Here is a 455,714-nt window from a genome sequence, read left to right on the forward strand (position 1 = left end):
CCCTCTTCGAACTGCGCAAGGGGTTTCTCAAAAAATATAAGACCCCGCACGCTGTCGCGTGCGGGGTCTTATATAGAAGCAACTCAACCGGTCAGCCAGCGCGCGCCTGGCGCGCGACGATCTCCATATAGTGATCGAGATCAGGCGTCACCTTGCCCTCTTCCTTTGCCGTATCGTCCCAGCGGCGCAGACGCAGCGCATCCTCCGCGAACGGGCGCTGCAGGAACGCCGCCGTCTCCTCCTCACTGAAGATGCCACCCTGCAGCGCGAGACTGCGCACCGAGTCCGGCGACAGGCTCTCGAAGTAGCCGGCGTCCGTGCGGCACAGGCAGCGCTTTGCGTCGACGTGCAGCCGGATCGGCTCCAGCACCGCGTCGGAAAACAGCGGACGCAGGAACGGCAGCACGTAATACTGGTGCAGATCGTCGATCCCGCGCGCACTCGGCGTCTCGCCCTGGCGATTCAGCAGATGCCCGAGATCGTGCAGGAACGCCGCCGCAACCAGCGCTTCATCAGCCCCCGCCTCTTCCGCCAGCAATCCGCTCTGCAATGCATGCTCGAGCTGCGTGACCGGTTCACCGCTATAGGCCACATGGCCATGCTCGCGATACAGCCCGTGGATATCTTCCACCGTCAATGCCATTCATTCACTCCCAAGGCAGCGAAAACGTCTTCAGGTTCGTGAAGCTTTTCATCGCCTCCTGAACGCCCTCCTTGTATCCGAGCCCCGAGTCCTTGATCCCGCCGAACGGCGACAGCTCGATCCTGTATCCGGGCACTTCCCATACATTCACCGTGCCGACGTTCAGCTCGTTCACGAACCGCACCACCGCCGCCGTGCTGTCCGTACAGACACCCGACGACAGCCCGAACGCCGTCCCGTTGCTGATCCGGATCGCGTCGTCGATCGTGTCGAACGCAATCACCGGCGATACCGGGCCGAAGGTCTCCTCGCGCACGATCGTCATCGACGGATCGACGTTGTCGAGCACGGTCGGCGCATACAGCGCGCCGCGCCGCACGTTGCCCGTCAACAGCCTCGCGCCCTGCGCGACCGCCTCCCCGACCCGCGCCTCGAACAGCCGCGCCGCGTCCTCGTCGATCACCGTGCCCATTTCGTTCGCGGGGTCGAACGGATCGCCGTACTTCCATGCGCGCGTCTTCTCGACGAGCAATTCGGTGAAGGCGGGCGCGATCGAGCGCTGCACCAGCATCCGCTTGACGGCCGTGCAGCGCTGACCCGAATTCCGGTACGACCCGAGCACCGCCAGCGACGCCGCGCGTTCGAGATCGGCATCGTCGAGGACGATCAACGGATCGTTGCCACCCAGTTCCAGCACGATGCGGCGGTAGCCGGCCCGCGCGGCAATCGCCTTGCCGATCGCCACGCCGCCCGTGAAGGTGATCAGCGACGCATGCGGGTGCGTGACAAGCTCGTCCGCGATCTCGCGCGGATCGCCGGTCAGCACCTGCAGCATCGGCTCCGGCAGACCGGCTTCAACCAGCAGGTCGGCCAGATAGAGCGCCGACAGCGGCACCTTTTCCGACGGCTTCACGATCACGCGGTTGTTGGTCGCGATCGCCGGCGCGATCTTGTGCGCCACCTGGTTCATCGGATGATTGAACGGCGTGATCGCGACGATCACGCCATCGAGCGGCTGCCGCTGCGAAAACACGCGGCGGGCCTTGCCATGAGGCGTCAGGTCACACGAGAAACTCTGCGCATCGTCGCGCAGCGCCTCGACCGCCGCGAACTTCAACACGTCGGCCACACGGCCAATCTCGTAGCGGGAGTCCTGTTTCGACAGCCCCGACTCGAGCGTGATCAGGTCGGACGCTCCCTCGGTACGCTCGCGCAACAGCGCAGCCGCGCGTTCGAGGATCTCCGAACGCTCGTAACGCGTGAGCGTCGGCCGGTACGCCATCGCGTAGTCGAATGCCGCGCGCACGTCGTCGACGCTCGCGAGCGGCACCGTACCGACGCGCGTGCCCGTGTAAGGGTCCATGACGTCGAGCGTGCGTTCGCGCGTCGCGCGCGTGCCGCACCAGCGCAGCGCCTCCGCGCGAAACGCCGGGTGATCGTGTCGGGGGTGAGCCATCATGTCGCGACCCGGTTCAGCACGAAATCGAACACGTCGAAATTGCGCGGGCGACGCGCAGGATCGACCGGCTCGATACGGCGATTGAACAGCAGCGGTACTTCCTGCTCCGACACGCCGCCATGCGAACGCAGCGGCACCGTGAGGCCCGACAGATCGTGTTCGCGCTCGCGCGTGCCGAGCGTCATGTCGCGGCGGCCGATCACGACGAGATCGCCGATCCGGTCGGCCGGCAGCTCGAAACGTGCCGCGGCTTCCGCGTTGTCGACCACGAGCTCGACGCCGTCGAGGCCGCCGACGCGCCACATCGCCTCGGCCCGGTCGACACCCGGCGCCAGATAGACCGTGGCAAACGAGCCGAGCGCGCCGTGGTGCACGACGTACGGATCCGTGATCGGCAGGATCACGCGCGCAGCCTGCGCGCCGTACCACCCGTCGAAGGCATCCTGCAGATAGATGACGTTCGGCCGGCCCGTCGCGGGATCGTGCTTCGCGTTCATCTCGTGGTCGGCCGTCAGCCCGATCGCCCAGCCGAGCGCGTCGAGCTGCGCGAGATAACCGTCCATCATCGCGTAGAACGCGTTCGCGCCGGCACTGCCCGGCGCGCACTTGTGCTGCACGTAATCGGTGGTCGACAGGTACATCAGGTCGACCTGGCGCGTCTGCGCAAGCCGCACGCCGGCCGCGAACACGAATTCGGACAGCGCCGCACTGTAGACGTCCGGCGACGGCAGGCCGACCCAGTCGAGCACGTCGACGATTCCGTTTTCGGCGAGATTCGCCTGCGCGGCCTTCTCGGCCGAAAAGCAGATGCCGTTCATCTGCCAGCCGAGCAGCCGGCGCAGCTTGTCCTTCGCCGTCACGACGGCCACCCGCGCACCGGCGTCGGACGCCGCCGCGAGCAACGTGCCGGCCCGCAGGTAGGCCGGGTCGTTCATCATGACTTCGGCGCCACGCCCGCCGTCGGCGGCCGGGTCCCAGAAATAGTTGCCGCAGATTCCGTGAACCGACGGCGGCACGCCGCAGACGATCGACAGGTTGTTCGGGTTGGTGAAGGTCGGCACGACGCAATCGGCGCGCCAGGCCGTGCCTTCCGCGATCATCCGGCCGATGAACGGCGCGACACCCGCTTCCACCGCCCGGTCGAGATAGTCGTACTCGCAGCCGTCGACGCAGACGACGACGGTCGGCTCGACCGGCAGCCGGTAGTGCCGGCCGTTGACGTCGACCGAGCGACCCGCAAGCGCCGTCGGGATACCGGCCGCCGACGCGTCGCCAGGTTGGCGCAATGCGAACGCGGCGTTCATGATGCCACCCGCTTGCCGCGCGGCACGCGCGCGGCGATCAGCAGCAGCGCCGCGAGCGACGCGCCCAGCATCAGCAGCGACAGCGCCGACGCCGGCAGGTAATACCCCCGCTCCACCTGGCCGATCACGACGATCGGCACGGTCGCGAAGCCGGGCGGATAAACCGTCAGCGTCGCACCGAGCTCGCCGAGCGACAGCGCGAAGCCGAGTGCGAGGCTCGCGCGCAGCGCCGGCACCAGCTGCGGCAGCAGCACGCGGCGCAGCACCATCGCGGGCGGCGCGCCGAGGCTCGCCGCCGCTTCGCGCAGCACGGTCAGCTCCGGACGCAGCGCCGCGGCCGCGCAGCGATAGCAGAACGGCAAGATCAGCGCGAGCTGCACGAGCACGACGATCGCCGCCGAGCTCGACAGGTCGACCGGTTTCTGGTGATACGCGATCAGCACCGCGAGCCCGAGCACGACGCTCGGCACGCCGTTCGGCACCATCACGAGGGCATCGACCACCGCGCCGAGGCCGCGCCGGTCGCGCCCTTCGAGCGCCAGCGCGAGCCACAGCCCGAGGACCGTGCCGACCGCCGACACGCCGAAGCCGATTTCGAGGCTCGTCAGCAGCGCGTCGTATTCCGGCGACCCGAGCCGCTCGAACCAGCGCAGGCTGTAACCGGCCGGCAAGATCGTGCCCGACCACTGCGTCGACACGCTCGACAGCGCGACGACGATGACCGGCAACACGAACAGCCAGAAGCACGCGAACGCGGCCAGCGCGAGCGCCGCGCGCGATGCATGCTTGAGCACCGTGTCGCCCCAGCCGATCTGGTGGCGCGGCACGCTCTGCCCGATACGGAATTCAGCGGACATCGTTCCCTCCCGTCGCGCGCCGGTTCACCCGGCGATAAACCGCATACAGCGCCAGCGACAGCGCGAGCATCACCACCGCGCCGGCCGACGCGGTCGGCAGGTCGAGATCGACGGTCGCGCTGCTGTAGATCGCGACCGGCAGCGTGACGAGCCGCGCGCTGCCGAGCACGAGCAGAATCCCGAATTCGTTCAGCGTCAGCAGGAAACACAGCACGGTGCCGGCGGCGATGCCCGGCCACGCGATCGGCAGCACGACGCGGCGGGCGAGCATCCAGCCGGACGCGCCGAGGCTGCGCGCGGCTTCGATCAGCCGCAAATCGAGCGTCGCGAACGATGCGAGCGTCGGCCGCACGACGAACGGCGTGTAGAACACGGTCTGCGCGAGAATCACGCCGCCGATGCCGAACAGGAAATCGAGCGGCGCATTTTCGAGATGAAACAGGTGCTGCAGCGCGATGCTGATCGAGCCTTGCGAGCCGTACAGGAAGATCAGCGTGAACGCGACGAGGAACGACGGAAACGCGACGTACAGCTCCAGGAAGCGCGTGACGAGCGACGCGCCCGGAAACGGCTTGAAGAACAGCAGTGCGGCCAGCAGCACACCGAGCACCGACGCGGTGCCGGCGCTCGCGAACAGCACGCCGAGCGTGGTCAGCAGCACGTTGCGGGTGTCGGGGTTGCCGAAGAACGTCCGGTACGCGGCGAAACTCAGCCCGTGGTCGCCCGACACGCTCAGCAGCACGAGCCGCACCAGCGGGTAGACGACGAGCGGGCCCAGCACGACGATCGCGAGCGCGGCGAGGTGCAGGTCACCCATGCGCTTGCGGCGCCGCGCGGCGGCGGCGTGCGCGGCGGCCGACGCGAGCACGTGCGGCGGCAGGCCGGCTTCAGGGCTCGATAAGGACGACATCGTCTGCCTCGCAATGCAGGGAAACGCGCGCACCGCGCTCGGGAGCCGCGCCGCGGCCGCGTTGCATCGTGACGCGCACGGGCTCGTCGGGCGCCGCATCGATCGTGACCGCGATCGACAGGTCCGCGCCCTGCCATTCGACGGACGACACCGTGCCGTGCAGCCCGCCCGCGGCGGGCGGCATCACGGTCAGGCGCTCGGGGCGCACGCACGCCACCTTGCCACGCACTTCATGGCGCGGATCGCCGAGCGGGAAGATCACGTGCGGCGGCAGCAGGTTCGCCGGGCCGAGATAACGCGCGACGTAGCCGTCCCGCGGCGCGTCGTACAGCTGCTGCGGCGTGCCGAGCTGCGCGATGTGGCCGTCGCGCATCAGCAGCGCGCGGTCGGACAGCACGAGCGCGTCGTCGCGGTCATGGGTCACGCAGACGACGGTCAGGTTCGGCAGGCGCTCGTGCAGCGCCTTCAGTTCGCTGCGCACCGACGCGCGCAGGTTGGCGTCGAGCGCCGACAGCGGCTCGTCGAGCAGCAGCACGTCCGGCTCGATCACGAGCGCGCGCGCCAGCGCGACGCGCTGCTGCATTCCGCCCGACAACTGCGCGGGCAGGTGATGGCCCGCATCGCCGAGTTGCACGAGCTTCAGCGCATCGGCGACACGGCGCGTCACTTCCGACGACGCCATGCCGCGCGCGCGCAGCCCGAAGGCGACGTTCTCGAACACCGAAAGGTGCGGGAACAGCGCGTAATTCTGGAACAGCAGACCGAGATTGCGCTTGTGCGGCGGCGCGTAGGTCAGGTCGCGTCCGGCAACGGTCAGCGTGCCGGTCAGGCCGTCGGCCTTCACGAACCCGGCGATGAAGCGCAGCAGCGTGGTCTTGCCGCAGCCGCTCTTGCCGAGCACGGTCAGAAATTCACCGGCACCGATCGACAGCGACAGATCTTCCAGCACCGTGCGTGCGCCGTAGCGCACGCTCAGGTGTTCGATCTGCACGCCGCCCGGCGCGCCGGACCGCAGCGTTGCTCGCGGTTCGGCGGCGCCGAATGCGCCGGGATGGGTCAGGGTGGTTTCCACCGGGTTCATCCTCTTGCTCACGAATACAGGCGGCGTGCGCCGATCACTTCGGCTTGACGACGTCGAGCTGCTTGCCCGAGCTGCCGATCACGTCCTTCTTCCAGCGCTCGATCCACACCGGCTTCTTCGCCATCACCTGGGTCCAGTCGACCGGGATCAGCTTCACGCCCGCGATCGCCTTCTTGACCGCTTCGCCGTTCTTGCCGGCCAGCGGCACGTCCGTGCGGCCCGGGATGCCGTACATGTCCGGCACCTTCGACTGCACTTCCGTCGACATCAGGTAGTCGATCAGCTTCTTGCCGGCGTCCTGGTTCGGGCCGCTCTTGATCAGGCCGATGCCGTACGGGAGCTGGAACGTGGTCGGCTGGTCGCCGTCCTTCGCGGCCAGGAAGGTCGGCTTGACGGACAGCGCGCCGTGTTCGGCATCGTCGAGGTCCATCTGCAGGTCGCCGTTCGCGACGCTGATCTCGTTACGCGACAGCAGCACGTTCAGGTAGCCCGTGCCCTTCGTGTGGAACTTCACGCTCTGCGACAGCTTCGCGAGGTAGTCGAACGCCTTGTCCTCGCCCATCAGCGACGTCGTCAGGATCAGCACGGCCATCCCGTCGCCGGCCGTGGCCGGGTTCGAGTACGCGACCTTGCCCGCATAGGCCGGCGACAGCAGGTCGGCGAACGTCTTCGGCTGGTTCTTCACGACGTCCGGGTTGATCGCGAACGAGAAGTAGTTGTTCACGAACGTCGCCCACGTGCCGTCTTCCGCCTTCGCGATCGCCGGCACGTTCTTGTAGTTCACGCTCTGGTACGCCTGCAGCAAGCCCATCTGGCCGGCTTGCTGAATGAAAGGCGGCAGCGTGACGATCACGTCGGCCTTCGGGGAATTCTTCTCGATGTTCGCGCGGTTGACGACTTCGCCGCTGCCCGCCGTCACGATGTTGACCTTGACGCCTTCCTTCTTCTCGAACGCCGGCAGCACATCGCGATAGAGGTTCTCGAGACCGTCCGCCGTGTACAGCACGACCGCGCTCGCCGCATGCACGGGCAACGCGGCGCCCAGCAGACCGGCGACGGTGGCGGCCAGTGCAAGCTTGCGGAACGCGCCGGCAGCGGCGCGCGAGGAATTCTGCAGTGTCATCTCACTTCTCCGTAGGCGGAACACCAAATGGCCGGGGCACGATCCGGCTCTCCTGTTATCTCCGGGCAGGCCGATCAACGGCCTGCCTCGCCGCCGCGCCGAGGTCGGGTTTCTCGCGGCAAGCGAAGGATCACAGCGTTCGATGACAAACCCGTGACGAATGCCACAATTTCCAAAAAATGACACATTTTGCCAATATCATGCAAGTCATTCAGAAATGCCGCCCGGCGTTTCTTTCGACCTTTGCAAGGAAAAACCATGTCCGATCCGATTCTTCTTACGCCCGGCCCGCTCACCACGTCCGCCACAACCCGCCACGCAATGCAACATGACTGGGGCTCGTGGGATGCCGCTTTCAATCAACTGACGGCCAGCGTCTGCGCGGACCTCGTCGCCATTGCGCATGGCGGCGACGAGTACGTGTGCGTACCGATGCAGGGCAGCGGCACGTTCTCGGTCGAAGCCGCGCTCGGTACGCTGGTGCCGCGCGACGGCGTTGTGCTGGTGCCCGACAACGGCGCGTATTGCGCGCGCATCCTGAAGATCCTGGGCCGGCTCGGAATCGAAGCGATCGCTTTGCCGTTCGGCGAGGATGCGGCCGTCGATCCGGCCGCGATCGAAGCCGCATTCGCGCGCGAGCCGCGCATCACGCACGTCGCGCAGGTGCATCTGGAGACGAGCGCCGGCATCCTGAACCCGCTCGACGACATCGCCGCCGTGTGCCGACGCCACGGCAAGCGGCTGATCGTCGACGCGATGAGCTCGTTCGGCGCGCTGCCGATCGCGCTGGCGGGCAGCGGCATCGATGCGCTGATCTCGGCAAGCGGCAAATGTCTCGAAGGCGTGCCGGGGATGGGGTTCGCGATCGTGCGGCGCGATGCGCTCGAAGCCGGCGAAGGCAATTCGCCGTCGCTCGCGCTCGATCTCCACGATCAGTACGCATACCTGCGCAAGACGGGCCAGTGGCGCTTCACGCCGCCGACGCACGTGATCGCCGCGCTGCGCGCCGCGCTCGACCAGTATCTCGCCGAAGGCGGCCAGCCGGCGCGCGGTGCGCGCTACGCGGACAACTGCCGGACGCTGGTCGAATCGATGCGCGCGCTCGGCTTCGCGCCGTTCCTCGATGAGAACGTGCAGGCGCCGGTGATCGTCACGTTCCACGCGCCCGACCACCCGGCCTACGATTTCCGCCGCTTCTACGACGCCGTGCGCGATGCCGGCTTCATCCTGTATCCGGGCAAGCTCACGCAGCTCGAGACGTTCCGCGTCGGCTGCATCGGTGCGATCGATGCCAACGATATCCGGCGCGCGGTCGCGGCGATCGCGCAGGCGGTCGAATCGCTCGGTATCGCGGTGCAGCACGCATAAGGGTGCACGCAACGCGTCGCGCCAACAAACAAGCCCGGCGGCCAACCGGCCGCCGGGCGAACGCACAGGATGCGCGTGGAGGCGATGCTTACAGCTCGATCCGCTTGATGTCGCCGACGACGAAGATGTAAGACAGCGCACCGATCAGCGCGATCACGCCGATGAACACGAGCGCGCCGACGAACGAGCCGGTCGACGCGACGATGAAGCCGACCACGAGCGGCGTGATGATGCCGGCGAGGTTCGCCGCGAAGTTGAAGATGCCGCCCGTCACGCCGAGCAGGCCGTCCGGCGCGATGTCCGATACGAGGGTCCAGCCGAGTGCGGCCATCCCTTGCGCGAAGAACGCGACCGACATGATCGCGATCACGGCCTCGTTGCTCTGCACGTAGTTCGCGAGAATGATCGTCGACGCGAGCAGCAGGCCCGCGATGATCGGCAGCTTGCGCGCGAGGTTCGCGGACTTGCCGCGACGCAGCAGCCAGTCGGAGAAGATCCCGCCGAACATCACGCCGACCGATGCGGCAATGAACGGCATCACCGCGAAGAAGCCGATCTTCAGCCAGCCCATGTGGCGCTCGGTGGCGAGGTAGGTCGGGAACCAGGTCAGGAAGAACACCAGCGTCGAGTTGCCGGCGAACTGGCCGAGGCAGATGCCCGCGAGCTGGCGCTTCTTCAGCAGCTTGCCGGCCATCGCCCAGCTGAACTTCTTCTGCGCGCCCTTGGCGCCCTTGTCGCCGTCCTTGCGTGCACCGTGCACGAGACCGCCGCCCGCCTCGATATACGCAAGCTCCTCAGAGTTGGCGCCCGGATGGTTGCGCGGCTCATGATAGAACTTCCACCAGACCAGGCCGAACGCGATGCCGATCGCGCCGACGACCCAGAACAGCGAGCGCCAGCCGAACGCGCCCATCAGCGCGAACAGCACCGGGCTGAAGAACGCGAGGCCGATGTACTCGCCGACCGTATACGTACCGGTCGCCATCGCGCGCTCGTTCTGCGGGAACCACGTCGCGACGACCCGGCTGTTGGTCGGGAAGCACGGCGCCTCCGTCACGCCGAGCCCGAGCCGGCACGCGAACAGCGTCGCGACGCCCGGCACGAAGCCCTGCAGGAACGTGCACAGCGACCACAGCGTCATCGACCAGTAATAGGTGATCTTGCTGCCGAAGCGGTCGAGGAACAGGCCGCCGGGCACCTGCATCGCGACGTACGTCCACGAAAACGCGGAGAACATGATGCCCATCACGGCCGCATTGATGCCGAGCTCCTTGGTGAGCTGCGGTGCAGCCACCCCCAGCACGGTGCGGTCGAGATAGTTGATCATCGTGCCGATGGCGAGCAACGCGAGAATCTTGTAGCGCGCCGAGGTGCGCCGGACCGTGCCGGCCGCCGCGGACGCGGCGTTCGAGTGGGTGGTGTGCTGCATGGTTGTCTCCTGATCTCTTTTTTCAGCTAGTCGGTAGAAGGGTCAGCGTGCGACCAGCGACTGAAAGTGTTCGAACATTCGTTCGTCGTCCGGCGTGCGTCCGGTGAAGATCTCGAACGCATCGACGGCCTGGTACACGGCCATCCCGCCTCCCGGCAGCGTCGCGCAGCCGGCCGCGCGCGCGGCGCGGACCAGTTCGGTTTCGAGCGGGAAATACACGATGTCGGCCACCCACATGCCCGCGCGGAGCAGTTCGGCCGGCAGCGGCAGGCCCGGATGCTTGGCCATGCCTGTCGGCGTCGCGTGGATCAGGCCCGTCGCGGCGCGCATCGCGTCCGCGAGATCGCCGCCCTGTACAACGCGTGCCGCAGGGAAGCGTTGCTGCAGCTCAGCCGCGAGATCGGCGGCGCGCGTGCCGTCGACATCGAAAATCGTCAGTTCGGCCGCGCCCATCTGCAGCGCGGCGTGCGCCACGGCCGCGCCCGCGCCGCCCGCGCCGAGCTGGACGACGCGTTCGAGCGACGCGTCGGGCAACCCACGGCGGAACGATTTCGCGAAGCCCGACCAGTCGGTGTTGTGGCCGATCCGCTTGCCGTCCTTGAACAACACGGTGTTCACCGCGCCGAGCGCACGCGCATCGTCCGACAGCGCGTCGAGGTGCTCGATCACGCGCTGCTTGCACGGGTGCGTGATGTTCAGGCCGTTGTAGCCCATCCGCTGCGCTGCATCGAGCAGCTGCGGCAGTGCGTCGACGGTCACGCCGAGCACGTCGAGGTCGATCCGACGGTAGACATAGCCGAACCCCTGGCGGAAACCTTCTTCCTCGTGCATCGCCGGCGACAGCGAACCGCCGATGCCCTGGCCGATCAGGCCGATCAGAAACGACGGGCGGCTCATCGCGCGGCTCCCTGCGCGAACAGCGTCGCCAGACGCTGCAGCGCGAACACGTAGCCTTCGGTGCCACAGCCGCAGATCACGGCTTCGGCAACCGCCGACACATAGGAATGGTGGCGGAACGCCTCGCGGCGATGCACGTTCGAGATATGAACTTCGATCACCGGCTTCGCGATCGCGGAAAGCGCGTCGGCCAGCGCCACCGACGTATGCGTATAGGCAGCCGGGTTGATCACGATGCCGTGCGTATCGTGACGCGCGGCGTGCAGCCAGTCGATCAACTGGTGCTCGGCGTTCGACTGGCGGAAGTCGATTTCCAGCCCGAGCGCTTCAGCGGCCGTTCGGCAGCGCTGCTCGACGTCGGCGAGCGTTTCCGCGCCGTAGATATGGGGCTCGCGCGTCCCCAGCAGATTCAGGTTCGGGCCGTTCAGCACCAGCACCTTGGGCTTGCTCATGGTGTTTCTGCTCCTAAAACGGGGGCGCATCGCTAGCCGACTTCGCCCCCTGACGTCAAGATTTGGCGCTAGTGTGCGCTTGCGAAAGCGCAATGTCTTTTCGGGTTTTCGCTAATTTGTACCACCTAGTTAGTTTGTACAATACGCATCACTTACCCAGTAAATTCGGGATATGGCGTTCGTCGTTAATTCAACGACTGGTTCATTCAGGGTCGATTCGACCGGCGCCGTGCCCCGCTCATCCGCAGGATTCGCCCATGCAGCGCTCGATCGCCACCGTGTCACTGTCCGGCACGCTCGCCGGGAAGCTCGCCGCCATCAAGGCCGCCGGCTTCGACGGCGTCGAAATCTTCGAAAACGACCTCGTCTACTTCGACGGATCGCCGGCCGACGTCCGGCGCATGGCCGCCGATCTCGGCCTCGACATCGTGCTGTTCCAGCCGTTTCGTGACTTCGAGGGCGTGAGCGCAGCCCAGCTCGCCCGCAACCTCGACCGCATCAAGCGCAAGTTCGACGTGATGCACGCGCTCGGCACCGACCGCATCCTGGTGTGCAGCAACGTGTCGGCCGACACGATCGCCGACGACGGGCTGCTCGTCGACCAGCTCGGCGCGCTCGCGGAAGCCGCGCGGCAAGCCGGCGTGGTCGCCGCGTACGAAGCGCTCGCGTGGGGCCGAGTCGTGAAGCGGTACGGCCATGCGTGGCAACTCGTGAATGCCGTGAACAGCCCGCACCTCGGCCTTGCGCTCGACAGCTTCCATACGCTGTCGCTCGACGATTCTCCGGACGCGATCGCCGACATCCCCGGCGACCGGATCGCGTTCGTGCAGATCGCCGATGCGCCGAAGCTCGCGATGGACGTACTCGAATGGAGCCGCCATTTCCGCTCGTTCCCGGGCCAGGGCGACTTCGACCTCGCGCGCTTCACCGCGCGCGTGATCGAATCGGGCTACACGGGGCCGCTGTCGCTCGAGATCTTCAACGACGGCTTCCGCGCGGCGCCGACCGCGATCACGGCCGCCGACGGCCATCGCTCGCTGCTCTACCTGGAAGAACTGACACGCGAGCGGCTCGCCCGGGACGGCCGCGCGCCGGCCGCCAGCCAGCCGCTGTTCGCGCCGCCGGCGCCGCCCGCGCACGTCGGGTTCCAGTTCATCGAATTCGCGGTCGACGCACAGGCCGCGGCAACCGTCGGCGAATGGCTCGGCCGGATGCGCTTCCGGCTCGCGGGCCGGCATCGGTCGAAGGACGTGACGCTGTTCCAGCACGGCGCCGCGTCGATCGTGCTGAACGCGGAGCGCGACTCGTTCGCCGATGCGTTCTTCCAGCAGCATGGGCTGTCACTGTGTGCTTCGGCATTCCGCGTCGACGACGCGAAAGTGGCATTCGAACGCGCGGCCGGTTTCGGCTATGCGCCGTTCTCCGGCCGCGTCGGGCCGAACGAACGCGTGCTGCCGAGCGTGCAGGCACCGGACGGCAGCCTCGAGTATTTCGTCGACGAAGCGCCGAACGCGCCGACGCTGTATGAGTCGGACTTCGTGCTGACCGACATCGACGGCCCGAGCGAGGTCGGCCCGCTGACGGGCATCGATCACGTGTGCCTGGCGCTGCCGGCCGACGCGCTCGATACGTGGATCCTGTTCTTCAAGACGGCCTTCGGCTTCGAGGCCGAGCGCAGCTGGCTCGTGCCCGACCCGTACGGGCTGATGCGCAGCCGCGCGGTGCGCAGCGCCGACGGCTCGGTGCGGATCGCGCTGAACGCGTCGGTCGACCGGCACACGGCGGTCGCCGAATCGCTCGACCGCTATCACGGCACGGGGCTGAACCACGTCGCGTTCCGCACGGACGACATCGTGAAGACGATCGCCGCGTTCGCGGCCGACGGCATTCCGTTCCTGCGCATTCCGCCGAACTACTACGACGATCTCGCCGCACGCTACGCGCTGCCGGACGAGTTGATCGACACGCTGAGCACGCATCACCTGCTGTACGACCGCGACGAGCACGGCGGCGAATTCCTGCACGCGTATACAGAACTGGTCGACAACCGCTTCTCGCTCGAGATCGTCGAGCGGCGCGGCGGATACGACGGCTACGGGGCGGCAAACGCGGCCGTGCGCCTGGCCGCGCAGGCACAGCACAGGAAATAAGAGAAAGAGACGAACCTGAATTTCGGGGCCGAATCACATTCGCGCCCCGCGGCTGGCTCAAAGGGCCGCATCCCGCACGCACCATCGTGGTGAATCGCGCGGCAACGCACCCGCCCGCGCGGCTTGCCGCGATCGGGCCGGGAACCGCGCTCCTTCTGGCGTTACATCCGGTAACCTGTACCGCAGCGCAGCATCCGGTCCTCGGCCACGGTTTTAAGAATCGCTTAAGTCTTCGACGGCACCATCCGCAACCAGTACCCGATAGTTATCTCGAAAAGGAGGAAAGCGATGAGCGCCGTAGAAGCACCCGCGGGCCGCCCGGCCGCGCCCCCTGCAAAGAAGACGATGCTGCGCCGCGTGCTCAGTCATCATGAAATCGCGACGCTGCTCGTGTTGTTGCACGCACCGATCGGCGCGAATGCCAAACCCGAACTGCCTGCGCTGCAGGAAGCCGGCCTCGTCGAGATGGTCAAGCTCGACGCCGATACGGCCCCCAGCTTCCGGCTGACCGAAAACGGCACCGCCGTCCTGAAAGGGCTCGGCTACCGCTGAGCCGCGGTTTTCACCGCTTCACCGCTTCCCCTCTCCCCCTTTTCCCGCATCGCCCCGATCCCTGCGACTCGCCGGCCCTTTCGGCGCGTCGCGTCACCCCGCCCGCTCCTGCAGCATCAACCGGTATTCCGTCGGCGTCACGCCGACCGTCGCCTTGAACTGTCGCGTGAACGCGCTGTGATCCGTATAGCCGCATAGCGCCGCGACGTCGGTCACCTTGTCGTGCGTGACGAGCAGCGCGGTGGCCGCATCCAGCCGCGTCTTCAGCAGCACCTGGCGCGGCGTCAGGTGGAACACCTTGTGGAAGTAGCGTTCGAGCTGCGCGACCGACATCCCGGCCATCTGCGCAAGCTGCTTCAGGTTCAGCGGCTGTACGTAGTGATCCTGGATGTGCTGGACCACGTCGGCGAGCCGGCTGTACGCCGGGTGCGATCCCTCGTGCGCCTTCAGGTCGCGCGAGATGCCCGCGAGGCCGACCACCCTGCCTGCGGCATCGCGCAGCGGCTCCTTGCAGGTCAGGCACCAGCCCGGCTGGCGGCCCGGATACAGGTGCAGCTCGAGCTGGTCCATCAGTTGCTGGCCCGCGTTGATCGTCGCCATGTCCTGCTCGAAATAGCTGCGGCCGAAGCGGCGCGGAAACACTTCGTCGGCCGTCTTGCCGAGCAGGTCACGCTTGTCCTTGTAGCCGCAGCGCATCGCCAGCGTGCGGTTGACGAGCGCGTAGCGGCCGTTCGCGTCCTTCACGAAGAACGCGACGTCCGGCAGCGCATCGAATACCGGTTCGAGCAGGCGGAAGTGCGCGAGCATCGCGCCGAGATCGGCGTTGTCTGGCTGGTGGCGCAACGTATCGGACAGGCTCATGGGCGGTACGGCTGGCAAGGTCGTCATCCGGGCAACCGCAAGGCGAGTGGCAGATGGCGTCGATTATAGAAGCGCCCCTCCGATCGCGTCGCGCCGATCGCAAGGGCGGGCAAGTTGGCGGCAGCCGTCACGTCGCGCCGTCGGCCGACCGGCTTCGACACGCCACATACGTTGCGTGCACAACCACCGCGCCGCGCATGCGACGGCCGGCCGGGAATCCGCTTATGCCAACGCCGCAGCCATGCATGCACCCGCGCCAACATGCCATGAGCGCACGGGCTTGCCGGAGCACCGGCACCGGCACCGGCACCGCGCATCCGCATCCGCATCCGCATCCGCATCCGCATCCGCATCCGCATCCGCATCCGCATCCGCATCCGCCAGCATAAAAATGCAACCGTACAGCGTCTTGGCGCGTTTGCGCATTCGTCGTGACGATTTCGGCATATATCAGGGTTATCGACGATATGCCGATATCGTCGCCGGCCGCGCACCGAACGCGCAAGACGCACGCATTTTCGCTGTCTAGACTTCGCTTCACGGTCACGAGACGACCTTCCGCCGCGGCAGCGACCGGCGTGCAGAGCCTGCGGCATCGGCCACCACACACGCCGATTCCGGCACAGCCCGGGCAGCACGCGGCACGCACGCACGGCCCTCGCATCGGCCTGCCGACCGAACCGTCTCGCCCGGTTTACCGGTGCCGGCCCGCCAGCCGGCGGCGGCCCAACCACGCCATCAAGGGGAAGTGAAAGTGAAGCTGAAGGTATCGCACGTCGCGCTGGCCGCTGCCTGCGCACTGTCGGGCGCGCACGCCATTGCCGCCGACGTCGTCAAGATCGGTTTCGCCGCACCGCTGACCGGCCCGCAGTCGAACTACGGCACGGACATGCAGAAGGGCGTGCAGCTCGCGATCGCCGATTTCAACGCGACGCGTCCGACGATCGGCGGCAAGCCCGTCACGTTCCAGCTCGATTCGCAGGACGACCAGGCCGACCCGCGCACGGGCACGACCGTCGCTCAGCGGCTGATCGACGACAACGTCCGCGGGATCATCGGGCACTTCAACTCGGGCACGAGCATTCCCGCGTCCGACCTGTACGATCGCGCAGGGCTGCCGCAGATCTCGATGGCCACGTCGCCGCAATACACCGCGCGCGGCTACAAGACGACCTACCGGCTGCTGACGAGCGACGCGCAAGCGGGCCGCATCGTCGGCACGTACGCGGTGAAGACGCTGCGCTTCAAGCGCATCGCGATCATCGACGACCGCACGGCCTACGGCCAGGGCATCGCCGACGAATTCGCAAAAGCCGTCGAGGCGGCGGGCGGCACGATCATCAAGCGCGACTTCACGAACGACAAGGCGCTCGATTTCTCAGCGATCCTGACCAACCTCAAGGGAATGAACCCGGACGCGATCTTCTACGGCGGCGGCGACGCGCAATCGTCGCCGATGATCCGCAAGATGCGCCAGCTCGGGATGAAGTCGGCGTTCGTGACGGGCGAGATGTCGCGCTCGCCGACATTCCTGAAGGTCGGCGGCGACGCGGCCGAAGGCGCGATCGTCTACATGGGCGGGCTGCCGAAGGAGAAGATGCCGGGCTTCGCCGGTTACGCGGCACGCTACAAGGCGCGCTTCAACGAAGACGTGATCACCTACTCGCCGTACTCGTATGACGGCACGATCGCGCTGCTCACCGCGATGAAGGACGCGAACTCGACCGACCCGAAGGTGTACACGCCGTATCTCGGCAAGGTGTCGGTCAAGGGCGTGTCGGCCCCGAGCATCGCGTACGACGCGAAGGGCGACCTGAAGGATGCGCCGGTGACGATCTACAAGGTCGAGCGCGGCACGTTCAAGCCGGTCGATACGATCGCCGGCAACTGATACGCAACCCGGCCCCGCGCGGCGCGTCAGCGGCTCACCGGCCGCCCGCGCCGCACGCGCTTTTGCCCCGGCCCCGGCCGCGCGCTCCAAAGCATTCCCCGTCGCACACCCGCGCGCGCATTTCGCGCTCCTGTAGAATCCTCCCACCCGCTTTGACGCTTCGTCCCTGCCGTGCCCCATCCCGGTGCGGCGGCGCGTGTTGCGCGCCTCACCCGGCACACGACACGCTTCGACGATGCAAGCCGCGCCTTGTCAGTCCATGCCGATAGCGGGCCCTGGAGACGCAGCACCGACAACAACATTCGAAAACCGATCGTCCTGACCATGCAAGCTTCCGAATTGAGCGGCGTGCCTCGCGCCGCCGAACGCGCGCTCACGCGCAGCGACTACAAGACCCTTGGCCTTGCCGCACTCGGCGGCGCCCTCGAGTTCTACGACTTCATCATCTTCGTGTTCTTCGCGCCGGCGATTGGGCAACTGTTCTTCCCGCACGACATTCCCGACTGGCTGCGCCAGTTGCAGACGTTCGGCATCTTCGCGGCCGGCTATCTCGCGCGCCCGCTCGGCGGCGTGATCATGGCGCACTTCGGCGACCTGTTCGGCCGCAAGCGGATGTTCACGCTGAGCGTGCTGATGATGTCCGTGCCGACGCTGCTGATGGGCCTGCTGCCGACCTACGACACGATCGGCATCCTCGCGCCGGTATTGCTGCTGCTGTTCCGCGTGCTGCAGGGCGCGGCGGTCGGCGGCGAGGTGCCGGGCGCGTGGGTGTTCGTGTCCGAGCACGTGCCGTCGCGTCATATCGGCTATGCATGCGGCACGCTGACCGCGGGCCTGACGGCCGGCATCCTGCTCGGCTCGCTCGTCGCCGCCGGTATCAACAGCCGTTACTCGACCGCCGAAGTCGGTGCGTTCGCATGGCGCATCCCGTTCCTGCTCGGCGGCGTGTTCGGCCTGTTCTCCGTGTACCTGCGCCGCTGGCTGCATGAAACGCCGGTGTTCGCCGAGATGAAGGCGAAGAAGGCGCTCGCGGCCGAGATTCCGCTGAAGGCCGTGCTGCGCGACCACGGCCGCGCGGTGATCGTGTCGATGCTGCTCACGTGGATGCTGTCGGCCGCGATCGTCGTCGTGATCCTGATGACGCCCGCGCTGCTGCAGAAGCAGTTCCACCTGACGCCCGCGACGACACTGTTCGCGAACAGCGTCGCGACGCTGTGCCTGACGGCCGGCTGCATCACCGCCGGTTCGCTCGCGGGCTGGATCGGCGCGAAGCGCGTGCTCGGCATCGGCGGCCTCGGGCTGGCCGCGTGCTACTACCTGCTGTTCGTGCAGGTCGCGGCCGATGCGTCGACGCTGCCGCTCTACTACGGGATAGCGGGCTTCATGGTCGGCACGATCGGCGCGGTGCCGTTCGTGATGGTCAAGAGCTTCCCGGCCGTCGTGCGCTTCTCGGGCATCTCGTTCTCGTACAACGTCGCGTATGCGATCTTCGGCGGCCTCACGCCGGTGATCGTGTCGCTGATGATGAAATCGAATCCGCTCGCGCCGGTCGTGTACGTCGCGGCGATCTGCGTGCTCGGCGCGATCGCCGTGCAGTTCTCGAAGGATGCGAAGGACGTGAAGGACGCACGCTGAACGTCGGCGCGCACGCGCCGGCCAGATGAACGAAGGGCCGAATCCCGCGGCGTGCGGGATTCGGCCCTTTTGTTATGACTCGGTCTGGCGGCGCGAGTCAGTCCGGTTCAACGCAGCACGCCGTACGACGAACTCGGCCGGCGCAGCGCGTCGATGCTCGCGCCGCCGGCGCCGGTGACGAACAGCAGCAGGAACCCGCCGGCGATCGCGACGTTCTTCCAGAAGTGAATCACCATGTCGTGCTGGACGGCGGCGCTCGTCGCGTCCCAGAAATTGTGCCCGACCATCGCGGTCGCGATCGTGTAGACCGCCATCAGCAACGCGAGCGGCCGTACCTTGTAGCCGACGATCAGCAGCAGACCGCCCAGCCCCTCGATCGCGACGACGATCGGCGCGACGACCTGTTGATAGGGCACGTTCATCCCGTGCAGATACGCGATGAAATCGCTGTAGCCGAGCAGCTTCATGATGCCGCCCCACAAGAACAACGCCGCCAGCGCCAGGCGTGCGAAAAAAATGACGCCGGAATCGACGGTACGCGTCATGCCTCTCTCCTCGTATGCAATTCGGCCGCTTGCCCCGGGCGCGCCCGGGCGGTTCGACGCCGCGCGGCCCGGAAGGGGGCGCGGCAAATGGGCCAGCATAGAGGGTCTTTTCGCCGTGTCCAAGAAAAAGGTTGTAGCAAATCTTTACACTGCGGCGGCCGCGCCGGCGGCTCGACGCACTGAAAAACGCGTTTAGCCCGCGTCGCTCAACAACACCCCTTTCTTGAAGATGAAGCAGCCATAGCCGCGCAACTCGCCGGTGACGATCACCGCGTAGGCCTGCTGTGCGCGCTCGTAGAACGCGAAACGGTCGATACCCGCGAGCGGCACCGCGCGCCCTTCCGCGCGGTCGATCTCGGCCTGCACTTCGCGCTGCACGGGCGGCACCGCGGCTGCGTCGCCGACGACTTCCATCCGCCATGCGGGTGTGTCGACGAACGTGTCGAGCGGCAGCACGGACAGCACCGCGCGCACGACGCGCGCCGAATCGGCGCCGTCGATGCGCAACGCGCGGCCGACCACCGTGTGCTCCGCGACGGATTCCGCCGGGAAATTCGCATCGCAGATCGCGATTTCATCACCGTGCCCCATCGCACGCAGCGTGTGCAGGATGTCGGCGTGCAGCAGCGGGTCGAGATTCTTCAGCATGTCGGCTAGTCTCCAGGATCAGGAACGAATCGCATAACGTTACCCGATCCCGGCGGCCGTTGCGCATGCATCGCTCACGTCACGACGCCGCGGCCGGCATCTCGTCGATGAAACCGGTGACCGTCGCGAGGCGGCCCGACGCGTCGACCGTGCCGAAGTCCGAACCCTTCACGATCGCCGCGCCGTCGGGCGACACGAGCGCCCACGAGAACCGCAGGTGCTGGCCGAACGCGTCGACGTCGGTCGTGCGGCGAAAGCGGAACGCGGGGAAGCGTGCCTGCACGGCCGCGATCATCGCGTCGATGCCTGCGTGGCCGTCGCCAGCCATCAGCGGATCGCGATAGGCCGCGTCGCTCGCATAGGTCGCATCGATCAGCGCGCGGCGGCGCGCGACGTCGGGTTCGTTCCATGCGTCGAAGTAGCGGTCGATCAGGTCGGCGTGAATGGACGAGGCGGACGAGGCGGATTGGGCGGTGCTCATGGCGAGGCTCCTTGTGTCGATGAGGGGACGAGGTCGCGAACGTTGCGTGTTTCGTATTCGCGTGCCGTCATCGTCGCCTGCCTCGCGCGGGCGGTCGATTACGTGCGAGGTAAGGAAATCGCGCCCGCGCCGCCGCGATCAGCCGGCCGCGGAGTTGGCTGCGCAGTTGGCCGCGCAGTTGGCCGCGTAGTCGACCGCCAGGCTCCACGCCGGATCCTCGTGCTTCGCCCAGTACGCGTCGAACAGCCGGCGCGTCATCGGGCCCGGCCGGCCGTCGCCGATCGGTGCGCCGTTCAGCCGCGTGACGGGCATGATCCCGCCGGCCGTCGACGTGATGAACACCTCGTCCGCTTCGCGCAGTTGTGCATCGTCGACACGGCCAGCCTGCGCGTCGATGCCCATCGACGCCGCCAGCTCGAACACGGTCTGCCGCGTGATGCCGTGCAGCACGCCGCGCTCGGGCGTCCGAAGCCGGCCGTCGCGCACGATGAAGACGTTGAACCCGGGCCCTTCGGCGATGCTGCCGTCCGTGCACTTCAGCACGACCGACTCCGCACCCGCGTCATACCCCTTCAGCAGCCCGGCGACGAGGTCGAGCCAGTGGTAGTTCTTGATCTGCGGATCGACCGATTCGGGCGGAATCCGCCGCACGTCGTCGACCAGATGCAGGTGCAGGCCCTCGCGCAACTGCCGCTCGTTCGCGACCGAGCCGTACGGCACCGCGAACGCGATGAACTGGTTCACCGCGTCGCGCGGGTCGCGGCTGAAGGTGGGCGATACGCCGCGCGTGCACAGCATTTCGACGTACGCGTTGCGCAGGCCCGAGCGGCGCACGCATTCGACGAGGATGTCGCGCAGCGCGTCGTCGCTCAACGGTACGTCCAGCCGCAGCCGCGCCAGCGAGCGCCTGAACCGCGCGATGTGCCGGTCGAGGCGGAAGAAGCGGCCGTTCCACACGTGCACGGTGTCGTACGTGACGTCGGAGTGCAGGAAACCCCAGTCGAGCACCGACACGCGCGCGTCGGCGATCGGAACGAAGCGGCCGTTCATGTACGCGGCGCCCGGCGGATACGCGGATGCTTCGCCGGACTGAATGCTCTCCGGCGCCGAACGTTTCACGTCGGGCGCGTACGGCGCGTAGTCGACCTGCGCGACAAACGACGCGCGATCGGCGTCGAACACGCTGCGATGCACGACCGCATTCGGCCCCGCCGCGCGATCGAACGACAGCTTGCCGTCGAGATGGTCGATCTCGTGCTGCATCAGCTCCGACACATCGGGCGACAGCGCGTCGCGCCGATGCAGCTCGCCGTCGAGCGTCGTGTACTGCACGCTCACCGACGCGTGGCGCTCGACACGCACGAACAGGTCCGGAAAGCACATGCAGTCGTCCCACAGCGTCATCCGCGCGTCGCTGTGCCACACGATTTCGGGGTTCACGATCACGTCGGGCCAGCCGTCCAGCGCGAGCGCGATCATCCGTTGCCCGACGCCGATCTGCGGCGCGGCGACCGCGCGGCCGAAACCGTGTTCGTCGCGAAACGCGCGCAGCGCGGCGCGCAGTGCGCCGGCGGCTTCGCGCACGGCGGGATCGGTTACGTCGCCGACCGGCCGCGCGACGTCGCGCAGCGATGCGGTGCCCACCGGAAGAATCCGCGTATTCATTTCACTACCTCCGACAAAGTCACCTTGTTGCCTCCCTTGAACGTCGAAATCGTTGCCGCCGGATTGCGCAACTCGCCGTTCGCGTCGAACGCGATCCGGCCGGTCACGCCCTGGAAGTCGACGCGATGCAGCGCGTCGACGATCTTCGCCGGATCGGCGGACTGCGCGAGCATCACCGCGTGGTACACGGCCATCATCGCGTCGTAGGCGTACGGTGCGTAGAGCTGCACGGGGGCGCCGTACTTCCGCGTGAAGCGCGCCGCGAACGCGGGGCCGCCCGGCATCTTCGCGAGGCTTCGGCCGCCGTCTGCGCACACGAGGTTGCCGTCGAGCGCATCGCCGGCCAGCTTCAGGATCTCGTGCGTGCACAGACCGTCGCCACCCAGCAGCGGCACGGCGATCCGCAGCTTCTTCATCTGCTTGAGCATCGGCCCGCCCTGCGTGTCCATGCCGCCGAAGAAGATCGCGTCGGGCGCACGGCCCTTGATCAGCGTCAGCGGCGCGCCGAAGTCGAACGCCTTGTCGGTCGTGTATTCGCGTGCGACCACGGCGGCGCCCGTGTTCCCGAGCCCGCCGGCGAACACGTCCGCGATGCCCTGCCCGTAGGCCGTGCGATCGTCGACGACACCGATGCGGCGCGCGTGCAACTGCTCGACCGCATAGCGGGCGACCGCCTGCCCGAGGAAGTCGTCGTTCGCGAGCATCCGGAACGTGGTGCGATAGCCGAGACGCGTGAACGCCGGGTTGGTGGCCGACGGCGTCAGCTCCGCGATGTTCGCCGTCGCGTAGAGCCGCGCGACGGCGATCGACGTCCCCGAATTCTGGTGGCCGATCACGGCGCTGACGTGCGTATCGACGAAGCGCTGCGCGACCGTCGTCGCGACCTTCGGGTCGGCCTGGTCGTCTTGCGCGTCGAGCGCGAACGTGACCGGATGCCCGGCGACGTTTGGATGCGCCGCGTTGATTTCGTCGATCGCGAGCCGAATGCCGCGCGCGCTGTCCTCGCCGAAATGCGCCTGCGCACCCGTGAGCGCGCCGGCAAAACCCACGACGACCGTATCCGCGCCGAACGCGGGAACGGCCGGTACAAGCGACACAAGTGGCGCCAGCAGCACGAGCGGTGCCAGCAGCAGATGTCGGAAACGCATGATGTTTTCCTCGCGGCTTCATCGTTGACGGGTGCTACGATTATCGGCAGCCGTCGCGAAATCCGATAAACATCGGGCGGCATCATTCGCGAGTTTGTTTCGTTTTTTCTCTCCGAAGGAAATCCGATGAATTCCGCCGCCACACCGCTCGACGACTTCGACCTGCGGATCCTCGCCCGCCTCCAGCACGACAACCAGATCACCAACCAGGCGCTCGCCGCCGAGATCGGCCTGAGCCCGCCCGCATGCCTGCGCCGCGTGAAGCGGCTGCGCGACGAGCGCTATATCCAGCAGGACGTTTCCGTCGTCGATCCGACCAAGGTCGGCCTCCCGTTGACGATGCTCGTCCTCGTGCAGGTCGAGCGCGAACGGGTCGACCTGCTCGACGAATTCAAGCGGTTCCTGAAGTCGCTGCCGGAAGTCATGCAGTGTTATGTGGTGACGGGGCGCGCCGATTTCGTGCTGATGATCGCGATGCGCGACATCGACCACTACGAGGAGTTTTCCACGCGCGTATTCCGGCAGCACCACAACATTCGCCACTTCGAAACGATGGTCGTGATGTCGCGCGTCAAGGTCGGGCTGTCGCTGCCGATCGACATCGCATAACGATCGCCGCAATGAAAACGGGCGCCGTCGGGCGCCCGCATCGTCCGGCGGCATCGGCCGCGCGCGTCAGGTCACCGGCGCCGGATTGAACAGCGTCAGCGCATTCGCGAGCTTCCACTGCTCGGCCCACGTGCGACGCTTGCCGCTCGCGACGTCGAGCATCAGCCGGAACAGTTCCCAGCCGGTGTCCTCGATCGTCGCCGCGCCGGTCGCAATCCGCCCCGCGTCGAGATCCATCAGGTCGTGCCAGCGGCGCGCGAGATCGCTGCGCGTCGCGACCTTGATCACCGGCACCTGTGCGAGGCCGTACGGCGTGCCGCGGCCCGTCGTGAAAATGTGCAGGTTCATCCCTGCCGCGAGCTGCAGCGTGCCGCAGATGAAGTCGCTCGCGGGCGTCGCCGCATAAAGCAGCCCCTTCTGCTTCGCGCGATCGCCGGGACGCACGACACCGGCAATCGGCGCGCTGCCCGACTTCACGATCGAGCCCATCGCCTTCTCGACGATGTTCGACAGGCCGCCCTTCTTGTTGCCGGGCGTCGTGTTCGCGCTGCGGTCGACGCGGCCGCGCTGCAGGTAACGGTCGTACCAGTCCATCTCGCGAATGATCTCGCGCGCAACGTCCTCGTTCGCCGCACGCGACGTGAGCTGCGCGACACCGTCACGCACTTCCGTCACCTCGGAGAACATGATCGTCGCGCCCGCGCGCACCAGCAGGTCGGCCGCGAAGCCGACGGCCGGATTCGCGGTGAGCCCCGAGAACGCATCGCTGCCGCCGCATTGCACGCCGACGACGAGATCCGACGCGGGGCACGTCTCGCGGCGGCGGCGGTTCAGCCGCTCGAGATGCGATTCGGCCATCGTCATGATCGAGTCGATCATCGAGTTGAAGCCGACGTGCGCGGCGTCCTGCAGGCACACGACACCGCCGTTGTCGCCGGTGCCGTCGGCCGCCACCGGAATCGCGCCGGGCGGCAGCAGGCGCTCGGGTTGAAGCTTCTCGCAGCCGAGGCTCACGGTCATCACCTCGCCGCCGAAGTTCGGATTCAGGCTGATGTTGCGCAGCGTGCGGATCGGGATATCGGCGTCGGGCGCGTCGATCGCGACGCCGCAACCGTAGGTGTGCTCGAGCCCGACCACGTCGTCGACGTTCGGGTAGCGCGGCAGCAGCTCGGCCTTGATCCGCCGCACCGCATGCTCGACGACGCCCGACACGCACTGCACGGTCGTCGTGATCGCGAGGATGTTGCGCGTGCCGACCGAGCCGTCTGCATTGCGGAAGCCCTCGAACGTATAGCCTTCGAGCGGCGGCAGCGGCGGCGCGGCACGCGTCGCGAGCGGCAGGTTGTCCAGCCCCGGCGGCTCGGGCATGCGCATCGTGCGCTCGTTGACCCAACTGCCGCGTCGCAGCTCGGCCAGCGCATAACCGATCACCACGTTGTAGCGGACGATAGGGTCGCCGGCCGCGAGATCGACCAGCGCGACCTTGTGCCCCTGCGGCACGCCTTCGCGCAGCGTCAGCCCGTCGGCGAACGTCGCGCCCTCGGGCAGGCCGCCGTCGTTGACGACGATCGCGACGTTGTCGTCCGGATGCACGCGGATGTAGAGCGGGGAAGTAGTCATCGGAATTCCTGGAGGCTGTCGGCCATATTGTTAGTCATCATACGACATTCGACTCTGGCCGGCGATGCTGCGTAAACCCTTATCCGTAAAGACCCTATCATTTACCCGCCAGCAAATCGCTTGCGTGGTCCTTTCCCTCGTTGTACGATGACATACAACGACATCGCCAATTTGGCTCGTATGCCGTTCCCGACGAACCAGCACTCGCGCTAGACGGACGACCCGACCATGACTTCACCGCAAGAACTCAAACAGATCATCTCCCACGGCCTGCTGTCCTTTCCGCTGACGGACTTCGACGCCGACGGCAGCTTCCGCCCGTCCACCTATGCCGAGCGCCTGGAATGGCTCGCGCCGTACGGTGCGAGCGCGCTGTTCGCGGCCGGCGGCACCGGTGAATTCTTCTCGCTCACGCAGCGCGAGTATTCGGACGTGATCCGCGTCGCGACGGAAACCTGCAAGGGCAAGGTGCCGATCCTCGCCGGCGCGGGCGGCGCGACGCGCGTCGCGATCGAATATGCGCAGGAGGCCGAGCGCCTCGGCGCGAGCGGCGTGCTGCTGATGCCGCATTACCTGACCGAGGCCAGCCAGGAAGGGATCGCCGAGCACGTCGAGCAGGTGTGCCGCGCCCTGAAGATCGGCGTCGTGGTGTACAACCGCGCGAACTCGAAGCTGAACGCCGACATGCTCGAGCGCCTCGCCGATCGTTGCCCGAACCTGATCGGCTTCAAGGACGGCGTCGGCGAAATCGAAAGCATGGTGACGATCCGCCGCCGCCTCGGCGACCGCTTCGCGTATCTCGGCGGCCTGCCGACGGCCGAAGTCTATGCCGCCGCGTACAAGGCGCTCGGCGTGCCGGTGTATTCGTCGGCCGTGTTCAACTTCATCCCGAAGACGGCGATGGAGTTCTACGAAGCGATCGCGAAGGACGACCACGCAACGGTCGGCCGCCTGATCGACACGTTCTTCCTGCCGTACCTGAAGATCCGCAACCGCCGCGCGGGTTATGCGGTCAGCATCGTGAAGGCGGGCGCGAAGCTCGTCGGCCACGACGCGGGCCCCGTGCGGGCGCCGCTCGTCGACCTCACCGAGGCCGAAGCGGCCGAACTCGACGTGCTGATCAAGAAGATGGGCCCGCAGTAAGCGGGGGCGGCCTGCGCGGTGCGTTGATCGGCACCGCGCAAGCCGGTTGTCGCGTCGCGTGCCGGTTCGACGGTATCGCGACCGTTCGCAGCAGCAACCCCGCACGCATCCGCCGCGATGCGACGGGTGCCGCCTCCGGCGCGGCGCTTCGCGTGACGCCACCCCGCAGGCCGTCCGGCCGCGTCACATCTGCGCGATGATTCCGACGATCCGGTGGCGCACGTTCGCGAGCCTGACCCGCGTCGCCTCGATCTGCCCCTGCGTGCCCGCCCGCGCGCGCGCATTCGATTCGCCGTCGAGGATCTGCCCGAGCACGTCGCGGTCGACGACCGCATCGAAGAACCGGCCGACCGTGATCGTCGCCGACTGCTTCGCGGTCGCGAGCTGGCTGTTCGCCTGCAGCAGTGCTTCAGTACGCAGGCCCGGGTCGCGTTCGTCGATGCCGCGCCGGTACTGGAGCGCGAACACCAGTGCTTCCATGTCCTGCCGGAAACGGCGCACGGCTTGCCCGAACACGAGCGAATGCGCGTCGGCGCCCGTGACGACGCGCCCCTGGTTGATCGTCACGTCGAATTCGCTGCCGCCCAGGTCGCGCTGGAATTCGAGCAGCGCATTCGCGAGCACGCGCCCTTCGCTGTACTGGCCGACCTGGGTGCGCACGGACTTCGCGACGTCGCCGATCGCTTTCCACAATCCGGCCGCGAACAGGTGATCGCCACGCTTGTTGATGTTCATCGGGGGTTCCCTCGTTGTCTTTTGTCGGTCTCTCAGGCTTGCCTGCGGGCCTGCTGGCCCGAGGCTTCGCTACTGTAGGAGAAAACCGGGGGACGGGGAAGACGGCAAGATCCACGGCAGTCACGTACCCCGAGGCCGCTGCTCCGACCGCCGCCCCCCATGCTGCCCCGACATGATTCTTGTCGACACTTCGAACAAACCCGTCTGCACCGACACCCGTCATGCAAAAAAGGCGGAAGCGGCCCACCGGCCACATCCGCCTTTTGGTTTCCGCGTGCCGGCACCGACCCCGACGCACCGGCCGCCGGAAATCACACGCTCAATCGTCGCCGCCCGTCACTCCGCCTTCCCGTCCCGCAGCCGCGGAATCGCGAGCGGATTCTTCTCCTGCAACCCCTCGGGCAGCAGATCGTCCGGGAAATCCTGGTAGCACACCGGGCGCAGGAAACGCTCGATCGCCGTCGCGCCGACCGACGTGACGGACGGGTTCGACGTCGCGGGGAACGGGCCGCCGTGCACCATCGCGTCACACACCTCGACGCCGGTCGGGTAACCGTTCACGAGCAGGCGCCCGGCCTTGCGTTCGAGGATCGGCAGCAGCCGGCGGGCCAGCGGCTTGTCGTCGGCGTCCATCTGCAGCGTGGCCGTGAGCTGGCCCTCGAGCGCGTCGAGCACGCGCGCGACTTCGTCGAGATCGCGGCAGCGCACGATCAGCGACGCCGGCCCGAACACTTCGTGGCTGAACGCCGGCTCGGCCAGGAACGCCTGCGCGCCGACTTCGTACAACGCGCCGCCGGCCTGGCAGTCGGTCTGCGCGGCCTCGCCCGCGCCGATTTCGCGCACGCCCGGCAGTTCGGCCAGCTTGCCGCGGCCATGGCGATACGCATCGGCGATCCCGGGCGTGAGCATCACGCCGGCCGGCTTCTTCGCAAGCGCCTGTGCGGCGACGGCTTCGAAGCGGTCGAGATCGGGGCCGTCGATCGCGAGCACGAGGCCCGGATTGGTACAGAACTGGCCGACGCCGAGCGTCAGCGAATCGACGAAGCTCGTCGCGATCGCGTCGCCGCGCGCGGCGAGCGCCGCCGGGAACAGCACGACGGGGTTGATGCTGCTCATTTCCGCGTAGACGGGAATCGGCTGCGGGCGGGCATTCGCGATCTGCACGAGCGCCATGCCGCCCTGTCGCGACCCCGTGAAGCCGACGGCCTGGACCGCCGGATGGCCGACGAGCGCCGCGCCGATCACGCGGCCGGGGCCGATCAGCAGCGAGAACACACCGGCCGGCATCCCGGTTTTCGCGACGGCGGCGCGAATCGCGCGGCCGACCAGTTCGGACGTGCCGAGGTGCGCCTCATGCGCCTTCACGATCACCGGGCAGCCGGCCGCGAGCGCCGACGCCGTATCGCCGCCGGCCACCGAGAACGCGAGCGGGAAATTGCTCGCACCGAACACGACGACGGGCCCGAGCCCGACTTTCTGCAGCCGCAGGTCCGAGCGCGGCAGCGGCGTGCGGGCTGGCTGCGCGGGATCGATCGACGCGGCGAGGAAACGACCGTCGCGCACGACACGCGCGAACAACCGGAGCTGGCCGACGGTGCGGCCGCGCTCGCCCTGCAGCCGCGCGACGGGCAGGCCCGTTTCAGCGTGCGCGCGCTCGATCAGCGCGTCGCCGAGCGCGACGATTTCATCCGCGATCGCGTCGAGAAATGCCGCGCGGGCCGCGAGCGGCTGTGCGCGGTACGCGTCGAACGCGTCGCGCGCGAGTTCGCATGCACGCTCGATGTCGGCCGCCGCCGCGACGCCGAACGCCGGCGCGTCGATCGGCGCGCCCTTCGACGGGTCGAACGCGCGCAAGGTACCGGCCGAACCGGCGACCGCTTCGGCGCCGATCAGCATCTCTCCTGTCAGTTGCATGGGTGTGCTCCGTGGTTCGGGAATGATGGGCTCATTGTAGCCCAACAGATACGATGTCTGCCGACATGATTTTGCGATTCACGTGGGTCGTCGATCTTGCCACACAATGTGCGAATCCCTTATTGATTCGTTTCATGCCCAAATTGTGGGCGTTTCGCGTTGTACCCAACGGGAAAACCCGAGGTTTCCGGGGTCGACCAACCCACATAAACTCCGCACCATGTCATACGACGACGTACATTAAAGTGCCTAATCAGACCACCCCTCGCGATCTTCCGCTCGACCTCGCGCGCACCGCGCGCCGGACCGCCGTGCGCTACTGGATCCTGGCGATGCTGTTCGTCGTCACGACGCTCAACTATGCGGATCGCGCGACGCTGTCGATCACCGGCACGCCGATCCGCAAGGCGTTCGGCATCGACCCGGTGACGATGGGCTACATCTTCTCGGCGTTCAGCTGGGCCTACGTGCTCGCGCAACTACCGAGCGGCTGGCTGCTCGACCGCTTCGGCGCGCGCCGCGTGTATGCGGCCAGCATCTTCCTGTGGTCGGCGTTCACACTGCTGCAGGGCGCGATCGGGCTCGGCGGCAGCGCCGCGTTCGCGGTGGCCGCGCTGTTCGCGATGCGCTTCGCGGTCGGCATCGCCGAGGCACCCGCCTTTCCCGCGAACGCGAAAGTCGTCGCGAGCTGGTTCCCGACCGCCGAGCGCGGCACGGCGTCCGCGATCTTCAACGCCGCGCAATACTTCGCCGCCGTGGTGTTCTCGCCGCTGATGGCGTGGCTCACGCATGCGTACGGCTGGCACCAGGTGTATCTGTGGCTCGGCCTCGCGGGCATCGCGCTCGCGTTCCTGTGGCTGCGGGTCGTGAAGGATCCGGCCGACCATCCGGCCGTGAACCGCGCGGAACTCGAGCATATCGAGCAGGGGGGCGGCCTCGTGCGCACGACCGTGCGCGGCACCGGCGGCCTGCGCTCGGAAGGCCGCCGCGTGGCGGGCTGGTATTACGTGCGCCAGCTGCTGTCGAACCGGATGCTGATCGGCGTGTATCTCGGCCAGTACTGCGTGAACGTGCTCACCTATTTCTTCCTCACGTGGTTCCCGATCTACCTCGTGCAGGCACGCGGGATGTCGCTGCTGAAGGCCGGCTTCATGACGTCGCTGCCCGCGATCTGCGGGTTCCTCGGCGGGGTGCTCGGCGGGATGCTGTCCGACGGGCTGATCCGCCGCGGCGTGTCGCTCACGCTCGCGCGCAAGATCCCGATCGTCGGCGGAATGGCGCTGTCGATGGTCATCATCGGCTGCAACTACGTCGACAGCGAAGCGCTCGTGATCGTGCTGATGGCCGTGTCGTTCTTCGGCAAGGGCATCGGCTCGCTCGGCTGGGCCGTCGTCGCGGATACCGCGCCGAAGGAAGCGATCGGCCTGTCGGGCAGCCTGTTCAACATGTTCGGCAACACGGCCGGCATCGTCGCGCCGATCGCGATCGGCTATCTCGTCGGCGCGAGCGGCTCGTTCAACGGCGCACTCGTGTTCGTCGGGCTGAACGCGCTCGTCACGGTGTTCAGCTATCTCGTGATCGTGAAGGACATCCGGCGCGTCGAGCTGCGGCATCGCGACGCGTGAGATTCGGCGAAAAGAAGGAAACGGGAAACGACGGCGGCCGCGTTACAGCGACCGCCGTTTTTGCGTCAGGCCGCGGAATGCGCGACGCGCAGCATGTCGTGCACGCCGGACGTCATCAGCGCGAGGAACGCGAGCAGGCCGACGTAGCAGAGCGCGTACGTCGTCTTCGTCTCGATCGACGTCGCGTAGTACACGCGATTCTCCGGCGCGTCGGGATCGTAGCGCCATGCGCGCTTGAGCTGCGGCAGCGCGAGGATCGCCATCACGATCAGCAGCGGGCTCGGGCGGTACACGAACAGCGCGATCAGCACCGGCACGCCCGCGAACCAGATGCGCGGCGACAGCACCGCGGTGATCCGCCCGCCGTCGAACGGCGACAGCGGAATCATATTGAACAGGTTCAAGAAGAAGCCCGTGTACGACAGCGCAAGCAGCAGGTTGCTGTCGTAGTGGCGCGCGGCCGCGTAGCAGGCCAGCGCACCGAGCGTGCCGACGAACGGCCCGGCAAGCCCGACGTACGCCTCGGTTTCCGCGTCGTGCGGCATCTCCTTCAGCTGGATCCACGCGCCGACGAACGGGATGAAGGTCGGCAGCCCGACGTCAAGCCCGCGCCGCTGCGCGGCCACGTAGTGGCCGGCCTCGTGCACCAGCAGCAGTGCCACGAAACCGGCCGCGAACCGCCAGCCGTAGAACAGCGCATAGACCGCGATCGACGCGAGCATGGTGCCCGCGGACACGAGCACCTTGCCGAGCTTGAGGCCGCCGAAGATCAGCAGCAACAGCTTCGTCATTCCTTGCGCTCCGTGGCGGATGCATCGGACACGCCGGATGCGTCGGCGACGGCCGGCACCGCGGCCGGCTTCGGCTTGCGCCCGAAGAAGCGTTTCAGCGCGGCGCCGCCGGCCAGCAGCGCAACCGCGCCGACCTTGAAGAACTTCACCGCGAACGCGCCGATCAGCGCGAGCAGGCCGAGCTTCTTCGCGCCGACGCCGACGATCAGCGCCGCGAGGCCATACTCGGCGACGTGGTCGGTCGACTTGTTGAAGTCGGCGTAGCGCTTGCCGTCGTTGAAGCTGATGTTCGACAGCAGCTCGTCGGCCGACGCCTTGTATTTCGGCAGGTCGGCGAGCGTCGACGCCATCGTCAGCGACAGGTAGCCGTCGCGGCCGAGCACGAGCGTCCGGTAGTTCACGCCGTCATTTTCGGCGTTCGGCGCGGCGCCCTTGTCGCGGATGATCGCGGACCAGACGAGCCGGTGCGTGGCCGCGTCGTACGCGGGCGCCTTCGCCCAGCCGACCACCTCGGTTTCGGGCAGGCCGCGTTCCTTGCGCCCGGGGTTGTCTTCCTCGGTGCCGGCCTGCAGGCTCTTCAGCAGTTCGTCGGGTTTCCAGTCCTTCGCGTCGTCGTCGCGGATATAGCCGCTCGGCTCGAACGATACGACCGAGATCCAGTCGGCATCGGGATCGTCGGGCAGCACGAGGCCGACCAGCCGGGTTTCGTCGATCGAGTTGCCCATCGAGCGCAGGTAGCGGCCGGCTTCGGCGGCCGGCACGAACGATTCGCCGGCTTTCAGCTTCAGCACGGCTTCGTGTTTCACGTCGATGTCGGTCGGGCCCTTCACGACCGCGTCGTTGGCGGCGGCAGCCGCGGCCCTCATTTCCACCTGCGCGGCTTCGGTTTGCGCGTGGGCGCTGATCGCGGTGAATGCAAGCGTCGCCACGCAGGCGAGCCGGACGGCAAGTTTTTTCATTGTTGGATTCCCCTGGAATGCCTTGTCGTAAATATGCACGGCGTCGGCCCTTGCGTTTTCAATCGCGGGTCCGGCGTCGTCTCTCAGTTGGCACGGAGGCTATGGTAACGCAGCCCCGCGACGCGCCCGGGGAGGCGCGATGCTTACGTCGCAGGTAATGCCCAAGGCACGCGGGATTGCCTATCATCTGCTGCATGAACCCGACCGCCGCCCTCCACTCGCCCTCCCCGTCCGCCGGCCGCGCGTCCGGCATCGGCCCGCTGCTGCGCACGTGGCGGCAACGCCGGCGCCTGAGCCAGATGGCGCTCGCGCTCGACGCGGACGTTTCCGCGCGCCACCTGAGCTTCGTCGAATCGGGCCGCGCGCAGCCGAGCCGCGAGATGGTGCTGCATCTCGCGGAGCGTCTCGACGTGCCGCTGCGCGAACGCAATGCGCTGCTCGTCGCGGCCGGCTTCGCGCCGCTGTTTCGCGAACGGCCGTTTTCGGATCCGCAGCTCGATGCCGCACGCCATGCGGTGGAAGCCGTGCTGCGCGGCCACGAGCCCTACCCGGCGCTCGCCGTGGATCGTCACTGGACGCTGCTCGCCGCGAACCGGATGCTCGGCGCGCTGGTCGCGCAGGCCGATCCGTCGCTGCTGCAACCGCCCGTCAACGTGCTGAGGCTGAGCCTGCACCCGGACGGCCTCGCGTCGCAGATCGTCAACTGGCACGAGTGGCGCGCGCACATCCTGCATCGGCTGCAGCGGCAGATCGATGCAAGCGGCGACCGCGCGCTGCACACGCTGCGCGACGAACTCGCCGCGTATCCGGCACCGGCCGGCCAGCCCGACGACACGCATGCGCGCACCGACTTCGCGGATATCGCCGTGCCGTTGCGGCTGCGCACGGCGGCCGGCGAACTGACGTTCTTCAGCACGACGACGGTGTTCGGCACGCCGGTCGACGTGACGCTGTCGGAACTCGCGATCGAGGCGTTTTTCCCCGCGAATCCGGAGACGGTGGAAGCAATGCGGGCGCTGGCGGACGCGTTGCCGGCGCAATAACGTGCGCAACGGAGCGTGACGGAAGCCGGCGCACGAACGCCGGCTTCCGCGCCATCACGGCCATGCCGGCCGCCGGTGCGCATCTCCGCAGCCGGATTTCCCCTGAAGCATAAAGATCGACCGCTACGGCAAACCCGGGCGCCCGCGCGTCCGATCAGAATGCGTCGTCGCATCTCAGGCTGCCGATCCGGCACGCGCCAGCGTGCCGGAACACGTCAAACGACGCAGCCGCCCCTGCGCCGTTTCCCGCTCGGATTCATTCCGCCAAATGTCAAATTTGTTTAGTACATCTTTTCAATCGGATCGTACTCGAACCAAGGCGACAGGGAAATCGTGAGACGGACACGCTAGCCAAAACACAATTTTCATATCAAGCCCAGGAACAACATGAACAAGAATCATCGAGGGTCGGGGAATCCGGTGCAGCACGCGCCGGTGAAGTCGAAAGCGGCGCTGGCCATCGCCGTCAGCGCAGCGGTCGTCGCATTCGCGGCTTCCGCACCGGCGCAGGCTTCCTATGTGCAGAACGGCAATGCGATCGATACCGTCGCAGGCTGCTCGGACAACATCGCGATTTCGGGCACCAGTACGTATCCGGCCACGGCACGGGGCTGCGACAACATCGCAATCGGCCCGTCGGCAGTCGCCGATTCGGGCTCGTCGACCGGCGCGTACAGCGAAACCGTAGCGATCGGGCGGCAGTCCGTCGCAACCGGTACGCAAGCCACGACGCTGGGCGGCAATGCCGTGGCGACCGGCGACCATGCGACGGCGATTGGCGCGTTTGCCGGTGCGACCGGCCTCAACGCGACGGCGGTGGGCCAGGGCGCGGTCGCGAACGGCGCCACGGCGTCGGCATTCGGTTCGGGCGCGTTCGCCGTGGATCAATCGACGGCAGTCGGCCAGAGCGCCAGCGCCACCGCAACCTTCTCGACGGCGGTCGGCAAAGGCAGCAACGCGGCCGGCGGCACGGCGCTCGGCTTCCAGGCCAACGCCGGTGCCGGCGATGCGGTCGCGCTCGGCGTCGACAGTTCGGCATCCGCGACCGGCAGCGTCGCGATCGCCCGCGCGACGGCCTCCGCGGTGAATGCGGTCGCCATCGGCGAAGGCGCGAACGCGGCCGACGCGAATTCGGTGGCGCTGGGCTCGAACTCGGCCACGCGTGCGGCAACCACCGTCAGCAGCGTAACGCTGAACGGCGTCGGCTACAGCGGCTTCGCGGGTACGCCGGTCGGCGTGGTCAGCGTGGGCAGCGCGGGCGCCGAGCGCCAGATCGTCAACGTCGCGGCCGGCGCGATCAGCGCGACCAGCACGGACGCGGTCAACGGTTCGCAGCTCTTCTCGATCGCCAATCAGGTCTCCACGCTGACGACGGATCTGGCCGCGCTCACGAACACCGTCGGCAAGATTTCGTCGAGCGTCCCGAGCGGCACGGTCGCGGACAGCACGGGCACCGCGATCGGCAAGAACACCTCGGTCAGCGCGACGAACGGCACGGCGCTCGGCAACGGCGCGAACGTGTCGGGAGACAACGGGACGGGTATCGGCGTGAACGCGACCGTCACAGCAGCGAACGGCACCGCAACCGGCACGAACTCGACCGTCACGGCAGCGAACGGCACCGCAACCGGCGCGAATTCGAAAGTCACGGCAGCGAACGGCACGGCGATCGGAACCGGTTCGAATGTCTCCGGCAACAATTCGACAGCGATCGGCGCGAACAGCCAGGCACCGGCAAACAATGCGGTCGCCTTGGGCGCCAACTCGGTCGCGTCGCGCGACAACACGGTATCGATCGGTGCGCCGGGCGCCGAGCGCCAGTTGACCAACATGGCCGACGGCACGGCGCCGACGGATGGCGTGAACGTGCGCCAGTTGAACGGTGCAATCAACTCCGTCCGCGAGGAAATGTCGAAGTACCGCAAGGACTCGGATGCGGGCACCGCGAGCGCGATCGCGATGGCCAACATGCCGCAAGCCGTTCTGCCCGGCGAAAAGGTCGTCGCACTCGGCGGCGGCACGTACGGCGGTCAAAGCGCGATGGCGGTCGGTCTTTCCGTCGCGACCACGAAATGGCTGGTCAAGGGCTCGGTGACGACGGCCGTGTCGGGCCACGGCTCGATCGGCGCAGGCGCGGGCGTCGGTTATCGCTGGTAATCGGCCCGACGCGCGACGCATCGAGAAGCGCCTGCTCGATGCCGGAAGGCGTGCCATCGGTGCAACCGCGCCGATGGCACGGCAGCCACATGCGGCACGCCGTTTATCCGACGCGACCGGCCATGCGCGACCGCGCGCGACGACACGCGCACGAGCGCCCCGCCATCAGCGACGCTCGAGCGCCAGCTTCACCCCGAGCCCCAGCAGCACCACCCCGCTGACGCGGTGCATGCGCGTCAGGATCCGCGGGTTGCGGCGGATCGATGCGGACAGCAGGCCGGCGAACACAGCAACCGGCCCCTTGACGAGAAACGTCAGGCCCGCGAAGGTCGCGCCCAGCACGAACAGCGACAGCATCGGATGCGCGGCGCCCGCCGGCACGAACTGCGGCAGGAACGCCAGATAGAACAGCGCGACCTTCGGATTCGACACGTTCGACAGTGCGCCTTGCGCGAACGTACGCAGCCGCGATGCCTGCGCGCCGTCGCCGCTCGCGAGCGTCAGTTCGCCCGACGAGCGCAACAGCGTGATGCCGAGATACAGCAGGTACAACGCGCCGACCACCTTCAGCGCCGTGAACAGCCATTCGGATGCCTGCAGCAGCGCGCCCAGCCCGAGCGTCGCGAGCATGGTGTGCACGAGCAGCCCGACGCTGACGCCCGCCGCGGTCACGAGGCCCGCGCGCGTGCCGTCGGACAGCGTACGTGACATCACGAGCACCATGTCCTGGCCCGGCGTGACGATGATCAGCAGCGACGTTGCGATGAACGGCAGCCAGGATGGATGCGACATGGGGTAGCTCCTGAACGGGATTGCCGGCGGACGGGAATCGCCCGGCCTGTCGTCGGATTATCGGCGCCTTCCCATGGAGATTGGATGCGTATTCAGCTACTTTGGCTATCGATTTTGGCGCTATTCTCTAGCATCCACCGCTTGGGTAGTCAAAAATGTCAATCAAACTGGATGCAATCGACCGGCGCATTCTGCGTGCATTGCAACGGAATTCGAACCAGACGAATGCCGAACTCGCGCAACAGGCCGGGCTGTCCGCCACGCCCTGCCTGCGCCGCGTTCACCTGCTCGAGGAACAGGGCGTGATCGACGCGTATGTCGCGCTGCTGAACCCGGCCGCCGTCGACCTGCGATTCACGGCGTTCGTGCGCGTCACGCTGGAGCGCCAGGACAAGACGACGGTCGAACGCTTCGCGCGCGAGATGGAGCAGGCGCCCGAAGTGCTCGAATGCCACCTGATGGCCGGCAGCTACGACTATCTGCTGCGCGTGATCGCCCGCGATCTCGACGACTACCAGCGCTTCCAGATGGAAACGCTCACGCAGATCGAAGGCGTGCGCAACGTCGAAACCGAGATTCCGCTGAAGCGCATCAAGCAGACGGTTCGCCTGCCGATCTAGGCGTCCAGGAACGTGACGGCCTGCCCCTGCGGCTGCCCGTTCAGCGCGCCGTCTCGCACCACGACCTGGCCGCGCACGACCGTATGCACGGGCCAGCCCGTGACCGCGCACCCGTCGTAAGGTGTCCAGCCGCTGACGCTGGCGATCCATTCGTCGCGGATGATCCGCCGCGCGCGCAGGTCGACGATGCTGAAATCGGCGTCGTAGCCCACCGCAATCCGCCCTTTGCCCGCGATGCCGAAGATGCGCGCCGGCCCGGCGCTGGTCAGGTCGACCAGTCGTTCGAGGCTCACGCGGCCCGCGTGCACGTGATCGAGCATCAGCGGCAGCAGCGTCTGCACGCCGGTCATCCCGCTCGGCGACTGCGGATAGGGCCGGCGCTTTTCGTCGCGCGTATGCGGCGCGTGATCGCTGCCGATCACGTCGACCACGCCGTCGCGAACGGCTTGCCACAGGGCATCCCGATGATGCCATTCACGCACCGGCGGATTCATCTGCGCGAGCGTGCCGAGCCGCTCGTAGCAATCGGGCGCATGCAGGCTCAGGTGATGCGGCGTGACCTCGACGGTCACGCGCCGCCGGTGCCGCGCGAGCAACGCCATTTCCTCGGCGGTGGACACGTGCAGCACATGCAGCCGGCGGCCCGTCTCGGCCGCCAGCGCGACGATGCGCCGTGTCGCCTCCAGCGCGCTTTGCACGTCGCGCCAGCGCGGATGGTCGCGCACGTCGCCGCTCGCTTCAACGAGCGCCCGGCGTGCGCGCAGCCGCGCTTCGTCCTCCGCGTGCACGGCCATGCGCCGCCGCCCGTTGCGCACGATCCGGCGCAACACGGCTTCGTCGTCGGCCAGCAGGTCGCCGAACGAACTGCCCATGAAGACCTTCACGCCCGCGCAGCCCGGCAGCGCTTCAAGCGCCGGCAACCGTTCGGCGTTCGCGGCCGAGCCGCCGATGTAGAACGCGTAGTCGCACCACGCGCGGCCGCGCGCGCGTTCCAGCTTGGCCTGCAGATCCTGAGCGGTCAGCGTCAGCGGATGCGTGTTGGGCATCTCGAAGATCGTCGTGACGCCGCCGAGCACCGCGCCGCGCGTGCCGGCCTCGATGGTCTCCTTGTGCGTCAGGCCCGGTTCGCGGAAATGCACCTGGCTGTCGACGACACCCGGCAGCACATGCAGGCCGCCGGCATCCAGGAGAACGTCGGCGCTCCACGTGCCATGCAACGCACCCAGCGCGACGACACGGCCATCCACGCACGCGACGTCGACCTGCTCGGCGCCGTTGGGTGTCATCGCCGTGCCGCCGTGCACGAGCAGGTCGACATGGCGTCGCTTCAGCGCGTCGGTCGCGCGCCCTTCACGTCGAACGGCTTCGTCCATGGCTCAGAACTCGTTCTGGATGTGCTTGTAGCCCAGCACCAGCGCATTGTTCGTGCGCGCGACGTCCTCGGAGAAGTCGCTCGCGTCGGCCGTCACCTGCGGCAACGCGGCGAGATCGGTTTCCGGCCCGATACGCTCGGTCGAGCGCACGTAGAAGCCCGGCGGCAGGTGGCAGCCGTCGACGACCGCGTTGTAGCGCACCACGCAGCCGTCGTCGATGGTGCAGTTGAACAGCACGCTGTTGAAGCCGACGAACACGCCGTTGCCGACCTTGCACGGCCCGTGGACGATCGCGCGATGCGCGATCGACGTGTGCCGGCCGATGGTGACGCTCGCGCCCGACTTCGAATGGATCACCACGCCGTCCTGGATGTTCGAATGCGCACCGATCACGATCGGCGCGATCCGGCCGTCGCCATCCGTTTCGTCGGCGCGGATCACCGCGTACGGGCCGATGAACACGTTCTCCTCGACGATCACGAGCCCGCACAGAATGGCGGTCGGATCGACGAATGCACTCGGGTGTATCTGCGGCAGGTCGCCGCGCGGATTCTTTCTGATCATCAGGATTCCTGTCTTGACATCGAACGGCCGCGCTTGATCCGCTCGAACAGGCCCGGATCGCGCCACTGTCCGGCAATGGCCGGCGCGAACACGATGTCGTCCAGGTCGATGCGGCCCATGCGCGGGTTGAACGCATCGTCGCGAAAACACTGCGCGTAGCCGGTCTCGGTTTCGTGAACGATGATCGAATGCAGCCGCACGCCGGCTTCGCCGTTCGACATGCGCGTGCAGGACAGCGCCGCATCGACGAGGCGGAAGAACACGCGCGAGAACTGCTCGGCGCTCGGCGACACCGGCAGCAGCACCCAGCGCTCGGAATGCCGGCGCATGCTCTCGACGTAGCAGGGATCGTCATCCGACCACAGCGTCACCGCGTGGTCGAACGCGTCGATCAGGTCGCGCACGTCGCCCTTGAGCAGCCCGAAGTCGTAGATCATCTGCCCGTGGTCCAGCGCGTGTGCCTCGAGCAGCAGCTCGACGCGATACGAATGGCCGTGGATCGAATGCGAGCAACGCCGCGTGCTGCAGCCGCGCACCACGTGCGCGTTCTCGAACCGGAACAGCTTGCGGATCAGCATGCGTCGGCGCCTTCGCGAACCGGCGCGGCCCAGGCCACCGCGTCGTGCGGGTGCAGGCTTTCCAGATGGCGCACGTGCACGCGCGGGTGCGCATGGCGGCCGTCCAGCGCGTCCTGGACCCGGCGCGCGGCATCCTCGACGAACATCAGGTTGCCGCCGTTCAGCACCGCGAACGCCTGCTCGTCCGCGCGCTTGACGGCCGTCTGCACGGGCGTGCCGAGCGCGTGCTCGACGCGATCGATCAGGTCGATCAGCCCGAGCGTCGCGCCATCGGCCGGCAGCCCCGCGCTGACGACGGCTTCGCTACGCTGGCTGTGCGGCGTGGCCGCCGTCGCATGCCGTTTCAGCCACGCGGCGACCGCTGCCGGTTCCACGCGATCGTCGCGGCCGAACGCCGCCAGGAACGCCTGTTCGACCCAGTGCCGCGACAGCGCGGCCGAGCACGGGCACGTCGACGAATAGGCGACCGTCACCTGCGCGCGCACCTCGAACCCGGCGTCGGTCAGCGTCGCGTCGATCCGGACCGGATAGGCCTTCCACCCGGCAAGCCCGTCGGTCACCAGCGCGGCGCGGCGCGCCAGCAGGTCGAAGCGCAGCCGTAGCCGCGCACGGCGCGTGTCGCAGTCGCGATGGCTGTCGACCATCGCCTGCAGCACCGGCCGAAGGCCGGCCGGCGACAGCGCGGCGCCATCCCCGAGCCCGTCGAGCAGCCTGTACAGCCGCGACATGTGGATGCCCTTCACGTGCGGTGCGGGAAGGTCGACCTGCACGTCGGCGCGCGCATGCACGTCGCGCCGGCAGCCGGGCTCGGCCACCGCAACGGGCAGGTCGATGCCCTGCATGCCGACCCATTCGAGCGGGCGGCGGCCCGGCGCGGCATCGGTCAGGGAGATATCGGGAAGGGGGGCATTCATGCTCGGGATCCGGTGGAGCGCCTTCTCCATCCGGATCGATGCAGGAAGCGCGTTCAGGTCAGGGCCAGTCGCGAAACGGGTTGTCCCACGTGGTCCAGTGTTCGGGGCCGGTGGCCATCTCGGCGTCGGTCAGCAGACACGCGTCGAAGCGCGCGCGCAGCGCGGGCTCGTCCATGTCCATGCCGATCAGCACGAGTTCCTGCCGCGCGTCGCCGACGCGCTCGTCCCAGCGGGCGCGGATCTGCGCGACGGCTTCCGCGTCCTGCGGCCAGCGCTCGGGCGGCACGGCCGCCCACCAGTGGCCGGCCGGCCCGTGCCGCGCGACCGCGCCGGCCTGCGACCACGAACCGGCGACGGTCGGATGGGTGGCCAGCCAGTAGAACCCCTTCGAGCGGACGACGCCCGGCCATTCGCTTTCGACGAGCGCGAAGAAGCGCTGCGGGTGGAACGGCCGCCGCGCGCGGTAGACGAAACTGCGGATGCCGTATGCGTCGGTTTCCGGCGTGTGCGTGCCGCGCAGCTCCTGCAGCCAGCCCGGCGCGCGCGATGCTGCGTCGAAATCGAACAGGCCCGTGTCGAGCACGCGCTCGAGCGGCACCTTGCCGAATTCGGCGATCTCGATCCTCGCCCGCGGATTCAGCCCGCGCAGCAGCGCGACCAGCCGCTCGCGTGCGCTGTCGTCGATCAGGTCGATCTTGTTGATCACGATCACGTCGCAGAACTCGATCTGGTCGATCAGCAGATCGACCACCGTGCGCGCATCCTCGTCGCCCATCGATTCGCCGCGCGACTGCAGGCTGTCGCGCGACGCGTAGTCGCGCAGGAAATTGAACGCGTCGACCACGGTCACCATCGTGTCGAGCCGCGCGACTTCGCCGAGGCTGCGGCCGTCCTCGCCTTCGAACGTGAACGTCTCGGCCACCGGCAGCGGCTCCGAGATGCCGGTCGATTCGATCACGAGCTGGTCGAAGCGCCCTTCGCGCGCGAGCCGGTCGACCTCGATCAGCAGGTCCTCGCGCAGCGTGCAGCAGATGCAGCCGTTGCTCATCTCGACCAGCTTCTCGTCGGTGCGCGACAGCCCTGCGCCGCCATCGCGGACGAGCGCGGCGTCGATGTTGACCTCGGACATGTCGTTGACGATCACCGCGACGCGACGGCCCTCGCGATTGTTCAGGATGTGGTTGAGCAGCGTCGTCTTGCCGGCGCCGAGAAAGCCGGACAGGACGGTCACGGGAAGCCGCGTGGACGGAGGGAGTGCGGTGCTCATCGGGCGATTCCGGAAGAGGACGTTGACGAACGAATGATATATTGTATCGCAACGATATAACATATCATTCCGGACGTCCAGCATGCCGGCAGGGTGTTGTCCGGAGCAGGCCGCGCCCGCTCCGGTGTCAATCCGTCACGTATAGAGCGACGCCGGCGGCAATTCCCCGGTCAACGCGAACCGGCCGACGTCACGCAGCCGATAGTCGAGCGGATCGTGCAGCGTATGCGTGCGCGCGTTGCGCCAGAAGCGGTCGAGGCCGAGCGACGCGGCCGTCGCGCGCGCGCCGCATGCGTCGAACAGCGCCTCGCCGTTGTCGAGCGCCGCGCGCTGCGCGACGATCTTCGCCTCCGATACCGCGAGCGCCACCTCGGCGCGCTCGTCCGCCGTCAGCGCATCCTGCCGCGCCCACGCGCGCTGCAACGCGGCCGCCGCGCGATCGGCCAGCGCCGCCGCGGCGATCGCCCGCACGCGCATGTCGCCGAAGCGCTGCAGCGTGTACGGATCGTCGCTCGCCTGCGCGACCTCCGACTGTATCCATGGGCGGCCATGCTTCAGCACATAGTCGCGCGCTTCCGCCAGCGCACCTTCCGCGAGCCCGACGAACAGGTTCGTCAGCACGAGCTGCGACACGAGCGTGCGCAGCGTCGCGCGCGGTGTCGGCGGCGCCTCGGAGCGGTGCAGCACCTCGTCCGGCGCGAGCGTCACGCCGTCGAAGCTCACGCTGCCGCTGTCGGTCTGGCGCTGGCCGATCGGGTCCCAGTCTTCGTTGACGGTGATCCCCGCGCGATCGGTCGGCACCACGCCGAACACGGTGCGGCCCGCTTGCGGATCGTGCGCGGACACCGTCATGCGCTGCGAGCCGCGCGTGCCCGAACAGAAGCCCTTCACGCCGTCGAGCCGGTAGCCGCCGTCGGGGGTCGCGGTCGCCACCAGCCGCGTGTCGAGCGGGTTGACCGCATTGCCCCACCACCAGCGATGCTCGACCGTGCCGCGCAGATAACGTTCGCGCTGTGCCGCGCTGCCCCACACGTCGACGCTCACCACCTGCAGGATCTGGAACCCGACCAGATGCGCGAGCGCGCTGTCGACGCGCGCGATCCGCCGGATCGTGTCGTAGATCGCCGGCCACCCGGCTTCCCGCCCGCCGAATTCGCGCGGCACCGCGAGCGTCAGCAGGCCCGCGTCGGCAAGCCACTGCTTTTCCTGCGCGGCGTGGCCGCCCGCGCGATCGCGCGCGGCGGCGGTTTCGCGCAGCGTTTCGATGACGCGCGCCAGTGCGTCCGGATCGACGGCTGACACATCCGTTGCAGCGGCGAGCGTCGCCGGGCCGCGGGGATCGTTCATGCGACGGCTTCCTGTTCCTGGGTCGAGACAGCTTCCGACAACGGCACGAGTTTCCCCAGTTCGCGCCTGCCGGTCAACCGCGCGAGGATCTCGCGCCGCCAGTCGTCGTAGATCGCGCGGTATTCGGCGATATCCGCGCCGAACACGTGCGCGGTGTGCGCGTACTCGTCGTGCAGGTAGCCGTCGAGCCGCGCCTGCGTTTCCTCGTCGGCCGCGATCACGCGATCGATCAGCGCGTCGCGTTCGGCCGCCGGCAGCGCCTTCAACGTGTCGAACCACCACTGGACGATCTGCACGCGATGCCACTCCTCGTCCGGCCGGATCCGGTTCTCGCCATGCTCGCGCATCGCGCTGTCGCCGATACGGCCGGTCTTGCGCTGGATCCACAGCTTCGCGAGGATGTGCAGCTCGTAATGCCACTCGAACGCGAGAAAGCCCGCGACGTCGCGCACCGCGATGTCGCCGATGCGCGCCCAGTGCGCGGCGACGAGCCGGTCGATTTCCGGCAGCGGATCGCGCCCCGTCAGTTCGGTCACGCGCTCACGGCCGATCACCGCGTGCGCGCCGTCGTCGCCGAGCTGGCGCGACAGGATCAGCTGGAAATGCGGGTCGTCGCGGAACAGCGTGTCGATCGCCTTCGCGACGACCTGCACGATGAACAGGTCGTGCGACGCCATCTTCGTGTAGTAGTCGGCGACGGCGGCCAGTTCGTCTTCGCCGCGCGGCTCGCGCGGCGGTGTCGCCAGCTTGTCCGGGAAGCCGGGACGATGGCGTCGCGCGACGTCCAGGAACAGCGCTTCCTCGAATTGTCCGTTCCATTCGCGCGGCGCGCCGATGGGTAAGGTCATGGGTATCGTTCTCTCAGGGTCTTCAATGAAAAGAGCCGGCGCTTGTGGCGCCGCTCAGGTACGCCGGGTCACGCGTCGGACCAGGCGGTCGCCCGTGATTTGCACGGCCGAAACGAGTGCGATCAGGATCACGATCACGGTCGCCATGACGGTCGTGTCGAAACGCTGATAGCCGTAGCGGATCGCGAGATCGCCGAGCCCGCCCGCGCCGACGGCACCCGCCATCGCGGTCGAGCCGATCAGCGCGACGACGGTGATCGTGAAGCCGCCGAGCATGCCGGGCAACGCCTCGGGCAGCAGCACGTGCCAGACGATGTGGCGGCGCTTCGCGCCCATCGCGAGCGCGGCCTCGATCAGCCCGCGATCGACTTCGCGCAGGCTCACCTCGGCGATCCGCGCGAAGAACGGGATCGCGGCGATCGACAGCGGCACGACGGCCGCCCATACGCCGATCGTCGTGCCGATCAGCACGCGCGTGAACGGCAGCAGCGCGACGAGCAGGATGATGAACGGCGTCGAGCGGAACACGTTGACGAGCGCGCCGAGCACCGCGTTCACGCCGCGCCGCTCGTAGATGCCGCCGGGCGCGGTCGTCACGAGGATCACCGCGAGCGGGACGCCGATCAGCGCCGCGACCGCGGCCGACGCGGCGACCATCGAAAGCGTGTCGCGGATCGCGTCGAGCAGTTCGGGCCACCAGAGGTCAAACATAGCCGAGCACCTCCGCGTGATTCGCGTGGCGGCGCGCGCGTTCGAGCAGCGCCGCCACCGCACCGCCGCGGGCCGCCGGCTGGCCGGCGTCGTCCGCGCGCGGCGCCGCCGCGATCACGAGCCGCCCCTGCGCATGCCCCTGGATGCGCTCGATCCCGCCATGCAGGAAACGCACCGAGCCGCCGAGCGCCGCCGCGAGCGCGCCGACATCCGGCTCGCCGCCGCTCTCGCCCGTGTAACGGACGTCGAGCACGACGTGCGCGCCGTCGGGCAGCGCGGCCTGTTCGGGCAGCGGCTGCACGCGCGCGGCCAGCTCGGCCGGCAGGTCGTGCACGAGCGTGCTGAGCAGCGCGCGCGTCGCGCCGTGGCGCGGATCGCCGAACACGCGCCACACGGGGCCCGTTTCGACGACTTCGCCTTGTTCGATCACCGCGACCGTGTCGCACACCGCGCGGATCACTTCCATCTCGTGCGTGATCAGCACGATCGTCAGCCCGAGGCGACGGTTGATGTCGGCGAGCAGCGCGAGGATCGACTGCGTCGTCTCGGGATCGAGCGCCGAGGTCGCCTCGTCGCACAGCAGTACCTCGGGATCGTGCACGAGCGCGCGGGCAATGCCGACGCGCTGCTTCTGCCCGCCCGACAGGCTGGCCGGATACGCGTCGCGTTTCGCGGCGAGCCCGACGAGTTCGAGCAGCGCCTCGACCTTGCGCACGCGCTCGGCCTTCGGCACGCCGGCGATCTTCAGCGGCAGCGCGACGTTCTCGAACACCGTCTTCGCGGACAGCAGGTTGAAATGCTGGAACACCATGCCGGTGCGACGCCGCAGCGCCACGAGCCCGTCCTCGTCGAGCGCGCCGACGTCGACGCCCTGCACGCGCACGCGGCCCGAGCTCGGCCGCTCGAGCCCGTTCACGAGCCGCAGCAGCGTCGACTTCCCCGCGCCGCTGCGGCCGATGATGCCGAACACCTCGCCGCGCCGCACGTCGAGCGTCACGTCGCGCAACGCGGCGGCCTGGCCGCGCGGCGTCGCGAACACCTTGCCGACCTGCTCCAGCGACACGGCGGCGCCACCGGCGGCGGCCGCGGCCGCCGCGTCATGCGGGCCGGCAGCGGCGCCGGCACGAGCGGCCGATGCGTCGACGAAACCCAGCGTATCGAACAATTGCGTCATCGCTTCGCTCCGTCACGTTCAGGCATGCGCGGGATGCGCGGGCTCGGTTGCCGGCACGGCAGCCGGCCGGTGCTGCGCGCCCGTGTGCCACGCGGGCAGGCGCGGGCCCGCGCCGAACAGCTTCTCGCGCAGCGTCGGCGCGGGATCGTAGTCTTCCTTGTAGACGCCGCGGTTCTGCAGCTCGGGCACGACCCAGTCGACGAAATCCTCGAACGACTCGGGCATCACGGTGCGCGTCAGGTTGAAACCGTCGATGCCCGTCTCGTCGATCCACGACTGCAGCTCGTCCGCGACCTGCGACGGCGAGCCGACGATCGGCGCATACCGGCCGCCGAGCGACATCTGTTCGAGCATCCGCCGCACGGTCCACGTGCCGGTCGTGCTCTTGCGCGAGATCGCGTCGACGGCCGACTGGATCGAGTCGGTCTTCACATACGAGATCGGTTCGTCGAGGCCGTACTTCGCGAAGTCGATGCCGGTCGAGCTCGCGAAATGCGCGAGGCCCGCTTCGGGGCTCGCATAGCGCCGGTATTCGTCGAATTTCTCGCGCGCGAGCAATTCGGTTTCGGCCGTCACGACGCTCACGCCGGCAAAGATCCTGATCGACGCCGGGTCGCGCCCCTGCCGCGCGGCAGCCGCACGGATGTCGAGCGCCGCCGCACGCGCGGCGGCCTTGCTCTGCCCGTTCACGAACACGCATTCGGCGTGACGGCCCGCGAACTCGACGCCGCGCGCGGACGAACCGGCCTGGTACAGCACCGGCGTGCGCTGCAGCGACGGCTCGCTCAGGTGGATCGCATCGATCGAATAGAACGGCCCGTCGTGCTTCACGCGCCGCACCTTGCCCGGCTGCGCGAACACGCGCGCCTGCGCATCGCGGATCACCGCGTCGTCGTCCCAGCTCTGCTCCCACAGCTTGTAGACGACGTCCATGTAGTCGTCCGCGCGCTCGTAGCGGTCGTCGTGGCCGATCTGCTGCGCGAGGCCCATCCCGCGTGCGGCGCTGTCGAGATAACCGGTGACGATGTTCCAGCCCACGCGCCCTTTCGTCAGGTGATCGAGCGTCGACATGCGGCGCGCGAACAGGTACGGCGGCTCGTAGGTCAGGTTCGCGGTCACGCCGAAGCCGAGATGCCGCGTGACCTGCGCCATCGCGGGCACCAGCAGCAGCGGATCGTTGACGGGCACCTGCACCGATTCGCGCAGCGCGGCATCGGGGCCGCCGCCGAACACGTCGTACACGCCGACGATGTCCGCGAGGAAGATCCCGTCGAACTTGCCGCGTTCGAGCGTTTTCGCGAGGTCGGCCCAGTAGTCGAGATCGGTGTAGTGCGCGGAGCGATCGCGCGGATGCGTCCACAGCCCATGGTTGATGTGCCCGACGCAGTTCATGTTGAACGCGTTGAGCAGGATCTTCTTGCGGTTCGCCGTCGTCATGCCTGCCTCCGTCACCACGCGATCGCGTACAGCGAGCCGAACGCGTTGTCGAGCGCACGGCGCACCGCCGGCGAGTGCTGGTAGATCGCGATGAACTTGCGGATGCGCGGGTCGTTCACGCTGTCCGGCCGCACGACCCACTGGATCGCGAAGATCTTGTTCTCGGTGCCGTCGAACAGCAGCGCGCTGTTCGGGTCGGTCGTGCCGGCGAGCTTGATGAAGCTCGGGTAGCCCTGCGCGAGATCGACGTCGTCGAGCGAACGCGCGAGTTGCGATGCCTCGAGCGGGATGATCTTCAGGTGCTTCGGGTTCGCCACGATGTCGTGCGTCGTCGCGCGGTAGTCGGCACCCGGCTTCAGCTTGATGAGCCCCGCGCGCTGCAGCAGCAGCAACCCGCGCCCGCCGTTCACCGGATCGTTCGCGATCGCGACCTTCGCGCCGTCCTTCAGCTCGCTGAAGCTTTTCACCTTCTTCGAATAGAGGCCGATCTTCATGATCGTGCCGGGCGCGATCGACACGAAGTTGTAGCCGCCCTGCTTGTTCGCGTTCTCGAGGAACGGGATGTGCTGGAAGTAGTTGACGTCGATGTCCTTGTTCGCGAGCGCCGCGTTCGGCGTATTCCAGTCGGTGAACTCGACGATCCGCACGTCGAGCCCCTGCGCCTTCGCCTCCTTGGCGGCCACCTTCAGCGCCTCGATCTGCGGGCTCGTCGAAATGCCGACCTTCAGCGGCGCGGTGTCGGCCCGTGCACCATTGAGCAGTGCGACGCCGAGCAGGGCGGCGGCCAGCAGGCGCGCGACGCGGCCGGCGGAAAGACGGGCGGAAAAAACGGCATGCAGCATGGGAACCACTCTCCTGTCCAAAGACGGTATCGACGGATGAGCGACGCCGCGGCGAACGCATGGGCGTTCTCCGGACAAGGGTCAAGCACGTCGGAAAAGGATCAGCCGATGATAGAGAGCGGAGCGAGGACGGTCTACGAAGCGATTGTGCGAAGAAAATCGCGCGCGGCGATATGGCCGGCGGCCACGCAGGATCGGCGGCCCGACCGGGCGCCAGGCCGAAATCTCGGCCTGGACGCCGGGCGAATTCCGAAATCTCGGCCAGCCGGCCGTGCCGCCATTTCCGCAGACGAAATAAATCCCTTATGAATCAATGCATTAAAAATACTCCGGCTGACCGCATTGCTGGCATGGGGGTTGCGTAATAGACGGCACACGATGCCGCGAAGCGATGCAGGCATTCCAACATCAGGAGACACGTCTTGCAGACCTCTATCCATACCCCGTCCCATCCGGAGCCGGTTTCCAACGCCGTCGCCACCCCGCGCGAGCGCTTCTGGCCGGAAGGCTGGTGGAAGCTGATGGAAATCCGCATCGGCATCATCCCGCTGCCCGTCTATTTCATCCTGCTTGCGCTGATCGTCGGCTTCTCGGTCACCGGCAAGGTGCCCGGCGAGATCTCGATGGCGATCGCGGTGCTCGCGTTCTTCGGCTTCACCTGCGCGGAACTGGGCAAGCGCCTGCCGCTCCTGCGCAACATCGGCGCGGCCGCGATCTTCGCGACCTTCGTGCCGTCGGCGCTCACGTACTACCACGTGCTGCCGAAGCCGGTGCTGAACCTGACGGTCGAGTTCACGAAGTCGACCAACTTCCTGTACCTGTTCATCGCGTCGATCATCGTCGGCAGCATCCTGAGCATGGACCGGCGCGTGCTGATCCAGGGCTTCGTGAAGATCTTCATTCCGCTCGCGGCCGGCTCGGTCGCGGCCGCGATCGTCGGCACGGCGGTGGGTACCGCGCTCGGCCTCGGCGCGCGCCACACGCTGCTGTACATCGTCGTGCCGATCATGGCGGGCGGCGTCGGCGAAGGCGCGATTCCGCTGTCGATCGGCTATTCGGAACTGATGCACCTGCCGCAAGGCGAGATGTTCGCGATGGTGCTGCCGCCGGTGATGCTCGGCAGCCTGACCGCGATCATCCTGTCGGGCGCGCTCGACATGCTCGGCAAGCGCTTCCCGCACCTGACCGGCAACGGCCGCCTGCAGGTCGGCGAAGCGGGTGACATGACGCCCGAGAACGAGGAAATCCGCGGCCACGTCGACGTCTCGCACATCGCGGGCGCCGGCATCACGGCGATCACGCTGTACCTGGTCGGCCTGATGGCGCACAAGCTGTTCGGCCTGCCCGCGCCGGTCGCGATGCTGTTCCTCGCGGTGCTCGTGAAGCTCGCGCGCGCGGTGTCGCCGCCGCTGCAGGAAGGCGCGTTCGTCGTCTACAAGTTCTTCTCGACCGCCGTCACGTACCCGCTGCTGTTCGCGATCGGCGTCGCGATGACGCCGTGGGACAAGCTGACCGCCGCGTTCACGATCGTCAACGTGGTCACGATCGTGTCGACCGTCGCGACGCTGATGGGCACCGGTTTCGTGGTCGGCCGCCTGATGAAGATGTACCCTATCGACACCGCAATCGTGAACGCCTGCCACAGCGGGCAAGGCGGCACCGGCGACGTCGCGATCCTCACTGCCGCGAACCGGATGCAGCTGATGCCGTTCGCGCAGATCGCGACCCGCATCGGCGGCGCGATCGTCGTCACGGTCACGCTGATCCTGATCGCACACTTCGGATGACGCGCCGCCGCGCGCTCCGTCGCGCAGGCCGCTTCGCACGCGCCGCCGCCGGCCTTGCCGGCGCGCGGCGCGCGTCGTTCGGGGCGTCGCTCCGGGCGGCCGGTTGCGGGCTTCGATGAGGGCGAACGTGCAGAAAAGCTTCAAGGGAATCCCGTGGTGGGGCTGGGCATCGGCCGGCGTGCTGTACGTGTGCGTGGCGGCCGCGGCCGTCGATTTCGCGTGGGAACGCGCGATCGACGCGCTCGAGGAAACCGGCGCGCACCGACTCGACCTCTATGCGTCGAGCCTGAAAAGCGAACTCGGGCGCTTCGAGATCCTGCCCGGCCTGGTCGCGCGGCAGGACCGCGTGCGCGCGATGCTGAAAGCCGCGCCGCACGAAGCGCCCGAGCTCGTGCACACGGTGAACACCTACCTCGAAGCCGTGAACCGCGACGCGGGCAGCGGCGCGGTCGACGTGATCGACCTGCAGGGCGACGTGATCGCCGCCAGCAACTGGAACGAGACGCTCAGCTTCGTCGGCACCAACGTGTCGTACCGGCCGTATTTCAAGGACGCGCTCGCGCGCGGCAGCGGCCGCTTCTTCGGCATCGGCACCAACACCGGCGTGCCGGGCGTCTACTTCGCGAGCGCGGTGCGCGACGACGGCGTGCCGATCGGCGTCGCCGCCGTGAAGATCAGCGTCGATCCGCTCGAATCGGCGTGGCGCGCGCCGGGCGTCGCCGCGATGGTCGTCGACGGCAACGGCGTGGTCGTGATCTCGACCGAACCCGCGTGGAAATTCACCGCGCTGCGCCCGATCACCGCGCAGCAGCAGCGCGACATCCAGGCGTCGCGACAGTACGCGGGCCGCACCGTCGACGCGCTGCCGTACCGCCGCATCGGCGACCGCAGCGCGGCCGCATGGTTCGGCACCTTCCCCGATCCGCGCCACGCCGGCCGCACCACACGCTATCTCGTGATGTCGCGCCCCGCGCCGCAGGCCGGCGATTCGCTGATGGTGCTGCTCGACATCGCGGGCGCGCGGCGCCAGCAGCAGACGGCCTTCGTGTTCGTCACCGGCGCGTTCCTGATCGCCGCGCTGCTGGCCGGTTACGCGATCCAGCGCCGCCGCGCGATCGTCGCGCGGCTGAACGCGCAGGACGCGCTGCGGCGCGCGAACGACCGGCTCGAGCTGACCGTCGCGCAGCGCACGGCCGCGCTGACGGCCGCGAACGAACGGATGCAGCGCGAGATCGTCGAGCGCGAGCGCACCGAGCAGCGGCTGCGCGCGTCGCAGCAGGAAGTCGTGCATGCGGGCAAGCTCGCGGTGCTCGGGCAGATGGCCGCCGGCCTCACGCACGAGCTGAACCAGCCGCTCGTCGCGATCCGCACGCTGTGCGACAACGCGCGCACGTTCTTCGAGCGCGGCCAGCCGGCGCCGGCGCTCGCCAATCTCGAACGGATCGGCAAGCTCGTCGACAGCATGGCCGTGCTCACCGGCGAGCTGAAGACCTTCGCGCGCAAGCCCGACGTCGAACGCGTCGCGGTCTCGCTGAACGAGGCCGTCGCGCATGCGCGGCTCATCTACGATGCGCGGATCCGCGACGAAGGCGTGCAACTCGACGTGCGCATCGCGCCCGGCACCGCCGTGTCCGCCGAATCGAGCCAGTTGCAGCAGGTGATCGTGAACCTGCTCGGCAACGCGCTCGACGCGGTGCGCGACGCGCCCGTGCGCCGCATCGTCATCGAGGCCACTGGGCCGGACGAAGCGGGCCGCGTGCGCTTCACCGTCGCCGACAGCGGCGCGGGCATCGCGCCCGAGGTGCTGCCGCACCTGTTCGAGCCGTTCGTCACGACCAAGCCGCGCGGCCAGGGCCTCGGGCTCGGCCTCGCGATCACGTCGCGCATCGTCGAGGCGTTCGGCGCGAGGATCGCCGCGACGAACCGCGACGAAGGCGGCGCGCAGTTCAGTATCGAATTCGCGGCGGCAACGCTGCAAAGGACAGAGCATGGAAGATGAGATTCGGGTGCTGGTCGTCGAGGACGATGAAAACGTCCGGATCGGCGTCGAGCAGGCGGTGGCGCTTGCGGGCTTCGCGGTCGAGGCCTTCGCGTCGGCCGCCGACGCGCTTCATCACGTCGCGCCCGGCGCGCCGGTCGTGATCGTGTCGGACGTGCGGATGCCGGGCATCGACGGGCTGCAGCTGCTCGATCGCGTGATGGCCATCGACGCGCAGATCCCGGTCGTGCTGATCAGCGGCCACGCCGATATCTCGACGGCCGTCGGCGCGATGCAGGTCGGCGCGTACGACTTCATCGAGAAACCGTTTTCGTCGGACGTGATCGCGGGGCGCGTCGCACGCGCGGTCGAGAAGCGCCGCCTGACGCTCGAGGTGCAGGGCCTGCGCGCGGCGCTGAACAACTGGCAGGGCATCGAGGCGTTCGTGCTCGGCAAGTCGCCCGCGATGGCCGACGTGCGCAAGAAGATCCTGCGTCTCGCCGATACGTCGGTGTCGGTGCTGATCACCGGCGAAACGGGCACCGGCAAGGAACTGATCGCGCGCAGCCTGCACGACTTCGGCGGCCGGCGCGACGCGCATTTCGTCGCGCTGAACTGCGGCGGCCTGCCCGAGCAGGTGTTCGAAAGCGAGCTGTTCGGCCACGAGGCCGGTGCGTTCACGGGTGCGATCAAGAAGCGCATCGGCAAGATCGAATGGGCGGACGGCGGCACGCTGTTCCTCGACGAGATCGAAACGATGCCGGTTCCGCTGCAGGTCAAGATGCTGCGCGTGCTGCAGGAGCGCGTGGTCGAGCGGCTCGGCGCGAACGAGCTGATTCCGGTGGACTGCCGCGTGGTCGCCGCGTCGAAGGCCGATCTTGCCGAACTGGCGGCCGACGGCCGCTTCCGCGCCGACCTTTTGTATCGCCTCAACGTCGCGCAGATCGAACTGCCGCCGCTGCGCGAGCGGCGCGAAGACGTGCCGCTGCTGTTCGAGCATTTCGTGCTCGCGGCCGCACGGCGCTTCGGGCAGCCGGCACCGGTCGTCACGGCTGCGCAGGTGTCCGAACTGATGACGCACGCCTGGCCCGGCAACGTGCGCGAGCTGCAGAACGTGGCCGACCGCTTCGTGCTCGGGCTGACCGGCGAAAGCCTGCTGTCGTCCGGCGACACGCCGGCCGCGGGCGGCACGCTCGCGGAGCAGCTCGCGTATTTCGAGCGGATGCTGATCGAGGACATGCTGCAGCGTCACAACGGCAACGTCGCAGAGGCCAGCGAAGCGCTCGGCATGCCGAAGAAGACGCTCTATCACAAGCTGCGCAACCTGCGGATTCCCGCGCGCGGCGACGCGGCGGCCGATGGCGGCGAATGACGCGAACGAGGACACGCAGAGCATGGATCGCATCGAAGTCACCGAACAGGGCCGCATCGCCGGCCACCTGATCCGCGGCGTCACGCGCGCGCAGAAAACCTTCCGCCCGAGCGACTGGCCCGAGCGCCTCGCGGGCGTCATCACGCTGTTCGTCGGCGAGCGGCGGCCCGGCTATCCGTGCGCGCTGTCGCGGCTCGCGATGCCGGTGGTCGACGGCGGCGTCAAATGCCTGTTCGTGTCGGACGAATTGCGCACCGTATGCACGGACGCCTTCGATTTCGCGATGCAGTTCGCGACCGACAACGACCTCCCCGTCGAGCTTCAGACGGTGCCCGCGCTGGCGGTGCGCTGATACACACATAGCGCTCGGTGGTTTAGAATCTCCAACAAAACGGGGCATTGGTGAAAATCGACGCTTGCGACATCTGCCAGCAACGGCTTCAACATTCATTGCTTCAGCGCTTCCAAGCGCTCGCACACCAAGTTATCCGCCGCGAGCCTGCGCAGCTATGCTTCTCGATCTAACGTGTGATCGTTTCCACCATGGGCACGGTCGATGATCGAGCTTCAACCACTCGTCGCTGATCCTGCATCAGCCGACGTATCAGCGGCGTCGCGATAAAGGTACTCGCAATGGCCATGATGACGAGCATCGTGAAGGTCTGCTTGGGAAGCACGCCGAGATCGTAACCAATGTTCAACGCGATCAGTTCCATCAATGCGCGCGTATTCATCGAAACTCCGATGGCTGCCGCGCTCCTTCGGCTTTCACCCATGATGCGACTGGCGATATAGGTACCACCGAACTTCGCAACGAAGGCGAGCAGGCATACCAAGCCACAAACCACCCAGTCATGCAGTGTCGCCAGGGATCCCACGTCGGTTCGCAACCCCGTATAAGCAAAGAAAACGGGGATAAAAAACACGTGTACGAAGCCGCTTACCCGCTCGTTCCACTGCGCCACAAATTGTCGGTTTTCATGCAGTGCAACACCGATCACGAAACCACCGATGATGGCGAAAATACCCAGGCTACTCGTGATCGACGCCGATACGAGTAGCGTCAGGAGTATCCATGCAATCGCGCTCGTACTCAATTGCCGTTCCGCGACCAGGACGCGCGAAAGCCAATACCGCATTGCGGGGCGCACGACCAACAGCACAGCACCGACGTAACCAAGCACCAGCAATGCGTTGAGTGCAAACTGCGCGGGATCAAAACGCGATATGACCATCGTGGAAACCGCGCCGAGCAACAGCCACCCAAAGATGTCATCAATCGCCGCTGAGCCGATCGTCAGCGCCGCCGTCCGTGTGTGCGATAGACCAAGCTCCATGAAGATCCGACCGAGAATCGGAATAGCGGTGATCGATATGGCCGTAGCAAAGAACAACCTGAACGCACGCAGATCGGGGCGTGGCTCGGCGAGCGTCTCCCATAGCCACGGAGCAGTGACAAAACCCAACGAAAATGGCACGGCCACACCCACGATACTGATCACCGCAATGGCCGACCGCCCCTGCCGCAACTGCACCTTGAAATCGAACTCCATCCCGATTTGGAACATCAGCAGGATCAGCCCCACCTGTGCGATGCCGACAAAGATCGCTGACGTCTCCGGTACGAAAACGGCATGCATCACCTCCGGGAAAAGCTTGCCGAGCAGACTCGGGCCAAGCACCAAGCCAGCCAATATCTCGCCTGCGACGGCGGTCTGCCCGAGAAATCGCCTGCTCAGCCAAACGACGCTACGCGTGACCAACAGGATGACGATCAATTGATAAAGTAGCTGCAATACCAGATGCTCAGCGGAAGAGCCCACTGCAGATTGCGCCTGGTTTACGAGCGTAGCAGATGGCGCCGCGACACTGGACGCGGCCAAGGTTTGACTCATGAATAGCCCTAGTAACTTGAATACGAACGGAGTAGATAACGACACTTCGTCGCTTAGATTGCTGGTCTGTGCCAGCCTCCGAGAAGTTGCTCCAGCGCCAACGCAGCGGAAAGCGTCAAATGATCGCCGCCATACGGCCCCACGACCTGTACCGACAACGGCAGGCCGTGCGCGCCTAACCCGACCGGCACGACGGTCGCGGGCAACTCCATGACGTTGAATAGCGCCGACAAGCCGATATCGGCAGGATGCAGCATCGCGTCGCCATGCCTGGGTGCGACGCCGCGGACCGGTGGAAGCAGCAGAAGGCCGTCGTCGCCGAGGGACCTCAGAAGGCGCCGATTCAGTGCGCCTAACTCCTGAAATCGTCGCAGCTGCGCCGCCCGTCCGGGCGACAACCACCGCTCGGACGCGCACGTCAGCCAAGCCGCCGCAGTGTGCCGAGGCTTTCCGATCAGTCGACGTCCCAGTTCCCGGCCCAGGTTCGGGGGCCGCCCTTGTCCGATAAGCGCCTGCAAGCTAGGCCCGCCGCATGCCGATACGGCAGTCGCCCAAAGTTCGAACGCATTGGCCAGCAGTGGATCGGACCACGGAACAACAATCGCGCCGGCGGACTCCAGGGCGACTGCAGCTCGGCGCACCGCAGCACTGGCCTCGGCGTGAACCGACCGTCGTCGTCCGATCGGTGGGGCGTCACACATCAGAACCCGACGACCTTTCAAGCGCGCCATGGCCGGTTCCGACAGCATGCATAACTTCACGTTTCTGTCGAAACCGTCCTCTCCTGCCATGACGCGCAGAACTAGCATCAGATCTTCAGCGCGCCGTGCCATGGGTCCCGGCGCGAAGTACCGCGCCATGTCCTGCGCGCCGGGCAGCGAGCCAAACATTTCATCGAGAGGCACATGCCCCGTTAACGGCGCCGTTCGACTCGACGGCTTATGACCAAACACGCCACAATATGCGGCCGGAATCCGGATCGAGCCACCGCCATCCGTACCGATACCAAACACCGATCCGCCGGTTGCCACGATGGCGGCCTCCCCGCCGCTGCTCCCCCCTGCCGACCTCCCTACACACCAGGGATTCTCGGTGCGACCGTACACAAGGTTGCTCGCCGCAGGCCACAAGGCCATCTCCGATTGGTTGGTCAAGCCAATGACTATCGCGCCGGCAGCCCTGATGCGTGCAATGACCGTTGCATCCGCCTTGGCTCGATGCGCGAGTCGAAGTGTCGATCCTGCCGTATGCGGCAACCCTCCGAAACCCAGGCCTTCCTTCACCGTACAGGGCACCCCGTGCAGAGGGCCTAGCGTCTCGCCTCGCAGGACCATTCGCTCTGCATGGCGCGCTTCTTCGAGAGCCGCATGGAATCGCTCGTGCGCGATCGCATTGATAGATGCATCCACCCGCTTCGCGTGCTCGATATGCGCACTGACCACTTCCACCGGAGACAACTCCCGTCGCCTCACGTCCGCGGCAATTTGTGCGGCACTCAAGCCCATCAGGTCATGACACGAGCATGTCCCCTGATCGCCGCTACCATCATCAGCATTCATCACACCCATCGCAATCTCAATGTGCCGAGACAGCATCGGCGCGGCTAGGTTGTTGAAAAGTCCCGCTCCCCTCCGTCAGTCCCGACGCGTTCATCGTATTCAATGGCGGATGCTGCGAGCGATCAACCTCAGGTAGGCGGAGAAAACCGCCGTTGGGTTCGAATGGTGACGACAAAACCGAAGGCGCAGTTCCATACTTGTAGAACAACGATGGCCTTATCCGCAGCACCAAAGATCTCGCCGCATCCTTGCAGGCCCCGACGAGATGGTGTGCCGCCAGCGATATGTGTTTGAACGATGGCTGCCATGCCACGTAGCGCATCAGTCGCAAACGCAAAACGACCAACAACCAGTAATATCGCGCGGCGTAGCGCGGACGCGCCCTCTCATCGGCCCGATACAAATCGAAGTTGACCGATCGGTCGTACAGATTGGGTAACAACTCTGGTCCAATCGCCGAGCGCGAATCAATAATCTCGTCGATCAGGCAGGGAAACGGGTACGGACTTGGCTGCTTTTCACGCGAGTACCGTGGCAACAGCTCTGCAAGTTGACGTGCCTGTCGGCCGTCAAGAAATCCACCGTTCACGTAGTTCGGCAGAAGAATCTGGAAGTAGGCCATATTGGCAAATAGCAGCGTCCATGCCATCCGCATCGGATCGTGCATGATCTCGTACCACTTGCTCCACGTATCCTGCAGCGCCAGCTGCGCTTGAATATGTTCCTCAAGACAGTCTACGTAGGATTGACGCAATACACCGCCCATGTCCTTCTGGATCATGGCGGCCACGTGCGGAATCTGTTGTGCCAGATAGGCTAGACCCGCGCTATTTGCCGGGTCGAACGTGAAAGCCGCATCGCCGATCAGAAACCAGCCATCAGTCGAATAGTATTGCTTCGACTCGTACATGTAGTTCCGGTAGCTGTTCACATCATGCACTTCCCCCGATCGAACAAGGTCGCACAATACGGGGTGATCGTTCCGCATGCGAGTGAGAAAATCGTCCACGCTCGACACATCCGATTCGCTCATTTCAGGTCGATAGGTGATGCCAATGCTGACTAGGTCCTCGCCCGTTTCGGAGCGCATCGGGATAACCCAGATCCAATAGCCTCGACCGTAGAAGTGGTGCGTGACATAGTAGGCGTCATAGCAATGGTGTTCGATACGCTCGGCACTTATCCTCGACAGCGCCGTCCGATCGAAGCGCTTCAACCGAAACCAAAAGGAACTCCGTTGATAGGAAGGCTCCTTCTTCAAATCAAGCTTCCGAGCCAAGAAGCGATTACGCCCGCTCGCATCGACGATCCAGTCGGCATGAAACGACATCTCATCACCGTCTCGACGCTTTATCGTCAGTTGATGAGTGCTCGATGCACCGACACCCAGGTCAACACCGATCACATCTCCGTCAATGCGCGCGACGCCGATGTCATCGTTGATCTGACGGATATCCCGGTCGAACGTCCAGCGATTCAGATTGAAGGCTGGCATGCGAATCACACCAGGCGCTTCATGCACCACGTATCGCCGGCACGCAGGATCCGTCGACAGTTTGAAGTAGTAAGTCAAACCATACTTGTGGTAATGGCGCTCTTCAAGGAGCTGGGACAGTCCCAGCCCCTTGAGAAAATGAGTCGTCAACTCGACGGTCGACTCGCCGACCAAGGGGCGCTCCCGGTCGTGCCGGCCTATCACTACCACCTCCACACCGGGTAATCGTTTCCGGAAGTACATGGCGGCCAGGTTGCCGGACACGCCAGAACCGATAATGGCGATCCTTGACATAGATAAGAATCCTTATTTTCTGGATAGTGATAGTGAAGGCATTTCCCCGCGCTTGATCAGAGCGCCTTGACGATGCGCACGATCTCTGCAGGTTCCAGTCGGCGGGTGTAGTCGCTATCGACAAAGGCATACGCGACGCTTCCGTTCTTGCCGATAACATAAGTTGCGGCGAGTGGAAGCTCGTAGCTCGCATCGCCATTGAAGGCTGGCAGATCGACGCCAAGATCCCGATAGATGGGCCGCATGTCGGTGGCGAGCGAAAACACCAGGCCAAAGGATCGTGCGATGTGGTTCCCCGCATCGCTCAGCACCGGAAAGTCGATCGCGCTTGCCTTCACCGTAGCCGCCGTCGATTGCGGGGTCTGCGGCGAAACGGCGACCAAGGTTGCACCTGCCTCTCGGATTTCCGGAAGCGCATGCTGAAGCGCCGCCAAGGTCAAGTTGCAGAACGGGCACCACTGTCCCCGGTAGAAGGTCAGGACCACCGGTCCGTCCTTGAGCAATTCGCTCAATCGCACAATGCTCCCCTCAGCATCGGGGAGTTCAAAGGCCGGGGCGCGAGCGCCTGCCTTTAATGCCGTTTCCGCAATCCCCGAGGCTGCGAGATCCGCAGCCGCCTTACCCATCGCCTGGAGTGCCTCGGCTGGCACCTTATCGGCCATTCCTGCCTTGAGCGCATCGATTTGAGTCGACAGTGACATGATGACAATCTCCTTGATAACTGGCTAACGCTGATGTTTGACGTCGCTGACAACGCGACCCGTCTTCCGCAGAGTCCTTAGGGCTCTACCGACTATGCGATCAGTAGTAGGGACGCCTTCACGCCCCCACCGTTCGCAAAGTTCACACACCCATTCGGGGGATGTTTTGCTGGCATCGTTCAACCAATTGGCGACCGAGTCCTGGACATATCGCGCATCGTCCGCCTTGAGCGCTTCGAGTAGCGGCTCCGCAATTTCCGGATGGGTCTTGAGCAGCGTGATGTGCTCGCACCAAACCCCGCGCGGTCGAATGCTCTCCGACGCGAACCGCCGAACGTTCGGATCCGACGACGCCGTCCAAGCGAGCAGTATCGAGATGGCACCTTGCACATCTGCGGCGACATACGGGCGAACGGCTATCCAAGCCCATTCGCGCACACCAAAGTGAGTGTCCGCCGCATACGGCCGAGCGGCGTCCAATCGCGCGCAGAGCCCCAAGCCTGCGTCCGCACGCGTAACCGCGAATGCCGCCCACGACCGAACTGTGTCCGAGATGTGATGGCGAAGACCGTCCCGTGCGACCGTCGCCTTCCTTACCGGCAGATCGAGAACTGCCTCACCGATTGCCAACCCGATAGCCGCCATCTGATGGCTGATGCCCTTGGAGGCCACCTTCTCCTGCGCGGCGAGAACGCTCTCAAGCGCTACATCGAGCCCCATCAAAGGCAGCACCGCTTTCGCCAACGCGACCTGATCGATCGCCAGGCATTCGGTCAAATTTGTCGTTGCAGCCAGTCCGCTATTCAGAGCGGTTTTTCTCTCAGGTACTAAACCAGGCACGGCGTTACTCCATTTCTATCGTGTGAGTGGTGTGGCGACACCTCTTGGCCACCGACTCCCACCGCCCTGGGGAAAGAATGTTCAGTGGATCCAATGCCGCCTTGATCTTGCCGGCCACCGCCCAAAACCCTTGCGTTTCGTCCACGATCGAAGACGTATTGCGTACGTGGACCCGGTACGGCAAAAATCCTGATTGCCTCCCAACCGACAGCAACTCATCCCAACATTCGCGGGCCGCCTTGCACGCTCCTGCGTCCGTCCGGTCAAACAACAGCGGCAGCGTGCAGTCGAAGGAACGTTCTGAAACGCTGGTCAGCGTGATTGGCGAGTCGAATCCATGACGAGAGCACACGCCGCGAGCGAGGTCCACAAAACGCCGCGCGTCCTTGCCTCGCAGCGGTACGATAGGCGCATACCAAAGCAAGCCACATCCGTCACGCGATGGGTGGCGATCGTGCACTGGCAGCGCCCCCGCATGTCGATACGCCAGCGGCAATGCGACTTCTCCCGGGACACCCTCCAGCAGCGACAATCCTTGCCTCATCACGTCGACCATCTCGGCGAATCGCCGAGCTCGCGCGCCTGGCAAGCACCTCGCCAAGCGGTCGAGCCGCGCGGCCTTCGCGGGCGTCATAAATACGATTCGCCTCGCCACGTCATCGAGCGTGCGGCGAACCACGTGTCGAGTGGCTCTAGCGTGAAAGCGTGTGCCGTAGATAGCACCAATACCCATCCACGGCGCCACGCCCATACGCCTTGCTAGCGCGACGGCATCGGCGTCACTTCCGTTCGACACATCATCGGCATGACGATGCCGCCCCGACATCGCCAGCACGCGAGCCGCACTCATAAGATTGATTCCGCCGATATTTGCGCCCGCCTCCTGAAGCAAGCGCCGCGTGGCCTCCACCGCCGATTCCAGCTTGGACTCGGCATCAATCCAGAAATAGAACGCCTCGACGCACGCAGGCCGTCGTGCCAACGCGACCGTCATACTGGTAACGATCCCTACATGGCCTTGAGTAAAGATTCCATCGAGATAAGGCCCGACACCCCACTTGAATGCACCCATTCCTTCCTTGTCCGCCATCGGCGAGCGATACATACTGCCGTCGGGCAAGACTGCTTCGAGTGCAGTCACGGCGGCAAAATGATCGGCCACAGGAGTAATCCCGTAGCCGCGTTCGAGCGCATTGCCTACGACGCTGCATCCCGGCCCCGCCCCCGTGGTCGGCACCATAAACGGCAAATGACGCTCATCCATCCACGCGCGCAAGGCTCCTTGGGTGACGCCTGGTTCGAGCGTCACCAAACCAAGATCAGCGTCGAACGCCCTGATCTCGCACATGCGGGATAGATCGACGATCGCACAGCCACCTCGCGGTGGATTAGCGGTACCGTAGCCCCAATTGCGTCCCGTACTAATGGGATGGATCGGCACACGATACGTCGACGCAATGCGAACGACTTCCTGCACTTGCAGGGTATCGGATGGCACGACGATGGCAACGGCGTGCCGAGCGTAGTCGCTCGTATCCTGCGCGTATCGCTCAATCGTTTGGACGTCGTCGCGCACCCATTCGACACCGAGCGCTGTGCGCCACGCCTGTATGGCCGCATTCATCATCGGGGATCGTCCTCTCGACTCACAATGCCCCCGAAAGGCCGCCCAGACGAAGAAAAATCGATAACTGCCGCACATCGGCTTTGCGTGCACGCGGTAACGCCCTGAACCGACGCTTCAGTTCCCCTGCCGACGCGGTCATATGCCTGTCCGGGCTTTTGATTACAATTTGCAGTGGGCTGATAATCGTCGAGTAGACGCGTCCTCGATGACGTAGATGACGCCGCGTGAGCGTTTCGTATTCCTGCCTCGTAAAGGCAGCGTGAAGCGAATGGTAGTAGTCGTCGACCAACTCCTGACTCTCTCCCTCCGCCGCCCGGCTCACGAAATAGCGAATGGAATCCGGATGACGAAGCCGGCCGAAATCGTTGAAATAGACAGCACCATCCGGCTTGAGCACACGATCGATTTGAGCAAATGTCTTGTCCAGTGCTTCCACATCGGGAAGATGATGAAACGCCATGGACGACACCACAACGTCAACGCTCTTATCGTCGACGCCACTCAACGTCGTCATATCGCCGCAGAGCAGTTCGACATTGCTCACCCTTTTTGCCGCGAAACTACTCTCAGCTCTCGACAACATGGTTTGCGACATGTCCAAACCGACGAACTCCGATCGCGGATTCAGTTCGGCAAGCTGACCAAGCAGATTGCAGGGCCCGCAACCTACATCCAGGACGACCTCATCGGGTCGAATCATCCGGCACATTTGCGCAAGGTGATAGAGGTAGACCCCGGACAGCGCACCACTCTGGCGCCCACCGTTTGCATACGCATCGACCGACTCATCACCCTCCATGACCAGGCACGGCTCGGGTGTTCGAGGCAAAGATTTGCGCGCCGTGGTTTCGCGCACAATGGTTTTGAATAGTTCTGGTACGAACATCATGCTCCCCTCTACCGCTATTAACTCGCCAAGAGGCGAAGATCACCTGCACCACTCGCTCTCGAAGCAAACGACTCAATGCCCGGATACACGGCAGCGAGGTAGCGCCGAGCTTGCCGAGTCAGCGAAGTCATATCGACGCCGCATTCGGCCAGATACGATTTAACGTCGCCCTCCGACCATAGCGGCGGCGAAGACAGCGCAAACGGAATTTGCTCGAATCGCGGAAGGTGCACGCAATCCAGGACATCCTCGACAAAGAAGCGGTAGAGATTGGTACGACGTTCGGCGATCTCGATCTCCATGTCTCCACGGTCATAGGTATCGCGATAACGGATGGGCGCCGTCGTCAGATCGATGCGCAAAGGGGTCGACAGTGCCCGATTCAACGTCCCGTATTCCCGCGTCGGACCCAAGCACTCGAAAAGCAGTCCGTGGCAGTAGAACTCCCGCATTTTCGGATGCACCGCTATCACCAGATCCTCGATCAAGCGATGCCGACGGGCCCAACGGAACAACGCGTTGTAGAGCAACAGGGAGACGCCTCGCCCGCGCACATCTTGCGCGACCGACAGTGTGCTGACCTCGGCGAACCGCCGACCTGCATGGCGCAATGCGGCCACTTCGGCGGCATGGACCGTTTCCATAGGCAATCCAATGGGCGAGTCTTCCACGAGCGAAATGGTCCCCAGCACGCGCCCTGCCCGCTCGGCAATGAAGGTTGTCGTACCCGGTAAAACATGGTGGGGCGAGAACTTCATCCCGGATCGCGTGGGAACCGTGATGCCTCGCGCCACATAAGCGTCGTGCACCAAGCGAAACGCTTGCTCCCGTTGCAGGAAATTCGCGGCAAGACCAATCGTGATGCCGTCAAGCTCCGCTTCGCCAATCACCCATCGTCGCACCATCTCCCTGCGGTACATACCCGCTGGAATCAAGCGCCGCACCAAGGTATGTCGCGACGTGACACGGTCTCTCAGTATGTATGCGTTGACGTCCGGCTGAGCCGCGCCCCGCTCATTATTCAATTGCAACACCTGGCCCTCCTGGCCAATAGCTACTCCACCAGCAATCCACCCATCGATAGGCGCAGATCATCAACACACGCAAACAGGCAACGAAGGTGGATCGCGTCTCCATGCCTTCTGCGGGCCATGTGATTTGTCGACATATTGTATGGCGTCTAACGATATTCTCAACGGTGCTCGACCTTGTCAAGCGTCGTGTTTATTGACGATCTGCGCGGACTCCACAAGACGAGGTTTGTATCGTCAGGGAATACCAAATGAGCGTAGACATTCGTCAAACGTCAGAGACTGTGTCTACGGCCTCGGACCATCGCGCACAAGCCCCTCACAACTTGACCACCTGCATCACGCTCTATAAAGTTAGGCACCTTGTAATAAGGTGCGCTACCATCATATTTATGGAACAGAAATATCTGGCACTGTTGCATGAAGCGACACGCCGCAATGTCCCGAACCTTGACGGAATTCGCTTGTGCTTCCAGTTGCTTTCTCTGTCCACGGCCATTGATCGCGACTGCGCATCACTGCTCGCGCCGCATGGCCTTTCAGAAGGTCGTTTCGTAATCCTCTTCTTGCTCGATGCGGCAGGTGACGGGCTGGCGCCCAACGTGCTGGCCGAACAGGCGGGGGTCACGCGTGCGACCGTGACCGGCTTACTTGACGGGTTGGAGAAAGATGCATTGATCGAACGCACGGCTGACCTAAAAGATCGCCGCGCGCTTCTGATTCGTTTAACGCGCAAAGGCAAGCAGCTCGCCACGAAGATATTTGATCAGCACAGCCGGTGGATCGGCAGCTTGTTTGCCAACCTGACATCAAAGGAGCGCGAGCAACTTGCCACGTTGCTGGCGAAAGTCTCGGGCAACACTGGCGCGCAAACCGATACCGAGCCAACGGGGCGTCGGCAACGCGATTGATGAGGAGCTCAACATGTCGCATTACCTGGTGGAACTTTATTCGCCGTCGCCGGCCTGGGAGATTTTGTCAGACGATCACCGTCGTGTATTCCTTGACGGTATTGCCAAAGGTATGGCCGAACTCGGTACGCTAGGTATCGAGATGTTGACGTTGAGCGAAGTCGCCTCCGACGTCCCACGCTCTACGCATCACCGTTTCGTCGGCATCTGGCGCTTCCCTGACGCGACCGCTCGGGACGCTTTACTCCAGGGCATCCACGATAGCGGCTGGTATCGCTACTTCCATCACGTCAATGCCGCAACTCAGGAAGGCGAACTAGGCGAGCATCTGAATACGTTGGCGAGCTATCGCTAGAATCTCGGGCTTCGTGCCTGCCATGTAGGCCACGCCATGCGCGCCTGTCGTCTCGATCAATAATGTGGCCAATCGCCATACCGGTTGCTCGAAGGCTCGAATGGATGATGTACGGTCGACTGTACGCCTGTCCCCAGATCAGGCTCCGCGCCATGAAGCCCCTCACTTCACCACCGTTGCACTACTGACTGCCACCGCCCTGCGCACCGTCGGCACGGACGCCTTCGACTTCGCGATGCAGTTCGCGACCGACAACGACCTCCCCGTCGAGCTTCAGACCGCGCCCGCGCTGGCGGTGCGCTGAAACGCGGGCCGCGTTCGCGGCGCGCGTCCTTCCCGTTTTCCCGTTTCCCCGGTTGCGATGCACAGGTGCGCAGGCCGTCGCACACGCCTTTCCGGGCCTGTCCGGCTTCACTGTCAATCGTTAGACGATTGAAAGCATCGACACCCATCCCCTTCCGACAAGGGTTTCCAGCCGAGCCATCAAAAAAATTGATCGCGACGATGAAAATTATGCGTTTTCCTTGCAGGTCGCCGTGATGCATAGTTGCGTCGTGTTGACGCACCTTTGAGTCTTTCAGTCATGAACATGCGAATCGAGCCGTCCGTGCTCGCGAACCCCGACCTGCAATTTGCGACGCTTTCGTCAGGCATCAGCCTGCCGTATGTCGAGCGGGGCAGCGGTGCGCCGATGGTGTTCGTGCACGGCTCGCTGTGCGACTACCGCTACTGGGATCCGCAGCTCGCTGCGCTGTCGGCCCACTACCGCTGCATCGCGCCGAGCCTCAGCCATTACTGGCCGGCCGTCGAAGCGGGCATCCAGGACGAGTTCAGCTGGCAGAACCACGTCGACGAGCTCGCCGAGTTCATCGACGCGCTCGATCTCGGCCCCGTGCATCTGGTCGGCCACTCGCGCGGCGGCAGCGTCGCGTTCAACGTCGCGCGCCAGCATCCGCAACTCGTCGAATCGCTGACGCTCGCCGATCCGGGCGGCCCGCTGCAACAGCCGGGCGTGCACGAAGCCGCGCTGCCGGCCGCCGCGATCGCACTGCGCACGAAGGCCGTGAGCCTGATCGGGCAAGGCGACGTCGAAGCGGGCCTCGAGATGTTCGTCGATTCCGTGAGCCTGCCCGGCGCGTGGAAGAAAAGCACGTCGCGTTTCCGCACGATGGCGATCGACAACGCAAGCACGCTGCCGAAGCAGTTGCGCGACCCGCTGCCCGCGTACTCGCAGCACACGGCCGGCGACATCGCGTGCCGCACGCTGCTGATCGACGGCCAGCGCAGCCCGAAGATGTTCCGCCACAACGTCGATACGCTGACGCAGTGGATCGGCAATGCGCAACGGCAGACCGTCGCCGGCGCATCGCACGGGATGAACGCCGCGAGCCCCGCCGTGTTCAATCGTTACGTGCACGAGTTCGTCGCCGCGTAAGTTCTCTCGGGCGGCTATCGGCAGGTCACCCCGACCGACGTCCGCCCAGCGCGATAGCCGGACCGTTGCCGTCGGCATCGCTGCCGGCGCCCGTTTCAATCCACGAGTCGCCCGGGTGATACGTACTGCCATCGAAGCGCCAGTACGTCACCCGACGCTTGCCCATGCCGATGTCCGCTGCATGCGCACGCGCCGCCGCGCCACCGTTCACCAGACGACCGGCTCCGCCTTGCGCGTGACCGCATCCGGCAGTCCGAACACGCTGTCGAACGCCCAGTTGTACGCGAACGTGAAGATCGGGAAGAACACGATCAGCACCGCGTCGTACAGGAACGCCTGCAGCAGCGACACGTCGAGCCACCACGCGATCAACGGGATCAGGAACGTCACGAGCGCGACCTGGAAGCCGATCGCATGCAGCACGCGGCGGCCGACCGTGCGCGTCGTCGCCGCGCTGCGGCGCTCCCATGCCTCGAACGCGAGGTTGTACAGGAAATTGACGGTGACGCCCGTCGTCGAGATCATCACCCCCAGCAGGCCGCTCGCCGCCACGCTGGCGCCGCTCAGCATGCCCAGCACCGACGATGCGACCAGGATGCCGAGCACCTCGAACATCACGACGTAGACTATGCGTCTCTTCCACCCTTGCATGACCATCCACCTTCATCTCGAACAAGGTGGCGAGACTATCAGCGGGCCCCCGCTCGCCAAAGTCAGGTCCTTTCAATTTTTCTGACAGGAGGCGGCGCATGCTGACCAGCGACCACATCGACATGCTGCTGACCGTCGTCGACCAGGGCTCGTTCTCGGCGGCCGCGCGCGCGCTCGGCCGCACACCGTCGGCGATCAGCATGGCGATCGCGAACCTCGAGGCCGAACTCGACCTCGTGCTGTTCGACCGCGGCACGCGCGAACCGACGCCGACCGCCGCGATGGCCGCGCTGCTGCCCGATGCGCGCTCGATCGCCGAGCGGCTGCACGCGCTGCGCGCGCATGCGCAGCATTTGTCGGAAGGCGTCGAAGATACGTTGCGGCTCGGGCTCGCGGCCGAAATCGACGGCGCGCCGGTCGCCCGTGCACTGACGGCCGTGGCCGCGAAATATCCGGCGCTCGCGATCAGCATCGTCACGGCGCCGCAGGACGTGACCGTCGACGCGCTGCATCGCGGCGCCATCGATCTCTGTGTCGCGTACGGCGGGCTCGATCTTCATCCGCAGGAACAGATCCACGCGCTGTGGACCGAGACGCTCGTCGCGGTCGCCGCGCCGAGCCATCCGGCGATCGCCGAATGCGCGCAACCCGGGGCGATCGAGCGGCTGTCGGGCTTCCGCCAGATCGTGATCGCCGATCCCGAACGGCCGCTCACCGACGTGCGGCCGCTGATCGGCAACCGCACGTGGAAGGTGACCGACATGGCCACCGCGATCGCGCTGGTGAAGGCCGGGCATGGCTGGGCGAACCTGCCGGAATCGATCATCGACCGGTATGTGGCCGACGGCGAGCTCGCGCCGCTCGTGTTCGCGAACATCCGCAACGGGCTGCCGCTGCCCGTGTACCTGCGCCGGCCGAAACACACGGGGCTCGGCAAGGCGGCGAGCGAGCTGGTGCGGGCACTGCGGGCTGCCGCCGACAACACCTGAGCGCTGCGGCCAAGGCCGCGACATCGCGTGCCGCCGGTCGATCGCGGCCGGCGCGCGCGCACGGCGCCAGGTAAGAATCGAGTAAGTATCGCGGCCTACAGTTTGTTCGTTTTCGCGATGCCGTCGCGGTATCGGCTCGCTTGTCAGCAACCGCTCGCCAGATCAGACGAAAGGAGAACGCGTGGTCAGCCGGCCAGCCATGAAGGACGTCTGCGCGATTGCGCCGAATGGAAGCCACGTCAGCTGGCATCCGCCGCAGAAGTGGAGACGGCAGCCCGTCGCACCGTCGTTGGCCGCCGTCTCGATCGAGCACTACATCGCCGGCGCCACGGAAATCGTCGACCTGGAAACAACCGGCCCGATCCTCGGCATGTACCTGCAGGCGCCCGCGACGCTCGAAATGCGAACGAACGGCGGCCGGTGGGCGCCGACCCGCATCCGTGGGCCGCTAGCCTATGTGCCGCCTGGTTTTTCGTTTTCCGGCCGATGGTCCGACGAAATCGAGTGGATCTCCGTGCACTTCGACCCGTCATGGCTGTCGCGAACGGGCCTGCAGACCGACGTCTGGTTCGCGTCGGCAGCGCTCCGGATGGACGTGATCGACGACCTGCTCACACAGATCGTCCGCAGCCTCCATGAAGACGCCGTCGCGGGAATGCCGCAGGGCCCGACCTATGCGGAAGCGCTCGGGTCCGCCGCGTTGCACCGCATGCTGCACCTGGAGGCGCGGCCGCAGGCGAAGCAATATGCGCATGCCGGCATGATGCGCCAGGCCTCCGAGTACATCCGGGACAATTTCCAGGGCCCACTGACGCTGATGCTGGTGGCCGATGCCGTCGGCTATCCGGGCGATCTCTATTCGTTCATCCGGAGCTTCAGGAAAGCCAACGGGCTGACGCCGCACCAGTACATCATCGAGAGCCGCCTGCAGGCCGCGCGCCGCCTGATCGAGCGCGGACAATGCGACATCACGGAAGCCGCGCTCGACTGCGGCTTCTCGTCGGCCAGTCACTTTTCGGCGACGTTCCGCAAGCGGTGGGGTGTGTCGCCGTCGGAACTCAAGCCGCGTGCCGCGATCGTCACGCCAGAGGAAGCGACAAAATCCACAGGCCGCTGATCGTCAATGCGATCGTCAGCACGAGCAGCGGCAACTGGCCGACGATCGCCTTGCCGGCCACCCGCCCGCTCCGGATGACGATCGCGTGCGTGAGCATCACACTCAGGATGTGCCCGGCGAGAATCAGCAGCACCTGCGCATGCCAGATGTATCCGACATTGATGAGCGCCTGCGCCGCCGACACCTGATCCTCCGCCGCCGCTAACGGCAGCAGGGTCCAGCCGAGCCCGAGCGGATCGGACACGAGCCGGACGATCTGCCGGCCCTGATCCCAGAACAGCGTGAAGTAATGGCAGACGTTATAGAAGAACGCGATCGGCAGCAGGATCAGGCAGAACTGCCGCGAGAAAGACGCCCCGCCCGACGTTGACCGCATGCTGAGCGCGCCCAGTGTGCAGCAGCCACGGAACAGCAGATAGTACGCCACGCCGATGACCGCGAACGCGAGCCATTGCCACGTCAGCAGAATCTCCGCCGAAAACGCATAGTTTTTCCCGAACGACGGAAACAGGCCAACGATGTGCGGATAGATGCTGCGCCAGAAGAACGTGTTCCATGTTGCCGTATCGCGCAAGCCGTCGTAGGCCGTCGACGACAGCATGAACGACAGAAAGGCGACGATGCTTGTGTCCGCCGGTGCATCGCGCGACATGTCCGCGATCGGGTTCCCCGGTTCGACGATCACGTGACCGCTCGCGCCCCTGCTCCATTTCAGCGGCGACAGCTTCGCGCATAACCGGCACAACAAGCCGAACGTATCGCCGTGCGCGAGCCATCGCTCGCGCCCGAAGCAACAGGCGCCGATCAGTGCATACGCGACATACGCGATGATGAACAGGCTGACGTCTCGCGTCCGCCCCGCCCCGAACAGTTCCAGCGCGATGAGCGCGATGTAGCCGCCCAGCGCGGGCCAGGATGCCAGACGTGGCGGATAGCGATAGCGCCCGCGCTCCAGGACGGGGAAGCAACGCGCAGCGATTCGCAGCAGCAGCGCAAGCGGATTGGTAAAGGCGTGGACGTCGCCCAGTATCGCGCTGACATAGAGCGAACCCAGATAGAACCAGATCCAGAAGCCCGACATCGCCAGGTTCAGGAACGGGTTCGCGGTTCCCGCGATGCCGGCGACGATCAGGAGCACGACGAACGCCGCACTCGAGATTTGCCCGGCGTTCAAGATCGAAGCCGGAATTCGCAGCGCCTTCGTTCGTGCTCCCGATCGCGTTTCCGGACCGGGAACGCGCGCGCCCGGCGCAAACGCCAGGATCATGAAGGACACCATCAGCGTGCCCGTCGCGGCATAGGCATACAGCCACAGAGGCACCGGCAGGTAGTACGGAATATTCCATGCGTGGGCGCTCGCCGCGCCCGGCATGCACGCGAGGAGCCATGCAGGCCAACCGGCCAGCCATCCCCTTGGGCGCAGCGTGCGGGCGACGAGGCCGCCCCGCGCGTGCACCGATTCATGTGCCATATGCTCAGGCATGTCAGCGTCTTCCCGCTCAGTAGTCAGCAGACGAGACCCATCCCGTCACCTTCCAGCCTTCCCCATCGCGCTTCTCCGACACGACACCCACGGTGTCGTACGGCGAGTCGAGCAACTTGATGAGCGCAACGGCGCGCGGACTTCCATCGCCCGAACGCGGCAGCGGAAACACCAGGAAAGGCAGGACGGGGGACGGCTTGTCTCCCTCCACGATCAGCGGCAGCACGGCGTCGTTCAATGAACTGAACACTTCGAACGATGCGCGGTTGCGTGCCGGTGCGGACGAACGTGCAGTCGAATGCGTCGATCCTTCAGCGGCCAGATACGCGCCGTGATCCCTCAGCCGCCACCCGACGAGCGCGTCGACCAGCGCATCGTCGGGCTTGTGCCCGCGCCCGGCTGAAAGCGCGGGCAGCCAGCGCCTGTCGACCGGAGACGTCGTGACCCAGTCGCGGAAGAAGCGCGTGTAGAAATCGACGAGGTTGGGGTCGGCGCCGGCCTGCATCGCCGGCGGCAGCGGCGTTGGCAGGGCGCGCCGCCCATGCCATCGGACAGCTTTCCACCCTGGCCCGTCAGGCAGGCTGATGCCGTCGAGAAACGACGTATCCGCGATGCCGTTCGCGACGAACCAGTCCGACTTGGCCCGTTTCGTTCGCGCATCGGCAAAACCGGCAAGCCGTTGCCGCACTTGATCCCAAGGAGCCGCCTGCCGGCCCGCTCCATCGGGCTTCGGATACCTGATCATCTGCAGGTAGGTCGCCTTCGCCATCTCGTCCACATCGGCGGGCCGACGCCAGGTCAGCTCCGCCGCATGGCTCGACGGAGCACCTTGATCGAGCGGCGCCGCCATTGCCAGTCCGGCATCGCACGCGATCCCGTCACGACGCCTGTCCGGAACCGATGGCGTGCCGCGATGCGCCCACGAATCCTGCCACGCATGCAGCGCACGACCGAATTCGCCGAGCATGAACGCAGCCCTGCCGCCGCCGGCCCTGCCGAGCGCCGCGTCGACCGACGCGAGCGCGACCGGCCCGCCCGGCACGACGGTTCTGTCCCGCGCGTCGGCCGGCACCTTGCGCGTACCCGGATAGTGACGCACCTGGGCATCGTCTGCATCCGGAATAAAGCGCGACAGGCACGCGTACTGCAGCGGCGAGGTCATGTACTCGATCGACCCCGCATCGATGCGCTGGTCAGCGAGCGCAACCGCCTCGGCGTCGCGCGGCGCGAAGCCGGCCTGCCGCGCGAGCCACAGCGTGAGGCCGAAGTGCACGTCGGCCTCGAAACCCGCGCAGGTCAGCGGCATCGCGAGCGCCGCCGCGCAGACCAGCAAGCAACGGCTCACGCGCATCAATTGCCGATCTCCGTCGCCTTCGTGCTTTCGGGGAACGGCCAGCTGCCGTTCTCGAACGACAGGACAAGCATGCCGTTGTCCTGGCAAGCAGTGGTCAGCAAATGCCGGTCGAAGTCGAAATCGAGGCGCGATGCGCACCAGTCCGGCCCGCCTGCACGGTACTGGCCGAACATGAGATGCGCCGAGCCCGCACCCGGCGACTTAGCGGAAGCCGGGTTGTAGTAGGCGATCTCCTTCGGCTTCGACGGGTCGCGAATATCGAACACGCGAATGCCGGAGTTAAAGTAGCCGCACGCCAGCGCGGTCGCGTTTTGCCGGTTGTCGACGCTGCAGTAGTGCGCGCCGTATGTGAACGTGGACAGGCCCGCGATATCGGGAATGACCTTGCTGCAGTTCGCGATCGCATGCGTTTCGAGCCGCAGCTCCGACACCAGCCGCGGCGCGGCTTCACTCGACATGTCGTAGATATGCCCCATCGGGAACGGCGCGACGCCGGCATTGCACGCCGCCTTGACGGCCGTCGCGCCCGGGTCCTGCAGGCCGCCGGCTCCGCCTTCGTCGACTTCGATCAGATACGGTTTCCCCGCCACGGCGAACGAGATCGTGTGTTGTGCAATGCTGCCGTCCCGCACCGGCACCGTCGCGATCCGATGCATCTGCGCATTGGGACGCCGGCTCTGCACTTCGCTGGTATCGACGACGAAGAAACCGTTGTCGCCGGTCGCGTTCATGTCGTTCAGCGGCGGCGCGCCCATGCCGATGGCCGTGCCGCCGTTGCCCGACGCGACGAAGTACGCGCGGGTTCCGTCCTGGCTCACCGACAGGCCGTGCGAAATGTTACCCATGCCCAGATCCGCCACGCTGATCGCGGAGATCATCTTCGGCCGGGTCGGCACGGTCAGGTCGATCGCGTAATAGGCTTTCGCGAAGGCGCCGCCGACGTAGTACGTCAACCCGTCCGGCGAGAATCCCCCTTCGTGGCCCAGCGGCTTGGTGACCGGCACGATACCGCCGTCCGCGCCGGTGCCGACGGGCACGCTGGCCAGCAGTTGCGGCCGTGTGCAATCCGAAGCAATGTCGTACAGGTCGATCTCGGGGCCGCCGCCACCGCCGAGCCCGTTGTCGGCGGCCAGAATCCCGCGCGCGACGTTCACGCGCAGCGACTCCCACGGATCGATCATCGACGTCGACGTCAGCGAACTCACGCGCACCGGCTGCGCCGGGTTGGTGATATCGATCACCGGTACGCCGGGATTCACGCGCGGCGGTGCGTCGGGATTGTTGAAAAGCGCGTTGGCGCCCATCGTCGCGTGATAGAAGCAGGTCTGGCCTTTCTTGTCCGTGTAGGTGGCGGCCGACCACGACGCGCCTTCGCCCTGAATCTGGCTGACGCGCTTCAAGTTGCAGTTGAAGCCGCCAAACCCGGCCTGCCGAAGCGCGGCCGGCACCTGTCCTTGCAACGCGGTCTCGGGCGTGTCGCCCTGACTGCAGCTCGGCACGCGCGGCACGACATAGTCGGCCACGGATACGCTGGTGGTGGCGGCCGGCGTGTCGTCGGCTTCTCCGCCGCAGCCGGCCAGCACGGAACTGGCGAGCGACAGCGCGATCGCTGCGCGAATCGGAAATTGCATCGTTGTCTCCTTCCGTCTTGTTTGTCGTGATGAGATTGCGTTACGGTCACGGCCCCGGATAGATTTCGATCACGGCGACCTCGATCGTGTCGCCTGTGCGGCTGTGGAAATGCAGCGAGAAACGCCCGGTGATGCCGATCGGCAGGATGTCCAGCGACTGCGCGCTCCCGGACGCGCATGCCGCGAACGCGCCCGGTATTTCATGCGCCATCAGTACGCCGGCTTCCTTGGCACGCACGTCGATGTGCACTGGCACGCCTTCGCGCATCGAGATCACGGGCCGCTCCCACGGCGCCCTGGCGCTATCCACGTCGACGGAGAAATGCTGCTGCTCCGGCGGCGCCGGCGCTGCCCGCGACACATGCCTCGCAACGCCGTAAGCCAGCATCAGCGTCGCGGCAATCGCGATCCATGCCGGCGCCCGGCTTCGCCGCAGCAGGCGCCCTGGCTCGTTGCTCGTGCTTCGTTCCATCAGCGTTCACGCCACACGATGTGGCTCCGTCAAGCCGCCCGCCAATCGGGCGGAATCGATAGCGATGGATGGTAGTGACCGGTGCGGCGGCGAGATATCGGCTTATTGCGGACTGTCGAGAAATTGCGTACCGAGTAACCCGAGTAATCCGGGTAGCCGCGACGGATGAAGGGCCGCACCGAGGTCGTTTCGGCGGGTGGCGAGAAAGCAGACGGGAGCCTGCCGCGACGTGTCGCACGGGGGTCGCATCGATGCCGGCGACGGACTGCCTGTCGGCGGTGCCCAGGATGCCGTCACGCGGTAGTCTAACCAAGACTCACGCGGCCAGCGGCGGCTGCAGGCAACGACAAGTAACCGGTGCGGCGGCGATCGCCGCCGCACCGTCGGTCAACGCTTGAGGGATCGACCGTTAGTTGCAGTTAATTGCAGTCAATGCGAAGCCGCAGCAGCAGCCGCACTCTGGATCGAATCGACGAGCGACGCGTTGTCGTACCGCCGCCCGGCAATGCCCCATCCGCCATCGACGGCATGCACGACGTTCACCCACACTTGCGCGGGCGTCAGCCGCCCGCCCGCTCGATGCAGCACGATCTCGGTCGCCCGTTCGACGAATTGCCGCTGCTTGTCGGGCGCCGCGAGCGCCACCGCCGGCAGCTTCAGCTCGACGAAGGCGGCAGGCTCCGCGCGGCCATGCACGAAGGTCCGGTGCCGCGGCAGCACGTTGAGCGTGCCGACCACGTTCGGCGCCAGAAACCCGTTCCCGGTCAATCCTTCGACATCCAGCAGCGCATCGGTCAACTCGGCAAACACCGGCCCCTCGTCGTCCGGCGTGAAAACCCCTTCGGAAACTGTCAACGTAATCGGCATCGCACGTTCTCCTGGTCAGGTCATCGGAATCGTGACGTGATATAAAGATCAGTCACTCTCTATACATTAGACACCGATCGCTCTCTATTCAAGGGATAAAGAGCGATTGCTCTGAAGCGAGCCTGTCATGCGTTATTCCGTCGAGCACAAGCACGAAACCCGCACGCGCATTCTCGAAGCCGCGAGCCGCCTGTTCCGCCAGGAGGGCTATGGTGGTTCTGGCATCGGTCCGCTGACGAAGGCGGCCGGCGTCACCAACGGCGCGTTCTACGGGCATTTCAAGACGAAGGGCGAAGCGTTCCGCCAGGTCGTCCTTGATGGCCTCGATCAGCTCCGGCAAGGCGTCGCGACGTTCAAGGCCGAGCATGGCGCGCGCTGGCGCCGCTCGTTCGTGTCGTTCTATCTCGGGCCCCGGCGCACCTGCGCGCTCGGCGAGAGCTGTGCGCTGCCGAGCCTGTCACCCGAGGTGATGCGCGCCGACGACGACACGCGCGACGCATATGAACAAGCGTTGCGGCAGATCGTCGACGAGGTGTCCTCCGGGCTCGGCGACACGCCCGACGACGACCGCGCGATCGCATTTCTCGCCTTGCTGTCGGGCGGCGTCACGCTTGCGCGCGCGGTGCGCGATCCCGACCTGGCACAACGCATCGCCGATGCGGTCGGCCGCTATGCGGTGGTGATCGCCGAGCGCACGGACGTGAAGCCCGACGAACAGCCGTAACGCGCCGCCAACAAAAAACCCCGATCCGCATTGCCACGGATCGGGGTTCTTCTTCGATCAGCCCTATCAGCCATATCGGCCCTATCGGCCACCGGCTTGACCGCCCTTGACGGGCCGCCGCATCATCGCGCGGCGACTTCCGCCTTGACGGACGCCGCATCGCCGACCGCCGTCGGCGCGGCACCCCATCCGCCGCCGAGCGCGCGGATCAGGTTGACGGTCGACACGGCCTGCGCACCGGTGAGCTGGTTCGCCTGCAGTTGCGACTGCAGCACCGAGCGCTCGCTGTCGATGACGTCGAGATAGGCGACTTCCCCTTCCTGATACTGCGTGCGCGACAACGTCGCCGCGCGCCGCGACGCATTGACGGCCGCATCCTGCGCGCGGATCTGGTCGTCGAGCAGGCGCAGGTCGGCGAGATTGTCCTCGACCTCGCGGAACGCGACGAGCACCTGCTGCCGGTAGTTCGCGACCTGCTCGTCGTACTGCGCGCGCGCCTGCTGCACGCCGGCCGCACGGCGTCCGCCGTCGAACAGCGGCAGCGTCAGCGCGGTGCCCGCGAACGGCCCGAGCAGGAACGTGCGGCTCGACCACAGGAACAGGTTGCCGAGCGTCGACGCCTCATAGCCGAACGCCCCCGTGATGTCGAGCTTCGGGAAATACGCCGACTTCGCGAGGCCGATCCGCGCGTTCGCCGCCGCCATCGCGCGCTCGGCCGCCGACACGTCCGGACGGCGTTCGAGCAGCGCGGACGGCAGGCCCGGCGGCACCTTCACCGCGACCGGCACGATCGGCGTTTCCTTGAATGCGAAGTCCGCGGGCGCCTTGCCGAGCAGGATCGCGAGCGCATGCTCGGATGCCGCGCGCCGGCGCGCGACGCCGACCGCATCGGCCTGCGCGCTGGCCAGCTCGTTCTTCGCGCGCGACACGTCGAGCTCGCTGATGTCGCCTTCGTTGAAGCGGCGCTGCACGAGCTTCAGTGCCTGCTCGCGCAACTCCACCGTGCGACGGTACAGGTCCTGGTCGGAGTCGAGCTGGCGCAGTTCGAAATAGTTCTGCGCGACGTCCGCCTGCAGCGCGAGCTGCACCGAACGGAACAGCGCTTCGCTCTGCGCCTGGTCGGCACGCGACGCCTCGACGTTGCGGCCGACACGGCCGAACAGGTCGGCTTCGTAGGACACCGTACCCTGCGCGCGCCACAGCGTCGCGTTGGTCGGGCCCGTGCCCTGCGGCTGGAACTGCGACGCCGACGACAGCCCTTCGCGCGTCGGCCCGAACCCGGCGCCGACCTGCGGGAACCATTGCGAGCGCGCCGAACGCGTCGCCGCGCGTGCTTCCTCGACCCGCGCGGCCGCGGCCTTCAGGTTCTGGTTCGCGGCGAGCGCCTGGGTCTCGAGCGAGTCGAGCACCGGATCGCCGAACACCTTCCACCATTCGCCGCGATGTTCGCCGTCCGCCGGCTCGGCCGTCTTCCATGTGCCGGCCTGCTCGCCGGCGGCGAGCGTCGGCGCTTCCTTGAACGCGGCGGGCACCGCCGCGTCCGGGCGCTTGTAGTCGGGGCCCACCGCGCACGCGGCGAGCAGCGTCGCGAGCAGGGTGCTCGCGGCCGCCACCTTCGCGAAGCGCATCAGGCCGTTCGTGTTGTGCATGTTGTCCATCTTTTTATCCTCAAGCATCCGAAGCCGGTACGCTCTGGGCCGGCACGCCGTAGCCGGCCGAGTCCTTGCCGGCGACGTGGATCTTGCCGCCTGCCAGCGTACGCAACACGACGTAGAACACCGGCGTCAGCATCAGCCCGAACAGCGTCACGCCGAGCATCCCGAAGAACACCGCGACACCCATCGCATGGCGCATTTCCGAACCGGCCCCCGTCGACGTGACGAGCGGCACGACGCCCATGATGAACGCGATCGACGTCATCAGAATCGGGCGCAGCCGCAGCCGGCTCGCCTCGATCGCGGCCTCGAGCGGTGTCCTGCCGTCGTGTTCGAGCTCGCGTGCGAATTCGACGATCAGGATCGCGTTCTTCGCCGACAGCCCCACCAGCACCATCAAGCCGATCTGCGTGAAGATGTTGTTGTCGCCCTGCGTGAGCCACACGCCCGTCAGCGCAGACAGAATGCTCATCGGCACGATCAGGATCACCGCGAGCGGCAGCGTCAGGCTTTCATACAGCGCGGCGAGCACGAGGAACACGAGCAGCACGCTGATCGGGAACACATACATCGCCGAATCGCCGGCAAGGATCTGCTGGTACGTGAGGTCGGTCCATTCGAACCGCACGCCGCGCGGCAGCGTTTCATGCGCGATGCGCTCGATCGCCGCCTGCGCCTGACCCGACGAGAAGCCCGGTGCCGGGCCGCCGTTGATGTCGGCCGCCGTGTAGCCGTTGTAGCGCACGACCATTTCGGGGCCGAACGTCGGCGTCACCGTGACCAGCGACGACAGCGGCACCATCTCGCCCTTGTCGTTGCGCGTCTTCAACTGCAGGATGTCGTCCGCACGCTGGCGGAACGGCGCATCGGCCTGCACGCGCACCTGGTACACGCGCCCGAAGCGGTTGAAGTCGTTCACGTACAGCGAGCCGAGATACACCTGCATCGTGTTGAACACGTCGGTCACCGGCACGCCGAGCTGCTTCGCCTTCACGCGGTCGAGATCGACGTTGAGCTGCGGCACGTTGATCTGGTAGCTCGTGAACAACGGGCCGAGTTCCGGCGCCTGCTGCGCGCGCTTGATGAAGTCGTTGGTCGCATCCGCAAGCCGCGCATAGCCGACCGCGCCGCGATCCTCGATCTGCATCTTGAACCCGCCGAGCGTGCCGAGGCCGAGCACCGGCGGCGGCGGGAACACCGCGACGAACGAGTCCTTCATCGCGCTGTACTGCTGGTTCAGCGCACCCGCGATCGCGCCCGCCGACAGCGCCTTGCCATGCCGTTCCGAGAACGGCTTCAGCGTGACGAACACGATGCCCGCGCTCGAGCTGTTCGTGAAGCCGTTCACCGACAGCCCCGGGAACGCGACCGCGCTCTCGACGCCCGGCTGCTTCAGCGCGATCGAGCCCATGTCGCGGATCACCTTCTCGGTGCGGTCGAGCGACGCCCCGTTCGGCAGCTGTGCGAACGCGATCAGGTATTCCTTGTCCTGCGCGGGCACGAAGCCGCCCGGCACGACCTTCGACACCAGCACGGTCGCGCCCACCAGCACGAGATACACGCCGAGCATCAGCGTCTTGCGCGACAGCACGCCGCGCACGCCGCGGCCGTAGTTCTCCGCGCCGCGATGGAACACCTTGTTGAAGCCGCGGAAGAAGCCGCCGAGCACGCGGTTCATCACGCGCGTGAGCCAGTCTTCCTTGTCGCCATGCCCCTTCAGCAGGATCGCGGACAGCGCCGGCGACAGCGTCAGCGAGTTGAACGCCGAGATCACCGTCGAGATCGCGATGGTCATCGCGAACTGCTTGTAGAACTGACCGGTCAGGCCCGACATGAACGCGAGCGGCACGAACACGGCGACGAGCGTCAGCGCGATCGCGATGATCGGCCCGCTCACTTCCTGCATCGCCTTGTAGGTCGCCTGCCGCGCGTTCATCCCGCTTTCGATGTTGCGCTCGACGTTCTCGACCACCACGATCGCATCGTCGACCACGATCCCGATCGCGAGCACCATCCCGAACAATGACAGCGCATTGATCGAATACCCGAATGCGAGCAGCAGCGAGAACGTGCCGATGATCGACACCGGCACCGCGATCAGCGGAATCAGCGACGCGCGCCAGGTCTGCAGGAACACGATCACGACGATCACGACCAGCGCGATTGCTTCGAGCAGCGTATGCACGACGGCCTTGATCGACGAACGCACGAACTGCGTCGGGTCATAGACGATCTTGTAGTCGACGCCCGCCGGCATGTCCTGCTTCAGCTCGGCCATCGTCTTGCGCACTTCGTCCGAGATCTGCAGCGAGTTCGCGCCCGGCGACTGGTTGATCGCCATCGCGACGGCCGGCTTGTTGTCGAGCAGCGAACGCAGCCCGTATTCGGATGCGTCGAGCTCGATCCGCGCGATGTCGCGCAGGTGCGTGACGCCGCCGTCCGGCGTCGTCTTCACGACGATGTCGCCGAACTCGTCTTCCGTCTGCAGACGGCCGCGCGCGTTCACCGACAGCTGCAGCGGCGTGCCGGGCAGCGACGGCGACGCACCGATCACGCCGGCCGCGACCTGTACGTTCTGCTCGCGGATCGCCTGCACGACGTCCTCGGCCGACAGCCCGCGCTGCGCGACCTTCTGCGGATCGAGCCATACGCGCATCGCGTAGTCGCCCGAACCCCACAGCTGCACCTGGCCGACGCCCTGGATCCGCGACAGGCGATCCTTCACGTTGATCAGCGCGTAGTTGCGCAGGTAGGTCATGTCGTAGCGGTTGTCCGGCGAGATCAGGTGGACCACCATCGTCAGCGTCGGCGAGCTCTTCACCGTCGTGATGCCTAGCCGCTGCACGTCTTCCGGCAGGCGCGGCAGCGCCTGGTTCACGCGGTTCTGCACGAGCTGCGTGGCCTTGTCCGGATCGGTGCCGAGCTTGAACGTGACGGTGATCGTCATGTTGCCGTCGCTGTTCGCCTGCGACTGCATGTAGAGCATGTCCTCGACGCCGTTGATCTGTTCTTCAAGCGGCGACGCGACCGTCTCGGCGATCACTTTCGGGTTCGCGCCCGGATACTGCGCCTTCACGATCACGGAAGGCGGCACGACTTCCGGATATTCCGAGATCGGCAGCAGGAACATCGCGATCACCCCGCCGAGCAGGATGATCACCGATAGGACTCCTGCGAAGATCGGCCGGTCGATAAAGAATTTTGAAATGTTCATGTGTGGCTCTGTCTGGTTGAACGCGGATGCGAAGCGGCGGGCCGCTTACGAATCCGCCTTCGCCGGGGCGGCCGGCTTCGCGTTGTCCGCCAGCGGCGCGGACGGCGCGTCACCGCCCGTCATCGGGACCATGTGCGGCTTCACCTGTTCGCCGGGGCGCACGCGCTGCGTGCCGTTCACGACCACGCGATCGCCTGCCGCGAGGCCGCTCACGATCACGCGCCGGTTGCCGTGCTGCAGCCCCTGCTGCACTTCCCGGTACGACACGCGGCCCTGCTGGTCGACGACGAACACGAACTTCTTGTCCTGGTCGGTGTTGATCGCCGCGTCGTCGACGAGCAGCGCCTCGTGCGGCGCGCTGCCGCCCACCTTCACGCGTGCGTACAAGCCCGGGACGAGCGCACCGTCCGCATTGTCGAAGCGCGCTCGCACGCGGATCGTGCCCGACGACGTGTCGAGCCGGTTGTCGACCGAGTCGATCTCGCCGCTGCGCGAGTAGCCGGTTTCGTTCGCGAGGCCGAGCTCGACCGGCACCTTGCGGCCGTTGCGCGCGCCGTTGATGTATTGCAGGTAGGTCTGTTCGTCTGCGTCGAACGATGCGTAGATCGGCGACACCGACACCAGCGTGGTGAGCGGCGCGGCCGACGCACCGGCCGACACGACGTTGCCGAGCGTGATTTCCGCACGCGACACGCGGCCCGACACCGGCGCGGTGATCCGCGTATAGCCGAGATTGATGCGCGCCGTTTCGAGCGCGGCTTCGGCGGCCTTCAGGTTCGCGGCCGCTTCGCGCGCCGCGTTCTGCTTCTCGTCGTAATCGCGCTTCGCGATCGCGTTGTCGCCGATCAGCCGCTGTGCGCGCTGCCAGTCGGTCTGCGCGTAACCGTTGCGCGCTTGCGCGGCCGCGAGCTGCGCGGCCGCGCGATCGGTTTCGGCCTGGTACGGGCGCGGGTCGATCACGAACAGCACGTCGCCCTTCTTCACGAGCGCGCCGTCCTTGAAGTTCACCGCGACGATCGTGCCCGACACCTGCGGGCGCACGTCGACTTTCTCGACCGCTTCGAGACGGCCCGAATAACTCTGCCAGTCGGTGACGGTCTGCGGTACGACGGTCGCAACGTCGACTTCGGGCAGCGGTGCAGCCGCTTTCTCGGGCGCGTTCGCGTTCACGCGCATCGCGCCGAACGTTCCGAGGCCGACGACGGCAAGCGTCACGATCGCCGCTGTCGCGATTCGGGAACGGGAGGTGCGTAGGATGGCCATGTGGATCTCCAGGTAAGCGTGGATTGGTTCTGGTTATTCGGAACGGTTGGGCTGGCGCGCCTGGAAGCGGCACTGGAAGAAGCGCACGGCTTCCTCGAAGGCGGCTTCATGCGTCGCGAGCGCGGCGTGCGTGATGTCCGGATAGCGGATCACCTGCGTGAGCACGCCCGACGAGATCAGGCAGCCCGCATATTTCTCCGCCTCGACGTGCAGCACGTCGTTCTGCGCGGTGACGACGAGCGTCGGCGGCAGCCCCGCGAGGCGCACCGATTCGAGCGGTGCCGCATACGGGTGCATGCGTTGCGCGGCCTGCGGCAGATACGCGCGATAACAGGCCGCGCATTCGCGCGCGGTGATGTCGGACGCGAGGCGCTCGGCGTCGCCGATGCGCGTCATGCTCGGGTCGAGCATCGGCCCGAACAGCGCCTGCGCGGCGATCGACACTTCGCCGCGATCGCGCGCGATGAACGCGAGGCAGTTCGCGAGCTGGCCGCCCGCGTCGTGACCCGCGACACCGATCTTCTTCGGGTTGCCGCCGAACGCGCGGGCGCGCGTCGCGGCCCACACGGCGGCGCGATACGCATCCTCCGGCGCGGCCGGAAAGGGAAAGGCCGGCGCGAGCGAATAGTCGACCGACACTACGAGAGCTGGTAAGCGTTCTGCTAAAAAGCGCGCGGCGAAATCGGCGTCTTCGAGCGAACCGCGCACGAAACCGCCGCCGTGGAAATAAAGCACTACCGGCAACCCGGTCTTGTCCGGGCGCCGGTACAGGCGCAGCACGATGTCCTGCGCGTAGCCGGGAATTTCCACTTCGGCGACCGTCAGCGCCGCGCCCGCCGTGGCTTGGGCGGGCAACGCGGCCTTCAGGAATTTGCTGAATTCAGAAGCGTCCATGACGATGCAGCATCCATTTCGAGATGGAACGAATTCTGGGTCCGGCAGACATTGGGATAAATGCCTATAATCCGGCAACACAATTCAACGCCCCCGAACAATCCGAGGCTGCGTTTACCCACGAGGTAGCGCAGCCTCTTTGTTCCGGTGGCAAATTAGATTGCGGAGGTTGTGATGGACCGGCTTCAGGCCATGCAGGTGTTTACTCGCGTCGTCGATACAAGCAGCTTCACCAAGGCAGCAGAAACGCTCAGCCTGCCGCGGGCGTCCGTCACGACGATCATCCAGAATCTCGAAGCATTCCTCGGTGTGCGGCTGATGCACCGGACCACGCGCCGGCTGTCGCTCACGCCGGACGGCGCCGCGTACTACGAACGATGCGTGCGGATCCTCGCGGACGTCGAGGAAACCGAGGCGAGCTTCCAGGCGAACAACCGGAAGCCGCACGGAAAGTTGCGTATCGACATGCCGGGCTCGATCGGGCGGCTGCTCGTGATTCCGTCGCTGTGCGAATTTCATACGCGCTACCCGGACATCGACCTGCAGCTCGGCCTGTCCGACCGGCCGGTCGACCTGCTGCAGGAAGGGGTCGATTGCGTGATCCGCGTTGGTGCATTGCAGGACTCGTCGCTCGTCGCGCGCCGGGTCGGCCTGTTCGAATGCGTGACGGTCGCGTCGCCCGACTATCTCGAGCGTCACGGCGAGCCGAAGACGATCGACGACCTGAGCCAGCACAAGGCCGTCAACTACTTCTCGAGCCGCACCGGCCGCACGATCGACTGGACGTTCCTGACCGACGGCCAGGAAGTCGAGATGAAGATGGAGGGCATCGTGTCGGTGAACGATGCCGATGCGTACGTGACTTGCGGGATCGAAGGCTTCGGGCTGATCCAGCCGCCGCTCTTCATGGTGCTGCCGCATCTGCGCGAAGGCCGGCTCAAGGAAGTGCTGCCCGGCGTCAAGCCGCTGCCGATGCCGATCTCCGTCGTGTATCCGCACAGCCGCCATCTGTCGCCGAAAGTGCGCGTCTTCGTCGACTGGATCGCCGAGGTGTTCGACCGTTGCCCGCTGCTGAGCGGCAAGGGCAGCCTCGACGCGACGTGCAGCAAGCGCACGTTCGAGGAAGCCGAACGCGCGCCGGTGCTCGACACGCCGGTCATCAACGAGTGGGTCGCGTAAGTGGCTGAACTGCCCGGCTGACCGGATCGTCAGAACCACGTGACCGAACTGCGCCGCTGAACCGCACGCGCGGGCTGCAAGGCCCGCGCGGCGTCCCGCCTCCGCGCCACGTCCCCGTACGGCGCGCCAGATCCTTCCCGAATCCGCAGCAAACCTTTGTGCAAGGCGACGCAATCGTGCGCCTGCGTCGTTGCGCGCAGCCGTCGCCCCCGTGCGAGGCCCGCTGCAAGCGGGTTCCACCGATTTCCGCATAACCCTGTCAGGTGTACGGATGTCGATTGTTCCACTGACACGACAATTCAATTCGCATCTGCCGCATTTATCGCGACGGAACAGATACCTAGAGTAAACCCTGTCGCGCACCTCGTTGCGCACCGAACAGATCCCGCTTGATGGGACCGGAGTCAGCGCTCAGGCGCCAACTCCGAAAGACAGGAGTTAGCCATGAACCGCCGCCATCTTCTCTCCGCCCTGGCCCTCACGCTCGCCGTGTCCGCTCCGGCCTTCGCCGATTCGGGCACGCCGCACGCCGGCGACTACGGCAACACGTCGTGGTACTCGCAGCACAACGGCCCGCGCACGCGCGCCGAAGTGAGCGCGGAAGTCGAGCAGGCCCGCAAGGACGGCACGCTCGCGTACCTGCGCAAGGCGAATTCGTACCCGCAAGGGCTCGAACTCGCGCAAGGCCCGTACCGCTCGTTGCCGGAAAGCAACCAGCTCGCCGGCGGAGGCCGGTAAACGCGCAACGCCGCGCAGCGGGGTGCCCCGTGCGCGGCGTCGCGACACACCTATCGACGATTCGCTGAGTCAGTTAGTTGCAGGAGCACATGATGAACGACCAACTTCCTTCGCCGCTCGACCATTGGGACGACACCACGCCGGTGTGGACGCCTTTCCGTTCGGCCCCGCACTCGCATTGACCACCGACCGAGCCGTCGCCTGACGCTCAACGGCGCGGCACCCCGTCGCGCCACTCGCCCCAGTGCGTCACGATGTCCTGCACGAGCGGGTTGCCCGCGCGATACAGGTTTTCGGTCGCGGGGGCGAAGCCGCCCTGGTCCGCGTAGTTCAGCAGGTTGTCCGCACTCGTCTGCCCCGCATACGGCCGGTCGAAATCGGAGCCGGTACGCAGCACCGCGACGCGCGACAGGTCGACCCGCTTCACGCTCGCCGCACGCTTGAGCGCTTCATACGTCGCGTTGTCTTCCTGTGCGGTCATGCAGTACGTGCCCTTGCCGTCGGTCAGGATCTTCGTCCACTGGCGCGCCCGCTCGCCGATCAGCGTGCCCGAGAACCACGTGTTGCCTGATGACGTATCGCACTGGATCACCGTCGGCGGCCGGTTCGCCGGCGCATACGTGAACTTCGCGCGCGCGGCCTGCGCCTGCGCGCTGTCGGCGAGCACGACGTTGCGCGACAGCGCGACCGCGGCGTCGGTGAGCTGCGGGTTGAGCTGGAACACCTCGGTACGGTAGTCGAGCGGCGGCTTGTCGTTCGGGCTCTTCGTGTTGATGCCGAGAAAGCCGGTATTCCAGCCGGCCGGAATCTCGCGTGCATCGAGCTCCCACTGCAGGCTGAAATCGACGAGGTACTTCGACCACGCAGCCGAGCCGACCGTGCCTTGCGCGGGGTCGACGCCCGCGATGCCGGAGATCAGGAAATACGTGCGGCGCAGATCGAAGCGCTGCGAGAACGTGAGCGCCATGATCGTCGCCGACGCGTTCGCATAACCCATGCCGGTCGTGACCACGCACACGTCCTGCTTGTTGCAGTGGACGTTCGGGTAGTCCGGCGACAGGCCCGGCACGGCGATGTCGCGCCACGGGCCGAGCCGGTCGAGCCAGGCCTGGCCCTCCGGCCCGAACATCGTGATGATCATGACCTTGACCGGGCGGCCCTGTGCACCGGTCTCGGCGAATGCATTGTTGCCCTGGTTGTCCTGCGCGATCGACGGCGCGGTTGCACAGGCTGCGAGCGAGAATGCAGCGGCGGAAAGAATGGAGCGAGTCAGCATCGGCGTTCCTTGTTTCGATGATGTTGGGTGAGAACGGCTCTCGTAGACTGCGCGACGGAGTATAGAACGGGCGTGCACGTTGCGGAACCCGACTACGAAACGACTCCCCGTGTTTCGTGCGACCGTGCGCGTGTTGCGCAATGTGATGTGCGTCGTCGGTTTCGCACCGTCGCCGTGCATGACAACCATCAGGAATGCTATCGGGTTGGCAGGAACGAACGCCTGCCGACATGCCGCTGCGTATCGCACCCGTCGACATCGATTTCGGCCGGCTCCCCGAACCGCTACACGCGCACGAGCCCCGCGATGCCGTAACCGAGCACGACCAGCGCGGCGACCAGATGGCTCGCCGCGAGCCACCCGGGCGATTTCACGATGCGCCCGATCATGCTGCCGCCGAACGCGAACACCAGCTGCCCCGCGAGGCTGCCGGCGAACACGCACGCGGCGCCAAGCAGCCAGTGGCGATGCGCACCGGCGGCAGCCGTCGCATAGCCATAGAACAGCAGGATAGTGAGCGGATTCGCGAGCGTGACGAAGAACATCGATGTGAACGGGCGCGTGCCCGGCGGCCGCGCATCGCCGTCGAGCGTGCGGCGCCGATCCCGCAGCGCCTGCCACAGCATCCGCGTGCCCATTGCGAGCAACACGAGCGCACCAACGACACGAAACAGCGACAGATGCGCCGCGAGCGTGCTCGCCAGCATCGCGCCGAGCGTGAACGCGACGACCGCGTAGCAGCCGTCGGCCGTCGCGACACCCACCGCCGCGCGCACGCCGCTTGCGGTGCCGGCGCGCATCCCGTAGTTCGCGATCATCAGCGCAACGGGCCCGACCGACAGCGCGATCATCAGCCCGAACAGGAAATCGTTCATCGGTCGTCGATGCCTTCGATGGAAGGCACCGATTCTAGCGAACGCAAAAATCTCCGCTGCGGCGATTCGGCGTCACGCGACATCGACGCGCGCAGGCCCGTCCACCATCTCGCCGATCACGCCCGCGCGGTCGAAGCCGTCGGCACGGAAGCATGCGAGCACGTCGTCGACGGCCTCGGGCGCGCACGCGACCAGCAGGCCGCCCGACGTCTGCGGGTCGGTCAGCAGCGCCTGCGCGACGGGCGGCAGCGTGTCGGCCAGTCGAACGTCCGCGCCGTACGCGGCCCAGTTGCGGCCCGACGCGCCGGTGAACACGCCGTCGGCCACGAACGCCTCGACGCCCGCGAGCCACGGCAGCGACGCGTAGTGCACGCGCGCGGTGAGGTGCGCGCCACGTGCGAGCTCGAGCGTGTGACCGAGCAGCCCGAAGCCCGTGACGTCGGTCAGCGCATGCACGCCCGGCAGCGCGGCGAGGTCGGCGCCCGGACGGTTCAGCTTGGTGGTCGTCGCGACCATCTGCGCGTAACCCGCGGCATCGAGCTGGTTCTTTTTCAGCGCGGCCGACAGCACGCCGACGCCGAGCGGCTTGCCGAGCACGAGCACGTCGCCCGCACCCGCGGCCGCGTTGCGCTTCACGCGCGACGGATGCACGACGCCGATCGCCGCGAGCCCGTAGATCGGCTCGACCGAATCGATCGAATGGCCGCCCGCCACCGGAATGCCGGCGTCCGCGCACACCGATTCGCCGCCGCGCAGCACGGCCGCGATCGTCTCGTGCGGCAGCACGTTGATCGGCATCCCGACCAGCGCGAGCGCGAGGATCGGCTTGCCGCCCATCGCATACACGTCGGACAGAGCGTTGGTCGCGGCGATGCGGCCGAAGTCGAACGGATCGTCGACGATCGGCATGAAGAAGTCGGTGGTCGCGACGATCGCCTGCTCGTCGTTGAGACGGTAGACGGCCGCGTCGTCGGACGTCTCGGTACCGACCAGCAGATCCGGGAACAGCGCGGGCGGCGTCGCGCGCTTCAGCAGCTCGGACAGCACGCCCGGCGCAATCTTGCAGCCGCAGCCGCCGCCGTGCGACAGGCTCGTGAGGCGCGGAACGGCAGGCTGGGCTTGGGTGGCTTCGGTCATCGTCGGCATCCGGTGAATAACAACACGACATTATCGACAATTCCGTGCGAGTGCGCCCGATACCCACATAATGGCGGCGCACTCCCCGCTCCCGCTGCCGCCCGCACCTTCGTCCATGGATCACCTCTTCATCGGCCTCGTGCTGTGCTCCGCGTTGCTGCATGCCATCTGGAATGCCTTCCTCCACGTCAGCGAAGACCGGCTCGTACAGCTCGGCACGATGTCGCTGCCCTATTTCGCGATCGGCATCGCCGGCGTCGTGCTGCTGCCCGCGCCGGCACCCGCCGCGTGGCCGTATATCGTCGCGTCGGCCGCGCTCGAGGTCGCGTACTGCTTCACGCTGGCGCGCGCCTATCGCAGCGGCGAGTTCGGGCAGATCAATCCGATCGCGCGCGGGATCTCGCCGCTGCTCGTGTCGGTGCTCGCGCTCGCCTTTCTCCACGAACAGCCGACCCCGTTCGGCTTCGCGGGCATCGCGCTCGTGTCGTTCGGCATCATGTCGCTCGCGCTGCGGCGCGGCTTCCGGTTCTCCGGTGAAGGCGTGCCGTTTGCGCTGCTCACGGGCGTGTTCATCGCCGCGTATTCGATCTGCGACGGCATCGGTTCGCGCGTGTCCGGCAGTGCGCTCGGCTACATCGCGTGGGTGTACGTGCTGTGGAGCGTGCCGCAGTTCGTGCTGGTCTGCGCGGTACGTGGCGGCCCGCGCGCGGTACTCGCCTCGCGCACGGCGCTCACGCAGGGCGCGATCGCCGGCACGATCTCGCTCGCCGCTTACGGGATCGTGATCCTCGCGTACCGGTACCTGCCGGTCGGGACGGTGTCGGCGCTGCGGGAAACGAGTTCGATCTTCGCGGTCGCGATCGGCTGGCTCGTGATGCGCGAGCGGCCCGGCGCGCAGCGGCTTGCCGCGTGCGCGCTGGTGGTCGTGGGCGCGGCACTGATCCGCCTGTAGGCGGCGCGCGCGACACGCGTTCGTCTGCAGGTTGTGCGATCCGCCAGGCGTCAAACCGCGACCGCCACCCCGCCGAATGCCCGCTCGTCGATCGCCTCGGCGAGCGTCGCGAACGCCGTCGCGATCTCGTCCTCCGGCACGCACGCATAACCGAGCAGCAACCCCGACGCCGCGCGTTCGCGGTCCGCGTAATAACCCGACAACGGTCGCACGACGATATTGCGTTCGAGCGCGGCCTGCGCGACCGCACGATCGTCGACGCCTTCCGGCAACTGCGTGACCAGATGCAGCCCGGCATCGCTGCCGAGCGCGTGCAGCGTGTCGCCATAGCGTTGCGCGACCGCGTCGAGCAGCACCTCGCGGCGCTGTCCGTACAGCGTGCGCATCTTGCGGATATGCGACACGAAGTGCCCTTCCGCGATGAATTCGGCAAGCACCGCCTGCTGCAGCAACTGCCCTTCGCGGTACAACTCGGCGCTCGCGGTCGCGAAACTCTCCGCGAGCGGCTCGGGCGCGACCAGGTAGCCGACCCGCAGCCCCGGGAACAGCGTCTTGCCGAAACTGCCGACGTAGATCACCTGCCCGGCCGTGTCGAGCCCCTGCAGCGACGCAAGCGGGCGGCTGCCGTAGCGGAATTCGCTGTCGTAGTCGTCCTCGATGATCCAGCAACCGTGCTGGCGTGCGTATTCGAGCAGCATCCGCCGCCGCGCGAGGCTCATCACCATCCCGAGCGGATACTGGTGCGACGGCGTGACGAGCATCAGCTTCGGCGGTTCGGCGAGATCGGCCGCCGACGGGGCGATGCCTTCGTCGTCGACCGGGATCGGCCGCGTCGTCAGCCCCGACACGTTCAGCACGCTGCGCACGCCCCAGTAGCACGGGTCCTCGGTCCAGATCGCGTCGCCCGGGTCGGTCAGCAGCCGTACCGCGAGGTCGATCGACTGGTGGATGCCGGTCGTAATCACGATCTGCTCGGGCGTGCAGCGCACCGAGCGCGACGTGCGCAGGTAATCGGCCAGCGCCTCGCGCAGCAGTGCGAGCCCGCCGCCCGGCGCGTAGGTCAGCAGGTCGGGGCGCAGCCGCCGCCAGTATTTGTTGTGCAGCCGCGTCCATACGCGCGCGGGAAAGCGCGACACATCGGGCACGCCCGGCATGAACGCGCCGCCCTGCCGTTTCGACACGCCGGCCCCTTCGACGAGCCGCGTGCCGCGTGCCGACAGCCGCCGCGCGGACGGCTGCACGAACGCCGGGTGGGTAGCGGCCGCGTCGGGCGGTGCTCCGACGATCTCGTCGGGCGCGCTGTCGGCCACGAACGTACCGCGGCCGGTTGCCGAGTTCACATAACCTTCGAGCGCAAGCTGTTCGTAAACCTGCGTGACCGTGTTGCGCGCGATCCCGAGTTCGGCCGCGAGGAGCCGCGACGACGGCACGCGCGTGCCGGCCGGCAGTTCACGCGACAGGATCGCCTGTTGCAGCAGCCGGTGAAGCTGCCGGTAGATCGGCTGTTCGCCGCCTCGCACGAGGCGCTGCGCCAGCCAGTCCGACAACACGCTCGCGCGCATGATTGGCTCCTGAATATTTATTGAAATGGCTCTGATTGCCAGAGCCAAATGTGATTATAGTCGCCTCCATGGGCTGTCGAAGCGCCCGATTTTCACCTCACCGGAAAGAACATCAAGGAGATGACCGTGAAGAATGCCGACCTGCAGGCCCGCAAGAACGCCGCCACCCCGCGCGGCGTCGGCGTGATGTGCGATTTCTACGCAGCCCGCGCCGAGAACGCGGAACTGTGGGATGTCGAAGGCCGCCGCTTCATCGATTTCGCCGCCGGCATCGCGGTGCTGAACACCGGCCACCGCCACCCGAAGATCGTCAAGGCGATCGCGGACCAGCTGAACAACTTCACGCACACCGCTTACCAGATCGTCCCGTACGCGTCGTACGTCGAGCTGGCCGAGAAGATCAACGCACGCGCGCCGGGCGATTTCCCGAAGAAGACCGCGTTCTTCACGACCGGCGCGGAAGCCGTCGAGAACGCGATCAAGATCGCACGCGCGGCCACCGGCCGTCCGGGCGTCATCGCCTTCTCGGGCGGTTTCCACGGCCGCACGATGATGGGCATGGCGCTGACCGGCAAGGTCGCCCCGTACAAGCTGAACTTCGGCCCGTTCCCGGGCGACGTGTTCCACGCGCCGTACCCGAACGCCGTGCACGGCGTGACGACGGCCGACTCGATCAAGGCGATCGAGATGCTGTTCAAGGCCGACATCGATCCGAAGCGCGTGGCCGCGATCATCTTCGAACCGGTCCAGGGCGAAGGCGGCTTCAACCCGGCGCCGGCCGAATTCGTGCGCGCGCTGCGCAAGATCTGTAACGAACACGGCATCCTGCTGATCGCCGACGAAGTGCAGACGGGCTTCGCGCGTACCGGCAAGCTGTTCGCGATGCAGCACTACGACGTGCTGGCCGACCTGATCACGATGGCGAAGAGCCTCGCGGGCGGCATGCCGCTGTCGGGCGTCGTCGGCCGTGCCGACCTGATGGACGCGGCAGCGCCCGGCGGCCTCGGCGGCACGTATGCGGGCAACCCGCTGGCCGTCGCATCGGCGCATGCCGTGCTCGAGATCATCGACGAAGAGAAGCTGTGCGAGCGTGCCACGCAACTCGGCGACGTGCTGAAGGCGAAGCTGAACGCGCTGCAGGCCGACGTGCCGCAGATCGCCGACGTGCGCGGCCCGGGCGCGATGATCGCGGTCGAGTTCCTGAAGCCGGGTTCGGGCGAGCCGGATGCGGAATTCACGAAGCGCGTGCAGGCACGTGCGCTCGAGCGCGGCCTGCTGCTGCTCGTGTGCGGCGTGTACTCGAACGTCGTGCGCTTCCTGTTCCCGCTGACGATCCCGCAGGCCGTGTTCGACGAAGCGCTCGTGATCCTCGAGGAAGTGCTGAAGGAAACGGTCGGCGTGCCGGCCTGAGTTCCTGCCTTCTGAATGCGCCGCCGCCGTCGTCAAGACGGCGGCGGCCTTTTTATCCGTCATCTTCAAAGCAGGCGATTCATATGAGCACTGTTCAGGAAACCCTGGCACTGAAAGATCCGTCGCTGTTCCGCCAGCAGGCGTACGTCAACGGCGAATGGCAAGGCGCGACGAACGGCGAGACGTTCGAAGTCCGCAACCCGGCGACGGGCGGCCTGCTCGGCACGGTGCCGGCGATGGGCACGGCCGAGACGCGTCACGCGATCGAAGCCGCGAACGCCGCATGGCCGGCGTGGCGCAAGAAGACCGCGAAGGAACGCGCGGTCATCCTGCGCAAGTGGCACGACCTGATGATGGAAAACGCCGACGACCTCGCGCTGATCCTGACGACCGAGCAGGGCAAGTCGCTGGCCGAAGCGAAGGGCGAGATCGGCTATGCCGCATCGTTCCTCGAATGGTTCGCGGAAGAAGGCAAGCGCGTGTATGGCGACACGATCCCGACGCCGGCGAGCGACAAGCGCATCGTCGTGACGAAGGAAGCGATCGGCGTGTGCGCGGCGATCACGCCGTGGAACTTCCCGGCGGCGATGATCACGCGCAAGGTCGGCCCGGCGCTCGCCGCGGGCTGTCCGATCGTCGTGAAGCCGGCCGAGGCGACGCCGTTCTCCGCGCTCGCGATGGCCGTGCTGGCCGAACGTGCGGGTGTGCCGGCCGGCGTGTTCAGCGTCGTCACGGGCGACCCGAAGGCGATCGGCGGCGAGCTGACGTCGAACCCGATCGTGCGCAAGCTGTCGTTCACCGGCTCGACGCCGGTCGGCCGCCTGCTGATGTCGCAATGCGCGGCGACGGTCAAGAAGGTGTCGCTGGAGCTTGGCGGCAACGCGCCGTTCATCGTGTTCGACGACGCCGATCTCGACGCGGCCGTGCAGGGCGCGATCGCATCGAAGTACCGCAACAGCGGCCAGACCTGCGTGTGCACGAACCGCTTCTACGTGCATGAAGCCGTGTACGACCAGTTCGCGCAGAAGCTCGCGGCTGCCGTCGGCCAGTTGAAGGTGGGCCGCGGCACCGAGCCGGGCGTCACGCAAGGCCCGCTGATCAACGAAGCAGCGGTGCTGAAGGTCGAGGCGCACATCGAGGACGCGCTCGCGAAGGGCGCGACCGTCGTGACGGGCGGCAAGCGCCACGCGCTGGGCCACGGCTTCTTCGAGCCGACCGTGCTGACGGGCGTCACGCCGGCGATGAAGGTCGCGAAGGAAGAGACGTTCGGGCCGCTCGCGCCGCTGTTCAAGTTCAGCAGCGACGACGAAGTGATCCGCCTCGCGAACGACACCGAGTTCGGCCTCGCCGCTTACTTCTACAGCCGCGACATCGGCCGCGTGTGGAAGGTCGCCGAAGCGCTCGAATACGGGATGGTCGGCGTAAACACGGGCCTGATCTCGAACGAAGTCGCACCGTTCGGTGGCGTGAAGCAATCGGGCCTCGGCCGCGAAGGCTCGCACTACGGCATCGACGACTACGTCGTGATCAAGTATCTCTGCCTCGCCGTCTGACGGTTCAGGGCCTGGCACCGCTTCGGTGACAGGCCCTGACCGCCCGGCCGGAACCGGGCGGTCCGACGCGGGCCGGCGTCCCTCTCCGTCGTGCCCGCGTCGCCTCGATACGCACGAGATCGCCACGCTCTGCGTACCCTGTTTCGATCGCTGTAACCGCCGATACGTCATATCGCGCGCGAATCTCGGTCAAGTCTCGTTTCCCATTTCAGTGAAAGCCGCTGGGTAGAGCGTTCCGCCTCGATGCGGGGTGCACGCGCTTGAACACTTCCCCTGACAACCCGGTGTGCGCAGAGTCAGCACACGCAGTCGCCGCTACAGCTGGTGACGCCGTGACACATATTCACAGTCGCCGGCGTGTAGTACGAGTGGGTAGTTTCCCGGTCTCGCTCTGCTCGCCCCCTTCGCCTCAGCCTCGACGATCGCTTCACATCATCAACTTCCATTGGACTCCAAAATAAAAATCGTACTCGTTCTATAGACAAGGAAAATCTTACCGGCCACTGTCTGTAGCTCATCCATACACAAGGCATCCGAGTCCATGAAAGAAGAACATGCCGCCTGCCCTTACTTTCTTCGCTCGTTGATTCGTCTTTACGCGACGGTGCGGCGGCTACACACGCCGCCGATCATCGCAGTTGAAGATGTCACGATCGATCAATACGCGATTCATGGCCCGGAGTCAGTCGATTGGGTTTTTGCGAACCTGGATTGAGGAGATGACCATGAGCCGACGAGCAATCAGGAACGGTGACGCTACGACGACAGGCGGAATCGTCATCGCTGGCACAGCAAGCATATTCGTGGACGACAAGCACATTGCGTTAGACGGCGACAAAGCGACGTGTGGAAATTGCGAGGGAAAGTTTCCGATAGCGGGAAGCGCGGTATCCGTCGTCGGTAACGGACGTGCCGTAGCCGTCGAGGGCGACGCGGTACTTTGTCCATGCGGTCAAAACTTTTTAGTCGCGAGCAATGACTGCATGTTTTTCATTGGCAGCAGCAGCGGCCATCGCTCGGCGCCCCCGTTCACCGGATATTCGGCATTCGCACCCACGCGCTACGCGCCGGCATCGGACATTTACAGCGATCAATTTGTGATCCGCGACGTGAGGACGAAGCAACCGTTAAGCAACGTACGCTATTGGATCAAGGATCGATTCGATAACGTGCTGGCATCCGGCGTGAGTGATCGGCACGGCTGTACCGTGCGCGTACGAACCGAACATGCGGAAGCATTGAAGCTTGTAATCGAGGACTGAAACGATGGGAAACCAAACTACCGTCGCCGAGACAACAACAAACACCACCGCAGGATCGCAGACATTTGCCGATGTTGACTTGCGACCGATCTGCGAAAACATGACCAATTCGGAATTCCGCAAGGTTTTTTCCGTAGCGCAAGGACGAGCGATTGACCGGTTGACGATCCGCATTGCTGATTTACAAAAGTGGTCGAAGGTCGATAAGGGCCGGGTATTCAAATGGTTCGGTCGAAACGACGAGCGCACGCGTATGCACCTACTCACCGGCCTGACGAAAGTGCTTGCCGTGGTTCGAGCATTCAACGAGAACAATGTGGTTCGAAGCGGCAGCGCTGGCGATCTTGCGACGGGTTGCACGCCTCACCCACGAGGAACGACAAACGAGGCCGCCCACGTATGCGCGCCGGACACGGCAACCCACACGATCGCCATCAGTGGGCGATTCTGCACGATGCGCCCGTGGACAGCGAACGCTGATTCGCACGTGTCAACTATCATTCACGAAGCCACCCATTTCCAAGACACCATGTCGTCGACCGATGACCAATACACGATTACGCCCTTGCTCCCCGGTTGGGGACGGTCAAACCCAGACTTGGCAATCAACAATGCCGACAGCATCGCGGGGTACGTTGTTGACATTGAGTAAGGTCGTCACTGCCGCCGCGCTCGTGTTGAGCTGCGCACATACGGCGTTCGCATGCGATGGTCCGTCGAACATGCCCGGTTGGGATTTCGATGTTCGATTCGACAACAATTCAAGCGACCTATCTACCTCCGAACTGGCGAAGCTCTCCGTATGGTCGAACAACATGCGCAATCGCTTCCCCATTGTCGATGTGGTGTCGGTTGTCGGATTGGCCGAACCGACGGAACGAAGCGCGCAAGAGCTTGCGCACCGACGCGCAGCGAACGTCAAAAGCGCGCTAGATCAATTCTTGATTCGGGGCGAACGAAATTCGATGATCGCGCGAATCTACAAACTGCCGTTTCCCCCGAGCGAGTTTGACGACAACGGGCGGCGCGTCGAGATCACATTCGGTCCGGGGTGCCCCAACCACTGCTGCCCGAACCTGAATCCCACACCCAGGGCGCAATGAGGTAACACGACGCACCCACGCCGGCCCGCGCGATGCGGGCCGTCTTCCTCCTGCCTCGCAGGTTCCCGCGATTAGCGGAACAGGTTGAGCGCCTCCACCAGCCGCGTCGCCTGCTGCTTCAGACTCCCCGACAACAGGAATCCAATTGTGCAAGCCTGCCGGACAGAGGCCAAAATCACGCCGTCGTATGCGAACCCAGCCCGCACAAGCGAGGCATTGCCGGCTATTCGAAATTCTGCAGTGACTCGTTCGGCTAGCAGTATCACGAATCAAAGATAAAGGTAGCTGCGCATGGATGTGCGATGACCCACGAGTAGCGCCACACAGCAAACTCATCAATCGCTGACCATGGAACGCATCCCGGATGCGGGTGTCCTCATTCAAAAATGCCAACAGCGCCGCGGGTACGATATCGATGGCGTCTAAACTCCTAACCGCCGCCACGCTCGCGTTGAGCTGCGCACAGGCAGCGTTCGCCTGTGACGGCGCGTCGAACATGCCCGCCCATTACATCGATATTGTTTTCGATGCGGATTCGAGTGCGATTTCTCCGACCGAACTCTCGAGGTTGTCGGCATGGTCGAGCGACATGCACAAGCGCTTTCCGATCATTGATACGGTCTGGCTTATCGGACTGGCCGAACGAACCGAGAACAACGCGCAACAGCTCGCAACGCAACGAGCGGAAAACGTGATGGCTGTTCTGGATCGGCATTCGATCCGTGGCGAGAAAAGCGCGCTGGCGGGGAAGATTTTCAAGCCGGACGAATTCGGTCAATCCGGGCGACGCGTTGAAGTGAACGTCAGTCCGGGGTGCCCCAACCACTGTTGCCCGAACCTGAATCCCATACCCAGGGCGCAATGACATAGCAGGACACGCCCAAGCCGGCCCGCACAACGCGGGCCGCCTTCCTCCTGCTTCACGCGCCCCCGCCATCACCGAAACACGTTCACCGCCTCCACCAGCCGCGTCGCCTGCTGCTTCAGGCTCTCCGATGCCGCCGTGCTCTGCTCGACCAGCGCCGCGTTCTGCTGCGTGATGTTGTCCAGGTGCACCACCGCCTGGTCGACCTGCGCAACCCCCGTGCTCTGCTCGGCCGTCGACGAGCTGATCTCCGCGATCAGATCCGACACGCGCTTCACCTGCGTGACGATGTCCTCCATCGTCTTGCCCGCGCCGTCGACGATCCGCGCACCCGATTCGACGCGCTCGACGCTCGCGCCGATCAGCGTCTTGATCTCCTTCGCCGCGTTCGCGCTGCGCTGCGCGAGCGCCCGCACCTCACCGGCAACCACCGCGAAACCGCGCCCCTGATCGCCGGCGCGCGCCGCTTCAACGGCCGCATTCAGCGCCAGGATGTTGGTCTGGAACGCGATGCCGTCGATCACGCCGATGATGTCCGAGATCTTTCGCGAGCTGGCGGTGATGTCGTTCATCGTCGCGACGACCTCGCTCACCGCCTGCCCGCCGCGCCCGGCGGCTTCGCTCGCCGACACCGACAACTGGTTCGCCTGCAGCGCCGTCTCCGCATTGCTCGACACGGTCGCCGTCATCTCGGCCATCGATGCGGCCGTCTGCTGCACGCTCGTCGAAGCCTGCTCGGTGCGCGCGCTCAGGTCGTTGTTGCCCTGCGCGATCTCGTTGCTCGCGCGCTGCACGTTCAGCACCTGCTCGCTGACATCGTCGACGAGCCAGCGGAACATCAGCCCGAGCTGGTTGATCGTGCGCAGCGTCATGCCGATCTCGTCGACACGATTCATCCGCACGCCGCTGCGGCTCTCGCCGGTCGCGACGCGCAACGCCTCGTCGCGCAACTGCACGAGCGGGCGCGCAATCTGCGCATCGAGCCACAGCCCCGCGGCCACCGCGGCGCCGGCCGTCACCGCCGCGAACGCGGCGAGCCCGCCACCGGCCAGCCCGCACGCCCATGCGCCAGCCACCACGACCGGCGCAAACCCGCACAGCGCCGCATGGAGCCGCGCGCGCACCGACATCGTCTGGAACAGCGACGTGAAACCGGCCACGCCCTTGCGGACGATCAACCCCTTGTAAAAATGCCGGTTGCCGGCCCGCCCTTCGCGGAAGTCCTTGTAGAGCGCCTCCGCGGCCGCGATCTCGTCGCGCGTCGCCTTCGTGCGCACCGACATGTAGCCCTTCGGCTCGCCGTTGCGCATCACGGGTATCGCGTTCGCACGCACCCAGTAGTGGTCGCCGTTCTTGCGGCGGTTCTTCACGAGCGCGGTCCACGGCTCGCCGCCCTTGAGCGTCGCCCACATGTCGGCGAACGCCTCCTTCGGCATGTCCGGATGCCGCACGACGTTGTGCGGCTGGCCCTCGATCTCTTCGGGAGAAAATCCGCTGACCTGGATGAATGCCGCGTTCGCGTAGGTAATGTAGCTGTTCGCGTCGGTGGTCGACATCAGCGTCGCGTCGTCGGGAAAATCGAATTCGCGTTGCGTGACGGGCTGGTTGTTGCGCATGGTGTGGAGCTCCGGGTAACGGATCTTGCGTCCGCTTGTCGATTGATTCGCGACCCTGCACATTGCGGTCAATCCGCATGCACATTGGTCATGCTCCTGCACTTTCGGCAACTTCTACGAAAACATTATGCCTTGCCCGGGTAAATATGCATTAAAAATGCATCACCTTGTCTTTACCGAACAATTCGTTTACTGATGAAACTAAACACCATGCCAGGCAACGGTTTGCCGGATATTCGTCTGATTAATTCGCGTAATTCGCCAAAATCGATTCAATGCATAAATGCAGAATCTTGAATACGAATATTTCTCGTTTCGCGTATTTTGATTGAATCGAAAAACCTGAACGCGCATTGCGCGCGTCAATCACGATGTCACGATGCATCGATCGGGCGCGCACATGGCGTGCGCGCCCCGACGATCACCGGAACACGTTCACCGCATCCACGAGACGCGTTGCCTGTTGCTTCAGGCTCTCCGATGCCGCCGTGCTCTGCTCGACCAGCGCCGCGTTCTGCTGCGTGATGTTGTCCAGGTGCACCACCGCCTGGTCGACCTGCGACACCCCGGTGCTCTGCTCGGCCGTCGACGAGCTGATCTCCGCGATCAGATCCGACACGCGCTTCACCTGCGCGACGATGTCCTCCATCGTCTTGCCGGCCTCGTCCACGCGCCGCGCGCCCGACTCGACGCGCTCGACGCTCGCGCCGATCAGCGTCTTGATCTCCTTCGCCGCGTTCGCGCTGCGCTGCGCGAGCGCCCGCACCTCGCCGGCAACCACCGCGAAGCCGCGCCCCTGTTCGCCGGCGCGGGCCGCTTCCACGGCCGCGTTCAGCGCAAGGATGTTGGTCTGGAACGCGATGCCGTCGATCACGCCGATGATGTCCGAGATCTTTCGCGAGCTGGCGGTGATGTCGCTCATCGTCGCGACGACCTCGCCCACCGCCTGCCCGCCGCGCCCGGCCGCTTCGCTCGCCGACATCGCGAGCCGGTTCGCCTGCAGCGCGGTCTCCGCGTTGCTGTCGACGGTCGCCGTCATTTCGGCCATCGACGCAGCCGTCTCCTGCACGCTCGACGCCGCCTGCTCGGTGCGCGCGCTCAGGTCGTTGTTGCCCTGCGCGATCTCGTTGCTCGCGCGCTGCACGTTGTGCACCTGCTCGCTGACGTCGTCGACGAGCCAGCGGAACATCAGCCCGAGCTGGTTGATCGTGCGCAGCGTCATGCCGATCTCGTCGACGCGGTTCATCCGCACGCCGCGCCGGCTCTCGCCGGTCGCGACGTTCAGCGCCTGGTCGTGCAGTCGCTTCAGCGGACGCACGATCTGCGCATCGAGCCACAGGCCGGCCGCCGCCGCCACGCCGACCGTCACGCCGGCAAATGCCGCGAGGCCGCCACCGGCGAGCCCGCACGCCCAGCCCGCGCCAACGACCGCCGGCGCAAGCACGCACAGCGCCGAATGCACGCGCGCCCGCACCGACATCGTCTGCGACAGCGACGCGATACGCAGCAGCCCCGTGCGGATCACCAAACCCTTGTGGAACCGGCGCTGGCCGGCCTTGCCGTCGCGGAACGCGCGATACAGCGCATCGGCGGCCGCGCTCTCGTCGTGCGGCGCCTTCGTGCGCACCGACATGTAGCCCTGCGGCTCGCCGTTGCGCATCACGGGTATCGCGTTCGCGCGCACCCAGTAATGATCGCCGTTCTTGCGGCGGTTCTTCACGAGCGCGGTCCACGGTTCGCCGCGCTGGAGCGTCGCCCACATGTCGGCAAACGCCTCGCGCGGCATGTCCGGGTGGCGCACGACGTTGTGCGGCTGGCCGACGAGTTCCTCGGTCGTGAAGCCGCTCACCTGCGCGAACGTCGTGTTGGCGTAGGTGATGATGCTGTCTGCATCGGTCGTCGACATCAGCGTGACGTCGTCGGGAAAATCGAATTCCTGTTGGGTAACGGGCTGGTTATTACGCATGCAAGGCTCCGAAAGGCGGATCTGTCGTCCGCGTCGCGCTGAAATCACGCTCAGTAGCCGAAAAACGGTTTATCGCTTAACGACGGTCTTCATCTTACTGTCGGCATATTGGGGAAAAACCTTACCCTTTCCTCGCATAAAATATCCAATTCGCCCGCCGCCATGATTTCGATCAAATAATCCGGCAATAATCGCCGCGAGCGTTCATCCAGATGTCACGCCACGCTGCGCGACGACGTCGCGCGGCAGACCAACGCCATCAGCCGTTGCACGCGGCGAAACGATTCCGTTTATCCTGCTCCATTCAACCGGTATTCGAATTCGATGAAAAAGGCATTACACGAACTGAATCGGCTGTCCTGGAATAGCGCGACAGTCGCGCATAACAGCCACAAAGGCGATCAGGCCGCGTTTTTCCGCGCGGGCGGCTCGACGCTCTATCCGGAAGAACGCGAACTGCTCGGCGACGTCGGCGGGCTGCGGCTCCTGCACCTGCAGTGCAACGCGGGGCAGGACACGCTGAGCCTCGTGCGCGAGGGCGCGGATGCGACGGGCGTCGACATCTCCGACGAAGCGATCGCCTTCGCACGGCAACTGTCGGCTGACGCGGGCCTGCCCGCGCGTTTCGAGCGCGCCGACGTGCTCGACTGGATGCCCGAGGCCGCCGCGCGCGGCGAGCGCTTCGATCGCGTGTTCACGTCGTATGGCGCGATCTGCTGGCTGTCCGACCTGAACGCGTGGGCGCGCGGAATCGCCGCGCTGCTCGCGCCGGGCGGCCGTTTCGCGATGGTCGAGTTCCATCCGTTCGCGCTGTATTTCGACGAACAGTGGAAGCCGCACTATGACTATTTCAAAAGCGACGCGACCGAGGAACCGGCAGGCGTCGGCGATTACGTCGCCGTATCCGGCACGGGGCTCGGCGCGCAGCACGACCATCCTGGCGTCGTCGATTTCGCGAACCCGCATCCGAGCTACGAGTTCATGTGGGGCATCGGCGAGGTCGTGAACGCACTCGTGTCGGCGGGGCTCACCATCGACCGCCTGACCGAATATCCGTATTCGAACGGCTGGAAGGGCTTCGATGGCATGCGCGAGCTGGACGGCCGCCGGATGGTGCCGCCCGGTCACATGCCGAGCCTGCCGTTGATGTATGCGATCGCCGCGCATCGGGAGGCCGCATGACGCGCCGCACCGCCGCCGAACGCGACGCGCTTTCCGCACGCCCGCTCACGCGCGACGAAGTGCCGCTCGTGTGGACCATCGACCGGCGCGAGATCATCGAGCACCTGTACGTGCTGCGCGACGGCGCGCTGCATCTCGTTCCCGAGTTCTACGACGTCGGCGGCTGGCCGGAAGGTGAAGCCGACCACTACACGCCGATCCTGCTCGACTGCCACGATCGCGGCGGCTGGTGCCTCGGCATGTTCGACGGCGAACGGCTCGTCGCGGCGGTCGTCGTCGACAGCCGGCCGCTCGGCCCGCACGGCGACATGCTGCAACTGAAGTTCCTGCACGTGAGCCGCGACTGGCGCGGCTGCGGGCTCGGCGAGCAGCTCTACCGCGCGGCCCGCGAGCAGGCGCGCGCGATGGGCGCCGCACGCCTGTACGTGTCCGCGACGCCGTCGCAGCGCACGATCGACTTCTACCTGCGGCTCGGCTTCACGGTCAGCACATCGCCCGACCCGGCGCTTTACGCGCTCGAGCCGGAAGACATTCATCTGGAAGGGCCCGCGGCCTGAAGCGCCGGCACGCGGGTGAAGCGCGGGATGTCCCGCGTTGCCTCGTCTGCCATCGGCCATCGCGCAATTACGGAGAGCAAAATTGCAGGACGAAGCACAACCGCCAACCATACCGAAGATCCTCGTCAGCATGTGCGTGGTCGGCCATCCGGTGCGTTACAACGGCTCGGCCAAGACCGCCGCGCACGTAGCACTCGAACGGTGGCAGCGCGAAGGGCGTCTCGTGCCCGTCTGCCCCGAACTGGCCGGCGGCTTCAGCGTGCCGCGCCCGCCCGCCGAAATCGCCGGCGGCGCATCGGGTCAGCAGGTGCTGTCGGGCGCCGCGCGCATCGTCGACGTGAACGGCACGGACGTGACAGCGCCGTTCGTCGCCGGCGCGCAAACCGCGCTGGCCCTCGCGCGCACGCACGGTTGCCGCTTCGCTATCCTGGCCGACGGCAGTCCGTCGTGCGGCAGCACGTTCATCCATGACGGGAGTTTCGGGAACCGGCGGCACGCGGGCGCCGGTGTCACGGCGGCGTTGCTGCACGAGCACGGGATCGAAGTGTTCGCGGACACCGAGATCGACGCGCTCGAGGCGCGTCTCAGGGAGCTGTCGCAGGCCGGTTAACGACGATGCGCGGCACGAGCATCCTCGTGCCGCGCATCGTTTCCAAAGCGGCGAATCAGTCAAGACGCGAAGCGGTCTCGCGGCGAGGCGACTCGTAGCCGCCGCTTCGCCACGAGACATGAAACGCGGGTCAGACGCGTTCGATCGCGATCGCGATGCCTTGACCGACGCCGATGCACATCGTGCACAGCGCGAAGCGGCCGTTCGTGCGATGCAGCTGGTACATCGCGGTCGTCACGAGACGCGCGCCCGATGCGCCGAGCGGATGGCCCAGTGCGATCGCGCCGCCGTTCGGGTTCACACGCGGATCGTCGTCGGCGACGCCGAGCATGCGCAGCACCGCGAGACCTTGCGATGCGAACGCCTCGTTCAGCTCGATCACGTCGAACTGGTCGATCGTCATCCCGAGCCGGGCGAGCAGCTTCTGCGTGGCGGGCGCGGGGCCGATGCCCATCACGCGCGGCGCGACGCCGGCCGTCGCGATGCCCAGCACGCGGGCGCGCGGCGTCAGGCCGAAGCGCTTTGCGGTTTCCTCGTTCGCGAGCAGCAGCGCGGCGGCACCGTCGTTGACGCCCGACGCGTTACCGGCCGTCACCGAGCCGTCCGGACGCACGACGCCCTTCAGCTTCGCAAGCGTTTCGAGCGACGTTTCACGCGGATGCTCGTCGCGCGACACGACCACCGGATCGCCCTTCTTCTGCGGAATCGTGACCGACACGATTTCCTCGGCGAGCGTGCCGTCCTGCTGCGCACGCGCGGCCTTCTGCTGGCTGCGCAGCGCGAACAGGTCCTGGTCGGCGCGGCTGACGTTGTAGTCGACCGCGACGTTCTCGGCCGTCTCCGGCATCGAATCGACGCCATACAGCTGTTTCATCAACGGATTGACGAAGCGCCAGCCGATCGTCGTGTCGTAAATGTCGGCCTGGCGCGCGAATGCGCTCGCGGCCTTGCCCATCACGAACGGCGCGCGCGTCATGCTCTCGACGCCGCCCGCGACCATCAGCGCGGCCTCGCCGGACTTGATCGCACGGGCGGCCACGCCGACCGCATCCATCCCGGAACCGCACAGGCGGTTGATCGTCGAACCCGGCACGCCCTGCGGCAGCCCCGCGAGCAGCGCGGACATGCGCGCTACGTTGCGGTTGTCCTCGCCGGCCTGGTTCGCGCAGCCGTAGATCACGTCGTCGATCGCCGTCCAGTCGACGTCGCGGTTGCGCTCCACGAGCGCCTTGAGCGGCACCGCGCCCAGATCGTCGGCGCGCACGCCGGACAGTGCACCGCCGTAACGCCCGATCGGCGTACGGATCGCATCACACAGAAAAGCTTCGGTCATCAGTGTCTCCGGTCCCAGGACAGGCTGGGGAATGAACAGGGCGCGCCCCTTGCATTGCCCGCCGGGATGCGCTTAAATGTTCTATATACGAACATAAGATCGTGTATCGAACGTTCAACGCATCATAGGGAGTGCGGGGACGACCTGTCAAGCGCCCGGCCCGCCGTGCGGTTGGCGTGTCGGGCCCCGTGCGCTATCTTCTCGGCTGCACGATATTCCAGGCGCTCATGACTACCGAAGACACTCAGACGAAACCCGGCGACTCCTACGTACAGTCGTTCGCGCGCGGCCTCGCGGTAATCCGCGCGTTCGACGCGGCCCGTCCGGAGCAGACGCTCACCGAGGTCGCCTCGGCCACCGGGCTCACGCGCGCGGGCGCGCGCCGGATCCTGCTCACGCTGCAGACGCTCGGCTACGTCGAGGCCGACGGCCGGTTGTTCCGGCTCACGCCGAAGATCCTCGAGCTCGGCTTCGCGTACCTCACGTCGATGCCGTTCTGGAATCTCGCCGATCCCGTGATGGAGCAACTGTCCGAGCAGATCCACGAAAGCTGCTCGGCGGCCGTGCTCGATCGCACCGAGATCGTCTACGTGCTGCGCGTGCCGACCCGCAAGATCATGACGATCAACCTGTCGATCGGCAGTCGGCTGCCCGCGTACTGCACGTCGATGGGCCGCGTGCTGCTGTCCGCGCTCGACGATGCCGCGCTCGACGAAACGCTCGCGCAAAGCGGCATCCGCGCGCATACGCCGCGCACGATCACCGACCTCGGCGAACTGAAGGCGGCGATCGCACAGGTGCGCCAGCAGGGCTGGGCCGTGGTCGACCAGGAGCTCGAAGTGGGCCTGATGTCGCTGTCCGCGCCGATTCGCAACCGGCGCGGGCAGGTCATCGCGGCGATGAACATCAGCGGCAACGCGCAGCGGCATACCGCGAAGCAGATGGTGAAGGAGTTTCTCGAGCCGCTGCAGCAGGCCGCGCAGACGGTGTCGGAGCTGGTGGCGCGGCGCGGGTGAGCGCCGAGCCGCGCGCGGGTACGGATACAAGCACGCCGCGCGGCGTGAAACGACGCGCGGCGCACTGTGTCGGCCGGCGCGACGGCGTTGTCCAGGACAGCCGCCCGCTCGCCGGCGCACCGACGCGCCGGCGGCGTGCCGTGCTTCAGCCGTTGCCGGCGAATGCGTCGCCCATCGGCTTCATCCGGATGCCCGGAGCGAGTCGGGTCCAGGGCAACTCGGCCGGATCGGCCGTCATCGGGCCCGGCGCCGTGGCAACGAGCACCGCCTCGGCGATCCCCTGGAAATCGGCGCGAAAGTGCACCGAGCTCTTGTTGACGAGGATGCGCATCGCTTCCGGCTCGACGCCGCCCACGCGATAGAGATTGCGGTCGAGCATCTGCGCCTTGCCGCTGCTCACCACGATCAGCACACCATCGATCCGCAGGCAGGCGACGGGGCCGATATCCGCGCGCATGCCGTTCATCATCGGGCCGTCGTACCGGCATACGCCGTCGGACAACTTCACGACCTCGAAACGCGCGTGGACCGGCTCGTCGCCGGGCACGCCGGAAACGCCGCCGAGCGCCAGCTCGACGAACGCCCCGACCCCGGCGCGATGAGCCGCCGCCGCGGCAGCGGGGTCCCAGATCAGGCCGATCGCCGCCTCTCTCGCGCCATTGCGCAGCAATGCCCGCAGCATGCCCGTCGTGTTCGAGTCGCCGCCCGCGCCGGGGTTGTCCTGCGTATCGGCGATGACGACCGGCTTGTCGGCCCCGTCGGCAAGCCGCATCGCTTCGCGCACGGCAGCGTCGGGCGACAGGAACGGCACCTGCCACGCAGCCTCGTCCGCCAGCATCCTGTCGTAGAGTGCCTGCACGGCGGCCTCGGCCGATGCGGCGTCGTCGCCGTAACCCCAGATGACCGGGCCGCATTCGGGAAAATCGGCCGCCGGAAAACCCGGCGCGAACGACAGCGACGCCACGGCCCCGGTTTCCAGCGCCGCGAGCTCCGCATACATGCCGCGCGCAGGCTCGAGCAGCGTGCACATGCCGTTGATCGGGATCAGGAACGGCAGCCGCCGCACTGCGCGATGCAGCGGGCGGCTACCCGCCGCCCCCGAGACGAGCAGGCGCTCGAGCAGCACGGCCGCGCGTTCGCCGGTCTCGGCCATGTCGACATGCGGATAGGTGCGGAAGGCGACCAGCGCGTCGGCCTCGTGCAGCATCTTCGCAGTCACGTTGGCATGCAGGTCGAGCGACGCGACCACCGGCACGGCCGGGCCGACCACGGCCCGCACGCGCTCCAGCAACGTGCCTTCGCCGTCGTCGGTATGCTCGGCGACCATCGCGCCGTGCAGGTCGAGGTACACCGCGTCGTAGCCTCCGCTGCGAACTGCCGCGAGGATTTCGCCGGCAATGCGCTCGAACGCATCCTCGGTCACGTGGGCCGACGGGCTCGCGCCCGCCCAGATGACCGGCAGCAGGCTCCAGCCGCGTCGTTCCGCCGCGACGATGAATCCGCCCGCGGGAATGTTGACGTCGCGCAGGGCAAGCACGTCGTCGCCCCGCACCATGGCCGGGAAGCCCTCGCCGCGCTCGAAGTTTGCGTAAGCGGCTTTCGACGGCGCAAACGTATTGGTTTCATGCTGAAAGCCGGCAATCAAGATCCGCGTGTTCAAAAACGTGTCTCCGGAAACAGGTAGTCAAGGCACGGGCCGCGCCACGCCGCGACGGAGGTCGCGAGCGCCTGCGGGCCCGCGATATCACGCCGTCGCCAACGCGTCGCGCGGCGCGGGCAGCCGGTTCGCCACGAGCACCGCGGCGCCCGCGACCAGCAGCGCGACCATGACCAGCAGGCCGGCTGCCATGCTGCCCGTCGCCGAGTGGATCGCACCGATGATGGTCGGGCTCAGGAAGCCGCCGATCAGGCCGATCGTATTGATCAGCGCGATGCCGCCCGCGGCCGCGTCGCCCTTCAGGTATTGCGATGGAATCGCCCAGAACACCGTGTACGCGGCCCAGATCATCGACGTGGCGATCGTCATGCCGACCAGCGAGACGACGAGATTGCCGTTGGCCGTCGTCGCCACGGCCAGCGCGATCGCGCCGATCAGGGCCGGCACGGCACTGTGGAAACGGCGTTCGCCGCGGCGGTCCGACCGGCGGCCGATGACGATCATCGCGATCGCGGCGCAGACGTACGGGATCATCGAGTACAGCCCGATCTGCATCGTGTCGGTCACGCCGTCGGCCTTGAGGATCGACGGCAGCCAGAAACTCACCGCGTAAATCCCGCAGATGATCGTGAAGTACGCGAACGCCAGCAGGTACACGCGCGGGTCGCGCAACACCTGTCCGAACGAGTGATGACCGGCGCCGGGTGCGTGCAGCTCGGCGGCGAGCAACCGCTTCTCGTCGCCGGTCAGCCAGGCTGCGTCGGCCGGCCGGTCGGACAGGACCTTGAGTGCGAGCGCGCCGAGCAGCACGCACGGCAGGCCTTCGACGATGAACATCCACTGCCAGCCGGCCAGGCCGTGGGCACCGGACAGCCCGGTCATCAGCCACGCCGACAGCGGCGAGCCGAAGGCGCCGCCGATCGGGCCCGCGAGCATCACGACCGCCATCACGCCGGCCATGCGGCGCTGGCCATACCAGTAGGTCAGGTAAAAGATCATCCCCGGCGCGAAACCGGCCTCGAACACGCCGAGCAGGAAGCGCATCCCGTAGAAGGTGGTCTCGTCGCGGACGAACATCATGCCCGCCGAGGTCAGGCCCCACAGCACCATGATCCGGCTGATGGTCTTGCGTGCGCCGATCCGCGGCAGCAGCAGGTTGCTCGGGATCTCGAACAGCACATAGCCGAGAAAGAAGATGCCCGCGCCCAGCCCGTACACCGCATCGGAGATCCCCAGGTCGCTCTGCATCGAGAGCTTGGCGAACCCGATATTCACGCGATCGAGATAGGCGAACGTGTAGCAGAGCAGCAGAAACGGCAGCAGGCGCCAGTTCAGCTTGCGGTACAGGGCCTGATGCGCCGGGCTGTCGGGCGCGACCGGGTCTTGAGGGGATGGAATGGCGGACATGCGCTCTCCTTTAGGGCGTATTGCTTCGAATCCCGCATCGATGATCGACTCCGTTCGAATCGTCGAGGAGCCGAAAAAGCAGCGCAATAGCAACCTAAGCGAGTTATCGTTGCTCAACGAGCAACACTTCCACGGCAAACGGACCGACACCATGCGCGAACTGAACCAGCGCCGCCTGCGCTATTTCCATGAAGTCCTGACGCACGGCTCGATCCGCGGCGCGGCCGACAGCATCAACACGTCGCCGTCCGTCATCACGCGGCAGATCCGGCTGCTCGAGGAAGAAATCGGGGCGCCGCTGTTCGAGCGCCAGCCGCGCGGCGTCCGGCCGACCGAAGCCGCGGCGCACCTGCTCGAATACTGGCGCGGCTGCCGCTCCCAGCAGGAACTGTTCGAAGACCGCCTGCAGGCGCTGCACGGCCTGCAACACGGCCAGATCCGCATCGCCACCAGCGAAGGCTATATCGACTGCCTGATGGACGAGGTGCTCACCGACTTTTGCGCGCGCTATCCGAAGCTCGACGTCACCGTCGATATCCTTCCGGTCAGCACCTTGCTGCAGGAAGTCGCCGAGAGCCGCGCGCATATCGGCCTCGCCTACAATCCCCCGGCGCATCCGGACATCGAGTACGTCGCCACCGCGCCGCAGCCGGTAGTGGCGCTCGTGCATCCCAGGCACCCGCTCGCCGTGCGGGGCCGGCCCGTCGCGGTACACGAACTCGCTGGGTATCCGCTTGCGTTGATGCCGCCGGCGTTCGGTCTCGGGCAGGCCGTGCAGATGCTCGCCTATGCGGAGAACATCCAGCTCCACCCGACGCTGACCACCAATTCGCTGGCCGTGCTGCGCCACTTCGTCAGGCGCAACGACGGCGTCACGCTGCTCGCCGCGTTCGCGGCCTATCAGGAACTGGAGGCGGGAGAACTCGTCGCCGTTCCCGTCGCCCATCCGCTGCTCGAGGCAGCCAACGCGAGGCTGCTGGTCAAGGCCGGACGCACGCTCGGGGTGGCAGCCGATACGCTGCTGCGCGGCATCCTCCGTGACATGAAGATGTTTTCGGACGCGGGCGGCCGCAACCGCGGGACAACGGCGCGCGGCAAGTCAGGCAAGCGTGCTGCCGTGCGTCGCGGCGGGCCATGAACGGCCCGGCTGACGATGCGGCCTGCGTCCGCCGGCCGTCTCCAGGCGGCCGGCCCGGTGCAGGCCGGGATCGAGCGGCCAGCGATTATCTGAGGAAACCGAAGTTTCTCGACGATCTCATACAGGTCGGGTTCGTCGCGTGCGACGCGCGCCGCTCGTCACGCGCCGAGCAACATCCCCTTGCGCACCGGCACGGCACCCGTCACGCGGCCGAGCGGCGCGCCGGCCGTGACGAAACGAATCGCGCGGCGCATGTAGAACACGCCGTCGGTCCCGCTCGAGATCGTCGTGATCGCGTCGGTCAGCGGATCGACGATGTCGAACAGCGGATCGCCGGCGCGGATCGTCGCGCCGATCGCCGCGCGGTGCACGAGGATCCCGCTCACCGGCGCGTAGAACTGCTCGCTGCCCGCGAGCGGCGTGGCCGGCCCGGCGAGCGGCGGCAGCGGCACGCGTTCGCCGCGTACCGCGCCGCGCCACACGAGATAGGCGACGAGCGCATCGGCATCGCGCTCCGCATGGTCGTACGTGACGTCGCGCTGCCCCCGGCACTCGACCGTCACGGCCACGGTGCCGGCCGCCATCGGCGTGCCGGCCGGCAAGTGCTGCCGCAACTGCGACCACAGCAGATGATGCGCATCGTCGAACGCGTGCCCGCCCGAATCCTCGGCGAGCAGCGACACCTGCGCGCCGAGATAGCGCGCAAGCGGCTCGACTTGCGGCCACGCGGTATCGCTCGTGTACACGTGCATCACCGCTTCGAGCGAGCAATGCAGGTCGATCACGACCTCGGCATCGAACGACAGCTTCAGCAACGCCAGCTGAAGCGCATCGAATTCCGTACGCGGTGCGATATCGTCGAGCGCCGCGCCGACACATTCGCGCACGATCGCGCGATTGCGCTCGCCGTCGTCGCCGAGCCGATCGCGCGCACGCGCGGCGATGTCCGCGAGCGGCAGGAAACCGCGATTGAAGTTGCGGCCGCTCGCAAGATCGAAACGGCCGATGAACTGCCCGAGCAGATGATGATTGAGGCCGACCGGGTTCGCGACCGGCACGAGCACGATCTCGGCCGCGAGCCGGCCTTCAGCGTCGAGCTGCGCGAGACGCTGCTTCAGCACGAACGCCGCGAGCATCGCGGGCGTCTCGTCCGCGTGCAGCGCGGCCTGCAGGTAGATCTTGCGGCCGGTGCCGGCCGGCCCGAAATGAAAGCTCGTCAGCGTGCGCTGCGTGCCGATCGACGGCGACAGAAGTGGCGTGGTGCGAATCTGCATCGAGGGTCTCGAACGGTTGAAAACGGGGCCGCGGGTGCAACGGCGCGGTGGCTCGGCGCTCAGTCGCCGTACGGGTTGAAGTCGAAATACTGCTTCGCGATCCGGTCGTACGTGCCGTCCTTCAGCATCGACGCGATCGCGCCGTCGATCGACGCCTTGAGCGCCGTATCCGACTGCCGCATGCCGATGCCGACGCCGCGATCGCCCATGTCGAGCGGCGTGCCGACGAACGCGAAGCCCTTGCCGCGCGGCTGGCGCAGGAAGCCGTAGTCGGCTTCCACGGTGCCGAGCAGCGCCGCGTCGAGGCGGCCGTTGACGAGATCGGCGAACACGTCGTCCTGGCTCTTGTACGGCACCACGCTCACGCCGGCCGTCGCCCAGTGCGCGAGCGCCCACGATTCGAACTGCGTGCCCGACTGCACGCCGACACGCTTGCCGGCCAGCGACGCGGTCGTGCTGCCGAGGCCGCTCCCGGGCCGCGCGACGAGCCGCGACTTGAAGCGGAACAGCTTCGACGAGAACAGGATCTGCTTCTCGCGCTTTTCGGTGATCGCCATCGACGACAGGATCGCGTCGATCTTGCGCGCCTGCAGCGCGGGAATCATCCCGGCGAATTCGAGCTCGACCCACTGGCAGCGCAACTGCGCTCGGCGGCAGATCTCGTTGCCGAGATCGACGTCGAAGCCCTTCAGGCTGCCGTCGGGCGCTTTCGCATCCATCGGCGGATAGGTCGGATCGATGCCGAGGCGCACGACATGCGCGTCGAGTGCAAACGCGGACGTGGCGGCCCAGCCAACGCACAGGGAAACGAGCGGGACGAGGATACGTTTCATGGTCGACGGAGGACAGGAAGGAACGCAAACGGCATCAGCCGGACTGCCTGCGATCGTAGGCGACACGGGCCGGCGCCGGAACCATCGACTGCCTTATCATGATCGGTATTTCCGATCACCGGCCCCGCGCGTGCCCATGGCGTTCACGCTCTCCCAGCTCCGCATCTTCCAGGCCGTCGTCGAGCACGGCAGCCTGCGCGCCGCCGCACGCGCGCTCGATCTCGCGCAGAGCGGCGTCACGCAGCAGCTGCAGAGCCTCGAGGCGACGCTCGGCGCGACGCTGTTCACGCGCACCAATCGCGGGATCGTGCCGACCGCCGTCGGCCAGCGGCTGCTCGCGCGCTCCGGTTCGATCCTCGGCGAATGCGAGCAGGTCGAGCGGGAGATCCGGCAGTTGAGCGGCGCGTACGAAGGCACCGTCACGCTCGGCCTCGTGGCCGAACCGCTGATCGACGCGTTCGCGCCGGTGCTCAGCGCGTTCCGCGCGCGCTTCGACAACGTCGACGTGCACCTGCGCACCGGCACGTCGCGGATGATGATCGGCTGGCTGCGCGAAAGCGCGGTGGATTTCGCGATCGCGCTGGTCGCGAAGCAGACCGACACGACCGATCTCGCGGTCACGCCGTTGCGTGCTTCAGCGCCGGTGGTCGTGTGCCGCAACGGGCATCCGGCGATGCACGCAAAATCGCTCGCCGAACTGGCCGGTTACGGGTGGGTGTCCACGCGCTCGCCGAACCTGAGCGCCGACCCGGTCGTGAACCGGCTGCTCGCGTACTTCGACGCGCACGGCCAGCCGCCGCCGAGGATTCTCGCGACCGTCGAAGGGATGTTCGAGACGCTGCAGATCGTCACGCAGACCGATTCCCTCGCGCTCGAAACCGAAGCCATCACGCGGCACGGGCCGTTCGCCGGCGCGCTTGCGAAGGTGCCCGTGCGCGAGCAGGCCGAATCGCAGGACATCTGCCTGCTGCAGCGCGCGGCCGTGCCGCTGACGCCGGCCGCGCAGGAACTCGCGACGATGCTCGCGTCGTACCTGCGGATGGTGCGCGGGCGGTAAGCGCGTACTGCAGCCCGCCGCCCGCCTTGCCGTGCCGCGCGTCAGTCCAGCGACTCCCGCGCCGTCTCGCGCAGCATCGCGACCGCGATCAGCGACAGCACCACGCACGCGGCCACGTAGCCGGCCGGCGCGAGCTTGCTGCCGGTCGTCTTCACGAGCCAGGTCGCGATCAGCTGCGCGGTGCCGCCGAAGATCGTCACCGCGAGCGCATACGCGATCGAGATGCCGGTCGCCCGCACGTGGCGCGGCAGCGACTCGCACATCAGCGCCATTTCCGACGCCGAGCCGAGCGAATAGAACAGCAGCATCAGCGCGGTCAGCGGCAGGATCACCGACAGCGTCGGGTGATGGTTCATCAGCCAGAACGCCGGGAACAGCAACAGGACCAGCACGCCGCGGCCGACGAAGATCGGCAGGCGGCGGCTGCCGAGCCGGTCCGACAGCCAGCCGAACAGCGGGCACGTGACCAGCATCACGCAGCCCGACGCGACGCCGACGAACATCGACAGCTTCATCGGCAGCCCGAGCGTGTGGATCGCATAGGTCGGCATGTAGAACGTCAGGATGTAGGTCGACACCGTGCCGCCCATCACCGTGAGCATCAGCAGCAGCACCGTGCGCGTGTGCTTCGAGAACAGCTCGTGCAGCACGCCGCGCTCGATCCCGTGATGGCTGTCGCCGGGCGCATCGTCCGCGAGCCGGCGGCGCAAGTACATGCCGACCGGCGCGATCAGCACGCCGACGAGGAACGGCAGCCGCCAGCCCCAGCTTTCGAGCGCGTCCTTCGTCATCGTGTTCGACAGCAGCGCCGCGAAACCCGAGCCCATCAGCGCGGCCCCGCCCTGCGTCGCGAGCTGCCAGCTCGCGCGGAACGCGCGGCGCGACGTGCCGCCCTGTTCGAGCAGCGTCGTCGTCGCCGCGCCGAATTCGCCGCCCTGCGAGAAGCCCTGCATCAGCCGCGCGAACACGACGAGCAGCGGTGCGGCCACGCCGACCTGCGCATACGTGGGGGCAATCGCGATCAGGCCGGTGCCGAGCGCCATCAGCATGATCGTCAGGTTCAGCGCGGCCTTGCGCCCCTTCCGGTCCGCATAGACGCCGAGCACGACGCTGCCGAGCGGCCGCGTGAAGAAACCGGCGGCGAACGTCGCAACCGACAGCAGCAGCGACGTGGTCGGGTCGCTCGACGGGAAGAACAGCTTGCCGATCAGCACCGCGAAGAAGCCGTACACGGTGAAATCGAAAAATTCCAGCCAGTTGCCGATCACGGCCGCCGCGATTGCACCGCGCCGCGTGACGGCAGGCGCGCCCGGCGCGCCGGCTTCGGCCACGCCCGTCGACGCGGGGTGCAGCGCGAGATGGTCTTTCTGCATCGCTATCCTCTCCTGTCAATGCGGCCGGAAGCGGCGGCCGCGCGCCGCCGCCGCGATCACTGCCCGAGGTAACGCTCGACGAGACGCGTCCAGAACGCCGCACCGATCGGCAGGTTGCGATCGTTGAAGTCGTATTTCGGGTTGTGCACCATGCAGCCGTCCTCGCCTTCGCCGTTGCCGAGCCGCACGAACGAGCCCGGCCGCTGCTGCAGCATGAATGCGAAATCCTCGCTGCCCATCAGCAGGTCGGTCTGCTCGACCACGTGCGCATCGCCGACGAGTTCGCGAGCGACCTGCGCGGCGAAATCCGTTTCGGCGTCCGTATTGACGACGACCGGATAGCCCTCGATGTACTCGACGTTCGCGCTCGCGCCGTAGCTCGCGGCCTGCGTTTCGGCCAGCTCGGTGATGCGGCGCTTGAGCAGCGCGCGCACTTCCGGGCTGAACGACCGCACGCTGAGCTCGAGGCGCGCGCCGTTCGGAATCACATTGTTCGCGGTGCCCGCGTGCATCGAGCCGACCGTGACGACCGCCGGCTGCGACGGGTCGACGTTGCGCGCGACGATCGTCTGCAGCGCCATCACGATGCTTGCCGCGACGACGACCGGGTCGACCGTCAGGTGCGGCCGTGCCGCGTGGCCGCCGACGCCTTCGATCGTGATGATCGCCTTGTCTCCCGCCGACATGAACGGGCCGCGCCGCGTGAGGAACACGCCCGGCGCCGCGCCCGGATGGTTGTGCATGCCGAACACCGCATCGCACGGGAAGCGTTCGAACAGGCCGTCGTCGATCATCTTCTTCGCGCCACTGTCGACGCCGTGCTCTTCCGCCGGCTGGAAGTACAGGTGTACGGTGCCCGAGAAGTTGCGCGTCTTCGCGAGATGCTGCGCGGCGCCGAGCAGCATCGTCGTGTGGCCGTCGTGGCCGCAGGCGTGCATCTTGCCGTGCGTGCCGCTCGCATACGGCAGACCGGTCGCCTCGACGATCGGCAGCGCGTCCATGTCCGCGCGAATGCCGATGCTGCGCGCGCCGTCGCCCACCCGCAGCGTGCCGACCACGCCCGTCTTGCCGACCCCGCGCGTCACCTGCCAGCCCCATTGCTCGAGCTTGTCCGCGACGAGCGCGGCCGTATCGTGCTCTTCGTACGCGAGTTCGGGGTGGTGATGGATGTGGTGACGGATCTCGCGCAGCCCGCCGGCGGCGGGCATCAGATCCTCGACTTCGGTGAAGCGGGTATCGGTGGTCATCAAGGGGCTCCTGCGTTTGTCTGCGCACGCCGGTGGCGCGTGCGGGAAAGCGAGCCACTATAGCCAGCCGATATCGGTTCAATAAGATGCGGAATTTTTCACCGTGATAAGTATTTTTAATCAGGGTTAATGCGTAGTCGGCTCATCGCTTTGTGGCTTTCGTCCACGTTCGGCACGATTTCATCCATCTTCATGCCGGCCTGCGCCACCAGGTCGCTGCCGATTCGCACCTGTTCCACCGAATTGCCAAAATGGGAGCGGCAGAGATCGGCCGTGACATCGAGGCACGGCCGACCAACTTCAAGATCATTGTTTCTACGGGAAAATCGCGCGGATCACAGAGAGGCCTTCAGCAGACGGCCCATTTCCGACGGGTTGCGCGTGACGGTGATACCGCACGCTTCCATGATTTCCAGCTTCGCTTCGGCCGTATCCGCACCGCCCGAGATCAGCGCGCCGGCGTGGCCCATGCGCTTGCCCGGAGGCGCCGTGACGCCCGCGATGAAGCCGACGACCGGCTTCTTCATGTTGTCCTTGATCCACTCTGCCGCGTTGGCTTCGTCCGGACCGCCGATTTCGCCGATCATCACGACTGCGTCCGTATCCGGATCGTCGTTGAACATCTTCATCACGTCGATGTGCTTCAGACCGTTGATCGGGTCGCCGCCGATACCGACTGCCGACGACTGGCCGAGGCCCAGTGCCGTCAGCTGCGCAACGGCTTCATACGTCAGCGTGCCCGAACACGCGCGACGCATCATGCATCCACTCTTGTGGGCCTCTCCCGTGACCCAGAAAACAACATGATCTCGCTCGACCATCATGGCTTGGGTGTGCCGGAAACGCCATTTGCCGGGGAAAGGCGTCGAGGTACGGATCGGAGCGTGGGCCGGAAGCAATGGCGGGGGCACAAAAAGGCGTCTACGGCCCCGCAAGATTCGCCGCGCGTCCATGTGCGCGCCGCGCGCCGGTCAAAGCAGCCGCGGCGTGCCGACCCAGACCAGCACGGCTTCGTCGTCGCGCGTGTTGGTCCAGATAGGCGGAATTGTCGATTCATAGTGCGCGCTGTCACCCACGCCGAGCACGAACGTTTTGCCTTCCAGCGTGATCGTCACTTCACCGCTGAGCACATGCACGAATTCCTCGCACGCGTGCGTGGTTTCTTTGCCTGGTCGCTCGCCGGGCGACATGCGCACGAGAATCGCTTCGAGTTGGCGGTCGCCCGGCCGAATCGACAGGCGCGCGAGCAGATCGGCGGAATCGGCGAAGGCGAAGTACCGCAGATCCTTACGGCGTCGCACGCAACTTTCCTCGGTCGGCGTATCGATGAAATAGCTGGCGGACACACCCAGCGCTTTCGCGATGCTCGCGAGCGAAGTGATCGACGGGCTGGCGTGATCTCGCTCGACCTGCGAAAGAAAGGACTTGGAAAGCTGCGAGACGGTCGCGATGTCGTCCAGCGTGCGACCCTGGCGCTGGCGCAGCAAGCGAATCTTGCTGCCGACGGAGACGGCGCGCCGGGTTTCGACCGTTTTCGATGCCATTGACCTGCCTCATTTCTTCGGTACTCGTACCGCCTCTTAACACGCCGGCCTCCAGATTCCGACCCACCTCATCAGTCGGGCCTAGTGCGACGATGCATCCGTTTGCTCGCCCGGCAACAACCTCCGCGCCAGGGCCAGCGCCTCGTCTTTCGTCGCAACCGTGAGCATGGGATAGCCCCAAAATTTTTCGTACACCAGAGCGAACGCCTTGGTCGCCAGTCGCTTGGCGGTATTCGGTTCGATGTAGATCCCTGCCTTGACGAAGGTCTGCAATTCGCTCTTGTGGCGTTTCATCCAAAGCGAGGTTTGCTTCCTTTCTTCCGGCGAATGTTCGTGTTCGCCTTTATCAAGCCCCTCGTCGTTGAGTAAAACGAAAACCTCCTTCCGTGCGAGCAATCCCTCGAACTCGGCGAAAGGCGAGGCTGTGGGCTCGGTGCCTGGCGCGTTTAGTCGCATCCAGACCAGCGGGAACTTCGAGGCGTCAATCAACATGCCAATACTCCTTCGGCGCATCACGGGAAATAGCTGGCAGCCCCACTTCGTCAGGAAAACGGGATATCCCTCCGGACCGGAAGCACAATAGCCCTGGCGAGCAGAACGACCAGCATGGTCAATCACACGATACCGACGGAATGACTGGACGTCATTGCACAAGTTGGCCATAATATTTTTCAATTAGGCCAGCGCCTCATCTTGGATCCGAAGCCCGATACGCATCATGTCAAGCATTGCCATCACCGATCCGACCGCGGCCAAGGACGTGGATAACCTGCCCCGGCCCGTTGTCGCCCTGAGTGCCATGTCGGTAGCCAAGGGCTGGGAACATGCGAGGCATCGGCACCGCAGGGCGCAACTGCTTTACTCCGTCCGTGGCATCCTCAACTGCGAAATCGAAAACGGTGTCTGGATCGTGCCGCCGCAATGCGCGGTATGGATACCGGGAGACTTGCCCCACTCGGCACGGGGATCCGGTGAAACCGAATGTCATTGCCTGTTCGTGGAGCCTGATGCCGCACCGGATCTTCCGAAAACCTGCTGCACGATCTCGGTCTCGCCATTGCTGCGCGAGTTGCTTCTGAAGGTGGCCGGCTTCCCCGCGTTATACCCGTCGGGAGGCCGGGAAGACCGACTGATTGCCGCGTTGCTGGATGAGTTGGCGGCGGCTCCGGTCGAAGACCTGCATTTGCCGATGCCGCGTGATCCGCGATTGCGCCGACTCGCGGAAATGCTGTTGGCCGATCCGACCGACAAAACCTCAAAGGGCGATTGGGCCACCCGCATTGGCATGAGCGAGCGAAGCATGAGCCGGCTTCTGCTGCACGAAATCGGCATGAGCTTCGGACGCTGGCGCCGGCAACTGCATGTGATCCTTGCGCTTCAACGCCTGACCATCGGCGAAAGCGTGCAAACGGTGGCGCTGGAACTGGGCTACGAAAATGCCAGCGGGTTCATCACCATGTTCCGCAAGGCGGTAGGCAAGCCGCCAGCACGATACCTTTCCGATCGAACGACAAACGCCCAGTCTGATGCCGTGCGCGGCATCGTGCTTCCCGAATGAGTCTCACCTCGAGTGGAGCGTGCCGTCGTCCACCGAGCATGGAGGCCTGGCGGCAAAAAGCGGCGAGCCTCTGTCAGATCGGGCGACCTTGTTTTAAGGTCACCTACTCTCTTCCCCTGCGGGACGACCGACATTCCGCACACGTCACGGTGATGGAAAAAGCTGGCTCGTTGTCGAGATCGAAGCCTTCCTTGGTCGCCAGTGATCGGAGATGCTCGTGCAATGCCCGATCCTCGATAAAAACCAACCGCGCACCACAGCGGCAGCGCACGGTGTCGTTCTGAAGGTTCTTGCTGTCCGGCTTGAGCGCGTAGAGTGCGCGGCCTTGAGCGCCCTCCGTACGGACCAGCAAGCCGGAGGTCCATAAATCATTCAGCGCACGGTAGATCGAGGCCGGTTTGAGGCTGTCGAGTTGCGTGCAGAGGATGCGATACATTTGACTGGCATCGAGACAGCGCGGCGCCGCCTGTTCCAGTACGGACAGGACACGGGTACGAGCGATCGTCGGTCGCAGTCGGCTGGCCGCCAATCGTTGTTCCTGAGACGACATCGGCGGTGTGGTCGCCGGACAGGCTGCTATGGTGTGCTTCATCGTGTGTTTGCCAGACGGCAGGCGCTTGCCACCGAATGATGTAATCAGGTCAATGATCCGAGGCGGGTCGTCGTGCGAGTCCATATCCGTATTCCTTCGTTATGCATAACTTCCGGTTGTTCGCGACAACGCGGAGCCGCGTGGCCAATGGTTGGCATCGGACATCGGCGCGACGGTGAGATCGCCCACGCGCCGATGCCCTCAAGCATTACTGCGTACTGGCCTGGTCCCAGCCACCACCAAGCGCCTTGAATACGCTGACTCGCGCAGAACCGACTCGCTGGTCGGCAGCGGCCACCTGGGCTTTCGCGTCGATCAGACTGGTCTGTGCGACGATCACGTCGAGATAGCTGATGGAGCCGGCGCGGTAACGCTGATCGGCCAGCCGGAAGGCATTCTCGGCCCGGTCACGCGCCTCTACCAGCGCATCGCGCTGTTGCATCGCCGCGCCATAGGCGCTCAACGATTGCTCCGACTCCTTCAGTGCATTCAGCACGGCACCGTCGAAGCTGGCCAGCGACGCCGCGCTTTGTGCCTTCGCCTGCGCAATGCGACTGCGAGCCACCATCATGTTGGGGAACGTCCACGAGATGAGCGGCCCGAAAGAGAAGGACAAGGTGCGATTGCCTTTCAGGTAGTCGTTGCGCAGGTAGTTACCCGAGGTGCCCAGCGTGACACGCGGATAGAGATCCGCCACGGCCACGCCGATGCGGGCGGTATCCGCCGCCAGTTGGCGCTCGGCCTGACGCACGTCGGGGCGACGACGCAGCAGCGCAGTGCCATCGCCAACCGGCAACGCACCGGAAATCTCGGGAGCCTTGATGCAGGCACGCGCCGGTTCCGGCACTTGCGCGGGCGTGCGCCCCGTCAACGCGGCCAGCTCGAACAGTGCGGCTTCGCGCTGGCCTTGCAAGGGCGGCAATGCCGCCTGGGCCTGAGCCAGCGTGACGCCAGCCCGTTCGACATCCAGATGCGACGCCGAGCCAGCGTGCGCCTGGCTGTCGATGAGATCCAGGCTGCGCTGTGCCAGCTCGACGGACGAGTGCGCTACGCCGATGGACTCACCGTAGCTGCAGGCGTCCACATAGGCCCGCGTCGTCTCCGCAACAACCACTACCCTGGCGGCATCGTAGGCGGCGGCGACTGCATCGGTGTCGTCGCGAGCAGCCTCGATGTCGCGCCTGACCCGACCGAACAGGTCGAGTTCATAGGAGACGTCGAGGCCTGCGCTGTAGCTCCATTGCGCGGGGGCCTGGCCGGTGCCGGACCACGTGGTCTGATCGCGCCCGTATCCCACGCCGCCTGACACACTGGTCGAAGGGAATTGCCCGCTGCGCGCTTCCGTGTAGATGGCCCGCGCGCGATCGAGGTTGGCCATCGCCACGCGCAGGTTGGGATTGGCCGACAAGGCTTCCTGCACCAGCTTGTCGAGCGCGGGATCGTCATACAGCTTCCACCAGTTCGCGGGCAGCGCTTCGGCAACATCCGTATTGGACGGGTGACTGACGAAGGGGCCTGCAGCGGTTTCCGGTAAGGCTGGCGCGTGGTAATCGGGGCCGCTGGCGCAACCTGCGGTGATCACGGCGACGGCCACCGCCATGAAGGCAGCGCGCGGAGAGGGAAGCGTCGCCGGACGCGACACAATACGCATCGCAGGAACCGGTTTAAAGGGCGACATCGGGAGCCTCCGCAGTAGCGAGTTCGCGGGCGCGAGAACTTTCCGCCGTTACCCGGTGATCCTTGGCGATGAAGCTGTAGATGGTCGGTAGTACGAACAGTGTGAAGAAGGTACCGACCATCATGCCCATCACCACCACGATGCCGATGGAGAACCGGCTGGCCGAGCCTGCGCCGTCTGCGAACAACAGCGGCACAAGGCCGGCAACCATTGCCGCCGTGGTCATCAAGACAGGACGCATCCGCACCGCCGCCGCCTTCTCGATCGCCTCGATGCGGCTCAGGTTTTCGTGGTGCTGGATATGGTTGGCGAAAGTGACCATCAGGATGCCGTGCTTGGAGATCAGGCCGATCAAGGTGACCAATCCGATCTGGGTATAGATATTGAGCGTGGCAAAGCCCAGCCACAGCGGCACCAGGGCGCCGCAGACCGCCAGCGGCACGGTCACCAGGATCACCAGCGGATCGCGCAGGCTCTCGAACTGCGCCGCCAGCACCAGGAAGATCACCACCAGCGCGAAGCAGAACGAGACCAGCAGACGGTTGCCTTCCTGCACGAACTGGCGGCTGTCGCTGAGCCAGTCCACACTGGTGCCGGGCGGCAGCGGCTGCGATTGCAGGAACTTCACGGCCTCGCCCATGCTCACGCCCGGCGCCGGCAGCATTTCGAGCGTGGTCGAATTCATCTGGCCGAACTGGGTGAGCTGGTTCGCTTGCGGGCGCATCTCGACATGCGTCACGGTCGACAACGGCACCAGTGCGCCGGAGGTCGTTTTGACATAGAAGCGCCCGAGGTCTTCCGGTGTCATACGCTCGGCGCCGCGCACTTGCGGAATCACGTCATAGGAGCGGTCGTGGAAGTTGAAGCGATTGACGTAGTTTTCGCCGACCAGCACGGCAAGGGTATCGGCGACAGACTGCATGGTCACCCCCATTTCGCTGGCCTTCGCATTGTCGATCGTGATGTGCGCCTGCGGGCTGTCGTAGGACAGGTCGTTCTGCACGTAGAGGAACAGACCGCTGGCATAGGCCGCTGCCTTGATCTTCTCGCCGGTCTCGTACAGCGTCTTGAAGTCGTCGGGCGAGCGGAGCACCATCTGCACCGGCAGGCCGCCGCTGGAACCCGGTAGCGGGGGCAACTGCACGGCGGTCAACGTCTCGCCGTCGATGGCGCCGCCGGCGGCTTGAATCTGCCCCTGGATTTCGGTGGCCGACCGCTTGCGCTTCGACCAGTCCTTGAGGATCGCGCCACCGAGCATCATGTTCTGGCCACCGGCGGAGTCGCCGATGTTCATGAAGCTGCTGTCGAACTCGGGGATCTGCTCGAACAGCTTTTCGATCTGCTGAGCATAGCGGGCGGTGTAGCCCACGCCGGCATATTGCGGAGCCTTGGTGACGACGATGACGGCGCCCTGATCCTCGGTCGGCGCCAGTTCGCGGCGAGTGCCGGTGAACAGCACCGCGATGGCGGCCAGCACGGCCACACCGACCAGCAGCACCGCACCGCGAGCGGCTAGCGTGCGGGCCAGCAGGCGCCCATAGAACGCCGTCAGCCCTTCCATGTAGTGCTCGACCCGCTTCGCCAGCCGTCCCTCGCCCTGCCTCGAACTGAGCAGCATCGAGCTCATCACCGGCGAGAGCGTCAGCGCGACCACGCCCGAGACGATGACCGAGCCGGCCAATGTGAAGGCGAACTCCTTGAACAGCGCGCCGGTCAGTCCACCCATCATGCCGATTGGCGCATAGACCGCCGCCAACGTGATAGTCATGGCGATCACCGGCCCGACGATTTCGCGTGCGCCGAGCAGGGCCGCGCGCACAGGTGTCAGCCCCTCCTCAATGTGTCGATGGATGTTCTCCACCACGACGATGGCATCGTCCACCACCAGACCGATCGCCAGCACCATCGCCAGCAGGGTCAACAGGTTGATCGAAAAACCGCAGACCAGCATCAACGCAGCGGTGCCGACCAGCGACAACGGAATGGTGACGACCGGAATGATCACCGCGCGGAACGTGCCGAGGAACAGGAAGATCACCGCGATCACGATCACGATGGCTTCCACCAGCGTGTGTTTGACTTCCTCGATCGAAGCATTGACGAAGCGCGCTACGTTGTAGTTCGGCGCTACCGTCAGTCCTGGGGGCGCCATTGCACGAATCCTGGTCAGCAGTTCGTTGGCCTGCTTGACGATCTCCAGTGGATTCCCGGCCGGCGTGGGCTGGATGGCGACGAAGATCGCGGGTATGCCGGTAGCGAACGAGAGGCTATTGTAGTTTTGGCCACCTATTTCCACGGTGGCGACATCCGACAACCGCACGACGCCTCCGCCGGGACCCGACTTCACGACCATCTGGCGGAAGTCCTCGACGCTGCGCAAATCGGTGGCCGCGCTGATGTTGGTGACGGTCAGCGCGCTCTTGAGCTGGCCCGGCGCGGCCTGCACGTTGTTGGCGCGCAGCGCGGCCGATATCTCGCCGGCCGACAGCCCGCGCGCGGCCAACCGCACCGGGTCGATCCAGATGCGCATGGCCAGCGTCTGGCCGCCATAGACGTCCGCCGAGGCCACCCCCGGAATGCTGGTGAGCAGAGGCTGTGCAACCCGCGATGCGAAATCCGTCACTTGCGGGATCGACAGCGTCTTGCTGTAGAAGGCGATGTATTGCACCGCTGTACCGCCCTCGGTGGACTTGCTGATGACCGGATCGGTGATGCCCGCCGGCAACTGGTACTTGACCTGCTGCACCTTGGCAAGGATCTCGGTCATCGCGCGATCGGCGTTGGCGTTGAGCACCAATCGCGCCTTGATCTCGCTCTTGCCTTGCGTGGTGGTCGAACTCAGGTATTCAATACCGCTGGCCGTGGCGATGGACTGCGCGATCGGCGTGGTCACGAAACCCTGCATCACGTCCTGGGTTGCCCCAGGCAGCGTGGTACTGACCGTGATGGTGGCGTTTTCGAGATAGGGGTATTGCCGCACCGGCAACAGGAAAATCGACGTGGCACCCATCAGCAGAATGAGCAGGCTGACGACCAGTGCCAGGATGGGTCGACGGATGAAGATGTCTGTAAAGCGCATGGCGTGGTTTCCTTTACCGCGCGCTGGCGCTGGAGGACGCAACGGCCGGGGCGTCAGGTGTCGCCGTTGCCGAAGGGGGCGTGCTGTTGATTTTTACGGTCGCACCGGGCGGAAGACGGTTCTGGCCAGCCATCACCACGACGTCGCCAGGCTTGACGCCCTGGGTTACCAGAACCTCCTCCCCGAGCCGGCGGCCGGTGACGACCGGCACGGCAACCGCCTTGCCGACTCCCTGCGCGTCGGCCCCTTTCACGACCACCACGCTGTCACCAGAGGCCGAAGTCTGGATCGCCGTGAGCGGCAATACGATATTGTCGGTCGTGGCGGGCAATACCAGCCGCGCCGTCACGTACATGCCGGGTTTCAGCACCCGGTCGGTATTGGGCAACAGCGCCTGAACAGCCACATTGCGGGTTTCTCCATCGATACGCGGTTCGATGGCGCTGATCCTGGCTGTGAATACCCTCCCCGGCACCGCATCCACCGTTACCTGAACCGGTGCGCCCGACGTCAGCCTGGGCATGTCCTGCTGCGGCAACGTGAAGTTGACATAGAGCGGGTCGAGTTGGGTCAGCGTGGCGATCGCGTCACCGGCATTGAGATACTGACCCAGGTTGATCCGTCGGATACCTAATTGACCGGAGAACGGCGCGCGGATCGACTTTTGCTGAATGCGTGCGTCCAGTTGCCGGACTGCCGCGGCAGCCTGGGCAGCGTCCGCCTTATGTTGTTCGAGCAATTCGCGCGGTTCCGCGCCGGTAGGCGCCAACGCTTGCGAACGCCTGAGTTGCAACTGGGCGAAATCCGCTTTGGCCACGGCAGCGGCACGATCTGCCTGTTCGGGGGCATCGTAGAGCTGAATCAGCACCGCCCCTTCCTTCACGGACTGGCCTGCGTCGAAATTGACGGCGGTCACCCGCCCCGAGGTATCGGGAGCCAGCAGCACTTCATGCACGGCTTGCAGGCTGCCGACGGCCTGCCACTCGTCGGCCACACTGCGAGGCGCTGCGCGGATCGTCGAGACAGGCATCGGCGGCATGGCCTGTTGTTCCGCGCCGCCGCTGCGAACAGCGCGCCAGGCATACAGCAGACCGAAGACCACGACCAGCCCAACCACGCTTATGACAATGGGTTTGGTACGGGAGAGAGCGGCGGTGCTCATGCGCGCCCCGCTCGAGCAAAGGGGATCGAGATGACGCTTGAACGGCCGCGCATGGCCGATCTGCCGATGATATGTGAGTGCACGGGTATTCCTCGGGAAGGACGAAGTACTCGGCCGGCCAGAGAACAGACATGGCAGGCCACGATGAGGCGCAGCCTACCCGTGCAGCCACACTTCTACATTGCGAAATCTAGTCAATTTATTTCGCAATACGGCCACCTCGATGGAAAGACATACAGTTGGCCTGATTGAACAAGGAATTGGCCAAATCTCGCTACGGAGGTGTGTCGCCGAATCGGTAAATTGACGATCCCGATAATGCAAATGAGTCTCGTTTAATGTCTAACACGCCTCATATTGAAGGGCAATGTGCGGCCCATCGCTCTCCCTTTCATCCATCCGTTGGCAGAAGTTCAGGCTCGATGGATGCGATGCGCGAAGGGCTCCCGGCGTGTGGCTTGCGTGTCGTCCGTACCGTCCGACATACATTGCTCAACGCAACGATTGCCGCAGCCGTCGCCGTCGCTGCTCCGGACGTGTTCGCTACCGAAGGAAAGCAAGCGCAATCAACCACTGAGTCGCCGGATAGCGGCACGTCGGCATCGAGCGCAGAGAGCACGGTCCTTGAGCCCGTCACGGTCACCGCCCGGAAAACGACCGAACGCCTTCAGGATGTGCCTGAAAGCATCACGGTTCTGCAGGCGAAGACCTTGAAGGAATCGCCCTTCGATCCGGGTGTGGCTATCGCCGGCCATGCGCCCAATGTGCAATGGGTCAGCCGCGCCACAGGCTCCCAGTGGTTCTCGATTCGCGGTGTCAGTTCACTTGGGACGCCTGCCAACTACGCCGATGGCACGATCGCATTCAATGTCGATGGTGTGCCGAACAGCATGATGAGCGCGTCGAACATGTTGCTCGACGTCGACCATATCGAAGTGCTGCGCGGCCCTCAAGGCACGCTATGGGGAACCAATGCGCTGGGTGGCGCCATCAACGTTGTCACGAAGCAGCCTGACGGAACTCGGGATGTTCACGTGACAACCGAGGTCGGCGAACACGGCTATCGCATGGGCGAAGCAGTTCTTGGCGGCAATATCGTGCCCGGACAACTCGACGGACGCATGGCGATCCGTTATGGCCATGAGAATGGCGATATACGCAGCCTTTACACCGACAAGCTGGGCAAGCGCGACATCGGTGCATTCCGTGGAGGACTACGCTTCACGGGGCTGGACGACACGCTCATCACAGTGACGGCTAACTATCTGCATGATCAGGCTAACTCCCCGCTCTATGTCCTGCGTAGCGCCAGTCAGTTTCCGACCAGTGGCATCCTGACCGAGCCGAACTTGAAGACGACGCAAGCGGGCGCCACCGTGACCGTCGAGCACTTCTTCAAGAATTTCCAGCTCACTTCCATCAGTTCCTACCAGCACAACAAGCTGGAAAGCGAACTCGATCTCGTGGACAAACTTGTCTATGACGCGATCGGGTTTCCCGCATCCAGTAACGTGGGCCACTCGACGGATCAGGAGAACATCTTCAGCCAGGAGATTCGGCTGAATTCACTCGAGGGTGCCCCGGTTCGCTGGGTCGTCGGTGCCAGTGCCATGCGAACCAACGGCATACGCTGGTGCAGCAGTACGCAGTGCGCGCCGCCTCCGTATTCCGGCTCAGTCGCGATGAAAAGCAATCTCGACACGACCAATCTAGGACTGTTCGGGGACGTTTCGATCCCGTTTGCGAACCGCTGGGAGTTCTCGATCGGCGGTCGGGTAAGCCATGACAATATCGAGATGAAGCAGGACAACTCCCTGGGCCTCGCTTCGCTGACCGGCTCCAATTCAACGTCGCAAACTTATCCGACAGGCCGGGTAGCCCTGTCCTTCAAGTGGACGAACGACATTCAAAGCTACGTGTCGGTGGCTCGTGGTCACGCGTCACGGGTGTACCCGCTCTTTAGCTATCCGGTCGATGGCATCGTGGGCAGCCCCTATCCGGCCGCTTTGGGGTGGACTTACGAAGCGGGCGTCAAGGCCGATCTTCTCAGTCATCGTCTTCAGATCGATGCCAGCGTCTATCACAACGACATCAAGAACGGTGTCATGTCCTATCTCGATCCGTCGCTTGGCGCCTTTCGGACAACATACCAGGACTACAAGACCAGCGGTTTCGAATTGCAGGCGCGCGCGCTCGTCGCTGAAGGCTTGAGCTTCTCCGGGGGCGTCGGCTACATCCATAGCGAACTGGGAGCCAACGGCGCCGCGGTCAATACGGTCACTGGCAATCCTGTTCCGAACACACCGAAATGGACGGCGACGGCCGGGCTGCAATACGAAACCTCGGCCAAGGCGATTCATTTGCCCGGCAAGCTCTCCGCCGACCTTCAATACCAATACACCGGCAAGCGCACCGCGGATATCGACAAATCCTATTACCTTGATGCCTATAGCCTTGTGAATGCCCAGATTGGATGGAAAAACAAGGATCTCGAAGTCTATCTGTTCGGTCGCAATCTTTTCGATAAACGCTATGAAACCTTCGGCAGCCTGTACGCCGGCATGCAACTGGTTTCGGTCGGTCGCGGCCGTACCTTGGGGGTAGGCCTGACCAAAAGCTTTTGATTGCCGCAGGCATCTGTCATCGCTCGGCTTGTCCCACACGAAGGAACCCTTCCTGGAGCGGCGATCGAGCCACCTTAAGGCAGGGCGAAGCGCTGGTGCAGGGGTCAAGCAAAGCGATGAGTACATCGACTTCGAGCAGGCAGGCCATCAAAGCAAGTCGTCGCGAAGTTGATTTACGGGTCGAGGGTGCCATCGCAGACGAATTCAGTTCGCCCGGGCGTTCAGTTTCGCCACGAGGACGTCGCCGAATTCCGGCGCCGACATCGGCTGCTGCCCCGTGATCAGTTCGCGATCGACGACCACGTTGCTGTGCCAGTTCGCCACCGTGTCGACGTGAGCGCCGGCTTCGGCCAACGCGTTCACCGGATAGAACTGCACGTTGCCGCCGAGCCCGTTCGGACCTTCGAGCTGCTGCTCCTCGCCCGTCGAGAAGACGGTCATCCGGTAACCGGCATACGGCCAGCCGGCCGCGAGGGAATTCGCGTTGCCGTCGTTGGCGACCATCGATGCAACGAAGGCATTCGGGTCGCGCAGCGTGGACAGCAACACGATCGGCCCGTGACAGATGATCCCGGTGGGACGGCCGCTGTCGTGGAAGCTGACCAGGATCTTGCCGAGATTCCGGTCCTTGAGCAGGTCGACCATCGGCGCATGGCCGCCCGGGATAAACAGGCCGACGTAACCGTCGGTCCCCTCCGAGACAACGGAGGCCAGCGTCTTCGGATGCTTCAGTTGCGCGATCCCTTTCGCGTATTTCAGTGCGTCCGCGCGCGCTGCATCGTCGCCGCCGAAAAACAGCTTGTCGTTCGAGTTCGCGTCCATCACCGGCATGTCGCCGTTCGGATTGGCGATCACCGGCTCGTAGCCGGCCTCGACGAGCTTGCGGTACGGCACGACGAATTCATTGAGGTAATAACCCGTCGAGTACTTCTTGCCGTCGCGCAGATCGAGCTCATGAGCGCTCGACATGACAACCAGCACCTTGCCGCGCGACTGCGCCGACGCGCCCACCGGCAGTGCAAACGCGGTGGCCGTTGCGAGTACGGCCGCACAGATCTTGAGGATGTTCATGATCAATACCTTCTGAAAAATTGGGTGGGCCGGTTCAAGCGCCGGTGTTCGCATCCGCCACGTAGCGCGCAGCGGGCTTGGCGTTGGCGAATTTGGGCGTGAGTGCGCGGCGGGCCGCTTCCCATTGCGTCCAGCCGTCGGCGTCATGGAGCGTCGGAATCGTCACGAGCTCGCCCTGATCAAGGCCAGCAAGCGCGGCGTCCACCAGGTCGTCGGCCGTCATCGTGCTGGCGGCCTCCTTCTGCTTCGCATAGCCGGCCACGTCCCAGAACTCGGTCGCCGTCGCTGCTGGCAGCACGGTCTGCACGCGCACGCCCTTGTCCGCCAGGTCGCGCTGAAGTGTGTGACCGAAACTCAGCACGTACGACTTCGATGCGCTGTACACGCCGTTCAGCAGTTCGACCGCAATACCGACGACCGAGCTGATGTTGATGATGGTGCCCGTGCCCTTGCTGGCGAATACCGGTGCGACGGCGTAAGTCAGGCGCGTGAGCGCGGTGATGTTCAGATTGATCATCGACTCCATCGTGTCGACGTCGCCGTTGAGAATCGACGCGACCGAGCCGATTCCCGCGTTGTTCACCAGCATCGTGATGTTGCTGTTCTCGCGCAGGATGCCTTCGATCTTCGCGAGCGCGGCCTTGTCGTTCAGATCGGCGGCGACGGTCTCGACCGAGCGGCCGGTTTCGGCCATGAGGCGGCGCGCGAGCGTGTTCAGACGGTCCTGGTTACGCGCCACCAGGACGAGGTCGTAGCCGCGCTTCGCGAGGCGGTCTGCGTAAATGGCGCCGATGCCAGCCGATGCGCCGGTGATCAGCGCGGTGCCTTTCGTGGAAGTGGTCATGATTTTTCCGTTCCGTGAATTGAGCCGACCGGGTGTCGGTTCGTGGAACGAATTCTGGCGTCGACCGAACTCATCCTCAATGTCATATATGCAATGATTCATGCCATCCGCACGCTGGCCGGAAACCTTGCAGATTCGTCCTTTGAAACAGGCGCCCGATTACCCAAAATCGGTGCTGTCGGTGGCTCCGCTCGGCGCATTGCTTCCTGAAGGCGACCGCGCGCCATGCCATCTGATGACACGCCGACGCCGCCCGTGACGATGTCCGTTTTATGCTAGATTCAATTGATCAGGACACACACATGGCGGACGTCATGCACACCGTCGGGCTTGTTGTTTACCCCCAGTTCCAGTCGCTCGCGCTCGCAGTGGCGAGCGTGTTCGAGTACGCGAATCTGCTGCGCGGCGAAGAGGTGTACCAGTTCCGGATCGCGTCCGAGCACGGCGGCGCGGTGATGTCGTCACAGGGCTTTTCGGTCAACACCGAACCGCTGGCCGAAGCGGGATATGACACGCTGATCGTCGCCGGCGACAACGAATGCCGGCTGCCGTCGGCGACGCTGGTCGACTTCCTGCGTCGCGCGCCCTTCCACTCGCGGCGCATTGCGTCGATATGTACGGGGGCCTTCGTCCTCGCGGCCGCCGGGCTCCTCGACGGGAAACGTGCCACGACGCACTGGTATCACGCGCGGGCCTTCAAGAAGCAATATCCGAACGTGCAGCTCGACGAAGATCGTATCTTCGTCGTAGACGGTCAGGTCTGGACTTCGGCCGGCATGAGCGCCGGGGTAGATCTGGCGCTGGCGATCGTCGAAAGCGACTTCGGGCTGGAAACGGCGCGTATGGTCGCGCGCAAGCTCGTGCTGTACCAACGGCGCGGCGGTGGCCAGTCGCAATTCTCGACCTTGCTGGAACTGAACGCGCGATCGGACCGCGTGCAAATGGCGCTGACCTACGCGAGCGAAAACCTGGCGAGCGATCTGTCGGTGGAACGTCTGGCAGAGGCGGCACGTTTGAGCCCGCGCCAATTCAGCCGCGTGTTCCGGGAGGAAACGGGGCAATCCCCCGCCAAGGCGGTTGAGCGGCTGCGCGTCGAAGCCGCCCGCCTGATGATGGAAACGACGCGCCACCCGATCGAAATCATTGCGAGAGAAACCGGATTCGGCGACCGCGAGCGCATGCGCCAGGCATTTCTGCGCGCGTTTGGGCAACCTCCGCAGACCATACAGCGAGCCTCCGGGGGGGCGCCGCTCATGAATTAGGACTTGTTGAACCAACAGGCGGACAGATACCGCGCAGTCTTGCTGGCTCAAACTATGAGCGCTCGCTTCGTCCATCGCGCATGACGAGTGGGTCCCGTCAACGACGTGCCAAGGCTGCCGCCGCGCGCTGTCCAGGCGGAAAATCTACTGCTCGCCGGGAGCCCACTCCGGGCTATAGCCGCCCAGCGCCGGGTGGTACATTTCATCGCCGGAATGCTGCGTGAATTCGACATTGAGCCGATCCTCACGCAAGCCGAGCATCTCCACGCAGTGCGCGCAAAGTGCCTGCGCCAGTTCCATGCGCTGCCCGGGCGGGCGGCCCCGACGGATATCCAGCATCATCACGGCGACCGGGACCGGCGCTTCGCCGGCCTCGGCAATACGCCACACGCCACCTTGCCCCAGCTCGCGGATCGCGACGCTGATACGCCGAATATCGACCGACATCATCCGCGCATAGGTCTCGCTCATTTTGGCGGCGAGCGACCGCTTGGTTTCCGCCGAATAGTGGTCGTTCACGTCCAGTTGCAGATAGGGCATGGTATTCAGGATTCCGGGTGATCGATCGAACACGTGCGGCATCGGCCTGTCCGGATGCCGCACGCCGATTCTGGCACTCGGCTCGCCGCCCTCGCAATGTCGAATAGGCCATGATTCCGGACACCGGTTCAATAACGACACCTATTCGCGAAGGAGTCTCGCGACATCCCCCCGCGCTACGCAAATCCGTACAGCTTCGCCGGGTTCGTGACGAATATCAATTGCTGCCAGTCCGCCCGCCCGATCCAGCCGGCGATCACGTCCAGCATGCTCGCGTCGTCCGGCTTGTCCGTCTTCTGCGTCGGGTGCGGCCAGTCGGTGCCCCACAGCATGCGCTCCGGCGCCATGTCGATCAGCGCCTTCGCGACCGGCGCGACGTCGTCGTAGGCCGGCGCCCCCGACTTGCTGTCGACGTACGGCCCCGACAACGTGATCCACGTATGGCCCTTTTCGACGAGGCGTTGCGCAGTCCGAAACGCGGCCGACGACAGCCCGCCGGGCTGCGGCACATGCGCGATATGGTCGATGACGAGCGGGCACGGCAGCGCCGCAAGATGTGGCTCCAGCTCCGGCAGCCGCGCGCCCTGCACCACCAGTTCGATATGCCACCCGAGGTTCGCAATGCGCGCGGCGAGCGGCGCCAGCATGTCGAGTGTCGTCGCACCCGGATAGCTCAGGTTGAACCGGATCGCCCGGATGCCGCCGCGATCGAGCGCCCGAAGTTCGTCGTCGCTCACGGTGCCGTCGACGACGGCCACGCCGCGCGCGTCGTCGCCGAACTGCGCGAGCGCCGCCAGCGTGCAGCGGTTGTCCGTCCCGTACGTCGACGGCGTCACGACCACGTTGCGCTTCACGCCGATACGCGTCTGCACGCGCCGGTATTGCGCGACGGTTGCATTCGGCGGCCGCAGCGTCGTGCCCGGCGCGACCGGGAACCGGTCGTCGTAGATGTGCATGTGACAGTCGATCGCCCCTTCGGGCAATTGGAACACCGGGCGCTCGATGCCGCTCGACCACGTTTCGTCGGCCGCGGCCAACGTCGGCAATGCGGCCGAAGCCAGCGTCGCGCCGGCGATCCTGAGGAATTCGCGTCTCGCGATGCGCGCCATGATCAGATCGTCCCCGTCTTGCCGACCAGCTTGCCGGACGCATGATCGCGCGTGAGCAGCAGCAGCGTCGCGACGCTCACGAGCGTGAGGATCGCGAGCGGCATCAATGCGAGCGCGTAGCTGCCCGTCGCCGCCTTCACCCACCCGTACACGTTCACCATCAGCCCGCCGCCGAGCAGGTTCGCGATCGCATTGACCGTCGCGAGCCCGGCCGCCACGGTGCTGTTGGACAGCATGTCGGTCGCGAGCGCCCAGAACGGGCCCTTGAACGAATACGCGCCGACCAGCACCGCACAGAGCATGCAGACCGTCGGCAGCAGCGATCCGCTCAGCGACGTCGCGAACAGGCCCACGCCGATCAGCAGCATCGGCACGACCGTGTGCCAGCGCCGTTCGCCGACGCGGTCCGAGCGCCGGCCCCAGTAGACCATCAGGACCGAGGCCACCGCATACGGCACCGAATTCAGCAGGCCGGTCTCCATGACGGTCAGGCCGAACGACTTCAGCAGCTGCGGCTGCCATACGGACAGCGTGCTGCCTGCCGCGGAAGCACAGGTGTCGACGAGCGCGAGGCACAGCACGTAGCGGTTGCGGAACAGTTGCGTGAGGGGCAGAGACGGCACCTTCTTGCGCGTCTTGTGGCCCGCGGCCAGCGCGGTCGTGAGCCATGCGCGCTCGTCGTCGTCGAGCCACTTCGCGTCGTCCGGCTTGTTCGTCAGCATGAACAGGCACGCGATGCCGAGCAGCACGGTCGGAATGCCTTCGAGGATGAACAGCCAGTGCCAGCCGCGCAGGCCCCACACGCCGTCCATCTGCAACAGCAGCGCGGAGATCGGCGAGCCGATGAAGCTCGCGGCCGGAATCGCGACCATGAACGTCGCGACGATCCGCGCACGGTACTGCGCGGGAATCCAGTACGACAGATAAAGCAGCACGCCCGGGAAGAAGCCGGCCTCGGCGGCGCCCAGCAGGAAACGCAGCACGTAGAACGTCGTCGCGTTGTGCACGAGCGCGGTCGCCGCCGACACGATGCCCCACGTGATCATGATCCGTGCGATCCAGATCCGCGCGCCGTATTTCTGCAGCGCGAGATTGCTCGGCACTTCGAAAAAGAAGTATGAAATGAAGAACAGGCTGCTGCCGAAGCCGAAGACCTGTGCCGACATTTCCAGGTCATGGTTCATCTGCAGCGATGCCATCCCGACGTTGCCCCGGTCGATGAAGGCAAGCAGGTAGCAGATCATCAAGAAGGGAATGAGCCGCCAGACGACCTTTCGTATGGTCCGGCGCTCGATCGCGGACGCGTCCATGAAACCGGTTTGCATGTTGTCTCCGTTTATTGTGCGCCTGAGCGCGTTCCTGTGAACCGTTGCCACGCGATGACCGCGATGACCCCGCACGCGAGCACGGCCGCCATCGCGGCGAAGGTGTGTCGCACGCCGAGCGCCTCGGACGCGCTGCCGACGAGCAGGTAACCGAACGGCATCGTGCCGTTGTAGGCCATGCCGTACATCCCGACGAGCCCGCCGCGCACGTGTTCCGGACACTGGCGCTGAATGGTCGCGTTCGTCGACGTGGCCGCGAACGTGAGGCTGAAGCCGAGGGCATAGAACGCGGGAATCGACCCCGCCGCATCGGTGGTCGCGGCCAGCACGGCCAGCGCGCCGACGGCCGTCCACGGCGCATACGCGATGAACCGGTGCGACGCGCGCGGGCCGAGCGCCGACGACAGCAGCACCGCCGCGCTCAACGAGCCGGCGCCGGCGCACGCGAAGAACACACCGGTAAAGCGCGCGGCGTCGTGAAAGCCCTGGTCCGCGAGCAGCGGCACGAGCGTCTGGTAGCTGCCGGCGAACAGGCCGATGCACGCGAGAATCGGCAGATAGCGGGCCGAGAACGCATCGGACAGCACGTAGCCGACCGCGTCGCGCAAGCCGCTCTCCGCGCGCGACGGGCGGTCCACCGTCGCCGCCCGGATCGAGCGCACGCACGCCGCCATGAAGCACAGCGCGAGCGCGTAGATCGCAAACGACGTCCGCGGCCCGAGCGTCGGATAGACGAATCCGGCGATGGTCGGGCCGACCATGCGCCCGACGTTGTAGACCATCGTGTTCATCGCAACCGCGTTAGACGTGTGCGTCGCGTCCTGCAGGCTCGTCAGCAGCAGCACCTGCCGCGCCGGCGTTTCGACCGCGCTCGACACGCCGATCGCCAGTGCATGCGCGAGGATCAGCTTCACGCCGAGCAGGCCGAGCAGCGACAACGTGACGAGGCTGCCCGTCAGCAGCAGCGATGTCGTGAGCACGCAGAGCGTCACGCGGCGCGCGTTGGCCGAGCCGATGCGGGAGCCCGCCACCGGCGCGACGATCAGTTGCGGCCCGTACAGCAGGAAGTTGAGCAGCGCGAGGATCGCCGCCGAGCCGGACAGGTGATAGATCAGCAGATTCAGCGTGACGTTCTGCGTCCAGCTGCCGAGCACCGATGCGACCTGCCCGCTCAGATAGCGCCGCAGCGATGCCTCCGACAGCGCGGGAAACAGCCGGCTCACCCACCCCGCTTGCGTCGCCACGTTCATGACAACGCCTTCCCGCGCGTTTCGGGCGCGACCAACACGACCACGGCCGCGGCGACGAATGCGACGATCGTCGTCGCGAGTCCGAGCACGAAGCCGCCCGACGTCGACGCGAGCGCGCCGATGATCAGCGGCGCGATGAAGCCGCCAAGCCGGCCGCCGTTGTACGCGAGGCCCATGAAGAACCCGCGCGATGCCGTGTTGCCGATGATCTCCGCGAGGAACGGGCCGGCACCCGCGAAGATGCCGTTCACGCTGAAGCCGGTCAGGAAGATCGCGCTCATCAGCAGCAACGGATTCGCCGACACGATGTACACGCCGACGGCCAGCGCACCGACCAGCAGGTACGCCAGGAACATCGGCCGCCGGCCGATGCGGTCGACCCCTGCCGAGAACAGCAGGAATCCGGCGATCGCGCCGAACTGCAGCGCCAGCACGAACTTCAGGCTGTGCACGAAGTCGAGGTGCTTCACCGTGATGAGGAACGTCGGCGTCCACGTGAATACGCCCCAGTACAGGTACTGCAGAAAGAAGATGAAGCAGAAGGCGGTGAGCAGGCCGCGCACATTCAGCTTCTCGTGATTGGCCGTGTCGGCCTTGCGGGCCTGAGACTTCGCGTGCCGGCGTTCGAGCCAGATCGGCGATTCCGGCGTCTTGCGCGCGACCCAGAACAGGATGAAGAACGGCGACGCACCGATCAGGAACAGCAGACGCCAGCCGTCACCGCCCAATCCGCCATGCGCGGCGCCGACGATGCCCGAGATCGCGATCGCGAGAATCGCGCCGATCGGCAAGCCCATCTGCATCAGCGCGCCGCCCTTGCCGCGCCGGCTCGGGTGCCAGGTCTCCGCGATCAGCGCCGCGCCGGCGGTCCAGGTTCCGCCCATGCCGAGCGCGCCGACAAAGCGCAGCGCGGCAAACCCGTGCGCGTCGGGCGCGAATGCAATCAGGCCGGAGAACAGCGAGTAGATGCCGACGCAGAGCAGCGCGGTGCGCACGCGCCCGATCCGGTCCGACACGAAGCCGAACAGAATGCCGCCGACGATCTGTCCGGCCGCCGTGACGCTCGTGAACATGCCGAGCTGCGCCTTGCTCAGCCCGAACTGCAGCGCGAGCGTCGGCAGCAGCAGCGACAGCAGGAACGAGTCGTAGCTCTCGAACGTCCAGCCGAGCCCCGCGAGCGACAGCGAACGCCATTCGGTACCGGTCACGCGCGTCAATCCTTTTTCCGCGGCGGCGGACTCCATGTCCTGCGTCGCCGCGGTTGCACTCGTTTTCATGGGTTGTCTCCGGGAAGCGCGATGCGATACGTCGATGCGGCCGTCCGGCTGAACAGCGCGGCCCGTTCATCGGCCGACATCGCGGACGCGAGTCGTTTGAAGGCGTTCCACAGCACGCGATAGCCGAACATCCCCTTGTCGACGGGGAAGTTGCTTTCGAACATGCAGCGATCGACGCCGAAGCATTCGACGCAGGTGTCGAAATACGGCTGCCACGCCGCCGCCAGTTCGGGCGACGACGGCGGCAGGTCGCGCGCGGCGAAGTCGAAACCGAACACGGTCATGCCCGCGCCGCCGAGCTTCATGCGCGTGTTCGGCAGCGCCGCGAGACGCGCGAGTTGCCGTTTCCATTGCGCATGAACTTCCGTGCGCCGGCCGGCATGCGGGCCCACGCCGAGCGGGCCGCCGAAATGGTCGATGACGATGGTGACGCCGTCGCATGCACGCGCGAGTTCGTACAGGTCGTCGAGCTGCGTGTGATAGACCCACGCGTCCAGCGACAGCCCGTAGCGGCCGAGCGTCGTCACGCCCTGCCGGAATGCCGGGTCCGACATCCGGTCGCGCGGCGGCGTCACCGGGCTCGATCGCACGTCGGGGCTCGCATGCCACGCGAGCGGGTTGCGGATCCCGCGCAGTCGCCCGCCGGATACCTGCAGCATCGTGTCGAGCACCGCCTCGAGTTCCGCACCGAGCGACAGATCGGCGCCGCCGACGATGGCCTCGCAGCATCGCGCGGGACCGTATGCGCCGCTGTCGAACATCGCGGCGACGCCGCTCGCGAATTCCACTTCGCCGACCGGCTTGAACGCATCCGGCCCGCTTGCACGCAACATCGATCGGCACTGGACGTAGACCGTCGACACGACGCGATGCCCGCTGCGCACGTCCGCGCCGAACTCGTCCGCGAGATAGCGCCCGGTCTGCCGGTCCCACAGGTGATGATGGGCGTCGACGATCGCAAGCTCGGGTTCGAGCACCGGCTCGTCGCGCAACGCGAGCCACTCGGGACGGACGGGCAGATGGGGCGCGTGAACGATCTGCATCGCGCTCGCCGTCAGAACTTCTGGCGCATGCCGATCACCACGCCCGTCTGGTTGTGATCGGGTGCGACCGTGCCATAGCCGTTCACGCCGAGCGCGGAGCCGCCCTTGTTACGCGCGAAACCCGCCGTCGCATAGATATCCGTGCGCTTCGACAGCAGATAGTCCGCGCAGAGCACGGCGAGCCACGGATCGGCACTGGTCGAATGCACGTCCTGGTAATAGGCAGTTGCCGTGACCACGAACGCGGGCGACACCGCGTATTGCGCGCCGGCCCAGTACAGGTTCGCCGCGCTGGCTTCGGAGCCGTTCGCGACCCGGATCGGGTTCGCCGGCAGGAACGCGTTCGACGCCCGAAGATAGCGATAGCCGGCGAATCCCTTCACCGGTCCGAGCGCATACGACGCGGCGGCCGTCGCACGACGCTCGGTGCCCGTGTTCGTCGCGACGGTGTTGCCGTTGCGCTGCTCGTACGACACGCTCGCGGCGAGCGGCCCTTGCGAGAAAGTCAGCGCCCCGCTGTAGAAGCGGCCGGTGAGTTGCGCGCCCGGCACCTCGGCGCCGTACCCGGTGTCGTAGCGGGTGCTGTACATGGCTTGCGCCGTCAGCGGACCGAACACGCCGGTGTACTTCACCGAATTGTCGATACGCGCGGCCGCCGCGTAGTCAAGCGACAGCACCGAGTATCGCGACGACGCGCCCATCGGGTCGAAGGCCACGGCCTGTTCATAGAAGAGCGCGTTCTGGCGGCCGAACGTCAGCTGCTGACCCCGGTACGCCAGCCCGACCCACGCCTGCCGGCCGAAAATCCGCGACGTCGTGGCGGCATTCGCACCGAGGCCTTTCGTCGACTGCGCGGTCGTGCCGTCATTGAGGTTGAAGCCGTTTTCGAGCTGGAACAGGGCTTTCATGCCGCCGCCGAGATCCTCGACGCCCTTCAGTCCCCAGCGCGAACCGGACAGATTGCCCGACGCTTCGCGCGTCTGCGCGCCGCCGGTACTCGTATTGTTGATGTGCTCGATGCCGACGTCGGCAATGCCGTACAGCGTGACGCTGCTTTCTGCATGGGCGGCCCCGCACCACGCGGTCGCGCTCGCGACGGTGAGGGCGCCGAGCATGAGGCGGGGTTTCGGGCGGGAATTCTGGCTGGCCTGATTCGACGACATGAAGTCTCCAAACTGTTTTTTTGTGGGTGGGTTTTCCGGCGAAAGAACATTCACGGCTCGCGGGCGGCAGGCGCTTCGCCGGCGCCCGCGCCCGGATCGCCGAGCCACGCGATGGTCAGCGCGCCGAGCAGCAGCACACCCGACACGGCGATGAGCGGCGCGGTGAAGCCGCCCGAGAATTGCTTGAGCGCGCCGATCATCGACGGCCCGACGAAACCGCCGAGATTGCCGACCGACACGATCAGCGCGAGTCCGCCCGCGGCAGCCCGTCCGGTGAGGAATCCCGACGGGATGGCCCAGTAAGTCGCCTGGAACGCGAGGATCCCGCTCACCGTGACGCACAGCGCGATCAGCTTGAAAACCGGCGCATGAATGAAGGCACTCGCACACAACGCCGCGGCGGCGACAGCCAACGCACCGGCGACATACGGAATACGGTTGGCCGCCCGATTGGCGAGACGCGCCCACCCGAGCATCACGCCGGCTCCGATCGCATACGGAATCGCCGTCAGCCAGCCGACCACCGCGTGTTCGACGCCGAACTGCTTGATGATCTGCGGCATCCACAAGCCGACGCCGAGCGAGCCGACGATCCCGCAGAAGTTGACGAACGCGAGCACGAACACGCGCCAGTTCGTCATCGCGTCGCGCAGCTTGCTGCCGTGCTTCGCGCCGATGTCGCGCTGCTCGAACGCGAGGCGCTTCGCGAGCGACGCCTTCTCTTCGTCATTGAGCCACGCGGCTTTCTCGGGACGGTCGGCCAGCACGAACAGGCACGCGACGCCGAGCATCACGGCCGGTACGCCTTCGATCAGCAGCAGCCACTGCCAGCTGCGCAGCCCGTGCAGGCCGCCGAGTTCGAGCAGCGCACCGGAAACCGGCGAGCCGATCATGTTCGCGACGGGAATGCCGACGAGGAAGGCGGCCGTCACCTTCGCGCGCCACTTGCCGGGAAACCAGTGCGTGAAATACAGGTAGATGCCGGGCGTGAACCCCGCCTCGGCGAGCCCGAGCAGGAAGCGCGCGGCCGCAAAGCTTTTCGGTCCGACGACGAACGCCGTCGCCATCGAGAACAGGCCCCACGTGATCATGATTCTCGCGATCCATACGCGCGCCCCGACCTTCTGCATGATCAGGTTGCTCGGAATCTCGAACAGGAAATAGCCGATGAAGAACAGGCCGGCGCCGACACCGAACTGCTCGGCCGTCAGACCGAGATCCTTGTTCATCGTCAGCGCGGCAAAACCGACGTTGGTCCTGTCGAGATAGCTGATCACGTAGCAGACGAAGATGAACGGCAGAATGCGCCGGAACGCCTTCGCGAGCGTGCGCTCGCTGGCCGCGTAATCGTCGCCGGCAAGCTGCGCAGACGATGGTGCGTCGGCGCGCGGTGCGTCTTCGCCGGCACGCAGCGCGTGCGAAATGGTCATGCTTGTCTCCTTCGTCGCGCGGCTGGCGGCACGATCTTTCGGCATGCGGCCGGGAAGCCGACGCGCGGCTTCCCGGCTCGTGGGTCTCAGTCCTGCTTCACTGCCTGCTTCACTGCCTGTTTCGGCAGCGGGCCGGCGATGCTCATGTCCGCTTTCAGCACGGAACCGGACGTCGATTCGGTGATGAAGAGCGTCTTCATGTCCGGGCCGCCGAAGCACACGCTCGTGAGCGACGCCCCTTTCGGCCCGGTCAGGATCTCGACGGGCTCCGCGCAGTGGTTGAGCACCCACACGCGCCCGAGCCCCGGATTCGCGACGAACAGGCGGCCTTCGAGATCGACGGTGAGGCCGTCGGGGCCGCTCGGTCCGTAGGAGGTAAAGAACTGGCTGACCTTCGTGACCGACCCGTCGGCCTGCAGCGGCATGCGCCACACGGCATTGCCGCGCGTCATCGCGACGAACAGCACTTTCTCGTCGCGCGACAGCACGAGCCCGTTCGGGCTTGGGCAGGTGCCGAGCAGCATGTCGAGCTTGCCGTCGGGCGACAGCCGATACACGCGGCCCGTCGGATCGTGCAGCCCGGTCTGCCCCTGGTCGGTGAAATAGATATTGCCGGCCGAGTCGAACGTCAGGTCGTTCACGCCCTTGAAGCGCTCGGTGTTGCGGCGCTCGAGATACGGGCGAATTTCACCGCGCGCGATATCGAGCAGCATCAGGCCGTTCCGGTAGTCGGTGATGATCAGGTGCGATGCGTCGAAGCGCTTCATCCCGTTGGGCTCGCCGTCGTATTCGACGACGAGCTCCCAGTCGCCCGACGGCGAAATGCGGAAGATGCGCCCGTGCGGAATATCGGTCACGAACAGATAACCGTCTGGATCCCAGACCGGCCCTTCGAGAAAGGAATCCGTGACCATGCCGCCGCGATTCGCGCGCGCCCATTCCGTGCGGACGTCCGGCTTGCGAAACTTGTCCGGCATCCGCGTGAACACGTCGGCTTCGCGCACGTCGGGGTTCGTCAGATAAAACATGCGTTCCTCGATGTTCAGGGTTCAAGCCGCGCTGTGCGCGCGTTCGTCGAGCACCGCGAGGACGTTGGCGGCCGCGCCCTTGCCCATGTTCACGTACGCGGCATCGCTGACGCCGCCGATATGCGGAGACAGAATCATGTTGGGGATCTGCTGGAACGGGTGCGGCGTCGTCATCGGCTCGACGTCGAAGCTGTCGAGCCCGGCCGCGCGCACCTGGCCGCTCGCCAGCGCGTCGGCAAGCGCGGGTTCGTCGATCAAGCCGCCGCGTGCGGTATTGACGACGATCGCCCCGCGCTTGAAACGCGCGAGCGTGTCGCGGTTGAGCATCCGGCGGTTGTCGGCCGTCAACGGACAATGCAGCGACACGACGTCCGACTCCGCGTACAGCGTGTCGAGCGGCACGAGCTTCACACCGACAGGCGCTTCCTTGGCGAACGGATCGAACGCGAGCACCTTCATGCCGAACGCGGCGCCGATCGCGGCCACGCGCCGGCCGATCGCGCCGAGACCGACGAGGCCGAGCGTGCGCCCGTCGAGTTCGACGGACTTGTGCGTCGACTTGTCCCAATGACCTTCGCGCATGCGCATATCGAGGCGCGGAACCGACTTCGCACATGCGAGCAGCAGCGCCCATGCGTGCTCGGCGACGGCGGCCGCATTCGCGCCGACCGCCGCGCGCACCGCGATGCCGCGTGCGGCAGCAGCGTCCTGATCGATCACGTCGATGCCGCTGCCGTGCTTCGAAATCACCTGCAGGTTTTCGGCGGCATCCATGATGCGGGCGTTGATCTTGCCGTACCGGACGATGATCGCGACCGGCTTGTGCTCGATGCACAGCGCCACGATGTCGTCCTCGGTCGGTTGCTTGCCGGCGAACACGACGTCGAACTGCGCGAGCATGTCGAGCGCTTGCGGCGCAAGGTCGGCGGCGGTCACGAGGACCACGGGTTTAGGCGAAGCGGCGTGCATCACAGCGCCTCGCCTTCGGCCAGCATGCCGGCCGCGCGCAGTTCCTTCTCGATCCAGCCTGGACGAAGGTCGCCCTTGTGGATCGCCGCGATACGCGCGGTCTCGAAGTCGAGCTTTTTCTGCGCGAGATCGACGATGCGCGCGACGTCGGCGCGCGCAATGACGACGACGCCGTCGGCATCGCCCACCACCAGGTCGCCCGGATTGACCGCCGTGCCGCCCAGCGAGATCGGCGCATTCACGCGCCCCGCGATGCTTTTGGTCGGGCCGCACGGATTGAGGCCGGCCGCGAAGACCGGATAGTCGCCGTTGGCCAGTTCATGCGCGTCGCGCACCGCGCCGTCGATGATGATGCCGGCGATGCCGCTCGCCTTCGCCTGCGCCGCCATGATTTCGCCGAGCAGCGCGCACGAGATGTCGCCCTTGCCGTCGACCACGACGACGTCGCCCGGCTTCGCGACGGCGAGCGCCGCATGGATCGCGAGGTTGTCGCCCGCGCGGACTTCGACCGTGATTGCGGGGCCGGCGACCTTCATCTTCGGCGACAACGGCCGCACGCGACCATGCACCGTGCCGCGGCGGCCAGCGACGTCGGCCAGGATCGCGGCCTGATAGCGCGCGGCCGCCTGAACGAGTTCCGGCGACACGCGTTCGATGTCGCGATTGATCGGAGAAGTGCTGGCGGATGTGTTGCTCATGATTCGACCTCGAGTTGCGCGTTGTACTCTGTACAACACTGGTGTACATGGTGAAATCACTATAACCAGACGACGCGCGCCATGGCACTGGCGTTTACCCTTTTACGTGGTAAACCAGCGTTTTACTCTGTACAATCTCAGGTAAATGTCGACGGGAGAGAAGGAATGGGAAACGACGGAGTCGTTGCCGTGGAAAAGGCGCTTGCGCTGCTGGACTGCTTCAAGCCCGGCGCGGAATCGCAGTCGCTCGCGACGCTGTCGCAGGCATCCGGCATGCACAAGACGACGGTCTATCGGCTGATGAATTCGCTGGAGCGAATGGGCTACGTCGTGCGCGCGCAGTCCGGCAACTATTCGCTCGGACATCGCGTGCTGTACCTCGGCAAGCTGTACGAGCAGTCCTTCCATCTGTCTACGGTGGTGGAGCCGGCGCTGCATGCGCTGGCCGCGCTGACGAAGGAAAGCGCATCGTACTACGTGCACGACGACGGCCAGCGGCTTTGCCTGTTTCGCGTCGAGCCGTCCGAAGGTCTACGTGAAACGCGCCTCGCGGGCACGAAGCTGCCGCTCGACGACACCGCCATCAGCCACGTGATCCGCTTCTGGGGGCTCGGCGAACCGATCTACGACAAGCCGCCTGCGCTGCCCCTCTTCACCGCGGGCGCGCGCGACGTGCACACGGCGGCGTTCGCGGTGCCGGTCTTCGGCGCCGGCGACAAGTTCATGGCGGCACTGACGCTTTCCGGTCCGGCATCCCGCCTGAGCGTCGCGCACGAGTCGGGCGAGCTCGATCGACCGCAACTGGATGCGGCCGCCGATCTCTCCCGGAAGCTGGGGGCGAGCGTCGCGCTCTGCGAGCACGTCTACGGCATCTGATCGCCGCTTCGGCAAAGGTCGGGGTCAAGCCGACGAGCCGTTCGTCGCCTGACGGTGGAAACGTTCGCCCACGCCACGCCCGCGCGCTGCGGCATGACGCCTGCATCGCCGCACCGACGCGACGGCCCGTCGGCTCCGCCCAGAAAATCGATCGCGCCGGCCCGCGACCGGGCTTGCGCGGGCGGCACGGTCGACGCGCCGCCCGCGACAACGACCGCCCTTACTCGATCGCCTTGAGCGCATCCAGCCCGTCCGGCAGCTTCGCGTCCGGAAACTGCGTGGACAGCGTGGCGTCGCGCCACCGCGCCGCCTCTTCCGCGCGCTGTCGTTCCGCCTGCTCGCAGACGAACAGCGCATCGCCGCCGAGCAGCAGGCGCAGCGGCACGTCGTCGCGGCGCGACAGGTCGACGATCAGCGCCGCGATCCGCGCGGGATCGCCGATCTCGTGGCCGCCATACGCACCGAGCAGCTCGAGAATCTTGCCGACCGACGGCTGATAGTCGGGCAGCAGATCGTCGACGTCGCGCTTCGCCTGCGCGGCCCATTCGGTACGCATCCCGCCCGGTTCGAGCGTGCACACGCGCACGCCGAACGGCGCGACTTCCTTCGCGAGCACGTCGCTGAATCCGCCGACCGCCCACTTCGCGGCCTGATACGCGGACAACCCGGGCGTCGACGTCCGCCCGCCGACCGACGACACCTGGAAGATGTGCCCCGCGCGCTGCGCGCGCATCGTCGGCAGCACCGCGCGCGTCAGGTTGATCACGCCGAACAGGTTCGTTTCGACCTGATTGCGGAACGCGTCGGCGCCCATCTGCTCGAACGGCGCCGTATGGCCGTAGCCCGCGTTATTCACCAGCACGTCGATGCGGCCGAACGCGGCACGTGCCGCGGCGACGGCCTGCTCCGCCGCCGCTTCGTCGGTGACGTCGAGCGCGACCGGCAGTAAGCGGTCGCCATAACGTTCGGCCAGATCGGCCAGTCGCGCCGGGTCGCGTGCGCCGGCCACCAGTCGGTCGCCCGCCGCCAGCACGGCTTCCGAAATCGCGCGCCCGAGGCCGCGTGCGGCCCCCGTTACCATCCAGACTTTCGACATTTTTCCACTCCTTGATCGTGGTGAATCGATGAAAATGAATGATTACTCACTCATTAATATGGACGATGAAGCGATCCTTCATGACCTGCATCGCCCTGCCTGAAACGCCCCGCCCGTCGTCGCGGCACGCGCCGCGCCGACGTCCATGCTTGATTCACACCGTGTGCAACACGGCCCACATCGCGCGAAACCCCGCTTCCCGGTAGGCATCGGCCCGCGCCGGATCGCGTGCGATCGATTCCATCGCGGTGTCCGCGATCGACGTAAACAACGCCGAGCAGAACGCATGGGCTTCGTCGCGGCTCAGCCCGCCCGACGCGGCGACCTGTTCGCGCAGCAGCGCGCCGATCCCGCCGAAGCCTTCCGAGCCGGCCGCACGATGCGCGTCGTCGATGCGCCCGCTCACGCCCAACTGCTGCAGCGCACGCCGGCCGTCCGGATTCGCGACGCCCCACGACACATAGCCGTTCCACGCATGCCGCACCGCCTGCTCGGCCGGCGCGTGTTCCGGAAACCCGGTCATCATCGCCTCGCGAAGGCCGGCCTTCAGGCTCAGGTAGAGCGCGTTCAGCAACGCATCCTTGGTCTCGAAATAGGTGAACACCGTGCCTTCCGCCACGCCGGCCAGCCTGGCGATGCGCGCGGTCGTCGCGCTCGCGCCGTCCTCGGCGAGCGCGCGCGCGGCCGCGGCGAGGATGGCGTCGTGCTTGTCGGGACTGCGCGGTCGGGCCACAATCGATTCCTTTAATGAGTGAGCGCTCAATCATAATGGGGCGATCATGTGGAATGCAAGCCCTGTTACATCCGGGGGAACCCATACGCAATCCATCAAAACCGTGCACTATTAGCGTTTTCACGTACGGGTGCGTTCACGTATCGGCGCCCTGTGCCTCGATGTTCGTTCCACGCTCACCGTTTCAGACGCGAACCTCCCATGACGAATCAGCCTACCCAGACCGCGGCCGACCGGCCCGTTGACATGATCATCTTCGGCGGCGGCGGCGACCTGGCCGCCCGCAAGCTGTTGCCCGCGCTGTACATGGCGCACCTGCACTGCAACCTGCCGCCGGAGACGCGCATCATCGCGGTCGGCCGCCGCGACTGGGGAATCGACGGCTATCGCAAGTTCATGGACGAGCAGTCGCGCCCGTTCATCGACGAGAAGGCGTTCGACGCCGATGCGTGGAGCCGCTTCCTCGACCTGTTCAAGTACGTGCTGATCGACGTGAATGCGCCGGAAGACTACGCGCGGCTCGCCGAGGCGGCGCGCGGCGACGCGATCCGCGTGTTCTACCTGTCGACGTCGCCGGAGCTGTTCACGACGATCTGCGACAACCTGTCGGCCGCGCATCTCGTCGACAGGCACTCGCGCGTCGTCCTCGAAAAGCCGCTGGGCCACGATCTCGCGTCCGCGAAGGCGATCAACAACGCGGTCGGCAAGCACTTCGAGGAATCGCAGATCTACCGGATCGACCACTATCTCGGCAAGGAGACCGTGCAGAACCTGATGGTGCTGCGCTTCGGCAACCCGATCTTCGGGCCGCTGTGGCAGGCGCCGAACATCCGCAGCGTGCAGATCACGGTCGCGGAAACGGTCGGCGTCGGCAGCCGCGCGGGCTTCTACGACCATACCGGCGCGCTGCGCGACATGGTGCAGAACCACCTGCTGCAGCTGCTGTGCATCGTCGCGATGGAGCCGCCCGTGTCGCTCGACCCGGACGCGGTGCGCGACGAGAAGCTGAAGGTGCTGCGCTCGCTGCGGCCGATGTCGCTGTCGGACGTCGCGCGCGACACGGTGCGCGGCCAGTACACGGCCGGCGCGGTCGACGGCCAGCCGGTCAAGGGCTATCTCGAGGAAGACAACGTGCCGGCGGACAGCCGCGCGGAAACCTTCGTCGCGCTGCGCGCGCACATCAACAACTGGCGCTGGGCGAACGTGCCGTTCTTCCTGCGCACCGGCAAGCGGCTGCAGCGCCGCCAGTCGGAGATCGTGATCGAGTTCGCGGACATGCCGTTCTCGATCATCCCGACCGGCCCGCGCAATTACGGCAACCGCCTCGTGATCCAGTTGCAGCCGGAAGAGTCGATCCAGTTGCAGATGCTCGCGAAGGAACCGGGCAGCGGGATGAACATGGTGCCGGTGAGCCTGAACCTCGACCTGCAGCAGGCGATTCCGGAGCGGCGCGCGGAAGCGTACGAACGGCTACTGATCGACGTGATCCGCGGCCGCCTCACGCACTTCATGCGCCGCGACGAACTCGAAGCCGCCTGGTCGTGGGTCGAGCCGATCCTCGACGGCTGGAAGCAGCTCGGCGACCGGCCGCGCCTGTACACGGCCGGCACGTTCGGGCCCGCGGCTTCGTCGGCGCTGCTCGCGCGCGACGGGATGTCGTGGGCCGAGGAAGCGTAGAAAGCACAGCACGCGACGGCATGTCGGGGGCGCAAGCGCCGTCGGCATGCCGGATCACATCGGCGCGCCCGCCGCGCGCCGCCCGCCTCCGCGCCGTTCGCTTCGGCCGGAGAAAGTCCGCCGAGCTGTCCCGCGCGGGAACGGCGCCCGGCGGCAACGATACAGCCGCCCCCGGCTACACCGTCCCCATCCACGCCGCCTTGCGCCGTGCCGGCGCATCGCTGCCGCCGCTGCCGCCGCCCAGCACCTCGATCATGTAATCGACGAACGACGCGATCCGCGACGAAATCGCGGTATTCCGGTAATACACCGCGTTGATCGGCTGTTCGATCTCGAGCGTCTGGCGCGCGAGCACCTGCACGAGCCGCCCGGCCTCGCGATCTTGCGCGGTCATGAAATCCGACAGGCAGACGACACCCGCGCCCTCCAGCGCGAGCTGCCGCAACGTTTCGCCGCTCGACGAACAGATGTCCGGCTCGATGCGGCACGCTTCGCCGTCCGCGCCGAGGATCGGCCACACGTTCAGCGATTCGGGCTGCGTGAAGCCGAGCAGCGTGTGCTTGCCGAGATCCTCGACCTTGCGAGGCTGGCCGTGCGCTTCGAGATACGCGGGGCTCGCGAAGATGCGCAGCCGGCTGTTGCCGATCCGCCGGCTGTGCAGCGTCGAATCCTTCAGCCGGCCGATCCGGATCGCGACGTCGGTGCGCCGCTCCAGCAGGTCGATGATGCCCTCGTTGCTGTTCAGCTCCAGCTCGACCTTCGGGAAGCGTTCGCGATAGCCGCGGACGAGCGGCACGATCACGTGCAGCATGAACGGCGTCGCGGCGTCGACGCGCAATCGCCCGGACGGCATCTCGCGCCGCGCGAGCATCTGCTCTTCCGCCGTCTCGACCGATTCGATGATCGCGCGTGCGTCCTGCAGGAACGCGCGCCCTTCCTCGGTCAGTTCGAGCCGGCGCGTGGTCCGGCGCAGCAGGGTGGTCTTCAGCTTCTCCTCGAGCCGTGCGAGCGTGCGGCTCGTGGCCGACACGGTGAGGTCGAGCTGCTGGGCGGCGGCGGTGATCGAACCGGTGTCGACCACGGCGGCAAAGGCCTGGAGTTCGTCTAGGGTGATTTTCATTGTTGATTTGAAATCAAAACAATTTGGTTTATAGACGAGTTTTTCAGCAAAAGTAAAGCCGGCACACTGCGATCCATTCCTACTGAAACCCGGATCCCGTCATGCCACTCGCGTTGCTTGCGCTGACCATCAGCGCCTTTGCCATCGGCACCACCGAATTCGTGATCGTCGGGCTGATCCCGACGATCGGTGCCGATCTCGGCGTCAGCCTGCCGTCGGCCGGCCTGCTCGTCAGCCTCTATGCGCTGAGCGTCGCCATCGGCGCGCCGCTGCTCACCGCGCTCACCGGCCGCGTGCCGCGCAAGACGCTGCTCGCCGGGCTGATGGCGCTCTTCACCGTCGGCAACCTCGTCGCCTGGCAGGCGCCCAGCTACGAATCGCTGATCGTCGCGCGCATCCTCACCGGCCTCGCGCACGGCGTGTTCTTCTCGGTCGGCTCGATCATCGCGACCACGCTCGTGCCGAAGGAGAAGGCCGCCAGCGCGATCGCGACGATGTTCAGCGGCATGACCGTCGCGTTCGTCGCCGGCATTCCGCTCGGCACCTTCATCGGCCAGCACTTCGGCTGGCGCGCGACGTTCCTGATCGTCGCGCTGTTCGGCCTGGTCGCGTTCCTCGGCGCGGTGGCGTTCGTGCCGCGCGGGCTGCCGCAGACGCCGCCGGCGCCGCTCGCCCGCCAGCTGCGCGTGCTGGCCCAGCCGCGCCTGCTGCTCGTCTATGCGATGACGGCCGTCGGCTACGGCGGCTCGCTGATCGCGTTCACGTACATGGCGCCGCTGCTCGAGCAGATCGCCGGCTTCACGCCGTCGCAGGTCAGCCTCGTGCTCGTCGGCTACGGCGTGTCGGTCGCGGTCGGCAACGTGTGGGGCGGCAAGCTCGCGGATGCCGTCGGCCCCGTGAAGGCGCTCAAGCGGATCTTCCTGCTGCTCGCGATCGTGCTGCTCGCGCTGACCTTCACGATCCACGTGAAATGGCTCGCGGTGCTGACGATGCTCGCGTGGGGCGCGGTCGCGTTCGGCAACGTGCCGGGGCTGCAGGTGTACGTCGTCAAGCAGGCGCGCCACTTCGCGCCGGACGCCACCGACGTCGCATCGGGCTTCAACATCGCCGCCTTCAACCTCGGCGTGGCCGGCGGCTCGTCGCTGGGCGGCCTGATCGTCGCGAACGTCGGCCTCGGCCACACGCCGTGGATCGCCGCCGTCGTCACGCTCGGCGCGTTCGCGCTCACCGCATTGAGCGGCCGTCTCGACCGCAGCCACGGGCTGCCGGAACGCACGGCCGAACCCGTCGAACTCGCCCATTGAACGTCACCTATTCACAGGAGCCACCCGCATGAACGCATCGACCCGACGTCCGCCGTTCGCCGGCAAGACTTTCGAAGTCCGTTACGACGGCCTCACCGCGCTCAACGCATACGACGAGGACGGCCTCCACATGCGCTACGAGATCACCGAAGGCCCGTACGCGGGCGCGAAGGGTGAAGTCGAATACACGTGGCAACTCATCGCCGGCGAGGCCTACGCGATCTCGTGGCAGGAAGCCGATCGCGCCACCGTCGTGCACATCGACGATTTCGCCGCCGGCACGTCGCGCTCGTTCTTCACCGCGTCGTCGCTCGATTTCTACCGGCTCGACGGCAGCCTGCGCGCGGTCTGAACGGACGGAGCCCCCAATCATGCCCACTTCACTCGACAGGCTCGCCGACGGCGGCTTCAGCATCGGCATCGAACTGCCGCTCGACAACGACTGGACCCCGTCCGGCAACGCGAAACGCCGGCATGACGGCCGCCACCCCGGCGTGCCCGACCTCGACATCCACGCGGAACTCGCGCAACTGGCCGACACGCTCGGCTTCCGCGCACTCTGGGTGCGCGACGTGCCGGTGTACGACCCGTCGTTCGGCGACGCCGCGCAGGTGTTCGAAACGTTCTCGTATCTCGGCTACCTCGCCGGGATCACGCACGACATCCTGCTCGGCACGGCGGCCGTCGTGCTGCCGCTACGCGAACCGCTGCTGACGCTGAAATCGGCCGCGACGATCCAGGAACTGAGCGGCGGCCGCCTGATGCTCGGCGTCGCGAGCGGCGACCGTCCGGTCGAATATCCGCTGTTCGGCCGCGACTTCGCGTCGCGCGGCGCGAATTTCCGCGACCAGGTCGCGCTGCTGCGCGACGGCGCGCGCGGGCATCTGCCGCCGGGCCTCGAGGTGCTGCCGGCCGCGCGCTCGCCGGTGCCGCTGCTCGTCGCGGGTCTCGCGCAGCAAACGCCCGCGTGGATCGGCGAGCACATGGACGGCTGCCTCGCGTATCCGGGCACGCCGGCCGATCACCTGCAGCGCGCCGCGAACTGGCGCGCGGTGGCCGGCGACAAACCGTACGTGAGCTTCATCCACCTCGACCTCGCGGAAGATCCGCACGAGCCGCTGCAGCGGCACCGCTTCGGCGCCCGCGCCGGACGCATCGCGCTGACGGAAGAACTCGCGGCGATGCGCGACGCGGGCGTACGGCACATCGGCCTGCATTTCCGCCGCAACTGCCGCCCGCTCGACGAGACGATGGCCGAGATCGCGGCGGACGTGCTGCCGATATTCCACGCGAATACGAAGGCAAACGCGCAGACGCGCGCCGCATAAGGCCGGCAACGGCCTCGAGCGAGCCCGCCGCACGACCGATATTTGAATTCAAATCAAATATTTTTGACCTCTAAAGGCGTTTATCTCATCAGTATCAAGCGCCAGAATGACTTCCATACCGCAACCGTTCCACCCCTTTCAGGAGCACTTGATGAGCAACATTCCCGCATTCGGCCTCGGTACGTTCCGCCTGCAAGGCCAGGTGGTCATCGACTCGGTGCGTAACGGCCTCGAAGTGGGTTACCGCGCGATCGACACCGCGCAGATCTACGGCAACGAAGCCGAAGTCGGCGAAGCGATCGCCGCGTCGGGCGTGCGCCGCGAAGACCTGTTCCTCACGACGAAGATCTGGGTCGACAACTACGCACCGGAAAAGCTCGTCGCGAGCCTCGAGGAAAGCCTGCGCAAGCTGCGCACCGACTATGTCGACCTGACGCTGATCCACTGGCCGGCCCCGGACAACGGCGTGTCGATCCAGGCGTTCATGACCGCGCTGGCCGACGCGAAGGCGAAGGGCCTCACGCGCCAGATCGGCATCTCGAACTTCAACATCGAACTGACGAAGGAAGCGATCGCGGCCGTCGGCAAGGATGCGATCGCGACGAACCAGATCGAACTGAGCCCGTACCTGCAGAACCGCAAGCTCGTCGAGTTCCTGCACGCCGAAGGCATCCACGTGACGTCGTACATGACGCTCGCGTACGGCAAGGTGCTCGGCGACCCGGTGATCGGCGCGATCGCACAGCGTCACGACGCGACGCCGGCACAGGTCGCACTCGCGTGGGCGCTGCAGCTCGGCTACTCGGTGATTCCGTCGTCGACGAAGCGCGAGAACCTCGCGAGCAACCTGCTCGCGCAGACGCTGCGCCTGACCGACGAAGACATGGCGCAGATCGCCGCGCTGGAGCGCAACGGCCGCGAAGTCGACCCTGCCGGCCTCGCGCCGAAGTGGGACTAAACGCACCGCTCTCTCGATCGAATCGTCCGCGGCCAGCCGGCCGCGGCCCCGACAGGACTCCATCATGACCCAGGACCCGCTTTTCCAACCGCTGCAATTCGGCGCGCTGACGCTGCCGAACCGCATCGTGATGCCGCCGATGACGCGTTCGCGCGCCAGCCAGCCCGGCGACGAAGCCAACGAACTGATGGCCGCGTATTACGCGCAGCGCGCGAGTGCGGGCCTGATCGTCAGCGAAGGCACCTACATCGCGCCGCTCGGCAAGGGCTACGCATGGACGCCCGGCATTCACACGCCGTCGCAGGTCGCCGGCTGGCGCAAGGTGACGGACGCCGTGCATGCCGCGCACGGCCGCATCTTCGCGCAGCTGTGGCACGTCGGCCGCCTGAGCCACACGAGCCTGCTCGGCGGCGCGCAACCCGTATCGTCGTCGCCGCTCCAGGCGAAGGGCGTGAACGTGTTCATCGCCGGTGAGGACGGCAGCACGCCGGGCTTCGTGCAGGCATCCGAGCCGCGCGCGCTGTCCGTCGACGAAATCCGCGAGATCGTCGACCAGTACCGCACCGCCGCGCGCCACGCGATCGAAGCCGGCTTCGACGGCGTCGAGCTGCACGGCGCGAATGGCTACCTCGTCAACCAGTTCATCGATTCGAATGCGAACACGCGTACCGACCAATACGGCGGCTCGCTGGAGAACCGGCTGCGCTTCCTGCGTGAAGTCACGCAGGCGCTGATCGAAGGCACCGGCGACGCGTCGCGCGTCGGCATCCGCCTCGCGCCGCTGACCACGTTGAACGGCTGCGTCGACGACGATCCGGAAACGACCTACCTCGCCGCCGCGAAGCTGCTCGGCGAGCTCGGCGTCGGCTACCTGCACATCGCGGAAGCCGACTGGGACGACGCGCCGCTGATGCCGGTCGCATTCAAGCAGCAGCTCCGCGCCGCGTACCCGGGCGTGCTGATCTACGCCGGCGCGTACACCGCCGAGCGCGCACGCGAAGCGATCGCCGCCGGCTGGGCAGACCTCGTCGCGTTCGGCCGCCCGTTCGTCGCGAACCCCGACCTGCCCGAACGCCTGCGCACCGGCGCCGCGCTCGCGCCGCACGACCGCAACACGCTGTTCGGCGGCGGTGCCCAGGGCCTGACCGACTACCCGACGCTCGCGCAAGCCGCGGCGTAACGATTCACCGCAGTCCGGCATGAAAGCAACGCTCGCCCGGCTCGCGTTCGGCGCGATCCTGCCGTTCGCGGCGGCCCGGGCGGCGCACGCCGCGCCGGCCGCACCCGCGGCCGACCGGTATCCGTCCGTCCAGGGCGCGAACGACGCGTTCGGCGGCGACACGTGAGTGGGCGTCGGAGGTCTATCCGAATCCGCAAACGCAGGATGAATTCCCGATCGACCAGTACATGCGCGCGAAGCGCGGCATCTGCAACCTGGAGCGGATCGACAGCCGCGCGCTGGTGCGCGACAAGGCGCGGGAATTCCCGTTCGTGCTCGGCCAGCCGCTGTACGTCGGCTCCACGCAGGTCAACATCAACCCGGTTGCGATCCGCCGATCGCCCCTCCCCCCCCGACCATCGCGGCCGCTAGCGCCGCGATCGTCATTTCCGGGTTGCAGCCTGCGCCATCGGCGTCTAGTGTTGACGAGATCGACTTCACACGACCGTCACCCGACCTGAGAGGACGCTCCGCCATGCCCAGCCGTTCCCCGACACGCGACATGCTGCTGGCCCTCGCGGCCAGTCTCTATTGCGCGGCGTTCACCGCGCCCGCGCATGCCGACGAGGCCGCCGGCCTCGCGCCGCCCGAGCCGGCCACGCCGGTGCTGTCGACCACCGCGAGCGGCATGCAGGTCTATGCATGCGAATACGACGCCGGGCACCGGCTCGCGTGGGCATTCCAGTACCCCGAAGCACTGCTGTTCGATGCCGGCGGCACGCTCGTCGTCCGGCACGGCGCGGGCCCGTCGTGGGAGGCACTCGACGGCAGCCGCATCACCGGCAAGAAGCTCGCGGAAGCGCCGGGCACACACCCGGGCAGCGTTCCTCAACTGCTGCTCGCGGCCACGCCGGCCGCAACCGGCACGCTTGCCGGCGTGCGCTTCGTGCAGCGGCTCGACACGGCGGGCGGCACCCCGCCGGCCGCGACGTGCACGACCGAGCATGCGGTCGGACGCTTTCCTTACTTCGCGCGTTATGTGTTCCTGAAGTGAAGTGACGTGACGTGAGGTAACGCCCGGCGCCGCCGGCACCGGGCATCTTCCCGCTTCCTGCCGCCACGCCGCCACGTCACCATTCATTCAGTTTTCCTGTCTTTCATGCGCACAAGCGTGACAGCGTCGCCCCCCGCGTTACGCCCGTTCAGCGTATCCGCATCGACAACTCGACTTCGCCGCCGAACGGCACCGACAGATAGCCGTTTTCCGGCGCGCGCACGTACGCAAGGTAGTCGGGGCTGTATTCCGCGTTGTCGGCCACGACGAACGCCCCCGCCTCGAGGTGAGGTTCGACCAGCGCCAGAATCTCGGGATACAGCCCTTTCGCGCCGTCGAGCAGCAACAGGTCGACCGAATCCGGAAGATCGGCGGCCAGCGTGCGCAGCGCATCGCCTTCGCGAATCTCCACGAGATCGGCGAGCCCGGCCGCCGCCAGGTTCGCCCTCGCGCGCGCGACCTTCGACGGTTCGAACTCGCTCGTGATCAGGCGGCCACCGCCGTTGTCACGCAGCGCGGCCGCGAGATGCAGCGTCGAAATGCCGAACGACGTGCCGAATTCGACGATCGCCCGCGCGCCGCCGCTGCGCGCGAGCATGTACAGCAGCGTGCCCGTCTCGCGCGACACGGGAAGCGGATAGTCCTTCAGGCGCGCATACAGATCGGTGTAGTCCGTCTTGCTGCGCATCAGCCGCGCCTGTTCGTCGCGCGACACGTCGGCAAAGGCCGGGCTCGTCGCGGGCGACGACGCCTCGGCTTCGTCGAACAGGCGCGCGAGCAGCGACGCCAGCGGGTCGTGAATCAGGGTGGTCATGCGGATCTCCAGTGTCAGGTTGAGTGCGTCAGTGCGCCCGACTAGAATATGACGAACTATTCAGGTTTTACTATTCGCATTGGCCAACCGCCCATGACCGACCGTCGAAATGCCCCGATTGCCACGCGCAAGCTGCCTCGGCAGGCGCGCTCGACCCGTCTCGTCGAAGACGTCCTCCAGGCTGCTGTTCAGGTTTTGGCGACCGAAGGCGCGCAGCGCTTCACGATGGCGCGCGTCGCCGAGCGCGCCGGCGTGAGCGTCGGCTCGCTGTACCAGTACTTCCCGAACAAGGCGTCGGTGCTGTTCCGGCTGCAGCACGACGAATGGCGGCAGACGTCCGACATGCTGTGCCGAATACTGCAGGACACGCAGAAGACGCCGCCCGAGCGACTGCGCACGGCCGTCCATGCGTTCATCCAGTCGGAATGCGACGAGGCGGGCATGCGCATCGCGCTCGACGACGCCGCACCGCTCTATCGCGACGCGCCCGAAGCACAGGAAGTGAGAGCCGAAGGCAACCGGGTCTTCAGCGCATTCATGCGCGAAGCGTTGCCCGGCGTGCCCGACACCACGCATGCGCTCGCCTGCGAGCTGATCAAGACAACGCTCACGTCGGGCGGCAAGGCGTTCTCCGAAACCGCGCGCACGCCGGCGGAAATCGACGCCTATTCGACCGCGATGGCCGACATGTTCTGCGCGTACCTCGCGCATCTCGCACGCGACTGACGCGACCCAAGCGATTGACGCGACCGGCGCGACCGAAGCGACGAGGGCCGGAACGCGCTAGCGCAAGCCGCGTGCGGCACCGGTATCATCCGGGTGCCGCTTGTACACGGCCGCGCACCGCACCGCATCGCGTCGCGCGCCGCCGTTTTCATGCGCGTGCACCGCCTCGATGAAAGATATTCGTAATATTCAATGCCTCACCCGCTCCCGCCCTGCCCGTCGACCCCGCATTCAAATAGTCGCCTTAACGGATTCGAACTAGGCGTATACACGCGTGTCGTCGCGACGGAGCCCGGTTGCACGCCGATATAAGCGCTGCGACATGCGCTGCATGCACTTCCCCCGATGGGACGTGATGGGCCGCTCGCCTAACCTTCGCTACGGCAAAGCACACGTGACGGGGTCGACCACACCACGCGTCGTCCGACGCGACACCCTCGCGATCGTTTCGATTCGCACGTAACGACACGCATCACGCGTCATTCGTCCCCACGACGTTGCCGACAAATCCCAACTAGATACGAGACACCCTGACGACGGTTCGCTACGGGCCGTTTCAGCATGCTGATAAAGGAGCAAGCTCATGAGTGATACCCCGGTGCAGCCGACGGTCGACGTCGGCGCGGCAGAATCTGACTTTGGCACCCAGGGAGTCATCGACCGGTACTTCGGCATTTCGTCGCGCGGCAGCACGCAACGCACCGAGATCGTCGCCGGCGTCACCACCTTCCTCGCGATGGTCTATTCCGTGTTCGTCGTGCCCGGCATGTTCGGCAAGGCCGGCTTCGACACGAGCGCGGTGTTCGTCGCGGTCTGCCTCACGACCGCGTTCGGCTCGCTGCTGATGGGCCTGTGGGCGAAGCTGCCGATCGCGATCGGCTGCGCGATCTCGCTGACCGCGTTCACCGCGTTCGGCCTCGTGCTCGGCAAGGGGCTGCATCCGACGGTCGCGCTCGGCGCCGTGTTCCTGATGGGCCTCGTGTTCACCGGCATCTCGGTGACCGGCGTGCGCTCGTGGATCCTGCGCAACCTGCCCGCGGGCGTCGCGCACGGCACCGGGATCGGCATCGGCCTGTTCCTGCTGCTGATCGCGTCGAACGACGTCGGCCTCGTGATCAAGAACCCGGGCGCCGGCCTGCCGGTCTCGCTCGGCCAGATCACCGCCCTCCCGGTGATCATGTCCGTCGTCGGCCTCGCCGCGATCTTCGGCCTCGAGAAGCGTCGCGTGCCGGGCGGCATCCTGCTCGTCGTGATCGCGATCTCGATCTTCGGGCTGATCTTCGATCCCGCCGTGAAGTACCACGGCGTCTTCGCGCTGCCGTCGCTGAGCGCACCGGGCCATGCATCGCTGATCGGCGCGATGGACATCAAGGGCGCGCTGTCAATGGCCGTGCTGCCGAGCGTGCTGGCGCTGGTGATGACCGCCGTGTTCGACGCGACCGGCACGATCCGCGCGGTCGCGGGCCAGGCCGGCCAGCTCGACGAGAACGGCCGCATCATCAACGGCGGCCGCGCGCTGACCGCCGATTCGATCAGCTCGATCTTCTCCGGTTTCCTCGGCGGCGCGCCGGCGGCGGCCTACATCGAGTCGAGCGTCGGCGTGGCCGCCGGTGCGAAGACGGGCCTCGCGGCCGCCGTGGTCGGCCTGCTGTTCCTCGTCGTGATGTTCTTCTCGCCACTCGCGGGCCTCGTGCCGTCGTACGCCACCGCACCCGCGCTGATGTACGTCGGCCTGCTGATGCTCGGCAGCGTGAGCAAGCTGCACATGGACGACATGGTCGACGCGATGTCGGGCCTCGTGTGCGCGGTGTTCATCGTGCTGACCGCGAACATCGTGACGGGCATCATGCTCGGCTTCTCGACGCTCGTGATCGGCCGCATCGCCAGCGGCGAATTCCGCAAGCTGAACGTCGGCACCGTGCTGATCGCGGCCGTGCTCGTCACGTTCTATCTCGGCGGCTGGGCGATCTGACCGCGAGACATGCGCGACGTTGCCTGCAGAAGGGCGGCGCGCATCGGGACGACATCGTCTCCTCCACCATCGTCGTTGATGGTCTCCAGGCCTGGGAACGCAAGTTTCCAGGCTTTTTTTGTGCGTGCAGTGCAGCATGATGCGCGTCGCCGCAACGGCGCGACGCAAATCCGCGCCCGGTGCTACGATCGCGCTTTGCCCCCTTCAGGAGCCGCGATGAACGCGCTCGGCATCGTCTCCGAATCGAGCACCCGGACCTCGGCGCGCAAGCCGCCGTTCATCCCGTCGTTCGGGTTCCACGAAGTGCATGAATCGCAGCCGATCGACGCGCCGCCCGCGCGCATCATCGACGCCGTCGCGTCGCTCGACATGCGTGCCGATCCCGTCATCGACGCGCTGCTCATGGTGCGCGAATTCCCGGCCGCCGTCGCCGGCGCGCTCCGCAACGGGCCGGCCCGCCCCGAACACGCGCGCTTCGGCTTCGACTCGTTCACGCTGCTCCACCGCGACGACACATCGCTGTCGCTCGGCCTCGTCGGCCGCTTCTGGCGTCCCACGCCCGACGTTCGAACGATCGCCGACGCAACGGCCTTCGTGCGGCACGACGACCCGCGCGATGCGAAGCTGGTGCTCCGCTTCGAGGTCGTCGGGCTCGCATCGGGCGCGCACATGCTGCGCACGGAAACGTTCATCCACTGCCCGAGCGAGCGCACGCGCTGGCTGCTCACGCCGTACTGGCTCGCGATCCGGCTGGGAAGCGGCTGGATCCGGCGCCGTACGCTGGCGGCCGTAGAAACGGCACTCGTCAGAACGGCTTGATCACGACCAGCCCGACGACGATCGCCGTCGCGGCCACGACCGCGCCCGCCGCCTGACCGAGCCACGGTGTCGGCACGACGACGAGATCGTCGCGCTCCATGCGCCGCAGCGTGCCGGCCAGCACGCCGTGCAGCGCCGACAGCGCGACGACGACCGCAAGCTTCACCGACAGCCACGCCGCGCCGAACCAGTGCCCGTTGAGCGCGATCGCGACACCCGTGATCCAGACGATCGCGAGTGCAGGCGCCGTCACCATGCGATCCCAGCGCCGCACCGCGCGATGCACGGCGAGGTTCGCGACCCGGACACCGACGGACAGCATCAGCAGCCCGCCGACGAACGTGACGACGGCCGCCACGTGCACGGTCTTCATCATCAGGTAGATCATCGCGCGTGCCTCCGGCGCGCGATCCATCCCGCACTCGCCAGCCCCGCGAACGGCACGACGGCCGACAGCACGAGCCGCGCGACGTCGCCCCTGCTCCACAGCCCGCTCGATGCGGTGCCGACGACCGCCCACACGTACATCGCGAACGCGATGCCGTGGACCGGCCCCATGATCGAAACCGCGACCGGATAACCGGCCAGATGCTTGAGCGGCACGGCGACGCACACCAGCACGACGAGTGTGGTCGCCTCCAGCAACGACAGGTACTGCAGGTTCCGCAACGCGTCGCGATCGTCTTGTTTCATCGGCGGGGCTCCAGGTTGATCCGCCGCGATTGTCGCGTGTGGTGCGGGTTCGAGCCATTGGCTAGAATGACATCTTTCAACGGATTCTGGCCAAACCCTCGAACGCCATGCATACGGTCGCCGTGCTCGCCTTGCCCGATGTCGTCCCGTTCGATCTGGGCGTCGCATGCGACACGTTCGCGCGCGTGCGTGCGCCCGGTGTCGAACAGGCCTACCGCGTATGCGTGTGCAGCGAGCATCCGCGCGTCGCCGGCGACCTGTTCGAGCTGCGGCCCCCGTTTCGCCTCGATGCGCTCGCCGACGCCGATACGATCGTCGTCCCCGGCACGTCGGTGCCGCTCGCACCCACGTCACGCCGTGCGATTGCCGCCCTGCGCGAAGCGGCCGCGCGCGGGTGCCGGATCGCGTCGATCTGCAGCGGCGCGTTCGTGCTCGCGGAAGCCGGGTTGCTCGACGGCCTGCGCGCGACGACGCACTGGCTCGCGGCCGCCGAACTCGCACGCCGCTATCCGGACGTCGACGTCGATCCGAACGTGCTGTTCGTCGACAACGGGCGCATCCTGACGTCGGCCGGCGCGGCGGCCGGCCTCGACCTGTGCCTGCACATGATCCAGGCCGACTACGGCGCGGCGGTTGCCGTCGACGCCGCACGCAGCGCGGTGGCGCCGCGCGTGCGCGAAGGCGGGCAGGCGCAGTTCATCGCGCCGGAATGGCCGGCCGCCACCGACGGGCTGCACGACCTGATGGACTGGCTCCAGGCGAACCTGCGCAAGCCGCTCACGCTCGACGAGATGGCCCGCAAGGCGTCGACGAGCGTGCGCACGCTGACGCGGCGCTTCCAGGAACAGACCGGCACGTCGCCGCGGCAATGGCTGCAGACCGCGCGCGTCCGGCATGCGCAGCAGTTGCTGGAGGTCACGGAACTGTCGGTCGAGCATGTCGCGACGGAGGCCGGGTTCAGTTCGGTCACCGCGTTTCGCGAGCGGTTCGCGCGCATCGTCGGCACGTCGCCGCAGCGGTATCGTCGCGCGTTCCGCGCGCGCGCCGGCGCGTGACGTTCGCAACGTCACCGCCGCCTGCGCAACGGCACGCGATGTGTCGAGCCGGCGCGGCACCGCGTGCATGCAACCCTCGGGATCGCGACCGAAAACCGCCGCCGCCCCGCCTCGTTCGCCACACTGTCGCGCCAACCGGACCCGATCGATGACCCGCATCCGCAATCCCCTGAACATCGCGCAGCTCCAGGCGTTCGTCTCCGCCGCGCATCACAAGAGCCTGCGCGCCGCGGCGCGCGAACTCGGCGTCACGCAGCCCGCGATCACGCATACGATCCGCGAGCTCGAAACGGCGCTCAACGCGGAACTGCTCGCGCGCAGCGTCCGCGGCGTCGAGCTGACCGCATGCGGCCATGCGCTGCTGCCGCGCGCCGAGCAACTGCTCGGCGATATCCGCCGCACGGTCGAGGCCGTCGAACAGGTGAAGGGCGAGATGTCCGGCCGGGTCGCGGTCGGCACGATGCCGTCGATCGCGCTGACGGCGCTGCCGCGCGCGGTGACGGCATTTCGCCGGTCGATGCCGGATGTGAGCCTGCATCTCGAGGAAGTGACGGTGCCCGACGCGCTCGCGCAGTTGCGCAACGGCACGCTCGACATCGCTGCGATGCACCACGTGCCCGCGCTCGATCGCGATTTCACGCAGTTGCCGCTGCTGTCGACCGAATTCACCGTCGTGATGCGCGAAGGCCACCCGCTCGCGCACGCGCGCCGGTTAGAGGAATTGCTCGATGCCGAGTGGATCGTCACCGTCGGCGCCGAGCAGTTTCCGCACAGCGTGATGGTCGGGATGTTCCAGGCGCACGGGCTGCCGCTGCCGAAGCGGCTCTTGCGCTCGCCGATGTCGTTCGCGGTGACGCTCGGGCTCGTCGCGCACTCGGACGTGATCGGCTGCTTCACGCGCCCGCTCGCCGCGACGGTCGCGCCGCTCGGCATCCGCACGGCCGAACTCGACGAGCGCATGCCGCGCTTCGACCTGTCGATCATCGCGCGGCGCGACCTGCTGCCCACGCCCGCCGTCACGCAATTCGTCACGTGCCTGCAGCGTGCGGTCAACGAAACGCTCGGCTGAATCGTTCCTGTGTCTGAAACGGCGGCGCACGCAACGCGCCGCCGCCGGGCCCGGTATCGGGGCTTGTCCTAGGCGCCCTGCCGGTATTTTGTCTTGATAATCTTGCGCACGTCGCGCGCCCGCATCGGGTGGGCGAAACGGACAGCCTGCCGCGAAGCCGCGGCCGGCCGAAGGCTTACGGCGCGGCACAACCGCGCACCCATCGAACAAAACGAGGAGTCACCTGGTGAAAAAGATTCTTGCGGCTGTGACCGTTGCCCTGCTCGCCGTATCGGCCGGCAGCGCGTATGCGAAGGACTGGTCGACCGTGCGGTTCGGCGTCGACGCAAGCTACCCGCCTTTCGAATCGAAAGGCGCTGACGGCAAGGTTGTGGGTTTCGACGTCGATCTCGGCAACGAAATCTGCCGCCGCATGAACGCGAAGTGCGTGTGGATCGAAAACGACTTCGACGGGATGATTCCGGCGCTGAAGGCCCGCAAGTTCGACGGCGTGCTGTCGTCGATGTCGATGACGCCGGCGCGTCAGGAACAGATCGCCTTCTCGGCGAAGCTGTTCAACACGCCGACGCGCCTCGTCACGAAGAAGGGTGCCGGCCTGATGCCGACGGCCGAATCGCTGAAGGGCAAGTCGGTCGGCGTCGAGCAGGGCACGATCCAGGAAACCTACGCGAAGACGTACTGGGCATCGAAGGGCGTGAACGTCGTGCCCTACCAGAACCAGGACCAGGTCTACGCCGACCTGATCTCGGGCCGTCTGGACGGCGCGCTGCAGGACGCGGTGCAGGCTGAGATCGGCTTCCTGAAGACGCCGCGCGGCGCGAACTTCGACTTCGCCGGCAAGGATCTCGACGATCCGAAGACGCTCGGCAACGGCGCCGGTATCGGCCTGCGCAAGGAAGACACCGACCTGAAGACGAAGATCGACAGCGCGATCGCCGGCATGCGCAAGGACGGCACGTACGACAAGATCGCGAAGAAGTACTTCGATTTCGACGTCTACGGCAAGTAATCCGCCACGCAAGCGCACGCTTCGCTTCGGCACGAACGGGCTCCGCAAGGAGCCCGTTTTTTTGCGCACGCGGTACCGGCAGCGTTATTTTTTCCGCACCAACCTGATGATTCACAACGAAAATCGGCGCGTTCTGGCGCCGGTTTGATGGGGGCGAGGAAGGCAACGTACAATCGATCTTCCACGCACACCGGATCATTCGCGGCTGCGCCGCACTCCCCCATCATGCAAACGCAGACCCATCCGCTGATTTCCCCCGCCGTCGGTACCGAACGCCAGATCACGAGCTTTCACTACGGCCCGCGCGGCGGCAAGAAGGTCTACATCCAGTCGTCGCTGCACGCGGACGAACTGCCCGGCATGCTGGTCGCCACGCTGCTGCGCCGCAAGATCGCCGCGCTCGAAACGGCCGGCAAGCTGCGCGGCGAAGTCGTCATCGTGCCCGTGCCGAACCCGATCGGCCTGTCGCAGCACGTGTTCGGCGATCACCTCGGCCGCTTCGAGCTCGGCTCGATGCAGAACTTCAACCGCAATTTCCACGATCTCGCGGCGCTCGTGCTGCCGCACGTCGAAAGCCGCCTCACGAACGACGCGCAGCGCAACCTCGTCGCCGTGCGCACCGCGATGCGCGAAGCGCTCGACGAACAGAAGCCGCGCACCGAACTCGACTCGCAGCGCCTCGCGCTGCAGAAGCTGTCGTTCGACGCCGATATCGTGCTCGACCTGCACTGCGACAACGATGCGGTGATGCACCTGTACACGAACCCCGATCTGTGGGCGGATGTCGAGCCGCTGGCGCGCTATCTCGATGCACAGGCGTCGCTGCTCGCGCTGAATTCGGTCGGCAACCCGTTCGACGAAATCCACAGCTTCTGCTGGTCGGATCTGCGCAACCGTTTCGGCGACCGCTTCCCGATCCCGAACGGCGCGATTTCCGTCACGGTCGAACTGCGCAGCGAACGCGACGTGTCGTACGAATTCGCCGAAAAGGACGCACAGGCGATCGTCGAATACCTGACCGAGCGCGGTGTCGTCGAAGGCACGCCGGCGCCGCTGCCGCCGCTCGCGCATCCGGCCACGCCGCTCGCGGGCACCGATCCGCTCGTCGCGCCCGTGTCGGGCGTGATCGTGTTCCGCACGCCGGTCGGCGCGATGATCGAGGCCGGCCAGGCCGTGGCCGACATCGTCGATCCGCTGACCGATCGTGTCGTCACGCTGAAGAGCAGCGTGTCGGGCGTGCTGTACGCGCGCCAGGTCGTGCGCTTCGCGACGGCCGGCATGGAAGTCGCGCGCATCGCGGGCGCGACCGCGATCCGCACGGGTTCGCTGCTGTCGGCCTGAGCGGCCGGCCCGCGCGCCGGGTCACGGCGCGTATCGCGCATCCCCCGGCGCTCACCCGCGCGCACCAACGAAATCGCCCGCTTGCGCGGGCGATCTGCTTTCCGGAATACCCGGCGCTCCATCCGGCCGGGCGATGGCACGCGTGGGCGTTCAGAACGCCGGCACGATCGCGCCGCCGAACTTCTGGTCGATGAACTTGCGCACGTCGTCCGATTCATAGGCCGCGACGAGTTTCTTCACCCACGGCTTGTCCTTGTCCTGCGCGCGCACGGCGATCAGGTTCGCGTACGGCCCGCGCAGGTCCTCGATCGCGATCGCATCCTTCACCGGCGTGAGCCCGGCCTTCACCGCGTAGTCGGTGTTGATCGACGCGGCATCGACGTCGGGCAGCGCGCGCGGCAGCTGCGCGGAGTCGAGTTCGACGATCTTGATCTTCTTCGGGTTCTCGGCGACGTCGAGCGGCGTCGCGTTCACGCCGTTGGCGCCGACGCCCGGCTTCAGCTTGATCACGCCGTATTTCTGCAGCAGCAGCAGCGCGCGGTTGCCGTTCGACGGATCGTTCTGGATCCCGACCTTCGCGCCCACCGGCAAGTCCTTCAGCGACTTGATCTTCTTCGAATAGAAACCCATCGGCGCGGTGTAGGTGAGCCCGACGTTGACGATCTTATAGCCGCGCTGCTTGATCTGGCTGTCGAGGAACGGCTGGTGCTGGAAGCCGTTCGCGTCCAGGTCGCCGGCATCGAGCGCCGCGTTCGGCTGCACGTAGTCGTTGAATTCGATGACCTTGATCGCGAGGCCTTCGCGTGCGGCGACCTTCGTCACCTCGGTCCAGATCTGCGCGTCGGGGCCGCTCATCGTGCCGATCTTCAGCGTTTGCGAGTCGGCGTGCGCGCCGGGCGCCGCGAATGCCAGTGCGGCTGCGAGCGCGCCGAGGCCGGTCAGGAATGAACGTCGCATGGTGTCCTCTTGTCCCGTGTCGTTTGTTGGAAGACGGATCGTGGCACGGGGCCGGAACGCCACCAACCAAGCTTATTTCATGTGCATATTCCGGGGCCGGATCGATTCTCAGCCGAATTCGGTATAACCCGCGACGGTACAACCGGGCAGAATTTAGGGCCTGCTTGCATATGGAACGTACATGCGAATGCCCGAAATCGCTCGTCCCCCCAGGGGACTTCCTAACGGGGCGCAGGCAAGAAGTGAGGAGCGCCGTTTGGCCGAGCCAAACGCCCCGCAGGAAGTCCCCTTGGGGGACAAGCGACGAGCGACGCCGCCATGCGGGCGATTTCGGGCATTCCCGTGGATTGAATTTTTAGTTTGGGGTTGCCACGAGAACGGCCGCTCGCCGCGTTGCGCTCCTTGCGAATACGTCAGTATTCGCGGCGTCACGCGCCTCGCGAGCGGCCGTTCTCGTGGCAACGCATGCACGTTCCATATGCAAGCAGGCCCTAATGTCGCATCGGCGCCACACATTCTTCATATGACAGTCGCTGTCATATTCATTACGTGGCCCCTCGATAAAGTTGCCGCCGGTCCGTGAAAGCGCCCATAGAGAGCGCCGGAACCGCAACTGGACACGCCATTTATTCGCTCGGAGAATCCTTTGAACAAGAAACTGTTGACCATCGCCGTCCTGGCAGCAACGGCCGGCACGGCGCACGCACAAAGCAGCGTGACGCTGTACGGCGTCATCGATGCCGGTATCAGCTACGTGAACCACAGCAAGACCGCCAACGGCGGCTCGGGCAAGCTGTTCAAGTATGACGACGGCGTTGCCCAGGGCAGCCGTTGGGGCCTGCGCGGCACCGAAGACCTCGGCGGCGGCCTGAAGGCGATCTTCGTGCTCGAAAACGGCTTCAACAGCGGTAACGGCACGATCGGCCAGGGCGGCGCGATCTTCGGCCGCCAGGCTTACGTCGGCCTGAGCCAGTCGCAATACGGCACGGTCACGTTCGGCCGCCAGTACTCGTTCTCGACCGACATCCTCGGCTCGAACTACTCGACGGGCGGCAACACGGTCGCGGGCAACTACGCGTACCACGTGAACGACATCGACCAGCTCACGTCGAGCCGCATCAACAACGCCGTGAAGTTCCAGAGCGCGAACTACTCGGGCTTCACGTTCGGCGCGTTGTACGGCTTCTCGAACTCGACGGACTTCGCCGGCGCACCGACAACGACGTCGGGCACGACGACGACGGCAGGCTCGTCGCGCGCATACAGCTTCGGCCTGAACTACGCGAACGGCCCGTTCTCGCTCGGCGCCGCGTACACGGACATCCGCTTCCCGAGCCAGTCGACGCCGGCATTCTCGACGACGATCGCGAACCTGAGCACGGGCAACGTCCGCGACCTGCGCACCTACGGTGTGGGCGGCCGCTACGTCTGGGGCCCGGCAACGGCATGGCTGCTGTGGACGCGTACGCAGTTCTCGACCGTCTCGGGCGCAGGCGGCACGTTCTACAACGCGTATGAAGCAGGTGCGAAGTACGCGTTCACGCCGGCTCTGTCGGGCGGCCTCGGCTACACGTACACGAACGCGACGCAGAACGGCAACTCGTGGCACTGGAACCAGGTCAACGGTATCGCCGACTACGCACTCAGCAAGCGTACCGACGTGTACGGCCTGGTCGTGTACCAGCAGGCATCGGGCAAGGGCGTGCAAGCGCAGATCGGCTCGAGCACGAGCTACTTCAACACGTCGGGCACGGGTTCGAAGAACCAGATCGCCGCACGTATCGGTATCCGTCACAAGTTCTAAAGCATTCGCTTAACTCGCGGATCACGACGGCAAGAAGCGCCCCGCTCCACGCGGGGCGCTTTTTTATGGGCTTTTAAGTTTCGCTTAATTCTGGGCTGAGAGGATGCTCTCACCCCCCCTGTTGGCCGCCTGAACATCGGCGGCTTTTTTTTTGAACCGCCGACGGCGCCGCCATCGATTGCCCACAAGACAGGATCGGAGGCCATGATGATCGAAGATACCGTTTTCAGCCATCTGCACGCGATTCTGACGTGCCAACACTCGATGCCGGTCCAGAGCTGCCGCGTATCGGTCGAAATGCAGCGCCCGTGGGGGCGGCCGTATCGTCTCGTCGAATGGACGATGCATCTCGACGCACCCGCGCGGCGCCAGATCGTGCCGGCCGAATCGACCGACGAAGAGATCGCCGAGGTCGTCGCGTCGCACGTGCCGGGCCGGCTTTACGGCGACGGCCGGCTGCAGTTCTGAACGCCGTCCCGTTCCACCCGCTGCCTGTCTTTCGAGCGCGCCGCACGCATCGTGCGGCAGTCGGTCTCGTTTGATGCGGCAATGAAACCTGCTACGCTGCGCGTTTTCGTCCACGCAACACATGATGGAAAACGCATTCAACGAACGCGGCGTGATGATCACGCGCAACGGCCTGTCGGCCGCCGGGCAGGTATTCGCGCTGCGTGACATCCGCCACGTCGATGTCGTCAAGATTCCGAAAAACCGCCTCGTGCCGTCGCTGATCTCGCTGATCGGCGCGGCCGCCGCCGTGGCGGGCGGCATCGCCGGATCGAGCGCCGCGCTCGTCGTCGGCGTGATGCTCGCCGTCGTCGGTTATCTCGCGTGGACCACGCAGGACGTCACGTATCGCCTGATGGTCGAGATGCCCGACGGCAAGCGCGAAGCGCTGTCGAGCGTCGACGTCGAGTTCGTCGAACGCGTCGCGCAGGTCGTGCGCGATGCGCAGGCCGCAACGACGGCCGGCTGATTCCGTTCGCATCCCTGCACGCTTCGATCCGTGGTGCCCGGCCGCGCGCGGCGCGTTTCGCGTCGCGCAACGGCGCCCTCGATTGCCCCGTCGAATCGCATTCCACCACCGCGTCGCCTGCGCTGCGTACGCCGACCGCCTAGTATGGAAAGAGCGGCTCGTCGCCGCATCGTCCGAGGAGGCCAGCATGAACGTCCAGACGCTGTCCGGCACGCTTCGCGCGCAGGAACTGCTGATCGTGTCGATGATCCGCGCGCTTCCCCCTGACGCACGCCGTGCGCTCGTCGACCTCTACACCGAACAGATCGCGTTCGCCGAACAGGCCGGCCTCGAAGGCCACGGCGATCGCGCGACGCACGATGCGTTCATCACGCATGCACGCAACCTGCTGATCCGCATCGAAGCACTCGCCTAGGGCCTGTTCACGCTCGTGACGGGCTCGCGACGGAGCCCGCGCTTCTCCCGTATTTCCCGCCACGGCAGGCCCGAGCCGCGCAGGTGAGCGCTCACCCACGCGTGCCGCCTTTCGTTCTTGTATTGATAATAATTCTCATTTACACTGGCAAAATTATCAGTTGCCTTTCAATTCGCCGCCCGCCGCATTCCGTGCGCGGGCGGGCCAGCCAGGTGAACGCGTCACCCAGCCAGCCTTCGGGCTTGTTTTCGTCAATGGGAGACCACCTGTGCATTGCTATACGCTGGCGCGGCGGCCGATCTGTGCCGCGCTGTTCGGCGCGTTCGGCCTGTCCGCCGCCCCGGCTCACGCCGATTCGTCGCCGCAAGGCGCCACCCCGCCTTCCACCCTGCTCGTTGCCGCGTCCACGCGCGGCGATGCGGCGCTGCTCGATCCCGTCACCGTCACGGCCAACCGCACCGCAACGGCCACGAGCCGCACGGCTGCGTCCGTCTCGGTGATCACCGACGAGGATCTGGAGGAGCAGCAGGCCACCAACATCAAGGATGCACTGCGCTACGAGCCGGGCATCACGGTGCGCCGCACCGCGTACCGGCCCGGCACCGCCGCGCTCGGCGGCGGCCGCGACGGCGATTCGAGCATCAACATCCGCGGCCTCGAAGGCAATCGCGTGCTGCTGATGGAAGACGGCATCCGCCTGCCGAACGCGTTTTCATTCGGCCCGCTCGAAGCGGGGCGCGGCGACTACGCCGATCTCGACACGCTCAAGCGCATCGAGATCCTGCGCGGGCCGGCGTCGGCGCTCTACGGCAGCGACGGCCTGACCGGCGCGGTGAACTTCATCACGAAGGATCCGCGCGACCTGCTGTCGATCTACAACAAGCCCGCCTACTTCTCGTTCCGGCCGAGCTACGACTCGGCCGACCGCAGCATCGGCGCGACCGTGTCGGCCGCGGGCGGCAACGATCGCGTCCAGGGAATGATCATCGCCGACGGGCGGCGCGGCCACGAGGTCGACACGCGCGGCAGCAACAACTCGGCGAGCACGCTGCGCACCACGTCGAATCCGCAGGACGTCTATTCGGAATCGCTGCTCGGCAAGCTCGTGCTGACGCCCACCGCGCGCGACACGTTCAAGCTCACCGCCGAAACGGTGCAGCGGCGCGTGAGCACCGACGTGCTGTCCGCGATCAATCCGCCGACCACGCTCGGCCTCACGACGAACGACCGGCTCGAACGCAACCGCTTCAGCGTCGGCTACGATTTCCGCGACGATGGGTTCCGCTGGTTCCAGACCGCGCACGTGCAGTTCTACTACCAGGACGCAAAGCAGGACCAGTACGCGTTCGAGACGCGCGGCGCGCCGCTGAAATCGCGCTCGCGCGACAACCAGTACAAGGAACGCACGTTCGGCGGCTCGGCGTTCGCCGAAAGCGGCTTCGCGACCGGGCCGTTCGCGCACAAGCTGCTGTATGGCGTCGACGGCAGCGTGTCGCGCGTGACGAACCTGCGCGACGGCACGGTGCCGGGCGTCGGCGAAGCGTTCCCGAACAAGGCGTTTCCCGACACCGACTACACGCTGTTCGGTGCGTTCCTGCAGGACCAGATCGGCTACGGCCGCCTGCTCGTCACGCCGGGCCTGCGCTTCGACACGTACCGGCTGAGCCCGACCGCAAACGATCCGCTGTTCACCGGCAAGGCCGTGTCGACCAGCGCGAACGAACTGTCGCCGCGCGTCGCCGTGCTCTACGAGATCACACCGGCGATCATTCCGTACGTGCAGTACGCGCACGGCTTCCGCGCACCGACACCCGACCAGGTGAACAGCAGTTTCTCGAACCCGGTGTACGGCTACACGTCGATCGGCAATCCGAACCTGAAGCCCGAGACGAGCGATACCTTCGAAGCCGGGCTGCGCGGCAAGGCCGGCACCGGCTACGGCGTCGTGCGCTACAGCGCGGCCGCGTTCACGGGCCGCTACCGCAACTTCATCTCGCGCACAACGATCGCCGGCAGCGGCCGGCCGGCCGACCCGTCCGTGTTCCAGTACGTGAACTTCGCCGACGCGCGCATCCACGGCCTCGAAGGCCGTGCCGAATGGGTGATGCCGAACGGCATCACGCTGAAGACGGCGATGGCGTTCACGAAGGGCTCGACGCAGAACGACGGCGCGGCAAGCCAGCCGCTCAACACCGTCAACCCGTTCTCCGCCGTGTTCGGCGTGCGCTACGAACCGACCGAACGCTGGTTCGTGCAGACCGACCTGCTGTTCCAGGCCGCGAAACGCGACAAGGACATCGACAAGTCCGACTGTTCGAACAAGACGTGCTTCTCGCCGCCGTCGTCGTTCGTCGTCGACCTGCGCGGCGGCTACCGCTTCAACAAGCACGTGAGCGCGACGGTCGGCATCCGCAACCTGTTCGACCGCAAATACTGGAACTGGTCGGACGTGCGCGGCATCGCAGCCGATTCGCAGGTGCTCGATGCATATACGTCGTCCGGCCGCACGGTCGCCGTCAGCATGAAAGTGGATTTCTGATGCGCGCCGCCCGCGCAACCACCCCAACCGTTACTTGAAGGAGTCCGACATGATGCAATCCGCCCTTCCCGGTCGACCGGCCACGCCGGCCCGCGCGGCCGCCGCGCTGCGCGACGCGTTCGTCAAGCTCAAGACCGAGCGCCAGCTGCGCAACCGCGACGTCGCGCAGGCGCTCGGCGTCAGCGAAGGCGAGGCGCTCGCCGCGTTCGTCGGCGAGCACGTCGTGCGGCTCGACGCGCGCTTTCCGGCGATGTTCGAGGAAATGCCGCGCCTCGGCCGCGTGATGGCGCTCACGCGCAACGATACGGCCGTCCACGAGAAGGACGGCGAATATGCGCAGATGAGCCATGACGGGCCCGTCGGCCTCGCGCTCGGCGATATCGACCTGCGCATCTTCTATCGTCACTGGGTGTCGGCGTTCGCGGTGCGCGACGAGACCGCGCACGGCCCGCTGAAGAGCCTGCAGTTCTTCGACGCGCAGGGGCATGCGATTCACAAGGTCTACCTGCGCGCGCACAGCGACCACGCCGCGTACGACGCGTTCGTCGAGCGCTGGCGCGCGCCGTCGCAGGAGCCGGGACTCGAGGTCGCGGCCGCCGCGCCGAAAACGCCCGAACGCGCCGACACCGAGATCGACGTCGCGGGTTTTCGCGCCGCGTGGGACGCGATGACCGACACGCACCAGTTCTTCGGCATCACGCAGCGCTTCGGCGTGAGCCGCATGCAGGCGCTGCGCCTCGCCGATCCGCACTACGCGTATCCGGTCGAAACCGCGCATGCGCTGCGCCACGTGCTCGAACAGGCCGCCCAGAGCGGGCAGCCGATCATGGTGTTCGTGGGCAACGCGGGGATGATCCAGATTCATACGGGCCCGGTCGCGAACGTGCGCGAGGTCGGCGCGTGGATCAACGTCCTCGATCCGGGCTTCAACCTGCACGTGCGCGAGGACCTGATCGCCGCCGCGTGGGTCGTGAAGAAGCCGACGAGCGACGGCATCGTCACGTCGCTCGAGCTGTTCGACCGGCAGGGCGACCACGTCGCGCTGCTGTTCGGCGAACGCAAGCCCGGCAAGGTCGAACGCGACGACTGGCGCGCGCTCGTCGCGACGCTGCCGGCCGCGGCACGCGGAGGCGCGCGGTGAGCGCGCGACCGTTCGATCCGCGCCGCCGCGCGATGCTGGCGGGCGCGGCGGCCGGCGCGCTCGCCGGCGCGCTGCCCGGCAGCGTGCTCGCCCAGGCTGCACCGGCTGCGCCGAAGCGCGTGGTCGTGATCGGCGGCGCACTCGCGGAAACCGCGTTCGCGCTCGGCGGCGCCGAGACGCCGCGCTACCGGCTCGTCGGCGCCGACACGACCTGCACGTATCCCGATGCCGCGAAGCGTTTGCCGAAAGTCGGCTACCAGCGCGCGCTGTCGGCCGAGGGACTGCTGTCGCTGCGGCCCGATCTCGTGCTCGCGTCGGCGGAAGCCGGGCCGCCCACCGCGATCGCGCAGGTGAAAGGCGCCGGCGTCGCGGTGACGACGTTCGACGAACGGCACGACGTCGAATCGGTCCGCGCGAAGATCACGGGCGTCGCGCAGGCGCTCGACGTGCGCGACGCGGGCACCGCGCTGCTGCAACGTTTCGACCGCGACTGGCAGGCCGCGCGTGACGCGGTCGCTGCCCGCGCGCCCGGCGGCGCGCAGCCGCCGCGCGTGCTGTTCGTGCTGAACCATACTGGCAACCAGGCGCTCGTCGCCGGCCAGCGCACGGCCGCCGACGCGATGATCCGCTACGCGGGCGCACGCAACGCGATGCAGGGTTTCGATCACTACAAGCCGCTGACGACCGAGGCGCTCGCCGCCGCCGCGCCCGACGTCGTGCTGATTTCCGACGAAGGGCTCGCGGCCGTCGGCGGGCGCGCGGCGCTGCTCGCCACGCCCGGCTTCGGCGCGACGCCGGCCGGCCGCGCGCAACGCGTCGTGTCGCTGGATGCCCTGTTCCTGCTCGGCTTCGGCCCACGCCTGCCGCTCGCCGTCACGACCCTGCACCGACGGCTGTCGGATGCACTCGCCTGATTCCGGATCGCCCCGATGCCCGCTCATGCTTCGCCCTTCCCCGCCCCGTCGCCCGCGTCGCGCTCCGGCGCCGCGCGCATGGGCACGTCGCGCCGCTTCGCGCCGTTCGCGCTCACCGCACTCGCCGTTCTCGTGTGCGCGATGTCCGTCGTCGCGCTGTGCGTCGGCGCATACCGCATTCCGCTCACGGAAGCCTGGGCCGCGCTGACCGGCGACGCCGCCGCGCGGCAGGCGCGCGCGGTGCTGCTCGACATCCGCGCGCCGCGCGTCGCGCTCGCACTGCTGGTCGGCGGCGGCTTCGGCGCGGCCGGCGCCGCGATGCAGGCACTGTTCCGCAACCCGCTCGCCGATCCGGGGCTCGTCGGCGTGTCGAGCGGCGCGGCACTCGGCGCGACCACGATGATCGTGCTCGGCCCCGCGCTGTTCGCCGCACACGCAAGTGCCGCCGCGTTGCCCGTCGCCGCGTTCGCGGGCGCGCTCGCGGTCGCCGCGCTCGTCTACCGGCTCGCCGCGGCGCGCGGCCGGCTCGCGTTGCCGCTGCTGCTGCTCGCCGGCATTGCGATCAATGCGCTGGCCGGCGCGGCGATCGGGCTGCTCACGTTCGTCGCCGACGATGCGCAGTTGCGCTCGCTGACCTTCTGGAGCCTCGGCAGCCTCGGCGGCGCGCAATGGTCCGCGCTGGCGGCCGTCGCGCCGTGCGTCGCGATCGGCTGCGTGCTGCTCGCACGCGAACGCGACGCGCTGAACGCGTTGCAGCTCGGCGAAACCGAAGCGCTGCACCTCGGCGTGCCCGTGCAGCGGCTGAAGCGGCGCGTGCTCGTTGCGGTCGCGCTCGCGGTCGGCGCGTTGGTATCGTGCGCCGGCATCATCGGCTTCATCGGGCTCGTCGCGCCGCATTGCGTGCGCCTCGCGTGCGGCCCCGACCAGCGCGTCGTGCTGCCCGGCGCCGCGCTGCTCGGTGCGTTGCTGACGCTCGCCGCCGATCTCGCCGCGCGCACGGTCGCGGCGCCGGCCGACATTCCGCTCGGCGTGCTGACCGCGCTGCTCGGCGCGCCGTTCTTTCTCGCGCTGCTGTGGAAAAGCCGCGGCGCGCTCGGCGGGTAACCCTTTCTTCACGACGACCATGCTGACCGCTCACCATCTCGACGTCGCGCGCCGCCACAACGCGATCCTCCGCGACCTGTCGCTGTCGATCGAACCGGGCCGCGTGACCGCGCTGCTCGGCCGCAACGGCGCGGGCAAGAGCACGCTGCTGAAGACCTTCGCCGGCGAGCTGACCGGCAGCGTCGCGCCGAACGGCGTGCGCGTGACCGGCGACATCACGCTGAACGGCGAACCGCTCGCGCGCATCGACGCGCCGCGCCTCGCGTGCCTGCGCGCGGTGCTGCCGCAGGCCGCACAACCGGCCTTCCCGTTCAGCGTCGACGAAATCGTGCTGCTCGGCCGCTATCCGCATGCGCGGCGCAGCGGCGCGACGTCGCATCACGATCGCGACATCGCGTGGCGCGCGCTCGAACGCGCGGGCGCCGACGCGCTCGTCGGCCGCGACGTCACCACGCTGTCGGGTGGCGAACTCGCACGCGTGCAGTTCGCCCGCGTGCTCGCGCAGCTGTGGCCGGACGACGAGGCGACGGAAAGCGGCCCACGCTACCTGCTGCTCGACGAACCGACCGCCGCGCTCGACCTCGCGCACCAGCACCGGCTGCTCGACACCGTGCGCTCGGTCGCGCGCGAATGGCGGCTCGGCGTGCTCGCGATCGTCCACGATCCGAACCTCGCCGCGCGGCACGCGGATACGATCGCGATGCTCGCCGACGGCACGATCGTCGCGCACGGCACGCCGCGCGACGTGATGACGCCCGCGCATATCGCGCAGTGCTACGGGTTTTCCGTGAAGATGGTGGAAACCGGCGACGGTGCGCCGCCGGTCATGGTCCCGGCGTGACGCCGAAGACGCGTGGCGGGCGGGCGCTTCCCGGTTGTCTCCCGGCCTTCGATCGGCGCGCCCGGCTTTCAGGCAATCTCATTCGCACTTCGCGCATTCCCTTCGAGGAAACCCCATGCCGCTTCCGATGACCCGCATCATCCTGTACGTCCAGGACGTCACGCTGCTGAAGGCGTTCTATCAACGCCATTTCGATCTGCCTGTCATCGAGGAAATCGACGGTGAATGGGCGATGCTCGACGCGGGTGCGATCGAACTCGCCCTGCATCTGGCGGGCCCGGCGTTCCGCCACGCGGCCGCGCCGTCGAATGGGAACCCCGCGACGAACAACGTGAAGCTCGTCTTCCGGATCGACGCCGACATCGACGCGCATCGCGACCGTCTCGCGCGCGACGGCGTCACCGTGCGCGACGTCAAGCGCTTCGACGGATTCCCGTACCGGCTGCTCGACGGCATCGATCCGGAGGGCAATGTCTTCCAGGTGATGCAGCCGGACTGAACGCCGCCGCGCCGCCGCGCCGCCTCGCCGCCACGCGTCAATGCCCGACGTCGGCCGCGCCGAAGGTCCGCATCTTCCACCCGAGCCGCACGGCCAGCATCCGCATCGAGAAACCGGCTGCCAGCGCGACCACGGTCGCCGCGCCCGCATCGACGTCGAGATGCTGCATCCCGACATACAACGCGCCCGTCACGAACGCGACGCTCGCGTACAGTTCCTCGCGCAGGATCAGCGGCATCTCGTTGCACAGCAGGTCACGCAGCATCCCGCCGCACACGCCGGTGATCGCGCCGGCCAGCACGACGATGATCGGCGCGGCGCCGGTCGACGCGCCGATGTCGCAGCCGATGATCGTGAACGCGGCGAGGCCGATCGCGTCGACGGTGACGAACAGCGTCTTCATTCGCGCGACATGCCGGGCCGCCCACGATGCGACGGTTGCCGCGGCGAGCGTGATCACCAGGTACTCGGGATGCGCGATCCAGCCGAGCGGATAGTGGCCGAGCAGCACGTCGCGCACGGTGCCGCCACCGAGCGCCGTCACCGCGCCGATGAGCGCGAGCCCGAAGCGGTCCATCCCGCGCCGCATACCCATCAGCGCACCCGACATCGCTTCCGCGACGATCGCAATCAGATAAAGCGTATGCATGGTGCGCGTCAGTCGTCGGTACGGAACAGGTCGAGCACGCGTTCGCGCTCGGCCGCGTCGACGGCCGCGGGCAGCGGCGCGTCGGGTTTGCCGCTACCGGCCGGCGCATCGGAGGCGTCCTGTGCCGCTGCGCCGCCGCACGCGAAGCGGCTGCGGATATACGCCGGCACGTCGGCCGTGCACGTGCCGCGCGTGTATTCGGCGTAGACGAAATCGCCGTCGACGAGCGCGACGTCCTGCGGCGGCGTCGCATCGACCGGCGTGCGTCCGTCGACGGCCGTCTTCATGTAGTCGAGCCAGACCGGCAGCGCCAGCGTCGCGCCGGTCGCGCGCCCCATCGGGCGCGGCGTGTCGTAGCCGAGCCACGCGACCGCGACGATACCCGACGAGTAGCCGGCGAACCACACATCCTTCGACCCGTTCGACGTGCCCGTCTTGCCGGCCGCGTCGTCGCGGCGCAGCGCGAGCGCGCCGCGCGCGGTGCCGGCCTTCACGACGTCGCGCAGCATGCTGTCCATCAAGAACGCGTTACGCGCCGACACGACGCGCGCGCCTTCCGGCGTCGTGGCCTCGTACATCGCGCCGCCGTGGCGCTGCTTCACCGACAGGATCAGGCGCGGCTCCATTCGCGTCCCGCCGTTCGCGAACACGCTGTACGCGCTCGCGAGTTCGAGCGGCGTCACCGCGCCCGCGCCGAGCGCGAGCGGCAGCGACGCCGGATTGCGCTGCGCGTCGAAACCGAAATGCACCGCGTGCTGCTGCACGTAGCGCGCGTCGGTGGCTTGCATCAGGCTGACCGCGACCAGGTTCTTCGAGCGCACGAGCCCGCGCCGCACCGGGATGAAACCCTCGTAGCGGTTGCCGAAATTGCGCGGACGCCACGGCCGCGCGCCGGTTTCCTCATGGGTGAGCGTGCGCTGCGTATCGTCGACGAGTACACCCGGGAAGTAGCCCTTTTCCAGCGCGGCCGAATAGACGAACGGCTTGAAGCTCGAACCCGGCTGGCGATACGCCTGCAGCGCATGGTCGAACACGTTGCGATTGAAATCCGCGCCGCCGACGAGCGCGAGCATGTCGCCGGTGGCCGCATCGAGCGACACGAGTGCGCCTTCGAGCCCGTTGCGCGCATCGCGCTTCGCGCCCGGCTGCCGGCTCAGCTGACGCTGCAGCGCGGCTTCGGCCGCGCGCTGGTCGCGCATCGAGATCGTCGTCGTCACGTCGAGGCCGAGCGTATAGGCGTCGTCGTGAAAACGCTCGACCATCATCCGGCGCGCGCGTTCGGCGACGTACGGCGCGGCGACGATCCCGGGCGGCGGCGTGGTCGCCAGCGCGATCGGCGCGTCGACGGCCGCACGGTACGTCGCGTCGTCGAGCTGGCCGAGTGCATGCATCCGCCCGAGCACGTAATTGCGCCGCGCAGTCGCGCGCGCCGGATTGACGACCGGGTTGAACGCGGACGGCGCCTTCGGCAGCCCCGCGAGCACGGCCGCCTCGCCCGCGTTCAGCGCGTCGAGCGGCTTGCCGAAATACACGTTCGCCGCCGCCGCGAAACCGTATGCGCGCTCACCCAGGTAGATCTCGTTCATGTATAGCTCGAGCAGCTTGTCCTTGCTGTATTCGCGTTCGAGCTTGACCGCCATCAGGATCTCGGCGAGCTTGCGGCTCAGCACCTTGTCGCGCGTCAGGTAGAAGTTGCGCGCGACCTGCATCGTGATCGTGCTGCCGCCCTGCCCCGGCTGCCCCGTCACGACGTTCGCGAACGTCGCGCGCGCGAGGCCGCCGACATCCACCGCGCCGTGCTGATAGAACTTCGCGTCCTCGGCCGCGAGCAGCGCGTGGCGCATCAGCGGCGGGATGCGTTCGAGCGGCACGAACTCGCGCCGCTCGACGCCGTATTCGGCGAGCAGGTCGCCGTCGCGCGAGAAGATCCGCAGCGGCAGCGCGGGACGATAGACGGCGAGGTGCTCGACGGACGGCAGCTGCGTCCAGATGCGATGGACCGTCCATGCGCCGATGCCCGCGCACGCGAGCGTCAGGCCGAGCAGCGCGCCCGCGAGCGTGCGCCATGCGCGACGGCGGCGCGGCGGCGGCACGGGCGGCGGCGGAGGGGATGCGGTGTGGTCGGTCATGTCGGGCTCCTTCTTCGATGCTGCGACGGCCGGCGCGCGATATGCACCGACCGTCACGAAAGGCGCGCATTGTCGAAGGGATCGCGCGAAACCGGAACATTCTTTAGCCAAAGTTTGGCAGGCTAAATTTTATTTAGGAAAGTGCGTCGGGCGGCTCACGTCGAACATGCGGGCACGTCAAACACGGCCGGGAGAACCGCGCTGCGCGCGATCCGTTTCGCCTGTAGCATCGTGGGATGTTCGATCGATACCTCGCCCTGTGGGGCCTCGTACCCGACGGCGGCCCGATCCTGACCGCGAGCGGCGGCCTGTTGCCCGTTCTCTGGCAGGCGCGGCCCGCGATGCTGAAGGTCGCCACCTGCGACGAAGAGCGGCGCGGCAACGCGCTGATGACATGGTGGAACGGGCACGGTGCGGCGCAGGTGTGGCAGCACGACAGCGACGCGATCCTGCTCGAGCGCGCGCAGCCCGCGCCGTCGCTGGCCCAATTGTCCGCATCGGGTCACGACGACGACACGATGCGCATCGCATGCGGCGTCGTCGCCCGGCTGCACGCGCATCGCGCGCCGGAGCCGGTTTCGGTCGTGCCGTTGCGCGACTGGTTCCGTTCGCTGCTGTCGGACGACATCGGCAATGACGTGCTGCATCGCTCGGCAACGATCGCGCGCGAACTGCTGGCCGGGCCGCCCGTCGACGAAGTCGTCCTGCACGGCGACATCCATCACGACAACATTCTTCATTTCGGCGATCGCGGCTGGCTCGCGATCGACCCGAAAGGGTTGCGCGGCGATCGTGCGTTCGACTACGCGAACCTGTTCTGCAATCCCGCGCACGAGATCGCGGCCGATCCGGCGCGCTTCACGCAACGCGTCGTGTGCGTGTCCGATGCCGCGCGACTCGATCGCCGTCGGCTCCTGCAGTGGATTCTCGCGTGGGCGGCCCTGTCGGCCGTGTGGCTGATGGAGGACGACCTGCCGCCCGACACGCGGTTGCAGGTTGCGCGACTCGCGGCAATCGCGCTCGATCTGTAGCGATACGCACCGACCATGAAAACGGGGCCGGTAACGCACGCCCGCTGATGGACGGTCACGCCCGGCGCATCGTGCTCGAGCTTCAATCACTGCATGAGCCAGGCCGACGCTGCCGTGAACCAATTATTTTGGCGTCTGATACATTCGATTCGCATCCATTTCCGGGACACGTCATGAAACTTCGGACCGTGTATTTGAAGGTGAGTGATATGGAGACGTCCGCTTCTTTCTGGGAGCGGCTACTTGGATACGCACCGCTCAAGCGGTCCGGCAAGTGGACCGAATTCATGATCGGCACAAACAGACTGGGCCTTTTGTTAAACGATTTCGGAGACGAGATAAAAGGTAGCGGCTCCGTCCCTGTCTTCGAGTTCGAAGAAAAGGCGCTTCACGAATTCGTGAAGCGGGCAACAGAAAACGGAGCCTCCATCGTGATGGACGGATTGAAGATCGAGTCCATGAAAAGCATTGTATTGAGCAGCCCCGACGGACACGAGTTCGAGCTTTGCATGTGCCGCGACTAGCCCGCGGCTTTCCACTTCATCGCACGTCCTGCGAACGACCGCTTGGCGGCGACGAAGGGCCGTTGCAAGAGTTGCGACGCATGTCGATCACGCAATCCGGCCGGGTGGTCGCTTCGCTCCGCTCACCTGCTCAACAGCTTCATGCACCGGCATCCGACATGAGCAAACGCCACGTCAGGCGTTTTCGCCCATCGTCAGGATGATCTTTCCGACGTTCACGGCCGACTCCATCCGTCGATGGGCAGCCGCGGCATCGGCGAGAGGAAACATGCTGTCGACGACCGGTTCCAGGCCCGCCCCTCCCGCAAAGCGGTCCAGCCAATGTTCACGAAACCGCCGGACCATCGCGTGTTTCTCGCGCTGGTCGCGCGACTTCATCACCGTGCCGATGATTTGCAGATGACGGTACAGGATCTGTTCGAGGCTCACGCTCACGTCACCGCCCCCACCCAGAATGCCGACCTGCACCAGCCGCCCTCCGTTTGCGAGCGATGCGATGTTCCGCGCGAAATACGGTGCACCGACGAAGTCGATAACCACGTCGACACCGCGCTTGTCTGTCTTGTCGGCGATGACTTCCGCGAAGTCCTGCGTCTTGTAGTCGATCGCATGGTCCACACCCAGTTGAACGATCCGTTCCAGCTTCGAAGCTTCGGCGGTCGCGAATATCGTCGCGCCGGTTGCGTAGGCCAGCTGGACTGCCGCGGAACCCACTCCGCCCGCCGCCGCGTGAACCAGCACCGAATCGCCATGCTGCAACCGGCCAAGATGCAACAACGCTTCGTGCGCAGTGACGAAGACTTCCGGTATCGCCGCCGCGTGCACGTAGTCGATCGTTGCGGGAATGGGCATCGCCATTCTCCAGTCGATGCGCGCCAGTTCTGCATAGGCCCCGCCGCCCACTACGCCCATGACACGATCGCCGACCTTGTAACCCTGAACGGAAGGTCCGGTCTCGACCACCTCGCCGGCGATTTCGAGCCCCATGATCGTCGAGTCGCCGAAGTTCGGCCGGCCGTATCCTCCTCGCCGATGCGTAAGATCCGCGCGATTCACGCCTGCGGCATGGACGCGCACCAGCAGATCGTCGGGACGAACTTCGGGAGCCTGGACCTCGGCGAGCTGGAGAACCTCGGCCTCGCCGAATTCGCTGAATGTGATGGCTTTCATTTCACACCTTCCTGCGTCGTGGATGAATGGCCGGCGACATCGTCGGACCGAGGTTGCGCGCCAAGCGTTGCCTGCGCCGCGGCGGATGCCGAGATCGCCGCGGGAAACCCCGCATAGAACGCGAGGTGAGTGATGGCCGCCGACAGCTCTTCCCGCGTGACACCGTTCGTCACGGCACGACGCAGGTGCGCCGGCAACTCGTCGAGATGGCCGCCCGCGATCAGCGCGGCGACGGTCACGAGGCTGCGGTCGCGCGGCGACAGCGCCGGGTCGTTCCAGATGCGCGGATAGAGCGTGTCGTCGACGAATGCCGAGAGCGTCGGCGTAAAGGCGCGTGCGGCTTCCCGCGGGCTGCTGAAATCTGCGTGAGACATGTCGATGCTCCCTTTAAACCTGGCTGATGAATTTGCGTGTCAGGTAATACTCGATGCCCTCGGCGCCGCCTTCCGAACCATGGCCGCTTTCCTTCATGCCGCCAAACGGGAGTTCGGTCGAGACGATGCGGTACTGGTTGATGCCGATCATGCCGGCTTCGAGACCGTCTGCCACATCGATGGCCGTGCGCGCACTGCTCGTGAACGCGTAGGCGGAGAGCCCGTACGGCAACCGGTTCGCTTCGGCGAGCCCGTCGGCGAGCGCATCGAAGCGCATCAGCACCGCGATCGGGCCGAACGGCTCTTCGTGCATCACGCGCGCGTCCTTCGGGACGTCGGCCAGCACCGTGGGCTCGAAGAAGTACCCTTCGCCGTCGATGCGCTTTCCGCCGGCGAGAACCGTTGCGCCACGTTCCACCGCATCGGCGATGAGTTCCTCCATCTTGGCGAGCTGGCGCGGATTGGCCAGCGGCCCGACCTGCGTGCCCGCATCCATGCCGTTCCCGACCTTGAGCGCGTTGGCGGCACGCACGAAGTGCCCGACGAACGCGTCGTAGACTTCGCGCTGGATCAGGAAGCGCGTCGACGAGATGCAGATCTGGCCCGTCCCGCGAAAGCGGTTCGCCGCGCCTTCGACCGCGGCCTTCTCGACATCCGCATCGTTGAATACGAGGACGGGCCCGTGGCCGCCCAGCTCCAGCGTGATGGGCTTGACGCCTTCGGCTGCGCGCGCCGACAGCAGACGGCCGATCGGCACCGAGCCCGTGAACGTCACCTTCCGGATGACCGGGGAAGCGATCAGGTGCTTCGACACCTCGTCGGGCACGCCGAACACGACTTGAAGCACGCCCTTCGGCAAACCGGCGTCATCCAGTGCGCGTGCCAGCGCGAGCGCCGTTGCGGGGCTTTCCTCGCCGGGTTTGATGATGACGCTGCATCCGGCGGCGAGTGCGGCGGACAGCTTGCGCGCCGGGGTAATCGCCGGAAAATTCCACGGCGTGAAGGCGGCGACAGGCCCGATCGCCTGTTTCTTCACGAGCTGTTGCACACCCGGGCGGTTGGACGGCACCACGCGGCCGTCGATGCGACGCGCCTCTTCGGCGAACCATTCGAAATAGTCGGCGGCCCGCAGGACTTCGTCGCGGCTTTCCGCCAGCGGTTTGCCTTCCTCGAGCGTCATGACGGTCGCGATGTGCTCGGCGCGCTCGCGCATCAGCTCCGCCCCGCGCTTGAGAATGCGCGCGCGTTCGGCCGGCACGGTGTTGCGCCAGACGTCGAACGCCTGCGAGGCGACCTGCAGGGCGCGATCCAGGTCGGCTGCCGTCGCCAGCGGCACGCGCCCGATCTCGATTTGCGTGGCGGGATTGATCACCGGCGCCGTTTCGCGTTCGCTCGCGCCGATCCATTCGCCGTTGATGAAAAGGTGAAGTGCGTCGTAACTGATGTCCATGGTATTGCCTTCTATGGTTAGGAATGCGATTCAATATGTGTTCGCCGCGAGCCGGATAGGGGAACCGCGCCACGCCGTGTCGGGCCGAGCTCGGGTTTCAAACGTCCGTGTTCTGACTGCCTGACTTCGGGACCCAGTCTAGGGGTGAAGCCGGCGGCAACTTAGAGGGGCCGGAAAGAATGAATCTTGTCTGGGGAGAGAAAATCCCCTGCCGGCATGAAGGCATATTGAAAGGATGCACAAAAACGACACGCTCTTGCGCGCTGACTGCATGGAACAGGCGCGCGCTCTATGATCACTGGCTCGCGCGGGCCGAAACGCAGCGATTCGACGAAAAATTCAAAACCAGGGTGCGTAATGGACAAGGTTCACACCATGTCGGTGTTTGCGAAAGTGGTCGAGATGGGCAGTTTCACGGCTGTCGCAAACCACCTCGATACGACGGTCGGCAACATTTCCCGAGCGGTCTCGGTACTCGAGGACAATCTCAATACGCGGTTGCTGCAGCGCTCGACGCGACGGCTCGTGGTCACCGATGCGGGGCGACGTTTTTACGAGCGCAGCGTTGCGATCCTGTCGGACATCGAGCGGGCAGAAGCGGAAGCCCGCGATGCGCTCCTGGAGCCGCGCGGTGTATTACGCGTGCACGCGGTTCCCGGATTGGGCCGTCGACTGGTTTCGCAAGCCGTGCTGGCCTATCGAAGCGCATACCCGGAAGTATCGGTCGATCTCATGCTGTCGCAGCGAATGCCGAATCTGCTGGAAGAGCAGCTCGACGTGGCGATCGTGATTGCGCGTACGCTGCCGGACTCGGCGTATGTGAGCCAGAAGATCGGTGCAAGCCACTGCGTTCTGGCGGCATCGCCCGATTATCTGGCACGGCATCCGGCTCCCGAATGTGTGGAAGATCTCGCCGATCACACGTGCGTGCTCCTCAGCACGGTCGATTACGCACCCGACGAGTGGCATCTGCAAGGCAGGGCCGGTGACGCGGTGTATCGTCCGACGGGATCGTACTTCGGTGTCAACGACATGGATGCCATGTCCACTGTGCTGCAGGAAGGCGCCGGAATCGGGCTGATCGCCGCCTTCTCGGCAATCGACGAGTTGCGAAAAGGATCGCTCGTTCGTGTCCTGCCTCAATTCCACACCGCTCAGCGCAACGTGTATGCGATGTATTCGTCCCGTCAGTTCGTCGACGCGAAAATCAAACGGTTCATCGATGTACTGAAGGTGCGGGTAGGTGACCAGTTGAATGCGTATGCGGAGGAGCTCGCCATCACGGTCTCATGAGCCACTTCGCTGTCGGCATGGGTATCCGGTTTCGCGGTGCCGCCCTCCTCGCATTGAGCGTATGCGGTTGTGACACTGCCATTACGGCGGATCGACGAATCCGCATACCGTGCCGCTCGTGCCGGACTCGATGTGTCGCGACCGGTTCCCGATCCATTGCAGCCGTTCGCCGACGTTCCGCCCCACGAAGCGCGCGAAAAAAACCGCCGGCTTGCACCGGCGGCCTTTCGTGTCCGACTTGCGCGGCGCTTCAGCGCGCCGGATTCAGCGTCAGGTTCATGTGACGGTTCACGTCTTTGTACAGCAGGTAGCGGAAGCGGCCAGGGCCACCCGAATAGCATGCCTGCGGGCAGAACGCGCGCAGCCACATGAAATCGCCCGCTTCGACCTCGACCCAGTCCTGGTTCAGGCGATAGACGGCCTTGCCTTCGAGCACGTACAGCCCGTGCTCCATCACGTGCGTTTCAGCGAACGGAATCACGCCGCCCGGTTCGAACGTCACGATGTTCACGTGCATGTCGTGGCGCATGTCGCTCATGTCGACGAAGCGCGTCGTCACCCATGCGCCGTTGGTACCCGGCATCGGGATCGGCTCGACGTCCTGCTCGTTGGTCACGAATGCTTCCGGCAGCGGAATGCCGTCGACGGCCTGGTAATGCTTGCGCACCCAGTGGAAACGCACCGCGGCATCGCTGACGTTGTGCAGCGTCCAGTCCGCGCCCGGCGGAATGAACGCGTAGCCGCCCGGCTTCAGCACGTGCTTCGTGCCCTGCAGCGTCAGCTCGGCTTCGCCTTCGACGACGAACAGCACGGCTTCGGCATTCTTGTCCTGCTCGGGCTTGTCGCTGCCGCCGCCCGGGTTCACTTCGACGATGTACTGCGAGAAGGTTTCCGCGAAACCCGACAGCGGGCGGGCGATCACCCACAGGCGCGTGTTCGTCCAGAACGGCAGCCAGCTCGTGACGATGTCGCGCATCACACCCTTCGGGATCACCGCGTACGCCTCGGTGAACATCGCGCGATCGGTCAGCAGATCGGTCTGCGGCGGGTGGCCGCCGTGCGGCGCGTAATACGTTGTCTTAGACATAGTGCATCCAGGCAATGGGTTGGTCCGGCCCCGGGCGCCAACGGCATCGGCGACACGCATGCGTGTGGGGCACGCATGCGGCGGCGGGACATCGTTGCCGGGGTGGCTTGAAGGCGCACGCGCCTTCGTTCGGTCGGCCAGGCTTCGCGACGGGTTCGCCCGGTTCATCGGACGCAGCGGCCCATGCTTGTGGGGCCGGCGGCCAGGCCGTGGCGCTCGCGTTCATGCGGCGACGCGCGGCCGGCGGCACGGTTCGACGCCGTACGCGAGCATCGCCGACGATAGCGAAGTCGTTCGCAATCGACCAATTAAATGTTGCGATGGATTCCATTCGATTTCCCACTACCTGCCGGCACCCGCGATCCGCGGTGACGGAGCGTGGCGCGACGGTCTGACTATCCGGGAAATCCTGACGGGCGGGCCGTGCAAACGCACGTCGGCGGCGCTGGAGGCGCGGGTATGCAACTGCGGTCACGCCCGTCGCGCACGCGGGTCGCGATACATCCGGTTACGCAGATTGGCGTGCGCCGAAGCGTGCTCGACTGCGAACCGCTCCGCACCGATCATGAGCCGTCGTCGGACCGGAACGAGGCAACGGGGCAGAACGCGGATCGAACGGGGGTCGAACGGAACGCCAAGGATGTCGACGCTGCGCGAACGCATTCCGTCGCGAGAGGCGGTGTAGCCGGAAAACGGGGAAATGCTGCGAGGAGGGGAAACTGGCCGGCCCGTCGATCGGGCATCCGGCCGCGGCTGGTGAAGCCGGAAAATGTTCGCCGGTCTGGCCGGCGATGGCGGCCCGGCAGGCCGCCGGGCCGAATCTCGCGTCGGAAGCCGACGCCGTCTACGCGCCGGTGCGCGGTTCGCGCACCGTGCCGCGCGAGCGGCGATCAGTCCCAGTCGCGGTGGTGACGATGCTTGCGGTGGCGATAGCCACGATCGCCATGATCGCGCTCGTACGAGCTGCGCGACATGTTGCCGCCGAGCGCCGCGCCGGCGCCGCCGCCGACCGCCGCACCCAGCAGGCCGCCCGTGCGGCCGCCCATCGCGTTGCCTGCCGCGGTGCCTGCGCCGCCGCCGAGCGCGCCGCCGATGATCGCGCCGGTGCGCTCGCGACGGTTCGACGTCACCGCGCCGCCTGCGCCGCCGCCGATGGCGCCGCCGATCACCGAGCCCGTGCTGCCGCCGAGCGCACCGCCGACCGCTGCGCCGGCTACCCCGCCGAGCGCGCCGCCAAGCGCGTTGTTCATGTCACCTGCCAGGGCCGGCAGCGCAGTCGCGCCGGTCAGCGCGGCGACGACGAGAGCGGGGGCGATTTTCTTCCACATTCCCGTATTCTTCCTTGTTCGCAATCTGGTTATCGAAGGTCCGCTCGGTACGACGATCTGAATCGATCGACGTCGGATCCGGCATTGTGCCGAACCGCGGACCAATTCATTTCAATGAGCTTGCGGCGAAGAATAGCACCGGTCCCGCATCCTTGCCGTCGACATTCTGGTAACAAGTTGTTTACGAACAGGCGCCCCCGAACGCCCGCACCAGAATGCCCGCAAACCCGCGCCGGCATTGGCTTTGCGTAGGTTCCGGCCCTGCGCAGCGACGGGTCGCCCATGCGGGACGTCGCACGTTTGCGACACACGTGGCAACACATCGGGCACGTGTCGTGAGCGGGCCCGGAAACGACCGTCTGGGAAAAATGAAGGGGGGTCAGTACACGCCGGGCAGCAGCCGCCAGGTTCGCGCGCAATACGCGTCGTACTCGGCGCCGAATTGCGCACGCAGCAGCGCCTCTTCGGAGCGGATACGCGCGACGAGCGGGATCATCGTCAACACGACCAGCAGCACGCCGACACCCGAGCGAAACGCGAGCGCCCAGCCGACCGAGTTGACGAGCAGCCCGAGATAGCTTGGATTGCGGATGCGGCGGTAGATGCCGTCGGTCACGAGCGTATGGCCCGGCTGGATCGCGACGAGCCCGCTGAAGCGCTTGCCGAGCACGAACACGGGCCAGATGCGCAGCACGCCGCCCGCGATGTAGAGCGCAACGCCGGCCCAGCGCACCGCGTCGCCGCCGAAGGTCCAGAAGTCGAGCCGGTCGGTCAGCGCGGGCAGGTAGGCCAGCAGGAACCCGCTCACCGCGAACGCCGCGAGCACCCAGCGGTTGTCGCGGTTCTCGCGCTCGCCGCTGCTCAGGTTGCCTTCGGTGAACATCGCCGCGACGGCCATCGCGAGTGTCGCGACGACGACGACGGTCAGCGGCGGATGCGAGAAGAAGGCCGCGAACCCGCCGCTGCCGAGCACCGCGAGCCCGAGATAAACGAGCGTGGAGATGCCCGACAGGGCGGCGACCTTGCGGGTGACTGTCATGACTGCCTCGCCGGAGTGCGCTTTCCTGTGAAGTATAGGAACCGCGCGCACGCCGCGCAGCGCACCGCCGTCATGCGGCCGCGAATCCGCGCGCATCGTCCGGCACAACGCCACGACCCTGGCCGGGGCGGCCGGGGCCCGCGCCCGGTGCCGGATCAGCGGACGCGGAAGTGGCCGCCGATCCCGACGCTGACAGGCGGCGCGTAATACGCCGGCGCATAACCGTAGTAGACCGGCGCGGGCGCGTAGCCGTACGGCGGCGCGACGTAGCAGCCGGACAGGCCGCCGATCAGGGCAAGCGTGATGAGAAGTCTGGACATGGCTCGATTCCCGGCGCGAAAGACGAATGGCACCTCGCGAACGCCGCGTCGTCGCGAGGTGCGACGGCCGGCACGAAGAGGCAATCCGCCCTTCCTGTCGCTCGATGAAGCAATGCGCCGAGTCTAGCGCCGGGTCGGCCGGGACGAGTTTCGCCGCCGGTTACACGTGTTACCTCGCATGACCGCTGAAACAGACGATGGCGCGGCGGCCGGCCGATGTGCCGCGGCGCGCCGTGCCGCGTGCAATCGACGCGTTACACGAAGCGCGCGCGAATGCGCTGCGCGAGCGCTTCGAGCGTCGCCGCGTCGGCGATCTCGCGCGCGTGCATCCGCAGCTCGGCGCCTTCCCAGCGCGGGATCACGTGGAAGTGCACGTGCGGAACCGTCTGGCCGGCTGCCGCGCCGTTGAACTGGCCGATGAACACACCGTCCGGCTCGAGCGCCGCGCGCACCGCCGCCGCGACGCGCTGCGTCATGCGGATGCCGGCCGCGGCTGCATCGCCGGACAAGTCGAAGATCTGCGCGGCCGGCTCCTTCGGGATCACGAGCACGTGGCCGTCGGCCTGCGGCATCAGATCCATGATCGCGAGCGTCGTGTCGTCTTCCGCGACCTTCACGCACGGCAGTTCGCCACGCAGGATTCTGGCGAACGGGTTGTTGTTGTCGTAGGACATGTCGGTTTCCGATATCGGTTGGACTGGGAAAGCGGTAAAGCGGGAGTGCAATGCCCGACGATTATCGGCCGGCGACGGGTCGGATTTCAACTTGTCAGGCCCGCTCGCGCTGGCGCTCGCACCGAACGGGCATCTCGTGACCGCGAACGGCGACGCGGTCAACGCCGCCCCGCAGCAGCCGAGCGAGATCGTCGAATTCACGGTGGACGGGCGCTCCGTCGCGCAAATGCAGGTCGACACCGTTCCAGGGGCCGCGTTCGGCCTGGCGTTCGGGCACGGCAGCAAAGGCCAGCGGCAATTCGCGGCCGTCGACGACAACACGAATACCGCGACGGTCCGGACCCTGCGCTCCGACAACGACAACGCGCAATGACGCGCCACTTGAACGGGCCGTGCGCGGCCCGTTCGACACGGGCGATCGACACACACGATTCGCACACGCCGGGTTATCTGCGCGCTGTCGACGCTGCCCGGCATCGCCGCCCCTCGCGATTGCCACCGCCGGCCCGAACCTGCGACACTGCCGGTTCGTGTTCCGCCTTCAGACAACCGAGGACACCCGCGCATGACGATCCCCTTCAAGAAGCCGATCCTGCGCGGCGTCGCGCTCGCGGCCGTCGCCGCGATCGGCTACACGGGCTACATGCTGTCCCGGCTCGCGCCGGTCGCGACCGGTTATGCGGCGAAGGCGCTGTGTTCCGGCGTGTACGTATCGGGCCGCCCTGCCGCGTCCGTGATCGACGTCGACATCATGGCCGGCGTGCATCCGCTGCTGAAACTGGTCCGCCCGTCGATCGATCCCGACCATCATCGCGCCGTGGCGACCTTCGCCGGCTTCGCCCGGCGCGAAGCCGACTTCCGGCCCGGGCTCGGCTGCACGCTCGCGATCGGGCCGTCGCCCGCCGCGTTGCCGGCCGCGCTGCCGCCCCTCCCCGATCCACCGCCCGCGCAGCCCGCACCAGCCGCACCAGCCGCACCAGCCGCACCAGCCGCGCCGGCCACGCCGCCGGCTGGTATCGACGCACGGAAACTGCAGACCGCGCTCGACCGCGCGTTCGACGAGCCCGATCCGGCACGACCGCGGCGCACGCGCGCGGTCGTCGTGATGTGGCGCGGCCAGGTGATCGCCGAACGCTATGCGCCCGGCTTCACGGCCGACACGCCGCTGCCCGGCTGGTCGATGACGAAGACCGTGACGGCCGCGCTGGCCGGCGCGCTCGTCGCGCAACACAGGCTGTCGCCCGATACGTCGGCGCTGCTGCCCGAATGGCGCGGCAGCGGCGATCCGCGCGCGGCCATCACGCTCGACGAGCTGCTGCGGATGACGAGCGGCCTGCAATTCAACGAGGACTACGACGACCCGCTGTCCGACGTCGCGTTGATGCTGTTCACGCAGCCCGATACCGCGCGGTTCGCATCGGCGAAGCCGCTCGCGGCGACACCCGGCACACAGTGGTCTTACTCGAGCGGGACGAGCGCGATCGTCGCGCGCGTGATGCGCGAAGCGCTGGGCGGCGGCGAGGACGACTACCTCGCGTTTCCGCGTCGCGCGCTGTTCGCGCCGCTCGGCATGCGCAGCGCGGTGTTCGAGCCCGATGTTTCGGGCACACTCGTCAGTGCGTCGTACATGTATGCGAGCGCACGCGACTGGGCGCGCTTCGGGCAGCTTCTGCTGCAGGACGGCGTGTGGGACGGGCAGCGGCTGCTGCCGGACGGCTGGGTACGCTACCTGACGCGCGCGACGCCGCAGTCGTCGCGCCAGGAATACGGCGCGCAGCTGTGGGTCAAGGTGCCGGAGCCGTTCAACGATCGCGATCCGCACGCGGTCGCGATGCCGGCCGACGCGTTTCATGCGGTCGGCCATGAAGGCCAGTTCGTGAGCGTGGTGCCGAGCCGTCAACTGGTGGTCGTGCGGCTCGGGCTGTCGCGGCCGGAATCCGCGTGGAACCACGAGGCGTTTCTTGCGCGCGTGCTCGACGCGGTGCCGGCGCCCGGCGCGTGACGACGGGTACGTGGATCGATGAATCAGGCGTGAAGCGGAAGCGATTGCAACACGGCCGCTTCACACCCTGCCGGCCCGTCCTTACGGATTCGCGCTGCCCGCGTATTGCTTGAAGCCTTCGCGCGTCGCGAGACGTTCGATATAGCGCGACACCGCCGGCAATTCCGGATGCTCGAACGGCGTGCCGAACCAGCGGTTGACCGACAGGCCGATCGGAATGTCCGCGAGCGTGAACGTATCGCCGGCCACGTACGCGCCCGTCTTTTCGAGCTGTGCGTTCAGCACCTGCATGTGCTTCGTCCAGCCTGCGATCGACTGCGCGATGCCGGCCGGATCCTGGTGATCGGGTGATTTCCGCACGAGGCCGAGGAACGCGCCGACCCACGAGCGGTTCAGGTCCGCGCCCTGCCAGTCGATCCATTGATCGACCCGCGCACGCGCCTGCGGCTCGGCCGGATACAGCGCGTCGCCGCCGTAACGGTTCGCGAGGTAGCGGATGATCGTGTTCGATTCCCAGAGCACGAAATCGTCGTCCTTGATGACGGGCACGAGCGCGTTCGGGTTCAGCGCGAGATAGGCCGGATCGTTGGTCGTGCGAAAGCCCGCGCCCCAGTCTTCCTGTTCGAACGGCAGGTTCAGTTCGGTGCACAGCCACAGCACCTTGCGGACGTTGATGGACGGAATCTTGCCGAGGATGTGCAGCATGCAGTCTCCTTGTGAGGTCGGATGCGGAGCGTTCGGGGCGCACGACGCGCCACGAACGCATTCACGCCGAATTTAGCAGGTTTGCTCCGGGAACCTCCGTCCTTTTCCCCTGGGGAACTTCCTTCGGGGCACGGGCAGAGCGGTCAAACACGACCGCGAGGCAAACGGCAGGCCGCGTGCGCGAAATCTCCATGCGGCCGGTTCGTCAGGTCACGCAGCGCGTGCTCGGCCGTCGGGAACCGGAACATGAATCCGTCCTGATGCAGCCGCGCCGGCATCACCCGCTGCCCGTCCAGCAGCAGCTCGGCCATCTCGCCCATCGCGACGCGCAGCGGCGCGGCCGGCACGTGCAGCCAGGCCGGGCGATGCAACACCTTCGACACGACCTGCACGAACTCGCGCTGCGTCAACGGCGCGGGTGCGACCGCGTTGTAGACGCCGTGCATGCCCGCGTTCGACATCACGCGTGCAATGATCCGCAGCACGTCGTCCCGGTGTATCCAGCTCATCACCTGCGTGCCGTCGCCGAATCGCCCGCCCATCCCGAAGTAGTGCGGCAGCAGCATCGGGCGCAACGCGCCGCCGGGGCCGAACACGAGGCCCAGCCGCAGCACCACCGTGCGCACGCCATGACGTTCGAGCGGCTGCGCGGCAAGCTCCCACTGCCGGCACAGCCCGGACATGAAGCCGCTGCCGGCGCTGCTGCGCTCGTCGAGCCGCTCGTCGGCAGGCCGCACGCCGTAGTAGCCGATCGCCGACGCCTGGATCCACGTACAGGGCTTGACCTCGGCGGTCTCGACCCAGCGCATCAGCGATTCCGTGACGCCGACGCGGCTGGCGAGCAGCACCGCCTGCCGGCGCTTGCTCCAGCGCGCGCCCAGCACCGGCGCCCCCGCGAGGTTGATGACCGTGTCGAAACGCTCGTGCGGCTGCAGTTGCCCGGCGGACGTCACGCTGCGCACACGGCCCTGAAACGAGTAGGCCGCGCGCAGCGGGTCGCGCGCCAGCAACGTGACCGTATGGCCCGCATCGAGCAAATGGTTCACGAGGGTTTCGCCGATGAAGCCGGTGCCGCCCGTGACGAGCACGTTCCCCGGCGGTTGCCCCGCGAACGGATTGGCGGCCGGCGCGCGTTGCGCGATCCGGCAGGCCGCGATTCCGTCGCGGATGCCCGATACCGTCACGCCGACGGCAAACACGCTCAGCAACCCGCCGCGCCAGCCGAGGTCGAGTACCTGAAGCGCGGTCGGCTCGTGCGCCCAGACGGCCAGCTGCATCGCGATCATCCCGAACAGCGCGCCGCCGTTGACGGCCAGCAGCGTGTGCAGCACGCGCTCGGTCGCCGGCAGCTTGCGGCTCTGGTCCTCGACGACGAAATCCCACAACGTCAGCACCACCTCGACGACGACCACCGCCGCGAGGGCCGCGACCCACGCACCATGAAAGGCGACGTTCGCGATCGACGCAAACACGAGACCGTAAAGCACGGAGCGCACCGCGTGAATCCCCAGCTCGAGCCGCGCGCGCGGGCTGTGCGGCAGATCCTGCGTGAGCTCGTGGTGATAGAGCGTATCGAACGCGCCCATCGCGCCCTGCACGATCAGCAGGTTGAGCGCCCAGTCGTAAGCAGGCAAGGTGTTCATGGTGTATCCCTCCTCCACAGCCACACAAGCGGCGGCACCATTGCAACGAGTGCCGCCGCGTCGATCGCCACGTGGCCCGATACTCGGGCCTGCAATGAAAACAGCATGTCCTGCGGCGCCCAGATCGACAGGCCGGCCAGCAGCCACCCCCACACTTCCCGCCGGCGCAGCCGGTTGCCGAGGTGGACGAGCGCCAGCATCCAGACCGACGCGCATTGCACCGTCGCGCCGATCAGCGACATCCACCAGACCTGCTGCGCACGCGCCGGGCCGGGCGCCGTACCCGCCCAGAAATGCAGCTCGATGACGCGGTGATACGCGTCGAGCCACGGCGTGCCGGCCACCCACGGAACGGCGATGCCGACGAGCAGGTGGGCAAGCGCCGCGCCGTACATCCAGGTCACCACGATGCGGCGCATGTCATCGCGCGCGGGACGCTCGGCCGCGGGTTCGGCGGCGCGGTCGCCACCGCACGCCGGCCCGTCGCACGCCGCTTCGGTGCGATAGCCGAGCCAGCGCGAAAGGGCATGCCGGTTGCGCGCGACGCGGCGATACAGCGGTGCCAGCACGCCGCGCACGACCGGCACGCGAAGCAGCCGGACGAGCCAGCCGCGCCCGGTCAGCGCATGGGCGGCGAGGATGCCGTCCACACCGGTCAGCATGCGTCCGTCCGGCAGACGCGCATGAAGCTCGAGATTCAGCGCGGGCAGGCCGACGCCCAGCGGCGCCGGGTCGAAGCCCGGCCCGGCGATATCGACGAAAGCCAGCCGCTGCTGCGCGTCGCGGGCACCGAGACGCCGTATCTGCGCGACACATAACGGACATCGTCCGTCGAAGTACAGCACCAGTTCATTTGATTCCATGATTCGCATTCCTTCTTGTTCTTGCGTGCACCGTGAATCGATCGACTGCTTTCCCGCACGCCGTACCGCCGCTCCCATGCGGCGGCGGCCACGTGCTTACATCGGCTTGAGCACCATCAGGAAGTAGACGGACAGCATCGCGAAGAACGCCGGGTAGCCGAGCAGTTCCCAGCGCTTCGCATAGCGCCAGTAGCGCTCCGGCAATGCGGCGTCGCCGTTCGCATGGGCGAGCTTCGCCATCGATGCAAGTTCGAGCTGCAGCCACACGACCGGCAGCCAGCACGCACCGGCGATCGCATACAGCACGATCGATGCGAGCAGCCACGGCGTATGCCACGGCCAGCCGGCGGTGTGCGCGAGCCAGAGCCCCGATGCCGGCTGGAAGATCACGGCCGGCGTCGTGAACCACCAGTCCGCGCGCACCACGAGGCGCGACACGGCCGCGATCGCCGGCACCGACTGCGTGCGGTTCGCGAAGAACAGGTAGAACGCGGTGCCGAAGCCGGTGCCGACCAGCAGCACGGAGGACAGGATGTGAAGCGCCTTGATGACGAGATAGGTATTCATGCTTGTTCTTCTTCTGAAAAAAGGATCAACAGGATCGCGAGAATCGGCACGTTCTTGAGCACGGGGCCGAACGGCTCGGCGAGCAGCGCCGGCATCGTGACCGCGATGACGGCCGAGTACGCGACGATCAGCGCCGCTTGCGCCGCCCACAGGCGCCGTGAAGGCGCGGCGACGGTCGCGATGCCGAACGCGAAGTCCAGCGCGCTGGCCGCGTACAACGCGATCAGCGCGGGCAGCCCCGTCAGGTGCGCAGGCGCGAGCAGCGCGAGGCTCGCGGGCAGCGGATGGATGAACGCGCTGGCGATGGCCGTCCAGATCCACACGATCGCGAGCGCGCCGCGCAGCAACGGCCGACGCCACATCGCCAGCGCGTCGCGACGCAGCGCGGCGGCTTCCGTGCCGATGAAGCCGTCGATCCCGCGCGGCGGCCGGCCGAGCACGGTCGTGACGGCGGCCGGATCGCCGGTGTTCCCGCCACGCAGCATCGTCCACGTGTCGCGCGTGAACATCGCGCCCGGCAGCGTGCCGAGCAACGCGGCCGCCGCGCCGGCCAGCGGGCCCGGCAGCGTCACGCGGGCGGCAGGCGGAAATCGCAGCGCGGCACGGTAGCGGGCCAGCATCTCGCGGTATTCGACTTCGTCGTTGCCGACCACGTCGATCACCGCGCGGCCGGCCGCCGACGCATCGCCCGGTTGCACGACGAGCCGCGCGACGACTTCGGCGAGATCGTCGACGTGCACGGGGCGCAGCCGCTGACGGCCGCCCGCCGGCAGCACCTGCACGGGCAGGCTCGCGAGCATCCGGAAAAACCGCGCGGACGCGCCGTCCGTGCCGTAGACGAGCGCGGGCCGCACGATCCGGAAGTCGATCGGCAGCGCCTGCAGGAAGCGGTCGGCGGCAAGCTTGCTGGCGAAGTAGCGCGTGCCGCCGCGCTCGACGCCGAGCGCCGAGATCTGGATCACGCGCCGCACGCCGGCGCGGCAGCACGCGCTAAAGAGTGCGCATGGCGCGGCCCGGTGCACGGCGTCGAGCGTCGCGCCGCGCCGATCGGCGAGGATGCCGACCGCATTGATCACCACATCGACGCCCTTCAGCCGCGCGAGCCACGCATCGGGATCGATGTCGGCTGCGAAGTCGATCGCGACGTCGCACGGGCCGGCCGCGTGCCGCACGCCGCGCAGCACACGATGGCCGCCGGCTTCGAGCTGCGCGCACAGTGCCCGCCCGATGAAGCCGTTCGCGCCGCACACGAGGACCGTCATGCGGCGCGCCCCGGTGCGGCCCTGCGGGCAGGTCGACGGCAAGACAGCGTTCATTTTCATCCTCTACTTACAGTTATTTCTGTACAAACAGAAATAACAATCCCAAAAAAAGCGGGCTGCCTGCCCGCACTGCGCGTCACGCTTACTTCGACGGCTTGCGCCTGACCGTCTGGCTGATCTTCGCGCCGATGCCGAGCGCCTTCATCAGCGTATCGGGCTTGAGCCGCAGCATCTCGTCCGACCAGGTCGTGAGCGTCTCGACGAACTGCAGCGTGTCGCGGATGCGCTGCTCGGTCTCGCGGCTCTCGTTCGCGATCTCCGGATTCGTCAGGCAATCGCGCAGCACCGTGAGCGTCGGCTCGATCTCGCGCTGCCGCCGCCCTTCGACGATCAGCTTGAACAGTTCCCAGATGTCGGTCGACGTCTCGAAGTGGTCGCGGCGGTCGCCCAGCACATGCACGACCTTCGCGAGCCGCCACGCCTGCAGCTCCTTCAGGCTCGTGCTGACGTTGGAGCGCGCGACGTTGAGCGTCTCGGCGATCTCGTCGGCCGCGATCGGCCGGCCGGCCAGATACAGCAGCGCGTGGATCTGCGAGACGGTGCGGTTGACGCCCCACCGCGAGCCCATTTCGCCCCAGTGGAGAATGAATCGTTCGGCAATCGGTGTGAGTTCCATGGCGTGAAATTTAGGCATTTCAGTTATTTCTGTCAAGAGAGAAATAACCGGACGATCCGCCGGGTTCCGGCCGCGCCCGCCCGCGATCGGCCGCTTCCATTACAATGCGCGGGATTTTTCCGATTTCAGGCCGTTTCTGCCTTTCTGACTAGAGGGTTTCCATGATCATCAAACCGCGCGTGCGTGGCTTCATCTGCGTGACGACTCATCCGGTCGGCTGTGAAGCCAACGTCAAGGAACAGATCGACTACGTGACTTCGCACGGCCCGATCGCCAACGGCCCGAAAAAGGTGCTCGTGATCGGCGCGTCGACCGGCTACGGCCTCGCCGCCCGGATCTCGGCCGCATTCGGCTCGGGCGCGGACACGCTCGGCGTGTTCTTCGAGCGCGCCGGCAGCGAAACGAAGCCGGGCACGGCCGGCTGGTACAACAGCGCCGCGTTCGAGAAATTCGCCGCCGAAAAAGGGGTCTATGCGCGCAGCATCAACGGCGACGCATTCTCCGACAAGGTCAAGCAGGTCACGATCGACACCATCAAGCAGGATCTCGGCAAGGTCGATCTCGTCGTCTACAGCCTCGCGGCGCCGCGCCGCACGCATCCGAAGACGGGCGAAACCATCAGCTCGACGCTCAAGCCGATCGGCAAGACGGTCACGTTCCGCGGCCTCGACACCGACAAGGAAGTGATCCGCGACGTCACGCTGGAACCGGCGACGCAGGAAGAGATCGACGGCACCGTCGCCGTGATGGGCGGCGAGGACTGGCAGATGTGGATCGACGCGCTCGATGAAGCCGGCGTGCTGGCCGACGGCGCGAAGACGACCGCGTTCACGTATCTCGGCGAGCAGATCACGCACGACATCTACTGGAACGGCTCGATCGGCGAAGCGAAGAAGGATCTCGACAAGAAGGTGCTGTCGATCCGCGACAAGCTGGCCGCGCACGGCGGCGATGCGCGCGTGTCGGTGCTGAAGGCCGTCGTCACGCAGGCAAGCTCGGCGATCCCGATGATGCCGCTGTACCTGTCGCTGCTGTTCAAGACGATGAAGGAAACCGGCACGCACGAAGGCTGCATCGAGCAGGTGTACGGGCTGTTCAAGGACAGCCTGTACGGTGCGACGCCGCACGTCGACGAGGAAGGCCGCCTGCGCGCGGATTACAAGGAGCTCGATCCGCAGGTGCAGGCGAAGGTCGTCGCGCAGTGGAACCACGTGACGAACGACAACCTGTACGAGCTGACCGACTTCGCCGGCTACAAGACCGAGTTCCTGCGCCTGTTCGGCTTCGAGATCGCCGGCGTCGACTACGACGCGGACGTGAACCCGGACGTGAAGATCCCCGGCATCATCGACACCACGGCCTGACGGCCCGGCCGCCGCCCGTACCGCCCACGCGGCGCGGGACGCGGGTTCGAGACTCCGGCGGCGTCAACGCGGCGCCGGTTCTTCCAGATAGACGCCCGACGACAGCGTGGCCTTCACCTGCCGCGTGAACTCGTCGGTCGACACTTCTTCTTCCCCTGCTTCGATCGCGTCGTACGCCTGGCGCACGACGTCGGCCGGCGTCGCCTTCGGCACGTCGAGGCCGGCCGTCAGGTCGGTATCGATGAAGCCGGCATGCAGCCCGACGACCTGCGTGCGCTGCTCGCGCAGCGAATGGCGCAGCCCGTTGGTCAACGCCCACGCGGCCGATTTCGACACGCCGTAACCCGACAGGATCGGCCGGTTCACCCAGCTCGCGACGGACAGGATGTTCAGGATCGCGCCGCCGCCATGGCCGGCGAGGATGCCCGCGAACGCGCGCGACATCGCCAGCATCCCGAACACGTTGGTTTCGAAATGGTCGCGCAATGCGTCGGTCGCACCGTCGTCCGTCAGGCTGCCGAGTCGCGCGATGCCCGCGTTGTTGATCAGCAGCGTGACGTCGCGCGCCGCGTCGGCGGCCGCCGCGACGGCCGCCGGATCGGTCACGTCGAGCTTCACCGGCACGACGCCCGGCAGCGTCACGGTGGCCGGATCGCGCGCCGCCGCATAGACCTTGCGCGCCCCTCTCGCAAGCGCCTGCTTCGCGAACTCGAGCCCGAGCCCGCGATTCGCACCGGTGACGAACACCACTGCACCTTCGATCTTCATGACGCTTCCTTTCGCATGATGAATCGCATGCGCGCCGGCTCGCCGCGCGCGTGAGATCCGGTGAAAAACCAGGCTGCCATTGCGTTCCGAACCGGTACGCCGCCGGCAGGCGGCAAGCCGCCCGTTGCCCGGTACACGTGCCCCGGCGGCGCCCAAGACACCGATCGATCGCCATCGGCTGTTCCGGCAGCGGCTTTGCACCCTCCGCCAAGTCGGCTACACTCGATGTCAATGTCGATCACCATTGTCTTTGCCGTGCATTGTGTTCACGCAGTCCGCTCATGTCAATGGTGGTCGCCATTGTGATTTTCAATCGACGCGATCGGCAAAAATCAGGGAGGAATCGATGGGCGTTTCAAGACAGCAGGCTGCCGAGAACCGGAGCGCGATTGTCGCGGCCGCCGAGCGGCTGTTCCGCGTGCGCGGCGTCGACGCGGTCGGACTCACGGAGCTGATGAAGGAAGCCGGCTTCACGCAGGGCGGCTTCTACAACCACTTCAAGTCGAAAGACGCGCTGGTGGCCGAGGTAATGGAAAAGGCCATGCAGGACCGCGCGGATTCGCCGAACGCCGGCAGTCTCGACGCGCAGGTGGCGTCGTATCTGTCGGCCGCGCATCGCGACAACGTCGAGGCCGGGTGCCCGCTGTCCGGTTTCGCGGGCGATGCGCCGCGACTGACCGATGCGGCGCGCGCGTGTTATGCGCACGGCCTCGCCACGTATCTCGACCGGCTGGAGCGGATGGTGGCCGTCGAAGGCGGGACACCGGCGCAGACGCGTCGCGACGCGATCGCCGTCTTCAGCCAGATGGTCGGCGCGCTCGTGCTGTCGCGCGCGATCGCCGGCACCGAGCCCGCGCTGGCCGACGAAATTCTCGCGGCGGGGCGGGACGCGCTCACCGCCGGGCGCGACGATCCGTCCGCGCCGGCATGACGGGCAGACGGCGGGGCAAGACGGCGCGCGCGGCGCCCTTGCCCCGCGCTATTCGACCGCCCGCGCGGCCTCCCACAGCGGCTGCCCGCCCAGCGCCGCATGCCATGCGTCGAAACGCGTGCGCCACGCTTCGAACGGCTCCGCCAACGGATGGCGCGGATCGTCGCTGAGCGAATACGCCATCCCTTCGATCAGCCAGCGCGGCTTGGTCACGACGGCCAGGTTGCCGAGCACTTCCGCCTGGCGGTGATGGATCAGCTCGTGCGCGAGAAAGTAGGTCTGCCAGCCGCGCGGTGCGACAACCACGCCGAAATTCCCGAGCGTCAGCGCCGCGCGCTGGCCGAGGCCGAATGCATCGGCGCACGCGCGGGTCGAACAGAACACGACGCGCGGCGCCTCCCGGAACGTGCCGACGGCCGCCGCCGCGCGCGCATAACCGTCGCGATAGAGCTGCCGTGCGTCGCCGAGCCTCGCGGCATCGTCGGTGCAGAGATCGGCGCTCGGGCACGACACGCCGGGAACCAGCGCGGGCGCGACGACGCGCAGCGGCTTGACCAGCGCATACGCGGCAATCGGCAGCGCGACAAGCAGGCCCGTGAGGGCGTAAACGACATGGGAGCGTTTCATCGAGGCGGGGGTTCCGGGGCGTGCAGCTGAAATCTTCCTGCGTGACTATATCGGACTGGCGACGTCTCCGGCCCTGCCTGATTCCCGGACGGGGCGCGGTCGCCCCGGGCCCTGCGCTCGCCGCGACCGGGGAGACATTCCGGCGCTTGCCGTTGCGATCTGCCGTTTCGTCAAACCCGGGACCTTTTCCCGCTGATGCCGCCCGGATAATCAGATGCGCCGGCCATCCGGCGGCCGAACCCCTGCAAACGGCTGACACGCTCCCTGCCCGTCACGCGATGTGCCCCGTGCTCGCGCCTCCGGCACCCGCTGTCCGGCGGCTCCAGCGAATGCCCAGCAACAGGAGCACGGCACTGCACACGAACAGGGTCGCCTCGACCAGCACCGTATCGACATGCCAGTACCGCGTCAGCAGCACGACAACGAAGTCGAACACGAAATGGAGCGCAATCGCATACCCCAGCCAGCGCTTCGTTCCGCGCACGAACGTCTGCAGCACGATCAGCGACAGTCCGACATGCGCGGCCAGCGCGCTCGTGCGCTCGAGCAACGCGAGAACGGGCGACGCGAGCGTCATGCCCACGAACTGCGACCCGACCAGCGACTGCACGCCCTCCGGCACCACGACACCCGCGTGCGCGAGCAGATAAGCCGTGCCGAGCGCGAGAAACCCGACGCCGACCAGCAGCATCGCCTCCAGTCCGCCGTGCCCGAGCCCGAGCATCACGGCCGTCGGTGCATCATGCCGCTTCGGCAGCAGATACCGGAAGGCGACCCAGCGCCCGCATTCCTCGAAGAGCCCGGCCGTCAATGCCGCGAACACGAGCATCGGCAGGTGCCAGCGCGGCTCGTGAGCAAGCCAGCGGTACAGCGGAATCTGCCACGACATGCGCAGTACCGGCTGGAACACGAAGAAGGTCAGCATCCCGTAGAAAAACACGCGAAGCGGCACCTGCGTGCGGCGTCGCCACGCGGCCGCGAGCCACGCCGGCGCGACCAGCGCGACGAGACCGGCCGCGAGCGTAAGGAACAGGAGCGCCGGAGCGACGGGATGCATCGCGCGCCCCGTTACGCGAGTTGCTTGTGGAAGTACGTCGTCGCGCAGGGCGTGCCGTCGGGCATCAACGCATAGTTCGGCACGACGCCGACGCGCTGCCAGCCGGCCCGCTCGTACAGCCGCTCGGCGTCGCCGCCCGTCACGGTATCGAGCACGAGCACGGTCTTGCCGGCGTCGCGCGCGGCCGCGTCGGCCGCCGCCATCAGCCGCCCGGCGATGCCCTGCCGGCGCGCGTGACGCGACACGAGCATCTTCGCGATATCCGCACGATGCGGCTGGTTCTCCGGCTGCGCGGTCACGACCTGCACGGTGCCGACGATCCGGCCGGCCGCGTCCTCGGCAACGAGCAGGATGCGCTCGCCGTTCGCGACGCCGTTGGCGACGTGGGTCCAGAACGCGACGGCGGTCGGCCGCCCGATCGGCAACATGAAGCTGACGGACGCGCCGCCCTCGACGCAATCGATCAGCACGTCGGCCAGCGCATCGACGCAGGTCATCGCTTCGCCCGCGTCGATGCGGCGGACGGTAACGGATTCGGTCATGCCATCTCCGGGAGTCAGGTGGGCCGCCCGCACGGGTTCGGCGGGCGGCCGGATCGGAAAGAACACCGGCCGATCGTCGCGGCTCGCGCAACGGCAGCAGGCATGCGGCGATACCGCGCCCGGTCGGCGCGTGTTGCCGCCCCATCATCCTACGCGACGAAAATTTCCGTTGCATCGCCGTTCCCATTGCCTACACTTAGCCACATGGCTAACTTTCAACCCGGCATCAGCGACGTGTTCCACGCCCTCGCCGATCCAACGCGCTGCGCGATCGTCGGCGCGCTCGGCCAGGGCGAGCGGACCGTCTCCGCATTGGCCGAGCCGTTCGACATGGCGCTGCCGTCGTTCATGAAGCACGTGGCCGTGCTCGAGCGCAGCGGCCTCGTGCAGACCCGGAAATCCGGCCGCTCGCGCACCTGCACACTGGTCGGCAGCCGGCTCGCCGAGGCCGAGGCATGGCTCGCCGCGCAACGCGCGCTGTGGGAAGCACGATCCGATCGTCTCGTCGAATTCGTCGAACGCCGTCACCAGGAGGAGCACGATGTCAGCCAGCCCCGTCGACCCCGCTGAAGCCCACGATCTCGTCATCACGCGCACGTTGCACGCGCCGCGCCACGCGCTGTGGCGTGCGTGGACCGACCCCGAACTGCTGAAGGAATGGTGGTGCCCGAAACCGTGGACCACCGAAGTACGCGCATTCGACCTGCGTCCGGGCGGCGCTTTCCACACGTTCATGCTCGGCCCCGACGGCGGCACGAGCGACAACCCCGGCTGCTTCCTCGAAATCGTGCCCGAATCGCGCATCGCGTTCACGTCGATGCTCGGGGGCGGCTGGCGGCCGCAAGTGCCGTGGATGGGGTTCACGGCAGTCGTCACGATGGCCGACGACGATGCGGGCAGCCGCTACGAGGCGCGCGTGATGCATCCGGACGCCGCCACGCGCGAGCGCCATGAAGCGCTCGGCTTCTTCGAGGGCTGGAACACCTGCATCACGCAGCTCGACGCCTTCGCGGCCGCGCTGCGCTGAGCGCGGCCGGGTGCGCGATCATTGCATGCCGCCTCGCGCGCGCCTAGGATTCTTGAAGGAAGCGCGACGACACGCCGGCCCGCCGGCGTGCACCGTCGCGCGCGCTCCGCGGGAGGCGACATGTTGCACACGCACACGCATTCGACCCGGGTCAGCCGGCACCTGAACGCCCCGCGCGGGCGCGTCTACCGTGCGCTGCTCGATCCGCACGCCGTCGAACAATGGAAGGTGCCCGACGGCATGACGTGCCGCGTGCATGCGTACGACGCGCGCGAAGGCGGCGCGCTGCGCGTATCGCTGAGCTATGACGCACCGTCGGCCGGTACCGGCAAGACCAGCGCGCGCACCGATACCTATCACGGCCGCTTCGTCACGCTCGTGCCGGACGAGCAGATCGTCGAGATCGACGTGTTCGAAACCGACGATCCGATGCTGCGCGGCGCCATGACGATCACGATCACGCTGTCCGACGAAGCGGGCGGCACGCGCGTGGACGCCGTGCACGACGGGGTGCCGCCCGGCGTGCCGGCCGCCGACAACGAAACCGGCTGGCAAATGGCGCTGGCGAGGCTGGCGGCGCTGGTGGAGGCGAAGTGAGCAAGCGCCGGGCCTGTCGTCGCGACGCGCGTCAGCCGAGCCGGTAAGCCCGCGTGACCGTGCCGCGGAACAGCGCGTCGCGCTCGTCCGGGCTTGCCTGCGCCGTCAGGCGCTTGAACGCATTCCAGCCGTTCACGAACGAATACGAGCCCTTGTCGACCGGAAAATTGCTCTCGAACATGCAGCGCTCGGGGCCGAACGCGTCGATGCAGGTCATCATCCATGGCTTCCACGCGTCGGCGAGCTGCACGGAAGACGGCGGCCGCGCGCCTTTCTCGAAATCGAAACCGTTGATGCGCATCCCGAGCCCGCCGACCTTCACGTACACGTTCGGCAGCCGCGCGAGCGCGCGCATCGACGCCGACCAGCGTTCGAACACCTCCGGCCGCTTGTCGGCATAACTCGCGATCCGTACGACGCCGCCGCAGTGATTGACGATGATGCGCGTATCGGGATTCGCCTTCGCGAGCTCGAACAGTTCAGGGAGTTGGGGAAAGAACAGCCACGCGTCGTACGACAGCCCGAGCGGCGCGAGTTGCGCGACGCCCGCCCGGTACGCGGAATCGAGCAGCATGCCGCGCGGCACCGCCGATAGCGGATTGGCAAGCGTCGGATCGGCATCCCAGGTCGTCAGGTGACGAACGCCGCGAAACCGCCCGCGCCCGGCTTCGAGATGTGCTTCGAGCACCTCGCGCACGCGCTCGCCGAGACGCAGGTCCGCATGGCCGACGATGCCTTTCGCGACAGCCGGGCGGCCGTGCTGCTGCAGCGGCTCGGTCACGCCGGCAACGTAGGCCGTCTCGCCCGCCGGCTTCAGTTCGACCGGGCCCGCATCGCGATAGCGCGTCTGCGCCTGCATGTAGACGGACGCCTGGATGTTGTGGCCCGAGCGCGCGTCCTGCAGATAGTCGTCGAGCATGTAGATCCAGCCCGGCCGCTCATAGAAATGATGATGCGCATCGACGATCGGCAGGTCGGGCTCGAGCGCGGGTTCGAGCGCCGACGCGAGCCAGTCGGGGCGGACCGCCAGATAGTTGCTTTGCGTCGTCATGCGGGAAACTCCCTCCTGGGTCGCCGCGCGCGTCTCGGTGAACGCGGGCAGCGCGAGCGATGCGGCGGCCGCGCCGAGCAGCCGGCGCCGCTTGATCGAAAGCGTCGTGTCCATGTCATTCGCTCCGGTCGAACGCGTACAGCGACAACGTCAGCAGCGTCGTGACCGCGAGCACGATCGCGAGGCCGAGCATGCCGGCGGTAAAGGTGCCGAAGGCGTCCTTCAGGTAGCCGACGAGATAAGGGCCGGCGAAGCCGCCGAGCGCGCCGATCGAGTTGATCAGCGCGAGCCCGCCGGCCGCCGCCTGGCCGGACAGGAAGCGCGAGGGCAGCGTGTAGAAGATCGTGCGGCCGGCGATCGTGCCGACCAGCGCCAGCGTGATGCCGGCGAGTGCGGGGCCGAGCGTCAGGAAGTGCGTCGAGACGCCGAGCGCCACCGCGCCGATGAACAGCCCGATCGCCAGGTTCGCGACCGGGCCGCCGCGACGGTCCACGCGCTTCGCCCACCACAGCAGCGCGACGGTCGCGAAGAAGTACGGCACCGCGGACAGCCAGCCCGTCTGCATCGTCGACATGCCGTGCGCCTTGAGCATCTGCGGCAGCCAGATGCCGATCCCGTAAGAACCCATCGTGAAACCGAACGAGATCAGCGCGAGCACGTACACGCGCACGTCGCGCAGCGCGACGCCGAAGCGCTTCTTGCGGCCGGCGGCCGCGCCTTCGCGCTCGAACGCGCGCTGCAGCGCGGCACGCTCGTCGCCCGTCAGCCACGCGGCATCCGCGGGCGAATCGGACAGCAGCTTCAGCACGAGAAAACCGAGCGCGCACGCCGGCAGCCCTTCGACGATGAACATCCATTTCCAGCCGGCCAGCCCGAGCGCGCCGTCGAGTTGCAGCAGCCACGTCGACAGCGGCCCGCCGATCAGCGACGACAGCGGCGTCGACACGGTGAACCACGCCAGCACCCGCGTTCGGTAGCTCGCCGGAAACCACACGGCGAGGAAGAAGATCACGCCCGGAAAGAACCCGGCTTCCCCGATACCGAGCAGCAACCGGATCGCATAGAAACTCGTCGGCCCGGTCGCGAGCGCAGTCGCGGCCGCCATCACGCCCCACGTGATCATGATGCGGGCGAGCCAGCGGCGCGCGCCGAAGCGGTACAGCGCGAGATTGCTCGGCACCTCGAACACGCAGTAGCCGGCGAACATGATCCCCGCGCCCCAGCCGAACTGCGTCGCCGTCAGCCCGAGATCGCGGTTCATCGTGAGCGCCGCGAACCCGACGCTCGTGCGGTCCAGGTAATTGAAGAAATACGCGAGCGCGAGCAGCGGGATGAAGCGCCATGCGGCCTTGCGCACGGCCCGCTGCTCGATCGATGCATCGGTCTCGCGATCGGCGGCCAGCGCCGGGAATGCGGATGTCATGGTTGTCTCCGTGGATAGGGCGATCCTCGCCCGCGCGTGGCGCGGCCGGGACGCCTTTGTTCGATCAGGGGATCGCGGCCGCGCTACGCGCTCGCCAGTTCGTTCGGCGACGGCGCGCCGCCCGCCGCAGCGCCGTCCGCGTCGTGCCGCCCGGCCACGACGCCGGCCTCGATCAGCGCGCGCGCCTCGTCCGGCGTGTAGCCGAGTTCGCCAAGCAGCGCGCGCGTGTCCTGCCCGAGCGCCGGCGGCGCCGAGCGCAGCCGCAGGCGCTCGCCCGCGAGCGTGAGCGGCAGCAGCGCGGTGCGCGTGTCGACCGGCCGCCCGGCGCTGCTCGCATCGGCCGGCAACGTCACGTCCGCGAGGCCGCCCGTCGCCAGCAGGTGCGGATCGTCGAACAGGTCCTGCGGCCTGGTGATCGGTGCATACGGCAGGCCGATCGACTCGAAGATCGCGCCGATCTCCGTGGCCGAATGCGGCGCGAGCCGCGCGCGCAGTTCTGGCAGCAGCCACTCGCGCGCCTGCACGCGCAGGTTGTTGGTCGCGAGGCGCGCATCGTCCTTCAGCGCAGCCAGCCCGAACGCATCGCAGAACAGCGCCCACTGCGTATCCGACACGACCGCGAGAAAGATCTGCTCGCCGTCCTTCACGGAGAACACGTCGTAGACGGCCCACGCGGAAATCCGGCTCGGCATCGGCGATGCGGCCTGCCCCGTCACCGCGAACTGCATCATGTGCTGCGCCACGAGGAACACGTTGTTTTCGAACAGCGAGCTCTGCACCTGCTGGCCGCGGCCGGTGCGCTCGCGCTGCGCGAGCGCGGCCATCGCGCCGATCGCGCCGAACATGCCGCCCATGATGTCGTTCACGCTCGCGCCCGCGCGCAGCGGCCGCCCCTCCGGGCCGGTCATGTACGCGAGGCCGCCCATCATCTGCACCACCTCGTCGAGCGCGGTGCGATGCTCGTACGGCCCCGGCAGGAAGCCCTTGTGCGACACGTACACGATGCGCGGATTCAGCGAGTGCAGCGCCGGATAACCGAGGCCGAGCCGGTCCATCGTGCCGCTCTTGAAGTTCTCGCTGAACACGTCCGCCGTCGCGACGAGCCGCAGCACGATCTCGAGCCCGCGCGGATCCTTCACGTCGACCGCGAGGCTCTTCTTGTTGCGGTTGAACATCCCGAAGAATCCCGCGCCCGAACCGCGCAGCGCGCGCGTGCTGTCGCCGGCGATCGGTTCGATCTTGATGACTTCCGCGCCGAGATCCGCGAGCAGCATCCCGCAGGTCGGGCCCATCACCATGTGCGTCATCTCGATCACGCGGACGCCGGCGTACGGCAGCATCGAAGCGGGTTGGCGACCGTTCATTGCGCGACTCCCGCCAGGCATCCTTCCGGTTGCGGCGCGGTTGGAGAACGGCCGTCCGCATAACGGAAGCCCTTCGGCAAACCGGCGTCCGGCACATGGCCGTACAACGCCTCGGCCGGCAGCGCCGCGTGCAGGATCGCGCGCGCGGCGAGCAGGGCGTCGACGTCGATACCCGTGTCGAATCCCATCGATTCGAGCAGGAACACGAGATCCTCGGTGACGATGTTGCCGGTCGCGCCCGGCGCATACGGGCAACCGCCGAGGCCGCCCTGGCTCGCATCGATCGTCGTCACGCCCGCGTCGAGCGCCGCGACGACGTTGGCGAGCCCCTGCCCGCGCGTATTGTGGAAATGCGCGCCGCCCGCCTTGTCGCCGACTTCCCGGCGCAGCCGGACAAACAGCCGGCGTACCTGCGCCGGGTTCGCATAACCGCTCGTGTCGGACAGCCCGATCTCGTCGACCCCGCATTCGGCCATCGCCACCGCCATCGCGATCGCCTCGTCGTCGCTGACGGCGCCCGCGATCGTGCAGCCGAACGCGACCGACACGCCCGCCTCGATCTGCACCGACGGGAACCGCGCATCGCGCAGCGCGACGATCGCGCGCACCTCGTCGATCATCTGCGCGGGCGTCTTGCGGATATTCGCCAGCGAATGCGCCTCCGTCACCGATACCGGCAGCGTCAGCTTGTGCACGCCTGCTTCGAATGCGCCCTCGGCGCCGCGCAGGTTCGGCGCGAGCGCGGCGACATGCAGCCCGGGAATCGCCAGCGCATGCGCGACGACCTCACGCACGTCGGCCATCTGCGGCAACAGCCTCGCCGGCACGAACGACCCGACCTCGATCTCGCGCAAGCCGGCCGCGGCCAGCGCCGTGATCCAGCGCAGCTTGCCGGCCGTCGGCATCACGGCCCGGATGCTCTGCAGGCCGTCGCGCGGCCCGACCTCGCTGACCAGCACCTTCGGATATTCGGAAACGCTCATTTGGTACTCCATCGTTCTATCTGAAAGAACATCGTTCTGTTTGATAGAACTTTAAGCGTGCGTCGAACGTGCTGTAAGCGGGGTATACCCGTGAAATTGCGATTTTCTGGAACTTGAGTTCTGCCAGACAGAACGATATAGTCGGCCGATCATCCTCTGAAGGAAGCAGGCAGTGCCTACGACTCACACCGATCACGCCGGCAGCGAGCCCGATTCGCCGGCCGAAGAAGCGTCCAGCGGCGTCGCCGTCCTCGATCGCGCGTTTGCGATCCTCCGCGCCTTCGGGCAAACCGACGACCGGCTGTCGCTCGCGGAGCTGTCGCGCCGCACCGGGCTGTACAAGAGCACGATCCTACGCCTGCTCGCCGCGCTCGAGCATGGCGGCTTCATGCGCAAGCTCGACGACGGCCAGTACGCGATCGGGCACGAGCCGCTGCGGCTCGCCGCGCTGTACCAGCGTTCGTTCCGGGTCGGCCCGGTGGTCGAGCCGCTGCTCGAAACGCTCAGCCGCGAACTCGGCGAAACGGCATCGTTCTACGTGCGCCAGGGCGACATGCGCTCGGTGCTGTACCGGGTCGAGCCCGCCCGCGCGGTGCGCGTGTCGATTCGTGTCGGCGAGGAATTTCCGGTTCGCCAGGGCGCGTCCGGGAAGGTGCTGCTGGCGTTCACCGACACGCAGGATGCGCAATGGCACGACGTGCGCGAACGACTCTGGGCCGCGTCTTACGGCGAGCGCGACCCCGAGACGGCTTCGGCGTCCGTACCCGTGTTCGGTGCGGCCGGCGAGTGTGTGGGCGCGCTGACCGTATCGGGCCCGAAATCGCGGCTCGCCGCCGCACCGGCCATGGCGGCAGCGCTCGCGATGCTGCTGCCGCTCGCGCAGAAGGCGACCGTGGCGCTCGGCGGCGCAGGCGCACGCTACGACGCGGCGGCCGTACGTGACAGCCTCGCGCAGTTCGCGTCGGCAGCAGGCCACGACGACACGGCGTCGTGACCGGCGGCGCGCGCACCGCCACGCAACAGCGCTACAACACAACAACGCAAAAGGCAGCCGCGTGCGACACTGGCCGCCGATGCATGCATCGCGCGCCGCCCGCGGGCGTGCCGCGCGTGCCCCGCCAACCGGACACCCATGAGGGCAGCCACCATGAACGCCGCGCGCACCGCCAGCTGGTATTTCGATTTCGTCTCGCCGTTCGCGTACCTGCAGCAGGAACAGTTCGACCGGTTGCCGGCCGCCGCCGCGTTCGAGCCGCGGCCCATCGTGCTCGGCGCACTGCTCTCACACTGGGGCCAGAAAGCACCGGCCGAGATCGCGGCGAAACGCGTCTTCACCTATCGCCACGCGCAATATCGCGCGGACAAGCTCGGCATTGCATTCCGGATGCCGCCCGCGCACCCGTTCAATCCGATCCGGCCGCTGCGTCTCGCGATCGCGATGGGCAGTTCACCCGACGCGATCCGCCGGATCTTCCGGCATATCTGGCGCGACGGCCAGGACGTGTCGACCCCGGAAGGGTTCGCCGCGCTGTGCGAAGCCGTCGGCTTCCCGGAAGGCGTGACGGCCGTCGAAGCCCAGCCGGTCAAGGACGCGCTGCGCGCGAACACCGACGATGCGATCGCGCACGGCGTATTCGGCGTGCCGACCTTCGAACTCGACGGCGACCTGTTCTGGGGCGAGGATGCGACCGACATGTTCGCCGACTGCGCGACGTCGCGCACGTGGCTCGATTCGCCTGAAGTGCGCCGCATCAGCGCACTGCCCGAAGGCATCCGGCGCGGCTGACGGCGCCGCGGCCGGCCGGCGCTCACGGCGCTCACGGCACGAATCCGGCGCCGCTGAATTTCCGCACCGCACGCACATGGCGGGCAGGCCCACAGGGCTTGCCCGCCTTTTCTTTTATTTTCGATCGGCGCACGCATGACGCCGCGCGACCCGGCAGATTCGCGCGCATCAGGCGCGATAACCGTTCATCCGGCGCAAGATCCACACCGGCCCGCGCGACTGTCCAGTTCTACCGATTATTTTTCCGATGGCCGCGCGCATCGACGCGGAAATATCGGACGATTCCGATCCCCCCGCCACGCGGCACTCGCCCATCCGGCCCCAATCGCACAGCCCCGTTTCATCAGGGGATTCCCGGTATTTTTTCGCATTTTCTTCGAAATAACGGGTGACCATACTTGCCCCCCGTTGCGCTCCGGTGCGAGCGCGCTTCCAGATCCGGCCGGCCGCGCGCAATGCATCGGGCGTCCGCCGGGATCGCACGACATGAACAATTTCGACACCACGATCCAGACCTTCCTCACCCACATCACGTTCGGACCGCTGATGAATCACGCGATCCGCGTGATCGCTGGCCTGTACACGTTCAAGGGCTTCGTGCTCATTCCCGTGCTGTGCTGGCTGTGGTTCCAGCCGGGCCCGAACCGCGAGCGGCAGCGCGAACTGGTCGTCGCGACGATCGCGAGCGGGCTCATTGCGCTCGCGTTCGGCCGGCTGCTCGCCCAGGTGCTGCCGTTCCGCGTGCGGCCGATCTACAACCCCGAACTGCACCTGCACTTCCCGTCGGCAGGGCTGCGCGCGGCCACGCTGCAGGCATGGAGTTCGTTTCCCAGCGATCACGCGATGCTGTGGATGGCGATCGCCACCGGCATCTTCATCATCGCGCGCCGCGTCGGCGTGCTCGCGCTGCTGTATGCGGTCGTGTTCATCTGCGTACCGCGCGCCTATCTCGGCTTCCACTACCCGACCGACCTGATCGCCGGCGCCGCGATCGGCATCGCGATCGCATGGCTGCTGACGCGCGACGCGATCCGCTCGCGCTTCGCGCCGCAGGTGCTGGCGACGATCCGGCGCTTCCCCGCGCCGGCCTATACGCTCGCGTTCCTGCTGTGCTTCGAGCTGATCACGCAGTTCGACGAACTGCTGACGCTCGCGCAGTCGGCCACCCGCACGATGTAACGGGAGACGCCGCGATGCTGCCGCTGCTTTCGTTCCGTCGCCCCGGCACGCGCTGCCGGCCATGCGCGGCGTCGGCGCGACGCGCGACGCCCGCGCCGTTCAGTCGCGATCGGGCGCGCCCAGCGGAAAGAACGGGCGATACGGCCGCGCCTCGTCGACCGCGCGCGCAAACGACGGCCGCGCCAGCAGACGCTTGCGATACGCGATCACGTTCGCGAACGACGGATCGATCCGGTGCGTCCAGTCCGCATAGAACAGGAACGGCGCCGCGCCGCAGTCGGCGAGGCTGAAGCGGTCGCCGGCCGCCCATTCGCGATCGGCCATCTTCCTGTCCAGCCACGCATACGACGTGTCGAGCATCGCGCGCGCATCGGCGACACCGCGCGCATCGCGCTCGGCTTCCGGCCGCAGCGCATCGAACACGACCTTCTGCTGCGGCGTCGACACGTAGTTGTCGAAGAAACGATCCATCGTGCGCACCTCGAGCGCCGCGTGCGGATCGTCGGGCAGCAGCCGCACGGGGCCCGGATGGTTCAGGCCGAGGTACTCGATGATGATGGACGCCTCGATCACGGTGCGGCCGGCATCGACGAGCACCGGAAAGCGCTTCAGCGGCCACAGCGCGGCCAGTTCCTGCATCGGCTTCGGATCGTCGTGCGCGAGCACGCGATACGCGAACGGCGTGCCGTTCTCGTACAGCGCGGTCAGCACCTTCTGGCAGTAGGACGAAAAGGGATGGGCGTAAAGCGTCGGTATCATCGTGCGGTCTCTCCGGGTTTCGGCGCCGCGTCGTGCGGCGCCACGTGATCGGATACCTTGACGACGAACGGCACCCGGCCGTTTCGACAGCGGTCCGGAATTAATTTTTGTCGTGCGACTTGTGCCGTTACGACCGGCCGTCCATCACCACACGCCCCTCGGCACGCCAGCGCAGCATCCCGCCGCCGAGATTGGCGACCGTGTCGAAACCGGCTTTCAGCAGGATCACGGTCGCCTGCGCGGATCGCCCGCCGGCCCGGCACACGGTCACGACCGGCCGGTCGCGCGCGATCTCGCCGGCACGCGCGGCCAGTTCGCCGAGCGGAATCGGCGTCGCGCCGGGCAGATGGCCGAGCGGGCCCGTGAATTCGTCCGGCTCGCGCACGTCGACCACCTGCACCGCCTGCAAATGATCCTCGAGCCATTGCGGATCGATTTCCCAGAACCCCGCGAACGTATAGGCGAGCGGCGCCCAGTCGGGTGCCGCCTGCGCATCGGGCGCGTTCGCGGCGACGCCGCATTGAAGATTCGCCGGCACCGCGACATCGATCTGGCGCGGGTGCGCGAGCCCGAGGTTGCGCATGTAGCCCGCGAAATCGTCTTCGCTCAGATCGCCGCCGAGGCGCGGATTGAAGCGCCGCTCCTCGCCGACGCTCGTCACCGTGAGCCCGCGATAGTCGTGCGCCGGATACAGCAGGCACGCGGCCGGCAGCGTGAAAAGCCGGCCGTGCACCGCGCGATACAGCGCGCGCGGGTCGCCCTGCTGGAAGTCGGTGCGGCCGGTGCCGCGGATCAGCAGGCAATCGCCGGTGAACGCCATCGATTCGTCGTCGAGCACGAGGCTGATGCAGCCGCTCGTGTGGCCGGGCGTCGCGCGCACGGTCAGGTAGCGCGCGCCGAACGCACAGCGGTCGCCGTCGTTCAGGTAACGATCGGCGCCCTGCGCGCCGCTCGCGGCCGAGATCGCGATCGTGCTGCCCGTGCGCTGCTTCAGCAGCCACGCGCCCGTCACGTGATCGGCATGCACGTGCGTGTCGACGGTTGCGACGAGCCGCAGCCCGAGCTCGTCGAGCAGCGCCGCGTCGCGGCGCACCTGCTCGAACACCGGATCGATCAGCAGTGCTTCGCGCGACGCGGGGTCGGCGAGCAGGTACGTGTATGTCGACGATTGCGGGTCGAAGAGTTGCCGGAAGATCATCGCGAAGTCGCTCCGTCGCTGGTTGATGCGCATTGTCCGGCCCGGGCCGCCGCTGCCGCCGCTGCCGCTGCCGCTGCCGCTGCCGCTGCCGCCACTGTCGCCACTGTCGCCGCGCGGGCCGCCCCGTCGTGGTCCTGCACTGCCGGCATCCGGCCGGCACGGCGCGTCAGCGCGGCTGCGTCACGTAACGCAGGTACGGCTTCAGCGTCCGGAAGCCCTGCGGGTACTTCTGCCTGGCCGCATCGTCCGACACCGACGTCGGAATGATGACATCGTCGCCGGGCCGCCAGTTGACCGGCGTCGCCACCGTATGCTGCGCGTTGAGCTGCAACGCGTCGAGCAGGCGCAGCACCTCGTCGAAATTGCGTCCCGCGCTCATCGGATAAACGAGCATCGCCTTGACCTTCTTGTCCGGCCCGATGACGAACACCGAGCGCACGGTCGCGTTGTCGACCGCCGTGCGCGGGCCGCCGCTCGCATTCGGATGAATCATGTCGTACAGCTTCGCGACCTTCAGCTCGTCGTCGCCGATCAGCGGATAGTTGACCGCGTGACCCTGCGTCTCGGCGATATCCGCCACCCACTTCCGGTGATCGCTGACCGGATCGATCGACAGCCCGATGATCTTCGTGTTGCGCTTGTCGAATTCCGGCTTGAGCCCGGCCATGTAGCCGAGTTCGGTCGTGCATACCGGCGTGAAATCCTTCGGATGGGAAAACAGGATCGCCCAATGGTCGCCGATCCATTCATGAAAGCGGATCGTTCCCTCGGTGGTCTCCGCGGTGAAATCGGGCGCGTCCTCGCCTAGTCGAATCGACATGTTCGTCTCCGTCAAATGGAAATCGTCACGACGCCCGCGCCGCGGCTTGCGCGCGACGCGCGATCGTCCGCGCGCGGAGTGCAGGCATGGCACATGCCCGGGTTCCGCGCGTTCATATAGCCTAGTTCAAAATGCGCGCACCACCGGGATGCGGTGTGCGCGATGTCTTGGCCGATTCCGACGACGAATGCGGCACGGCAGCACGATGCGCGCCAACCGGGCGCGCGTGCGGGCTGCCTTACACTAGCGGCTCCTCTCGTCTTACGTTCACAGGAATGCCACCGACATGTCGATGACGATCGATCCGAAGCAGGCCGCCGCACTGCTGGCCGTCGCCGACACGGGCAGCTTCGAGCAGGCGGCCGTGCGCCTGCACGTGACCGCATCGGCCGTCACGCAGCGGGTCCGCGCACTGGAAGCGAGCCTCGGCACGCCGCTCGTGCTGCGCACGCGGCCGTGCCGCCCGACGGTGGCCGGGCAACGCGTGCTGCAGCACTTGCGCCGCGTCGCGCTGCTGCAGGCCGACCTGCAAAGCACGCTCGCGACCGAGCGCGAATCGCCGATCTCGGTCACGATCGCGCTCAATTCCGACAGCCTCGGCACGTGGTTTCTCCCGGCACTGACGTCCGTACTCGCCGGCGAGCGCATCCTGTTCGAGCTGATCGTCGAAGACCAGGACCACACGTTCGCGCTGCTCGAAAGCGGGATGGCGGTGGGCTGCGTGACGACCGAGCCGAAGCCGATGCGCGGCTGTCTCGCGACGCCGCTCGGCACGATGCGCTACCGGCTGCTCGCGGCCGCCGCGTTCGCGGTGCGCTGGTTCCCGCGCGGGCTGAACCGCACGAGCGCGCGCAAGGCGCCCGTCGTCGCGTACTCGCGGCGCGATACGCTGCAGTCGTCGTTCCTGAAGGAGAAATTCGGGCTACCCGAGGGCGCCTACCCGTGCCACTACGTGCCGGGCACCCATTCGCACTTCGCGGCGGTGCGGCATGGCCTCGGCTACGCGATGGTGCCGGAGCCGCTGATCGGCACCGCGCCGCTCGACGCGCAGGGGCTCGTCGATCTCGCGCCCGCGCATCCGACCGACGTCACGCTGTACTGGCACGCGTGGACCGTGCAGTCGCCGACGATGGCGTCGTTGTCGGAACGCGTCGTCGAGGCGGCACGCCGGCTGCTCGCGCCGCTGCCATGACGCGCGGGTGATCGACACCGCCGGGGCGGTGCGCGGCGCGCGGCGCGGTACGCATCGCAGCGAGAAACCCTGCCGCGCCGCCTATACTTTTTCCATCGGCCTCGCGAACGCGCCGCGCGGCCGATCACGCACATCCGGCCGTTCCCTTTCCCGCAAGGAGAACATCATGTCCCGCCGCTATATCGATTGCCGCGAGTTTCCCAGCGCGACGAACTGCTCGGTCGCGATTTCCGCCGACTCCGACAACGAACTGCTGGAGGCCGCCGTGCAGCATGCGGTGCTGGTGCACCAGCACACCGACAGCGCCGAACTGCGCACGCAGCTGAAAACGCTGTTCCGCGACGGCACGCCCCCCGCCGACGCACCCCGGCAAGCGTAATCCGCCGGCTCGCCCGATATCGACAGACGGGTTGCCTCGTCGCCCCCGTCGCCTCTTCGCTCCCTGCTTCGCGCCACCTCGTGCCGGCTCTCCCGCCGGCCGGCGCATTCCCCGTTACGCGCGGCGCTGCGCGAAATACGCGCCGACCGCATCGATGAAGGTATCGATGTCCGCGCGCGACACGTCGCAGTGCGTGACGAAGCGCGACGCGTACAGCATCTGCGTGAGGATCCCGCGCTCCTTGAGCCACGCCTCGAGCGGCGCGCAATCGGCTTCGGGGAATTGGGCGAACACCATGTTCGTCGCGTGCGACAGCACCTTCACCGCGTCGATGCGCGCGAGGCCCGCCGCGAGATGCGCGGCGTTCGCGTGATCGTCCGCGAGCCGTTCGACGTTGTGGTCGAGCGCATACAGGCACGCGGCCGCGAGAATGCCCGACTGCCGCATCGCGCCGCCGAGCACCTTGCGCCAGCGCTGCGCGCGCTCGATCAGCACGCGGTTGCCGACCAGCACCGAGCCGACCGGTGTACCGAGCCCTTTCGAGAAACAGATCGACACGGTGTCGAACGGCGCGCACAGCTCGGCGATCGAACGGCCCGACGCGACGGCGGCGTTGCACACGCGCGCGCCGTCGAGATGCAGCGCCAACCCGCGGCTGCGCGCGAACGCGGTGGCTTCCTGGACATAGCCTTCCGGCAAGACCTGGCCGCCGATCGTGTTTTCGAGCGCGAGCAGGCGCGTGCGGGCAAAGTGATTGTCGATCGGCTTGATCGCCGCGGCGATCTTCGCGAGCGGCAGCGTGCCGTCCGGCGCGTTCTCGATCGGCTGCGGCTGGATGCTGCCCAGCACGGCCGCACCGCCGCCTTCGTACTTGTAGGTGTGCGCGAGCTGGCCGACGATGTACTCGTCGCCGCGTTCGCAATGGGCCATCAGCGCGGCGAGGTTGCTCTGCGTGCCGCTCGGGAAGAACAGGCCGGCTTCCTTGCCGGCCCGCTCGGCCATCACCGCCTGCAGGCGCAGCACGGTCGGGTCGTCACCCCATACGTCGTCGCCGACTTCGGCGGCAGTCATCGCGGCCAGCATTGCCTGGCTCGGACGTGTCACGGTATCGCTGCGTAAATCGATCATCGCTGAGTCCTGGGTAAACGCGGACCGGAACCGATGCGCCCGGCCCTGCCGAAACGAGACTCAGAGTGTACGCAATTCACGCAGCGTGTGTGTGCCGGCGGCCGGCGGGCGACGTATGCACGGCGCACCGGCACGCGATGCGGCACGCTGCCGCCCGGGCCGCCGTCAGTAGCGCGGCGGCGGCGGCTGGACACCCGCCGGCGGCATCGGCGGCGCCGCGCGCGGTGCGCCGCCGTATCCGCCACCGCCGTATCCGCCGCCGCCGCTCATCCCGCCCGGCACCGGCACGCGGTTGCCGGTCGCGTACATGCATTGCAGGTAGCCGTAGTCGTAGCGGCGCTGGATGTCGTAGGCCGAGCCTTGCGCCGCACCGGCACCGACCACACTGCCCGCGAGCAGCCCCGCGCCTGCGCCGACGGCCGCACCCGTGCCGCCGTTGAATGCCGCGCCGGCCGCCGCCCCGAGCGCGGTGCCGACGGCCGCGCTGCCGACCGCGCTCGCGGTCGATGCCTGCCCGGCACTCACGCCGCCCGATTGCTCGAACGCGTATTGACGGCAGTTCGCATCGTCCGCGCGGAACTGGTCGAACGACTTGCCGGTGCCGGGCAGCGCCATCACGCTCGGCCCGGTCGGCATGTACGCGCACGCGCCGAGCAGGCCGGCCAGCGCCAGCGCGGCCGGCACGCGCAGTGGTCGAAACAGGGATTTCATCGTCGCGCCTCCGTCACTGCGGCCGTGCCGGCACCGATCGCCAGCCCGACTTGCAGGTCTTCACATGCGGGTAGTAATGCTTCGACGCGTCGCAGTAGTACCAGACGTTCGCGTCGCCGTCGTCCTGCGGCTGCCCTTTCTCGACGTACTCGGGCGGCGGCCCCGGGTCGACGGGTACCGCGACGACGGGCGGCGGGTAGTAATAAGGCGCAGGGACGATGGGGTAGTAATACGGGTAGCCGGGGCCGATATAGACCCCGACCCGGGCGGCATGCGCCGCGCCGCCCGTCGCGATCGCCACTGCGGCCACCGCGCCCAGTGCGAGCTTCAATCCATTCACGTCACGTTCTCCGGCTGGCGGTTCGTCGATGCGAACCCGACATACCGAACGCTACGCCGCGCGCGATCCGTCATCCATTACGGGCGCGCGCGCCAATGTTGCGCGGCGTTACCGATGTGACAGACCCCATCAACCGCGGCCCGCCGGCACGAGCGCGTGCGTTACGCGATAACGCACCGCAACGGTTCGGCCGCGCGCGGGCGCCGAGCGGGGCGGTGTCGCGCAGCGTTCGCGCCCGCATCGAACCGTTCCGATGACGCGACGCGCCATATTGACGCACGTGCGTCAGACCGCCACGCCGGGGCCGCGCGCGCCGCAAACAGCCTTCTTGATACGAATCAACGATTTACCCCGGAATCGCGAGAGACGGGCTGGACATCTGCGACGAGTTGGCGCATTTCGCGGTGCAACATCGCGGCCCATACTCCAGCCAACCCCGACGCCCGTCCGCCGGGGTCCGCCGGCACCCGCCGGCGGGTATCGTCAGCCTCGGTCAACTGGTATGGACACCGCTCTTTCGGCCCTCGATCTGGCCCGCCTGCAATTCGCGTTCACCGTCTCCTTTCACATCGTCTTTCCGGCGCTGAGCATCGGCCTCGCCAGCTTCATCGCCGTCCTCGAATATCGCTGGCTGAAAACCGGCAAGCAGTACTACAAAACCCTCTGCCTGTTCTGGTCGAAGATCTTCGCGGTCGCGTTCGGGATGGGCGTCGTTTCCGGCGTCGTGATGAGCTACCAGTTCGGCACGAACTGGTCGGGCTTCTCGAGCTTCGCCGGCGCGGTCACCGGGCCGCTGCTGATGTACGAGGTCATGACCGCGTTCTTCCTCGAGGCCGGCTTCCTCGGCATCATGCTGTTCGGCTGGAACCGCGTGAGCCCGCGCGCGCACTTCGGCGCGACGCTGATGGTCGCGATCGGCACGCTGATCTCGACGTTCTGGATTCTCGCGTCGAACAGCTGGATGCAGACGCCGCAGGGTTTCGAGATCGTCGACGGCCGCGTCGTGCCGACCGACTGGTTCGCGATCATCTTCAACCCGTCGTTCCCGTACCGCCTGTTCCACATGGCGATCGCCGCGTTCATCGTCGCCGCGCTGGTGGTGGCCGCGACGGGCGCATGGCACCTGCTGAAGGGCCGTCGCGACAAGGGCGTGAAGAAGATGTTCTCGATGGCGCTGTGGCTGCTGCTCGTGCTCGCACCGCTGCAAGCCGTGATCGGCGACCAGCACGGCATCAACACGCTGAAACACCAGCCCGCGAAGATCGCCGCGATCGAAGGGCTGTGGGAAACCGAGAAGGGCGGCACCGCGCTCAACCTGTTCGGCATCCCGGACATGAAGGCGGAAACGACCCGCTACGCGGTGAAGGTGCCGCACCTCGGCAGCCTGATCCTCACGCACAGCTGGGACGGCGAGATCCGCGGGCTGAAGGACTTCCCGCCGGAAGACCGCCCGAACTCGACGGTCGTGTTCTGGAGCTTCCGGATCATGGTCGGCCTCGGCATCGCGATGATCGGCCTCGCCGCGCTCGCGTGGCTCCTGCGCCGCCGCGGCCGCCTGTATGAATCGAAGTGGTTCCAGCGCTTCGCGCTCGTGATGGGCCCGACCGGCTTCGTATCGCTGCTCGCGGGCTGGGTCACGACCGAAGCGGGCCGCCAGCCGTGGGTCGTGTATGGCGTGATGCGCACCGCGCATGCGGTGTCGCCGCTGTCGGTGCAGCAGGTCAGCCTGTCGATGATGACGTTCGTGATCGTGTACGTCCTCGTGTTCGGCACCGGCGTGTACTACATGCTGAAGCTGATGAAGGCCGGCCCCGCGCTGCCCGACGTGAAGCACGACCCGAAACACGACATGCCCGACACGCGCCCCGATCACACCGCGCGCCGCCCGATGTCGGCCGTCGACGAGCTGATCGAGACCGTCTGAGCCCACCCCGGGTCCACCCCATTCCGCATACGAGAAAACCTATGGACGTCACCGTAATCTGGGCCGCGATCATCGCATTGGGGCTCTTCATGTACGTCGTGCTCGACGGCTTCGACCTCGGCATCGGCATCGTCTTCCCGTTCTTTCCGGACGAGAAGGAACGCGACCTGATGATGAACACGGTCGCGCCCGTGTGGGACGGCAACGAGACGTGGCTCGTGCTCGGCGGCGCCGGGCTGTTCGCGGTGTTCCCGGTCGTCTATTCGACCGTGCTGTCGGCGCTGTACCTGCCGCTGATCTTCATGCTGGTGTGCCTGATCTTCCGCGGCGTGTCGTTCGAGATCCGCGCGAAGGCGCGGCGCACGAAGCAGCTGTGGGATCTGGCGTTCATCGGCGGCTCGGCCGGCGCGACGCTGTTCCAGGGGATCGCGCTCGGCGCGTTCCTGCAGGGCATCAACGTGAAGGACGGCGTGTTCGCGGGCGATGCCTTCGACTGGCTCACGCCGTTCAGCCTGCTGACCGGCCTCGGCCTGATCGTGACCTACGCGCTGCTCGGCTGCTGCTGGCTCGTCGCGAAGACGGAAGGCGACCTGCAGCGGCGCCTCCATCGCGTCGTGTGGCCGCTGACGCTCGTGCTGCTCGGCTTCATCGCAGTCGTCAGCCTGTGGACGCCGCTGCAGGACCCGGCCATCGCGCAGCGCTGGTTCGATTCGGGGCTGTTCTGGCGCCTGCTGCCGGTGCCGTTCCTGGTCGCCGCGTGCGCGGTGTGGATGCGCCGCGCGGTGCGCAACCGGCATGACATGACGCCGTTCGTGCTCGCGCTGGCGCTCGTGCTGCTCGGCTACGTCGGCCTGCTCGTCACGCTGTTCCCGTATGCGATTCCTCAGACGATGACGATCTGGGAAGCCGCGGCACCGCGCTCCAGCCAGACCTTCACACTGGTCGGCGCAGCGGTTATCCTCCCGATCATCATCGCCTACACGACGATGGGTTACTGGGTATTCCGAGGCAAGGTGCGCCATGAAGACCAGCATTACTACCACCACTGATTCCGCCGGGCGCTCCGCCGCCGCGGCCCCCCGGCCGCGGATGCGCGGCTGGATGTGGTTCGTCGTGCTGTGGGCCGGCGGCGTGATCGGCGCCGTCACGCTCGGTTACGCGTTCAAGATCTTCATGAACCTGACGCTGTTTGCGGTGAAGTAGGCCCCTTCCGCGCTGCACGCCGGGGCGCATGCCGGACCCGTTCCGCGCAATCCGCCTCCGGCTCGCCACCGTCGCCACCGGCACGCCGCCGTGGCGATCCTCCTCCCCGGCATTCACGCTTTCACGCGCCGGCGCGCGCCCCGCTCACTGCTCGCACTTCGTCGCGCACATCGCCTTGTCCACTTCCGCGAAAAACGCCTGGTAGTACTCGGGCTCCATGACGGTCTTGGTACGCGAATCGCCGGCGCTGTCCCACACCGTACGATCGAATCGCGCCCGCACGATCGCGACGTGCGCGTCCCGCCCCGCCCGAACCGTCACGATCGCGGTCACGCGTTCATGATCGGGCTTGGTCGGCAGCATCCCGATGCGCGCCTTCAGCGCGCCGCGCAGCAGCTGACGCCACTTCGGGATCAGCGTGTCGCTGCGCCCCGCTTCCACCAGCCCCGAATCGCGATCGACCGTCACCGGCGCATAACCCTGCGCACGCAGCGCGCCGGCCACCGCGTCGAGCACGCGCGCCTGCGTCGCGTCCGCATAGCGGCGGTCGCTGAGCATGCGCAGCGTCTGCTGCTCGGCATCGGTCAGGTCGACTTCGGTCTGGCTCGAGCTGTAGCGCACCAGCGATCCGCCGTCGCCGATCTGCCGCTCGTTGGCGGGTTTCGTCGCGCATCCGGTCAGCGCCGCGAACAGTCCGGCACAGGCGAGCGCCAGCGCGCCGCGGCCGTGCACGGGCGGCACCGCGGCCGGGCGGTTCGTCGCACGACGTGCCGCGCGCCGGACGCGAAGACGGTGGCGAAATCCGGTTGCCCGGGCGTCGGGTGGCGATATGATCGTCATCGGGGCGTTCTCTCCTGTCGGCGCCATGATAGGGAGGCGCCCCGGCCGCCACAAACGACATTTTTTGACCCACTGTGTAGCTTTTCTTCGCGATCTCACGATGCGCCGATTGCCGCCCCTGAACGCGCTGCGCAGCTTCGAAGCTGCCGGCCGCCTGCAGAGCCTCACCCTCGCCGCCGACGAACTGAACGTGACCCAGAGCGCGGTCGCGCAGCAGATCCGCGTGCTCGAATCGTTCTTCGGGCAGAAGCTGTTCGAACGCGACGGGCGCTCGTTGCGGCTCACGCCGCGCGCGCGGCATTACCTCGTCGACGTCGCGAGCTGCCTCGGCCGGCTTGCGCAGGCGACGGGGCAGATGTTCGAACCGGTCGGCGGCCATTCGGTGCGGATCAATGCATCCGTGTCATTCGCGCATGGATGGTTGCTGACGCAACTGGCCGTGTTCCAGGCCGCGCATCCCGACATCGACGTGCAGCTCGTCACGAGCGCCGACATGGAGCGCGACCAGTTCGACGAGACGTGCGACATCGTGATCCGCCGCTATACGCCGGAGCTGCGTCGAAAGGGTTTCGTGTCGCGCCCGCTGCTCGCGAATATCGCGTTACCCGTGTGTGCGCCCGGCCATCCCGCTCTCGAACGGGTACGCGTGCCGGCGGACCTGCGCGATGCGCCGCTGCTCCACTACGCGGGGTTGCCGCAGGCGTGGCAATACTGGTTCCACCAGGCTGGCACCGACGCCACCGAGACGCTGCGCGGGCCGTTCTATCGCGAGTTTTTCCTGTTGGTCCAGGCCGCCGCAAGCGGGCTCGGCGTATGCCTCGCGCCGCGCGCGGTGGTGCGCGACGATCTCGCTCGCGGCCGGCTCATCGCGCTGTTTCCGGAAGTCCACCTGGAAGGGCCGCCGTTTCATTGCCTGTATCGCAACGACGACGATCCGGCGCTGCGCACGTTCATCGACTGGCTGTTCGCGCGGGCCGAGGCGCTGGATGGGCCGCCGCCGCAGTAACCGGCGATAGGCATTACCGGGCTATGCGTTCTGCCGCACCACACCCAGTTTGAGCCCCAGCATGCCAAAGATGCGATTCATCGTCTGTACCGTCCCGTCACTGCGGCCCTGCTCGATATCCTGAATCGTCTTGGTCGACACGCCTGCGAGCTTGGCCATTTCGGCGCTCGTCAGCCGCATCGTCTTCTTCAGATGGCGCACCGATTCACGCAGCGACCATTCGGGGTGCGCCAGCACGTCCTCGATCGCTTGCCGCCTCAGCGCGAGCTGTTCCGGAAGCGACATCGCGTTATAGCGTTTGTCCATGGTGTCGTTCGCGCTCAGCGCAACGCATCCAGTTCACGGGCCAGCCGCTCCAGGCCCGGTTTGAGAAATGCGTGCACATCGGGTTCCAGGCCCAGATCCGCCCCCTGATCGGCGATCTCCTGCAAACGCGGCGCCATTGCACGGAGCCGCGCACGCAATGCGTCACGATCCAGCACGGGTTGCCCCTCTCCCGCGTGCTGCTCGCTCGACCGGACAACCGCATCGAGCACCCGCTCCCAATCCGGCCGACCGCCGTCATTTCCTTCCCACCGAATGCGTCGCGCAATGCCGTCGGGATGCAGATACATCGGTGCAAAGTCGAAAAGCGGCGTCAGCGCAACATGCCCGTCGAAATCGCGTTGCAAGGCGGTGTTTCGCGCGTGATTGTCCTTGTTGCCCAACGCGAGATTGGCGACGTCGCGACACAAGTACTCGGCAACCTCGGTGTGGGGATTCGTGCATTGCCGGACGAGATGCGCACATACCTCGTCGTGACTCGGCACGACACCGAAACCGGCTTTGCCCGTCAACGATGCAATGCTTTCCTGGGCCAACCGGACAACACCGTCGCCGACGCGTGCGCGATCGAACCGCGGGATGAATAACGCCCGATCACGCAGCGTGAGCGGCGCATGCACGCGCAAGCCCAGGCGCTGGGCCAAAGCCATGTAGGGTGCTTCGTGGCGCAGGATCTGTGCAAGACGCTCGTTGGTGCCACGCCCGAACTTGACGATGTAGTGCGCGACCGCTCGCGCGTCGGGCAGCGTGTGATCGAGATAGAGCAGTCCGTCGTCGGCGCGGGTCAGCAACAGCTTCGGCCATTCACCCTGCACGCCCGAGGAGCCTGCAACGAAGAATCCGTGTTCGGCGAGATATTCGCTGAATGCGTCTCCGCGCATGGCCACGTCGTCATCCGTGAAACCTTGCAGCGGCCCCTCGCGCTCGGCAAGCCACTGCGCGGCTTCCTTGATCCGCAGATTGCCGATCGAATTACCGGCTCCCGCCAGCAGCAGTGGCCAGTCGGCACGCTCCTCTGCCGTTTCCGGCAAATCGAGGCGGCGCAACAGTTCCTGGCGGCCGAAACCCTGAGGCAACAAATCGATCAGGAAAACCGGCCAGTGAGACGTCACCAGCGGCTCGAGTTCGACCGGAAACGTGCATGACATCGCGTGCGCGTCACGAACAGACTGATGACGGACGATCCATTCGACGTCGTAACCCGAATAGGCGCGACCGCGCCACCCTTCGTCAGGCTCGCCGAACAGGGTGACGCTGCCGATATCGTGCCAGTTGCCATCGGCATGAAGCTGGATTGTGCAGGAAGCCCTCATTTACGCATAAATCTATACAAATAATGCAGGTAAGCACGCATGAATTATATAAATTTCTGCCAAAATGACAACTGCTTCTGGAAGCTTCTCCTGACGATTCCCGCTACCGCCAGAGCCCGCTCACCGCCGCTCGCGCAACGCCGCGTCGATCTTGCGGTCGGTCTTGTACTGGCTCAGCGCATACACCGACCAGATCGCGGCCGGCAGCCAGCCGATGATCGTGAGTTGCAGGACCAGGCAGATGATCCCGGCGATCGGGCGGCCGATCGTGAAAAACTGGAACCACGGCAGCAGCAGCGCAAGCAGTAGGCGCATGAACAATCCTCTCGGTACGTCGTTGAACGGGTGATACGCAGCCAATATGGCGGGTTGCGCGCGTCAATTCAAGGCCGTGCCCGACGCGCGAGCCGGCGTTACGCCGAATCGGCCAGCCACTGCGCGACGCGCGCGACGAGCGCGTCCGTGTCGTCGAAGCGCTCGACGCCCGCGACCTGTGGCGCACCGCAAATTGTGAATACCGGCTTGCCCCACTGCAACCCGAGCGCGATTTCGGACAGCGTGCCGAGCCCGCCGCCGACTGCGATCAGGCACAGCGACGCACGCGCGACCAGTGCATTGCGCGTGATGCCGAGCCCGGTCGGCAGTGCGACGCTCAGGTACGGATTCGCAAGCGTCGCATCGTCTTCGGGCAACAGCCCGATCGCGCAGCCGCCAGCCGCGTGCGCACCACGCGCGGCGGCCTCCATCACGCCCTGCTTGCCGCCGCCAACCAGCGCAACGCCCGTCGACGCCACCGCGTACGCAATCCGTTCCGCGACCCGCATCTGCTCATCCGTCGCGTCGCGCGGGCCGATCAAGCCGACCGGCATCCGGTGCCGGCGTGCGCTGCGTTGCCGCCGCGCGAGTCGCGCGAGCGCGTCGCGCACCGGCCCGGACCACGCGGATTCAATGACGTCGTTGGCGAACAAGACCTTCCCCTAGTGCCAGAACGCAGGTACAGATGGCCGTCAGCACGATCGACAGCACGGCCGCCTGCGAGAAATCGGTTTGCCCGTCCGACAGCTTCAGATACATCAGCAGCGGCAGGATATTGATCTGCGTACCGGCCAGCGCAAGCGCCGTGCCGTAGGTGCCGAGCGCGATCGCGGTGACGAGGCACCACGCGGACGCGACCGACGGCCACAGTTCGCGCCACGCGACGTCGAGCCACGCGCGCCACGGCCGCGCGCCGAGCGTCAGTGCGGCCTCGAGCGGCCGCCGGTCGAGATTCGCGAGCGCCGGGTAGATCATCAGCGCGACGCGCGGAATCAGGTAGTACGCGTACGCGACCGCGAGCCCCGGCATCGTGTAGATCGCGCCGCCGACCACGGTCGGATCGGCGCCCAGCGCAGCCAGCAGCGTGGTCACGAAGCCCGCGCGGCCGAATGCGAGGATGAAGCCGTACGCGATCACCAGCCCGGAAAACGCGAGCGGCACGCCGAGCAGCGCGAGCGACCAGTGGCGGCGCGCCGGCGACTGCCCGGCCAGTGCGAAAGCGACCGGCACGCCCACGCCGACCGACAGCGTGCCGGCGCCGATCGCCAGCATCAGCGAGCGCGCGATCGCATCGACGACAAGCGGATCGCGCCACACCGCCGTGAACGCGCGACCGCCGTCCGTGCACGCCGCATCGACCAGCGCGGCCAGCGGCAGCACGAAGCACACTGCGAGCAAGGCCGCGGCGGGCAGCGCGCCGAAGCGGCGCAGTACGCCGCGTTCCGTCAAGGAAGCCTGCATCCCGCGCCCCTTACTGGCCGAGCGTGGCCTGCGACCAGAGCTGGTCGACCTCGGCCTTGCGCCCCGCCGCCTTGGCGACATCGAGCGGACGCACCTGCGGCGCGTTCGGCAGCTTCGCCGCGACCTCCGGTGCGACCGGCGTGCCGGGCACCGCCGGGCGCACATAGCCTTGCGCGAACAGCGCCTGCCCGACGTCGCTCATCACGAGGTTGAGCCAGAGCTGCGCGGCGGACGGGTTCGGGCCGTTCTTCACGAGACTCATCGCATACGGCGCCGACACGCTGCCGTCCTGCGGAATCACCACGTCGGCCGCGTCGCCCATGCCATCCGCGTACTTCGCCTTGAGGCCGTCGTTCTCGTAGCCGATCAGGATCGGAATCTCGCCCTTCACGAACTTCGCGTACGGCGTCGTGCCCTCGACGCGCAGCACGTTGCCGGCCTGCTTCAGCTTGCCGAAAAAGTCGGCGCCCGGTTTCGGGTTGTCGACGCTGCCGCCGTTCGCATACGCGGCCGCGAACACCGCGACCTGGCCCTGCCCGGTCGAACGCGGGTCGAGATAGACCACCGCGTTGCGATACTCGGGCTTCAGCAAATCGGACCAGCGCTGCGGCACGTTCTTGACGAGCTTCCGGTTGACGAGGAACGCGATGTTCAGCGAATGCACGGCGAACCAGCGGCCGTCCGCCGAGCGGAACACGCCCGGCAGCTTGTCGAAGTTGACCGGCCGGAACGGCGCGACGACGTCCTTGCCCGCGGCATCGAGCGCCGACGCCGCGAAGTAGTACGCGGTATCGGCCTGCGGACGGCGGCGCGACTTGTCGAGCGCAACGACGGTCGCGGCCGAGCCGATGTCGTTGTATGTGATCTCGACCTTCGGGTAGCGCTTGCGGAATTCGGCGAACAGCGCCTTCCAGTTCGCCCACTCGGGGCCGGTATCGAACGACACGACGAGCCCTTCGTCGGCCGCCTTCGCGTACAGCGCGTCTTCGCCCGGATACAGTGGCGCGGCCTGCGCCGCCGCGCAAGAGAGCGCCGCGAGCGCGCACAGCGCCAGCACGCGGGCGCGCATGGCCTTCACAAGGGGGGAGCCTGCAAGCATCGTGAATCTCCGTTGAACGAAAGAAATCAGTGCGCGTCCGGCGATGCCGGCAACACGAGCAGATGACGCGGTTCGATCGCGATGCTGTGCGCGGCGGGCTCGCGCCCCTCGCACAGCAGCACGTCGGCCGAGCCGTCCGGCATGAAGTCATAGCGCTGCGTCGCGCCGAAATAACGCACCTCTCCGCATCGGCCTTCGATGCGATTCGTGCTCTGCATCGGCGGATCGGCCTGCACATGCTCGGGCCGCACCAGCACCGCGATTTCCTCGCCCGGTCGATGCGCTCCCGTTTCCGCGCGCAGCGTCGCGAAACGCACGTCGATTTCGCCGTGCGCGAGCACCCGCCCGCGCAGCAGCGTCGAATGCCCGACGAAACGCGCGACCTGCGCGGTAGCCGGACGCTCGTACAGGTCGCGCGGCGTGCCGGCCTGGAGCACGCGACCGCCGTCGACGATCGCGACGCGGTCGGCCATGCTCAGCGCTTCGTCCTGGTCGTGCGTGACGAACAGCGTCGTCGCGCCGCACGCGCGCTGCAGCGCACGGATCTCGTCGCGCAGCTGATGGCGGATGCCCGCATCGAGCGCCGCCAACGGCTCGTCGAGCAGCAGCAGCTTCGGCTCGATCACGAGCGCCCGAGCAAGCGCGACGCGCTGCTGCTGGCCGCCGGACAGCATCGCGACGCCGCACGTCGCATGGGCCGACAGCCCGACGCGCTCGAGCATGTCGAGCGCGCGCCAGCGCCGCAGGTCGGCCGCCACGCCGCGCATCTTCAGCCCGTACGCGACGTTGTCGACGACCGACAGGTTCGGGAACAGCGCGTAGTGCTGGAACACCATTCCCACTTCGCGCCGCCACACCGGCACGCCGGCCACGTCGCCGCCGCCGATCGCGATGCGGCCGCGCCAGCCGTCGAGCAGCCCGGCCGCGAGCCTCAGCAGCGTGGATTTTCCGGACCCGCTGCGCCCCATCACCGCGAGCAGTTCACCCTGCGCGGCGGACAGCGTGACGTCGTCGACGCCGTGACGGGCGCCCGGATACTGGAAGCTGACGTGTTCGAATTCGAGACTCATGGATGACTCACTTCAAACGTTGCACGGTGCCGACGGAGACGAGCGTCGCGAGCACGGCGAGCACGAGCAGCACGACGGTGGCCGCGCACGCCATCCCTGTCGCGCCGTAGAACGCCTGCAGCAACACGATCGGATAATTCCGGTAGCGAAAGCCGGCGATCAGGTTCGAGATCTGGAATTCGCCGATCGACAGCGCGGCCACCATCACGAGGCCGGAAAACAGGCTGTGCCGCAGGTTCGGCAGGACGATCGTGACGAACTGGCGCAGCGGCGTCGCGCCGAGCGTCGCCGCGCAGGCCTCGAGCCGCGCGAGGCCGAGGTGACGCAGGTCGCCGAGCAGCGTCTGCAGCAGATACGGCAACGTCAGCACCGCGTGCGCCGCGATCATCAGCGGCAACGTGCCGAGCCACGGCAGCGTGTCGCCGCTGAAGATCGCGATGTAGCCGAAGCCGAGTGTCAGCGCCGGCACGGCAACCGGCATCAGCATCACGACGCGCGTCGCGAACCCGCCGCCGGCCTGCGCGCGGTGGTGCAGCGCGTACGCGAGCGGCAGGCCGATCGCCGCGTTGAGCGCACAGCACGCCAGCGCGACGATGAAGCTCGTGCCGAACGCGCGGGTGAAGCTCCGGTTCGCGGCCAGATCGGCAAACCAGTGCCCGGTGACACCGGTGGGCAGCAACGTGTTCGTCCACGATTCACCCACGGCGCCGATCAGCAGCAACGCGATCGGCAGCAGCAGGTAGAGCGCGAACACCGCGAGCAGCGCCTGCAGCAACAGGCGGCCGACACGCGGATGCGCCGGTCTGTTAAGACGAATCGGAACACCGTCGGCCAATGCCGGGGCGGTTGACGGATGCATGAACACACTCGCTGACGATCGGGGAAAACATCGCACAACGCCCGCCGGACGTGGTCCACATGCGTTGTCGAAGCCGGCGCAGTGTGCGGTTTCGACATGGCATCGTCATGAAAAAAACGTAAAAAGCGCGCATCGATCTGTGCAAGGACGGAACAGCCCGCCATGAAGCACCTGTATCCGAACGTGGCGGAGCTGCATGCATTCGCCACTTCCGCGAAGTACCTGAACTTCTCCTACGCGGCCCGCGAACTGGGCCTGACGCCGAGCGCGGTCAGCCGCCAGATTGCGAACCTCGAGGCACTGTTCGGCGTGAAGCTGTTCGTGCGCGAGGGGCGCGGCCTCGCGCTCACGCGGGCGGGCCAGGTGTATCACGCGCGCGTCGTCGGGCCGTTGCGCGAAATCGGCAACGCGTCGATCGAACTGCTGAGCGCACGCGAGAACAGCGACCTGCTGACGATCGCGAGCGTGCCGACGTTCACGACCAAGTGGCTGCTGCCGCGGCTCACGCGCTTTCTCGCCACGGCGCCGGATGTCACGCTGAGTTTTCGTCGCCATCTCGCGCCCGGCGACGTGTTTCCGTTCGGGCTCGACGCGGCGATCCGCTACGGCGACGGGGGATGGGAAGGCGTGCGAAGCGACTATCTGGGCGGACGGACGTTCGTGCCGGTCTGCTCGCGCGAATTCGCCGACCGGCATGCGCTGCAGGCGCCCGCCGATGTCGTGGCCGCACCGCGCCTCGTGCACGAGCAGGCGGAGATCGCATGGTCCGCATGGGCGGAGCGTCACCGCGCGTCGCAGATGAACGCGCTGGCCGGGCCGCGCTTCGAGCAGTATTCGGTGCTGATCCAGGCCGCACAGGCCGGGCTCGGGATCGCCCTCGTGCCGCGCTTCCTGATTCTCGACAATCTCGCGGCCGGCACGCTGGTCGAGCCGTTCGACGCGCCGGTCGACGTGGACGCGCAGGGACACTACCTCTGCTACGCGCCGGAGCGTCTCGACACGAGCGATGCGTTGAGGCGGTTCAGGAACTGGATGCTGGAAGAATCGGCGCGCGCGTAGGTCGGAAACGGCGCGCGCCGCCGCACGGCCGCGCGCGCCCTGTGCCGGACGCCGCCCGACGGCGGCATCCGGCACGCTGCATCAGCGACCGATACCGAGCCCCGGCAGCACGCCGGTATTCTCGGCCACCACCGCATGCAGCAGGCGCGGGTCGGCACCGAGCAGCCCGAGGATCGTCGGCGCGACCTGCTTCGTGCCGACCGTGTCGCTCACCGTGCGCGCGCGATGCAGGCCCGGATACGACACGAGCAGGCCGAGGTGGCTGTCATCCGGCGCGTTGCCGCCGTGCTCCTCGTCCTTCTTCGTGCTCGACGTATAGATCACGCCCGGATTCGGCTGGACGACGATGTCCGGCGTGCGGCCGTTGGCCGGATCGCCGAACCGCTCGGCGAGCGCCGCGCCGTACAGGATGTACGCCTGCGGGCCGTCCGCGCAGATCCCCGGCGCATTGCAGCCCAGGTTCGCCTTCAGCGTCTGCACGACGGCCGTGCGCTGGTTGCGGTCGCGCAGCCAGATCAGGCCGACGTCGTCGGTCTGCACGAAGCCCGTGCCGACCAGGCCCGAACCGTCGTTCAGGTTGCCCGTCTTCGTGTTGTTCTGGCCGAAGTTGCCGTTCGGGTCGAGATAGTTGTTCGCTTCGAGCAGCTTCGTCAGCGTGTCGCCGTTCTTCACGAGCTTCGTGTGATCGGTCGGCGACTGGCCATGCTTCGACGTGACGATCACCGCTGTCGACGAATACAGGTTCGCCTGCTTCAGCGCCTCGACGACATGGCCGATCGCGTTGTCGACGTACGTGATCGCGTTCGCGACCTGCCCGTTCGGCGTGAAGTTCGCATCCAGGTAGCCGCCGCCCTTCGTCACCACCGCTTTCTGCGCGACGCTCAGCGTCTGGAAATCGGCGCCGAACAGCGTCGGCACCGGCGCGCGCTTCGTGCCCGTCGAGTCGCGGCCGTTGATCTGGTTGATCAGCGCCTGCACGTGCAGGTTGTCGAATTGCGCGGTATGCGAATAGACGTCCGTGTAGTCCGTCTGCGTCGCCGGGTCGATCGAGTTGATCTCGGTGCGCGCGAGATCGTCGACGCCGGTGCCCGACGGCCCGTTCAGCCAGTCATAGCCCCATGCGTGCTTGTCGGCCCACGCGGTGGTCGCGTTCGGGATGCCCGCCTTCACGGCCTCGAACACCGTGTTGGTCTTCACGTAGTTGTGCGGATAGACCGGCACGCACTTGCCGTTGACCTTCGCGTTCGGGATCGCCTGCGGATTGAATGCGCCGCCGCCGTTCAGGTGAACCAGCGCGCCGCCGTTCTCGGCGTCGATGCCGGTCGTCTCGTCGAACACGACGTTCCAGCCCTGCTTGCCCGAACAGCTCGTGTCGCCCGGCGCGTACAGGTTGCGGTCGTACGACACGTCGTAGAACAGGCCGGCCGTCTTCGGCGAGCCACCGGTCACGAGCGCGGCGAGGCCCGGAAACGAATCCGACAGGCCGGGCGTATAGGCATTCGTGTAGGTCACGCCGCTCTTCGCGAGCACCGCGATATTCGGGCACGTGTTCGCGCCGATGCAGCGCGCGAGATCCTGCTCGTGCAGGCCGTCGATGCTGATCAGCAGCACGTGCTTCACGACGCGGTTCGCGTGGCCGCGATCCTCGTCCTGACGGTTGCCGTCCTGCTGCGCCGCATGCGCGCTGGCGCCCGCGAGCGCCAGCGCGCCCGCCACCATCCCCACCCACTTCCGCTGCTTACCAAGGAAAGACATGATCACCCCACCTCATCGATTGACGTTGAACTGCGTGACTTGCCATCAGGCGCGCAAGAATATGGCTGCGCCGTGGGTCGCTCGCATGAAGCGGGGCTTTCTGTTTTCTATCAAACGTAACCAATCGCAAGTGACACGATGCGGTCGCAATCCAACGTGGCCGGGCGCACGTCGCGGACTCGCGCGCTCACCGGCAAGCACCGCCGCGGTGCATCGGCCAACCGTCCGCGGCGTCACCCGCCGCACGATTTTTTTTCCGGCTTGGCGCGCGACTATTGGCGTGTGATAAAGGGTTTTCCCTGACCCGGAGCAAGAGCATGTCGACCCTGGAAGCCCTCCGGTTCGTGCTGGACGATGCACGCACCCCCGAAATCATTCGCCACCACGTCGTCGACGCGTTGCAGTACGCGTTGCGCAACTACGGACAGGTGTTCACCGCGAAGGAAGTCGAATGGCTGGCGCAGTGGGACGACGCGCGTCTGCCGCTGGCCGCGAAAAAGGAATTGGGCAAGCGCGAGGAACCGGCGATCGCCGCGCGCTGAAGGCAGCGCGCCGCCGCGCCCGAACGGAGGAACGGGCGCAGCGGCGGCGGACGGCCTGCTTACTGCAGGCCGAAATCGACGCGGGTGGTCGCGCCCTTGTCGTCGATGCCCTTCGCATCGAGCTTCGGCGCGACGACGAACACGCGGCTCGAATCGATCTTCCCGTCGAGGTACTGGCGCACGGCCTGCGCGCGCTGCTGCGCGAGCGCACGCAGCGCGTTGTCGTCGGCCGGCGCGTGTTCGGCGAGCGCCTTCTTCATGTCGGCATCGGGCAGCGTCTTCTGCAGGCCGATCAGGTTGCGCGGCTTCTTGAAGTCGGCGGCCTTGTACGCGCGCGTCAGGTACTTGCTGTACTCGGCCGGCTCGACCTTCACCGACATCGGGTCGATGCTCTCGCCCTGCCCGATCACGTCCTTCAGCTTCTGCTGGCGCACCAGCCGCTCGACGTACGCGTCGCCGAGCCCCGACGTGTCCTTCGCCGGGTCGACGCGGCCGATCAGGTCGAGGCGGATCGACGGCTTCTCGGTCAGCATCTTCACGACGGTGTCGAGCTTCTTCTGCTGCGCGTCGTCGAGCCGGTACGAGCCCGGCGCGAATTCGACGTAGCCGAGATCCTCGCCGCCGCTGCCGAACGCATGCGCGAGCAGCGAGAACGGCGACGTGACGGCCTTCGCGATCAGGTTCAGCACCGCGCGCCAGATCAGCCCGCCGACACTGAACTCGGGGTTCGACAGCGAGCCCGACACCGGCAGGTTCACGTCGATCTGGCCGCGCGTGTTCTTCAGCAGCGAAATCGCGAGCTTCACCGGCAGCCTGGTCGCCGTATCGTTCTCCACATGGTCGCCGAACGTGAGCTGGTCGATGAAGATGTGGTTGTTCGCCTTCAGCTGGTCGTTCGCGAGCTCGTAATGCAGGTCGACGTTGAGCTTGCCCTTCGTGATCGGGTAGCCCGCGTACTTCGCCGAATACGGCGTCAGGTTGGTCAGCTCGATGTCGTGCGCGGTCGCGGTGAGGTCGAGCGCCGGTTTCTCGATCAGCGGGTTCACCGAACCCTTGATCGAGATCGGCCCGTTGCCCGCGAGGTTCGCGGCGACGTCGACCGGCGCGGACGTCGTCGAATCCGTGCCGAACGCGCCGACCGTGCCCTTGATCGCGACCAGGTTCGCCGTGTAGTTCGGCTTGATGAAGTTGTCGGTGTAGGTGACGCGGCCGTTCTGCAGCAGCAACTCGCCGAAATGCATCCGCACCGGGTTCTGCGGCGGCTGCGCGGCCTTCACGACCACCGTCGCCGACGCGGTGGCCGGCGCGGACGCCTGCTGCGCGGCGGCGGCCGATGCGGCCTGCGCGGCAGCCGGCGGCGTCACGCCCGGCGACAGCGGGACCGGTTCGCCCTTGCTCGCGTCGCGCGTGAGCGACTGCGCCGGGCCCGTCTCCTTCGCGACCACGTCCTTCAGGTTCAGCCGCCCCTGCGCATCGAGCAGCACGCGACCGTAGAAGTTCGAGAACGTCACGCGCGCCGCGTCGACGTCGGTGCCCTTCTCGTCGTAGTTCGCCTTCAGGTTCGTCAGCGCGAGCGAGCGCCAGCCCGCGAACGGGTCGGAGGTCGCCTTGTCGAGCATCCGCACGTCGACGAGCGCGACGTCGCCGCGATAGGTCGCGCGCGGGGCGTCCTTCACCTGCGCGAACGTCAGGTTGCCCTGCGCGTTGAGCAGCGCGCTGGCGATCGTCGCGTTCAGCGCGCTGCCGAAGTACGGCTCGAACGCGGCCGCGTCGAGGCGGTTGCCGTTGATCTTCAGGCCGAGCTTCAGCGGCTGCGCGGTCACGTCGCCCGTCACGTTCAGCGAGCCCTTGCGGTTCAGTGTCGCCTTCAACTGCACGGGCAGCGGCTTGCTCATGTCGTCGCTGATCTTCTGCACCGACAGTTCCAGCGGCTTGATCGCCAGCTTCACCGGGCGCGGCGTCGACAGGTCGGTGAAGTTCGCGGACGAATCCTTCACGTTCAGCGCATCGATCCGGTAATGCCACGACGGCGCGGCGGCCTCGGCCTTGCGCGCGACCGTGCGCTTCGGCACCGACGCCTGCGCGGGTTCGGCCAGTGCCGCGAGGTCGATCCTGCCGTCCTTCAGGCGCTGCACGTCGAGCGCGAGCCCGCTGGCGTCGACGCTCGCGATCTCCGCGGTGCGCGCGGCCACGTCGACCTTCGCGATCTTCGCGCTCGCGTCGGGCAGCACGATCGCGGGCGCCTTCGCGTCGGGCGTCGCGATCTTCAGCGACTTCAGGCTGACCGTGCTGTCGGCGACCTGCGCGGCGAGCGGCGTCTTGCCCCAGTCGGCCTTCGCATTGACGGTGGCGCCGAGCGTGCCGTCGAGCACGCGCGCACGCGTGGCCTCGCCGAGGTACGGCTGCAGCGCCGGCAGCGCGAGTGCGGCGACCGTCAGCTTGCTGTCGGCCTGCTTCTCCGCGAGATTGAACGTGCCTTCGGCCGTCACGTCGCCGCCGCGCGACAGCGACGTCGACAGCGTGTATTTCGCGGGGGTCTTGCCCTGCATCGAGAAGCCGTCGAGCGTCGCGGCAAGCTTCATGAGCGACAGCGCGGTCGGCGTTGCCGGCACGCGGTCGTCGACGTTGACCGTGCCGTCGTCGATCGCGAAATGGCGGATCGTCAGGTCGAGCGGCGGCGCCGCCTTCGCGACGGCTTCGACCTTTGCGCCGCTGGCGGCGGCTGCCGCAGCCGCGGAAGCGGGCGCGGCGCCCGGCGCCGCCGGCTTGCCCTCGGCGGCGTTCGATCCGGCTGCCGGCTGCGCGGCGAGCTTCTCGACGTTCAGCACGCCCTGCTTGTCGCGCGACAGGTCGACCACCGGCTGGTCGATCCGGATCTCGTCGAAGTGCAACGCGTTGCGCAGCGGCTCGAGGCTGGCCGCCGCGACATGCACGCCGCGCGCGGCGAACAGCGGCGCGGACGCGTGGTCCGTCACCTTCGCGTCGTTCAGGTCGACGGTGCCCGATACGCGCAGCGCGGGCGTATCGCCGCTCATCACGAAATCGACCTTGAGATCGCTGCTCAGCAGGCCGCTCGTCACGGCCACCGGCAGCTTCGCGGGCACGTACGAGGTCAGCTTCGGCACGTCGAGGCCGTCGAATTTCAGCGCGATTTCCGATTCGCGCGACTGCGCGAACGGCTTGGTCTTGCCGTCGATCGCAATCGGGCTGCCGTCGAAGCGCGCGCGCAGCTTCGGCTCGACGAAGATGTCGGTCTTCGATGCCAGCGTCGCGATATACGGAATGCCGAGCGTCCAGTTGTCGACGACGTGCTTTTCGTTCAGCAGGCGGTCGTCGAAATCGATCCGGCCGTTGTTGACCTGGATGTTCGACACCGAGAACTGCGTCGGCTTGCTTTCCGGTTTGGGCGACGGCGTCGAGAATTTCTCGATCAGGTCGGTGAAATTGAAGCGCTGCGCATCGTAGCGGACGATATGGAACTGCGGCGAGTCGAGGCGGATTTCATTGACGATCGGCGCGCCGCGGAACAGCGACGACCACGACGGCCGCACGACGAGCTTCGCGATGTCGATGAAGTCGCCCTGCCCGCCCTTGTCGCCGAGATGGATGCCGTCGGCCTCGAGGTTCAGCGTGTACGGGTTCAGCGCGATGCGCCGGATCGTGGCGGGGCGGTCGAGCTGCTGGCTCAGTTGCTGTTCGGCGATATGGCGGATCAGCGGCGGCGCCGCGAAGAACCCGAGCAGTCCGAATAAAACGAGAAAGATCAGCAGGCCGAGGCCGATGCGCCGGGTGCGGCGCGAGCGTGCAACGCCACCGAGGGCATGGAGGGTCGAGGGTACGGTTTCTTTGTCTGCGCTTGCCATGCTTGAATGCCTCGGGATGGGATGCCGGCCATACCGGAGAACCGGTCGGCCGCGCACGCTATCCCGAAAGTATAGGCTCAGGAGGTGACGGTACGAGGTTCGGGCGCCGTCGCGCCCGCCGGTCGGACAACGCCGCCGGCCCTCCGTTCATTTCCGGACGACGACGGGCGGCATCCACGATCCGTCGCTCGCCTGCGGCTTCGGTGCGTACAGGCGCAACGCGAGAGCGAAATCGGCGCGCGGCGCCGGCAGCCAGTTGCCCGCATGCGTGCCGCCCGGCGACGCCGACACGACGATGTCGATCGACCCGTCGTGATTGCGGCGCAGACGGTCGCGATCGCCGAGCGAGCGGCGCGCCGACCCGACGTCGGGCAGCGCGCCGTTCGTCGCATACGGCGTGAGCGTCCAGAACGCGCGAACCGGCGGCAGCGCGCCCGGCGCGAAATGCAGCACGTAGCGGTTCGCTCCGTTCAGCTGATGGCCGTCGCTGTCGACACGCACGACCGCGAGCGTTTCGTCGTCGCGCGTCGCGGTGCCGAACTGCGTGTAGGCCGCGTACGCGCGCAGCGTGTAGTCCTGGCCGTACTTGCCGGCCGTATCGCCGATCCAGCTCCAGCCGTTCGCATTCAGCAGGTTCGACGGCGGGGTCGCGAGCCGCGCGCGCGCCTCGGCGACGCCGGCCGTCGCGGCCGCGAGGCGGTCGCCCGTCCACAGCACCGGGTAACCGGCCGACACGCCGATGTCGCCGAGCAACGCCTGCGCGTGTGCGTCGTCGGCCGGCGCCGGGTTGTCCTGCAGCGCCTGCGCGAAACGCGCGAAGAACGCCTTCGGGTCGAGCGCGGCCACCTGCTCGGCCGGCGTGCCGCCGCCCACCGCCTCGGACGGCGCGCTACCCGCATGAACCGCCACCGACGCGCCGCGCGCCGCGCCCGTGTAGACGGACAGCGGCACCACGCGGATCGCGCGCTGCAGTTTCTTCACGTTCGTCAGGTCGCGCCCGCCGCTCGTCTGCAGACGGACTTCGAGCCATGCGTTGGCCGACGGGACGTCGATCCGGACCGCGCCCTTCGGCAGCGTGCCCTGCCAGTCCTTCGTGGCGAAGGCAATCGTTTGCGATCGCACACTGCCGCGTGTGCCGCGTGCAGCCACGCTCGACGACGACCACAGCACGTTCGTCCACATGTCGAGCGCACGCGCGTCCCAGTAACGGCCGCGCGTGTCGGGCAGCGTGACGATCACGGGTTCGGCGGCGACGTCGAGCCAGCCGGTCGAGTCGAGCGTGTCGACGCCCGGCAGCGGCGGATTGACCGCGCCGACGGGCGGAAGCGCCTGCGCGTGGCGCAGCGTGTTGAGCGGCGCCTGCCCCGGCCGCGCGCCGTCGCCGCCCGTCGCCGCTTCCTTCGCGACGTCCATCAGCACGAGCGGATACGCATATACATAGGAGTCGGCGACTTCCGCACGCATCCAGCCGGTTTTCCGCTGAATGGCATCCGGTTGCGACGCGCACCCCGCAAGCAACGCCGCCATGGCCAGCGACGCGCACGCGCGCCGCAGAGAAACTGATTCCTGCTGGTTTTCAATCATCGAGTACTGGCCGAATATCGTTCTTTTCAGTCAACGCCTTGTGCGACGCGCAAATGGCGAAAGCAAGGCACCCCAGCGTGCCCGGATAACCGTTTCGTGACGTTGCGTAACGGTGGGCGCTGATGTCAGGCCGGTATCATAGCGCCTACGGGCATCCCCTAATATGCCGAATAGCTGGCCGAACGCTAGCCGTATTGTCGACAAAATCGAAATAGTTCTGGCGATTTGCAACAAAACAGGGGATATCGGCACGACACACGCTCACGGCGAAACAATCTCGAGTGCAGGGGCCGGTTGGTCGATTGTCGAATGGTGTCACTAATGACGCCATTCGACATGTCTGGCGTATGGAAGATCCTCGAACTCATGAGGCGCAAGCCCGCGAACGTGCGGTTCAACGATCAGGTGCGACAGGTTCTCGACGCGATCGATCGACTGAAGGAACAGAAATCATGACTCAAGACCACTTTACGTACCGCGTAACGTGGTCCCCGGAGGACGGGGAGCACGTCGGCCTGTGCGCGGAATTCCCGTCTCTTTCGTGGCTCGACGCAACGCCGGAAGGTGCGCTGGCCGGTATTCGCCGGCTAGTCGCCGATGTCGTTCGCGACTTGACTGCAAACGGAGAAAAGGTGCCCGAGCCGATCGCCGACCGCACCTACAGCGGTGAATTCAAGGTTCGCATCCCGCCGCAGGCACACCGCGCGCTGGTGATCCAGGCCGCCGAGCAGGGCGTCAGCCTGAATCGTCTCGCGAGCGCCAAGCTCTGCGCCTGATCGCGCAGTCGAGCGCAAAGGCGCGCCCCTCCCGGATGTCGGTCAGGAATCCGGGAGATTGCTTTTCCGCGTTGTGACACCCTGTGTGCATCGGCATGCGCTGCCGCTGCTTGACCTTACCATCATGGGAACGTTGATACTGGGTCCATTCGCGGCACGAGCCGTGCATTTTGGGAATCCGACATGACTGAACCACTTGCCTCCGCAGCGCTGCACACGATCGAGCTGAGCGTCGACGGCATGCATTGCGGCGGCTGCACGGGCCGCGTGCAACGAGCGCTGGCCGCGGTGCCGGGCGTGGTCGACGCGGCGGTCGACCTCGACGCGCACGCGGCGACGGTGACTGCGCAGGAAACCGTCGACGCCGCACGACTGATCGAGGCGGTCGGCGCAGCCGGCTACGGCGCCTCCGTACGCGCACCGGTGCTCGAAACCGCCGCCGCCGCGCATGCGCATCCTGTCGAAGCATCGCCCGCGCCGATGGCCGCAGCCGCTTCGACAGCCGGCCATCCGCTTCCCGCCAACAGCACCATCGAACTCGATATCGACGGCATGACCTGCGCGTCCTGCGTGTCGCGCGTCGAGAAAGCGCTGGCGAAGGTGCCGGGCGTCACGCGCGCGTCGGTCAACCTCGCGACCGAACGGGCGACCGTCGATGTCACGGCCGACGTTTCCGCCGCACAACTGGTGGAAACCGTGAAACAGGCCGGCTACGGCGCGACCGTAACGGATGCAGGCTTCACCGCGCTCGCCCCCGCCTCGCCTGCCGCGCCCGCCAGCATCGAACTCGACATCGACGGCATGACCTGCGCGTCGTGCGTGTCGCGCGTCGAGAAAGCGCTGGCGAAGGTGCCGGGTGTCACGCGCGCGTCGGTCAACCTCGCGACCGAGCGAGCTACGGTCGATGTCGCGCCCGACGTTACCGCCGCCCAGCTCGCCGAAGCCGTCAAACAAGCCGGATACGGCGCGACGCCGGTTGCTGGCCCGGCCATCCCGCCGGTTGCGTCCACCGCCCCCGCCGACCTCGAACTCGACATCGACGGCATGACCTGCGCGTCCTGCGTCGGCCGCGTCGAAAAAGCGCTGGCCGCCGTGCCGGGCGTCGCGCGCGTTTCGGTCAACCTCGCGACCGAGCGCGCATCGGTGCACGGCGCCGGCGCCCTCGACGCCGCCACGCTGATCGCGGCCGTCACCACCGCCGGCTATCGCGCGTCGCTCGCCGACGCATCGTCAGCCGGTGCCACGGCCGGCGCCGACGCGCAACCGGCCAGCGCCACGCAGGACCCCGAAACACGCAAGCGCCTCGAAGCGATCCGCGAACGCGATCTCGTGATCTGGTCCGCGGTGCTGAGCGCGCCCCTGGTCGCGCCGATGCTCGTCGCGCCGTTCGGCATCCACCTGATGCCGAACGGCTGGGTCCAGCTCGTGCTCGCCTCGATCGTCCAGTTCGGCTTCGGCGCGCGCTTCTATCGCGCGGCCTGGCACGCGGTGAAGGCGCGCACCGGCAACATGGACCTGCTCGTCGCGCTCGGCACGTCGGCCGCGTACGGGCTGAGCCTGTGGATGCTGCTGCGCGGCACCGGTCATTCCGGCCACCTGTATTTCGAGGCGTCGGCCGTCATCGTCACGCTGGTGCGCTTCGGCAAATGGCTCGAATCGCGCGCGAAGCGCCAGACCACCGACGCGATCCGCGCGCTGAACGCGTTGCGTCCCGACCGGGCCCGCGTCGTCGAGCACGGCGTCGAACGCGACGTGCCGCTGGCGCAGGTGCGTGTCGGCACGCGCGTCAGCATCCGGCCCGGCGAGCGCGTGCCCGTCGACGGCCGGATCCTGTCGGGCCGCTCGCACGTCGACGAATCGCTGATCACCGGTGAAAGCCTGCCGGTGCCGAAGGACGACGGCGACCCCGTCACGGCCGGCTCGATCAACGGCGAAGGCGCGCTCGTCGTCGAAACCACCGCGATCGGCGCGGAGACGACGCTCGCGCGCATCATCCGCCTCGTCGAATCCGCGCAGGCCGAGAAGGCGCCGATCCAGCGGCTCGTCGATCGCGTGAGCGAGGTGTTCGTGCCCGCCATCCTCGGCATCGCCGTGCTGACGCTGGCCGGCTGGCTGATCGCCGGCGCCGGCACCGAAACCGCGATCCTCAACGCGGTCGCGGTGCTCGTCATCGCGTGCCCGTGCGCGCTCGGCCTCGCGACGCCCGCCGCGATCATGGCCGGCACGGGCGTCGCGGCGCGGCGCGGCGTGCTGATCAAGGATGCGCAGGCGCTCGAACTCGCGCAGCGCACCACCGTGATCGCGTTCGACAAGACCGGCACGCTGACCGAAGGCAAGCCGTCCGTGACGGCATTCGAAGCCGTCGGCGTGCCGCATGACGAAGCGCTCGCGCTCGCGGCGGCGGTGCAGCGTCAGAGCGACCATCCGCTCGCTCGCGCCGTGGTCGCCGCGCACGACGCCGACGTTGCCGCGCGCGGCAGTGCGGTGCCGCCGGCAAGCGCGGCCGATGCGCGCGCGGTGGCGGGACGCGGCGTGGAAGCCCGCGTCGGCGGGCAGTTGCTCGCGCTGGGCAGCACACGCTGGCGCGACGAACTCGGCATCGCCGTGCCGCCCGCGCTCGACGCCCGTGCGGCGGAACTCGAACGCGCGGGCAACACGATCTCGTGGCTGATGCGCGCCGATGCGCCGCGCGCGTTGCTCGCGCTGATCGCTTTCGGCGACACCGTGAAGCCGGGCGCCCGCGACGCGATCGCGGCACTGTCGGCGCGCGGCGTCGCGAGCGTGCTCGTGACGGGCGACAACCGTGGCAGCGCGGCAGCCGTCGCGGCGTCGCTCGGCATCGGCGAGGTGCATGCGCAGGTGCTGCCCGACGACAAGGCGCGCGTCGTCGCCGAGCTGAAGCGCACGCACGGCGGAATCGTCGCGATGGTCGGCGACGGGATCAACGATGCGCCCGCGCTTGCCGCGGCCGACGTTGGCATCGCGATGGCCACCGGCACCGACGTCGCGATGCATACAGCCGGCATCACGCTGATGCGCGGCGACCCGGCGCTCGTCGCCGATGCAATCGACATCTCCAGGCGCACGTACCGGAAGATCCAGCAGAACCTGTTCTGGGCGTTCGTCTACAACCTGGTCGGCGTGCCGCTCGCGGCGCTCGGCTGGCTGAACCCGGTGATCGCGGGCGCGGCGATGGCGTTTTCCAGCGTCAGCGTCGTGACCAATGCGTTGCTGCTGCGGCGATGGAAAGGGCGCGCGCACTGAGCGGGTGTGGGCGGCGCGTGCAGGACGGTCGAAGGGTCGAAGGGCCGTTCGGCTGTCGGTGTTTGATGGTCGGGGTCGGTTACTTGGGGCTTCGGGCTTGGGGCTCGGGGCTTGGGGCTCGGGGCTCGGGGCTCGGGGCTCGGGGCTCGGGGCTCGGGGCTCGGGGCTCGGGGCTCGGGGCGCGGGGCTCGGGGCGCGGGGCTCGGGGCTCGGGGCTCGGCGCTCGGCGCTCGGCGCTCGGCGCTCGGCGCTCGGCGCTCGGCGCTCGGCGCTCGGCGCTCGGCGCTCGGCGCTCGGCAAGCAGGAAGGATCGGGAGTGTGAATGGTGCAGGCCGCCCGCGACGTACCCGGTTGGCCGCAAGTGCCGCCTGAGCGCCTGCCAGCGGATTCAGCCCGGAATGACCGGCTTGATCAACGTCGTCGTGATCGGCGCGAAGCCGCACGCACGATACAGCGCGCGGGCCGCCGTGTTGTGATTGAACACCGACAGCCCGATCTCGGTGATGCCGTAGCGGCGCGCCTCGGCGTCGAGCGCATCGAGCGTGCGTGTAGCCCAGCCCTGGCGACGCCGGGACGGGACGATGTCGAGGTCGTAGATGAACAGGGTGCGGTTCGGCCCTTCGGGCACGATCGCGTACCAGAGGTCGCCCACCGCGTCGCCGCTGGCGGCGTCGACGAGCACGACGAGGGTCTGGCCGAAGGTCCGCAGGCCGTCAGGCAGCAGCGTGTCGAAACACGCGCGCGCCCGGCTGGCCGCGTCTTCGACAGCATTTTGTCCGGATGAGACGAGATCGCGCGCGTAGCCGTCGATGGCTCGCGTACGGTACGCGTGGAATTCACTGGCCGTCATCGGCCGCATCTGCAGCATGGCCCGGTCACCGTGAACGGATTCGGACTTCCAGTGTAGCGGGACGGTCGCGCCGGCGGGCGATGCGGCGGCGGAAAGCGGGCAAGCAGGGGCGGCGGACGTCGCGCTGGCCGCGAATCAGCGAATCAGCGAATCAGCGAATCAGCGAATCAGCGAATCAGCGAATCAGCGAATCAGCGAATCAGCGACGGTACAGGACGATCGGCACGAGGTGCGCACGGCGCACGCGCTCGGCTTCGGCACGACGCGCAGCGTACGAGTATTCGGCGTCGAGCGGCAGGTGGGGCGACACGAACAGGTCGTCGATCTTTTGCAGCAGGGCAAGGATGAAGCTCATGTGAGACTCCTGACAGATGTGGCTAGGGTTTTCCCTTAGATGGACGCTATTCTAAGGGTTTTCCCTGAACTCTGCCAGCGCACCGCATCAGTTTGCCGCATGCGCGCGGCGCCTGATCGCCGACGCGGAACCGCGATCCTTGCTCCGTCGGGCTCCCAGGATAGGGTCGAAACGATTAGCGCGTGCGGCGCGCACGTTTCGCGACGGCCGCCTCGCGATTCGCGTTGCGCTGGAGCCGGTCGACTTGCGACAGCAGCGCCTCGTGATGCTCCTCGAGCGTCATCAGCGTCGCCTGCTGCGTCGACAGATCCGCCGCGAGGCGATCGATCCGCTGCTGCTTCGTGGCGACGTCCTGCTTCAGGTGCGCGATCTGCCGCGTCTGAAGCACCAGCGCAACGAGGCCGGCCAGCACGACGACGGCCAACGCCAGCAGCAGGCGGTTGACGCGGCGCATCTCGCGATCGGCCGCGCGCGTCAAACCGTCGACGTCGGCTTGCAGCGCGGCGAGCCGGTCAGTCAGCGGACGCAGGTGCGTATCCGGATCGAAGACCGGCGCGGCCGGTTGCGCGCGCTCTACCGACGGCTTCGTGACAAAGGACGCAGCGGAAGCCACCGGCTGGGTGGCAGGGGATACGGTGGTGTCGGGGGGCGGCGCGGCGTCCACGGCCTTCGCAATGTTCGCCGTGTTCGCCGTGTTCGCCGTGTTCGCCGTGTTCGCCGGGTTCGCCGGGTTCGCCGGGTTCGCGGCAATTGCCGGCTTGGTCAGCTCCGCCGACGCTTGCGGCTCGACGATCGACACCGCGGCCGGTGCCGGGCTCGCCCCGGCCGCCGCTCGCGCCGTGTCGACGCTCGTCACGACTGGCGCAGATTGCTCTGCTGTCGCGTCGCTTGCACCGGCAGCCGCCCGACGTTTGCCGCCCGACGACGCGCGACGCTCCTTCACGGCGTCGCCGGAAGATCGCCCTTCGCGAGATTTGACGGCGGCGGCAGCGACAACAGCCTTCTCGCCTTCACCGCCAGCTGCTTGCGTTTCGGTCACCTTCGGCGCCGCACCATCGGCCGCTTGCAGCCTGGTCGCCACCATCGTGACGGCGTCGGCCGCGGGCACATCGGCGGCCTTCGTTGCAACACCACCGGCCACGGCAACATCGACCGCCGTCATCGCAACACCACCGGCCAGCGGAATATCGACCGCCTTCATCGCAACATCCCCGAAGGCCGGCACGATGTCGGCATCTGCAGGCTCCTCCCCTTGCGGCACCGAAACGCCATGGGCCACCGTCGCGACTTCCGGCGTCACCGCGCCCTCTACCGCTTCCGCATGCGCCGCCGCGCCCGCCCCTTCCTGCGCACCGAACCCGTCCAGCGCGGGCTGCCGCCCGGAGGCCACATCGTCCGCGATATCGGCCGCTGCATCGGCCTGCGCACCCGCTTCGTCGCGAACCGCAACCGGCGCGCGCTCGCCCGGCTCGAACACCGGATCGCCGAACAGGTCGAGCGTGCGCTCGTCCCGCGACGCGTCGGCGGCCGGCGCACTGCCGGACCGCGCCGTCGCCCTCGCGGACGTACTCCCCGCGGCAGCAGCCGAGCGCTGGCGGGAACGGGCCGATGAACGATTGGAACGGGAACGGGAGCGAGGCGAGGAAACGGATTCGGTCATGGAGATCGGATAGCGGGGCCCGCGAACACGGAACCGGATGTCGAACGGAATCGGTGGTCGGCCATTGTCGCATGCCCCGTTGCCGATTCAGCCTATTCGTCGCCCGGCAGCCCGTTGCCCTCTTCAAAACGCGTCACGCCCTTCAGCGCGCGCAGCTTGTCGCAGATCGCCTGGTATTCGAGCGCCGACACCCGCGCGAGCGCGATGCGCACCTCGTCGTGCTCGCCCGTGTCGTCGGCGCGCTGCACGATGAACTGCTTCACGCGCGCACTGTCCGGGCCGAGCGCCGCGTGCAGCGAATCGAAGTTCAGCGCGCCGCTCACGACCGTCAGCGCGACCTGGCGGCGCTGCCGCACCGTGAAATAGCGCCGCTCCAGCGGCTTGATGCCGGCCAGGATGATCAGGATGATGATCGTCGCCGAAATCGACGCGACGTACAGCCCGCCCCCCACCGCAAGGCCGATCGCGGCGACCGACCACAGGCTCGCGGCGGTCGTCAGCCCGCGCACGATCTCGCCGCGCAGCAGGATCGAACCCGCGCCGAGGAAGCCGATGCCCGACACGACCTGCGCGGCGATCCGCGACGGATCGAGCACGATGTGCTCGCTGCTGCCGAGCACGTCGGCGAAACCGAATGCCGACACGATCATGATCAGCGTCGAACCGACACAGACGAGCATGTGCGTGCGCAGGCCGGCGGCCCACGACAGGCGCTCGCGCTCGAAGCCGATGACGCTGCCGAGCGCCGCCGCGAGAACGAGCCGCATCACGAGTTCCAGGTTGCTCAGCATGCGATTTATCTCCTTTTTTGGTGCCGGCCGCGCGGAATGTTTTATCCTTGGCCCCGGCCGCGCCGATCCTCCGGGCCGCGCCGACACGTTTCGAACCCAGCGCTCAACCCCGTCATGTCCGTTTCCGACTCCGCTTCCGCCCAGGCCGCCCAGCTGCGCCACCATTTCGCGCACGTCGTCTTGCCGATCTGGCGGGGTTCAGGGTTCGACCAGACATTGCAGTTGCCGTTCGAAGCCGTCGATCCGGCCACCCACGCGCCGCTGCCCGTGACCCGTTATCGCGCAATGGCGTGCGCACGGCAACTGTTCGTGTTCGCGCAGGCCGGCGACACCGCGCACGCCGCCACGCTGTTCGACGCGCTGGGCCGGCGCTTTCGCGACACGCGCCACGGCGGCTGGATCTACAGCGTCGACGCGCAGGGCGCGCCGCTCGACACGACCAAGGATCTCTATACGCACGCATTCATCGTGTTCGCGTGTGCCGCCTGGTATGCGGCGTCGGGCGACGCCGCCGCGCGCACGACGGCCGAGGAGACCGCCGCGCTGATCCGCGACCGTTTCGCGCCGCATCCCGGCGACGCGCTGCTCGATGCGGCGCGCCACGCCGATTTCTCGTCATCCGGCAGCGGAGCGCTGCAGAATCCGCTGATGCACCTGACCGAAGCGTGGCTCGCGGCTGCCGATGCATTCGGCGACACGGCGTTCGACGACGCGCTCGCGCACACCGCGCTGGCCGTCGAGCGCACGTTCGTCGACGCGGCGACCGGCTGCGTGGCCGAGCTGCCGCTCGGCGCGGCAGACAACCGTTTCGAGCCCGGTCATCAGTTCGAGTGGTTCTACCTGGTCGATGCGGCCGGCGCGCGGCTCGCGCAAACGGGGCTCCCCGCTGCGCTGTCGCGTGCGTTCGGCTTTGCGGAGCAATACGGTGTCGATCCACAGACGGGCGGCGTCTGCGCGGCGCTCGATGCGCAAGGTGCGTGCGTCGACGGCACGCAGCGGATCTGGGCGCAGACGGAGTACCTGCGCGCGCTCGCGACGCACGGCGGCACGCCGGCCTCCGCGCCGCTCGCGCGGCAGATCGAACGCTTCGCCGCGCGCTTCCTGCATCCGCGCGGCTGGTTCGAGTGCAAGACCGCCGACGGGCAGGTGTCGCGCGCCGACATGCCGTCGACGACGCCCTACCACCTCGCGACCGCCTACGCGGCGCTGCCGGCCGGTTCGTAACCCGTCCCGGCGAACGACGCCGCCGCGCGTTCATCGCGCGCGGCACGGCCATCGCCCAGTTCGAATACCGACACGGCCTGCATCAGGTGCGCGGTCTGGTCGTTCAGCGACGCGGCCGCCGCCGCGACTTCCTCCACCAGCGCCGCGTTCTGCTGCGTGAGCTGATCCATTTGCGTGACGGCCTGGTTCACCTGCTCGATCCCGACGCTCTGCTCGACCGACGCCGAGGTGATCTCGGACATCGTCTGCACGACGCGCGTGATCGACGTCGACACCGTCCGCATCGCTTCGCCGGCGCGCTCGACGAGCTCCGCGCCGCCGTTGATCTGCGCGACCGAATCCTCGATCAGCGCCTTGATCTCCTTCGCCGATTGCGCGCTGCGCTGCGCGAGCGAGCGCACTTCGCCCGCGACGACCGCGAAGCCGCGGCCCTGTTCGCCGGCCCGCGCGGCCTCCACGGCCGCGTTCAGCGCCAGGATGTTGGTCTGGAACGCGATGCCGTCGATCACCGAGATGATCTCCGCGATCCGCCCCGAGCTCTGCGCGATGCCGCGCATCCGGTCGATCACGCTGTCGACCACGCCGCCGCCGTGGCTCGTCGCCTCGAGCGCCGCGTCGGCCAGCGCGCTCGCCGCGCGTGCGCTGTCGGTGTTCTGACGGACGGTTGCCGTCAGTTCCTCCATGCTCGCGGCCGTTTCCTCGAGCGACGCGGCCTGGGTGCCGGTGCGCGCCGACAGGTCGGCGTTGCCGCCCGCGATCTCGCCCGCGCCGAGGTGGATCGCATCGGACGCCTGGCGCACCGTGCGCACGGTGCCCGCGATGCTCGTCTGCATCGTCGCGAGGCCGCGCAGCATCCGGTCGATCTCGAACACGCCGCCTGCCCGCACGACTTCATCGAGCCGGCCCTGCGCGATCCGCTCGAAATGGCGGCCGGCTTCTTCCAGCGGCGCGACGACCGCGCGCCGCGCGGCCGCGTAGATCGCCGCGCTCGCCACGAGCATCGCCACCAGCAGCACGATGCCGACCGACTTGAACCACAGCATGCCGCCGTCGATCGTATCGAGCGCCGAGCGGCTCGATGTGCCGCCGTAGTCGGTGAAGCGGCGCAGCTCGGCGATATAGGCGTCCTGGATGCTCTGCGTCGGCTGGTCGAGGAATGCCTGGATGTTGTCGGCATCGAGGAACTGCACGAGTTCGCCCAGCGCGCCGCGCAGCGCGCGATAACGCTCGGTGAGCGCCGCGACGCGCGCGCGGTTGGTCTCGTCGACCGGCTGCACGGCCGTCAGCGCGGCGAACGCCTTGTCGGCTTCCGCGAGCGAAGCGCCGGCATGGCGGATGATGTCGTCCGGCTTCGGGCCGCCGCGCACCATCCGCGTGCCGGCGCGCGACAGGTTGATGCGCGCGTCGAGCAGCTGCTGGGTGGCCTGGCTCGCCGCGCCGACCTGTGTGATCGCGACGTTCGACAGGTCGTCGACGCCGCTGCGCGTCGACGTGAGCGCCCAGAAGCCGAGCGCCTCGATCGCGAACAGGAAAAGGCAGAACACGGTCAACACGCCGAGCAGACCCGACGCGAGCTTGATTTTTCCGAACATGGGGGAGATTCCTGGAAAGCGGACGATGAGGCAATGCCCCGGCATTAGCGGCATTTCTTCGTCGGACTTTAGGACCGGGAGACGGCAAAGTTCACGTTGCTCGTGCATTCCCGCGGAATCGCCGGCAAACCGGGGGATCTTCGATATTCGACGCAATAATCGCGTCGCATCGCGCCGGAATTTGCACGAAATGCGGACGAATTTCCTTGCTTATCCGCAGCCCCCTTCCTAGAGTTCAGCGCAAGCGGGCACTCATTGCGAAGGAAGTTCGATGACCGACATCACGGATCACGCGCGCGGCGCATTGCGCGCGCAACCGTTCAGCATGCTGCTGGGCACGGAGCTGATGCATATCGGCGACAACGAAGTGTCGCTGTGCCTGCCCGTGCGCGACGAACTGCGGCAGCAACACGGGTTCGTGCACGGCGGCGTCATCAGCTACCTGGCGGACAACGCGCTGACGTTCGCCGGCGCGCTCGTGCTGGGCCCGCGCGTGATTACGGCCGAATACAAGATCAACTACCTGCGGCCGGCCGTGAACGGCACGCTCGTCGCGCGCGCGAAGCTCGTGTACGCGGGCCGGCACCAGGCGACCTGCCAGTGTCACGTGTTCGTCATCGACGGCGATCACGAACGGCTCGTCGCGATCGCGCAAGGCACGATCAATCGCGTCGGCGACGGGAAGATGCCGGATGCGCCGGAGGAAACGGCGTGAGTTGCCGAGTCTGGGCGTCGATGCCGCGACGCGTGCCGCGCTAGCGTTTCATCGCAGCCAGATAAACCGCATCACGCTCGCGGCGGCCGACCGCGACCACCAGCACGATGACTTCCGCGTCGCGCACTTCGTAGACGAGGCGATACCCGACACCACGCAGCTTGATCTTGTAGCGATCCGGGTGGCCATGCAATTTGGCTGACGGGATACGAGGATGCTCGAGCCGCTCGGCGAGCTTGGCCTTGAATTGATCGCGCACGGTGCGATCGAGCTTCTTCCACTCCTTCAATGCAGGTTCGAGAAAGGCGAGTTCAAAGGTCATTCAGCTTAACCTTGACGACCTTCTCCCTGGCGCGCGAATCGGCCAACGCATTGTCTTCGATGTCTTCCAAACGTTCGACCATCGCCTCCCACGTCTTCGCGGGAATGCAGTAGAACGCGGGTTCGTTGTGATTCAGGATCGCGACCGGAAAACCTTCACCTGCGGCAACGGTTCCCATCGGATTCCGCTTCAGCTCCGAGACGCTCGCCGTCACGCTCGCCAGAATGGTGTGAGGCATGTCTGCTCCTTCTTCAATCGGGCATCGATTGTACTCTATTTGACATCAAATTTAGTACCGAAATTGATGTTTCTGGTGTACTCGGCCGTCGACGAACGGAAGCCACCTCCTGAAAGACAGCTCTACTCGGCCTCATCCTCCGCCAGCGGCAAAAACCGCGGCGCCACCCGCGCCCGCACGTTGCCGTTCTCGTCCGTTCGATAGATCCCGCGTGCGACGTTATGCGGATGCGCGACCGCGTCGGCCACGCTCAGCACCGGCGCGAAACACACGTCGGTGCCTTCGAGCAGCGCGCGCCAGTACGCGGACGGCTGCTGCGCGAACACGTCGGCGAAACGCGCCTTCAGTGCGGGCCAGCGTGCGCGGTCGTACTGCGACGCCGGATCGACGTCGGTCAGCCCGAGCCGTTCGACCAGCAGCGCGTAGAACGGGGGCTCGAGCGCGCCGATCGTCACGCACTCGCCGTCCGCGCAGCGATACACGTCGTAGAACGGCGCATCGTGGAACAGGCTCGGCTGCGCGCCGTCGAGCTGCCCGTTCGCGCGCGCCCACAGCGCGAGCGAACCGAGCATCGACACGATGTCGACGATCGCGCCGTCGACCACCCGCCCCGGCCCGCCGCCGCGCACGTCGAACAGCGCGCAGACGATCCCGAACGCGAGCCCGAGCGCGCCGCCCGCATCGCCGACGACGGTCGGCGGCAACCCCGGCCGGCCGTCGCGCGGCGCGGACAGCGACAGCAGCCCCGTCAGCGCGACGTAGTTCAGGTCGTGCCCGGCCGCGGCCGCGAGCGGGCCGTGCTGGCCCCAGCCGGTCATCCGGCCGTACACGAGCTTCGGATTGCGGCGCGCGCAATCTTCGGGCCCGAGGCCGAGCCGCTCCATCACGCCGGGCCGCAGGCCCTCGATCAGCGCATCGGCCTGCGCGATCAGGTCGAGCGCGGCCTCGCGGCCGGCCGGCGACTTCAGGTCGAGTTCGACGATCGTCTTGCCTTCGCGCAGCAGGTCGCCGTCGCGGGCCTTTAATGCGTCCGGCGCACTCGTGCGGCCGGCCGGGCGCGCGATTAGCGTGATGCGTGCGCCCATCCCGGCAAGCATCCAGCCCGCGAGCGGCCCGGGGCCGAGACCTTCGAATTCGATGATGTGGATGCCGGAAAGCGGCGCGTTCAATGACATGACAGCCTCGCTGAAATGCAGTCGGGACAAGAGCGGCGAAACCGCCCGATTCTATGCGAATGCCTGCGTGCGCCGGCTTCGGCCGGCTAGCCGGACGCCGCATCCGGACGCTGCGCGTCCAGCGCCTCGCGCATCGCCCGCACGATCGCGTCGCGACGCGCGCCGATCCGCTCGACGGGCCCGGCCACCCCCATGGCCAGCGGCAGGCCGTTCCAGCCGTCCGCGATCACCATCGAGATCATCGCGGCGCCCTGCGTGACCGTATGCGCCGAATAGGAATAACCGAGCCGGCGCGTCTGTTCGACCTTGTCGAGCACGAAGTCCTCGTCGATCGTCCTGCCCGATTTCCCGATCCGGCGAATGCTGCGCGATACGAGCCGGCGGATCGTGCTGTCCGGCTGAAGGCTCAGCAGCGCCCAGCCGAGCCCCGACATGCAGATCTCGCGACGCGTGCCGATCGGCGCGTAGAACTGGATCGGAGTCGTATGCGAGCCCTCGACCGCGTCGATGTACTGCACGTACAGGTCGCTCTGCACCGCGATCACCACCGCCTCGTGCGTGCGCAGCGCCAGCCGTTTCGCGACGGCATGCCAGTGCCGCCGGCTGCCGGCCGCCGAATCGACGAGCGCTTCGCCGAGGTTGACGAGCCGTGCGGTCGGCGCATACGCGTGGGTTGCGTCGTCGTACGAAAGATAGCCGAGCGCCTTCATGCTGGTCAGCAACGCCGCCGCGCTCGACCCCGGATACCCGCAACGCGTGGCGATCTCGCGCACGCTCAGCGGCCGCTGCAATGCGCTGAAGAGTTCCAGCACCTCGAACACGCGCGCCGCGCTCTTGACCACGTTTCCGCTCATCCCGCCCTCTCCGCTGCAACCGGGACGGGCCTTCCACATATGTGGAACGGAATTTCCCGCCGCCAACCGTCGTGACGATACTAGGCTTCGGCCCGCGGCGTGAAGCCCCGCGGCACAGAACACACGGAGACATCATGGCAGCCTTTCTGATCCGTGAACGGCAGGGCCCGATCCTGACCGTCACGATGAACCGTCCCGAAACCCGCAACGCCATTTCGGACACCGATGCGATCGACGCGCTCACCGAATGCTGCGACGACGCGAACCGCGACGAGTCGATCCGCGTGCTGGTCCTGACCGGCGCCGGCACGACGTTCTCGTCGGGCGGCAACGTGAAGGCGATGCGCGCCTTCATGGAATCGGAGTCGCACGATCCTGCCGCGATCCGGTCCAGCTACCGCCGCGGCATTCAGCGCCTTGCACGGGCGTTCCAGCAACTCGAGGTGCCGGCCATCGCGGCGGTCAACGGCCCGGCAATCGGCGCCGGCACCGACCTCGCGTGCATGTGCGACATCCGCATCGCCGCCGACCGCGCGCGCTTCGCCGAGAGCTTCATCGCCCTCGGCCTCGTGCCCGGCGACGGCGGCGCGTGGTTCCTGCCGCAGATCGTCGGCGCCGCCGTCGCCGCGGAAATGTCGTTCACGGGCGATGCGCTGGACGCGCAGGCCGCGCTGCGCTGCGGGCTCGTGTCGCGCGTCGTGCCCGACGGCGACCTCCTCGCGCACGCCCATGAACTGGCCGGCCGCATCGCCCGCCACTCGGGCACCGCGTTGCGCCTGACCAAGCGCCTGCTGCGCGAAAGCCGCCATGCAAGCCTCGACACGGTGCTCGACCTGTCGGCGTCGTACCAGGCATTCGCGCACGCGACCCCGGAACATCGCGCGGCGGTCGACGCACTCTTTGCCGCACGCGGCTGAACCCCGACGCATCGCGGCCGTGCAGCCGGCGCGTGCCGGTCTGCCGGCGCATCGCATCCCCATCGAAGGAGACATGTCATGACCCGCAGTAACGAAGGCGCGCTTGCAGGCGTGCGTGTGGTGGACCTGAGCCGCGTCTATGCGGGGCCGTTCTGCGCGCAGACGCTCGCCGACCACGGCGCGGACGTCATCAAGATCGAACCGCCGCAGGGCGACGAAACGCGCGACTGGGGGCCCGCGATGCCGAACGGCCTCTCCAGCTACTACTGGGGGCTCAACCGCAACAAGCTCAATCTCGCGCTCGACCTGTCGCATCCCGACGGACGCGACGTGCTGTTCCGCCTGCTCGAGACAGCCGACGTGCTGGTCGACAACTTCAAGCAGGGCACGCTCGAACGCTGGGGCATCGGCTACGCAGACTGCCTGCGCGAGCGCTTTCCGCGCCTCGTCCACTGCTCGATCTCCGGATACGGCACCGACGGCCCACTCGCGCGGTTTCCGGGCTACGACGCCGTCGCGCAGGGCCTCGCCGGCTTCATGTCGATCAACGGCGAGCCGGGCGGCATGCCGCTCAAGGTGCCGTTTCCGGTCGTCGACTTCGCGGCCGGCATGAGCGCCGTATCGAGCGTCCTGCTTGCGCTGGTCGAACGGACGCGCTCCGGCCTCGGCCAGCACATCGACATCGACCTGTTCAGCACGGCGCTGTCGATGCTGCATCCAGTCAGCACGAGCTGGATGGCGACCGGCGAGGTTCCCGTCGCGACCGGCAACGTGTACGGCGCGATCGCGCCGTACGGCGTCTATCCGTGCAAGGACAAGCCGGTCGCGACCGGCGCCGGCAACAACCGCACGTTTGCGCGCCTCGTCGAAGCGCTCGGCGTGCCCGAGCTGGCGCGCGATCCACGGTTCGCGACCAACGCGCAGCGCGTCGCGCATCGCGATGCGCTCGACACGCTGCTCGGGCAACTGACCGCCGAACTCCGCGCCGACGAGGTCGTCGAGCGGCTGATGCAGGCCGGCGTCGCGACGGGGCCGGTGAACACCGTCGCCGATGCCTTCGGCCACCCGCAGGCGGCGCGCAACGCGATGTTCGTCGACACCGACACGTACACCGGCGCGGGCATCCCCGCCAAGCTTTCCCGTACGCCCGGATCGATACGCCGGCCGCCGCAGCCGTTCGCCGCCGACACCGACGCCGTGCTCGACGCGTTCGGTATCGACGCGGCCCGTCGGGATGCGTTGCGGCAGGCGGGCGTGCTCCACGACACGCGCGCGAATGCTGCCGGGAGCGCGTCATGACCACGCCGGGCGCATTTTCCTCGCTGACGGGCGACGACGCCCCGTCGATCCTGCGCAACGACGACGACGGCATCGCGTGGCTGACGATCCATCGCCCGCACGTCGCCAACGCGCTGTCCGCCGACGCGATCCGGCGCCTGTGCGACGAACTGGTCACGCTCGACGACAACCCGGCGATACGCGCGATCGTGATCCGGGGTGCCGGCGAACGGGCCTTCAGCGCGGGGATCGACCTCGGCGATCCCGAAATACGCGGGATGCGGCCGATGCGCGGGCTCGCCCGCAACGTGCACGAGCTGATCCTGGAACTGCGCAAGCCGACCATCGCGGCCATCAACGGCTTCGCCGTCGGCGGCGGCTTTGAAATCGCGCTCGCGTGCGACCTGCGGATCGCCGCTGATCACGCGACCTTCGCGCTGCCCGAGGCGCGCGTCGGGATGGGCGCGAACTTCGCGAGCGTGCTGCTGCCGCGCCTGCTGCCGCGCGCGATCGCGATGGAGCTGCTGTTCACGGGCCGCCGCTTCGACGCGGACGAGGCGCAGCGCATCGGCTTGCTGAACCGCGTCGTTCCCGCCGCCGCACTCGACGACACCGTGCGCGAACTGGCGCAGACGATCTCCGAAAACGCGCCGCTCACGATCCGCCGCATCAAGGAAACCGCGACACGCAGTCAGGGGCTGCCGGTGGCCGCCGCGCTGCGGCTGGACGTCGGCCCCGACGTCTATGCGAGCGAGGACCGGATCGAGGGCGCCCGCGCGTTTCTCGAGAAACGCAAGCCGGCATTCAAGGGGCGCTGAACCGACGCGAACGGCAGCACCCCGCGCGCAACCGCTCCCAGAACGCGGGCGCGCCACAACAAGACATGGAACGGAGACACCTTCATGCAACGGAAAGCATTCCTGATCGGCGCGTGCGTGCTGAGCGCCACGTCGGCGCACGCGTCGTCGGTCACGCTGTACGGGATCGTCGACAGCTACGTCGAATTCGACCGCATCGGCAGCCTGTCGAGCCTGCGGCAAAGCGGCGGCGGATCGTCGACGAGCCGCGTCGGACTGACGGGCGTCGAGGATCTCGGCGGCGGCACGTCGACGAAGTTCGTGCTGGAAAGCGGCTTCTCGCCGGCCGACGGATCGTTCCAGGGCGGCACGCTGTTCTACCGGCAGGCCTATGTGTCGCTGCAGAACACGCGCTACGGCGACCTTCGGCTCGGCCGCCAATACACGCCCGCGTTCTACATCGTGTACGACGGCGACCCGTTCGGGCTCAACGAACGGCTGTCGCCGCTCGCGCTGCTCGCGACGTCGACGGACACGATCACGAGCAACACGACGCCGCCGATTCCGCGCTTCAACCAGGCGGCGTCGTATCTGAGCCCCGACTGGAACGGCCTGCGCGTGATGGCCACGTACGGCTTTCCGACGCCCAACGCGCTGTCCACGCAGGCCGGGCGCAACTACGGCGCCGGGCTCCAGTACCGGATCGGCGGGCTCTATCTCGGCGCCGGCTTCCAGGGCGACACGTCGGCCGGCAACCTGGCGCCCGTCGTCTCGCCGTCGACGACGCGCCACTACGTGTTCGCGGCCAACTACGCATTCGCGCGCGTCAAGCTGTATGCCGCGTTCCTGTACGGCGTCGGCACGGCGCCGCACCTGCCGGCGTTCTCGACCGCGAGCGCCGGCGCGTCGATCAACGTCGGCGCGCTCGATCGCATGCTCGTCTCGGTCGTGCGTCGCGACGTGAAAGGCTCGGCGAACGACGCGACCGCGCTCGGCGTCGGCTACGACCATCCGCTGTCGAAGCGCACGTCGCTCTACGCCCGCTATCTGTACGTGAAGAACGGCGGCGACGCGCGCAACACGGTCGTCGTCGGCCTGCAGCCGCAACCGGGCGGCACCGGGCAGGTGTTCGCGCTCGGCCTCGCCCACCGCTTCTGACGGAGTGCCCATGACCCCGACTCTTTCCACGCACGCGGCCGCCGCCGGCGATCAAGCGACGCAGGCGCTCTACCGCCGGATCTCGCGCCGGCTGCTGCCGTTCCTGATCCTCTGCTACACGCTGTCGTTCATCGACCGGATCAACATCGGTTTCGCGCACGCGCAGATGGCCGCCGAACTGCACTTCTCCGACGCCGTCTACGGGCTCGGCGCGGGCATCTTCTTCATCGGCTACATGGCGTTCGAGATTCCGAGCAACGCGCTGCTGGCGCGGATCGGCGCACGCAAGACGATTGCCCGGATCATGGTGCTGTGGGGGCTCGGCTCGGCCGCGACGATGTTCGTCACGACGCCCGCGCAGTTCTACGCGTGCCGCTTCCTGCTCGGCGTGTTCGAGGCCGGCTTCTTCCCCGGCATCCTGTTCCATCTCGGCGCGTGGTATCCGCCGCGGCAGCGCGCGAAGGCGTTCGCGCTGTTCATGACCGCGCTGTACCTCGCCGGGCTGATCGCCGGCCCCGTGTCGGGCGCCATCCTCTCGTTCTTCGACGGCGCCGCCGGCCTGAGCGGCTGGCAGTGGCTGTTCCTCGTCGAAGGGCTGCCGAGCAGCGTGCTCGGCCTCGTCGCGCTGCGCTTTCTCGACGACCGGCCGGACGACGCGCGCTGGCTGTCCGACGCCGACAAGGCCGCGCTGCGCGCCGCGCACGCGCACGCCGAAGCCGGCACGCCGGACGCGAACGCGGCACGGCCGCTGCTCGCGCACCGCGATTTCTGGCTGTTGTGCGCGGCCAATTTCGCGATCGCGGCCGCCGGCTACGCGCTCGTGTTCTGGATGCCCGTGATCCTGCATCGCGGCGGCCTGCATGGCGCGATGCGGATCGGGGTGCTGTCCGCGCTGCCCTACCTGTGCGGCATCGTCGGCATGCTCGCGATGGGCTGGCGCACCGAGCGGCGGCGCGAATGGCGCGGGCACGGCGCAGTGGCGATGCTCGCATGCGCGGCCGCGCTCGCCGGGCTGGCGAGCACCACCGGCACATCGCACCTGATGATCGCGCTCTGCGTCGCGGTCGCCACGCACGCCGCTGCGCTGCCCGCGTTCTGGGTGCTGCCGGGGCTCGCGCTGCCGAAGCGCTCGATGGCGGTCGCGATCGCGGCGATCACGATGTCCGGCGCGATCGGCGGGTTCGCGAGCCCGTTCCTGATGGGCGTGCTCAACACGGCCACCGGGTCGATGCGCGGCGGCCTCTATTTCAACGCCGCGCTGCTCGCGGCCGGCGCCGTCGCCTTGCTCGGCACGCTGCGCACCCGCGCGGTGTCGCGCACGAACGCCGGCTGACGGCATCGACCTCCCTTTACCCACCCTCATCGACTCCCATGAATTTCGACCTTGAACTCGAACACCGGATGATCCGCGACCTCGTCGCACGTTTCGTGCAGGACGAGCTGATCCCGCTCGAAGCAGCGGTCATGGCCCGCGAGGCCGACGGCCAGCGCTTCGGGCTGCTCGACGAAGAACGCGCACATCTCGACGGGCGTTCCCGGCAACTCGGCCTGTGGGGCCTCGACGCGCCGCTCGACGCCGGCGGCTCGGACCTGCCGGCCGTCGCGATGGTCGGCGTCAACGAAGCGATCGGCACGACCGTGACGCCGTACATCCTGCCGCCCGATTCGCCGAACCTGCGGATGCTGTGCGACGTGGCCGACGACGCGCAGCGCGCGCGTTATCTCGAACCGTACGCACGCGGCGTCACGCGTGCCGCGATGGCGATCTCCGAGCCGGGCGCAGGCTCGGACCCGGGCGCGCTGTCGACGACGGCCGTGCGCGACGGAGAGAGCTGGGTGCTGAACGGACGGAAGATCTGGATCAGCCACGCGCCCGAAGCCGACTGGACGATCGTGATGGCGCTCACCGATCGAAGCAAGGGCAAGCGCGGCGGCATGTCGGCGTTCATCGTCGACCGCGGCACGCCCGGTTTCATCATCGAACGGCGGATCCCGATGATCGGCGGGCTGTCGACCTACGAAATCGTGCTGGACGACTGCCGCATTCCCGCCGCGCAACTGCTGGGCCAGGAAGGTGCCGGCTTCGCGCCGATGCAGGCACGGCTCGCGAACCGGCGTCTGGAAATGGCCGCATGGTGCATCGGCCGCGCCGAGCGCGCGGTCGCGATGCTGTGCGACCATGCGAAACAGCGCAAGACCTTCGGCGTGCCGCTCGCGGAACGCCAGGCGATCCAGTGGTGGGTCGCCGACGCGCTCACGCAGGTCCACGCATGCCGCCTCATGACCTACGAAGCGGCCGCGCGCGTGGATGCCGGCCAGGATGCACGCACGCAGATCTCGATGGTCAAGGTGTTCGCCACCGAAATGGCGTCGAGCGTCATCGATCATGCGATGCAGGCGCTCGGCGCGATGGGCATGACGAAGGAAATGCCGTTGCAGCAGATGGCCAGCGAAGCGCGGCTGATGCGCATCTTCGAAGGCCCGACCGAGGTGCACCGCTGGGTCATCGCGCGCAGCGTGCTCTGACCGCGGTGCACCGCCCACCTTCACGATGGAGCCATGCGTTGGACACCCTGCATCTCGTCGACCCTGAAATCCGCCCGCTGCTCGAGACCTGGCCGACCGTCACGCTCGGCATCGACAACCTCGCGCAGTCGCGCGAACGCGTGCTGCCGCTGCCGCCGCCCGACCTGGCAGGCAGCACGCTCGAACGCCGCACGGTGCCCGGCCCCGCCGGTGCGCCGGACGTGCCGGTTCTCGTCTACCTGCCCGACCATCACGTGCGGCCACTTCCGGCGATCGTTCACCTGCACGGCGGCGGCTTCGTGCGCGGCAAGGCGAAGGATCTCGAGGCAGTGCACCGGTCGCTCGTGACGCAGCTCGGCTGCGCGCTGATCTCGGTCGACTACCGACTTGCGCCGGAAACCGCGTTTCCCGGCGCGATCGAGGATTGCTACGCGGCGCTCGCATGGGTCTTCCGCCACGCCGATACGCTCGGCATCGATGCGTCGCGGATCGGCGTGGCGGGCGAGAGCGCGGGCGGCGGACTCGCCGCGTCGCTGGCGCTGCTGGCCCGCGACCGCGGCGAATACCGGCTCGCGTTCCAGCATCTGATCTACCCGATGCTCGACGATCGCACCTGCACGCGAACGCCGCACCCGCATGCCGGCGAGTTCGTCTGGCACGCGGCCAACAACCGGTTCGGCTGGACCTCGCTGCTCGGTCACGCGCCGGGCATCGACGGCGTGTCGCCCTACGCGGCCGCCGCGCGCGCCACGCGGCTCGACGGCCTGCCGCCCGCGTTCCTGTCGGTCGGCTCGCTCGACCTGTTCCTCGACGAAAACCTCGACTATGCGCGGCGCCTGCTCCGCGCGGGCGTGCCGACCGAACTGCACGTGCTGCCCGGCGGCGTGCACGGTTTCGACATCGTGCCCGGCGCGCGCATCGCCGAAACGGCGCGCCGCCTGAGCCACGACGCACTGCGCCGCTTCCTGCACGGCTGACGAAAACGACGCGGGCGGCCGAAGCCGCCCGCATCCGCGCCGATACCACCGGCCACGATCAGAACGCGTCGCCCGGCACCCGCACCCAGCCTTCCATCAACACGCGCGCGCTGCGGCTCATGATCGCCTTGGTGACGGTCCACTCGCCGTTCTCCTGCTGCTGCGCTTCCGCGCCGACGCGCAGCGTGCCCGACGGATGCCCGAAGCGCACCGCGTTGCGTTCGCCGCCGCCCGCCGCCAGGTTGACTAGCGTGCCGGGGATCGCCGCGGCCGTGCCGATCGCGACCGCCGCCGTGCCCATCATCGCGTGGTGCAGCTTGCCCATCGACATCGCGCGCACCAGCAGGTCGACGTCGCCCGCGTTCACGCGCTTGCCGCTCGACGCGACGTAATCGGCCGGCTTCGCGACGAACGCGATCTTCGGCGTGTGCTGCCGCGTCGCGATTTCATCGAGCGTGTCGATCAGGCCCATGCGCAGCGCGCCGTGCGCGCGGATCGTCTCGAACTTCTCGAGCGCTTTCGCGTCGCCGTTGATCGCGTCCTGCAGCTCGGTGCCCGTATAGCCGATCGCTTCCGCCTCGACGAAGATCGTCGGGATGCCCGCGTTGATCATCGTCGCCTTCAGTGTGCCGACACCCGGCACCGCGAGATCGTCGACGAGATTGCCGGTCGGGAACATCGAGCCGCCCGCGCCTTCTTCCTCGGCGGCCGGGTCCATGAATTCGAGCTGCACTTCGGCGGCCGGGAACGTCACGCCGTCCAGTTCGAAGTCGCCCGTCTCCTGCACCGCGCCGTTCGTGATCGGCACGTGCGCCACGATCGTCTTGCCGATGTTCGCCTGCCAGATCCGCACGGTCACGATGCCGTCGCGCGGCACGCGCGACGGATCGACGAGCCCGCCGCTGATCGCGAACGGGCCGACCGCCGCCGACAGATTGCCGCAGTTGCCGGTCCAGTCGACGAACGCGCGGTCGATCGCGACCTGCCCGAACAGGTAGTCGACATCGTGCCCCGGCCGCGTGCTCTTCGACACGATCACCGTCTTGCTGGTGGACGACGTCGCGCCGCCCATCCCGTCGATCTGCTTGCCGTACGGATCGGGGCTGCCGATCACGCGCAGCAGCAGCGCGTCGCGCGCGGCGCCCGGCGCCTGCGCGGCATCCGGCAGGTCCTGCAGCCGGAAGAACACACCCTTGCTGGTGCCGCCGCGGATATAGGTCGCGGGAATCCTGATTTGAGGAATGTGAGCCATGTTTGCGTTATCCCTGTGTGCGCCGGTCAGGCTGCCTGCGACGATTCGAGGAAGTCCTGCGCGAAACGCTGCAGCACGCCGCCCGCCTCGTAGATCGACACTTCCTCCGCCGTATCGAGCCGGCACGTCATCGGCACCTCGACGCGCTCGCCGTTCTTGCGGTGAATCACGAGCGTCAGGTCGGCGCGCGGCGTGCGCTCGCCGATCACGTCGAAGGTTTCGGTGCCGTCGATGCCGAGCGTCGTCCGGTTCGTGCCGGGCTTGAACTCGAGCGGCAGCACGCCCATCCCGATCAGGTTCGTGCGGTGGATCCGCTCGAAGCCTTCGGCGGCGATCGCCTCGACGCCCGCGAGCCGCACGCCCTTCGCGGCCCAGTCGCGCGACGAGCCCTGGCCGTAGTCGGCGCCGGCCACGACGATCAGCGGCTGCTTGCGATTCATGTACGTCTCGATCGCTTCCCACATCCGCATGACCTTGCCTTCCGGCTCGACGCGCGCGAGCGAGCCCTTCTTCACCGCGCCGTCGACCACCGCCATCTCGTTGATCAGCGTCGGGTTAGCGAAGGTCGCGCGCTGGGCGGTCAGGTGGTCTCCCCGGTGCGTCGCGTACGAGTTGAAGTCTTCTTCCGGCAGGCCCATCTTCGCGAGGTATTCGCCGGCCGCGCTGTCCAGCAGGATCGCGTTCGACGGCGACAGGTGGTCGGTCGTGATGTTGTCGCCGAGCACCGCGAGCGGGCGCATGCCCTGCAGCGTGCGTTCGCCGGCCAGCGCGCCTTCCCAGTACGGCGGGCGGCGGATGTACGTGCTCTGCGGGCGCCAGTCGTACAGCGGCGCCGCGCGCTCGCCCGCATCGGCGCTGCGCGCGAACATCGGCTCGTAGACCTTGCGGAACTGCTCGGGCTTCACGCTCGACGCGACGATCGCGTCGATCTCCTCGTCGGTCGGCCAGATGTCCTTCAGCGTGACGGGCTTGCCGTCCTGATCGTGGCCGAGCACGTCCTTCTCGATGTCGAAGCGGATCGTGCCGGCGATCGCATACGCGACGACGAGCGGCGGCGACGCGAGGAACGCCTGCTTCGCATACGGGTGGATGCGGCCGTCGAAGTTGCGGTTGCCGGACAGCACGGCCGTCGCGTACAGGTCGCGATCGACGATCTCCTGCTGGATCTTCGGGTCGAGCGCACCCGACATCCCGTTGCAGGTCGTGCACGCGAACGCGACGATGCCGAAGCCGAGCTTCTCGAGTTCGGGCAGCAGGTTCGCTTCTTCCAGGTACAGCTCGACCGCCTTCGAGCCGGGCGCGAGCGAGCTCTTCACCCACGGCTTGCGCGTGAGGCCGCGCGCATTCGCGTTGCGCGCGAGCAGGGCCGCCGCAATCACGTTGCGCGGGTTGCTGGTGTTCGTGCAGCTCGTGATCGCGGCGATGATCACCGCGCCGTCGGGCATCTCGCCCGCCTTCTCTTCCCACTGGCCGGCGATCCCGCGCGCGGCGAGATCGGACGTCGGCAGCCGCTTGTGCGGGTTCGACGGGCCCGCCATGTTGCGCACCACGCTCGACAGGTCGAACGTCAGCGTGCGCTCGTATTGCGCGTTCGCGAGCGTATCGGCCCACAGGCCCGCCGCCTTCGCGTAGGTCTCGACGAGCTTCACCTGCTCGTCGCTGCGGCCGGTGAGGCGCAGGTAGTCGGTCGTCTGGCCGTCGATGAAGAACATCGCGGCCGTCGCGCCGTATTCGGGCGCCATGTTCGAGATCGTCGCGCGATCGCCGAGCGTGAGGCTCGCCGCGCCTTCGCCACGGAATTCCAGATACGCGCCGACCACCTTTTCCTTGCGCAGGAACTCGGTCAGCGCGAGCACGATGTCGGTCGCGGTGATGCCGGGCTGGCGCTTGCCGGTCAGCTCGACGCCGACGATGTCGGGCAGGCGCATCCACGACGCGCGGCCCAGCATCACGTTCTCCGCTTCGAGCCCGCCGACGCCGATCGCGATCACGCCGAGCGCGTCGACGTGCGGCGTGTGGCTGTCGGTGCCGACGCAGGTGTCCGGGTACGCAACGCCGTCCTGCGCCTGGATCACCGGCGACATCTTCTCGAGGTTGATCTGGTGCATGATGCCGTTGCCCGGCGGGATCACGTCGACGTTCTCGAACGCCTTCTTCGTCCACTCGATGAAGTGGAAGCGATCCTCGTTGCGGCGATCCTCGATCGCGCGGTTCTTTGCGAACGCGTCCGGATCGAAGCCGCCGCACTCGACGGCGAGCGAGTGGTCGACGATCAGCTGCACGGGCACGACCGGGTTCACCTTCGCCGGGTCGCCGCCGCCGTCGGCGATCGCGTCGCGCAGGCCCGCGAGGTCGACGAGCGCCGTCTGCCCGAGGATGTCGTGGCACACGACCCGCGCCGGGAACCACGGGAAATCGCGATCGCGCTTGCGCTCGATGATCTGCTTCAGCGAATCGGCGAGGAGCGCCGGATCGCAGCGGCGCACGAGGTTTTCGGCGAGCACGCGCGACGTGTACGGCAGCGTGTCGTACGCGCCGGGCGCGATCGCGTCGACCGCGGCGCGCGCGTCGAAATAGTCCAGCGACGTGCCGGGCAGGGGTTTGCGGTTGGCGGTATTCATGATGTGGGGCGGAATTCGGGGTAAGACGTTCCGCGCGCGCCGGCAGCCCGCATCACGGGCGCCGGCGCGCGCGGCGGGCGTTTCAGCGCTTCTCGATCGGCACGAACTGCAGGTCTTCCGGACCGGTGTAGTTCGCGCTCGGGCGGATGATCTTGTTGTCGATGCGCTGCTCGATGATGTGCGCGCTCCAGCCAGACGTGCGCGAAATCACGAACAGCGGCGTGAACATCGCGGTCGGCACGCCCATCATGTGATACGACACCGCGCTGAACCAGTCGAGGTTCGGGAACATCTTCTTCGCGTCCCACATCACCGATTCGAGGCGCTCGGCGATGTTGTACAGCTTCAGGTCGCCCGCTTCCTTCGACAGCTTGTGCGCGACGCCCTTGATCACCTTGTTGCGCGGATCGGAGATCGTGTAGACCGGGTGGCCGAAGCCGATCACGACTTCCTTGTTCTCGACGCGGCGGCGGATATCGGCTTCGGCGTCGTCCGGCGAGCTGTAGCGGCTCTGGATTTCATACGCGACTTCGTTCGCGCCGCCGTGCTTCGGCCCGCGCAGCGCGCCGATCGCGCCGGTGATCGCCGAGTAGATGTCCGAGCCCGTGCCCGCGATCACGCGGCCGGTGAACGTCGACGCATTGAATTCGTGCTCCGCGTACAGGATCAGCGACGTGTGCATCGCCTCGACCCACGACTTCGACGGCGTCTTGCCGTGCAGCAGGTGCAGGAAGTGGCCGCCGATCGAGTCGTCGTCGGTTTCCGTCTCGATGCGCTTGCCGTTGTGCGAGAAGTGATACCAGTACAGCAGCATCGAACCGAGCGATGCCATCAGGCGGTCGGCGATGTCGCGCGCGCCCGGCAGGTTGTGGTCGTCCTTCTCCGGCAGCACGGTGCCGAGCACCGACACGCCCGTGCGCATCACGTCCATCGGGTGCGCGGATGCCGGGATCTGCTCGAGCGCGGCCTTCAGCGCGCTCGGCAGGCCGCGCAGCGCACGCAGCTTGGTCTTGTAAGCGGCCAGTTCGGTCAGGTTCGGCAGCGTGCCGTGAACGAGCAGGTGCGCGATTTCCTCGAATTCGCACGACTCGGCGACGTCGAGAATGTCGTAGCCGCGATAGTGCAGGTCGTTGCCGGTCTTGCCGACCGTGCACAGCGCCGTGTTGCCGGCCGTCACGCCCGACAGCGCCACCGACTTCTTCGGCTTGAATGCGCCTGCGGCGGCCGGTGCTGCTGCGTCTTTCGTCTCGCTCATGTTTCCGTTCTCCAATGTGTATCGGGGGTGTCATGTCCGCCGGGCGCGGCACGGGTGCGCGCGGCCCGGTTTCATGCAAGTCGTTCCGGGAATCGTGCCCGGCGCGCGGGCGCGTTACTTCTTGCCCTGCGCGAACAGCTCGTCGAGCTTGCGCTCGTATTCGTGATAACCGAGGAAGTCGTACAGCTCCGCGCGCGTCTGCATGGTCGGCACGGCCGCCTTCTGCGTGCCGTCGCGACGCACCGTCTCGTAGAAATTCAGCGCGGCCTTGTTCATCGCGCGATACGCGCCGCAGCAGTACAGCGCGATGTCGACGTTCGCCTCGCGCAGTTCGTCGGTGGTGAAGAACGGCGTCGAACCGAACTCGGTCAGGTTCGCGAGGATCGGCACCTTCACGGCCGCCTTGAAACGGCGATAGTCGTCGAGCGTCTTCATCGCTTCCGGGAAGATCATGTCCGCGCCGGCTTCGACATAGGCCACCGCGCGCTCGATCGCCGAGTCGATCCCTTCGGCCGCGGCCGCGTCGGTGCGCGCCATGATCACGAACTGGTCGTCGGTGCGGGCATCGACCGCGGCCTTGATGCGGTCGGCCATTTCGTCGGTCGGCACGACTTCCTTGCCCGGACGGTGGCCGCAGCGCTTCTGGCCGACCTGGTCTTCCATGTGCACGGCCGCGACGCCGGCCTTGATGAACGAGCGCACCGTGCGCGCGATGTTGAACGCGCCGCCCCAGCCCGTGTCGATGTCGACCAGCAGCGGCAGGTCGGTCGCGTTGGTGATCCGGTTCGCGTCGATCAGCACGTCTTCCATCGTGCTGATGCCGAGGTCGGGAATCCCGAGCGAGTTCGCGGCGACGCCGCCACCCGACAGGTACACGGCCTTGAAGCCGACGGCCTGCGCCATCTTGGCCGCGTACGCGGTGATCGCGCCGACCACCTGCAGCGGCTGCTCGGCCGCGACTGCCGCGCGGAATTTCGCGCCGGCGCTCTGAAGATGCGTGTTGCTCATGAACGGCCTCCTGATGGAATGCCTGATAACAGCAAGGACCGGGCCAGCTCGCGGAATGTCGCTAACCCACTGATTCTTAAGCAACCGGCACGGGCGATGTCGCACCCGGCGATTTCAATTCAGCAATTTCAAGTTTCAAAAATGAAATCGCGCGCGCATAATCGACCGTCATGGACCTCTCCTCGACCAAGCCCGTCGGCCCGGCGGATCGCGCGGCACGCCCGCGCATCTGGGCGATGGGCATCAGCCGCCTGCGCGAACTCTTCCGCGAGATCGCCGGCGAATTCGACGAACGCGCCGACGTGCGCATCGTGACGCGCGCCTATGAGGATGCGCTCAGCGCGATCGCCGAGGCCGGCACCGCGCGGCCCGACGTGATCGTCGCGGCCGGCTCGAACGGCGGCTTCCTGAAGACGCGTGCGCAGGTGCCCGTGGTGGTCGTGTCGCCGACCGGCTTCGACGTGATGCAGGCGCTCGCGCGCGCCCGGCGCGACGCGTCGCGGATCGCGCTCGTCAGCGCCGGCGAAACGCCGCCCGAAGTGCGCCGTTTCGTCGCCGCATACGGCCTCGACGTGCAGTTTGCGTCATATCAGACCGCGCAGGAAGCGGAAGCCTGCGTGCACGAGCTGCGCGACCGCGGCATCGAGACGATCGTCGGCCCAGGCCTCGTCACCGATCTCGCCGCCAGCGCCGGCATGGGCGCGGTGTTCCTGTATTCGCACGCGTCGGTGCGCAAGGCCGTCGATACGGCGCTCGAAGTCGCGTACGCGACGCATGCCGAGGCGTTCCGCCGCCAGCGGCTCGACAACCTGCTCCAGCACCTGCGCGACGGCGTGGTCGCGCTCGACGCGCGCGGCCGCGTGGAGGCGATCAACGAGCGGCTCGCGTCGGCGCTCGGGGTCGAACCCGCGGCGGCCGTCGGCCGCGCGCTCGTCGACCTGCGGCCCGAGTTGCGCACGCTGCGCGGCGAGGACGGCGACGCGCTCGCGACCGTGCGCGGCGTGCGCTACGTCGTGCATCGCGGGCCGCTGGTCGATCGCGGCGTCACGTCGGGCAGCGTGCTGACGTTCCAGGAATCGCGCGCGGTCGAACGCCTCGACCGCGCACTGCGTTCGCAGCCCACCACGCAGCAGTTCGCGGCGCGCTACGCGCTCGACGACGTGGTCGGCGCATCGGCGCCGATGGCGCGCGTGCGCGATCTCGTGCGCCGCTACGCGAAATCCGACGCGACCGTGCTCGTGCTCGGCGAAAGCGGCACCGGCAAGGAAATGATCGCGCAGAGCCTGCACGCGCTGTCCGCGCGGCGCAGCTACCCGTTCGTCGCGGTCAATTGCGGTGCGTTTCCGGAAGCGCTGCTCGAAAGCGAGCTGTTCGGCTATGAGGAAGGCGCGTTCACCGGTGCGCGGCGCGGCGGCAAGACCGGCCTGTTCGAAGCCGCACACCGCGGCACGCTGTTTCTCGACGAGATCGGCGAGATGCCGCCGTCGCTGCAGAGCCGGCTGCTGCGCGTGCTGCAGGAGCGCGAGGTGATCCGCCTCGGCTCGACCGAGCCGATCCGCATCGACGTGCGCGTGATCGCCGCGACGCACCGTCCGCTGCTCGCCGCCGTCGAGGCCGGCACGTTCCGCGCGGATCTCTATTACCGGCTCAACATCCTGAACGTCGGCCTGCCGCCGCTGCGCGAGCGCGCCGCCGACATCCCGGCGCTCGCGGCCACGCTGCTCGTGCAGGCCGCACGACGCGAACCGCGGCTCGCCGAGCGCCTGCGCGACGCCGACGATGCCGCGCGCGTGCTCGGCGCGACGCAGGCCGTGCTCGCGCGCTACCGGTGGCCCGGCAACGTACGCGAACTGCAGAACGTGATCGAGCGGATCGCGGTGGAGCTGGCCGAGGAAGCCGACGAAAACGATCCGGCCGCCGCCTGCGGCACGCTCGATCCCGACGCGCTGCAGGCAATCGCGCCCGAGTTGTTCGCCGCGCCCCCCGACGCGGCCGACGCCGACGATGCGCAGACGCTGCACGCACGCCGCCGTCGCGCGGAAGCCGACGAGATCCGCGCGGTACTCGACGCGTGCGGCGGCGACCGCGATCGCGCATGCGCGATGCTCGGCATCAGCAAGACGACGCTGTGGCGGAAGTTGTCGGTGAAATAGGCAGGCCGGATGCGGCGCGCCGGCGCGCGCCTGCGTAACGAGGAACGTCAGTCGACCTTGTGATAGTGGCGATACGCCTTCGCGCGATTGCCGCACGACGACATCGAACACCAGCGGCGGCTGCCGTTCTTGCTGTCGTCGATGAACAGCCACTGGCAGGCGTCGTTCGCACAACGCTTGACCTTCGCGAGCCGCGCGCCGCCAAGCAGGTCGATCGCCGACCACAGTACCGGGCTCAGCAGCGCCTCGAGCGTGGCGCCCGCGCCGCCGATCCGCCACGCATAGGCGCCGTCGATGCGCGCCAGCGCAACGCGCGGCGCCGCTTCCGCCAGGAAGCCGCCGAGCAGCGCCAGATCGTCGGCGTGCGGCTCGCGCTGCTCGGCCTGCGCATGAAACAACCGATAAAGCGCCTCGCGCAGTGCGAGCGCGCGCGCGAGCATCGCCGGCTCGTCATCCTTGCCCCGCACCCGACACGCGTCGGCCAGGCCGGACGGTACGCCCGCCTGCTCGCGGCACCACGTCAACAGGTCGTCCAGCGTCCCGAAGGTCTCCGTCGGCGTGTCGGCGCCGCGCCAATACAGCGTATTCGCGAAATCGATGCTCAGCGTTTCCGGCGGCGCCGGAATCAGGCAGTCCGTCGTGACGGAAGGTTGCGTTTTGCTCATGACGCGATCGTATCTAACCAGCATGCCGGTTGACAAGCATCCGGACGCTTTCTAACATAACCGGCATGGTGGTTAAAAACCGGTTGGCCGCACTGCGCCCTTTCAGTTCAAGGAGACACAGATGATCGATCGCCTTTTCTTCAGCGTTATCCACAACGACCGCAGCCGGGTGTTCGACGACAGCGCACCCGGCGCGCTCCGCTACAAGCGGCTGGCATGGTGCTTGTAGGCAGGTTTGCCGTACTGACGTCCCCTCTTCAGTTCAAGGAGCCCACAGATGATCGATCACCTTTCCTTCGGCGTCGCCCACATCGGCCGCAGCCGCACGTTCTACGACAGCACGCTCGGCGCGCTCGGCTACAAGCGGCTGTATAGCGACGACGGCTCGATCGGCTACGGCGAGACCGAGCCGGTGCTGTGGCTGCAGCATGCGGCTCGCCCCATCGCCGCCGATCCCGACTCCGGGCTGCACCTGTCGTTCAAGGCCGCGTCGCCCGTCGAGGTCGACGCGTTCTACCGCGCCGCGCTCGAGCACGGCGGCCAGGACAACGGCGGGCCCGGCAAGCGCGAGCACTACGGCCCCGGCTATTACGCGGCGTTCGTCGTCGATCCCGACGGATATCGGCTCGAAGCCCATTGCGAGCTGGACAACGTCGTCTGATCCGGTTCGCACCGACGCGGGTAAACGACAAGGGCCCGATTCCGCATCGCGCGGAATCGGGCCCTTGTCCTTGTTTATGCTGCATCGAGGTTCTGTCGCGACGCTCGCCGCAGGCAAGCACGCCGATGCCGGGCGGCGCGGCCGGCTCGCGGCTGATTGCCCCGCAATCCGCCCGCGCCGGGCACGCGCTTACTGCGCGTTGCGCGTGTTCTGCAACTGCTCGCCGAGCCCGTCGATCCCGAGGCGTACCTTCTGGCCGGCCTTCAGGAACACCGGCGACGGCTTGATGCCCATCCCGACGCCCGGCGGCGTGCCCGTCGTGATCACGTCGCCCGGCTGCAGCGTCATGCAGCTCGACAGATAGGCGATCAGCTGCGCGACGGTGAACACCATCGTGCGCGTGTTGCCGTTCTGATAGCGGTGGCCGTCGACTTCGAGCCACAGGTCGAGACGCTGCGGATCGGGCACCTCGTCACGCGTGACGAGCCACGGACCGATCGGGCCGAACGTGTCGAAGCCCTTGCCCTTGTCCCACTGGCCGCCGCGCTCGATCTGCCATTCGCGCTCCGACACGTCGTTGACAACGCAGTAGCCCGCGACGTAATCGAGCGCGCGCGCTTCGTCGACGTCCTTGCAGGTCGCGCCGATCACGACGCCCAGCTCGACCTCCCAGTCCGTCTTGACCGAACCCTTCGGGATGTCGATGCCGTCGTTCGGGCCGCAGATCGAGCTTGTCCACTTGCCGAACACGACGGGCTCCTTCGGCACCGGCATGCCGGCTTCGGCCGCGTGATCGGCGTAGTTCAGGCCGATGCCGATGAACTTGCCGACATGGCCGACGCACGCGCCGATGCGCGGCTCGCCCGACACGAGCGGCAGCGTGGCCGGATCGATTGCACGCAGACGCGCGAGACCCGCGTCGGACAGCACATCGCCGGACAGATCCGGCACATGCGCCGACAGGTCGCGAATCCGGCCGTCCGCGTCGAGAATACCGGGCTTTTCCTGGCCGGACGGGCCATAGCGAAGCAGTTTCATCGTGCTCAACCTCTGTTGTCGAATGGGACAGGATACCGGCCAACGCGGCCCTTCGCGGCCACGTGCCGGACTGATTGTCGATCGTCGATTGCGCGCGTCGGCGCCGCATCCGGCATGCCGTTCGACGCGCGAGGGTCGCGCGGGCGCAGCGATCGTGGCGCCACACGGAAGTATGGCGCGCATCGAACGGGCGGCCGCCGGTCTGCGCATCGGCGACGACGGCCCGGCACCCGCGACATGGCCCGGCCCGTACCGGCCGGCGTCACGCGCGGCCGCACCGTCGCTGGCCCGCCAGTCTTTGTACCATCGGCCGCGCGCGATGAAATGACGCGCGACGGATACCGACTATTGGTGCACCCGCGGGCGCTGCAGCGCAGCATCGCGGACGGCGCCGCCGCCCGATTTCCTTTCGAATACCTTGAACCGGTGCCACCTGTCATGAATACCGGGTATTCGGGGCTTCCCTGTCATCCTGAAAACGAATTGATCCGTTCTTGTCAGGTAACGATCGGTAAAAAGACGCTGCATTGCACACTAATTGTTTGTTGTTAAGCTCGACCGGATGGCGTGCGTCGCCACACGCGAGCCCGACACAGGCGAAGTGCAGAATCGGCCAGCGTGCGTCGCCAATCGATCGACAGTCATCCCCCAACCTCACACCGACAATGCAAACAACCAACGACCTGCTTCCCGGCTGCGACGCACGGGAATCGATGGGCGCAATCGACCGTTACCGCGCACCCGCGCTCGACAAGGGTCTCGACATCCTCGAACTCCTGTCGGAGCAGAAAGAAGGCCTCACCCGCACCGAAATCACGAAGGAACTCGGCCGCAATGCGAGCGAGATCTACCGGATGCTCGAACGCCTCGTCGCGCGCCGCTACGTGATGCGCTCGACCGGCGGCGACCGCTATACGCTCAGCCTCAAGCTGTTCTCGCTCGCGCACCGGCATCCGCCGATGAGCCGGCTGATCGCCGAGGCGCTGCCGCCGATGCAGCGCTTCGCCGATTCCTCCGAACAATCGTGCCACCTGTCCGTCTACGATCGCGGCAACCTGCTCGTGATCGCGCAAGTCGACGGGCCCGGCCCGTGGGGGGTGTCGGTCCGGCTCGGCTCGCGCATCGGGCTCGCCGATACGGCATCGGGACGGGTCATGCTGTCGTTCCAGGGCGCCGAGCAGCGCGCGCACATGCTCGCGGAGCACCGCAAGGTCAAGGGCGAAGCGCCGCTGAACGAGCAGGAACTCGCGTACGCGTGCCAGTCCATCCGGCAGGCCGGCTACCTGCGCCAGGACAGCCGCCAGGCATACGGCGTGACCGACCTGACCGCGCCGATCCTCGGGCCGTCCGGCCATGCGATCGCGGTGCTGACCTGCCCATACATGCGCCGGATCGATGCGCACATGGCGCCGTCGGTCGACGCGGTCGTCGAAGGGTTGCGCGAAACGGCCGCCCATCTGTCGATGTGCCGCGCCGAAACCTGCTGACATAGCTGAGCCTGCCGACACGCAGGCTCGGCGGAACGCACCGGGTACGGCGCGATCGCGCCGATCCCGGCCGCCCGCGATCACGCCGGTGCGAGGCGCGACGGACGGTGCCATATCGTGCGTCCACGGCGCTACGCTAAAATAGCGGCCCTCTCAAAAACTACGGCGGCCGGTTGTCGCGGCCGTCGTGTCCGATGGATGTCATGGCCAAACTTCTGAACGATCAAGAATTCCAGCGTTTCTCCGAACTTCAGCAGAAGCAGGCAAGCTTCACGATCACGCCCGAGGAGGCGGACGAACTGCGCGATATCGTCGCGCGCGCGCAGAAGAAGCGCGACGATCGTGCCGCCGCGATGCAGGCGATCGAGAACTACATCGAGCAGTTCGACATCACGCCAGACGAGCTCTTCTCGCCCGAGCAGATCGGCGACGCGGCTCGCACCTACGGGCTCATCACGGCGACCAAGAAGGAACGCACGCTGCCGCCGACGATCACGTTCAACGGCAAGCCGTACCAATGGACCAAGACGCTTCCGGACGACGTGCGCGGCGCGCTGTTCGAAGCATTCACGTCCGGCGAATCGGTCAAGCGCTTCATCGCGATGCCGAAGGACATCGCGCGCTGCGCGCTGACGATCGCCCGCCTCGAGCGCGAAACCGGCGCCGTCTATGCCGATCCGCACCTCGAGGAACTCGCGATTTCGCGTGACCAGGTGAACGACGCGGCGGCGAAACTCGCTGCCTGAATGTAAGTGCGGGCACGGTTCATGCGTGCCCGCGCCCTGCATGACGCCGACCTTGGCCGGCGTTGCGCTTGCGCTAGCCGTGCGTCCGGACACTCCCGAAAAGTCTCACCTTGGCGTCCCGCAAGCGCTCACCCACTCCTCCCGAAAAAGCTCACCAAGGCTCCCGGAAACTCTCACCGAAGCCTCCCGGATGTGCTCACCGACACGTCCCGCAGCCCCTCACCGATGCGCCCCGGAAAGGCTCACCGACGCCTCCCGCAGGTACTCACCGGCCACTCCCGGGAAGGCTCACCGAATGCTCCCGTATTGGCTCACCTCGACCATCCCGGAGAAGCTCACCGGCGGCTCCTGAAAAATCTCACCTTTTGGGCAGACTCGAATTTTCGAGGCTGAAATACGGCGGCAAATACGTGTGGACCCCGCGCGGAAAACTGCGCTGCGGGACCGAAATCGCGGCAAACGGTACGCGTCTCGCGATGCCTGCCGGATGCGCGTCGTTGTTTCCGTCGCGAACAGGCAGCGGCACGTTCGCCGTCGTTTCGCTCACAAGACCGGTTCGAATGCACGGCATTCGTGACCGGAAACATCCGCGGCGTGCCGGGAAGCCGGGGACATCGACGGCTTATGGCGTCCGTACGCGCCGAGCCGCAGACGGACGCTACGGCTGCAGCTTCATCCTGAAGCCGACGACACCGGGCTCCTCCGTCGTCGACACGGCGAAACCGCACGACTTCGCAAGCGCGATCATCGCCGAGTTCTCGCGCAGCGCCTCGCCGATCATCCATGCGGTGCCGCGCGAACGCGCGTAGTCGATGATCCGGTTCATCATCAGCCGGCCAAGCCCCTTGCCCTTCTGGTCGGGTCGTACCGCGATCGCGAACTCCGCCGTCTCGTTGTCGGGATCGGCCACCGCGCGCGCCACCGCGAGCGTGTGGTCGCGCCCGGACACATCGGTGAACGACACGATGAAGGCCATCTCACGGTCGTAATCGATCTGCGTCATGCGCGCCACCTGCGAATGATCGAAGCTGCGCACCGCACCGAAGAATCGCATCCGCAGATCGTCCGGTGTCATCGCGCCGAGCAGCTCGTTGTGCGCGGCCTCGTCTTCCGGACGGATCGGGCGGATCGTCACCGTCTCGCCGCGCCACTCGAGCGTCTGTTCGAGGTGGCGCGGATACGGCATGATCGCGAGCCGGCTGCGGCCCGTGGCCAGCGTGATACGCGGTGCGATCACTTGCGCACGGTCGGACAGCACGCGCAGCGTGACCGACATCGCAACGACTTCACGCACGTCGCAGACGACCTGCGACAGCGCCGTCAATGCGTCGAGCGTCGGCTCGACGGGTGTGCGGCGCGCATACGGCGAGCGCTCCATCACCGCGCGGGCAAGCACGCTGTTCAGCGGCGGCAGGCCATAGACGACGAACGGCGCCGATACGCCGTCCGCGGGCGGCACGGCATAGCGAAACACCGGGCCGAAGTTCGCATCGTCGTACATGTCGACCGTGACATCGACGACTTTCGTGCCGGCCGGCTCGGCGGCCTGCTCGCCCTGCAGGCCGAAACGGGACAGCCAGCCCAGCGCGGCTTCGCCGGTCAGCTCATGCTCGCCGGCTTCGACCATCCGGCGCGCGTCGGCCTGTGCCGATGCAACGCACTCGGCCGGCTGCAGCGGCGTGCCCTCGGGCGTTTGCATCAGCAGTTGCCGCCCGAGGTTGTAGTCGACGAGACGCGCATACGCGCGTGCGAGCCGCTGCGGCGTGGTGTGCACGGGAATGCCGTTCGCATGCAATGCATCGCGCGTCGCCGCGTCGACCGCGCCGAAGAAACACGCGAGGATGCCGCGATGCGCGTGCTGCCGCGCTTCGATCAGCGTGTGCGCAACCGCATCGGCCGGCGCGCTGTGGGAAGTCGAATGGACGACGAACAGCGTGCCCGTTTGCGGGAACGGCGCAAGCGCCTTGACCGCCGCGGCAAAATGCTCGGGCCGCGCATCGTCGCCCAGCGTCAGCGGATTGCCGGGCGACGCGAGATGCGGCAGCGCGGCCGAGACGGCCGACGTGGCGGCGGGCGGCCAGGCGGCCAGTACGTCGCGCACGTCGGACACCGCGTCGACCGCGAGTTTCGCGACCCCCGCATCGCTCGTCACGAGCGTGGCCGCGCCGCGCGCCGTGACGCGGCCGACGCCGAGCGTCTCGATCTCGTCGAGCAGATCGTCGAGCGCATCGACCCGCACCATCCCCGCACGCTGGAACGCCGCGGTATAGAGCGCGTCGCCGGGATCGGCACGCCCGGTGCGCAATGCGAGCACCGGCTTGTTGCGCGCGGCCGCGCGGGCGGCAGACATGAACTTGCGCGCCGCGCGCACGGTATCGAGTTCGAGCAGGATCGCGCGCGTGCCGGGGTCGCTCGCGAGATAGTCGAGCACGTCGCCCGCATCGACGTCGGACTCGCCGCCGAGCGCGACGACATGTGAAAACCCGAGGCCCCGTGCGTCGGCCCAGCCGAGCACCGCGTTCGTCAGTGCGTTCGATTGCGACACCCACGCGACACCGCCCGATCGCGCCGTATAGGCCGGCGCGCCGAAATGGGCATGCCGTGCGGGCGACAGCACGCCGAGGCTGCCCGGCCCGACGATACGGAGCACGAACGGCTTCGCCGCCTTCAGTGTGCGATCGAGCGCGGCGCGATCGGCATCCGTGCGCGCCTCGCCGACGATCACCGCCACGCGCGTGCCGAGCTCGCCGAGCTTGCGCACGATGCCGGCCCAGGTCGCGGGCGGCGTGCAGATCACGGCCACCGACGGCGGTGCGGGCAACCGGTCGACATCGGCAACGACCGCATGCCCGTGCAGGTCACGATACTTCGGATTGACGGGCCACACGGGCCCCTGGAACGCGCCGTCGAGCACGCGCGCCCACACCATCGCGCCGATACTGCCCGCGCGCGACGACGCGCCGACGACCGCAACGGACTTGGGCTGGAACAACGCATCGAGATGGCGAACGGTCACATCGGCTCCCTGCGGTAACGAAAGACGACCCGATCGGCATGCGGCACGGACAGGCCGTACACCGATCGACGCGAACCCCAAGCATAGGCGAAGCGCATGCGGCTGCCTATATGCCGGACGGCCGACTATTCGACAGACGTCAACGCACGCACCATGGGCCCGTGACACGAGCACGAAAGCCGTCGCCGCACGCCGGGCGTCCACATTCGCTCGACGCGGGCGGCGCTCGCATTCGGCGCGCCGCTGTGTCCGCTTCGTCAAAGGTGAGGATTTACAGGAGCTATGGTGAGCAAATTCGGGAATTGCACGGCGCGACGCGCAAACACGCGAAAGGTGATCGGAATTCGCGGCGCGCGTGCACCGCGAGAATGGCGCGAGCCAATGCGGATATGCCGTGAAATTGCGGCGCTGTTTACCGTAAATCGCCGCGATATGCAGCCGAATCGCAGCGTATTCGCAAAACGGGATCCGTTAATTGCGCGGCATCGCAGTTCAATACGCCGTCGGGAATCGCGCCGGGAATGCACAAAAACAAAACGGTGCGACGGCCGCATGGCCGTTCGCACCGTCGGTCGGCACGCGAAAGGTGAGAATTTTCGGGAGTCAGTCCTTGATCAGGAAACGCGCGCGATTCTTGCCGAGCCACGTCGGCGAGCGTCCACGGCCACTCCACGTTTCGCCCGTCTTCGGGTTCAGGTACTTCGGCGGCGACGTACGCTTCGGCTTCGCGGCGGCAGCGGCCGCCCCTGCCGCACGGAACCCGAGCTCTTCCGGCGTAATGTCGTATTCCTCGATTTTCGCGCGGATATCGGCAATCGCATCGGCAATCGCCTTTTCGCGTTCCTTGTCGATCTTTTGCTGAAGCCGTTCGAGCTGCGCGGTCAGTTGCCTGTAGGTCGCCATATGGATGGGACTCCGTGAGTGTTATTCGTGAAAAATAGGTGACTCTCAGCAAACAGAAAAGCGCTTCGCCCGATCGTGGTCTCCTCAGCCGGTTATTTCGAGGTCAATAACCGCTCTTTTTCTTGCACGCGAAGAGAAGATTTCGCGTGGCGTCATCGCTCGATTGCTGAAGCACTTCGAAATCCCCGTTGCAGATCGCCCGGGCGTTGTCCGTGCAATTGCTCCAGTCGCTGCCGGTGCATTGCACCTGGGTAGTCGGACGCCCGTCCGAAGTGAACAGCGGTGCGCTGCCGCCACACCCGCCGAGCCCGGCAACCAGACCCAGCACAACGGCCGCCCGAGGCCACCGACAGACCGACGCAAGCATGTGTTTCATTGTTCTTCCCGTCAACCTTTTTTTGAATGTCGCGAGTATGCCATGCGCGGCCCTTTCTCCGTCAGTCCGGCGTGCGCCCGGGTTGCCCGCGCGCCTTGTACGGCAAGCGCTTGCGCGGATCGTCGGTGATGCGAACGAACACCTGCTCGACGTCCGGAAGCGCCTCGAGCTCACGTTGCAATGCCTGCCGGTCGAACGCCGTATCGGCACATCCTTCGACGTAGATGAAACGCCGCTGCACCGTGATCCACAGGCTCGTGCCATGCAGTCGATCGGAGCCGGCGAAGTGCGCCTTCACGGCGTCGGCGATCGGTGCGTCATACATGTAGGAGTTCGGCTTCGTGCAGCGGTGCGCGAGCCAGCACGTGGTGCCGCGTTCGGCACGGTAATGCGCGTCGTCCGTCATCTCGGCCCGGGTCATCCACGGGCCGAGCGGCAACGGGCATTCGGCTACGTCCCGCGACAGCGCGATGAACGGATCGTTGTACCAGTTGCGCCGTGCCTCGGGGGCGTCGGCGTCGCCGGACTGCGCGAGCGCGGCGCTCGCCAGCAACAGCGTCAGCCATCCTGCGATGCCGATCCGTTTCATCGTGATCTCCTGTTCGATGCCGCACGTCCGGCCGCATCGGCCTTGCCGATCGGCCTACCGGTCGATGCCCAGCGCCGCCAGCTTCTTGTACAGCGTCGCGCGGCCGATCCCGATGCGCGCGGCCGCTTCCACCACCTTGCCGTCGCAAGCCGCGAGCGCATCGGTCAGGAACTGGCGCTCCCACGCCGCCAATGCATCGGCATACGACGCCGCCGGCGCGGCCCGCACTTCGCCCGCGCGCCGCTCGACCGTCTGCACAGCCACCGGCTGCGCCGGTACTGCACCGTCCGTCGATACGCGCACCGGCCCAAGGAACGGCGCGAGCGCACGCGCATCGATCACCGACCGGTCCGACAGCATCAGCGCGCGCTCAAGCGTATTGCGCAACTCGCGCACGTTGCCCGGCCACGGATACGCACACAGCATCCGCAGCGCATCGTCGGTCAGCTCGCAATGGGCCGCGCGCCCGTGTTGCGCGGCCAGTTCCTCGAGGGTTGCGTAGACGAGCGCCGCGATGTCGGAGGCGCGCTCGCGCAGCGGCGGCGCGTGGATCGTCAGCACGTTCAGGCGGTAATAAAGATCCGCGCGAAAACGCCCGGCCGCGACCAGCGCCGGCAGGTCGGCGCTCGTGGCCGCGATGATCCGGACGTCCGCGCGCACGATCCGGTTCGAGCCGACCGGCTCGAACTCCTTGTCCTGCAGCACGCGCAGCAGCTTGCCCTGCAGCGGCAGCGGCATGTCGCCGATCTCGTCGAGAAACAGCGTCCCGCGATCGGCCAGCTCGAACTTGCCGACGCGCCCCTTGCGGTCGGCGCCCGTGTAAGCACCGGGCGCGGCGCCGAAGAATTCGGTTTCGAGCAGCGTGTCGGGAATCGCGGCAACGTTGACGGTCACGAGCGGCTGGAGTGCGCGCGCCGACGCCGCGTGGATCGCATGCGCGAGCAGTTCCTTGCCGGTGCCCGTCTCGCCGAGCAGCAGCACCGGCGAATCGACCTGCGCGGCGCGGCGCGCCTGGCGCTTGGTTTCGAGACTCGCCGCACTCGTGCCGACGAAACTCGCAAACGTGTATTTCGCGCGGCGCGCCTGCGCGAGCGAACGCTGCGTCGCGATCAGTTGCTGCTGAAGCTGGGCGTAGCGGGAAAAGATCGGCGTGAGCGTCTTCAACTGGTCGAACAGCGCGAAGCCGATCGCGCCGACCGTCTCGCCGGCCTCGTTCTTCAGCGGCAGGCGCGTGACGACGAGCGGCTCGCGGCCCGTCTCCATGATGTCGAGCAGGATCGGCTGCCCCGTCGACACGACCTCGCGCATCAGGCTGTTCGGGATCACGGCCTCGCAGTCGAGGCCGACGGCCTGCTGCGGATCGGCGAAACCGAAGCGCGCCGCATATCGCTCGTTCATCCACACGACGCGTGCATCGCGATCGACGACCACCGTGCCCGCGCTCGAATCCTCGAAGGTCCGGAACAGCGACTCGGCGGCGCGCCGCAGCACGTCGCCGTAGTTGACGGGCAGGCGGGCCCAGTCGTTCATCATCGTGTCTTCGTCTCCGTGTATTGTCGACCGGCTGTCTCCGGAACGAGACGGATTATCTCACTCCGGAGACACGCTGCAATACGTTGTCGGGTAAAGCCCTGCACGATGTCGAGGCTTGGCCGGATAGCCAAAACGTCTCCAGATGGAGACGTTTTATGTAGAATCGTCAGACAACGATCGGCGCGGGCCCGCCGGTCCCCGGCGGACCCATGTCCGGCGGCGCTATCCGGCCGATGGCACGAAACCTGCACGAACCTGAGCTGGTCCGCGGCGCATCGCGCGATCGAACAACAACCAAAGCCATTCCAAGCTTTTAGGAGACTCCCTTGTCTTTCGTGATCGTCCTCGCCGCGCTGGCGTTCCTGATGTTCGCCGCGTATCGCGGCTACAGCGTGATCCTGTTCGCGCCGATCGCCGCGCTCGGCGCGGTGCTCCTGACCGAACCCGCCGCCGTCGCACCGGTCTTCTCCGGCATCTTCATGGAGAAGATGGTCGGATTCGTCAAACTGTATTTCCCGGTGTTCATGCTCGGCGCGGTGTTCGGCAAGGTGATCGAACTCTCCGGGTTCTCCGAGTCGATCGTCCACGCGGCGATCCGCTACATCGGCCGCTCACGCGCGAATGCGGTGATCGTCGCGGTGTGCGCACTGCTCACCTATGGCGGTGTGTCGCTGTTCGTCGTGGTGTTCGCGGTCTATCCGTTCGCGGCCGAACTCTATCGCCAGAGCAACATCCCGAAACGGCTGATGCCCGGCGCGATCGCGCTCGGCGCGTTCTCGTTCACGATGGATTCGCTGCCCGGCACGCCGCAGATCCAGAACATCATCCCGACCACGTTCTTCAAGACGACCGCCTGGGCCGCGCCCGCGCTCGGCACGATCGGCTCGCTGTTCATCATCGTCGTCGGCCTCACGTATCTCGAATGGCGCCGCCGTTCGGCGATGGCAAAGGGTGAAGGCTACGGCACGTCGCTCGTCAACGAACCGGAGCGCGTCGAGGCGAAGTCGCTGCCGAATCCCGCGCTTGCGATCCTGCCGCTGATCCTCGTCGGCGTGTCGAACTTCGCATTCACGAAGCTGATTCCGCAGTGGTACGGCGCCGCATCGTACACGGTCGCGCCGGAAGTGCTGCCCGGCGTGCACGCGCCGGTCACGACGTCGATCAAGACCGTCGTCGCGATCTGGTCGGTCGAGGCTGCGCTGCTGCTCGGCATCGTGCTGGTCGTGCTGACCGCGTTCAAACGCGTCAGCGGGCGCTTCGCGGACGGCTCGAAGGCCGCCGTCGCCGGTGCGCTGCTCGCCGCGATGAACACCGCGTCGGAGTACGGCTTCGGCGGCGTGATCGCGGCGCTGCCGGGCTTCCTCGTCGTCAGCGATGCGCTGAAGAGCATCCCGAACCCGCTCGTCAACGCGGCCGTGTCGGTCAGCTCGCTCGCCGGCATCACGGGCTCGGCGTCGGGCGGCATGAGCATCGCGCTCGCCGCGATGTCGGACCTGTTCATCAAGGGCGCGCAGGCCGCCAATATCCCGCTGGACGTGCTGCACCGGGTCGTCGCGATGGCGAGCGGCGGCATGGACACGCTGCCGCACAACGGCGCGGTGATCACGCTGCTCGCGGTCACGGGCCTCACGCACCGCGAGTCGTATCGCGACATCTTCGCGGTCACGATCATCAAGACGCTCGCGGTGTTCTTCGTGATCGCCGTGTACTACACGACGGGCCTCGTGTAATACCCCCGCATGCGGCGGCCCGTCTCCGGGCCGCTGCCCGCCGGCCGCCGGCCACGTCGCTGCGGCCGGCTTCTCCCCCGCTCCTCCCCTTTTTGCCGGGCACCGTCCAGGTGCGCGCGCCGCGCCGCTCATTGTTGTCTTCCGGAGAACACTACGTTGGGCGCAGCGGCATTTTTCGCGCGTCGGGCGAGGCCTACACTGCTTTCGACGGTCACCGTACGTGATCGGCGCCGTCGAAAACCTGGAGGTATCCGCTCATGAACCCGCTGCTCCGCACACTCGCCCTCGCCGCCGCATTCGCCGCTCCCGTCGCCGCGCAGGCGCAAGCCACCCAGCCGCTCACGCGCGCCGAAGTGCATTCCGAAGTGGTTGCACTGAGAAAAGCCGGCTTCCAGCCGAGCGACTGGTTCTACCCTGCCAGCATCCAGGCCGCCGAAGCGAAGATCGCCCGGCAGCAAGGTGCGCCGCGGGCCGCGGGCGCCGGCTACGGCAATCGCGGCGCGTCCGCCACGGGCCAATAGTCCGGTTTCAAGCCAGCGGGCTGCGCTCGCGTGCAACGCCACGTTGCCGGCGCGTACAGCGCTGCACGGTCAGCGCGGCTCGATGCCCGCTTTCGCGTAGGACTCGCGTTCCAGTTCCAGTATTTCCGCGGACAGTTGCAGGTGCATGCCGGGCGGCGCGACGACGTGCCGCTTCAGTTCCGCCAGCACCCGCTCCGAGAATTCCCGCTTGACGTCAGTCGGCCGGCCGCTCAGCACCGCGAGCTTCGCGTGGACGAACGCGCGAGGCGCCGGCGACGTGCCGACCGCAAATGTATCGAGCCGCAGCGCGCGGCTCTTGATATCGCGCTCGTCGAAATGGCCGGACGCGGCAAGCGCAACATTGAGCGCGCGCAGTGTCGCGCCGGCGTCGAACCCGTCGAGGTTCGCGGAATATTCGAGCGTCAGGTGGGGCATGGGGTCGGTGGCCTCGTCGGTATCGGGAAATGCGCCGGCCGGCATCCCGAAAGCCCATGCAGTGCTACCGGATCTATGCCTTGACCGGCTGGATCAGCCGCTCGCAGGCGCTTGCCTGCGGATCGCCGGCGGGCAGTTTCCCACAGATGCCGTCGAACTGCTTCGCGATCGACCTGACCGATGCGTCGTGCGCACCGCTGCCGCGCCAGCGGTTCAACTGCGTGACGACCTTGGTCAACGCGCGCAGGTTCGCGCCGTAGAACGCGTCCCGCGTCTTGTCGGCCTGCGCGAGCACGCTCGCGGCGATCCCTTCGATGCGCGCCGAATCGTCCGGCGCCAGTTCGACCGCATTCGCGAAATAGCTCGCGCCCCAGCGCAGCTTCGTCGCCGGCCCGCTCGCCGCATCGTATGCCTTGCGGTACCAGTCGAGCGCCGCGGCCTTGTCGCCGCGCGCCTTCGCATTCGCGGCCAGCCCGGACATGAAGTAGTACGGCGTGGACGAGCGCGGCAACTCGGCCTTCAGCAAGGCATCCGACTCGTCGTACAGCCCCGCGTCGGTCAGCGTGTCCGCGCCTTCGCTGACGAGTGCCTGCCGCTCGTATGCGTTCGCGGCGCCCTGCACCGACGACAGGATCTGTTTGCGCGCCGTGTCGGCCAGCGCCGGCACAGCGAGCGGTGCGCCCTTGCGGGCATCGCCGCGCGCGAGCAGCACGCGGCCGTGCAGCGCCATCAGCCGGTCGATCGACGACAGCGTGGTGTCGGTCGACAGGCGCGCAAGCGCCGTGTCGTACGCGCCGCGCAATTTCGCGCGCTGCGCGTCGCCGCCACCGAGATACGCGACCACACGCGCGGGCGCGGCGACCAGCACGTCCGAATCGGCCCGCGACAAGGCGGGGTCCTGCAGCACCGCGCGCAGCGAATCGGCCAGCGCCGTCTTGTCCAGCGCGCCGGCCTGCGCCGGATCGTCGGACGCGGCGACCACGGCCGACTTCAGCGCAAAGCGCGCCGATTCGGCCTTCGCACCGGCCGCCCGTGCGCGTTGCGCGAGCGACTGCAGCGTCTCGGCCACGCGATCGGCCGGCACCGGCAGCGCGCCGTCGGTATCCCACGAATAGTCGGCCAGCAGGCGCCATTCGTCCGGCGTCAGCGACGCACCGTTCTTCAGCGCGGTCGCGAGCGTCTGCCGCACCGGATGCGCGGCTGTCATCCCGAGCGACAGCGCCTGCATGTAGCGGTCGAGATCGGCTTCGCCCGGCAGCCGCGTCACTTCGGTGCCGTCGGGACGGAACAGGATCATCGTCGGGTAGCCGTGCACCTTGAAGCGCTCGCCGAGCTTCTGCGCGCTTTCGGTATCGCCGTCGAGATACACGGGCACGAAGAACGACGAGCGGGTCTTGAATGCCTGCTGGCTGAAGATCGTCGATTTCACCTGGTTGCACGACGGGCACCACACCGCGCCCCAGTAGAGCAGCAGCGGCTTGCCGGTGCGCTTCGCCAACGCGAAAGCGGCGTCGACGTCGCCGTGCTGCCACGCGATGCCGGGCGGCAGGTGCGCGCCGTCGGGCGATGCGCTCGCGACCGGGGTGCCCGTGGGCGCGGCGGCGGCAAACGCCGCACCCGCGGCGGCAGCGAGCAGGCAGGCGGCAGTCAGATTCCGGAGAGCGGTTTTCATCGAAGCGGGTCCGTTGAAAAAGAAGGTTGCGGGAAGGAGTGGCGCGCCAGGCGACGACGGGAAGCGACGACCTGAAGCGACGCCCATGCAGCGAGATTCATGAAGCGATGAAGCGCACCGGCGTGCGGCGTGGCGCAAGCCGGCGTGCGTCGACGCAAGCCGCGCGCATCGATGCGGCGACCGCCAACGCCGCCCGAAGCGGCCGGCAAATCCTTCAACGATACGATCCGCGCAGCCGGCGGGAAACGAACGAATTCTTGAATGAATATGACGCGCGGCATCGTCGCCGCGCGTTCACTCTCGGCCCTTGATCCGCGCCATGTGATACACGGACATGTGCACGCCGTCGCGCAACGCGTAGCCCGGCGATTCGCCCTCGATCCGGAAGCCGTGCTTCTCGTAGAGCGCGATCGCCGCGCGGTTGTCGGTGAACACGGTCAGCTCGAGGCGCGTGAGGTTCAGCCAGTTTTCCGCGAGATCGATCGCGGCCGCGAGCAGCCGGCTGCCGATGCCGCGCCCGTGCCGGGTCGCGTCGACCATCATGCCGAGCCCTGCCGCATGGCGCCGACGCGGATTCGGTTCGAACTCGAGGCCGAGATGGCCGACCACCGCGCCGTCGATTTCGGCGACGAGGCTCGCGCCGCGCTCGTGCGCGTTGGCGAGCCGTTTCTGCCATTTTTCGAGCGATGGAAACGGATACTGCAGCGTATACATGTACACCGCGGGGTGCGCGGCGATCTGCCGGATCGCGTCGACGTCGTGCGTCTCGCTGTGCCGGATCTTGATGTCGGTCATGGGTGGGCCGGTTCCGAAAAGTCGCGCCCGCGGCGCGGGCTGCGCACATGCGCAGCAACGGATCGAGCTTATCCGATTTCACGCATTTGAAACATCGGCGTCATGCGATGCCGTTGCACCCGCAACGACCGGCGCTCAAGCCACGCCTCCACGCGCAGGGAAAATCTGACCGGCCCGGCGACCGGAAACCGGTAATTCCTTACCCGCTTCCGTCACGCATCGCTTCCCGATGCTTCCCGATGCTTCCCGATGCTTCCCGATCGATCGTTGCGCACGCAACGTCACGCGCGCGACACGCGATGTCATGCCTTCATCACGTCGACGTCACGTCGGCTCCCTAGACTGGGCGCCGCCCAATCCGGCACGTACCCGGCCTGTGTGTGCCGACGTCCTGGCCCGCGCATCACGAGCGCGCGTCGCGCAGGATCGCGGCACCGGCCAGGCATCCGCGCGACACCACGGATCGTGCGCGATGCGCGCACTTCCGCCACGCGCGGCCGCCGCACCCAGCCGCCCATGCCGCTCGCATCGCCCCGGCGGGCGACGCACGGGCACCGCCAGACGAAGTCACGAACGCTCCCATCATCACAGGACCCGAACGCCATGACGTCACGCCGCACATTCCTCCAGCAGACCGCCACTTCCGGCCTCGCCGCCGCCGCGCTCGCCGCGTTTCCGCCGAGCATCCGCCGCGCGCTCGCGATTCCCGCGTTTCACGAAACGGGGACCATCCAGGACGTCAAGCACGTCGTGCTGCTGATGATGGAGAACCGCGCATTCGACAGCTACTTCGGCACGTTCAAGGGTGTGCGCGGCTACGGCGACCGCTTTGCGGTGCCGTCGCCGAACGGCCGCAACGTGTTCTACCAGACGTACACGAAGCCGACGCCCGCCGCCACCGTCACGCCGTATCACCTCGACGCGAGCCTGGGCAACGCACAGCGCGCGGGCGGCACGCCGCACACGTGGGCCGATGCGCAGGCCGCCTGGGACCATGGGCGGATGAACCGCTGGCCCGACGCGAAGACCCCGCTGTCGATGGGCTACTACGACGCGGCGGAAGTCCCGTTCCAGCGCGCGCTCGCCGATGCGTTCACGCTGTGCGACCACTATCACTGCGGGATGCACACGGGCACGATCGCGAACCGCCTGTTCTACTGGAGCGGCACCAACGGCCCGAACGGCATCAGCCCGGCCGACGGCAGCCGCGTGAAGATCGCCGCGCTGAACAACCAGTTCAACGGCGGCAACGACATCGGCCCGTCGAGCCAGGGCTGGACCTGGACCACCTACGCCGACCGGCTGCAGCAGGCCGGCGTGAACTGGAAGGTCTACCAGAGCCTGATCGACAACTTCGGCTGCAACGAGATGATGAGCTTCCGCCACTGGCGCGCGGCGATCGAGCAGATGCCGCCCGCGCGCCGGCCCGCCTACGTCGCGTCGACGGACATCACGCAGCCGGTGACGGCGGCCGGCGCGTTCTACGATCCGGCGATCGACGATCCGCTGAGCCCGCTCGCGAAAGGGTTCGGCAACACGATGCCGTACGGCTTCCTCGAATCATTCCGCGACGACATCCGCAACGGCAAGCTGCCCGAGGTGTCGTGGATCATCCCGCCGTCCGTGTACAGCGAACACCCGGGGCCGTCGAGCCCCGCGCAGGGCGGCTGGTACGTGCAGGCGGTGCTCGATGCGCTGACGGCGAACCCGGAGGTGTGGAGCAAGACGGTGCTGCTGGTCAACTACGACGAGAACGACGGCTTCTTCGACCACATGCCGTCGCCGGCCGTGCCGTCGCGCAACGCCGACGGCACGCTCGCGGGCGGCCATACGCTGCGGGACGCCGACGTCGCGGTCGAGTACCACGACTTCACGCCGGCCACGTCGAGCCAGCCGGCGATCGACGGCCGCCCGTACGGCCCGGGCCCGCGCGTGCCGATGTGGGTCGTGTCGCCGTGGAGCCGCGGCGGCTGGGTCAACTCGCAGGTGTTCGACCATACGTCGACGTTGCTCTTCCTCGAAAAGCGCTTCGGCGTCGCAGAGCCGCAGATCAGCGCGTACCGCCGCGCGGTGTGCGGCGACCTGACGAGCGCGTTCAACTTCCGCTCGCCGAACAACGAACCGCTGCCGACGCTCGCGGGCCATACGACGAAAAGCCAGGTCGACGCGCTGAGCGCCGCGCAGCAGGCCGCGCCGAAGATCGTGCCGCCGGCCGCGCCGTCGCTGCCCGCGCAGGCGACCGGCGTGCGCCCGTCGCGCGCGCTGCCTTACGAACTGCATGCGAGCGCGCGTGCCGATGCCGGCAACGGCACGCTCACGCTGAAGTTCGCGAATACGGGCCGCGCCGCCGCCGTGTTCCACGTCTATGACAAGCTGCACCTCGACCGCCTGCCGCGGCGCTACGTCGTCGAACCGGGCAAGACGCTGCACGGCGACTGGGCGGCGCGCGCCGACGACGGCGGCAAATATGACCTGTGGGTGCTGGGCCCGAACGGCTATCACCGCCGCTTCACCGGCGACCTGAGCCGCCTGGCCGGTGCTCGCGCGCCCCATCCCGAAGTCCGCGTCGGCTACGCGGGCGCGAGCGGCAACCTCCACCTGCGGCTGCGCAACCACGGCGGCGGCACGGTGCGCTTCACCGTGAAGTCGAACCAGGTCTACGGGCCGCTCCCGGGCCGCGGCGCACACGACGGTCGCGGTCACGGCCATGACCATGGCATCGAGGACGGCAACGGCCAGGGTCGCGACACCGGTACCACCTGGACGGTCACGGTGCGCGCCGGCGACCAGGCCGAACTGGACTGGAAGCTCGACTCGACCGGCCACTGGTACGACTTCATCGTCACCGCGGACAGCGACCCGGGTTTCTCGCGTCGCGTCGCCGGGCGCGTGGAAACCGGCCGCCACTCGGTCAGCGACCCGGCGATGGGGCTCGCCGACCGCTTCTGATGCCGCCGCGGCGACACGCGTTGCGCCACGTTGCGCCGCGTGTCGCCGCCCGCGCCGGCCCGGCCGAGAACGACGCTCGGGCGCCGGCCGCGGCCGGCCCCGATCCGGCGCAAACGCCCGCCCCGCGCGGCTCAAACATCAGAAGGATCGGTGGTTCAGCCCTCATTTCAGCGCGCGAAAATGCTCCGACTTGCGGCCCGTTCGCGTTAAACTGCGTCAGGCTGCATTCAACAAAGACATCTTCGCCACTACGGCATCCACGATACGAGGATAGGTTCGATGCGCACTACCGGCTCATCCGGGGCAATGACCCTGCTCACCGAACACGACCCGGCCGACGGCCGCGAACTGCGCTCGCTCCGGCTCGAGGCAACCGGCGACGGCAAAAGCGTGCTGCTGATCGAGATCGACGAACGCAAGCCCGGCATCCATCGCGAAGTCCGCTACGAGATCACGCCGGCCGAACTGATCGCGGCGATCCGCTCGCACGGCGCCGAGCTGCCCGGCGAAAACCACGGCGCCGCGTCGCTCGCCCGCACCTCCTCCTGATTCCGAACGGTGAGCCGCTCGCAGCGCGCCGGCTCACCGCGCCCCTGCCGCCGTCAGGCGCTTTCCGTCATTCCCGCCGTTGTCTTGAAAAAGGCCGATAATCGGCCCATCTGCGTTTCCTGCCCACGCATGTCCTTTTCGGCCAGCCGTCATGCTCCGTGACCTCGTCGCCCAATACGGGCCGCTTCTCGTCTTCGCCAACGTGCTCGCGGCGGCCATCGGCCTGCCGGTGCCCGCGATGCCGACGCTCGTGCTGTTCGGCGCGATGTCCGCGATGCATCCCGAGATGATCGGCTCGCAACTGGTGACGGTGGTGGCGCTGTCGGTGCTCGGCGCATTGATCGGCGATACCGTGTGGTACGTCGCCGGGCGCCGTTACGGCGGCACGACGCTGAAGACGATCTGCCGGCTGTCGCTGTCGCGCGATACCTGCGTGAGAAAGACCGAACGCTTCTTCGGCCGCTACGGCGTGCGCGTGCTCGCGGTCGCGCGCTTCATTCCCGGGTTGTCGCTCGTGTCGGTGCCGATGGCCGGTGCGCTCGGCACGCGCTACCGCACGTTCGCCGGCTACGATGCCCTCGGCGCCGCACTGTGGACGATCGTCGGCCTGGTGGCCGGGCTGGTGTTCTACCGGCAGATCGACTGGCTGTTCGCCGGTGCGAGCCACCTCGGCCGCGCGGTGCTGCTGGTGATCGTCGCGCTGCTCGCCGTGTATGCGGCCATCCGCTGGATGCGCCGCCGCGCGCTGATCCGCCAGCTCGCCAATGCGCGGATCAGCGTCGACGAACTCGACCTGCTGCTGCGCGACGCCACCGCGCCGGTCGTGCTCGACGTGCGCTCGCCCGAGCATCGCAAGCTCGACCCGTTCACGATTCCCGGCGCGCAATTCGCCGACGATCGCCAGATCGGCGACATCGTCGCGCGCTATCCGCTCTCGCAGAAGTTCGTCGTGTACTGCTCGTGCCCGAACGAAGTGACGGCGGCCCTGATGGCGAAGCGCCTGCTCGACGCCGGCTTCACCGATGCGCTCGCGCTGCGCGGCGGCCTCGACGCCTGGCGCGATACGGGCCGCCAGCTCACGTCGCTCGTGGAAGACATGCCGGCCGCGAACGATCCGGTCGCGGGGCTGCACAAGCCGGCCTGATCGTTTCGATCGAAAGCCGGCCGTGCGAAGCGGGGGCGCATGCCCCCTTCGATCAGAACGCGTGCAGCGGCAGGTTCACGACCAGGCGGTACTCGGTGTTCGTCGCGTCCGAATAGTGCGCCGAACCGGCGTGCCACATCGCGATGAACGTGACCTTCGTGTCCTTCAGCTTGCCGCTCTGGAACGTGTACGACGGGATGAAGCCGAACTCGTGGTGACGGCCCTGCACCGGCGCGCCGTTGCTCCAGTAGATGCTCGACTTGCTCGGGTCGAGCGCCGCGCTCGCGCTGCCGTCCGCGCCCCAGCCCGTCACGCCCCAGACCATCGCCTTGAAGCCCGGCAGGCCCGCTTCCTTGCCGTAGAACGTGTAACGCAGCTGCAGCGACTTTTCGTGCGGCGCGTTGTAGTCGACGTCCATCGAGTTGGTCAGGAAGATGCCGTTCGTTTCGTTCAGGTAGTCGAAGAACTGGTCGCCGAGCACCTGCTGGAAGCCGAGCAGCAGCTCGTGCGGGCCGTGCTGCGCGGCCAGCGACAGGCTGTACGCGTTGTTGTTGATCTTGCCTTGCAGCGCATCGCCCGTGTCGTGCGTCGAGTAGACGTTGCCGAAGCCCGTCCACTTGATCGTCTGCGGGCTGCCGATGCTGTGCTTCACCGACGCGTAGTACTGGTGCCACACGTCGTCGGCCTGGTTCGCGTACAGCGCGATTTCGCCGTTCGGCGAGTAATCCCACGTGCCGCCGACGTACGACAGGCGATTGATGCGCGTGCCGCCGTACTGCGTCGTCAGGTTGGTGAGCGTCGTGTGACCGCGCGCGTCGGTCTTCGTGAAGCTGCCGGCCTCGAGCATCACGTTCTTGAATTCATTGCTGACGAGTGTCGCGCCGAGGAACGTCGGCGGCAGCGCACGGTTGTCGTGCTGCTCCATGAACGGGTTGTCGACGGCCTGCAGACCGTACTTGACCACCGTGTTCGAGATGCGCGCCTTCACGTCGTAGATGCCGGGATAGGCCCATGCGAGCTGGTTGCCGCCACCGCCGCCCTTCGCGATGTGCACCATGCTGCCGGCGCCCTGGCCGCCGTCGAGCTTCAGCGCCGCATACAGCGACGCATCGAAGCCGATACCGATCAGGCCCGTCGTATAGCCCGACTCGAAGTTCGCCATCGCGCCCTGGACCCACGCGTGGCGATGCGGGCCGCCCTTGGCGTCGAGCACGTCCGCATAGTTGCGGAACAGGAAGTTGAGGTGGCTGTCGGCAATGAAACCCTTCGACTGCGACTGGGCCGACGGCTCGTCGGGCGGCGTGACGGCCTGGGTCGCTTCGGCGTTGACAATGGCGTTCGGGGTCGTTGCCTGCGCAACGGTCGCGCCCGGTGCGGCCTGGGCGACCGTCAGCGGTGCGGGGGCCGCGTCGTCGGCGTGCGCGACGCCCGTCAGCGAAACACCGGCGAGTGCCGGCAGCCCCCAGGCAAGCAGCATTTTCGATGCTGTCCCGATCGTTTTCTGTTTTTTCATCGTAATTCTCGTCTTGTGTTGATATCGTCCACGCCGGCTGCGATCCGCTCCCGGCCCCCCGGCGCGCCCGGTTAAGGACGCGCCTGTACCCGCGGCGCGAAGATCGTTCGCGCCGCACCTACCCCTGTTGACCTGCCTTGGTTATGTTTGCTGCGTCACTTCAGCTCACGCCACACCCGCGCGGATGCACGCGACACGCGCCGCCGACCCCTGCCGAACTTCCGGCAGCGGCACGTCCTGCGCGCACGCGTCGATCGCGACCGGGCAGCGCGTGCGGAACGCGCAGCCGGACGGCGGGTTGAGCGGCGAGGGCATCTCGCCCGCCAGCAGCATCGGGCGGCGAGCACGCTCGCGCGCCGGCTCCGGCGTCGGCGCCGCATCGAGCAGCGCCTTCGTGTACGGGTGTTGAGGGACGCCGTACACGTCATGCCGCGTGCCGAACTCCATCACGCGGCCGAGATACATCACGAGCACACGCTGGCTGATCGCCTTCACCACGGCGAGATCGTGTGCAACGAAAAGATAGGACAACGACAGTTCGCGTTGAAGATCGCGCAGCAGGTTCACGATCTGCGCCTGGATCGACACGTCGAGCGCCGATACGGGTTCGTCGCAGATCACGAGCTTCGGCTCGCTGATCAGCGCGCGCGCGATGCCGACGCGCTGGCACTGCCCGCCGGAAAATTCATGCGGATAGCGCAGCAGGTGGTGCGCGTTCAGGCCGACGCGTTCGAGCATCGTGACCACGCGGCGGCGCACCTCGGTGCGGCCGAGGCCGGCCTGGTGCGTGACGAGCGGCTCCGCGACGACCTGTTCGATCGTCATGCGCGGATCGAGCGACGCGAGCGGGTCCTGGAAGATCATCTGCACTTCGCGCCGCATCGCGGTGCCGCGCAGGTGATCGGGCGCGACGGCTTCGCCGCGCCATTTCACGACGCCGGCCGTCATCGGCACGAGCCCGATCAGCGCACGCGCGAGCGTCGACTTCCCGCAGCCCGATTCGCCGACGAGCCCGACGGTCTCGCCGCGCTTCACGTCGAACGACACGCCGTCGACGGCGCGCAGCGTGCCCTTCGGCGACCACGGATAGCCGCCGAGCGGCACACGGAAATGCACTTTCAGCCCATCGACGGACAGCAGCGTGTCGTCCGTCGCGCCGGTATTGCGGCGTTCATCGACGCTCATCGCAGACCTCCCGTCATATCGGCCACGGGCCGGTGGCACGCGCGCACCGCGCCCACGGCGCCATAGGTTTCGAGCGCGGGGCGCGCCGCGCCGCAGCGTTCTTCCGCATACGTGCAGCGCTTCGCGAACGCGCAGCCGGCCGGCGCGGTGCCGGGCATCGGCGGATTGCCGGGAATCGCGACGAGCGGCGCATCGTCCGCGTCGGTCAGGCGCGGCAGCGCGTTGAGCAGGCCGATCGTGTACGGATGCGACGGCGCCGCGAAAATCGATTCGGCCGGCGCGTATTCGACGGTGCGGCCCGCATACATGACCATCACGTCGTCCGCGAGGCCCGCGACCACGCCCATGTCGTGCGTGATCAGCACGATCGCCGTGCCGCGCTCGCGGTTCAGCTCGCGCAGCAGGTCGATGATCTGCGCCTGCACGGTCACGTCGAGCGCGGTGGTCGGCTCGTCGGCGATCAGGATCTCCGGCTCGGACAGCAGCGCCATCGCGATCATCACGCGCTGGCGCATCCCGCCCGAGAACTCGTGCGGATACATGCGGATGCGGCGCGCCGCGTCCGGGATACGCACCGATTCGAGCGCCTCGATCGCGCGCTTCGTGGCTTCCCTGCGCGACAGCTTGCGATGCAGCTGCAGCGTCTCGGTCATCTGCCGCTCGATCGTCAGGAACGGATTGAGCGACGTCATCGGGTCCTGGAAAATCATCGCGATCCGGTCGCCGCGCACCTTGTTCAGCGCGCGCGCATCCATCTCGAGCAGGTTGTCGCCGCGATAGCGCGCGGCGCCCGACGTCGTGCCGTTGCCGGCCAGCAGGCCGAGCAGCGCCATCACGGTCTGGCTCTTGCCCGAGCCCGATTCGCCGACGATGCCGAGCGTCTTGCCGGCTTCGAGCGAGAACGACACGCCGCTCACGGCGTCGACCGGCGGCGCGTCCTTGCGCGTGAAGCGCACGCCGAGGTTGTCTACTTCCAGCAGTGCACCCATTTCAGCGATCCTTCGGGTCGAGCGCGTCACGCAGGCCATCGCCGACGAAGTTCACGCAGTAGAGCGTCACGCACAGCATGACGGCCGGGGCCAGCAGCAGCCACGGCATCGATTCCAGTTTCTGCGCGCCGTCCTGGATCAGCACGCCCCAGCTCGTCATCGGTTCCTGCACGCCGAGGCCGAGGAACGACAGCACCGATTCGGTCAGCACGATGCCCGGCACCGAGACCGTCGCGTACACGACGACCACGCCGAGCAGGTTCGGCACGACGTGGCGCCGCACGATCGTGGCAGGCGACACGCCGATCGCGCGCGCCGCATCGACGAACTCGCGGCTGCGCAGCGACAGCGTCTGGCCGCGCACGACACGCGCCATGTCGATCCACGAGAACGCGCTGATGGTCAGCACGACCAGCATGAACGAGCGGCCGAACAGGGTCATCATCAGGATCGCGATCAGCAGGTACGGGATCGCATACATCATGTCGACGACGCGCATCATCACGGCATCGGTGCGGCCGCCCGCGAAGCCCGCGGTCGCGCCCCACGCGACGCCGAACAGGCCCGACACGAGCGTGCCGAGCACGCCGACCTCGATCGACACGCGTCCGCCGATCAGCGTGCGCACGAGCAGGTCGCGGCCGAGCTCGTCGGTACCGAACCAGTGCTGGTTGGCCCAGGTCGGCGGCAGGCTGATCGCGCCCCAGTCGCTCGCGGCCGGGTCGGCGGTCAGCAGCCACGGGCCGACGAAACACGCGATCGTGATCAGCGCGAGCAGCACGAGGCTGAACACGGCCGCACGGTTGTGAAGGAAGCGCGCCATGGCGAGCGCGAGCGGCGAGCGCGAACGCGGCGGCGTGTCGGTCTGCACGGGCAGGCCGACGACGGGAGTAGTCGGAGTCATCGCGGTGCCTCGCTCAATAACGGATGCGCGGATCGAGCCACGCGTACGCGAGGTCGACCAGCAGGTTGAACAGCACGGCGCAGACGGTGGTCAGCACGACGAGGCCGAGCACGAGCGTGTAGTCGCGGTTGATCGCACCGTTCACGACGAGCTGGCCGAGGCCCGGCAGCGCGAACACCGATTCGGTGACGACGGCCGCGGTGATCGACGAGATGCAGACCGTGCCGACCAGCGACACGACCGGCATCAGCGCGGGCTTCAGCGCGTGGCGCAGCACGATCGTCGAGCCCGGCAGGCCCTTCGCGCGCGCGGTGCGGATGTAGTTGCTCGACAGCGTCTCGATCATCGAGCCGCGCATCACGCGCGCGAGCAGCGACATGTTGATGAAGGTCAGCAGCACGATCGGCAGCAGCCGGTACTGCCAGCCGCCGTCGCCCCAGCCGCCCGCCGGCAGCCAGCCGTTGCCGGCCGACGTCTTCAGCAGGATCGCGAAGATCCACACGAGCACGGGGCCGAGCACGAACGGCGGCACGACGTTGCCGACGTTGCCGATCAGCATCACGATGCGGTCGATGAAGCTGTCGCGGCGCACGGCCGCGACGGTGCCGAGCAGCACGCCGAGCCCGATCGAGATCGGGATCGACAGGCCGCCCACGCCGAGACTCACCGGCAGCGCCTTGCGCACCAGGTCGTTCACGGACCAGTCGACGTAACGGAACGACGGGCCGAGATCGCCGTGCAGCAGCGCGTTCAGGTACATCAGGTACTGCTTCCACAGCGGCTGGTCGAGGTGATACTTCGCGTTCAGGTTCGCGAGCGTCGCCGCGGACAGCTGCTTTTCCGTATCGAACGGGCCACCGGGCGTCAGGTGCAGCAGCAGGTAGCAGACGGTGACGACCGCGAGGATCGTCGGCACCGCCCACAACGTACGCCTCAATGCGTAGGCCAGCATGATCGCTCCGCTCAGTGCTTGATCAGGTACATGTCCTGCGACGCACGCATGTCGATCACGTTCTTCAGCGAGTAGCCACCGACGTACGGCTTCACGAGACGGTCGGCCGAGTACTGGAACAGCGGCACCATCGGCGTGTCGCTCAGCGCGAGATCGTGTGCCTGCGTGAGCAGCGCGGCACGCGCCTTGTCGTCGAGCTTCTGGTTGCCTTCGTCGACGAGTGCATCGGCCTGCTTGTTGCAGTAGCCGACCGTGTTCTGCGCGCTGCCGCAACGCAGCAGGTCGAAGAACGTCATCGCGTCGTTGTAGTCGGCGAACCAGCCGTCGCGCGCGATCTGCACCTTGCCGTCATGGCGCTGCTTCATCAGCACCTTGAACTCGACGTTCTCGAGCTTCGTGTTGATGCCGAGCTTGGTACGCCATTCGGACGCCGCGAACAGCGCGACCTTCTTGTGCAGGTCATTGGTGTTGTAGGTCAGCGTGAACGACAGCGGCTTCGCGTCCGAATAGCCGGCCTGCTTCAGCAGGTCCTTCGCGGTCGCGACACGTTTCGCCATCGGCCACGACGCCCAGTCCGGTGTGAACGGCTGCACGCCCTTCGTGCCGTTCGGCATCAGGCCGTACATCGGCTTCTCGCCGGCCTGCGTGAGCTTCTGGGTCAGCACGTCGCGATCGAGCACCATCGACAGCGCCTGGCGCACGCGCTTGTCCTTCAGTGCCGGATCGCTGTTGTTCAGGTAGTAGTAGTACGTCGCGAGCTGCAGGCCCTGGCGCAGTTCGCCGCCGAACTGCTTGCTGACCTGCTGGAAGATCCCCGACGGGATCGAGTAGCTGTAGTCGATCTGGCCGGCCTGGTACATGCGCATCGCCGTCTCGTCGCTCTCGATCGGCAGGTACGTGACCTTGTTGATCACGACCTTCGGCGCATTCCAGTATTTCGCATCCTTCGAGATCACGATGCGGTTGTTCGGCTGCCAGTCGACGAGCTGGTAGGCGCCGTTGCTGACGATGTTGCCCGGGCGGGTCCATGCGTCGCCGAGCTTCGTCACCGTGTCCTTGTTCACCGGTGCGAGCGGCACCATCGCGGTGAGCTCGGGGAAGAACGCGACCGGCACGTCGGTCGTCACTTCCAGCGTGTACGGGTCGACGGCGCGCACGCCGAGCGTCGACGGCGCGGCCTTGCCCGCGATGATGTCCTTCGAGTTCTTCACGAACTCGACGAGGATCGTGTACTTCGAGCCCGTCTTCGGATCGACGAGGCGCTGCCATGCGTAGACGAAATCGGCGGCCGTCACCGGCTGGCCGTTGCTCCACTTCGCGTCGTGGCGAAGCTTGAAGATCCACGTCGTCGGCGTCTTGCGTTCCCACGACAGCGCGACACCCGGCACGACCTGGCCGGCTGCGTCGATGCGCGCCAGCCCTTCGAACAGGTCGAGGCCGATCGTATTGCCGGTCCACGATTCGATGTGCGCCGGGTCGAGCGACTCGACTTCGGCGGGCACCTGGCGCGTCAGGTCCTGTTGGGGAGCGAGCGCGACGTTCGACGGAACGGAAACGGCGTGGGCGACAGGCGTCAGGGCGAGCGCGGCCAGCACGGCCGACATGGCATGCAAGGATTTCATCGTGGCAGTCTTGAGAAGGGTTGTTCGGTGAGCGTCGCGCGGCGGATGCCGCGGCTTACGCGTGAGACGCTGACGGGCGCAGCGATTGAGGAGGCCCGTGATTCTCGTATTGCATTTTAGTATTCCTTACGTTTCTTTCGACAGGTATTCCGTCTTCGAAACGAAGGAATACCTGTGCGTTAGAACAGCCTCGGCGTACCCACCCAGACCACCACCGACTCGATCTTCGCGGTGTTGACCCAGCTGTGCGGGACCGTCGACTGATAGTGCGAACTGTCACCGGCCTGCAGGACGAACGTCTTGCCTTCCAGCGTCAGCGACACTTCCCCTTCAATCACATACAGGAACTCCTCTCCTGCATGTGTCGTCACCTCGGACCGCTTCTGCCCCGGCGGCATCCTCACGAGGATCGCCTCCAGCTGGCGCCCTTCGGACACGTTCGTCAGCCTCGCGAACAGGTTCGCCGAATCGGCAAACCCGAAGAAGCGCAGCTGCTCGCCTCGGCAGACCGAGCGTTCCTCGCTCGGCGTATCCACGAAGTACTGCACCGTCACACCGAGCGCGTGCGCGATACCGGCCAACGATGTCAGCGACGGCGACGCGAGCCCGCGTTCGACTTGAGACAGAAACGGCTTCGAAATCCCCGCGGCGGTAGCGGTGTCGTCGAGCGTGCGCTTGAGTCGTTGGCGCAACGCGCGAATCTTGCTGCCCAGAGCGGCGGCAGCATCTGCGGACCGCGAGTTTTCAGTGGGGGGAACCATAGCAGGCCGAAAAGTGATCGTCAAAAAATGTTTGATGGAAAATAACTAAGTTAGAACGATATAGCTTAGTCTTCGGGTTCGCACCCGTCTTCGGTGTTGAGCCCGGTGCACTAAACGGGACACGAAGCGAGCGAAACGACGCGCTATCTTGCCAGACTCGCCGGCTTCACAGGCAAGCTGCAAGCGGCTCTCCGGGAATCTTCGGAGAGCCGGCATGAAAGCTTACAAGTAAATGATGAGACGAATGTTCCTGAAAGCTACTGCCACATTAGGAGTTTCCCTAAGTGGCGGATACCAGACGCACCGGACCGGCAGCCGTTACCATGCGCGCGCCGGTCGGGGCCCTTCCCCGCCACACCAGGCGGAGTCAGGCCCCGGCCCGGGCTAACCGCCCGACTGTTCCATCGCCAGCGCAAAGCTTACCCGGCCCATTGTGCATCGGCGCCAGTTCGACCCCAAGACGACGCGCGATCCGTGCCGTCCGTTTCAAACGAGATTGATGATGCAACCACCTGTTTCACAAACCCGATCGTTCACGACGGTCTTCCTCATCGAAATGTGGGAGCGCTTCGGCTACTACGGCATGGCCGCGCTCCTGGTCCTCTTCATGGTCGACCGGCTCGGTTTCACCGACAGCCATGCGAACCTGACCTGGGGTGCGTTTACCGCACTCGTCTATGCCGCGCCGTCGATCGGCGGCTGGATCGGCGACAAGGTGCTCGGCGCCCGCCGCACGATGATCATCGGCGCGTCCGTGCTCTGCGCCGGCTACCTGATGCTGTCGGTACCGAACGACCAGCTGACGTACATGTACGCGTCGCTCGGCGTGATCGTCGTCGGCAACGGCCTGTTCAAGGCCAACGCGGCGAACCTCGTGCGCCGCATCTATGAAGGCGACGACGCGCGCATCGACAGCGCGTTCACGATCTACTACATGGCGGTCAACATCGGCTCGACGGTGTCGATGCTCGCGACGCCGTGGATCAAGGATCACTGGGGCTGGCACACCGCGTTCGCGGTCTGCTGCGGCGGCATGCTGCTCGCGATCCTCAACTTCATGCTGATGCATCGCACGCTCGCACACGTCGGCTCGCTGCCCGACGACCAGCCGATCCGCTGGAAGCGCCTCGGCGCGGTCGCCCTGGGCGGTGTCGGGCTCGCGCTGGTCACGCTGTACGTGCTGCAGCACAAGCAGCTCGCCGTCGCCAGCGTGTGGACGGCAGCGTTCGCGATCCTCGCGATCTTCGCGTACATGATCGCGAAGTCGGAGCGCTCGGAGCGCGCCGGCCTGATCGCGGCGCTCGTGCTGATCGGCCAGGTGATCCTGTTCTTCATCTTCTACGTGCAGATGTCGACGTCGCTGACGCTGTTCGCGCTGCGCAACGTCGATCCGCGCTTCATGCTGTTCGGCACGACGCTGTTCACGTGGAGCGCCGCGCAGTTCCAGGCGCTGAACCCGATCTGGATCATGCTGCTCAGCCCGGTGCTCGTGTGGGTCTACAACGCCGTCGCGAAGGGCGGCCGTGACCTGCCGGTCGCCGCGAAGTACGCGCTCGGCTTCGGCGCAGTGGCCGCGGGCTACCTGGTGTTCACGATCAGCGGCCGCTTTGCGGTGGACGGCCGCGTGTCGTCGTGGTTCATGGTGTGGGGCTACGGCCTCTACTCGCTCGGCGAACTGCTGGTGAGCGGCCTCGGCCTCGCGATGATCGCCCGCTACGTGCCGGCGCGCATGAGCGGCTTCATGATGGGTGCGTACTTCGTCGCGACGGGCGTGTCGCAGTATCTGGGCAGCGTGGTCGCGAACTTCGCGCAGATGCCGTCGCACGAACTGCCGGCCACCGAATCGCTGCCGCTCTACCTGTCGCTGTTCGAGAAGCTCGGCTGGCTCGCCGCGATCGGCATGCTGCTCGCGCTGCTGCTGCTGCCGCTGATGAACCGCCTGTCGCGCCAGCACCAGCGTTGTGCGGAAGAGCGCCGCGAGGAATCGCTGCAGGCGCAGGGTGCCGCCACGGCCCAGTAAGGACTATCCCTCGGCGTGCGGCCTGCACGCCACATTCTCCCGCCGGTTGCGCGATTGCGTCCTACACTGGTTGCAAAGCAGTGCATCCGCCGCGATGCGCGCTGGCGGGAGAAGACCATGAAAAGCAAGACCACGAGGCTCCTCCGGATCCTCTCGGACATCCGGTACGCGCAGCGATGCACCGCACTGCGCGCCGCCCGGGCAGCAGCCGAAGCCGACGCGGTACTCGCGGAACGCGACGATCCGGCGCCCGACGAGCGCGACGACGCCGAATCCGACGACCCGACCGCCGTTCCCCGCTCCCGTATCGGCTCACCTCACTGACGCCGCGCCGCACGTTCCGTGCCGCCCGCGCCGCTCACGCGGCCGCACCGCGCCACCGCGCGATCCACGTTCCCGAACCGGCCACGGCCATCATCAGCCCGAGCGCGCACGCGTCGGCCACGAGGCCCACGCCGACGTGCCGCAGGTCGGCACTGCCCACGACCGGATGCAGGAGCGAATCGATGACGAGCGAGATCGCCGCGCCCGCGACGAAGCAGATCAGCCCGCGCTGGCCCACGGCCACGACCGGCCGCACGCCCTGCGCGATCCGCGCGATCCAGCCGAAGCGGACGCAATCGGCCATCAGCCACGCGATGGCGGCGAAGCTCACGACGCGCGGCAGCGCGAGATCGCGCTTGAACACGCCTTCCGGCAGCGGCAGCCCCGAGAACAGCTTGTAGCTCGCGCAACCGAGCACGACCGCGCAGGCCAGCCCGGTCGCCGCGGCACTCCAGCGGCCGAGCGCGATGCGCCGGTAGAACGGCTGGCAGCGCGCCAGCACGCCGGCGACGAACATCAGTTGCCACGCGAACGGATTGAAACTCCAGCGGAATCCGTCGGTGTCCAGCAGCTCGGGGCCGAGCCAGCCCGCCGCGATCCACGACGCGACGCCGAGCGCGACGAGCAGCCACGGACGCCGGCGCGCGAACGGCACGAGCACCGGCGACGCGAGCGCGAACAGCACGTACATCGGCAGCACCGACGCGAGATAAGGCTGGCGCTGGAACGTCAGCAGCTCGGCAAGGCCCGTGAGCGGCGAGGCGAGCATCACGCTGACGTCGTCGAGCGCGAGGTTCGGCGCATCGATCCCGTAATGGTCGAGCACGGCCGACACGACGAGCATCAGCGTCGAGGTCGCGAGAAACGCGCGGTAGATCTGCATCGCGCGGCGCACGAACCGCCGTTGCGCGGCGCGCGCGCCGTGCCGTTCGGCGATCGCGCCATAGGCGCTCGCGGTCGCGAAACCGCCGAGAAAGACGAAGACCTCGGCCGCGTCGCACAGCGCGAACGCGTGCAGCGTGACGCGCGACAGCACGCTCGCGCCGATGTGGTCGACGACGATCATCAACAGCACGATGCCGCGGAAGAAATCGACTTCGATCAGGCGGCCGCCGCGCGGCGGCCGAGCCGTGGCGGGCGGCACGCTCAACGACATGAGCGCACCCGCGCGACAGCGGTGCGGCACGCACCGGGGAATGGATCGGGAAGAAGAAGGCGCGCGGGATCAGCCGCGATACGCGTATGCCCGCATCGCGCCAACCCGGCCGGCCAGGCACGGAGAGGACCGTTCATTGAAAGGCTGCATACGAAGGGAAGTCGGTGAGGCCAGTCTAATGGCCGATCAGGGGAGACCCTAAGTAACAAAGTGCAACCGAATCTTCTGTTCGATTACACGCGCGAGCCTTGTGATGCAAAGCAGGCGGCGTCGCCAGATTCACGCCAGCGCGACGCCAGTTTGCGGTCAGCATCGACGGGTTCGACCGCCGGGCGACGGCGATGGCGATGGCGATGGCGATGGCGATGCCGATGCCGATGCTGGTGCTGGTGCTGGTGCCGATGCCGATGCGATCTGCGCCACGTTCCGCGCCGCCGCCGCGCCGCCGCCGCGTCGCGATCGACGCCTATCCGCGCGCGGGCAGGCGCCGCATCAGCATCGCGCTGTGCCACGCGGTCAGCGCAACGGCGACCCAGATCGGCCCGTACGTCGCGAGCTTCGCGACGCTCAGCGTTTCGCCGAGCAGCAACAGCGACACCGCGACGAGCAGCACGGGCTCGACGTAGCCGAGAATCCCGAACAGGGCCATCGGCAGCATCCGGCTGGCCTTCAGGTAGCTCGCGAGCGCGAGCGTGCTCAGCACGCCGAGCCCCGGCAGCAGCGCGGCCCACAGCACGGGATGGCCGGCCACGCGCGTCGCGCTGGTCGCGACCATCGCGAACGCGACCGGGCACAGCAGCACGATCTCGACCGCGAACGCGGCGAGCGAATCGGCGTTGATCCGCCGGCGCAGCACGAAATACGGCGGATAACCGAGCGCGACGACGAGCGTCGGCCACGCGAACGCGCGCGTCGTCGCCCACACTTCGTGCGCGACGCCGAGCGCGGCGCATGCGACCGCCGCCCATTGCAGCGGATCGAGCCGTTCGTGATAGTAGAAGCGGCCGACGAGCACCATCGTCAGCGGCAACAGGAAATAGCCGAGCGACACCTCGAGCATGCGCCCGTGCAGCGGCGCCCACAGGAACAGCCACAACTGCGCCCCGAGCAGCGCGGCGCTCACGGGCACCGCGATCAGCAGGCGCCAGTCGCGCACGCTGCGCCGAAGGAGGTCGACGAGCGCCGGCCAGCGGCCGCGCAGCGCGATCAGCGCGAGCGCGCCCGGTGCGGTCCACAATACGCGCCACGCGAAGATGTCGAGCCCCGTGAGCGGCGCGAGCAGTTTCGCGTAGGCGGACATCAGCGCGAACAGCGTCGATGCCATCACCGACAGCATGAGGCCGCGCCCGGCCTCCGGATACCCCGTCATGATCGTTCCGTGCCGCTTACTGCTGCTGGAAGCGCTCGAAGCGCTTCTCGGTCCGGCGTTCCTCGAACGTCACCTCGGTCACGCGCGCGGCCGGCGGCCCGTGGCGCAGCCACGCGAGCATCCGGTCGATCTGCGCGCCGGGGCCCTGGATCATCGCTTCGACGGTGCCGTCCTCGAGATTCGCGACCCAGCCGCGCAGCTTCAGCGCATGCGCCTCGCGCACCGTCGCATGCCGGAAGCCGACGCCCTGCACGACGCCGCGCACCCGTACGTAGTAGGTCTCGATCCGTTCGTCCAGTTCATTGCGGCTCATCGCGTCGTCCTCCCGTTGCGTTCAAGCCCGGCATTGTAGTCGCGTCGGCCGCTTCGCACATGCCCGCACCCGCCGCGGCCTTGCGTCGCCGCGCGCGCCGACCACGTACAATCTCGCCGACGCTCAACCGCCGCGCCGCCCGCGCGCGGCCCTGAAGGAAACGCATGACTGATACCTCCCGCGATCTCGTTCTCGTCACCGGCGCGTCCGGTTTCGTCGGCTCGGCCGTCGCGCGCATCGCGCAGCAGAAAGGCTATGCGGTGCGCGTGCTCGTGCGCCCGACCAGCCCGCGCACGAACGTCGCGGATCTCGACGCCGAGATCGTCACCGGCGACATGCGCGACGAGGCGTCGATGCGCGCCGCGCTGCGCGGCGTGCGCTACCTGCTGCATGTCGCGGCCGACTACCGGCTGTGGGCGCCCGATCCCGACGAGATCGAGCGCGCGAACCTCGAGGGGGCGGTCGCGACGATGCGCGCGGCACGCGCGGAAGGCGTCGAGCGGATCGTCTATACGAGCAGCGTCGCGACGTTGAAGGTGACGAGTGCCGGCGATCCGTCCGACGAAAACCGGCCGCTCACGGCGGAACAGGCGATCGGCGTCTACAAGCGCAGCAAGGTGCTCGCGGAACGCGCGGTAGAACGGATGATCGCCGACGAAGGGCTGCCGGCCGTGATCGTCAATCCGTCGACGCCGATCGGCCCGCGCGACGTGAAGCCGACGCCCACCGGCCGCATTATCGTCGAGGCCGCACTCGGCAAGATTCCGGCGTTCGTCGACACGGGGCTGAACCTCGTGCACGTCGACGACGTCGCGCACGGCCACTTCCTCGCGCTCGAGCGCGGCCGGATCGGCGAGCGCTACATCCTCGGCGGCGAGAACCTGCCGCTGCAGCAGATGCTCGCCGACATCGCGCAGATGACGGGCCGCAAGGCGCCGACGATCGCGCTGCCGCGCTGGCCGCTGTACCCACTCGCAGTCGGCGCGGAAGCGGTCGCGAAGTTCACGAAGAAGGAGCCGTTCGTCACCGTGGACGGGCTGCGGATGTCGAAGAACAAGATGTATTTCACGTCCGCGAAGGCCGAGCGCGAGCTCGGCTACCGTGCGCGCCCGTACCGCGAAGGGCTGCGCGATGCGCTCGACTGGTTCGGCTCCGCCGGCTACCTGAAGTAACACAAAGCGGCGTACTTCACGCCGCTTTGCGCACTTTGTTACACGTCCCGCGCGGCCCGGCACCGGCGCAGCGGTTAAAATCGCGGGTCTTACGCAGAGAAGACACGCATGAACCTGAACGATCAGATCGCTTCGCTCACCGTGGGCGTCGATCAGCTCCTCCACGATCACCACGCCGCGCAACAGGCGGCACGCAGCGCGGAAGCCTTCGCGCGCGCCGCAGCAGCGGAAGCCCGGGCCGCGGCAGAGCGTCACGCCGCCGCGGAAACCGAAGCGCAGGCCGCCGCGCAACGCCACACAGCCGCCGCCGCCGAAGCCGAGGCCGCGCAGCAGCGCCACGCCAGCGCGACCGCCGCCGCCGAAGCCGCCGCCCAGCGCCACACCGATGCCACCGCGCAAGCCGAAGCCGCCGTGCAACGCCATGCGGAAGCCACCGCGCTGACCGAAGCGCTCGCGCAGCGTCACGCCGATGCCGAAGCGGCGTCGCAGCGCCACGCGGCGGCGATCGCCGAAGCCGAGGCCGCCGCGCAGCGTCATCACGCCGCAGCCACCGAAGCCGAAGCCGCCGCGCAGCGCCATGCGGCCGCGACCGTCGAAGCCGAGGCCGCCGCGAAGCGTCACGCGGACGCGACCGCCGAAGCCGAAGCGGCCACGCAGCGCCACGCGGCCGCCATCGCGGAAGCCGAAGCCGCCGCGAAGCGTCACGCGGAAGCGATCGCCGAAGCCGAAGCGCTCGCGCAGCAGCACGCGCAGGCGATCGCGGAAGCGCAGGCCGCCGCGCAGCGTCACGCCGACGCCACCGCCGAGGCCGAAGCCGTCACGCAACGCCATACCGAAGCGATCGCGCAGGCCGAGGCGGCCGCGCAACGCCACGCCGATGCCGCCGCGCAGGCCGAGGCCGTCACGCAACGCCACACCGAAGCGATCGCACAAGCCGAAGCGGCCGCGCAGCACCACGCGAAGGCCATCGCCGACGCCGAGGCGCTGGTCGAGGCCGTCGTCAAGGAAGCCGCGACGAGCGCGATGGCCGCCACGGACGTTGCGGCGGAAGTCGTCGAACCCGCGCCGGCCGACACGCCGGTGGCGGAACCGGCCGTGGCCGAAGCGGTGGAGGCAACGGCCGACACCGGGACGGCAATCGTCGCGACGGCGCAAGCCGACATGCCGGTTGAAAGTGAAGTCGAAGCCGAAGTCGAAGCCGACGCCGCCAACACGCCGGCGCCGTCCGACAAATCGACTCTGCACGTGTCGCGTCCGACGCAGAACGAACTCACGCTGACCATCAACGGCGAATCGATCACGCTGCATCCGGAGCAACTGGGCCAGTTGATCGAGGAACTCGCGCATGCGCGGGCGTCGATGCAGCCGGAGCCGCCGCCCGGCATCCCGGCCGGCTGGCGCTTCGTGACGACGAAGAACCCGATGATGGCCGTGCAGAAGCAGTCGAACGGCGACCGCCTGCTGGTCGCCCGTCACACGGGCTACGGCTGGGTGCCGTTCACGTTCTCGCCCGACGTCGTGGTCCAGATGTACATGATGCTGACCCAGCGCTAGGCACCGGCAGGCAGCGCCCGCCGAAAACGAAACAGCCCGACCGTTTTCACGATCGGGCTGTTTGTTTTCCGGCTGCCGGGAGGCACGCCTCCCGGGATGCGCTCAGCGATCCACCGGCGCCTGCACGCGGGCCTTCCACTGGCCGCCCTTGCCGCGCCAGTAGCGCCACGCGGACGCGAACGTCGCGCCGACGTAGAACAGCGCGACGAGCGGCAGCGCGGGCGCCCACAGCGGCGAGCGCCGGTAGTAGCGCAGCATCGGCGCATACGCGGCGCACATCGACGCCCACGCGAGCCACGCCGGCCATGCGCGCGCACCGTACGCGAGCGCCGCGGCGGGCGGCACGAGATAGATGATCGTCATCCCGAGCAGCGTGCCGGCCAGCAGCAGCGGCGAATAGTGCAGCTGCGTGAACGCGGTGCGCGCGATCATGTTCCAGATGTCGCGCCAGCTGTCGTACGGACGCAGCGACACGCTGCGGTCGGCCAGGTCGAGCCGGATCGGGTGGCGGCCGCTGCCGCGGTGCTTGATCTGCGCGGCCAGGCTGCAGTCGTCGATCAGCGCGCCGCGGATCGACTCGATGCCGCCCGCTTCCTCGAGCGCCGTGCGCTTCACCAGCATGCAGCCGCCCGCGGCACCGGCCGTCCGGTTGCGCGGGTTGTTGATCCACGAGAACGGGTAGAGCTTCGCGAAGAAGAACACGAACGCCGGGATCAGCGCCTTTTCCCAGAACGAATCGCAGCGCAGCCGCACCATCAGCGACACGAGATCGCGGTTCTCGGCCTGCGCGCGCGTGACGAGCTGCGCGACGGCGTCCGGCGGATGGCCGATGTCGGCGTCCGTCAGCAGCAGGTAGTCGGCCGGCAGGCCGAGCGCCTGCACCGCGGCGATCCCCTGCGACTGTGCCCACACCTTGCCCGACCAGCCGGCCGGCAGCGGCTTCGCGGCCAGCACCGTCAGCCGGTCGGCGCGGTTGATCGCGAGCGCGGCCGCGCGGGCCGCGTCGGCGGTGCCGTCGTCGCTGTGGTCGTCGACAATGATCAGATGAAATTCGCCCGGGTAATCCTGCTCGAGCAGCGAAGTCGCCGCCCGGGCGATCACGTCGGCCTCGTTGCGCGCCGGCACGACCGCGACGACGGCCGGCCAGCCGGCCTCGGCCGCGGCGCCGCGCGCCTCGGGCGGCAACGGCCGCGCGGGCACCGCGCGCCAGAAACCGCCACGCGCGACGAGCAGCACGATCCAGATGATCAGCGACAGCCCGGACACCAGGAAAGCGAGAACCAGCATCATCGGCGCGCCTCCTGCCGGGCGCCGGGTTCGGCAAGATCAATTGGGGTCAGGAACAAAGCGCCCGAAACCGCACGGGCGGCCGGGTAATACGCGTAAGAATCGACGGTCATCGAATGGCCTTGAAATGAGCGCGACGCCGGGCAGCCGGAGCGGCTGCCCGCGAAACCGCATAGTTTACTGGGTTCCGCACGCGCCAGCGCCGACGCGGCTCTCCCGCAAATGCAACACGGCGGATACAGCACCAAAGCAAGGACGGCCCGATAGAGTTAAAATGCGCGATTAATTCGGGGTTCCGGGGCCTGGCCGGCCGGTTCGTTCCTGCCTTCATAACATCAAGCCGGGGCGAGCGAGCGAGTGCCAGCTCCTCGAACCCCGGCGTCTGTCGTCGGAGTTCGCTCACTTATGCGAGTCATCCTTGCCCAGCCCCGCGGCTTTTGTGCGGGGGTTGTCCGTGCGATCGAGATCGTCGATCGCGCGCTGCAACAGCACGGTGCGCCGGTCTATGTGCGTCACGAGATCGTGCATAACCGGCATGTCGTCGAAAACCTGCGTGATAAAGGGGCGCGATTCGTTGAGGAGCTCGACGAGGTGCCCCACGGCGCTGTCGCGATCTTCAGCGCGCACGGTGTCGCCCAGACGGTCGAGCGCGATGCGCAAACGCGCGGGCTCGACGTGCTCGACGCCACCTGCCCGCTCGTCACGAAAGTGCACGTGCAAGGCCGCCAGTACGTCGCGGCGGGCCGCCGGCTGATCCTGATCGGCCATGCGGGGCATCCGGAAGTCGAGGGTACGATCGGCCAGATTCCGGCCGAGGTGATCCTCGTGCAAAGCGAAGCGGAAGTCGATACGCTGACGCTGCCCGTCGACACGCCGGTCGCGTACATCACGCAGACCACGCTGTCGGTCGACGATACGCGCGGCATCATCGAAGCGCTGCAGCGCCGGTTCACCAACATCGTCGGCCCGGACACGCGCGACATCTGCTACGCCACGCAGAATCGCCAGGCTGCCGTGCGCGAACTGAGCGAACAGGTCGACGTACTGCTCGTGGTCGGTGCGACGAACAGCTCGAACTCGAATCGCCTGCGCGAGATCGGCACCGAAAGCGGTGTGCCGAGCTACCTCGTCGCCGACGGTTCGGAAGTCAAGGCCGAATGGTTCGCGAATGCGACGACCGTCGGCCTGACCGCCGGGGCGTCCGCGCCCGAGGAAATGGTTGAAGATGTAATCGGCGCGTTGCGCGCGCTGGGGCCCGTCGACGTCACGACGATGGCGGGCCGTGAAGAAAAAGTCGAATTCAAGTTGCCGGCGAAGCTCACGCAAGCTGTCGCCCGCGAAGTTTAAGGAGGACATCTCTTGTCTATTCCGCTGCTCCAGCAAGTCCGCGTCGGCGCGTACATCACGCGCCAACACCTGTCCGGCAACAAACGCTATCCGCTCGCGCTGATGCTCGAGCCGCTGTTCCGCTGCAACCTCGCTTGCAACGGCTGCGGCAAGATCGATTACCCGGATCCCATCCTGAACCAGCGCCTGTCCGTCCAGGAATGCCTGGAAGCGGTCGACGAGTGCGGCGCACCCATCGTGTCGATCGCCGGCGGCGAGCCGCTGCTGCACAAGGAAATGCCGGAAATCGTCCGCGGCATCATGAAGCGCAAGAAGTTCGTCTACCTCTGCACGAACGCGCTGCTGATGGAAAAGAAGATGGACGACTACCAGCCGAGCCCGTACTTCGTCTGGTCGGTCCACCTCGACGGCGACGCGCAGATGCACGACCACTCGGTGTCGCAGGAAGGCGTGTACGACAAGGCGGTCGCGGCGATCAAGGAAGCGAAGCGCCGCGGCTTCCGCGTGAACATCAACTGCACGCTGTTCAACGATGCGATCCCCGAGCGCGTCGCGAAGTTCTTCGATACGCTCAAGCCGATCGGCGTCGACGGCATCACCGTGTCGCCGGGCTACGCGTATGAGCGCGCACCGGATCAGCAGCACTTCCTGAACCGCGACAAGACGAAGAACCTGTTCCGCGAGATCCTGAAGCGCGGCGAAGGCGGCAAGCGCTGGTCGTTCAGCCAGTCGTCGCTGTTCCTCGACTTCCTGGCCGGCAACCAGACGTACAAGTGCACGCCGTGGGGCAACCCGGCGCGTACGGTGTTCGGCTGGCAGAAGCCGTGCTACCTGGTCGGCGAAGGTTACGTGAAGACCTTCAAGGAACTGATGGAAGACACGAACTGGGACAACTACGGCGTCGGCAACTATGAGAAGTGCGCGGACTGCATGGTCCACTGCGGCTTCGAGGCGACCGCCGTGATGGACACGATGGCGCATCCGCTGAAGGCGTTCGCCGTGAGCCGCAAGGGCATCAAGACCGACGGCCCGTTCGCACCGGACATTCCGATCGACAAGCAGCGTCCGGCCGAGTACGTGTTCTCGCGCCACGTCGAGATCAAGCTCGAGGAAATCCAGCGCGCCGGCAAGGGCAAGCTGCAGAAGCCGGCGAAACCGGCAGCCGCCGCTTAAGCGCGTTTCGCCACGCGGGAGGCTTGCCTTCCGCGCCGGCGGGAAAAAAGAAGCGCCACGGAGCCTGCTCCGTGGCGCTTTTGTTTTGGGCCGTGGTGTCGAGTCGCGTTCCGCCGTCACCCTATGGAAACGACAGACCACGACAGGCCGCGACAGCCGTGCAATCGCTGCTTCGGCGATTAACGGCGGCCGTGCCGGTGCGGCCGGCCCTGTCTCCTCCAGACTCCCGGCAAAACCAACGCGAGACGCTACGCGGCCAGCGATTCGGCCGCGTGCATGCGGATCTTCTCCGCCGCGCCCGCGACGAGCGCCGGCTGGCCGCTCGACGCGAACGCGCAGACGTGCTCCCACAACTCGGCCAGCCGACGCCGCGTGAGCGTCGTGACGCACGTGTCGTTCGCCGCGAGCACATGCTCGAGCACCGCGCATTCGTCGTCGTGCAGCGTCCATGCGCCGCCTTGCGCCGCGCGTGCCACGCCCGCGTCGAGCGCGCGCTCCGCGTCGACGCACAGGTCGATGTCGGCATCCGCGCACACCGCATCGTCGAGCGCCAGGAACACCAGGTAGACGCTCGTGCGCAACCGCATCAGCAGCGCCTCGTTGCCATGCCCGCCGCGCAGCGCGACGAGCGCCATGTGGCATTTCAGCGAGATGTCGCGCGCATGCACCGGCGGCAGCGGCAGCAACCACTCGCGGGTCAGCGGCACGTGGCGGCGGTGCTTCCGGGAGCCCTTCATGACGGGCTCCCGCTTGCGGGCGCATCGCTCGCCGCGACGGCCGGCCACGCGGTGCGGCACGCAACGGCATCACGGTGCGCATGGCGGCGGTGTTTCGCACGGCGTCGCGCGCCGCGCGCATCGTCCCGCCGCTGCAACGCGCGCGCGGCCGGCAGCCGGCGCAGCGCCGACGCGCGCACGACGCAGGCAAATCGGATCGGGCAAGCCATGCTCGTCTCCTGCATCAGAACGTGTTCTCGCCCTTCAGGTAGTACGCGGTCTTCACGAAGAACGCCTTGACCGGATGGCCGCCCTGCGCGTCGCGTGCGGCGCGCGCCTCCATCTCGGCCCGCTCTTCGCGCGACCGGTCCGGCACCGGATTGCGGACACGTTCGAGCGCACGCTGCATCGCGAGCGGATAGTTCTGGTTGCCGGCCGACGTCGCGCGATAGCCTGCGCGCGTCATCTGCATCAGTTGCACGTTGGTTTCGGCACGCGCCGCCGACCAGCTCGACAGCGAGGCATTCGATGCCCCATCGGAAACCGCCGACTGCGCAAAGCTGACGGCGGGGAGCGCAACGAGTGCGCAGGAAAGTACCGCAACGGGAACGAGGGATCGCATAGTGGCCTCCAGGTGGTTGTCCCCGCATCGATCGTGTTCGACGATGCGTTGAAAGCATCGTATGTCGCGCTGCATGCCGCTTGAATAGCCGATTCCGCAATTGATATTTTCGGCTGCGGAATTCGGTGCGCGAATCACGTCATGCGCGAATCCCGCCCAATCGGAATTTCCTTATTTCATTCAATGCCCTGATCGCATTTGTTCAGACGATCCGAAGCCGTGCATACAGCGCTTTTTCAATTTCGGAAATGACGTGTTGCCGATGCGATCGCCGCGGGCGCACCTTCCGGCAAGGCTTCCGGTGTGATATCGCGCGTGCGGATACCCGCGGATAGTTATCTCAAACCGCGGCGTTGCCGGATCGAACGGTTCTCGTGATTCAGGACAAGCATCGCATCCGGCTTGCCGGATAGCGACACGACGTGCGCGGCAAGGACGCGCGATAATCACGCATCGGCCGTTTCGCACGGCACCTCATGCATTCCCATTTTTATCGAGTCCTTCCATGGCTGCCCTCGACACCACCGAGATCCACAGTTGGCATGCGCACGTCTATTTCGATGCGGCCAGCCGCGACGCCGCGTGGGCGTTGCGCCAGGTCGTCGACGAACGGTTCGGCGCGATCATCGAACTCGGCCGCTTTCACGAACGCCTCGTCGGCCCGCACCCGGCGTGGTCGTACCAGATCGCGTTCGACACCACGCGCTTCGACGAAATCGTGCCGTGGCTCGTGCTGAACCACGGCGCGCTGGATATCTTCCTGCATCCGAATACGGGCGACGAACTGCGCGACCATCGCGATTGCGCAGTGTGGATCGGGAAGTCGTACGTGCTGAATCTCGACGCGCTGGCCGGATAACGGCCGAAACTCGGTCGATAAGCGCCGCCTTCGCCGCGGCGGCATCCACGTTTCGGGTCGACGTGAAACGTCCCGCGACCGCGCGCTCATACAGTGGGTTCCGTTATCGACACTTCCGGAACCCGCCATGACACAACCCGATCCCGATGCCCGGCGCATTTACGAAGGCTGGCACGCGGCCGTCGTCGCGCGAGACGTCGATGCGCTGGTGGCGCTGTATACCGACGACGCGGTGCTCGAAACGCCGCTGATCGTCGTCACGCTGCCCGATCACGGCTCGGGTGTGCTGCACGGCAAGGCCGCGATCGGTGCGTTCTTCGCGGCCGGCCTGCGCAATCCGGGCAACCGGCTCGGGCGCTGGTACCGCACCGGGTTGTTCTTCTCGAACGGGCGCCGGCTCACGTGGGAATATCCGCGCGCGACGCCGGAAGGCGACCAGGTCGATCTCGTCGAAGTAATGGACCTGCGCGACGGGCTGATCGCGCATCATCGCGTGTACTGGGGATGGGTCGGCTTTCTCGCGCTGCGGGCCGCCGCGCCGGCGCCCGAACGCGCATGACGGTCGCCGCGCCGAACCGTGCCGCGGCCCGCCGCGTGCTCGCCGCGACCTGCGTGAGCTACACGCTCGTGCTGCTCGACGCGTCCATCGTCAACGTCGCGCTCACCGATATCGCCCACACGTTCGGCAGCCGCATAGCCGGCCTGCAGTGGATCGTGAATGCGTACACGCTCGCGTTCGCGAGCCTGCTGATGACGGGCGGCACGCTCGGCGACCGGCTGGGCGATCGCACCGTCTATGTCGCGGGGCTCGCGATCTTCGTCGCCGCATCCGCGCTATGCGGCATCGCGCCGAGCCTCCCGGCGCTCGCGATCGCCCGCGCGCTGCAAGGTGTCGGCAGCGCGATGCTGGTGCCCTGCTCGCTCGCGCTGCTCAACCGCGCGTTCCCCGAGCCGGCCGCGCGCGCATCGGCGATCAGCCTGTGGATGGGCTGCGGCGGCATCGCGATGGCGTCGGGCCCGCTGATCGGCGGCCTGCTGATCCACCTGTCCGGGTGGCGCAGCCTCTTCTTCGTGAACCTGCCGCTCGGGCTTGCCGGCATCTGGCTCGCCCGCACGGTCACGCGCGCCGCCGGCGACGCGTCGCGACATTTCGACTGGGGCGGCCAGGCCGCGGCCATCGTCGCGATCGCCACGTTGATCGGCACGCTGATCGAAGGCCCGTCGCTCGGCTGGCGCTCCGCGCCGATCGTCGGCGGCGCGGCGACGAGCGCCGTCGCGTGGGTCGCGTTCATCGCGATCGAAGCGCGGCGCCGCGAACCGATGCTGCCGCTGGCGTTCTTCCGCAACCGGCTGTTCGCCGGATCGACGTTCGTGTCGATGGCATCGGCGTTCGTGTTCTACGGCTTGCTGTTCGTCCTCAGCCTGTTCTATCGGCAGATTCGCGGCGCGAGCCCGCTCGACACCGGGCTCGCGTTCCTGCCGATGACGGCGATGGTCGCGCTCGGCGGACTGTGCTCGGGCAGGCTCGTTGCACGCTTCGGCGCGCGCGGTTCGATGTGCGCCGCGTTCGCGCTCTATGCGGCCGGCGCGCTCGGGATGACGGGCATCGGTGCGGCGACACCGACGTGGCTCGCCGTCGCGCCGATGCTCGCGATCGGCTTTGCATCGGGATTCATCTCGCCGGCCGCGACGTCGCCGGCACTCGGGACGGTCGACCGCCGCCGCGCGGGCGTGGCGGCGGCCGCGCTGAACGCGGCGCGGCAGAGCGGGTCGGCGCTCGGTGTCGCGATCTTCGGCGCGTGCATCGCGACCGTGCAGCCGTTTCCGGTGGCGATGCGGGTGGCGTTGCTGGCGGCTGTGGCGATATCCGGGTCTGCGATGGCGGCGTGGTGGATCGCGACAAGGGAAGTGCTGAAAGTGGGCGCTCACACGGTCGGGATTCGTGTGGTCGAAGGCGAATAGATCATTCGCCCGAAGCGAAAGCGTGTCACGACGAACAGCGCCACGCACGAGCGGATCTTCCTGCACACGCCCCCTGGTTCATCGCATTACGTCCGCATACGCGTTGCGAACACAACGACCTCGTGTGCCGGTGCGCCGACATGCGTCAACCCGATGCCGGTGCGATCGTCGATCCGCGGCCGGTCGACACGACGCCGGCGGCGGCTGACGCCGCCGTCCGCTCACGCAACGTACATCGCGACACTGACGAACTGGCACAGGCTGCCGGCCAGCACGAACAGATGCCAGATGCCGTGCCCGTGGCGGATGCGTTCGTCGTTGATGAAGAAGTAGATGCCCGCACTGTAGATCAGGCCGCCGGCCACGAGCCACGCGGTACCGACCGGCGGCAGCGCGTGGATCAGCGGACGTACCGCGACGAGCGCGAGCCAGCCCATCGCCACGTACAGGATCATCGACAGCATGCGCGTGCGCCGCCCGAGCGTCAGTTCCTGCACGATGCCGAACACGGCCAGCCCCCAGCTCACGCCGAACAGCGACCAGCCCCACGGGCCGCGCAGCGTGACCAGCGTGAACGGCGTATAGCTGCCGGCGATCAGCAGGTAGATCGCCGAGTGGTCGCACTTCTGCAGAATGGCCTTCAGGCGCGGGCTACGCACGCTGTGGTACAGCGTCGAGATCGCGTAGAGCACGCAGAGCATCGCGCCGTACACGCTGAAACTCACCACCTTGTAGGCGTCGCCTTCGAGCGCGCCCATCGTCACCAGTGTTACCAGCCCTGCCACCGATAGCACCGCGCCGACGAGATGGGTAATGCTGTTGAAACGCTCACCGGCATGCACGACGGGCTCCTCCTGTGCGGGTTCATCGGGGTGAATGGTTCACATGATACCGGCCGGGAAACGAAGCCGGGTTGCAGGCAGATCAAGCCCGGCACTCGGACGGCTCCGCGGCGCCGCGCGCCCGGCGCGTCACGCTCGCCGCCGCATGGCGAACCGGCGCGTGCCGCCGGGCGGCTCATCCACCCTCCACCTTCCACCCTCCAGCAGCCGTCAACCGTCGCTGTCTGCCGGCGGCGCCCACTCGGCCACGAGCTTCAGCAGGCCGGGAAAGCGCAGATCGAGATCTTCCGCGCGCACGCGGCTGCGCCGCTCGAGCCCGTATTGACGCTGGCGCAGCACGCCCGCGTCGCGCAACGCCTTGAAGTGATGGGTGAGCGACGATTTCGGGCGATCGAAGCCGAACCAGCCGCAAGGATGGTCGTAAGCCTCGGATTCCAGCATCAGTTTCCGCACGATCGTCAGTCGCAACGGATCGGCCAGCGCGCCAAGAATGGTTTCGAGCCGAAGCTCGGCGACGTCCGGCTCCGGCAGCGGATCGGGCAAATCCGCGGGCGCCGGCACGAGGCCGGCCGCCCGTTCAGGGTGGGTTCGTTTCATGTCCGCAAGCATATCACCCTGTACGAGTTTTTTCGAACTAAGCTATAGTTCGAAAAAACTCGTACAAGGAGCGCATTCATGTCCGACACCGCCGTCCCCCAATCGCGACCCGCGGGCTCGCGCTCCGCGCCTCGCATGGCACACGCCGCCTGGATGGTCACCGCCGTGTTCATGCTGTCCAACTCGCCGACGCCGCTGTACGTGTCCTGGCAGCGCGCACTCGGTTTCTCGTCCGGCACGCTGACCGTCATCTTCGCGCTCTACATCGCCGGCCTGCTGGGTACGCTGCTCGTCGCCGGCCAGCTTTCGGACCGTTACGGGCGCAAGCCGGTCCTGCTGCCCGGCCTCGCCGCGGCGCTGATCGCGTGCGCGTTGTTCGCGACCGCATCGTCCGTCGCCATGCTCGCGGTCGCCCGCTTGCTGACGGGCATCGCGGTCGGCGTGATCGTGTCGGCGGGCATGGCGTCGGTGATTGATCTCGCGGGCACCGAGCGCCGCAAGGCCGCGCTGCTCGCGTCGGTCGCCATGGTGCTCGGCGCGGGGCTCGGGCCGTTGCTCGCCGGGATTGCCGCGCAAACCGCCGCGCATCCGGTCGCCCTCGTCTTCGGCGTCGAGTTCGTGATCCTGCTGAGCGCGTTGGCCGTCGCGCTGCGGCTGCCGCGCAACCAGCCCGCGCAGGCGCCAGGCGCCGCGCCGCCGCTACGTCTGCCGTCCGTGCCGGTTCACAACCGGCGCCATGTCGCCAGCGGTGTCGCCGTGTTCGGGCCGGGCATCACCGCGACCTCCTTCGTACTTGCGCTGGGTCCGTCGTTGCTGGCACGCCTGCTTCACGTGCGCAGCCCGCTGCTCGCGGGCGGCATGGCCTGCGCGATGTTCATCGCCGCTACCGGTGTCCAGTTCGTCGCGCGGCGCGGATCGATCCGTACGACGTTCGTTGCCGGCACGGTCGCCACCACACTGTCGATGATGATGCTTTGCATCGCCGTGCATGCGTCGTCGGCTGCCGTCCTCGTCGCGGCGGCGCTCTTCGCGGGCGCGGGACAAGGCCTCGGGCAGCTCGGCGGCCTGACGCTGATCGGCCTGCACGTACCGGACGCGCGGCGCGCCGAGGCGAACGCCGTCATGAACATCGGCGGCTACCTCCCGGCGGGACTGATGCCCGTGATGACCGGGTACGCGATCGACCGCATCGGCTTCACGGCAGGCGCGACCGGTTTCGCCGTCGCCTTGACGCTGATCGCGCTCGCCGCGGGGGCCGCCGCGGTGCTTGCGCTCCGTCACGACAACGACTGACGGCCGCACTCGGCGACATGCATTGCACGAGCCGGCCGCCTTGCGGCGACATGAAAAAAGGCGTCATGGCTTTCACGCCATGACGCCTTTTCATTCTTTCCTGCCGTTTCAACCGCTCAACAGCACTTCCCTGCTCCCGACCCGTACCGCGCATTCTGACGCTCGCGGAAGAATTCCTCGTACGTCATCGGCTCGCGGTCCGGATGGGTCTCGCGCATGTGCGCGACGTAGGTGTCGTAGTCGGGCAGGCCGACCATCAGCCGCAACGCCTGCCCGAGGTAACGCCCCGCGCTGCGCAGGTCGCTGCCAAGATCGCTGAACATCGCGGCCTCCCCTCAACGTCCGCTGCCGAGCGCCTGCGCGGCCGGCATCGCTTCGTACGGCGTCTCGCGCACGGTCGGCTTCGACTCGCGGCGCGCGCGCAGCACGGCGAGCACGCCGTACACCGCGATCGCCACGACGACGAAGATAAACAGCCCGGCCAGCGCCGCGTCGATGTAGTCGTTGAAGATGATCCGCTTCATCTGCGCGATCGACTTCGCCGGCGCGAGCACCTTGCCTTCGTCCACCGCGGCCTGCAGCTTCGCGGCGTGCGCGAGGAAGCTGACCTTCGGGTTCGCGTCGAAAATCTTCTGCCAGCCGGCGGTCAGCGTGCAGATCAGCAGCCACACGGTCGGCACGATCGTCACCCACGCATAACGTTCGCGCTTCATCTTGAACAGCACGACGGTGCCGAGCACCAGTGCGATCGCGGCCAGCATCTGGTTCGAGATGCCGAACAGCGGCCACAGCGTGTTGATGCCGCCGAGCGGATCGACCACGCCCTGGTACAGGAAGTAGCCCCACGCGGCCACGCACAGCGCGGTGGCGACCAGGTTCGCGGGCAGCGACTCGGTGCGCTTGAGCGCCGGGTGGAACGTGCCGAGCAGGTCCTGCAGCATGAAGCGGCCCGCGCGCGTGCCCGCGTCGACGGCCGTCAGGATGAACAGCGCTTCGAACAGGATTGCGAAGTGATACCAGAACGCCATCATCGCTTCGCCGCCGATCACCTGGTGCAGGATGTGCGCCATGCCGACGGCCAGCGTCGGCGCGCCGCCCGCGCGCGCGATGATCGTCGTTTCGCCGACGGCCTTCGCGGTCTGCGTCAGCATGTCCGGCGTCAGCACGAAGCCCCATTGCGTGACCGTGTTGGCCACCGCTTCCGGCGTCGAGCCGAGCACGGCCGCCGGTGCGTTCATCGCGAAGTAGATGCCCGGCTCGATCACGCACGCGGCAACCAGCGCCATGATCGCGACGAACGATTCCATCAGCATCGCGCCGTAACCGATGAAGCGCGCGTTGGTTTCGTTGTCGATCAGCTTCGGCGTCGTACCCGACGAGATCAGCGCATGGAAGCCCGACACGGCGCCGCACGCGATCGTGATGAACAGGAACGGGAACAGGTTGCCCGACCACACCGGGCCCGTGCCGTCGACGAACTTCGTCAGCGCGGGCATCTTCAGTTCCGGCGCGACGACCAGGATGCCGATCGCGAGGCCGAGGATCGTGCCGATCTTCAGGAACGTCGACAGGTAGTCGCGCGGCGCGAGCAGCAGCCACACCGGCAGCACCGATGCGACGAAGCCGTAGCCGATCAGGATCCACGTGAGCTGCGTGCCGGTGAACGTGAACCACGCGGCGAGCGTCGGCGAATCGTGCACGTGCTGGCCGAACGCGATCGACGCCATCAGCAGCACGAAGCCGATGATCGACACTTCGCCGATGCGGCCCGGACGGATGTAGCGCGTGTAGACGCCCATGAACAGCGCGATCGGAATCGTCGCGGCGACGGTGAACGTGCCCCACGGCGAATTGGTCAGCGCCTTCACGACGATCAGCGCGAGCACCGCGAGGATGATCACCATGATCAGGAACGCGCCGAACAGCGCGATCACGCCGGGCACCGTGCCGAGCTCCATCTTGACGAGGTCGCCGAGCGAACGGCCGTCGCGGCGCGTCGAGATGAACAGCACGATGAAGTCCTGCACCGCGCCGGCGAACACGACGCCGGCCAGGATCCACAGCATGCCGGGCGTGTAGCCCATCTGCGCGGCGAGCACGGGCCCGACGAGCGGGCCGGCGCCGGCGATCGCGGCGAAGTGATGGCCAAACAGCACGTATTTGTTGGTCGGCACGTAGTCGAGGCCGTCGTTGTACTTGACGGCCGGCGTCATCCGCAGCCCGTCGAGCTGCATGACCTTGCTGGCAATGAAACGGCTGTAGAAGCGATACGCGATCAGATACACGCAGACTGCGGCGATCACGATCCAGAGGGCACTGACGCGCTCGCCGTGTGCGAGTGCGATCGTGCCGAACGCGAACGCGCCGAGCAGCGCGACCGCAATCCAGAGCAGGGTACTGGAAGCCCGATTCATGGCGTCTCCTGGTCTCCAATGTGTTTTTGAGTGGATGCGGCGAGGCGCCGAACCCGCGTGACGTCGATGCGTCGTGCCGCGGTCTCGCAAAGGCCGCGGCGATGGGCCGTAGTATTCCGTGTGACCGGGGAGGCTTACAAGCGGTTAACTACGTATGCGGAGCTACGTAGAATTACGTAGATGCCGGTTGGGTAGATATCGTCCGGCGCGCGATTGATCGTGAACGGCGGGCCACGTACAGTGTTCACCTGTCTCTCTGCCGGAACCGCCATGCCGATCGGATTTCAGAAGATGAACGCAAACGGCGACGACTTCGTCATCGTCGACCTGCGCGGTCAGGATCAGGAACACCTGCCGCGTATCGACCGCGACCTCGTGCGACGCATGGGCGACCGGCACCGCGGCATCGGCTTCAACCAGCTTGCCGTCGTGTCGGACTGCGACGACGCGGCGGCCCGCGTCGCGTTCTGGAACGCCGACGGCTCGCCGCTCGACACCTGCGGCAGCGCAACGCGCGGCGTCGCATGGAAGCTGATGCGGGAATCCGGCATGGCGTCGCTCGTGCTGCGGACCCGCCGCGGTTATCTCGTGTGTTCGAGGGAGACGAACGGCCTGATCACCGTCGAGATGGGCACGCCGCTCACCGGCTGGCGGGACGTGCCGGTCGCCGACGCACTCGACACCCTCGCGCTGCCGCTGCCCGGCGCGCCGGCCGCCTGCAACATGGGCAACCCGCATTGCACGTTCTTCGTCGACGATCTCCGCGCGATCGACGTCGCGGCACTCGGCTCCGCCATCGAAACGCATCCGCTGTTCCCGCAGAAAACCAACGTGCATTTCGTTCAGGTCATCGATCGCATGCATATTCGCCTGCGCATCTGGGAGCGCGGCGGCGGCGTGCCGCTCGGTTCGGGATCGTGTTCATGCGGTGCGGTCGTCAACGGCATCCGGCGCGGGCTGCTCGACGATACGGTGCGGGTGACCTGCGACGGCGGCGACGTCACCGTCCGATGGGACGGTACCGGCAGCGTGCTCCTGAGCGGGCCGGTTTCGTTCGGGTTCAGCGGGGTATGGGTGGGCGAGGAGAAGCCGGCGATCTGATCGCCGGCATGTGCGGCATTCACGGCGTGTGACGGCGCACCGTGCCGATTCGCGCGCGATGCGCAGTTGCATCGGCATCGATCGTCGAGGCAATTCGTCCGGAGCCACGATGCGAGGCCGAGCCGCCGCTGACTCGCGCCGACTCGCATGGCCATCGACGAACGACGGTCGCCGCCCCCGGCGCGGTGCGCGCCGGGCGGCGATGCATCGAATCGGCGATCAGTGCTTGTCGTCGACCTTCTTCGGCTTCGGCGGCGACGGCACCTTCGCGTACTGGAACGCCGGCGTCGCCTTCAGCGCTTCCTTCGTCGCGCCCGGCAGGTAGATGTTGCCCTTGCGCACGTCGAGCGACGCGATCGGCACCGCGACGTCGTGCGCGGCCACGCCGAGGAAGCCGCCGGCCGACACGATCGCCGCGGACACCGAGCCGTCCGGCGCGACGATCAGGTCGCGCACGGTGCCGACCTTCTGGTTGTCGTCGTTGTAGACGGCCTTGCCGAGCACGCTCTTCTTCACGCTCCAGCCTTCGAGCAGCGCCTGCGATTGCTCGACGGTGACGCTGATCGGCTGCGCACCTGCGATCTGCGCGTGCGCGCTGACGCTCGAGGCGAGGACGGTTGCTGCGATGAGGGTCTTGTAGAAAGCCATGCTGTTGTGCACTCCGGTGAATTGTTGTCGGTCGCGGCGGTCGGCCGAGCCGCCGCCGTGCATGCGCCGCGCGAAGCCCGGCGGCCCGCGCGCGACACATCGCACCGGCCCATGTTAGCGCCACTCGCGCAACGCTGCATCGGACGCGATGACGCAGCACCCGTCACCCGCCCCGCGCGATGGCGACACTACGGACAACGCAGCGAATCGCGAACGCGATCGAACTCCGGCAGATAACGCGCGTAGTTCTCCTCGCGCGCCGTGTAGATCAGCGCGCAGGTCTTCGTGTCGCCGGCAGTCGCCACGACCGCCTGGTGGACGACTGCGTCGCCGAGCGTCTCCTTGTGCTCGCAAGTCAGTGCAGGCCTGCCGGCTATCGTTTCGTTTGCCGCGTGCGGCGATTCGGTCGCGCTGCCCCCTTCCCCGCCTCCCTCGTCCCACCCGTCGCAGAGGCTCGACAGGGCATCGTCGCTCTTGTCGCCGATGACGAACTCGATCCCGGCCGAGATCAGCCCGAACCTGAAGCGCCGGATCCGGTAGGTCGCGTCGCCGCGATCCTCCGGCTGGTTCGCGACCCGCCATCCCGCAGGCAGACGCAGTTCCGCGGGCGCCGGATAGTCGCGCACGAGCCGCAGGTCGTTGTCGAAGTTCAGCACACCCGCAACACCCAGCACGACGATCGCCGTCGCAATCGACAGCCAGACGCCGAGCAGCGTCAGCAGGCCGATGCCCGCCGCACGCCAGTTCGATTGCAGTGCGCCACCGGCCGCCCGGTGAGCGTCGACGGCCGCGCGCTGCGCGTGCCGTGCATAGACGATCGTCCCGGCGAGGCCGGCAACGACGACCACATGCACGAGCGCGTGGGGCACCGCCGCGGTTTCCGGAACGTCCGCCGCCGCGTAAAGCACGATCGACACGAACGTGACGAGTGCCGTGACGAGAATCTGCCGCTGCGCGAGCGCGCGGTGGCCGAGACGCCGCGCGTTCGCCGCGAGCAGGATGCCGCCGGCGAGCGGCGAGCCGAGAAACGCCGCCCAGCCTATGCCCGCCATCGTGAACAGCTTGCCGGGCGGCACCGTCGCCGCCCCGCCGGAAGCAGCGGGCTCGCCCGGGACAGCCGGTGCGTCGGAAGGGAAATCGGTCATGCCGGTATCGTCCGCGTCATGCGTTGCGCGACTGTGCACGCCGTTGCCGCACGGCCTCCGCCAGCACGTCGAGCACCGGCTCCGTCTGCGTCCAGCTCAGGCATGCATCCGTGATCGATACGCCGTACTTCAGCGGCACGCCCGGCTTCAGGTCCTGCCGCCCTGCCTCGAGATGGCTCTCGACCATCACGCCGACGATCCGGTGCTCGCCCTGCCCCAACTGCCGCGCGAGATCCTGCGCCACCTCGATCTGCCGCTCATGCGACTTGTTCGAGTTCGCGTGCGAGCAGTCGACCATCACCTGTTCGCGCAACCCGGCCTTGCGCAGCACCGCGCAGCTCGCCTCGACATGTTCGGCGTCGTAGTTCGGGCCGTTCTTGCCGCCGCGCAGGATCACGTGCGCATCGTCGTTGCCGCGCGTCTCGAAGATCGCGGCCATCCCCATCTTCGTCATCCCCATGAACGCATGGCTCGCGGCCGCCGCGACGATCGCGTCCGACGCGACCTGCACACCGCCGTCGGTGCCGTTCTTGAAACCGATCGGGCAGCTCAGGCCCGACGCGAGCTGGCGGTGGCTCTGGCTCTCGGTCGTGCGCGCGCCGATCGCGCCCCATGCGATCAGGTCGGCGATGTATTGCGGGCTCAGCAGGTCGAGGAATTCGGTCGACGCCGGCAGGCCCAGTGCGTTGATGTCGAGCAGCAATTGCCGCGCGGCACGCAGCCCTTCGTTGATGCGGAAACTGCCGTCTAGGCGCGGGTCGTTGATGTAGCCCTTCCAGCCGACCGTCGTGCGCGGTTTCTCGAAGTAGACGCGCATCGTGATCAGCAGGTCGTCCTTCAGCGCATCGGCGGCGGCCTTCAGCCGGCGTGCGTAGTCGAGCGCTTGGTCGTGATCGTGAATCGAACACGGGCCGACGACGAGCAGCAGCCGGTCGTCGCGGCCGTGCAGGATGTCGCCGATCGCGCGGCGCGTGCCCTCGACGAGCGTCTGCGTGGCGGCCGGCACCGGCAGCTCGTCCAGCAGCAGCGCGGGCGAAATCAGCGGGCGCACGGCGCCGATGCGGACGTCGTCGATGCGCGTGGTGTCTTGCGTCGCGTCGGCGCTGCCTACCTCGCGATCGTGGGAAGGATTGTCGAGGTTCTGCATGGTGATTCTCCGGGGGACGTCTGTAATGATGAGCAGGCTCGATTATGGCACCCGGGCGGGGCGGCGAAGGGTTCCGGCGGGAGGACCGGGCGCGGCGAAGGCCGCGTTGATGCGACCGGGATCAATCCCGGAATGAAAAAAGCGACCCGTGAAGGGTCGCCCGGCCATGCGCCTCGCGGTACGGTGCGGCTAGTGCAGCGTCTCGGGCGCCAGCGAATCGCTCGGCAGCAGCGACGTCAGCCAGCAGTTGCTCGGCGCGGCTTTCCCGTTGAAACGGTCGTAGAGCCACGGCAGCATGCCGGCCACCCACGGCACGATCGCCCCGGCATGCTCGAGCGGATACTCGGTGTACGTGACCGGCGTGCCGCTGGCGCAGAACTTCTGCGCGAGCGCGCGCACGTCGTACGCGAGCATCACGCCATCACCCATCTGGCTGCTGAAGGTGCCGTCCAGCGCGCCCGCGGTGCCCTGGCCGATGAACATCGGGATCGTCGGCGATGCGGCCAGCCCGGCATTCACCTTGTTGGCATACGTCACGTACGCGGGAATGCTGTTGATGTCGTTCGCGTATTGCGGCTTGAACAGCGTGCCCCAGTGCAGCCCCGTGTATTTCGGCAGGATGTACGCAAGCGACTGGCTCTGGATGTCGTTGAACACGGCGACGCCGGTATCGCTGAGATAGGGCGTCAGGTCGAATCCGTAGCCGCGCGACAGCCCGGCCAGCGCGGCCGCGGCCACGCCGCCCCATACGATGCTGCCGTCGACATAACGCAGGTTGTGCGCGGGGTCGACCAGCACACCGCCTTCCGCCGCGCCGACGAGCTGCCTGTTGATATCGGGCGCATAGCTCGGCGCGAGCTGCGCGGCCCAGTTCGTCGCGATCGCGCCGCCGGAATAGCCGATCATCGCGACCTTGCTCGACGGACTCAGGCCGGTCGACGGCGTATTGAGCGCCGCGCGGATCGAATCAAGCGTGGTCATCCCGTATTCGGGGCCGGCGGCGAAGTCGGCCGTCTGGCCTTCCGTATCGGGCACGATGATGTTGTAGCCGAGCAGCAGCAGCGTCGACAGCGGAATCGATTCCGCGCTGTAGAGCAGCGTGCCGACGTTGATGATCTTCGTGACGTCGCGATCGCCGGCGATCACCTGCGACGGCTCGTCGTACGGGTTCAGCGAATCGTAAGCCGACTGGTACGAGATGGCCCGGCCGTTGCTGACCTGGCTCCGGATCACCGACGTCACGTTCACGACCGGCTGGTTCAGCGCGTTATTGGTGCGATACAGCAACTGCTGCGCGGTCAGCGCGGTCGGAATGCCGGCCACGTGATAGGTGACGTTGCGTGTCTTGAGCACCGTGCCCGGTGGAATCGATGCCAGCGGCGTCGTGCCGGTGTAGGTATAGAACGGATCGGACACGGCCGGTGCGCCGGCGCTGGCCGGCGGTGCGGCGACCGCCAGCGCGGCGGATACGGCTGCCGCGGCCAGCATGAAACGTCTGGAGGACATGGTTGGGGCCCCTGGGATAACCAGCTCTCATCGAAGGAAGTTCGGCGGTGTTGCAGACCATCGTGTGCGCCGCGTCAAAACCGTTTCCGTGCCATCGACTGTCTCCTGTGAAAGATTGGTCCGGCCTGTTCTGAATTCGTCGTTTTAGTAGGAGTACAAACCGGATTAATTGAAGCACATCGAGAACGCGCTCGACGGGCGTTTTCCATTGTTTGAAGGTAAACGTCTAAACGCGCCGCCGCACGATGCGGGGCGCGCCGGCCGTTCGGCCGACTGTCCGCGTTTCGCGGAAGTACCGTACGATCACGGCTGTCGGGTACCGAAGCGGCCGCGTCGTGCGATGCCGGCCGCACGGCGCACCGCCTGCCTGTGACCGATCGTTTCCTGCCCAGCCGACACGCCACGATGACCGTCTCCGAACTGCTCCGCGCCATTCGCCAACCGTATGCCGACCTGCTCGCGAAAGCGGCCGCACAACCGGCCGTGATCGCCGAACCGGCCTACCGGCGTGCCGACGGCACGCTCGCCACCGAAGGGCCGCTCGCGCTGCCGTGCCGGGCCGACATCATCGCGACCGAAGGCGAATCGGCCGGCCAGCCGGCGATGGTCGATTCCGCCACGCAGCTGGATTTCGAGCCGTTCGCGTTCGATCTCGACACGGCGGCCGTGTCGATCCGCCCGTTCGTGTGGGACTGGGCCGCGATCGAGGCCGACGGTCTCGACGAAAGCGCGGCGGCCGACGCGTTCAAGGCATGGTTCTTCGCGTGGTTCGATGCCGACGACGAGAACACGCCGGCCGAAAGCGGTCTGCACGGGATCGTTCACTACCTGTCGGAACCGGTTCGCGCGGAACAGGGTTGGCGCGTCCATGCGGATCTCGGCTCCGCGCCCGAAACGGCCGTCGAGGATCTGCTGTTCCGGCTCGTCGATGCGGGCGCTTCACGGATCAGCGTCGGTTGATTGGCCACTTCGTTTCCCTTACGCCATCATGAAAAAACTCTTCGCAGCCGTGCTGCTCTGCGTGTCGCTGCCGGCACTCGCCAAGGTATCCACCGACGTGTTCTGCTTCAGGTCGGACGGCGACAAACCCGTGCGCTTCGAGATGCGCACCTACTATGACGATGCGGTCAAATGGTCGGGCGGCATGGTGCGCTATGCGCAGTCGAAAACGGCCCTGCCCCTGGTGATCGAACACGAGGAGGATGAGGTGCTCGACGAAAGCCGTCCGCACCAGTACACGACGACCTGGGTCGAAATGGTCGGCGGCAAGGTCAACGGGCGCTACGAAATCATGACCCAGGGCGCGATGGTCTATTCGATGACTTACACCAACGCACGCACCGGCAAGCAGACCGCGTTCGGCCGCGCGCTGGATGTCGACGCGTCCGAACAGACCGGGTGCCGCTGGTGATGCGCCCGCTGATCCGGATCGCGTGGGTGCTGGTCGCGCTGCACGCAGGCTTCGCGCATGCCGCGCCGCGCACGGTCTACGAAGGCACGCTGCAAGGTGCCGGAGCCGTCGTGATGGAACTCGACGATCGCCCGGCCGCGGACGGCTCGATCTCGGGCCGCTACTTCTACGCGCAGCACGGCGTCGATATTCCGCTGCACGGCACGCCCGCGCAACTGGTCGAACCGCTCGTGCGAACGCAGTTGCCGGACGACGCGCGCGACGCGTCGGGATTCCGCGGGCAAGCCGATTTCGATCATGCCGCGGCCACGTGGCAAGGCACGCGGGACAAGGCCGGCTATCGCGGCCGCTGGACCGACACACGCTCCGGCAAGACGCGCAGCTTCACGCTGCGGCGCGTCGCTGAATACGATCCCGACGTGGTTGCGCCCGGGTCGGTCGAAGCCGTTACCAACAGCATCGCCGGTGGCGTCGGCAGCGGTATCGCAAGCGGCGTGGCCATCGACATGCGGCAGGCGCCTTATGCGACGCTGAAGCTTGCCGGGCACGCGCAGCCGGCCGGCCCCGAGATTGGAGACGGCACCGTCGCGTACCGGATGTGGCGCGACCCGCGCACGAAGCTCATGTACCCGCGTCTGAGCCGCCATCCCGATGCAGCGGTCATGGCACGGGTCAACCGCCTGCTCGAACAGCAGCACTGGCAGATGAATCTCGCCGCGCTCGAATGTGCGTCGACCCGCTATTCCGACGATGGGCCGGCCGCCGGTTCGCTCGGCGGCTACGACGACGAACAGGTGACGGTCACGTGGCTGTCACCTGCGGCACTCGGCATCGTGGAATCGGGCAGTACGTACTGCGGCGGCGCTCATCCGAACAATCACTACGATCCGGTCACGTTCGACCTGCTGCGTGGTACGTACCTCGACTGGAATCGCGTGATCGACGCGGCTACGACAGGCAAGGACGGCGACCCGGGAACGAGCCCCGCGCTGGTGAGTTTCATTACGCAGTTGCGCGACAAGGCAACACACGGTCTGCAAGTGACAGACGGCAAAGACGTCTCGCTGTCGTGCGCGGACGTGTTCCCCGAGTATCTGGCGTTCGAACTCGACGCACCCGGCAAGCTGTCGTTCGTCGTATCCGGGATCGGCCACGCGATGGGCGCCTGTCTCGGGCCGCAACTCGACGTGCCGTTTGCGTCGCTCGCGCCGATCCTGAGGCCGGGCGGCGCGCGTTATCTCGTACCGGGCGTCAAGCTGAAGTAATAAGGCGGTGCGGCCGGCATCCGCATCGCGCCCCCGCCCGGCCGCATAACGACCGGGCCGGGCGAGGGCGCATGAACCGCAGTCGCTCGTGTCAGGACGCGTCGCCTTGCGCGTCGACGTCGATGCCGAGTTCGCCGGCCATCCGCAGAACCAGCGCATTCAGTCGCGCCACTTCATCCGCGAGGCGCTTCTGTTCAGCCTTCAGCGCTTCGAATTCCGAAGGCGGCACGGAATCCGCGCCGCCGGCCTCCGCACCCGCGAAGTCGGCCACGTTCACTTCGCCGCACATCAGGTGCATCCAGCGGTTCTCGCGCGCGCCCGGCGCACGCGGCAACCGGACGACGAGCGGCTGCGCGCGCGCCGCGAGTTCGTCGAGGAACGCCTCGACCGACGAGATATCCGCGAAACCGTGCAGGCGCGCGCTGTTCAGGCGCAGCTCGGCGGCCGTCTGCGGGCCGCGCAGCAGCAGGATCGTCAGCAGCGCGATCGCCTGGCTCGGGATGCCGAGCACGCGGTTCACGTTGTGCTCGAAACGCGGCACGCGGCTGCTGCTGCCTTGCATCACGAGGCTCAGGTGCTTCAGCCCGTCGAGCGCGGTCGTGACTTCGTCCTCGCTGACGTTCATCACCGGCGAGCGCGCGGTTTTCTGGTTGCAGCCCGCGGTCAGCGCATTCAGCGACAGCGGATAGGTGTCCGGCACCGTGTGCTGTTTCTCGACGAGCACACCGAGAATGCGGGCCTCGAGGGGCGTGAGTTCGCGAAGGGCGCGTGGCGTGGGCGTATCCGGCGTGGTGGTCATGAGTGGCGTCGCAGCGTGCAGCAGGTGAAGGGAAACAGTCGCGGCCCGTCCGGCATCGCGCACGGGCGAGCCATATGATAGCTCGCGTCGCGTGGCCCGGTGCCGCTCGCCGCGCCGGCGCGCGCACTTGCCGCAGCCGGCTTTCGCCCGCCCTGCCTGCCGGCCGTCGCCGCGCGGCGACGGATGCGCGCCGTGACGGCGATTCCGCCGCCTCGCACGCGGCGGCGTTTGCGCGACACGCATGCCGGCGCTACGATATGCGTCACCCCGACGTCCGCGGCGCCGCGCGAGCGCTTTCGCACGCATCACCACGCATCGCCCGTCCCGCACGCCATGCCGCCACGCATGCGCGTCGCCCGTCGACGCCACTCATCCGCTCATCCATTCACCCCTTCGACCCGCTCACCGCCATGACCGCATCCTCTTCCGCACCGCACGTGCGTGCCATCGTCACCGGACACACGCGCGGCCTCGGCGCGTCGCTCGCCGAACAGCTGCTGCTGGAAGGCATCGCCGTGCTCGGCGTGTCGCGCAGCCGTCATCCGACGCTCGCGTCACAAGCCGGCGACCGATTCACCGAAATCGAACTCGACCTGTCGGACACGCCGGCCGTCGCGGCATGGCTGGCCGGCGACACGCTGCGCCGCTTCGTCGACGGCGCGTCGATCGTGCTGCTGTTCAACAACGCGGGCATCGTCGATCCGATCGGCCCGCTCGCCGCGCAGGATCCGGCGATCGTCGCGCGCGCGGTCGGCGTGAACGTCGCGGCGCCGCTGATGCTGTCGGCCGCGCTCGCGCAAGCGGCATCGGCCACGACCGAATGCCGGATCCTGCACGTATCGAGCGGCGCGGCGCGCAACGCGTACGCGGGCTGGAGCGTCTACTGCGCGACCAAGGCCGCGCTCGATCATCATGCGCGCGCGGTCGCGCTCGACGCGAACCGCGCGTTGCGGATCTGCAGCGTCGCGCCGGGCGTCGTCGACACGGGCATGCAGGCAACGATCCGCTCGACCAGCGAAGACAACTTCCCGATGCGCGAGAAATTCGACCAGTTGAAGTCGAGCGGCGCGCTCGCGACGCCCGAGGCGGCCGCGCGGCAGTTGATCGGCTATGCACTGAGCGATGCGTTCGGCTCGGTACCGACCGCCGACGTGCGGGAACTGCCGGGCCACTGAGCCACGCCGAACGTCAACGTCCTTCGAGCCGCTTCGTCCAGTCTTCGACCTGCCGCTCCGCCCGGCGCCTGTCGAGCAGCTTGCGCCAGCCGGCCGGCAGTATCGGGACCTAGCACAGCGCGTCGAGCGCGGCCATGTCGAGCGTGCGCCGGTACAGCACGCCGAGCACCGCCGACAGCGTCCATTGCGGATAGACGCGCCGCTGCAGCGCCAGCACGTCGCCCGGCGCCACCCAACCCTCCTGCAGCACGCGGTAATACCAGCCGGTCCGGCCGCTTTGCTGCACGAGCGCGGCCATCCGCGGATGATCGAAGCGCGCGTTGAGCTTCCAGCACGGCTGCCGCGACTGCGACACCTGAAGCACGGCGCCGCCGAGCGTGAACTCGTCGCCGAGACACACGTCGTGCTCGGTCACGCCGTGCGTCGACAGGTTCTCGCCGAACGCACCCGGTTGCGCGAGCACGTCGCGCGCGCCGATCTGCGCGGCCCACCATGGGTAGTGATCGTGCGCATAGTGGTGCACCGCCTTGTCGGGGCCGCCGTGATGCCGCGCATCGGCCTGCTCGTCGCCGGCAAAGCCGAGCGCGCCCAGCCACAAGCGCGATCCGACCGGCTGCTTGTCGATCGCGCTGGCGTGCGGCGTGCCCGCCAGCGGCCGGCTCGCGCCGATCCGCACCGCGCCGATAACGGCCGAGATCGCCGGCCGTGCCGCGTCGCTCATGTCGTCACACCGTCAGGCAATGCCGCGAGCAGGCGTTCGAGTTCGCGCGTGCGCGCGTCGCCGAGCGGCATCAGCGGCTTCCTCGGTTCGCCGGCATCGAAGCCGCACAGGCGCAGCCCGGCCTTCACGGTCACCGGCAAGCCGCCGTTGACGATGAACTGCAGCAGCGGCAGCTGCGCCTGAAAGACCGCCCGGGCGCGCGCCAGGTCGCCCGCGCGCATCGCGTCGAACAGCGCCAGCGGCAACGCCGCATTCAGGTTCGGCGCGGCCGTGCACCATCCGGCCGCGCCTGCCGCGAGCGCGGCAAGCGCCATCGGGTTGCTGCCGTTGTAGAACGGAATCGCGCCGTCGCTCAGTTGCGCGAGACGGTGCATCCGCCCGATGTCGCCCGTGCTCTCCTTCACCATCGTCACGTTGTCGACGGTCCGGCAGATCGTCGCGATCAGGTCGGGCGACATGTCGACGCCGCTCGTCGCGGGGTTGTTGTACAGCATGATCGGGATGCCGATGGCAGCGCCGATCGCGCGATAGTGCGCGACGATCTCGTCGTGACCGAGCTTCCAGTACGACACCGGCAGCACCATCACCGCATCGGCGCCGGCTTGCTCGGCGAAGCGCGCGCGGCGCACCGCGCCCGCCGTGGTGAGATCGGAAATGCCGACGACGGTCGGCACGCGCCGGCGCACCGCGCGGATCGACGCGGTGGCGACAGCCTCCCATTCGGCGTCGGACAGGTACGCGCTCTCGCCGGTACTGCCCAGCGGCGCGATCGCGTGGACGCCGTCGGCAATCAGGCGCTCGATCAGCGCATCGAGCGCCGTGAGGTCGACGCCGCCGTCGGCGGAGAACGGTGTAACCGGGTAGGCAATGATGCCTTTCAGCAGGATGGACACGATAGTAATCCTCAGTGATGGTCGGGCGCGGCGGCGGCGAATCGCCCGCTCACGCGACGCAGTCCGGATGCGTGCGCAATGCCCTGCGCGCGTAATAGTCGAAGGTCACCGCGTCGCGCTTCGGCTTCGAAATCCAGTCGTGCGCTTCGCGCGCCAGCGCCGGCGGCACCGGCCTGATCTCGCCGGCCGCCATCGCGAGCAGTTGCAGCTTCGCGGCGCGCTCGATCAGCAGCGCGAGGATGCACGCTTCCTCGATCGTCTTGCCGACCACGAGCTGGCCGTGATGCGACAGCAGGATCGCGCGCTTGCTGCCGAGCGCCTTCGAGATGATCTCGCCCTCCTCGTTGCCGACCGGCACGCCGGGCCAGTCCTTCAGGAACGCGCAATCGTCGTACAGCGGGCAGGTATCCATGTGCGACACGACGAGCGGCTGCTCGAGCATCGACAGCGCCGCGACATGCGCCGGATGCGTATGGATGATGCAGTTCACGTCCGGACGTTCGCGATAGATCCACGTATGGAACCGGTTGGCCGGATTCGGGATGCCTTCGCCGTCGACGACGTCGAGATCCTCGTTCACGCGCAGCAGGTTCGCGGCCGAGATCTCGTCGAAACCGAGCCCGAGCCGCTGCGTGTAGTACGTGCCGGCGTCGCCCGCGCGGCAGGTGATCTGCCCGGCCAGGCCGGAATCGTGGCCGGCGTCGAACAGGATCCGGCACGTGAGCGCGAGCTTCTGCCGCGCGGACCAGCCGCTGTCGCCCACCTCGTTGTCGAGACGCCGCTCCGCCAGTGCGACCAGCGCCTCCTTCGTCAGATTCAGCGTTTCCGCCATGTTCACCTCCTGAATGAACCGGGTCGGTCGCGCCGTCCGCGCCGCTTTCCCGGGAACACGTGACACACGATACACCACAGGACACTTTGTGTCATGCGTTACAATCGGTTTTTCGAAGGACACCTGGCGCCCCATGACGATTCGCCTGAAGCTGCTCAGAAAACAGAAGGGCTGGACGCTCGATGTGCTGGCCGACGAGACGGGCCTCACCAAGAGCTACCTGTCGAAAGTCGAGCGCGGCCTGAGTGTGCCGTCGATCGCGGTCGCGCTGAAGCTGTCGAAGGCACTGAATGTCGATGTCGAACAGTTGTTCTCGGAAAGCCGCAACCGCGAGCTGATCACGGTTACGCGCGCCGGCGAGCGCACGGCGATGGGCGCGGCGGCCGACAGCCACGCACACCGCTTCGAGAGCATCGCGGCCGGCGTCGCGCCGAAGAAGATGCTGCCGTTCGTCGTGCATCCGCCACACGAATTCGTCGCATCGACGTTCCGCGAGCACGAAGGCGAGGAATTCCTGTTCGTGCACAAGGGGCGCGTCGAAATCGAATTCCCGAACGAGACGGTGCAACTCAAGACCGGCGATTCAGTCTATTTCAACGCACTCATCCCGCACCGCACGCGCAGCCTCGGCGCCGCGCAGGCGGAGATCCTCGTCATCGTCAGTCACGACGACTAGCCTCGCCACCTCTTCGCGCAAGGATCCCCCGATGGTCACGAAGGCCACCGCACCGTTCCAGCAGATCAAGACGCTCGTTCGCCAGAACGTCGACTCGGGCGACTGGCGCCCCGGCGACCGCATTCCGTCCGAACTCGATCTCGCCGCGCAGTTCGGCGTTGCACGCATGACGGTCAACCGCGCGCTGCGCGAGCTGACCGAGGAAGGCGTGCTGAAGCGCATCGCGGGCGTCGGCACGTTCGTCGCCGAGGTGAAGCCGCAGTCGAACCTGCTGATGATCGCGCACATCCGCGACGAAATCCGCGCGCGCGGGCACGAATACCGCTGCCGCGTGCTGAGCCAGTCGAGCGAGCCCGCGTCGTTCGACGTCGCGGCCGCGTTCGGCCTGCCGGTCAATACGCCGGTTTTTCACGTGGTGTGCGTGCACGAGGAAAACGGCCGCCCGATCCAGCTCGAGGATCGCTACGTGAACCCGGCCGCCGCGCCCGGTTTCATCGACCAGGATTTCCAGGTCGAACCGCCGTCCGAGTACCTGTACAACAACGTGTCGCACTACGAACTGGAAATCGAGCACGTGGTCGATGCGTCGCTGCCGACCGGCGAACAGGCGCGGCTGCTCGACATGCGCGCCGACGAGCCGTGCCTCACGCTCACGCGCCGCACCTGGACGAACGGGTTGCCCGTCACGTTCGTGCACTTCCTGCATCCGGGCAACCGCTACCGGCTCGGCTCGCGCTTCAAGCCGGGCGCCGGGCGCCACCCGACCTGATCCTTCGTCACACACCCTTCGTCAAACACCGGCCCGCACAAAAGCGCGCGGCGGCCGTTCCGTCGGAAAACGGCCGCCGCGTCGTTCATGCCCGCCCGCCGGCGTCAGAGCGCGCCGGCCTGCCCCGCGCCACGCGACCACACGACCGGAAACAGCGGGTGATCGAGCGGCGCGCCATCGGGCAGTTGCTCCGCGAGCCCGGGGAAATCGGGCGACGTCTTCCAGCGGCGCGGCGCGTGACGAATATCGTCGCCGACGAAGCGGATCGAGAACGCGCGCCGACGGTTCTGCGTACCGCCCGACGCGTGCAGCGTGAGCATCCGGAAGCACACCATGTCGCCGGGCTCGAGCGCCCAATAGCGGATCGGAAAGGCCGCGCGGTCGCCTTCGATGTCGGGCAGGTCCGCGAGGCTGCCTTCCGGAAACCACTTCGCTTCCTTGTCCATGAACGTGCGCGGCATCAGCCACGGCCCGCGATGCGAGCCCGCGACGAATTCCAGCGTCGATTCGAGCGGCACCGGATCGACCGGAATCCACATGCTGACGTTGTCGTCGCCCTCGATGTTGTAGTACGGCTGGTCCTGGTGCCACGGCGTGCGCTGCCGCGTGCCGGGCTCCTTCACGAGCAGGTGGTCGTGATGGAGCCGCACGTTCTCCGTGCCCATCAGCGCGGCGGCCACCGACGGCGCGGGCGAGCGCACGATGAAGTCGCGATACGCGTCGTTGTGCTGCCAGTTGCAGAAATCCTCGAAGAACCAGCCCGGATCGTCGGGCCGGCTCGCGACTTTCGCGCGCGGGCTCGGCTGCGCGAGATTCGCGTCGATGCCGGCGCGCAGCGCGGCGACCTCGTCGGGCGAGAAGATGCCCTTGATGCAGACCGCACCTTCCTCGCGGAACGCGGCGATCAGTTCGGGCGTCACGGCTTGCGCGACGCGATCCTCGATACTCGTCATGGTGTGCCTGTCGATTGAATGAATTGCGGAGTCACCGAATCACGGTGCCGAAGTCAGCTGCTGCTTCGCACCGTAGATGTCGAAGTCGAAATATTTCGCGGCGATCTTCTGGTACGTACCGTTCGCGCGGATCGCGACGATCGCGTCGTTCAGCCGCTTCTTCATCGCGTCGTCGCCCTTGCGCACGCCCATCGCGACGCCGTAGCCGGTGATCCGCACGTCGGTCACGTCGGGGCCCGCGAACGCATAGCCCTTGCCGCGCGGCGTCTTCAGGAACGAATAGCCGGCCTGCGTCTTGTCCTGGAAGGTCGCGTCGAGGCGGCCGTTGACGAGATCCTGGTACACCTGGTCCTGGTTCTGGTACGAGACGATCGTCACGCCCCTGGTCGCCCATTCGGCTTTCGCGTACGCCTCCTGCGTCGTGCCCTGATCGATCCCGACGCGCTTGCCCGCGAGCGACGCGGCGGTCGGCAGCAGCTTCGAGCCGACCGGCGCGACGAGCGCGCCCGGCGACGCATACAGCTTGTTCGAGAAGTCGATCTGCTTGAGCCGCTCGTCGGTGGCCGTCATCGCGGACATGATCACGTCGAACTTGCGCGCGCGCAGCGCCGGAATCATCCCGTCGAAGCCCTGCTCGACCCAGACGCACTTCGCACGCAGCTGCTCGCAGATCGCATTGCGCAGGTCGATGTCGAAGCCGGCGAGCGAGCCGTCGGGCTGCTTCGCCTCGAACGGCGGATACGTGGGGTCGATGCCCCAGCGGATCGTCGACGTGTCCTGCGCGAACGACACGAGCGGCGCGAACGCCAGCGCGGTAACGAGAAGCTTTGCAGTGCGGTTCATGGCGTGTCCTTGATGGTCTCGACGCGGCGTGCAAGCGCCGGCGTCCGGTGGGGGGCGGTGCGCGAACGACTGGGACTTCGATGAAACTGCGATGCAGTCTAGACCGCTCATTTTTTGAGCGCAAGCGGGGGAAGACGGGATGGGCGGCTTAAGGCCGGGTGGAAGCGAGACGACAGAGATCGCGCGCGAAACAAGCCTGAATGGCGAGGATTTTCGCGGTTTTCGGGTGTTTACCCTGCGAGACGCACACCAGCAACAGAGCGTGTTTTTCCGGATATCCGAGAAATAGCGATGTCTATACAGGTATCGCCCGATCCCGATCCAGTGGCGTTGGCGATGCGTCCTATACCGCCCCAGGCGTTCTCAGAGACAATAAGCCATCCGGACATGTAAGATATACTTTACATTCAAGCGTATTGAATCTGCGCCGGGAGGTCAACGTGCAACTCTATGAAATCGGTCAGGCCGTTGCGAGACGGAGGGCGGAACTCGATCTCACGCAGGCCCAGCTTGCCAAGCTCGCCGGGCTGTCTCGGTTCACCGTCAACCAGCTCGAAGCCGGCAAAGTCAAGGATCTCGGAATCAACAAGCTGATCCCGTTGCTCAGCGTGCTCGGCATCGAACTTCTGGCATTGCCGCGACAGGCCCATAACGGCCTCTACAAGGCCGTCGTGAGCGCGAACGTCAGCTACAAGGGTGAATTGACCGAACGCCTGCTGGCCGACGCGTTGACCACTGGACACATTCCGGAAGGATACGAGTCACAGTTCTCCGTCATCCTCGACGAGGTGCCGTTACCTGTCGTGGTGAAGGCGGCAGAGGAAGCCGCCGAACGCTCGGGCACCCCGCTTCGGACCATCTGGAAAAACCTCGCGGCATGGTCGAAGGATCTTCACCTGTATCGGGAGGTATGGGCATGACCGCACCATCCGCGTTGCCTGACGGCCCGTGGCAAGGCCTTTTTCGTCACGCAGTGACGCTGGTTGACGAGATACGCAAGCACGGCACGTCGAATCCGTTCTGGACGTTCGGCGGAGGCACGGTTCTCATGCTGCGCCATGGCCATCGCGTGAGCAAGGACGTCGACATCTTTGTACCCGACCCACAATATCTCGGGTACGTGAATCCCCGCATCAGCGACGCCGCATCCGACATCACGACGGACTACGAAGAACATGCTGGTTTCGTGAAACTGGTACTGCCCGACGGCGAAATCGACTTCGTAGTCTCCCGAAATCTAATGTCTCCCGGCTACGACGAATGGATGCTGATGGATCACGTCGTCAAGGTCGAGACTTCCGCGGAAATCGTCGCCAAGAAAATGTGGCACCGTGGCGATCGCCCGACCGCGCGGGACCTGTTCGATTTGTGTCTGGTCATCGAGCGAGAACCGGACAGCCTGATGCAAGCAGGGGCATTTCTCGTTCGACATCGCGATACGTTTTTGCGTCTGCTCAACGAGCATCGTACCTTCGTCAAGTCGCGTTTCGACGACATCCAGACACTCGGCTACACGCCGTCGTTCGACTATTGCGTCGAACTGGCCGAAGCATTCCTGCGCAAACTTCCCGGCGGCACGCCCGAACAAAAGTCACGCCGCCGCTAAGCGTTACCGCGCCCCCGCCCCCACCAGCACCCGCTCGATCGCCGCATACCCGCGCCGCCGCGCATGCTGCAGCGGCGTCACACCGTTCGAGTCCGCCAGATTGACGTTCGCGTGCCCGTCGACGAGCAACTGCACGATCCGCACATAACGCTCGCTGCCGTCGCCGAGCATGATCGCCTCCAGCAGCGCAGTCCAGCCGAGCCGGTTCACGTGGTCGACGTTCACGCCCGCGTCGATCAGCGTGCGCACCGTCTCCACATGGCCGCGCTCCGCCGCCGGAATCAGCGCGGTGCCGCGATAGCGGTTCGTGCTGCGCAGGTCCGCGCCGTGCGCGAGCGTCAGCCGCAGGATGTCGAGATAACCGCGCGCACCGGCATACAAATACGGGCTGTCCTGGATCGCGTCCTTCGCGTTGACGTCCGCGCCCGCGTCGATCAGCACGCGCGCCGCCTCGACGCGATTGCCGTGTGTCGCGATCAGCAGCGCGGTGCGCCCCTGCCCGTCGCGCGAATCGATCTGCGCGCCGCGTTCGAGCAGCAGCCGCAGTTCGCCCACGTCGCCCCGGTCGGCCGCGCTGCGCAACCTGCCCTCGAGCGCGCCGCCGTCGGCGGCGGCCACGGCCGACGTGAGCGTGGTCAACGCAAACGAGCCGACGATTGCGATCCGTTTGAAAAACATCCAGTGTCCTCCTGGCCTGCCGCGCACGCCGAAGCACGGCCGATGCGATGCATCACGCGCCCCCGTGGCGCCACCCGACGCCGCGCCGGGTCCGGCGAAACCGCGATTGCCCACGGCATCCGGCCATGTTAAAAGTCGTCGCACGCATTTGAAAATGAAATGCTCGAATCCACAGAAGTGCAGAAATGAATAGACCCCTGTTCGACATCGACCTGCTGCGCGCGCTCGTGATGGTCGCCGACTGCGGCAGCTTCACGACGGCGTCCGCGCGCCTGCACTCGACGCAGTCGACGGTCAGCCAGAAGGTGCGCCGGCTCGAGGAAATCGCCGGGCATCGCCTGCTCGACCGCGGCACGCGCGACGTGCGGCCGACCGACGCGGGCGTGACGGTGCTCAGCTATGCGCGGCGCATGCTCGCGTTGAACGACGAGATGCTGGAAGCGCTGTCGGGTGCGACGGTCGCGCTGACGATCCGGCTCGGCGTGCCCGACGATTTCGCGGCGGGCCGCACGACGCATGCGCTCGCGGCATTCAAGCGCGAGCATCCGCAAGTGAAGCTCGAGGTGATGTGCGGGCTGAGCCGCGACATCAGCGCCGCATACGATCGCGGCGAACTCGACCTCGTACTGATCAAGCAGCGCCGCGACAGCCGCGAGGCCGTCGTGCGCTGGCCCGAGAAGCTGCGCTGGATCGACAGCGCCGCGCATCCGTCGATCGATCTCGACCCGGTGCCGATCGTCGTGTTTCCGCCGCGCGGGCTCTATCGCGACGACATGATCAAGGCGATCGAGGAGCGCGGCCGCCGCTGGCGGATCAGCTTCACGACGTCGAGCCTGAGCGGCATCCAGGCCGCCGTCGCCGACGGGCTCGGCATCAGCGTGCTGCCCGCGCGCGTGGTGACGGACGAGCACGTCGTGCTGACCGCGAAGCAGGGTTTCGCGCCGATCGAACACATGGACATCGCGATCCTGCATCGGCCGACGGCCGACCCGATGGTCAGCGAACTGACGAAGGCGCTCGCGGCCATGCTGGAGCACGAGGAGCAGTAGGAAAGAGAACGCCGGATGCGGCAAGCGGGCGGACGCCGCGACGCCGCCGGCACGGCCGATGCGACGCGATCGCGGGCGCGTCGGCACGTCCGCGCGCCCGATCCCCGTCAGAACATCGTGTTCCCGTTCGCGGCCTGCTCGGGCACGGGTTGATTGACGTCCCAGTGCTCGACGATCTTGCCGTTCTCGAGCCGGAAGATGTCCATGATCGCGCTGCCGCGCGTGCCGGGTTCGCGCACCGCGTGCACGTGCAGGATCACGTAGTCGCCGTCGACGAACGAGCGCTTGATCTCGCTGTGCGACCGCGGATACTTGTCGCGCAGGAACGCGACGAACTGGCGGAAGCCGTCGCGGCCGTCGGCCGCGTTCGGATTGTGCTGCACGTAACGATCGCCGACATACGCGAGTGCGGCGTCGGCATCCTTCTCGTTCAGGCCTTTTTCATAGAACGCGAGCACCGTGCGCCGGTTCGCTTCCTGCTGCGCGTCCGACGGCCCGGCCGCCACCGCATGCGCGGCACTCACGGCGAACAGGGCCGCCGCCATCCATCGTGCGGCCCGTGCCGCGGTCGTACGTCGCATCGTCTTCTCCCGGGAAATCCGGCTGAAAACCGGATCATACCGGGGCGATGCTTCACCCGGGTTTCGCTCAGACCAGCGCGCCGTTACGCGCCACGATCTTCCCCGACGACACGACGAGCCGACGCACCGGCCGTGCGACGACGGCCTCGGCGAACGTCAGCGCGTCGACCAGCACGACGTCCGCGCGGCTGCCCGGCTGCAGCCCGTAACCGTCGAAGCCGCAACCGCGCGCCGCGCCGTGCGTCACGCAGTCGAGCGCGACCTCGAGCGCGTCGTCGCGGCGGAAATCGTTGCGCATGCCGATCAGCATCGCGCGTTCGAGCATGTCGGGCGACCCGTACGGCGTCCACGTATCGCGCACGCCGTCGTTGCCGCCGATGACCGTCACGCCCGCCGCACGGCACGCGGCCACCGGCGGCACGGGCACCGCCGCCGGCGCGGTCGTGACGAGCCCGACGCCGAGTGCCGCCATCCGGGCAAGCAGCGCATCGCGCTCGCGTTCGGCGATATCGCCCAGACAGAACCCGTGGCTGATCGTCACCTTGCCCTGCATGCCGTGCGCCGCCGTGCACTGCAGGATCAGGTCGAGCGAATACGCGCCCATCGAGCCGCGCTCGTGCAGGTGGAGGTCGAGCCCGCGGCCATGGCGTTCGGCGATCGCGAACAGCACGTCCACCGCCTCGACCGGATCGCCTTCGATCGCGCACGGGTCGAGCCCGCCGAGCAGATCGGCGCCGGCGGCGAGCGCGTCGGACAGCAGTGCGTCGGTGCCCGGCCGCTTGAGCACGCCCGATTGAGGAAACGCGACGATCTGGATTTCAACCTGCCCGCGCAGCGTCTCGCGTGTCGCGAGCACGCCGTGCAGATGCCGCAGCCCGGCTTCGGTATCGATGTCGACGTGGGTGCGGATACGCGTCGTGCCGGCCGCGAGGAATGCACGCGCCAGCGCGAGCGACGCGACGCCGGCGTCGTGGCCGCTCGTCGCGCGATAGTGGCGCTCGTTCTCGATCCGGTCGACGAGGCGCGGGCCGACCTGGTTGCGATACCACGGCATCCCCCAGTGCGTCTTGTCGAGGTGCGTATGGCCTTCGACGAGGCCGGGCAGCGCGAGCGCCCCCGCGCCGTCCTCGATCGCGCAGCCGGCGGGTGCGTCGAGCGACGGGCCGATGCGCGCGATGCGATCGCCTTCGATCAGGATGTCGAGCGCGGCGTCGGCGCTCGGGCGGACGTTGCGGATCAGCAGGTTCGTCATGTCGGTTCCGGTGTGGTCAGTCAGTGCAGTCGGTACAGTCAGTGCAACGGGGCACGGCGCGTGCCGTGCCGCCGCTCAGGTCGGCCAGGCCGGTCAGCGCGTGAAGCGCAGCGCAGGGGCGAACGGCGCGCCCGTGTCGCTTTCGCCGCGGCGAAACACCCAGCGTTCGGCCGGCACGCCCGCGACGGCCGCCGCCGCATTCGGCGCACGCACCGCGACGAACGTCGCGTCGCAGCCGACAGCGATTCCATAGTTCTCCTTGCCGATCATGCGCGCGCCGGCATGTGTCGCCATGTCCAGCGCGATGCCGAGCGCTTCGTCGGTGTAGAAGCCCGACCGATAGCCGACCATCATCGCGCGCTGCAGCATGTCGCCGTTGCCGTACGGCCACCATGCGTCGCGGATGTTGTCGTTGCCCGCGATCACCTGCACGCCCGCGTCGCGCAGCGCGCTGTACCGGCGGAAACGCGCAGTCGCCCGGCGCATTCGTCAGGATCGACACGCCGGCTTCGGCCAGTGCCGCCGCGGTGCGCCGCACGTCGTCGTCGCTCACCTGGCCGAGCGCGTACGCATGGCTCACGTTCACGCGCCCGCCGAGCCCCGCCGCGCGCGTGCGCGCCGCGATCCGCAGCAGTTGCGCGATGCCCGTCTCGCCCGGCTCGTGCAGGTGGATGTCGATCTTCGCGCCGCGCTTCTCGGCGATGCCGAACACGATGTCGAGCTGGCCGTCCGCGTCGCCGTCGAGTGTCGTCGGGTCGATCCCGCCGACCACGTCCGCGCCCTCGCGCACCGCTGCGTCGAGGATCTCCGCGGTGCCGGGGCACGTGACGACGCCGGCCTGCGGGAACGCGACGAGTTCGATGTCGACGATGCCGCGCCATTGCTCGCGCGCGGCCATCACGGCCTGCAGGTTCGACAGGCCCGTCGTCGCATCGACGTCGACGTGGCTGCGCATCGCGACCGTGCCGAACGCGGCGGCCTGCGCGATCAGCGCATTCGCGCGCTCGACGATCGGCGGCGCGGCCGCGAGCTGGCGCTTCTCGACCGCGAGCCGCTCGCGCAGCGTGCCGACCGTTTCGTGCGGCACCCAGCGATCGCCGACGAAGCTCTTGTCGAGGTGGATGTGGCCATCGACGAAACCGGGCAGCACGACGCGGCCGTCGAGGTCGATCGTTTCCGCGCCGGGCGCGGCCGCACGATCGGCGCCGATCGCGGCAAAGCGGCCGTCACGGACGACGAGGTTGATGGGCTGGCCGCCGGCATCGACGGCGTTGATGAAGATACGATCGGTCATGGCTCGGAATGTGGGGCGGTCGCGGCACGTCGCCGGCGCGGACAGGGGAAGGCACCGCAGCCGGCCCGGCGCGACCGTTGGCAGGGAATCCGGCCACGATATCGGACGGCGCCGGCAGAGGCCAATTAAATGTCGCGATGCCGCGCATTCGATTTCGCGATGCGCAGCGCAAACGCCGCGCCAGCCACGCGCGGCTGCGGGGTCCGATCTCGTCGGCGACGGCCCGCATGCCGATGGCCCGTCGAGTGACGTCGCCGAAGCCGACGTTTCGCGCGCCGGCATCGAGGGGCCGACTGCCTCGCAGGACAGGCCGCCGGACCGCTGTCGATCCGCGTCATCGCAGCTGCCGAACGGGCGCCGCCGCCCTCGCCGGGCATTGCGCGATCGCCCCGCCCGGGCGGCGATTTACGCGGCAACAGACTTTACACGTTGTTACCCGGCCGCACCGGACGCGCCACCCGCCATTCCTTATACTCACGCCGAGTTCGCCACCCGTCCTGGCATTCGTCGGCGAACCCGTTGCCGATGCAGGAATCATCATGATGCGCATGCCTTCCACGAAGACCGTTCTGTTCGCCTCGCTCGTCGCCGTCGCGGCGCTTCCGCTGACCGCCTGCGTCGCGCCGGGTTACTACGGCGCGCAGCCGGGGTATCCGCAGCAACAGCAATACGCGACGCCCGGCTACGCGCAGCCCGCGTATTCGCAACCGGGCTACGTGCAGCAGCAACAGCCGTATCCGAACCAGGCGCCGCAACCGTACGACCAGTATGGCAACCCGCAACAATACGGGTCGCAGCCGTATGACCAGTACGGCAATCAGCAGCAATACGGCAACGGCTACGGCACGCAGTACGGCACGGTCTCGAACATCCAGCCGGTCAACGGTTCGGTCGGCCCGTCGGGCGTGGCCGGCACCGTCGTCGGTGCGCTGGTCGGCGGCCTGGTGGGCAACCAGTTCGGCCGCGGTCACGGCCGCGACGCGGCGACCGTGATCGGTGCGCTCGGCGGCGCGGTGGCCGGCAACCAGATCGGCCAGCAGATGGGGGCCGCGCAAGGTCCGAGCAGCTACCGGATCGACGTGCAGGTCAGCGACGGCACGATGCGCTCGTTCGACGTGCAATCGCCGGGCAACCTCCGGCCGGGCGATCGCGTGCAGATCAACGGCAACCAGCTGGCGCGATATTGATTCGGATGCGGTGCGCCTGACCTGATCGGGCGCATCGTCGCGCGTTTGACGTCGGGGCCGGTTCGGCGCGACGGCGTACGCGTTTCACGTTGCCCGCCTCCTTCATGCGGCGCGGCGCACATGACGCACGCGCCGGCATCCGCCTTCAGCGCACCCGGCGCACGACCGCGCCACCACTCGCACTCCGACATCCGCGCCCGCGCGCCTGGCCGTCACACCCGCTCGACCCCGAGCCCGACCCGCGTCGACCGCGCGGCCGCCTGCAGATGCCGCGACCGCCGGTAGACGATCGTCATCACCACCATCACCGCCGCACCGGCATACAGCGACCCGCTCGTCGACGGATCGACGCCGAGCATCACGAACACGAACGCGACGAACACGAGACAGATCCACGACGTGACCGGCGCGTACGGCAGGCGGAACGCGACCGTCTCGCCGCGCGCGGCCAGCACGCGCCGGAACCGCATGTGCGTCAGCACGATCATTGCCCAGATCACGGCCACGTCGAACGACAGGAACGACATCAGCCAGCCGAACACGCGCGCGGGCATCACGTAGTTCAGCACCACGCCGACCGACATGAACAGCACGGTCGCCCGCACCGCGCGCGACGGCGACCCGCTGGCGCTCAGCGCCGCGAACGACGCGGGCGCGAGGCCGTTGCCGGCCATGCTCGACAGCATGCGCGCGCCGCTGAACACGATGCAGTTGAAACTCGACAGCGCGGCCGTCACGACCACGAAGTTGACGATGCCGGCCGCCTGCCGCAGCCCGAGCGATTCGAACGTCGTCACGAACGGGCTGCCGTGCTCGCCGAGCTCGTGCCACGGATACAGCGCCATGATGATGAACAGCGCGCCGACGTAGAAGATCAGGATGCGCCACAGCACCGAGTTGATCGCGCGCGGGATCATCTTCTGCGGCTCGCGCGCCTCGCCGGCCGTGAGGCCGATCATCTCGACGCCCGCGAACGAATACGCGACGATCGGCAGCGCGCTCACGACCCCGAGCACGCCGTGCGGAAACACGCCGCCGTGCCGCCACAGGTTCGACAGCCCGACCGGCTCGCCGTGATGGCCGATCCCCGTGAACACGATCAGCGCGCCGCCCGCGATCATCAGCACGATCGTCACGACCTTCACGATCGCGAACCAGAACTCCAGCTCGCCGTACACCTTCACGTTGAGCAGGTTGAACGCCGAGATCGCGGCGATCGCCGCCACGACCCACAGCCACTGCGGCACCTCCGGAAACCAGAAGCCCATGTAGATGCCGATGGCGGTCGTCTCCGCGACGCCGACACCGACCATCAGCAGCCAGTAGCTCCAGCCGACCACGTAACCGGCGTACGGCCCGAGGTATTCGAACGCATACGCGCCGAACGAGCCGGATACCGGCCGGTGCACGGCCATCTCGCCGAGCGCGCGCATGATCAGGAAGATCATCGCGCCGCCGATCAGGTACGCGACGAGCGCGCCGGGCCCGGCCGCCTTGATCGCGGACGCCGAGCCCAGGAACAGGCCGACGCCGATGGCCATGCCGAGGGCCATGAACGAAATCTGGCGCGCGCCGAGCTCGCGCCGCATCGTGTGCTGTTGCATGTCGTCTCCAGTCGTTGATCGTCGCGGCAAGCCGGATGGGCCGGCCGCTGGACGGAGCGGCCGGCGTCGTGTGCCGGCCGCCCTGCTGCAGCGCACGGACGCCGGTTCAGCGCCCGTGCAGAAAACGTTCGACGCGAAACGGCGCCGGATCGACGAACGGCTGCGTGCCGGTCATCAGGTCGGCGATCAGCCGGCCGGTCACGGGGCCGAGCGTGAAGCCGTGATGCGCGTGCCCGAACGCGAACCACAGATCGCGGTGGCGCGGCGCCGCGCCGATCACGGGCAGCATGTCGGGCGTGCAGGGCCGGCGGCCGAGCCACGGCGTGCGGTCGACGCGCGCGCCGAGCGGAAACAGCTCGCGTGCGACCGGTTCGACGGCGGCAAGCTGGGACGGCGTCGGCGGCGTGTCGCGATGGCCGAGCTCGACGCCGGTCGTCAGGCGGATGCCGCGCGTCATCGGCGTGATCAGGAAGCCGCTGTCGGCGTCGAGCACGGGCCGGTTCAGCCGCGCGCCCGGCTGCGGCGCGTAGTGCATGTGATAGCCGCGCTTGACCGCGAGCGGCAGCGTGTAGCCGAGCCGCTCGCACAGCAGGTCCGACCAGGGCCCGAGCGCGACGACCGCCGCGCGCGCGTCGACCGGGCCTTGCGCGGTATCGACGCGCCAGCCGTTCGCGGCCGACAGCGTCAGCGCGTCGCCGGCCAGGATGCGGCCGCCGAGTTGCTCGAAGCGGCGCGCATAGGCGGTGACGAGTGCATTCGGATCGCTGATCGAATCGGAGCCCGTGTAACGCAGTGCGCCGATCAGCGCGCGGCTCAGGTTCGGTTCCGCGTCGCGCAGCGCGGCCGCATCGAGCGCATCGAAGGTCACGCCGTATTCGGCATGCCAGCGCTCGGCGTCGCGCGTCTCGGCATCGCGCGTCGCGGCCGTGCGGAACACCTTCAGCCAGCCGCCTTCGCGCAGCAGTGCGCCGGCGCCGGACGCTTCGATCAGCGCGCGATGCTCGGTCACGCAATGTTCGATCAGCGGCGCATACGCGCGCGCGATCTCCGCATGGCGCGCCGGATGCGAATGGCGCCAGTAGCGGTACAGGAACGGGATCAGCTTCGGCAGCGCGCCGACGTGGTAGCGAACGTCGGGCGAGCGGTTGCACGCGTATTTCAGCAGCGTGCCGAAGCCGCGCGGAAACGCATACGGGTACACGCCTTCGCGCTGGATCAGCCCGGCGTTGCCGAGCGACGTCTCGTTGCCGGGCGCCTTGCGGTCGACGAGCGCGACCGACAGGCCGCGCTGCTGCAGATGGACGGCGACGGATACGCCGATCATGCCGCCGCCCAGGACGAGCGTGTCGTAGGTCATCGGGAGGCTCCTCGGGCGGGCGGTGCCGGCGTCAGGCGAGCGCGGTCACGGCGATCTCGACGTCGAGACCGGGCTTCATCAGCAACGCCTGCACGCACGCGCGGGTCGGCGCATGGCCGGCCGGCACCCAGGCGTCCCACACCGCGTTGAACGCGTCGAAATGCGCGGCGTCGCTGAGCCATACGTTGGCCGTGAGCACACGCGTCTTGTCGACGCCGGCCGACGCGAGCAGCGCGTCGATGCGCGTGAGGATTTCGGTCGCCTGCACGGCGATCGGCGCGCCGGCCGTATCGGGCACCTGGCCGGCCAGATGGACGATGCCGTTCGCGATCACGACCTGGCTCATGCGTGCGCCGGTCTGCAGACGTTTGATTTCACTGGACATGGATTGCACCTTCACGGGCCCGGCCGCGACCGGCCGGAAAAATGACTGGGAAAGACCGCTGGCGTGCGCAGGATCGGGGCGCCGCCGCACGGGCGAGCTGTGCCGATTCGTACACGTGTCGCGCACCTGTCGTTCGAGCCGGCCGCACCGGCCGCGCGAGTTTCGCGTCGTCCGATGCTAGAGTGGCCGTCACGCCGACCGTCGGCGCTTTCGACGAAAATTATCATATACGAGAAAATTTATTCTCGTATACGACAAAACCCGTATTCACGTCGCGCCCTGTATCCGCATGCCCAAATCCACCGTTCCCGTTCCGCCGCCCGCCGACACCGCGCCGCAACTCGACCACCAGACAGTCGGCGCGCGGCTGCGCGACGCGCGCAAGTCACGCGGCCTGACGCTCGCGCAACTGTCCGAGCGTTCCGGTATCGCGGTGTCGACGATTTCGAAGGCCGAGCGCGGCGACATTGCGCTCACCTACGACAAGTTCGCGGCGCTCACGCATGCGCTCGCGCTCGACTTCGACACGATGTTCGGCCGGCCCGCGCCCGCCGGCGCGATGACGCCGTCGTTCACGCCGGCCGGCCAGCAGATGGTCTACGACACGCCGAACTATGCGTACGGGATGCTCGCGAACGACCTGACCGGCAAGCGGATGGTGCCCGTGCGCGGGCGGATCCATGCGCGCAAGCTGTCGGACTTCGCCGACTACATCCGGCACAGCGGCGAGGAGTTCGTGTTCGTGCTGAGCGGCGAGCTGGAACTGCGCTTCGAGAACGGCCACGCGTACCGGCTCGGCGCCGGCGACAGCCTGTACTTCGACAGCGCTGTCGGGCACGTGTACCTGAGCCTCGGCGACACCGATGCCGAGGTGCTCGCGTGCTGCGTCGACGGCGACGCGCGACGGCCGCGCGACGCGATCTGAACGCAACGGCGCGGCCACGGCGAGCGATACGCGGAACGCGGAACGCGGAACGCGGAACGCCGACACGCGCGATCCGGATTCCTATTAGGATTAGTACGATGCATTCCGTGGCCATATCGGTCATAGCGGCCATAGCGGCCCGCGCCGGCATGCACGCCCCTCAACCGGAATCCCCTCGATGACGATCACGACTCGCCTGCTCGACGCGGCCGACGCCGCCCGTTTCCAGACCGTTCGCCTGCGTGCGGTCGACACCGCGCCCACGTCTTTCCTGCCGACGCCCGACGAAGAATCGCAGGTGCCGGTCGACGAATTCGCGATACGCATCACGCCGACCCACGAACGTGCCGTGTTCGGCGCATTCGACGGCGATACGCTCGTCGGCATCACCGGCGTGCGCCGCGATGCGCGCGCGAAGATCGCGCACAAGGCGACGATCTGGGGCGTGTTCGTCGATCCCGCCTATCGCGGGCAGGGCATCGCGCAGACGCTGCTCGAAAGCGCGACCGCACATGCCGCGCAGGCGTGGGGCTGCAAGCAACTGATGCTGTGCGTAAACGAGGTCAATGCCAACGCGGAGCGGCTGTATGCGTCGCAGGGGTTCGTCCGGTTCGGCACGGAACCGCGCTCGCTGTTCGTCGACGGGCGGTTCTACGACGAACACCACATGGTCAAGACGCTGGCTTGACGCGTTCAATCAGGTTCGCATTCGCGTGCATCGACCGCAGCACGCGAATGCCCTTCACCCTCACCTTCACCTCACATCACTTCACCGTTTGTCGACGATCGTCGTATTGACCGCCTTGCCCGGCGATCGTCACGTTCGTCAGCGTCAGCGCGCTCACATTGAACGCATGGATCGGCCGGCGACGTGACCGTCGGCGTACCCGACGCGACCGGCGTGACGAAGTCGCAGTTGCTGATCGTCTCGCCGGAGATCGGCTGCACGGCCGGCACAGGCGGCGTGCCGTTGTTCAGTGCATGGGGTATCGACACGTGCGGCGGCAGATCACTAGTGATACGTCGTCGCATCACAACGTGCAGTCAAAATGCGATCAAAGCAGGACACGCATTTGTCGCTTACCCCGTTTTTACCGAATCATTCCGCTGAATGTGTGTGCCCACTCACATCATCGAATGCGCTGTTAGAAATACGTTGTCGTATGTTTATGCGCAAAAACTTCAACTGAAATGCCCCGGCCGACACCGTCCGCCGGGGCAACGACCTGCTCGCCGGCAGCCGCTACCGCACCCATCGCCGGCTCGCGCCCAGCCGAAGCAGCCGGTTCGTCGAACACCAGCACCAGGTCGCCGTGACCACTCCCGTTGGTCGAGGTCGCCCCGCTGGCGACCGGCACATGGGCGCTGACTTTCAAGTTGCGGGTTTCGTCGCAGCCGTCAAAACCGTCGTGCCCGGGCTTGACCAGCGTGATCGTGCGAGCGAAGCCGAATACGATTTCCGCGCCGCCTGTCTTACCCGTCAGCACGACCCTTGCGTCGGCCATGTCGTCGCGACCGTTCGACAGCCGCAGCGGATATTCGCGCGCCCCCTCGCCTCGGTAATTCCGCCTCTGTTCAGCCCCCTGCCGGCCGCGCTATCGTTTCTCCTTCTTCACAGCCCAGGAGCTGCCTTTGCCTTCCCGCCACGGAGTCGACCTCATCCGCGCCCGCGCGCTGTTCGATCGCGAGCGCCAAGCGTTCACCGAAGCCATGCCGGTCTCCCGCGCCCTGTCCGCGGAAGCGTCCGAGCACTTGCTGTTCGGCGTGCCGTTGCACTGGATGCAGGACTGGTCGACGCCGTTCTCGCTGTATGTGAAGGAGGCGCGCGGCGCGACGTTCACCGACGTCGACGGCCATCGCTACGTGGATTTCTGCCTCGGCGATACGGGCGCGATGTTCGGCCACGCGCCCGAACCTGTCGCGCGTGCGCTCGTCGAACAGGCGACGCGCGGCTACACGACGATGCTGCCGAGCGAAGACGCCGCATGGGTGTCGCGCGAACTCGCACGCCGCTTCAAGCTGCCGGTCTGGCAATTCGCATTGAGCGCCAGCGACGCGAACCGCTTCGTGCTGCGCTGGGCGCGCGCGGCCACCGGCCGCAACACGATCGTCGTGTTCAACGGCTGTTATCACGGCACGGTCGACGACGTATTCGTCGATCTCGTCGACGGCCGCCCGGTGCAGCGCGACAGCCTGCTCGGGCAAGCCTACGACCTGCTCGCCAACACGCGCGTCGTCGAATTCAACGACCTGGCCGCGCTCGAAGCCGCACTGAAGGATGGCGACGTGGCATGCGTGCTCGCCGAGCCCGCGATGACGAACATCGGGATGGTGCTGCCCGACCCGGGCTTCTGGGCGGCCGCGCGCGAACTGACGCGCCGCTACGGCACGCTGCTCGTGATCGACGAGACGCACACGATCAGCAGCGGCCCGGGCGGCTACGCGGTCGCGCACGCTCTCGAACCGGACATGCTGGTGGTCGGCAAACCGATCGCGGGCGGCGTGCCGTGCGCGGTATACGGGTTCAGCGCCGAATTCGCGGAACGCGCGAAGCAGGCCAAGCTGAACGCGCCGCCCGGCCATTCGGGCATCGGCACGACGCTCACCGCGAACATGCTCGCGATGCATGCGATGCGCGCGACGCTCGCCGAAGTCGCGACCGATGCCGCGTATGCGCACATGTTCGAACTCGCCGCGCGGCTGGCGACGGGGCTCGAACAGGCGATCGCGAAACACGGGTTGCCGTGGTGCGTGACGCGTATCGCCGCGCGCACCGAGTTCCAGTTCGCACCCGTGCCGCCGCGCAACGGCACGATCGCCGGCGCGCAACTCGACAGCGAGCTCGAGCACATCGTGCACCTGTACCTGCTGAATCGCGGCGTGCTGATCACGCCGTTCCACAACATGATGCTCGTGTGTCCGCAGACGACGGCCGACGATGTCGACCGGCTCGTCACGCAATTCGACGCGTGCCTGGGCGAACTGGCGTGACGTGATGCACCGCGCGTCCGGCCCGCCCACAACGGCGCGGCCGGACGCACACCCGGCGCGACTTCCGCAGATCAGTCGGCACGCGCACTCGCTTCCGGCTCCACACGCTGCGCCTCACACGTATCGCCATGGCTACTTCGGCAGATCCGTCGGATCGACCTGCGTGCCGGGCGCGCCTGCGGAGCGCGCACTCACTTCAAGCTCGTCGCGCAGCGCCGCACGCGTATCGGCGCCGCCCGAGCCCGGCCCCGACGCCCGCCGGCCATCGAGCGCCGGCAGGATGTAGCCGTTCACCATCCGGCGGAACAGCTTCACGTTCTCCGCATCGCGCAGGCCACCGTCAATCGGCAGCACGCCCGTCATCACGATCACCGTGTTGCGCTTCGGCAGCACCGTGATGAATTGCCCCTTGAAGCCCATCGCGTCGAATTCGGGCTCGCTCTCGACGATGTTGTTGATCCACCAGTAGTAGCCGAAATGCGCCGACACACGCGGCGACGTCATCTGCGCGATCCACGCCTGCGGCACCACCTGCCGCCCCTGCCAGCGCCCACCGTCGAGCACGAGCATGCCGATCTTCGCCATGTCGACCGCGCGCAGCCGCAGCCCCCAGCCGGCCGACACGAGCCCTGTGCGATCCGCGCGCTCCCATGTCGCGCGCTTCATGTCGAGCGGGGCGAACAGACGCGCCTGCGCATAACGCTCGACGGGTTCGCCGGCCGCCGCGCTCAACATCGCCGACGCGAGGATCGGGTTCACGTCGGTGTATTCGAACGCGGTGCCGGGCGCGACCTTCGGCGCGGCCGAAACAGCAAGCTTCAGCCGGTCGGGCGCGGTGTAGTAGATCGGATCGTCCTTCGGGCTGAAGTCGTAATGCAGTCCGCTCGACATCGACAGCACGTGCTTGAGCTCGATGCCTCGCTTGTCCGCGAGCGCGCCGCCGAGGTCGGGGCGCCACGCGGCGAGCCGCGCGGCCACCGGCTCGTCGAGATGCACGGCGCCCTGATCGACCAGGATGCCCGCGACGAGCGACGTCACGGCCTTCGTCACCGAGTACAGCTCGTAGGTCGAATCGCGCGACGCGTTCGCACCGTAGCGCTCGAAGATCAGCTTGCCGTCCTTCACGACGAGCAGGCTGTAGACGTCGAGCTTCTGCTCGCGGATCCAGCGCGACAGCTCGACGAGCTTGCGCGAATCGACGCCGGCATCCTCCGGCGCAGCGGCTTCGATACCGGTTTCATGCAGCGGCGGCAGTGCATCGGCCGCATGCGCCGCCGACATCGTCGGCACCGGCGCGAGCGCACCGCTGCCGATCAGCAGCGTCGCAAGCCGCGCGAGCAGCCGGCGCATGAAAGGCGCGGCACGCGATGCGGGCCGCCGCGAATCGGGCCATGCGTCCGGATTGGCGATCATGTTCGTCATCCTTGTCAAATCTCCGGCGCATCGTTGAATGCGGCGGCCGTGCCGGGCACGCCCTTCGTCTCGCGGCTGCGCGCCAGCTCGTCGCGCAGCGCCTGCGTCGTTTCCGCGCGCTCGACCGGCGGCTGCGCCGGCGTCAGCGCGGGCAGGATGTAGTCGTTCACCATCCGTCGATACAGGTTCAGGTAGGTTGCGTCGCGCAAGCCGCCGTCGGTCGGCAGCAGGCTCGTCATGACGACGACCGCACGCTGCGCGGGCAGCACCGTGATGAACTGCCCCTTGAAGCCCATTGCGCCGAATTCCGGCGTGCCGTGTTCGACGACGTGACTGATCCAGCAGTAGTAGCCGTAATCGGCCGCGGCCGGCGACGGCGTCGTCATCTGCCGGACCCAGCCGGCCGGCACGATCTGCTTGCCGTTCCAGCGGCCGTTGTCGAGCAGCAGCATGCCGATCTTGGCCATGTCGACCGCACGCAGCCGCAGGCCCCAGCCGCCCGCCACCGCGCCGGTGCCGTCGGCGCCACTCCAGCGGTAGTGCGCGAAGCCGAGCGGCTCGAACAGCCGCGAGCGCGCGAACGCGTCCTCGCGCTCGCGCGCGGCGATCGACACGGCCGTGCCGACCAGCACCGGGTTCACGTCGATGTAGTCGAACTGCGTGCCGGGCGGCTGCGCCGCGCGGCTCGTCACCGCGACTTTCAGCCGGTCGGGCGCATCGTAGTACAGCGGATCGGTGCCTTCGCGCGTCGTGTAGCGCAGCCCGCTCGACATCGACATCAGGTGGCGCAGCTCGATGTCCCGCTTGTCCGCGAGTTCGCTCGCGAGATCGGGCCGCGCGGCCGCGATCAGCGGCGTGACCTTCGTCGACGGGCCGAGCTTGCCCTCGCCGTCGAGGATGCCGGCGAGCAGCGCGGTGATCGTCTTCGTCACCGAATACAGCTCGTAGTTGTGATCGCGCGTGAGGCCGTCGCCGTAGCGCTCGAACACGATCTTGCCGTCCTTCACGACGACGAGGCTGCGCACGTCCATCCGGTCGCGGCGCAGCCATTCGGACAGCCGCACGAGCGGCGCCGAATCGACGCCGGCCGATTCGGGTACGACGCTCGGCATGTCCTGCGGCGCGCCGCCGGCGGCCAGCGCCGGCCCGCCGCATGAACCGGCGACGATCGCTGCAGCCGCGATGCCGCGCATTGCGTTGGAAATACTCATCCTTGCTCCTGCTTAAACCGCGCCTGCCGCGTGGAACGGGCGCTCACATCGACGGACGTCAATCGAGGCACGGCTTGCCGGCCGGCACGAACTGCCCGCGCCCCGGCTCGGCCGCGAGCAGGCGGCCATCCTCGACGAGCAGCTCGCCGCGCGACAGGCAATGACACGGCCAGCCCGTCACCTCGATCCCTTCGTAGGGCGTGTAGTCGACCGCATGATGCAGCGACGCATTCGCGATCCGCACGCGCTTGTCCGGATCCCACACGACGATGTCCGCATCGGCGCCGACCGCGATCGTCCCCTTGCGCGGATACAGCCCGTACAGCTTCGCGGGGCGCAGCGACGTGAGCTCGACGAACTGGTGCAGCGACAGCCGCCCGTGACGCACGCCGTCGAACAGCAGCGGCAGCCGCGTCTCGAGCCCCGGAATCCCGTTCGGGATATGGTCGAACGAAACGGCCTGCCCGCCCGGATGCTTGCCGCACGGATCGTCGTAGCTGAACGGCGCATGGTCGGACGAGAACACCGAAAACACGCCCTGCTTCAGCGCCTTCCACACGGCCTGCTGGTTCGCCGGATCGCGCGGCGGCGGGCTGCATACGCACTTTGCGCCTTCATAACCGTGATCGTCATGGCCGAGATCGGCGGCCGTCAGATACAGGTATTGCGGGCACGTTTCGGCGAGAATCGGCAGCCCGCGCGACTGCCCCCAGCGGATCTGCTCGATCGCCTCCGCGCCCGACACGTGCACGATCAGGATCGGCACGTCGACGAGTTCCGCGAACGCGATCGCACGATGCGTCGCTTCGCGCTCGACCACGGCCGGCCGCGCATGCGCATGGAAACGCGGTGCGACGTGGCCGTCGCCGAGCAGCCGCTCGGTGAGCCAGCCGATGCAGTCCGAATTCTCCGCATGCACCATCACAAGCGCGCCGTGCTCGCGCGCGACCGACAGCACGTCGAGCATCTGGCGGTCGTTCAGCTTCAGGTCGTCGTAGGTCATGTACACCTTGAACGACGTGTAGCCGTTCGCGATCAGCCGCGGCAATTCTTCCGCCAGCACGTGCGGCGTCGGATCGGCGACGATCAGGTGAAAGCCGTAGTCGACCAGCGCACGCCCGTCGGCGCGCCGGTGATAGTCGTCGACGGCCGCCTGCAGCGACTGCCCCTTCGCCTGCGCGGCGAACGGGATCACGGTCGTCGTGCCGCCGCACAGCGCCGAGCGCGTGCCGGACAGGAAATCGTCGGCCATCCGCAGCCCGTCGGGCATCGGCTGGTCGAGATGGCAGTGCGCATCGACGCCGCCCGGCATCACGAGCATGCCGCTCGCATCGAGCTCGCGCGGCGCGCGCGGCAGCCCGTGACCGAGCATGGCCACGCGCCCCGCGCGGATGCCGATGTCGCACGAGAACCGGTCCGCCGCCGTGACGACGTCGGCGTGCCGGATCACGAAATCGAGATCGTTCGACATGGCGCCCGCCTCAGATCACTTCGCTGAAGAGACGGCCCCAGCCCTTCACCTGCCGCGTGTCGTAGTCGGCAAGCTGCAGCGACTTCCACACGACGGTCGAGATCGTGTCGTAGATCGGGATGCCCGTTTCCTCCTCGAGCGCCGGCACCAGGTGCGCGGCGTTCAGGTTCGTGCAGAAGATCGAGATCGCGCGCGGGCCGGCCGCCGCGACTTCGCGCACCATGTTGCCGATCTCGTCGCCCGTCACTTCGGAGAACGAGAAATTGACCTTCAGGTTCAGGTGACGCTCGGCGATGCAGTTCAGCCCCGAACGGCGATAGTTGTCGACGATCTTCGTCTGCACGTCGTCGAGATACGGCGTGACGAGGCCGAACTCGTGCGCGTTCGTCTTCTTCAGGATCTCGTTGAGCGCGAGCACCGACGTGGTGGCCGGAATGCCGGTCGCCGCGGTGATGCGCTCGCACAGCCGCTCGTCGGCCTCGAAGCCGAGCCAGCCCGACGACGTGCCGTTCCACGCGATCACGTCGACCTTCGCGTCGGCGAGCAGCAGCGCGGCCTGGATGATCTTGTCGTCGTCGAACTGGCCGAGCGCCTGGCCCGTCAGCGAGATCTCGGTGACCGGAAAGCGCGCGAAGTGCGCGGACACGCCCGGCAGGCCGGCGACCATCGCGCTCGTCAGCGGTTCGAGCGACGTGTTGGAGGACGGGGTGAGCATGCCGAGCAGGGTACGTTTTTTCATGACGGGTTTCTCTCTACCAGTGAATGCAGTCGATGCAGTGAAAGGGGTCGGTCAGACGGGGAGCTTGTTTTCGTAGTCGATCGCGCTGGAGCACACGAGCAGGCCGACGCCGGCCGCCGCGAACACCATCAGCGCAAGGAAATAGGAACCGGTGAACTGCACGATCGCGCCGACGACGATCGGCACGGTGACGCCGCCGATGTTGCCGCCGAGGTTCATCAGGCCGCCGAGGAAGCCGATCTTGTTGCGCGTGCCGAGCGACGACGGGATGCACCAGTACAGCCCGCACCAGCGCAGGAAGAACAGCGTCGACGACAGCAGCGCGACGCACACGACGGGGTCCTTCACATACGCGACCGAGAAGATCGACACCGTGGCGATCACCGCCGCGATGCCGAACAGCGTGCGCATCACGACGTTCGGGCGGCCGCCCGCGGCCTTCCACTTGTCGGCGATCCAGCCGCCGAGCAGTTCGCCGACGAAGCCGCTGAAAAAGATGATGAAGGTCGAGCCGCCCATCTGCTTGATGTCGAAGCCGTGCACCTTGTGCAGGTAGTTCGGCATCCACGTGAGCAACCCGTAGAACACGCTGTTGAAGCACATCCAGCCGAAGAACATGCACCACACCGAGCGGTACTTGAAGAAGTCGCGCGAACGGCCCGACGCGCCGGCCGGCTCGGCCGCGAGATCGCTCGCATGCGACGCCTCGATGTATTCGGCTTCGAGGTCGTTGACACCCGCATGTTCGCGCGGCGAGTTGCGGATGTAGTGCCACGCGAGCAGCCCGGCCAGCACGGTGCCGACGCCGGCCACCGCGAACGCGAGCCGCCACGAGCCGAGCACCGCGATCAGCCCGGCGATCAGCACCGCGCCCAGGGCTGCGCCGAGCGGCGCGCCGCCGTCGAGCAGCGTGGCGCCGCGGCCGCGCTCGGTCTGCGTCATCCAGATCGCGTTGAGCTTGCCGCCGGCCGGGTAGATCGGCGCTTCGGCCGCGCCGAGGCCGAGGCGCGTGAGCAGCAGCGACGGTGCATTCGTGCACAACGCGGCGATCGCCTGGAAGAAGCCCCAGAACACGGTCGCCGTCGCGATCACGACACGCGGCTTGAACCGGTCGGCCAGCATCCCGCCCGGGATCTGCATCACGGCATAGGTCCAGAAGAACGAGCTGAGGATCAGACCCTCCATCGCGGGCCCGATATTGAACTCCTGCGAGATGTAAGGCATGGCGACGGACAGCGATGCGCGATCGACGTAGTTGATCGCGATGAGGCTCAGCATCACGACGAATATCTTCCAGCGAACAGCGGATTTGCCGACCGTCATGGCGGCGACACCGGAGGTTGAAGACATGGACGGACTCCAGGAGTGGACGAGGATGGTCAGGACGTCGCGCAACGTGGAACCGAGTATAGGATTAGAAATTTATAATTACCGTTAGCGTAAACACTTGGTTTCATTGAGATTCTTTAATCACGATGTTGGTGCAGGGTAAGCCCCGATATCGTGATAAGCTCGCACCATCATGAGCCAGACACCCCGCAATCCCCTGCTTCTGCGCACGCGCGGCATGGCCGCCGAGATCGCCGCGCGCCTGCGCGTGATGATCGACGAGGGCGAATTGCCGCCCGGCGCGCGGATCGACGAAAAGGAACTCAGCCTCGCGTTCGACGTGTCGAAAACGCCGCTGCGCGAAGCGCTGAAGGTGCTCGTCGCGGAAGGCGCCGTCACGCATCGCCAGTACATCGGCTATCGCGTCGCGTCGATCGACCTCGACGACCTGGTCTCGACGTTCGAACTGCTGCACGGGCTCGAGGCGATGGCGGGCGAGTTGCTGCGCAAGCGGATCGGCACGGCGACGCTCGCCGCGCTGCAGGCGAAGCACCGGAAGATGGTGGAGTGTCATGAAGCCGGCAAGCGCACCGAGTATTTCCGGCTGAACCAGCAGATTCATCAGATGATCGTCGACGCGGCCGGCAACCCCGTGCTGTCGGGCATCTATGCGTCGCTGATGTCGAAGGTGCACCGCGCACGCGGCGCCGCGAACACGGACACGCTGCGCTGGGCCGAGTCGCTGCACGAGCACGAGGACATCATGGCCGCGCTCGCCGACCCCGACCATGCGGTGCTGCCGCAGGTATTGCGCAGCCATTCGGAAAACACCGCGCGCGAGGTGCTCGCGATCCTCGATCGCACGGGCACGGCCGACGCGCCGGAACAGCGCTCGGCCGGCGCGTGAAGGCTGCCGGCCGACGATCCGCTAGGCCGCCCGCAACGCCCGCCGCGCCACTTCCGCGAAATACCGCGCGCCCACCGGCAGGATCGCGTCGTTGAAGTCGTACGTTGCGTTATGCAGCGGCACGCCGCCGAGGCCACCCGCTTCACCGTTGCCGATGAACACGAAATTGCCGGGCACCGCCTGCAGGAACGCGCCGAAATCCTCCGAGATCATCATCGGCTGCACGTCGGCGTTCACCGCCTCCGCGCCCGCGACCTGCGCCGCGGCCCGCACCGCCGTGTCGACCCACTCCGGCGAATTCACCGTCGGCGCGAACTCGTGCGTGTACTCGAACGTGCACGCCGCGCCGTGCGTGCCGCAGATCCCTTCGCTGATCTCGCGCATCCGCGTTTCCAGCAGCGCCTGCACGTCGCGCGAATAGCTGCGCGTGTCGCCCTTGATAGTCACCGTCGACGGCAGCACGTTGCGCAGCCCGTCGGTGATGAACTCCGTGCAGGAGATCACCGCCTGCTGGCCCGGGTCGAGATTGCGCGACACGATCGTCTGCAGCGCGAGCACGACCTGCGCGCCGATCACGATCGGATCGATGCCCATGTGCGGGCGCGCCGCATGCGTGCCGCGCCCGTCGATCCGGATCACGAAATTGTCCTCGCTCGCCATGATGCCGCCGGCGCGCGTCGAGAAGGTGCCCGCGCGCATGCCCGGCATGTTGTGCGCGCCGAAGATTGCGTCGACCGGGAAGCGCTCGAACAGCCCGTCGGCCATCATCGCCTTCGCGCCGCGGCCGTGCTCCTCGGCCGGCTGGAAAATGAAACGCACCGTGCCGTCGAAATCCTTGCGCTCGGCCAGCAGTTGCGCGGCGCCGAGCACCATCGACATGTGACCGTCGTGTCCGCACGCATGCATCTTGCCGGGCGTGCGCGACGCGTGTTCGCGGTCAGGCGCGTGCTCGGCGATGTTCAGCGCGTCCATGTCCGCGCGGATGCCGATCGCGCGCTTGCCGGTACCGGCCGTCAGGTTCGCGACGAGCCCCGTGCCGCCGATCCCGCGATGCACGTCGAGCCCGAGCGTCGTCAGGATGCGCGCAACGTAGTCCGACGTGTTCACCTCTTCGAAACCCGTCTCCGGATGCTGGTGCAGGTGGCGGCGCCAGGTCTTCAGTTGGCCCTGCAGCGTGCTTTCGTCGATTGCGTCCATTGCGTTTGCCTCGTCGGTCGTAGTCGGTCGTAGTCGGTAGTGATGTCGTTCAGACCGCCACCGTCGCGCGGTCCAGCCAGTCGCGCTGCCGCGCGAGCACGGCGTCGGCCGCCTCGCCGACGCAGCTCCGGTACACAGACGGCGCCGTCGCACCCTCCGTATTGATCGCCAGCACGCGCGAATGCGCGCCGAGCCCCACCTGCCGCGCGCGTGCCGGGTCGCGCATCAGCACGTCCAGCCCCGCGATGCCGGCCGCGCCCGATTCGCCGGCCACGACCGGCACGTCGCGTTCGCTGCCGGCCGCGAGGCCGCGCATCGCCTGCACCGCGTCTTCGTCGTCGATCAGCATGAAATGGTCGATGCACATCTCGAGGAAATCCCACGCCAGCGGCGACGCCTCGCCGCACGCGAGCCCGGCCATCACCGAATCGACGCTGCCGGTCGCCTTGCTGGCGCGCCCGGCCAGTGCGCTCTGGTACAGGCAGTCGGCCTGGCGCGGCTCGACGACGATGAAATGCGGCCGCTCCACGCCGTCGCGCTCCCACAGATAACTCGCGACACCCGCGGCGAGGCCGCCCACGCCGCCCTGCAGCAGCACATGCGTGAACGGCCGCCCGTCGTCCCGCGCCGCCTGCGCGGCGGCCTCGGCGGCGATCACGCCGTAGCCCTGCATCACGTCGCGCGGAATCGCTTCGTAGCCGTCGTACGACGTATCCGACACGACATACCAGCCGTTCGCCTGCGCGAGCTGCGCCGCGCAGACCACCGATTCGTCGTAATTCCCCGCGATGCGCACGATCCGCGCGCCGTACGCGGAGATCGCGCGCTCACGCTCCGCATCGACGTTCGCGTGCAGCACGATCACGCACCCGCAGCCGATCGCGCGCGCGGCGGCGGCGAGCGCGCGGCCGTGATTGCCGTCGGTCGCGCTGATCACCGTCAGGTCGGCCAGTTCGGACGCGTAGCGGCCGGTGACGAGCCCTTGCGGATCGAGATCCTGCTGGCGGCGCAGCCGCTTCACGAGCCGCACCAGCGCGATCGGCGCGCCGAGCGCCTTGAAGCTGCCGAGCGGCGAGCGGCACGACTCGTCCTTCACGCTGACGCTCGCGACGCCGAGCCGCGCGGCGAGATCCGGCAGCACGCGAAGCGGCGTGTGCGCGTGGCCGACGAGCGGCCAGTGCGACAGCCACGCGCCGCTTTCGTCGGCCGACGCGATGTTCATCACGCGTCGCAGCGCGTGGGGATAGGCGGCGCGCGATGCGCGGGGGTTGGCGATCAGCATGGCGAAAGGCTCGGGAACAGGGCCGCGCCGGCGGCCCGTCGGGTGGATCGGATCGGGCAAGCGCGGGTTGCGCTCGCCGTCGGTCCGAAAAATAATATTGCGCATCCCGGTCAAAAAAATCGCCGAATCGACCATCCATACGCAAAAATTTCTCATTCTTTCGAGGTTTCACGCACCATCATGACCACCCCACTCGATGCGTTCGATCGCAAGCTGCTGATGGAAATCCAGCGCGACGCGCAGACGCCGCAGAGCGAACTCGGCGCGCGCGTCAATCTGTCGACCGCGGCCGTGAACCGGCGCCTGAAACGTCTCGCGGACGACGGCGTGATCGAGCGCTACACCGCCGTCGTCGCACCGGACAAGGTCGATCATCCGCTGACGATCGTCGTCAACGTCGAGGTCGAAAGCGAGCAGATCGACCAGCTCGACGCGATGAAGCGTGCGTTCGAGCGCTGCCCGCAGATCCAGCAGTGCTACTACGTGACGGGGGAATGGGATTTCGTGCTGATCGTCGCGGTGCGCAACATGGATCAGTACAACGCGCTCACGCGCGAGCTGTTCTTCGCGAACAACAACGTGAAGCGGTTCAAGACGCTGGTGAGCATGAGCCGCGTGAAGGTCGGGCTCGAAGTGCCGGTCGATCCGGGCGAATGAATGAGTGAATGCGTGAGCGATTGCACACAAGAAGCGGCCGGCACGCGATCGCGCGCACCGGCCGTTTCCCATCGACGGCTACGTCAGCGGCAACTGAAGCTCGCCGCCGAATTCACGTCGCCTGAACCGTTGTAGCGCGCCACCTGCGGATACGGGCACAGCGGACGCGTGCGACCCGCGCCCCATGACGCCGGCACATCCGCACTCGGCACCGCGTTCGTCGCGTCGCGCGCGGCGGCCACCACCGTAGCGGGCGCCTGCCCCTGCTCGACCCACGCGACGAGCGGCGTCAGCAGGTCGAACTGGTCGGCCGCCGGCCCGCCCGAACAGTGGTTCATCCCCGGCACCGGATAAAGGCGCGCGAAATCCGACGCATCGCCGCCGTTCGCCTGTGCGAGCCGCGCATACCAGTCACGCGTGTCGTCGAACGAGAACACCGGGTCGCCCGTGCCGTGATAGACGAGCAGCTTCGCGCCGCGCGCCTTCAGCGCGGACAGGTTCGTCTCGTCGGGCGGCGTCATGAACGTCCACGCGGATTGCGTGTACGTACCGTTCGTCGCGAAGATCGCCGGTGCGTCGTTGTCCATGTCGAAGCCGAGCGCGAAACCGGGCAGGTTCGCGAGCGTCGCGGTGCTTTTCGGCGGCGTCGTGAACGTGAACGCCATCGCGGCCGGATCGAGCGTGATCGAATTCGACTGCTTCCACGCGGCCCAGCCGCCACCGGCAATGCCCGGGTCGTACGGAAAGCCCGCGTAGAGCGCCGTGCCCGCGCTGTTGCGTGCGCCCGTGAACACGTTCTCGAGCGCGGTCTTCTGTGCGGGCGTCAGGCACGCGCCCGTGCGCGTGCCGTTCGCGCAAGTCGGGACGTCCGACTCGACGCTGAAGTGCGCCTGGCACGCGGCGACATCCTGCACCATCCCGTCGGTAGCACCGTCGAGCGCATCGCATTTCTCGAGGATCTTCGCGCCGACGAACTGCCGCTCCGCGTCGGTGAAGCCGCTGCGGATGTCCGGCAGCCCGTTCGTGCCGGTCGCCGAGGCGATCTTCGCGAACTGCTGCGCGCCGTACATCTCGCCGATCGCCGCCTTCGGCAGATGAAAACCCGGATCGCCCGCGATGATGCCGTCGTAGTCGGCCGGGTTGCGCACGGCGGTGACCATCGCGTGACGGCCGCCGTTCGAGCAGCCGCCGAAATAGCTGCGGTCGGGCGCCTTGCCGTACGCGAGCCGGATCACCTGCTTCGCCATCGGCGTGAGCGCGTCGACCGCGCCGTAGCCGTAGTCGATTCGCGCCTGCGGATCGAGGCCGAACAGCGGATTCTGCGCGGCACTGTGCCCGGAATCCGAACTGATCACCGCGAACCCCATGTTCAGCGCATCGTTCAGCGGCCCGCCGCCGCCGATCTCGCCGGTCGCGGTCACGACATTGCCGTCGAGCCCGCCGTTCGCCTGGTAGAAGAAACGGCCGTTCCACGCCTTCGGCAAGCGCATCTCGAAGCCGATTGCGTAGGTCTTGCCGTCCACCGCGCTCACGCGCTGGTTCATCTTCCCTTCGATCACGCAGTGCTCGGCGACCGGCTTGCCGGCCACCGTCAGCGCGCCCGCGGCCGCGGTCGTCACCGACGTGAACGACGTGTTCGCATACGCGAGCTTCGCGGCGAGCGCGTCGCAGGTCTGCGTCATCGCGGCCGGCGTCGCGGCGCTCATATGTGTCGGCGTGGCGTTGACCGAATCGTCGCCGCCGCACCCGGCGAGCATCGCCGCCGCGGACAGCGGTGCAATGCAAAGGAATGCAGATTTTCTGTTCAAGATATCCCTCGTTCGTCAGGCTGCCGAATCAGAACATGTGCCGCACGCCGACCATCGCGCCGAGCTGCCCCATCCCTTCGCCGGGCGTCGTGCCGGGCCCGCCGCCGCTGACCGCGTAGCGCGCATGCGCGCTGTTCCACAGATACGACGATTGCGCATAGACGGCCGTGCGCTTGGTCAGCAGATAGGTCGCGCGCAGCGTGGCCATCGTCGCGCGCGTGTCGTGCGCGCTGTTGACGATCCGGTAGCCCTCGCCGTCGACGACAAAATCAGGCTTCACCGCATACGACGCGCCGACGAAGAACAGGTCCGAATGCGCACCCGGCGCGGCCGGCGAACCGGTCGACACGCGCCGCCCGATCCAGCCCGCGCCGATCCGCGCGCCGGCCGCCTGCGCATACGCGCTCACGTGCGCGCGAGCGTCCTTGCCGCCGCTGCTCGTGAAAGGAACCGGCGCCACGCCGTCGAAGAAGTTGGCGGCCGCGCCGGTGCCGCCGCGCTGCTCCTCGTACGACGCCGCCGCGCCGAAATACGCGCTGTCGTACTTGAGCATCACCGACCAGTTGCGGCACTGCGTGGCATCCCCCGGCACCTGGCCCGCGCACGTGCCCTGCCCGGGCGAGTTGCCGGTGCCCGCGCCGTCGCGGCCGAACGAATACGCGGCGCCGAGCGTCACGCCGCGATAGGTGCCGACGTAGGTCACCGCGTTGTCGGAGCGGCCGTTCGGCACGTACGCATCGAACGAGCCGAGCCCGTAGATGTCGGGGCCGATGATGTCCGCGCCCTGCAGCGCGAGATAGGTCATCGTGTACTGGCGGCCGAACGCGAGCGTGCCGAAGCCGCTCTTCAGCCCGACGAACGCCTGCCGCCCGAACAGCCGGCCGCCCTGTCCGAGATCGCCGCCGCGCACGTTGAAACCGCTTTCGAGCGTGAACACCGCCTGGTAACCGCCGCCGAGATCCTCGGTGCCGCGCAGGCCCCAGCGCGACGGCAGCTCGCCCGTCACGCCCGGCATGCGTACCACGTGGTCGCCGGCCGCGTTCGCGTGCGACACGAACTCGACGCCCGTGTCGATGATCCCGTACAGCGTCACGCTCGACTGCGCGTGCGCGCCGGTCGCGGCCAGCGCGCATGCGCCGGCCGCCAGCAAGGCTTTGGTGTGCTTCATGGTGTTCGTCTCCAGACCTGTGTCGTAATCGCGCTCTACCGGCGCTCGTGGTTGAAATGGGAAGAAATCAGTCGTGCGCCTGCGGGCGCCGGATCAGCATCAGCGCAGCGACGGCGGCGACGAGCGTGACGGGAATGCTCGCGCCGATCACGACCGACGCGCTGCGGCCCATGGCGAGCAGTTCGGCGGCGGCGAGCGGCCCGACCACCGAGCCGAGGCGGCCGACGGCAACGGCGGAGCCGACGCCGGTGCCACGCATCGCGGTCGGGTAATAGATCGCGGCCAGCGCATACAGCACCGACTGGCCGCCGACGACGAACATCCCGGCCGCGAACGCGGCGGCGGACAGCCACAGGAGCCCGGGCGCGATCGCCAGCGCGGCAAGCGACAGCACGATCCCCGCGTACATGCCGCCGACCACGCGCGACGGACGCAAGCGGTCCATCGACATGCCGATGCCGAGCACGCCGAGGCCGCTGCCGATGTTGAAGAAGATCTGCACGATCCCGGCCTGGCTGCGCGCGAGCCCCTTCGCGGCCATCAGCGACGGCAGCCAGTTCAGCAGGAAATACAGCACGATCAGCGTGCAGAAGTAGCTGAGCCACAACGCCAGTGTCGTGCCGGTGCGCGAGCCGCCGAACAGCGTCTGTCCGACGCTGGGGCGCGCCGCGCCCGATGCGCTGACGTCGAGGAACGCACGCGATTCGGGCAGCAGTGCGAGCAGCAGCGGCGCGAGCAGCAGCGGGCCGACGCCCCCGACATAGAAAATGTGCCGCCATTCGGTGTCGCCTGCGAGCAGCACGCCGATCAGCGACGCGATCACGCCGCCGAACGGAATTCCGCAGTACATCACGGCCACCGCGCTGCTGCGCGAGCGTGCGTCGACCGCTTCCGACGACAAGGCAATGAGGTTCGGCATCGCGCCGCCGAGGCCGAGGCCGGTCAGCGCACGAACGGCGACCAGCATCGCGAAGCTCGACACCTGCGCGGTCGCGATCGACAGCAGCCCGAACAGGCAGACCGACGCGATCAGCACGTGCTTGCGGCCGACCCGGTCGGCCAGCCAGCCGCCGAGCATCGCGCCCGGCAGCAGGCCGAACGTGCCCGCGCTGAACGCGAGCCCCATCTGTGAAACCGAGAGCCCGAATTCGTGGGCCATGCGCGGTGCCGCGACGCCGACCGACTGCAGGTCGAGCCCCTCGAGCAATGCGATCGCGAAACACAGGCCGAGCGTCGTCGCGACGGCCGGCCTTGCGGCAACGGAAGTGTCCATGCTGTCTCCTAACCGTGACTCGCGCGGCATACGAGGAACGCATGCGCGGTGTCCTTGCTTTATCGTGATCGGGTTTCGTCTATTTATCAGGTAACCTGATTAAAAACCCGAAAGAAAATCCCGTCGAGGGACGGGATGATTTAATAACAGGTAACCTGATATTTCAAGTGTCGCGAGCGCGGTGTTAACCCGCAACCCGTTCGCGACCTGCGCCATGCCGCGCCATGCCGCGGCATGGCCCCGCGCGGCCGGAGCAATCGGAAAGAAAGACGCGACGGCGGCGTGCTCAGTCGCGCAGGTTGCGTACGAACAGCTCGAGCGTGCGGTGAACCTGCGCGACATCGTCGGCGCTCACGTCGTCGCCGAGCATCCGGCGTTCGAGCGGCCGCAGCACCTGCTCGCATTCGCGCAGGATTGCCGAGCCCTCGTCGGTCAGACGCAGCAGGATCACGCGGCCATGGCTGGGATCGGCCTCGCGCGTCACGAAGCCGCGGGCGGCCATCGCAACCATCACTTCGTTCGCGGATTGCGGCGTGATGAACGAGCGCACCGCGAGTTGCGCATTGGACAGCGCGCCGCGCGCCTCGAGCACCGACAGCGCCGTGTACTGCGCGAGCGTCACACCGAGCGGCACGAGCGCATCGCTCATCTGGCGGCGCAGCAGCCGGTCGAGATTGCCGATCAGGTAGGTAAGCCGCTGCTGCGAACGCGTGCGCGGCCTGGCTTCGCTGGCGCGGGCCGTGCGTTTCGGGCCGGCCGGTTTGACGGGTGTCGAACTCATGAACGTGTCGGAAGGAGGATCGCGGGCCATCTTACCTCACGCGGTCCGTATATCAGCCCGTAATCGGCCCTTATGTCGGCCCGTAGGTCGGCCCCGTAGGTCGGCCCGCACGGCGGCTCGTGCCGGCCGGCGAGCCGCCCCGGGGGCCGTCCACACCCGGCTCGGACGAACCTTACGCCGCGGCAACCGGCAGCGCCGCGCGGCAGCCCGCGTCCACCAGCGCGAGCCGGTGTGCGAATGCCGCGAGCGGATAGTCGAAGAAGTAGGTGCCGACCGCGCGCTTGCCCGCACGGAACGAATCGTCTCCGGGCGCATCGCCGACGATGCGCAGCGTGCGCGCCCACGCGAACGCGAGCAGCAGCCAGCCGACCAGCGCGAGATAGTCGTCCGCGACGCGGTAGGGCAGATCCGGATCGTGCTCGCTCGCGCGGATCACGCCGGCCGTCACGCGCTCGAGGTCCGCGCACAGCGTGGCGACGCGCGCCCCGGCGTCCCTCGCCCGCTCGTCCGCTGCCGCCTGGACGCTCTGCGCGGCTTCCGCGCGAATCAACTCGAGCAGCGCATGCAGCGCCTCGCCGCGATCCCCCAGCACCTTGCGCACCAGCAGATCGATCGCCTGGATCTCGTTGGTCCCTTCGTACAGCATCGACACGCGGCAATCGCGCACCGTCTGTTCGATCCCGTATTCGTGAACGTAGCCGTAGCCGCCGAATACCTGCAGCGCGTTCGACGCGGCCGCGAAACCGTTCGCGGTGAAGAACGCCTTGGCGACCGGCGTGAGCAACGATGCCAGCCGCGACGCCGCGAGCCGAGCCGGCGGCTGCGGATCGTGCGCGGCGACGTCGAGCCAGTGCGCGATCCAGTAGCCGATCGCGCGCTCGCCTTCGACGATCGCCTGCGCATCGAGCAGGATGCGGCGGATCGCGGCGTGTTGCGCGATCGGCGCCGCCCTGCCCTGTATGCGCTCGCGCGCATAGGCCGACGCGGCCTGCCATGCGCTCTGCGCATGCCCGACACCCTGCATGGCGACCTGCAGGCGCGCCGCGTTCATCATCACGAACATCGATGCGAGCCCGCGATGCGGCTCGCCGACGAGCCAGCCCGCGGCCGCGTCGAAACGCATCGTGCAGGTCGGGCTTGCCTTCAGCCCCATCTTCTTCTCGATGCCGTCGCACCAGACGCCGTTACGCACGCGGCCGCCCGGCGCGTCGAGCCACTTCGGCACGACGAACAGCGACAGCCCCTTCGTTCCCGCCGGCGCATCGGGCAGCCGCGCGAGCACGAGGTGCACGATGTTGTCGGTCAGGTCGTGCTCGCCGCCGGTGATGAACAGCTTGCTGCCGCTGATCCGGTAGCCTTCGGCGGCCGGGTCCGGCACTGCCTGCGTGCGCAGCAGGCCGAGATCGCTGCCCGCCTGTGGCTCGGTGATGCACATCGTCGTCAGCCACTCGCCGCTCGCGATCTTCGGCAGCACGTCGCGCTTCAGGCGCTCGCCGCCATGCGCGCGCAGGCACGCCACCGCGCCATGCGTGAGCCCCGGCGACATCAGCCACGCATGGTTCGCCCCCGCGAGCATCTCCTGCAGCGCGACGTCGAGCAGATGCGGCAGCCCCTGGCCGCCGCAATCGGCGTCGAGCGCCAGCGTCGGCCAGCCGGCGTCGACGTAGTCGCGGTACGCATCGCGAAAGCCCGCCGGCATCGTCACGCCGGCACCGTCGAACCGGCAGCCCTCGATATCGCCGGTCGAATCGAGCGGCGCGATGCGTTCGACCACGAAGCGGGCGGCTTCGTCGAGCACCTGCCCGGCGGTCGACAGGTCGAGCTCCGCCCAGTCGGGCACGCGGCGCCACAGCGCCGGCGCATCGAGCCATTCGCCGATCACGAACAGCATGTCGCGCAACGGCGCGCAATACGCGTTGCTCATCGCGCGCACCTCATGCGCGGCGCGCCGTGCCGGCGACGATCACGCCCGCGTCGGCCGCGCCCGGTTCGTACATCGCGTCGACCACCGCCGCACGGTGCATGAGCACCGCACGCTGGTTGATCGAGCCCTTGTCGGTGACTTCGCCGAGATCGAGCGAAGGCGGCGTATCGAGCACGCACAGCCGCGTGACGAACGTCGCGCTGCCGGTCGCATCGCGGTTCAGGCGCTCGAGCAGCGCCGCGAAGAACGCCCGCACCGCGGGCGCCTGCAGGACGGTGCGCACGTCGGCGTCCGGTGCCGCGCCGGCCAGGCGACGGCAATCGTCGACGCGCGGGAAGATCATCACGCCGACGTCGTCGCGATTCATCCCCGTGACGACCGCGTCCTGCACGTAAGGTGCGCCGTTCGATACGATCCGCGCGCGCATGGGCCCGACGCTCACGAAAGTGCCTGACGACAGCTTGAAATCCTCCGCGATGCGCCCGTCGAACATCAGGCCGATCTCCGGCCGCGCGGGATCGACGAAACGCACCGCATCGCCGCTGCGGTAGTAGCCCTCCTCGTCGAATACCTCGCGCGCGTCGTCGCCGCTCGCGCGCCAGTAACCGGCCATCACGTTCGGCCCGCGAAAGCGCGCCTCGAGCTTGCCGTCGACCGGCACCAGCTTCGCGTCGCAGCCGGGCGCGGGCAGGCCGATGTAGCCGGCCCCCGACACCGGCCCCGTGGTGAACATGCACGATGGCGCGGCCTCGGTCATCCCGAGGCCCGCCATGATCCGGATGCGCTCGCCGCAGTGCGCGAGCGTCACGCGCTCGAGCCGGTCCCACGCGGCCTGCGACAGTCCGGCGCCCGCGAAGAAATACATCTTCACGCGCGAGAAGAAGGTTTCGCGCAGCGCGGCATCCGTTTCGAGCGCCGCGGCCAGCTCTTCCCAGCCCTTCGGCACGTTGAAATACACGGTGGGCGCGATCTCGCGCAGGTTGCGCAGCGTCTCGCCGAACTTGCCGGCGACCGGCTTGCCGTCGTCGATGTACAGCGTGCCGCCGTTGTACAGCGCGATGCCGACGTTATGGCTGCCGCCGAACGTGTGATTCCACGGCAGCCAGTCGACCAGCACCGGCGGCTCCAGGCCGAACTGCGGAAACGTCTCGAGCAGCATCTGCTGGTTGCTGCACAGCATCCGGTGCGTGGTCGGCACCGCCTTCGGCAGCCGTGTCGACCCAGACGTGAACAGGAATTTCGCGATCGTGTCGCCGGTGATCGCATCGTGCGCGGCATCGACGCTGCCCGGTGTCGTGTCGAGCAGCGACGCGAAACGCGTGACGCCGTCCATCCCGTCGGGTGCCGACACGACCACGCGCTCGACATCAGGCGGCACCGACGCGTCGAGCGCGGCACGAAACGCCGCGCCGTCCGACGCGAAGACCAGCCCCGGCGTGAGCACGGCGAGCGCGTGGCGCAGCTTGCCGTAATCGCTCGACACGAGCGAATACGCGGGCGACAGCGGCGCATGCGGAATGCCGGCCCACATCGCGCCGAACGCGAGTTGCAGATGTTCGAGGTCGTTGCCCGACAGGATCGCGACGGGCCGCTCGGCCGACAGCCCGCGATCGAGCAGCGCCTGGCCGATCGCGCGGGCGCGCTCGAGCATCTGCGCATACGTGATGCCGATCCACGTACCGTCGGGCCCGCGCCGCGCGACCAGCCAGCGGTCCGGATGCGCGCGCGCACCGCTCGCGAGCCGGTCGGTCAGCCGGCGTGGGTACGCGCCGAGCGGGGTCGTCGCGCGCAAGGTCCAGCAGCCGTCGCGCTGCACGATCTCCGGCGGCGCCGTGCCGATCGCCACGGGGCGATAGCCGGCGGGAACGCGCTGGGCGGCAGCCGCGTCGCGCAGTTGGGTCGGATCCGCATCCAAGTTCTGTCTCCGGTCGGTTCCGCCCCGCGCGCGTGCGCGCGCCGGGCGGAGACTTCATTGTGTCGTTGTCTTATCTGGGGCGCCGCGGCGCCCGGGACGGCTCAGATCGGGTAGTGACGCGGCGCGGTCTGGACCGTGATCCAGCGCAGGTCGGTAAACTCGGCGATCGACGCCTTGCTGCCGAACCGGCCGTAGCCGCTTGCCTTCACGCCGCCGAACGGCATCTGCGCCTCGTCGTGCACCGTCGGCCCGTTGATGTGGCAGATACCCGATTCGATCTGCTTCGCGACCTGCATCGCGCGCGCGATATCGCGGCTGAACACCGCCGCCGACAGCCCGTACTCGCTGTCGTTCGCGGCCGCGAGCGCGGCGGCGTCGCCGTCGACGCGCTGCACGGTCACCACCGGCCCGAACGATTCGTCCGCATACAGCTGCATGTCGCGCGTGACACCGTCGACGATCGTCGGCTGCATCACCGCGCCGTCGACTTCACAGCCGAGCGGCAGCGCGGCGCCGTGCGCGCGCGCGTCGTCCACCATCGCCGCGATCCGCTGCGCGGCGGCCGCGCTTTCGAGCGTGCCCAGCACGACGCCCGGCGCGGCCGGGTTGCCGGCCTTCAGCGTGCGCGCCTTCGCGACGAGCCGTTCGACGAACGCATCGGCGACCTGGCGATCGACGATCACGCGCTCGGTCGACATGCAGATCTGCCCCTGGTTGAAGAACGCGCCGAATGCGACCGCCTCGACCGCCGCGTCGAGATCGGCGTCGTCGAGCACGAGCACCGGCGCCTTGCCGCCGAGTTCAAGCAGCGCCGGCTTCAGGTGCTGCGCGGCGAGCGTCGCGACGATGCGGCCGACGCGTGTCGAACCGGTGAAGTTCACGCGGCGCACCGCCGGGTTCGCGATCAGCCGCTCGACGATCGCCGGCGCGTCCTGCGGCGCATGCGTGATCACGTTGACCACGCCGTCGCCGAGCCCTGCGTCGTGCAGCACGCTGCCGATCAGCCGGTGCACGCCCGGACAACCCTCGGACGCTTTCAGCACCACCGTGTTGCCGCATGCGAGCGGCATCGCGAGCGCACGGGTCGCGAGAATCACCGGCGCATTCCACGGCGCGATCCCGAGCACGACACCGCACGGCTGGCGCACGGCCATCGCGAGGCTGCCGGGCACGTCCGACGGGATCACCGCGCCGTCGATCTGCGTGGTCATCGCGGCCGCCTCGCGCAGCATGTTCGCCGCGAGCATCACGTTGAAGCCGTACCAGTTCGCCATCGCACCGGTTTCCGCGCGGCCGGTTTCGATGAATTCGCCCGCGCGCGCGTCCATCCGGTCGGCCGCCGCGAGCAGCCGCCGGCGGCGCTCGGTCGGCGCGAGCGCGGCCCACGCGGGGAAGGCGCGCGCCGCTGCCGCGACCGCGGCGTCCGCGTCGGCAAGCGTCGCCGCGGCGGCGCGCGACGCCACCCGTCCCGTCGCCGGATCGATCCGGTCGAAGGTCCCGCCGTCCGACGCGCCGCGCGACACGCCGTCGATCAACAAACTCACTTCGTGCATTTCCGTGTCTCCACTCGGATCCGGTTGCGTGCGGCGGCGCGCGTCAGCGCTTGTACGCCTGCAGGCCCGGCTTGATGCTCTTGTCGTCGAGGAACTGCTTGAGGCCCTGCTCGCGCCCGCCTTCCGGATCGCGGTAGTTCGCCTGGTCGAGCTTCGCGTACAGATAGTCCTCGTTCTGCTCCCAGGTCAGCTCGCGGCAACGTTTGAAGCCGTGCTTCGCGTTACGGATCACGACCGGGTTCTTGTCGAGCAGCTTCGCGGCCAGCGCACGCACTTCGTCGCGCAGCTGCGCGCGCGGCACGCTCTTGTTGACGAGCCCCATCTGCGCGGCCTGCGGGCCGGTGAAGGTGTCGCCGGTCATGATGTAGTAGAGCGCCTGGCGATGGCCCACGGTGTCGGCCATCGCCTTGCTGACGAGGTTGCCCGGCGGGATGCCCCAGTTGATTTCCGACAGGCCGAACACCGCTTCGTCGGCCGCGATCGCGAGGTCGCACGCGACGAGCGGCGAGAAGCCACCGCCGAAGCACCAGCCGTTGACCATCGCGATCGTCGGCTTCGCATACATGCGCAGCAATTGCCACTGCCAGCGGCTCGCGTCGCGGCGAATCTTTTCCTGCAGGATTTCCGGGCCCGCGTCGACTTCGCGGAAATATTCCTTCAGGTCCATCCCGGCCGTCCAGGCGTCGCCCTCGCCGGTCAGCACGAGCACCTGCGCCTCGGCATCGAGTTCGATCGCCTCCAGCACGTCGATCATCTCCGCGTTCAGCGTCGGGCTCATCGCGTTGCGCTTGTCCGGACGGTTCAGCGTCACCCATGCGATCCCGCCCTCGACCTCGACCTTCACCGTTTTCCAGCGCCCTTCGTAACCCATTTTCGTTCTCCAATGACGATGCCGCCCTGTGCGACTCGCGACCAATTTACTATCAGGTAACCTGATATGTAAAGTAGAATGGAAGCGGCTCCGGACAAACCCCTAAACGGGCCCGGACAGCCGATTTCGCGCCGTGCCGGCCGACGCATCACGACATGAGGAGACACCCTTGGACATCGACAACCTGATCGCCATCGACACGCACGTGCACGCGGAAGTGTCGTGCTGCCAGCCGCCGGACCTGTTCGCGAAGGCATTCGACGACGCGGCCGACAAGTATTTCGGCACCGTGCTGAAGCAGGGCCGTCGGCCGACCATTCCGGAGACGATCGCGCATTACCGCGAGCGCCGGATCGGCTTCGTGATGTTCACCGTCGACTGCGAGACGAACATCGGCCGGCGGCGCATTCCGAACGAGGAAATCGCGCAGTTCGCGCACGACAACGCCGACGTGATGATCGCGTTCGCGAGCATCGACCCGCACAAGGGCCGCTTCGGCGCGCGCGAGGCGCGCCGCCTGATCGACGAGCACGGCGTGAAGGGCTTCAAGTTCCATCCGACGATGCAGGGATGCTTCCCGAACGACAGGCTCGCCTATCCGATCTACGAGGTGATCGCGGAATACGGGTTGCCGGCCGTCTTCCACAGCGGGCATTCGGGGATGGGATCGGGGATGCGCGGCGGCGGCGGGCTTCGTCTGAAGTACTCCGAACCGATTCACCTCGACGACGTCGCGGCCGACTTCCCGGACATGAAGATCGTGATCGCGCACCCTTCATGGCCGTGGCAGGAGCAGGCGCTGTCGATCGCGCTGCACAAGCCGAATGTCTACATCGACCTGTCGGGATGGTCGCCGAAGTACTTCTCGCCCGAGCTGGTGAAATACGCGAACACGCTGCTCAGGCACAAGGTGCTGTTCGCGTCCGATTTTCCGCTGATCCGGCCGGACCGCTGGCTCGAGGATTTTCAGGGTGCCGGGTTCCGGCCCGACGTGCATTCGCTGATTCTGAAAGACAACGCGGTCGCGTTGCTGGGGCTGCAGGCCGCGCAGCAGTCGTGACCCGTCCGGCCGTGACGGCGCCGGCAGCGCGCGGCGGCGCGACCGGCCGCGCCGCTGCCCGCACCAGCCGTACTCAGTTCGCGGGCTTGCCCGAGAACCGCGCGGTCGGCAGCCCCGCGTGGCGCGTGCGGGCGACGAACACGCCGCCGGCGTCGGCATCGCTCGCCAGCGCGTCGTCGCTCAGCCCGACGCGCGCGCTCGTCACGTACAGCCGGCCTTCGCCGTCGAGCGCCACGCAACTCGGTTGCGCGGTCGGCACTTCGACGCGTTCCGTTTCAACGCCGTCCGGCCCGTAGCGCACCACCCGTCGGCCGCCCCACTGCGCGTTCCACAGGCCACCGTCGCGATCGACCGTCGAGCCGTCCGGATCGCCATCCGCATCGGTCAGCCGCGCGAACGATCGCACGTTCGCGACATCGCCGCCCGCGCGATAATCGCACACGAAAATCTCGCGCACCAGCGAATCGCAGAAATACATCTTCGCGCCATCCGGCGAGAACGCGATGCTGTTCGCGATCGCGGCCGGCGGCAACGCGAGCCGCTCGAGCGTGAGATCCGGATTGAGCCGATGGAACCCGCCGACCGCTTGCGGCGGCTCGCTGCCTTCGTCCTTCATCCCGAACACGAATGCGCCGGCCCCATCGCAGCGCCCGTCGTTCAGCCGCGTCGGCCGATCGGGTTCGACGTCGACGATCCGCGTGAACGCACCGCTGCGCACGTCGAAGAACGCGAGATGCGTCGCGAGCCCGACGAGCAGCACGTCCGGATCCTGCGTCAGCGCGAAACACGCGAGCCGTTCCGGCATCGGCCACTGCGCGAGGCCCGAGCCGTCCGCGCGGCAGCGCCACAGCCGCGCCCCTTCGATGTCCGTCCAGTACAGCGCGTGCGTCGCATCGCACCACGTCGCGCCTTCGCCAAGCGTGTTGCGGCTGTCCACGAGCAGCGCCGCCGCGCCCGGATGAATCTGTTGCATGCCGTCTCCCGATGTCTGTCGCCTTCGCAGGCGGCCGCGCGTTCGTCAGGGTCAGATCTTCATCGCGCGCCGCTGGTTGCGACGATACTGGTCGAACAGCACCGCGAGCAACAGAATTCCGCCGCGTATCAGATATTGGTAAAACGTCGGCACGTTCAGGAGGCTCATCGCGTCCTGCACGGAGCCCATGATCAGCACGCCGACCAGCACGCCGGAGATCGTCGCGACGCCGCCCGTCAGCGACACGCCGCCGAGCACGCACGCGGAGATCACGCCGAGCTCGAGGCCGACCGAGGTCTTCGGATCGCCGAGGCTCATCCGCGACGCGAGCATCACGCCGGCGAAGCCGGTCACGAGCCCCTGCAGCACGAACACGGTGATCTTGATGCGCATCACCGGCAGCCCCGCGAGCAGCGCCGCCTCGCCGTTGCCGCCGACGGCCAGCACGTTCTTGCCGAACACCGTCTTGCGCAGCAGGAAGCCGAACACGACGAAGCCGACGATGTTGCTCCAGATCGGATACGAGATGCCGAGGAACGACCCGCCGCCGAGATCGAAGAAGCGCTCCTCGGAGATCATCACCGCGTCGCCGTTCGACGTGATGAACGCGAGCCCGCGCACGACTTCCATCATCGCGAGCGTGACGATCAGCGAGTTGATCCGCCAGCGCGCGATCAGCACGCCGTTGACGAGCCCGACCGCGCCGCCCGCGAGCACGCCGCCGGCGATGCCGAGCACGACGCTGTGCGTCGCCGTGATCAGCGTCGACGCGACGACGCCCGCGAACGCGACGATCGACGCGACCGACAGGTCGACCTCGCCGAGCGCGAGCACGAACATCATCGTCACCGCGATCGAGCCGATCAGCGTGACCGACAGCAGCAGGCCCTGGATGTTGCGCGGCGTGAGGAAGTCCGGCACCGTCAGCGACAGCGTCGCGAACAGCACGAGGAACACCATCACGATGCCGGAGCGGTTGATCAGTTGCCACACGCCGCCGCGCGCTCGCGCGGGCGCGGCCGTGGCCGCGGCATCGGGGGACGGGGAAGTGCGTTGGGGTTGCATTGCCTGGCTCATATCAGTTGCTTTCCGGTTGACTGCAGGCCGCTAGCGCGGCAGCGCGAGCTTGATCAGCGCGTCGGGCGTCGCCTGCGCCTTCGCGACTTCGCCCGCGATCCGTCCTTCCTTCATCACGATGATCCGGTCCGACACGCCGATCACCTCGGCGAGGTCGCTCGACACGAGGATCACCGTGCGGCCCGCTTCCGCGAGTTCGTAGAACAGGTTGTAGATTTCCGCGCGCGCGCCGACGTCGATGCCGCGCGTCGGCTCGTCCATCAGGAACACGTCGATGCGCTCGGCCAGCCAGCGCGCGAGCACGACCTTCTGCTGGTTGCCGCCCGACAGCGCGCCGATCGGCGTGTCGCCGTCGCGGGTCTTGATCGCGAGCCGCTCGATATAGCGCTGCGCGAGTTCACGCTCGCGCCGCCCGTCGAGCAGCATGCGCGCCGGGCTGAAATGCCGGCGCGCGCTGATGTTCAGGTTGTCGGCCACCGACGCGATCGCGACGATGCCTTCCTGCTTGCGGTCTTCCGGGCACAGCGCGAGGCCGGCGCGCACCGCGTCGCGCGGGCTCCCGAACGCGACCCGCCGCCCGTTCAGCTCGACGTGCCCCGCGCTCGGGCGCGCGGCGCCGTACAGCAGCTTCATCAGCTCCGAGCGGCCCGCGCCGACCAGCCCGAAGAAGCCGACGATCTCGCCGCGCCGCGCGGTGAACGACACGGGCTCGGCGAGCCCGGGCCCTGCCAGCCCCTTCGCCTCGATCAGCACGTCGCCGGGTGTGCGCGGCCGGTAGCCGTACACGTCCTCGATCGAGCGGCCGACCATGCAGCCGATCAGCCGGTCGCGGTCGAGATCGGCCACGGATTCGAACGTCTCGATGCGACGGCCGTCGCGGAACACGGTCACGCGGTCGCACAGTTCATACACTTCCTCCATCCGGTGCGTGACGTAGATGATCGCGCGGCCTTCCGCGCGCAGTGCACGGATGATCCGGAACAGTTGCGCGGTCTCGCGCGCGGACAGCGAGCTCGTCGGTTCGTCGAACGCGATCACGCGCGCGTCGCGCATCAGCGCCTTGCCGATCTCGATCATCTGGCGCTGGCCGATCGACAGATACTTCACCGGAATGCCCGGATCGATGTGCTCGCCGAGCCGCTCCAGCGCATCGAGCGCGCGCACGGCAAGCGCGCGTTCGTCGACCACGCCGAGCCGGCTCGGCAGTTGCCCGAGCATCAGGTTTTCCGCGACCGTCAGCTCGGGCACGAGATGCAGTTCCTGGTAGATGATCGCGATGCCGGCCTCCAGCGCCGCGCGTGTCGACGCGAAGTGCTGCACCGCGCCGTTCAGCGTCAGCGTGCCGGCCTGCGGCTGGTTCACGCCGGACAGCACCTTCAGCAGCGTCGACTTCCCCGCGCCGTTCTCGCCCATCAGCCCGTGCACTTCGCCCGCGCGCACCGACAGCGACACGGCGTCGAGCGCGCGCACGCCCGGGAACGTCACCGTGATGCCGTCGAGCGCGAGCAGCGCCGCGTCCGGCCGCGACGTGCCGGCTGCAGCGGCTGCGGCGGCTGCGGCGGCCGTGGCTGTGTCCGTGCTGCCGGCGGATACGGTCGTCATCGTCTGCGTCGTCATCGCTTGCCCGCCCCGCACGCTCAGATGCCGAGTTCGGCGCGCACGGCCTGCCAGTTCGCGCGCGTCATCAGCTTGCCGCTCGTCTGCGTGTCGGCCGGCGGCGTCTTGCCGTTGCGAATCCAGTCGACGAGGTTCTGCGTGCTGTCCTTGCCGTGGTTCGTCGAGCTGACGGCGATCGTCCCGTAGAAGCCGGTCGGCTCCTTCTTCTGGAATTCGGCGAACGCCTCGCCGGCACCGTTGATGCCGACGCCGATCACGTCGGCGGCCGGAATATGCAGCTGTTCGGTCGCGCGCACCGCGCCAAGCACGGTTTCCTCGTTCAGCGCGTAGACCACCCACTTCTTGATGTTCGGATGCCGCGCGAGCACCGGCGCGGCCGCGCTGAAGCCGCCTTCGTCGTCGGTCGTCTTCTGCGGCGCATCGAAGATGTTCTCCTGGCGGAAGCCGTTCGCGAGCAGCGCCTGCGTCGCGCCGTCGGTGCGCAGCTTCGCGGTCGGCAGCTCGTAGTTCGTGATCCGCAGCGCGCCGACTTCCTCGGGCTTCCAGCCGCGTCGTTTCATCTCGTCGGAAATCGCCTGGCCGACCTGGTTGCCGATCTTGGTCGCCGACATCCCGAGGTGCGGCACGTTCGGCAGCGGCTTGCCGGTCGAATCGACGAGCTGGTCGTCGACGGTCACGAACTTCATGTTGTAGCGCTTTGCACGCGCGGCGATCGCCGGCCCGAGGCGCACGTCGGGCGCGCAGATCACGAAGCCCTGCGCGCCTTGCGAACCGAGGTTGTCGATCGCGGCCAGCACCTTCTCGCCGTCGGGCGTGCCGATCTTCACGACCGAGAAATTCTCCTTCTGGCCGAGCGCGGACGCCGCGTTCTGCTCGTTGATGAACCATGCCTGCTCGGGCATCTTCACCAGGAAGCCGATCTTCAGCGGCGCGTCGGCGCGCGCGGCGCCCTGCATGCCGAGCGGCGCGATGCACAGCGCGGCGAGCAGCGCGCGCAGGGTGTGTCGGCGAATCGTGTGGGTCGTGCGGTTCATGCGGTGTCTCCTTGATGTCGGCTTGTGCCGTAATGATTCGTCATGCGCGATCGCGCGTCAGCGCGCCCGCGTAGTCAGCGTAGTGAGTGCAGTCAGCGTCCGAACGCGTCGGTCTGCACGCGCCGGCCGAACAGGAACGCATCGGCGACGAGCCGCAACGGCCGCACGTCGACGTCGCTTTCACCCCGCGCGATCAGCGCATGGAAGTGCGCATACAGCGCCGGATACTCGCGTTCGGGCCCGATCTCGACCGGCTCGCCCGCGATCGACAGTTGCGCGCCGCCGCGGCTGATCGCGAGCACGCCGTCGGCCGTGTCGACCGCGATTTCCCATTGCTCGACCGGGCCGTGCCGCCAATCGAATTCCGCGCGCACGGGCACGCCGTCGGTATCCGTGCAATCGAGCTCGGCGGCGATCGGCGTCTGCACGTCGCTCGGCACGATCAGCGTCGCCTCGCGCAGCACGAGCTCGCGCGGCAGGATCCGCGTGACGATCGACAGCGCGTTGATGCCCGGATCGAACACGCCGAGGCCGCCCGGTTCCCAGATCCATTGCTGCCCCGGGTGCCAGCGCCGCACGTCCTCCTTCCAGCGCACCTGCACCGCGCGGATCGTGCGGGTCGCGAGCCACGCGCGCGCGGGCTCCACCGCGCTCGCGCAGCGCGAATGCCACGTGGCGAACAACGTGAGCCCGCGCTCGCGCGCGAGCGCCTCCAGCACGGCCACTTCGCCGAGCGTCGCGCCCGGCGGCTTCTCGAGCATCACGTGCTTGCCGGCCTCGAGTGCGGCGCGCGCCTGCGCGTAGCGCACCTGCGGCGGCGCGCACAGCGACACGGCGTCGAGCTCGCGCTCGGCGGCCAGCAGCGCGCGCAGGTCGCGATAGTTGCGCACGCCGGCGACTTCCGCATGGCGGCTCGCGCACGCGGTCAGCTTGAAGCCCGGTTCGGCGTCGATCGCCGGCAGATGCTGGTCGCGCGCGATCTTGCCGACGCCGACGATACCCAGCGAAACCTGATCACTCATCGTGCATGCCTCCTTCGCGAATCGTTCGGTGGTCGTTCAGTGCGCCCAGCGCAGCACGAGCGGATCGAGCCGGCGCGCGATCGCGAGCAGTTCCGCGCGCGTGTCCGGATGCAGTTCCGGCATCGGATGCCGTGGCCGCTCGCACGCGATTACGCCGCCTTCGCGCATCAGCGCTTTCGCGGTGAGGATCCCGGACTGGCGGTTCTCGTGATTGATCAGCGGCAGCCACGCCTGATAGCGCTCGAAAGCGTCGTCGTGGCGCCCTTCGCGCCAGGCTTCGAGAATCGGCCGGATGCCGTCCGGAAACCCGCCGCCCGTCATCGCGCCGGTCGCGCCGGCATGCAGGTCGGCGAGCAGCGTGATCGCCTCCTCGCCGTCCCACGGCCCCTCGATCGCGTCGCCGCCGAGCCGGATCAGCTCACGCAGCTTGTTCGCCGCCCCGGGTGTCTCGATCTTGAAGTACGCGACCTGCTCGATCTCGCGCGCCATCCGTGCGAGGAACGGGGCCGACAGCACCGTGCCGCTCGCGGGCGCATCCTGGATCATGATCGGGATGTCGATCGCGTCCGAAACGCGCGCAAAGAAGTCGAAGACCTGCGCTTCCGGCACGCGGAACGTCGCGCCGTGATAAGGCGGCATCGCCATCACCATCGCCGCGCCGAGCTGCTGCGCGCGCAGGCTGCGCGCCGCGCACACCTGCGTGCCGTAGTGCGACGTCGTGACGATCACCGGCACGCGGCCCGCGACGTGTTCGAGGATCGTGCGCGTGAGCACGTCGCGTTCGTCGTCGGTGATCGCGAACTGCTCGGAGAAATTCGCGAGGATGCACAGCCCGTCGGAACCCGCGTCGATCATGAAATCGACCGCGCGTTTCTGGCTCGCGAGGTCGAGCTCGCCGGTGTCGGTGAAGGTCGTCGGGACGACGGGGAAGATGCCGCGATAACGCGGCGTGCTGCTCGATGTCATGGTTCGCGTCCTGCTTCGGCGTCGGTGGTGACCGGCCGTCATGCGTTCACGGTTTCACGAAGCGGGCCCGGGCGGGCCCGCAACCGGCTGCGGCGCGCGTGTGTGGCACCTCTCGCGCCGCCTGCCGCTCAATGCGAATGGCTCGGCACGTCCGCGCCGCGCGTGCCGACCAGGAAGTCGAGGTCGCACCCCTCGTCGGCCTGCAGCACGTGATCGATGTACAGCCGGGCGTAGCCGCCCTTGCCGAGCTGCCCGGCCACGCCCGGCGCCGCGGTCGGATCGACGTCCGACAGGCGGCGCTGCAGTTCGTCATCCGGAATGTCGAGATGCAGCGTGCCGGCCTCGCAGTCGAGCTCGATCCAGTCGCCGTTGCGCACGGCCGCGAGCGGCCCGCCAGCGGCGGCCTCCGGCGCCACATGCAGCACGACCGTGCCGTACGCGGTGCCGCTCATCCGCGCGTCGGAAATCCGCACCATGTCCTTCACGCCCTGGCGCAGCAGCTTCGGCGGCAGCCCCATGTTGCCGACCTCGGCCATCCCCGGATAACCGCGCGGCCCGCAGTTCTTCAGCACGAGCACCGAGCTGGCGTCGACGTCGAGCGCCTCGTCGTTGATCGTCGCCTTGTAGTGGTCGAGGTTCTCGAACACCACCGCGCGGCCGCGATGCTTCAGCAATTCGGGGCTCGCCGCCGACGGCTTCAGCACCGCGCCGCGCGGCGCGAGGTTGCCGCGCAGGATGCAGATGCCGCCGTCCGCGATCAGCGGCCGGTCGAGCGGGCGAATCACTTCGTCGTCGTAGTTCGGCGCTTCGCGCACGTTGTCCCACAGCGACTTGCCGTTCACCGTCAGCGCGTCCGGGTGCGGCAGCAGCCCGCCTTCGCCGAGCCGGCGCAGCACGGCCGGCAGCCCGCCCGCGTAATAGAACTCTTCCATCAGGAAGCGCCCCGACGGCATCAGGTCGACGATCGTCGGCGTGTCGCGGCCGATGCGCATCCAGTCCTCCAGTTCGAGCGGCACGCCGATGCGTCCGGCGATCGCCTTCAGGTGGATCACCGCGTTCGTCGAGCCGCCGATCGCCGCATTCGCGCGGATCGCATTCTCGAACGCCGCGCGCGTGAGGACCTTCGACAGCACGAGCCCTTCGAGCGCCATCTCGACGATGCGGATGCCGGACATGTGAGCAAGCACGTAGCGGCGCGAATCGACGGCCGGAATCGCCGCGTTGTGCGGCAGCGCGACGCCGAGCGCCTCGGCCATGCACGCCATCGTCGACGCGGTGCCCATCGTGTTGCAGGTGCCGGCCGAGCGCGACATGCCGGCTTCGGCCGACAGGAAATGATGCAGGTCGATCTCGCCGGCCTTCAGTGATTCATGCAGCTGCCACACGGCCGTGCCGGAGCCGATGTTCCTGCCTTCGAGCTTGCCGTTCAGCATCGGCCCGCCCGACACGACGATCGCCGGCACGTCGCAGCTCGCCGCGCCCATCAGCAGCGCGGGCGTCGTCTTGTCGCAGCCGGCGAGCAGCACGACCGCGTCGATCGGATTGCCGCGGATCGCTTCCTCGACGTCCATCGATGCAAGGTTGCGCGTGAGCATCGCCGACGGGCGCAGGTTCGATTCGCCGTTCGAGAACACCGGGAACTCGACCGGGAAGCCGCCCGCTTCGAAGATCCCGCGCTTCACGTGCTCGGCGAGCTTGCGGAAGTGCGCGTTGCACGGCGTCAGTTCGGACCACGTGTTGCAGATGCCGATGATCGGACGGCCATCGAACTCGTGATCGGGAATGCCCTGATTCTTCATCCAGCTCCGGTACATGAAGCCGTTCTTGTCGTTCGTGCCGAACCATTGGGCGGAGCGCAGCCTGGGTTTTGTTGCCGACATCGTCAGTCCTGTGGTGACGGGATACCGGCGCAGTCTAGGCAGAATTTTGATAACTGGCTAATGACGTTTTTGGCGATTACGATATCGATTCCGATATCGATATAAACCCGTACGATGCCCGAAGCCAGCCCGTGGGGAAACCGTGGCCGCCTGAAGACGCGCCAGCTTCTGCTGGTCGTCGCGCTTGCCGACGAAGGCAGCATCCACCGCGCGGCGGCCGCGCTGAACATGACGCAGCCGGCCGCGTCGAAGCTGCTGCGCGAACTCGAGGAATCGATCGGCGCGGTGCTGTTCGAACGCCTGCCGCGCGGGATGCGGCCGACGCTGTACGGCGATGCGCTGATCCGTCACGCGCGCGCGGCGCTCGGCAGCCTCGACCAGGCGCACGAGGAACTGGCCGCGCTGAAGGCCGGCCATCTCGGCCACGTGGCGGTGGGCGCGATCACGTCGCCGGGCTTGCGGCTCGTGCCGCCGGCGGTGGCCGCGGTGAAGGGCACGCATGCGGGCCTGCACGTATCGGTCGAGATCGACACCAGCAACGTGCTGCTCGAGCATCTCGCGCAGGACAAGATCGACATCGTGGTCGGCCGGCTTTCCGCCGAACACGACAAGCTGCGGCTGCGCTACGAGCCGCTGACCGGCGAGTCGGTGGCGGCCGTCGTGCGGACCGGCCATCCGCTGCTCGCGCAGGCGCCGCTGGCGCTCGCGGACGTGCAGCGCGCCGCGTGGGTCGTGCCGCCGGCCGGCAGCGTGCTGCGCCATCGCTTCGAGCTCGTGTTCCAGCGCGCGAGCCTCGCGCCGCCGGCGAACCTCGTCGAGACGTCCGCGCTGCTGTTCATCACGCAGCTGCTCGAACAGAGCGACATGATCGCGGTGCTGGCCGAGGACGTCGCGCGCTACTACGCGCGGCACGGGATCGTCACGATGCTGCCGCTGGAGATGGATTGCCGGATGGACGATTTCGGGATCATCACGCGCACCGACCGGCTGCATTCGCCGGCCGTCGCAGTGATGGCCGATGCGATTCGCGCGGCGGCGCGGGGGGTTTATGGGGTCGTGCCGTGAGATAGCGGTAGGGTAGGGTTCCACCGCCGGACGTGGAGAGCAAGGTCGCCGTTCGGGGCTTTCCGACAACAGTACCCGCTCTATACGGTCGAAGTCGTCGGCTCTCGAGCCTCGCCACCACCCTCTCCAACGACGGCGGGCCGGGTGCCGCATTGCGCTCGCTTCATTAGAACTGTGCCGTGACCTGAAAACCCACCGTCACGCGTGCCGTTGGGAATCCGGATGGCTTGTAGATCGGTGTGCCGGCAAACAGGTCGTAACCGTAGGCTCCCAATCGAGTCGCGACGCTGCCCTTTACGCCGATCACGGCGCCTGCCAGTTGCGTGCCCACCAGCGCGACCGGCTGCGGGCCCCACACTCGACCGTAGTCGAGGCCCGCGTAGACCGCCATACCCGTCTTCCCGATCGACGCCTGCAATTCGTTGCGCCAGTAGAAGCCGCGAGAAGCCGCCAGCATCGTCTCTCCGTCAAAGCCGCGTACCGTATAGCGGCTGCCGATCGTCAGGTCGTCAATGTAGTACAGCGTGTTGCCCGTGTACTGGCCATGAAATGTCGTGACATAGCGAAACGGATGCTGCGCGATCGCGAACGGCACCGACAGGTTCGCGTCGAGCACGGCCATCCTGTAGCGGTAGGTCGGGCCGCCGTCGGCCGCCAGCATGTCGTCCTGCGCGCCGAATGCGCCGATGCCCTGTCGGTACGCGAGCGTGCCGTCGAACTGCGCGTTGCCGAAGTAGTGCCGATCGGTCAGGCCGAACTCGACGAACGTATTGTTGCGGCGCAGCTGCGGAATCTCGGTGTCTTCGATGAAGCTTTGCCCGAAGCGGCGCGACACCCGAAACTGCACACCGAACACGTCGTTCTGGCTGCGCGACAGCACGCGGTTCAACTTGAAGTCGACCGTCTTCGAATTGCCGCTCGCGATGAACGTCTGGTTCACGCCGGCGATCTGCTGGTAGTACGTGCTCGTATATGCGGAGAGCGTCGCGGTCCAGTAGCCCCATGGAATCGAATAGAAACCGTTCCACCCGTGCGAACCGAGCCGCTTGTCGCCGAACTCGAGATCCTGGCTCACGCCGATGTTGAAGATGTCGTTCAGGCCGAGCGGGTTATCTATGCCGAGCGACAGGTTGCCCTGCAAGCGGCCGGTCGCACGCGTGCCTGAGTTGTCGATCGACGCGACGACGGTCCACGGCTTGTCGCGCTTCACGTCGAGCACGACGTCGCTTTCGCCGGGCACGTCGGCTGGCACGATCTGCATCGACACGTCCTGGCTCGACACTCGCTTCATCTGCTCCAAACCTTGCTCAAGGTCGCGCAGGTTGAGCAGTTCGCCGTCGCCGGTCGGGAAGGCGGTCTTCCAGGTGCCGCGCAGCTTCTCGCCGGCAAAACGTACATGGCGGATTACGCCGGGGATTAGCGAAAATTTGAGGGCGCCGGTCGACAGATCCTGTTCGGGCAGCAGCACGCGCGTCGTGACGTACCCGCGTGCCAGAATGGCTTGCGACAGACCCTTGACGAGCATGTCGAGTCCCTGTTTGCCTACACACTGCCCAGTGTAGTGCTCGAGCCATTCGCGCGCGAAGGCGAAGCGATCCATCGGCAACGCCGACGCGCCTTGCAACTTCAGGGAAGCGGGTAGCCCATCGGGTACGTCGAGTGCGAAGCGGTCAATGCGAAAGCAGGGCGTTTCGGACGGCAGCGTGGGATACCCAGCGCTTGCCGCCACGTTCGATCGTACCCCGGGCGCGGTGACGGCCCGTTCGCGCTCACGTGCCTCTTCCTGCTGTCGGGTTTGCTGGTCGTTGCCCGGAATGATCAGGCGCGGCGCTTCCTGCGCCGACGCGGCCATTGGAATCAACCATGCGGCCGACAGCAGCACGACCGGGGTACGGATTGTCATAGAGGTGGTGTTGTTCGTTCGATTTTATGGTTTGGGTGCTAAATGCCCCGGAATCCAAACCCATTCGGTACCGCTCCATTTCCAGAAGCCCATCACCCAGATCGTGCTCGACCACGACGGCAACACAGGCTCCATTTCCGGTTTCGGCGGAGGACGCGGCGGTGCATCAGGTGGCACGGTCTCGCATGCAGCGAGAAGCGTCGACATGACAAACGCTAGGGCTACGGGCCATTTGGATTTCTTCATCGTTGCCTCAAAGCGAGTGCGATGTGCGCCGATCACGTCTTAAACCACCGGGAAACGCGGCCAATCAGTCCCTGCGGAGGCGGCACCCACCCCGGCTTCAGAAAGTCGTAGACGTCATCGTAGTGATCGAGTGGCTTGACTGGCATCAACTCCATTGGCACCAGCGGATGGTCGATTTCAATTTGGATACCACGTCGCCAGCAAATTTTTGTCTCAAGCGTCCCAAGGTATGAGATGAAGTTCTCCAAATCCGGCCAAACGCATTTGACGTTTGCGTGCCGCTTTTCGATCAACGCCCTTAACCCTGCGGCATCGCGAGCTAGAAGCAATGAGAAAAAATACTCACCATTTGAAATGGCCTGCCGATCAGCTTTGGTTCCATTTTTTTTCACCTCCTCGATACGCGCCCCCAACTCCTGATCCTTACCCAAGATCGCGAGCTGGAATCTGTATTGAAACGCTGCCGCCGATTTTGGATCATTTCTTCCATTCAACAGCGTCGACGTTTCCATACGCGCCGCTGCCTCAATAACACTTTCGTTATCAGACAAGATCGCACAGAGCATCTCAAGTCCTGTGGTGAAACTAGCACCTCCATCCAAATCGCAACTCGCTATGGATAACTTTGACGATAGATAAAAATTTTGCTTGCTCGCAGCGATATTTCTATCGGAAAAATAATCAAAAACTGCCTGTGCTCGCGCACGACTTGCCAATGCATTGTAAACAATGCCAAGGCGAACTTTATTTCGTCGATATATCGCATCATGAACAAGCTCGGGAATTCCATTTCTCTCAATTTGAACAAAATTCGCCAATTTATCCAATGCTGTTCGATTTGTCATGGTTAATTCCGGGGAATCTTTACAATAACCATTCCATTGGAGTCAACTCCGGAAACCAACTTCACTAGCTTTCCTTTCTTCATGGCTTGCTCTATAACAGTTGCCGTGTTAACGAATTGCGGGTCCTCGGTGTCTTTCAGACGTTTAATGGCGTATTCCACCCAATTATCCGTTTGCTGAGTCGGAAGTCCGGTCGCCGGGTTTTCAGGATTTAAGTTAATCGAGCCAGATTTGTTCAACGGCTTTACTTCATTGACGTAGACAGTGTCGCCCTTGATGTAGACGCCGTCAAAGCAATTGGCCCCACACTTCCCATCAAGCGGCGTAAAGCCATTCCGTACGAAGTAGTTGTTCGCCACATATTCACGGGCCTGTCCCTGCAAATCCTTGGACGGCAGCTGGTCGAGTTGTGACAGCACGCCTTGTTCTGCGGTATTCAATTTCACCGGCATGCTCTCCATCGTCACCTTGCCGGTGCTGATGAACCCTTTGCCCGTCGGATTCACCGGCCCCGCCAACCAAACATCAATCGACTCGCCCACGCGCGCGGCTGTCGACGCGATTTTGTTGGTAAGGATACCGCCGATGACTGTTTCCTCGATCGTGTAATCGGGTTTCACGGAGCCGTTTTGCGTCGCGAAGGAATCCACTCGATTCTGATCGCGTTGGCTCGCACCCGCCACGATCGAGCCAGGCAGCGAGCCCAATATCGCATTGAGGCTTTGATTGGAACGTTGCTCCGGTGTCGCACTGAAATACGTCTGAGCCGAACCGTCGGAGATGATCGGCGTGCCGCGGACCAGAATCGGCTTGCCCATATACTGCGACAACATATCTTGCGCGGTCTGAAGGTTCGCCAGGTAGGAACTGAGGCCGCCCATTGCACCTTCGCTGGTCGGATTGTTAGCCGTCTGGATCAGCGTCTGGAGATACCCCATGTTTTCCTTGTTGGCGGTGTCGTCGACCATTCCCTTCGCCGCGCGCTCGAGCATGTCGGTCCAGTAGGTCGTTGCCTTCGCCACGCAACTGGAATCGCCACGGCATACCGCCTGCGCTTTTTCCTTTGCGAGCTGCTCGACAACCTTCACCTCTTCTACGTGAAGCTGCCGATTGTAAAGCTCGTTGTTGACGGCCGAACCTGCACCGGCCAGCGCACCGTATGAACCGCCACCTGCGACAGCGCCAGCCGCCGCACCGCCCGCCGTCGCCACGATCTCGTTCAGCGCATTCCGCGCGGCGGCTTGTGCGCTCAGCGGCAACTGGCTCACGGTCTGATCGATGATAGGCTGCGCCAGCGACTGCAACACGTCTCCGGCCAGCGAACCCGCGACCGCTCCACCGATGTTCCCACCCGACAGCGCTGCCCCGATCGCCGCCACTGCGGCGTGCAGCGCGTCACGACCTGCACCGCCTTCGCCGAACACCGCCTTCATCTGCGGGCTGCTGTTTTCCAGCTGCGTCGCCGCTTCCGCCACCGCGAAAGTCGCGACCTTGCCGAACGCCTGGGCGAAGGCCATATTGTTCTGGACCTTCTGCAGGTTGAACGTGTTCTCCACCGTCTGGTTCGCGTTCGTCGTGTCACGCGACAGGCCGGACGTGCTGTCCGTGCCGTTCTGCTCATCCGATTTCACGACAATCTTCGCCGGGCTCACCGCCGCGTGCGTGACGCCGCTTGCGCTATCGCTCGTCTGCGCGAAGCTCGGACCGCCCGACGTCGAAAAACCTTCCGACGAGCCCGAATACGACATCTTGTTCTGGATGTCGGTAAATCCGAGGCTGCCGGTCGTCAGCGTATTGTTGTCGGCCGGCGCCGCGCTCGCGATCTGCGCGCCATTGAGCTGCGTATGGCCCGTCACGTTGACATCGAACCCTCCCTTGCCTGCCACGATGCCAGTTTGCTGGTTCGCCGACGCATAGTTCGCGTCGATACTGGTATGGCCGATCGACGCGTCAACGCCACCACCATAGCCGAACGTAAAGCTGCCACTGACGCCCGTGTTGTGCTGGTTGCTGCTGTAGTTCGACGTATCCTGAAGGCTCGTCATCGTCAGGTCTCCGCCGACATCTACCTTGACCTTGTCGCCAGACACCTTGGCGCCCGACAGCGTCGTGTCACCGCCCGACATCATCGTCAGCGAGTTGCCGGCCGCCACCGTCGTGTTGGTTTGCGTCACGCTGTCGCCGTTGCCCTGGCCATGCGAATTCGAGCCATTCGCAAAGACGCTGATGCCCGTGTTCTTGCCCACGCCGATCGCGACGCCCGCATTCCAGCCAGTCGAACTGTTCGAGCTCGTGCTCTGATCGGTGCTCTGCGCGCTTTGCAGCGTGATCGCGTGGTTGGCGTCGAGAGCAACATTCTTGCCGAGTACCGACGCTCCGGTCATCGCGATGTTGCCGGTACCTGCCTGAACATTTCCGTCCGCGTCCGGCGCGCCGGTCGCAGTAATGGAGACGTTGCCGTTGCCGATGATCGACGAACCTTTCGCGCTCGAGATCGATGTCGTCGCATTGCTGCTGCTATGGCTCGATCCGATGCTGAGCTGTACCTGAACACCCTTGGCAGCCTCGCTTACGTTGCCGTTCGACAGGGCATTGGCCGCGTCCTTGATCCCACCGCGGTTCTGGTAAGCCTGCTCGGCGGCCGCCACCGCCTGCACTGCCACGAGACGCGAGTCACCCGACTGCTGGCCTTGGCGGACCGCACCTGCCATCGACTGTCCGAGTCCAACCAGGCCGCCACCCAATCCGACGCTCAAACCCGATTGGCTGAACTGCTGAGACTGCGCGTCCTTGTAGGTATCGTATGCAGCATTTACGGTCACGTTCTGTGCCGTGATGCCGACATCCTGGCCCGCAACGACCGTACTGCCCGCAATCGACGCATCCTTCCCTGCCTGGATCGTCACATTGCCCTGCGATGACCCGATCACACTCCCTTTGTTCGTCACGGAACTGCTTTGGTCTTGCTGCGCGGCCGAGCGTGAGCCCACTGTCACAGACAAACCACCATTCGTGAGCAGACCCGACTCCTTCTTGTCGAAATAGCTGGACGATTGAGTCGTGTCTTGTGAGGTCGTGACGTTGACGTCGCGCTTCGCCTGCAAGGTGACGTCGTCCGTACCAACGACGTTGCTGCCCGTCACGTTGATGTCGCGGTTGCTGACGATGTTGACGCCGTCGGCCGACACCGTGCTGCCTTGGCTATAGGTCGCCGTCTGGTCGATCCCGCTCGCGATCTTCGCTCCGCTGACAACATTGCTGTGGCTATGCGTTTCGTGAGAGTTCAACTCGTGCGTTTCGGTTGCGGTGCCGATATTCACATCGCCGGCCGCCAGCAGGTTCGCATTACCTTTATCCAGGCTGATCGTGCTACCGCTGATTGTAAGATCCTTGCCTGACGCCAGCGTAACGGTATCGCCGCCCTTGAGCGTCGTGCCGGTCAGCGCCTGATCGGACGTGTGCAGCGTTTCCGCATAGCTGCCGTGACTATCACTGCCTGAACTGTTGCTGTTGACCGTCGACGTCGCGCTCGCCGCGCCGAGCGTCACGTTACCCTTGGCGGCGATCGTCCCGCCCTGGCCGAGGTCGATCTGCGCGCCCTTGGCCGTCAAGTCACCCCCCACGCCGATGCTCGACTGCCCACCAACCTTCACCGAGCTGCCGGTGACCGTGTTGATGTCGGTGTTCGATACGCCGTTGGCGCGTTGCACGATCTTGTGCTCGCCCGTCTGCACCGCACCGAGATCCCAGTTGCCGCCGACGTTCATCCCGAGGTTGCCGCCTACCGACAGATTGCCCGCGTTCTGCTGGAAGGTGCCGCCGGTGACGAGCGACGCGTCACCCGCGACCTCCAGCTTGGCGGTCGGCCCGAGCGTCGTCACTACACTCGTCGCGCCGTCCCGACTCACGCGCGTATTCGTCTTCGTCGCCGTGTCGAGAATCAAGTCCTTGCCGGCATCAAGCTGAAGGCTGCCCGCCTTCACGTTCGCCGACGTCAGATCGATGTTGTTCTCTGTCTTCAGCGACATCAGCCCACCGCTTTGCAGCGCGCCGAATGCGTTGTCGATCTGCTTGCCCTGGATTGCCAGCGTATTGTCCGCCTTGATCGTGCCACTGTTCGCGAACGACTGCGCGTTCTGGAAATCGATGTTCGTTGCGCTGATCAGCGGGCCGTCGATGTTCTGCTGGCTGGCCTTCGCGAGATACACGACGGGCACCAACACCGACTGACCGTCGACCACACGCGTTTCCATCATGATTACGTTGCTGGTCAGCTTCGATACCTGATCGGCAGACAGGCTCGCGCCGATCGGGAGATCGAGCGATTTCGACAGGCTCGCACCAGCCGCCATCAACGACTGGTACATCGTCTCCAGGTCGGCGTACGGCCCGAGTACCGCCTTGCCGGTCAACGACGTGACTTCGTTGCGCACAAGCTGCTGCTCGTAGAAACCGTCGCCGAGGCGCTTGGGGATGTGCGTGAGATCGACGCCAAGCTGGCCGAAGAAGTAGTCGCTCGAAATGAAATTCTTCTGGTTCGTGAACGCAGGGTTCGTCTCGATCACATAGCTCGCGTTCGGCGCGGTAGTCGGTTTGAACAATCCGCCCTGCGGAATGGCGAGATTGTTCAGCACGTTCAGCGCCGTCGCACTGGCGATGATCGGGTCGACCGGCGCGGGCGCACCACCGTGCACGGACGACGCCCCCGATTTCGCACCGCTCGCGTTCCCGCTCAGATTGGTAGGCGTGAGACCCGGCACCGACTGTCCCGGCAGCAGGCCGAGCGACGGAATCGATGCGTTACCCGCCGAGTTGTTGACACTCACTCCAGTGCCGGAAATCGTACCGTTCGAATTCAACGTCGCATCGTAACGCGGCAACTTGTAGTCTTTGATCGATGCTGGCGCCGCCTGCGTGTAGCCACCCGGCCGAGAGCCGACAAACGGTGCAGTGCCGAACGGAAGCTTCCAGTCATATTCAGAATTGTCGTAATTGTTGTAGTGATATTGCCCCGAGTAGGAAACCGACACGCCCGGCAGTTTCTGACCGGACGCCGCCCAGCCGTCGGCATCGTAGCGGGCTGGCATCTTGATGTCGCCGACCGCCGCGATGTTGCTCCAGTAGTTTTGCAGCGTACCGACCGAAGAGGCGTCGATCTTGCCGCCCGACACGATCTGGGCGGCCGGGCTGATGTCCGTTACGGTCGTCGCCGTCGCGCTGTCCGCATAGTAGGTCGTGAACTGATACGTGCTGTTCCACTGACCGCCGTGAGGCGGCTCAGTGTAGACGCCGCCGATGCTGTACGGATCCTTCACGCCGACCTGGCCCGTGCGTCCGCTGATCGGAATGCCGAACTGCGCGAGAGAAGCCGGATCGATCTGGCTGGTGGAAGTTTTCATCACGCGGCGCGTGCTTGTCACCTTGTCGGCATGCAATTCCATGTCGCCGCCGGACTGGATCAAGGCAGACACGTTGTTGACCAACGCTGCGTTCGTGTAGTTGCCACTCGCGTCCTTGCCGCCCGCCAGCACGACCTTGCCCATCCCGAAGATGGCCGTCGTCGCCATCGAGTCGGTGGCCGTCGTGTCGTCGCGGTTTTCGATGTCATGCGCGAGGATTTCGAGCGTACCGTTGCTGTCCGATCCGCCGATCAGCGCGGTCGGCCCAAGGTTCGAGATCGTATTCGTCGCGTTGAGCGATACGCTGGCGCCGACCAGCGCCCCCGTGTTGGTCAAATCGGTCGACTGCATACGCAGCAAGCCGCCGGCCGTCAGGGCGCCCGCGTTGACGATGTTGCCCGCATTGACGCTCAGGTTGTTGACCGACTGCAGGTTCGCGTTGTTCGTAAAGGTGCCGGGCAGCGTGAAGGCGAGATCGTGACCGACTTTGAACTGCGTGTCGGATGCCGCCGTGTAGTCGCCCTGCAGGTTCACGGTGGCGTCGTGCGCCGCGCTGTATGTGCCGCCACCTTGCAGCGTGGCCGCTGCGACCGACAGGTCGTGCGTCGAGCCGATCTGGCCGTTCGTGTTCGTGACCGCGCCGGTCGTCGTAACGTTCACGTTGCCGTTCGAATTCGTGACGTTACCGATGATGCCGCCGCTGTTGTCGAGCGAGTTCCCCTGGACATGCAGCGATGCCCCACTGAGCTGACCGCCCTGCGTATTGCTGATCGATGCCGCGCTGACCGTCACGTCGCCGTTACCGGTAATCGCACCCATGCCGGACACACCGCCGGCATGACTGTTCGCGATCTGGTTGTCGCCTTGCACCGTCATCTTGCCCGCACCGAGGTCGACAATGGCGCCATCCGCGTTGTCGATCGAAGCCGATTGAATGTCGAGTGTGCTGGTGTCACCAGCAGTAGATTGTCCGGCCTGAACGTGGCCGCCTTGGTTCGACAGGGCACCGCCGCTCTTCAACGACAGCGACGCGTCCGATCGCAGCAGGCCCTGCGCGTTGTTCACGTCGCCTGCAATGGTCGCGTTGATGCCGCGTTGCGCGGCGAGGATACCGCTCGCGTTGTTCCAGGCGGCCGCGTTGACGATGGCTTGCCCCTTCGTCACGATGGTGCCCGACGCGTTGTTCAGCGCGCTCGAGCCATTGCCCGGCGCGATCGTCAGGGTGCCCGTGCCGGCATGTGTGATGGTGCCACCCGCGTTGTTCAGCTCGGCGGGCTTGAGCGTCAGATCCGTGCTGTTGGTCTGGATCACGCCAGCGGCCGAGTTGTCGAGCGTGCCGCTGACATTCATGCCCATCGTTGACGCCCCATACTGCGTAATCGTGCCGCTGTGGTTGACGAGGTTTGCGGCCGTGAGCCCAAGCTGATTGGCCTCGAGCTTGCCGCCGCTGTTGTCGAGCGTCGACGCGGCTGTGATCGACAGGTTCGGCGCGACGATCGAACCGCCCTGGTTCGTCATCGAGCCTGAGTGGATTGTCGCGTTCGTGCCCGCACCGATCTGGCCGCCATCGTTCGTCAGCATGCCACTGGTGACGCTCAGATCCGTATTCGACAACAGCTTGCCGCTCGCATTGTTCAGCGTGCCGGCGACGGTTGCCGTCAGTCCGCTCTGCGCGTTGATCGAGCCCGCCGCGTTGTTTAGCGCGCCGGTTTGGGCGGCGACGCGTCCGTTGCTCGCGATCGAACCGCCTACGTTCGATATCGAGCCCGAGCCGCCTCCGAGCGTCAGTGTGCCGTTGCCGGCATGCGTGATCGTCCCGCCGTCATTCGCGAGTGCGGTGGGGGTGAGCGCCAGGTCGGTGCTGTTGGTTTGCAGCGTGCCGCCTTTGGAATTGTCGAGCGTACGCGACACATTGACGGCCATCGGGCCGGCGCCCGTCTGCGTGATCGTGCCACCGTGGTTCACGAGGTCGGTTGCAGTCAGCGAAAGCTGGACGGCCTGAACGTCTCCCGCGCTGTTGTCGAGGGTCGTGCCGGTCAGCGCGGCCGTCAGACCGACGATCGAGCCGCCGTTGTTGACCAGGCGCGCGCCCGCGTCGACAACCACCTTTTGCGCCGCCTGCAGCGTGCCACTGCCGTTGTCGACCGACTGGCCCGATACCCGCAGATTCGCATTGGAGGTGATCGCGCCACGATTGACAACGTTTGCGCCTTGGACCGACACATCGCCGTTGCCGCCGATAACGCCGCCGTGCGCGCCGTTCGCGGTCGTGCCCGCCGCATTGGTCAATTGACCGGTGGTCATCACCGACAGGCCGTCGCCGTTAAGCGACGTGATCCGGCCGGCCGTGTTGTCCAGCGACGCGCCGGCCACCGTCATGCCGGCCGCGCTTTGAACGGTGCCCCGGTTGTTTGCGATGGCGCCACCACGCACGTCCGCCGTACTTTCGGATACCAGTCCGCCGGACTGGTTGGCGATCTGGCCGGCGACACTCACCGACAACGGCCCCTGCGACGAGATCTCGCCACCCTGATTCGACAGATTGCCACCGGTCAGCGTCGTGCTGTCGCCGCTCGACAGGTTGCCGTGATCGTTGATCACTGTGCCCGATGCGTTCGCCTGAATGGCGCCTTGCGCGCTCGTCGTCGCGTTCGAGAGGTTCACGTCGCCGACCGTCGCGTTCAGCGACAGATTGCCGTTCGCCGCTGTCTGGCTGCCGGCGAGATTCATGCTGCCGCCCGTCAGCGATGCATTGCCGCCCGCCACATTCCGGCCGGTCGCGGTCAATAGGCCCGACGCCGTCAGGTTCAAGTCGCCGCTGTGTGCGACGGTGCCGTCATTGTTCACGCCGGCGCCGAGCGTGCCGGTCGCGTTGACGCTCCCGGCATTCACTGCCGTATTCTGCTGCGCCGCGAGCGTGCCGGTATTCGTGAGATCGGCGCTCGTATTGGCCGAGAGCGATTGCTGCGCGTACGTTATGCCGCTGTTCTGGATACCACCCGACGCCGACAGCGCCATATTGCCGCTTGCCGTAGTCTTGCCCGTGAGCACGAGCCGGCCGTTCGACTGCAACGTCAGGTCGCCTGCCTGCGCAGCGATGGTGCCGGCGTTGGCGACCCCCACACCAAACTCGTTCGATGCAAGCACGATCCGATTGGCATACATACCACCCAGCTGGCTCACGTCGATCGCGACCGCCGGAGCGGAGCCGTCGCCGTCGATCGGCGTCGCGGCAAGCGTGTTGTGGTTGACCTGGGTGGCACCTGCGATCACGTTCAGGTTCTTCGCATAGATAGCGGAATTGACCTGTACAGCGCGAGCGATAAGGTCCACCTGATCGGTGCCGGTAGCGTTCAGGCCCGCGCCCGAGACAGTCACAAGCCCACGGTCGACCTTGTAACCGGCGAGCGAACCATCGGCGCCGTAGAACGGCACGCCAGTCGTCAAGGTCGCGCGACTGGTATTCAGGAAGGTTCCACCATCCACTAAAATCCCGGACGGGTTAGCGATGACCAGCTCTGCGCGAGTGCCTGCGATCTCCAAGGCGCCGCGAATTTGAGATGGGTTCGGGCTGTTGACCTGGTTGACGATGATCCGCGCGACCTGCCCGGCTCCGTAATTCGGGTTGCCGTTGATCCAGCCCGCCTGCTGCGTCTGAACCATCGTGGCGGAGTTGTTCAGGATCGCGCCAGCCTTTTGGATATCGAACTGGTTGTAGGTGTTGACCGACACGCCGGCCCCCGAAGGCTTGGCCACGTTGACTTGGGGCAAGCCGTTCGGCGTCTGGATCACCTGCGTGCTGGTGCCGGGCGTCGGGATGATCTGCGCATCGGACAGGGTGGGGAGCATGCCGAGTGCGGCGACGCCCGCCACAAGGACGCGAGCGCCGGACGTCGACGACCGCCGCCGCGCGCGAGCTTCGCCTGTTGCGGATTTCCCTTCAGCTGTCGCTGTCTCCGCGACGGCCACCACCATACCCCGAAGCCTGGAAAACACCAGACGGTGCGCATTCTTATTCATTCTGGTCGACGCGGCCCGCGTCCGTTCGTTTGGTTATTGAACGCGATCTTACCGAGCCGATCGAAAGGCAACTGTCAACAAATGCCAAGCCGTTGAATGGAAACCACAAATTCCGAATTTCAGTCTCGTCTGATTGACATGGAATCGGACATCCCCAATCGGTTTCTCAAAGAATCCGTCGGCCAGACCAGATCGATTTCAAGCGGACCTTTCGTATATCCACCTGTACGCACTCCGGAACAACGGCGAATCGAATTTCATCGCGCGCTGGATCGCCGGGCGCACGAGTCGCTGCGGTAACCACTGCGCCCGTTCCGGGGTGCCGAGTTCGGGCGCCAGCCGCTGCTCCGGATGCGCATCGGCGAGATGCAAACAAATGGCCGCGGCCTCCTACAGCACCAGGTCGCCGTCGATCAGTACCGGAATGAGCCCGTTCGGATTGAGCGCGAGGTAGTCCGGCGACTTGTGCCGATCGTGCGTGCGGTCGACGTATTCAAGCTCGAACGGCTGGTCGATTTCCTCGAGCACGAAGTGCGGCGCCATGCTGGCGTTGCCGGGGTAGTAGAAAAGCTTCATCGTCGATTTCGTCCGGCGGGTGTCGGCGTCACGCCGCGGCGAATTCGATCGTGGGCTCGCAGCGGATCGGAAAATTGACCGAGTTCGCGATATAGCACTTTGCGTGCGCATCGTGATGCAGATGTTCCGCCCGCTCGCGATCGTCGCCGGCCTGGATCGTCACGTGCGGGCGCAGCACGATTTCCGTGAAGCGGCCCGGCTCGTCACGGTCGACCATCGTGCCTTCCGCATCGTCGACATAAGCGAGCACGTGAATGCCCGCTTCGGAGCACAGGTGCAGGTACCACAGCTTGTGACACGCCGATGCCGACGCCAGCAACAGGTCTTCGGGGTTCCAGCGCGACGCGTCGCCCCGAAACGCCGGGTCCGACGAACCGGGAATTTCCGGCTTGGAACCGGCCCGGATCACATGATCGCGGCCGTATTCGCGATACCCCGACGTGCCGGTGCCGCGATTGCCCGTCCACGCGACTGCGACGCGATACTTGTGTTCGCCAGATGCCATCTCGCTCTCCATTGATGTGGGTTGCTTCGACCGGGCCGGATTTCGTCGTACGGAGCCCGCCTGCGTTCGCCATTTTGGCACCGGATTTTCATTTGGTATACCATTATTCCAAATTGACGGAACACACAGGCATGGAAGCCAAACTCGATTCCACGGCGGACGCGGTCGCCGCCTCGTTGCGCGACATGATCATCAACGGCGAGCTCGAAGCGGGCGAGCGGCTCGTCGAGCGCGACCTCGCCGACCGGTTCGGCATCAGCCGGATTCCGATGCGCGAGGCCATCCAGCGCCTGGAGCGCGAAGGGTTGCTGGACATCTTCAGGAATCGCGGCGCCGTCGTGCGCATGCTGGGCGCGTCGGACGTGCAGGAAATCTACGACCTGCGCGTGCTGCTCGAAGGCGACGCCATCTACCGAAGCGTGAAGCGGCTCGACGACGAGACGCTCGCGCGTGCCGAACTCGTCCATCGCCTGCTCGGCGATACGGCCGTGCCGCGCCGGCAGGGCGAACTGAACCGCGAATTCCATGCGTTGCTGTATTCGTGCTGCGGCAACGCACGGCAATTGAATACGATCGCGGAGCTGCGCAGCCAGGTCGAACGGTACGAGCGCCTGCAGGCCACGCTGCTCGCCGATACGCCGTCGTTCCAGGTCGAGCACGAGGAGATCCTGCAGGCGTGCCGCGAACGCAATGCGCGTGCCGCTCGGTCGATGACGGTCGTGCATCTCGAATCGGCCAGGCGCATCGTGATGGGGCTCGTCGAAGGCGATTGAAGCCGGTGCTGCGTATGGCGCCCGCTGCCCCGCGCGCGCGGGGCGGGCGGGCCTTGTCGGGTCGCGCCAATCGCGGCGCCAACCTCCGTCGCGACATTCAGCATATCGATACATCAAATCGGCCGCGTCGCGCTCCCGCCGGGCGCGCGGCCGGTCGTCCCGCGCACCACCAGTTTCGGCAGCGACGCGACCCGCACGCGCGATGCAGCGCTGCTGCGCGCGCCCGCGTCGCGTAGCGCATTGAGCAATTCGACCGCGAGCCCCGCGGCCTCGGCGGTCGGGATCGCAACGGTCGTCAGCGTGGGGCGCGTGTCGCTGGCCAGGTGAATGTCGGTGATCCCGACGATCGACAGGTCGTCCGGCACACGCCTGCCGCGATCGGCCGCCGCATGCATCGCCCCGATCGCCGGCAGGTCGTTGGTCGCGACCAGCGCGGTCAGCCGCGGATGCGCGTCGAGCAGCCGCCCCGCCGCGCGCACGCCGCCGTCGATCGAATCGGGTTCCGCCGCGACGATCGACGCATCGAGCCCGGCTTCACGCATCACGTCGACGAAGCCGTCGTAGCGCGCCGCCTGCACGCCGCTCGCCGACCCGCCGACGATTACGCCGATCCGCTCGTGGCCCAGCTCGAGCAAGTGCCGCGTCGCGATCCGCCCCGCCTCCCGAAAATCGATCGCCACGCACGGCAATCCGTCGGGCGGCGCCTCCGGCCGCTCCCACAGGCACAGCACGACCGGCACACCGCGCGCCGCCACGTCGAGCAGATCCGGCAGATGCAGGTTCGCGTTGGTCACGAGAATCCCTTCGGAGATCGTGCCGGCAATCTGGTCGAGATACGCGCGCCCTTGCAGCGGATCTTCATTCGTATTGCAGACGATCAGGAACTGCCCGTTGCGGCGCACCGCGCGCTCGACCGCCAGCGCGAACTCCGGGTAGAACGGGTTCGCGATGCTCGACACCATCAGCGCGACCGTCGGCGCGCGCCCTTCCGCCAGCGCACGCGCCGCGAGATGCGGCCGATACCCGAGCGCCTCCACGGCTTCCAGCACCCGCGCTCGCGTCGCCTCGCCCACCCGGCCGCGCTCGCGCAGCACGTTCGACACGGTCGCGGCCGTCACGCCGGCGCGGCGCGCCACTTCATCCAGGGTTGCCATCGCTTGCTCACTATATGAGACGTCTATCCAGTATTTGCTTCGCTTACCGAAGCGGCGCACTATCGCCGCACACCCTGCCGCCCGACCGACGGGCGCGACTCGGCCGCGATCACATCGCCTCTTTTTTTGATCGCGATGATTAAGCGCTTAATCACCGATGATGGCGCATTAAAACATGGAGCGGAGACAATGGCGAGCATCTCGATGCGGCGCGTGCAGAAAGCCTATGGCGATCACGCGCCGGTCATTCGCGACGTCGATCTGGAGATCGGCGCGCACGAGTTCTGCGTGTTCCTCGGGCCGTCCGGATGCGGGAAGTCGACGTTGCTGCGGATGATCGCCGGGCTCGAGGACCTGAGCGCGGGCGAGCTGTCGATCGACGGCCGCCGCGTCGACGACGTGCCGGCCGCCGAGCGCGGCGTCGCGATGGTGTTCCAGAGCTACGCGCTGTTTCCGCACATGACGGTCTACGAGAACATGGCGTTCGGGCTGAAGCTCGCACGCGTGCCGAAAGCCGAGATCGACCGGAAGGTGCGCGATGCGGCGCGCATCCTGCAGCTCGACACGCTGCTCGAACGCAAACCAAAGGCGCTGTCGGGCGGCCAGCGGCAGCGCGTCGCGATCGGCCGCGCGATCGTGCGCGAGCCCGGCGTGTTCCTGTTCGACGAGCCGCTGTCGAATCTCGACGCCGCGCTGCGCGGCCAGACCCGCATCGAGATCGCGCGGCTGCACCGGCAGTTCGAACGCGCGAGCGTCGTCTACGTGACGCACGACCAGACCGAAGCGATGACGCTCGCCGACAAGATCGTGCTGCTGCACACCGGCGCCGACACCGCGCAGCACGGCAGCATCGCGCAGGTCGGCGCGCCGCTCGACCTCTACCACCACCCGGCCAGCCGCTTCGTCGCGGGCTTCATCGGCTCGCCGCGGATGAACTTCCTGCCGGCCGTCGTCACGGCGTGCGATGCCCGTCGCACGACCGTCACGCTCACGCCGTCCGGCGAGACCTTCACGCTGCCGCGCGACGGCTCGGCGCTCGGCGCAGGCGCCGCCGTGACGCTCGGCATTCGCCCCGAACACCTGACGCTCGGCGCCGCGCACGACGCCACGACACTCGCACGCGACGTCGCGCTCGTCGAACGCCTGGGCGAACAGACCTACGTGCACCTCGACCAGCCCGGCGGCCACACGCTGATCGCGAAAGTGCCCGGCGACGCGCAGGTGCGTACCGGCGAGCGCGTGCACGTACATGCGCCGGCCGCGGCCTGCCATCTCTTCACCGAAGACGGCCGCGCGGTGCCCGCGTGCGCCGACGTCCACGTTCACCACTACGCATAAGGATCGGGCATGCGCCTCGGAGTCTGTTACTACCCGGAACACTGGCCGGAATCGATGTGGGCCGACGATGCCCGCAGGATGAAAGCGCTCGGCATCGAGCAGGTGCGGATCGCCGAATTCGCGTGGAGCCGTATCGAGCCGTCGCCCGGCGAATACGACTGGGGCTGGCTCGATCGGGCGGTCGACGTGCTCGGCGCAGCCGGCCTCGAGATCGTGATGTGCACGCCGACCGCGACGCCGCCGAAATGGCTGGTCGACCGCCATCCGGACATCCTCGCGATCGGCGCCGACGGCCGGCCGCGCGCGTTCGGCTCGCGCCGCCACTACGACTTCTCGTCGCCGACCTATCTCGAGGCGTCGCGGCAGATCTGCACGGCGGTCGCCGAGCGCTACGGCCGGCACCCGGCCGTGCGCTACTGGCAGACCGACAACGAGCTGGGCTGCCACCAGACCGTCGTCAGTTATTCGCCGGCCGCGCTCGTGCGCTTCCGTGCGTGGCTGAAGGCGCGCTACGGCACGATCGACGCACTGAACCGCGCGTGGGGCACCGTGTTCTGGAGCATGGAGTATCGCCATTTCGACGAGGTCGATGCGCCCGTCGGCACCGTGACAGAAGCGCACCCGTCGCATCGCCTCGACTACCGGCGCTTCGCGTCGGACGAAGTCGCGCGTTATCACCGGATGCAGGTCGACGTGATCCGCGCGCACTCGCCGGGCCGGCCCGTCGCGCACAACTTCATGCAGCTGTTCACCGAGTTCGACCATTACGAAGTGGCGCGCGACCTCGACGTCGCGACGTGGGACAGCTATCCGCTCGGCGCGCTCGAGGAGCAATGGTTCGCGCCCGACGTGAAGGCGCGCTGGCTGCGCACCGGCCATCCCGATTTCGCGTCGTTCAATCACGACCTCTATCGCGGCATGTCGAAGCTGCCGTTCTGGGTGATGGAGCAGCAGCCGGGCCCCGTGAACTGGGCGCAGTGGAACCCCGCGCCGCTGCCGGGGATGGTGCGCCTGTGGAGCTGGGAGGCGTTCGCGCACGGCGCCGGTTGCGTGTCGTACTTCCGCTGGCGTCAGGCGCCGTTCGCGCAGGAGCAGATGCATGCGGGCCTGAACACGCCGGACAACCGGCTCGACGAAGGCGGCCGCGAGGCGCAGCGCGTCGCTCAGGAGATCGCCGCCGTGCTCGACGCCGGCGCGGATGTCGACGCGAACGGCGCGGTGCCTGCCCCCGTCGCGCTCGTGTTCGACTACGAAGCGAAGTGGCTGTTCGAAGTGCAGCCGCAAGGCGCCGATTTCCACTACCCGCGCTTCGCGTTCGAGTACTACACGGCGCTGCGTTCGCTCGGCCTCGACGTCGACATCGTTTCCGCGCATGCGCCGCTCGACGGCTACCGGCTCGTCGTCGTGCCGCCGCTGCCGGTCGTCCCGGACGATTTCGCCGCGCGGCTCGCGGCCTCGGGCGCGCACGCCGTGTTCGGGCCGCGCACCGGCTCGAAGACCGTCGACCTGCAGATTCCGCCGATGCTGCCGCCCGGCCCGCTCGCCTCGATCCTGCCGGTGCGCGTATGGCGCGTCGAATCGCTGCGGCCGAACGTGACCGAGCGAATCGACGGGACGCTGTACGACGGTACGCCGCTCGCGGGCCATGCGCGCCACTGGCGCGACTTCGTCGAACTGCACGACGACACACGCAGCGTCGTGCGCGCGCGCTTCGCCGACGGTCACCCGGCCTGCGTGTCGCACGGCACGCTGCACTACTGGGCCGCGCTGTTCGACGACGCGACCACCGCCCGGCTGTTCGCCGACGTCGCGGCCGAAGCCGGCCTCACGCCGACGCCGCTCGGCGACGGCGTGCGCATGAGCCGGCGCGGCGGCCTGACCTACGTTTTCAACTATGGCGACACGCCGCACACGATCGACGCGGTACCGCCGTCGGCGTTCGTGCTCGGCAGCGCGCAAGTCGGGCCGCAAGACGTGGCCGTGTATCGAAGCCGTTCGTAGCACCCTGGCACCGGCGCCACGATGCGCCGGTCACGCACAAGACGACACACAGGAATGGAGACACGCATGACACATCGCCCCCTTCGCTTCGCCGCCCGGCTCGCCACGGCCGCCGCCGTCGCACTGGCATCGCTCGGCACGACGGCGCCCGCCGATGCCGGCACGCTGACGATCAACATCGCGTTCAAGGGCGCCAGCCAGCGCGCGGTCTGGCAGTCGACGCTCGACGCGTTCCACAAGGCGCATCCCGACATCGACGTGAAGGCGACCTTCGTCGACGAGGAAGCGTACAAGGTGCAGCTCCCCGCCTGGCTCACGACCGTCGCGCCGGACGTCGTGAACTGGCACGCCGGCGAGCGGATGGCGTACTACGCGAAGCGCGGGCTGTTCGAGGACCTGAGCGGCGACTGGACGAAGAACGGCTGGGGCGCGATGTATGCATCGACGCGCGACGCATCGTCGTACAACGGCAAGCAGTACGCGGCGCCGACCGTCTACTACTCGTGGGGCCTGTTCTACCGCAAGGACCTGTTCCGCAAGGTCGGCATCGCCGACGAACCGAAGACCTGGGACCAGTTTCTCGACGCATGCAAGAAGCTGAAGGCGGCCGGCATCACGCCGGTCGCGATCGGCGGCCGCGACGCGTGGACCCTCGCCGGCTGGTTCGACTATCTCGACCTGCGCCTGAACGGCAACGCGTTCCACCAGCAGCTGATGGCCGGCGACGTGCCGTACACCGACCCGCGCGTGAAGAAGGTCTACACGACGTGGAAGTCGCTGATCGACGCGGGCTACTTCATCGACAACGCGCTGTCCTACGATCTCGACGGCGCCCAGCCGTTCCTGTTCCAGGGCAAGGCCGCGATGATGCTGATGGGTACCTTCATCGCGGCGGGTTTTCCGCCGAACGTGAAGCAGGAAATGGGCTACTACCGCTTCCCGATCATCGACCCGAAGGTGCCGACCGCCGAGGATGGCCCGGTCGAATCGCTGCATATCCCGACGAAGGCGAAGAACAAGGCCGACGCGCACACGTTCCTCGCGTTCGTCGAAACACCCGAGATGGGCGCGAAGCTCGCGGAAGGCCTCGGTTCGCTGTCGGCCAACAGCAAGTCGCCCGAGCCGGCCGATCCGGTCTCGCGCATCGGCTTCCGGATCCTGGCCGACACGAAGGGCGGCGTCGCGCAGTTCTACGACCGCGACATGACGAAGGAAATGGCCGACGAGGGGATGAAGGGGATGCAGCAGTTCCTCGCGAATCCGGCGCAGCTCGATACGGTGCTCGCGCAGCTCGAACAGACCCGCAAGCGGATCTACAAGAAGTAACGCCGTGACCCGCGCGGCGGTGCTCCGCCGCTGCGGCTGTCCCATCGTTCGCTCGTTCAGGAGCCCTGCCGTGTCCAGTCCGATTTCGTCCCGACACCTCGAGCCGCCCGCCGCGCCGCCGGAACCGCCGCCCCCTCGCGCGCCCGCCGCGGTTACCGCTGTTGCACTACCCGCGCGCCGCCCGTCGCCCGCCGTGCGGCGGCAACGGCGTGCTGCGTGGCTGTTTCTCGCGCCGGCCTGCGCGATGGTTGCCGTCTATGTGATCTGGCCGATCCTGTCGACGCTGTGGCTGAGCCTGTTCAACTGGGACGGGATGACCGAGCGCACGTTCGTCGGTCTCGCGAACTATGCGGAGCTGCTGCAAGCGCCGACGTTCTACACGGCGCTGCGCAACAACGTGATCTGGCTCGCGCTCTTCATGCTCGCGCCGCCGCTCGGCCTCGCGCTCGCGCTGTACCTGAACCAGGCGGTCGCCGGCATCCGGCTCGTGAAGTCGCTGTTCTTCGCGCCGTTCGTGCTGTCGGGCGTGGTCGTCGGCCTGATCTTCTCGTGGTTCTACGATCCGACGTTCGGCCTGCTCGCGCTGATCGCCGGGCACGGCATCCCGGTGCTCGGCGACGCGCGCTACGCGACGTTCGGCATCGTGTTCGCCGCGCTGTGGCCGCAAACCGCGTACTGCATGATCCTGTACCTCACCGGCCTCACATCGCTCAATCCGGAACAGATCGAAGCCGCACGCATGGAAGGCGCGCGCGGCTTCGCGCTGCTGTGGCACGTGGTGCTGCCGCAACTGCGGCCGACCACCTTCATGGCGATCGTCGTCACGGTGATCGGTGCGCTGCGCAGCTTCGACCTGATCTCGGTGATGACGAGCGGCGGCCCGTTCGAGAGCTCGACCGTGCTTGCGTATTACATGTACGACCAGGCGATCAAGTACTACCGGCTCGGCTATTCCGCGTCGATCGCGGTCGTGCTGTTCGCGATCATGCTCGTCTACATCGTGTTCCAGTTGCGCCGCCTGCTGCGCAACGAGCAATGACCTTCCGGGGATGCCTTCATCATGTTTCCGACACCCGTTGCCCAATGGAAGCCGGTTTCGCGCCGGCTGTACAAGCTGTCGCTGCCCGTCGCGCTCGTGATCTGGCTGCTGCCGATGATCGCCGTGTTCGTCACGTCGGTGCGCTCGACCGAGGAACTCGTCGAAGGCCACTACTGGGGCTGGCCGCGGCACTTCTCGATGATCGAGAACTATCGCGATGCGCTGACCACGTCGCCGATGCTGCATTACTTCTGGAACAGCGTGCAGATCACGGTGCCGTCCGTGCTTGGCTCGATCGCGCTCGCGGCGATGGCGGGCTTTGCGCTTGCGACCTACAGGTTTCGCGGGAGCACGGCGCTGTTCGGCACGTTCGTCGCGGGTAATTTCGTGCCGGTGCAGGTGCTGATGATTCCGGTGCGGGACTTGTCGCTGCGGCTCGGTGTATTCAATACGGTCGAGGCGCTGATCCTGTTTCATGTCGCGTTCCAGACGGGGTTCTGCACGCTGTTCCTGCGCAACTTCATCAAGCAGTTGCCGTTCGAGCTGATCGAGGCGGCGCGGATCGAAGGAGCGGGGGAATGGACGGTGTTCTGGCGGATCGTGTTGCCGTTGATCCGGCCTGCGCTGGCTGCCTTGGCGATTCTTGTGTTTACGTTCGTGTGGAATGACTACTTCTGGGCGCTGTGTCTCACGCAAGGGGATGAGGCCGCGCCGATCACGGCAGGGGTCGCCGCGTTGAAGGGACAATGGACGACGTCGTGGAACCTCGTGTCGGCCGGGTCGATCCTGGCGGCGTTGCCGTCCGTCGCGATGTTCTTCGCGATGCAGAAGCATTTTGTGGCGGGGCTGACGTTTGGAGCGACCAAAGGCTGAACGCGCGCAGCCCTGCGTATTCGTATCTCCCCCTCTGCATCGAGAGGTTGCCCGCTTCGGCGGGCTTTTTTTTGCTGCCAGGGTGTAGCGAGATACGCAGTACGAGCCGCCTGCATTCGGCCAGGATCGGACAATCGACTGCACTCGTCGAATCGGCGACAATACCGAATACTGAGAAGCAAGTAAAAGCCGCCGAATTAAACCGTGATATTCAGGACGCCACTCGCCACGCAAAAAGGAAGGCTTTGTCGGCAAGCTGTTCTGATCCGGATGCATGCGGTTACGGCATTGTTGTGCAGAGTCGAGTCGGTGCGCGCGTTTATCCCGCAACAATTGCCTCACCCATTACATTGTGAATTTCAGCCTGGATAATCATGACAAACAAGGTCTTGCCGATTCCCACGCCGGCGGCGGCAATTTGTGCATCAGGGCTGGCGCGCGTTGATTTCGCCGATGCGTATTCCGGCCAGGCAGATCGAACCTACGCCGACGCCGAACAAGCGGCGCGCGCCGCGTTCGCGGATCCGCCGCACGCCGTCCGATGCCTGATGGCCTTGCGTAACGGAATCGTGGCGCCGTTCGGACTAAGGGCGAGTATTGATTTCAGCGATCGTGGGCTGGGAAAAATCGACGTTTTTCCAATCATTTCGAGTACGAATGATGAAGTCGTCGTCGGCGGTAACGACAAGCATCTGGATTTTCGGATCTGGATTGGCATCCAACCGGGGCTGAAGGGATCGGAAGTGACGATTTCAACCTTGGTCAAAATCAACAATCGCCTTGGAAAAGGCTACTTGTCTGTCATCATGCCGTTTCATAAGCTCCTGTCGCGCACGATGCTGCAACGGGCGGTCAATCTGAGCGCATAGCCCCTGAATCCGACAGCCAGGGACATCCCGGTGAATGAATACAGGAGGGAAGATGTCTGAGCGCGACACCAGGCTCCACGGTTGCTGGCGATTGGTTTCTTTTGATACTGAGTTTCAGGATTCGAAGGAGCGTACTCAACCGTGGGGCGCCGACCCCAATGGCTACCTTATTTTCGACCCTGATGGGCGAATGATGGTACTGGTCACCGCGAAGGCGCGGGAGCCAGGGAATACCGATGAGAAACTGGCGGCACTGTTCCGCACCGTGATGTCCTACACCGGTCGGTATCGGATAGACGGGGATAGGTTCATCACCAAGATTGACGCATCCTGGAATGAAGCCTGGAATGGCACTGAGCAGGAACGGTTCTACAGGCTTGATGGAGACGCACTCGAAGTCAGCACCGCCTGGATGCCGAATCCGTTGGTACCTGGAAATCCAATAGGAAGGGGGATTCTCGGTTTTAGACGCGAGTAATCTTCGTTACGCCGAGTTCGCAACCAGTCGCCAGCTTGCGGGTCATCATTCGACGGTGAGTCTGGCAGACAGGCAGCCGCCTTTGCATGACCGCATGGTGGCGGCCTTTTGAGCCGCGTCGGGTCGAAAAGCAGCATCGACGAAAATCCGCGATGACCGTTTCTTCAGGCCACCGCCGTTACGCCGCCCCCGTTTCGCTGCCCTTGGTGCGCAACTGCACATCGACCGATCCGATGTTCTTCTCATGCGACACGAGCATCTGCGTGAGTGCATGGTGCATATCCGGCTGCACAAGCGTCGGCAGCAACGCCTGCAACTTCCGCACGACCCAGCGCTGGCCCCGATTCAGAAACGCGAGCCGCTCCGCCAGACCGTCAATCGCCATCGCCTGTTCATAAAACGCCCCGGTAGCATGCGTCGGCGTCGCATCGAGCGATCGAATCGCGTCGACCAGCACCGCACACCCGTGCGCCTCATCCTGCCGAATGCCGGCCACGAGCCGATGAAGTTCGGGATCGTCGATTTCCGTCGCCGTCTCCGACGCCACCCGCGCGCCGGCACGCTCGGCTTCCAGCAGTTCGTTCAGCAACGCGACCAGCGCGTCGCGCTGCGCATCGGCGGATTCGTCCGTTGCATTGGCGGGGCAGGCGTCGTGCCCGTCATCGTGGATCCGGTTCGACATGCGATGTCCTCCGTTTCGGGAAGCGTGGCGCACCGGTTCGTCCGGCGTGGTTCCGTCACGCACGGCTCACGCGACAGCGTCACGCATCACGGCAAACGACAGGAGGCCACACGAAGAATGGCTGACAGTCTGACATAACCATGTGACACGCGTTGCCAGACGACCCGCCGCGCGTGATGCCCGTCAAGACAAGCCGCAACGCACCGCCGGGATCAAGTCCACCCTTCAAGCCGCAACGTCGACCGCACGAGCCGCTGCTCCTCCTGCTCGATCTCCCTCAGATATTCGACGCACTGGCGGATATGCTCGCTCGCCGCCTTGCGCGCCTGCTCGGGCAGCCGCCCGGTCACCGCGTTATAGAGCCGTGCATGCTGGCGATCGATCTGCTTCTTCAACGGCTCGCGGTGATAGAGGTTGTTCACCGACGCAAACACCGAACTCAGCAGCAGATCCGTCAGCGACTGCAACGTATTCACGAGCACCGGGTTATGCGACGCCTCGCAAATCGCGAGATGAAACGCGTGATCGAGCTTCGCGCGCGCGGCCGGGTCGAGATCCTGCGCATCGGCCGCGGTCATCTCGTCATAACGACGCTTGATCAGGATGAAATCGGCGGACGTTCCGCGCAGCGCCGCCAGCCGCGCGGCCTCCGTCTCAAGCATCCCGCGCACTTCGAACAGGTCGTACAGCGTGCGCGGCTGCGAGCCGAGCAGGTGCATCATCGGCGAGACTTCGCGCTGCGGGGTCAGGCTCGCGACGAACGAGCCCTTGCCGTGCGTCGTCTCGATGATCCCGCGCGCGCGCAGCAACTTCATCCCTTCGCGCACGGCCGTGCGCGACACGCCGAGCTTCTCGGTCAGCCGCCGTTCGGACGGCAATGCCTGCCCGGCCTTCAGCACGCCGTCGACGATCAATTGCTCGATCCGCTCGGCGACGACATCGGCGACATTGCGCGCCGGCGCTTGTCGATCATGCATTTCCATACTGGTATGACCACTTTGGACGGATGTCGCCGATTTTCTCATAAACCCATGCCGTGATTGGCTTTTACGTCAAGACCCACCCCGCCTTCACGGCACGTCTCGAAAAACTGGTATGACCACGCCCGCGACGTATGGACACCCACCGGCCGGCCGCCAAGAATGCCGTCCATCCGGCGCGTCGCGCATCCCGCGGCCGCCCGCATGGTGAAGAGAGTGGAGACGGAGACACACGATGAGTTTCACCTACGACGAACGGATCGACGGCCCGCTGGCGACCGTCGGCCGCGACACACTCGTCGCCGCACTGCACGCGGCGGCGCCCGGCCTCGACGTGCTGCATGAGCGCGAAGCGCTCAAGCCGTTCGAATGCGACGGCCTCGCCGCCTATCGCACGGTACCGCTCGCGGTCGTGCTGCCCGACACGGTCGAGCAGGTGCGCGCGGTGCTGCGCGTCGCCGCCGCGCTCGGCGTGCCGGTGGTCGCGCGCGGCGCGGGAACCGGGCTGTCGGGGGGCGCGATGCCGCTCGAAAAAGGCCTCCTGCTCGTGATGGCGAAGTTCAACCGGATTCTCGACATCGACCCCGATGCCGGCGTCGCGCGCGTGCAGCCCGGCGTGCGCAACCTCGCGATCTCGCAGGCAGCCGCACCGCACGGCCTCTACTACGCGCCCGATCCGTCGTCGCAGATCGCGTGCTCGATCGGCGGCAACGTCGCCGAAAACGCGGGTGGCGTGCACTGCCTGAAATACGGGCTCACCGTGCACAACATCCTGAAGATCGAGATCCTGACGATCGACGGCGATACGCTCACGCTCGGCGCCGACGCGCTCGACGCACCCGGCTTCGACCTGCTCGCATTGTTCACCGGCTCGGAAGGGATGCTCGGCATCGTCGCCGAAGTGACCGTGAAGCTGCTGCCGAAGCCGCCGAGCGTGAAGGTGCTGATGGCGAGCTTCGACGACGTCGCCGAAGCCGGTGCCGCCGTCGCGCGGATCATCGGCGCGGGCGTGATCCCCGGCGGCCTCGAGATGATGGACAACCTCGCGATCCGCGCGGCCGAGGATTTCATCCACGCGGGTTATCCGGTCGACGCGCAGGCGATCCTGCTGTGCGAACTCGACGGCTCGCCCACCGACGTCGACGAAGATGCCGAACGCGTCGCCACGCTGCTGCGCGATGCCGGTGCATCGGAGATCCGTGTCGCGCGCGACGAGGCGGAGCGCCAGCGCTTCTGGGCCGGCCGCAAGAACGCGTTCCCGGCGGTCGGCCGCATGTCGCCCGACTACTACTGCATGGACGGCACGATCCCGCGCCGCGAGCTGCCGCGCGTGCTCGAAGGAATCGCCGCACTGTCCGCCGAATACGGGCTGCCGGTCGCGAACGTGTTCCACGCGGGCGACGGCAACATGCACCCGCTGATCCTGTTCGACGCAAACCGCCCCGGCGAACTCGACCGCGCGGAAGCGCTGGGTGGAAAGATCCTCGAGCTGTGCGTCGCGGCGGGCGGCAGCATCACCGGCGAGCACGGCGTCGGGCGCGAGAAGATCAACCAGATGTGCGTGCAGTTCAACGCCGACGAAATCGCGTTCTTCCACGCGGTGAAGGCCGCCTTCGATCCGCAGGGCCTGCTCAATCCCGGCAAGAACATCCCGACGCTGCACCGCTGCGCCGAATTCGGCGCGATGCACGTCCATCACGGCAAGCTGCCGTTTCCCGAACTGGAGCGTTTCTGATGCGACGCGAAATCGAATCGATCGACGACAGCGCGGCACTCGTCGCCCAGGTCGACGCGGCGATCCACGACCGCCAGCCGCTGCACATTCGCGGCGCCGGTACCAAGGCGTTCCTCGGCCGCCCCGTCGAAGGCCGCACGCTCGACGTGCGCACGCATCGCGGCGTCGTGTCCTATGACCCGACCGAACTCGTCGTCACCGCGCGCGCGGGCACGCCGCTCGCCGACCTCGAGGCGATGCTCGATTCGGCCGGCCAGATGCTGCCGTGCGAGCCGCCGTCGTTCGGCGGCGCGGCCACGGTCGGCGGCATGGTCGCGGCGGCGCTGTCGGGCCCGCGCCGCCCGTGGGCCGGCGCGGTACGCGACTTCGTGCTCGGCTGCCGCGTGATCACCGGCCACGCGAAACACCTGCGCTTCGGCGGCGAGGTGATGAAGAACGTCGCGGGCTACGACGTGTCGCGGTTGCTCGCGGGCAGCTTCGGCTGTCTCGGCGTCGTGACCGAGGTGTCGCTGAAGGTGCTGCCGAAGCCCCGTGCGACGTGCGATCTCGCGTTGCCGCTCGCCGTGGACGAAGCCGTGCAGCGCGTCGCCGCATGGCGGCGCGCGGGGCTGCCGCTCGCGGGCGCCTGCCACGCGGACGGCGTGCTGCGCGTGCGGATCGAAGGCGGCGAGGGCTCGGTGAAGGCCGCGCGCGACACGATCGGCGGCAACGCCATGGACGACCATGACGATGCGTTCTGGGTACGGCTGCGCGACCTTGCGCTGCCGTTCTTCGACGACCCGCGCCCGCTGTGGCGCGTGTCGGTGCCGGCCGCCGCGCCGCTCGACGCCCTGCCCGGCGCGCTGCTGGCCGACTGGGGCGGCGCGCAGCGCTGGCTGAAAAGCGACGCCGCACCGGCCGACGTGCAGCGCCTCGCCGCGCAATGGGGCGGCCACGCGACCTGCTTCACGCCGGGCACGACGCACGAGCCGTTCCAGCCGCTGCCGCCCGCGTTGCTGCGCGTGCACCGCCAGCTCAAGGCACAGCTCGACCCGCATGCGATTTTCAATCCCGGCCGCCTGTACGCCGATTTCTGACGCGACCCCGATCCCGACCCGCCGATGCAAACCAATCTCAGCGAAGCAAGCAAGGCCCTCGCCCGGGCCGACGAAGCGGAAGCGATCCTGCGCGCGTGCGTGCACTGCGGCTTCTGCAATGCGACCTGCCCGACCTACCAGGTGCTCGGCAACGAGCTCGACGGGCCGCGCGGGCGCATCTACCTGATCAAGCAGCTGCTCGAAGGCGAGCCGTGCGGCGAACGCACGCAGCGGCATCTCGACCGCTGCCTGACGTGCCGCAACTGCGAGACGACCTGCCCGTCCGGCGTGCGTTATCACACGCTGCTCGACATCGGCCGCGCGGAAGCCGAAAAACGTGCGCAGCGGCCCGCGCGCGAGCGCCTGCTGCGCGCGGGGCTGCGGCACGTCGTGCCGCGCCCGGCGACGTTCGCCGCGTTGCTGAAGGCCGGCCGCGCGCTGCGCCCGCTGCTGCCCGGCACGCTGCGGGACAAGATCCCGGCCGCCGTGCCCGCGGCCGCGCCGCGCCCGCCCGTGCGCCACGCGCGGCGCGTGCTGATGCTCGAGGGCTGCGTGCAGCCGTCGCTGTCGCCGAACACCAATGCGGCCGCCGCGCGCGTGCTCGACCGGCTCGGCATCAGCGTGAGCCCGGCGCGCGAGGCCGGCTGCTGCGGCGCGACCGAATATCACCTGAACGCGCAGGATGCCGGCCTCGCCCGCGCACGCCGCAACATCGACGCATGGTGGCCCGCGATCGAAGCGGGCGCGGAAGCGATCGTGCTGACGGCAAGCGGCTGCGGCGCGTTCGTGAAGGAATACGGCGACCTGCTGCGCTCCGACCCCGTCTACGCGGAGAAAGCGCGGCGCGTCAGCGCGCTCGCGCGCGACCTCGCGGAAGTGATCGCGGCCGAGCCGCTCGACGCGCTGGCCGAATCGACGCCGCGCCGCATCGCGGTTCATTGCCCGTGCACGCTGCAGCACGCGCAGCGGCTCGGCGGCGCGGTGGAAAACATCCTGACGCGGCTCGGCTTCGATCTGACGAATGTTGCCGACGGCCATCTGTGCTGCGGTTCGGCCGGCACGTATTCGCTGACGCAGCCCGAACTCGCGACGACGCTGCGCGACAACAAGCTCGATGCGCTCGAAGCCGCACACCCGGACCTGATTGTCACCGCCAACGTAGGCTGCCAGACTCACCTGAACGGCGCAGGCCGCACGCCGGTGCGCCACTGGATCGAGCTCGTCGACAACCATCTCGTCAACTGACCTGATTCCGGAGGATCTCCATGCAGACGAAACCCGAACTCGAACTGGCCGATGCCGACCGCATGCTTGCCGCGGCCCGCGCGGAAGCGGAACGCCACGGCTGGGCCGTGTCGATCGCCGTCGTCGACGACGGCGGCCACCTGCTCGCGTTTGCACGCCTGGACGGCGCATCGCCGGCCAGCGCCTGTATCGCGCAGGACAAGGCGCGCGCGGCGGCGCTCGGCCGGCGCGAGACGAAGGCGTATGAGGATATGATCAACGGTGGCCGCACCGCGTTTCTCAGCGCGCCGCTGACGGGGTTGCTCGAAGGCGGCGTGCCGGTCACGGTCGGTGACCGGATCGCGGGCGCGATCGGCGTGTCTGGCGTAAAGTCCGAACAGGACGCGCAGATTGCCCGCGCCGGCACACAAAGCGTCGCGACATAACCAGCCAAACCGCGCGCGCATTTTTCCCCGGGAGGATTAACGATGATCGACCAAGCAGGACTGCAAGTCGCGCCAGCGCTGAGCCAGTTCATTGAAAACGAAGCGTTGCCGGGCACCGGCATCGACAAGGCCGCGTTCTGGAGCGGTTTCTCGGCCCTGGTACACGACCTGGCGCCGCGCAACCGCGAGCTGCTCGCGGAACGCGACCGCCTGCAGCAGGAACTCGACACCTGGCACCGCGCGCACCCCGGCCCGGTGCGCGACCACGCCGCGTATCGCGCATTCCTCGAACAAATCGGCTACCTCGTGCCGGTCCCGTCGAACGTCGCGGCAGCCACCGCGAACGTCGACAGCGAGATCGCGACGCAGGCCGGCCCGCAGCTCGTCGTGCCGCTGTCGAACGCGCGTTATGCGCTGAACGCCGCGAACGCCCGCTGGGGCAGCCTGTACGACGCGCTGTACGGCACCGACGCACTGCCGGAAGACGGCGGCGCCGAACGCACCACCGCCTACAACCCGACGCGCGGCCAGCGCGTGATCGACTACGCGCGCAACGTGCTCGACAACGCGGCGCCGCTCGCAAGTGGCTCGCACCGCGACGCGCTGCGCTACCGCGTGCAGGACGGCCAGCTTGCCGTCGAAACCGCCAAGGGGATCGTCGGCCTCGCGCAGCCGGCGCAGTTCGTCGGCTACCAGGGCGCGGCCGACGCGCCGTCCGCGATCCTGCTGAAGCACAACGGCCTGCACCTCGAGATCCAGATCGACGCATCGACGCCGATCGGCCGCGCCGATCTCGCGAACGTGAAGGACATCGTGCTCGAAGCCGCGGTCAGCACGATCATCGACTGCGAGGATTCGGTCGCGGCGGTGGACGCCGACGACAAGGTCCAGCTCTACCGCAACTGGCTCGGCCTGATGCAGGGCACGCTGGTCGAGGAAGTCGCGAAGGGCGGCAAGACCTTCACGCGCCGCCTGAACGCCGACCGCGAGTACACGACGCCCGACGGCGGCACGCTGTCGCTGCACGGCCGCTCGCTGCTGTTCGTGCGCAACGTCGGCCACCTGATGACCAACGGCGCGGTGCTCGACCGCGACGGCAACGAGATTCCGGAAGGGATCCTCGACGGCGTCGTCACGGTGCTGTGCTCGCTGCACGACCTGAAGGCGAAGCGCAACTCGCGCACCGGCTCGATCTACATCGTGAAGCCGAAGATGCACGGCCCGGTCGAAGTCGCATTCGCCGATACGCTGTTCGCGCGCATCGAGGATCTGTACAACCTGCCGCGCAACACGCTGAAGATGGGCATCATGGACGAGGAGCGACGCACCAGCGTGAACCTCGCCGCGTGTATCGCCGCCGCCGCCGCACGCGTCGCGTTCATCAACACCGGCTTCCTCGACCGCACCGGCGACGAGATGCACACCGCGATGGAAGCGGGCCCGATGATCCGCAAGGGCGACATGAAATCGTCGGCATGGATCCAGGCGTACGAGCGCAACAACGTGCTCGCGGGCCTGTCGGCCGGCCTGCGCGGCCGCGCGCAGATCGGCAAGGGCATGTGGGCGATGCCCGACCTGATGCACGCGATGCTCGAGCAGAAGATCGCGCATCCGCGCGCCGGCGCGAACACCGCGTGGGTGCCGTCGCCGACCGCCGCGACGCTGCACGCGCTGCACTACCACCTCGTCGACGTGCAGGCCGTCCAGCAGGAACTCGAGAAGACGCCGTACGCGAGCGAACGCGACACGCTGCTCGAAGGGCTGCTGACCGTGCCGGTCGTCGAGCGTGCCGAGTGGAGCGAAGCCGAGATCCTGAGCGAAGTCGAGAACAACGCGCAGGGCATCCTCGGCTACGTCGTGCGCTGGGTCGAACAGGGCGTCGGCTGCTCGAAGGTGCCCGACATCCACGACGTCGGCCTGATGGAAGACCGCGCGACGCTGCGCATTTCGAGCCAGCACATCGCGAACTGGCTGCGCCACGGCGTGATCACCGAGGCGTTCGTGCTCGACGTGTTCAAGCGGATGGCGCGCGTCGTCGACCAGCAGAACGCCGGCGACCCGAACTATCGCCCGATGGCGCCCGGCTACGACCAGTCGACCGCGTTCAAGGCCGCATGCGCGCTCGCGCTGCAGGGCACGTCGCAGCCGAGCGGTTATACCGAGCCGCTGCTGCACCGGTTCCGGCTCGCGTTCAAGGCGCAACAGCACGGCGGATAAGCACGGCCGTGCGGCGGGTTTCCGGCGTGCCGGGAGCCCGTACGCCGGAAGCCAGTAAGCCGGCTTCACGAAACGGGCGGCCGCAACGGCCGCCCGTTTTCATTTTCGCGTTCGCCCGGCTGTTGAAACGAATAATCGGCGCATATCGATACCTTCATTTTTTTACTCGCCTGCCGTTAACCCGATGGAATCGGCGGCCGCGCGCGCGGCGGTTTCGCCGCTCATGCCGTACAGCCTTGCGCCGGAACGCTTTGCCGGATATTCGCAAGCCCGGGAATTCACTGAAACTTGATCCGGATCAACGGCCCGCAACATTTTTCGCGCGCGCGAACGCGCGCGTTATACTCCGTTGAATTCACACTGCCGATTCGTCGGATCGTTGAATCGGCGTAGATGTCACCAGTAAATGCGCGATTTACCGGTATATCTGGCCGCGATTCCCGGTAATCAGTGTCCATTTTCTCGCCGGCCGGCAGAAAGGCGTCGAATGGACGCGTGGCGGATCGCCGCCGCCACGTCATACGAACAATTGCATCGGCCCGCCGCCCGGCGGCAATGCCCATCGATCCACGGACCATGGCAGAAACCGATTACGCAGTGCCCAGCGAATCCGGCCTGACGAGCCGTGTCGCCGCACATCTGCGCCGGCTCCTGCTGCCGCACCTGATCTTCTATACCGGGCTGCTGATCGCGCTGCTCCTGCTGTCCCTGTGCGGGATCGTGCTGTACGAAGGCCGCATCGACGCGCGCGACCGCTCGATCTCGATGCAGCAGAATCTCGCGCTGATGGCGTCGTGGGACATCGAGCGCAACATCGAGATCTACTCGCTGTCGCTGCAGGCCGTCGTCGAAGGCGCGAACGACCCGGATGTCGTCAAGCTGCCGATGCCGCTGCGCCGCCAGGTGCTGTTCGACCGTGCGACGACGGCCAAGTACCTCGGCGGCATCTACGTGCTCGACGCGAAGGGCGACATCGCGGTCGACGGCAAGAGCGACGTGCCGCGCAAGGCCAACTTCGGCGACGAGCCGTACTTCGCGGTGCACCGCGACCATCCCGACGTCGGCCTGTACGTCAGCCCCCCGTATCATTCGCGCTTGCGCGGCGGCTCGCCGAGCATCGCGCTCAGCCGGCGGATCACGAAGCCCGACGGCTCGTTCGGCGGCGCCGCCGTGATGTCGATCCGGCTCGAATATTTCCAGAACCTGTTCTCGCGGCTGTCGCTCGGCGATCGCGGCTCGATCGCGCTGATCAACACCGACGGCAAGATGCTCGCGCGCGAGCCGTACGACCCGAAGATCGTCGGCCGTGACATCAGCCGCGCCAGCACGTTCCGGCGCTTCATGACCGCCAACGAAGGCAGCTTCGCCGATACCGCGTCGATCGACGGCGTGCGCCGCCTGTACGTGTTCCGGCATCTCGAGCACCTGCCGCTCATCATCATGGTCGCGCGCTCGGAAGCGGATACCTACGCCGCGTGGTACGACCGTGCGATTCCGATCGGCTCGGCGATGGTCGCGCTCGCGATCGGCTTCGTCGGCCTGTCGCTGCTGCTCGACGTGCAGCTGCGCAAGCGCCACCGCGCGGAAACCGAACTGCAGGCGCTCGCGCGCACCGACGGCCTCACGGGCCTCGACAACCGCCGCATGCTCGACGTCACGCTCGCACGCGAATGGCGCCGGGCCGCGCGCTCGCAGCACGCGCTGTCGCTGCTGTTCATCGACGTCGACTACTTCAAGCGCTACAACGACACCCAAGGGCACCAGGCCGGCGACGACGCGCTCGCCGCGGTCGGCCACTGCATCGCCGGCTGCCTGCGCCGCCCGGCCGACTACGCGGCGCGCTACGGCGGCGAAGAGTTCGTCGTCGTGCTGCCCGACGTCGACACGGACGGCGCGGCGTCGATCGCCGAGACGATCCGCACCGGCGTCCTCGATCTCGGCATCCGGCACGACGCCGGGGCGACCGGCCGCCTGACGGTGAGCATCGGCGTGACGACGAGCTATCCGGAACACGACGACGACATGCAGGCCGCGCTGAAGCTGGCCGACGACGCGCTGTATCGCGCGAAGGAAGGCGGGCGCAACCGCATCGTCGTGCTCGCGGCCCCCTCCGGCGGCCTCGCGGCGCGGCGGGCCTGAACGGGCCACCGCCGGGCGACGGCAGGGCGGCTGGCCGGCCACTGTCGCCGCCCGCGCGCAAAATCGCCGACAATATCGCCTCGACACGCCGCCCCGCGGCTGCCTGGCCCGGCCGGCCCGCGCGGGTCGCGGCCGCTTCGCACCACCATGAGACTCAAGGCAAAGATCTTCCTTCTGGCCATCGTGCCGTTCCTGCTCGCGATCGCCGGCATCGGTTTCGGCGTGCGCCAGCAGGCGACGTCCCTCGCGCGCACGCAGCATGGGACGATCCAGGCCGCGTACCTGTCGAGCAAGGAGGTCGAGCTCAAGCACTACGTCGAGCTCGCGACGAGCGCGATCATGCCGCTCTACGACGCGAGCGGCCGTAACGCGCGCGACGACGCGCTGCTGCGCACGCAGGCGCTCGCGATGCTGCAGAAGATGGATTTCGGCCCGGACGGTTATTTCTTCGTGTACGACCTGCACGGCAATTCCCTGATGCATCCGCGCGAGCCCGAGCGGGTCGGCCACAACTACTGGTCGATGCGCGACCCGCAGGGCGCGCTGACGATCCAGAAGCTGATCGGCGCGGCGTCGAGCGGCGGCGGCTACGTGCGCTACGCGTGGCAACGGCCGTCGACGGGCCGCGTCGCGCCGAAGCTGGGCTACGTCATCGCGCTCGAACGCTGGGGCTGGATGGTCGGCACCGGCATCTATCTCGACGACGTCGACACCGCGCTGCAACGCATCGACGCGCGCGCGTCCGCGAACATCGAGCGCACGATGAGCTGGCTCACCGCGATCGCGCTCACGGGTGCCGCCGCGATCGCCGTGTGCGCGCTGGTGCTGAACGTCAGCGAGTCGCGCAGTGCCGACGCGAAGCTCAAGCTGCTCGCGCAGCGCGTCGTCGAATCGCAGGAGCAGGAGCGGGCGCGGCTGTCACGCGAGCTGCATGACGGGATCAGCCAGATGATGGTATCGGCGAAGCTGATGCTCGAATCCGCGCTCGCGCGCTTCGAACGCGGTACCGCGCGCATGCCCGAGGCCGAGCAGGCGCTGACCTCGGGCGTCGTGCGGCTCGGCGACACGCTGCGTGAAGTGCGGCGCATCTCGCATGCGCTGCGCCCCGCGATGCTCGACGATCTCGGCCTCGCGGCGGCGCTCGAGCAACTGGTGCGCGAGCTCGGCGCCGAAAGCGGCGTCGACATCGGTTATACGCAGGTCGCACACAGCGGCGCCCGGCCGCTGCCCGCGGCGGTCAACACCGCGCTGTTCCGGATCGCGCAGGAAGCGTTGAGCAACATCGTGCATCATGCGCGGGCGTCGCGCGCGGCCGTCACGCTCGACGTCGGCGCGCAATCCGTCACGCTGACCATCGCCGACAACGGCTGCGGCTTCGACGCCGAACGCTCGCAGGCCGACGTGCGCCACGGCATCGGCCTGCGCAACATGCGCGAGCGCCTCGACGCGCTCGGCGGCACGCTGACGATCACGTCGCAGGTCGGCCACACGATCGTCGCCGCGCGCGTGCCGCTGCGCAGCGACGCGTGACGACGCCCCCCCCACAACAGGAGACCTTTCGCATGAGCGCCCCCGACACCGCCCGGCCCGTCGCCCGACTGCTGCTCGTCGACGATCACCCGCTCGTGCGCGACGGCTTGCGGATGCGGCTCGAAGCGGCCGACCTGTCCGTGGTCGGCGAAGCCGGCAACGCCGACGAGGCGCTCGCGCTCGCCGCGTCGCTCGAACCCGATCTCGCGCTGATGGACATCGGCATGAACGGAATGAACGGCATCACGCTCGCGGGCGTGTTTCACGAACGCTTTCCGGGCATCCGCGTGCTGATGCTGTCGATGCACGACAACGTCGAATACGTGACGCAGGCCGTGCGTGCCGGCGCGAGCGGCTACCTGCTGAAGGATTCGCCCGCGAGCGAGATCGTGCGCGCGATCGGCACGGTGCTGGCGGGCCAGACGTTCTTCAGCGAAGGGCTCGCCGCGCGGATGATCCACGCGAGCACGACCGCGTCGCCGCTCGACCGGCTCACGCCGCGCGAACGCGACATCCTCGACGCGCTGGCGGAAGGGCTGTCGAGCAAGCAGATCGCGCAGCAGACGGGGCTGTCGGTGCGCACGGTCGAGACGCACCGGCTCAACCTGAAGCGCAAGCTGGAGATCGAGGGACAGGCCGAGCTGATCAAGTTCGCGGTCGAGCATCGGCGAAAGTAGCTCGGCGCCGCGATCTGCCGCAAAAGGCTCGCCGGGCGGCAAGCCGCATCATTCCGGCCGTGAAGACGTCACACGCGCCGCCGCCGCGCGCCCCGGTTGCTTCTTCGTTTCACGCCGCATCATCAGCATCACCGCAATACCGATACTGAGGATTCCGGAACACATGACCGCGATCGAAAACCCGTGCGCCATCGCATCCCGATATGCGCCAAGCAGTGCCGGCTGTCCCGCCGCAAACACATGCTCCATCACCGCCTGCCGCGCCAGCGTATCCGCTTGCGCGCTGCCGGCCGCTTGCATCGCGGCCGTCATCCGGTGCAGCGCACCGACGCTCATCATGCTGCCGAGCACCGCGATGCCCATGCTCATCCCCGTCTGGCGCAACGCGTTCATCGTCGCCGACGCCATGCCCGCACGCTCGGCCGGCGCGAGTTCCATCACGGTCATGCCGGTCGCGGGCACCGCGAGCCCCATGCCGACCCCGAGCACCGCCAGCGCGATGCCGACCGGCACATACGGCGTTCCCGCACCGAAGCCCGCCATGGCCGCGAGCATCGCGCCGACCAGGCCATACCCGGCCACCATCAGCGCGTGCAACGGAATGCGCGCCGCGATGCGCCCGAACAGCATCGACGTGATCGCCGTCATCACGAACTGCGGCATCAGTTGCCAGCCGGCGGCGGCGGGCGTGCGGCCCTGCGCCTGCTGCAGGAACAGCGACAGGAAGAACAGGCTGCTGTACCCCGAGAACCCGAGCACGAACGACGCGAGATTGGCGCGCACCAGCCGCCGGTCGCGAAACAGCCAGACCGGCAGCAGCGGCCGCTCGACGCGCGTTTCGACACGCACGAACACGACGAACGCCACCGCGGCGCCCGCGAGCGGCACGAGCACCTTCACGTGCGACGCGCCGGCTTCGCCGATGCCGATCAGCCCGTACGTGAGCAACCCGAGCCAGGCCACGCTCAGCGCCTGGCCGAGCGGATCGAACGCCGCGTGCTGCGGATGCCGGCGCTCCGGAATGCCCCACGCGCCGAGCAGCACGGTCACGATGCCGATCGGCACGTTGACGAGAAAGATGTCCTGCCATCCGCCATGCTCGACGAGCAGCCCCCCCACCAGCGGCCCGAGGATCAGCGCGAGCGCGCTGAACGCGGACCATCCGCCGATTGCGCGGGCGCGCTCGCGCGCATCGGGAAACGCATGCGTGAGGATCGGCATCGCGCCCGGTATCAGCAATGCGCCGGCGAGCCCCTGGATCGCGCGCCCGATCAGGAGCGGCTCGAGCCGGCTCGCGCATGCGCAGACCACCGACCCGGCCGTGAACAGGACCACGCTGGCGAGCCACACGCGCTTGTGTCCGTAGCGATCGCCGAGCGGGCCGGCCGACAGCATGAACGCCGACAGCGCGAGCGCGTACGCGTTGACGACCCACTGAAGGCCGCCGATGTCGGTATCGAGCGCCGTCTGCAGCGTCGGCAACGCGACGTTGACGATGCTGATGTCGAGCGTAGCGAGGAAGGTGCCGAGACAGGCGGCCAGGACGAGTGCGGCGCGACGGTAGCGAGGCATGGCGGTCGGCCCTTCACGGGCACAAAGATGAGAATGATTCGCATCATATATATCGACTGACCGTCGGTCAATGGATTGCGTTGGCCGCGAACGGGGCGCTGGCCTAAACTGCGGGCTTTGCACGAACGGGCGTCGAGCCGCGCGATGACGGACAGGACAAAGGCAGGAACCACGACAAGTAAGGACGACGCGCCGGCGGGCAAGCTGCCGCGCACGAAGCCGGCGGAAGTGCGCCTCGAGGAGCTGATGGCCGCGGCCGAGACGCTGTTCCTCGCGCAGGGCGTGGAAGCGACGACCATCAGCGAGATCGTCGAGCACGCGCAGGTGGCGAAGGGCACGTTCTATCACTACTTCGAATCGAAATCCGACATGCTCGCCGCGCTCGCGCAGCGCTACACGGCGTCGTTCCTCGACCGGTTGCAGCATGCGGTGGACGCGTGCGATGCCGACGACTGGCTCGCACGCCTGCGCGCGTGGATCCGCACCAACATCGAAACCTATGCGGCAACCTATCGCACGCACGACATCGTCTACGCGAATCACCATCACCACGATCGCGCGAATGCCGACAAGAACGCGATCCTCGAACAGCTCGGCGCGATTCTCGACGGCGGCGCACGGGCCGGCACCTGGCGGCTCGCGAACCCGCAGGTCACCGCGCTTCTGATCTATGCGGGCGTGCACGGCGCGACCGACCACATCATCGCGGCGCCGGAAACGGATCGCGCCGCGTTCGTCGACGCGGTGGTCGACGATTGCCTGCGGATGCTCGGCGTCGGCACCTGACGCGCAACCAACGCACAGCCATGAAAAAAGCGCCCGAGGGCGCCCTTCATGCATCCGGGTTCCGAACCGCGCAGCAGCGGTCAGTTCGTCCGCGAATTGTGTTTCTGCAGATACGCGATCAGGCCGTCGATCCCGCCCGATGCGAGCTGGCTCTTGAACTGGCCCTGGTAGACCTGGATCAGCCATGCGCCCGACATGTCGATGTCGTAGATCTTCCAGTCGTTGCCGACCTTGCCGAGACGATAGCCGACCGACTGGCTGTCGCCCGGCGTCGTGACGGTCGACTGCACGAGCGCGTCGGCGCCCGACGCGCCGCCGGCCTTGAACGAGAACTTCGCGTCCTGGCTGCCGAGCTGCGCGAGCGACGCGGCGTAGGTGCGCGTCATCAGCAGCTTGAACTGCTTGTAAAGCTCCTGCTGCTGTTGCGGCGTGGCCTGCTTCCACGCGTCGCCGACCGCGATGCGGGTCGTGCGCTCGAAGTTGGTCGCGGGCAGGAAGCGCTGCTCGACGACCGCCGAGACCTTCGCCATGTCCCCGCCGCGTGCGGCCGGATCGGCCTTCATCGCGTTGACGGTACCTTCGACCGCACTGCGGACGATATCGACCGGCGCGCTCTGCGCAAAAGCGGAAACCGACACGGCGGCCGCCGCGACGAAAGCAAACAGATGACGTTTCATACGAATATCGCTCGATGAGAAAAAACGACCGGTTCATTGCACCGGCCGACGAAGCAAAGTATACCGGGCCCGACGCCTCGGTGCGCCGCCGTGACCGACTGTTACCTTTCAGGTTCCTTTGTCACAGGCGTGCGGCGGCGCGACGAGGCACGGCGGCGCCGATTATGTAAATATCCCCTTACAAACCGGCGAACCATCGGTATCGATTCCGCCGTCGCGAACAAATCTCCTTCCCGCCCCGAAACCCCCAACGTCACGACCGCCGCCACGCTGCGCCGGTATACTTGGCTACTTTGCCCTTGCCAGCCGCTCCCCACCGCCACATGGTGACATCTCTCATCGTCCGACTCGTTGCATGGTCGGTGCGCCGCCCCGTCTGGGTCGTCGTCCTGTCGCTCGTCATCGCCGCGTTCAGCGGCGTCTATGTCGCGCAGCATTTCAAGATCAACACCGACATCAGCAAGCTCGTCGATGCCGAGCCGCAATGGGCCGCGCTCGGGCAGGCCGTCGACAAGGCGTTCCCGCAACGCAACGGCACGATCCTCGCGGTCGTCGAGGCGCCGGCGCCCGAATTCGCGAACGCCGCCGCGCATGCGCTGACCGAAGCGCTGCGCAAGGATGCCGACGCCGGCCGCATCGGCCAGGTCGCCGAGCCCGGCGGCGGGCCGTTCTTCGAGCACAACGGGCTGCTGTTCCTGTCGCCGCAGGAGGTCACGGATACCACCTCGCAGCTCGCGAGCGCGCGCCCGCTCGTCAACGAACTCGCGAAGAACCCGAGCCTGACCGGCCTCGCGACCACACTCTCCACCACGCTCGGCCAGCCGCTCCTGACCGGCCAGGTGAAACTGCCCGCGATGGCGAAGCTGCTCGCACGCAGCGCCGCGACGGTCGACGACGTGCTGGCCGGCAAGCCGGCCGCGTTCTCGTGGCGCGCGCTGGTCGACAACGATGCCGCGCGGCAGCCCGCGCGCGCGTTCGTCACCGTGCAGCCGGTGGTCAACTACGGCGCGCTGAAGGCCGGCGCGGAAACCAGCCAGGTGATCCGCGACGCGGCCCGTTCGCTCGACCTCGAGAAGCGCTACGGCGCCGTCGTGCGCCTGACCGGCGAGCAGCCGCTCGCCGACGACGAATTCGCGTCCGTCGAAGATGGCGCGGCGCTCAACGGCGCGCTCACGCTGCTCGCCGTGCTCGTCATCCTGTGGCTGGCGCTGCGCTCGAAGCGGATGATCGGCTCGGTGCTCGTCACGCTGTTCGTCGGCCTCATCGTGACCGCCGCGCTCGGCCTCGCGATGGTCGGCTCGCTGAACATGATCTCGGTCGCGTTCATGGTGCTGTTCGTCGGCCTCGGCGTCGACTTCTCGATCCAGTACGGCGTGAAATACCGCGAGGAGCGCTTCCGCGATCCGCGCATCGATCACGCGCTGATCGGCGCCGCGCACTCGATGGGCATGCCGCTCGCGCTGGCCACCGCGGCCGTCGCGGCGAGCTTCTTCTCGTTCATTCCCACCGCCTATCGCGGCGTGTCCGAGCTCGGCCTGATCGCGGGCGTCGGGATGTTCGTCGCGCTGCTGACCACGATCACGCTGCTGCCGGCGCTGCTGCGCCTGTTCGCGCCGCCGGGCGAATCGAAGACGCCGGGCTTCCCGTGGCTCGCGCCGGTCGACGACTACCTCGATCGCCATCGCAAGCCGATCCTGATCGGCACGCTCGTGGTCGTGGTCGGCGCGCTGCCGCTGCTCGCGTTCCTCCACTTCGACTTCAACCCGCTGCACCTGAAGGATCCGCACAGCGAATCGATGGCGACGCTGCTCGCGCTGAAGGATTCGCCGGAAGCCGCCGTCAACGACGTCACGCTGCTCGCGCCGTCGCTCGCCGATGCCGACGCGGCAGCGAAGCGCCTCGACGCACTGCCCGAAGTGGGCCGCACGACCACGCTGTCGACCTTCATCCCCGCCGACCAGCCGGCCAAGCGCGCGGCGATCGCAGCCGCCGCGAGCGACCTGCTGCCCGCGCTGACGCAGCCGGCCGCGCCGCCCGCGACCGACGCGCAGCGCGTCGCCGCGCTCAAGCGCGTGTCGGACCTGCTGAGCTACGCGGCCGAAGATCATCCGGGCCCGGGTGCGGCCGCCGCGCAGCACCTGTCTGCCTCGCTCGCGAAACTCGCCGCCGCGGACGCCGCGACGCGCGACCGCGCCGAGCGTGCGTTCTCCGACACGCTGCGCATCGCGCTCAACCAGCTCGCCTCGCTGCTGCAGCCGCAGGACATCACGCGCGAATCGCTGCCGCCGCAGCTCGTGCGCGACTGGGTCGCACCAGACGGCCATGCACTCGTGCAGATTTCGCCGAAGGTGCCGAAGGGCGTCGACCCGAACGACGACAACATGCTGCGCCGCTTCGCGAAGACCGTGAAGGCCGCGGAACCGGGCGCGACCGGCGGGCCGATCTCGATCCTGCATTCGGCCGACACGATCATCAACGCGTTCCTGCATGCGGCCCTGTGGTCGATCATCTCGATCACGATCCTGCTGTGGGTCACGCTGCGCCGCTTCGGCGACGTGCTGCGCACGCTGGTGCCGCTGCTCGTGTCGGGCATCGTGACGCTCGAACTGTGCGTCGTGCTCGGCATGTCGCTCAACTTCGCGAACATCATCGCGCTGCCGCTGATGCTCGGCGTCGGCGTCGCGTTCAAGGTGTATTTCGTGATGGCGTGGCGCGGGGGGCAAACCGGGCTGCTGCATTCGAGCCTCACGCACGCCGTCCTGTTCAGCGCCGCGACGACGGCGACCGCATTCGGCAGCCTGTGGCTGTCGCACCATCCGGGCACGTCGAGCATGGGCAAGCTGCTCGCGCTGGCCCTGACCTGCACGCTGATCGGCGCCGTGGTGTTCCAGCCCGTCCTGATGGGCAAACCGCGCGTCAAACGCGCCAAGAACCAATCGCAAGGAATCAATGAATAAGGTGCGAATCATTGCGGCGACCGTTGCCGCCAGCGCAGTGCTGACCGGCTGCGCGACGGGACCGAACCGCAACCCCAACGACCCGCTCGAGCCGATGAACCGGGCGATGTACAAGTTCAACGACACCGTCGACACGAACATCGCCCAGCCGATCGCGAAGGGTTACCAGAAGGTCACGCCGACGCCCGTGCGCACCGCGATCAGCAACTTCTTCTCGAACCTCGGCGACCTCGGCAACATCGCGAACAACCTGCTGCAGTTGCGCATCACCGATGCGACGCAGGACTTGATGCGCGTCGCGATGAACTCGCTGTTCGGCGTCGCCGGCCTGATCGACATCGCGACGCCGGCCGGGCTGCCGAAGCATCACCAGGACTTCGGCCTGACGATGGCACGCTGGGGCGTGCCGTCGGGCCCGTACCTCGTGCTGCCCGTGTTCGGGCCGAGCACGTTCCGCGACGGCGTCGGCCGCGCGGTGGACGTGCGCTTCAACCTGCTCAACTACATCGAGCCGGCCGCGCGCAACCCGATGTACATCGCGCAGTTCATCAGCGCGCGGTCGGACCTGCTCGGCGCGACCGATCTGCTGAAGCAGGCCGCGCTCGATCCGTATTCGTTCGTGCGCGACGCGTACCTGCAGCAGCGCAAGTCGCTGACGTACCGCAGCCAGTCGTCGGCGACGACGCTGCCGACCTACAACGAACCGGGTGAATCGGGCGCCGTGCCGGCCGCGACGCCTGCCGTGCCGGGGTTGCCGAACTACGAGGATCCGGGCGAGTCGGGCGGTACACCGGGCGCAGCGCCGAACAATGCGCCGGCCGCGCCGGGGCTGCCGCAGTACGACGACCCGGGTGCGGACGGTGCGATGCCGGTGAGCACGCCGGCTGCTGCGCCTGCCGCCGCATCGGCAACCGCGCCGGCAACGCCTGCGAGCAGTCCGGCCGCGCAGTAACGCTGCAACGGCCACCGCCGCAAGGAAAAAGAGCGCTGCAGTTCAAATCTGCAGCGCTCTTTTTTTGTCCGCGATTTGTCCGCGATTCGTCGGCGAGAAACGGGAAGAGGTGGGAAAGAGAAAAGCGGCGAACGCCGCTCAGACGATCCGCATCGCGCCCGCACGCTCGAATGCGTGCCGCGCCTGGATCAGCGTCGTGCGCGCCGCGCGCGCGTCGCCGGCCACCTGCAGCAGCGGGCCGAGTTGCGACGGCTGTTTCAGCAGTTCACGCAGGATCGGCAGGATCGCCGTGCTGCCGTCGTCGCGCAGGCCGGCCGTCGCCGCGCTGGGCAACGTGCGCCACGCCGGATCGACGATCGCGCGGCACACCGCGAACGGCACACCGCGCGCCGCCGCGAAGGCCGCCGCGATATGCGACTCCATGTCAACGGCGAGCGCGCCCTTCGCGCGATGCAGCGCCGTCTTTTCCTGTTCGCCGACGACCGGTGCGCCCACGGCCGCGATCGTGCCGCGCGTGACGCGCGCCCACACCGGCGTGTCGTGCAGCGCGGCGACGAGCCGTGTGCTCCAGCGCGTATCGGTCTCGACGCGGCCGAACGGCCCGTCGATCGCGTTTGCGATCACGAGCGCGCCGGGCGCGAGGTCGGGCGCGAGGCCGCCCGCGGTGCCGAAGCTCACGATGCCCGCGCAACCGCGCGCGGTCGCCTCGGTCAGTGCGCGTTCGAGCCGGTCGGCGCGCGCGGCGAAGACCGCTTCGACGCCGTCGCCGCGCGCGATGCGCGCCTCGAACGCCATCCCCGTCACGGCGATGACGGGCAGCATGCCGGTGGATTGCGTCGCCACGCGTTACAGCCCGAACGTGACGCGCGTCGTGTTGTCGCGCTTCAGGTTGCGATAGCGCGCGAGCGCCCACAGCGGGAAGAACTTGCGATAGCCGTGGTAGCGCAGGTAGAACACGCGCGGGAAGCCCGTCGCCGTGAAGCGCGCCTCGTCCCACAGGCCTTCTTCGTTCTGGTTGGCGATCAGGTAGTCGACACCGCGCGCCACCGCCGGGTTGTTCACCTCGCCGGCCGCCATCAGGCCGAGCAGCGCCCAGGCCGTCTGCGACGCCGTGCTCGGCGCCTGTTCGAAGCCGCGATAGTTCAGCTTGTAGCTGTCGCCGTCCTCGCCCCAGCCGCCGTCCTTGTTCTGGATCGACAGCAGCCACTGCGCGCCGCGCTTCATGCGCGGATCGTCCGGCGTCAGGCCGGCCGCGTTCAGCGAGCACAGTGCCGTCCACGTGCCGTACACGTAGTTCATCCCCCAGCGGCCGTACCAGCTGCCGTCCGGTTCCTGCTCCTTGAGCATGTAGTCGAGCGCGCGGCGCGCCGGCTCGCTGTTCAGCGGCGTCTCGCCGAGCTGCGCCAGCATCGACAGGCAGCGGCCCGACACGTCGGCCGTCGGCGGATCGAGCAGCGCGCCGTGATCCGAGAACGGGATGTTGTTCAGGTAGTACTGCGTGTTTTCCGGTTCGAACGCGCCCCAGCCGCCGTCGCTGCTCTGCATCCCGACGACCCACTCGCGCGCGCGCGCGATCGAATCGCGATACGCGTCGTTCTGCCGGAGTTTCTGCGCGCGATCCATCGCCACCGCGACCACCGCCGTATCATCGACGTCCGGGTAGTGCGCGTTCGCGTACTGGAAAGCCCAGCCGCCGGGCCGCACGTGCGGGCGGCGCGAGATCCAGTCGCCGCGCACGTCGAGGATCTGCAGCGGGCGCAACCATTCGAGGCCGCGCAGCACGGCTTCCTCGGCCCGCGCGTCGCCCGTCTCGAGCAGCGCATGTGCGGCGAGCGACGTGTCCCACACCGGCGACAGGCACGGCTGGCAATACGCTTCGTCGTCGTGCACGACGAGCAGCTTCTCGATCGACTTGCGTGCGATCGCGCGGTTCGGATGATCTTCCGCGTAGCCGAGCACGTCGTACATCATCACCGCGTTGGCCATCGCCGGATAGATCGCGCCGAGGCCGTCCTCGCCGTTCAGGCGCTCGTCGACGAACGAAACGGCCTGGCGGATCGCGCGTTCGCGCGTGTAGTTCGGAAACAGGCCGTCAGCCGCGCGCAGCGCATGGTCGACCACGCGGAAGAACGCGAACCAGCCGGGGCTCTGGTGACCCTGGCGCGGCAGCAGGCCGGCGTTGACGGGCGGATCGATGAACAGCTCGTCGATGCGCACACCGCGCGGGTTCTTCGCGAGCGGGCGCTTCGCGTTCAGCACGAGCAGCGGCACGATCACGGTGCGCGCCCAGTACGACACCTTCGACAGGTGGAACGGGAACCACTGCGGCAGCAGCATGATCTCGACCGGCATCATCGGCACCGCGCGCCACGGAATCGCGCCGTACAGCGCGAGCTGGATGCGCGTGAACACGTTCGACATCTCGGCGCCGCCCATCGCGTGGATCGCGCGGCGCGCACGCTGCATGTGCTCGGCGTTCTCGTCGTCGCCGATCACCTTCAGCGCGAAATACGCCTTCACGCTCGCGCTGATGTTCGGCGCGCCGTCGGTGAACAGCGGCCAGCCGCCGTCGGCCTGCTGGATGCGGCGCAGATACTTGCCGATCTTCTGTTCGAGCTCGACGTTCGGCGTCTCGCCGAGATAGTGGACGAGCAGCACGTATTCGGCGGGAATCGTCGAATCGGCTTCAAGTTCGTAGACCCAGTGGCCATCCGCGTTCTGCGCGGCCAGCAGCGCGTCGGTCGCACGCGCGACGGCCGCATCGACGCCGGCCGGCACGGTGCCGGCGGACAAGGTAGCCATTTCGGTGAGATCGTTCATCGGTCCCTCTGTTGCTTACTGTGTCTGGAGCACGTCCGCGGCCAGCTGGCCGGAGCGGATCGCGCCCTCGATCGTGGCGGGCAAGCCGGTGGCAATCCAGTCGCCCGCCAGCACGAGATTGGTCCAGCGCGTACGCACGGCCGGACGCTTCATTTCCTGCGACGGCACCGCCGCAAAGCCCGCGCGCGGCTCGACGACGAGCTGCCACGCGGGGATGGTTTCCGGGTTCGCGCCCGTCACGCGCGCGACGTCTTCCCAGATGCGCCGCGCAAGCGTGTCGCGCGGCGTGTCGAGCCAGCGGCCGGCGTCGCGGATCGTCGCCGCGAGCTGGCCGCCGCCGGTGCGCACCGCATCGACGACACCGTTCACGACCGCCGTCTGCAGCGGCGTGCCGGCCGGCGCCTCGATCGCGAAATACGCGGTCACGACCGCGCTGAACGTGTCGGGCGCGGTGAGCTCGGGCACGAGCGGCTGCGCGACCTCGGGCGGCACGGCCAGCACGACGGCGTCGCCCGGTGCGAGATCGATCCGCTCGCCGCCGACCGAGACCGCATCGACCGCATTGCCGTGCGCGCCGAATTCGAACGCGTCGAGCCGCGAGTTCAGCCGGATCTGCGCGCCGCCGTGCTGCAGCATCCGCAGCGCCGGCTCGACGAATGCGCTGCCGAGACCCTGGCGCGCGACGAGCGGACGGCAGCCGGGGCCGCCCGCGGCAAACGTGCCGCACAGCGCCGCACGCGCGAGTTCGGCGCTCGCGTGGCGCGGCTCGACGTTCAGCACACCGAGGAAATACGGCCGCAGCCAACGTTCCCACAGCATGCCGTCGCATCGCATCGTCTGTGCGAGTGAGCGACCCATGCGTGCGAACGCGAGCGGGGCGAGCGCGAGGTAGTCGAGCGGCGTCGTGCCCGGCGCACGCGATGCGGCATCGAACAGCCACGACGGCCAGCGCCCGTCGCCGAAGCGCAGCGTCCAGCGCTGCTGCGACGCGACGTCGACGACCGGGAATTCAGGCAACGCGGGCCCCGCGAGCCGGTCGGCCGCGCCGATCGCGCGCAGGTAGCGCTGCGTCGCGGGCTGTCCCGCGAACACCGTGTGCAGCCCGCTGTCGAGCGTCGTGTTCAGCGTCCCGTCGAACCATGAGCGGCAGCGGCCGCCCGCATGCGCGTGCGCGTCGTGCAGCACGATGCGCCGCCCGCGGCGTTGCAGCTCGACCGCGGCCGACAGGCCGGCAAGGCCGGCGCCGATCACGTGGACGGTCCTGGGCATCGACTCGGTCGACTCAGAACAGCGCGTAGCGCGCGGCGATCATCAGCATGCGCGCCTTCGGCTTGCGCAGCGGCGCGCGCGGGAAGGCGAAGCCGCGTGCAACCGCGGCTTCGAGAATGCAGCGATACGCACCCGACATGATGCGCGGCGCCTTCACCTGCGCACGCGGGCACGTATCCATCACCGCATCGGCCTGGCGGAAATGCTCGAGCGCGCGCTCGACGAGCGTCGCGCACACGCGCGGCAGCGCCGGATCGCGCACGATCGTCGCCGGGCCGGTAATCGCGATGCCCTCGCGCGCGAGCAGCTCGCGCGGCAGGTAGCAGCGATTGATCGCCGCATCGTCGTCGATGTCGCGCAGGATGTTGGTCAGTTGCAGCGCGCGGCCGAGGTGATGCGACAGCTTGATCCCTTCGGCTTCAGGCATCCCGAAAATCCTCACCGACAGCCGGCCGGCCGCGCTCGCCACGCGATCGCAGAAGAGGTCGAGCGTCGGCTCGTCGGGCGCGCAGATGTCTTCGACTGCGTCCATCGCCATCCCGTCGATCATCGCGTGGAAGTCGTCGCGCTGCAGGTTGAAGGCACGGATCTCGCGGTCGAGCGCGGCCAGGTGGCGCGGCGGGCGGCCGGCGTAGCATGCGTCGATGTCGGCGCGCCAGCGATCGAGGCCCGCATTGCGCTCGGCGCGCGGCAGGTCGCTGTCGGCGATGTCGTCGACCGCGCGGCAAAACGCATAGACCTGGAACATCGCATCGCGCTGCACGGCCGGCAGGATGCGCATCGCAAGATAGAAAGAACTGCCCGATGTGACGGCAGCGGCGTCGGTTTCTTGTTCGTCCACGACGGAATTGGAAACGGCCAAGACAAGCTCCACGGAGACACCCACGCGGGGCGATTGAAGAAGCCATGCCCGGCTGGGATGGTCAGGGCGTCAAATGCGTGCGAGATATGCGAACGATCGACGCAGACAGGCACAAATTACCGGCCGGAAGCCGGAATTGGGCGAAAGTATAGCAATCTTTGAAGTTCGATGGCGGACACTCGCCGCATGCGGCGGCATGCCGGAGGCCGTTGACCGGCAAGGGCGCCCGGCCCGGGCAGGAAGCGGCGCCGGCGCTGCGTCAGCCGTAGACGATGTCGCGCTGCAGGTCGAGCGCAATGAGCCCCATTTCGCGGGTGAGCTGCAACATCGAGCGGCGTTCGAGGCGCGAGCCCATGAAGCTCGTCACGTGGCCGTCGGGCTCCGCGGTGAACTGGAACACGGCGCCGCCCGTGCCGAACCACGCACCCGGCACGTCGGGCGATTCCTGCCAGTCGATCTGCGCGAACACGCGTGCGATGCCCGCGCGTATCAGGTCGCCCGGACCGATCGGCGGCGCGATGTCGCCCAGGTCGTCGAGCGAATAGGGGCCGGGTTTGTTCGGCTTCCGATAGAAGAGATAGTCGACGTTCATGGGGCGCAATCGCAGGCAAAGCAACAAATTAGCGCGCTTCGGGATAAATTCATATCGGATACGGACGAAATGTGGCCTGTACGAGACAAGAGGGACAGATCGAAAGCGGCCCATCTGGGTGCGCGCGGGTTCGTCTAAGATGACACCTTTCTCAAAATCTGAAGACCCGGACACCATGGAGACGAACGCAAGCGCCACCCCGCAGTCCGATCATCCCGTTTTCGTGCTCGTGCACGGCGCCTGGCACGGCGCGTGGTGCTATGCGCACGTTGCGGCCGCGCTGGCCGAGCGCGGCCATCTGTCGATCGCGCGCGACCTGCCCGCGCACGGCATCAACGCCCGCTTTCCGGTTTCCTACTTCACCCGCCCGCTCGACAAGGATGCGTTCGGCGCCGAGCCGTCGCCGGTCGCGAACACGACGCTCGACGATTACGCGACGCAGGTCATGCAGGCGGTCGACGACGCGTACGCGCTCGGCCACGGCAAGGTCGTGCTCGTCGGGCACAGCATGGGCGGCCTCGCGATCACGGCGGCTGCCGAACGCGCGCCCGAGAAAATCGCGAAGATCGTCTATCTCGCGGCCTTCATGCCCGCGTCGGGCGTGCCGGGCCTCGACTACGTGCGCGCGCCCGAGAACAAGGGTGAGATGCTCGGCCCGCTGATGCTGGCGAGCCCGCGCGTCGCCGGTGCGCTGCGCATCGATCCGCGCAGCGGTGACGCCGCGTATCGCGAGCTCGCGAAGCGCGCGCTGTACGACGACGTGCCGCAAGCCGACTTCGAAGCCGTCGCGAACCTGATGACCTGCGATGTGCCGGCCGCACCGTTCGCGACCGCGATCCCGACGACGGTCGCGCGCTGGGGCGCAATCGACCGCCACTACATCAAGTGCCTGCAGGATCGCGTGATCCTGCCCGCGCTGCAGCAGCGCTTCATTGACGAAGCCGACGCGTTCGCGCCCGGCAACCCGACCCACGTGCACCAGCTCGACAGCAGCCATTCGCCGTTCATGTCGCAGCCGGCCGTCCTGGCCGGCGTGCTGGCCGACATCGCGAAAAGCTGAGCACGGCACGCGCGGGGCGCATCCGCTGCGCGCGCAGCAGGGCGGTGCGGGTGAGCCTACGCGTAGGCCACCGAGCGGTCGCGCCCGAGGCGCTTCGCGCGATAGAGCGCGGCGTCGGCCTCGTTGACGAGCACGTCGCAAGTGGCCGCGCCCGCCTTTGCACACGCGCCGCCGACACTCGCCGTCACCGGCACGCTGACGCCCTCGGCATCGACCGGCACGCTGCCGATCGCATCGCGCACCTTGTCGGCCACGAGCATCGCCTCGTCGAGATTCGTGCACGGCAGCAGCAGCGCGAATTCCTCGCCGCCGAAGCGACCGAACGTATCCTGCGCGCGCACGATCGACGCGACGCGGCGCGCCGTCTCGCGCAGCACGGCGTCGCCGGCCGCGTGCCCGAAACGGTCGTTGATCGTCTTGAAGTGGTCGAGGTCGAACAGCAGCACCGACATGTCGCCGCCGTAGCGCTGCCAGCGCGCGAATTCGTCGCCGAGCCGCGCCTCGAAGAAGCGCCGGTTCGCGATGCCGGTCAGGCCGTCTCGATTCGCGTGTTCGCGCAGCTTCGCGACCGCTTCCTCGCGTTCACGCTGCATCACGCTCACGTGCGTGACGTCCGAGATCGTCACGCACACGGCTTCGACGTCGCGGCCGCGCGTGAGCGGCATGAACGTGCAGTCCTGCTGCATGTAGTCGACGCCGCCCGTGATCGGCCGGTCGTGCTCGAAGCGGAACAGGTAGGGCCGCTGCTCCCACGAACTGAACGCGAAGCTGCCGAGCTGGAACACGCTCTCGAGCTTGCGCGACAGCCACGCGCGCGGCAGGTCGGGAAAACAGTCGAACAGGTTGCGGCCGATCACGTCGGCGGCCGGGATGCCGCTGTGGTCCTGCATGAAGCGATTCCACATCAGCACGGTCATCGCGCGGTCGAGCACGAACAGGCCGAAGCCCACCCGCTCGATCACGAGATCGCTCAGCGACGGGGCAGCGGCCGTCATAGCGCGGACAGCAACGCGTCGAGCGCGTCGCCCATCAACCGGATCGAATCCTCGGCCATCAGCATCACGAAGTGAGCCCGGAACGCGTGGTCCTCGAGCCCGAAGTTCACCTCGAGCAGCAATGCCACGCTCCATGCCAGCTCGGTCGGCTGGAAGACGTCGTCGAACGACACGTTCGCGCCGAGCAGCCCCGGCGGAAAGAACACGGGCTTGCGCCCGAGCTCGTCGAGGATCGATGCGACGCAGGCGCCCATCAGCACGTTCGCGACGTCGAACACGACTTCGTCGGGTGTCGCCATCCCGCCGTACACGCCTTCGCCGAACGTGCGGTCGACGACCGACATGAGCCGCGCGATGCTCGCGGTACGGCACAGCACGATCGCCTCGCCCTTGATGTCGGAACGGAAGCCCTGGCGCACGGCGGTCACGTTGTCGTAGATGCCCGTCATCTCGCGCAGCGCATCGCCCGCGTCGGTCGCTTTCACGACCCGCACGCGCGGCACCGACAGTTCGATGAAGCGCCCGAGCAACAACGCGAGCCGTGCGGCGGCACGGCCCATTGCGAGGTTGGCGATCTCCTGCAACGCGTCGCGTTGCTCCGCCGTGAACACCGAGTCAGGCATACAACCCATACTCCTTGAGAATGGGCAGCAATGCCTCCGACGTCACGGGCTTGGCAACGAATGCGATCGCGCCCAATTCGCGCACGCGTGCTTGCGCCTGCGGCTGGATATCGGCGGATACCACGATCACGAACGTGTTCAGATCTTCGTGGCGCAGTGTCTCCAGCACCTGATATCCGCTCATGTCGGGCATCGTCAGGTCCAGAAACATTACGGAAGCTTTGCCGTCACGATACAGCGCCAAGGCCTCTCGACCATTCGCGGCATACGCGACATCGACGTCCCAGCCTCCCGGCAGCGCCTTTGTCAGAAGTTTGCGAGCGAGCAGCGAATCGTCGGCAATTACAATCGGCAAAGGCATGGGGCGAAGCGGTATACGGAATGGTCTCTCTCGCGTTAACGACCGCGCGGCGCACTTCTTGAGGCGCCAATGCGTTCGGGCGCGGGCAGCCGCCTTGCAACCGCGCGCGGGCGCCGCAACGCGGGCGCGCGCGACGCGCCGCGCGGCGAATGCCGGCAGGCGCAGATATCTGTCATAGGGAAAGCAAGGCGCGATTCTCGGAGTAAACCGGAGGCGATGCAACTCGCCATATTCACCATTTCGGACAGAATTGGTCCGAACATGCGCCATTCCGAAAACAGCCGCGACCATTTTCGAGATAAGCACGCAAAATTTTTCCTTGTGTACGTTTGCGCTGCCGGATTCGTCGCGTTTTCAATCTGACAATTTCCGCCTGTCGGAATCGACAGGATTACTGGCGTCCGGGTGCATCCGGGGCTGTACGGCGGGCCGTCGCAACTCGTTTATGATGGCAGGCACCTTCGCCTCACCCGCTTCCTCGATGACGTCCGACCGGCCTGCCGATTCCCACGCTCCCGCCTCCCCGCCCGCCGACGACTGGCAGGACGACGGCAACTATGCGTCCGGTGCGCCCGAGCACGATTTCGCGGTGCGGCGCGTGACGCTGATCGTGCTGCTCGTCGCGGCGATCGTGCTGCCCTGCATCTACGTCGTGGTGATGGCGTACAACGACCTGAAGACGCGCGAGGCCGCCGCGAGCGACGTGACGATGCGCACCGTGCGGGTTGCCGAGGAGCACGCGCTCAAGGTGTTCGACCTGAGCGAGACGCTCGATGCGCGCATCGTCGATCTCGTGCAGGACATGGACGACGCGACCGTGCGCAACAGGGAGTCCGACATCCATGAAGCGCTGAACACGATCGGCGGCGGCTATCCGCAGGTGGCGGCCGTGTCGATCTTCGGCGCGAGCGGGATGCTGCTCGCGAACAGCCTCTACTATCCGGCGCCCTATGCGTCGATCGCGAACCGCGACGATTTCGCCGGCATTCGCGACGGCAAGGTGATCGAACACATCTCGCGGCTGATGATGGGGCCGCTCAAGCTCGAGAACATTCCCGTGTTCAACACGGGCGTCGCGCGTCGCCATAGCGACGGTTCGTTCGCCGGGATGGTGTCGATCGCGCTGAAGTCGTCGTATTTCAACGCGTTCTACCGCGACCTGCTCGGCGGTGCGAGCACGCCGATGACGATGGCGCTCGCGCGCTCGGACGGCGCGGTGATCGCGTCGTATCCGCCGCCGCCTGCATTCGCGCATACCGATCGCGCCGCCACGTTCGGCGACGCGCGCAACGATCCGCGCGCCGGCGTCGTGCGGGTGCGCCACGACGGTGGGAGCAGCGAGATCGTCGCGTATCGCCAGGTCGGCAGTTATCCCGTCTACGTGACGTGCTCGTATCGCACATCGGCGATCTGGCGTGAATGGTACGAACACCTGAGCGTGCTGTTCCTCTCGATGTTCGCGCCGTCGGTCGCGCTGTGGTCGGTGATCTGGCTGTCGCTCAAGCGGCTGAAGGCGGAAGAGGAGGCGTGGGATCGCTGGCAGGCCGAAGCGTCGATGCGCCGGTCGATCGAATCGGCGTACCGGCAGTCGCGCAAGATGCAGGCGCTCGGCAACCTCGTCGGCAGCGTCGCGCACGATTTCAACAACCTGCTGATGATCATCTCGAGCAACGTGCAGATCGTGCGGCGGCGCGGGGTCCAGCATCTCGACAAGGAACTCGGCGCGATCGAACGCGCGCTGAAGAACGGGCAATCGCTCACGCGCCAGCTCCTCGGTGTCGCACGCAAGCAGCCGCTGCACAACGAGACGATCGACGTCGGGCAATGGGTCGGCACATGCCGCGAACTGCTGAAGACGTCGCTCGGTTCGAAATCGTCGCTGGTCGTCGCGATCGAGCCTGGTGTGTGGCCGATCCGCGTCGACGTCGCGGAGCTCGAACTCGCGGTGATCAACCTCGCGGTCAACGCGCGCGACGCGATGGCGGCCGGCGGCCGCTTCACGGTCGGCGCGCGCAACGTGACGCTGCGTCGCGAGGACGGCTTTCCGCTGACCGGCGATTTCGTGCAGATCTCGCTCGACGATACGGGTTCGGGCATGGCGCCCGACGTGCTCGCCCGCGCGTTCGAGCCGCTGTTCACGACGAAGGCTCAGGGGATGGGGACGGGGCTCGGCCTGCCGCAGGTATTCGCGTTCTGCGAACGCTCGGGTGGCCTCGCGACGATCGACAGCGCGGTCGGCGCAGGCACGTCGGTGCGCCTTTACCTGCCGCGCGCGCGCGCCGAGGATGTCGTCGCACGGCCGCCGGCGGTCGCGCACGACGCGGGCACGGGCACGGGCGCGCTCGCCGGCCTGCACGTGCTGCTCGTCGAGGACAACAGCGAAGTCGCGGCCGGCACCGAAGCGCTGCTGTCGCTGCTCGGGCACCGCGTGACCTACGCGCCCACCGCCGACGACGCGTTGCACCTGATCGAAGGCGCCGCTGCGAACGACGCGTTCGACCTCGTGATCTCGGATATCCACATGCCGGGCCGCTTGAACGGCATCGACCTCGCCGAAGCAGTCGAGAAGCGGCCGGAGAAGCTGCCCGTGATTCTCGTCACGGGTTACGCGGAGGAACTCGACCGCACGCGCACCGTCAACGTCCGCGTGCTGTCGAAGCCGTTCGACATCGCGCTGCTCGACGAGATCCTGCTGGGCATCCGCGAAGCGCGCGACGCACGGCACGCGCGGCACACCGGCACGTGACCCGCTACGCGCGGGCCGGCGCCGGCGGCATGAACGGGGCGACGCTCAGGCCGACTTCAGCAAGCGCACCCAGCCCGTGTAGCGATCGACGAAACCCTGCAGGAACTTGCGGGTGTCTTCGCTGACGATCTGGCCCTGATCGTCGATGCGTGCCGGATCGTGCTTGATGAACATCTCGGGCTGCCCGAGCGTCTTCACGTCGAGGTACGCGAGCACGTTGCGCAGGTGCTGCTGCGCGAGCGCGGTACCCGTCGCACCCGGCGACGTGCCGAGCACCGCACCCGGCTTGCCCGACCACGAATTGGAACCCCACGGGCGCGAGCCCCAGTCGAGCGCATTCTTCAGCACGCCCGGAATCGAGCGGTTGTACTCGGGCGTGAAGAACAGCAGCGCATCGGCGGCTTCGATCGACTGCTTGAAGCGCTTCGCGACTTCCGGGAAATCCGCGTCGTAGTCCTGGCTGTACAGCGGCAGTTCGCCGATCTCGACGAACTCGAACGAGAAATCGGCGGGGGCGAGCGAGATCACGGCGTGCGCGAGCGCGCGGTTCCACGAAGCGCGACGCAGGCTGCCGACGACCACGGCGATGCGATAGGACATGACATTCTCCTTCCGGTGAGTGAGGAATCGGATCGATTGCTTCCGAACGAGCGACAAAGGTCTGTTTATAGGCAAGCCAGCCCGCGAACCGCCCCACGGGGCCGCCCGGCCGACTTTCCACAAGGTTTTCCACAGAAATTGTGGATAACTTGGCCGTTATGATCGGACGTTACACATTGCCCGCCGCGTGTCGAAGTCGACACACGACACAGGGTTCGGCAAGCATAGCGCAGCGCGTCGACCGGTTTCGTGAATTCGCGACGGAACATGCATTGCAGGCGGGCACCGCGCCCAGTAAGCTGCTCGCACCGCGACGCGCCCGCTCGGTGGCGCACGCGATTGCCTCGAGACACCGCAACCCAGACATGCCGTCCGAATACGACGATCCCGCCTATCTCGCGCAACTGCGGCGCGACCTGCTGCGCTTCGCGCGACTCCAGCTCCGCGATGCCGACGCGGCCGAAGACGCCGTGCAGGAAGCGCTCGCCGCCGCGTGGTCGCACGCGGGCGATTTCGCCGGGCTGTCGGCCCACAAGACCTGGGTGTTCGGCATCCTGCGCAACAAGCTGATCGACGTGCTGCGCGCGCGGCAGCGGACGGTGAGCTTGTCGGCGCTCGATGCCGAGCTCGACGGCGAATCGGTGCTCGATCGCGAGCTGTTCAAGGAAAACGGGCACTGGGCCGCGCATGCGAAGCCGCGACCGTGGCCGCGCCCGGAAACGCTGTTGCAGCAGCAGCAGTTCTGGACGCTGTTCCAGACCTGCCTCGACCACCTGCCGGAGCAGATCGGGCGCGTGTTCATGATGCGCGAATTCCTCGATGTCGAGATCACGGACATCTGCAGCGAATTGACGCTGACGACGAATCATTGCAGCGTGCTGCTGTATCGGGCGCGCACGCGCCTGCGAACCTGCCTCAGTGAAAAAGGACTGACGACCGAAGATGCTGCCGGGGAAATGTACTGACGTGACGCGACTGCTGTCGGATGCGCTCGACCGGCATCTGACCCTGCATGAGCGCCTGCAGGTGCGTGTACACCTGCCGACCTGCAGTGGCTGCAGGGCCTATCGCGGTCAGATCGCGCTGCTGCGGACGGCCGCGAAAGCGGCGGCGGGGCGGGGGCCGGACGACGCTGATGGGTCGTCCGGGGAAGGCTAGGGGCGGCTCGCCCGGCTGCGATCGCCCGGGTGGTGGTCGCATGGTGTTCGGCGATCGTGTCGGCTTCGAATGCCGATGTTTGTTTGCGCCGGGCCGACGCAATCAGAAAAATACGGCGGGCAAGAATTATTCAAACAGCGCCCGCACCGATTCGGGCGGCCGGCCGATGGCGGCCTTGCCCCGATAAACGACGATGGGCCGCTGCAGCAAAATCGGATGAGCGGCAATCGCCGCGTAGGCTTGTGCGTCGGTCAGATCGGCGCGGGCCAGATTCAGCGTCTTGTACGGTTCCTCACCGTCGCGCAGCATGTCTCGAACCGGGCGGCCAAGCTGCCGATGCAGTGCTTCCAGATCCTCTACCGTCGGTGGCGTCTTCAGGTACTCGACGACATTCAGGGGCGCACCGGTGGTATTCAGCGACTCGATCAAGGCAAGCGTCTCGCGCGACTTCGAGCATCGGGGGTTGTGGTAGATCGTGATCATCGTTCAAGCCTGGAGGGTAGAGCCCCGTATTGTAGCCAGTCTGAATCGGGTGTCCGGGCGGGGAGGTTGGCGCGGGATGGCGGGATCTCGAGTGGATTCGCTGCTTCGCAGAAGCAGGTGGATGAGGCAGTGCGACAGGCCATGAGAGGGGAGTGCTGTTCGGGATGTGCTTCACGGCGTTGCGTTGATGTGTTTATGCGCATAAAGGTGAGCAGCTTTCTTTCTGTCACGGGATGACGGATCGAGGTGCCATACGCCGGATCAATACGATGGGCGTTTCTGACCGGAAAGGAGGGGGGCGGTTGCGTCGCACGCCGGTTGGTTTATGCGCATAAAGCGCTTGATTGCCGGGTGAGGTACCTCTCGATTCGCGGCGCGGTAGCTGTGGAAACGTCCTCATGTGGATGGGGGAGCTACGTCGACATGCCCGCTGGTCAATCGCCGCGCACTGGATTCCGGAGCAGTCGGGACGTGATCCTTCGCCGCTTGCCGCTTGCCGCTTGCCGCTTGCCGCTTGCCGCTTGCCGCTTGCCATCGCCATCGCCATCGCCATCGCCATCGCCATCGCCATCGCCATCGCCATCGCCATCGCCATCGCCATCGCCATCGCCATCGCCATCGGCCGCAGTTTATGCGCATAAACGAGGCGCCCAAGGGGGCGGGTTATGCCGACGCACTCGGGTTCAGTGGCACGCCTCAACGCGGATTGTTACGGGCCAGGACATACCGCTCACACTCCACTCTCAGAAGAGTCGCTCCCTCGGTCGCGCGATCGACAGCCACGGTTTCAGCGGAGTTTATGCGCACAAACTCTCCAGCTCTCGGCCCAAACCGCCTCATCGAACGGAAAGGACAACGCGCCACGATCCCGCGGCAACTCGCTATTCACACCGACGACGCCACACTCGATGACTCAAACCCCGTCCCGTTCATCGACGTTGCAGGCACGTGCCACACCCTCCAATCGAGTCACTCGCCATCTCCGGTTCGTTTATGCGCATAAACCGATAGCCCGAATGGCCAATGCGTAGTTGTCGAACGACAATTTCATTGAAATTCAAATATCGTCCTGTAGAATTCCAACGACCAAAATAGGAGTGAAAATTGGCCGCGGAAATCATTGCAGTCACTCAACAAAAAGGTGGCGTCGGCAAAAGCACGATTGCCATGCACCTCGGTGCCGCGTTCCATGAAAAAGGGAAGCGCGTCCTCGTCATCGACGCAGACCGTCAAAACACGCTGGTTCACTGGTCGAGCGCATCCGGCGACAGCGAAAACGGCATCCCGTTTCCGGTCGTCAACCTTGCCGAAGCCGATGGCCAGATCCATCGCGAGATCAAGAAGTTCATCAACGACTACGACATCATCGTCGTGGACTGCCCGCCGTCGATCACCGAGAAGGTGTCGGGCGTCGTCCTGCTGGCCGCATCGATTGCCGTGATTCCGACGTCGTCGTCGCCGGCTGATTACTGGTCGAGCGTCGGGCTGGTCAAACTGATCCAGCAGGCGCAGGTCATGAACGAAGACCTCCGCGCAGTCTTCCTGCTGAACAAGACCGAAGAGAAGCGCATGCTGACCCGCGAGCTCAAGCGCGCGCTCGAGGAACTCGGCTTCCCGTTGCTGAAAACGCAGATCCCGACCCGGGAGGCGTACAAGCAGGCGATGGCGCTCGGTCAGACCGTGCTGCAGATGAACGATCGTGGCGGCAAGCTGGCCGCCATGGAAATTCGCGCATGCGCCGACGAAATCGTCGCGATGCTGCCCTGACTTTATGCGCACAAAGGAGTCACATGAAACCCTCCCAATTTGCCAAAGGATTCCAAGCGCGCCCGGATATCACGACGAGCGAGAAGCGCACGGCGCTCGATCGACTCAATGCGATCGACGGCATCGTCAAGTCCGAGACCCCCACCCCGGCGCCGACCAAATCCGCGAAGAAAGACACCGCGCCGCAGCCCGCTCCCGAACTCACGCTCGATCCGTCGATCGATGAATCGGCGCAATATCGTGCGTGGCGTCTCGAGAACCGCTATGCGCCCGGGCAGGTGATCGAGCTGTCGCTGAAGGCGATCAAGCATAGCCCGTTCAATCCGCGGCACTTCTATCTGAAATCGTCGATTGCCGAACTCGCAGTCAACCTCGCGAAGCAAGGGCAACAGCAGGCGATCCACGTGATTCCGGACTATGACAATCCGGGCACGTATTTCGTCAGCGATGGCGGCCGCCGCGTGCGGGCGCTGAAGGAAGCCAACAAGGAATCGGTCAAGGCGATCGTGATCGACGTGCCGATCGGCATCCAGAGCTACAAGCTCGGCTACGATCTCAACGTCCAGCGCGATTCGCAGACGGTGTTCGATAATGCCGTCGTGTGGCGCCGCTTCCTCGACGACAAGCATTTCCAGAGCCAGAAGGAACTCTCCGAGCACCTCGGCCTCGACGAATCGACGGTGGCCGTCGCCCTGTCGATCGGCAAACTGCCGGAAGCGATCATGCAGGAAATGGTCGCGCGCCCCGATCGCTTCGGTTCAAACATGGCGTATCAGGTCGGCCGCTATCACAACGCGCGCGGCACCGAGGCCACGCTGCGGTTGATCAACAAGATCGTGTCGGACGATCTCAGCACGCGCCAGGTGTCGGACATCGTCAAGGGCCGCGTCGCGGCGCAGGAAACGCCGAAGGCTGCCGGCCGTCAGCGCTATGCGCAGCGTCTCGAGATCAAGCTTGGCGGCAAGTCGGTCGGCGACCTGAAGTCGTATGGCGAAGATCGCATCGAACTGCGCCTGCGCGGCCTCCCGAAGGACAAGCGCGACGCGATCCTCGAGCAGCTCGAGCGGATGCTGTTGTCGGAGTGATGGAAACGGCCGGCTGGGCCTGGTGAAGATGCCGGGCCCGCCAACCGAGGGCGGGGCCGGCGGCGGCCCGTCAGCGGGCCTGAGCGGGCCTCAGGCGGCCCGCGACTGGTTCAGCGTGAACGACAGCAGGTCGCCGTCCGTCGGCTCGCCCCAGGTCTTCTGGGCCAGCCAGTCGAAAAAGGCCGTCTCGGCCAGCTTGGAATCGAGGCCGCGCTTGCGCCAGTCGTCGCGCAGATGGGTGCCCATCGTCGGCAGCGCCTCCGACTCGAACGACTCGCGCGCCACTTCGCGCTCGGCGTCGCCCTGCTCTTCGTACAGCACCTTCGCTTCCTTGCGACGGAACGCAGCGAACTCGCTCAACAGGCGCGCCTTCAGATCGTCCGGCTGGGCCGCCGCCATCTTCGCAGGCGGCGTGCCGGCAGGCAGCGCGTCGACCGATTCGACCGGCGGCGCATAACCCTTCTTCAGCGCATCCTTGAACAACGCCGGCGCGCTGCGCACCGGCGGCAGCGTCGTGCTGCGCATCCGCTGCTCGGTCATCTGCAGCGCGGCACGAATGCGGTTTTCCTCGCTGTCCGCATAGAGCGTCTGCGCTTCCTTCAGCGGGATCCCGATCTTCACCATCCGGTCGACCAGCGTGCTGTCGAACACGTTCGGATGTTCGTCGAGCGCGAGCATCGGCTGCTTGCGCTCGGTCACGCGGAACTGGATCTCCGCGACCCGACGCCCTTCACGGTGTTCGATCAGCTCGACGAAGATGTTGGTGACCGCATTGACTTCCGCGATCGCGGGACGCAGATAGTCGCGCTTGAAGTACTTGTACTCGCGTTTCGCTTCGTCGCCGGCTTCCGTGTCGGGCGTGCCCGACAGGATCGGCCGCCACCATTCCCACGGCTCGCGCATCGTCAGGTGGCTCGGGTTCGTCAGGTAGCGCACGCAGATTTCGTACAGCGCGAGGCCGGCGCTGCTGCGCAGCTGGCTCTGGAACTGCAGGCTCAGGCGCGCATACTGGACCGGGTCGAGCAGCTTTTTCTTGATCTTCGGCGCGAACGAGAATTCGACCCACACGCGGCGGGTCGCCGGATCCTCGAGAATTTCGGCGTCTGCGATCAGCGTCGAGATCCCCCACTTGCGTCCCGGCTTCTGGCTCGACGTCCCCGTGCTCCATTCGACCTGCACCGACACCATGCGGCGCAGGTGTTCCTTCACCAGCGCGGTGTCGTTCGAATCGAAGGCGGAGTTGGCGACGATGTCCGAGAGCAGCGCGCGATACGTATCGCCCGAGTCGTCGGCCTGCTGCGCCACGGCCAGCAGGACATTGAACAGCTTGCGAGTGAGGAGCGTGATCTTGCCGCTCTTCGGCTGAATTGCGATCGCCTCGACGGCCTTACGCAATTCGGCTGAACTGGCACTCACCACATCCACATCGGTTTTCTTGGCGCGCTTCGTCGTGGCCATACGTCGGGTCGGAGGAGAAGTTTTCCGGAAGGATAGCGTCTGCGGTGAAGTGCGTCCAGAACGACATGCTCACCATAGCGGGTGAAGTGCGCGTGTAAAACGGCACTCACCCCAGGCGCTCCCGAAAACCCTCACCAGTCAGGATTTGCAGCGTTCCGGACTCGTCCAGACGTGCTGCGGGATGCGCCGATTCACAGAATTTCACCTGTGCACGGAACGTGCGAAATGTGCTCCCGTATCGGCTCACCTTTCGATTTGTCGTAATTTTACGACTGCGCTGCCGGAAGTTCGGCACAGGGTTGCGATCCCACCTCATCGCGCTTCCCGATCGACCCGCTCAGCCCTGTATGCATGTACAGGCGCGACCCACCGCGCGATCGTGATCGGGCCGGCCACCCCGGAAGACGCCCGCCAAACCGGCCCGCGCGACCCGAACGAGCCTGCTGTGTCGGCCCGGGCGCGCATTGTACAGCGCACAAACCGTATCGGGTCCCGAAAAAACTCACCTTGAGCACAGCATGTTCATTCGTCTGGATACCGACGAATGCCCGGCACGCGCGGGATTCGCCACCAGAGCCTCCCGAAAATGCTCACCTTACCGAAAAATCGCTGGGCCGCCTCTGGCACGGAAATGGCTCCCGAAAAATCTCACCGTAACTGACGCGGTATCAAAAACCTCAATGCCTTCCGATACTTATGCACAGAAGGCATTTGGCTGTGCGACGCCGACATCCCCCGAAAAGCCTCACCTTTCGATGGAAATCCGTCATACGACAACGGTGTGTGGCCCCCCGAAAAATCTCACCTGTGCCAAAAAGAGGCACAGCAAAAACGAGATTTCTTCCAGTCCTGGCGGGCTTTTCGGCCAATTTGACCGTCCACGGATCCCGAAAAGCCTCACCTTTGACCATTTTTCGGGCAAATTCCATTCCCGAAAAGGCTCACCTGTGGCCCGAATCACAGCCTGTGATCCATGCCCCGAAAAAGCTCACCTCAGCGGGATCCGGGCAGGAAAACCCGGATTTCCCTCCCGAAAAACCTCACCTTTAGTGCATCACAGGCCCACGAGAGCACTTTTGCTGTGCAAAATGGCGTCCGTTTCCCGGAAATCCTCACATCAAACGCCCGCGGAGTCCCGTGAAACCTCACCTTTCACAGAAACTGCCTAAAAGATGGGCAGAATCGGGGCACAAAGAAGGTCCCGCAAATTCTCACCTATGTCTGCACAGGCAGAAAACTGTGCAGTCAGGCACAGCGCGGGTTCTGTGGCTGTGAGGCCCCGAAAAGCCTCACCTTTGGGAAATCTCGTGTTTCACTGTGATCCCGAATCCGCTCACGACCTTTCCCGCAACGGCTCACGCAGCTCCCTGAACCCCATCACTTCAGCTCCCGCAGAAGATCACCTTGGCTCCCGTAAAACTTCACCTTGTCGGCCGGAAAGCCTTGCAGCATAAGGCTGTGCCGTGGCGTTAACGTTTTTAACTAAGGGTTCAAGGGTGTTTACTTCTAATACTCTCAAGACATCGGCTGCAGAGTTTTCCACAGACACCCCAACCCCTGAACACCGACAGGCAACCGGATCCGCGGTCATGTGAAACAAATGCCAAAATTCGGGATCGACAGGAAAACGCTTGTACGACAAGGACTTGGCTAACTTTCTTCGCTTTGTTTCACGGAATCCTGGACCACAGTCGCCCAGATCCGCTCACAGACCCGATTTCTGTGCGAAGCGACGTAAATTCACAACGCCGAGCCGAAAAAAGTATCAATAAGTACGTATTTCGTTATGATTGCCACACTTCAATGTCTGTGAGCACAGCGATGACCCTGGACGAAATACGCCAAACCATTCGGGACGAACTGGAATCGCTGCGTGCAAAAGGTGCGCGGCGGCAGGAATTGTCGCTGCATGCATGCAAGCGGTTGTTCTTCGATCTTGGCATCCGGCCGTCGGCTGCCAACGTCCGCGATCTCACTCAGACCGGGAGCGCCAGCGATATCCCGAAAGACATCGACCATTTCTGGGAGCGTATCCGTTCCGCCTCCAAGGTCAGGCTCGACGGTGCCGCAATTCCGAAAGCCGTCGAGGAAAAAGCCGGCGCGTTGCTCGGGGCACTCTATGAAGAAGCGTTGAAAGCCGCGCGAGACAGCCTTGACGTCGATCGCGAACAGGTCCGCGCCGACGTGGCCGACGCCGAACAGCGGTTGCGCGACGCAATCGTCCGCCAGGAGACGCTCGAAGGCGCGCTCGCACGTGGCGAAGCGAAAAACGAGCAATTGCAGGCGCGCGTGACCGAACTCGAAGTCCAGCTCGCATCGCAAACGACGCACGGTTCGGCAAGCGAAGCGACGTTACTCACCACAGTCGCTCGACTGGAGAAGGAACTGGCTGCGGCGGTCGGCCGTGTCGAAGCCGAGCAGGCGCAGAACGCCACGCTGCGCGACCGCATCGATGCGCTTCAAGCCGAACTGCAGCAGCGCACCGAGCACTACGCGCAGCAAATCAAGGATGCGGTGGCCGAAGCCGAACGCCGCGTGAAGCCGATGCTGGTCGAGCTGGATTCGTTGCGCAGCACGGCGTCGACCTACCAGAACGGCTTACGCGACGTTCAGCGCAAGGAATTCGATTTCCTGCAGCAATTGAGTGCGGCCAAGGCGCGTGCCGACCGGCTCGAAGAACAGTTGCGCAGCCAGGGAGACGAACTGGAACGCGCGACGCGCGATGTGAGTTTGCTGCGCGCGAGCCGCGGAATGAATCCGGAAATCGCCGCGCTGATCCGCCGCCTGGCTGATGCCGGGCAACTGGATGCGGAGGCGTTTGCCGCGATCGGTACCTCACTGGATCAAGAGACGCCGGTACCGGCTCATTGCCCACATTGCGACGGCGAGCCCGAGCTGTCGCACGGAAAAGAGGGTTTTGAAGTGGCCTGCCCAGAGTGCGAACACGCTTCTGGCGCATGGCCATCCCGATTGGAAGCCGTCGCCCGCTTTGTGCGCACGTGACGCAAGGGGCGGCTGCATCGCACAGGTGAGACGATCCGGGAAACCAGAGGTGAGGTTTTTCGGGAGCGATTGAACGGTGAGGCTGTGCCACACAAGGCTGCTCACGGGTCGCTTGGCGTGAGCAGCCGTTTGAGGATCAGTGAGTTTCGTCGATGCCCGACGCGTCACCGTCGGCATTGTTGTCGGCCAGACCGTCGCGCCAGTTCTTCCATGCGCGATGCAGGCGGTTCGACGAGATCGGTCGCATGAAGCCCAGCCATTTGCCGACTCGTTCGGGCGGAACGTCGTGTTCGAACAGTTCGGCCGCGTAGGTATTACGCAGGGTTTGCGGGCTGGCGCGCGCGGTGCGTGACGACGTGAGCCCGGCGGATTCGACGATCGCGTCGATGGCGCGCAGCATCGTCGCCTTGTGCATCGGCCGCCCGGCATGGGATGCGGGGAACACGAGTTCGCCGGGAATCTCCTGGCGCTTGCGTTCGGTGAGCCACGCTTCGAGCAGGGCGATCGCGAACGACGCCAGATGGGTTTCGCGCGAGAAATCAGGGTGCGTCGACTCGATCTGAAGTGACGTTCCGGCCGTATTGATGCAACTAATCGTAAGTGCGCGAGCTTCACCGGTTTTAATGCCGGCGCCAAGGAACGCGGCAACGAGCGCGCGGTCGCGCCGCTCTTTCCAGTACGCGGAACCGGATACGCCGATCGGCGAAAACAGGTACGTGAGCAACGTCGCGCGCTCGGCAGGCGTGAGGAAACCGGTAGGTTCGTTGTCGCGAGCCTTGCGCCAGTTCGCTTCGCCATCCTGAGCAATGAACCGGGCCGGGTTGGTCGACGCGTATTCGGTGCGCCGGATATGGTCGAGCACACGCTCGATCAGCCGAAGATAGCGCATTCGCTGGGTTTTCCGGATCGGAAGCTCGCCGACGAAATTCGCAATGGTTGCCGTATCGACCGTCGCCAGATTCTTCTGGTGCGTACGCAGCCACGTGAGAAACGCGCCCCATTGCGCGCGATAGACGTCGGCCGATGAGCGACGATAGTCCTGCATGGCGAGCCATGCATCGAATGCGGCTTCGGGAGAGGCGATCCAGTCGGACGCGCCGCGGTCGAACAGGTCCGTTTCTTCCGGGCGTGCCGGGGTGTCGGGAGAGGCGGGAAGGGACATGTGATTTATTCCGTTAGTTGCGTATATGGTAGCCCTTTCCGCAACGTCTCGGGCATCAAGAGGCAAGGGGCAGGACAAGGCCGCCACGCGTGACGGCCCGGGCGGGCAGTCAGTCGCCCCACGCCTTGGACGGGCGGTGAGCCCGCTCGCGAGGCGCGGTGTCATTGGAGGTTGACGCGGCTTCGTACGCGAGCACCGCGAACGAAAATACGGCGGGTAGCGCGTTCGAGCGCCCGAAGTCGATCGGATCGTCCGTTTCGGGAAACGTCATGTCCGACGGCCGTTCGAACAATTGACGCATGCCGGCCTCGTGCCGGCTGGCAAAGCCGAGATCGGCAAGCGCCTCGGCTTCGATCGCGTGCAGCAGGCGCCACGTCAGCGGCACGCGCTGGCGGATATAACGCCCGGCGATATGGCGAACGATCAGCTCGAGGTCGTGCGCGGCAGCCTTGAAGCTGAGCGCGGCCAAATCTTGTTCTTCTGTCATTGCAGGCTCCTGTCGACCGGGCAGGCGCCTCGGTGCGCCGGCTCCAGCCCATGCATGGCGGAATGTCCGTATACTGTACAAACATACAGTGTTTTCCGCAACTGGCCTGCAATCGGCCTTTCGGCCGGCTATCCTCGCCGTCAGCGGTGTATCACGATCAGGAGTGCCCGCGCCTCGGCCTTGCCGGGATTGCGGATCGCGTGCGGCTCGTCGGCCGGGTAGCGCGCGGTGTCGCCTACCTTCAGGCGCCGGCTTGCCGCCGCGGCTTCGATTTCCATCGCGCCCTGCAGCACGGTCAGGTGCTCGCGCGTGCCGGGCTCGTGGGCGTTCGATATCAGTGCGCCGCCGCCCGGCAGCGTCAGCTCGTACCACTCGAACTTGCCGGCGAGGTCGATCGGGCCCCACACGCGCAACTGGTATCGGCCGTCATGGCCGGCGAGCGTCGGAATGTCGTGCGGGCCGTCCACGCGGATCGTCTCGGGCGCCTTCGGTTGCGAGAACAGCTCGTCGAGCGTGATGCCGAGTGCGTTCGTCAGCCGCCACGCCACGGCGATCGTCGGGTTGGCCTTGTCGCGTTCGATCTCGGAGAGCATCGATTTCGATACGCCGGCTGCGCGCGACAGGTCGTCGAGTGTCAGCTTGCGTTCGTTGCGCAGCCGCTGGATCTGCTCGCCGACACGCGGCGGCGTGGCGGCCGGCGGTTGCGGTGCGGCGCTGGCAGGCGTGCGCCGCGAACCGGAGGAACTTGCCATTTGGATTCCGTTCGCTTAGAGTTGTTCGGTATTTCGAATTCTAGTTCGGAATATCGGATAAATGCGGTCAACCGAACGACCGACTATAACAGTAGCAGGCCGTTGCGCCGCCGCCACGAGTGGCGCGTTGCGGAATGCGAAACCCTGTCAGGAGCTTTGCGATGCGTGATGCCTTTCTCGCCCAGGTGCGCGGGACGCTGGACCAGATCCGCGCGGACGGTTTTTACAAGACCGAGCGCGAGATCGCGAGTCCCCAGGCGGCAGCCGTGCGGCTCGCCGGCGGTGCCGGCGTGCTCAATTTCTGCGCGAACAACTACCTGGGCCTGGCGAACGATCCGCGCCTGATCGATGCGGCGAAGGCCGGCCTCGACCAGGACGGCTTCGGCATGGCATCGGTGCGCTTCATCTGCGGCACGCAAACCGTGCACAAGCAACTGGAAAGCGCGCTGGCCGCCTTTCTCGGCACCGAGGACAGCATCCTCTATTCGAGCTGCTTCGATGCGAACGGCGGGCTGTTCGAGACGCTGCTCGACGAGAACGACGCGGTGATCAGCGACGAGCTGAACCACGCGAGCATCATCGACGGCATCCGTCTCTGCAAGGCGAAGCGTTTCCGCTACAAGAACAACGACCTGTCCGACCTCGAGGCGAAGCTGAAGGAAGCCGATGCAGCGGGCGCGCGCCACAAGCTGATCGCGACCGACGGCGTGTTCTCGATGGACGGCATCATCGCCGACCTGAAAGGCATCTGCGATCTCGCCGATCGCTACGGCGCGCTCGTGATGGTCGACGATTCGCACGCGGTCGGCTTCATCGGCACGCACGGCCGCGGCACGCCCGAGCACTGCGGCGTCGAAGGCCGCGTCGACATCATCACGGGCACGCTCGGCAAGGCGCTCGGCGGCGCATCGGGCGGCTATGTCGCCGCGCGTCGCGAAGTCGTCGAGCTGCTGCGCCAGCGCTCGCGCCCGTATCTCTTCTCGAACACGCTGACGCCGAGCATCGCCGCGGCATCGCTGAAGGTGCTGGAACTGCTCGGCAGCGACGAAGGCGCGAAGCTGCGCGAGCGTGTGCGCGAGAACGGCGCGCGGTTTCGCAAGCAGATGACCGAAGCCGGCTTCACGCTCGTGCCGGGCGCGCATCCGATCATCCCGGTGATGCTCGGCGATGCACAGCTCGCGACGAACATGGCCGACAGGCTGCTCGGCGAAGGCGTCTACGTGATCGGCTTCTCGTTCCCCGTCGTGCCGCGCGGCCGCGCCCGCATCCGCACGCAGATGAGCGCCGCGCATACGCCCGAACAGATCGACCAGACGGTCGCCGCGTTCGTGCGCGTCGGCAAGTCGCTCGGCGTGATCTGACGGAGGCGCGACCATGAAAGCACTGGCAAAGCTCGAACGCGGCCCCGGCCTCACGCTCACGCGCGTGAAGCGTCCCGAAGTCGGCCACAACGACGTGCTGATCAAGATCCGCCGCACGGCGATCTGCGGCACCGACATCCATATCTGGAAGTGGGACGACTGGGCGCAGAAGACGATTCCCGTGCCGATGCACGTCGGTCACGAATATGTCGGCGAGATCGTCGAGATGGGGCAGGAAGTGCGCGGCTTCGCGATCGGCGATCGCGTGTCCGGCGAAGGCCACATCACGTGCGGCTTCTGCCGCAACTGTCGCGCGGGGCGCCGGCATCTGTGCCGCAACACGGTCGGCGTCGGCGTGAACCGCGAAGGCGCGTTCGCCGAGTATCTGGCGATTCCGGCATTCAACGCGTTCAAGATCCCGCCCGAGATCTCCGACGATCTCGCGTCGATCTTCGATCCGTTCGGCAACGCGACGCATACGGCGCTGTCGTTCAACCTCGTCGGCGAAGACGTGCTGATCACCGGCGCGGGCCCGATCGGCATCATGGCTGTTGCGATCGCGAAGCACGTAGGCGCGCGCAACGTCGTCATCACCGACATCAACGACTACCGGCTGGAACTCGCGCGCAAGATGGGCGCGACGCGCGCGGTCAACGTCGCGCGCGAGTCGTTGCGCGACGTGATGACCGACCTGCACATGACCGAAGGCTTCGACGTCGGCCTCGAAATGTCGGGTGTGCCGAGCGCGTTCACGAGCATGCTCGAGGCGATGAACCACGGTGGCAAGGTCGCGCTGCTCGGCATTCCGCCCGCGCAGACGGCGATCGACTGGAACCAGGTGATCTTCAAGGGGCTCGAGATCAAGGGCATCTACGGCCGCGAGATGTTCGAGACCTGGTACAAGATGGTCGCGATGCTGCAGAGCGGCCTCGACCTGTCGCCGATCATCACGCATCGCTTCGCGGCCGACGATTACGAGAAAGGCTTTGCCGCGATGCTGTCCGGCGAGAGCGGCAAGGTGATTCTCGACTGGACGGCCTGAGTGCCGCGGGGCAGTGCTGCGTGTTCGCCGCCTGCCCCGCTTTCGTTTACGTCTGCGTTTCCGAGGCCGAAACGCACGAATCCGGGCTCAAGGTGAGATTATTCGGGAGCTGTGATGGCGCGCCGAATCGCGACACGATCGCGCATCGGTGAACTGCAATCGCACGTTCACTTCACCTGACGGAAGCTGCGTCGCTTTCCGCCCTCGTGCCTTCCGGCACCTGCTCTCCCCTTCCAGACACTTCCCCGCTTGCGTTGCCGCGCGACCGCTCGTCATGCGCCGCACGCGATGTCGTGCCGAACCGTGGCGTCAACCGTGAGCCTGCGCGCATCGTCGCGACTCACTCATGCGTGAAACCATTCGATATCGATCGACGTCGATCGGTGCGCCGACGGCTACTTGATCCGTTCACCGTTCAACCCGCGTGGGTCGAGCTGAAGACTCAACACGACGAGCCAGCGTCTCGGACACTGCGGCGCAACGTCGACCGGGCCGCCGTGCACTCCGGGCGCGGTGACGAACCCGTGTTGCGCCGCGTATTGATACGCGCGCAGCGCATCCGCTTGCAGCCAGAAGCTGACCAGCGCGCACGTCACGAAACGGAACAGCAGCACCGCTGCGGCATCCGGCGCGAAACCGGCCACGACCAGCAGGTTGTCGAACACGAATGCCAGCGCGTGCGCGACCGCGATCGTGACGATCGTCAGCTTCAACACGCCACGCAGCCGCAGTGCAGCGCGCACGCGTGCCTGCCGGACGGCGAGCCGGGTGCGATCGTCGCCGCCTTCGCGCTTCGGCATGTCGTGTTTCACGACGCGGCACCGACCGGTCGTGCAATGTCGATCCGCGTCGTATCACCGGCACCGATGCGACCGTTCGTGACGCAGACCGATTTGCACAGGATCGCGCTGTCGTAGTTGTGCCCCGGAAAGCGCATCACGTCGACCGCTTGAAATCCTTCGCGACGATAGAAATCGATGAGCCGGACCGCCGCGTAAGGTGCGTCGAGCGCCAGGTGCGTCGCGCCGCGCGCGGCGGCCCGCCGTTGCGCGAATGCGAGCAGCGATCGGCCGATGCCGCGGTCCTGCCAGACGGGATCGACGGCCAGCTGGCCGAGCGTCGCGACGTGCCGGCTGCGGTACGGATCGCAGCGGGAATCGGGATCGTGCGAACGCATCGTCATCGTCGCGACCAGATGCGCGTTGCCGAGCGCAACGAAGCACTCGCCGGTGAGCACGCGTTCGCGTGTCGCCGAGGCCGGCTGATCGACGCACGGGCAGTTGAAGCCCAGTGCACCGAGCGGTGCGAAGGCGCGATGCAGCAGCGCGGTCAACGTGTCGTATGAATCGTTGCGCGGGTCGAAGCGCCGCACGACGATGCGGCCATCGAGCCGCTTGGCATAAGCCGCATAGGCGCGCGCGGGGCGCGCGGATTCCGGTCGCTGCATGATGTCCTTTCGCCCAGACGGGGTGACCGAAGTGTAGTGAGCGTCGCGTGTCCGCTTCAAGAAAAAATGTCGTAAACGCGGCGGGCGCGCATCGCGCGGCCAGGTTGCGCTTCAGCCCTCCCGCCAGCAGGGCTTTTTCATCCGGGTGTTGACGATGGAGAACGATCGTTCTACCGTAAACCCATGAACACACATCACGACCTTTCCGGCGAACCGGGCGTTCGCGACCGGCTGCTCGATGCAGCCGAAGCGCTGATCTACTCGGGCGGTATCCATGCAACCGGTGTCGACGCGATCGTCAAGCGATCCGGCGCGGCGCGAAAGAGCTTTTATTCGCATTTCGAATCGAAAGAGGCGCTGGTGCTGGCCGCACTCGAACGTCGCGACGAGCGCTGGATGCGCTGGTTCGTCGACGCGACGCTCGCGCGCGGCAAGGCACCGCGCGTGCAGCTGCTCGGCATGTTCGACGTGCTGCGCGACTGGTTCGGGCAACCCGACTTTCACGGCTGCGCGTTCCTCAACGCATCGGGCGAGATTCCCGATGCCGACGATCCGGTGCGCGTCGTCGCACGCGCGCACAAGGCACGCTTGCTGGCGTTCGTGCGCGAGCGGTTCGATGCGTATGCCGATGAAACCGGCATCGAGCGTCGTGGGCTCGCGCGCATCGCGCGTCAGTGGCTCGTGCTGATCGACGGCGCAATCGGCGTGGCGCTCGTCAGTGGAGATGCAAACGCCGCGCGCGATGCGCGCGCGACGGCCGAACTGCTGCTCGACGCGGTATCACGGTAGTCGAAGCAGCGAATCCGAACCGGCCGCGGTCGTCCGTGGCCAGAACCTGAACAGGAGCAACCCATGTCCGCTTCCCTCGAAGTCCGTCCGCCCGTTCCGCCCTTCACGCTCGAAACGGCGCGCCAGAAAGTGCGCGCCGCCGAGGATGCGTGGAACACGCGCGACCCGCAGCGCGTGTCGCTCGCCTATACGCCGCAAAGCCGATGGCGCAATCGCGCGGAATTCGTGACCGGCCGCGACGAGATCGTCGGGCTGCTGCAGCGCAAGTGGGCGCGCGAGCTCGACTACCGGCTGATCAAGGAGCTGTGGGCATTCGACGGCAATCGCATCGCGGTGCGCTTTGCGTACGAATGGCATGACGATGCCGGCAACTGGTTCCGTTCGTACGGCAACGAAAACTGGGAGTTCGACGAAAACGGGCTGATGGCGCATCGTCACGCGAGTATCAACGACCTGCCGATTCGCGAGCAGGATCGTCTCTATCACTGGCCGCTCGGCCGTCGTCCGGACGATCATCCCGGGCTGTCCGATCTCGGCCTGTGACGCGCGTGCCGACTGGACGGACCGGTGAACGCATCACCGGGCTTCAACGGTGAGGAAATTCGGGAGTCGATGCGCTGAAGGTGAGGTTTTTCGGGACGAAGGGAAATGTCGCGTCGGACTGTGTGCTTCGAGCCGTTCGACGCGGCATCGTCCCGGGCAAAGCGGACGTGCCATGCACGTCGGGATTTCGTGATGCGCGTATCGGTATGCAACGGTGTGCTTCACCACATGATGCATCTCACCGATCGATCGGGGCCGGTAGCGGTTTGACGATCGGTGTGCACGCGTGTGGCGTGCAACTCACCGATCGTATCGACGTCGACGCCTGATGGCGCGTGCCGTGCGCGTTGCAGTGCGACGTTGCTCACCGCTCGACTTCACCAGGCAGGCTCGGGAATTCGCATGCGTGCGCAAACGCATGGCGTGCAACTCACCGCACACCGATTCGTGCAGCCTCTGCCCGGCGCGTGCGATTGCGCCGGGCCTGATCGTCAGCCCGCGATGCGCGCGGCGATCGCCTCGCCTACTTCCTGTGTCCCCGCGTTGCCGCCGAGATCGCGCGTATGCGGCCCCGTGCGCAGCACGTCCTCGATCGCGGCGACGATCGCATCGTGCGCTTCGCGTTCGCGGCCTGCGCCGTTGCCGAGGAAGTCGAGCATCAGGGCCGCCGACCAGATCATCGCGACCGGGTTCGCGATGTATTGCCCCGTGATGTCGGGCGCGGAACCGTGCACGGGTTCGAACAGCGACGGAAACGTGCGGTCGGGGTTCAGGTTCGCCGACGGCGCGATGCCGATCGTGCCCGTACACGCGGGCCCGAGATCCGACAGGATGTCGCCGAACAGGTTCGACGCGACGACGACGTCGAAGCGATCCGGCTGCAGCACGAAACGCGCGCACAGGATGTCGATGTGCTGCTTGTCGACGGCGATGTCGGGATAACGTTCGGCCATCTCGGCCGTGCGCGCGTCCCACCACGGCATGCTGATCGCGATGCCGTTGCTCTTCGTCGCGACGGTGAGACGCTTCGCGCGCCGCTGCGCGAGTTCGAACGCGAATTTCAGCACGCGCTCGGTGCCGTGACGCGTGAAGATCGCCTGCTGCATCACGATCTCGCGATCGGTGCCTTCGAACATCGTGCCGCCGACCGACGAATACTCGCCCTCGGTGTTCTCGCGCACGATCATGAAGTCGATGTCGCCCGCGCGGCGGCCGGCGAGCGGCGACGGCACGCCGTCGAACAGGCGCGCGGGCCGCAGGTTGATGTACTGGTCGAATTCGCGGCGGAATTTCAGCAGCGAGCCCCACAGCGAAACGTGATCGGGCACCGTCGCGGGCCAGCCGACCGCGCCGAACAGGATCGCGTCCATGCCCGACAGTTGCGCCTTCCAGTCGTCCGGCATCATCTTGCCGTGCTGTGCGTAGTAGTCGCAGCTCGCCCAGTCGATCTGGACGAAGTCGAAGCGGATGCCGAAGCGCGCGGTCACGGCGTCGAGCGCGCGCAGGCCCTCGGGCATCACTTCACGGCCGATGCCGTCGCCGGGGATCACGGCAATTCTGTAGGTCCTGTCGGTCATGCAAAGCTCCTTGGCTGGTGGGCTGGCCGCGGAAAGAGGCAGCGGCGCGTCACGTCATTCTATTTATTTCCATCTGGATTAAAATCGCGCGAAAGGTTAATCGACTTTCCACGAATCGTGAATAAATCGCCGAATCTCGACGACCTGCGCGTGTTCAGCCTGGTCGTCCGCCTGACCAGCTTCAGCGCAGCCGCCGAGCAGCTCGCGGTGTCGCCTGCCTATGTCAGCAAGCGCATCGCGTTGCTCGAGGCGCAGCTCGGCACGCGCCTGCTGCATCGCTCGACGCGCCGCGTGACGGTCACGGAAGCAGGCGAGCGCGTGTTCGCGCGCGCCGAGAAGATTCTCGACGACGTCGATCATCTCGTCGAGGACGTGTCGACCACGCGCACGGTGCCGCGCGGCACGCTGCGCATTTCGAGCAGCTTCGGCTTCGGCCGGCACATCGTCGCGCCGGCGCTGCTCGACTTCTCGGCACGCTATCCGCAACTGAACGTGCGGCTCGATCTGTTCGACCGGCTCGTCGACGTCGCGGGCGAAGGCTACGACCTCGACGTGCGCATCGGCGACGAGATCGCCGATCACCTGATCGCGCGCCGCCTTGCCGCGAACTACCGCGTGCTGTGTGCGTCGCCCGACTATCTCGCCCGGCGCGGTACACCGCGCTCGCTCGCGGATCTCGCTTCGCACGACTGTCTTGCCATCAAGGAGCGCGATCACCCGTTCGGCGTGTGGCGGCTGAACGTGCGCGGTGAAACGGCCACGGTGAAGGTTGGCGGCGCGCTGTCGACGAACCATGGCGAGGTCGCCGTGCAATGGGCGCTGGCCGGGCGCGGCATCGTGCTGCGTTCGATCTGGGAAGCCGCGCCGCTGATCGAACGCGGTGCACTGTGTCGCGTGCTGCCGGACGCAATCCAGCCCGCGAACATCTGGGCCGTATATCCGGAGCGCGTGGCCGCGTCGGCGAAAGTGCGCGTGTGCGTGGATTTTCTGATGGAGACGCTGGCTGTCTTGAATGCCGCGGCGGGTGACGATACGGCCTGAAACCGGCTAAAGGTGAGCTTTTACGGGGGCATGCGCACAACATCGGCAGGCCCCGTTTCCGGCTCGCAATCGCGTCGCGAGCCAGTCGCGTCGAACGGATACCAACACATCGCGGTCGCGAGGTGCCGGGCCTGCCGACGCTGGTGCCCGCATACGGCTTACGCCGCTTGTGCCGCGCCTGCCGCCCCGAGCATCAGGTCGAGATTCTGCACGGCTGCGCCGGATGCGCCTTTGCCGAGATTGTCGAACACGGCGGACAGCAGCACCTGGCCGTGCTCGGCATTGACGAACACGCCGAGCCGCATGTCGTTGGTGCCGTTCAGCGCTTGCGGATCGAGATGCGTGATCGCATGCGTGTCCGCGAGCGGTGTGACGTCGACGTGGTGCGACTCGGCGTAATGGTGCGCGAGACACGCATGCAGTTGCTCACCGGTCACACCGGCAGGGAGCAGGCGCAACTCGATCGGCACGGTGAGCACGATGCCTTGCCGATAGGCACCGTAAGCCGGCACGAACAACGGACGGTTCGCCAGACCGGCATGCAGCCGGATCTCGGGCACATGCTTGTGCGCGAGTGCGAGGCCGTAGACCTGGAGCGGTTTCGCGCGCGAAGCGTCGTTCGCTTCGAAAGTGTCGACGGCGGTCCGGCCGCCGCCCGAGTATCCGGACACGGCATGGATGCTCACCGGGTAGTCGCGCGGCAGCAGCCCGGCCTGTAGCAGCGGCCGCAGCAGCCCGATCGCGCCGGTCGGGTAGCAGCCCGGATTGGTGACACGCCGCGCGTGTGCAATTGCCCGTGCCTGCCCGTCGGCCATCTCGGGAAAGCCGTAGACCCATTCCGGCTGCGTGCGATGAGCCGAACTCGCGTCGATCACGCGTACCGCCGGATTCCGGATGAAGCCGACCGCTTCGCGTGCGGCCGCGTCGGGCAGGCACAGAATGGCGATGTCGGCTGCGTTGATCGCCTCGGCGCGCCGCACGGGATCCTTGCGCTCGGCCTCCGGCAGCGCGACGAGCCGCAAGTCGGTGCGCCCGCGCAGGCGCTCGTGGATCTGCAATCCGGTCGTCCCTTGATCGCCGTCGATGTAGACAGTGGGCTGGCTCATGGTGGTCGCGTTCCTTGCGTTCGTGGTCGGGAAAGCCGTATCGTCCACCGAGCGCCTAGAATAGAAAAAGTTGAATTTACTGACCATCAGATTCAGTTTTCTTGAACGAGGGGTGGAGAATGCGGGAGATCAGCCTGGACCGCCTGCGCACGCTGGTCGCCATCGCGGACCAAGGGTCCTTTGTCGCCGCGGCGCAACTGCTTCACCTCGCGCCGCCGACCGTCAGTCTTCACGTTGCCGAACTGGAGAGTCGCATCGGCGCGCCGTTGCTGTCCCGCACGCGCGGAAACGTGCGGCCGTCGCCCATCGGTGAAGTGCTGGTCGAGCGCGCGCGCCGCCTGCTGGCCGAGGTCGAATCCACGCTGGACGATGTGCAGCGACAGGTGCAGGGGTTGACCGGACGCGTGCGCCTCGGCGCATCGACCGGGGCGATCGCGCACCTGCTGCCGCAGGCGGTGGCCCGCTTGCGCGAGCAGCATCCGGACATCGATGTCCAGATCGCGGTGCTCACGTCGCACGACACGCTGGCGCGCATCGCGCAGGGCACGCTCGATGTCGGGCTGGTGGCGCTGCCGCAGACGGCCGTCGCGGGGCTGTCGATCCGTGCGTGGCGGCGCGATCCGGTGATGGCTTTTCTGCCGGCGGACTGGCCGCTTCCGGCGCGCGTGACGCCCGGCTATCTGGCCGCCCGCCCGCTGATTCTCAACGATGCGACCACCCGCCTGTCACGGCTGACGACGGAATGGTTTGCGCTCGGCGGCCACCGGCCGGAGCCGCGGATCGAACTCAACTACAACGATGCGATCAAGAGCCTGGTCGCCGCGGGGTACGGCGCGACGCTGCTGCCGCATGAGGCGGGCGCCCCGCTCCCCGATGCGCGCATTGTCATGCGGGCGTTGCGCCCGGCGTTGTGGCGTGAACTGGGGATCGCCCATCGGGCGGGGCCGGTCGAGCGGGCGACCCAGCATGTACTCGATGCGTTGTGGGCGCTCGGCGCGCGATAGCGCACCGGCATGCAGGCTAGGCGGCGCGGCTGTTCATGCGCGCATGCCGTGCCCGTGCATCCACGGCATGCCGTCTCAAAGCCGGTTGTCCTTCGCGAGCGTCAGCACGCGCGCCCAGCGTTGCGCGTCGCGCTTGTCCATCATCGGCAGCTTCCATTCGCTGCGCACGCCGTCGCGCACGTGCACGACGAGATGCCAGCGGCCGCCGATCGGCGCAGCCTGGCAGCCGTCGAGCTGCGACAGCGTATAGCGGCCGTCCGCGCCGTCGTGCGACAGCCACAGCAGCCCCTGCGTCGCGGACACGCGCAGCTCGCCCCACGCGCGATGCACGACGTGGGTCCAGCCTTCTTCCTTCGTATTCGGTGCGATGTCGCGGCGGCGCTTGATCCACCAGGCGACCAGCGCGATCAGGATCGCGGCGGCGAGCACGGCGGCCGCGATCGCGACCGGCTGGCCGAACTGCGCGGCGATGACGTGAAACAGGTGAACCGCGCCCCATCCGGCAGCGATGAGCGCGAACAGTGCAATGAAAATCGGCATGTCTGATCGGGGAAGGGGACGGACCGGCACATGCATCGCGCCGATCCGTCGCGCACGGCATTACCGTTTGCGGTGAATGTCGTGCGTCACGAAGCCCGCGTCGTTGTTGGGCAGCGCGAGGCCGTCCTTGACTGCGAGCGTCTTGCGGATGTCGTCGAGACCCGCGGACCAGTGGTCACGCATCGTCGACAGACCG

413 protein-coding genes and 7 pseudogenes (1 of these 420 running past the window's edge) are annotated in these 455,714 nt (G+C 67.0%); 171 read left to right on the forward strand and 249 right to left on the reverse strand.

Going from position 1 to position 455,714, the window contains the following annotated elements; genetic code table 11:
* Positions 1–91 precede the first annotated feature (91 nt).
* The 7 genes from AB3K92_RS05800 to phnS are packed head-to-tail and all read right to left on the reverse strand — an operon-like array spanning position 92 to position 7,377.
* Positions 92–643 carry a phosphonate degradation HD-domain oxygenase gene (locus AB3K92_RS05800; RefSeq protein WP_021159321.1) on the reverse strand — a complete coding sequence of 184 codons (552 nt, stop codon included), beginning with the start codon at positions 641–643 and terminating at the stop codon, positions 92–94.
* 4 nt (positions 644–647) lie between these two features.
* On the reverse strand, positions 648–2,102 hold the full coding sequence (gene phnY, locus AB3K92_RS05805; protein ID WP_369464649.1) for a phosphonoacetaldehyde dehydrogenase: 1,455 nt from the start codon (positions 2,100–2,102) through the stop codon (positions 648–650).
* Positions 2,099–3,406: a phosphonoacetate hydrolase gene (gene phnA / locus AB3K92_RS05810; RefSeq protein WP_369464650.1), complete on the reverse strand. Its 1,308-nt coding sequence runs from the start codon at positions 3,404–3,406 to the stop codon at positions 2,099–2,101. The genes phnY and phnA overlap by 4 nt, the downstream gene beginning before the upstream one ends.
* Positions 3,403–4,263 (reverse strand): 2-aminoethylphosphonate ABC transport system, membrane component PhnV, encoded by an 861-nt coding sequence (phnV, locus tag AB3K92_RS05815; protein WP_048020825.1) that lies wholly within the window; start codon positions 4,261–4,263, stop codon positions 3,403–3,405. Before phnV ends, phnA begins: the two co-directional genes overlap by 4 nt.
* Positions 4,253–5,173 (reverse strand): 2-aminoethylphosphonate ABC transporter permease subunit, encoded by a 921-nt coding sequence (locus tag AB3K92_RS05820; protein ID WP_021159317.1) that lies wholly within the window; start codon positions 5,171–5,173, stop codon positions 4,253–4,255. The genes phnV and AB3K92_RS05820 overlap by 11 nt, the downstream gene beginning before the upstream one ends.
* Complete coding sequence (gene phnT, locus AB3K92_RS05825) at positions 5,151–6,254, reverse strand: 2-aminoethylphosphonate ABC transport system ATP-binding subunit PhnT (protein WP_042974920.1); 1,104 nt, start codon at positions 6,252–6,254, stop codon at positions 5,151–5,153. The genes AB3K92_RS05820 and phnT overlap by 23 nt, the downstream gene beginning before the upstream one ends.
* Before the next feature lie 34 nt (positions 6,255–6,288).
* Positions 6,289–7,377 carry a 2-aminoethylphosphonate ABC transporter substrate-binding protein gene (gene phnS, locus AB3K92_RS05830; protein WP_369464651.1) on the reverse strand — a complete coding sequence of 363 codons (1,089 nt, stop codon included), beginning with the start codon at positions 7,375–7,377 and terminating at the stop codon, positions 6,289–6,291.
* A gap of 258 nt (positions 7,378–7,635) precedes the next feature.
* Here phnS and AB3K92_RS05835 point away from each other — a divergent pair, with 258 nt between their 5' ends.
* On the forward strand, positions 7,636–8,745 hold the full coding sequence (locus AB3K92_RS05835; protein ID WP_059496430.1) for a 2-aminoethylphosphonate--pyruvate transaminase: 1,110 nt from the start codon (positions 7,636–7,638) through the stop codon (positions 8,743–8,745).
* An 88-nt stretch (positions 8,746–8,833) separates the two neighbouring features.
* On the opposite strand, the gene AB3K92_RS05840 is transcribed toward AB3K92_RS05835, so the two are convergent.
* Genes AB3K92_RS05840 through aroQ form a run of 3 tightly spaced genes read right to left on the reverse strand, consistent with a single transcriptional unit; the run spans position 8,834 to position 11,523 of the window.
* The gene (locus AB3K92_RS05840) at positions 8,834–10,174 is read right to left on the reverse strand and encodes an MFS transporter (protein WP_059496428.1); all 1,341 of its coding nucleotides are present in this window, start codon (positions 10,172–10,174) and stop codon (positions 8,834–8,836) included.
* Between the two features lie 42 nt (positions 10,175–10,216).
* Entirely contained in the window at positions 10,217–11,071 is an 855-nt protein-coding gene (locus AB3K92_RS05845; protein ID WP_048020812.1) for a shikimate dehydrogenase, read from the reverse strand.
* A complete protein-coding gene (aroQ, locus tag AB3K92_RS05850) occupies positions 11,068–11,523 on the reverse strand; it encodes a type II 3-dehydroquinate dehydratase (protein ID WP_021159313.1) in 456 nt (151 codons plus the stop codon). The genes AB3K92_RS05845 and aroQ overlap by 4 nt, the downstream gene beginning before the upstream one ends.
* A gap of 257 nt (positions 11,524–11,780) precedes the next feature.
* Here aroQ and AB3K92_RS05855 point away from each other — a divergent pair, with 257 nt between their 5' ends.
* Positions 11,781–13,673 (forward strand): bifunctional sugar phosphate isomerase/epimerase/4-hydroxyphenylpyruvate dioxygenase family protein, encoded by a 1,893-nt coding sequence (locus AB3K92_RS05855; protein ID WP_021159312.1) that lies wholly within the window; start codon positions 11,781–11,783, stop codon positions 13,671–13,673.
* A gap of 288 nt (positions 13,674–13,961) precedes the next feature.
* Positions 13,962–14,225, forward strand: a complete 264-nt coding sequence (locus AB3K92_RS05860) for a hypothetical protein (protein WP_369464652.1) — start codon at positions 13,962–13,964, stop codon at positions 14,223–14,225.
* Positions 14,226–14,318: 93 nt separating this feature from the next.
* On the opposite strand, the gene AB3K92_RS05865 is transcribed toward AB3K92_RS05860, so the two are convergent.
* Positions 14,319–15,113, reverse strand: a complete 795-nt coding sequence (locus AB3K92_RS05865) for an AraC family transcriptional regulator (RefSeq protein WP_021159310.1) — start codon at positions 15,111–15,113, stop codon at positions 14,319–14,321.
* Positions 15,114–15,840: 727 nt separating this feature from the next.
* On the opposite strand from AB3K92_RS05865, the gene AB3K92_RS05870 reads away from it, so the two are divergent.
* Entirely contained in the window at positions 15,841–16,977 is a 1,137-nt protein-coding gene (locus tag AB3K92_RS05870) for a branched-chain amino acid ABC transporter substrate-binding protein (protein ID WP_021159308.1), read from the forward strand.
* A 324-nt stretch (positions 16,978–17,301) separates the two neighbouring features.
* Positions 17,302–18,612, forward strand: a complete 1,311-nt coding sequence (locus AB3K92_RS05875; RefSeq protein ID WP_042974914.1) for an MFS transporter — start codon at positions 17,302–17,304, stop codon at positions 18,610–18,612.
* Positions 18,613–18,719: 107 nt separating this feature from the next.
* On the opposite strand, the gene AB3K92_RS05880 is transcribed toward AB3K92_RS05875, so the two are convergent.
* From AB3K92_RS05880 to AB3K92_RS05900, 5 genes are all read right to left on the reverse strand, one after another.
* Positions 18,720–19,157: a DoxX family protein gene (locus AB3K92_RS05880; protein ID WP_021159306.1), complete on the reverse strand. Its 438-nt coding sequence runs from the start codon at positions 19,155–19,157 to the stop codon at positions 18,720–18,722.
* A gap of 192 nt (positions 19,158–19,349) precedes the next feature.
* A complete protein-coding gene (locus AB3K92_RS05885; RefSeq protein ID WP_021159305.1) occupies positions 19,350–19,805 on the reverse strand; it encodes an RbsD/FucU family protein in 456 nt (151 codons plus the stop codon).
* Positions 19,806–19,884: 79 nt separating this feature from the next.
* Positions 19,885–20,286 (reverse strand): nuclear transport factor 2 family protein, encoded by a 402-nt coding sequence (locus AB3K92_RS05890; protein ID WP_048023376.1) that lies wholly within the window; start codon positions 20,284–20,286, stop codon positions 19,885–19,887.
* 138 nt (positions 20,287–20,424) lie between these two features.
* Positions 20,425–21,951 carry an aminotransferase class IV gene (locus AB3K92_RS05895; protein WP_369464653.1) on the reverse strand — a complete coding sequence of 509 codons (1,527 nt, stop codon included), beginning with the start codon at positions 21,949–21,951 and terminating at the stop codon, positions 20,425–20,427.
* Positions 21,948–23,099: a branched-chain amino acid ABC transporter substrate-binding protein gene (locus AB3K92_RS05900; protein WP_042974912.1), complete on the reverse strand. Its 1,152-nt coding sequence runs from the start codon at positions 23,097–23,099 to the stop codon at positions 21,948–21,950. Before AB3K92_RS05900 ends, AB3K92_RS05895 begins: the two co-directional genes overlap by 4 nt.
* A gap of 126 nt (positions 23,100–23,225) precedes the next feature.
* Between AB3K92_RS05900 and AB3K92_RS05905 the strand changes: the two genes are divergently transcribed.
* Positions 23,226–23,708, forward strand: a complete 483-nt coding sequence (locus tag AB3K92_RS05905; RefSeq protein WP_042974910.1) for an Lrp/AsnC family transcriptional regulator — start codon at positions 23,226–23,228, stop codon at positions 23,706–23,708.
* 66 nt (positions 23,709–23,774) lie between these two features.
* Here AB3K92_RS05905 and garD read toward each other — a convergent pair whose 3' ends face one another.
* Positions 23,775–25,328 (reverse strand): galactarate dehydratase, encoded by a 1,554-nt coding sequence (garD, locus tag AB3K92_RS05910; protein ID WP_369464654.1) that lies wholly within the window; start codon positions 25,326–25,328, stop codon positions 23,775–23,777.
* Between the two features lie 228 nt (positions 25,329–25,556).
* Here garD and kdgD point away from each other — a divergent pair, with 228 nt between their 5' ends.
* Positions 25,557–26,471: a 5-dehydro-4-deoxyglucarate dehydratase gene (kdgD, locus tag AB3K92_RS05915; RefSeq protein ID WP_048023382.1), complete on the forward strand. Its 915-nt coding sequence runs from the start codon at positions 25,557–25,559 to the stop codon at positions 26,469–26,471.
* A 183-nt stretch (positions 26,472–26,654) separates the two neighbouring features.
* Here kdgD and AB3K92_RS05920 read toward each other — a convergent pair whose 3' ends face one another.
* Positions 26,655–27,206 (reverse strand): hypothetical protein, encoded by a 552-nt coding sequence (locus tag AB3K92_RS05920; protein WP_021159300.1) that lies wholly within the window; start codon positions 27,204–27,206, stop codon positions 26,655–26,657.
* A 336-nt stretch (positions 27,207–27,542) separates the two neighbouring features.
* Positions 27,543–29,120, reverse strand: coding sequence for an aldehyde dehydrogenase (NADP(+)) (locus AB3K92_RS05925; protein WP_369464655.1), 1,578 nt, complete (start codon positions 29,118–29,120; stop codon positions 27,543–27,545).
* 245 nt (positions 29,121–29,365) lie between these two features.
* Between AB3K92_RS05925 and AB3K92_RS05930 the strand changes: the two genes are divergently transcribed.
* A complete protein-coding gene (locus AB3K92_RS05930; RefSeq protein WP_369464656.1) occupies positions 29,366–30,745 on the forward strand; it encodes an MFS transporter in 1,380 nt (459 codons plus the stop codon).
* A 65-nt stretch (positions 30,746–30,810) separates the two neighbouring features.
* Here the strand turns inward: AB3K92_RS05930 and AB3K92_RS05935 are convergent, their stop codons facing one another.
* Both AB3K92_RS05935 and AB3K92_RS05940 read right to left on the reverse strand, forming a co-directional pair.
* Positions 30,811–31,536 (reverse strand): site-2 protease family protein, encoded by a 726-nt coding sequence (locus AB3K92_RS05935; protein ID WP_021159298.1) that lies wholly within the window; start codon positions 31,534–31,536, stop codon positions 30,811–30,813.
* Positions 31,533–32,495 carry a DUF2167 domain-containing protein gene (locus tag AB3K92_RS05940; protein WP_059676093.1) on the reverse strand — a complete coding sequence of 321 codons (963 nt, stop codon included), beginning with the start codon at positions 32,493–32,495 and terminating at the stop codon, positions 31,533–31,535. Before AB3K92_RS05940 ends, AB3K92_RS05935 begins: the two co-directional genes overlap by 4 nt.
* Before the next feature lie 194 nt (positions 32,496–32,689).
* Between AB3K92_RS05940 and AB3K92_RS05945 the strand changes: the two genes are divergently transcribed.
* Entirely contained in the window at positions 32,690–33,538 is an 849-nt protein-coding gene (locus AB3K92_RS05945; RefSeq protein ID WP_059695363.1) for a helix-turn-helix domain-containing protein, read from the forward strand.
* Positions 33,539–33,925: 387 nt separating this feature from the next.
* Positions 33,926–35,695: a YadA family autotransporter adhesin gene (locus tag AB3K92_RS05950; protein ID WP_369464658.1), complete on the forward strand. Its 1,770-nt coding sequence runs from the start codon at positions 33,926–33,928 to the stop codon at positions 35,693–35,695.
* Positions 35,696–35,860: 165 nt separating this feature from the next.
* Here the strand turns inward: AB3K92_RS05950 and AB3K92_RS05955 are convergent, their stop codons facing one another.
* Positions 35,861–36,487, reverse strand: coding sequence for a LysE family translocator (locus AB3K92_RS05955; protein WP_042974904.1), 627 nt, complete (start codon positions 36,485–36,487; stop codon positions 35,861–35,863).
* Between the two features lie 155 nt (positions 36,488–36,642).
* Here AB3K92_RS05955 and AB3K92_RS05960 point away from each other — a divergent pair, with 155 nt between their 5' ends.
* The gene (locus tag AB3K92_RS05960; RefSeq protein ID WP_042974902.1) at positions 36,643–37,107 is read left to right on the forward strand and encodes an Lrp/AsnC family transcriptional regulator; all 465 of its coding nucleotides are present in this window, start codon (positions 36,643–36,645) and stop codon (positions 37,105–37,107) included.
* Here AB3K92_RS05960 and AB3K92_RS05965 read toward each other — a convergent pair.
* The 11 genes from AB3K92_RS05965 to AB3K92_RS06015 all read right to left on the reverse strand — a co-directional run bounded on the left by AB3K92_RS05965 (position 37,104) and on the right by AB3K92_RS06015 (position 48,162).
* A complete protein-coding gene (locus AB3K92_RS05965) occupies positions 37,104–38,480 on the reverse strand; it encodes a dihydroorotase (protein ID WP_369464659.1) in 1,377 nt (458 codons plus the stop codon). The genes AB3K92_RS05960 and AB3K92_RS05965 overlap by 4 nt on opposite strands.
* Before the next feature lie 3 nt (positions 38,481–38,483).
* On the reverse strand, positions 38,484–39,044 hold the full coding sequence (locus AB3K92_RS05970) for a carbonate dehydratase (protein WP_059487394.1): 561 nt from the start codon (positions 39,042–39,044) through the stop codon (positions 38,484–38,486).
* Positions 39,044–39,622, reverse strand: a complete 579-nt coding sequence (locus AB3K92_RS05975; protein WP_021159292.1) for a 6-carboxytetrahydropterin synthase — start codon at positions 39,620–39,622, stop codon at positions 39,044–39,046. The genes AB3K92_RS05970 and AB3K92_RS05975 overlap by 1 nt, the downstream gene beginning before the upstream one ends.
* Positions 39,616–40,536 (reverse strand): GTP cyclohydrolase FolE2, encoded by a 921-nt coding sequence (gene folE2 / locus AB3K92_RS05980; RefSeq protein WP_060303526.1) that lies wholly within the window; start codon positions 40,534–40,536, stop codon positions 39,616–39,618. The genes AB3K92_RS05975 and folE2 overlap by 7 nt, the downstream gene beginning before the upstream one ends.
* A gap of 58 nt (positions 40,537–40,594) precedes the next feature.
* Positions 40,595–41,803 (reverse strand): zinc metallochaperone GTPase ZigA, encoded by a 1,209-nt coding sequence (zigA, locus tag AB3K92_RS05985; RefSeq protein WP_060194046.1) that lies wholly within the window; start codon positions 41,801–41,803, stop codon positions 40,595–40,597.
* A 135-nt stretch (positions 41,804–41,938) separates the two neighbouring features.
* Entirely contained in the window at positions 41,939–43,150 is a 1,212-nt protein-coding gene (locus AB3K92_RS05990; protein WP_369464660.1) for an acyl-CoA dehydrogenase family protein, read from the reverse strand.
* Positions 43,147–43,998 carry a hypothetical protein gene (locus tag AB3K92_RS05995; RefSeq protein ID WP_021159288.1) on the reverse strand — a complete coding sequence of 284 codons (852 nt, stop codon included), beginning with the start codon at positions 43,996–43,998 and terminating at the stop codon, positions 43,147–43,149. The genes AB3K92_RS05990 and AB3K92_RS05995 overlap by 4 nt, the downstream gene beginning before the upstream one ends.
* 54 nt (positions 43,999–44,052) lie before the next feature.
* Positions 44,053–44,709 carry a methionine ABC transporter permease gene (locus AB3K92_RS06000; RefSeq protein ID WP_027790485.1) on the reverse strand — a complete coding sequence of 219 codons (657 nt, stop codon included), beginning with the start codon at positions 44,707–44,709 and terminating at the stop codon, positions 44,053–44,055.
* Complete coding sequence (locus AB3K92_RS06005) at positions 44,702–45,883, reverse strand: methionine ABC transporter ATP-binding protein (RefSeq protein WP_059554089.1); 1,182 nt, start codon at positions 45,881–45,883, stop codon at positions 44,702–44,704. The genes AB3K92_RS06000 and AB3K92_RS06005 overlap by 8 nt, the downstream gene beginning before the upstream one ends.
* Positions 45,884–45,901: 18 nt before the next feature.
* Positions 45,902–47,320, reverse strand: a complete 1,419-nt coding sequence (locus AB3K92_RS06010; protein ID WP_048023412.1) for an LLM class flavin-dependent oxidoreductase — start codon at positions 47,318–47,320, stop codon at positions 45,902–45,904.
* An 11-nt stretch (positions 47,321–47,331) separates the two neighbouring features.
* Positions 47,332–48,162, reverse strand: a complete 831-nt coding sequence (locus tag AB3K92_RS06015; RefSeq protein ID WP_060376379.1) for a MetQ/NlpA family ABC transporter substrate-binding protein — start codon at positions 48,160–48,162, stop codon at positions 47,332–47,334.
* 422 nt (positions 48,163–48,584) lie between these two features.
* Here AB3K92_RS06015 and AB3K92_RS06020 point away from each other — a divergent pair, with 422 nt between their 5' ends.
* From AB3K92_RS06020 to AB3K92_RS06035, 4 genes are all read left to right on the forward strand, one after another.
* Positions 48,585–49,949 (forward strand): 2-hydroxycarboxylate transporter family protein, encoded by a 1,365-nt coding sequence (locus AB3K92_RS06020; RefSeq protein WP_369464661.1) that lies wholly within the window; start codon positions 48,585–48,587, stop codon positions 49,947–49,949.
* Between the two features lie 115 nt (positions 49,950–50,064).
* A complete protein-coding gene (locus AB3K92_RS06025) occupies positions 50,065–51,948 on the forward strand; it encodes an ATP-binding protein (RefSeq protein WP_048023416.1) in 1,884 nt (627 codons plus the stop codon).
* Positions 51,938–53,299 (forward strand): sigma-54 dependent transcriptional regulator, encoded by a 1,362-nt coding sequence (locus AB3K92_RS06030; protein ID WP_059863766.1) that lies wholly within the window; start codon positions 51,938–51,940, stop codon positions 53,297–53,299. Before AB3K92_RS06025 ends, AB3K92_RS06030 begins: the two co-directional genes overlap by 11 nt.
* 22 nt (positions 53,300–53,321) lie before the next feature.
* A complete protein-coding gene (locus AB3K92_RS06035; RefSeq protein ID WP_113045659.1) occupies positions 53,322–53,651 on the forward strand; it encodes a DUF3579 domain-containing protein in 330 nt (109 codons plus the stop codon).
* A 169-nt stretch (positions 53,652–53,820) separates the two neighbouring features.
* On the opposite strand, the gene AB3K92_RS06040 is transcribed toward AB3K92_RS06035, so the two are convergent.
* The 8 genes from AB3K92_RS06040 to AB3K92_RS06075 form a co-directional block, all read right to left on the reverse strand.
* Positions 53,821–55,194: a cation:proton antiporter gene (locus AB3K92_RS06040; RefSeq protein WP_113045593.1), complete on the reverse strand. Its 1,374-nt coding sequence runs from the start codon at positions 55,192–55,194 to the stop codon at positions 53,821–53,823.
* Positions 55,195–55,247: 53 nt separating this feature from the next.
* Positions 55,248–56,762 carry an amidase gene (locus AB3K92_RS06045; protein ID WP_063814155.1) on the reverse strand — a complete coding sequence of 505 codons (1,515 nt, stop codon included), beginning with the start codon at positions 56,760–56,762 and terminating at the stop codon, positions 55,248–55,250.
* A 7-nt stretch (positions 56,763–56,769) separates the two neighbouring features.
* Entirely contained in the window at positions 56,770–58,542 is a 1,773-nt protein-coding gene (locus AB3K92_RS06050) for an NAD(P)/FAD-dependent oxidoreductase (protein WP_369464662.1), read from the reverse strand.
* 56 nt (positions 58,543–58,598) lie between these two features.
* Positions 58,599–59,243, reverse strand: a complete 645-nt coding sequence (locus AB3K92_RS06055) for a peroxiredoxin-like family protein (protein WP_175926028.1) — start codon at positions 59,241–59,243, stop codon at positions 58,599–58,601.
* Between the two features lie 24 nt (positions 59,244–59,267).
* A complete protein-coding gene (locus AB3K92_RS06060) occupies positions 59,268–60,020 on the reverse strand; it encodes a DNA alkylation repair protein (protein ID WP_369464663.1) in 753 nt (250 codons plus the stop codon).
* Between the two features lie 67 nt (positions 60,021–60,087).
* Positions 60,088–61,710, reverse strand: coding sequence for an FAD-binding oxidoreductase (locus AB3K92_RS06065; RefSeq protein ID WP_369464664.1), 1,623 nt, complete (start codon positions 61,708–61,710; stop codon positions 60,088–60,090).
* A 19-nt stretch (positions 61,711–61,729) separates the two neighbouring features.
* On the reverse strand, positions 61,730–62,599 hold the full coding sequence (locus AB3K92_RS06070; RefSeq protein WP_196482544.1) for a class I SAM-dependent methyltransferase: 870 nt from the start codon (positions 62,597–62,599) through the stop codon (positions 61,730–61,732).
* Positions 62,600–62,616: 17 nt separating this feature from the next.
* Complete coding sequence (locus AB3K92_RS06075) at positions 62,617–63,633, reverse strand: GNAT family N-acetyltransferase (RefSeq protein WP_369464665.1); 1,017 nt, start codon at positions 63,631–63,633, stop codon at positions 62,617–62,619.
* A gap of 383 nt (positions 63,634–64,016) precedes the next feature.
* On the opposite strand from AB3K92_RS06075, the gene AB3K92_RS06080 reads away from it, so the two are divergent.
* The 4 genes from AB3K92_RS06080 to AB3K92_RS06095 all read left to right on the forward strand — a co-directional run bounded on the left by AB3K92_RS06080 (position 64,017) and on the right by AB3K92_RS06095 (position 66,331).
* Positions 64,017–64,541 (forward strand): MarR family winged helix-turn-helix transcriptional regulator, encoded by a 525-nt coding sequence (locus AB3K92_RS06080; RefSeq protein ID WP_060127895.1) that lies wholly within the window; start codon positions 64,017–64,019, stop codon positions 64,539–64,541.
* A 13-nt stretch (positions 64,542–64,554) separates the two neighbouring features.
* A complete protein-coding gene (locus tag AB3K92_RS06085; protein ID WP_060233812.1) occupies positions 64,555–64,896 on the forward strand; it encodes a DUF6616 family protein in 342 nt (113 codons plus the stop codon).
* A gap of 100 nt (positions 64,897–64,996) precedes the next feature.
* Positions 64,997–65,200, forward strand: coding sequence for a hypothetical protein (locus AB3K92_RS06090; RefSeq protein ID WP_369465802.1), 204 nt, complete (start codon positions 64,997–64,999; stop codon positions 65,198–65,200).
* A gap of 279 nt (positions 65,201–65,479) precedes the next feature.
* Positions 65,480–66,331, forward strand: a complete 852-nt coding sequence (locus tag AB3K92_RS06095) for an alpha/beta fold hydrolase (RefSeq protein ID WP_369464666.1) — start codon at positions 65,480–65,482, stop codon at positions 66,329–66,331.
* A gap of 207 nt (positions 66,332–66,538) precedes the next feature.
* Here the strand turns inward: AB3K92_RS06095 and AB3K92_RS06100 are convergent, their stop codons facing one another.
* Entirely contained in the window at positions 66,539–66,982 is a 444-nt protein-coding gene (locus tag AB3K92_RS06100; RefSeq protein WP_059621457.1) for a PACE efflux transporter, read from the reverse strand.
* A 98-nt stretch (positions 66,983–67,080) separates the two neighbouring features.
* Between AB3K92_RS06100 and AB3K92_RS06105 the strand changes: the two genes are divergently transcribed.
* Both AB3K92_RS06105 and AB3K92_RS06110 read left to right on the forward strand, forming a co-directional pair.
* Complete coding sequence (locus AB3K92_RS06105) at positions 67,081–67,971, forward strand: LysR family transcriptional regulator (RefSeq protein ID WP_124923853.1); 891 nt, start codon at positions 67,081–67,083, stop codon at positions 67,969–67,971.
* Positions 67,972–68,170: 199 nt separating this feature from the next.
* A complete protein-coding gene (locus tag AB3K92_RS06110) occupies positions 68,171–69,088 on the forward strand; it encodes an AraC family transcriptional regulator (RefSeq protein WP_220497764.1) in 918 nt (305 codons plus the stop codon).
* On the opposite strand, the gene AB3K92_RS06115 is transcribed toward AB3K92_RS06110, so the two are convergent.
* The 5 genes from AB3K92_RS06115 to AB3K92_RS06135 all read right to left on the reverse strand — a co-directional run bounded on the left by AB3K92_RS06115 (position 69,051) and on the right by AB3K92_RS06135 (position 74,895).
* Complete coding sequence (locus AB3K92_RS06115) at positions 69,051–70,571, reverse strand: hypothetical protein (RefSeq protein WP_059487413.1); 1,521 nt, start codon at positions 70,569–70,571, stop codon at positions 69,051–69,053. The two genes, AB3K92_RS06110 and AB3K92_RS06115, sit on opposite strands and share 38 nt — an antisense overlap.
* A gap of 16 nt (positions 70,572–70,587) precedes the next feature.
* Positions 70,588–71,922 carry a DUF6765 family protein gene (locus tag AB3K92_RS06120; RefSeq protein WP_059487415.1) on the reverse strand — a complete coding sequence of 445 codons (1,335 nt, stop codon included), beginning with the start codon at positions 71,920–71,922 and terminating at the stop codon, positions 70,588–70,590.
* Positions 71,922–73,556 (reverse strand): LVIVD repeat-containing protein, encoded by a 1,635-nt coding sequence (locus AB3K92_RS06125; protein ID WP_124923854.1) that lies wholly within the window; start codon positions 73,554–73,556, stop codon positions 71,922–71,924. The genes AB3K92_RS06120 and AB3K92_RS06125 overlap by 1 nt, the downstream gene beginning before the upstream one ends.
* 46 nt (positions 73,557–73,602) lie before the next feature.
* A complete protein-coding gene (locus AB3K92_RS06130) occupies positions 73,603–74,028 on the reverse strand; it encodes a hypothetical protein (RefSeq protein WP_369464668.1) in 426 nt (141 codons plus the stop codon).
* A gap of 429 nt (positions 74,029–74,457) precedes the next feature.
* A complete protein-coding gene (locus AB3K92_RS06135; protein ID WP_059487421.1) occupies positions 74,458–74,895 on the reverse strand; it encodes a hypothetical protein in 438 nt (145 codons plus the stop codon).
* A 127-nt stretch (positions 74,896–75,022) separates the two neighbouring features.
* Here AB3K92_RS06135 and AB3K92_RS06140 point away from each other — a divergent pair, with 127 nt between their 5' ends.
* Positions 75,023–75,619, forward strand: a complete 597-nt coding sequence (locus tag AB3K92_RS06140) for a TetR/AcrR family transcriptional regulator (protein ID WP_124923856.1) — start codon at positions 75,023–75,025, stop codon at positions 75,617–75,619.
* Between the two features lie 122 nt (positions 75,620–75,741).
* Here AB3K92_RS06140 and opcM read toward each other — a convergent pair whose 3' ends face one another.
* Genes opcM through AB3K92_RS06160 form a run of 4 tightly spaced genes read right to left on the reverse strand, consistent with a single transcriptional unit; the run spans position 75,742 to position 82,645 of the window.
* Positions 75,742–77,277 (reverse strand): multidrug efflux transporter outer membrane subunit OpcM, encoded by a 1,536-nt coding sequence (gene opcM, locus AB3K92_RS06145; protein WP_021156402.1) that lies wholly within the window; start codon positions 77,275–77,277, stop codon positions 75,742–75,744.
* 10 nt (positions 77,278–77,287) lie between these two features.
* On the reverse strand, positions 77,288–80,488 hold the full coding sequence (ceoB, locus tag AB3K92_RS06150) for a multidrug efflux RND transporter permease subunit CeoB (protein ID WP_369464669.1): 3,201 nt from the start codon (positions 80,486–80,488) through the stop codon (positions 77,288–77,290).
* 45 nt (positions 80,489–80,533) lie between these two features.
* Entirely contained in the window at positions 80,534–81,751 is a 1,218-nt protein-coding gene (ceoA, locus tag AB3K92_RS06155) for a multidrug efflux RND transporter periplasmic adaptor subunit CeoA (protein WP_027790469.1), read from the reverse strand.
* A 33-nt stretch (positions 81,752–81,784) separates the two neighbouring features.
* Complete coding sequence (locus AB3K92_RS06160) at positions 81,785–82,645, reverse strand: alpha/beta hydrolase (RefSeq protein ID WP_021156405.1); 861 nt, start codon at positions 82,643–82,645, stop codon at positions 81,785–81,787.
* A 174-nt stretch (positions 82,646–82,819) separates the two neighbouring features.
* Here AB3K92_RS06160 and ceoR point away from each other — a divergent pair, with 174 nt between their 5' ends.
* Together ceoR and AB3K92_RS06170 are read left to right on the forward strand one after the other, a co-directional pair.
* Positions 82,820–83,824 (forward strand): putative multidrug efflux transcriptional regulator CeoR, encoded by a 1,005-nt coding sequence (gene ceoR / locus AB3K92_RS06165; RefSeq protein WP_021156406.1) that lies wholly within the window; start codon positions 82,820–82,822, stop codon positions 83,822–83,824.
* Between the two features lie 444 nt (positions 83,825–84,268).
* Positions 84,269–84,562 (forward strand): DUF4148 domain-containing protein, encoded by a 294-nt coding sequence (locus AB3K92_RS06170; protein ID WP_042972716.1) that lies wholly within the window; start codon positions 84,269–84,271, stop codon positions 84,560–84,562.
* A 208-nt stretch (positions 84,563–84,770) separates the two neighbouring features.
* Here AB3K92_RS06170 and AB3K92_RS06175 read toward each other — a convergent pair whose 3' ends face one another.
* From AB3K92_RS06175 to selD, 3 genes are all read right to left on the reverse strand, one after another.
* Complete coding sequence (locus tag AB3K92_RS06175; RefSeq protein ID WP_124544771.1) at positions 84,771–85,838, reverse strand: purine nucleoside permease; 1,068 nt, start codon at positions 85,836–85,838, stop codon at positions 84,771–84,773.
* Positions 85,839–86,122: 284 nt separating this feature from the next.
* Positions 86,123–86,713, reverse strand: coding sequence for a LysE family translocator (locus tag AB3K92_RS06180; protein WP_048023438.1), 591 nt, complete (start codon positions 86,711–86,713; stop codon positions 86,123–86,125).
* A 72-nt stretch (positions 86,714–86,785) separates the two neighbouring features.
* On the reverse strand, positions 86,786–87,850 hold the full coding sequence (gene selD, locus AB3K92_RS06185; protein ID WP_369464670.1) for a selenide, water dikinase SelD: 1,065 nt from the start codon (positions 87,848–87,850) through the stop codon (positions 86,786–86,788).
* A gap of 115 nt (positions 87,851–87,965) precedes the next feature.
* On the opposite strand from selD, the gene AB3K92_RS06190 reads away from it, so the two are divergent.
* Positions 87,966–88,802, forward strand: a complete 837-nt coding sequence (locus AB3K92_RS06190) for an EamA family transporter (RefSeq protein ID WP_369464671.1) — start codon at positions 87,966–87,968, stop codon at positions 88,800–88,802.
* Positions 88,803–88,852: 50 nt separating this feature from the next.
* Here the strand turns inward: AB3K92_RS06190 and AB3K92_RS06195 are convergent, their stop codons facing one another.
* On the reverse strand, positions 88,853–90,364 hold the full coding sequence (locus AB3K92_RS06195; protein WP_060303192.1) for a PLP-dependent aminotransferase family protein: 1,512 nt from the start codon (positions 90,362–90,364) through the stop codon (positions 88,853–88,855).
* 126 nt (positions 90,365–90,490) lie between these two features.
* Here AB3K92_RS06195 and AB3K92_RS06200 point away from each other — a divergent pair, with 126 nt between their 5' ends.
* The 7 genes from AB3K92_RS06200 (at position 90,491) to AB3K92_RS06230 (ending at position 96,557) form a co-directional block, all read left to right on the forward strand.
* The gene (locus tag AB3K92_RS06200; RefSeq protein ID WP_021156412.1) at positions 90,491–91,774 is read left to right on the forward strand and encodes a 4-aminobutyrate--2-oxoglutarate transaminase; all 1,284 of its coding nucleotides are present in this window, start codon (positions 90,491–90,493) and stop codon (positions 91,772–91,774) included.
* Positions 91,775–91,857: 83 nt separating this feature from the next.
* Positions 91,858–93,327: an NADP-dependent succinate-semialdehyde dehydrogenase gene (gene gabD / locus AB3K92_RS06205; RefSeq protein WP_060050960.1), complete on the forward strand. Its 1,470-nt coding sequence runs from the start codon at positions 91,858–91,860 to the stop codon at positions 93,325–93,327.
* Between the two features lie 541 nt (positions 93,328–93,868).
* On the forward strand, positions 93,869–94,042 hold the full coding sequence (locus AB3K92_RS06210; RefSeq protein ID WP_155631051.1) for a hypothetical protein: 174 nt from the start codon (positions 93,869–93,871) through the stop codon (positions 94,040–94,042).
* Between the two features lie 10 nt (positions 94,043–94,052).
* Positions 94,053–94,589, forward strand: a complete 537-nt coding sequence (locus AB3K92_RS06215; protein WP_060233831.1) for a PAAR domain-containing protein — start codon at positions 94,053–94,055, stop codon at positions 94,587–94,589.
* Positions 94,590–94,593: 4 nt separating this feature from the next.
* Positions 94,594–95,241, forward strand: coding sequence for a M35 family metallo-endopeptidase (locus AB3K92_RS06220; protein WP_048028574.1), 648 nt, complete (start codon positions 94,594–94,596; stop codon positions 95,239–95,241).
* Complete coding sequence (locus tag AB3K92_RS06225) at positions 95,234–95,692, forward strand: hypothetical protein (protein WP_369464672.1); 459 nt, start codon at positions 95,234–95,236, stop codon at positions 95,690–95,692. Before AB3K92_RS06220 ends, AB3K92_RS06225 begins: the two co-directional genes overlap by 8 nt.
* A gap of 415 nt (positions 95,693–96,107) precedes the next feature.
* Positions 96,108–96,557: an OmpA family protein gene (locus tag AB3K92_RS06230; RefSeq protein ID WP_081076737.1), complete on the forward strand. Its 450-nt coding sequence runs from the start codon at positions 96,108–96,110 to the stop codon at positions 96,555–96,557.
* Between the two features lie 71 nt (positions 96,558–96,628).
* On the opposite strand, the gene AB3K92_RS06235 is transcribed toward AB3K92_RS06230, so the two are convergent.
* Entirely contained in the window at positions 96,629–98,173 is a 1,545-nt protein-coding gene (locus AB3K92_RS06235; RefSeq protein WP_369464673.1) for a methyl-accepting chemotaxis protein, read from the reverse strand.
* Positions 98,174–98,594: 421 nt separating this feature from the next.
* On the reverse strand, positions 98,595–100,139 hold the full coding sequence (locus AB3K92_RS06240) for a PAS domain-containing methyl-accepting chemotaxis protein (RefSeq protein ID WP_059591008.1): 1,545 nt from the start codon (positions 100,137–100,139) through the stop codon (positions 98,595–98,597).
* Between the two features lie 324 nt (positions 100,140–100,463).
* Here AB3K92_RS06240 and AB3K92_RS06245 point away from each other — a divergent pair, with 324 nt between their 5' ends.
* The 3 genes from AB3K92_RS06245 to AB3K92_RS06255 all read left to right on the forward strand — a co-directional run bounded on the left by AB3K92_RS06245 (position 100,464) and on the right by AB3K92_RS06255 (position 102,488).
* Entirely contained in the window at positions 100,464–101,321 is an 858-nt protein-coding gene (locus AB3K92_RS06245) for a class I SAM-dependent methyltransferase (protein WP_048023452.1), read from the forward strand.
* Positions 101,318–101,878 carry a GNAT family N-acetyltransferase gene (locus tag AB3K92_RS06250; protein WP_060074429.1) on the forward strand — a complete coding sequence of 187 codons (561 nt, stop codon included), beginning with the start codon at positions 101,318–101,320 and terminating at the stop codon, positions 101,876–101,878. Before AB3K92_RS06245 ends, AB3K92_RS06250 begins: the two co-directional genes overlap by 4 nt.
* A gap of 130 nt (positions 101,879–102,008) precedes the next feature.
* Positions 102,009–102,488: a DUF523 domain-containing protein gene (locus tag AB3K92_RS06255; protein WP_369465764.1), complete on the forward strand. Its 480-nt coding sequence runs from the start codon at positions 102,009–102,011 to the stop codon at positions 102,486–102,488.
* 130 nt (positions 102,489–102,618) lie between these two features.
* Here the strand turns inward: AB3K92_RS06255 and pcaF are convergent, their stop codons facing one another.
* Entirely contained in the window at positions 102,619–103,821 is a 1,203-nt protein-coding gene (gene pcaF / locus AB3K92_RS06260; RefSeq protein WP_027790454.1) for a 3-oxoadipyl-CoA thiolase, read from the reverse strand.
* Positions 103,822–104,048: 227 nt separating this feature from the next.
* On the opposite strand from pcaF, the gene AB3K92_RS06265 reads away from it, so the two are divergent.
* Complete coding sequence (locus AB3K92_RS06265) at positions 104,049–104,837, forward strand: IclR family transcriptional regulator (RefSeq protein ID WP_059487748.1); 789 nt, start codon at positions 104,049–104,051, stop codon at positions 104,835–104,837.
* A gap of 145 nt (positions 104,838–104,982) precedes the next feature.
* On the opposite strand, the gene AB3K92_RS06270 is transcribed toward AB3K92_RS06265, so the two are convergent.
* Together AB3K92_RS06270 and AB3K92_RS06275 are read right to left on the reverse strand one after the other, a co-directional pair.
* Positions 104,983–106,497, reverse strand: coding sequence for a M81 family metallopeptidase (locus AB3K92_RS06270; RefSeq protein ID WP_369464674.1), 1,515 nt, complete (start codon positions 106,495–106,497; stop codon positions 104,983–104,985).
* An 84-nt stretch (positions 106,498–106,581) separates the two neighbouring features.
* Positions 106,582–107,901, reverse strand: a complete 1,320-nt coding sequence (locus AB3K92_RS06275) for an MFS transporter (RefSeq protein WP_369464675.1) — start codon at positions 107,899–107,901, stop codon at positions 106,582–106,584.
* 151 nt (positions 107,902–108,052) lie between these two features.
* Between AB3K92_RS06275 and AB3K92_RS06280 the strand changes: the two genes are divergently transcribed.
* Positions 108,053–109,039: a LysR family transcriptional regulator gene (locus AB3K92_RS06280; protein ID WP_369465765.1), complete on the forward strand. Its 987-nt coding sequence runs from the start codon at positions 108,053–108,055 to the stop codon at positions 109,037–109,039.
* Between the two features lie 158 nt (positions 109,040–109,197).
* Here AB3K92_RS06280 and AB3K92_RS06285 read toward each other — a convergent pair whose 3' ends face one another.
* A complete protein-coding gene (locus AB3K92_RS06285; RefSeq protein WP_060218902.1) occupies positions 109,198–110,313 on the reverse strand; it encodes a succinylglutamate desuccinylase/aspartoacylase family protein in 1,116 nt (371 codons plus the stop codon).
* 59 nt (positions 110,314–110,372) lie between these two features.
* Positions 110,373–111,146, reverse strand: coding sequence for a transporter substrate-binding domain-containing protein (locus AB3K92_RS06290; RefSeq protein ID WP_369464676.1), 774 nt, complete (start codon positions 111,144–111,146; stop codon positions 110,373–110,375).
* Positions 111,147–111,282: 136 nt separating this feature from the next.
* On the opposite strand from AB3K92_RS06290, the gene AB3K92_RS06295 reads away from it, so the two are divergent.
* Positions 111,283–112,203: a LysR family transcriptional regulator gene (locus AB3K92_RS06295; RefSeq protein ID WP_021156434.1), complete on the forward strand. Its 921-nt coding sequence runs from the start codon at positions 111,283–111,285 to the stop codon at positions 112,201–112,203.
* A gap of 41 nt (positions 112,204–112,244) precedes the next feature.
* Here AB3K92_RS06295 and AB3K92_RS06300 read toward each other — a convergent pair whose 3' ends face one another.
* The 6 genes and pseudogenes from AB3K92_RS06300 to AB3K92_RS06325 all read right to left on the reverse strand — a co-directional run bounded on the left by AB3K92_RS06300 (position 112,245) and on the right by AB3K92_RS06325 (position 116,859).
* A complete protein-coding gene (locus AB3K92_RS06300) occupies positions 112,245–113,576 on the reverse strand; it encodes an MFS transporter (protein ID WP_369464677.1) in 1,332 nt (443 codons plus the stop codon).
* Positions 113,577–113,632: 56 nt separating this feature from the next.
* Positions 113,633–114,823 carry a M20 aminoacylase family protein gene (locus AB3K92_RS06305; RefSeq protein ID WP_059487458.1) on the reverse strand — a complete coding sequence of 397 codons (1,191 nt, stop codon included), beginning with the start codon at positions 114,821–114,823 and terminating at the stop codon, positions 113,633–113,635.
* A gap of 116 nt (positions 114,824–114,939) precedes the next feature.
* Positions 114,940–115,062 carry a hypothetical protein gene (locus tag AB3K92_RS06310; protein ID WP_264171881.1) on the reverse strand — a complete coding sequence of 41 codons (123 nt, stop codon included), beginning with the start codon at positions 115,060–115,062 and terminating at the stop codon, positions 114,940–114,942.
* Positions 115,063–115,158: 96 nt separating this feature from the next.
* Positions 115,159–115,566: pseudogene (locus AB3K92_RS06315) on the reverse strand (succinate--CoA ligase subunit alpha); the annotation flags it as partial.
* Between the two features lie 228 nt (positions 115,567–115,794).
* Positions 115,795–116,367 carry a cupin domain-containing protein gene (locus AB3K92_RS06320; RefSeq protein WP_369464678.1) on the reverse strand — a complete coding sequence of 191 codons (573 nt, stop codon included), beginning with the start codon at positions 116,365–116,367 and terminating at the stop codon, positions 115,795–115,797.
* A gap of 81 nt (positions 116,368–116,448) precedes the next feature.
* Positions 116,449–116,859, reverse strand: a complete 411-nt coding sequence (locus tag AB3K92_RS06325) for a hypothetical protein (protein WP_059496349.1) — start codon at positions 116,857–116,859, stop codon at positions 116,449–116,451.
* A gap of 226 nt (positions 116,860–117,085) precedes the next feature.
* On the opposite strand from AB3K92_RS06325, the gene AB3K92_RS06330 reads away from it, so the two are divergent.
* Positions 117,086–117,925, forward strand: coding sequence for a helix-turn-helix domain-containing protein (locus AB3K92_RS06330; RefSeq protein WP_059559890.1), 840 nt, complete (start codon positions 117,086–117,088; stop codon positions 117,923–117,925).
* 103 nt (positions 117,926–118,028) lie between these two features.
* On the opposite strand, the gene AB3K92_RS06335 is transcribed toward AB3K92_RS06330, so the two are convergent.
* The 4 genes from AB3K92_RS06335 to AB3K92_RS06350 form a co-directional block, all read right to left on the reverse strand.
* Complete coding sequence (locus AB3K92_RS06335; RefSeq protein WP_369464679.1) at positions 118,029–118,601, reverse strand: Fur family transcriptional regulator; 573 nt, start codon at positions 118,599–118,601, stop codon at positions 118,029–118,031.
* Between the two features lie 124 nt (positions 118,602–118,725).
* Positions 118,726–120,195, reverse strand: a complete 1,470-nt coding sequence (locus tag AB3K92_RS06340; RefSeq protein WP_369464680.1) for an efflux transporter outer membrane subunit — start codon at positions 120,193–120,195, stop codon at positions 118,726–118,728.
* The gene (locus AB3K92_RS06345; RefSeq protein WP_059813069.1) at positions 120,182–123,274 is read right to left on the reverse strand and encodes an efflux RND transporter permease subunit; all 3,093 of its coding nucleotides are present in this window, start codon (positions 123,272–123,274) and stop codon (positions 120,182–120,184) included. Before AB3K92_RS06345 ends, AB3K92_RS06340 begins: the two co-directional genes overlap by 14 nt.
* 13 nt (positions 123,275–123,287) lie before the next feature.
* Positions 123,288–124,436, reverse strand: a complete 1,149-nt coding sequence (locus AB3K92_RS06350; RefSeq protein ID WP_175926843.1) for an efflux RND transporter periplasmic adaptor subunit — start codon at positions 124,434–124,436, stop codon at positions 123,288–123,290.
* Positions 124,437–124,858: 422 nt separating this feature from the next.
* On the opposite strand from AB3K92_RS06350, the gene AB3K92_RS06355 reads away from it, so the two are divergent.
* Positions 124,859–127,060, forward strand: coding sequence for a TonB-dependent receptor (locus AB3K92_RS06355; RefSeq protein ID WP_369464681.1), 2,202 nt, complete (start codon positions 124,859–124,861; stop codon positions 127,058–127,060).
* Between the two features lie 204 nt (positions 127,061–127,264).
* On the opposite strand, the gene AB3K92_RS06360 is transcribed toward AB3K92_RS06355, so the two are convergent.
* Both AB3K92_RS06360 and AB3K92_RS06365 read right to left on the reverse strand, forming a co-directional pair.
* Entirely contained in the window at positions 127,265–128,131 is an 867-nt protein-coding gene (locus tag AB3K92_RS06360; RefSeq protein ID WP_059496337.1) for a type 1 glutamine amidotransferase domain-containing protein, read from the reverse strand.
* Between the two features lie 34 nt (positions 128,132–128,165).
* The gene (locus AB3K92_RS06365; RefSeq protein WP_369464682.1) at positions 128,166–128,975 is read right to left on the reverse strand and encodes an SDR family NAD(P)-dependent oxidoreductase; all 810 of its coding nucleotides are present in this window, start codon (positions 128,973–128,975) and stop codon (positions 128,166–128,168) included.
* 42 nt (positions 128,976–129,017) lie between these two features.
* Here AB3K92_RS06365 and AB3K92_RS06370 point away from each other — a divergent pair, with 42 nt between their 5' ends.
* Complete coding sequence (locus AB3K92_RS06370; protein ID WP_369464683.1) at positions 129,018–129,185, forward strand: hypothetical protein; 168 nt, start codon at positions 129,018–129,020, stop codon at positions 129,183–129,185.
* Between the two features lie 104 nt (positions 129,186–129,289).
* Positions 129,290–130,237 carry a GlxA family transcriptional regulator gene (locus AB3K92_RS06375; RefSeq protein WP_176130599.1) on the forward strand — a complete coding sequence of 316 codons (948 nt, stop codon included), beginning with the start codon at positions 129,290–129,292 and terminating at the stop codon, positions 130,235–130,237.
* Positions 130,238–130,381: 144 nt separating this feature from the next.
* Here the strand turns inward: AB3K92_RS06375 and AB3K92_RS06380 are convergent, their stop codons facing one another.
* The 11 genes from AB3K92_RS06380 to AB3K92_RS06430 all read right to left on the reverse strand — a co-directional run bounded on the left by AB3K92_RS06380 (position 130,382) and on the right by AB3K92_RS06430 (position 142,069).
* Positions 130,382–130,777 carry a hypothetical protein gene (locus AB3K92_RS06380; RefSeq protein WP_021156442.1) on the reverse strand — a complete coding sequence of 132 codons (396 nt, stop codon included), beginning with the start codon at positions 130,775–130,777 and terminating at the stop codon, positions 130,382–130,384.
* 176 nt (positions 130,778–130,953) lie between these two features.
* Positions 130,954–131,886 (reverse strand): amidohydrolase, encoded by a 933-nt coding sequence (locus tag AB3K92_RS06385; RefSeq protein WP_369464684.1) that lies wholly within the window; start codon positions 131,884–131,886, stop codon positions 130,954–130,956.
* A gap of 2 nt (positions 131,887–131,888) precedes the next feature.
* A complete protein-coding gene (locus AB3K92_RS06390; RefSeq protein ID WP_060159803.1) occupies positions 131,889–133,211 on the reverse strand; it encodes an MFS transporter in 1,323 nt (440 codons plus the stop codon).
* Between the two features lie 11 nt (positions 133,212–133,222).
* Positions 133,223–134,461, reverse strand: a complete 1,239-nt coding sequence (locus AB3K92_RS06395) for an MFS transporter (protein WP_369464685.1) — start codon at positions 134,459–134,461, stop codon at positions 133,223–133,225.
* A complete protein-coding gene (locus AB3K92_RS06400) occupies positions 134,458–135,738 on the reverse strand; it encodes an MFS transporter (protein WP_369464686.1) in 1,281 nt (426 codons plus the stop codon). Before AB3K92_RS06400 ends, AB3K92_RS06395 begins: the two co-directional genes overlap by 4 nt.
* On the reverse strand, positions 135,735–136,781 hold the full coding sequence (locus tag AB3K92_RS06405) for an amidohydrolase (protein ID WP_369464687.1): 1,047 nt from the start codon (positions 136,779–136,781) through the stop codon (positions 135,735–135,737). Before AB3K92_RS06405 ends, AB3K92_RS06400 begins: the two co-directional genes overlap by 4 nt.
* Before the next feature lie 11 nt (positions 136,782–136,792).
* Entirely contained in the window at positions 136,793–137,944 is a 1,152-nt protein-coding gene (locus AB3K92_RS06410; RefSeq protein WP_369464688.1) for a porin, read from the reverse strand.
* 50 nt (positions 137,945–137,994) lie between these two features.
* A complete protein-coding gene (locus tag AB3K92_RS06415; RefSeq protein ID WP_318827515.1) occupies positions 137,995–139,374 on the reverse strand; it encodes an MFS transporter in 1,380 nt (459 codons plus the stop codon).
* 86 nt (positions 139,375–139,460) lie between these two features.
* Positions 139,461–140,402 carry an SMP-30/gluconolactonase/LRE family protein gene (locus AB3K92_RS06420; protein WP_369464689.1) on the reverse strand — a complete coding sequence of 314 codons (942 nt, stop codon included), beginning with the start codon at positions 140,400–140,402 and terminating at the stop codon, positions 139,461–139,463.
* 21 nt (positions 140,403–140,423) lie between these two features.
* A complete protein-coding gene (locus tag AB3K92_RS06425; RefSeq protein WP_369464690.1) occupies positions 140,424–141,371 on the reverse strand; it encodes a hydroxyacid dehydrogenase in 948 nt (315 codons plus the stop codon).
* Positions 141,371–142,069 carry a methyltransferase gene (locus tag AB3K92_RS06430; RefSeq protein ID WP_059857064.1) on the reverse strand — a complete coding sequence of 233 codons (699 nt, stop codon included), beginning with the start codon at positions 142,067–142,069 and terminating at the stop codon, positions 141,371–141,373. The genes AB3K92_RS06425 and AB3K92_RS06430 overlap by 1 nt, the downstream gene beginning before the upstream one ends.
* Before the next feature lie 165 nt (positions 142,070–142,234).
* Here AB3K92_RS06430 and AB3K92_RS06435 point away from each other — a divergent pair, with 165 nt between their 5' ends.
* A complete protein-coding gene (locus tag AB3K92_RS06435; protein ID WP_059857067.1) occupies positions 142,235–142,945 on the forward strand; it encodes an IclR family transcriptional regulator in 711 nt (236 codons plus the stop codon).
* Positions 142,946–143,165: 220 nt separating this feature from the next.
* On the opposite strand, the gene AB3K92_RS06440 is transcribed toward AB3K92_RS06435, so the two are convergent.
* Both AB3K92_RS06440 and AB3K92_RS06445 read right to left on the reverse strand, forming a co-directional pair.
* Positions 143,166–144,041, reverse strand: a complete 876-nt coding sequence (locus AB3K92_RS06440; RefSeq protein WP_175850229.1) for an SDR family NAD(P)-dependent oxidoreductase — start codon at positions 144,039–144,041, stop codon at positions 143,166–143,168.
* 154 nt (positions 144,042–144,195) lie between these two features.
* Entirely contained in the window at positions 144,196–144,774 is a 579-nt protein-coding gene (locus AB3K92_RS06445) for a TetR/AcrR family transcriptional regulator (protein WP_059487482.1), read from the reverse strand.
* 201 nt (positions 144,775–144,975) lie between these two features.
* On the opposite strand from AB3K92_RS06445, the gene zwf reads away from it, so the two are divergent.
* Positions 144,976–146,451, forward strand: coding sequence for a glucose-6-phosphate dehydrogenase (zwf, locus tag AB3K92_RS06450; RefSeq protein ID WP_042972725.1), 1,476 nt, complete (start codon positions 144,976–144,978; stop codon positions 146,449–146,451).
* Between the two features lie 175 nt (positions 146,452–146,626).
* On the opposite strand, the gene AB3K92_RS06455 is transcribed toward zwf, so the two are convergent.
* Positions 146,627–147,571 (reverse strand): LysR family transcriptional regulator, encoded by a 945-nt coding sequence (locus tag AB3K92_RS06455; protein ID WP_059487484.1) that lies wholly within the window; start codon positions 147,569–147,571, stop codon positions 146,627–146,629.
* 101 nt (positions 147,572–147,672) lie between these two features.
* Between AB3K92_RS06455 and AB3K92_RS06460 the strand changes: the two genes are divergently transcribed.
* The 7 genes and pseudogenes from AB3K92_RS06460 to AB3K92_RS06490 all read left to right on the forward strand — a co-directional run bounded on the left by AB3K92_RS06460 (position 147,673) and on the right by AB3K92_RS06490 (position 153,374).
* Entirely contained in the window at positions 147,673–148,875 is a 1,203-nt protein-coding gene (locus tag AB3K92_RS06460) for an MFS transporter (RefSeq protein WP_059487487.1), read from the forward strand.
* 28 nt (positions 148,876–148,903) lie between these two features.
* A complete protein-coding gene (locus AB3K92_RS06465; RefSeq protein WP_048023473.1) occupies positions 148,904–149,227 on the forward strand; it encodes a hypothetical protein in 324 nt (107 codons plus the stop codon).
* 19 nt (positions 149,228–149,246) lie between these two features.
* On the forward strand, positions 149,247–150,203 hold the full coding sequence (locus AB3K92_RS06470; RefSeq protein ID WP_369464691.1) for an LLM class oxidoreductase: 957 nt from the start codon (positions 149,247–149,249) through the stop codon (positions 150,201–150,203).
* 151 nt (positions 150,204–150,354) lie between these two features.
* A complete protein-coding gene (gene dkgB / locus AB3K92_RS06475; RefSeq protein WP_060218872.1) occupies positions 150,355–151,161 on the forward strand; it encodes a 2,5-didehydrogluconate reductase DkgB in 807 nt (268 codons plus the stop codon).
* A 64-nt stretch (positions 151,162–151,225) separates the two neighbouring features.
* Positions 151,226–152,341, forward strand: a complete 1,116-nt coding sequence (locus tag AB3K92_RS06480; protein WP_059496306.1) for an alkene reductase — start codon at positions 151,226–151,228, stop codon at positions 152,339–152,341.
* A gap of 115 nt (positions 152,342–152,456) precedes the next feature.
* Positions 152,457–152,715: pseudogene (locus tag AB3K92_RS06485) on the forward strand (hypothetical protein); the annotation flags it as partial.
* Between the two features lie 140 nt (positions 152,716–152,855).
* Positions 152,856–153,374 carry a DUF3455 domain-containing protein gene (locus AB3K92_RS06490; RefSeq protein ID WP_059621779.1) on the forward strand — a complete coding sequence of 173 codons (519 nt, stop codon included), beginning with the start codon at positions 152,856–152,858 and terminating at the stop codon, positions 153,372–153,374.
* Positions 153,375–153,522: 148 nt separating this feature from the next.
* Here the strand turns inward: AB3K92_RS06490 and AB3K92_RS06495 are convergent, their stop codons facing one another.
* Positions 153,523–154,188 (reverse strand): O-methyltransferase, encoded by a 666-nt coding sequence (locus AB3K92_RS06495; protein WP_369464692.1) that lies wholly within the window; start codon positions 154,186–154,188, stop codon positions 153,523–153,525.
* Positions 154,189–154,236: 48 nt separating this feature from the next.
* Here AB3K92_RS06495 and AB3K92_RS06500 point away from each other — a divergent pair, with 48 nt between their 5' ends.
* The 3 genes from AB3K92_RS06500 to AB3K92_RS06510 all read left to right on the forward strand — a co-directional run bounded on the left by AB3K92_RS06500 (position 154,237) and on the right by AB3K92_RS06510 (position 157,705).
* Positions 154,237–154,914, forward strand: coding sequence for a TetR family transcriptional regulator (locus AB3K92_RS06500; RefSeq protein ID WP_059487496.1), 678 nt, complete (start codon positions 154,237–154,239; stop codon positions 154,912–154,914).
* Between the two features lie 583 nt (positions 154,915–155,497).
* The gene (locus AB3K92_RS06505) at positions 155,498–156,886 is read left to right on the forward strand and encodes an NCS2 family permease (protein WP_021156467.1); all 1,389 of its coding nucleotides are present in this window, start codon (positions 155,498–155,500) and stop codon (positions 156,884–156,886) included.
* A gap of 216 nt (positions 156,887–157,102) precedes the next feature.
* Positions 157,103–157,705, forward strand: coding sequence for a hypothetical protein (locus tag AB3K92_RS06510; RefSeq protein ID WP_021156468.1), 603 nt, complete (start codon positions 157,103–157,105; stop codon positions 157,703–157,705).
* Here the strand turns inward: AB3K92_RS06510 and AB3K92_RS06515 are convergent.
* Both AB3K92_RS06515 and AB3K92_RS06520 read right to left on the reverse strand, forming a co-directional pair.
* Positions 157,692–158,093, reverse strand: coding sequence for a CopD family protein (locus AB3K92_RS06515; protein ID WP_369465766.1), 402 nt, complete (start codon positions 158,091–158,093; stop codon positions 157,692–157,694). The two genes, AB3K92_RS06510 and AB3K92_RS06515, sit on opposite strands and share 14 nt — an antisense overlap.
* Positions 158,090–158,398 (reverse strand): DUF3817 domain-containing protein, encoded by a 309-nt coding sequence (locus AB3K92_RS06520; RefSeq protein WP_048023487.1) that lies wholly within the window; start codon positions 158,396–158,398, stop codon positions 158,090–158,092. Before AB3K92_RS06520 ends, AB3K92_RS06515 begins: the two co-directional genes overlap by 4 nt.
* Positions 158,399–158,505: 107 nt before the next feature.
* On the opposite strand from AB3K92_RS06520, the gene AB3K92_RS06525 reads away from it, so the two are divergent.
* From AB3K92_RS06525 to AB3K92_RS06540, 4 genes are all read left to right on the forward strand, one after another.
* Positions 158,506–159,453: a GlxA family transcriptional regulator gene (locus AB3K92_RS06525; protein WP_021156471.1), complete on the forward strand. Its 948-nt coding sequence runs from the start codon at positions 158,506–158,508 to the stop codon at positions 159,451–159,453.
* Between the two features lie 148 nt (positions 159,454–159,601).
* Positions 159,602–160,522 carry a LysR substrate-binding domain-containing protein gene (locus AB3K92_RS06530; protein ID WP_321898444.1) on the forward strand — a complete coding sequence of 307 codons (921 nt, stop codon included), beginning with the start codon at positions 159,602–159,604 and terminating at the stop codon, positions 160,520–160,522.
* Between the two features lie 226 nt (positions 160,523–160,748).
* Entirely contained in the window at positions 160,749–161,531 is a 783-nt protein-coding gene (locus tag AB3K92_RS06535) for an ABC transporter substrate-binding protein (RefSeq protein ID WP_059590967.1), read from the forward strand.
* Positions 161,532–161,756: 225 nt separating this feature from the next.
* Positions 161,757–162,872 carry a succinylglutamate desuccinylase/aspartoacylase family protein gene (locus tag AB3K92_RS06540; protein ID WP_021156474.1) on the forward strand — a complete coding sequence of 372 codons (1,116 nt, stop codon included), beginning with the start codon at positions 161,757–161,759 and terminating at the stop codon, positions 162,870–162,872.
* A 150-nt stretch (positions 162,873–163,022) separates the two neighbouring features.
* Here AB3K92_RS06540 and AB3K92_RS06545 read toward each other — a convergent pair whose 3' ends face one another.
* Entirely contained in the window at positions 163,023–163,829 is an 807-nt protein-coding gene (locus AB3K92_RS06545) for a MetQ/NlpA family ABC transporter substrate-binding protein (RefSeq protein WP_021156475.1), read from the reverse strand.
* 646 nt (positions 163,830–164,475) lie between these two features.
* Between AB3K92_RS06545 and AB3K92_RS06550 the strand changes: the two genes are divergently transcribed.
* From AB3K92_RS06550 to AB3K92_RS06595, 10 genes are all read left to right on the forward strand, one after another.
* Positions 164,476–165,633: a porin gene (locus AB3K92_RS06550; protein WP_369464693.1), complete on the forward strand. Its 1,158-nt coding sequence runs from the start codon at positions 164,476–164,478 to the stop codon at positions 165,631–165,633.
* Between the two features lie 207 nt (positions 165,634–165,840).
* A complete protein-coding gene (locus tag AB3K92_RS06555) occupies positions 165,841–166,101 on the forward strand; it encodes a DUF2866 domain-containing protein (protein WP_011353838.1) in 261 nt (86 codons plus the stop codon).
* A 124-nt stretch (positions 166,102–166,225) separates the two neighbouring features.
* A complete protein-coding gene (locus tag AB3K92_RS06560; protein ID WP_042972737.1) occupies positions 166,226–166,609 on the forward strand; it encodes a DUF6232 family protein in 384 nt (127 codons plus the stop codon).
* A gap of 187 nt (positions 166,610–166,796) precedes the next feature.
* A complete protein-coding gene (locus AB3K92_RS06565; protein ID WP_021156479.1) occupies positions 166,797–167,024 on the forward strand; it encodes a hypothetical protein in 228 nt (75 codons plus the stop codon).
* Between the two features lie 268 nt (positions 167,025–167,292).
* The gene (locus AB3K92_RS06570) at positions 167,293–169,563 is read left to right on the forward strand and encodes a TonB-dependent hemoglobin/transferrin/lactoferrin family receptor (protein ID WP_369464694.1); all 2,271 of its coding nucleotides are present in this window, start codon (positions 167,293–167,295) and stop codon (positions 169,561–169,563) included.
* A gap of 49 nt (positions 169,564–169,612) precedes the next feature.
* Positions 169,613–170,704 carry a hemin-degrading factor gene (locus AB3K92_RS06575; protein WP_369464695.1) on the forward strand — a complete coding sequence of 364 codons (1,092 nt, stop codon included), beginning with the start codon at positions 169,613–169,615 and terminating at the stop codon, positions 170,702–170,704.
* 32 nt (positions 170,705–170,736) lie between these two features.
* Complete coding sequence (locus AB3K92_RS06580) at positions 170,737–171,618, forward strand: hemin ABC transporter substrate-binding protein (protein ID WP_175904319.1); 882 nt, start codon at positions 170,737–170,739, stop codon at positions 171,616–171,618.
* A 15-nt stretch (positions 171,619–171,633) separates the two neighbouring features.
* Positions 171,634–172,722: an iron ABC transporter permease gene (locus tag AB3K92_RS06585; protein ID WP_124626702.1), complete on the forward strand. Its 1,089-nt coding sequence runs from the start codon at positions 171,634–171,636 to the stop codon at positions 172,720–172,722.
* Between the two features lie 19 nt (positions 172,723–172,741).
* Positions 172,742–173,563, forward strand: a complete 822-nt coding sequence (locus AB3K92_RS06590; RefSeq protein WP_059676049.1) for a heme ABC transporter ATP-binding protein — start codon at positions 172,742–172,744, stop codon at positions 173,561–173,563.
* Positions 173,564–173,678: 115 nt separating this feature from the next.
* A complete protein-coding gene (locus AB3K92_RS06595; RefSeq protein ID WP_257250067.1) occupies positions 173,679–174,062 on the forward strand; it encodes a VOC family protein in 384 nt (127 codons plus the stop codon).
* Positions 174,063–174,099: 37 nt separating this feature from the next.
* Here the strand turns inward: AB3K92_RS06595 and AB3K92_RS06600 are convergent, their stop codons facing one another.
* Together AB3K92_RS06600 and AB3K92_RS06605 are read right to left on the reverse strand one after the other, a co-directional pair.
* The gene (locus tag AB3K92_RS06600; RefSeq protein ID WP_369464696.1) at positions 174,100–174,711 is read right to left on the reverse strand and encodes a trimeric intracellular cation channel family protein; all 612 of its coding nucleotides are present in this window, start codon (positions 174,709–174,711) and stop codon (positions 174,100–174,102) included.
* 8 nt (positions 174,712–174,719) lie between these two features.
* Positions 174,720–176,840 carry a penicillin-binding protein 1A gene (locus tag AB3K92_RS06605; protein WP_369464697.1) on the reverse strand — a complete coding sequence of 707 codons (2,121 nt, stop codon included), beginning with the start codon at positions 176,838–176,840 and terminating at the stop codon, positions 174,720–174,722.
* A 236-nt stretch (positions 176,841–177,076) separates the two neighbouring features.
* On the opposite strand from AB3K92_RS06605, the gene AB3K92_RS06610 reads away from it, so the two are divergent.
* Positions 177,077–177,871, forward strand: a complete 795-nt coding sequence (locus tag AB3K92_RS06610) for an aminoglycoside phosphotransferase family protein (protein ID WP_369464698.1) — start codon at positions 177,077–177,079, stop codon at positions 177,869–177,871.
* Positions 177,872–178,044: 173 nt separating this feature from the next.
* The gene (locus AB3K92_RS06615) at positions 178,045–178,395 is read left to right on the forward strand and encodes a VOC family protein (protein ID WP_042978265.1); all 351 of its coding nucleotides are present in this window, start codon (positions 178,045–178,047) and stop codon (positions 178,393–178,395) included.
* A gap of 174 nt (positions 178,396–178,569) precedes the next feature.
* On the opposite strand, the gene AB3K92_RS06620 is transcribed toward AB3K92_RS06615, so the two are convergent.
* From AB3K92_RS06620 to AB3K92_RS06630, 3 genes are read right to left on the reverse strand one after another with little or no spacing between them, the layout of a single operon-like run.
* Positions 178,570–179,565 (reverse strand): NAD(P)H-quinone oxidoreductase, encoded by a 996-nt coding sequence (locus tag AB3K92_RS06620; protein ID WP_369464699.1) that lies wholly within the window; start codon positions 179,563–179,565, stop codon positions 178,570–178,572.
* Positions 179,562–179,939 (reverse strand): carboxymuconolactone decarboxylase family protein, encoded by a 378-nt coding sequence (locus AB3K92_RS06625; RefSeq protein ID WP_021164021.1) that lies wholly within the window; start codon positions 179,937–179,939, stop codon positions 179,562–179,564. Before AB3K92_RS06625 ends, AB3K92_RS06620 begins: the two co-directional genes overlap by 4 nt.
* A 13-nt stretch (positions 179,940–179,952) precedes the next feature.
* Positions 179,953–181,389 carry an NAD-dependent succinate-semialdehyde dehydrogenase gene (locus AB3K92_RS06630; protein ID WP_369464700.1) on the reverse strand — a complete coding sequence of 479 codons (1,437 nt, stop codon included), beginning with the start codon at positions 181,387–181,389 and terminating at the stop codon, positions 179,953–179,955.
* Positions 181,390–181,746: 357 nt separating this feature from the next.
* On the opposite strand from AB3K92_RS06630, the gene AB3K92_RS06635 reads away from it, so the two are divergent.
* Complete coding sequence (locus AB3K92_RS06635) at positions 181,747–182,682, forward strand: LysR family transcriptional regulator (RefSeq protein ID WP_059496273.1); 936 nt, start codon at positions 181,747–181,749, stop codon at positions 182,680–182,682.
* 250 nt (positions 182,683–182,932) lie between these two features.
* On the opposite strand, the gene AB3K92_RS06640 is transcribed toward AB3K92_RS06635, so the two are convergent.
* The 5 genes from AB3K92_RS06640 to AB3K92_RS06660 all read right to left on the reverse strand — a co-directional run bounded on the left by AB3K92_RS06640 (position 182,933) and on the right by AB3K92_RS06660 (position 187,130).
* Positions 182,933–183,769 carry a bifunctional allantoicase/(S)-ureidoglycine aminohydrolase gene (locus AB3K92_RS06640; protein WP_048023509.1) on the reverse strand — a complete coding sequence of 279 codons (837 nt, stop codon included), beginning with the start codon at positions 183,767–183,769 and terminating at the stop codon, positions 182,933–182,935.
* A gap of 890 nt (positions 183,770–184,659) precedes the next feature.
* A complete protein-coding gene (locus tag AB3K92_RS06645) occupies positions 184,660–185,097 on the reverse strand; it encodes a hypothetical protein (protein WP_027790397.1) in 438 nt (145 codons plus the stop codon).
* 379 nt (positions 185,098–185,476) lie between these two features.
* On the reverse strand, positions 185,477–186,136 hold the full coding sequence (locus AB3K92_RS06650; RefSeq protein WP_021159925.1) for an isoprenylcysteine carboxylmethyltransferase family protein: 660 nt from the start codon (positions 186,134–186,136) through the stop codon (positions 185,477–185,479).
* 155 nt (positions 186,137–186,291) lie between these two features.
* Entirely contained in the window at positions 186,292–186,456 is a 165-nt protein-coding gene (locus AB3K92_RS06655) for a hypothetical protein (RefSeq protein WP_369464701.1), read from the reverse strand.
* A gap of 254 nt (positions 186,457–186,710) precedes the next feature.
* On the reverse strand, positions 186,711–187,130 hold the full coding sequence (locus tag AB3K92_RS06660) for an HIT family protein (RefSeq protein WP_021159927.1): 420 nt from the start codon (positions 187,128–187,130) through the stop codon (positions 186,711–186,713).
* A gap of 88 nt (positions 187,131–187,218) precedes the next feature.
* Here AB3K92_RS06660 and AB3K92_RS06665 point away from each other — a divergent pair.
* A pseudogene (locus AB3K92_RS06665) lies at positions 187,219–187,503 on the forward strand (hypothetical protein); the annotation flags it as partial.
* 192 nt (positions 187,504–187,695) lie between these two features.
* The gene (locus AB3K92_RS06670; RefSeq protein WP_369464702.1) at positions 187,696–189,132 is read left to right on the forward strand and encodes a serine hydrolase domain-containing protein; all 1,437 of its coding nucleotides are present in this window, start codon (positions 187,696–187,698) and stop codon (positions 189,130–189,132) included.
* A gap of 81 nt (positions 189,133–189,213) precedes the next feature.
* Here the strand turns inward: AB3K92_RS06670 and AB3K92_RS06675 are convergent, their stop codons facing one another.
* The 6 genes from AB3K92_RS06675 to AB3K92_RS06700 form a co-directional block, all read right to left on the reverse strand.
* Entirely contained in the window at positions 189,214–189,837 is a 624-nt protein-coding gene (locus AB3K92_RS06675) for a glutathione S-transferase family protein (RefSeq protein ID WP_021159929.1), read from the reverse strand.
* A gap of 143 nt (positions 189,838–189,980) precedes the next feature.
* Entirely contained in the window at positions 189,981–191,480 is a 1,500-nt protein-coding gene (locus AB3K92_RS06680) for a TIGR01777 family oxidoreductase (RefSeq protein WP_369464703.1), read from the reverse strand.
* Positions 191,477–192,343, reverse strand: coding sequence for a thiol-disulfide oxidoreductase DCC family protein (locus tag AB3K92_RS06685; RefSeq protein WP_369464704.1), 867 nt, complete (start codon positions 192,341–192,343; stop codon positions 191,477–191,479). Before AB3K92_RS06685 ends, AB3K92_RS06680 begins: the two co-directional genes overlap by 4 nt.
* Before the next feature lie 96 nt (positions 192,344–192,439).
* Positions 192,440–192,910, reverse strand: coding sequence for a DUF2269 domain-containing protein (locus AB3K92_RS06690; protein ID WP_021159932.1), 471 nt, complete (start codon positions 192,908–192,910; stop codon positions 192,440–192,442).
* Positions 192,907–194,226 (reverse strand): SDR family oxidoreductase, encoded by a 1,320-nt coding sequence (locus AB3K92_RS06695; RefSeq protein WP_369464705.1) that lies wholly within the window; start codon positions 194,224–194,226, stop codon positions 192,907–192,909. Before AB3K92_RS06695 ends, AB3K92_RS06690 begins: the two co-directional genes overlap by 4 nt.
* Before the next feature lie 88 nt (positions 194,227–194,314).
* The gene (locus AB3K92_RS06700) at positions 194,315–194,848 is read right to left on the reverse strand and encodes a GbsR/MarR family transcriptional regulator (protein WP_011353812.1); all 534 of its coding nucleotides are present in this window, start codon (positions 194,846–194,848) and stop codon (positions 194,315–194,317) included.
* A 161-nt stretch (positions 194,849–195,009) separates the two neighbouring features.
* Between AB3K92_RS06700 and fabV the strand changes: the two genes are divergently transcribed.
* Positions 195,010–196,212 (forward strand): enoyl-ACP reductase FabV, encoded by a 1,203-nt coding sequence (gene fabV, locus AB3K92_RS06705; RefSeq protein WP_021159934.1) that lies wholly within the window; start codon positions 195,010–195,012, stop codon positions 196,210–196,212.
* A 63-nt stretch (positions 196,213–196,275) separates the two neighbouring features.
* On the opposite strand, the gene AB3K92_RS06710 is transcribed toward fabV, so the two are convergent.
* Entirely contained in the window at positions 196,276–196,980 is a 705-nt protein-coding gene (locus AB3K92_RS06710) for an SDR family oxidoreductase (RefSeq protein WP_369464706.1), read from the reverse strand.
* Positions 196,981–197,326: 346 nt separating this feature from the next.
* Here AB3K92_RS06710 and AB3K92_RS06715 point away from each other — a divergent pair, with 346 nt between their 5' ends.
* A complete protein-coding gene (locus tag AB3K92_RS06715) occupies positions 197,327–197,911 on the forward strand; it encodes a TetR/AcrR family transcriptional regulator (RefSeq protein WP_021159936.1) in 585 nt (194 codons plus the stop codon).
* A gap of 48 nt (positions 197,912–197,959) precedes the next feature.
* Here the strand turns inward: AB3K92_RS06715 and AB3K92_RS06720 are convergent, their stop codons facing one another.
* The 3 genes from AB3K92_RS06720 to AB3K92_RS06730 form a co-directional block, all read right to left on the reverse strand.
* A complete protein-coding gene (locus tag AB3K92_RS06720; RefSeq protein WP_369464707.1) occupies positions 197,960–198,538 on the reverse strand; it encodes a hypothetical protein in 579 nt (192 codons plus the stop codon).
* A gap of 271 nt (positions 198,539–198,809) precedes the next feature.
* Complete coding sequence (locus AB3K92_RS06725) at positions 198,810–199,595, reverse strand: YhfC family intramembrane metalloprotease (RefSeq protein WP_369464708.1); 786 nt, start codon at positions 199,593–199,595, stop codon at positions 198,810–198,812.
* Positions 199,596–199,606: 11 nt separating this feature from the next.
* Positions 199,607–200,137: a GNAT family N-acetyltransferase gene (locus AB3K92_RS06730; protein ID WP_042975362.1), complete on the reverse strand. Its 531-nt coding sequence runs from the start codon at positions 200,135–200,137 to the stop codon at positions 199,607–199,609.
* A 204-nt stretch (positions 200,138–200,341) separates the two neighbouring features.
* On the opposite strand from AB3K92_RS06730, the gene AB3K92_RS06735 reads away from it, so the two are divergent.
* From AB3K92_RS06735 to AB3K92_RS06745, 3 genes are all read left to right on the forward strand, one after another.
* On the forward strand, positions 200,342–200,707 hold the full coding sequence (locus AB3K92_RS06735; protein ID WP_048023525.1) for a helix-turn-helix transcriptional regulator: 366 nt from the start codon (positions 200,342–200,344) through the stop codon (positions 200,705–200,707).
* Positions 200,679–201,164 (forward strand): SRPBCC family protein, encoded by a 486-nt coding sequence (locus AB3K92_RS06740; protein ID WP_059708846.1) that lies wholly within the window; start codon positions 200,679–200,681, stop codon positions 201,162–201,164. Before AB3K92_RS06735 ends, AB3K92_RS06740 begins: the two co-directional genes overlap by 29 nt.
* Positions 201,165–201,284: 120 nt before the next feature.
* The gene (locus tag AB3K92_RS06745; protein ID WP_059812202.1) at positions 201,285–201,761 is read left to right on the forward strand and encodes an SRPBCC family protein; all 477 of its coding nucleotides are present in this window, start codon (positions 201,285–201,287) and stop codon (positions 201,759–201,761) included.
* Positions 201,762–201,792: 31 nt separating this feature from the next.
* Here the strand turns inward: AB3K92_RS06745 and AB3K92_RS06750 are convergent, their stop codons facing one another.
* From AB3K92_RS06750 to AB3K92_RS06765, 4 genes are all read right to left on the reverse strand, one after another.
* A complete protein-coding gene (locus AB3K92_RS06750) occupies positions 201,793–202,926 on the reverse strand; it encodes an amidohydrolase (RefSeq protein WP_060279694.1) in 1,134 nt (377 codons plus the stop codon).
* A 1-nt stretch (position 202,927) separates the two neighbouring features.
* Positions 202,928–204,235 carry an MFS transporter gene (locus AB3K92_RS06755; protein WP_048023529.1) on the reverse strand — a complete coding sequence of 436 codons (1,308 nt, stop codon included), beginning with the start codon at positions 204,233–204,235 and terminating at the stop codon, positions 202,928–202,930.
* A gap of 83 nt (positions 204,236–204,318) precedes the next feature.
* The gene (locus AB3K92_RS06760; RefSeq protein ID WP_165581929.1) at positions 204,319–205,599 is read right to left on the reverse strand and encodes a CaiB/BaiF CoA-transferase family protein; all 1,281 of its coding nucleotides are present in this window, start codon (positions 205,597–205,599) and stop codon (positions 204,319–204,321) included.
* The gene (locus AB3K92_RS06765) at positions 205,596–206,582 is read right to left on the reverse strand and encodes a hydroxymethylglutaryl-CoA lyase (protein WP_369464709.1); all 987 of its coding nucleotides are present in this window, start codon (positions 206,580–206,582) and stop codon (positions 205,596–205,598) included. The genes AB3K92_RS06760 and AB3K92_RS06765 overlap by 4 nt, the downstream gene beginning before the upstream one ends.
* Positions 206,583–206,754: 172 nt before the next feature.
* On the opposite strand from AB3K92_RS06765, the gene AB3K92_RS06770 reads away from it, so the two are divergent.
* Together AB3K92_RS06770 and AB3K92_RS06775 are read left to right on the forward strand one after the other, a co-directional pair.
* Positions 206,755–207,576 (forward strand): IclR family transcriptional regulator, encoded by an 822-nt coding sequence (locus AB3K92_RS06770; protein WP_059857119.1) that lies wholly within the window; start codon positions 206,755–206,757, stop codon positions 207,574–207,576.
* 153 nt (positions 207,577–207,729) lie between these two features.
* Positions 207,730–208,368 carry a 2-hydroxychromene-2-carboxylate isomerase gene (locus tag AB3K92_RS06775; RefSeq protein ID WP_021164301.1) on the forward strand — a complete coding sequence of 213 codons (639 nt, stop codon included), beginning with the start codon at positions 207,730–207,732 and terminating at the stop codon, positions 208,366–208,368.
* A 168-nt stretch (positions 208,369–208,536) separates the two neighbouring features.
* Here the strand turns inward: AB3K92_RS06775 and AB3K92_RS06780 are convergent, their stop codons facing one another.
* Positions 208,537–208,764 (reverse strand): hypothetical protein, encoded by a 228-nt coding sequence (locus tag AB3K92_RS06780; protein ID WP_369464710.1) that lies wholly within the window; start codon positions 208,762–208,764, stop codon positions 208,537–208,539.
* 90 nt (positions 208,765–208,854) lie between these two features.
* Here AB3K92_RS06780 and AB3K92_RS06785 point away from each other — a divergent pair, with 90 nt between their 5' ends.
* On the forward strand, positions 208,855–209,547 hold the full coding sequence (locus AB3K92_RS06785) for a phosphatase PAP2 family protein (protein ID WP_021164300.1): 693 nt from the start codon (positions 208,855–208,857) through the stop codon (positions 209,545–209,547).
* A gap of 99 nt (positions 209,548–209,646) precedes the next feature.
* Here the strand turns inward: AB3K92_RS06785 and AB3K92_RS06790 are convergent, their stop codons facing one another.
* The 3 genes from AB3K92_RS06790 to AB3K92_RS06800 all read right to left on the reverse strand — a co-directional run bounded on the left by AB3K92_RS06790 (position 209,647) and on the right by AB3K92_RS06800 (position 212,324).
* Complete coding sequence (locus tag AB3K92_RS06790; RefSeq protein ID WP_021164299.1) at positions 209,647–210,306, reverse strand: glutathione S-transferase family protein; 660 nt, start codon at positions 210,304–210,306, stop codon at positions 209,647–209,649.
* Positions 210,307–210,433: 127 nt separating this feature from the next.
* Positions 210,434–211,504 (reverse strand): rhodanese-like domain-containing protein, encoded by a 1,071-nt coding sequence (locus AB3K92_RS06795; RefSeq protein ID WP_060074549.1) that lies wholly within the window; start codon positions 211,502–211,504, stop codon positions 210,434–210,436.
* 166 nt (positions 211,505–211,670) lie between these two features.
* Positions 211,671–212,324, reverse strand: a complete 654-nt coding sequence (locus tag AB3K92_RS06800) for a peroxiredoxin (RefSeq protein ID WP_059648996.1) — start codon at positions 212,322–212,324, stop codon at positions 211,671–211,673.
* Between the two features lie 286 nt (positions 212,325–212,610).
* Between AB3K92_RS06800 and AB3K92_RS06805 the strand changes: the two genes are divergently transcribed.
* Both AB3K92_RS06805 and AB3K92_RS06810 read left to right on the forward strand, forming a co-directional pair.
* Positions 212,611–213,516 carry an HTH-type transcriptional regulator ArgP gene (locus AB3K92_RS06805; RefSeq protein WP_059487548.1) on the forward strand — a complete coding sequence of 302 codons (906 nt, stop codon included), beginning with the start codon at positions 212,611–212,613 and terminating at the stop codon, positions 213,514–213,516.
* A gap of 166 nt (positions 213,517–213,682) precedes the next feature.
* Positions 213,683–213,895, forward strand: a complete 213-nt coding sequence (locus tag AB3K92_RS06810; protein ID WP_042978387.1) for a DUF1059 domain-containing protein — start codon at positions 213,683–213,685, stop codon at positions 213,893–213,895.
* Positions 213,896–214,009: 114 nt separating this feature from the next.
* Here the strand turns inward: AB3K92_RS06810 and ltaE are convergent, their stop codons facing one another.
* The 3 genes from ltaE to AB3K92_RS06825 all read right to left on the reverse strand — a co-directional run bounded on the left by ltaE (position 214,010) and on the right by AB3K92_RS06825 (position 216,074).
* On the reverse strand, positions 214,010–215,023 hold the full coding sequence (ltaE, locus tag AB3K92_RS06815; RefSeq protein WP_059487550.1) for a low-specificity L-threonine aldolase: 1,014 nt from the start codon (positions 215,021–215,023) through the stop codon (positions 214,010–214,012).
* A 165-nt stretch (positions 215,024–215,188) separates the two neighbouring features.
* Entirely contained in the window at positions 215,189–215,734 is a 546-nt protein-coding gene (locus AB3K92_RS06820) for a YMGG-like glycine zipper-containing protein (RefSeq protein ID WP_059496236.1), read from the reverse strand.
* Between the two features lie 13 nt (positions 215,735–215,747).
* Entirely contained in the window at positions 215,748–216,074 is a 327-nt protein-coding gene (locus AB3K92_RS06825) for a hypothetical protein (protein ID WP_369464711.1), read from the reverse strand.
* A gap of 502 nt (positions 216,075–216,576) precedes the next feature.
* On the opposite strand from AB3K92_RS06825, the gene AB3K92_RS06830 reads away from it, so the two are divergent.
* The 3 genes from AB3K92_RS06830 to AB3K92_RS06840 are packed head-to-tail and all read left to right on the forward strand — an operon-like array spanning position 216,577 to position 219,201.
* Entirely contained in the window at positions 216,577–217,998 is a 1,422-nt protein-coding gene (locus AB3K92_RS06830; RefSeq protein WP_369464712.1) for a cytochrome ubiquinol oxidase subunit I, read from the forward strand.
* A gap of 41 nt (positions 217,999–218,039) precedes the next feature.
* The gene (gene cydB, locus AB3K92_RS06835) at positions 218,040–219,047 is read left to right on the forward strand and encodes a cytochrome d ubiquinol oxidase subunit II (protein WP_021163567.1); all 1,008 of its coding nucleotides are present in this window, start codon (positions 218,040–218,042) and stop codon (positions 219,045–219,047) included.
* Positions 219,019–219,201, forward strand: a complete 183-nt coding sequence (locus tag AB3K92_RS06840; protein ID WP_042978028.1) for a hypothetical protein — start codon at positions 219,019–219,021, stop codon at positions 219,199–219,201. Before cydB ends, AB3K92_RS06840 begins: the two co-directional genes overlap by 29 nt.
* A gap of 144 nt (positions 219,202–219,345) precedes the next feature.
* Here the strand turns inward: AB3K92_RS06840 and AB3K92_RS06845 are convergent, their stop codons facing one another.
* On the reverse strand, positions 219,346–220,041 hold the full coding sequence (locus AB3K92_RS06845; RefSeq protein ID WP_048023544.1) for a hypothetical protein: 696 nt from the start codon (positions 220,039–220,041) through the stop codon (positions 219,346–219,348).
* A gap of 100 nt (positions 220,042–220,141) precedes the next feature.
* Between AB3K92_RS06845 and AB3K92_RS06850 the strand changes: the two genes are divergently transcribed.
* A complete protein-coding gene (locus AB3K92_RS06850) occupies positions 220,142–221,047 on the forward strand; it encodes a LysR substrate-binding domain-containing protein (protein WP_369464713.1) in 906 nt (301 codons plus the stop codon).
* A 21-nt stretch (positions 221,048–221,068) separates the two neighbouring features.
* On the opposite strand, the gene AB3K92_RS06855 is transcribed toward AB3K92_RS06850, so the two are convergent.
* The 8 genes from AB3K92_RS06855 to AB3K92_RS06890 all read right to left on the reverse strand — a co-directional run bounded on the left by AB3K92_RS06855 (position 221,069) and on the right by AB3K92_RS06890 (position 227,488).
* On the reverse strand, positions 221,069–221,353 hold the full coding sequence (locus AB3K92_RS06855) for a helix-turn-helix domain-containing protein (RefSeq protein ID WP_048023547.1): 285 nt from the start codon (positions 221,351–221,353) through the stop codon (positions 221,069–221,071).
* Positions 221,354–221,367: 14 nt separating this feature from the next.
* Positions 221,368–222,684, reverse strand: a complete 1,317-nt coding sequence (locus AB3K92_RS06860; protein ID WP_048023549.1) for a type II toxin-antitoxin system HipA family toxin — start codon at positions 222,682–222,684, stop codon at positions 221,368–221,370.
* A 120-nt stretch (positions 222,685–222,804) separates the two neighbouring features.
* Positions 222,805–222,999 (reverse strand): YqaE/Pmp3 family membrane protein, encoded by a 195-nt coding sequence (locus AB3K92_RS06865; RefSeq protein WP_048023552.1) that lies wholly within the window; start codon positions 222,997–222,999, stop codon positions 222,805–222,807.
* 98 nt (positions 223,000–223,097) lie between these two features.
* Positions 223,098–223,553 (reverse strand): TIGR00725 family protein, encoded by a 456-nt coding sequence (locus AB3K92_RS06870; RefSeq protein WP_224052235.1) that lies wholly within the window; start codon positions 223,551–223,553, stop codon positions 223,098–223,100.
* 76 nt (positions 223,554–223,629) lie between these two features.
* A complete protein-coding gene (locus AB3K92_RS06875; protein ID WP_369464714.1) occupies positions 223,630–224,460 on the reverse strand; it encodes an ABC transporter permease in 831 nt (276 codons plus the stop codon).
* 10 nt (positions 224,461–224,470) lie between these two features.
* On the reverse strand, positions 224,471–225,559 hold the full coding sequence (locus tag AB3K92_RS06880) for an extracellular solute-binding protein (RefSeq protein ID WP_048023558.1): 1,089 nt from the start codon (positions 225,557–225,559) through the stop codon (positions 224,471–224,473).
* Positions 225,560–225,585: 26 nt separating this feature from the next.
* Entirely contained in the window at positions 225,586–226,629 is a 1,044-nt protein-coding gene (locus AB3K92_RS06885) for an ABC transporter ATP-binding protein (RefSeq protein WP_369464715.1), read from the reverse strand.
* A 7-nt stretch (positions 226,630–226,636) separates the two neighbouring features.
* Complete coding sequence (locus AB3K92_RS06890; protein ID WP_060228862.1) at positions 226,637–227,488, reverse strand: ABC transporter permease; 852 nt, start codon at positions 227,486–227,488, stop codon at positions 226,637–226,639.
* A gap of 162 nt (positions 227,489–227,650) precedes the next feature.
* On the opposite strand from AB3K92_RS06890, the gene AB3K92_RS06895 reads away from it, so the two are divergent.
* The gene (locus AB3K92_RS06895; RefSeq protein WP_369464716.1) at positions 227,651–228,547 is read left to right on the forward strand and encodes a LysR substrate-binding domain-containing protein; all 897 of its coding nucleotides are present in this window, start codon (positions 227,651–227,653) and stop codon (positions 228,545–228,547) included.
* A gap of 81 nt (positions 228,548–228,628) precedes the next feature.
* Here AB3K92_RS06895 and AB3K92_RS06900 read toward each other — a convergent pair whose 3' ends face one another.
* Positions 228,629–230,308 carry an alkaline phosphatase family protein gene (locus tag AB3K92_RS06900; RefSeq protein WP_059590921.1) on the reverse strand — a complete coding sequence of 560 codons (1,680 nt, stop codon included), beginning with the start codon at positions 230,306–230,308 and terminating at the stop codon, positions 228,629–228,631.
* 311 nt (positions 230,309–230,619) lie between these two features.
* On the opposite strand from AB3K92_RS06900, the gene AB3K92_RS06905 reads away from it, so the two are divergent.
* Positions 230,620–230,844 (forward strand): hypothetical protein, encoded by a 225-nt coding sequence (locus AB3K92_RS06905; protein ID WP_027790361.1) that lies wholly within the window; start codon positions 230,620–230,622, stop codon positions 230,842–230,844.
* A 59-nt stretch (positions 230,845–230,903) separates the two neighbouring features.
* On the opposite strand, the gene AB3K92_RS06910 is transcribed toward AB3K92_RS06905, so the two are convergent.
* Together AB3K92_RS06910 and AB3K92_RS06915 are read right to left on the reverse strand one after the other, a co-directional pair.
* A complete protein-coding gene (locus AB3K92_RS06910) occupies positions 230,904–234,707 on the reverse strand; it encodes a DUF748 domain-containing protein (protein ID WP_369464717.1) in 3,804 nt (1,267 codons plus the stop codon).
* 147 nt (positions 234,708–234,854) lie between these two features.
* Entirely contained in the window at positions 234,855–236,291 is a 1,437-nt protein-coding gene (locus AB3K92_RS06915) for a DUF1254 domain-containing protein (RefSeq protein WP_369464718.1), read from the reverse strand.
* Positions 236,292–236,612: 321 nt separating this feature from the next.
* On the opposite strand from AB3K92_RS06915, the gene AB3K92_RS06920 reads away from it, so the two are divergent.
* The 3 genes from AB3K92_RS06920 to AB3K92_RS06930 all read left to right on the forward strand — a co-directional run bounded on the left by AB3K92_RS06920 (position 236,613) and on the right by AB3K92_RS06930 (position 240,331).
* On the forward strand, positions 236,613–236,747 hold the full coding sequence (locus tag AB3K92_RS06920) for a toxin-antitoxin system, toxin component (RefSeq protein WP_369464719.1): 135 nt from the start codon (positions 236,613–236,615) through the stop codon (positions 236,745–236,747).
* The gene (locus AB3K92_RS06925) at positions 236,744–237,067 is read left to right on the forward strand and encodes a type II toxin-antitoxin system HicB family antitoxin (protein WP_060303370.1); all 324 of its coding nucleotides are present in this window, start codon (positions 236,744–236,746) and stop codon (positions 237,065–237,067) included. Before AB3K92_RS06920 ends, AB3K92_RS06925 begins: the two co-directional genes overlap by 4 nt.
* 183 nt (positions 237,068–237,250) lie before the next feature.
* Positions 237,251–240,331 (forward strand): heavy metal translocating P-type ATPase, encoded by a 3,081-nt coding sequence (locus tag AB3K92_RS06930; RefSeq protein WP_369464720.1) that lies wholly within the window; start codon positions 237,251–237,253, stop codon positions 240,329–240,331.
* A 388-nt stretch (positions 240,332–240,719) separates the two neighbouring features.
* Here the strand turns inward: AB3K92_RS06930 and AB3K92_RS06935 are convergent, their stop codons facing one another.
* From AB3K92_RS06935 to AB3K92_RS06950, 4 genes are all read right to left on the reverse strand, one after another.
* The gene (locus AB3K92_RS06935) at positions 240,720–241,199 is read right to left on the reverse strand and encodes a GNAT family N-acetyltransferase (protein ID WP_060279703.1); all 480 of its coding nucleotides are present in this window, start codon (positions 241,197–241,199) and stop codon (positions 240,720–240,722) included.
* A 181-nt stretch (positions 241,200–241,380) separates the two neighbouring features.
* Positions 241,381–241,536, reverse strand: a complete 156-nt coding sequence (locus tag AB3K92_RS06940; RefSeq protein ID WP_006481665.1) for a hypothetical protein — start codon at positions 241,534–241,536, stop codon at positions 241,381–241,383.
* Positions 241,537–241,711: 175 nt separating this feature from the next.
* Positions 241,712–243,196 carry a flagellar hook-length control protein FliK gene (locus AB3K92_RS06945; RefSeq protein ID WP_369464721.1) on the reverse strand — a complete coding sequence of 495 codons (1,485 nt, stop codon included), beginning with the start codon at positions 243,194–243,196 and terminating at the stop codon, positions 241,712–241,714.
* A gap of 92 nt (positions 243,197–243,288) precedes the next feature.
* Positions 243,289–243,987, reverse strand: a complete 699-nt coding sequence (locus AB3K92_RS06950; RefSeq protein ID WP_021159681.1) for an MgtC/SapB family protein — start codon at positions 243,985–243,987, stop codon at positions 243,289–243,291.
* Between the two features lie 114 nt (positions 243,988–244,101).
* On the opposite strand from AB3K92_RS06950, the gene AB3K92_RS06955 reads away from it, so the two are divergent.
* Positions 244,102–245,211 carry an AGE family epimerase/isomerase gene (locus AB3K92_RS06955; RefSeq protein ID WP_059487572.1) on the forward strand — a complete coding sequence of 370 codons (1,110 nt, stop codon included), beginning with the start codon at positions 244,102–244,104 and terminating at the stop codon, positions 245,209–245,211.
* Here AB3K92_RS06955 and AB3K92_RS06960 read toward each other — a convergent pair.
* Complete coding sequence (locus AB3K92_RS06960; protein ID WP_048023840.1) at positions 245,184–246,803, reverse strand: methyl-accepting chemotaxis protein; 1,620 nt, start codon at positions 246,801–246,803, stop codon at positions 245,184–245,186. The genes AB3K92_RS06955 and AB3K92_RS06960 overlap by 28 nt on opposite strands.
* A 271-nt stretch (positions 246,804–247,074) precedes the next feature.
* Here AB3K92_RS06960 and AB3K92_RS06965 point away from each other — a divergent pair, with 271 nt between their 5' ends.
* Positions 247,075–247,518, forward strand: coding sequence for a PaaI family thioesterase (locus tag AB3K92_RS06965; protein ID WP_059523219.1), 444 nt, complete (start codon positions 247,075–247,077; stop codon positions 247,516–247,518).
* 40 nt (positions 247,519–247,558) lie between these two features.
* Here AB3K92_RS06965 and AB3K92_RS06970 read toward each other — a convergent pair whose 3' ends face one another.
* From AB3K92_RS06970 to AB3K92_RS06985, 4 genes are all read right to left on the reverse strand, one after another.
* On the reverse strand, positions 247,559–247,840 hold the full coding sequence (locus tag AB3K92_RS06970) for a type II toxin-antitoxin system RelE/ParE family toxin (protein ID WP_059495132.1): 282 nt from the start codon (positions 247,838–247,840) through the stop codon (positions 247,559–247,561).
* The gene (locus AB3K92_RS06975; RefSeq protein ID WP_059495134.1) at positions 247,830–248,078 is read right to left on the reverse strand and encodes a type II toxin-antitoxin system Phd/YefM family antitoxin; all 249 of its coding nucleotides are present in this window, start codon (positions 248,076–248,078) and stop codon (positions 247,830–247,832) included. Before AB3K92_RS06975 ends, AB3K92_RS06970 begins: the two co-directional genes overlap by 11 nt.
* Before the next feature lie 122 nt (positions 248,079–248,200).
* On the reverse strand, positions 248,201–249,253 hold the full coding sequence (locus AB3K92_RS06980) for a CaiB/BaiF CoA-transferase family protein (protein ID WP_124841439.1): 1,053 nt from the start codon (positions 249,251–249,253) through the stop codon (positions 248,201–248,203).
* 86 nt (positions 249,254–249,339) lie between these two features.
* Positions 249,340–250,107 (reverse strand): IclR family transcriptional regulator, encoded by a 768-nt coding sequence (locus AB3K92_RS06985; protein ID WP_369464722.1) that lies wholly within the window; start codon positions 250,105–250,107, stop codon positions 249,340–249,342.
* A 134-nt stretch (positions 250,108–250,241) separates the two neighbouring features.
* Here AB3K92_RS06985 and AB3K92_RS06990 point away from each other — a divergent pair, with 134 nt between their 5' ends.
* The 7 genes from AB3K92_RS06990 (at position 250,242) to AB3K92_RS07020 (ending at position 257,760) form a co-directional block, all read left to right on the forward strand.
* On the forward strand, positions 250,242–251,024 hold the full coding sequence (locus tag AB3K92_RS06990) for a crotonase/enoyl-CoA hydratase family protein (RefSeq protein WP_059651576.1): 783 nt from the start codon (positions 250,242–250,244) through the stop codon (positions 251,022–251,024).
* 78 nt (positions 251,025–251,102) lie between these two features.
* Positions 251,103–252,323, forward strand: a complete 1,221-nt coding sequence (locus AB3K92_RS06995) for a CaiB/BaiF CoA-transferase family protein (RefSeq protein ID WP_060228871.1) — start codon at positions 251,103–251,105, stop codon at positions 252,321–252,323.
* Positions 252,320–253,120 (forward strand): enoyl-CoA hydratase/isomerase family protein, encoded by an 801-nt coding sequence (locus AB3K92_RS07000; RefSeq protein WP_081057283.1) that lies wholly within the window; start codon positions 252,320–252,322, stop codon positions 253,118–253,120. The genes AB3K92_RS06995 and AB3K92_RS07000 overlap by 4 nt, the downstream gene beginning before the upstream one ends.
* Before the next feature lie 84 nt (positions 253,121–253,204).
* Positions 253,205–254,257 carry a porin gene (locus AB3K92_RS07005; RefSeq protein ID WP_369464723.1) on the forward strand — a complete coding sequence of 351 codons (1,053 nt, stop codon included), beginning with the start codon at positions 253,205–253,207 and terminating at the stop codon, positions 254,255–254,257.
* 10 nt (positions 254,258–254,267) lie between these two features.
* Positions 254,268–255,590, forward strand: a complete 1,323-nt coding sequence (locus AB3K92_RS07010) for an MFS transporter (RefSeq protein WP_369464724.1) — start codon at positions 254,268–254,270, stop codon at positions 255,588–255,590.
* A gap of 38 nt (positions 255,591–255,628) precedes the next feature.
* Positions 255,629–256,783 carry an acyl-CoA dehydrogenase family protein gene (locus AB3K92_RS07015; RefSeq protein ID WP_369464725.1) on the forward strand — a complete coding sequence of 385 codons (1,155 nt, stop codon included), beginning with the start codon at positions 255,629–255,631 and terminating at the stop codon, positions 256,781–256,783.
* Positions 256,784–256,821: 38 nt separating this feature from the next.
* Positions 256,822–257,760, forward strand: a complete 939-nt coding sequence (locus AB3K92_RS07020; RefSeq protein ID WP_059495145.1) for an alpha/beta hydrolase — start codon at positions 256,822–256,824, stop codon at positions 257,758–257,760.
* Positions 257,761–257,818: 58 nt separating this feature from the next.
* Here AB3K92_RS07020 and prpF read toward each other — a convergent pair whose 3' ends face one another.
* From prpF to prpB, 4 genes are all read right to left on the reverse strand, one after another.
* A complete protein-coding gene (prpF, locus tag AB3K92_RS07025) occupies positions 257,819–259,012 on the reverse strand; it encodes a 2-methylaconitate cis-trans isomerase PrpF (RefSeq protein ID WP_369464726.1) in 1,194 nt (397 codons plus the stop codon).
* A gap of 26 nt (positions 259,013–259,038) precedes the next feature.
* On the reverse strand, positions 259,039–261,633 hold the full coding sequence (gene acnD, locus AB3K92_RS07030; RefSeq protein WP_369464727.1) for a Fe/S-dependent 2-methylisocitrate dehydratase AcnD: 2,595 nt from the start codon (positions 261,631–261,633) through the stop codon (positions 259,039–259,041).
* Positions 261,634–261,715: 82 nt separating this feature from the next.
* Positions 261,716–262,888: a 2-methylcitrate synthase gene (prpC, locus tag AB3K92_RS07035; protein ID WP_060279707.1), complete on the reverse strand. Its 1,173-nt coding sequence runs from the start codon at positions 262,886–262,888 to the stop codon at positions 261,716–261,718.
* Between the two features lie 114 nt (positions 262,889–263,002).
* Entirely contained in the window at positions 263,003–263,896 is an 894-nt protein-coding gene (prpB, locus tag AB3K92_RS07040) for a methylisocitrate lyase (RefSeq protein ID WP_021159664.1), read from the reverse strand.
* 170 nt (positions 263,897–264,066) lie between these two features.
* Between prpB and prpR the strand changes: the two genes are divergently transcribed.
* Complete coding sequence (prpR, locus tag AB3K92_RS07045) at positions 264,067–266,049, forward strand: propionate catabolism operon regulatory protein PrpR (protein WP_021159662.1); 1,983 nt, start codon at positions 264,067–264,069, stop codon at positions 266,047–266,049.
* 47 nt (positions 266,050–266,096) lie between these two features.
* Here the strand turns inward: prpR and AB3K92_RS07050 are convergent, their stop codons facing one another.
* Positions 266,097–266,738 (reverse strand): ABATE domain-containing protein, encoded by a 642-nt coding sequence (locus tag AB3K92_RS07050; protein WP_059622109.1) that lies wholly within the window; start codon positions 266,736–266,738, stop codon positions 266,097–266,099.
* 253 nt (positions 266,739–266,991) lie between these two features.
* On the opposite strand from AB3K92_RS07050, the gene AB3K92_RS07055 reads away from it, so the two are divergent.
* Entirely contained in the window at positions 266,992–267,375 is a 384-nt protein-coding gene (locus tag AB3K92_RS07055) for a VOC family protein (RefSeq protein WP_021159659.1), read from the forward strand.
* Positions 267,376–267,564: 189 nt separating this feature from the next.
* Here AB3K92_RS07055 and AB3K92_RS07060 read toward each other — a convergent pair whose 3' ends face one another.
* On the reverse strand, positions 267,565–268,413 hold the full coding sequence (locus tag AB3K92_RS07060; protein ID WP_059495157.1) for an ureidoglycolate lyase: 849 nt from the start codon (positions 268,411–268,413) through the stop codon (positions 267,565–267,567).
* 665 nt (positions 268,414–269,078) lie between these two features.
* On the opposite strand from AB3K92_RS07060, the gene AB3K92_RS07065 reads away from it, so the two are divergent.
* Together AB3K92_RS07065 and AB3K92_RS07070 are read left to right on the forward strand one after the other, a co-directional pair.
* A complete protein-coding gene (locus AB3K92_RS07065; protein ID WP_042975150.1) occupies positions 269,079–269,900 on the forward strand; it encodes an IclR family transcriptional regulator in 822 nt (273 codons plus the stop codon).
* A 194-nt stretch (positions 269,901–270,094) separates the two neighbouring features.
* Complete coding sequence (locus tag AB3K92_RS07070; RefSeq protein ID WP_042975149.1) at positions 270,095–270,646, forward strand: hypothetical protein; 552 nt, start codon at positions 270,095–270,097, stop codon at positions 270,644–270,646.
* Between the two features lie 658 nt (positions 270,647–271,304).
* On the opposite strand, the gene AB3K92_RS07075 is transcribed toward AB3K92_RS07070, so the two are convergent.
* The 5 genes from AB3K92_RS07075 to AB3K92_RS07095 all read right to left on the reverse strand — a co-directional run bounded on the left by AB3K92_RS07075 (position 271,305) and on the right by AB3K92_RS07095 (position 277,063).
* Positions 271,305–273,662, reverse strand: a complete 2,358-nt coding sequence (locus tag AB3K92_RS07075) for a GNAT family N-acetyltransferase (protein WP_369464728.1) — start codon at positions 273,660–273,662, stop codon at positions 271,305–271,307.
* A gap of 603 nt (positions 273,663–274,265) precedes the next feature.
* Positions 274,266–274,565 (reverse strand): H-NS family nucleoid-associated regulatory protein, encoded by a 300-nt coding sequence (locus tag AB3K92_RS07080; RefSeq protein ID WP_027790329.1) that lies wholly within the window; start codon positions 274,563–274,565, stop codon positions 274,266–274,268.
* 103 nt (positions 274,566–274,668) lie between these two features.
* Positions 274,669–274,941 carry a hypothetical protein gene (locus AB3K92_RS07085; RefSeq protein WP_048023821.1) on the reverse strand — a complete coding sequence of 91 codons (273 nt, stop codon included), beginning with the start codon at positions 274,939–274,941 and terminating at the stop codon, positions 274,669–274,671.
* A 61-nt stretch (positions 274,942–275,002) separates the two neighbouring features.
* The gene (locus AB3K92_RS07090; RefSeq protein ID WP_069255059.1) at positions 275,003–275,530 is read right to left on the reverse strand and encodes a BON domain-containing protein; all 528 of its coding nucleotides are present in this window, start codon (positions 275,528–275,530) and stop codon (positions 275,003–275,005) included.
* Between the two features lie 54 nt (positions 275,531–275,584).
* Positions 275,585–277,063, reverse strand: a complete 1,479-nt coding sequence (locus tag AB3K92_RS07095) for a sigma-54-dependent Fis family transcriptional regulator (RefSeq protein ID WP_059487607.1) — start codon at positions 277,061–277,063, stop codon at positions 275,585–275,587.
* Between the two features lie 326 nt (positions 277,064–277,389).
* Here AB3K92_RS07095 and AB3K92_RS07100 point away from each other — a divergent pair, with 326 nt between their 5' ends.
* Positions 277,390–278,793 (forward strand): GntP family permease, encoded by a 1,404-nt coding sequence (locus AB3K92_RS07100; protein WP_021159644.1) that lies wholly within the window; start codon positions 277,390–277,392, stop codon positions 278,791–278,793.
* 257 nt (positions 278,794–279,050) lie between these two features.
* Entirely contained in the window at positions 279,051–279,314 is a 264-nt protein-coding gene (locus AB3K92_RS07105; protein ID WP_021159643.1) for a DUF4148 domain-containing protein, read from the forward strand.
* 69 nt (positions 279,315–279,383) lie between these two features.
* Here AB3K92_RS07105 and AB3K92_RS07110 read toward each other — a convergent pair whose 3' ends face one another.
* The 4 genes from AB3K92_RS07110 to AB3K92_RS07125 form a co-directional block, all read right to left on the reverse strand.
* Positions 279,384–279,749 (reverse strand): 5-carboxymethyl-2-hydroxymuconate Delta-isomerase, encoded by a 366-nt coding sequence (locus tag AB3K92_RS07110; protein WP_042975155.1) that lies wholly within the window; start codon positions 279,747–279,749, stop codon positions 279,384–279,386.
* A 73-nt stretch (positions 279,750–279,822) separates the two neighbouring features.
* A complete protein-coding gene (locus AB3K92_RS07115; RefSeq protein ID WP_369464729.1) occupies positions 279,823–281,421 on the reverse strand; it encodes a thioredoxin family protein in 1,599 nt (532 codons plus the stop codon).
* Positions 281,418–281,702 (reverse strand): hypothetical protein, encoded by a 285-nt coding sequence (locus AB3K92_RS07120; protein ID WP_124468723.1) that lies wholly within the window; start codon positions 281,700–281,702, stop codon positions 281,418–281,420. The genes AB3K92_RS07115 and AB3K92_RS07120 overlap by 4 nt, the downstream gene beginning before the upstream one ends.
* A gap of 13 nt (positions 281,703–281,715) precedes the next feature.
* Positions 281,716–282,216: a GNAT family N-acetyltransferase gene (locus AB3K92_RS07125; RefSeq protein WP_059495167.1), complete on the reverse strand. Its 501-nt coding sequence runs from the start codon at positions 282,214–282,216 to the stop codon at positions 281,716–281,718.
* Positions 282,217–282,819: 603 nt separating this feature from the next.
* Between AB3K92_RS07125 and AB3K92_RS07130 the strand changes: the two genes are divergently transcribed.
* The 3 genes from AB3K92_RS07130 (at position 282,820) to AB3K92_RS07140 (ending at position 286,858) form a co-directional block, all read left to right on the forward strand.
* The gene (locus AB3K92_RS07130) at positions 282,820–285,165 is read left to right on the forward strand and encodes a phosphocholine-specific phospholipase C (protein WP_369464730.1); all 2,346 of its coding nucleotides are present in this window, start codon (positions 282,820–282,822) and stop codon (positions 285,163–285,165) included.
* 279 nt (positions 285,166–285,444) lie between these two features.
* Positions 285,445–285,714 carry a hypothetical protein gene (locus AB3K92_RS07135; RefSeq protein WP_011353737.1) on the forward strand — a complete coding sequence of 90 codons (270 nt, stop codon included), beginning with the start codon at positions 285,445–285,447 and terminating at the stop codon, positions 285,712–285,714.
* Between the two features lie 151 nt (positions 285,715–285,865).
* Positions 285,866–286,858 (forward strand): DedA family protein/thiosulfate sulfurtransferase GlpE, encoded by a 993-nt coding sequence (locus tag AB3K92_RS07140; protein ID WP_021162447.1) that lies wholly within the window; start codon positions 285,866–285,868, stop codon positions 286,856–286,858.
* 52 nt (positions 286,859–286,910) lie between these two features.
* Here AB3K92_RS07140 and AB3K92_RS07145 read toward each other — a convergent pair whose 3' ends face one another.
* The 7 genes from AB3K92_RS07145 to AB3K92_RS07175 form a co-directional block, all read right to left on the reverse strand.
* On the reverse strand, positions 286,911–288,371 hold the full coding sequence (locus AB3K92_RS07145; RefSeq protein WP_059487613.1) for an OprD family porin: 1,461 nt from the start codon (positions 288,369–288,371) through the stop codon (positions 286,911–286,913).
* Positions 288,372–288,536: 165 nt separating this feature from the next.
* Positions 288,537–289,556: an ABC transporter ATP-binding protein gene (locus tag AB3K92_RS07150; RefSeq protein WP_059495174.1), complete on the reverse strand. Its 1,020-nt coding sequence runs from the start codon at positions 289,554–289,556 to the stop codon at positions 288,537–288,539.
* Entirely contained in the window at positions 289,553–290,545 is a 993-nt protein-coding gene (locus AB3K92_RS07155; protein WP_048023803.1) for an ABC transporter ATP-binding protein, read from the reverse strand. The genes AB3K92_RS07150 and AB3K92_RS07155 overlap by 4 nt, the downstream gene beginning before the upstream one ends.
* A 1-nt stretch (position 290,546) precedes the next feature.
* Positions 290,547–291,449: an ABC transporter permease gene (locus tag AB3K92_RS07160; protein ID WP_021162451.1), complete on the reverse strand. Its 903-nt coding sequence runs from the start codon at positions 291,447–291,449 to the stop codon at positions 290,547–290,549.
* Positions 291,450–291,462: 13 nt separating this feature from the next.
* Positions 291,463–292,401 carry an ABC transporter permease subunit gene (locus tag AB3K92_RS07165; RefSeq protein ID WP_021162452.1) on the reverse strand — a complete coding sequence of 313 codons (939 nt, stop codon included), beginning with the start codon at positions 292,399–292,401 and terminating at the stop codon, positions 291,463–291,465.
* 11 nt (positions 292,402–292,412) lie between these two features.
* Entirely contained in the window at positions 292,413–294,023 is a 1,611-nt protein-coding gene (locus AB3K92_RS07170; protein ID WP_042977043.1) for a peptide ABC transporter substrate-binding protein, read from the reverse strand.
* Between the two features lie 179 nt (positions 294,024–294,202).
* Complete coding sequence (locus tag AB3K92_RS07175; RefSeq protein ID WP_021162455.1) at positions 294,203–294,784, reverse strand: cupin domain-containing protein; 582 nt, start codon at positions 294,782–294,784, stop codon at positions 294,203–294,205.
* Between the two features lie 499 nt (positions 294,785–295,283).
* Here AB3K92_RS07175 and AB3K92_RS07180 point away from each other — a divergent pair, with 499 nt between their 5' ends.
* Together AB3K92_RS07180 and AB3K92_RS07185 are read left to right on the forward strand one after the other, a co-directional pair.
* Positions 295,284–296,804 carry a peptide MFS transporter gene (locus AB3K92_RS07180; RefSeq protein ID WP_027790315.1) on the forward strand — a complete coding sequence of 507 codons (1,521 nt, stop codon included), beginning with the start codon at positions 295,284–295,286 and terminating at the stop codon, positions 296,802–296,804.
* Positions 296,805–296,921: 117 nt separating this feature from the next.
* The gene (locus AB3K92_RS07185) at positions 296,922–297,128 is read left to right on the forward strand and encodes a hypothetical protein (protein WP_027790314.1); all 207 of its coding nucleotides are present in this window, start codon (positions 296,922–296,924) and stop codon (positions 297,126–297,128) included.
* A 34-nt stretch (positions 297,129–297,162) separates the two neighbouring features.
* Here the strand turns inward: AB3K92_RS07185 and AB3K92_RS07190 are convergent, their stop codons facing one another.
* The 3 genes from AB3K92_RS07190 to AB3K92_RS07200 all read right to left on the reverse strand — a co-directional run bounded on the left by AB3K92_RS07190 (position 297,163) and on the right by AB3K92_RS07200 (position 299,966).
* A complete protein-coding gene (locus tag AB3K92_RS07190) occupies positions 297,163–298,284 on the reverse strand; it encodes an OpgC domain-containing protein (RefSeq protein WP_059553144.1) in 1,122 nt (373 codons plus the stop codon).
* Positions 298,285–298,750: 466 nt separating this feature from the next.
* A complete protein-coding gene (rarD, locus tag AB3K92_RS07195) occupies positions 298,751–299,653 on the reverse strand; it encodes an EamA family transporter RarD (protein ID WP_369464731.1) in 903 nt (300 codons plus the stop codon).
* Between the two features lie 16 nt (positions 299,654–299,669).
* A complete protein-coding gene (locus tag AB3K92_RS07200) occupies positions 299,670–299,966 on the reverse strand; it encodes an acylphosphatase (RefSeq protein WP_006480292.1) in 297 nt (98 codons plus the stop codon).
* 164 nt (positions 299,967–300,130) lie between these two features.
* On the opposite strand from AB3K92_RS07200, the gene hpnA reads away from it, so the two are divergent.
* Both hpnA and AB3K92_RS07210 read left to right on the forward strand, forming a co-directional pair.
* Positions 300,131–301,138, forward strand: a complete 1,008-nt coding sequence (gene hpnA / locus AB3K92_RS07205; RefSeq protein ID WP_011353724.1) for a hopanoid-associated sugar epimerase — start codon at positions 300,131–300,133, stop codon at positions 301,136–301,138.
* A 108-nt stretch (positions 301,139–301,246) separates the two neighbouring features.
* A complete protein-coding gene (locus AB3K92_RS07210) occupies positions 301,247–302,692 on the forward strand; it encodes a phage tail protein (RefSeq protein ID WP_369464732.1) in 1,446 nt (481 codons plus the stop codon).
* A gap of 102 nt (positions 302,693–302,794) precedes the next feature.
* On the opposite strand, the gene AB3K92_RS07215 is transcribed toward AB3K92_RS07210, so the two are convergent.
* Positions 302,795–303,982, reverse strand: a complete 1,188-nt coding sequence (locus AB3K92_RS07215) for a glycosyltransferase (protein ID WP_059487627.1) — start codon at positions 303,980–303,982, stop codon at positions 302,795–302,797.
* Positions 303,983–304,384: 402 nt separating this feature from the next.
* Here AB3K92_RS07215 and ispH point away from each other — a divergent pair, with 402 nt between their 5' ends.
* Both ispH and hpnH read left to right on the forward strand, forming a co-directional pair.
* Positions 304,385–305,326, forward strand: a complete 942-nt coding sequence (gene ispH, locus AB3K92_RS07220) for a 4-hydroxy-3-methylbut-2-enyl diphosphate reductase (protein WP_369464733.1) — start codon at positions 304,385–304,387, stop codon at positions 305,324–305,326.
* Between the two features lie 12 nt (positions 305,327–305,338).
* Positions 305,339–306,499, forward strand: coding sequence for an adenosyl-hopene transferase HpnH (gene hpnH / locus AB3K92_RS07225; protein ID WP_021158681.1), 1,161 nt, complete (start codon positions 305,339–305,341; stop codon positions 306,497–306,499).
* 248 nt (positions 306,500–306,747) lie between these two features.
* On the opposite strand, the gene AB3K92_RS07230 is transcribed toward hpnH, so the two are convergent.
* Genes AB3K92_RS07230 through AB3K92_RS07240 form a run of 3 tightly spaced genes read right to left on the reverse strand, consistent with a single transcriptional unit; the run spans position 306,748 to position 307,837 of the window.
* A complete protein-coding gene (locus AB3K92_RS07230) occupies positions 306,748–307,236 on the reverse strand; it encodes a hypothetical protein (RefSeq protein ID WP_042974196.1) in 489 nt (162 codons plus the stop codon).
* Positions 307,233–307,445, reverse strand: a complete 213-nt coding sequence (locus AB3K92_RS07235) for a hypothetical protein (RefSeq protein ID WP_081071687.1) — start codon at positions 307,443–307,445, stop codon at positions 307,233–307,235. The genes AB3K92_RS07230 and AB3K92_RS07235 overlap by 4 nt, the downstream gene beginning before the upstream one ends.
* 14 nt (positions 307,446–307,459) lie before the next feature.
* Complete coding sequence (locus tag AB3K92_RS07240; RefSeq protein WP_048023785.1) at positions 307,460–307,837, reverse strand: hypothetical protein; 378 nt, start codon at positions 307,835–307,837, stop codon at positions 307,460–307,462.
* Between the two features lie 505 nt (positions 307,838–308,342).
* Between AB3K92_RS07240 and AB3K92_RS07245 the strand changes: the two genes are divergently transcribed.
* The 3 genes from AB3K92_RS07245 to AB3K92_RS07255 all read left to right on the forward strand — a co-directional run bounded on the left by AB3K92_RS07245 (position 308,343) and on the right by AB3K92_RS07255 (position 310,658).
* Positions 308,343–308,696 carry a DOPA 4,5-dioxygenase family protein gene (locus AB3K92_RS07245; RefSeq protein ID WP_021158679.1) on the forward strand — a complete coding sequence of 118 codons (354 nt, stop codon included), beginning with the start codon at positions 308,343–308,345 and terminating at the stop codon, positions 308,694–308,696.
* Positions 308,697–308,823: 127 nt separating this feature from the next.
* Entirely contained in the window at positions 308,824–309,255 is a 432-nt protein-coding gene (locus tag AB3K92_RS07250; RefSeq protein WP_369464735.1) for a nuclear transport factor 2 family protein, read from the forward strand.
* Positions 309,252–310,658: an MFS transporter gene (locus tag AB3K92_RS07255; protein ID WP_369464736.1), complete on the forward strand. Its 1,407-nt coding sequence runs from the start codon at positions 309,252–309,254 to the stop codon at positions 310,656–310,658. Before AB3K92_RS07250 ends, AB3K92_RS07255 begins: the two co-directional genes overlap by 4 nt.
* A gap of 221 nt (positions 310,659–310,879) precedes the next feature.
* Here AB3K92_RS07255 and AB3K92_RS07260 read toward each other — a convergent pair whose 3' ends face one another.
* Together AB3K92_RS07260 and AB3K92_RS07265 are read right to left on the reverse strand one after the other, a co-directional pair.
* On the reverse strand, positions 310,880–311,500 hold the full coding sequence (locus tag AB3K92_RS07260) for a hemolysin III family protein (RefSeq protein ID WP_021158676.1): 621 nt from the start codon (positions 311,498–311,500) through the stop codon (positions 310,880–310,882).
* A gap of 210 nt (positions 311,501–311,710) precedes the next feature.
* A complete protein-coding gene (locus AB3K92_RS07265) occupies positions 311,711–312,097 on the reverse strand; it encodes an ArsR/SmtB family transcription factor (RefSeq protein ID WP_369464737.1) in 387 nt (128 codons plus the stop codon).
* A gap of 135 nt (positions 312,098–312,232) precedes the next feature.
* On the opposite strand from AB3K92_RS07265, the gene AB3K92_RS07270 reads away from it, so the two are divergent.
* Positions 312,233–313,390, forward strand: coding sequence for an MFS transporter (locus tag AB3K92_RS07270; RefSeq protein WP_369464738.1), 1,158 nt, complete (start codon positions 312,233–312,235; stop codon positions 313,388–313,390).
* Positions 313,391–313,506: 116 nt separating this feature from the next.
* Here AB3K92_RS07270 and AB3K92_RS07275 read toward each other — a convergent pair whose 3' ends face one another.
* Entirely contained in the window at positions 313,507–313,713 is a 207-nt protein-coding gene (locus AB3K92_RS07275; protein WP_006480280.1) for a YbdD/YjiX family protein, read from the reverse strand.
* A gap of 12 nt (positions 313,714–313,725) precedes the next feature.
* Positions 313,726–315,804: a carbon starvation CstA family protein gene (locus AB3K92_RS07280; RefSeq protein ID WP_021158673.1), complete on the reverse strand. Its 2,079-nt coding sequence runs from the start codon at positions 315,802–315,804 to the stop codon at positions 313,726–313,728.
* A gap of 270 nt (positions 315,805–316,074) precedes the next feature.
* Here AB3K92_RS07280 and dapF point away from each other — a divergent pair, with 270 nt between their 5' ends.
* Positions 316,075–316,905, forward strand: a complete 831-nt coding sequence (gene dapF / locus AB3K92_RS07285) for a diaminopimelate epimerase (protein WP_369464739.1) — start codon at positions 316,075–316,077, stop codon at positions 316,903–316,905.
* A 219-nt stretch (positions 316,906–317,124) separates the two neighbouring features.
* Here the strand turns inward: dapF and AB3K92_RS07290 are convergent, their stop codons facing one another.
* The 4 genes from AB3K92_RS07290 to AB3K92_RS07305 form a co-directional block, all read right to left on the reverse strand.
* Positions 317,125–317,553 carry a PRC-barrel domain-containing protein gene (locus AB3K92_RS07290; RefSeq protein WP_042974211.1) on the reverse strand — a complete coding sequence of 143 codons (429 nt, stop codon included), beginning with the start codon at positions 317,551–317,553 and terminating at the stop codon, positions 317,125–317,127.
* Positions 317,554–317,741: 188 nt separating this feature from the next.
* Entirely contained in the window at positions 317,742–318,698 is a 957-nt protein-coding gene (locus AB3K92_RS07295) for a hypothetical protein (protein ID WP_369464740.1), read from the reverse strand.
* Positions 318,699–318,714: 16 nt separating this feature from the next.
* Positions 318,715–319,845, reverse strand: coding sequence for a 3-deoxy-7-phosphoheptulonate synthase (locus AB3K92_RS07300; RefSeq protein ID WP_369464741.1), 1,131 nt, complete (start codon positions 319,843–319,845; stop codon positions 318,715–318,717).
* 189 nt (positions 319,846–320,034) lie between these two features.
* Positions 320,035–321,351: a lipase family protein gene (locus tag AB3K92_RS07305; protein ID WP_369464742.1), complete on the reverse strand. Its 1,317-nt coding sequence runs from the start codon at positions 321,349–321,351 to the stop codon at positions 320,035–320,037.
* A 405-nt stretch (positions 321,352–321,756) separates the two neighbouring features.
* Between AB3K92_RS07305 and AB3K92_RS07310 the strand changes: the two genes are divergently transcribed.
* Genes AB3K92_RS07310 through AB3K92_RS07320 form a run of 3 tightly spaced genes read left to right on the forward strand, consistent with a single transcriptional unit; the run spans position 321,757 to position 324,027 of the window.
* Positions 321,757–322,311, forward strand: coding sequence for a hypothetical protein (locus AB3K92_RS07310; RefSeq protein ID WP_059553163.1), 555 nt, complete (start codon positions 321,757–321,759; stop codon positions 322,309–322,311).
* 28 nt (positions 322,312–322,339) lie between these two features.
* Positions 322,340–322,762: a hypothetical protein gene (locus tag AB3K92_RS07315; protein WP_369464743.1), complete on the forward strand. Its 423-nt coding sequence runs from the start codon at positions 322,340–322,342 to the stop codon at positions 322,760–322,762.
* Positions 322,762–324,027: a hypothetical protein gene (locus tag AB3K92_RS07320; protein ID WP_369464744.1), complete on the forward strand. Its 1,266-nt coding sequence runs from the start codon at positions 322,762–322,764 to the stop codon at positions 324,025–324,027. Before AB3K92_RS07315 ends, AB3K92_RS07320 begins: the two co-directional genes overlap by 1 nt.
* A gap of 91 nt (positions 324,028–324,118) precedes the next feature.
* On the opposite strand, the gene AB3K92_RS07325 is transcribed toward AB3K92_RS07320, so the two are convergent.
* Positions 324,119–324,826 (reverse strand): YceH family protein, encoded by a 708-nt coding sequence (locus AB3K92_RS07325; protein ID WP_369464745.1) that lies wholly within the window; start codon positions 324,824–324,826, stop codon positions 324,119–324,121.
* A gap of 410 nt (positions 324,827–325,236) precedes the next feature.
* Between AB3K92_RS07325 and AB3K92_RS07330 the strand changes: the two genes are divergently transcribed.
* Complete coding sequence (locus AB3K92_RS07330; protein ID WP_059487650.1) at positions 325,237–326,001, forward strand: SDR family oxidoreductase; 765 nt, start codon at positions 325,237–325,239, stop codon at positions 325,999–326,001.
* Positions 326,002–326,014: 13 nt separating this feature from the next.
* On the opposite strand, the pseudogene AB3K92_RS07335 reads toward AB3K92_RS07330, so the two are convergent.
* The 3 genes and pseudogenes from AB3K92_RS07335 to AB3K92_RS07345 form a co-directional block, all read right to left on the reverse strand.
* Positions 326,015–326,722 (reverse strand): annotated as a pseudogene (locus tag AB3K92_RS07335) (MOSC domain-containing protein).
* On the reverse strand, positions 326,719–327,615 hold the full coding sequence (locus AB3K92_RS07340) for a dihydrodipicolinate synthase family protein (RefSeq protein ID WP_048023763.1): 897 nt from the start codon (positions 327,613–327,615) through the stop codon (positions 326,719–326,721). The pseudogene AB3K92_RS07335 and the gene AB3K92_RS07340 overlap by 4 nt, the downstream one beginning before the upstream one ends.
* Positions 327,616–327,664: 49 nt before the next feature.
* A complete protein-coding gene (locus AB3K92_RS07345; RefSeq protein ID WP_059586201.1) occupies positions 327,665–328,447 on the reverse strand; it encodes an aldolase in 783 nt (260 codons plus the stop codon).
* A 133-nt stretch (positions 328,448–328,580) separates the two neighbouring features.
* On the opposite strand from AB3K92_RS07345, the gene AB3K92_RS07350 reads away from it, so the two are divergent.
* Together AB3K92_RS07350 and hutC are read left to right on the forward strand one after the other, a co-directional pair.
* Entirely contained in the window at positions 328,581–329,123 is a 543-nt protein-coding gene (locus AB3K92_RS07350; RefSeq protein ID WP_021158662.1) for a helix-turn-helix domain-containing protein, read from the forward strand.
* A 31-nt stretch (positions 329,124–329,154) separates the two neighbouring features.
* Positions 329,155–329,892, forward strand: a complete 738-nt coding sequence (gene hutC / locus AB3K92_RS07355; protein WP_048023760.1) for a histidine utilization repressor — start codon at positions 329,155–329,157, stop codon at positions 329,890–329,892.
* Between the two features lie 104 nt (positions 329,893–329,996).
* Here the strand turns inward: hutC and AB3K92_RS07360 are convergent, their stop codons facing one another.
* On the reverse strand, positions 329,997–330,845 hold the full coding sequence (locus AB3K92_RS07360; protein ID WP_069255070.1) for a phytanoyl-CoA dioxygenase family protein: 849 nt from the start codon (positions 330,843–330,845) through the stop codon (positions 329,997–329,999).
* Positions 330,846–330,884: 39 nt separating this feature from the next.
* A complete protein-coding gene (locus AB3K92_RS07365; RefSeq protein WP_048023756.1) occupies positions 330,885–331,688 on the reverse strand; it encodes an ABC transporter substrate-binding protein in 804 nt (267 codons plus the stop codon).
* A 440-nt stretch (positions 331,689–332,128) separates the two neighbouring features.
* Here AB3K92_RS07365 and AB3K92_RS07370 point away from each other — a divergent pair, with 440 nt between their 5' ends.
* Both AB3K92_RS07370 and AB3K92_RS07375 read left to right on the forward strand, forming a co-directional pair.
* Entirely contained in the window at positions 332,129–332,608 is a 480-nt protein-coding gene (locus AB3K92_RS07370; protein WP_021158659.1) for a helix-turn-helix domain-containing protein, read from the forward strand.
* Positions 332,605–333,294, forward strand: coding sequence for a nucleotidyl transferase AbiEii/AbiGii toxin family protein (locus tag AB3K92_RS07375; RefSeq protein ID WP_021158658.1), 690 nt, complete (start codon positions 332,605–332,607; stop codon positions 333,292–333,294). The genes AB3K92_RS07370 and AB3K92_RS07375 overlap by 4 nt, the downstream gene beginning before the upstream one ends.
* 3 nt (positions 333,295–333,297) lie before the next feature.
* On the opposite strand, the gene AB3K92_RS07380 is transcribed toward AB3K92_RS07375, so the two are convergent.
* Positions 333,298–333,972, reverse strand: coding sequence for an ankyrin repeat domain-containing protein (locus tag AB3K92_RS07380; protein WP_021158657.1), 675 nt, complete (start codon positions 333,970–333,972; stop codon positions 333,298–333,300).
* A 185-nt stretch (positions 333,973–334,157) separates the two neighbouring features.
* Here AB3K92_RS07380 and AB3K92_RS07385 point away from each other — a divergent pair, with 185 nt between their 5' ends.
* Positions 334,158–335,021: a LysR family transcriptional regulator gene (locus AB3K92_RS07385; protein ID WP_059523154.1), complete on the forward strand. Its 864-nt coding sequence runs from the start codon at positions 334,158–334,160 to the stop codon at positions 335,019–335,021.
* A gap of 107 nt (positions 335,022–335,128) precedes the next feature.
* Here AB3K92_RS07385 and AB3K92_RS07390 read toward each other — a convergent pair whose 3' ends face one another.
* From AB3K92_RS07390 to AB3K92_RS07400, 3 genes are all read right to left on the reverse strand, one after another.
* The gene (locus AB3K92_RS07390) at positions 335,129–335,602 is read right to left on the reverse strand and encodes a nuclear transport factor 2 family protein (protein ID WP_069255071.1); all 474 of its coding nucleotides are present in this window, start codon (positions 335,600–335,602) and stop codon (positions 335,129–335,131) included.
* Between the two features lie 67 nt (positions 335,603–335,669).
* On the reverse strand, positions 335,670–336,854 hold the full coding sequence (locus AB3K92_RS07395; RefSeq protein WP_069255072.1) for an amidohydrolase family protein: 1,185 nt from the start codon (positions 336,852–336,854) through the stop codon (positions 335,670–335,672).
* Between the two features lie 16 nt (positions 336,855–336,870).
* Positions 336,871–338,430, reverse strand: coding sequence for an amidohydrolase (locus tag AB3K92_RS07400; RefSeq protein WP_369464747.1), 1,560 nt, complete (start codon positions 338,428–338,430; stop codon positions 336,871–336,873).
* Positions 338,431–338,687: 257 nt separating this feature from the next.
* Here AB3K92_RS07400 and AB3K92_RS07405 point away from each other — a divergent pair, with 257 nt between their 5' ends.
* Positions 338,688–339,335 (forward strand): glycine zipper 2TM domain-containing protein, encoded by a 648-nt coding sequence (locus tag AB3K92_RS07405; protein WP_021158654.1) that lies wholly within the window; start codon positions 338,688–338,690, stop codon positions 339,333–339,335.
* A gap of 212 nt (positions 339,336–339,547) precedes the next feature.
* Here AB3K92_RS07405 and AB3K92_RS07410 read toward each other — a convergent pair whose 3' ends face one another.
* The 3 genes from AB3K92_RS07410 to AB3K92_RS07420 all read right to left on the reverse strand — a co-directional run bounded on the left by AB3K92_RS07410 (position 339,548) and on the right by AB3K92_RS07420 (position 342,681).
* The gene (locus tag AB3K92_RS07410) at positions 339,548–340,939 is read right to left on the reverse strand and encodes an amino acid permease (RefSeq protein WP_069255075.1); all 1,392 of its coding nucleotides are present in this window, start codon (positions 340,937–340,939) and stop codon (positions 339,548–339,550) included.
* Between the two features lie 106 nt (positions 340,940–341,045).
* Positions 341,046–342,296, reverse strand: a complete 1,251-nt coding sequence (locus tag AB3K92_RS07415) for an FAD-binding oxidoreductase (RefSeq protein ID WP_069255076.1) — start codon at positions 342,294–342,296, stop codon at positions 341,046–341,048.
* 31 nt (positions 342,297–342,327) lie between these two features.
* On the reverse strand, positions 342,328–342,681 hold the full coding sequence (locus AB3K92_RS07420) for a RidA family protein (protein WP_042974203.1): 354 nt from the start codon (positions 342,679–342,681) through the stop codon (positions 342,328–342,330).
* A gap of 289 nt (positions 342,682–342,970) precedes the next feature.
* Here AB3K92_RS07420 and AB3K92_RS07425 point away from each other — a divergent pair, with 289 nt between their 5' ends.
* A complete protein-coding gene (locus AB3K92_RS07425) occupies positions 342,971–343,606 on the forward strand; it encodes a helix-turn-helix domain-containing protein (protein WP_059586213.1) in 636 nt (211 codons plus the stop codon).
* A gap of 178 nt (positions 343,607–343,784) precedes the next feature.
* Positions 343,785–344,294, forward strand: a complete 510-nt coding sequence (locus tag AB3K92_RS07430) for a GNAT family N-acetyltransferase (RefSeq protein WP_059487666.1) — start codon at positions 343,785–343,787, stop codon at positions 344,292–344,294.
* A gap of 81 nt (positions 344,295–344,375) precedes the next feature.
* Here the strand turns inward: AB3K92_RS07430 and AB3K92_RS07435 are convergent.
* Both AB3K92_RS07435 and AB3K92_RS07440 read right to left on the reverse strand, forming a co-directional pair.
* Positions 344,376–344,578 (reverse strand): annotated as a pseudogene (locus AB3K92_RS07435) (endopolygalacturonase); the annotation flags it as partial.
* 173 nt (positions 344,579–344,751) lie between these two features.
* Positions 344,752–345,111 (reverse strand): hypothetical protein, encoded by a 360-nt coding sequence (locus tag AB3K92_RS07440; RefSeq protein ID WP_069255077.1) that lies wholly within the window; start codon positions 345,109–345,111, stop codon positions 344,752–344,754.
* A gap of 127 nt (positions 345,112–345,238) precedes the next feature.
* On the opposite strand from AB3K92_RS07440, the gene AB3K92_RS07445 reads away from it, so the two are divergent.
* Positions 345,239–346,597, forward strand: coding sequence for an aspartate aminotransferase family protein (locus AB3K92_RS07445; RefSeq protein ID WP_069255078.1), 1,359 nt, complete (start codon positions 345,239–345,241; stop codon positions 346,595–346,597).
* 132 nt (positions 346,598–346,729) lie between these two features.
* Here AB3K92_RS07445 and AB3K92_RS07450 read toward each other — a convergent pair whose 3' ends face one another.
* Genes AB3K92_RS07450 through AB3K92_RS07470 form a run of 5 tightly spaced genes read right to left on the reverse strand, consistent with a single transcriptional unit; the run spans position 346,730 to position 352,781 of the window.
* On the reverse strand, positions 346,730–348,019 hold the full coding sequence (locus AB3K92_RS07450) for a serine hydrolase (protein ID WP_231127727.1): 1,290 nt from the start codon (positions 348,017–348,019) through the stop codon (positions 346,730–346,732).
* A gap of 5 nt (positions 348,020–348,024) precedes the next feature.
* A complete protein-coding gene (locus AB3K92_RS07455; RefSeq protein ID WP_069255079.1) occupies positions 348,025–349,221 on the reverse strand; it encodes a serine hydrolase in 1,197 nt (398 codons plus the stop codon).
* A 58-nt stretch (positions 349,222–349,279) separates the two neighbouring features.
* On the reverse strand, positions 349,280–350,692 hold the full coding sequence (gene hydA, locus AB3K92_RS07460; protein WP_060330758.1) for a dihydropyrimidinase: 1,413 nt from the start codon (positions 350,690–350,692) through the stop codon (positions 349,280–349,282).
* Positions 350,693–350,702: 10 nt separating this feature from the next.
* Positions 350,703–351,431, reverse strand: a complete 729-nt coding sequence (locus AB3K92_RS07465; RefSeq protein WP_021158640.1) for an aspartate/glutamate racemase family protein — start codon at positions 351,429–351,431, stop codon at positions 350,703–350,705.
* Positions 351,432–351,482: 51 nt separating this feature from the next.
* Entirely contained in the window at positions 351,483–352,781 is a 1,299-nt protein-coding gene (locus tag AB3K92_RS07470) for an MFS transporter (protein ID WP_059586219.1), read from the reverse strand.
* 172 nt (positions 352,782–352,953) lie between these two features.
* Here AB3K92_RS07470 and AB3K92_RS07475 point away from each other — a divergent pair, with 172 nt between their 5' ends.
* A complete protein-coding gene (locus AB3K92_RS07475; RefSeq protein WP_042974167.1) occupies positions 352,954–353,667 on the forward strand; it encodes a GntR family transcriptional regulator in 714 nt (237 codons plus the stop codon).
* 21 nt (positions 353,668–353,688) lie between these two features.
* Here AB3K92_RS07475 and AB3K92_RS07480 read toward each other — a convergent pair whose 3' ends face one another.
* A complete protein-coding gene (locus AB3K92_RS07480; protein WP_069255081.1) occupies positions 353,689–354,864 on the reverse strand; it encodes a M20 aminoacylase family protein in 1,176 nt (391 codons plus the stop codon).
* A gap of 49 nt (positions 354,865–354,913) precedes the next feature.
* Complete coding sequence (locus AB3K92_RS07485) at positions 354,914–356,146, reverse strand: diaminopropionate ammonia-lyase (RefSeq protein ID WP_069255231.1); 1,233 nt, start codon at positions 356,144–356,146, stop codon at positions 354,914–354,916.
* Positions 356,147–356,326: 180 nt separating this feature from the next.
* Here AB3K92_RS07485 and AB3K92_RS07490 point away from each other — a divergent pair, with 180 nt between their 5' ends.
* Positions 356,327–356,803, forward strand: a complete 477-nt coding sequence (locus AB3K92_RS07490; RefSeq protein WP_027790255.1) for an Lrp/AsnC family transcriptional regulator — start codon at positions 356,327–356,329, stop codon at positions 356,801–356,803.
* Positions 356,804–356,886: 83 nt separating this feature from the next.
* On the opposite strand, the gene AB3K92_RS07495 is transcribed toward AB3K92_RS07490, so the two are convergent.
* The 8 genes from AB3K92_RS07495 to AB3K92_RS07530 all read right to left on the reverse strand — a co-directional run bounded on the left by AB3K92_RS07495 (position 356,887) and on the right by AB3K92_RS07530 (position 368,096).
* Complete coding sequence (locus tag AB3K92_RS07495) at positions 356,887–358,611, reverse strand: tannase/feruloyl esterase family alpha/beta hydrolase (RefSeq protein WP_059495232.1); 1,725 nt, start codon at positions 358,609–358,611, stop codon at positions 356,887–356,889.
* Between the two features lie 28 nt (positions 358,612–358,639).
* On the reverse strand, positions 358,640–359,779 hold the full coding sequence (locus AB3K92_RS07500) for a porin (RefSeq protein ID WP_059495234.1): 1,140 nt from the start codon (positions 359,777–359,779) through the stop codon (positions 358,640–358,642).
* A gap of 67 nt (positions 359,780–359,846) precedes the next feature.
* Positions 359,847–361,052: a 3-(3-hydroxy-phenyl)propionate transporter MhpT gene (gene mhpT / locus AB3K92_RS07505; protein WP_059651509.1), complete on the reverse strand. Its 1,206-nt coding sequence runs from the start codon at positions 361,050–361,052 to the stop codon at positions 359,847–359,849.
* A 286-nt stretch (positions 361,053–361,338) separates the two neighbouring features.
* The gene (locus tag AB3K92_RS07510; protein WP_059487681.1) at positions 361,339–361,833 is read right to left on the reverse strand and encodes a MarR family winged helix-turn-helix transcriptional regulator; all 495 of its coding nucleotides are present in this window, start codon (positions 361,831–361,833) and stop codon (positions 361,339–361,341) included.
* Positions 361,834–362,005: 172 nt separating this feature from the next.
* A complete protein-coding gene (locus AB3K92_RS07515; RefSeq protein ID WP_369464748.1) occupies positions 362,006–363,757 on the reverse strand; it encodes an acyl-CoA dehydrogenase in 1,752 nt (583 codons plus the stop codon).
* Between the two features lie 10 nt (positions 363,758–363,767).
* A complete protein-coding gene (locus AB3K92_RS07520; RefSeq protein WP_059487684.1) occupies positions 363,768–365,672 on the reverse strand; it encodes a feruloyl-CoA synthase in 1,905 nt (634 codons plus the stop codon).
* A gap of 101 nt (positions 365,673–365,773) precedes the next feature.
* Entirely contained in the window at positions 365,774–367,225 is a 1,452-nt protein-coding gene (locus AB3K92_RS07525; RefSeq protein ID WP_059863670.1) for an aldehyde dehydrogenase, read from the reverse strand.
* 43 nt (positions 367,226–367,268) lie between these two features.
* Positions 367,269–368,096 carry a p-hydroxycinnamoyl CoA hydratase/lyase gene (locus AB3K92_RS07530; RefSeq protein ID WP_021163522.1) on the reverse strand — a complete coding sequence of 276 codons (828 nt, stop codon included), beginning with the start codon at positions 368,094–368,096 and terminating at the stop codon, positions 367,269–367,271.
* 169 nt (positions 368,097–368,265) lie between these two features.
* Between AB3K92_RS07530 and AB3K92_RS07535 the strand changes: the two genes are divergently transcribed.
* Positions 368,266–369,156, forward strand: a complete 891-nt coding sequence (locus tag AB3K92_RS07535; protein WP_369464749.1) for an amidohydrolase family protein — start codon at positions 368,266–368,268, stop codon at positions 369,154–369,156.
* A 73-nt stretch (positions 369,157–369,229) separates the two neighbouring features.
* On the opposite strand, the gene AB3K92_RS07540 is transcribed toward AB3K92_RS07535, so the two are convergent.
* From AB3K92_RS07540 to AB3K92_RS07570, 7 genes are all read right to left on the reverse strand, one after another.
* On the reverse strand, positions 369,230–370,129 hold the full coding sequence (locus tag AB3K92_RS07540) for an SMP-30/gluconolactonase/LRE family protein (RefSeq protein WP_369464750.1): 900 nt from the start codon (positions 370,127–370,129) through the stop codon (positions 369,230–369,232).
* Positions 370,130–370,180: 51 nt separating this feature from the next.
* Positions 370,181–371,206 carry an L-arabinose ABC transporter permease AraH gene (gene araH, locus AB3K92_RS07545; RefSeq protein WP_048023720.1) on the reverse strand — a complete coding sequence of 342 codons (1,026 nt, stop codon included), beginning with the start codon at positions 371,204–371,206 and terminating at the stop codon, positions 370,181–370,183.
* A gap of 30 nt (positions 371,207–371,236) precedes the next feature.
* Positions 371,237–372,823 carry an L-arabinose ABC transporter ATP-binding protein AraG gene (araG, locus tag AB3K92_RS07550; protein WP_124626939.1) on the reverse strand — a complete coding sequence of 529 codons (1,587 nt, stop codon included), beginning with the start codon at positions 372,821–372,823 and terminating at the stop codon, positions 371,237–371,239.
* A 20-nt stretch (positions 372,824–372,843) separates the two neighbouring features.
* Entirely contained in the window at positions 372,844–373,857 is a 1,014-nt protein-coding gene (locus tag AB3K92_RS07555) for an arabinose ABC transporter substrate-binding protein (protein ID WP_048023717.1), read from the reverse strand.
* Positions 373,858–373,949: 92 nt separating this feature from the next.
* The gene (locus AB3K92_RS07560) at positions 373,950–374,879 is read right to left on the reverse strand and encodes a Gfo/Idh/MocA family protein (RefSeq protein WP_021163528.1); all 930 of its coding nucleotides are present in this window, start codon (positions 374,877–374,879) and stop codon (positions 373,950–373,952) included.
* Positions 374,880–374,915: 36 nt separating this feature from the next.
* On the reverse strand, positions 374,916–375,845 hold the full coding sequence (locus tag AB3K92_RS07565) for a dihydrodipicolinate synthase family protein (RefSeq protein ID WP_059693201.1): 930 nt from the start codon (positions 375,843–375,845) through the stop codon (positions 374,916–374,918).
* Between the two features lie 128 nt (positions 375,846–375,973).
* Entirely contained in the window at positions 375,974–377,725 is a 1,752-nt protein-coding gene (locus tag AB3K92_RS07570; protein WP_027790240.1) for an IlvD/Edd family dehydratase, read from the reverse strand.
* 114 nt (positions 377,726–377,839) lie between these two features.
* On the opposite strand from AB3K92_RS07570, the gene AB3K92_RS07575 reads away from it, so the two are divergent.
* The gene (locus AB3K92_RS07575; RefSeq protein ID WP_059487691.1) at positions 377,840–378,790 is read left to right on the forward strand and encodes a LysR substrate-binding domain-containing protein; all 951 of its coding nucleotides are present in this window, start codon (positions 377,840–377,842) and stop codon (positions 378,788–378,790) included.
* Positions 378,791–378,956: 166 nt separating this feature from the next.
* Here the strand turns inward: AB3K92_RS07575 and AB3K92_RS07580 are convergent, their stop codons facing one another.
* The 6 genes and pseudogenes from AB3K92_RS07580 to AB3K92_RS07605 form a co-directional block, all read right to left on the reverse strand.
* Positions 378,957–380,693 carry a ShlB/FhaC/HecB family hemolysin secretion/activation protein gene (locus AB3K92_RS07580; RefSeq protein WP_059651502.1) on the reverse strand — a complete coding sequence of 579 codons (1,737 nt, stop codon included), beginning with the start codon at positions 380,691–380,693 and terminating at the stop codon, positions 378,957–378,959.
* Between the two features lie 24 nt (positions 380,694–380,717).
* Positions 380,718–380,939, reverse strand: coding sequence for a CDI system lipoprotein BcpO (gene bcpO, locus AB3K92_RS07585; RefSeq protein WP_081068677.1), 222 nt, complete (start codon positions 380,937–380,939; stop codon positions 380,718–380,720).
* 32 nt (positions 380,940–380,971) lie between these two features.
* Entirely contained in the window at positions 380,972–381,784 is an 813-nt protein-coding gene (gene bcpI, locus AB3K92_RS07590) for a contact-dependent inhibition immunity protein BcpI (RefSeq protein ID WP_175892972.1), read from the reverse strand.
* A 2-nt stretch (positions 381,785–381,786) separates the two neighbouring features.
* Positions 381,787–391,203 carry a contact-dependent inhibition toxin BcpA gene (gene bcpA / locus AB3K92_RS07595; RefSeq protein ID WP_369464751.1) on the reverse strand — a complete coding sequence of 3,139 codons (9,417 nt, stop codon included), beginning with the start codon at positions 391,201–391,203 and terminating at the stop codon, positions 381,787–381,789.
* A 303-nt stretch (positions 391,204–391,506) separates the two neighbouring features.
* Positions 391,507–391,779 (reverse strand): annotated as a pseudogene (locus tag AB3K92_RS07600) (glutathione S-transferase N-terminal domain-containing protein); the annotation flags it as partial.
* Positions 391,780–391,807: 28 nt separating this feature from the next.
* A complete protein-coding gene (locus AB3K92_RS07605) occupies positions 391,808–392,284 on the reverse strand; it encodes an OsmC family protein (protein ID WP_021163534.1) in 477 nt (158 codons plus the stop codon).
* 131 nt (positions 392,285–392,415) lie between these two features.
* Between AB3K92_RS07605 and AB3K92_RS07610 the strand changes: the two genes are divergently transcribed.
* Positions 392,416–393,057, forward strand: a complete 642-nt coding sequence (locus AB3K92_RS07610) for a GntR family transcriptional regulator (RefSeq protein ID WP_369464752.1) — start codon at positions 392,416–392,418, stop codon at positions 393,055–393,057.
* Between the two features lie 113 nt (positions 393,058–393,170).
* Here AB3K92_RS07610 and AB3K92_RS07615 read toward each other — a convergent pair whose 3' ends face one another.
* Positions 393,171–394,211: a LacI family DNA-binding transcriptional regulator gene (locus AB3K92_RS07615; RefSeq protein WP_369464753.1), complete on the reverse strand. Its 1,041-nt coding sequence runs from the start codon at positions 394,209–394,211 to the stop codon at positions 393,171–393,173.
* Positions 394,212–394,400: 189 nt separating this feature from the next.
* Between AB3K92_RS07615 and AB3K92_RS07620 the strand changes: the two genes are divergently transcribed.
* From AB3K92_RS07620 to AB3K92_RS07650, 7 genes are all read left to right on the forward strand, one after another.
* Complete coding sequence (locus tag AB3K92_RS07620; protein ID WP_369464754.1) at positions 394,401–395,549, forward strand: ABC transporter ATP-binding protein; 1,149 nt, start codon at positions 394,401–394,403, stop codon at positions 395,547–395,549.
* A 9-nt stretch (positions 395,550–395,558) separates the two neighbouring features.
* On the forward strand, positions 395,559–397,550 hold the full coding sequence (locus tag AB3K92_RS07625; RefSeq protein ID WP_369464755.1) for a beta-galactosidase: 1,992 nt from the start codon (positions 395,559–395,561) through the stop codon (positions 397,548–397,550).
* Positions 397,551–397,616: 66 nt separating this feature from the next.
* Positions 397,617–398,876: an ABC transporter substrate-binding protein gene (locus tag AB3K92_RS07630; RefSeq protein ID WP_021163539.1), complete on the forward strand. Its 1,260-nt coding sequence runs from the start codon at positions 397,617–397,619 to the stop codon at positions 398,874–398,876.
* A gap of 70 nt (positions 398,877–398,946) precedes the next feature.
* Positions 398,947–399,915: a carbohydrate ABC transporter permease gene (locus AB3K92_RS07635; protein WP_059708727.1), complete on the forward strand. Its 969-nt coding sequence runs from the start codon at positions 398,947–398,949 to the stop codon at positions 399,913–399,915.
* A 21-nt stretch (positions 399,916–399,936) separates the two neighbouring features.
* Entirely contained in the window at positions 399,937–400,788 is an 852-nt protein-coding gene (locus AB3K92_RS07640; protein ID WP_369464757.1) for a carbohydrate ABC transporter permease, read from the forward strand.
* 374 nt (positions 400,789–401,162) lie between these two features.
* The gene (locus AB3K92_RS07645) at positions 401,163–401,657 is read left to right on the forward strand and encodes a DUF2867 domain-containing protein (protein ID WP_081068676.1); all 495 of its coding nucleotides are present in this window, start codon (positions 401,163–401,165) and stop codon (positions 401,655–401,657) included.
* A 52-nt stretch (positions 401,658–401,709) separates the two neighbouring features.
* A complete protein-coding gene (locus tag AB3K92_RS07650) occupies positions 401,710–402,135 on the forward strand; it encodes a lipocalin-like domain-containing protein (protein ID WP_048023950.1) in 426 nt (141 codons plus the stop codon).
* A gap of 178 nt (positions 402,136–402,313) precedes the next feature.
* On the opposite strand, the pseudogene AB3K92_RS07655 reads toward AB3K92_RS07650, so the two are convergent.
* A pseudogene (locus tag AB3K92_RS07655) lies at positions 402,314–402,754 on the reverse strand (DUF6306 domain-containing protein); the annotation flags it as partial.
* 275 nt (positions 402,755–403,029) lie between these two features.
* Positions 403,030–403,800, reverse strand: a complete 771-nt coding sequence (glcC, locus tag AB3K92_RS07660; RefSeq protein ID WP_136470103.1) for a transcriptional regulator GlcC — start codon at positions 403,798–403,800, stop codon at positions 403,030–403,032.
* A 232-nt stretch (positions 403,801–404,032) separates the two neighbouring features.
* Between glcC and glcD the strand changes: the two genes are divergently transcribed.
* From glcD to AB3K92_RS07700, 8 genes are all read left to right on the forward strand, one after another.
* Positions 404,033–405,532, forward strand: a complete 1,500-nt coding sequence (glcD, locus tag AB3K92_RS07665) for a glycolate oxidase subunit GlcD (protein WP_369464758.1) — start codon at positions 404,033–404,035, stop codon at positions 405,530–405,532.
* The gene (gene glcE, locus AB3K92_RS07670) at positions 405,532–406,608 is read left to right on the forward strand and encodes a glycolate oxidase subunit GlcE (protein ID WP_059708715.1); all 1,077 of its coding nucleotides are present in this window, start codon (positions 405,532–405,534) and stop codon (positions 406,606–406,608) included. The genes glcD and glcE overlap by 1 nt, the downstream gene beginning before the upstream one ends.
* Positions 406,609–406,632: 24 nt before the next feature.
* Positions 406,633–407,853 (forward strand): glycolate oxidase subunit GlcF, encoded by a 1,221-nt coding sequence (gene glcF, locus AB3K92_RS07675; RefSeq protein WP_124922992.1) that lies wholly within the window; start codon positions 406,633–406,635, stop codon positions 407,851–407,853.
* A 20-nt stretch (positions 407,854–407,873) separates the two neighbouring features.
* Positions 407,874–408,278, forward strand: coding sequence for a heme-binding protein (locus AB3K92_RS07680; protein ID WP_369464759.1), 405 nt, complete (start codon positions 407,874–407,876; stop codon positions 408,276–408,278).
* Between the two features lie 42 nt (positions 408,279–408,320).
* The gene (locus tag AB3K92_RS07685; RefSeq protein ID WP_059651479.1) at positions 408,321–410,495 is read left to right on the forward strand and encodes a malate synthase G; all 2,175 of its coding nucleotides are present in this window, start codon (positions 408,321–408,323) and stop codon (positions 410,493–410,495) included.
* Positions 410,496–411,071: 576 nt separating this feature from the next.
* The gene (locus tag AB3K92_RS07690) at positions 411,072–412,634 is read left to right on the forward strand and encodes a sensor domain-containing diguanylate cyclase (RefSeq protein ID WP_042976319.1); all 1,563 of its coding nucleotides are present in this window, start codon (positions 411,072–411,074) and stop codon (positions 412,632–412,634) included.
* A gap of 147 nt (positions 412,635–412,781) precedes the next feature.
* A complete protein-coding gene (locus AB3K92_RS07695; RefSeq protein ID WP_369464760.1) occupies positions 412,782–414,164 on the forward strand; it encodes a cache domain-containing protein in 1,383 nt (460 codons plus the stop codon).
* A 32-nt stretch (positions 414,165–414,196) separates the two neighbouring features.
* Entirely contained in the window at positions 414,197–414,841 is a 645-nt protein-coding gene (locus tag AB3K92_RS07700; protein ID WP_042976314.1) for a response regulator transcription factor, read from the forward strand.
* A gap of 48 nt (positions 414,842–414,889) precedes the next feature.
* On the opposite strand, the gene AB3K92_RS07705 is transcribed toward AB3K92_RS07700, so the two are convergent.
* Positions 414,890–416,413, reverse strand: coding sequence for an MFS transporter (locus tag AB3K92_RS07705; protein ID WP_124468800.1), 1,524 nt, complete (start codon positions 416,411–416,413; stop codon positions 414,890–414,892).
* A 144-nt stretch (positions 416,414–416,557) separates the two neighbouring features.
* On the opposite strand from AB3K92_RS07705, the gene AB3K92_RS07710 reads away from it, so the two are divergent.
* The gene (locus tag AB3K92_RS07710; RefSeq protein WP_369464761.1) at positions 416,558–417,199 is read left to right on the forward strand and encodes a TetR/AcrR family transcriptional regulator; all 642 of its coding nucleotides are present in this window, start codon (positions 416,558–416,560) and stop codon (positions 417,197–417,199) included.
* A gap of 80 nt (positions 417,200–417,279) precedes the next feature.
* Here AB3K92_RS07710 and AB3K92_RS07715 read toward each other — a convergent pair whose 3' ends face one another.
* Positions 417,280–417,876 carry a phospholipid-binding protein MlaC gene (locus tag AB3K92_RS07715; protein WP_021161402.1) on the reverse strand — a complete coding sequence of 199 codons (597 nt, stop codon included), beginning with the start codon at positions 417,874–417,876 and terminating at the stop codon, positions 417,280–417,282.
* A 323-nt stretch (positions 417,877–418,199) separates the two neighbouring features.
* Between AB3K92_RS07715 and AB3K92_RS07720 the strand changes: the two genes are divergently transcribed.
* Both AB3K92_RS07720 and AB3K92_RS07725 read left to right on the forward strand, forming a co-directional pair.
* Positions 418,200–420,833, forward strand: a complete 2,634-nt coding sequence (locus tag AB3K92_RS07720; RefSeq protein WP_059622191.1) for an MMPL family transporter — start codon at positions 418,200–418,202, stop codon at positions 420,831–420,833.
* A complete protein-coding gene (locus AB3K92_RS07725; RefSeq protein ID WP_318827593.1) occupies positions 420,826–421,785 on the forward strand; it encodes a VacJ family lipoprotein in 960 nt (319 codons plus the stop codon). Before AB3K92_RS07720 ends, AB3K92_RS07725 begins: the two co-directional genes overlap by 8 nt.
* Before the next feature lie 138 nt (positions 421,786–421,923).
* On the opposite strand, the gene AB3K92_RS07730 is transcribed toward AB3K92_RS07725, so the two are convergent.
* From AB3K92_RS07730 to AB3K92_RS07750, 5 genes are all read right to left on the reverse strand, one after another.
* Positions 421,924–422,607 carry a phosphorylase gene (locus AB3K92_RS07730; RefSeq protein WP_021161398.1) on the reverse strand — a complete coding sequence of 228 codons (684 nt, stop codon included), beginning with the start codon at positions 422,605–422,607 and terminating at the stop codon, positions 421,924–421,926.
* Between the two features lie 24 nt (positions 422,608–422,631).
* Positions 422,632–424,605: a squalene--hopene cyclase gene (shc, locus tag AB3K92_RS07735; RefSeq protein ID WP_021161397.1), complete on the reverse strand. Its 1,974-nt coding sequence runs from the start codon at positions 424,603–424,605 to the stop codon at positions 422,632–422,634.
* A gap of 15 nt (positions 424,606–424,620) precedes the next feature.
* On the reverse strand, positions 424,621–425,874 hold the full coding sequence (gene hpnE / locus AB3K92_RS07740; RefSeq protein ID WP_042976298.1) for a hydroxysqualene dehydroxylase HpnE: 1,254 nt from the start codon (positions 425,872–425,874) through the stop codon (positions 424,621–424,623).
* Between the two features lie 13 nt (positions 425,875–425,887).
* Positions 425,888–426,736 (reverse strand): presqualene diphosphate synthase HpnD, encoded by an 849-nt coding sequence (gene hpnD, locus AB3K92_RS07745; RefSeq protein ID WP_021161395.1) that lies wholly within the window; start codon positions 426,734–426,736, stop codon positions 425,888–425,890.
* A 259-nt stretch (positions 426,737–426,995) separates the two neighbouring features.
* On the reverse strand, positions 426,996–427,328 hold the full coding sequence (locus AB3K92_RS07750; RefSeq protein WP_027790205.1) for a hypothetical protein: 333 nt from the start codon (positions 427,326–427,328) through the stop codon (positions 426,996–426,998).
* 175 nt (positions 427,329–427,503) lie between these two features.
* Here AB3K92_RS07750 and AB3K92_RS07755 point away from each other — a divergent pair, with 175 nt between their 5' ends.
* Complete coding sequence (locus AB3K92_RS07755) at positions 427,504–428,388, forward strand: alpha/beta fold hydrolase (RefSeq protein ID WP_318827594.1); 885 nt, start codon at positions 427,504–427,506, stop codon at positions 428,386–428,388.
* A 56-nt stretch (positions 428,389–428,444) separates the two neighbouring features.
* Here AB3K92_RS07755 and AB3K92_RS07760 read toward each other — a convergent pair whose 3' ends face one another.
* The 3 genes from AB3K92_RS07760 to AB3K92_RS07770 are packed head-to-tail and all read right to left on the reverse strand — an operon-like array spanning position 428,445 to position 430,367.
* The gene (locus tag AB3K92_RS07760) at positions 428,445–429,383 is read right to left on the reverse strand and encodes a GGDEF domain-containing protein (protein WP_021161392.1); all 939 of its coding nucleotides are present in this window, start codon (positions 429,381–429,383) and stop codon (positions 428,445–428,447) included.
* Positions 429,380–430,006 carry a chemotaxis protein CheC gene (locus AB3K92_RS07765; RefSeq protein ID WP_021161391.1) on the reverse strand — a complete coding sequence of 209 codons (627 nt, stop codon included), beginning with the start codon at positions 430,004–430,006 and terminating at the stop codon, positions 429,380–429,382. The genes AB3K92_RS07760 and AB3K92_RS07765 overlap by 4 nt, the downstream gene beginning before the upstream one ends.
* Positions 429,999–430,367, reverse strand: a complete 369-nt coding sequence (locus tag AB3K92_RS07770; RefSeq protein ID WP_021161390.1) for a response regulator — start codon at positions 430,365–430,367, stop codon at positions 429,999–430,001. Before AB3K92_RS07770 ends, AB3K92_RS07765 begins: the two co-directional genes overlap by 8 nt.
* A 481-nt stretch (positions 430,368–430,848) precedes the next feature.
* On the opposite strand from AB3K92_RS07770, the gene AB3K92_RS07775 reads away from it, so the two are divergent.
* Positions 430,849–433,113, forward strand: a complete 2,265-nt coding sequence (locus AB3K92_RS07775) for a hybrid sensor histidine kinase/response regulator (protein ID WP_042976295.1) — start codon at positions 430,849–430,851, stop codon at positions 433,111–433,113.
* Between the two features lie 45 nt (positions 433,114–433,158).
* On the opposite strand, the gene AB3K92_RS07780 is transcribed toward AB3K92_RS07775, so the two are convergent.
* Positions 433,159–433,713 carry an NADPH-dependent FMN reductase gene (locus tag AB3K92_RS07780; RefSeq protein WP_011353625.1) on the reverse strand — a complete coding sequence of 185 codons (555 nt, stop codon included), beginning with the start codon at positions 433,711–433,713 and terminating at the stop codon, positions 433,159–433,161.
* 365 nt (positions 433,714–434,078) lie between these two features.
* On the opposite strand from AB3K92_RS07780, the gene AB3K92_RS07785 reads away from it, so the two are divergent.
* Together AB3K92_RS07785 and AB3K92_RS07790 are read left to right on the forward strand one after the other, a co-directional pair.
* A complete protein-coding gene (locus AB3K92_RS07785) occupies positions 434,079–434,678 on the forward strand; it encodes an RNA polymerase factor sigma-70 (protein ID WP_042976293.1) in 600 nt (199 codons plus the stop codon).
* Entirely contained in the window at positions 434,656–434,871 is a 216-nt protein-coding gene (locus AB3K92_RS07790) for a zf-HC2 domain-containing protein (protein WP_059553207.1), read from the forward strand. The genes AB3K92_RS07785 and AB3K92_RS07790 overlap by 23 nt, the downstream gene beginning before the upstream one ends.
* Positions 434,872–434,997: 126 nt before the next feature.
* Here the strand turns inward: AB3K92_RS07790 and arsC are convergent, their stop codons facing one another.
* Positions 434,998–435,354, reverse strand: coding sequence for an arsenate reductase (glutaredoxin) (gene arsC, locus AB3K92_RS07795; RefSeq protein ID WP_111999542.1), 357 nt, complete (start codon positions 435,352–435,354; stop codon positions 434,998–435,000).
* A gap of 398 nt (positions 435,355–435,752) precedes the next feature.
* On the opposite strand from arsC, the gene AB3K92_RS07800 reads away from it, so the two are divergent.
* The 3 genes from AB3K92_RS07800 to AB3K92_RS07810 all read left to right on the forward strand — a co-directional run bounded on the left by AB3K92_RS07800 (position 435,753) and on the right by AB3K92_RS07810 (position 438,206).
* Positions 435,753–435,995 carry a hypothetical protein gene (locus AB3K92_RS07800; RefSeq protein ID WP_369464763.1) on the forward strand — a complete coding sequence of 81 codons (243 nt, stop codon included), beginning with the start codon at positions 435,753–435,755 and terminating at the stop codon, positions 435,993–435,995.
* A gap of 463 nt (positions 435,996–436,458) precedes the next feature.
* Complete coding sequence (parA, locus tag AB3K92_RS07805) at positions 436,459–437,121, forward strand: ParA family partition ATPase (RefSeq protein WP_021163725.1); 663 nt, start codon at positions 436,459–436,461, stop codon at positions 437,119–437,121.
* Positions 437,122–437,144: 23 nt separating this feature from the next.
* On the forward strand, positions 437,145–438,206 hold the full coding sequence (locus tag AB3K92_RS07810) for a ParB/RepB/Spo0J family partition protein (RefSeq protein ID WP_021163724.1): 1,062 nt from the start codon (positions 437,145–437,147) through the stop codon (positions 438,204–438,206).
* 90 nt (positions 438,207–438,296) lie between these two features.
* Here AB3K92_RS07810 and AB3K92_RS07815 read toward each other — a convergent pair whose 3' ends face one another.
* Positions 438,297–439,664, reverse strand: coding sequence for a replication initiation protein (locus tag AB3K92_RS07815; RefSeq protein WP_059495289.1), 1,368 nt, complete (start codon positions 439,662–439,664; stop codon positions 438,297–438,299).
* Positions 439,665–441,485: 1,821 nt separating this feature from the next.
* Between AB3K92_RS07815 and AB3K92_RS07820 the strand changes: the two genes are divergently transcribed.
* Positions 441,486–442,667, forward strand: a complete 1,182-nt coding sequence (locus AB3K92_RS07820) for a DNA-binding protein (RefSeq protein WP_059552575.1) — start codon at positions 441,486–441,488, stop codon at positions 442,665–442,667.
* 136 nt (positions 442,668–442,803) lie between these two features.
* Here the strand turns inward: AB3K92_RS07820 and AB3K92_RS07825 are convergent, their stop codons facing one another.
* The 3 genes from AB3K92_RS07825 to AB3K92_RS07835 all read right to left on the reverse strand — a co-directional run bounded on the left by AB3K92_RS07825 (position 442,804) and on the right by AB3K92_RS07835 (position 445,068).
* Positions 442,804–443,829 (reverse strand): tyrosine-type recombinase/integrase, encoded by a 1,026-nt coding sequence (locus tag AB3K92_RS07825; protein WP_021163721.1) that lies wholly within the window; start codon positions 443,827–443,829, stop codon positions 442,804–442,806.
* 109 nt (positions 443,830–443,938) lie between these two features.
* Positions 443,939–444,316, reverse strand: a complete 378-nt coding sequence (locus tag AB3K92_RS07830; RefSeq protein ID WP_021163720.1) for a DUF2471 family protein — start codon at positions 444,314–444,316, stop codon at positions 443,939–443,941.
* A 140-nt stretch (positions 444,317–444,456) separates the two neighbouring features.
* Positions 444,457–445,068 carry a helix-turn-helix domain-containing protein gene (locus AB3K92_RS07835; RefSeq protein WP_021163719.1) on the reverse strand — a complete coding sequence of 204 codons (612 nt, stop codon included), beginning with the start codon at positions 445,066–445,068 and terminating at the stop codon, positions 444,457–444,459.
* A gap of 161 nt (positions 445,069–445,229) precedes the next feature.
* Between AB3K92_RS07835 and AB3K92_RS07840 the strand changes: the two genes are divergently transcribed.
* Both AB3K92_RS07840 and tdh read left to right on the forward strand, forming a co-directional pair.
* The gene (locus AB3K92_RS07840; protein ID WP_048021161.1) at positions 445,230–446,429 is read left to right on the forward strand and encodes a glycine C-acetyltransferase; all 1,200 of its coding nucleotides are present in this window, start codon (positions 445,230–445,232) and stop codon (positions 446,427–446,429) included.
* Positions 446,430–446,442: 13 nt separating this feature from the next.
* A complete protein-coding gene (gene tdh, locus AB3K92_RS07845) occupies positions 446,443–447,471 on the forward strand; it encodes an L-threonine 3-dehydrogenase (protein ID WP_021163717.1) in 1,029 nt (342 codons plus the stop codon).
* Between the two features lie 395 nt (positions 447,472–447,866).
* On the opposite strand, the gene AB3K92_RS07850 is transcribed toward tdh, so the two are convergent.
* Entirely contained in the window at positions 447,867–448,283 is a 417-nt protein-coding gene (locus tag AB3K92_RS07850) for a hypothetical protein (protein WP_230957060.1), read from the reverse strand.
* Positions 448,280–448,918 (reverse strand): GNAT family N-acetyltransferase, encoded by a 639-nt coding sequence (locus tag AB3K92_RS07855; RefSeq protein WP_059489902.1) that lies wholly within the window; start codon positions 448,916–448,918, stop codon positions 448,280–448,282. The genes AB3K92_RS07850 and AB3K92_RS07855 overlap by 4 nt, the downstream gene beginning before the upstream one ends.
* Positions 448,919–449,101: 183 nt before the next feature.
* On the opposite strand from AB3K92_RS07855, the gene AB3K92_RS07860 reads away from it, so the two are divergent.
* Both AB3K92_RS07860 and AB3K92_RS07865 read left to right on the forward strand, forming a co-directional pair.
* Entirely contained in the window at positions 449,102–449,707 is a 606-nt protein-coding gene (locus AB3K92_RS07860) for a TetR/AcrR family transcriptional regulator (RefSeq protein ID WP_021163714.1), read from the forward strand.
* A 63-nt stretch (positions 449,708–449,770) separates the two neighbouring features.
* Complete coding sequence (locus AB3K92_RS07865) at positions 449,771–450,250, forward strand: nuclear transport factor 2 family protein (RefSeq protein WP_048021168.1); 480 nt, start codon at positions 449,771–449,773, stop codon at positions 450,248–450,250.
* Positions 450,251–450,741: 491 nt separating this feature from the next.
* Here AB3K92_RS07865 and AB3K92_RS07870 read toward each other — a convergent pair whose 3' ends face one another.
* On the reverse strand, positions 450,742–451,827 hold the full coding sequence (locus tag AB3K92_RS07870) for a tartrate dehydrogenase (protein ID WP_059489900.1): 1,086 nt from the start codon (positions 451,825–451,827) through the stop codon (positions 450,742–450,744).
* 117 nt (positions 451,828–451,944) lie between these two features.
* Here AB3K92_RS07870 and AB3K92_RS07875 point away from each other — a divergent pair, with 117 nt between their 5' ends.
* Complete coding sequence (locus AB3K92_RS07875; RefSeq protein WP_059676697.1) at positions 451,945–452,868, forward strand: LysR substrate-binding domain-containing protein; 924 nt, start codon at positions 451,945–451,947, stop codon at positions 452,866–452,868.
* A 158-nt stretch (positions 452,869–453,026) separates the two neighbouring features.
* Here the strand turns inward: AB3K92_RS07875 and argC are convergent, their stop codons facing one another.
* Positions 453,027–453,974 carry an N-acetyl-gamma-glutamyl-phosphate reductase gene (gene argC / locus AB3K92_RS07880; protein ID WP_369465767.1) on the reverse strand — a complete coding sequence of 316 codons (948 nt, stop codon included), beginning with the start codon at positions 453,972–453,974 and terminating at the stop codon, positions 453,027–453,029.
* A 119-nt stretch (positions 453,975–454,093) separates the two neighbouring features.
* On the opposite strand from argC, the gene AB3K92_RS07885 reads away from it, so the two are divergent.
* Positions 454,094–454,978, forward strand: coding sequence for a LysR family transcriptional regulator (locus tag AB3K92_RS07885; RefSeq protein ID WP_021163709.1), 885 nt, complete (start codon positions 454,094–454,096; stop codon positions 454,976–454,978).
* A gap of 75 nt (positions 454,979–455,053) precedes the next feature.
* Here AB3K92_RS07885 and AB3K92_RS07890 read toward each other — a convergent pair whose 3' ends face one another.
* Both AB3K92_RS07890 and AB3K92_RS07895 read right to left on the reverse strand, forming a co-directional pair.
* Complete coding sequence (locus AB3K92_RS07890; RefSeq protein WP_048021176.1) at positions 455,054–455,518, reverse strand: hypothetical protein; 465 nt, start codon at positions 455,516–455,518, stop codon at positions 455,054–455,056.
* Between the two features lie 60 nt (positions 455,519–455,578).
* Positions 455,579–455,714: the 3' end of a patatin-like phospholipase family protein gene (locus tag AB3K92_RS07895; RefSeq protein ID WP_021163707.1), read on the reverse strand. The gene runs 1,082 nt beyond the window's last position; 136 of the gene's 1,218 nt are visible here — the last part of the coding sequence; the start codon falls outside the window, past its right edge; its stop codon occupies positions 455,579–455,581.

The sequence above is a fragment of the Burkholderia sp. Bmkn7 genome (assembly GCF_041103175.1).
GTDB classification, from domain to species: Bacteria; Pseudomonadota; Gammaproteobacteria; order Burkholderiales; family Burkholderiaceae; genus Burkholderia; species Burkholderia cepacia.

Coding starts and splice junctions, on each gene's coding strand:
- AB3K92_RS06755 (WP_048023529.1), bottom strand. CDS start 204,235: ATGACATCCGCATTCCCGGCGCTGGCCGCCGATCGCGAGACCGATGCA.
- AB3K92_RS07815 (WP_059495289.1), bottom strand. CDS start 439,664: ATGGCCACGACGAAGCGCGCCAAGAAAACCGATGTGGATGTGGTGAGT.
- AB3K92_RS05900 (WP_042974912.1), bottom strand. CDS start 23,099: ATGCGTTTCCGACATCTGCTGCTGGCACCGCTCGTGCTGCTGGCGCCA.
- AB3K92_RS07730 (WP_021161398.1), bottom strand. CDS start 422,607: ATGCTGCCCGTCATCGCCGTGACGGGGATGGCGTTCGAGGCGCGCATC.
- AB3K92_RS06540 (WP_021156474.1), top strand. CDS start 161,757: ATGCAAACGCAGACCCATCCGCTGATTTCCCCCGCCGTCGGTACCGAA.
- AB3K92_RS07430 (WP_059487666.1), top strand. CDS start 343,785: ATGACGATCACGACTCGCCTGCTCGACGCGGCCGACGCCGCCCGTTTC.
- araH (WP_048023720.1), bottom strand. CDS start 371,206: ATGAGCCAGGCAATGCAACCCCAACGCACTTCCCCGTCCCCCGATGCC.
- AB3K92_RS07240 (WP_048023785.1), bottom strand. CDS start 307,837: ATGCGATCCCTCGTTCCCGTTGCGGTACTTTCCTGCGCACTCGTTGCG.
- AB3K92_RS05820 (WP_021159317.1), bottom strand. CDS start 5,173: ATGTCGTCCTTATCGAGCCCTGAAGCCGGCCTGCCGCCGCACGTGCTC.
- AB3K92_RS06345 (WP_059813069.1), bottom strand. CDS start 123,274: ATGCGCTTTACAGACATCTTCATCCGTCGACCCATCCTGGCACTGGTC.
- hutC (WP_048023760.1), top strand. CDS start 329,155: ATGGTCACGAAGGCCACCGCACCGTTCCAGCAGATCAAGACGCTCGTT.
- AB3K92_RS07255 (WP_369464736.1), top strand. CDS start 309,252: ATGACGGTCGCCGCGCCGAACCGTGCCGCGGCCCGCCGCGTGCTCGCC.
- phnV (WP_048020825.1), bottom strand. CDS start 4,263: ATGTCCGCTGAATTCCGTATCGGGCAGAGCGTGCCGCGCCACCAGATC.
- AB3K92_RS06000 (WP_027790485.1), bottom strand. CDS start 44,709: ATGTTTGACCTCTGGTGGCCCGAACTGCTCGACGCGATCCGCGACACG.
- AB3K92_RS07575 (WP_059487691.1), top strand. CDS start 377,840: ATGCCCGAAGCCAGCCCGTGGGGAAACCGTGGCCGCCTGAAGACGCGC.
- AB3K92_RS06680 (WP_369464703.1), bottom strand. CDS start 191,480: ATGAACACCTTGCCTGCTTACGACTGGGCGCTCAACCTGCTGATCGTG.
- AB3K92_RS06840 (WP_042978028.1), top strand. CDS start 219,019: ATGAAGACCAGCATTACTACCACCACTGATTCCGCCGGGCGCTCCGCC.
- AB3K92_RS05970 (WP_059487394.1), bottom strand. CDS start 39,044: ATGATCAGAAAGAATCCGCGCGGCGACCTGCCGCAGATACACCCGAGT.
- AB3K92_RS07755 (WP_318827594.1), top strand. CDS start 427,504: ATGGAGACGAACGCAAGCGCCACCCCGCAGTCCGATCATCCCGTTTTC.
- AB3K92_RS07415 (WP_069255076.1), bottom strand. CDS start 342,296: ATGACCTACGACACGCTCGTCCTGGGCGGCGGCATGATCGGCGTATCC.
- AB3K92_RS06985 (WP_369464722.1), bottom strand. CDS start 250,107: ATGAGCGGAAACGTGGTCAAGAGCGCGGCGCGCGTGTTCGAGGTGCTG.
- zwf (WP_042972725.1), top strand. CDS start 144,976: ATGACGAATCAGCCTACCCAGACCGCGGCCGACCGGCCCGTTGACATG.
- AB3K92_RS07125 (WP_059495167.1), bottom strand. CDS start 282,216: ATGACCGACATCAAGATCCGGCACAGCGAGACGCACGACGTCGACGCG.
- AB3K92_RS06435 (WP_059857067.1), top strand. CDS start 142,235: ATGGGAAACGACGGAGTCGTTGCCGTGGAAAAGGCGCTTGCGCTGCTG.
- AB3K92_RS06695 (WP_369464705.1), bottom strand. CDS start 194,226: ATGAACGCTGTCTTGCCGTCGACCTGCCCGCAGGGCCGCACCGGGGCG.
- AB3K92_RS06050 (WP_369464662.1), bottom strand. CDS start 58,542: ATGTCAAGGATCGCCATTATCGGTTCTGGCGTGTCCGGCAACCTGGCC.
- AB3K92_RS06300 (WP_369464677.1), bottom strand. CDS start 113,576: ATGCAGAAAGACCATCTCGCGCTGCACCCCGCGTCGACGGGCGTGGCC.
- AB3K92_RS07105 (WP_021159643.1), top strand. CDS start 279,051: ATGAACCCGCTGCTCCGCACACTCGCCCTCGCCGCCGCATTCGCCGCT.
- AB3K92_RS06885 (WP_369464715.1), bottom strand. CDS start 226,629: ATGAGTCTCGAATTCGAACACGTCAGCTTCCAGTATCCGGGCGCCCGT.
- AB3K92_RS06030 (WP_059863766.1), top strand. CDS start 51,938: ATGGAAGATGAGATTCGGGTGCTGGTCGTCGAGGACGATGAAAACGTC.
- AB3K92_RS07515 (WP_369464748.1), bottom strand. CDS start 363,757: ATGAGCAACGCGTATTGCGCGCCGTTGCGCGACATGCTGTTCGTGATC.
- AB3K92_RS06750 (WP_060279694.1), bottom strand. CDS start 202,926: ATGGACACGACGCTTTCGATCAAGCGGCGCCGGCTGCTCGGCGCGGCC.
- AB3K92_RS06140 (WP_124923856.1), top strand. CDS start 75,023: ATGCGTTATTCCGTCGAGCACAAGCACGAAACCCGCACGCGCATTCTC.
- phnY (WP_369464649.1), bottom strand. CDS start 2,102: ATGATGGCTCACCCCCGACACGATCACCCGGCGTTTCGCGCGGAGGCG.
- AB3K92_RS06325 (WP_059496349.1), bottom strand. CDS start 116,859: ATGTTGATTGACGCCTCGAAGTTCCCGCTGGTCTGGATGCGACTAAAC.
- AB3K92_RS05945 (WP_059695363.1), top strand. CDS start 32,690: ATGAACCCGACCGCCGCCCTCCACTCGCCCTCCCCGTCCGCCGGCCGC.
- AB3K92_RS06035 (WP_113045659.1), top strand. CDS start 53,322: ATGGATCGCATCGAAGTCACCGAACAGGGCCGCATCGCCGGCCACCTG.
- AB3K92_RS05990 (WP_369464660.1), bottom strand. CDS start 43,150: ATGAACGATCCCCGCGGCCCGGCGACGCTCGCCGCTGCAACGGATGTG.
- AB3K92_RS05955 (WP_042974904.1), bottom strand. CDS start 36,487: ATGTCGCATCCATCCTGGCTGCCGTTCATCGCAACGTCGCTGCTGATC.
- AB3K92_RS06585 (WP_124626702.1), top strand. CDS start 171,634: ATGCCCGCTCATGCTTCGCCCTTCCCCGCCCCGTCGCCCGCGTCGCGC.
- AB3K92_RS06775 (WP_021164301.1), top strand. CDS start 207,730: ATGAACGCCGCGCGCACCGCCAGCTGGTATTTCGATTTCGTCTCGCCG.
- AB3K92_RS07810 (WP_021163724.1), top strand. CDS start 437,145: ATGAAACCCTCCCAATTTGCCAAAGGATTCCAAGCGCGCCCGGATATC.
- AB3K92_RS07170 (WP_042977043.1), bottom strand. CDS start 294,023: ATGAAATCCTTGCATGCCATGTCGGCCGTGCTGGCCGCGCTCGCCCTG.
- phnA (WP_369464650.1), bottom strand. CDS start 3,406: ATGAACGCCGCGTTCGCATTGCGCCAACCTGGCGACGCGTCGGCGGCC.
- AB3K92_RS07235 (WP_081071687.1), bottom strand. CDS start 307,445: ATGGCTTGCCCGATCCGATTTGCCTGCGTCGTGCGCGCGTCGGCGCTG.
- AB3K92_RS06830 (WP_369464712.1), top strand. CDS start 216,577: ATGGACACCGCTCTTTCGGCCCTCGATCTGGCCCGCCTGCAATTCGCG.
- AB3K92_RS06090 (WP_369465802.1), top strand. CDS start 64,997: ATGGATGATGTACGGTCGACTGTACGCCTGTCCCCAGATCAGGCTCCG.
- AB3K92_RS06470 (WP_369464691.1), top strand. CDS start 149,247: ATGCCCACTTCACTCGACAGGCTCGCCGACGGCGGCTTCAGCATCGGC.
- AB3K92_RS06845 (WP_048023544.1), bottom strand. CDS start 220,041: ATGACGATCATATCGCCACCCGACGCCCGGGCAACCGGATTTCGCCAC.
- AB3K92_RS07780 (WP_011353625.1), bottom strand. CDS start 433,713: ATGTCCTATCGCATCGCCGTGGTCGTCGGCAGCCTGCGTCGCGCTTCG.
- AB3K92_RS07615 (WP_369464753.1), bottom strand. CDS start 394,211: ATGGCAACCCTGGATGAAGTGGCGCGCCGCGCCGGCGTGACGGCCGCG.
- AB3K92_RS05950 (WP_369464658.1), top strand. CDS start 33,926: ATGAACAAGAATCATCGAGGGTCGGGGAATCCGGTGCAGCACGCGCCG.
- AB3K92_RS06895 (WP_369464716.1), top strand. CDS start 227,651: ATGAAGCACCTGTATCCGAACGTGGCGGAGCTGCATGCATTCGCCACT.
- AB3K92_RS06920 (WP_369464719.1), top strand. CDS start 236,613: ATGACGCCATTCGACATGTCTGGCGTATGGAAGATCCTCGAACTCATG.
- AB3K92_RS06040 (WP_113045593.1), bottom strand. CDS start 55,194: ATGAGTCAAACCTTGGCCGCGTCCAGTGTCGCGGCGCCATCTGCTACG.
- AB3K92_RS07410 (WP_069255075.1), bottom strand. CDS start 340,939: ATGCAACAGCACACGATGCGGCGCGAGCTCGGCGCGCGCCAGATTTCG.
- AB3K92_RS07200 (WP_006480292.1), bottom strand. CDS start 299,966: ATGAGCCGCAATGAACTGGACGAACGGATCGAGACCTACTACGTACGG.
- prpB (WP_021159664.1), bottom strand. CDS start 263,896: ATGAGCAACACGCATCTTCAGAGCGCCGGCGCGAAATTCCGCGCGGCA.
- AB3K92_RS06780 (WP_369464710.1), bottom strand. CDS start 208,764: ATGGTCACCCGTTATTTCGAAGAAAATGCGAAAAAATACCGGGAATCC.
- AB3K92_RS07695 (WP_369464760.1), top strand. CDS start 412,782: ATGAGACTCAAGGCAAAGATCTTCCTTCTGGCCATCGTGCCGTTCCTG.
- araG (WP_124626939.1), bottom strand. CDS start 372,823: ATGACGACGCAGACGATGACGACCGTATCCGCCGGCAGCACGGACACA.
- AB3K92_RS06980 (WP_124841439.1), bottom strand. CDS start 249,253: ATGTCATTGAACGCGCCGCTTTCCGGCATCCACATCATCGAATTCGAA.
- AB3K92_RS06650 (WP_021159925.1), bottom strand. CDS start 186,136: ATGACAGTCACCCGCAAGGTCGCCGCCCTGTCGGGCATCTCCACGCTC.
- AB3K92_RS07725 (WP_318827593.1), top strand. CDS start 420,826: ATGAATAAGGTGCGAATCATTGCGGCGACCGTTGCCGCCAGCGCAGTG.
- AB3K92_RS07245 (WP_021158679.1), top strand. CDS start 308,343: ATGGCTGCCCTCGACACCACCGAGATCCACAGTTGGCATGCGCACGTC.
- AB3K92_RS06925 (WP_060303370.1), top strand. CDS start 236,744: ATGACTCAAGACCACTTTACGTACCGCGTAACGTGGTCCCCGGAGGAC.
- AB3K92_RS06890 (WP_060228862.1), bottom strand. CDS start 227,488: ATGCATCCGTCAACCGCCCCGGCATTGGCCGACGGTGTTCCGATTCGT.
- AB3K92_RS07760 (WP_021161392.1), bottom strand. CDS start 429,383: ATGACGGCCGCTGCCCCGTCGCTGAGCGATCTCGTGATCGAGCGGGTG.
- AB3K92_RS06335 (WP_369464679.1), bottom strand. CDS start 118,601: ATGGACTCGCACGACGACCCGCCTCGGATCATTGACCTGATTACATCA.
- AB3K92_RS06580 (WP_175904319.1), top strand. CDS start 170,737: ATGCTGGCGGGCGCGGCGGCCGGCGCGCTCGCCGGCGCGCTGCCCGGC.
- AB3K92_RS06880 (WP_048023558.1), bottom strand. CDS start 225,559: ATGCTTGCAGGCTCCCCCCTTGTGAAGGCCATGCGCGCCCGCGTGCTG.
- acnD (WP_369464727.1), bottom strand. CDS start 261,633: ATGAATACCGCCAACCGCAAACCCCTGCCCGGCACGTCGCTGGACTAT.
- AB3K92_RS06340 (WP_369464680.1), bottom strand. CDS start 120,195: ATGTCGCCCTTTAAACCGGTTCCTGCGATGCGTATTGTGTCGCGTCCG.
- AB3K92_RS07120 (WP_124468723.1), bottom strand. CDS start 281,702: ATGCCGCGCGTCATATTCATTCAAGAATTCGTTCGTTTCCCGCCGGCT.
- AB3K92_RS06805 (WP_059487548.1), top strand. CDS start 212,611: ATGTCGATGACGATCGATCCGAAGCAGGCCGCCGCACTGCTGGCCGTC.
- AB3K92_RS06510 (WP_021156468.1), top strand. CDS start 157,103: ATGAACGCGCTCGGCATCGTCTCCGAATCGAGCACCCGGACCTCGGCG.
- ceoR (WP_021156406.1), top strand. CDS start 82,820: ATGGACCGGCTTCAGGCCATGCAGGTGTTTACTCGCGTCGTCGATACA.
- AB3K92_RS07580 (WP_059651502.1), bottom strand. CDS start 380,693: ATGACAATCCGTACCCCGGTCGTGCTGCTGTCGGCCGCATGGTTGATT.
- AB3K92_RS07310 (WP_059553163.1), top strand. CDS start 321,757: ATGACCGTCTCCGAACTGCTCCGCGCCATTCGCCAACCGTATGCCGAC.
- AB3K92_RS06760 (WP_165581929.1), bottom strand. CDS start 205,599: ATGAACGGTCGCCAACCCGCTTCGATGCTGCCGTACGCCGGCGTCCGC.
- AB3K92_RS07480 (WP_069255081.1), bottom strand. CDS start 354,864: ATGGACGCAATCGACGAAAGCACGCTGCAGGGCCAACTGAAGACCTGG.
- AB3K92_RS06955 (WP_059487572.1), top strand. CDS start 244,102: ATGTCCGTTTCCGACTCCGCTTCCGCCCAGGCCGCCCAGCTGCGCCAC.
- AB3K92_RS07135 (WP_011353737.1), top strand. CDS start 285,445: ATGCGCACTACCGGCTCATCCGGGGCAATGACCCTGCTCACCGAACAC.
- AB3K92_RS06795 (WP_060074549.1), bottom strand. CDS start 211,504: ATGATCTTCCGGCAACTCTTCGACCCGCAATCGTCGACATACACGTAC.
- AB3K92_RS07440 (WP_069255077.1), bottom strand. CDS start 345,111: ATGGCCGACGCAAGGGTCGTGCTGACGGGTAAGACAGGCGGCGCGGAA.
- AB3K92_RS06410 (WP_369464688.1), bottom strand. CDS start 137,944: ATGTCGTCGAATCAGGCCAGCCAGAATTCCCGCCCGAAACCCCGCCTC.
- AB3K92_RS06480 (WP_059496306.1), top strand. CDS start 151,226: ATGACCCAGGACCCGCTTTTCCAACCGCTGCAATTCGGCGCGCTGACG.
- AB3K92_RS06065 (WP_369464664.1), bottom strand. CDS start 61,710: ATGATGAATGCGGCCATACAGGCGTGGCGCACAGCGCTCGGTGTCGAA.
- AB3K92_RS06560 (WP_042972737.1), top strand. CDS start 166,226: ATGGAAAACGCATTCAACGAACGCGGCGTGATGATCACGCGCAACGGC.
- AB3K92_RS07825 (WP_021163721.1), bottom strand. CDS start 443,829: ATGTCCCTTCCCGCCTCTCCCGACACCCCGGCACGCCCGGAAGAAACG.
- AB3K92_RS05960 (WP_042974902.1), top strand. CDS start 36,643: ATGTCAATCAAACTGGATGCAATCGACCGGCGCATTCTGCGTGCATTG.
- AB3K92_RS06820 (WP_059496236.1), bottom strand. CDS start 215,734: ATGAAATCCCTGTTTCGACCACTGCGCGTGCCGGCCGCGCTGGCGCTG.
- AB3K92_RS06670 (WP_369464702.1), top strand. CDS start 187,696: ATGACGATCCCCTTCAAGAAGCCGATCCTGCGCGGCGTCGCGCTCGCG.
- AB3K92_RS07330 (WP_059487650.1), top strand. CDS start 325,237: ATGACCGCATCCTCTTCCGCACCGCACGTGCGTGCCATCGTCACCGGA.
- AB3K92_RS06290 (WP_369464676.1), bottom strand. CDS start 111,146: ATGAAACGTATCCTCGTCCCGCTCGTTTCCCTGTGCGTTGGCTGGGCC.
- AB3K92_RS07650 (WP_048023950.1), top strand. CDS start 401,710: ATGTCTGAGCGCGACACCAGGCTCCACGGTTGCTGGCGATTGGTTTCT.
- AB3K92_RS07350 (WP_021158662.1), top strand. CDS start 328,581: ATGACGATTCGCCTGAAGCTGCTCAGAAAACAGAAGGGCTGGACGCTC.
- AB3K92_RS06530 (WP_321898444.1), top strand. CDS start 159,602: ATGACCCGCATCCGCAATCCCCTGAACATCGCGCAGCTCCAGGCGTTC.
- AB3K92_RS06855 (WP_048023547.1), bottom strand. CDS start 221,353: ATGGACAAACGCTATAACGCGATGTCGCTTCCGGAACAGCTCGCGCTG.
- AB3K92_RS06990 (WP_059651576.1), top strand. CDS start 250,242: ATGGCAGCCTTTCTGATCCGTGAACGGCAGGGCCCGATCCTGACCGTC.
- AB3K92_RS05800 (WP_021159321.1), bottom strand. CDS start 643: ATGGCATTGACGGTGGAAGATATCCACGGGCTGTATCGCGAGCATGGC.
- AB3K92_RS06875 (WP_369464714.1), bottom strand. CDS start 224,460: ATGCAGGCTTCCTTGACGGAACGCGGCGTACTGCGCCGCTTCGGCGCG.
- AB3K92_RS07790 (WP_059553207.1), top strand. CDS start 434,656: ATGCTGCCGGGGAAATGTACTGACGTGACGCGACTGCTGTCGGATGCG.
- AB3K92_RS07185 (WP_027790314.1), top strand. CDS start 296,922: ATGAAAAGCAAGACCACGAGGCTCCTCCGGATCCTCTCGGACATCCGG.
- AB3K92_RS07750 (WP_027790205.1), bottom strand. CDS start 427,328: ATGAACGTCGACTATCTCTTCTATCGGAAGCCGAACAAACCCGGCCCC.
- AB3K92_RS07065 (WP_042975150.1), top strand. CDS start 269,079: ATGCAAACAACCAACGACCTGCTTCCCGGCTGCGACGCACGGGAATCG.
- AB3K92_RS06495 (WP_369464692.1), bottom strand. CDS start 154,188: ATGACCACCCTGATTCACGACCCGCTGGCGTCGCTGCTCGCGCGCCTG.
- AB3K92_RS06055 (WP_175926028.1), bottom strand. CDS start 59,243: ATGTCACTGTCGACTCAAATCGATGCGCTCAAGGCAGGAATGGCCGAT.
- AB3K92_RS07565 (WP_059693201.1), bottom strand. CDS start 375,845: ATGACATCGAGCAGCACGCCGCGTTATCGCGGCATCTTCCCCGTCGTC.
- hydA (WP_060330758.1), bottom strand. CDS start 350,692: ATGTCGAACGATCTCGATTTCGTGATCCGGCACGCCGACGTCGTCACG.
- AB3K92_RS06690 (WP_021159932.1), bottom strand. CDS start 192,910: ATGAATACCTATCTCGTCATCAAGGCGCTTCACATCCTGTCCTCCGTG.
- shc (WP_021161397.1), bottom strand. CDS start 424,605: ATGAACGATCTCACCGAAATGGCTACCTTGTCCGCCGGCACCGTGCCG.
- aroQ (WP_021159313.1), bottom strand. CDS start 11,523: ATGAGCAAGCCCAAGGTGCTGGTGCTGAACGGCCCGAACCTGAATCTG.
- AB3K92_RS06180 (WP_048023438.1), bottom strand. CDS start 86,713: ATGAACGATTTCCTGTTCGGGCTGATGATCGCGCTGTCGGTCGGGCCC.
- AB3K92_RS06865 (WP_048023552.1), bottom strand. CDS start 222,999: ATGCGCCTACTGCTTGCGCTGCTGCTGCCGTGGTTCCAGTTTTTCACG.
- AB3K92_RS06375 (WP_176130599.1), top strand. CDS start 129,290: ATGCACACCGTCGGGCTTGTTGTTTACCCCCAGTTCCAGTCGCTCGCG.
- AB3K92_RS07005 (WP_369464723.1), top strand. CDS start 253,205: ATGCAACGGAAAGCATTCCTGATCGGCGCGTGCGTGCTGAGCGCCACG.
- AB3K92_RS05885 (WP_021159305.1), bottom strand. CDS start 19,805: ATGCTGAAGAATCTCGACCCGCTGCTGCACGCCGACATCCTGCACACG.
- prpC (WP_060279707.1), bottom strand. CDS start 262,888: ATGAGCGAGACGAAAGACGCAGCAGCACCGGCCGCCGCAGGCGCATTC.
- AB3K92_RS06565 (WP_021156479.1), top strand. CDS start 166,797: ATGAACGTCCAGACGCTGTCCGGCACGCTTCGCGCGCAGGAACTGCTG.
- AB3K92_RS06395 (WP_369464685.1), bottom strand. CDS start 134,461: ATGAACGTGGCGACGCAAGCGGGGTGGGTGAGCCGGCTGTTTCCCGCG.
- AB3K92_RS06800 (WP_059648996.1), bottom strand. CDS start 212,324: ATGTCGATTCGACTAGGCGAGGACGCGCCCGATTTCACCGCGGAGACC.
- AB3K92_RS07250 (WP_369464735.1), top strand. CDS start 308,824: ATGACACAACCCGATCCCGATGCCCGGCGCATTTACGAAGGCTGGCAC.
- AB3K92_RS06125 (WP_124923854.1), bottom strand. CDS start 73,556: ATGCAATTTCCGATTCGCGCAGCGATCGCGCTGTCGCTCGCCAGTTCC.
- opcM (WP_021156402.1), bottom strand. CDS start 77,277: ATGGACAACATGCACAACACGAACGGCCTGATGCGCTTCGCGAAGGTG.
- AB3K92_RS05860 (WP_369464652.1), top strand. CDS start 13,962: ATGAGCGCCGTAGAAGCACCCGCGGGCCGCCCGGCCGCGCCCCCTGCA.
- AB3K92_RS06460 (WP_059487487.1), top strand. CDS start 147,673: ATGCCACTCGCGTTGCTTGCGCTGACCATCAGCGCCTTTGCCATCGGC.
- AB3K92_RS07645 (WP_081068676.1), top strand. CDS start 401,163: ATGACAAACAAGGTCTTGCCGATTCCCACGCCGGCGGCGGCAATTTGT.
- AB3K92_RS06420 (WP_369464689.1), bottom strand. CDS start 140,402: ATGTTTTATCTGACGAACCCCGACGTGCGCGAAGCCGACGTGTTCACG.
- AB3K92_RS05845 (WP_048020812.1), bottom strand. CDS start 11,071: ATGAGCCGCCCGTCGTTTCTGATCGGCCTGATCGGCCAGGGCATCGGC.
- AB3K92_RS07620 (WP_369464754.1), top strand. CDS start 394,401: ATGGCGAGCATCTCGATGCGGCGCGTGCAGAAAGCCTATGGCGATCAC.
- AB3K92_RS07560 (WP_021163528.1), bottom strand. CDS start 374,879: ATGAGTGATCAGGTTTCGCTGGGTATCGTCGGCGTCGGCAAGATCGCG.
- AB3K92_RS06425 (WP_369464690.1), bottom strand. CDS start 141,371: ATGCACGCCGCTTCGCCTAAACCCGTGGTCCTCGTGACCGCCGCCGAC.
- AB3K92_RS07715 (WP_021161402.1), bottom strand. CDS start 417,876: ATGAAACGTCATCTGTTTGCTTTCGTCGCGGCGGCCGCCGTGTCGGTT.
- AB3K92_RS05895 (WP_369464653.1), bottom strand. CDS start 21,951: ATGAATACGCGGATTCTTCCGGTGGGCACCGCATCGCTGCGCGACGTC.
- AB3K92_RS05840 (WP_059496428.1), bottom strand. CDS start 10,174: ATGCAGCACACCACCCACTCGAACGCCGCGTCCGCGGCGGCCGGCACG.
- AB3K92_RS06505 (WP_021156467.1), top strand. CDS start 155,498: ATGAGTGATACCCCGGTGCAGCCGACGGTCGACGTCGGCGCGGCAGAA.
- AB3K92_RS05935 (WP_021159298.1), bottom strand. CDS start 31,536: ATGACGAAGCTGTTGCTGCTGATCTTCGGCGGCCTCAAGCTCGGCAAG.
- AB3K92_RS06735 (WP_048023525.1), top strand. CDS start 200,342: ATGGCTAACTTTCAACCCGGCATCAGCGACGTGTTCCACGCCCTCGCC.
- AB3K92_RS06715 (WP_021159936.1), top strand. CDS start 197,327: ATGGGCGTTTCAAGACAGCAGGCTGCCGAGAACCGGAGCGCGATTGTC.
- AB3K92_RS07705 (WP_124468800.1), bottom strand. CDS start 416,413: ATGCCTCGCTACCGTCGCGCCGCACTCGTCCTGGCCGCCTGTCTCGGC.
- AB3K92_RS06005 (WP_059554089.1), bottom strand. CDS start 45,883: ATGACGCAATTGTTCGATACGCTGGGTTTCGTCGACGCATCGGCCGCT.
- AB3K92_RS07570 (WP_027790240.1), bottom strand. CDS start 377,725: ATGTCGGCAACAAAACCCAGGCTGCGCTCCGCCCAATGGTTCGGCACG.
- AB3K92_RS07710 (WP_369464761.1), top strand. CDS start 416,558: ATGACGGACAGGACAAAGGCAGGAACCACGACAAGTAAGGACGACGCG.
- AB3K92_RS06135 (WP_059487421.1), bottom strand. CDS start 74,895: ATGCCGATTACGTTGACAGTTTCCGAAGGGGTTTTCACGCCGGACGAC.
- AB3K92_RS06285 (WP_060218902.1), bottom strand. CDS start 110,313: ATGCAGATTCGCACCACGCCACTTCTGTCGCCGTCGATCGGCACGCAG.
- AB3K92_RS06160 (WP_021156405.1), bottom strand. CDS start 82,645: ATGGACGCTTCTGAATTCAGCAAATTCCTGAAGGCCGCGTTGCCCGCC.
- glcE (WP_059708715.1), top strand. CDS start 405,532: ATGCGACGCGAAATCGAATCGATCGACGACAGCGCGGCACTCGTCGCC.
- AB3K92_RS06520 (WP_048023487.1), bottom strand. CDS start 158,398: ATGAAACAAGACGATCGCGACGCGTTGCGGAACCTGCAGTACCTGTCG.
- AB3K92_RS07305 (WP_369464742.1), bottom strand. CDS start 321,351: ATGTCCTCCAGACGTTTCATGCTGGCCGCGGCAGCCGTATCCGCCGCG.
- AB3K92_RS05905 (WP_042974910.1), top strand. CDS start 23,226: ATGAATTCCGCCGCCACACCGCTCGACGACTTCGACCTGCGGATCCTC.
- AB3K92_RS06960 (WP_048023840.1), bottom strand. CDS start 246,803: ATGTTCGGAAAAATCAAGCTCGCGTCGGGTCTGCTCGGCGTGTTGACC.
- AB3K92_RS07765 (WP_021161391.1), bottom strand. CDS start 430,006: ATGCCTGACTCGGTGTTCACGGCGGAGCAACGCGACGCGTTGCAGGAG.
- AB3K92_RS07770 (WP_021161390.1), bottom strand. CDS start 430,367: ATGCCTTTGCCGATTGTAATTGCCGACGATTCGCTGCTCGCTCGCAAA.
- AB3K92_RS07160 (WP_021162451.1), bottom strand. CDS start 291,449: ATGACTCCGACTACTCCCGTCGTCGGCCTGCCCGTGCAGACCGACACG.
- AB3K92_RS07485 (WP_069255231.1), bottom strand. CDS start 356,146: ATGCTGATCGCCAACCCCCGCGCATCGCGCGCCGCCTATCCCCACGCG.
- AB3K92_RS05995 (WP_021159288.1), bottom strand. CDS start 43,998: ATGACCTTACCCATCGGCGCGCCGCGCGAATGGAACGGACAATTCGAG.
- AB3K92_RS06295 (WP_021156434.1), top strand. CDS start 111,283: ATGGCGTTCACGCTCTCCCAGCTCCGCATCTTCCAGGCCGTCGTCGAG.
- AB3K92_RS06240 (WP_059591008.1), bottom strand. CDS start 100,139: ATGCGTAATAACCAGCCCGTTACCCAACAGGAATTCGATTTTCCCGAC.
- AB3K92_RS07630 (WP_021163539.1), top strand. CDS start 397,617: ATGACACATCGCCCCCTTCGCTTCGCCGCCCGGCTCGCCACGGCCGCC.
- AB3K92_RS07865 (WP_048021168.1), top strand. CDS start 449,771: ATGTCCGCTTCCCTCGAAGTCCGTCCGCCCGTTCCGCCCTTCACGCTC.
- AB3K92_RS06440 (WP_175850229.1), bottom strand. CDS start 144,041: ATGTCGAAAGTCTGGATGGTAACGGGGGCCGCACGCGGCCTCGGGCGC.
- AB3K92_RS07315 (WP_369464743.1), top strand. CDS start 322,340: ATGAAAAAACTCTTCGCAGCCGTGCTGCTCTGCGTGTCGCTGCCGGCA.
- AB3K92_RS06115 (WP_059487413.1), bottom strand. CDS start 70,571: ATGCCTGAGCATATGGCACATGAATCGGTGCACGCGCGGGGCGGCCTC.
- zigA (WP_060194046.1), bottom strand. CDS start 41,803: ATGAGCACCGCACTCCCTCCGTCCACGCGGCTTCCCGTGACCGTCCTG.
- AB3K92_RS07610 (WP_369464752.1), top strand. CDS start 392,416: ATGGAAGCCAAACTCGATTCCACGGCGGACGCGGTCGCCGCCTCGTTG.
- AB3K92_RS05925 (WP_369464655.1), bottom strand. CDS start 29,120: ATGCAACTGACAGGAGAGATGCTGATCGGCGCCGAAGCGGTCGCCGGT.
- AB3K92_RS06640 (WP_048023509.1), bottom strand. CDS start 183,769: ATGTCTAAGACAACGTATTACGCGCCGCACGGCGGCCACCCGCCGCAG.
- AB3K92_RS06970 (WP_059495132.1), bottom strand. CDS start 247,840: ATGACCTTTGAACTCGCCTTTCTCGAACCTGCATTGAAGGAGTGGAAG.
- AB3K92_RS06010 (WP_048023412.1), bottom strand. CDS start 47,320: ATGACGACGGCGAACCGCAAGAAGATCCTGCTCAACGCGTTCAACATG.
- folE2 (WP_060303526.1), bottom strand. CDS start 40,536: ATGAATGCCCCCCTTCCCGATATCTCCCTGACCGATGCCGCGCCGGGC.
- AB3K92_RS06515 (WP_369465766.1), bottom strand. CDS start 158,093: ATGATCTACCTGATGATGAAGACCGTGCACGTGGCGGCCGTCGTCACG.
- AB3K92_RS06810 (WP_042978387.1), top strand. CDS start 213,683: ATGTCCCGCCGCTATATCGATTGCCGCGAGTTTCCCAGCGCGACGAAC.
- AB3K92_RS06275 (WP_369464675.1), bottom strand. CDS start 107,901: ATGTCCGCCATTCCATCCCCTCAAGACCCGGTCGCGCCCGACAGCCCG.
- AB3K92_RS07450 (WP_231127727.1), bottom strand. CDS start 348,019: ATGACGAACATGATCGCCAATCCGGACGCATGGCCCGATTCGCGGCGG.
- AB3K92_RS06215 (WP_060233831.1), top strand. CDS start 94,053: ATGAGCCGACGAGCAATCAGGAACGGTGACGCTACGACGACAGGCGGA.
- AB3K92_RS07000 (WP_081057283.1), top strand. CDS start 252,320: ATGACCACGCCGGGCGCATTTTCCTCGCTGACGGGCGACGACGCCCCG.
- AB3K92_RS07500 (WP_059495234.1), bottom strand. CDS start 359,779: ATGAAGCACACCAAAGCCTTGCTGGCGGCCGGCGCATGCGCGCTGGCC.
- AB3K92_RS06740 (WP_059708846.1), top strand. CDS start 200,679: ATGTCAGCCAGCCCCGTCGACCCCGCTGAAGCCCACGATCTCGTCATC.
- AB3K92_RS06940 (WP_006481665.1), bottom strand. CDS start 241,536: ATGAGCTTCATCCTTGCCCTGCTGCAAAAGATCGACGACCTGTTCGTG.
- AB3K92_RS06975 (WP_059495134.1), bottom strand. CDS start 248,078: ATGCCTCACACCATTCTGGCGAGCGTGACGGCGAGCGTCTCGGAGCTG.
- AB3K92_RS06110 (WP_220497764.1), top strand. CDS start 68,171: ATGAAGGACGTCTGCGCGATTGCGCCGAATGGAAGCCACGTCAGCTGG.
- AB3K92_RS06555 (WP_011353838.1), top strand. CDS start 165,841: ATGATCGAAGATACCGTTTTCAGCCATCTGCACGCGATTCTGACGTGC.
- AB3K92_RS06785 (WP_021164300.1), top strand. CDS start 208,855: ATGAACAATTTCGACACCACGATCCAGACCTTCCTCACCCACATCACG.
- hpnA (WP_011353724.1), top strand. CDS start 300,131: ATGACTGATACCTCCCGCGATCTCGTTCTCGTCACCGGCGCGTCCGGT.
- AB3K92_RS07175 (WP_021162455.1), bottom strand. CDS start 294,784: ATGGTTCCCCCCACTGAAAACTCGCGGTCCGCAGATGCTGCCGCCGCT.
- selD (WP_369464670.1), bottom strand. CDS start 87,850: ATGACCGAAGCCACCCAAGCCCAGCCTGCCGTTCCGCGCCTCACGAGC.
- AB3K92_RS05890 (WP_048023376.1), bottom strand. CDS start 20,286: ATGAGCACCGCCCAATCCGCCTCGTCCGCCTCGTCCATTCACGCCGAC.
- AB3K92_RS07680 (WP_369464759.1), top strand. CDS start 407,874: ATGCAGACGAAACCCGAACTCGAACTGGCCGATGCCGACCGCATGCTT.
- AB3K92_RS06600 (WP_369464696.1), bottom strand. CDS start 174,711: ATGCATACGCTTTATCTGATTGCGATCGTCGCGGAAGCGATGTCGGGT.
- AB3K92_RS06265 (WP_059487748.1), top strand. CDS start 104,049: ATGACTACCGAAGACACTCAGACGAAACCCGGCGACTCCTACGTACAG.
- AB3K92_RS06625 (WP_021164021.1), bottom strand. CDS start 179,939: ATGTCTCACGCAGATTTCAGCAGCCCGCGGGAAGCCGCACGCGCCTTT.
- AB3K92_RS05920 (WP_021159300.1), bottom strand. CDS start 27,206: ATGAACATCAACAAGCGTGGCGATCACCTGTTCGCGGCCGGATTGTGG.
- dapF (WP_369464739.1), top strand. CDS start 316,075: ATGCCGATCGGATTTCAGAAGATGAACGCAAACGGCGACGACTTCGTC.
- AB3K92_RS06330 (WP_059559890.1), top strand. CDS start 117,086: ATGTCAAGCATTGCCATCACCGATCCGACCGCGGCCAAGGACGTGGAT.
- AB3K92_RS06455 (WP_059487484.1), bottom strand. CDS start 147,571: ATGAAAATCACCCTAGACGAACTCCAGGCCTTTGCCGCCGTGGTCGAC.
- AB3K92_RS07320 (WP_369464744.1), top strand. CDS start 322,762: ATGCGCCCGCTGATCCGGATCGCGTGGGTGCTGGTCGCGCTGCACGCA.
- AB3K92_RS07080 (WP_027790329.1), bottom strand. CDS start 274,565: ATGGCGACCTACAGGCAACTGACCGCGCAGCTCGAACGGCTTCAGCAA.
- AB3K92_RS07145 (WP_059487613.1), bottom strand. CDS start 288,371: ATGAAAAAACAGAAAACGATCGGGACAGCATCGAAAATGCTGCTTGCC.
- AB3K92_RS06700 (WP_011353812.1), bottom strand. CDS start 194,848: ATGGAACTCACACCGATTGCCGAACGATTCATTCTCCACTGGGGCGAA.
- AB3K92_RS07720 (WP_059622191.1), top strand. CDS start 418,200: ATGGTGACATCTCTCATCGTCCGACTCGTTGCATGGTCGGTGCGCCGC.
- AB3K92_RS07190 (WP_059553144.1), bottom strand. CDS start 298,284: ATGTCGTTGAGCGTGCCGCCCGCCACGGCTCGGCCGCCGCGCGGCGGC.
- dkgB (WP_060218872.1), top strand. CDS start 150,355: ATGAGCAACATTCCCGCATTCGGCCTCGGTACGTTCCGCCTGCAAGGC.
- garD (WP_369464654.1), bottom strand. CDS start 25,328: ATGACTACTTCCCCGCTCTACATCCGCGTGCATCCGGACGACAACGTC.
- AB3K92_RS06610 (WP_369464698.1), top strand. CDS start 177,077: ATGTTCGATCGATACCTCGCCCTGTGGGGCCTCGTACCCGACGGCGGC.
- AB3K92_RS06945 (WP_369464721.1), bottom strand. CDS start 243,196: ATGACCGAATCCGTTTCCTCGCCTCGCTCCCGTTCCCGTTCCAATCGT.
- AB3K92_RS07530 (WP_021163522.1), bottom strand. CDS start 368,096: ATGGGTTACGAAGGGCGCTGGAAAACGGTGAAGGTCGAGGTCGAGGGC.
- AB3K92_RS06905 (WP_027790361.1), top strand. CDS start 230,620: ATGTCGACCCTGGAAGCCCTCCGGTTCGTGCTGGACGATGCACGCACC.
- rarD (WP_369464731.1), bottom strand. CDS start 299,653: ATGACGGGGTATCCGGAGGCCGGGCGCGGCCTCATGCTGTCGGTGATG.
- AB3K92_RS07130 (WP_369464730.1), top strand. CDS start 282,820: ATGACGTCACGCCGCACATTCCTCCAGCAGACCGCCACTTCCGGCCTC.
- AB3K92_RS07270 (WP_369464738.1), top strand. CDS start 312,233: ATGGCACACGCCGCCTGGATGGTCACCGCCGTGTTCATGCTGTCCAAC.
- AB3K92_RS07700 (WP_042976314.1), top strand. CDS start 414,197: ATGAGCGCCCCCGACACCGCCCGGCCCGTCGCCCGACTGCTGCTCGTC.
- AB3K92_RS07115 (WP_369464729.1), bottom strand. CDS start 281,421: ATGAAAACCGCTCTCCGGAATCTGACTGCCGCCTGCCTGCTCGCTGCC.
- AB3K92_RS07785 (WP_042976293.1), top strand. CDS start 434,079: ATGCCGTCCGAATACGACGATCCCGCCTATCTCGCGCAACTGCGGCGC.
- AB3K92_RS06190 (WP_369464671.1), top strand. CDS start 87,966: ATGGATCACCTCTTCATCGGCCTCGTGCTGTGCTCCGCGTTGCTGCAT.
- glcD (WP_369464758.1), top strand. CDS start 404,033: ATGAGTTTCACCTACGACGAACGGATCGACGGCCCGCTGGCGACCGTC.
- AB3K92_RS06305 (WP_059487458.1), bottom strand. CDS start 114,823: ATGACCACCGATACCCGCTTCACCGAAGTCGAGGATCTGATGCCCGCC.
- AB3K92_RS07830 (WP_021163720.1), bottom strand. CDS start 444,316: ATGACAGAAGAACAAGATTTGGCCGCGCTCAGCTTCAAGGCTGCCGCG.
- AB3K92_RS06220 (WP_048028574.1), top strand. CDS start 94,594: ATGGGAAACCAAACTACCGTCGCCGAGACAACAACAAACACCACCGCA.
- AB3K92_RS07325 (WP_369464745.1), bottom strand. CDS start 324,826: ATGACCACCACGCCGGATACGCCCACGCCACGCGCCCTTCGCGAACTC.
- AB3K92_RS06350 (WP_175926843.1), bottom strand. CDS start 124,436: ATGAGCACCGCCGCTCTCTCCCGTACCAAACCCATTGTCATAAGCGTG.
- AB3K92_RS07625 (WP_369464755.1), top strand. CDS start 395,559: ATGCGCCTCGGAGTCTGTTACTACCCGGAACACTGGCCGGAATCGATG.
- AB3K92_RS06935 (WP_060279703.1), bottom strand. CDS start 241,199: ATGCTGCAGATGCGGCCGATGACGGCCAGTGAATTCCACGCGTACCGT.
- prpR (WP_021159662.1), top strand. CDS start 264,067: ATGGACCTCTCCTCGACCAAGCCCGTCGGCCCGGCGGATCGCGCGGCA.
- tdh (WP_021163717.1), top strand. CDS start 446,443: ATGAAAGCACTGGCAAAGCTCGAACGCGGCCCCGGCCTCACGCTCACG.
- AB3K92_RS06500 (WP_059487496.1), top strand. CDS start 154,237: ATGACGAACTATTCAGGTTTTACTATTCGCATTGGCCAACCGCCCATG.
- AB3K92_RS07110 (WP_042975155.1), bottom strand. CDS start 279,749: ATGCCCCACCTGACGCTCGAATATTCCGCGAACCTCGACGGGTTCGAC.
- AB3K92_RS06405 (WP_369464687.1), bottom strand. CDS start 136,781: ATGCAGATCGTTCACGCGCCCCATCTGCCCGTCCGTCCCGAGTGGCTC.
- AB3K92_RS07140 (WP_021162447.1), top strand. CDS start 285,866: ATGCTCCGTGACCTCGTCGCCCAATACGGGCCGCTTCTCGTCTTCGCC.
- AB3K92_RS05940 (WP_059676093.1), bottom strand. CDS start 32,495: ATGAAAAAACTTGCCGTCCGGCTCGCCTGCGTGGCGACGCTTGCATTC.
- arsC (WP_111999542.1), bottom strand. CDS start 435,354: ATGATCACGATCTACCACAACCCCCGATGCTCGAAGTCGCGCGAGACG.
- AB3K92_RS07090 (WP_069255059.1), bottom strand. CDS start 275,530: ATGAAACGGATCGGCATCGCAGGATGGCTGACGCTGTTGCTGGCGAGC.
- AB3K92_RS06105 (WP_124923853.1), top strand. CDS start 67,081: ATGCTGACCAGCGACCACATCGACATGCTGCTGACCGTCGTCGACCAG.
- AB3K92_RS06930 (WP_369464720.1), top strand. CDS start 237,251: ATGACTGAACCACTTGCCTCCGCAGCGCTGCACACGATCGAGCTGAGC.
- AB3K92_RS06210 (WP_155631051.1), top strand. CDS start 93,869: ATGAAAGAAGAACATGCCGCCTGCCCTTACTTTCTTCGCTCGTTGATT.
- AB3K92_RS07265 (WP_369464737.1), bottom strand. CDS start 312,097: ATGAAACGAACCCACCCTGAACGGGCGGCCGGCCTCGTGCCGGCGCCC.
- AB3K92_RS06655 (WP_369464701.1), bottom strand. CDS start 186,456: ATGTCCAGACTTCTCATCACGCTTGCCCTGATCGGCGGCCTGTCCGGC.
- AB3K92_RS05835 (WP_059496430.1), top strand. CDS start 7,636: ATGTCCGATCCGATTCTTCTTACGCCCGGCCCGCTCACCACGTCCGCC.
- bcpO (WP_081068677.1), bottom strand. CDS start 380,939: ATGAAGAAATCCAAATGGCCCGTAGCCCTAGCGTTTGTCATGTCGACG.
- AB3K92_RS06390 (WP_060159803.1), bottom strand. CDS start 133,211: ATGCAAACCGGTTTCATGGACGCGTCCGCGATCGAGCGCCGGACCATA.
- AB3K92_RS07085 (WP_048023821.1), bottom strand. CDS start 274,941: ATGAAACACATGCTTGCGTCGGTCTGTCGGTGGCCTCGGGCGGCCGTT.
- AB3K92_RS07360 (WP_069255070.1), bottom strand. CDS start 330,845: ATGACGAGTATCGAGGATCGCGTCGCGCAAGCCGTGACGCCCGAACTG.
- AB3K92_RS07685 (WP_059651479.1), top strand. CDS start 408,321: ATGATCGACCAAGCAGGACTGCAAGTCGCGCCAGCGCTGAGCCAGTTC.
- fabV (WP_021159934.1), top strand. CDS start 195,010: ATGATCATCAAACCGCGCGTGCGTGGCTTCATCTGCGTGACGACTCAT.
- AB3K92_RS06660 (WP_021159927.1), bottom strand. CDS start 187,130: ATGTCCTACGACAACAACAACCCGTTCGCCAGAATCCTGCGTGGCGAA.
- argC (WP_369465767.1), bottom strand. CDS start 453,974: ATGAGCCAGCCCACTGTCTACATCGACGGCGATCAAGGGACGACCGGA.
- AB3K92_RS07605 (WP_021163534.1), bottom strand. CDS start 392,284: ATGGCATCTGGCGAACACAAGTATCGCGTCGCAGTCGCGTGGACGGGC.
- AB3K92_RS06950 (WP_021159681.1), bottom strand. CDS start 243,987: ATGCTGAGCAACCTGGAACTCGTGATGCGGCTCGTTCTCGCGGCGGCG.
- AB3K92_RS06070 (WP_196482544.1), bottom strand. CDS start 62,599: ATGATGTTCGTACCAGAACTATTCAAAACCATTGTGCGCGAAACCACG.
- AB3K92_RS07690 (WP_042976319.1), top strand. CDS start 411,072: ATGGCAGAAACCGATTACGCAGTGCCCAGCGAATCCGGCCTGACGAGC.
- AB3K92_RS07465 (WP_021158640.1), bottom strand. CDS start 351,431: ATGAAAAAACGTACCCTGCTCGGCATGCTCACCCCGTCCTCCAACACG.
- AB3K92_RS06915 (WP_369464718.1), bottom strand. CDS start 236,291: ATGATTGAAAACCAGCAGGAATCAGTTTCTCTGCGGCGCGCGTGCGCG.
- glcF (WP_124922992.1), top strand. CDS start 406,633: ATGCAAACCAATCTCAGCGAAGCAAGCAAGGCCCTCGCCCGGGCCGAC.
- AB3K92_RS06685 (WP_369464704.1), bottom strand. CDS start 192,343: ATGGAATCAAATGAACTGGTGCTGTACTTCGACGGACGATGTCCGTTA.
- phnS (WP_369464651.1), bottom strand. CDS start 7,377: ATGACACTGCAGAATTCCTCGCGCGCCGCTGCCGGCGCGTTCCGCAAG.
- AB3K92_RS06965 (WP_059523219.1), top strand. CDS start 247,075: ATGACCGACATCACGGATCACGCGCGCGGCGCATTGCGCGCGCAACCG.
- AB3K92_RS07475 (WP_042974167.1), top strand. CDS start 352,954: ATGAGCCAGACACCCCGCAATCCCCTGCTTCTGCGCACGCGCGGCATG.
- AB3K92_RS07395 (WP_069255072.1), bottom strand. CDS start 336,854: ATGACGAACCTGCTGATCCGCAACGTCCGCCCGAGCGCCGACGCCGCG.
- AB3K92_RS06095 (WP_369464666.1), top strand. CDS start 65,480: ATGAACATGCGAATCGAGCCGTCCGTGCTCGCGAACCCCGACCTGCAA.
- ceoA (WP_027790469.1), bottom strand. CDS start 81,751: ATGGCCATCCTACGCACCTCCCGTTCCCGAATCGCGACAGCGGCGATC.
- AB3K92_RS06430 (WP_059857064.1), bottom strand. CDS start 142,069: ATGAGCAACACATCCGCCAGCACTTCTCCGATCAATCGCGACATCGAA.
- AB3K92_RS07555 (WP_048023717.1), bottom strand. CDS start 373,857: ATGAACCGCACGACCCACACGATTCGCCGACACACCCTGCGCGCGCTG.
- AB3K92_RS07375 (WP_021158658.1), top strand. CDS start 332,605: ATGACCGCACCATCCGCGTTGCCTGACGGCCCGTGGCAAGGCCTTTTT.
- AB3K92_RS07275 (WP_006480280.1), bottom strand. CDS start 313,713: ATGTTCAGCGATCTTGGCAGCGACCTGCGCAGCGCGGGGCGTTACCTC.
- AB3K92_RS07525 (WP_059863670.1), bottom strand. CDS start 367,225: ATGCACGAAGTGAGTTTGTTGATCGACGGCGTGTCGCGCGGCGCGTCG.
- AB3K92_RS07230 (WP_042974196.1), bottom strand. CDS start 307,236: ATGAAGGGCTCCCGGAAGCACCGCCGCCACGTGCCGCTGACCCGCGAG.
- AB3K92_RS06120 (WP_059487415.1), bottom strand. CDS start 71,922: ATGCGCGTGAGCCGTTGCTTGCTGGTCTGCGCGGCGGCGCTCGCGATG.
- AB3K92_RS05880 (WP_021159306.1), bottom strand. CDS start 19,157: ATGACGCGTACCGTCGATTCCGGCGTCATTTTTTTCGCACGCCTGGCG.
- hpnE (WP_042976298.1), bottom strand. CDS start 425,874: ATGCCCAGGACCGTCCACGTGATCGGCGCCGGCCTTGCCGGCCTGTCG.
- AB3K92_RS06400 (WP_369464686.1), bottom strand. CDS start 135,738: ATGAAAACGAGTGCAACCGCGGCGACGCAGGACATGGAGTCCGCCGCC.
- AB3K92_RS05865 (WP_021159310.1), bottom strand. CDS start 15,113: ATGACGACCTTGCCAGCCGTACCGCCCATGAGCCTGTCCGATACGTTG.
- AB3K92_RS07210 (WP_369464732.1), top strand. CDS start 301,247: ATGAACCTGAACGATCAGATCGCTTCGCTCACCGTGGGCGTCGATCAG.
- AB3K92_RS07455 (WP_069255079.1), bottom strand. CDS start 349,221: ATGAGTATTTCCAACGCAATGCGCGGCATCGCGGCTGCAGCGATCGTC.
- AB3K92_RS07295 (WP_369464740.1), bottom strand. CDS start 318,698: ATGACCGATTTCCCTTCCGACGCACCGGCTGTCCCGGGCGAGCCCGCT.
- AB3K92_RS06730 (WP_042975362.1), bottom strand. CDS start 200,137: ATGACCGAATCCGTTACCGTCCGCCGCATCGACGCGGGCGAAGCGATG.
- AB3K92_RS07855 (WP_059489902.1), bottom strand. CDS start 448,918: ATGCAGCGACCGGAATCCGCGCGCCCCGCGCGCGCCTATGCGGCTTAT.
- AB3K92_RS06245 (WP_048023452.1), top strand. CDS start 100,464: ATGAAAAAGGCATTACACGAACTGAATCGGCTGTCCTGGAATAGCGCG.
- AB3K92_RS07385 (WP_059523154.1), top strand. CDS start 334,158: ATGAATAGACCCCTGTTCGACATCGACCTGCTGCGCGCGCTCGTGATG.
- AB3K92_RS06765 (WP_369464709.1), bottom strand. CDS start 206,582: ATGAGCGTTTCCGAATATCCGAAGGTGCTGGTCAGCGAGGTCGGGCCG.
- AB3K92_RS07215 (WP_059487627.1), bottom strand. CDS start 303,982: ATGATGCTGGTTCTCGCTTTCCTGGTGTCCGGGCTGTCGCTGATCATC.
- phnT (WP_042974920.1), bottom strand. CDS start 6,254: ATGAACCCGGTGGAAACCACCCTGACCCATCCCGGCGCATTCGGCGCC.
- AB3K92_RS06645 (WP_027790397.1), bottom strand. CDS start 185,097: ATGTGGAAGAAAATCGCCCCCGCTCTCGTCGTCGCCGCGCTGACCGGC.
- AB3K92_RS06575 (WP_369464695.1), top strand. CDS start 169,613: ATGATGCAATCCGCCCTTCCCGGTCGACCGGCCACGCCGGCCCGCGCG.
- AB3K92_RS07060 (WP_059495157.1), bottom strand. CDS start 268,413: ATGAAACTGCTTCGCTATGGCCCGTCCGGCCAGGAAAAGCCCGGTATT.
- AB3K92_RS07425 (WP_059586213.1), top strand. CDS start 342,971: ATGCCCAAATCCACCGTTCCCGTTCCGCCGCCCGCCGACACCGCGCCG.
- AB3K92_RS06175 (WP_124544771.1), bottom strand. CDS start 85,838: ATGCTGACTCGCTCCATTCTTTCCGCCGCTGCATTCTCGCTCGCAGCC.
- AB3K92_RS07180 (WP_027790315.1), top strand. CDS start 295,284: ATGATGCAACCACCTGTTTCACAAACCCGATCGTTCACGACGGTCTTC.
- AB3K92_RS07050 (WP_059622109.1), bottom strand. CDS start 266,738: ATGCTGGTTAGATACGATCGCGTCATGAGCAAAACGCAACCTTCCGTC.
- AB3K92_RS06870 (WP_224052235.1), bottom strand. CDS start 223,553: ATGCCGGTCGGCTTGATCGGCCCGCGCGACGCGACGGATGAGCAGATG.
- AB3K92_RS06365 (WP_369464682.1), bottom strand. CDS start 128,975: ATGACCACTTCCACGAAAGGCACCGCGCTGATCACCGGCGCATCGGCT.
- AB3K92_RS07510 (WP_059487681.1), bottom strand. CDS start 361,833: ATGAGTTCGACACCCGTCAAACCGGCCGGCCCGAAACGCACGGCCCGC.
- AB3K92_RS07885 (WP_021163709.1), top strand. CDS start 454,094: ATGCGGGAGATCAGCCTGGACCGCCTGCGCACGCTGGTCGCCATCGCG.
- AB3K92_RS06360 (WP_059496337.1), bottom strand. CDS start 128,131: ATGAACATCCTCAAGATCTGTGCGGCCGTACTCGCAACGGCCACCGCG.
- AB3K92_RS07860 (WP_021163714.1), top strand. CDS start 449,102: ATGAACACACATCACGACCTTTCCGGCGAACCGGGCGTTCGCGACCGG.
- cydB (WP_021163567.1), top strand. CDS start 218,040: ATGGACGTCACCGTAATCTGGGCCGCGATCATCGCATTGGGGCTCTTC.
- AB3K92_RS07775 (WP_042976295.1), top strand. CDS start 430,849: ATGACGTCCGACCGGCCTGCCGATTCCCACGCTCCCGCCTCCCCGCCC.
- AB3K92_RS07010 (WP_369464724.1), top strand. CDS start 254,268: ATGACCCCGACTCTTTCCACGCACGCGGCCGCCGCCGGCGATCAAGCG.
- AB3K92_RS07405 (WP_021158654.1), top strand. CDS start 338,688: ATGATGCGCATGCCTTCCACGAAGACCGTTCTGTTCGCCTCGCTCGTC.
- AB3K92_RS06320 (WP_369464678.1), bottom strand. CDS start 116,367: ATGGCATCGAAAACGGTCGAAACCCGGCGCGCCGTCTCCGTCGGCAGC.
- AB3K92_RS06860 (WP_048023549.1), bottom strand. CDS start 222,684: ATGAGGGCTTCCTGCACAATCCAGCTTCATGCCGATGGCAACTGGCAC.
- AB3K92_RS06590 (WP_059676049.1), top strand. CDS start 172,742: ATGCTGACCGCTCACCATCTCGACGTCGCGCGCCGCCACAACGCGATC.
- AB3K92_RS06720 (WP_369464707.1), bottom strand. CDS start 198,538: ATGAAACGCTCCCATGTCGTTTACGCCCTCACGGGCCTGCTTGTCGCG.
- pcaF (WP_027790454.1), bottom strand. CDS start 103,821: ATGACCGAAGCTTTTCTGTGTGATGCGATCCGTACGCCGATCGGGCGT.
- AB3K92_RS06490 (WP_059621779.1), top strand. CDS start 152,856: ATGCCCAGCCGTTCCCCGACACGCGACATGCTGCTGGCCCTCGCGGCC.
- AB3K92_RS06635 (WP_059496273.1), top strand. CDS start 181,747: ATGGACAAGGTTCACACCATGTCGGTGTTTGCGAAAGTGGTCGAGATG.
- AB3K92_RS07820 (WP_059552575.1), top strand. CDS start 441,486: ATGACCCTGGACGAAATACGCCAAACCATTCGGGACGAACTGGAATCG.
- AB3K92_RS06085 (WP_060233812.1), top strand. CDS start 64,555: ATGTCGCATTACCTGGTGGAACTTTATTCGCCGTCGCCGGCCTGGGAG.
- bcpI (WP_175892972.1), bottom strand. CDS start 381,784: ATGACAAATCGAACAGCATTGGATAAATTGGCGAATTTTGTTCAAATT.
- AB3K92_RS06630 (WP_369464700.1), bottom strand. CDS start 181,389: ATGGACATCAGTTACGACGCACTTCACCTTTTCATCAACGGCGAATGG.
- prpF (WP_369464726.1), bottom strand. CDS start 259,012: ATGGCTCACATTCCTCAAATCAGGATTCCCGCGACCTATATCCGCGGC.
- AB3K92_RS06255 (WP_369465764.1), top strand. CDS start 102,009: ATGTGCGTGGTCGGCCATCCGGTGCGTTACAACGGCTCGGCCAAGACC.
- AB3K92_RS06195 (WP_060303192.1), bottom strand. CDS start 90,364: ATGCGCGCGAGCGTGTTGTCGGACTGGCTGGCGCAGCGCCTCGTGCGA.
- AB3K92_RS06790 (WP_021164299.1), bottom strand. CDS start 210,306: ATGATACCGACGCTTTACGCCCATCCCTTTTCGTCCTACTGCCAGAAG.
- ispH (WP_369464733.1), top strand. CDS start 304,385: ATGCGAGTCATCCTTGCCCAGCCCCGCGGCTTTTGTGCGGGGGTTGTC.
- AB3K92_RS07870 (WP_059489900.1), bottom strand. CDS start 451,827: ATGACCGACAGGACCTACAGAATTGCCGTGATCCCCGGCGACGGCATC.
- AB3K92_RS07290 (WP_042974211.1), bottom strand. CDS start 317,553: ATGGCTTTCTACAAGACCCTCATCGCAGCAACCGTCCTCGCCTCGAGC.
- AB3K92_RS06045 (WP_063814155.1), bottom strand. CDS start 56,762: ATGGGTGTGATGAATGCTGATGATGGTAGCGGCGATCAGGGGACATGC.
- AB3K92_RS05975 (WP_021159292.1), bottom strand. CDS start 39,622: ATGCTGATCCGCAAGCTGTTCCGGTTCGAGAACGCGCACGTGGTGCGC.
- gabD (WP_060050960.1), top strand. CDS start 91,858: ATGAGCACTGTTCAGGAAACCCTGGCACTGAAAGATCCGTCGCTGTTC.
- AB3K92_RS06250 (WP_060074429.1), top strand. CDS start 101,318: ATGACGCGCCGCACCGCCGCCGAACGCGACGCGCTTTCCGCACGCCCG.
- AB3K92_RS06465 (WP_048023473.1), top strand. CDS start 148,904: ATGAACGCATCGACCCGACGTCCGCCGTTCGCCGGCAAGACTTTCGAA.
- AB3K92_RS07150 (WP_059495174.1), bottom strand. CDS start 289,556: ATGAGCGTCGATGAACGCCGCAATACCGGCGCGACGGACGACACGCTG.
- AB3K92_RS07095 (WP_059487607.1), bottom strand. CDS start 277,063: ATGATGAACGACTGGGCCCGCCTGCCCGTCAACTACGGCGACGTGCTG.
- AB3K92_RS06100 (WP_059621457.1), bottom strand. CDS start 66,982: ATGCAAGGGTGGAAGAGACGCATAGTCTACGTCGTGATGTTCGAGGTG.
- AB3K92_RS06995 (WP_060228871.1), top strand. CDS start 251,103: ATGACCCGCAGTAACGAAGGCGCGCTTGCAGGCGTGCGTGTGGTGGAC.
- AB3K92_RS06525 (WP_021156471.1), top strand. CDS start 158,506: ATGCATACGGTCGCCGTGCTCGCCTTGCCCGATGTCGTCCCGTTCGAT.
- AB3K92_RS06605 (WP_369464697.1), bottom strand. CDS start 176,840: ATGACCGACCACACCGCATCCCCTCCGCCGCCGCCCGTGCCGCCGCCG.
- AB3K92_RS07365 (WP_048023756.1), bottom strand. CDS start 331,688: ATGAACCGCACTGCAAAGCTTCTCGTTACCGCGCTGGCGTTCGCGCCG.
- AB3K92_RS06615 (WP_042978265.1), top strand. CDS start 178,045: ATGAAACTTCGGACCGTGTATTTGAAGGTGAGTGATATGGAGACGTCC.
- AB3K92_RS06745 (WP_059812202.1), top strand. CDS start 201,285: ATGTTGCACACGCACACGCATTCGACCCGGGTCAGCCGGCACCTGAAC.
- AB3K92_RS07015 (WP_369464725.1), top strand. CDS start 255,629: ATGAATTTCGACCTTGAACTCGAACACCGGATGATCCGCGACCTCGTC.
- AB3K92_RS07640 (WP_369464757.1), top strand. CDS start 399,937: ATGTTTCCGACACCCGTTGCCCAATGGAAGCCGGTTTCGCGCCGGCTG.
- AB3K92_RS05855 (WP_021159312.1), top strand. CDS start 11,781: ATGCAGCGCTCGATCGCCACCGTGTCACTGTCCGGCACGCTCGCCGGG.
- mhpT (WP_059651509.1), bottom strand. CDS start 361,052: ATGGACACTTCCGTTGCCGCAAGGCCGGCCGTCGCGACGACGCTCGGC.
- AB3K92_RS06415 (WP_318827515.1), bottom strand. CDS start 139,374: ATGACCATTTCGCACGCGCTGCGTGCCGGCGAAGACGCACCGCGCGCC.
- AB3K92_RS07470 (WP_059586219.1), bottom strand. CDS start 352,781: ATGTCTTCAACCTCCGGTGTCGCCGCCATGACGGTCGGCAAATCCGCT.
- AB3K92_RS06675 (WP_021159929.1), bottom strand. CDS start 189,837: ATGCTGCACATCCTCGGCAAGATTCCGTCCATCAACGTCCGCAAGGTG.
- ceoB (WP_369464669.1), bottom strand. CDS start 80,488: ATGAACATTTCAAAATTCTTTATCGACCGGCCGATCTTCGCAGGAGTC.
- AB3K92_RS07070 (WP_042975149.1), top strand. CDS start 270,095: ATGGATGTCATGGCCAAACTTCTGAACGATCAAGAATTCCAGCGTTTC.
- AB3K92_RS06545 (WP_021156475.1), bottom strand. CDS start 163,829: ATGCGACGTTCATTCCTGACCGGCCTCGGCGCGCTCGCAGCCGCACTG.
- AB3K92_RS07420 (WP_042974203.1), bottom strand. CDS start 342,681: ATGTCCAGTGAAATCAAACGTCTGCAGACCGGCGCACGCATGAGCCAG.
- AB3K92_RS07540 (WP_369464750.1), bottom strand. CDS start 370,129: ATGCAACAGATTCATCCGGGCGCGGCGGCGCTGCTCGTGGACAGCCGC.
- AB3K92_RS06620 (WP_369464699.1), bottom strand. CDS start 179,565: ATGAAAGCCATCACATTCAGCGAATTCGGCGAGGCCGAGGTTCTCCAG.
- AB3K92_RS06910 (WP_369464717.1), bottom strand. CDS start 234,707: ATGGCAAGCGCAGACAAAGAAACCGTACCCTCGACCCTCCATGCCCTC.
- AB3K92_RS07840 (WP_048021161.1), top strand. CDS start 445,230: ATGCGTGATGCCTTTCTCGCCCAGGTGCGCGGGACGCTGGACCAGATC.
- AB3K92_RS07490 (WP_027790255.1), top strand. CDS start 356,327: ATGACCACCCCACTCGATGCGTTCGATCGCAAGCTGCTGATGGAAATC.
- AB3K92_RS06230 (WP_081076737.1), top strand. CDS start 96,108: ATGGCGTCTAAACTCCTAACCGCCGCCACGCTCGCGTTGAGCTGCGCA.
- AB3K92_RS06130 (WP_369464668.1), bottom strand. CDS start 74,028: ATGGAACGAAGCACGAGCAACGAGCCAGGGCGCCTGCTGCGGCGAAGC.
- AB3K92_RS07400 (WP_369464747.1), bottom strand. CDS start 338,430: ATGCCGGCGCGCGAAACGTCGGCTTCGGCGACGTCACTCGACGGGCCA.
- AB3K92_RS07280 (WP_021158673.1), bottom strand. CDS start 315,804: ATGAATCGGGCTTCCAGTACCCTGCTCTGGATTGCGGTCGCGCTGCTC.
- AB3K92_RS07300 (WP_369464741.1), bottom strand. CDS start 319,845: ATGCAGAACCTCGACAATCCTTCCCACGATCGCGAGGTAGGCAGCGCC.
- AB3K92_RS07380 (WP_021158657.1), bottom strand. CDS start 333,972: ATGTTTTTCAAACGGATCGCAATCGTCGGCTCGTTTGCGTTGACCACG.
- AB3K92_RS07345 (WP_059586201.1), bottom strand. CDS start 328,447: ATGGCGGAAACGCTGAATCTGACGAAGGAGGCGCTGGTCGCACTGGCG.
- AB3K92_RS06725 (WP_369464708.1), bottom strand. CDS start 199,595: ATGCATCCCGTCGCTCCGGCGCTCCTGTTCCTTACGCTCGCGGCCGGT.
- AB3K92_RS07800 (WP_369464763.1), top strand. CDS start 435,753: ATGTGGATGGGGGAGCTACGTCGACATGCCCGCTGGTCAATCGCCGCG.
- ltaE (WP_059487550.1), bottom strand. CDS start 215,023: ATGATCGATTTACGCAGCGATACCGTGACACGTCCGAGCCAGGCAATG.
- AB3K92_RS06385 (WP_369464684.1), bottom strand. CDS start 131,886: ATGGCGCGCATCGCGAGACGCGAATTCCTCAGGATCGCCGGCGCGACG.
- AB3K92_RS06355 (WP_369464681.1), top strand. CDS start 124,859: ATGGATGCGATGCGCGAAGGGCTCCCGGCGTGTGGCTTGCGTGTCGTC.
- AB3K92_RS06280 (WP_369465765.1), top strand. CDS start 108,053: ATGCGCGAACTGAACCAGCGCCGCCTGCGCTATTTCCATGAAGTCCTG.
- glcC (WP_136470103.1), bottom strand. CDS start 403,800: ATGGAAATGCATGATCGACAAGCGCCGGCGCGCAATGTCGCCGATGTC.
- AB3K92_RS07055 (WP_021159659.1), top strand. CDS start 266,992: ATGATCGATCACCTTTCCTTCGGCGTCGCCCACATCGGCCGCAGCCGC.
- AB3K92_RS07890 (WP_048021176.1), bottom strand. CDS start 455,518: ATGCCGATTTTCATTGCACTGTTCGCGCTCATCGCTGCCGGATGGGGC.
- AB3K92_RS05875 (WP_042974914.1), top strand. CDS start 17,302: ATGCAAGCTTCCGAATTGAGCGGCGTGCCTCGCGCCGCCGAACGCGCG.
- bcpA (WP_369464751.1), bottom strand. CDS start 391,203: ATGAATAAGAATGCGCACCGTCTGGTGTTTTCCAGGCTTCGGGGTATG.
- AB3K92_RS07155 (WP_048023803.1), bottom strand. CDS start 290,545: ATGGGTGCACTGCTGGAAGTAGACAACCTCGGCGTGCGCTTCACGCGC.
- AB3K92_RS06850 (WP_369464713.1), top strand. CDS start 220,142: ATGCGCCGATTGCCGCCCCTGAACGCGCTGCGCAGCTTCGAAGCTGCC.
- AB3K92_RS06710 (WP_369464706.1), bottom strand. CDS start 196,980: ATGAAGATCGAAGGTGCAGTGGTGTTCGTCACCGGTGCGAATCGCGGG.
- AB3K92_RS06235 (WP_369464673.1), bottom strand. CDS start 98,173: ATGCGCAACAACCAGCCCGTCACGCAACGCGAATTCGATTTTCCCGAC.
- AB3K92_RS06380 (WP_021156442.1), bottom strand. CDS start 130,777: ATGCCCTATCTGCAACTGGACGTGAACGACCACTATTCGGCGGAAACC.
- AB3K92_RS06595 (WP_257250067.1), top strand. CDS start 173,679: ATGCCGCTTCCGATGACCCGCATCATCCTGTACGTCCAGGACGTCACG.
- AB3K92_RS07390 (WP_069255071.1), bottom strand. CDS start 335,602: ATGCGACGTACGACCGCGGCACGGGCCGCACGATGGATGGCGGCGGCC.
- AB3K92_RS05965 (WP_369464659.1), bottom strand. CDS start 38,480: ATGGACGAAGCCGTTCGACGTGAAGGGCGCGCGACCGACGCGCTGAAG.
- AB3K92_RS07165 (WP_021162452.1), bottom strand. CDS start 292,401: ATGCTGGCCTACGCATTGAGGCGTACGTTGTGGGCGGTGCCGACGATC.
- kdgD (WP_048023382.1), top strand. CDS start 25,557: ATGACTTCACCGCAAGAACTCAAACAGATCATCTCCCACGGCCTGCTG.
- AB3K92_RS06015 (WP_060376379.1), bottom strand. CDS start 48,162: ATGCTGCATGCCGTTTTTTCCGCCCGTCTTTCCGCCGGCCGCGTCGCG.
- AB3K92_RS07835 (WP_021163719.1), bottom strand. CDS start 445,068: ATGGCAAGTTCCTCCGGTTCGCGGCGCACGCCTGCCAGCGCCGCACCG.
- AB3K92_RS06170 (WP_042972716.1), top strand. CDS start 84,269: ATGAACCGCCGCCATCTTCTCTCCGCCCTGGCCCTCACGCTCGCCGTG.
- AB3K92_RS06025 (WP_048023416.1), top strand. CDS start 50,065: ATGAGGGCGAACGTGCAGAAAAGCTTCAAGGGAATCCCGTGGTGGGGC.